At 51.0% G+C, this 461,373-nt stretch carries 379 protein-coding genes, 14 tRNA genes, 3 rRNA genes, 2 other RNA genes, 39 pseudogenes and 45 other annotated features (1 of these 482 only partly in view); of the genes and pseudogenes, 189 read left to right on the plus strand and 248 right to left on the minus strand.

Features of this window, described 5'->3' with window-relative positions; all coding sequences use genetic code 11:
* The 3 genes from ada to ompC all read right to left on the minus strand — a co-directional run.
* Nucleotides 1–298 carry the beginning of a bifunctional DNA-binding transcriptional dual regulator/O6-methylguanine-DNA methyltransferase gene (gene ada / locus SF2297; protein ID NP_708108.1) on the minus strand. 767 nt of this gene lie to the left of the window's left edge, so the window shows 298 of its 1,065 coding nt (coding positions 1–298); the start codon lies at nucleotides 296–298; its stop codon lies beyond the left edge, outside the window.
* A gap of 73 nt (nucleotides 299–371) precedes the next feature.
* On the minus strand, nucleotides 372–1,427 hold the full coding sequence (gene yojL, locus SF2298) for a thiamine biosynthesis lipoprotein ApbE (RefSeq protein ID NP_708109.1): 1,056 nt from the start codon (nucleotides 1,425–1,427) through the stop codon (nucleotides 372–374).
* Nucleotides 1,428–1,538: 111 nt separating this feature from the next.
* Nucleotides 1,539–2,660 (minus strand): porin, encoded by a 1,122-nt coding sequence (gene ompC, locus SF2299; RefSeq protein ID NP_708110.1) that lies wholly within the window; start codon nucleotides 2,658–2,660, stop codon nucleotides 1,539–1,541.
* A gap of 334 nt (nucleotides 2,661–2,994) precedes the next feature.
* Here ompC and micF point away from each other — a divergent pair.
* The 3 genes from micF (at nucleotide 2,995) to rcsB (ending at nucleotide 6,737) form a co-directional block, all read left to right on the plus strand.
* Nucleotides 2,995–3,086: non-coding RNA, MicF RNA; inhibitor of OpmF (micF, locus tag SF4556), on the plus strand.
* A gap of 311 nt (nucleotides 3,087–3,397) precedes the next feature.
* Nucleotides 3,398–6,070: a phosphotransfer intermediate protein in two-component regulatory system with RcsBC gene (gene yojN, locus SF2300; protein NP_708111.1), complete on the plus strand. Its 2,673-nt coding sequence runs from the start codon at nucleotides 3,398–3,400 to the stop codon at nucleotides 6,068–6,070.
* A 16-nt stretch (nucleotides 6,071–6,086) separates the two neighbouring features.
* Nucleotides 6,087–6,737 carry a transcriptional regulator RcsB gene (gene rcsB, locus SF2301; RefSeq protein NP_708112.2) on the plus strand — a complete coding sequence of 217 codons (651 nt, stop codon included), beginning with the start codon at nucleotides 6,087–6,089 and terminating at the stop codon, nucleotides 6,735–6,737.
* A 199-nt stretch (nucleotides 6,738–6,936) separates the two neighbouring features.
* Here the strand turns inward: rcsB and rcsC are convergent, their stop codons facing one another.
* The 9 genes and pseudogenes from rcsC to gyrA form a co-directional block, all read right to left on the minus strand.
* The gene (rcsC, locus tag SF2302) at nucleotides 6,937–9,786 is read right to left on the minus strand and encodes a hybrid sensory kinase in two-component regulatory system with RcsB and YojN (protein ID NP_708113.2); all 2,850 of its coding nucleotides are present in this window, start codon (nucleotides 9,784–9,786) and stop codon (nucleotides 6,937–6,939) included.
* Nucleotides 9,787–10,060: 274 nt separating this feature from the next.
* Nucleotides 10,061–10,837 carry a hypothetical protein gene (locus SF2303; protein ID NP_708114.1) on the minus strand — a complete coding sequence of 259 codons (777 nt, stop codon included), beginning with the start codon at nucleotides 10,835–10,837 and terminating at the stop codon, nucleotides 10,061–10,063.
* A 4-nt stretch (nucleotides 10,838–10,841) separates the two neighbouring features.
* Nucleotides 10,842–12,491 (minus strand): hypothetical protein, encoded by a 1,650-nt coding sequence (locus SF2304; RefSeq protein ID NP_708115.1) that lies wholly within the window; start codon nucleotides 12,489–12,491, stop codon nucleotides 10,842–10,844.
* Nucleotides 12,492–14,769: pseudogene (locus SF2305) on the minus strand.
* Nucleotides 12,994–18,259: a sequence feature (Similar to Escherichia coli K12 membrane protein gi: 1788559 (1338 aa). BLAST with identity of 98% in 1755 aa. This CDS has been disrupted by insertion. The sequence has been checked and is believed to be correct.), on the minus strand. It overlaps the preceding pseudogene by 1,776 nt.
* Nucleotides 14,758–16,006 (minus strand) — a mobile genetic element. It overlaps the preceding feature by 1,249 nt.
* Nucleotides 14,766–15,605: an insertion sequence element IS911 integrase core domain-containing protein gene (locus tag SF2306; RefSeq protein ID NP_708117.1), complete on the minus strand. Its 840-nt coding sequence runs from the start codon at nucleotides 15,603–15,605 to the stop codon at nucleotides 14,766–14,768. (Overlaps the previous feature by 840 nt.) Before SF2306 ends, SF2305 begins: the two are co-directional and overlap by 4 nt.
* On the minus strand, nucleotides 15,632–15,970 hold the full coding sequence (locus tag SF2307) for an insertion sequence element IS911 transposase InsN (RefSeq protein NP_708118.1): 339 nt from the start codon (nucleotides 15,968–15,970) through the stop codon (nucleotides 15,632–15,634).
* A 23-nt stretch (nucleotides 18,260–18,282) precedes the next feature.
* On the minus strand, nucleotides 18,283–18,906 hold the full coding sequence (locus SF2309) for a hypothetical protein (protein ID NP_708119.2): 624 nt from the start codon (nucleotides 18,904–18,906) through the stop codon (nucleotides 18,283–18,285).
* Nucleotides 18,903–20,639: a sequence feature (Similar to Escherichia coli K12 conserved hypothetical protein gi: 1788561 (579 aa). BLAST with identity of 98% in 578 aa. This CDS contains an in-frame stop codon. The sequence has been checked and is believed to be correct.), on the minus strand. Its footprint overlaps the gene before it by 4 nt.
* A pseudogene (yfaA, locus tag SF2310) lies at nucleotides 18,903–20,639 on the minus strand. Its footprint overlaps the feature before it by 1,737 nt. The gene SF2309 and the pseudogene yfaA overlap by 4 nt, the downstream one beginning before the upstream one ends.
* 100 nt (nucleotides 20,640–20,739) lie before the next feature.
* Nucleotides 20,740–23,367, minus strand: a complete 2,628-nt coding sequence (gene gyrA / locus SF2311; RefSeq protein NP_708120.1) for a DNA gyrase subunit A — start codon at nucleotides 23,365–23,367, stop codon at nucleotides 20,740–20,742.
* A gap of 146 nt (nucleotides 23,368–23,513) precedes the next feature.
* On the opposite strand from gyrA, the gene ubiG reads away from it, so the two are divergent.
* Entirely contained in the window at nucleotides 23,514–24,236 is a 723-nt protein-coding gene (gene ubiG / locus SF2312) for a bifunctional 3-demethylubiquinone-9 3-methyltransferase/ 2-octaprenyl-6-hydroxy phenol methylase (RefSeq protein NP_708121.1), read from the plus strand.
* A 127-nt stretch (nucleotides 24,237–24,363) separates the two neighbouring features.
* Here ubiG and SF2312a read toward each other — a convergent pair.
* A pseudogene (locus tag SF2312a) lies at nucleotides 24,364–27,963 on the minus strand.
* Nucleotides 24,364–29,430 (minus strand) — a sequence feature (Similar to Escherichia coli K12 ATP-binding component of a transport system gi: 1788565 (1251 aa). BLAST with identity of 96% in 1688 aa. This CDS has been disrupted by insertion. The sequence has been checked and is believed to be correct.). It overlaps the preceding pseudogene by 3,600 nt.
* Nucleotides 27,936–29,266, plus strand: a mobile genetic element. It overlaps the preceding feature by 1,331 nt.
* Here SF2312a and SF2314 point away from each other — a divergent pair.
* The 4 genes from SF2314 (at nucleotide 28,416) to yfaE (ending at nucleotide 34,029) form a co-directional block, all read left to right on the plus strand.
* Nucleotides 28,416–29,255, plus strand: a complete 840-nt coding sequence (locus SF2314; RefSeq protein NP_708123.3) for an IS2 ORF2 — start codon at nucleotides 28,416–28,418, stop codon at nucleotides 29,253–29,255. It overlaps the preceding feature by 840 nt.
* A gap of 695 nt (nucleotides 29,431–30,125) precedes the next feature.
* Nucleotides 30,126–32,411 carry a ribonucleotide-diphosphate reductase subunit alpha gene (gene nrdA / locus SF2316; protein NP_708124.1) on the plus strand — a complete coding sequence of 762 codons (2,286 nt, stop codon included), beginning with the start codon at nucleotides 30,126–30,128 and terminating at the stop codon, nucleotides 32,409–32,411.
* Between the two features lie 194 nt (nucleotides 32,412–32,605).
* A complete protein-coding gene (gene nrdB / locus SF2317; protein ID NP_708125.4) occupies nucleotides 32,606–33,775 on the plus strand; it encodes a ribonucleoside-diphosphate reductase 1 subunit beta in 1,170 nt (389 codons plus the stop codon).
* Nucleotides 33,775–34,029, plus strand: a complete 255-nt coding sequence (yfaE, locus tag SF2318; protein ID NP_708126.1) for a 2Fe-2S ferredoxin — start codon at nucleotides 33,775–33,777, stop codon at nucleotides 34,027–34,029. Before nrdB ends, yfaE begins: the two co-directional genes overlap by 1 nt.
* A gap of 53 nt (nucleotides 34,030–34,082) precedes the next feature.
* Here yfaE and inaA read toward each other — a convergent pair whose 3' ends face one another.
* A complete protein-coding gene (gene inaA / locus SF2319; RefSeq protein NP_708127.1) occupies nucleotides 34,083–34,733 on the minus strand; it encodes a hypothetical protein in 651 nt (216 codons plus the stop codon).
* A 214-nt stretch (nucleotides 34,734–34,947) separates the two neighbouring features.
* Here inaA and yfaH point away from each other — a divergent pair, with 214 nt between their 5' ends.
* On the plus strand, nucleotides 34,948–35,154 hold the full coding sequence (yfaH, locus tag SF2320; RefSeq protein NP_708128.1) for a hypothetical protein: 207 nt from the start codon (nucleotides 34,948–34,950) through the stop codon (nucleotides 35,152–35,154).
* Nucleotides 35,155–35,195: 41 nt separating this feature from the next.
* Here the strand turns inward: yfaH and glpQ are convergent, their stop codons facing one another.
* Both glpQ and glpT read right to left on the minus strand, forming a co-directional pair.
* The gene (gene glpQ / locus SF2321; RefSeq protein NP_708129.2) at nucleotides 35,196–36,272 is read right to left on the minus strand and encodes a glycerophosphodiester phosphodiesterase; all 1,077 of its coding nucleotides are present in this window, start codon (nucleotides 36,270–36,272) and stop codon (nucleotides 35,196–35,198) included.
* A gap of 4 nt (nucleotides 36,273–36,276) precedes the next feature.
* Nucleotides 36,277–37,635 (minus strand): sn-glycerol-3-phosphate transporter, encoded by a 1,359-nt coding sequence (gene glpT / locus SF2322; protein ID NP_708130.1) that lies wholly within the window; start codon nucleotides 37,633–37,635, stop codon nucleotides 36,277–36,279.
* Nucleotides 37,636–37,907: 272 nt separating this feature from the next.
* On the opposite strand from glpT, the gene glpA reads away from it, so the two are divergent.
* The 4 genes from glpA (at nucleotide 37,908) to yfaD (ending at nucleotide 43,115) form a co-directional block, all read left to right on the plus strand.
* Nucleotides 37,908–39,536 (plus strand): sn-glycerol-3-phosphate dehydrogenase subunit A, encoded by a 1,629-nt coding sequence (glpA, locus tag SF2323; RefSeq protein ID NP_708131.2) that lies wholly within the window; start codon nucleotides 37,908–37,910, stop codon nucleotides 39,534–39,536.
* Nucleotides 39,526–40,785 carry an anaerobic glycerol-3-phosphate dehydrogenase subunit B gene (glpB, locus tag SF2324; protein NP_708132.2) on the plus strand — a complete coding sequence of 420 codons (1,260 nt, stop codon included), beginning with the start codon at nucleotides 39,526–39,528 and terminating at the stop codon, nucleotides 40,783–40,785. The genes glpA and glpB overlap by 11 nt, the downstream gene beginning before the upstream one ends.
* Nucleotides 40,782–41,972, plus strand: coding sequence for a sn-glycerol-3-phosphate dehydrogenase subunit C (gene glpC / locus SF2325; RefSeq protein NP_708133.2), 1,191 nt, complete (start codon nucleotides 40,782–40,784; stop codon nucleotides 41,970–41,972). Before glpB ends, glpC begins: the two co-directional genes overlap by 4 nt.
* Before the next feature lie 192 nt (nucleotides 41,973–42,164).
* The gene (gene yfaD, locus SF2326; protein ID NP_708134.1) at nucleotides 42,165–43,115 is read left to right on the plus strand and encodes a hypothetical protein; all 951 of its coding nucleotides are present in this window, start codon (nucleotides 42,165–42,167) and stop codon (nucleotides 43,113–43,115) included.
* 40 nt (nucleotides 43,116–43,155) lie between these two features.
* Nucleotides 43,156–43,626: a sequence feature (Similar to Escherichia coli K12 conserved hypothetical protein gi: 1788578 (268 aa). BLAST with identity of 98% in 153 aa. This CDS has been truncated. The sequence has been checked and is believed to be correct.), on the minus strand.
* Here yfaD and SF2327 read toward each other — a convergent pair.
* From SF2327 to SF2329, 3 genes and pseudogenes are all read right to left on the minus strand, one after another.
* Nucleotides 43,156–43,626, minus strand: a pseudogene (locus tag SF2327). Its footprint overlaps the feature before it by 471 nt.
* Nucleotides 43,627–43,680: 54 nt before the next feature.
* Entirely contained in the window at nucleotides 43,681–44,883 is a 1,203-nt protein-coding gene (locus tag SF2328) for a hypothetical protein (protein NP_708135.1), read from the minus strand.
* An 86-nt stretch (nucleotides 44,884–44,969) separates the two neighbouring features.
* The gene (locus SF2329; protein ID NP_708136.2) at nucleotides 44,970–45,512 is read right to left on the minus strand and encodes a hypothetical protein; all 543 of its coding nucleotides are present in this window, start codon (nucleotides 45,510–45,512) and stop codon (nucleotides 44,970–44,972) included.
* A gap of 194 nt (nucleotides 45,513–45,706) precedes the next feature.
* On the opposite strand from SF2329, the gene yfaO reads away from it, so the two are divergent.
* Nucleotides 45,707–46,216 (plus strand): nucleoside triphosphatase NudI, encoded by a 510-nt coding sequence (gene yfaO, locus SF2330; protein ID NP_708137.3) that lies wholly within the window; start codon nucleotides 45,707–45,709, stop codon nucleotides 46,214–46,216.
* Between the two features lie 38 nt (nucleotides 46,217–46,254).
* On the opposite strand, the gene ais is transcribed toward yfaO, so the two are convergent.
* Nucleotides 46,255–46,833, minus strand: coding sequence for a lipopolysaccharide core heptose(II)-phosphate phosphatase (ais, locus tag SF2331; RefSeq protein NP_708138.2), 579 nt, complete (start codon nucleotides 46,831–46,833; stop codon nucleotides 46,255–46,257).
* Nucleotides 46,834–47,197: 364 nt separating this feature from the next.
* Between ais and SF2332 the strand changes: the two genes are divergently transcribed.
* The 6 genes and pseudogenes from SF2332 (at nucleotide 47,198) to SF2337 (ending at nucleotide 54,514) form a co-directional block, all read left to right on the plus strand.
* A complete protein-coding gene (locus tag SF2332; RefSeq protein ID NP_708139.4) occupies nucleotides 47,198–48,304 on the plus strand; it encodes a hypothetical protein in 1,107 nt (368 codons plus the stop codon).
* Between the two features lie 3 nt (nucleotides 48,305–48,307).
* Complete coding sequence (locus SF2333; RefSeq protein NP_708140.1) at nucleotides 48,308–49,276, plus strand: undecaprenyl phosphate 4-deoxy-4-formamido-L-arabinose transferase; 969 nt, start codon at nucleotides 48,308–48,310, stop codon at nucleotides 49,274–49,276.
* A pseudogene (locus SF2334) lies at nucleotides 49,276–51,257 on the plus strand. The gene SF2333 and the pseudogene SF2334 overlap by 1 nt, the downstream one beginning before the upstream one ends.
* On the plus strand, nucleotides 51,254–52,144 hold the full coding sequence (locus tag SF2335; RefSeq protein ID NP_708142.1) for a 4-deoxy-4-formamido-L-arabinose-phosphoundecaprenol deformylase ArnD: 891 nt from the start codon (nucleotides 51,254–51,256) through the stop codon (nucleotides 52,142–52,144). The pseudogene SF2334 and the gene SF2335 overlap by 4 nt, the downstream one beginning before the upstream one ends.
* Nucleotides 52,144–53,796 carry a 4-amino-4-deoxy-L-arabinose lipid A transferase gene (gene arnT / locus SF2336; protein ID NP_708143.2) on the plus strand — a complete coding sequence of 551 codons (1,653 nt, stop codon included), beginning with the start codon at nucleotides 52,144–52,146 and terminating at the stop codon, nucleotides 53,794–53,796. The genes SF2335 and arnT overlap by 1 nt, the downstream gene beginning before the upstream one ends.
* 331 nt (nucleotides 53,797–54,127) lie before the next feature.
* Nucleotides 54,128–54,514 (plus strand): 4-amino-4-deoxy-L-arabinose-phospho-UDP flippase, encoded by a 387-nt coding sequence (locus tag SF2337; RefSeq protein ID NP_708144.4) that lies wholly within the window; start codon nucleotides 54,128–54,130, stop codon nucleotides 54,512–54,514.
* Here SF2337 and pmrD read toward each other — a convergent pair.
* The 9 genes from pmrD to elaA all read right to left on the minus strand — a co-directional run bounded on the left by pmrD (nucleotide 54,508) and on the right by elaA (nucleotide 62,780).
* A complete protein-coding gene (gene pmrD, locus SF2338; protein ID NP_708145.1) occupies nucleotides 54,508–54,780 on the minus strand; it encodes a signal transduction protein PmrD in 273 nt (90 codons plus the stop codon). The genes SF2337 and pmrD overlap by 7 nt on opposite strands.
* A 104-nt stretch (nucleotides 54,781–54,884) precedes the next feature.
* A complete protein-coding gene (menE, locus tag SF2339; RefSeq protein ID NP_708146.1) occupies nucleotides 54,885–56,240 on the minus strand; it encodes a 2-succinylbenzoate-CoA ligase in 1,356 nt (451 codons plus the stop codon).
* Nucleotides 56,237–57,199 carry an O-succinylbenzoate synthase gene (gene menC / locus SF2340; protein NP_708147.1) on the minus strand — a complete coding sequence of 321 codons (963 nt, stop codon included), beginning with the start codon at nucleotides 57,197–57,199 and terminating at the stop codon, nucleotides 56,237–56,239. The genes menE and menC overlap by 4 nt, the downstream gene beginning before the upstream one ends.
* Nucleotides 57,199–58,056, minus strand: coding sequence for a 1,4-dihydroxy-2-naphthoyl-CoA synthase (menB, locus tag SF2341; RefSeq protein NP_708148.1), 858 nt, complete (start codon nucleotides 58,054–58,056; stop codon nucleotides 57,199–57,201). The genes menC and menB overlap by 1 nt, the downstream gene beginning before the upstream one ends.
* 14 nt (nucleotides 58,057–58,070) lie before the next feature.
* The gene (yfbB, locus tag SF2342; protein ID NP_708149.1) at nucleotides 58,071–58,829 is read right to left on the minus strand and encodes a 2-succinyl-6-hydroxy-2,4-cyclohexadiene-1-carboxylate synthase; all 759 of its coding nucleotides are present in this window, start codon (nucleotides 58,827–58,829) and stop codon (nucleotides 58,071–58,073) included.
* Nucleotides 58,826–60,496 carry a 2-succinyl-5-enolpyruvyl-6-hydroxy-3-cyclohexene-1-carboxylate synthase gene (gene menD / locus SF2343; RefSeq protein ID NP_708150.2) on the minus strand — a complete coding sequence of 557 codons (1,671 nt, stop codon included), beginning with the start codon at nucleotides 60,494–60,496 and terminating at the stop codon, nucleotides 58,826–58,828. The genes yfbB and menD overlap by 4 nt, the downstream gene beginning before the upstream one ends.
* Before the next feature lie 88 nt (nucleotides 60,497–60,584).
* Nucleotides 60,585–61,655, minus strand: coding sequence for an isochorismate hydroxymutase 2 (menF, locus tag SF2344; RefSeq protein ID NP_708151.4), 1,071 nt, complete (start codon nucleotides 61,653–61,655; stop codon nucleotides 60,585–60,587).
* Between the two features lie 303 nt (nucleotides 61,656–61,958).
* Nucleotides 61,959–62,264, minus strand: coding sequence for a hypothetical protein (gene elaB / locus SF2345; RefSeq protein ID NP_708152.1), 306 nt, complete (start codon nucleotides 62,262–62,264; stop codon nucleotides 61,959–61,961).
* 54 nt (nucleotides 62,265–62,318) lie between these two features.
* Nucleotides 62,319–62,780 carry an acyltransferase gene (gene elaA, locus SF2346; RefSeq protein NP_708153.1) on the minus strand — a complete coding sequence of 154 codons (462 nt, stop codon included), beginning with the start codon at nucleotides 62,778–62,780 and terminating at the stop codon, nucleotides 62,319–62,321.
* Between the two features lie 46 nt (nucleotides 62,781–62,826).
* Between elaA and elaC the strand changes: the two genes are divergently transcribed.
* The 5 genes and pseudogenes from elaC to yfbM all read left to right on the plus strand — a co-directional run bounded on the left by elaC (nucleotide 62,827) and on the right by yfbM (nucleotide 66,601).
* The gene (elaC, locus tag SF2347; RefSeq protein NP_708154.3) at nucleotides 62,827–63,762 is read left to right on the plus strand and encodes a hypothetical protein; all 936 of its coding nucleotides are present in this window, start codon (nucleotides 62,827–62,829) and stop codon (nucleotides 63,760–63,762) included.
* A gap of 380 nt (nucleotides 63,763–64,142) precedes the next feature.
* Nucleotides 64,143–64,910 (plus strand) — a mobile genetic element.
* Nucleotides 64,198–64,473, plus strand: coding sequence for an insertion element IS1 protein InsA (gene insA, locus SF2348; RefSeq protein ID NP_708155.1), 276 nt, complete (start codon nucleotides 64,198–64,200; stop codon nucleotides 64,471–64,473). (Overlaps the previous feature by 276 nt.)
* The gene (gene insB, locus SF2349; protein ID NP_708156.1) at nucleotides 64,500–64,895 is read left to right on the plus strand and encodes an insertion element IS1 protein InsB; all 396 of its coding nucleotides are present in this window, start codon (nucleotides 64,500–64,502) and stop codon (nucleotides 64,893–64,895) included. Its footprint lies within the feature at nucleotides 64,143–64,910.
* Before the next feature lie 625 nt (nucleotides 64,911–65,535).
* Nucleotides 65,536–66,175, plus strand: a sequence feature (Similar to Escherichia coli K12 aminopeptidase gi: 1788607 (326 aa). BLAST with identity of 96% in 213 aa. This CDS contains deletion. The sequence has been checked and is believed to be correct.).
* A pseudogene (gene yfbL / locus SF2350) lies at nucleotides 65,536–66,175 on the plus strand. Its footprint overlaps the feature before it by 640 nt.
* A gap of 102 nt (nucleotides 66,176–66,277) precedes the next feature.
* A complete protein-coding gene (gene yfbM / locus SF2351) occupies nucleotides 66,278–66,601 on the plus strand; it encodes a hypothetical protein (RefSeq protein ID NP_708157.1) in 324 nt (107 codons plus the stop codon).
* 66 nt (nucleotides 66,602–66,667) lie between these two features.
* On the opposite strand, the gene nuoN is transcribed toward yfbM, so the two are convergent.
* The 14 genes from nuoN to lrhA form a co-directional block, all read right to left on the minus strand.
* On the minus strand, nucleotides 66,668–67,945 hold the full coding sequence (nuoN, locus tag SF2352; RefSeq protein NP_708158.4) for an NADH dehydrogenase I subunit N: 1,278 nt from the start codon (nucleotides 67,943–67,945) through the stop codon (nucleotides 66,668–66,670).
* A 186-nt stretch (nucleotides 67,946–68,131) separates the two neighbouring features.
* Nucleotides 68,132–69,661, minus strand: a complete 1,530-nt coding sequence (gene nuoM / locus SF2353; protein ID NP_708159.1) for an NADH:ubiquinone oxidoreductase subunit M — start codon at nucleotides 69,659–69,661, stop codon at nucleotides 68,132–68,134.
* A gap of 163 nt (nucleotides 69,662–69,824) precedes the next feature.
* Nucleotides 69,825–71,666 carry an NADH:ubiquinone oxidoreductase subunit L gene (gene nuoL, locus SF2354; RefSeq protein ID NP_708160.1) on the minus strand — a complete coding sequence of 614 codons (1,842 nt, stop codon included), beginning with the start codon at nucleotides 71,664–71,666 and terminating at the stop codon, nucleotides 69,825–69,827.
* Nucleotides 71,663–71,965 (minus strand): NADH:ubiquinone oxidoreductase subunit K, encoded by a 303-nt coding sequence (gene nuoK, locus SF2355; RefSeq protein NP_708161.1) that lies wholly within the window; start codon nucleotides 71,963–71,965, stop codon nucleotides 71,663–71,665. Before nuoK ends, nuoL begins: the two co-directional genes overlap by 4 nt.
* Nucleotides 71,962–72,516 (minus strand): NADH:ubiquinone oxidoreductase subunit J, encoded by a 555-nt coding sequence (gene nuoJ / locus SF2356; protein ID NP_708162.1) that lies wholly within the window; start codon nucleotides 72,514–72,516, stop codon nucleotides 71,962–71,964. The genes nuoK and nuoJ overlap by 4 nt, the downstream gene beginning before the upstream one ends.
* An 11-nt stretch (nucleotides 72,517–72,527) precedes the next feature.
* The gene (nuoI, locus tag SF2357; RefSeq protein ID NP_708163.1) at nucleotides 72,528–73,070 is read right to left on the minus strand and encodes an NADH dehydrogenase subunit I; all 543 of its coding nucleotides are present in this window, start codon (nucleotides 73,068–73,070) and stop codon (nucleotides 72,528–72,530) included.
* Nucleotides 73,071–73,084: 14 nt separating this feature from the next.
* The gene (gene nuoH, locus SF2358; protein NP_708164.1) at nucleotides 73,085–74,062 is read right to left on the minus strand and encodes an NADH:ubiquinone oxidoreductase subunit H; all 978 of its coding nucleotides are present in this window, start codon (nucleotides 74,060–74,062) and stop codon (nucleotides 73,085–73,087) included.
* Nucleotides 74,059–76,785, minus strand: coding sequence for an NADH dehydrogenase subunit G (nuoG, locus tag SF2359; RefSeq protein ID NP_708165.2), 2,727 nt, complete (start codon nucleotides 76,783–76,785; stop codon nucleotides 74,059–74,061). The genes nuoH and nuoG overlap by 4 nt, the downstream gene beginning before the upstream one ends.
* A 52-nt stretch (nucleotides 76,786–76,837) precedes the next feature.
* The gene (gene nuoF, locus SF2360) at nucleotides 76,838–78,175 is read right to left on the minus strand and encodes an NADH dehydrogenase I subunit F (protein NP_708166.1); all 1,338 of its coding nucleotides are present in this window, start codon (nucleotides 78,173–78,175) and stop codon (nucleotides 76,838–76,840) included.
* Nucleotides 78,172–78,672 carry an NADH dehydrogenase subunit E gene (gene nuoE / locus SF2361; RefSeq protein NP_708167.1) on the minus strand — a complete coding sequence of 167 codons (501 nt, stop codon included), beginning with the start codon at nucleotides 78,670–78,672 and terminating at the stop codon, nucleotides 78,172–78,174. The genes nuoF and nuoE overlap by 4 nt, the downstream gene beginning before the upstream one ends.
* A 2-nt stretch (nucleotides 78,673–78,674) precedes the next feature.
* On the minus strand, nucleotides 78,675–80,477 hold the full coding sequence (nuoC, locus tag SF2362; protein ID NP_708168.1) for a bifunctional NADH:ubiquinone oxidoreductase subunit C/D: 1,803 nt from the start codon (nucleotides 80,475–80,477) through the stop codon (nucleotides 78,675–78,677).
* A 93-nt stretch (nucleotides 80,478–80,570) separates the two neighbouring features.
* Nucleotides 80,571–81,233, minus strand: coding sequence for an NADH dehydrogenase subunit B (gene nuoB, locus SF2363; protein ID NP_708169.1), 663 nt, complete (start codon nucleotides 81,231–81,233; stop codon nucleotides 80,571–80,573).
* 15 nt (nucleotides 81,234–81,248) lie between these two features.
* The gene (gene nuoA, locus SF2364; RefSeq protein ID NP_708170.1) at nucleotides 81,249–81,692 is read right to left on the minus strand and encodes an NADH:ubiquinone oxidoreductase subunit A; all 444 of its coding nucleotides are present in this window, start codon (nucleotides 81,690–81,692) and stop codon (nucleotides 81,249–81,251) included.
* A gap of 631 nt (nucleotides 81,693–82,323) precedes the next feature.
* Nucleotides 82,324–83,262 carry a DNA-binding transcriptional repressor LrhA gene (gene lrhA / locus SF2365; protein NP_708171.1) on the minus strand — a complete coding sequence of 313 codons (939 nt, stop codon included), beginning with the start codon at nucleotides 83,260–83,262 and terminating at the stop codon, nucleotides 82,324–82,326.
* 918 nt (nucleotides 83,263–84,180) lie between these two features.
* On the opposite strand from lrhA, the gene SF2366 reads away from it, so the two are divergent.
* Together SF2366 and SF2367 are read left to right on the plus strand one after the other, a co-directional pair.
* Nucleotides 84,181–85,398, plus strand: coding sequence for an aminotransferase (locus SF2366; RefSeq protein ID NP_708172.1), 1,218 nt, complete (start codon nucleotides 84,181–84,183; stop codon nucleotides 85,396–85,398).
* Nucleotides 85,399–85,481: 83 nt separating this feature from the next.
* Nucleotides 85,482–86,081 (plus strand): 5'-deoxynucleotidase, encoded by a 600-nt coding sequence (locus tag SF2367; protein ID NP_708173.1) that lies wholly within the window; start codon nucleotides 85,482–85,484, stop codon nucleotides 86,079–86,081.
* 58 nt (nucleotides 86,082–86,139) lie between these two features.
* Here SF2367 and yfbS read toward each other — a convergent pair whose 3' ends face one another.
* The 4 genes from yfbS to SF2371 form a co-directional block, all read right to left on the minus strand.
* Nucleotides 86,140–87,972, minus strand: a complete 1,833-nt coding sequence (yfbS, locus tag SF2368) for a transporter (protein NP_708174.1) — start codon at nucleotides 87,970–87,972, stop codon at nucleotides 86,140–86,142.
* Nucleotides 87,973–88,058: 86 nt separating this feature from the next.
* Nucleotides 88,059–88,709: a phosphatase gene (gene yfbT, locus SF2369; protein ID NP_708175.1), complete on the minus strand. Its 651-nt coding sequence runs from the start codon at nucleotides 88,707–88,709 to the stop codon at nucleotides 88,059–88,061.
* A gap of 10 nt (nucleotides 88,710–88,719) precedes the next feature.
* A complete protein-coding gene (locus SF2370) occupies nucleotides 88,720–89,214 on the minus strand; it encodes a hypothetical protein (protein NP_708176.1) in 495 nt (164 codons plus the stop codon).
* Nucleotides 89,215–89,296: 82 nt separating this feature from the next.
* Complete coding sequence (locus SF2371) at nucleotides 89,297–89,752, minus strand: hypothetical protein (RefSeq protein NP_708177.1); 456 nt, start codon at nucleotides 89,750–89,752, stop codon at nucleotides 89,297–89,299.
* A gap of 337 nt (nucleotides 89,753–90,089) precedes the next feature.
* Here SF2371 and ackA point away from each other — a divergent pair, with 337 nt between their 5' ends.
* The 3 genes from ackA (at nucleotide 90,090) to yfcC (ending at nucleotide 95,221) form a co-directional block, all read left to right on the plus strand.
* A complete protein-coding gene (ackA, locus tag SF2372; RefSeq protein NP_708178.2) occupies nucleotides 90,090–91,292 on the plus strand; it encodes an acetate kinase A/propionate kinase 2 in 1,203 nt (400 codons plus the stop codon).
* 74 nt (nucleotides 91,293–91,366) lie between these two features.
* Entirely contained in the window at nucleotides 91,367–93,511 is a 2,145-nt protein-coding gene (gene pta, locus SF2373; RefSeq protein NP_708179.1) for a phosphate acetyltransferase, read from the plus strand.
* Between the two features lie 168 nt (nucleotides 93,512–93,679).
* Nucleotides 93,680–95,221: an S-transferase gene (gene yfcC, locus SF2374; RefSeq protein NP_708180.4), complete on the plus strand. Its 1,542-nt coding sequence runs from the start codon at nucleotides 93,680–93,682 to the stop codon at nucleotides 95,219–95,221.
* A gap of 32 nt (nucleotides 95,222–95,253) precedes the next feature.
* Here yfcC and SF2375 read toward each other — a convergent pair whose 3' ends face one another.
* From SF2375 to yfcF, 3 genes are read right to left on the minus strand one after another with little or no spacing between them, the layout of a single operon-like run.
* Nucleotides 95,254–95,796: an NUDIX hydrolase YfcD gene (locus SF2375; protein NP_708181.1), complete on the minus strand. Its 543-nt coding sequence runs from the start codon at nucleotides 95,794–95,796 to the stop codon at nucleotides 95,254–95,256.
* A 57-nt stretch (nucleotides 95,797–95,853) separates the two neighbouring features.
* Complete coding sequence (gene yfcE, locus SF2376) at nucleotides 95,854–96,405, minus strand: phosphodiesterase (RefSeq protein NP_708182.2); 552 nt, start codon at nucleotides 96,403–96,405, stop codon at nucleotides 95,854–95,856.
* A gap of 55 nt (nucleotides 96,406–96,460) precedes the next feature.
* Nucleotides 96,461–97,105, minus strand: a complete 645-nt coding sequence (gene yfcF, locus SF2377; RefSeq protein NP_708183.1) for a glutathione S-transferase — start codon at nucleotides 97,103–97,105, stop codon at nucleotides 96,461–96,463.
* A 135-nt stretch (nucleotides 97,106–97,240) separates the two neighbouring features.
* On the opposite strand from yfcF, the gene yfcG reads away from it, so the two are divergent.
* The 3 genes from yfcG to SF2380 are packed head-to-tail and all read left to right on the plus strand — an operon-like array spanning nucleotide 97,241 to nucleotide 99,221.
* The gene (gene yfcG / locus SF2378) at nucleotides 97,241–97,888 is read left to right on the plus strand and encodes a GSH-dependent disulfide bond oxidoreductase (protein ID NP_708184.1); all 648 of its coding nucleotides are present in this window, start codon (nucleotides 97,241–97,243) and stop codon (nucleotides 97,886–97,888) included.
* A gap of 56 nt (nucleotides 97,889–97,944) precedes the next feature.
* Entirely contained in the window at nucleotides 97,945–98,307 is a 363-nt protein-coding gene (gene folX / locus SF2379; RefSeq protein NP_708185.1) for a D-erythro-7,8-dihydroneopterin triphosphate 2'-epimerase, read from the plus strand.
* A gap of 20 nt (nucleotides 98,308–98,327) precedes the next feature.
* Nucleotides 98,328–99,221: a sugar nucleotide epimerase gene (locus SF2380; RefSeq protein NP_708186.1), complete on the plus strand. Its 894-nt coding sequence runs from the start codon at nucleotides 98,328–98,330 to the stop codon at nucleotides 99,219–99,221.
* Between the two features lie 47 nt (nucleotides 99,222–99,268).
* Here SF2380 and yfcI read toward each other — a convergent pair whose 3' ends face one another.
* The 16 genes from yfcI to pdxB form a co-directional block, all read right to left on the minus strand.
* Nucleotides 99,269–100,159 (minus strand): hypothetical protein, encoded by an 891-nt coding sequence (gene yfcI / locus SF2381; protein NP_708187.1) that lies wholly within the window; start codon nucleotides 100,157–100,159, stop codon nucleotides 99,269–99,271.
* 196 nt (nucleotides 100,160–100,355) lie between these two features.
* Nucleotides 100,356–101,129, minus strand: a complete 774-nt coding sequence (gene hisP, locus SF2382) for a histidine/lysine/arginine/ornithine ABC transporter ATP-binding protein (RefSeq protein ID NP_708188.1) — start codon at nucleotides 101,127–101,129, stop codon at nucleotides 100,356–100,358.
* A 7-nt stretch (nucleotides 101,130–101,136) separates the two neighbouring features.
* On the minus strand, nucleotides 101,137–101,853 hold the full coding sequence (gene hisM, locus SF2383) for a histidine/lysine/arginine/ornithine ABC transporter permease HisM (RefSeq protein ID NP_708189.1): 717 nt from the start codon (nucleotides 101,851–101,853) through the stop codon (nucleotides 101,137–101,139).
* A complete protein-coding gene (hisQ, locus tag SF2384; RefSeq protein NP_708190.1) occupies nucleotides 101,850–102,536 on the minus strand; it encodes a histidine/lysine/arginine/ornithine ABC transporter permease HisQ in 687 nt (228 codons plus the stop codon). Before hisQ ends, hisM begins: the two co-directional genes overlap by 4 nt.
* Before the next feature lie 76 nt (nucleotides 102,537–102,612).
* On the minus strand, nucleotides 102,613–103,407 hold the full coding sequence (hisJ, locus tag SF2385) for a histidine ABC transporter substrate-binding protein HisJ (protein ID NP_708191.1): 795 nt from the start codon (nucleotides 103,405–103,407) through the stop codon (nucleotides 102,613–102,615).
* A gap of 220 nt (nucleotides 103,408–103,627) precedes the next feature.
* Nucleotides 103,628–104,410: a lysine/arginine/ornithine ABC transporter substrate-binding protein gene (gene argT, locus SF2386; RefSeq protein ID NP_708192.1), complete on the minus strand. Its 783-nt coding sequence runs from the start codon at nucleotides 104,408–104,410 to the stop codon at nucleotides 103,628–103,630.
* 265 nt (nucleotides 104,411–104,675) lie between these two features.
* The gene (ubiX, locus tag SF2387; RefSeq protein ID NP_708193.1) at nucleotides 104,676–105,245 is read right to left on the minus strand and encodes a 3-octaprenyl-4-hydroxybenzoate carboxy-lyase; all 570 of its coding nucleotides are present in this window, start codon (nucleotides 105,243–105,245) and stop codon (nucleotides 104,676–104,678) included.
* A gap of 94 nt (nucleotides 105,246–105,339) precedes the next feature.
* The gene (gene purF / locus SF2388; RefSeq protein NP_708194.1) at nucleotides 105,340–106,857 is read right to left on the minus strand and encodes an amidophosphoribosyltransferase; all 1,518 of its coding nucleotides are present in this window, start codon (nucleotides 106,855–106,857) and stop codon (nucleotides 105,340–105,342) included.
* Nucleotides 106,858–106,893: 36 nt separating this feature from the next.
* Nucleotides 106,894–107,382: a colicin V production protein gene (cvpA, locus tag SF2389; RefSeq protein NP_708195.1), complete on the minus strand. Its 489-nt coding sequence runs from the start codon at nucleotides 107,380–107,382 to the stop codon at nucleotides 106,894–106,896.
* Nucleotides 107,383–107,640: 258 nt separating this feature from the next.
* Nucleotides 107,641–108,276 carry a lipoprotein gene (gene dedD, locus SF2390; protein NP_708196.4) on the minus strand — a complete coding sequence of 212 codons (636 nt, stop codon included), beginning with the start codon at nucleotides 108,274–108,276 and terminating at the stop codon, nucleotides 107,641–107,643.
* 16 nt (nucleotides 108,277–108,292) lie between these two features.
* Nucleotides 108,293–109,561, minus strand: a complete 1,269-nt coding sequence (folC, locus tag SF2391) for a bifunctional folylpolyglutamate synthase/ dihydrofolate synthase (RefSeq protein NP_708197.1) — start codon at nucleotides 109,559–109,561, stop codon at nucleotides 108,293–108,295.
* A gap of 69 nt (nucleotides 109,562–109,630) precedes the next feature.
* Nucleotides 109,631–110,545 carry an acetyl-CoA carboxylase carboxyltransferase subunit beta gene (gene accD, locus SF2392; RefSeq protein NP_708198.2) on the minus strand — a complete coding sequence of 305 codons (915 nt, stop codon included), beginning with the start codon at nucleotides 110,543–110,545 and terminating at the stop codon, nucleotides 109,631–109,633.
* Between the two features lie 155 nt (nucleotides 110,546–110,700).
* Nucleotides 110,701–111,360, minus strand: coding sequence for a hypothetical protein (gene dedA, locus SF2393; RefSeq protein NP_708199.1), 660 nt, complete (start codon nucleotides 111,358–111,360; stop codon nucleotides 110,701–110,703).
* Between the two features lie 82 nt (nucleotides 111,361–111,442).
* Nucleotides 111,443–112,255, minus strand: a complete 813-nt coding sequence (truA, locus tag SF2394; protein ID NP_708200.1) for a tRNA pseudouridine synthase A — start codon at nucleotides 112,253–112,255, stop codon at nucleotides 111,443–111,445.
* Nucleotides 112,255–113,268: a semialdehyde dehydrogenase gene (gene usg / locus SF2395; protein ID NP_708201.1), complete on the minus strand. Its 1,014-nt coding sequence runs from the start codon at nucleotides 113,266–113,268 to the stop codon at nucleotides 112,255–112,257. The genes truA and usg overlap by 1 nt, the downstream gene beginning before the upstream one ends.
* Before the next feature lie 65 nt (nucleotides 113,269–113,333).
* Nucleotides 113,334–114,470 carry an erythronate-4-phosphate dehydrogenase gene (gene pdxB / locus SF2396; RefSeq protein NP_708202.1) on the minus strand — a complete coding sequence of 379 codons (1,137 nt, stop codon included), beginning with the start codon at nucleotides 114,468–114,470 and terminating at the stop codon, nucleotides 113,334–113,336.
* A 98-nt stretch (nucleotides 114,471–114,568) separates the two neighbouring features.
* On the opposite strand from pdxB, the gene flk reads away from it, so the two are divergent.
* Nucleotides 114,569–115,564 carry a flagella biosynthesis regulator gene (gene flk, locus SF2397; protein ID NP_708203.1) on the plus strand — a complete coding sequence of 332 codons (996 nt, stop codon included), beginning with the start codon at nucleotides 114,569–114,571 and terminating at the stop codon, nucleotides 115,562–115,564.
* Here the strand turns inward: flk and SF2398 are convergent.
* Together SF2398 and fabB are read right to left on the minus strand one after the other, a co-directional pair.
* Nucleotides 115,561–116,739 carry a transporter gene (locus tag SF2398; RefSeq protein ID NP_708204.2) on the minus strand — a complete coding sequence of 393 codons (1,179 nt, stop codon included), beginning with the start codon at nucleotides 116,737–116,739 and terminating at the stop codon, nucleotides 115,561–115,563. The genes flk and SF2398 overlap by 4 nt on opposite strands.
* Nucleotides 116,740–116,993: 254 nt before the next feature.
* On the minus strand, nucleotides 116,994–118,235 hold the full coding sequence (gene fabB, locus SF2399) for a 3-oxoacyl-ACP synthase (RefSeq protein ID NP_708205.1): 1,242 nt from the start codon (nucleotides 118,233–118,235) through the stop codon (nucleotides 116,994–116,996).
* 98 nt (nucleotides 118,236–118,333) lie between these two features.
* Between fabB and SF2400 the strand changes: the two genes are divergently transcribed.
* Complete coding sequence (locus SF2400; RefSeq protein ID NP_708206.3) at nucleotides 118,334–120,400, plus strand: peptidase; 2,067 nt, start codon at nucleotides 118,334–118,336, stop codon at nucleotides 120,398–120,400.
* A 120-nt stretch (nucleotides 120,401–120,520) separates the two neighbouring features.
* Here SF2400 and SF2401 read toward each other — a convergent pair whose 3' ends face one another.
* Genes SF2401 through yfcB form a run of 6 tightly spaced genes read right to left on the minus strand, consistent with a single transcriptional unit; the run spans nucleotide 120,521 to nucleotide 125,070 of the window.
* The gene (locus tag SF2401; RefSeq protein NP_708207.1) at nucleotides 120,521–120,799 is read right to left on the minus strand and encodes a hypothetical protein; all 279 of its coding nucleotides are present in this window, start codon (nucleotides 120,797–120,799) and stop codon (nucleotides 120,521–120,523) included.
* A gap of 33 nt (nucleotides 120,800–120,832) precedes the next feature.
* The gene (locus tag SF2402; protein ID NP_708208.1) at nucleotides 120,833–121,381 is read right to left on the minus strand and encodes a transporting ATPase; all 549 of its coding nucleotides are present in this window, start codon (nucleotides 121,379–121,381) and stop codon (nucleotides 120,833–120,835) included.
* Nucleotides 121,381–122,190: a hypothetical protein gene (gene yfcA / locus SF2403; protein ID NP_708209.1), complete on the minus strand. Its 810-nt coding sequence runs from the start codon at nucleotides 122,188–122,190 to the stop codon at nucleotides 121,381–121,383. The genes SF2402 and yfcA overlap by 1 nt, the downstream gene beginning before the upstream one ends.
* The gene (gene mepA / locus SF2404) at nucleotides 122,190–123,014 is read right to left on the minus strand and encodes a penicillin-insensitive murein endopeptidase (RefSeq protein ID NP_708210.1); all 825 of its coding nucleotides are present in this window, start codon (nucleotides 123,012–123,014) and stop codon (nucleotides 122,190–122,192) included. The genes yfcA and mepA overlap by 1 nt, the downstream gene beginning before the upstream one ends.
* 3 nt (nucleotides 123,015–123,017) lie before the next feature.
* Nucleotides 123,018–124,103 (minus strand): chorismate synthase, encoded by a 1,086-nt coding sequence (gene aroC / locus SF2405; RefSeq protein ID NP_708211.2) that lies wholly within the window; start codon nucleotides 124,101–124,103, stop codon nucleotides 123,018–123,020.
* Nucleotides 124,104–124,137: 34 nt separating this feature from the next.
* Nucleotides 124,138–125,070, minus strand: a complete 933-nt coding sequence (yfcB, locus tag SF2407) for a N5-glutamine S-adenosyl-L-methionine-dependent methyltransferase (RefSeq protein ID NP_708212.2) — start codon at nucleotides 125,068–125,070, stop codon at nucleotides 124,138–124,140.
* Nucleotides 125,071–125,235: 165 nt separating this feature from the next.
* Here yfcB and SF2406 point away from each other — a divergent pair, with 165 nt between their 5' ends.
* On the plus strand, nucleotides 125,236–125,787 hold the full coding sequence (locus SF2406; RefSeq protein ID NP_708213.1) for a hypothetical protein: 552 nt from the start codon (nucleotides 125,236–125,238) through the stop codon (nucleotides 125,785–125,787).
* A gap of 103 nt (nucleotides 125,788–125,890) precedes the next feature.
* On the opposite strand, the gene SF2408 is transcribed toward SF2406, so the two are convergent.
* From SF2408 to SF2420a, 13 genes and pseudogenes are all read right to left on the minus strand, one after another.
* Nucleotides 125,891–126,781, minus strand: coding sequence for a hypothetical protein (locus tag SF2408; protein ID NP_708214.1), 891 nt, complete (start codon nucleotides 126,779–126,781; stop codon nucleotides 125,891–125,893).
* Nucleotides 126,768–127,292, minus strand: coding sequence for a fimbrial-like protein (locus tag SF2409; protein NP_708215.1), 525 nt, complete (start codon nucleotides 127,290–127,292; stop codon nucleotides 126,768–126,770). The genes SF2408 and SF2409 overlap by 14 nt, the downstream gene beginning before the upstream one ends.
* On the minus strand, nucleotides 127,289–127,759 hold the full coding sequence (locus tag SF2410) for a minor fimbrial subunit (RefSeq protein ID NP_708216.1): 471 nt from the start codon (nucleotides 127,757–127,759) through the stop codon (nucleotides 127,289–127,291). Before SF2410 ends, SF2409 begins: the two co-directional genes overlap by 4 nt.
* Nucleotides 127,756–128,304, minus strand: coding sequence for a minor fimbrial subunit (locus tag SF2411; RefSeq protein ID NP_708217.1), 549 nt, complete (start codon nucleotides 128,302–128,304; stop codon nucleotides 127,756–127,758). Before SF2411 ends, SF2410 begins: the two co-directional genes overlap by 4 nt.
* Nucleotides 128,279–129,031, minus strand: a sequence feature (Similar to Escherichia coli K12 chaperone gi: 1788677 (251 aa). BLAST with identity of 88% in 250 aa. This CDS ontains frameshift. The sequence has been checked and is believed to be correct.). Its footprint overlaps the gene before it by 26 nt.
* Nucleotides 128,279–129,031 (minus strand): annotated as a pseudogene (yfcS, locus tag SF2412). It overlaps the preceding feature by 753 nt. Before yfcS ends, SF2411 begins: the two are co-directional and overlap by 26 nt.
* Before the next feature lie 19 nt (nucleotides 129,032–129,050).
* Nucleotides 129,051–131,691: pseudogene (gene yfcU / locus SF2414) on the minus strand.
* Nucleotides 129,960–131,691: a sequence feature (Similar to Escherichia coli K12 outer membrane protein gi: 1788679 (579 aa). BLAST with identity of 97% in 577 aa. This CDS contains an in-frame stop codon. The sequence has been checked and is believed to be correct.), on the minus strand. Its footprint overlaps the pseudogene before it by 1,732 nt.
* 81 nt (nucleotides 131,692–131,772) lie before the next feature.
* Complete coding sequence (locus tag SF2415; protein NP_708219.1) at nucleotides 131,773–132,336, minus strand: fimbrial-like protein; 564 nt, start codon at nucleotides 132,334–132,336, stop codon at nucleotides 131,773–131,775.
* A gap of 253 nt (nucleotides 132,337–132,589) precedes the next feature.
* Nucleotides 132,590–133,357, minus strand: a mobile genetic element.
* A complete protein-coding gene (gene insB, locus SF2416) occupies nucleotides 132,605–133,000 on the minus strand; it encodes an insertion element IS1 protein InsB (RefSeq protein NP_708220.1) in 396 nt (131 codons plus the stop codon). It overlaps the preceding feature by 396 nt.
* Nucleotides 133,027–133,302, minus strand: a complete 276-nt coding sequence (insA, locus tag SF2417; RefSeq protein NP_708221.1) for an insertion element IS1 protein InsA — start codon at nucleotides 133,300–133,302, stop codon at nucleotides 133,027–133,029. Its footprint lies within the feature at nucleotides 132,590–133,357.
* A gap of 439 nt (nucleotides 133,358–133,796) precedes the next feature.
* Entirely contained in the window at nucleotides 133,797–134,282 is a 486-nt protein-coding gene (locus SF2418) for a phosphohistidine phosphatase (protein ID NP_708222.1), read from the minus strand.
* Between the two features lie 202 nt (nucleotides 134,283–134,484).
* Nucleotides 134,485–136,629: a multifunctional fatty acid oxidation complex subunit alpha gene (fadJ, locus tag SF2419; protein ID NP_708223.1), complete on the minus strand. Its 2,145-nt coding sequence runs from the start codon at nucleotides 136,627–136,629 to the stop codon at nucleotides 134,485–134,487.
* Complete coding sequence (gene fadI, locus SF2420) at nucleotides 136,629–137,939, minus strand: 3-ketoacyl-CoA thiolase (RefSeq protein NP_708224.1); 1,311 nt, start codon at nucleotides 137,937–137,939, stop codon at nucleotides 136,629–136,631. Before fadI ends, fadJ begins: the two co-directional genes overlap by 1 nt.
* A gap of 179 nt (nucleotides 137,940–138,118) precedes the next feature.
* Complete coding sequence (locus tag SF2420a) at nucleotides 138,119–138,427, minus strand: hypothetical protein (RefSeq protein YP_008439266.1); 309 nt, start codon at nucleotides 138,425–138,427, stop codon at nucleotides 138,119–138,121.
* A 347-nt stretch (nucleotides 138,428–138,774) separates the two neighbouring features.
* Between SF2420a and fadL the strand changes: the two genes are divergently transcribed.
* From fadL to SF2423, 3 genes are all read left to right on the plus strand, one after another.
* The gene (fadL, locus tag SF2421) at nucleotides 138,775–140,115 is read left to right on the plus strand and encodes a long-chain fatty acid outer membrane transporter (protein NP_708225.2); all 1,341 of its coding nucleotides are present in this window, start codon (nucleotides 138,775–138,777) and stop codon (nucleotides 140,113–140,115) included.
* A gap of 404 nt (nucleotides 140,116–140,519) precedes the next feature.
* Nucleotides 140,520–141,848 (plus strand) — a mobile genetic element.
* Complete coding sequence (locus tag SF2422) at nucleotides 140,627–141,835, plus strand: insertion element iso-IS10R transposase (protein ID NP_708226.1); 1,209 nt, start codon at nucleotides 140,627–140,629, stop codon at nucleotides 141,833–141,835. Its footprint overlaps the feature before it by 1,209 nt.
* Nucleotides 141,810–142,877: a hypothetical protein gene (locus SF2423; RefSeq protein ID NP_708227.1), complete on the plus strand. Its 1,068-nt coding sequence runs from the start codon at nucleotides 141,810–141,812 to the stop codon at nucleotides 142,875–142,877. The genes SF2422 and SF2423 overlap by 26 nt, the downstream gene beginning before the upstream one ends.
* A 181-nt stretch (nucleotides 142,878–143,058) precedes the next feature.
* On the opposite strand, the gene vacJ is transcribed toward SF2423, so the two are convergent.
* Nucleotides 143,059–143,814, minus strand: a complete 756-nt coding sequence (vacJ, locus tag SF2424) for an ABC transporter outer membrane lipoprotein (protein NP_708228.1) — start codon at nucleotides 143,812–143,814, stop codon at nucleotides 143,059–143,061.
* 293 nt (nucleotides 143,815–144,107) lie between these two features.
* On the opposite strand from vacJ, the pseudogene SF2425 reads away from it, so the two are divergent.
* From SF2425 to SF2426, 3 genes and pseudogenes are all read left to right on the plus strand, one after another.
* Nucleotides 144,108–145,040: pseudogene (locus SF2425) on the plus strand.
* A gap of 73 nt (nucleotides 145,041–145,113) precedes the next feature.
* A tRNA-Arg gene (locus SF4487) sits at nucleotides 145,114–145,188 on the plus strand.
* Nucleotides 145,189–145,349: 161 nt separating this feature from the next.
* On the plus strand, nucleotides 145,350–145,844 hold the full coding sequence (locus tag SF2426) for an integrase (protein NP_708230.1): 495 nt from the start codon (nucleotides 145,350–145,352) through the stop codon (nucleotides 145,842–145,844).
* Nucleotides 145,811–147,059 (minus strand) — a mobile genetic element. Its footprint overlaps the gene before it by 34 nt.
* On the opposite strand, the gene SF2427 is transcribed toward SF2426, so the two are convergent.
* Together SF2427 and SF2428 are read right to left on the minus strand one after the other, a co-directional pair.
* On the minus strand, nucleotides 145,819–146,658 hold the full coding sequence (locus SF2427) for an insertion sequence element IS911 integrase core domain-containing protein (protein ID NP_708231.1): 840 nt from the start codon (nucleotides 146,656–146,658) through the stop codon (nucleotides 145,819–145,821). It overlaps the preceding feature by 840 nt. The two genes, SF2426 and SF2427, sit on opposite strands and share 26 nt — an antisense overlap.
* A pseudogene (locus tag SF2428) lies at nucleotides 146,685–147,573 on the minus strand.
* Nucleotides 147,057–147,657, minus strand: a mobile genetic element (partial). Its footprint overlaps the pseudogene before it by 517 nt.
* A gap of 231 nt (nucleotides 147,658–147,888) precedes the next feature.
* Here SF2428 and SF2430 point away from each other — a divergent pair.
* A complete protein-coding gene (locus SF2430) occupies nucleotides 147,889–149,322 on the plus strand; it encodes a hypothetical protein (RefSeq protein ID NP_708234.2) in 1,434 nt (477 codons plus the stop codon).
* Between the two features lie 7 nt (nucleotides 149,323–149,329).
* Here the strand turns inward: SF2430 and SF2431 are convergent, their stop codons facing one another.
* Nucleotides 149,330–150,388: a sucrose specific repressor gene (locus SF2431; protein NP_708235.2), complete on the minus strand. Its 1,059-nt coding sequence runs from the start codon at nucleotides 150,386–150,388 to the stop codon at nucleotides 149,330–149,332.
* 147 nt (nucleotides 150,389–150,535) lie between these two features.
* Here SF2431 and SF2432 point away from each other — a divergent pair, with 147 nt between their 5' ends.
* Together SF2432 and dsdA are read left to right on the plus strand one after the other, a co-directional pair.
* Entirely contained in the window at nucleotides 150,536–150,754 is a 219-nt protein-coding gene (locus SF2432) for a gluconate-like high-affinity transporter permease (protein ID NP_708236.1), read from the plus strand.
* Nucleotides 150,755–150,771: 17 nt separating this feature from the next.
* Nucleotides 150,772–152,100, plus strand: coding sequence for a D-serine dehydratase (gene dsdA / locus SF2433; RefSeq protein ID NP_708237.1), 1,329 nt, complete (start codon nucleotides 150,772–150,774; stop codon nucleotides 152,098–152,100).
* A 107-nt stretch (nucleotides 152,101–152,207) separates the two neighbouring features.
* Here the strand turns inward: dsdA and emrY are convergent, their stop codons facing one another.
* Both emrY and emrK read right to left on the minus strand, forming a co-directional pair.
* Nucleotides 152,208–153,746: a multidrug resistance protein Y gene (gene emrY, locus SF2434; RefSeq protein NP_708238.1), complete on the minus strand. Its 1,539-nt coding sequence runs from the start codon at nucleotides 153,744–153,746 to the stop codon at nucleotides 152,208–152,210.
* Nucleotides 153,746–154,909, minus strand: coding sequence for a multidrug resistance protein K (gene emrK / locus SF2435; RefSeq protein ID NP_708239.1), 1,164 nt, complete (start codon nucleotides 154,907–154,909; stop codon nucleotides 153,746–153,748). The genes emrY and emrK overlap by 1 nt, the downstream gene beginning before the upstream one ends.
* 415 nt (nucleotides 154,910–155,324) lie before the next feature.
* On the opposite strand from emrK, the gene evgA reads away from it, so the two are divergent.
* Complete coding sequence (evgA, locus tag SF2436) at nucleotides 155,325–155,939, plus strand: DNA-binding transcriptional activator EvgA (RefSeq protein ID NP_708240.1); 615 nt, start codon at nucleotides 155,325–155,327, stop codon at nucleotides 155,937–155,939.
* Nucleotides 155,940–155,943: 4 nt separating this feature from the next.
* Nucleotides 155,944–159,537, plus strand: a complete 3,594-nt coding sequence (gene evgS / locus SF2437) for a hybrid sensory histidine kinase in two-component regulatory system with EvgA (RefSeq protein ID NP_708241.1) — start codon at nucleotides 155,944–155,946, stop codon at nucleotides 159,535–159,537.
* Nucleotides 159,538–159,592: 55 nt separating this feature from the next.
* On the opposite strand, the gene yfdE is transcribed toward evgS, so the two are convergent.
* The 5 genes from yfdE to SF2442 form a co-directional block, all read right to left on the minus strand.
* Nucleotides 159,593–160,738: a hypothetical protein gene (gene yfdE, locus SF2438; RefSeq protein ID NP_708242.4), complete on the minus strand. Its 1,146-nt coding sequence runs from the start codon at nucleotides 160,736–160,738 to the stop codon at nucleotides 159,593–159,595.
* A gap of 73 nt (nucleotides 160,739–160,811) precedes the next feature.
* The gene (gene yfdV, locus SF2439; RefSeq protein NP_708243.1) at nucleotides 160,812–161,756 is read right to left on the minus strand and encodes a transporter YfdV; all 945 of its coding nucleotides are present in this window, start codon (nucleotides 161,754–161,756) and stop codon (nucleotides 160,812–160,814) included.
* Nucleotides 161,757–161,825: 69 nt separating this feature from the next.
* Nucleotides 161,826–163,520 (minus strand): oxalyl-CoA decarboxylase, encoded by a 1,695-nt coding sequence (locus tag SF2440; RefSeq protein ID NP_708244.1) that lies wholly within the window; start codon nucleotides 163,518–163,520, stop codon nucleotides 161,826–161,828.
* A 53-nt stretch (nucleotides 163,521–163,573) separates the two neighbouring features.
* A complete protein-coding gene (locus SF2441; protein ID NP_708245.1) occupies nucleotides 163,574–164,824 on the minus strand; it encodes a formyl-coenzyme A transferase in 1,251 nt (416 codons plus the stop codon).
* Between the two features lie 512 nt (nucleotides 164,825–165,336).
* Nucleotides 165,337–165,960, minus strand: a complete 624-nt coding sequence (locus SF2442; RefSeq protein ID NP_708246.1) for a hypothetical protein — start codon at nucleotides 165,958–165,960, stop codon at nucleotides 165,337–165,339.
* A gap of 296 nt (nucleotides 165,961–166,256) precedes the next feature.
* Between SF2442 and SF2442a the strand changes: the two genes are divergently transcribed.
* Nucleotides 166,257–166,532, plus strand: coding sequence for a hypothetical protein (locus tag SF2442a; RefSeq protein YP_008439267.1), 276 nt, complete (start codon nucleotides 166,257–166,259; stop codon nucleotides 166,530–166,532).
* A gap of 76 nt (nucleotides 166,533–166,608) precedes the next feature.
* Here SF2442a and SF2443 read toward each other — a convergent pair whose 3' ends face one another.
* Nucleotides 166,609–166,851, minus strand: coding sequence for a hypothetical protein (locus SF2443; protein NP_708247.1), 243 nt, complete (start codon nucleotides 166,849–166,851; stop codon nucleotides 166,609–166,611).
* 286 nt (nucleotides 166,852–167,137) lie between these two features.
* Here SF2443 and ddg point away from each other — a divergent pair, with 286 nt between their 5' ends.
* Nucleotides 167,138–168,124 carry a heat shock protein gene (ddg, locus tag SF2444; RefSeq protein NP_708248.3) on the plus strand — a complete coding sequence of 329 codons (987 nt, stop codon included), beginning with the start codon at nucleotides 167,138–167,140 and terminating at the stop codon, nucleotides 168,122–168,124.
* Nucleotides 168,125–168,614: 490 nt separating this feature from the next.
* Here the strand turns inward: ddg and SF2445 are convergent, their stop codons facing one another.
* Entirely contained in the window at nucleotides 168,615–169,853 is a 1,239-nt protein-coding gene (locus SF2445; protein ID NP_708249.2) for an aminotransferase, read from the minus strand.
* A gap of 376 nt (nucleotides 169,854–170,229) precedes the next feature.
* Nucleotides 170,230–171,716: a sequence feature (Similar to Escherichia coli K12 sensor protein gi: 1788723 (566 aa). BLAST with identity of 99% in 496 aa. This CDS contains deletion. The sequence has been checked and is believed to be correct.), on the plus strand.
* On the opposite strand from SF2445, the pseudogene SF2446 reads away from it, so the two are divergent.
* The 3 genes and pseudogenes from SF2446 to SF2448 all read left to right on the plus strand — a co-directional run bounded on the left by SF2446 (nucleotide 170,230) and on the right by SF2448 (nucleotide 173,335).
* Nucleotides 170,230–171,716, plus strand: a pseudogene (locus SF2446). Its footprint overlaps the feature before it by 1,487 nt.
* 14 nt (nucleotides 171,717–171,730) lie before the next feature.
* Nucleotides 171,731–172,465, plus strand: a complete 735-nt coding sequence (locus SF2447) for a 2-component transcriptional regulator (protein ID NP_708250.2) — start codon at nucleotides 171,731–171,733, stop codon at nucleotides 172,463–172,465.
* 12 nt (nucleotides 172,466–172,477) lie between these two features.
* Nucleotides 172,478–173,335 (plus strand) — a sequence feature (Similar to Escherichia coli K12 ARAC-type regulatory protein gi: 1788725 (286 aa). BLAST with identity of 97% in 286 aa. This CDS ontains frameshift. The sequence has been checked and is believed to be correct.).
* Nucleotides 172,478–173,335, plus strand: a pseudogene (locus SF2448). It overlaps the preceding feature by 858 nt.
* Nucleotides 173,336–173,337: 2 nt before the next feature.
* Here SF2448 and SF2449 read toward each other — a convergent pair.
* The 6 genes and pseudogenes from SF2449 to glk form a co-directional block, all read right to left on the minus strand.
* A complete protein-coding gene (locus SF2449; RefSeq protein ID NP_708251.1) occupies nucleotides 173,338–175,833 on the minus strand; it encodes a PTS system transporter subunit IIA in 2,496 nt (831 codons plus the stop codon).
* Between the two features lie 24 nt (nucleotides 175,834–175,857).
* The gene (locus SF2450; RefSeq protein NP_708252.1) at nucleotides 175,858–176,895 is read right to left on the minus strand and encodes an exoaminopeptidase; all 1,038 of its coding nucleotides are present in this window, start codon (nucleotides 176,893–176,895) and stop codon (nucleotides 175,858–175,860) included.
* Nucleotides 176,895–177,978: a sequence feature (Similar to Escherichia coli K12 peptidase gi: 1788728 (362 aa). BLAST with identity of 96% in 361 aa. This CDS ontains frameshift. The sequence has been checked and is believed to be correct.), on the minus strand. It overlaps the preceding gene by 1 nt.
* Nucleotides 176,895–177,978, minus strand: a pseudogene (locus tag SF2451). (Overlaps the previous feature by 1,084 nt.) Before SF2451 ends, SF2450 begins: the two are co-directional and overlap by 1 nt.
* A 14-nt stretch (nucleotides 177,979–177,992) precedes the next feature.
* On the minus strand, nucleotides 177,993–179,240 hold the full coding sequence (locus SF2452) for a transporter (RefSeq protein ID NP_708253.1): 1,248 nt from the start codon (nucleotides 179,238–179,240) through the stop codon (nucleotides 177,993–177,995).
* 21 nt (nucleotides 179,241–179,261) lie between these two features.
* Entirely contained in the window at nucleotides 179,262–179,588 is a 327-nt protein-coding gene (locus SF2453) for a PTS system transporter subunit IIB (RefSeq protein NP_708254.2), read from the minus strand.
* A gap of 218 nt (nucleotides 179,589–179,806) precedes the next feature.
* A complete protein-coding gene (gene glk, locus SF2454) occupies nucleotides 179,807–180,772 on the minus strand; it encodes a glucokinase (RefSeq protein NP_708255.1) in 966 nt (321 codons plus the stop codon).
* A 203-nt stretch (nucleotides 180,773–180,975) separates the two neighbouring features.
* Here glk and SF2455 point away from each other — a divergent pair, with 203 nt between their 5' ends.
* Both SF2455 and SF2456 read left to right on the plus strand, forming a co-directional pair.
* A complete protein-coding gene (locus SF2455) occupies nucleotides 180,976–182,232 on the plus strand; it encodes an ion channel protein (RefSeq protein ID NP_708256.1) in 1,257 nt (418 codons plus the stop codon).
* A 114-nt stretch (nucleotides 182,233–182,346) separates the two neighbouring features.
* Entirely contained in the window at nucleotides 182,347–182,673 is a 327-nt protein-coding gene (locus SF2456) for a hypothetical protein (protein NP_708257.1), read from the plus strand.
* Nucleotides 182,674–182,813: 140 nt separating this feature from the next.
* On the opposite strand, the gene mntH is transcribed toward SF2456, so the two are convergent.
* Nucleotides 182,814–184,052, minus strand: a complete 1,239-nt coding sequence (gene mntH, locus SF2457) for a manganese transport protein MntH (RefSeq protein ID NP_708258.1) — start codon at nucleotides 184,050–184,052, stop codon at nucleotides 182,814–182,816.
* 335 nt (nucleotides 184,053–184,387) lie between these two features.
* On the opposite strand from mntH, the gene nupC reads away from it, so the two are divergent.
* Nucleotides 184,388–185,590: a nucleosides permease gene (nupC, locus tag SF2458; protein ID NP_708259.2), complete on the plus strand. Its 1,203-nt coding sequence runs from the start codon at nucleotides 184,388–184,390 to the stop codon at nucleotides 185,588–185,590.
* Between the two features lie 359 nt (nucleotides 185,591–185,949).
* Nucleotides 185,950–187,868: a sequence feature (Similar to Escherichia coli K12 conserved hypothetical protein gi: 1788739 (769 aa). BLAST with identity of 99% in 639 aa. This CDS has been truncated. The sequence has been checked and is believed to be correct.), on the minus strand.
* Here nupC and yfeA read toward each other — a convergent pair.
* The 3 genes and pseudogenes from yfeA to SF4489 form a co-directional block, all read right to left on the minus strand.
* Nucleotides 185,950–187,868 (minus strand): annotated as a pseudogene (gene yfeA / locus SF2459). (Overlaps the previous feature by 1,919 nt.)
* Nucleotides 187,869–187,959: 91 nt before the next feature.
* Nucleotides 187,960–188,035, minus strand: a tRNA-Ala gene (locus SF4488).
* A 39-nt stretch (nucleotides 188,036–188,074) separates the two neighbouring features.
* Nucleotides 188,075–188,150 (minus strand) — tRNA-Ala (locus tag SF4489).
* Between the two features lie 235 nt (nucleotides 188,151–188,385).
* On the opposite strand from SF4489, the gene yfeC reads away from it, so the two are divergent.
* Both yfeC and yfeD read left to right on the plus strand, forming a co-directional pair.
* Nucleotides 188,386–188,730, plus strand: coding sequence for a hypothetical protein (yfeC, locus tag SF2460; protein NP_708260.2), 345 nt, complete (start codon nucleotides 188,386–188,388; stop codon nucleotides 188,728–188,730).
* Nucleotides 188,731–188,752: 22 nt separating this feature from the next.
* Entirely contained in the window at nucleotides 188,753–189,130 is a 378-nt protein-coding gene (gene yfeD, locus SF2461; RefSeq protein ID NP_708261.1) for a hypothetical protein, read from the plus strand.
* A 51-nt stretch (nucleotides 189,131–189,181) separates the two neighbouring features.
* On the opposite strand, the gene gltX is transcribed toward yfeD, so the two are convergent.
* Nucleotides 189,182–190,597, minus strand: coding sequence for a glutamyl-tRNA synthetase (gene gltX, locus SF2462; RefSeq protein ID NP_708262.1), 1,416 nt, complete (start codon nucleotides 190,595–190,597; stop codon nucleotides 189,182–189,184).
* A gap of 258 nt (nucleotides 190,598–190,855) precedes the next feature.
* Between gltX and SF4490 the strand changes: the two genes are divergently transcribed.
* The 4 genes from SF4490 to flxA all read left to right on the plus strand — a co-directional run bounded on the left by SF4490 (nucleotide 190,856) and on the right by flxA (nucleotide 191,747).
* A tRNA-Val gene (locus SF4490) sits at nucleotides 190,856–190,931 on the plus strand.
* A 43-nt stretch (nucleotides 190,932–190,974) separates the two neighbouring features.
* A tRNA-Val gene (locus tag SF4491) sits at nucleotides 190,975–191,050 on the plus strand.
* Between the two features lie 4 nt (nucleotides 191,051–191,054).
* A tRNA-Lys gene (locus tag SF4492) sits at nucleotides 191,055–191,130 on the plus strand.
* A gap of 275 nt (nucleotides 191,131–191,405) precedes the next feature.
* A complete protein-coding gene (gene flxA, locus SF2463; protein NP_708263.1) occupies nucleotides 191,406–191,747 on the plus strand; it encodes a hypothetical protein in 342 nt (113 codons plus the stop codon).
* On the opposite strand, the gene yfeR is transcribed toward flxA, so the two are convergent.
* The gene (gene yfeR, locus SF2464) at nucleotides 191,738–192,664 is read right to left on the minus strand and encodes a LysR family transcriptional regulator (RefSeq protein NP_708264.1); all 927 of its coding nucleotides are present in this window, start codon (nucleotides 192,662–192,664) and stop codon (nucleotides 191,738–191,740) included. The genes flxA and yfeR overlap by 10 nt on opposite strands.
* Nucleotides 192,665–192,753: 89 nt before the next feature.
* Here yfeR and yfeH point away from each other — a divergent pair, with 89 nt between their 5' ends.
* Nucleotides 192,754–193,752 (plus strand): cytochrome oxidase, encoded by a 999-nt coding sequence (gene yfeH, locus SF2465; protein NP_708265.1) that lies wholly within the window; start codon nucleotides 192,754–192,756, stop codon nucleotides 193,750–193,752.
* Nucleotides 193,753–193,968: 216 nt separating this feature from the next.
* On the opposite strand, the gene ligA is transcribed toward yfeH, so the two are convergent.
* Entirely contained in the window at nucleotides 193,969–195,984 is a 2,016-nt protein-coding gene (gene ligA, locus SF2466; RefSeq protein NP_708266.1) for an NAD-dependent DNA ligase LigA, read from the minus strand.
* 70 nt (nucleotides 195,985–196,054) lie between these two features.
* A complete protein-coding gene (zipA, locus tag SF2467) occupies nucleotides 196,055–197,038 on the minus strand; it encodes a cell division protein ZipA (RefSeq protein NP_708267.2) in 984 nt (327 codons plus the stop codon).
* Nucleotides 197,039–197,270: 232 nt separating this feature from the next.
* Here zipA and cysZ point away from each other — a divergent pair, with 232 nt between their 5' ends.
* From cysZ to crr, 5 genes are all read left to right on the plus strand, one after another.
* Nucleotides 197,271–198,032 (plus strand): sulfate transport protein CysZ, encoded by a 762-nt coding sequence (cysZ, locus tag SF2468; protein NP_708268.1) that lies wholly within the window; start codon nucleotides 197,271–197,273, stop codon nucleotides 198,030–198,032.
* Between the two features lie 184 nt (nucleotides 198,033–198,216).
* Nucleotides 198,217–199,188 carry a cysteine synthase A gene (cysK, locus tag SF2469; RefSeq protein NP_708269.1) on the plus strand — a complete coding sequence of 324 codons (972 nt, stop codon included), beginning with the start codon at nucleotides 198,217–198,219 and terminating at the stop codon, nucleotides 199,186–199,188.
* A 383-nt stretch (nucleotides 199,189–199,571) separates the two neighbouring features.
* The gene (ptsH, locus tag SF2470; RefSeq protein ID NP_708270.1) at nucleotides 199,572–199,829 is read left to right on the plus strand and encodes a PTS system phosphohistidinoprotein-hexose phosphotransferase subunit Hpr; all 258 of its coding nucleotides are present in this window, start codon (nucleotides 199,572–199,574) and stop codon (nucleotides 199,827–199,829) included.
* A 44-nt stretch (nucleotides 199,830–199,873) separates the two neighbouring features.
* Nucleotides 199,874–201,601, plus strand: coding sequence for a phosphoenolpyruvate-protein phosphotransferase (gene ptsI / locus SF2471; RefSeq protein NP_708271.1), 1,728 nt, complete (start codon nucleotides 199,874–199,876; stop codon nucleotides 201,599–201,601).
* A 40-nt stretch (nucleotides 201,602–201,641) separates the two neighbouring features.
* On the plus strand, nucleotides 201,642–202,151 hold the full coding sequence (crr, locus tag SF2472) for a PTS system glucose-specific transporter subunit IIA (protein ID NP_708272.1): 510 nt from the start codon (nucleotides 201,642–201,644) through the stop codon (nucleotides 202,149–202,151).
* A gap of 41 nt (nucleotides 202,152–202,192) precedes the next feature.
* Here crr and pdxK read toward each other — a convergent pair whose 3' ends face one another.
* The gene (gene pdxK, locus SF2473; RefSeq protein NP_708273.1) at nucleotides 202,193–203,044 is read right to left on the minus strand and encodes a pyridoxal-pyridoxamine kinase/hydroxymethylpyrimidine kinase; all 852 of its coding nucleotides are present in this window, start codon (nucleotides 203,042–203,044) and stop codon (nucleotides 202,193–202,195) included.
* A 104-nt stretch (nucleotides 203,045–203,148) separates the two neighbouring features.
* On the opposite strand from pdxK, the gene yfeK reads away from it, so the two are divergent.
* A complete protein-coding gene (gene yfeK, locus SF2474; RefSeq protein ID NP_708274.1) occupies nucleotides 203,149–203,523 on the plus strand; it encodes a hypothetical protein in 375 nt (124 codons plus the stop codon).
* Nucleotides 203,524–203,555: 32 nt separating this feature from the next.
* Nucleotides 203,556–204,279 (plus strand) — a sequence feature (Similar to Escherichia coli K12 conserved hypothetical protein gi: 1788760 (245 aa). BLAST with identity of 96% in 241 aa. This CDS contains an in-frame stop codon. The sequence has been checked and is believed to be correct.).
* A pseudogene (locus tag SF2475) lies at nucleotides 203,556–204,279 on the plus strand. It overlaps the preceding feature by 724 nt.
* Nucleotides 204,280–204,482: 203 nt before the next feature.
* Here SF2475 and cysM read toward each other — a convergent pair.
* The 7 genes and pseudogenes from cysM to yfeT form a co-directional block, all read right to left on the minus strand.
* Nucleotides 204,483–205,394: a cysteine synthase B gene (gene cysM, locus SF2476; protein NP_708275.2), complete on the minus strand. Its 912-nt coding sequence runs from the start codon at nucleotides 205,392–205,394 to the stop codon at nucleotides 204,483–204,485.
* A 133-nt stretch (nucleotides 205,395–205,527) separates the two neighbouring features.
* The gene (locus SF2476a; RefSeq protein ID YP_008439268.1) at nucleotides 205,528–206,625 is read right to left on the minus strand and encodes a sulfate ABC transporter ATP-binding protein; all 1,098 of its coding nucleotides are present in this window, start codon (nucleotides 206,623–206,625) and stop codon (nucleotides 205,528–205,530) included.
* Nucleotides 206,615–207,064, minus strand: a sequence feature (Similar to Escherichia coli K12 sulfate transport system permease W protein gi: 1788762 (150 aa). BLAST with identity of 95% in 149 aa. This CDS contains an in-frame stop codon. The sequence has been checked and is believed to be correct.). (Overlaps the previous gene by 11 nt.)
* A pseudogene (cysW, locus tag SF2477) lies at nucleotides 206,615–207,064 on the minus strand. Its footprint overlaps the feature before it by 450 nt. Before cysW ends, SF2476a begins: the two are co-directional and overlap by 11 nt.
* Before the next feature lie 425 nt (nucleotides 207,065–207,489).
* On the minus strand, nucleotides 207,490–208,323 hold the full coding sequence (gene cysU / locus SF2478) for a sulfate/thiosulfate transporter subunit (RefSeq protein NP_708276.1): 834 nt from the start codon (nucleotides 208,321–208,323) through the stop codon (nucleotides 207,490–207,492).
* Complete coding sequence (cysP, locus tag SF2479; RefSeq protein ID NP_708277.1) at nucleotides 208,323–209,339, minus strand: thiosulfate transporter subunit; 1,017 nt, start codon at nucleotides 209,337–209,339, stop codon at nucleotides 208,323–208,325. The genes cysU and cysP overlap by 1 nt, the downstream gene beginning before the upstream one ends.
* 303 nt (nucleotides 209,340–209,642) lie before the next feature.
* The gene (ucpA, locus tag SF2480; RefSeq protein ID NP_708278.2) at nucleotides 209,643–210,434 is read right to left on the minus strand and encodes a short chain dehydrogenase; all 792 of its coding nucleotides are present in this window, start codon (nucleotides 210,432–210,434) and stop codon (nucleotides 209,643–209,645) included.
* A 186-nt stretch (nucleotides 210,435–210,620) separates the two neighbouring features.
* Complete coding sequence (yfeT, locus tag SF2482; RefSeq protein NP_708279.1) at nucleotides 210,621–211,622, minus strand: transcriptional regulator MurR; 1,002 nt, start codon at nucleotides 211,620–211,622, stop codon at nucleotides 210,621–210,623.
* Here yfeT and murQ point away from each other — a divergent pair.
* Together murQ and murP are read left to right on the plus strand one after the other, a co-directional pair.
* Nucleotides 211,585–212,481, plus strand: a complete 897-nt coding sequence (murQ, locus tag SF2481; protein NP_708280.1) for an N-acetylmuramic acid-6-phosphate etherase — start codon at nucleotides 211,585–211,587, stop codon at nucleotides 212,479–212,481. The genes yfeT and murQ overlap by 38 nt on opposite strands.
* A 3-nt stretch (nucleotides 212,482–212,484) precedes the next feature.
* Nucleotides 212,485–213,909, plus strand: coding sequence for a PTS system N-acetylmuramic acid transporter subunits IIBC (gene murP / locus SF2483; protein ID NP_708281.1), 1,425 nt, complete (start codon nucleotides 212,485–212,487; stop codon nucleotides 213,907–213,909).
* Between the two features lie 179 nt (nucleotides 213,910–214,088).
* Here murP and SF2484 read toward each other — a convergent pair whose 3' ends face one another.
* The 4 genes from SF2484 to SF2487 form a co-directional block, all read right to left on the minus strand.
* Entirely contained in the window at nucleotides 214,089–214,988 is a 900-nt protein-coding gene (locus SF2484; protein NP_708282.2) for a hypothetical protein, read from the minus strand.
* Nucleotides 214,989–215,083: 95 nt separating this feature from the next.
* A complete protein-coding gene (locus SF2485; RefSeq protein ID NP_708283.1) occupies nucleotides 215,084–215,659 on the minus strand; it encodes an RpoE-regulated lipoprotein in 576 nt (191 codons plus the stop codon).
* A 60-nt stretch (nucleotides 215,660–215,719) separates the two neighbouring features.
* Entirely contained in the window at nucleotides 215,720–216,169 is a 450-nt protein-coding gene (locus tag SF2486) for a hypothetical protein (protein NP_708284.2), read from the minus strand.
* Nucleotides 216,156–216,581, minus strand: a complete 426-nt coding sequence (locus SF2487; RefSeq protein ID NP_708285.2) for an acetyltransferase YpeA — start codon at nucleotides 216,579–216,581, stop codon at nucleotides 216,156–216,158. The genes SF2486 and SF2487 overlap by 14 nt, the downstream gene beginning before the upstream one ends.
* 213 nt (nucleotides 216,582–216,794) lie before the next feature.
* On the opposite strand from SF2487, the gene amiA reads away from it, so the two are divergent.
* Nucleotides 216,795–217,664: an N-acetylmuramoyl-L-alanine amidase gene (amiA, locus tag SF2488; protein ID NP_708286.1), complete on the plus strand. Its 870-nt coding sequence runs from the start codon at nucleotides 216,795–216,797 to the stop codon at nucleotides 217,662–217,664.
* Between the two features lie 3 nt (nucleotides 217,665–217,667).
* A complete protein-coding gene (gene hemF / locus SF2489) occupies nucleotides 217,668–218,567 on the plus strand; it encodes a coproporphyrinogen III oxidase (RefSeq protein ID NP_708287.1) in 900 nt (299 codons plus the stop codon).
* Between the two features lie 5 nt (nucleotides 218,568–218,572).
* Nucleotides 218,573–219,625, minus strand: a sequence feature (Similar to Escherichia coli K12 ARAC-type regulatory protein gi: 1788778 (351 aa). BLAST with identity of 96% in 350 aa. This CDS ontains frameshift. The sequence has been checked and is believed to be correct.).
* On the opposite strand, the pseudogene yfeG reads toward hemF, so the two are convergent.
* The 3 genes and pseudogenes from yfeG to SF2492 all read right to left on the minus strand — a co-directional run bounded on the left by yfeG (nucleotide 218,573) and on the right by SF2492 (nucleotide 220,843).
* Nucleotides 218,573–219,625: pseudogene (yfeG, locus tag SF2490) on the minus strand. Its footprint overlaps the feature before it by 1,053 nt.
* Nucleotides 219,626–219,670: 45 nt before the next feature.
* Nucleotides 219,671–220,171, minus strand: a complete 501-nt coding sequence (locus tag SF2491) for a carboxysome structural protein EutK (protein NP_708288.2) — start codon at nucleotides 220,169–220,171, stop codon at nucleotides 219,671–219,673.
* A 12-nt stretch (nucleotides 220,172–220,183) separates the two neighbouring features.
* A complete protein-coding gene (locus tag SF2492; RefSeq protein NP_708289.1) occupies nucleotides 220,184–220,843 on the minus strand; it encodes an ethanolamine utilization protein EutL in 660 nt (219 codons plus the stop codon).
* A 1,181-nt stretch (nucleotides 220,844–222,024) separates the two neighbouring features.
* Between SF2492 and SF2493 the strand changes: the two genes are divergently transcribed.
* The 9 genes from SF2493 (at nucleotide 222,025) to SF2500 (ending at nucleotide 228,800) form a co-directional block, all read left to right on the plus strand.
* Entirely contained in the window at nucleotides 222,025–222,816 is a 792-nt protein-coding gene (locus SF2493) for a hypothetical protein (protein ID NP_708290.1), read from the plus strand.
* Nucleotides 222,817–223,535: 719 nt separating this feature from the next.
* Nucleotides 223,536–223,931 carry a hypothetical protein gene (locus SF2494; protein NP_708291.1) on the plus strand — a complete coding sequence of 132 codons (396 nt, stop codon included), beginning with the start codon at nucleotides 223,536–223,538 and terminating at the stop codon, nucleotides 223,929–223,931.
* 17 nt (nucleotides 223,932–223,948) lie between these two features.
* Nucleotides 223,949–224,212 (plus strand): hypothetical protein, encoded by a 264-nt coding sequence (locus SF2495; protein NP_708292.1) that lies wholly within the window; start codon nucleotides 223,949–223,951, stop codon nucleotides 224,210–224,212.
* Nucleotides 224,213–224,234: 22 nt separating this feature from the next.
* The gene (locus SF2496; RefSeq protein NP_708293.1) at nucleotides 224,235–224,777 is read left to right on the plus strand and encodes a hypothetical protein; all 543 of its coding nucleotides are present in this window, start codon (nucleotides 224,235–224,237) and stop codon (nucleotides 224,775–224,777) included.
* A gap of 96 nt (nucleotides 224,778–224,873) precedes the next feature.
* A complete protein-coding gene (locus SF2497) occupies nucleotides 224,874–225,203 on the plus strand; it encodes a hypothetical protein (protein NP_708294.2) in 330 nt (109 codons plus the stop codon).
* 38 nt (nucleotides 225,204–225,241) lie between these two features.
* Complete coding sequence (locus tag SF2497a; protein ID YP_008439269.1) at nucleotides 225,242–225,448, plus strand: hypothetical protein; 207 nt, start codon at nucleotides 225,242–225,244, stop codon at nucleotides 225,446–225,448.
* 584 nt (nucleotides 225,449–226,032) lie between these two features.
* A complete protein-coding gene (locus tag SF2498) occupies nucleotides 226,033–226,245 on the plus strand; it encodes a hypothetical protein (protein NP_708295.2) in 213 nt (70 codons plus the stop codon).
* 251 nt (nucleotides 226,246–226,496) lie between these two features.
* On the plus strand, nucleotides 226,497–227,957 hold the full coding sequence (locus SF2499; protein NP_708296.2) for an amino acid antiporter: 1,461 nt from the start codon (nucleotides 226,497–226,499) through the stop codon (nucleotides 227,955–227,957).
* A gap of 21 nt (nucleotides 227,958–227,978) precedes the next feature.
* Nucleotides 227,979–228,800 carry a glutamate racemase gene (locus SF2500; RefSeq protein NP_708297.1) on the plus strand — a complete coding sequence of 274 codons (822 nt, stop codon included), beginning with the start codon at nucleotides 227,979–227,981 and terminating at the stop codon, nucleotides 228,798–228,800.
* A gap of 113 nt (nucleotides 228,801–228,913) precedes the next feature.
* Nucleotides 228,914–229,670 (minus strand) — a mobile genetic element (partial).
* Here SF2500 and SF2501 read toward each other — a convergent pair.
* The 6 genes from SF2501 to SF2505 all read right to left on the minus strand — a co-directional run bounded on the left by SF2501 (nucleotide 228,919) and on the right by SF2505 (nucleotide 234,879).
* Nucleotides 228,919–229,314 (minus strand): insertion element IS1 protein InsB, encoded by a 396-nt coding sequence (locus tag SF2501; protein ID NP_708298.1) that lies wholly within the window; start codon nucleotides 229,312–229,314, stop codon nucleotides 228,919–228,921. It overlaps the preceding feature by 396 nt.
* Nucleotides 229,341–229,613 carry an Insertion element iso-IS1N protein insA gene (locus SF2501a; protein ID YP_008439270.1) on the minus strand — a complete coding sequence of 91 codons (273 nt, stop codon included), beginning with the start codon at nucleotides 229,611–229,613 and terminating at the stop codon, nucleotides 229,341–229,343. It lies within the feature at nucleotides 228,914–229,670.
* Nucleotides 229,671–230,131: 461 nt before the next feature.
* Complete coding sequence (gene eutA / locus SF2502; RefSeq protein NP_708299.1) at nucleotides 230,132–231,505, minus strand: reactivating factor for ethanolamine ammonia lyase; 1,374 nt, start codon at nucleotides 231,503–231,505, stop codon at nucleotides 230,132–230,134.
* A complete protein-coding gene (locus tag SF2503) occupies nucleotides 231,480–231,959 on the minus strand; it encodes an ethanolamine utilization protein EutP (protein NP_708300.1) in 480 nt (159 codons plus the stop codon). Before SF2503 ends, eutA begins: the two co-directional genes overlap by 26 nt.
* Before the next feature lie 12 nt (nucleotides 231,960–231,971).
* On the minus strand, nucleotides 231,972–232,379 hold the full coding sequence (locus SF2504) for a carboxysome structural protein EutS (RefSeq protein NP_708301.1): 408 nt from the start codon (nucleotides 232,377–232,379) through the stop codon (nucleotides 231,972–231,974).
* A 220-nt stretch (nucleotides 232,380–232,599) separates the two neighbouring features.
* Complete coding sequence (locus SF2505; RefSeq protein ID NP_708302.1) at nucleotides 232,600–234,879, minus strand: bifunctional malic enzyme oxidoreductase/phosphotransacetylase; 2,280 nt, start codon at nucleotides 234,877–234,879, stop codon at nucleotides 232,600–232,602.
* A gap of 288 nt (nucleotides 234,880–235,167) precedes the next feature.
* On the opposite strand from SF2505, the gene talA reads away from it, so the two are divergent.
* Together talA and tktB are read left to right on the plus strand one after the other, a co-directional pair.
* On the plus strand, nucleotides 235,168–236,118 hold the full coding sequence (gene talA, locus SF2506; RefSeq protein NP_708303.1) for a transaldolase A: 951 nt from the start codon (nucleotides 235,168–235,170) through the stop codon (nucleotides 236,116–236,118).
* A gap of 19 nt (nucleotides 236,119–236,137) precedes the next feature.
* Complete coding sequence (gene tktB, locus SF2507) at nucleotides 236,138–238,141, plus strand: transketolase (RefSeq protein NP_708304.2); 2,004 nt, start codon at nucleotides 236,138–236,140, stop codon at nucleotides 238,139–238,141.
* Nucleotides 238,142–238,243: 102 nt separating this feature from the next.
* Here tktB and SF2508 read toward each other — a convergent pair whose 3' ends face one another.
* The 3 genes from SF2508 to yffG form a co-directional block, all read right to left on the minus strand.
* Entirely contained in the window at nucleotides 238,244–239,287 is a 1,044-nt protein-coding gene (locus tag SF2508) for a hypothetical protein (RefSeq protein ID NP_708305.2), read from the minus strand.
* 125 nt (nucleotides 239,288–239,412) lie between these two features.
* Nucleotides 239,413–239,988, minus strand: coding sequence for a GDP-mannose pyrophosphatase NudK (yffH, locus tag SF2509; protein ID NP_708306.1), 576 nt, complete (start codon nucleotides 239,986–239,988; stop codon nucleotides 239,413–239,415).
* A 67-nt stretch (nucleotides 239,989–240,055) separates the two neighbouring features.
* Nucleotides 240,056–242,035, minus strand: a complete 1,980-nt coding sequence (gene yffG, locus SF2510; protein NP_708307.1) for an oxidoreductase Fe-S binding subunit — start codon at nucleotides 242,033–242,035, stop codon at nucleotides 240,056–240,058.
* A gap of 205 nt (nucleotides 242,036–242,240) precedes the next feature.
* Nucleotides 242,241–243,929 (plus strand) — a sequence feature ('Similar to Escherichia coli K12 sensor for nitrate reductase system, protein histidine kinase (acts on NarP and narL) gi: 1788812 (567 aa). BLAST with identity of 97% in 563 aa. This CDS contains an in-frame stop codon. The sequence has been checked and is believed to be correct.').
* On the opposite strand from yffG, the pseudogene narQ reads away from it, so the two are divergent.
* The 5 genes and pseudogenes from narQ to SF2515 all read left to right on the plus strand — a co-directional run bounded on the left by narQ (nucleotide 242,241) and on the right by SF2515 (nucleotide 249,527).
* Nucleotides 242,241–243,929: pseudogene (gene narQ, locus SF2511) on the plus strand. Its footprint overlaps the feature before it by 1,689 nt.
* A gap of 230 nt (nucleotides 243,930–244,159) precedes the next feature.
* Complete coding sequence (gene acrD / locus SF2512; RefSeq protein NP_708308.1) at nucleotides 244,160–247,273, plus strand: aminoglycoside/multidrug efflux system; 3,114 nt, start codon at nucleotides 244,160–244,162, stop codon at nucleotides 247,271–247,273.
* 538 nt (nucleotides 247,274–247,811) lie between these two features.
* Nucleotides 247,812–248,168: a reductase gene (gene yffB / locus SF2513; RefSeq protein ID NP_708309.1), complete on the plus strand. Its 357-nt coding sequence runs from the start codon at nucleotides 247,812–247,814 to the stop codon at nucleotides 248,166–248,168.
* Nucleotides 248,169–248,171: 3 nt separating this feature from the next.
* On the plus strand, nucleotides 248,172–249,299 hold the full coding sequence (gene dapE, locus SF2514) for a succinyl-diaminopimelate desuccinylase (protein ID NP_708310.1): 1,128 nt from the start codon (nucleotides 248,172–248,174) through the stop codon (nucleotides 249,297–249,299).
* 3 nt (nucleotides 249,300–249,302) lie between these two features.
* On the plus strand, nucleotides 249,303–249,527 hold the full coding sequence (locus SF2515) for a hypothetical protein (protein ID NP_708311.3): 225 nt from the start codon (nucleotides 249,303–249,305) through the stop codon (nucleotides 249,525–249,527).
* A gap of 109 nt (nucleotides 249,528–249,636) precedes the next feature.
* Here SF2515 and ypfH read toward each other — a convergent pair whose 3' ends face one another.
* From ypfH to dapA, 6 genes are all read right to left on the minus strand, one after another.
* Nucleotides 249,637–250,335, minus strand: a complete 699-nt coding sequence (gene ypfH / locus SF2516; protein ID NP_708312.2) for a hydrolase — start codon at nucleotides 250,333–250,335, stop codon at nucleotides 249,637–249,639.
* A gap of 73 nt (nucleotides 250,336–250,408) precedes the next feature.
* Nucleotides 250,409–252,424: a hypothetical protein gene (gene ypfI / locus SF2517; RefSeq protein NP_708313.1), complete on the minus strand. Its 2,016-nt coding sequence runs from the start codon at nucleotides 252,422–252,424 to the stop codon at nucleotides 250,409–250,411.
* Nucleotides 252,425–252,438: 14 nt separating this feature from the next.
* Complete coding sequence (locus tag SF2518; RefSeq protein ID NP_708314.1) at nucleotides 252,439–253,302, minus strand: hypothetical protein; 864 nt, start codon at nucleotides 253,300–253,302, stop codon at nucleotides 252,439–252,441.
* Nucleotides 253,303–253,469: 167 nt separating this feature from the next.
* Entirely contained in the window at nucleotides 253,470–254,183 is a 714-nt protein-coding gene (purC, locus tag SF2519) for a phosphoribosylaminoimidazole-succinocarboxamide synthase (RefSeq protein NP_708315.2), read from the minus strand.
* Between the two features lie 212 nt (nucleotides 254,184–254,395).
* A complete protein-coding gene (gene nlpB / locus SF2520; protein NP_708316.2) occupies nucleotides 254,396–255,430 on the minus strand; it encodes a lipoprotein in 1,035 nt (344 codons plus the stop codon).
* Nucleotides 255,431–255,446: 16 nt separating this feature from the next.
* Nucleotides 255,447–256,325, minus strand: coding sequence for a 4-hydroxy-tetrahydrodipicolinate synthase (dapA, locus tag SF2521; protein ID NP_708317.2), 879 nt, complete (start codon nucleotides 256,323–256,325; stop codon nucleotides 255,447–255,449).
* Nucleotides 256,326–256,470: 145 nt separating this feature from the next.
* Here dapA and gcvR point away from each other — a divergent pair, with 145 nt between their 5' ends.
* The 14 genes and pseudogenes from gcvR (at nucleotide 256,471) to focB (ending at nucleotide 271,423) form a co-directional block, all read left to right on the plus strand.
* On the plus strand, nucleotides 256,471–257,043 hold the full coding sequence (gene gcvR / locus SF2522) for a glycine cleavage system transcriptional repressor (RefSeq protein ID NP_708318.1): 573 nt from the start codon (nucleotides 256,471–256,473) through the stop codon (nucleotides 257,041–257,043).
* Nucleotides 257,043–257,513: a thioredoxin-dependent thiol peroxidase gene (bcp, locus tag SF2523; RefSeq protein ID NP_708319.1), complete on the plus strand. Its 471-nt coding sequence runs from the start codon at nucleotides 257,043–257,045 to the stop codon at nucleotides 257,511–257,513. Before gcvR ends, bcp begins: the two co-directional genes overlap by 1 nt.
* A 252-nt stretch (nucleotides 257,514–257,765) precedes the next feature.
* On the plus strand, nucleotides 257,766–258,383 hold the full coding sequence (gene hyfA / locus SF2524; protein ID NP_708320.1) for a hydrogenase 4 Fe-S subunit: 618 nt from the start codon (nucleotides 257,766–257,768) through the stop codon (nucleotides 258,381–258,383).
* Nucleotides 258,383–260,400 (plus strand) — a sequence feature (Similar to Escherichia coli K12 hydrogenase 4 membrane subunit gi: 1788827 (673 aa). BLAST with identity of 98% in 673 aa. This CDS contains an in-frame stop codon. The sequence has been checked and is believed to be correct.). (Overlaps the previous gene by 1 nt.)
* Nucleotides 258,383–260,400: pseudogene (gene hyfB / locus SF2525) on the plus strand. It overlaps the preceding feature by 2,018 nt. Before hyfA ends, hyfB begins: the two are co-directional and overlap by 1 nt.
* 10 nt (nucleotides 260,401–260,410) lie before the next feature.
* Complete coding sequence (gene hyfC / locus SF2526) at nucleotides 260,411–261,358, plus strand: hydrogenase 4 membrane subunit (protein NP_708321.1); 948 nt, start codon at nucleotides 260,411–260,413, stop codon at nucleotides 261,356–261,358.
* Between the two features lie 16 nt (nucleotides 261,359–261,374).
* Nucleotides 261,375–262,814, plus strand: a complete 1,440-nt coding sequence (gene hyfD, locus SF2527) for a hydrogenase 4 subunit D (protein ID NP_708322.1) — start codon at nucleotides 261,375–261,377, stop codon at nucleotides 262,812–262,814.
* A gap of 11 nt (nucleotides 262,815–262,825) precedes the next feature.
* Nucleotides 262,826–263,476: a hydrogenase 4 membrane subunit gene (hyfE, locus tag SF2528; RefSeq protein ID NP_708323.1), complete on the plus strand. Its 651-nt coding sequence runs from the start codon at nucleotides 262,826–262,828 to the stop codon at nucleotides 263,474–263,476.
* A gap of 4 nt (nucleotides 263,477–263,480) precedes the next feature.
* A complete protein-coding gene (gene hyfF / locus SF2529; protein ID NP_708324.1) occupies nucleotides 263,481–265,067 on the plus strand; it encodes a hydrogenase 4 subunit F in 1,587 nt (528 codons plus the stop codon).
* A pseudogene (locus SF2530) lies at nucleotides 265,057–266,771 on the plus strand. The gene hyfF and the pseudogene SF2530 overlap by 11 nt, the downstream one beginning before the upstream one ends.
* A gap of 9 nt (nucleotides 266,772–266,780) precedes the next feature.
* Nucleotides 266,781–267,326: a hydrogenase 4 subunit H gene (gene hyfH / locus SF2532; RefSeq protein ID NP_708327.1), complete on the plus strand. Its 546-nt coding sequence runs from the start codon at nucleotides 266,781–266,783 to the stop codon at nucleotides 267,324–267,326.
* The gene (gene hyfI / locus SF2533) at nucleotides 267,323–268,081 is read left to right on the plus strand and encodes a hydrogenase 4 Fe-S subunit (protein ID NP_708328.1); all 759 of its coding nucleotides are present in this window, start codon (nucleotides 267,323–267,325) and stop codon (nucleotides 268,079–268,081) included. The genes hyfH and hyfI overlap by 4 nt, the downstream gene beginning before the upstream one ends.
* On the plus strand, nucleotides 268,011–268,487 hold the full coding sequence (locus SF2534) for a formate hydrogenlyase maturation protein HycH (RefSeq protein NP_708329.2): 477 nt from the start codon (nucleotides 268,011–268,013) through the stop codon (nucleotides 268,485–268,487). Before hyfI ends, SF2534 begins: the two co-directional genes overlap by 71 nt.
* 29 nt (nucleotides 268,488–268,516) lie before the next feature.
* Nucleotides 268,517–270,529, plus strand: a pseudogene (locus SF2535).
* A 21-nt stretch (nucleotides 270,530–270,550) separates the two neighbouring features.
* Nucleotides 270,551–271,423: a sequence feature (Similar to Escherichia coli K12 probable formate transporter (formate channel 2) gi: 1788837 (283 aa). BLAST with identity of 98% in 291 aa. This CDS ontains frameshift. The sequence has been checked and is believed to be correct.), on the plus strand.
* A pseudogene (gene focB, locus SF2536) lies at nucleotides 270,551–271,423 on the plus strand. It overlaps the preceding feature by 873 nt.
* Before the next feature lie 93 nt (nucleotides 271,424–271,516).
* Here the strand turns inward: focB and perM are convergent.
* The gene (perM, locus tag SF2537; protein NP_708331.1) at nucleotides 271,517–272,578 is read right to left on the minus strand and encodes a permease; all 1,062 of its coding nucleotides are present in this window, start codon (nucleotides 272,576–272,578) and stop codon (nucleotides 271,517–271,519) included.
* A gap of 212 nt (nucleotides 272,579–272,790) precedes the next feature.
* Between perM and SF2538 the strand changes: the two genes are divergently transcribed.
* Entirely contained in the window at nucleotides 272,791–274,254 is a 1,464-nt protein-coding gene (locus SF2538) for a hypothetical protein (RefSeq protein ID NP_708332.1), read from the plus strand.
* 20 nt (nucleotides 274,255–274,274) lie between these two features.
* Entirely contained in the window at nucleotides 274,275–274,634 is a 360-nt protein-coding gene (locus SF2539) for an oxidoreductase (RefSeq protein ID NP_708333.1), read from the plus strand.
* Between the two features lie 132 nt (nucleotides 274,635–274,766).
* Here SF2539 and SF2540 read toward each other — a convergent pair whose 3' ends face one another.
* The 3 genes from SF2540 to upp all read right to left on the minus strand — a co-directional run bounded on the left by SF2540 (nucleotide 274,767) and on the right by upp (nucleotide 277,564).
* The gene (locus tag SF2540; protein NP_708334.1) at nucleotides 274,767–275,513 is read right to left on the minus strand and encodes a DNA replication initiation factor; all 747 of its coding nucleotides are present in this window, start codon (nucleotides 275,511–275,513) and stop codon (nucleotides 274,767–274,769) included.
* 49 nt (nucleotides 275,514–275,562) lie between these two features.
* Nucleotides 275,563–276,852: a uracil transporter gene (gene uraA, locus SF2541; RefSeq protein NP_708335.2), complete on the minus strand. Its 1,290-nt coding sequence runs from the start codon at nucleotides 276,850–276,852 to the stop codon at nucleotides 275,563–275,565.
* An 85-nt stretch (nucleotides 276,853–276,937) separates the two neighbouring features.
* Nucleotides 276,938–277,564 (minus strand): uracil phosphoribosyltransferase, encoded by a 627-nt coding sequence (gene upp / locus SF2542; RefSeq protein ID NP_708336.2) that lies wholly within the window; start codon nucleotides 277,562–277,564, stop codon nucleotides 276,938–276,940.
* 308 nt (nucleotides 277,565–277,872) lie between these two features.
* Between upp and purM the strand changes: the two genes are divergently transcribed.
* The 6 genes from purM to SF2548 all read left to right on the plus strand — a co-directional run bounded on the left by purM (nucleotide 277,873) and on the right by SF2548 (nucleotide 285,717).
* Nucleotides 277,873–278,925 carry a phosphoribosylaminoimidazole synthetase gene (purM, locus tag SF2543; RefSeq protein NP_708337.1) on the plus strand — a complete coding sequence of 351 codons (1,053 nt, stop codon included), beginning with the start codon at nucleotides 277,873–277,875 and terminating at the stop codon, nucleotides 278,923–278,925.
* Complete coding sequence (purN, locus tag SF2544) at nucleotides 278,925–279,563, plus strand: phosphoribosylglycinamide formyltransferase (RefSeq protein ID NP_708338.1); 639 nt, start codon at nucleotides 278,925–278,927, stop codon at nucleotides 279,561–279,563. The genes purM and purN overlap by 1 nt, the downstream gene beginning before the upstream one ends.
* A 171-nt stretch (nucleotides 279,564–279,734) precedes the next feature.
* Nucleotides 279,735–281,801, plus strand: a complete 2,067-nt coding sequence (gene ppk / locus SF2545) for a polyphosphate kinase (protein NP_708339.2) — start codon at nucleotides 279,735–279,737, stop codon at nucleotides 281,799–281,801.
* A gap of 4 nt (nucleotides 281,802–281,805) precedes the next feature.
* Nucleotides 281,806–283,347: an exopolyphosphatase gene (gene ppx / locus SF2546; protein ID NP_708340.1), complete on the plus strand. Its 1,542-nt coding sequence runs from the start codon at nucleotides 281,806–281,808 to the stop codon at nucleotides 283,345–283,347.
* A gap of 38 nt (nucleotides 283,348–283,385) precedes the next feature.
* Nucleotides 283,386–286,896, minus strand: a sequence feature (Similar to Escherichia coli K12 cytochrome C-type biogenesis protein gi: 1788849 (748 aa). BLAST with identity of 99% in 1170 aa. This CDS has been disrupted by insertion. The sequence has been checked and is believed to be correct.).
* Nucleotides 284,497–285,760: a mobile genetic element, on the plus strand. (Overlaps the previous feature by 1,264 nt.)
* Nucleotides 284,561–284,863 carry an insertion sequence element IS600 transposase gene (locus SF2547; protein ID NP_708341.1) on the plus strand — a complete coding sequence of 101 codons (303 nt, stop codon included), beginning with the start codon at nucleotides 284,561–284,563 and terminating at the stop codon, nucleotides 284,861–284,863. Its footprint overlaps the feature before it by 303 nt.
* Entirely contained in the window at nucleotides 284,899–285,717 is an 819-nt protein-coding gene (locus SF2548; protein NP_708342.1) for an insertion sequence element IS600 protein, read from the plus strand.
* A 181-nt stretch (nucleotides 286,897–287,077) precedes the next feature.
* On the opposite strand, the gene SF2548a is transcribed toward SF2548, so the two are convergent.
* Nucleotides 287,078–287,230, minus strand: coding sequence for a hypothetical protein (locus SF2548a; RefSeq protein ID YP_008439271.1), 153 nt, complete (start codon nucleotides 287,228–287,230; stop codon nucleotides 287,078–287,080).
* A gap of 17 nt (nucleotides 287,231–287,247) precedes the next feature.
* Here SF2548a and SF2550 point away from each other — a divergent pair, with 17 nt between their 5' ends.
* The 3 genes from SF2550 to SF2552 all read left to right on the plus strand — a co-directional run bounded on the left by SF2550 (nucleotide 287,248) and on the right by SF2552 (nucleotide 288,823).
* On the plus strand, nucleotides 287,248–287,439 hold the full coding sequence (locus SF2550) for a hypothetical protein (RefSeq protein ID NP_708343.1): 192 nt from the start codon (nucleotides 287,248–287,250) through the stop codon (nucleotides 287,437–287,439).
* 310 nt (nucleotides 287,440–287,749) lie between these two features.
* Nucleotides 287,750–288,268, plus strand: coding sequence for an outer membrane lipoprotein (locus SF2551; protein NP_708344.1), 519 nt, complete (start codon nucleotides 287,750–287,752; stop codon nucleotides 288,266–288,268).
* A 15-nt stretch (nucleotides 288,269–288,283) separates the two neighbouring features.
* On the plus strand, nucleotides 288,284–288,823 hold the full coding sequence (locus SF2552; protein NP_708345.1) for a hypothetical protein: 540 nt from the start codon (nucleotides 288,284–288,286) through the stop codon (nucleotides 288,821–288,823).
* Between the two features lie 94 nt (nucleotides 288,824–288,917).
* Here SF2552 and guaA read toward each other — a convergent pair whose 3' ends face one another.
* Nucleotides 288,918–290,495 carry a GMP synthase gene (gene guaA, locus SF2553; protein NP_708346.1) on the minus strand — a complete coding sequence of 526 codons (1,578 nt, stop codon included), beginning with the start codon at nucleotides 290,493–290,495 and terminating at the stop codon, nucleotides 288,918–288,920.
* Nucleotides 290,496–290,563: 68 nt separating this feature from the next.
* The gene (gene guaB / locus SF2554; RefSeq protein ID NP_708347.2) at nucleotides 290,564–292,030 is read right to left on the minus strand and encodes an inosine 5'-monophosphate dehydrogenase; all 1,467 of its coding nucleotides are present in this window, start codon (nucleotides 292,028–292,030) and stop codon (nucleotides 290,564–290,566) included.
* 161 nt (nucleotides 292,031–292,191) lie between these two features.
* On the opposite strand from guaB, the gene xseA reads away from it, so the two are divergent.
* A complete protein-coding gene (gene xseA, locus SF2555; RefSeq protein NP_708348.2) occupies nucleotides 292,192–293,562 on the plus strand; it encodes an exodeoxyribonuclease VII large subunit in 1,371 nt (456 codons plus the stop codon).
* On the opposite strand, the gene SF2556 is transcribed toward xseA, so the two are convergent.
* From SF2556 to SF2566, 11 genes and pseudogenes are all read right to left on the minus strand, one after another.
* Nucleotides 293,559–293,810 (minus strand): hypothetical protein, encoded by a 252-nt coding sequence (locus SF2556; RefSeq protein NP_708349.1) that lies wholly within the window; start codon nucleotides 293,808–293,810, stop codon nucleotides 293,559–293,561. The two genes, xseA and SF2556, sit on opposite strands and share 4 nt — an antisense overlap.
* Before the next feature lie 32 nt (nucleotides 293,811–293,842).
* Nucleotides 293,843–295,315 (minus strand): GTP-binding protein Der, encoded by a 1,473-nt coding sequence (engA, locus tag SF2557; RefSeq protein NP_708350.2) that lies wholly within the window; start codon nucleotides 295,313–295,315, stop codon nucleotides 293,843–293,845.
* Between the two features lie 117 nt (nucleotides 295,316–295,432).
* Nucleotides 295,433–296,611, minus strand: a complete 1,179-nt coding sequence (locus tag SF2558) for an outer membrane biogenesis protein BamB (protein NP_708351.1) — start codon at nucleotides 296,609–296,611, stop codon at nucleotides 295,433–295,435.
* A 10-nt stretch (nucleotides 296,612–296,621) separates the two neighbouring features.
* Nucleotides 296,622–297,242: a hypothetical protein gene (locus SF2559; RefSeq protein ID NP_708352.1), complete on the minus strand. Its 621-nt coding sequence runs from the start codon at nucleotides 297,240–297,242 to the stop codon at nucleotides 296,622–296,624.
* 17 nt (nucleotides 297,243–297,259) lie between these two features.
* On the minus strand, nucleotides 297,260–298,534 hold the full coding sequence (gene hisS / locus SF2560; RefSeq protein ID NP_708353.1) for a histidyl-tRNA synthetase: 1,275 nt from the start codon (nucleotides 298,532–298,534) through the stop codon (nucleotides 297,260–297,262).
* Between the two features lie 102 nt (nucleotides 298,535–298,636).
* Nucleotides 298,637–299,764 (minus strand): 4-hydroxy-3-methylbut-2-en-1-yl diphosphate synthase (flavodoxin), encoded by a 1,128-nt coding sequence (ispG, locus tag SF2561; RefSeq protein NP_708354.1) that lies wholly within the window; start codon nucleotides 299,762–299,764, stop codon nucleotides 298,637–298,639.
* A gap of 26 nt (nucleotides 299,765–299,790) precedes the next feature.
* Entirely contained in the window at nucleotides 299,791–300,804 is a 1,014-nt protein-coding gene (yfgA, locus tag SF2562) for a cytoskeletal protein RodZ (RefSeq protein ID NP_708355.1), read from the minus strand.
* A 284-nt stretch (nucleotides 300,805–301,088) separates the two neighbouring features.
* Nucleotides 301,089–302,243, minus strand: coding sequence for a ribosomal RNA large subunit methyltransferase N (gene yfgB / locus SF2563; protein NP_708356.1), 1,155 nt, complete (start codon nucleotides 302,241–302,243; stop codon nucleotides 301,089–301,091).
* A 149-nt stretch (nucleotides 302,244–302,392) separates the two neighbouring features.
* A complete protein-coding gene (gene ndk, locus SF2564) occupies nucleotides 302,393–302,824 on the minus strand; it encodes a mulitfunctional nucleoside diphosphate kinase/apyrimidinic endonuclease/3'-phosphodiesterase (protein NP_708357.1) in 432 nt (143 codons plus the stop codon).
* 149 nt (nucleotides 302,825–302,973) lie between these two features.
* Nucleotides 302,974–305,088: a penicillin-binding protein 1B-like protein gene (locus SF2565; protein ID NP_708358.1), complete on the minus strand. Its 2,115-nt coding sequence runs from the start codon at nucleotides 305,086–305,088 to the stop codon at nucleotides 302,974–302,976.
* Nucleotides 305,064–306,433 (plus strand) — a mobile genetic element. (Overlaps the previous gene by 25 nt.)
* Nucleotides 305,073–306,287, minus strand: a pseudogene (locus SF2566). Its footprint overlaps the feature before it by 1,215 nt. Before SF2566 ends, SF2565 begins: the two are co-directional and overlap by 16 nt.
* A gap of 83 nt (nucleotides 306,434–306,516) precedes the next feature.
* Nucleotides 306,517–306,999: a sequence feature (Similar to Escherichia coli K12 thiosulfate sulfurtransferase gi: 1788869 (335 aa). BLAST with identity of 98% in 161 aa. This CDS has been truncated. The sequence has been checked and is believed to be correct.), on the plus strand.
* On the opposite strand from SF2566, the pseudogene sseA reads away from it, so the two are divergent.
* A pseudogene (sseA, locus tag SF2568) lies at nucleotides 306,517–306,999 on the plus strand. It overlaps the preceding feature by 483 nt.
* A gap of 818 nt (nucleotides 307,000–307,817) precedes the next feature.
* On the opposite strand, the gene sseB reads toward sseA, so the two are convergent.
* The 11 genes from sseB to SF2579 form a co-directional block, all read right to left on the minus strand.
* On the minus strand, nucleotides 307,818–308,594 hold the full coding sequence (gene sseB / locus SF2569; protein NP_708361.2) for an enhanced serine sensitivity protein SseB: 777 nt from the start codon (nucleotides 308,592–308,594) through the stop codon (nucleotides 307,818–307,820).
* A gap of 141 nt (nucleotides 308,595–308,735) precedes the next feature.
* Nucleotides 308,736–310,019: an aminopeptidase gene (gene pepB, locus SF2570; RefSeq protein ID NP_708362.1), complete on the minus strand. Its 1,284-nt coding sequence runs from the start codon at nucleotides 310,017–310,019 to the stop codon at nucleotides 308,736–308,738.
* 58 nt (nucleotides 310,020–310,077) lie between these two features.
* On the minus strand, nucleotides 310,078–310,278 hold the full coding sequence (gene yfhJ, locus SF2571; protein ID NP_708363.1) for a hypothetical protein: 201 nt from the start codon (nucleotides 310,276–310,278) through the stop codon (nucleotides 310,078–310,080).
* Nucleotides 310,279–310,289: 11 nt separating this feature from the next.
* Nucleotides 310,290–310,625: a [2FE-2S] ferredoxin electron carrer protein gene (fdx, locus tag SF2572; protein NP_708364.1), complete on the minus strand. Its 336-nt coding sequence runs from the start codon at nucleotides 310,623–310,625 to the stop codon at nucleotides 310,290–310,292.
* A gap of 1 nt (nucleotide 310,626) precedes the next feature.
* Nucleotides 310,627–312,477 (minus strand): chaperone protein HscA, encoded by a 1,851-nt coding sequence (hscA, locus tag SF2573; RefSeq protein ID NP_708365.2) that lies wholly within the window; start codon nucleotides 312,475–312,477, stop codon nucleotides 310,627–310,629.
* Between the two features lie 16 nt (nucleotides 312,478–312,493).
* Complete coding sequence (gene hscB, locus SF2574) at nucleotides 312,494–313,009, minus strand: co-chaperone HscB (RefSeq protein ID NP_708366.1); 516 nt, start codon at nucleotides 313,007–313,009, stop codon at nucleotides 312,494–312,496.
* A 95-nt stretch (nucleotides 313,010–313,104) separates the two neighbouring features.
* Entirely contained in the window at nucleotides 313,105–313,428 is a 324-nt protein-coding gene (iscA, locus tag SF2575) for an iron-sulfur cluster assembly protein (protein ID NP_708367.2), read from the minus strand.
* Nucleotides 313,429–313,444: 16 nt separating this feature from the next.
* The gene (locus SF2576) at nucleotides 313,445–313,831 is read right to left on the minus strand and encodes a scaffold protein (protein ID NP_708368.1); all 387 of its coding nucleotides are present in this window, start codon (nucleotides 313,829–313,831) and stop codon (nucleotides 313,445–313,447) included.
* Between the two features lie 27 nt (nucleotides 313,832–313,858).
* A complete protein-coding gene (gene yfhO, locus SF2577; protein NP_708369.2) occupies nucleotides 313,859–315,073 on the minus strand; it encodes a cysteine desulfurase in 1,215 nt (404 codons plus the stop codon).
* A gap of 111 nt (nucleotides 315,074–315,184) precedes the next feature.
* Nucleotides 315,185–315,673: a DNA-binding transcriptional regulator IscR gene (locus tag SF2578; protein ID NP_708370.1), complete on the minus strand. Its 489-nt coding sequence runs from the start codon at nucleotides 315,671–315,673 to the stop codon at nucleotides 315,185–315,187.
* Between the two features lie 269 nt (nucleotides 315,674–315,942).
* On the minus strand, nucleotides 315,943–316,683 hold the full coding sequence (locus SF2579; protein ID NP_708371.1) for a tRNA (cytidine/uridine-2'-O-)-methyltransferase TrmJ: 741 nt from the start codon (nucleotides 316,681–316,683) through the stop codon (nucleotides 315,943–315,945).
* 118 nt (nucleotides 316,684–316,801) lie between these two features.
* Between SF2579 and suhB the strand changes: the two genes are divergently transcribed.
* The 3 genes from suhB to csiE all read left to right on the plus strand — a co-directional run bounded on the left by suhB (nucleotide 316,802) and on the right by csiE (nucleotide 320,075).
* Nucleotides 316,802–317,605 (plus strand): inositol monophosphatase, encoded by an 804-nt coding sequence (suhB, locus tag SF2580; protein NP_708372.1) that lies wholly within the window; start codon nucleotides 316,802–316,804, stop codon nucleotides 317,603–317,605.
* Between the two features lie 144 nt (nucleotides 317,606–317,749).
* Nucleotides 317,750–318,604 (plus strand): hypothetical protein, encoded by an 855-nt coding sequence (locus tag SF2581; RefSeq protein ID NP_708373.2) that lies wholly within the window; start codon nucleotides 317,750–317,752, stop codon nucleotides 318,602–318,604.
* A gap of 190 nt (nucleotides 318,605–318,794) precedes the next feature.
* Nucleotides 318,795–320,075 carry a stationary phase inducible protein CsiE gene (gene csiE, locus SF2582; protein NP_708374.2) on the plus strand — a complete coding sequence of 427 codons (1,281 nt, stop codon included), beginning with the start codon at nucleotides 318,795–318,797 and terminating at the stop codon, nucleotides 320,073–320,075.
* On the opposite strand, the gene hcaT is transcribed toward csiE, so the two are convergent.
* Nucleotides 320,067–321,206: a 3-phenylpropionic acid transporter gene (gene hcaT / locus SF2583; protein ID NP_708375.1), complete on the minus strand. Its 1,140-nt coding sequence runs from the start codon at nucleotides 321,204–321,206 to the stop codon at nucleotides 320,067–320,069. The two genes, csiE and hcaT, sit on opposite strands and share 9 nt — an antisense overlap.
* A 159-nt stretch (nucleotides 321,207–321,365) precedes the next feature.
* Nucleotides 321,366–322,256 (minus strand): DNA-binding transcriptional regulator HcaR, encoded by an 891-nt coding sequence (gene hcaR / locus SF2584; protein NP_708376.2) that lies wholly within the window; start codon nucleotides 322,254–322,256, stop codon nucleotides 321,366–321,368.
* Nucleotides 322,257–322,391: 135 nt separating this feature from the next.
* Here hcaR and hcaA1 point away from each other — a divergent pair, with 135 nt between their 5' ends.
* From hcaA1 to yphA, 6 genes and pseudogenes are all read left to right on the plus strand, one after another.
* Nucleotides 322,392–323,753 carry a 3-phenylpropionate/cinnamic acid dioxygenase subunit alpha gene (hcaA1, locus tag SF2585; RefSeq protein ID NP_708377.1) on the plus strand — a complete coding sequence of 454 codons (1,362 nt, stop codon included), beginning with the start codon at nucleotides 322,392–322,394 and terminating at the stop codon, nucleotides 323,751–323,753.
* Nucleotides 323,750–324,268 (plus strand): 3-phenylpropionate/cinnamic acid dioxygenase subunit beta, encoded by a 519-nt coding sequence (gene hcaA2 / locus SF2586; protein NP_708378.1) that lies wholly within the window; start codon nucleotides 323,750–323,752, stop codon nucleotides 324,266–324,268. The genes hcaA1 and hcaA2 overlap by 4 nt, the downstream gene beginning before the upstream one ends.
* Nucleotides 324,268–324,588, plus strand: a complete 321-nt coding sequence (gene hcaC / locus SF2587; RefSeq protein ID NP_708379.1) for a 3-phenylpropionate/cinnamic acid dioxygenase ferredoxin subunit — start codon at nucleotides 324,268–324,270, stop codon at nucleotides 324,586–324,588. The genes hcaA2 and hcaC overlap by 1 nt, the downstream gene beginning before the upstream one ends.
* The gene (gene hcaB, locus SF2588; RefSeq protein NP_708380.1) at nucleotides 324,585–325,397 is read left to right on the plus strand and encodes a 3-phenylpropionate-dihydrodiol/cinnamic acid-dihydrodiol dehydrogenase; all 813 of its coding nucleotides are present in this window, start codon (nucleotides 324,585–324,587) and stop codon (nucleotides 325,395–325,397) included. The genes hcaC and hcaB overlap by 4 nt, the downstream gene beginning before the upstream one ends.
* A gap of 9 nt (nucleotides 325,398–325,406) precedes the next feature.
* Nucleotides 325,407–326,629 (plus strand) — a sequence feature (Similar to Escherichia coli K12 ferredoxin reductase subunit of phenylpropionate dioxygenase gi: 1788892 (401 aa). BLAST with identity of 99% in 408 aa. This CDS contains an in-frame stop codon. The sequence has been checked and is believed to be correct.).
* Nucleotides 325,407–326,629: pseudogene (gene hcaD, locus SF2589) on the plus strand. It overlaps the preceding feature by 1,223 nt.
* Nucleotides 326,630–326,653: 24 nt before the next feature.
* On the plus strand, nucleotides 326,654–327,148 hold the full coding sequence (gene yphA, locus SF2590) for a hypothetical protein (RefSeq protein ID NP_708381.1): 495 nt from the start codon (nucleotides 326,654–326,656) through the stop codon (nucleotides 327,146–327,148).
* Nucleotides 327,149–327,195: 47 nt separating this feature from the next.
* Here yphA and yphB read toward each other — a convergent pair whose 3' ends face one another.
* From yphB to SF2596, 6 genes and pseudogenes are all read right to left on the minus strand, one after another.
* A complete protein-coding gene (gene yphB, locus SF2591; RefSeq protein ID NP_708382.1) occupies nucleotides 327,196–328,068 on the minus strand; it encodes a hypothetical protein in 873 nt (290 codons plus the stop codon).
* 11 nt (nucleotides 328,069–328,079) lie between these two features.
* Entirely contained in the window at nucleotides 328,080–329,174 is a 1,095-nt protein-coding gene (yphC, locus tag SF2592; protein NP_708383.1) for an oxidoreductase, read from the minus strand.
* Nucleotides 329,175–329,206: 32 nt separating this feature from the next.
* Entirely contained in the window at nucleotides 329,207–330,205 is a 999-nt protein-coding gene (gene yphD / locus SF2593) for a transport system permease (RefSeq protein NP_708384.1), read from the minus strand.
* A 24-nt stretch (nucleotides 330,206–330,229) separates the two neighbouring features.
* Nucleotides 330,230–331,741, minus strand: a complete 1,512-nt coding sequence (gene yphE / locus SF2594; protein NP_708385.1) for an ABC transporter ATP-binding protein — start codon at nucleotides 331,739–331,741, stop codon at nucleotides 330,230–330,232.
* Between the two features lie 22 nt (nucleotides 331,742–331,763).
* Nucleotides 331,764–332,746 (minus strand) — a sequence feature (Similar to Escherichia coli K12 LACI-type transcriptional regulator gi: 1788898 (328 aa). BLAST with identity of 97% in 327 aa. This CDS contains an in-frame stop codon. The sequence has been checked and is believed to be correct.).
* Nucleotides 331,764–332,746 (minus strand): annotated as a pseudogene (gene yphF, locus SF2595). It overlaps the preceding feature by 983 nt.
* 96 nt (nucleotides 332,747–332,842) lie before the next feature.
* Nucleotides 332,843–336,124 (minus strand): annotated as a pseudogene (locus SF2596).
* Nucleotides 336,125–336,241: 117 nt separating this feature from the next.
* Here SF2596 and yphH point away from each other — a divergent pair.
* Nucleotides 336,242–337,435 (plus strand): NagC-like transcriptional regulator, encoded by a 1,194-nt coding sequence (gene yphH, locus SF2597; RefSeq protein NP_708387.2) that lies wholly within the window; start codon nucleotides 336,242–336,244, stop codon nucleotides 337,433–337,435.
* 197 nt (nucleotides 337,436–337,632) lie between these two features.
* Here the strand turns inward: yphH and glyA are convergent, their stop codons facing one another.
* A complete protein-coding gene (gene glyA / locus SF2598) occupies nucleotides 337,633–338,886 on the minus strand; it encodes a serine hydroxymethyltransferase (RefSeq protein ID NP_708388.2) in 1,254 nt (417 codons plus the stop codon).
* A 326-nt stretch (nucleotides 338,887–339,212) separates the two neighbouring features.
* Here glyA and hmpA point away from each other — a divergent pair, with 326 nt between their 5' ends.
* Nucleotides 339,213–340,403, plus strand: a complete 1,191-nt coding sequence (hmpA, locus tag SF2599; protein ID NP_708389.1) for a bifunctional nitric oxide dioxygenase/dihydropteridine reductase 2 — start codon at nucleotides 339,213–339,215, stop codon at nucleotides 340,401–340,403.
* Between the two features lie 44 nt (nucleotides 340,404–340,447).
* Here the strand turns inward: hmpA and glnB are convergent, their stop codons facing one another.
* From glnB to purL, 5 genes are all read right to left on the minus strand, one after another.
* A complete protein-coding gene (gene glnB, locus SF2600; RefSeq protein ID NP_708390.1) occupies nucleotides 340,448–340,786 on the minus strand; it encodes a nitrogen regulatory protein P-II 1 in 339 nt (112 codons plus the stop codon).
* 60 nt (nucleotides 340,787–340,846) lie between these two features.
* A complete protein-coding gene (gene yfhA, locus SF2601; protein NP_708391.2) occupies nucleotides 340,847–342,181 on the minus strand; it encodes a response regulator GlrR in 1,335 nt (444 codons plus the stop codon).
* Nucleotides 342,171–342,884, minus strand: coding sequence for a hypothetical protein (gene yfhG, locus SF2602; RefSeq protein NP_708392.2), 714 nt, complete (start codon nucleotides 342,882–342,884; stop codon nucleotides 342,171–342,173). The genes yfhA and yfhG overlap by 11 nt, the downstream gene beginning before the upstream one ends.
* 164 nt (nucleotides 342,885–343,048) lie before the next feature.
* Nucleotides 343,049–344,539 (minus strand): 2-component sensor protein, encoded by a 1,491-nt coding sequence (gene yfhK / locus SF2603; RefSeq protein NP_708393.1) that lies wholly within the window; start codon nucleotides 344,537–344,539, stop codon nucleotides 343,049–343,051.
* Nucleotides 344,540–345,033: 494 nt separating this feature from the next.
* A complete protein-coding gene (purL, locus tag SF2604) occupies nucleotides 345,034–348,921 on the minus strand; it encodes a phosphoribosylformylglycinamidine synthase (RefSeq protein ID NP_708394.2) in 3,888 nt (1,295 codons plus the stop codon).
* 396 nt (nucleotides 348,922–349,317) lie between these two features.
* Between purL and yfhD the strand changes: the two genes are divergently transcribed.
* Complete coding sequence (gene yfhD, locus SF2605) at nucleotides 349,318–350,736, plus strand: membrane-bound lytic transglycosylase F (protein NP_708395.2); 1,419 nt, start codon at nucleotides 349,318–349,320, stop codon at nucleotides 350,734–350,736.
* On the opposite strand, the gene yfhC is transcribed toward yfhD, so the two are convergent.
* Together yfhC and yfhB are read right to left on the minus strand one after the other, a co-directional pair.
* The gene (yfhC, locus tag SF2606) at nucleotides 350,733–351,269 is read right to left on the minus strand and encodes a tRNA-specific adenosine deaminase (RefSeq protein ID NP_708396.1); all 537 of its coding nucleotides are present in this window, start codon (nucleotides 351,267–351,269) and stop codon (nucleotides 350,733–350,735) included. The two genes, yfhD and yfhC, sit on opposite strands and share 4 nt — an antisense overlap.
* Nucleotides 351,270–351,293: 24 nt before the next feature.
* Entirely contained in the window at nucleotides 351,294–351,866 is a 573-nt protein-coding gene (yfhB, locus tag SF2607; RefSeq protein ID NP_708397.4) for a hypothetical protein, read from the minus strand.
* 199 nt (nucleotides 351,867–352,065) lie between these two features.
* Here yfhB and yfhH point away from each other — a divergent pair, with 199 nt between their 5' ends.
* Nucleotides 352,066–352,986: a hypothetical protein gene (yfhH, locus tag SF2608; RefSeq protein ID NP_708398.3), complete on the plus strand. Its 921-nt coding sequence runs from the start codon at nucleotides 352,066–352,068 to the stop codon at nucleotides 352,984–352,986.
* A gap of 452 nt (nucleotides 352,987–353,438) precedes the next feature.
* Here the strand turns inward: yfhH and SF2609 are convergent, their stop codons facing one another.
* Nucleotides 353,439–353,879, minus strand: coding sequence for a DNA-invertase (locus SF2609; RefSeq protein NP_708399.2), 441 nt, complete (start codon nucleotides 353,877–353,879; stop codon nucleotides 353,439–353,441).
* A 14-nt stretch (nucleotides 353,880–353,893) separates the two neighbouring features.
* Nucleotides 353,894–365,415: a sequence feature (ipaH island V), on the plus strand.
* Between SF2609 and ipaH_7 the strand changes: the two genes are divergently transcribed.
* Nucleotides 354,380–356,206, plus strand: a complete 1,827-nt coding sequence (ipaH_7, locus tag SF2610) for an invasion plasmid antigen (protein NP_708400.2) — start codon at nucleotides 354,380–354,382, stop codon at nucleotides 356,204–356,206. (Overlaps the previous feature by 1,827 nt.)
* Here the strand turns inward: ipaH_7 and SF2611 are convergent.
* The 4 genes and pseudogenes from SF2611 to SF2614 form a co-directional block, all read right to left on the minus strand.
* The gene (locus SF2611) at nucleotides 356,386–357,009 is read right to left on the minus strand and encodes a prophage CP-933K tail protein (RefSeq protein NP_708401.1); all 624 of its coding nucleotides are present in this window, start codon (nucleotides 357,007–357,009) and stop codon (nucleotides 356,386–356,388) included.
* A pseudogene (locus tag SF2612) lies at nucleotides 357,088–358,224 on the minus strand.
* A complete protein-coding gene (locus tag SF2613) occupies nucleotides 358,248–358,736 on the minus strand; it encodes a tail fiber assembly protein (protein ID NP_708403.1) in 489 nt (162 codons plus the stop codon).
* Nucleotides 358,796–359,314, minus strand: a complete 519-nt coding sequence (locus SF2614) for a bacteriophage protein (protein ID NP_708404.1) — start codon at nucleotides 359,312–359,314, stop codon at nucleotides 358,796–358,798.
* Nucleotides 359,287–360,617 (plus strand) — a mobile genetic element. Its footprint overlaps the gene before it by 28 nt.
* Here SF2614 and SF2615 point away from each other — a divergent pair.
* Nucleotides 359,333–359,743: an IS2 repressor TnpA gene (locus tag SF2615; RefSeq protein NP_708405.3), complete on the plus strand. Its 411-nt coding sequence runs from the start codon at nucleotides 359,333–359,335 to the stop codon at nucleotides 359,741–359,743. (Overlaps the previous feature by 411 nt.)
* Nucleotides 359,701–360,606: an IS2 transposase TnpB gene (locus SF2616; protein NP_708406.1), complete on the plus strand. Its 906-nt coding sequence runs from the start codon at nucleotides 359,701–359,703 to the stop codon at nucleotides 360,604–360,606. Before SF2615 ends, SF2616 begins: the two co-directional genes overlap by 43 nt.
* Here SF2616 and SF2617 read toward each other — a convergent pair.
* The 3 genes from SF2617 to SF2619 all read right to left on the minus strand — a co-directional run bounded on the left by SF2617 (nucleotide 360,440) and on the right by SF2619 (nucleotide 362,580).
* The gene (locus SF2617) at nucleotides 360,440–361,519 is read right to left on the minus strand and encodes a tail fiber protein (RefSeq protein ID NP_708407.1); all 1,080 of its coding nucleotides are present in this window, start codon (nucleotides 361,517–361,519) and stop codon (nucleotides 360,440–360,442) included. The genes SF2616 and SF2617 overlap by 167 nt on opposite strands.
* On the minus strand, nucleotides 361,506–362,111 hold the full coding sequence (locus SF2618; protein ID NP_708408.1) for a bacteriophage protein: 606 nt from the start codon (nucleotides 362,109–362,111) through the stop codon (nucleotides 361,506–361,508). The genes SF2617 and SF2618 overlap by 14 nt, the downstream gene beginning before the upstream one ends.
* Complete coding sequence (locus SF2619; protein NP_708409.1) at nucleotides 362,113–362,580, minus strand: bacteriophage protein; 468 nt, start codon at nucleotides 362,578–362,580, stop codon at nucleotides 362,113–362,115.
* Nucleotides 362,811–364,074 (plus strand) — a mobile genetic element.
* Here SF2619 and SF2620 point away from each other — a divergent pair.
* Nucleotides 362,875–363,177 carry an insertion sequence element IS600 transposase gene (locus tag SF2620; RefSeq protein NP_708410.1) on the plus strand — a complete coding sequence of 101 codons (303 nt, stop codon included), beginning with the start codon at nucleotides 362,875–362,877 and terminating at the stop codon, nucleotides 363,175–363,177. It overlaps the preceding feature by 303 nt.
* Nucleotides 363,318–364,031, plus strand: coding sequence for an insertion sequence element IS600 integrase core domain-containing protein (locus SF2621; RefSeq protein ID NP_708411.1), 714 nt, complete (start codon nucleotides 363,318–363,320; stop codon nucleotides 364,029–364,031).
* On the opposite strand, the pseudogene SF2622 reads toward SF2621, so the two are convergent.
* Nucleotides 364,072–365,171: pseudogene (locus SF2622) on the minus strand.
* Between SF2622 and yfhL the strand changes: the two are divergent.
* On the plus strand, nucleotides 365,386–365,646 hold the full coding sequence (yfhL, locus tag SF2624) for a hypothetical protein (protein NP_708414.1): 261 nt from the start codon (nucleotides 365,386–365,388) through the stop codon (nucleotides 365,644–365,646).
* A 693-nt stretch (nucleotides 365,647–366,339) precedes the next feature.
* Here yfhL and acpS read toward each other — a convergent pair.
* The 11 genes from acpS to rpoE form a co-directional block, all read right to left on the minus strand.
* Nucleotides 366,340–366,720, minus strand: coding sequence for a 4'-phosphopantetheinyl transferase (gene acpS, locus SF2625; protein ID NP_708415.1), 381 nt, complete (start codon nucleotides 366,718–366,720; stop codon nucleotides 366,340–366,342).
* On the minus strand, nucleotides 366,720–367,451 hold the full coding sequence (gene pdxJ, locus SF2626; protein NP_708416.2) for a pyridoxine 5'-phosphate synthase: 732 nt from the start codon (nucleotides 367,449–367,451) through the stop codon (nucleotides 366,720–366,722). Before pdxJ ends, acpS begins: the two co-directional genes overlap by 1 nt.
* Before the next feature lie 11 nt (nucleotides 367,452–367,462).
* A complete protein-coding gene (recO, locus tag SF2627; protein ID NP_708417.1) occupies nucleotides 367,463–368,191 on the minus strand; it encodes a DNA repair protein RecO in 729 nt (242 codons plus the stop codon).
* Between the two features lie 11 nt (nucleotides 368,192–368,202).
* Entirely contained in the window at nucleotides 368,203–369,108 is a 906-nt protein-coding gene (era, locus tag SF2628) for a GTPase Era (protein NP_708418.1), read from the minus strand.
* Nucleotides 369,105–369,785 (minus strand): ribonuclease III, encoded by a 681-nt coding sequence (gene rnc / locus SF2629; RefSeq protein ID NP_708419.1) that lies wholly within the window; start codon nucleotides 369,783–369,785, stop codon nucleotides 369,105–369,107. The genes era and rnc overlap by 4 nt, the downstream gene beginning before the upstream one ends.
* Nucleotides 369,786–370,056: 271 nt before the next feature.
* Nucleotides 370,057–371,031 (minus strand): signal peptidase I, encoded by a 975-nt coding sequence (gene lepB / locus SF2630; RefSeq protein NP_708420.1) that lies wholly within the window; start codon nucleotides 371,029–371,031, stop codon nucleotides 370,057–370,059.
* 15 nt (nucleotides 371,032–371,046) lie between these two features.
* The gene (lepA, locus tag SF2631; RefSeq protein ID NP_708421.1) at nucleotides 371,047–372,846 is read right to left on the minus strand and encodes a GTP-binding protein LepA; all 1,800 of its coding nucleotides are present in this window, start codon (nucleotides 372,844–372,846) and stop codon (nucleotides 371,047–371,049) included.
* Nucleotides 372,847–373,043: 197 nt separating this feature from the next.
* Nucleotides 373,044–373,523 carry a SoxR reducing system protein RseC gene (gene rseC, locus SF2632; protein ID NP_708422.1) on the minus strand — a complete coding sequence of 160 codons (480 nt, stop codon included), beginning with the start codon at nucleotides 373,521–373,523 and terminating at the stop codon, nucleotides 373,044–373,046.
* Nucleotides 373,520–374,476, minus strand: a complete 957-nt coding sequence (gene rseB, locus SF2633; protein NP_708423.1) for an anti-sigma E factor — start codon at nucleotides 374,474–374,476, stop codon at nucleotides 373,520–373,522. Before rseB ends, rseC begins: the two co-directional genes overlap by 4 nt.
* Nucleotides 374,476–375,126 (minus strand): anti-RNA polymerase sigma factor SigE, encoded by a 651-nt coding sequence (rseA, locus tag SF2634; protein ID NP_708424.2) that lies wholly within the window; start codon nucleotides 375,124–375,126, stop codon nucleotides 374,476–374,478. The genes rseB and rseA overlap by 1 nt, the downstream gene beginning before the upstream one ends.
* A gap of 32 nt (nucleotides 375,127–375,158) precedes the next feature.
* On the minus strand, nucleotides 375,159–375,734 hold the full coding sequence (gene rpoE, locus SF2635) for an RNA polymerase sigma factor RpoE (protein ID NP_708425.2): 576 nt from the start codon (nucleotides 375,732–375,734) through the stop codon (nucleotides 375,159–375,161).
* A 407-nt stretch (nucleotides 375,735–376,141) separates the two neighbouring features.
* Nucleotides 376,142–377,764: a sequence feature ('Similar to Escherichia coli K12 quinolinate synthetase, B protein gi: 1788928 (541 aa). BLAST with identity of 97% in 541 aa. This CDS contains an in-frame stop codon. The sequence has been checked and is believed to be correct.'), on the plus strand.
* On the opposite strand from rpoE, the pseudogene nadB reads away from it, so the two are divergent.
* Nucleotides 376,142–377,764, plus strand: a pseudogene (gene nadB, locus SF2636). Its footprint overlaps the feature before it by 1,623 nt.
* Here nadB and yfiC read toward each other — a convergent pair.
* Nucleotides 377,749–378,606, minus strand: a complete 858-nt coding sequence (gene yfiC, locus SF2637) for a hypothetical protein (protein ID NP_708426.1) — start codon at nucleotides 378,604–378,606, stop codon at nucleotides 377,749–377,751. The pseudogene nadB and the gene yfiC overlap by 16 nt on opposite strands.
* 11 nt (nucleotides 378,607–378,617) lie before the next feature.
* Here yfiC and srmB point away from each other — a divergent pair, with 11 nt between their 5' ends.
* Entirely contained in the window at nucleotides 378,618–379,952 is a 1,335-nt protein-coding gene (gene srmB, locus SF2638) for an ATP-dependent RNA helicase SrmB (protein ID NP_708427.1), read from the plus strand.
* Between the two features lie 34 nt (nucleotides 379,953–379,986).
* Here srmB and yfiE read toward each other — a convergent pair whose 3' ends face one another.
* Nucleotides 379,987–380,913 carry a LysR family transcriptional regulator gene (yfiE, locus tag SF2639; RefSeq protein ID NP_708428.1) on the minus strand — a complete coding sequence of 309 codons (927 nt, stop codon included), beginning with the start codon at nucleotides 380,911–380,913 and terminating at the stop codon, nucleotides 379,987–379,989.
* A gap of 57 nt (nucleotides 380,914–380,970) precedes the next feature.
* Here yfiE and yfiK point away from each other — a divergent pair, with 57 nt between their 5' ends.
* Nucleotides 380,971–381,558, plus strand: a complete 588-nt coding sequence (yfiK, locus tag SF2640) for a cysteine/O-acetylserine exporter (RefSeq protein ID NP_708429.1) — start codon at nucleotides 380,971–380,973, stop codon at nucleotides 381,556–381,558.
* A gap of 55 nt (nucleotides 381,559–381,613) precedes the next feature.
* On the opposite strand, the gene yfiD is transcribed toward yfiK, so the two are convergent.
* Nucleotides 381,614–381,997: an autonomous glycyl radical cofactor GrcA gene (gene yfiD / locus SF2641; RefSeq protein ID NP_708430.2), complete on the minus strand. Its 384-nt coding sequence runs from the start codon at nucleotides 381,995–381,997 to the stop codon at nucleotides 381,614–381,616.
* A gap of 304 nt (nucleotides 381,998–382,301) precedes the next feature.
* Between yfiD and SF2642 the strand changes: the two are divergent.
* Nucleotides 382,302–382,991 (plus strand): annotated as a pseudogene (locus SF2642).
* Nucleotides 382,992–383,038: 47 nt separating this feature from the next.
* Here the strand turns inward: SF2642 and yfiF are convergent.
* A complete protein-coding gene (gene yfiF / locus SF2643) occupies nucleotides 383,039–384,076 on the minus strand; it encodes a methyltransferase (protein NP_708432.2) in 1,038 nt (345 codons plus the stop codon).
* 206 nt (nucleotides 384,077–384,282) lie between these two features.
* On the opposite strand from yfiF, the gene trxC reads away from it, so the two are divergent.
* From trxC to yfiM, 5 genes are all read left to right on the plus strand, one after another.
* Nucleotides 384,283–384,702 (plus strand): thioredoxin, encoded by a 420-nt coding sequence (gene trxC / locus SF2644; RefSeq protein ID NP_708433.1) that lies wholly within the window; start codon nucleotides 384,283–384,285, stop codon nucleotides 384,700–384,702.
* 44 nt (nucleotides 384,703–384,746) lie between these two features.
* Nucleotides 384,747–385,469, plus strand: a complete 723-nt coding sequence (yfiP, locus tag SF2645; protein ID NP_708434.2) for a hypothetical protein — start codon at nucleotides 384,747–384,749, stop codon at nucleotides 385,467–385,469.
* A 31-nt stretch (nucleotides 385,470–385,500) separates the two neighbouring features.
* Nucleotides 385,501–388,161, plus strand: coding sequence for a hypothetical protein (gene yfiQ, locus SF2646; protein NP_708435.1), 2,661 nt, complete (start codon nucleotides 385,501–385,503; stop codon nucleotides 388,159–388,161).
* Between the two features lie 113 nt (nucleotides 388,162–388,274).
* The gene (gene pssA, locus SF2647; RefSeq protein ID NP_708436.2) at nucleotides 388,275–389,630 is read left to right on the plus strand and encodes a phosphatidylserine synthase; all 1,356 of its coding nucleotides are present in this window, start codon (nucleotides 388,275–388,277) and stop codon (nucleotides 389,628–389,630) included.
* Between the two features lie 24 nt (nucleotides 389,631–389,654).
* Nucleotides 389,655–389,999 (plus strand): lipoprotein, encoded by a 345-nt coding sequence (gene yfiM, locus SF2648; protein ID NP_708437.3) that lies wholly within the window; start codon nucleotides 389,655–389,657, stop codon nucleotides 389,997–389,999.
* Here yfiM and kgtP read toward each other — a convergent pair.
* The 7 genes from kgtP to SF2652 all read right to left on the minus strand — a co-directional run bounded on the left by kgtP (nucleotide 389,996) and on the right by SF2652 (nucleotide 398,070).
* Entirely contained in the window at nucleotides 389,996–391,294 is a 1,299-nt protein-coding gene (kgtP, locus tag SF2649) for an alpha-ketoglutarate transporter (protein NP_708438.2), read from the minus strand. The two genes, yfiM and kgtP, sit on opposite strands and share 4 nt — an antisense overlap.
* Nucleotides 391,295–391,617: 323 nt before the next feature.
* Nucleotides 391,618–391,736, minus strand: a 5S ribosomal RNA gene (rrfG, locus tag SF4493).
* 94 nt (nucleotides 391,737–391,830) lie between these two features.
* A 23S ribosomal RNA gene (gene rrlG, locus SF4494) occupies nucleotides 391,831–394,734 on the minus strand.
* A 183-nt stretch (nucleotides 394,735–394,917) separates the two neighbouring features.
* Nucleotides 394,918–394,993 (minus strand) — tRNA-Ala (locus SF4495).
* Nucleotides 394,994–395,035: 42 nt separating this feature from the next.
* A tRNA-Ile gene (locus SF4496) sits at nucleotides 395,036–395,112 on the minus strand.
* A 68-nt stretch (nucleotides 395,113–395,180) separates the two neighbouring features.
* Nucleotides 395,181–396,721 (minus strand): 16S ribosomal RNA (rrsG, locus tag SF4497).
* The 16S, 23S and 5S rRNA genes sit together here with 2 tRNA genes alongside, the layout of an rRNA operon.
* Nucleotides 396,407–396,811, plus strand: a sequence feature (potential protein location (hypothetical protein SF2650 [Shigella flexneri 2a str. 301]) that overlaps RNA (16S ribosomal RNA)). It overlaps the preceding rRNA gene by 315 nt.
* A 46-nt stretch (nucleotides 396,812–396,857) precedes the next feature.
* Nucleotides 396,858–397,296, plus strand: a mobile genetic element (partial).
* Nucleotides 397,297–397,332: 36 nt separating this feature from the next.
* On the minus strand, nucleotides 397,333–398,070 hold the full coding sequence (locus tag SF2652) for an outer membrane biogenesis protein BamD (RefSeq protein NP_708441.1): 738 nt from the start codon (nucleotides 398,068–398,070) through the stop codon (nucleotides 397,333–397,335).
* A gap of 134 nt (nucleotides 398,071–398,204) precedes the next feature.
* Here SF2652 and rluD point away from each other — a divergent pair, with 134 nt between their 5' ends.
* From rluD to clpB, 3 genes are all read left to right on the plus strand, one after another.
* Nucleotides 398,205–399,185 (plus strand): 23S rRNA pseudouridine synthase D, encoded by a 981-nt coding sequence (rluD, locus tag SF2653; RefSeq protein NP_708442.1) that lies wholly within the window; start codon nucleotides 398,205–398,207, stop codon nucleotides 399,183–399,185.
* Nucleotides 399,182–399,913 (plus strand): hypothetical protein, encoded by a 732-nt coding sequence (yfiH, locus tag SF2654; protein NP_708443.1) that lies wholly within the window; start codon nucleotides 399,182–399,184, stop codon nucleotides 399,911–399,913. Before rluD ends, yfiH begins: the two co-directional genes overlap by 4 nt.
* A gap of 129 nt (nucleotides 399,914–400,042) precedes the next feature.
* Nucleotides 400,043–402,616: a protein disaggregation chaperone gene (gene clpB / locus SF2655; RefSeq protein ID NP_708444.2), complete on the plus strand. Its 2,574-nt coding sequence runs from the start codon at nucleotides 400,043–400,045 to the stop codon at nucleotides 402,614–402,616.
* Between the two features lie 23 nt (nucleotides 402,617–402,639).
* Nucleotides 402,640–404,066 (minus strand) — a mobile genetic element.
* Here clpB and SF2656 read toward each other — a convergent pair.
* A complete protein-coding gene (locus SF2656; RefSeq protein NP_708445.1) occupies nucleotides 402,653–403,999 on the minus strand; it encodes an insertion sequence IS4 transposase InsG in 1,347 nt (448 codons plus the stop codon). It overlaps the preceding feature by 1,347 nt.
* A gap of 246 nt (nucleotides 404,067–404,312) precedes the next feature.
* On the opposite strand from SF2656, the gene yfiA reads away from it, so the two are divergent.
* Together yfiA and pheA are read left to right on the plus strand one after the other, a co-directional pair.
* Nucleotides 404,313–404,654, plus strand: a complete 342-nt coding sequence (gene yfiA / locus SF2657; RefSeq protein NP_708446.1) for a translation inhibitor protein RaiA — start codon at nucleotides 404,313–404,315, stop codon at nucleotides 404,652–404,654.
* Nucleotides 404,655–404,903: 249 nt separating this feature from the next.
* Nucleotides 404,904–406,064, plus strand: a complete 1,161-nt coding sequence (gene pheA, locus SF2659; protein ID NP_708448.1) for a bifunctional chorismate mutase/prephenate dehydratase — start codon at nucleotides 404,904–404,906, stop codon at nucleotides 406,062–406,064.
* Between the two features lie 42 nt (nucleotides 406,065–406,106).
* On the opposite strand, the gene tyrA is transcribed toward pheA, so the two are convergent.
* On the minus strand, nucleotides 406,107–407,228 hold the full coding sequence (gene tyrA, locus SF2660; protein ID NP_708449.1) for a bifunctional chorismate mutase/prephenate dehydrogenase: 1,122 nt from the start codon (nucleotides 407,226–407,228) through the stop codon (nucleotides 406,107–406,109).
* 10 nt (nucleotides 407,229–407,238) lie between these two features.
* Nucleotides 407,239–408,309, minus strand: a complete 1,071-nt coding sequence (gene aroF, locus SF2661) for a phospho-2-dehydro-3-deoxyheptonate aldolase (RefSeq protein ID NP_708450.1) — start codon at nucleotides 408,307–408,309, stop codon at nucleotides 407,239–407,241.
* A 209-nt stretch (nucleotides 408,310–408,518) separates the two neighbouring features.
* On the opposite strand from aroF, the gene yfiL reads away from it, so the two are divergent.
* The 4 genes and pseudogenes from yfiL to yfiB all read left to right on the plus strand — a co-directional run bounded on the left by yfiL (nucleotide 408,519) and on the right by yfiB (nucleotide 411,265).
* Nucleotides 408,519–408,884 (plus strand): lipoprotein, encoded by a 366-nt coding sequence (gene yfiL, locus SF2662; RefSeq protein NP_708451.2) that lies wholly within the window; start codon nucleotides 408,519–408,521, stop codon nucleotides 408,882–408,884.
* Nucleotides 408,885–409,033: 149 nt separating this feature from the next.
* Nucleotides 409,034–409,552: a hypothetical protein gene (locus tag SF2663; protein NP_708452.1), complete on the plus strand. Its 519-nt coding sequence runs from the start codon at nucleotides 409,034–409,036 to the stop codon at nucleotides 409,550–409,552.
* Nucleotides 409,542–410,767: a sequence feature (Similar to Escherichia coli K12 conserved hypothetical protein gi: 1788956 (409 aa). BLAST with identity of 99% in 409 aa. This CDS contains an in-frame stop codon. The sequence has been checked and is believed to be correct.), on the plus strand. (Overlaps the previous gene by 11 nt.)
* A pseudogene (gene yfiN, locus SF2664) lies at nucleotides 409,542–410,767 on the plus strand. (Overlaps the previous feature by 1,226 nt.) The gene SF2663 and the pseudogene yfiN overlap by 11 nt, the downstream one beginning before the upstream one ends.
* Nucleotides 410,768–410,782: 15 nt before the next feature.
* Nucleotides 410,783–411,265 carry an outer membrane lipoprotein gene (yfiB, locus tag SF2665; protein ID NP_708453.1) on the plus strand — a complete coding sequence of 161 codons (483 nt, stop codon included), beginning with the start codon at nucleotides 410,783–410,785 and terminating at the stop codon, nucleotides 411,263–411,265.
* 76 nt (nucleotides 411,266–411,341) lie between these two features.
* Here the strand turns inward: yfiB and rplS are convergent, their stop codons facing one another.
* From rplS to ffh, 5 genes are all read right to left on the minus strand, one after another.
* Nucleotides 411,342–411,689, minus strand: a complete 348-nt coding sequence (gene rplS / locus SF2666) for a 50S ribosomal protein L19 (protein NP_708454.1) — start codon at nucleotides 411,687–411,689, stop codon at nucleotides 411,342–411,344.
* Nucleotides 411,690–411,730: 41 nt separating this feature from the next.
* Nucleotides 411,731–412,498: a tRNA (guanine-N(1)-)-methyltransferase gene (gene trmD / locus SF2667; RefSeq protein NP_708455.1), complete on the minus strand. Its 768-nt coding sequence runs from the start codon at nucleotides 412,496–412,498 to the stop codon at nucleotides 411,731–411,733.
* A gap of 30 nt (nucleotides 412,499–412,528) precedes the next feature.
* On the minus strand, nucleotides 412,529–413,077 hold the full coding sequence (gene rimM, locus SF2668) for a 16S rRNA-processing protein RimM (protein ID NP_708456.2): 549 nt from the start codon (nucleotides 413,075–413,077) through the stop codon (nucleotides 412,529–412,531).
* Nucleotides 413,078–413,095: 18 nt separating this feature from the next.
* Nucleotides 413,096–413,344 (minus strand): 30S ribosomal protein S16, encoded by a 249-nt coding sequence (rpsP, locus tag SF2669; RefSeq protein NP_708457.1) that lies wholly within the window; start codon nucleotides 413,342–413,344, stop codon nucleotides 413,096–413,098.
* Between the two features lie 136 nt (nucleotides 413,345–413,480).
* The gene (ffh, locus tag SF2670; protein NP_708458.1) at nucleotides 413,481–414,842 is read right to left on the minus strand and encodes a signal recognition particle protein; all 1,362 of its coding nucleotides are present in this window, start codon (nucleotides 414,840–414,842) and stop codon (nucleotides 413,481–413,483) included.
* 91 nt (nucleotides 414,843–414,933) lie between these two features.
* Between ffh and SF2671 the strand changes: the two genes are divergently transcribed.
* Both SF2671 and yfjD read left to right on the plus strand, forming a co-directional pair.
* Nucleotides 414,934–415,800, plus strand: coding sequence for a hypothetical protein (locus SF2671; protein ID NP_708459.1), 867 nt, complete (start codon nucleotides 414,934–414,936; stop codon nucleotides 415,798–415,800).
* A gap of 44 nt (nucleotides 415,801–415,844) precedes the next feature.
* Entirely contained in the window at nucleotides 415,845–417,107 is a 1,263-nt protein-coding gene (gene yfjD / locus SF2672; RefSeq protein NP_708460.3) for a transporter, read from the plus strand.
* Between the two features lie 54 nt (nucleotides 417,108–417,161).
* Here the strand turns inward: yfjD and grpE are convergent, their stop codons facing one another.
* Nucleotides 417,162–417,755, minus strand: coding sequence for a heat shock protein GrpE (gene grpE, locus SF2673; RefSeq protein NP_708461.1), 594 nt, complete (start codon nucleotides 417,753–417,755; stop codon nucleotides 417,162–417,164).
* 122 nt (nucleotides 417,756–417,877) lie between these two features.
* Between grpE and ppnK the strand changes: the two genes are divergently transcribed.
* The 3 genes from ppnK (at nucleotide 417,878) to smpA (ending at nucleotide 420,993) form a co-directional block, all read left to right on the plus strand.
* Nucleotides 417,878–418,756, plus strand: coding sequence for an inorganic polyphosphate/ATP-NAD kinase (gene ppnK / locus SF2674; RefSeq protein NP_708462.1), 879 nt, complete (start codon nucleotides 417,878–417,880; stop codon nucleotides 418,754–418,756).
* Between the two features lie 85 nt (nucleotides 418,757–418,841).
* Nucleotides 418,842–420,503: a recombination and repair protein gene (gene recN, locus SF2675; RefSeq protein NP_708463.1), complete on the plus strand. Its 1,662-nt coding sequence runs from the start codon at nucleotides 418,842–418,844 to the stop codon at nucleotides 420,501–420,503.
* Between the two features lie 148 nt (nucleotides 420,504–420,651).
* Nucleotides 420,652–420,993 carry a small membrane protein A gene (gene smpA, locus SF2676; protein ID NP_708464.3) on the plus strand — a complete coding sequence of 114 codons (342 nt, stop codon included), beginning with the start codon at nucleotides 420,652–420,654 and terminating at the stop codon, nucleotides 420,991–420,993.
* Nucleotides 420,994–421,054: 61 nt separating this feature from the next.
* Here smpA and SF2677 read toward each other — a convergent pair whose 3' ends face one another.
* The gene (locus SF2677; protein NP_708465.2) at nucleotides 421,055–421,345 is read right to left on the minus strand and encodes a hypothetical protein; all 291 of its coding nucleotides are present in this window, start codon (nucleotides 421,343–421,345) and stop codon (nucleotides 421,055–421,057) included.
* Nucleotides 421,335–421,772 carry a hypothetical protein gene (locus tag SF2678; protein ID NP_708466.2) on the minus strand — a complete coding sequence of 146 codons (438 nt, stop codon included), beginning with the start codon at nucleotides 421,770–421,772 and terminating at the stop codon, nucleotides 421,335–421,337. Before SF2678 ends, SF2677 begins: the two co-directional genes overlap by 11 nt.
* A 170-nt stretch (nucleotides 421,773–421,942) precedes the next feature.
* Here SF2678 and smpB point away from each other — a divergent pair, with 170 nt between their 5' ends.
* From smpB to SF2684, 7 genes are all read left to right on the plus strand, one after another.
* The gene (gene smpB / locus SF2679; protein ID NP_708467.1) at nucleotides 421,943–422,425 is read left to right on the plus strand and encodes an SsrA-binding protein; all 483 of its coding nucleotides are present in this window, start codon (nucleotides 421,943–421,945) and stop codon (nucleotides 422,423–422,425) included.
* A 119-nt stretch (nucleotides 422,426–422,544) separates the two neighbouring features.
* Nucleotides 422,545–423,000: a 10Sa RNA (tmRNA); tags incomplete translation products for degradation gene (ssrA, locus tag SF4557) on the plus strand.
* Between the two features lie 206 nt (nucleotides 423,001–423,206).
* Complete coding sequence (locus SF2680) at nucleotides 423,207–424,448, plus strand: integrase (protein ID NP_708468.1); 1,242 nt, start codon at nucleotides 423,207–423,209, stop codon at nucleotides 424,446–424,448.
* A gap of 144 nt (nucleotides 424,449–424,592) precedes the next feature.
* Nucleotides 424,593–425,360: a mobile genetic element, on the plus strand.
* Nucleotides 424,648–424,923 carry an insertion element IS1 protein InsA gene (gene insA / locus SF2681; RefSeq protein NP_708469.1) on the plus strand — a complete coding sequence of 92 codons (276 nt, stop codon included), beginning with the start codon at nucleotides 424,648–424,650 and terminating at the stop codon, nucleotides 424,921–424,923. (Overlaps the previous feature by 276 nt.)
* Entirely contained in the window at nucleotides 424,950–425,345 is a 396-nt protein-coding gene (gene insB / locus SF2682; RefSeq protein ID NP_708470.1) for an insertion element IS1 protein InsB, read from the plus strand. (Lies within the feature at nucleotides 424,593–425,360.)
* Before the next feature lie 38 nt (nucleotides 425,361–425,398).
* Nucleotides 425,399–426,656 (plus strand) — a mobile genetic element.
* On the plus strand, nucleotides 425,455–425,763 hold the full coding sequence (locus SF2683; protein ID NP_708471.1) for an insertion sequence IS3 transposase InsE: 309 nt from the start codon (nucleotides 425,455–425,457) through the stop codon (nucleotides 425,761–425,763). Its footprint overlaps the feature before it by 309 nt.
* Nucleotides 425,760–426,626, plus strand: a complete 867-nt coding sequence (locus tag SF2684; protein ID NP_708472.1) for an insertion sequence IS3A transposase InsF — start codon at nucleotides 425,760–425,762, stop codon at nucleotides 426,624–426,626. (Lies within the feature at nucleotides 425,399–426,656.) Before SF2683 ends, SF2684 begins: the two co-directional genes overlap by 4 nt.
* A gap of 217 nt (nucleotides 426,657–426,873) precedes the next feature.
* On the opposite strand, the gene SF4498 is transcribed toward SF2684, so the two are convergent.
* Nucleotides 426,874–426,949, minus strand: a tRNA-Met gene (locus SF4498).
* Nucleotides 426,950–427,507: 558 nt separating this feature from the next.
* Here SF4498 and SF2685 point away from each other — a divergent pair.
* The 7 genes and pseudogenes from SF2685 (at nucleotide 427,508) to ygaE (ending at nucleotide 437,402) form a co-directional block, all read left to right on the plus strand.
* On the plus strand, nucleotides 427,508–429,760 hold the full coding sequence (locus tag SF2685) for a hypothetical protein (RefSeq protein YP_008439272.1): 2,253 nt from the start codon (nucleotides 427,508–427,510) through the stop codon (nucleotides 429,758–429,760).
* Nucleotides 429,761–429,990: 230 nt separating this feature from the next.
* Nucleotides 429,991–431,028, plus strand: a complete 1,038-nt coding sequence (locus SF2686) for a hypothetical protein (protein ID NP_708473.3) — start codon at nucleotides 429,991–429,993, stop codon at nucleotides 431,026–431,028.
* Entirely contained in the window at nucleotides 430,982–432,316 is a 1,335-nt protein-coding gene (gene ygaF, locus SF2687) for a hydroxyglutarate oxidase (protein ID NP_708474.1), read from the plus strand. The genes SF2686 and ygaF overlap by 47 nt, the downstream gene beginning before the upstream one ends.
* A gap of 22 nt (nucleotides 432,317–432,338) precedes the next feature.
* Nucleotides 432,339–433,787, plus strand: a sequence feature ('Similar to Escherichia coli K12 succinate-semialdehyde dehydrogenase, NADP-dependent activity gi: 1789015 (483 aa). BLAST with identity of 96% in 483 aa. This CDS contains an in-frame stop codon. The sequence has been checked and is believed to be correct.').
* Nucleotides 432,339–433,787, plus strand: a pseudogene (gene gabD / locus SF2688). It overlaps the preceding feature by 1,449 nt.
* A gap of 166 nt (nucleotides 433,788–433,953) precedes the next feature.
* A complete protein-coding gene (gene gabT, locus SF2689; protein ID NP_708475.1) occupies nucleotides 433,954–435,081 on the plus strand; it encodes a GABA transaminase in 1,128 nt (375 codons plus the stop codon).
* A gap of 237 nt (nucleotides 435,082–435,318) precedes the next feature.
* Nucleotides 435,319–436,719 (plus strand): annotated as a pseudogene (locus SF2690).
* Between the two features lie 20 nt (nucleotides 436,720–436,739).
* On the plus strand, nucleotides 436,740–437,402 hold the full coding sequence (ygaE, locus tag SF2691) for a DNA-binding transcriptional regulator CsiR (protein NP_708477.2): 663 nt from the start codon (nucleotides 436,740–436,742) through the stop codon (nucleotides 437,400–437,402).
* On the opposite strand, the gene ygaU is transcribed toward ygaE, so the two are convergent.
* The 4 genes from ygaU to SF2694 form a co-directional block, all read right to left on the minus strand.
* The gene (gene ygaU, locus SF2692) at nucleotides 437,403–437,852 is read right to left on the minus strand and encodes a LysM domain/BON superfamily protein (RefSeq protein ID NP_708478.2); all 450 of its coding nucleotides are present in this window, start codon (nucleotides 437,850–437,852) and stop codon (nucleotides 437,403–437,405) included.
* A gap of 83 nt (nucleotides 437,853–437,935) precedes the next feature.
* Nucleotides 437,936–438,094: a hypothetical protein gene (locus tag SF2693a; RefSeq protein YP_008439273.1), complete on the minus strand. Its 159-nt coding sequence runs from the start codon at nucleotides 438,092–438,094 to the stop codon at nucleotides 437,936–437,938.
* Between the two features lie 89 nt (nucleotides 438,095–438,183).
* Nucleotides 438,184–439,514, minus strand: a mobile genetic element.
* A complete protein-coding gene (locus SF2693) occupies nucleotides 438,195–439,100 on the minus strand; it encodes an IS2 transposase TnpB (protein NP_708479.1) in 906 nt (301 codons plus the stop codon). It overlaps the preceding feature by 906 nt.
* The gene (locus SF2694; RefSeq protein NP_708480.3) at nucleotides 439,058–439,468 is read right to left on the minus strand and encodes an IS2 repressor TnpA; all 411 of its coding nucleotides are present in this window, start codon (nucleotides 439,466–439,468) and stop codon (nucleotides 439,058–439,060) included. (Lies within the feature at nucleotides 438,184–439,514.) The genes SF2693 and SF2694 overlap by 43 nt, the downstream gene beginning before the upstream one ends.
* 98 nt (nucleotides 439,515–439,612) lie before the next feature.
* On the opposite strand from SF2694, the gene SF2695 reads away from it, so the two are divergent.
* Both SF2695 and ygaP read left to right on the plus strand, forming a co-directional pair.
* The gene (locus SF2695; protein NP_708481.1) at nucleotides 439,613–439,912 is read left to right on the plus strand and encodes a hypothetical protein; all 300 of its coding nucleotides are present in this window, start codon (nucleotides 439,613–439,615) and stop codon (nucleotides 439,910–439,912) included.
* 9 nt (nucleotides 439,913–439,921) lie between these two features.
* Nucleotides 439,922–440,446, plus strand: coding sequence for a hypothetical protein (gene ygaP, locus SF2696; RefSeq protein NP_708482.1), 525 nt, complete (start codon nucleotides 439,922–439,924; stop codon nucleotides 440,444–440,446).
* Nucleotides 440,447–440,492: 46 nt separating this feature from the next.
* Here the strand turns inward: ygaP and stpA are convergent, their stop codons facing one another.
* Entirely contained in the window at nucleotides 440,493–440,897 is a 405-nt protein-coding gene (gene stpA / locus SF2697) for a DNA binding protein, nucleoid-associated (RefSeq protein ID NP_708483.1), read from the minus strand.
* A gap of 667 nt (nucleotides 440,898–441,564) precedes the next feature.
* On the opposite strand from stpA, the gene SF2698 reads away from it, so the two are divergent.
* Complete coding sequence (locus SF2698) at nucleotides 441,565–442,014, plus strand: hypothetical protein (protein NP_708484.1); 450 nt, start codon at nucleotides 441,565–441,567, stop codon at nucleotides 442,012–442,014.
* Between the two features lie 36 nt (nucleotides 442,015–442,050).
* Here the strand turns inward: SF2698 and ygaC are convergent, their stop codons facing one another.
* The gene (gene ygaC / locus SF2699; RefSeq protein NP_708485.1) at nucleotides 442,051–442,395 is read right to left on the minus strand and encodes a hypothetical protein; all 345 of its coding nucleotides are present in this window, start codon (nucleotides 442,393–442,395) and stop codon (nucleotides 442,051–442,053) included.
* Nucleotides 442,396–442,546: 151 nt separating this feature from the next.
* Here ygaC and SF2700 point away from each other — a divergent pair.
* The 14 genes and pseudogenes from SF2700 (at nucleotide 442,547) to emrB (ending at nucleotide 456,559) form a co-directional block, all read left to right on the plus strand.
* Nucleotides 442,547–442,876, plus strand: a pseudogene (locus tag SF2700).
* 247 nt (nucleotides 442,877–443,123) lie between these two features.
* Nucleotides 443,124–443,369: a glutaredoxin-like protein gene (gene nrdH, locus SF2701; RefSeq protein NP_708487.1), complete on the plus strand. Its 246-nt coding sequence runs from the start codon at nucleotides 443,124–443,126 to the stop codon at nucleotides 443,367–443,369.
* Nucleotides 443,366–443,776, plus strand: coding sequence for a ribonucleotide reductase stimulatory protein (gene nrdI / locus SF2702; RefSeq protein NP_708488.1), 411 nt, complete (start codon nucleotides 443,366–443,368; stop codon nucleotides 443,774–443,776). The genes nrdH and nrdI overlap by 4 nt, the downstream gene beginning before the upstream one ends.
* Before the next feature lie 11 nt (nucleotides 443,777–443,787).
* Complete coding sequence (nrdE, locus tag SF2703) at nucleotides 443,788–445,893, plus strand: ribonucleotide-diphosphate reductase subunit alpha (protein ID NP_708489.2); 2,106 nt, start codon at nucleotides 443,788–443,790, stop codon at nucleotides 445,891–445,893.
* A 9-nt stretch (nucleotides 445,894–445,902) separates the two neighbouring features.
* Nucleotides 445,903–446,862: a ribonucleotide-diphosphate reductase subunit beta gene (nrdF, locus tag SF2704; protein ID NP_708490.1), complete on the plus strand. Its 960-nt coding sequence runs from the start codon at nucleotides 445,903–445,905 to the stop codon at nucleotides 446,860–446,862.
* A 354-nt stretch (nucleotides 446,863–447,216) separates the two neighbouring features.
* A complete protein-coding gene (gene proV, locus SF2705) occupies nucleotides 447,217–448,419 on the plus strand; it encodes a glycine betaine transporter ATP-binding subunit (RefSeq protein NP_708491.2) in 1,203 nt (400 codons plus the stop codon).
* The gene (gene proW / locus SF2706) at nucleotides 448,412–449,476 is read left to right on the plus strand and encodes a glycine betaine transporter membrane protein (protein ID NP_708492.1); all 1,065 of its coding nucleotides are present in this window, start codon (nucleotides 448,412–448,414) and stop codon (nucleotides 449,474–449,476) included. The genes proV and proW overlap by 8 nt, the downstream gene beginning before the upstream one ends.
* A 57-nt stretch (nucleotides 449,477–449,533) precedes the next feature.
* Complete coding sequence (proX, locus tag SF2707; RefSeq protein NP_708493.2) at nucleotides 449,534–450,526, plus strand: glycine betaine transporter periplasmic subunit; 993 nt, start codon at nucleotides 449,534–449,536, stop codon at nucleotides 450,524–450,526.
* A 191-nt stretch (nucleotides 450,527–450,717) separates the two neighbouring features.
* A pseudogene (locus tag SF2708) lies at nucleotides 450,718–451,897 on the plus strand.
* A 123-nt stretch (nucleotides 451,898–452,020) separates the two neighbouring features.
* Complete coding sequence (locus SF2709; protein NP_708495.1) at nucleotides 452,021–452,758, plus strand: hypothetical protein; 738 nt, start codon at nucleotides 452,021–452,023, stop codon at nucleotides 452,756–452,758.
* Complete coding sequence (gene ygaH / locus SF2710) at nucleotides 452,748–453,083, plus strand: L-valine exporter (RefSeq protein ID NP_708496.1); 336 nt, start codon at nucleotides 452,748–452,750, stop codon at nucleotides 453,081–453,083. The genes SF2709 and ygaH overlap by 11 nt, the downstream gene beginning before the upstream one ends.
* A 90-nt stretch (nucleotides 453,084–453,173) precedes the next feature.
* A pseudogene (locus tag SF2711) lies at nucleotides 453,174–453,705 on the plus strand.
* 126 nt (nucleotides 453,706–453,831) lie between these two features.
* Nucleotides 453,832–455,004, plus strand: a sequence feature (Similar to Escherichia coli K12 multidrug resistance secretion protein gi: 1789041 (391 aa). BLAST with identity of 97% in 391 aa. This CDS contains an in-frame stop codon. The sequence has been checked and is believed to be correct.).
* A pseudogene (gene emrA, locus SF2712) lies at nucleotides 453,832–455,004 on the plus strand. (Overlaps the previous feature by 1,173 nt.)
* 16 nt (nucleotides 455,005–455,020) lie before the next feature.
* A complete protein-coding gene (gene emrB, locus SF2713) occupies nucleotides 455,021–456,559 on the plus strand; it encodes a multidrug resistant protein emrB (RefSeq protein ID NP_708498.2) in 1,539 nt (512 codons plus the stop codon).
* 63 nt (nucleotides 456,560–456,622) lie between these two features.
* Here emrB and ygaG read toward each other — a convergent pair whose 3' ends face one another.
* The 10 genes and pseudogenes from ygaG to csrA all read right to left on the minus strand — a co-directional run bounded on the left by ygaG (nucleotide 456,623) and on the right by csrA (nucleotide 461,153).
* The gene (gene ygaG, locus SF2714; RefSeq protein ID NP_708499.1) at nucleotides 456,623–457,138 is read right to left on the minus strand and encodes an S-ribosylhomocysteinase; all 516 of its coding nucleotides are present in this window, start codon (nucleotides 457,136–457,138) and stop codon (nucleotides 456,623–456,625) included.
* A 149-nt stretch (nucleotides 457,139–457,287) separates the two neighbouring features.
* Nucleotides 457,288–458,845 (minus strand): annotated as a pseudogene (gene gshA, locus SF2715).
* A 72-nt stretch (nucleotides 458,846–458,917) separates the two neighbouring features.
* The gene (locus tag SF2716) at nucleotides 458,918–459,346 is read right to left on the minus strand and encodes a hypothetical protein (protein NP_708501.1); all 429 of its coding nucleotides are present in this window, start codon (nucleotides 459,344–459,346) and stop codon (nucleotides 458,918–458,920) included.
* Entirely contained in the window at nucleotides 459,343–459,909 is a 567-nt protein-coding gene (yqaB, locus tag SF2717; protein ID NP_708502.1) for a fructose-1-P/6-phosphogluconate phosphatase, read from the minus strand. The genes SF2716 and yqaB overlap by 4 nt, the downstream gene beginning before the upstream one ends.
* A gap of 147 nt (nucleotides 459,910–460,056) precedes the next feature.
* A tRNA-Arg gene (locus SF4499) sits at nucleotides 460,057–460,133 on the minus strand.
* A gap of 29 nt (nucleotides 460,134–460,162) precedes the next feature.
* Nucleotides 460,163–460,849, plus strand: a sequence feature (potential protein location (hypothetical protein SF2718 [Shigella flexneri 2a str. 301]) that overlaps RNA (tRNA-R)).
* A tRNA-Arg gene (locus SF4500) sits at nucleotides 460,198–460,274 on the minus strand. (Overlaps the previous feature by 77 nt.)
* Nucleotides 460,339–460,415 (minus strand) — tRNA-Arg (locus tag SF4501).
* Nucleotides 460,480–460,556 (minus strand) — tRNA-Arg (locus SF4502).
* Nucleotides 460,560–460,652 (minus strand) — tRNA-Ser (locus SF4503).
* A 118-nt stretch (nucleotides 460,850–460,967) precedes the next feature.
* Nucleotides 460,968–461,153, minus strand: a complete 186-nt coding sequence (csrA, locus tag SF2719; protein NP_708504.1) for a carbon storage regulator — start codon at nucleotides 461,151–461,153, stop codon at nucleotides 460,968–460,970.
* Between the last annotated feature and the right edge of the window lie 220 nt (nucleotides 461,154–461,373).

A 461,373-nucleotide genomic window follows, 5' to 3' on the forward strand; every position in this document is an offset into this window, starting at 1 on the left:
CAGGCGTTTCCTGTTCCAGCAGTCGACACGCGTGGGTGATTTTATCCAACCGATGTTGCCGGGGATTGGCTTTGTCTGGCTGACAACGTTTGCAGGGGCGAAATCCGGCGGCGAGTGCCTCGCTGGCATTTGCGTAGAAGGAGACATTTTCCCGCAAGGCATGTCTGGCGCGGCAAGAAGGACGGCAAAAGATACCCGTGGTGCGCACGGCGAAAACGAATTCGCCGTCGGCATTCGGGTCGCGGGCTAAGACAGATTGCCAGCGTTGATCGTCAGTTAAGCATGTGGCGTTTTTCATAATCAGCTCCCTGGTTAAGGATAGCCTTTAGTCTGCCCGGTCACCATCACGCAAAAACCAACAATCTTGCGCTTTAATTTTTTTCGCTGACAAGGAAGCTTTTAAACTGTGGTGACATCCAGGTTTTAAAGCTATCGCCTTCTTTGGTGATCATATAAACCGCCAGCCCTTCCCGGCGAACAACCTCTTTGGCTTTCTCCGGCCCGAGTACCATCAAGCCAGTATCCCAGGCATCGGCTTCCAGCGCCGTCGGAGCAATCACCGTCACGGATACCAGATTGTGTTCGATGGGACGCCCGGTTTGCGGATCGATAACATGGGAAAGACGTTTGCCGTCCAGTTCGTAATAGTTACGGTAGCTGCCAGAGGTGCTAATCCCATGACCGTTGATATCCACCACAGCCTGAACCGCGTTTTCTTTATCGGTTGGTTTTTGAATCGCTACCCGCCACGGCTGGCCTTCACCGTTCATACCACGGCTGTTCAGCGCGCCGCCCACCGACACCAGATAGCGGGAAATCCCTTCCTGCTCCATCAAGCGTGCCAGGTGATCCGCCGCATAACCTTCACCGACGGTGGAGAGATCGACATATAAATCCGGCAGGTCTTTTTGCAGATATTGCTGATGCGACTGATTGATGACCGTCAGGTGCTGTAAGCCGGTTTTGGCTTTCATCGCATCGATCTGTTCCTGGCTCGGAATTTGAACCGGCTGTTGTTCCGGGCCAAAGCCCCACAGATTCACCAGCGGCCCGACGGTAATATCCATCGCACCATCGGTCCTTGCCCCAATGCGCAGCGAGGTGGTGACGATATCGGCCATCGCTTCACTTACCGGCCACGGCGACAAACTTTGCGAGTCGTTAAAGCGCATCAGCGCGGAATCTTTTTTATAGGTCGAAAGCAGCTGATCGTCGGCGTCCAGCTGGGTCTGAATCTTTTCTTTAAGTTCGGCACTGCGTTTGGCATCAATGCCCGGGATGCTGGCACGCCAGAAGGTACCCATGGTTTTGCCTTCAAGAACGGTAACTTCAGTAGCGTGGGTTTTGGCGGGTTGTGGTTTTTGATCGCAACCAACAAAGAAGAGCGCGGCAACCAGCAGTGCCACGCGGGTAAAGCTTATTTCCATACGTGATTATCCTCATGCGAACGGTCGCAAGAGTACACCAAAAAACTGTGTTTGTACGCTGAAAACAATGAAAAAAGGGCCCGCAGGCCCTTTGTTCGATATCCATCGAGATTAGAACTGGTAAACCAGACCCAGAGCTACGATGTTATCAGTGTTGATGCCAGCGTCACGAGTGAACTGGTTGTCGTCCAGCAGGTTGATTTTGTAGTCAACGTAGGTGGACATGTTTTTGTTGAAGTAGTAGGTCGCACCAACATCAACATATTTCAGGATATCTTCGTCGTCGTAGTTACGACCATTGATGACACCCAGGTTTTTACCTTTAGACTGCAGGTAAGCCAGGGACGGACGCAGACCGAAGTCGAACTGGTACTGAGCAACAGCTTCGAAGTTCTGTGCTTTGTTCGCCCAACCCAAGTTGCCTACGCGAGTTGCGTTGTAGGTCTGGGTGTACTGAGCAGCTAGGTAGATGTTGTTCGCGTCGTATTTCAGACCACCGGTGTAGGTTTCAGCGCGGTCGCCATTACCGATGTAACGCTCATCATAACGGTTCAGACCGAAGTTCTGGTCATCAGTACGTTTGGAGCTGGAAACTGCAGCACCGATACCGAAGCCTTCGTAATCATAAGTAATAGAACCGCCAACGCCGTCACCGTTCTGACGCAGAGCTTCACGACCGTTGTTGGTCATGCCTTCACCTTCCGGGCTACCGTTTTTGCCCTGATACTGAACAGCGAAGTTCAGACCGTCAACCAGACCAAAGAAGTCGGTGCTACGGTAGGTTGCGAAGCCGTTACCACGCTGCTGCATGAAGTTGTCAGAACCGTAAGTGTCACCACCGAATTCTGGCAGTACGTCGGTCCAGGAAGTTACGTCGTAAACTACGCCGTAGTTACGACCGTAGTCGAAAGAACCTACATCCTGGAATTTCAGACCTGCGAATGCCACACGGGTCCAGGAGTTGTTTTCGTTTTCAGCGCTGTTGCCCTGGATCTGATATTCCCACTGGCCGTAACCGGTCAGCTGGTCAGTAACCTGAGTTTCACCTTTGAAGCCAAGACGCATGTAGGTCTGGTCGCCATCTACAGACTTGTCGTCAGAGAAATAGTGCAGGCCGTCTACTTTACCGTACAGATCTAATTTGTTGCCGTCTTTGTTGTAAACTTCAGCAGCGTTTGCTGCGCCTGCTACCAGCAGAGCTGGGACCAGGAGGGACAGTACTTTAACTTTCATGTTATTAACCCTCTGTTATATGCCTTTATTTGCTTTTTTATGCCACTGCATACTGATTAACCCTCATTAATCAGTCGGCAAGTCCATTCTCCCCAAAAATGCAGAATAATCCAACACGAATATGATACTAAAACTTTTAAGATGTTTCATTTATCGCCATAGATGTTTCAAAATGTAAATACAAGGGAACTTTTTAAGATTATTGCGGAATGGCGAAATAAGCACCTAACATCAAGCAATAATAATTCAAGGTTAAAATCAATAACTTATTCTTAAGTATTTGACAGCACTGAATGTCAAAACAAAACCTTCACTCGCAACTAGAATAACTCCCGCTATCATCATTAACTTTATTTATTACCGTCATTCATTTCTGAATGTCTGTTTACCCCTATTTCAACCGGATGCCTCGCATTCGGTTTTTTTACCCTTCTTTACACACTTTTCATTATTCTGTGCTACCACAGAAAAACTATAACGCTTGTTAACTATTTCACAAATAATTAACATCAGCATAATTTCCAGCAATCTTTGTTTATTTGCAATTAATTTCGTTGGGCTTTTTGTAGGTTATTTGTACAGCAAAATGGCGCTTGTACATCTATTTCCCCCCATACAGGATGATAAATATCACGGGAGAATAGAGAATCATCAATCAGGTAAGAGTCTGGAATTTCACACTGTACCCTTTATACTGCCCTATCACTTCGCGAAGTTTTAACAGGTCATAAACACGAATGCGTCAGAAAGAGACAACGGCCACGACCCGCTTTTCACTCCTACCGGGGAGCATTACCCGCTTCTTTTTACTGTTGATCATTGTGTTACTGGTGACGATGGGGGTAATGGTACAAAGTGCCGTTAACGCTTGGCTGAAAGATAAAAGTTACCAGATTGTCGACATTACCCACGCAATCCAAAAGCGCGTCGATACCTGGCGTTACGTGACCAGGCAGATCTACGACAACATTGCCGCGACGACCTCCCCCTCCTCCGGCGAAGGTTTACAAGAGACGCGCCTGAAACAGGATGTCTACTATCTGGAGAAACCACGCCGCAAAACGGAAGCGTTAATCTTTGGCTCTCACGACAACTCAACGCTTGAGATGACTCAGCGGATGTCCACTTATCTGGATACATTGTGGGGTGCAGAAAATGTACCGTGGTCGATGTATTACCTGAATGGTCAGGATAACAGTCTGGTGCTGATCTCAACCCTACCCCTTAAAGATCTCACCTCCGGATTTAAAGAATCGACCGTCAGTGACATTGTTGATTCACGTCGTGCAGAAATGTTACAACAGGCCAACGCCCTCGATGAACGCGAAAGTTTTTCTAACATGCGCCGCCTAGCCTGGCAGAACGGTCATTACTTTACCTTGCGTACCACGTTCAACCAGCCGGGACATCTGGCAACGGTCGTGGCTTTTGATCTGCCGATTAATGATTTGATCCCACCGGGTATGCCGCTGGACAGTTTCCGCCTTGAGCCAGACGCGACGGCAACGGGAAACAATGATAATGAGAAAGAAGGGACGGATAGCGTCAGTATCCACTTTAACAGTACGAAGATTGAAATCTCCTCGGCACTCAACTCTACCGATATGCGCCTGGTCTGGCAGGTTCCTTATGGCACCTTATTGCTGGATACGTTGCAAAACATTCTGCTGCCACTGCTGCTGAACATCGGTTTGCTGGCGCTGGCGTTATTTGGCTATACCACATTCCGCCATTTCTCCAGCCGCAGTACAGAAAGCGTCCCCAGCACGGCGGTCAATAACGAATTGCGCATTTTACGGGCAATCAATGAAGAGATAGTCTCACTGTTGCCGCTCGGCCTGCTGGTTCACGATCAGGAATCGAACCGCACTGTCATAAGTAACAAAATTGCCGATCATTTGCTGCCGCATCTGAATCTGCAAAACATCACCACCATGGCGGAACAGCATCAGGGGATTATTCAGGCGACGATCAATAACGAGCTGTATGAGATCCGCATGTTCCGCAGCCAGGTCGCGCCGCGCACACAAATTTTCATTATTCGCGATCAGGATCGCGAAGTGCTGGTAAACAAGAAACTCAAGCAGGCGCAGCGTCTGTATGAGAAAAACCAGCAGGGGCGGATGACCTTTATGAAAAACATTGGCGATGCGCTGAAAGAACCCGCACAGTCCCTGGCGGAGAGTGCGGCTAAACTCAACGCCCCGGAAAGCAAACAACTGGCGAATCAGGCAGATGTGCTGGTGCGGCTGGTCGAAGAAATACAGTTAGCGAACATGCTTGCGGATGATAGCTGGAAAAGTGAGACGGTGCTGTTCTCCGTGCAGGATTTAATTGATGAAGTTGTGCCTTCAGTGTTGCCTGCCATCAAGCGTAAAGGTCTGCAACTGCTGATTAACAATCATCTGAAAGCACACGATATGCGCCGCGGCGATCGCGATGCCTTACGACGTATTTTGCTGCTACTGATGCAATATGCCGTGACCTCAACGCAATTGGGAAAAATCACCCTTGAGGTTGATCAGGATGAGTCCTCTGAAGACCGCCTGACATTCCGCATTCTGGACACGGGAGAAGGCGTAAGTATTCATGAAATGGATAATTTGCACTTCCCGTTTATCAACCAGACCCAAAACGATCGTTATGGAAAGGCGGACCCGCTGGCATTCTGGCTGAGCGATCAACTGGCACGTAAACTGGGCGGTCATTTAAACATCAAAACGCGGGATGGGCTTGGTACACGCTACTCTGTGCATATCAAAATGCTCGCCGCTGACCCGGAAGTTGAAGAGGAAGAAGAGCGTTTACTGGATGATGTCTGCGTAATGGTGGATGTTACTTCGGCAGAAATTCGGAATATTGTCACTCGCCTGTTAGAAAATTGGGGTGCAACCTGTATCACACCCGATGAAAGATTAATTAGTCAAGATTATGATATCTTTTTAACGGATAACCCGTCTAATCTTACTGCCTCTGGCTTGCTTTTAAGCGATGATGAGTCTGGCGTACGAGAAATTGGGCCTGGTCAATTGTGCGTCAACTTCAATATGAGCAACGCTATGCAGGAAGCGGTCTTACAATTAATTGAAGTGCAACTGGCACAGGAAGAGGTGACAGAATCGCCTCTGGGCGGAGATGAAAATGCGCAACTCCATGCCAGCGGCTATTATGCGCTCTTTGTAGACACAGTACCGGATGATGTTAAGAGGCTGTATACTGAAGCAGCAACCAGTGACTTTGCTGCGTTAGCCCAAACGGCTCATCGTCTTAAAGGCGTATTTGCCATGCTAAATCTGGTACCCGGCAAGCAGTTATGTGAAACGCTGGAACATCTGATTCGTGAGAAGGATGTTCCAGGAATAGAAAAATACATCAGCGACATTGACAGTTATGTCAAGAGCTTGCTGTAGCAAGGTAGCCTATTACATGAACAATATGAACGTAATTATTGCCGATGACCATCCGATAGTCTTGTTCGGTATTCGCAAATCACTTGAGCAAATTGAGTGGGTGAATGTTGTCGGCGAATTTGAAGACTCTACAGCACTGATCAACAACCTGCCGAAACTGGATGCGCATGTGTTGATTACCGATCTCTCCATGCCTGGCGATAAGTACGGCGATGGCATTACCTTAATCAAGTACATCAAGCGCCATTTCCCAAGCCTGTCGATCATTGTTCTGACTATGAACAACAACCCGGCGATTCTTAGTGCGGTATTGGATCTGGATATCGAAGGGATCGTGCTGAAACAAGGTGCACCGACCGATCTGCCGAAAGCTCTCGCCGCGCTGCAGAAAGGGAAGAAATTTACCCCGGAAAGCGTTTCTCGCCTGTTGGAAAAAATCAGTGCTGGTGGTTACGGTGACAAGCGTCTCTCGCCAAAAGAGAGTGAAGTTCTGCGCCTGTTTGCGGAAGGCTTCCTAGTGACCGAGATCGCTAAAAAGCTGAACCGCAGTATTAAAACCATCAGTAGCCAGAAGAAATCTGCGATGATGAAGCTGGGCGTCGAGAACGATATCGCCCTGCTGAATTATCTCTCTTCTGTGACCTTAAGTCCGGCAGATAAAGACTAATCATCTGTAGGCCAGATAAGACGCGTTAGTGTCTTATCTGGCATTTGCACCGATTGCCGGATGCGGCGTAAACGCCTTATCCGGCCTACGATTCCCATTATTTCAACAGATTACATTAAAGTAGGCCAGATAAGACGCGTCAGTGTCTTATCTGGCATTTGCACTGAATGCCGGATGCGGCGTAAACGCCTTATCCGTCCTACGAATCCCGCGATTTCCTGACCCTCTCGGCATATACCGTCAGCGTCTGTTTTATCACATCCAGCGTTACCGGCTTCGAGAGGCAGCTGTCCATACCGGACTCCAGACACCGCTGCTTCTCTTCAGCCAACGCATTAGCAGTTACTCCGATTACCGGCAACGTCAGTCCCAACTGACGAATGCGTTGCGTCAAGCGGTAACCATCCATATTTGGCATGTTGACGTCGCTAAGCACGATATCAATATGATTCTTACTAAGTACATTAAGCGCATCGACGCCATCATTCGCGGTTTTACATTGATAGCCCAACGATCCCAACTGATCTGCCAGCAGACGTCGGTTAATCGGATGATCATCCACGACCAGAATCATCATATCGTCGTTATCGCTGACCGCTTTGTCCGTCGACGGCAGAGCGTTAGCAGGATCGTCGCTCTCCATCTCGATCAAATAAATACGCGCCAACAATGCCGGTAGCTCATGCGGAGCAGCCACACTGTGTACCCACTCCCCTGGCGCTTTCTCCAGCGGAATACCAATATGGCGACGACAGAAGGTCACTACCGCTCTGCCCTGCCATTTTTTACTCACTACCTCGTCAGTGATTAACACATCTTCGGGAGTCGGTTCCTGCCCTTCGTATGTTGTAACGACGATGCCGCTGCGCTGCAAACTGGTTTCCAGGAACTGACAGAGCGACGCATTGGGGACCGTCAGACAGCAGCGTTTACCACTCAACCCTTTCACGCCTTTATTGTGCGGGTACTGAGCGCCGTACAACGGAATACGCACGGTAAACTGGCTGCCCATTCCCGGTTCTGAATCTACCGAGATATCGCCGTCCATCATGCTGATCAGTTTTTCACAAATCGCCAGACCCAGACCGGTCCCCTGGAAGTTTCGCTGTACGCCCGTTCCAACCTGGAAGAAGGGATCAAACAAGCGCACCACTTCTTTCGCCGGAATCCCCACGCCGGTATCGCGAACACGGATAGAGAGATAATCGCCATCAGCGCGAACATGCAAAACTATACAGCCGGTATCGGTGAATTTTATGGCGTTACTCAACAGGTTGGAGATGACCTGCTGTAAACGCATCGGGTCGCCATTTAAGGCCACTGGCACATCCGGTTCAATAAAGCAGTACAAGCCTAACTGCTTGCGTACCACCAGCGGTAAATAGTTGGCGGTGATGTGGTTCATCACTTCACGCGGTGAAAACTCACGCGGTTCGATCTTCAACTGTTCCGATTCAATCTTCGAGAAATCGAGAATATCGCTGATAATTTTCAACAACAGGCTGGAAGAGTTGTTCATTGCCGTCACCAGACGATCGACGCCTTTCGGTAACTCTTTGGTTTGCAACAGATCCAGGTTACCGATAATGCCATACAGCGGCGTTCGCAGCTCATGACTGACGGTGGCAAGGAACATCGATTTTGACTGGCTCGCCTGTTCCGCTGCTTGTGCCATCTCCTGCAACGACTCTTCCATCTTCACGCGCGAAGAAACATCCACCAGCACACAAATGGCCACGTTTTCATTACGATAGCGCGAATGGACGAAGCTGATTTGCAGATTGGTATTGTTGCTGGTCAGGACATCAACAAAATTGACCTGCTGCCCACAGATAATTTGCGTCAGTCGTTGGCGGTCCTCATGCGTAAGCATATTGAGATAGGTATGCGCCAGTTCGTTACTTAAAATATTGACGCCATCAGCGGTACGCAAAATGCAGATACCCACTGGCGCGGAGGCGACAATCTTGCGATTGAACTGCTCATGTTCTTCCAGTCGCAGGGCGTCGCTTTCCGCCGGAATGAAAATACGTCGCTCGTACATCCGCGCGAGAGTAAACAATGCAGCTCCGGCAAGCACATTCAGCAAAATTGCGTTAAGGATCAACATGCGAATGCGTTCCAGCACCTTATCAACCGGCACCGAATACACGATGCTTAGCGATGAGGGTGGCAGATTTTTCTTCAGCACCAGCTCCCGGAACCCTTCCGTATAGCCAAACCAGGAGCGTTCCTGCATCCAGCGAGGATCGCCCTTAATTTTACTTTCTGGTCCGGTAAGCGAAATCAGGGTATGACCATTTTCATCAAGAATGGTAACCCCCATCGGCAACGTACCCGGTAAGAAAAAGTTCTCCATCCGGATGGTCTGCTCGACACCCAAAAGCGCCTGCAACCGGTTCGCCAGATAAACTGGCGTCAACGCGTAAAAATACCCGACGCAAGGGCGCGGACCTTCGCTGATCCAGTAGAGGTTACTGCCGCTATCATCTTGTGGTGCATTTCGATATTTATTGATGCGTTCATGCAACGCTTTCAACGCGGTATCGCGTTCCACTGGCATATCACGCAGACCGAAATTGGCCATGCAGAGGTTATCACTGCCGATTAAAAATACCCGGTTGAGATCGTAAGCCGCAGAAAAATTATCGCGCCAGTAGCGCATAAACCACGCCAATGACTCCAGAGAACCTCGCCAGGTGTTACTCATTGCGGAACAATCGGAGTCGGCAAACAGCGGTTCAAACGCAGGCACATCCGCCTGCGTTTCTCGTCCACGCGGGGAAAGCACACCGTTTTCTGCCGATAAGCGATTTTCGGCGATGTACTTAAGCTCTTTCATCACATCAGAGGTGCGTTGAATAAAGCGCTGAGCCTGATCGGAACTCAGATTAAATTCCTGACGAATTTCCGATTCTCGCTGATGTAACGCATTAACGATGTAAAAAACGGATGAAAAAGCAATCAACAGCCAGAGCACTAACGCCAATGCTCTGAACATGTAGCGCGAGGCTTTCAGGGTTGTACGAAAAGAAGCAAGGTATTTCAAAGGGGAGAAGCTCCGCCTCAGGTGACCGATGGAGTGTGGTTAAGGTAGCGGTAAAAGCGTGTTACCGCAATGTTCTGTCACCATTGCAATAATGCGTATCGCTTAGAAACCATTGCCTTAACCAGGAAAGCCGGAGTAGATGGACAGTTCTCAGTACGAAAAATAAGAAATGACCAATCTGCCGACGCTTGTTAATGGTTATATCCTGGCGTCGGCAGATCGCCCAGCAGTCTTATCTGAAAAAAGAGAGAGCCAGGTTGTGTGAAGGGATGGATCACCAGTCAAAACTTTTCACCAGCGTCAGCTCGCCAGCATTACGCATCGGTACAATAAATGTTTCCTGTTTCTCATTGACCGATCCTTCATCGGTGATCAGCGTCAGTTGGGCGGTCGTCAATTCCGTTTCGCTGCGCCCACCATAGTAGTTGATATACACCTGATAGCGCCCGTGAACTGGTGCTGGCATGGCGAAAATCTCGGGTCCGTACCCCGTCGTGACATCCATATCCAGTGCACCACTGTTTTTCAGCACGGTGTTACCGTACCAGGCGTGTTCGCCATCGGGCGTGACAACATGGAGATCGAGATCGGTATTGTCCGTATCCCACGAGAGAACCAGCCGTAAACGTGCACGAATAGTTCCTGTACCCGGCGTTGAGTAAAACTGCATTTTTTGCCGGCTTTGCCCATCCGGGCTGATGACCTGCACGCTGTTGCTGCCTTCAGTGAAAATATAAGGGCGTGCAAATGAACCATCGGATTCAATTCTCTGCGGCATACTGGCACCGTTGACCACCAGCCGGCCCTGCTGAACTTTACCCGCCGCAGCATAATTCTTTATTTTGCCGCGGATCTGCGCTGAGATATTTTGATCATCTGCCATGTTGACGGACGACGCCGGGTAATTGATCGATTGTGAAAAACTGGCATCTTCGCCCTCTGCCGGATGCCAGCCAGAGAGCGGTGCGTCAATCTCGACTTCCTGCACACCTTCACTGTGAGCGACAGGCGAAAGTGCCACCAGTAACAACGGAAGAAAAATCTTTCGCATAGCATTAGTCCATTAATAATTGTCGGGTCAGCGTTTCGATATAGTTCTCATCAAGCCCGGTGGGATAACCATCAAAGGCCAAGTGCAGATACTCATGGGTTAAATCCAGCCGATCCTGAAGCGTAAAGAAGTTACGAATAAACAGCCGTTTCTGCTGCCGATCGGTATAGGGGAAACCTGAGACTAAACGACAGACCGCAAACACGTCTGGTTCGTTGTACCCCGTCTCGCCTTGTAATATACGCCGCCACTGCGGCATTTTTTTCGCCAGCCAGGCTTTCGCTTTGGGTAATAACTGGCAGGTTGAGCGTGGAGCTCCCCAGCGGCTAAGGCTGTTGTCGGGATAAGCAAACGCGAGTATCTGGTCGTAACGCTCCCCCTGCCCCGCCTGGGCCGTGGCTTGCCGCCAGGAAAGTGTCCCTTCGGTAGCGCGACTGCCATGATAATGAACCGGATCGCCTGCATAGATGAGCTCCTGCGTCCAGGCGGTCATCGTTCGCGCCCCCGTGGTCGCTGGCGAAGCAGAAACACGCTGCGTGGCGCTGCTGTCGGGGATGGTCAGGCAATCACCTTCCCGATTGGCGTTTTGCTGTAAAAAAGTACGTATCGCCACAGTCATGGCTTTCGCTGCCTCAGGTGGCGTACTTTTCGCCTCGCGATCCAGAACTCTGGCAACGTACTCTTCACGATCGAGATGCGACTGCAATTTCAGTTTGCCCTTTTCGCTCAGTAAGGTCGTCTCACCGTGGCTGACAAACGTAATGTGGTTACCATTAGTAAACGTCACACGATAGCGCCCATTAAGTACGCTGGGTTTTACTGCCGTCGTACTCTTTTCCGCTGTGATTTTCTTCAGCGGATAGCGGGCAAACAGCTCCACCTCTACACATTGCCCACTGGCAACCTGCGTCGGCACTGGCAAAACCCGATTAAGCACCGTCGCATAACGGGTTAGTACCGTTTTGCTGGTGCCACTGCCAGTAACCCACAGCGGTGTACCATCGGTTAACCAGCCAGCAAAACCACCCTGACGGATTTCCTGTTTATCATCGGCAAACCAGCTCCAGGTTTTCACCCGTACCCGACTACCGAGCATGGATGCGACACCGATTTTCGCCTCGTCCAGCACCACATCCAGTAAGACTTCCTGAGCTTTGTTTTGCGCAGGTAACGTCGCTAATGAATCAAGCAGCGATTTAACCGTTACCGAGGTTTCTGGCTTCAGCGTTGTAAGAGACGCTAACCACGCAGGTGCCTGACGCTGTTGCCAGTATTGCCCCCACACATCTGCGCCAATATGCAACCGCTGCGGCGCAAAATAGAGCCCACAGGAACGTACCAGCGCGGTATCGCGCGTTATGCTCTCCCCAGCCTGACAACAATAAACCTCTTCCGGGGAGTTTCCGCGACACTGGTAGGGCTGCTCCGGTTGATGGGTATCCTCCAGCCAGGCGTAAACATACAGTTTCCACAAACTCCCTAACGGCGTGGTGAGCGAGTCAGGTAATGCTGAGACTTTGGTCACGCCTGATGACGACAGCTGATACAGTTGATCGTGCTGCGCACCGCGCAGCACCAGTTGTAACGGCGTCTCCTCCGCAAGCGTTGGCAGAGTAACCAACGCCAATAGCCAGACGATTCTGCGCCAGTTCACTTATTTCACCTGCATCCCGGTCCATTCACTCCCTGCCGCGACACTTTGCTGCGCAGGTGCATAGGAACGCACATAACGAGCAGGAGGCAGAACGAATTGCCCTTTTTGCGAGAAGCGCAGCAAATGGCGGAAAGTGACCGTTCCCGTCAGTTCTTTCACCGGCACCATATAGGCCAGTTCGCCCATTTCATTACGCGCTTTTTCCAGCAATTGCCCCTGCTGTTTCGCGGCGTTGGGTTTATTGACTGAAATGCCCCATGTTGTGCGCTCAACGTCGGCTCCCGGCGGGAGCGGTACTTCCACCTGACCATAGCGCAGAACTGCATCCTGCTCGCTGGTAAGCGTAATTTCATCGAGATACAGCGCATCGCTGTCAATCTCATTGCTGGTCACCGGCTGCAGAGTAAAGCTCATCTCTTCTTCACCGGGGATAAGCCGATACAACTGGCGTTCAACGGTCACCGGAATGTTACTTTGTTGAGCCGTTTTTGCCGGTTCACGCCAGCGGACCTGCACATTTGCGGCGATAATTCGTCACCAAAAGAGAGAATGTCCGGCACACCCTAACCAACCCAACGCCAGTCTTCGCCCCCTCCAGTTAACTTATGTTTAGCCCATGCGCCCGCAGGCGCAGGCAAAACAACTGGAGGCATTGTCGCCATATATTTCGCCAGCCAGTTCATGGCCAGCGCGCGCTCAATAGTGGATTGCTCAGCGGTCAAACCATTAAAATAGCGGCCGTCTGGGTAGCGTCACCACCGCTATTGAGCAGCACAACCGTGTGCGCCAGCGGCTGATTGCTGTTTGCCGCTTTATCCCACGCATATTGCTGAACCTGTGGCATCACCGTGGACTTCAACTGCGCTTTTTTCAGCAACGTCATGGTTAAGACGTTTGCCACCGCATCTGCCAGTGGAGATTCCGGTGTATCGAGGATCAGGCTGTCATTGATATCGCGGATGTCTTCCTCAGAGAAATCTTCATCTTTAGTTCCGCGCCGGGCGATAGCTTCATCCCCCCCTTTCAACAACGTTTTGCACGGCAGATTCATCTCCTGTGCCCACGCCAGCACCAGCGCCCGATGCAATAACGGCATATTATCCGCCTGCTCGGCATAACTGTCGAGCATATGCTGCCAGTATTCCGGTTGTTGCGTTACGCCGAGCGCCTGGCTGGCCTGCCAGTCGGCGTACCATGCCCATGCCGTAAGGAAGGCGTCACCATTGCCATCTTCACCCCACCAGGTAAAGCGCGCTCCGGGCCCCGCCAGTTGCATCAGCCGCAGACGGTTATCCTGAATCATCTGACGAATGTCGTTAGCGGCGGCACTTTGATGATCGGCAAGCGAACGCCAGGCGAGACTGAGCGGGATCAGACGGCTACCGGTGTTGATCACCCCACCCCACGGTTCATCGACTAACGCATCAAGATTGTTGCGGAAAATCTCCTGCGGCGTTTCACTACTTTGTAGCCGGATATTACTCGCCTGCTCGGGCAACATCAGCGCGTTCTCGCCACCGCCGAGCATGACATTTTTCTGCTGTTCAACGGGCCAGCTGTTGTCCACAAAAGACAGTTTTGTGCTAATGCTGTCCTGCACTTGCCCATTTTGTTGCAGTTCTGCACTTAACAAGCCAGATTGCTGAATATTCTGCGTCAGCGAAATATAATTCGCCCCTTTGTGCAGCGTCAGCGTCTGGCGCATCTCAGCGCCTGCAAATTTAGTCACCAGCGCCACCGGTTCGTTATCCTGCTGACTGAAGATAAACAGTCCTGCCGCCGGTTTGTCGCCCACGCGATACACCGTTGGCATACTCCACTTCATGTAGAGATTTTTTTCCGAACGCAGATAAGCACGCCCCTGCCCGACCAGCCCGTCGCCGTTCATCCCACGCGCGGTGATACGCCAGCGGGTTAACGAATCAGGCATCAGGAACGTGAAATACGCTTTGCCTTGTTTATCGGTTGTGAGTGACGGCATCCATGCCGCGGTATCCACCTCTTCACGCCGTGGACGTTCAAGCATTTTTACTCGCCGCTCGCTGCGGTTAGTCGCGCCAGGCGCAACCGGCTCGCTGGAGAGCGCCTGGTCATAGCTGATAAACGACAGACTGGAGCTGGTACGCACATTGTTACGCCCCAGCGGATAGAAAAATTTGCCGATATTCGGCGCGATTTCTGGTTGCAGCGCGTAGATCATTTCATCGACCACGCCTACCGTTAGCTGCGCAGAAACAGGTTTACCTTTCAGCGACGAGGTTAATTCTGAAGTGGTCAACAAAAACTGGCCACCGAGTTAGAGTTTTTCCAGTATCGATTTTCCGATTCGTTTGGGGGTAACCCACCGTTATATTCGTGCGGTCTTAGTGCACTGTAATATCCAACGATATAGTCCGTTATGGCGTGAGCTGCCTCGCTGAAGCTTACGTAACCCACCACCGGCATCCATTCGTTCTTCAGACTCCTGAAGAAGCGTTCCATTGGGCTGTTATCCCAGCAGTTTCCGCGCCGGCTCATACTCTGTCTGATCTGGTATCGCCACAATAACTGCCGGAACTGCCTGCTCGTATAATGACTGCCCTGATCGCTGTGGAACATCACCCCGCCGGGCTTACCACGGGTTTCCCATGCCATTTCCAGCGCTTTCATGGTGAGCCTGCTGTCCGGCGAGAACGACATGGCCCAGCCCACTGGTTTTCTTGCGAACAGGTCGAGAACAACGGCGAGGTACGCCCAGCGCTTACCCGTCCAGATATAGGTCACATCACCGCACCACACCTGATTTGGCTCGGTCACGGCGAACTGCCTTTCAAGGTAGTTAGGGATAGCAACATGTTCATGACCACCACGTTTATACCGGTGAGTCGGCTGCTGACAGCTGACCAGCCCCAGCTCTTTCATGAGCCTGCCAGCAAGCCAGCGTCCCATCTGGTAGCCTCTCCGGGTTGCCATTGTGGCGATGCTTCTTGCTCCGGCCGAACCGTGGCTGATGCCATGTAGCTCAAGTACCTGACTGCGTAATACAGCCCGTCTGCCGTCTGGTTTTTCAGGACGATTTTTCCAGTATCTGTAGCTGCTGCGATGAACCCCGAACACATGGCAGAGTGTGACCACAGGATAATGCGCTCTGAGTTTCCCGATTATCGAGAACTGTTCAGGGAGTCTGACATCAAGAGCGCGGTAGCCTTTTTTAATATTTCATTCTCCATTTCAATGCGTTGTAGCTTTTTCCTGAGCTCACGGATTTCAATTTGTTCCGGGGTAATGGGGGAGGCTTTTGGTGTTTTGCCCTGACGCTCATCACGCAGTTGTTTGACCCATCTTGTCATTGTGGAAAGGCCAACATCCATAGCTTTGGCGGCATCTGCCACCGTGTATTTCTGGTCAACAACCAGTTGAGCGGATTCGCGTTTAAACTCTGCGCTAAAATTTCTTTTTTTCATTGGAGCACCTGTGTTGTTCTGAGGTGAGCATATCACCTCTGTTCAGGTGGCCAAATTCAGTGTGCCACTTCATCATTCGACATTGACCAGTTCACCAGGCTGGTAATGGGTTTTGTCCGTTTTCACCCGGATATCAAGCTGAGGAACGGCAACTTTGATCCCGGCGTTCTGAAAACTGTACTGACCATTACGGGTATACAGCACCGAAAAAGTGATGTTAGGCGCAAAGGAATTGCTCACTGGTACCCGGGCTTCATACAGGGTATCGTTTAAACGTTGTAGCGTTAGCCAGTTTGCCGGATGCGAAAGCAGCGACTGCTGTTCCACGCGATCGCGTTCCAGCGTCAATAACGCTTCATCAATTGGCTCCGGGAAAGTAATCAGCATCTTCGCGGTTTCGCCTGGCTGGTACAGCGTTTTATCCGCCACGATATCTACCGTACCAGTATGCGCCGTGCTGCCCTTACCGCTGACGGCATGACTTAACCCAGCGAGAATTAAGCCGTCTTTATCGCGTAATGTCAGATTGTAGTTGCCAGGTTTAGCGAAATTGACGGTAAAGGATTTGCCGCCTGACGGTAGCTCTCCGCTATGGCTCGTGCGGTCTTCGAGACGCAACCATTCATACGTAACAGGAACCTGTTTTGAAGATTCCAGCGCGGCATAACGGAACACAACCGACTCGCCGCTATTACTGTATTGTGCGGCGGTACTTAAAGAGTAATGCGCCAGGCCGCGTTCAATGAGGATCTCTTTGGTGGTGGTGACGCGATACGCCGCGCCGTCACTGGCGGAGACGGTTAACAAATAGCGGCTCGGTTTATCGGCGGCGGGGAGATTTAACGCCACATGACCGCTGGCGTCGGACACCGTTTCGCTGCCTTCCAGCGACACGGGGAAACGTCCGGCATAACGCAAATCGTTACCGACCATTGATAATTGCTGAGCGCGCAAACTTAACTGCACGCGGGCATTTTTTACCGGCTCGCCATCCGGGTAGAGCAGTTGCAGTTTGCCGCTGACCGCTTCGCCAGTTTTGAACTCTTTTTTGTCGAGAGCTAAACCAATCTCGAAATGTGGCTTGATGTAGTTTGCCACGCGAAAACTGCTGCTATAGACCTGATTGCGGTAAGCAAGACGTAACTCATAACCTCCGGCAACGGCATTTTCTGGCAGGCGGAAACTTCCCTGCCCGCCATTGCGCGCATCCAGCGTGACATCGACGGTTTGCAACAGACTGCCGTTAGCGTCCAGCACCGAAAGCTTCGCCGGGGCGCTGACGATGGGGGATGAATGCAACGGATCGCGGAACTCGCGGCCCATCACTTTAACATCGACACGATCGCCTGCGCGATATAGCGGGCGATCGGTAAAAATATACAAGCGGGTGTTGTAGATTTCGCTTTCGTAGAAGAAGTTCTCGGAGACAAAAACGCCGCCTTCAGCATCCTTACCCAGAATGTATGAACGTTCTGGCGATATATGTTGTAACTGCAAAGTACCGCTGTCATCGGTCACCCCGCGGGTCATCACGCCAAGACCTTCAGTCCACAAGATCTCTGAGCCGGGCTTCGCTTCACCCTGTTTTTTACCCGCGGTCCATACCAGAAGCTCGTTACCTGACACTTTGCTAAGCGCCACGGTATCGGAAACAAACACCACCGTCGTCGCCCGATACCCACCTACCATCGCCTCGACGAGGTACAGCCCCGGCTCTTGTTGGCCGAGAGGAATATAAATATTACCCGGCTGCGGCGAGATGAAATTGCTGGATGCGCCTTCCAGTTTTACCCCTTGCTGCGGCTCGACCGGTTTAGCCTGCCATAGTGGATAACGGAACTGTTCCACCAAGGGATATTTTTTCAGCGGGGAAAACTGGTTGTTCTGTACATAACGGGAAGGTTTAATAATGGCATTGCCGAGATGTAATTCGGGTAATGCCTGAGTCACATTCTGCCGTGACTGAGAAGAGAATGTACGCTGCATCACGCGGCGAGATTTGCCGTACCAGTTATCCCACAGCCAGGTCAGCGTATTGTTCAGCCCGTCGCCCAGATATTGCGGTTGCACCACAATGCGATGCAGGTTTTTCTGCTGGCGCAAAAATGCCATCGGGTCAGGAATACGATATAGGCGAACGTCCACGCCGCCGTACTCTTCCATCTGATAGCGCCGATAATCACGCCCCGGCGCTTCCAGTCGCACTTTCGCCTCTTCACTGCTGCTAAAACTGCTGTCAGCAAGCAAAAAGAATGTTCCCCCGGCGGGCGGCGCATAGTTACTGGAAGGAAGCGAATCATCAGCTTTAGCAAGCCCTGTTCCCACAAGAGACAGGGACAAGCACGCTGCTATCGCGCCAGAAAATTTAAACGATAAATGCCAATGAAATTGGGATTGGAATCGTTGGGTATCCATCGGGTGTCCTTCCATGTCATAAGTTGTTGCAGACTGACTGCGCGCATTCCGTTGTCAGTTTTCGTGGCGCTTCCGGTGTGGTAGATGACGTAACGCCCCATCCAGACCATTAAGTGCTGGGCATCGCCCTGATCGAAAAAAATCATATCGCCAGGCAGCGCCTGGTTTATGTCTTGGCCAATAAACTGGCTGTTGTACTGAATCAAATTAATCGCGGTCACGTAGGGGCCGTTTTTCCCGCTCCCCTGATTCCAGTTTTGCGCCAGTTGACGCTGTTCAGGTGTTAGCGTCATCTCTGGCGGCAAATACTGGCTAGATAAACCGTTACTTTTTAGCCATTTACTGTCGTGAACTTTCAGCGTCTCGTTCGCCGCAAATCGCACCAGGCCCGCACAATCCTGCTGATACCAGCGTGGACTTGGCCCCTGGCGGAGCTGTTCTTGTGCAATGCGTACAAACCAGGCGCGAAACAGCCTGGATTGTTCGACATTCAGCATTTCGCTATGGGCAACAACACAACACAGCCAGCAAATCAGCGCCAGCAGCCCGTGTCTCATAGCGGCTGCCAGGTTATGGGTAGCCACTGCCAGGCGACACCGGGTTCCATCTGGGCCAGCTTCATGACATAACGCGGTTGTTGAGATAAAGCGTCCAGCTTCGGCATTAATAAAGTTTGTGCGGCGTTATAAAAAACCGGTTCGAGATTCTTCGGCAGACTGGTCAACGTTTCGTTACGCAGCAGTTTCGCCACGCCTTGTGGATTGATATAGAGCGGAACGATGCCATCAGTGGGTATTACATCCACCATTGCCGGGCGGGTTTTATTCAGTGTTTGCAGGGCGTTATTAACCAGCGTGTCATCGAGGGAGAAAAGCAGCGTTTTGTTTTGCATCGCCAGCGACACACGGAAAAAATAATCCGACATTAATTGATCGGGTTGCGCCGCCTGCGCTTTCGGATACTGACCGTATCGGGAACTCACTTCGCGACACCAGATTTGCGCTTCGCCCTGCTGAGTCTGGCTTACCGGCAAAACACCTTCTGGCGCTTTGCTTTCGTGCGCACCAATATTTTGCGTAAACAGTTTCCCTGGCAATTGCGCCTGTTCGGCAGTGCCATCAAACTGACCGACAAACAGCGGGGTTTGCAATTTTGAGTCTTCATACCAGCACAGCCCCGCGGCACCGTCTAACGCCCCATTCAGCTTGTCGTTTTCCTGGCTGATGTGCGAAAGCATCTCTTCGGCAATACCGTGTGAATACGGCACCGCCACACAGAAGCTGGCTCCGGCAGGCATACTGTTCCAGACCGGCGTAAAATCGAAACTGGCATCTACGCTGGCGGATTCATCATTTAACGCCACAAAACTGTGCCAGCCGTCGTTACCCATTTCGAAGCGTACGCCAGCAAAAGAAGGCATTAACCGCTGGTAGCCAAAACCCAGCAACCTGGCGCTGACCACGATGCGCAGGCGTACTGGCGTTTTTTCGGCTGTACGCTCTTCCAGGCCAAAGCTGGCTTGCCAGCGTTTTTTACCGCTCAACAAATCACTTGCGATCGCCGTGGCTTCGGTATCCTGCTGATCATCTTTAAACAACATATCCGTACTGGAAAACACCAGCATCTTGTCCTGATATGTCGCGAACATCAGGGCGTTATTGCCGTTATAGCGCAACTGATAAACAGGAATAGTTTCACTATTTATCTTGATGCTACTGATTTCCGTTTTGCTTAACTAGCTGTCGCTGGTAGCGGCAAACAACAATGGCTCCAGCAGTTTGCTTAAACCACTGCGCTGGATCAGCACCATGTAATGTGAAAGATGGCCTTGTTTATCGTGCCATAGCGCCGCCTGCGCGGGCTGATCTAAGAGTGACGAAAAGAGCTTATCTTTCAGCGTGAGATCGTGTTCATAGACAATGCGGCGAATGCTGCCTTCAATGCCCAGACGATCGGCATGATTCTGATAATAGAAAACGAAATCTTCGCTCAGAACATCGTGGAGAAACGGAATGGTGAGGAGATCTTTGGGAAGCTGGCTCAGAGAGTCGCTGTCTAGAAAGAGGTCCGGCTCATTGAGATCGATTTGCAGATTGTTGTGCACCACCAGCGGCGACAACGTTTTTTCTGGCCCACTGCCAGCATATTGCAACGCCCAGACGCCAGCGGAAAGCAGTGCTATTGCGCCAAAACCTACAAGACCATAGAACCGCCAGCCTTTCGCCTTTTTTTCACCACTCATTGCCACATTCCTTGTGTATAGCCAGCCATTTTTTACGGGCACAGCCAAACTTTACCGCGCCCTAATACGACAAAAGCCCAGACTTTGCAGCCTGGACTTTTCAATTCAAACAAGGGAGATAGCTCCCTTTTGGCATGAAGAAGTAAAATTATTCTTCTTCTGGCTCGTCGTCAACGTCCACTTCCGGAGCAATTTCATCATCCCCTTCCGCGGCACTGCCGTCGATGGTATCCAGATCTTCCTCGTCAACCGGTTCAGCAACACGCTGCAGACCCACTACGTTTTCATCTTCCGCAGTACGGATGAGGATCACGCCCTGGGTGTTACGGCCCACGATGCTGATTTCTGAAACGCGAGTACGTACCAGCGTACCGGCATCGGTGATCATCATGATCTGGTCGCAGTCATCTACCTGCACCGCGCCAACCACTAAACCGTTACGTTCGGTAACCTTGATGGAGATAACCCCTTTCGTCGCACGCGACTTGGTTGGGTATTCCGCCACTGCAGTACGTTTACCGTAACCGTTTTGCGTTGCGGTGAGGATTGCGCCATCGCCACGAGGCACGATCAGAGAGACGACTTTATCGCCTTCACCTAAGCGAATACCGCGCACACCAGTGGTATTGCAGCCCATCGCACGGACAGAAGACTCTTTAAAGCGCACCACTTTACCTTCGGCGGAGAACAGCATTACTTCATCTTCGCCACTGGTCAGATCAACGCCGATCAGCTCATCGCCGTCAACCAGTTTGATCGCCACTTTACCGGCGGTACGCAGACGGTTGAATTCGGTGAGGACGGTTTTCTTCACAGTACCGTTAGCGGTCGCCATGAAGACTTTCACGCCTTCTTCAAACTCGGTCACCGGCAGGATCGCGGTGATACGTTCGTCCTGTTCCAGCGGTAGCAGGTTGACGATCGGACGACCGCGCGCGCCACGAGTGGCTTCCGGCAACTGGTAAACTTTCATCGAATAGACGCGACCACGGCTGGAGAAGCACAGAATATGGTCGTGCGTGTTCGCCACCAGCAGTCGGTCGATAAAGTCTTCTTCTTTAATACGTGCGGCAGATTTACCTTTCCCGCCACGACGCTGCGCTTCGTATTCAGAAAGCGGCTGATATTTAACGTAGCCCTGGTGAGAGAGCGTCACGACCACATCTTCCTGGGTGATCAGATCTTCCAGGTTGATGTCTGCGCTGTTGGCGGTGATTTCAGTACGACGTTTGTCACCGAACTGTTCACGAACCAGCTCCAGCTCTTCGCGGATCACTTCCATCAGACGATCGGCGCTACCAAGAATACGCAACAGTTCCGCGATCTGATCCAGCAGCTCTTTGTATTCGTCGAGCAGTTTTTCGTGCTCAAGGCCGGTCAGTTTCTGCAAACGCAGATCCAGAATCGCCTGAGCTTGCTGTTCGGTCAGGTAGTACAGACCATCACGCACGCCGAACTCTGGCTCCAGCCATTCCGGACGCGCAGCATCGTCGCCAGCACGTTCCAACATGGCGGCAACGTTGCCCAGCTGCCACGGATTAGCAACCAGCGCAGTTTTCGCTTCTGCAGGCGTCGGCGCATGACGGATCAGTTCGATGATCGGGTCAATGTTCGCCAGCGCCACGGCTAATGCTTCAAGGATATGAGCACGATCGCGAGCTTTACGCAGTTCGAAAATAGTACGACGGGTCACCACTTCACGGCGGTGACGAACAAACGCCGCGATGATGTCTTTCAGGTTCATGATCTTCGGCTGACCATGGTGCAATGCCACCATGTTGATACCGAAAGAAACCTGCAACTGGGTCTGGGAGTAGAGGTTGTTGAGCACAACTTCACCGACCGCATCGCGTTTCACTTCAATCACGATGCGCATACCGTCTTTGTCAGACTCGTCACGCAGCGCGCTGATGCCTTCCACGCGTTTTTCTTTTACCAGTTCCGCAATCTTCTCGATCAGGCGCGCTTTGTTTACCTGATACGGAATTTCGTGGACGATAATGGTTTCACGTCCGGTTTTGGCGTCAACTTCCACTTCAGCACGGGCGCGGATATATACCTTGCCGCGACCGGTACGGTAAGCTTCTTCAATACCGCGACGACCGTTAATGATTGCCGCCGTCGGGAAGTCCGGCCCCGGGATGTGTTCCATCAGCCCTTCAATGCTGATGTCTTCATCATCGATATACGCCAGACAACCGTTGATGACTTCCGTCAGGTTGTGCGGCGGGATGTTGGTTGCCATACCTACGGCGATACCGGAAGAACCGTTCACCAGCAGGTTAGGAATTTTGGTTGGCATGACGTCGGGAATTTTTTCCGTGCCGTCATAGTTATCAACGAAATCGACCGTCTCTTTTTCGAGATCGGCCATCAGTTCATGGGCAATTTTCGCCAGACGGATTTCCGTATAACGCATTGCCGCCGCAGAGTCGCCGTCGATGGAACCGAAGTTACCCTGACCGTCTACCAGCATGTAACGCAGCGAGAATGGCTGCGCCATACGGACGATCGTGTCATAAACCGCCGAGTCACCATGGGGATGGTATTTACCGATTACGTCACCAACGACACGGGCAGATTTTTTATAGGCTTTGTTCCAGTCATTGCCTAGTACGTTCATGGCGTAAAGTACGCGACGGTGTACCGGCTTCAGGCCATCTCGGACATCTGGCAGCGCACGGCCAACAATGACCGACATCGCATAATCCAGATAGGAGCTCTTTAGCTCTTCCTCAATGTTGACCGGTGTAATTTCTCTCGCAAGGTCGCTCATCTAACCGCTATCCCTCTACTGTATCCCGGATTCAAAGGTCGCAAATTATAACACAGCCGCGCAGTTTGAGGTAAACCTATACGCTTTATTCACATCCAATGCCTGATATACTCGTTTGTCTTGCCAATTACGGAGTAGAAGTGCCAATGAATGCCGAAAAATCGCCGGAAAACCATAACGTAGACCACGAAGAGATCGCTAAATTTGAAGCCGTCGCCTCCCGCTGGTGGGATCTTGAAGGTGAGTTCAAACCGTTGCACCGCATTAACCCGCTGCGTCTGGGCTATATTGCCGAGCGTGCTGGCGGTTTATTTGGCAAAAAGGTGCTCGATGTCGGTTGTGGCGGCGGCATTCTGGCCGAGAGTATGGCGCGCGAAGGCGCGACGGTGACCGGTCTGGATATGGGCTTTGAGCCATTGCAGGTGGCAAAGCTGCACGCGCTGGAAAGCGGCATTCAGGTGGATTACGTGCAGGAAACCGTGGAAGAGCACGCGGCAAAACATGCCGGGCAGTATGATGTGGTGACCTGCATGGAGATGCTGGAGCACGTACCCGATCCGCAGTCAGTGGTCAGAGCCTGTGCGCAACTGGTGAAACCAGGCGGCGATGTCTTTTTCTCGACGCTTAACCGCAACGGCAAGTCATGGCTGATGGCGGTGGTTGGCGCGGAATATATTTTGCGCATGGTGCCCAAAGGTACGCATGATGTGAAGAAGTTTATTAAACCGGCAGAGCTGCTTGGCTGGGTGGATCAGACCAGTTTAAAAGAGCGACATATAACCGGGCTACATTACAACCCGATCACTAATTCCTTTAAGCTCGGCCCCGGCGTGGATGTGAACTATATGCTGCACACGCAGAATAAGTGAGGTTGATGTTTGGCCGCGCCAATGCCTGATGCGACGCTTGCAGCGTCTTATCAGGCCTACAAATGCTCTCCGTAGGCCAGATAAGGCGTTTACGCCGCATCCGGCAATTGTGATGGTCAGACAGCGATTACCATTTCACCGTCATCGACAAAAACCCTGCCGTCTGGGCAAAATCATCACTCCCTTTCTGCCACGCCACGCTGCCGCGCAGGGACACTCGCTGACTGATATTGCCCGTGACTCCCACTTTTATTTCACCCCGTAGCTTCACCGCATCGTCACTGATAGTGCTGCCATCTTCTTCAATTTCCGTCGCATGGGGATCGTGATAGTAATTCAGATCTAATGTTGGTGTGACACCAACCGCGGTACGCCATTCGCTGTGTAAACCCAGCCGCGTCTGAATATCATCCCCCTGCGATTGTGACACGCGCGCATGGTTAGCGGCGGTAAAATCATCCTGCTGCACGCCCTGATAAATCACCTGCGCCTGCGGTTCAATCACCACACCACGCCCCGGTAACCACTGATACCCAGCTTCCAGCGAGGCGATAATCCCCGACGAATGGTAACGATCCACGCCATCTTCATGTTCGGAAACATCATTGTTAAACCACGCGTATTGCAGCCAGCTATCCAGCCAGGCCCCCTGCTTCTGATTACCGTGCTGATACCAGCTTGAGGTCAGCCCAACGGCATAACCGTGGTTCTGGTTATCGGCGCGAGTTCCGGTCATATTCGAGCGGCTGTCGCCCTGATTATCACTGTAGCCACCAACCGCCCCAAGCATCCACTCGCCATCCGTGCCCCAGCGCCCGCTAAACAAGCCGCCGCTAAGCTGCACCGTAGAAGTGTCTTCCTGCTGAGCCAGTTGCCCTGCCGCCGTGTAATGATAACGTCCGCCGATAACACGTAAATTCAGCGTCTGACCATCGCCACCAGCGTGATCGCGTCGCTCCATCATAAACGCCTGATTTGCCGCCCGCAGGTTATTGAGATAACCGCCAACTTTGGCATTCAGCACCGGCTGGTAAGCAGGCGTAGGGGCCGGGTCGGGGGTTGGGTCAGGATCCGGCGTGGGATCAGGATCGGGAGTCGGGTCTGGCTCAGGTGGCGATGGCGGCGTTACTTCTTGCGATCGCAGATACCAGTCGTTGTTATCTTCCACTAGCGTGTAGTCATACGCTCCCATGTTGACGTAGCCACTGCCAGCCAGACTGAACTGTGCATTGTTTTGAAACTGCGTGGGATCAGCTGCGAAATCAACCACTTTAATGCCTGTCGATGTCGGCTCACCAATCCCTGTAATGGAGTTAACCACCACAGTTGTGTTGCCAGCAGTATTACCGTTCATCACCAATTGATCGCTTACCGAGTCATCGCCGTTTAATTCGCTGTCGAATAGTAGCGTACCGCCGCCGGTATAATCACCGTTTACCGTCAGCGTATCGCCAGCGACGCCATTTTGCAGGCTAACCGCACCGGACGTATTGGTCAGATCACCATTAACCGTCACGTCAGCAAGATAGGTCAGGCTGTCAGTTTCAAGGTTGGTATTAAGCTCGCCTGTCAACGTCACGCCATCGGTAGCATTTACCAGCGTCCCATCGCCGTTAAATAGTGAGGCATTAAGGGCGACGGAAGTATCCTGCCCGGTCAGACGCAAAACCGTACCATCGCTGATGTCGATAGTGCCGCTGGAAGTAGCATCAATTGACTGAATATCCTGATCCGCGCCAGTAACGAACGTTGCCCCATCACCAACCCACAGTGACGAAGCATAAGGAAAGATATCCGCAACATCGCCTTTCAGGGTGCCTTCTTCGACACGTACCGCCGACTGCGTTGTACCGCTGGCGGTCAGCTCCAGCGTACCCGCCCCCGTTTTAGTAAATGTGCTACCCTCATCCTGATGCTGCCCGCTGCTGTCAGCCATCAGTGCGCCCCACTGCGTGTCTACCCCCGCATCAACTGCCACTTCACCGTCGGCGCGCATTTCAATATCACGCCCATGCTCAGTCGTCGTAGAGCGAGTATCGACATTGGCAGTAATCTCCATCACGCTTTCTTGTTACTTATCGGTAAAGATAACCTGGCGGTTATAGTGGGTATCTCCAAGCTGCGAGTTGTCGCTCACCATCAGCGTACCGGAGGCGATTTGTGTTGTGCCCAAATAACTATTATTGTTTGCCAGACTTACCTGCCCGTCGCTCGCATCGACCACCACGTAGACGCCATCTTTCCCGTCGCCGCCGATATGCAAATTGTCGCCACCTGCAAGATCTACCACATCCTGACTGCCGATAACCGTTCCGCTGCTGCCACTGACTTCAAGGCCATCATTGTATGATGTGCCGCTCTGCCAAGTGGAGAAATCAGAGAGATCGAGCACACCGCCGTTTAACACGATCGACTGCGGATCGTCCTGGAGAGCGGTAAGATCTGCCGCGTCGCCTTCCAGCGAAAGCACCGCACCATCATCAACGACTATATCGCCGGTTAGCGCCATCGACTGCGCCCCTGCCAGCACGTAGCTGCCGTTTTGCGCAATGGTGAGCTGACCAGCACCTTCGATGATGCCAGCAAAACTGCCCTGATTAACAGTAACGTTGCCACCAGCATCGATATTTAAAGTGCCATTCTGAAAGCCCGTCAATGCGTGCACAAAAGTTTGTTGGGTCGAGCCAACGTTTAGCTCAGCCTGATTCTGATACTGATCAATACTCCCTATCGTCAGACCGTAGCAGTCTTGCGGATCGTCCTGGCAATGCGTATCGCCGACATTCATCAGGGAGTTGCTGCGACCCAGGGTAACTTCACCGTTTTCAATCTGCATCTCACCAGTAAAGTCATTGTTATCTGCATTAAGTACCAGATCGCCGGAACCTGTTTTGGTGATTAACCCGGTACCAGCAATAGAGTCAACAGCTCCGTCATTCTCTGTATTGCCGATAACCAGCGTTTTTCCGTCGGCAATATCAAAGGTAACTTCACTTAAGCCGAGATACATAAAGCCACCCGCCGCAGTGGAGGGACCATCTCCATAGCCTGCTGCGCTATTGTTCTCATCGACTAACACGCCGCCGTTCTGGCTGTAGCTGTCATCAACAGAAATATCAATAAGATAGGGAGCCGTCGCGCTATTGGTATATATCGCCCCGCCATAACCTTCGGCTGTGTTATTTGTAAAGGCGGTGTTATTTATTATCGTATAACCTGAAGGATGCTTGCTGTCGCTATTATTATCGGTAACATCGATTGCCCCGCCATCGCCATCACTGTAACTTGTTGATGTATATGCCTGGTTATTGTTAAAAACATCATCACTTAAATAGACGTCATTATTAATGGTATAAATTGCGCCACCTTTGCCATCATTAGCGATATTATTGATGGCGTTAGTGACACGTAAATCGACGGCACCAGTATCATTAGTACCAGAAGAATAGATTGCGCCACCATAGCCGCCTGCGACGTTACCGGAAAAAATAACATCAGTAAGATTCAGCGTTGAGTTTTCTTTAGCAAATATGGCCCCGCCGTTATTATATTCTCCTGTAACGGTGTTATTGGCAAACAGAGTCATTCCAGTTTCATTTTCTGGTAATAGTGAAAATTCCGCTCCTTGTTGCAAAAATACGGCCCCACCGCTGGCATTATTGGTCATATCCGAAAAAACCAGCCATTGCCCATCGGCGATAGACTGGCCCCCTGAATCTCCAGACAACCAATATCACTTATTTAAGTGATAGTCTTAATACTAGTTTTTAGACTAGTCATTGGAGAGCAGATGATTGATGTCTTAGGACCGGAGAAACGCAGACGGCGTACTACACAGGAAAAGATCGCTATTGTTCAGCAGAGTTTTGAACCGGGAATGACGGTCTCCCTTGTTGCCCGGCAACACGGTGTGGCAGCCAGCCAGTTATTTCTCTGGCGCAAGCAATACCAGGAGGGAAGTCTTACTGCTGTGGCCGCAGGAGAACAGGTCGTTCCTGCCTCTGAACTTGCTGCTGCCATGAAGCAGATTAAAGAACTCCAGCGCCTGCTCGGCAAGAAAACGATGGAAAATGAACTCCTCAAAGAAGCCGTTGAATATGGACGGGCAAAAAAGTGGATAGCGCACGCGCCCTTATTGCCCGGGGATGGGGAGTAAGCTTAGTCAGCCGTTGTCTCCGGGTGTCGCGTGCGCAGTTGCACGTCATTCTCAGACGAACCGATGACTGGAAAGATGGTCGCCGCAGCCGTCACTCAGATGATACGGATGTGCTTCTCCGTATACACCATGTTATCGGAGAGCTGCCCACATATGGTTATCGTCGGGTATGGGCGCTGCTTCGCAGACAGGCCGAACTTGATGGTATGCCTGCGATCAATGCCAAACGTATTTACCGGCTCATGCGCCAGAATGCGCTGTTGCTTGAGCGAAAACTCGCTGTACCGCCATCGAAACGGGCACATACCGGCAGAGTGGCTGTGAAAGAAAGTAATCAGCGATGGTGCTCTGACGGGTTCGAGTTCCGCTGTGATAACGGAGAAAAACTGCGAGTCACGTTCGCGCTGGACTGCTGTGACCGTAAGGCACTGCACTGGGCGGTCACTACGGGCGGCTTCAACAGTGAAACAGTACAGGACGTCATGCTGGGAGCGGTGGAACGCCGCTTCGGCAACGATCTTCCGTCGTCTCCAGTGGAGTGGCTGACGGATAATGGTTCATGCTACCGGGCTAATGAAACACGCCAGTTCGCCCGGATGTTGGGACTTGAACCGAAGAACACGGCGGTGCGGAGTCCGGAGAGTAACGGAATAGCAGAGAGCTTCGTGAAAACGATAAAGCGTGACTACATCAGTATCATGCCCAAACCAGACGGGTTAACGGCAGCAAAGAACCTTGCAGAGGCGTTCGAGCATTATAACGAATGGCATCCGCATAGTGCGCTGGGTTATCGCTCGCCACGGGAATATCTGCGGCAGCGGGCTTGTAATGGGTTAAGTGATAACAGATGTCTGGAAATATAGGGGCAAATCCATGCGTAATGCCTGAAAGGCTTTGCCTGCTGGCGTGACAACTCGCTTTGATATCATATCCCTGGCATAAATCAATGGCCGCCGCGACACCGTTAGCAGAGAAAAGAGATGCAATCATTGACGGGAGTAGAGATAAATACTCCTTGCGTAGAAAGATAATCCGCATATTAATCTGACCATCATTTTATATAAGACGGCATATTTAAACGCATTATACAATATGGGTTATCTTTCTTTTGTAAATTGTCCAACCCGATGCAATGGCTATTTTGTTATTATTTGATGAATAATATCAGTGCGTCATAATTCAAGTTAATAACCTTAAGGGATACCAGTTATATTTAAACTAAATTAAAGTAATGAATAATTTTCTTATAATATAAGGTAAATTAACAAAATGGCTTCGCATTTAACAATAACCGAATAGAAAACAACCATTTCGACATCAACAATCGCTTACATTCGCTTATATATTGACCACAACTGATACATCAGATTATGTGATGACTCGTGCTTAGATCAATTTTTGCAATCATTAGCAAAAAGATTAATAAACCATCTATATCAATTTATCCAACCTATTCTGCCGTTCAAGAAATCGCCGAACAGTTATTTTTAACAAATTTTTCTCTTCCCATTGACTTTCCCGGACACCTTGTCTGACCTAAGGTGCGCGAAAGCCACTTTTTCCTTCCTGAGTTATCCACAAAGTTATGCACTTGCAAGAGGGTCATTTTCACACTATCTTGCAGTGAATCCCAAACATACCCCCTATATATAGTGTTCTAAGCAGCTTCCCTTACTACAGGTAGTCTGCATGAAACTATTGCGGAAAGAATTCCAAAAACAGGTACGACATACATGAATCAGAATCTGCTGGTGACAAAGCGCGACGGTAGCACAGAGCGCATCAATCTCGACAAAATCCATCGCGTTCTGGATTGGGCGGCAGAAGGACTGCATAACGTTTCGATTTCCCAGGTCGAGCTGCGCTCCCACATTCAGTTTTATGACGGTATCAAGACCTCTGACATCCACGAAACTATTATCAAGGCTGCCGCAGACCTGATCTCCCGTGATGCGCCGGATTATCAGTATCTCGCCGCGCGCCTGGCGATCTTCCACCTGCGTAAAAAAGCCTACGGCCAGTTTGAGCCGCCTGCGCTGTACGACCACGTGGTGAAAATGGTCGAGATGGGCAAATACGATAATCATCTGCTGGAAGACTACACGGAAGAAGAGTTCAAGCAGATGGACACGTTTATCGATCACGACCGTGATATGACCTTCTCTTATGCTGCCGTTAAGCAGCTGGAAGGCAAATATCTAGTACAGAACCGCGTGACCGGCGAAATCTACGAAAGCGCCCAGTTCCTTTATATTCTTGTTGCCGCGTGCCTGTTCTCGAACTACCCGCGTGAAACGCGCCTGCAATACGTGAAGCGTTTTTATGACGCGGTTTCCACATTTAAAATTTCGCTGCCGACGCCAATCATGTCCGGCGTGCGTACCCCGACTCGTCAGTTCAGCTCCTGCGTACTGATCGAGTGCGGTGACAGCCTGGATTCCATCAACGCCACCTCCAGCGCGATTGTGAAATATGTTTCCCAGCGTGCCGGGATCGGCATCAACGCCGGACGTATTCGTGCGCTGGGCAGCCCGATTCGCGGTGGCGAAGCGTTCCATACCGGCTGTATCCCGTTCTACAAACATTTCCAGACAGCGGTGAAATCCTGCTCTCAGGGCGGTGTGCGCGGCGGTGCGGCAACGCTGTTCTACCCGATGTGGCATCTGGAAGTGGAAAGCCTGCTGGTGTTGAAAAACAACCGTGGGGTTGAAGGCAACCGCGTGCGTCATATGGACTACGGGGTACAAATCAACAAACTGATGTATACCCGCCTGCTGAAAGGTGAAGATATCACCCTGTTCAGCCCGTCCGACGTACCGGGGCTGTACGACGCGTTCTTCGCCGATCAGGAAGAGTTTGAACGCCTGTATACCAAATATGAGAAAGACGACAGCATCCGCAAGCAGCGTGTGAAAGCCGTTGAGCTGTTCTCGCTGATGATGCAGGAACGTGCGTCTACCGGTCGTATCTATATTCAGAACGTTGACCACTGTAATACCCATAGTCCGTTTGATCCGACCATCGCGCCAGTTCGCCAGTCTAACCTGTGCCTAGAAATTGCCCTGCCGACCAAACCGCTGAACGACGTCAACGACGAGAACGGTGAAATCGCGCTGTGTACGCTGTCTGCTTTCAACCTGGGCGCAATTAATAGCCTGGATGAACTGGAAGAGCTGGCGATTCTGGCGGTTCGTGCACTTGACGCGCTACTGGATTATCAGGATTACCCGATCCCGGCCGCCAAACGTGGAGCGATGGGGCGTCGTACGCTGGGTATTGGTGTGATTAACTTCGCTTACTATCTGGCGAAGCACGGTAAACGCTACTCCGACGGCAGCGCCAACAACCTGACGCATAAAACCTTCGAAGCGATTCAGTATTACCTGCTGAAAGCGTCTAATGAGCTGGCTAAAGAGCAAGGCGCGTGCCCGTGGTTTAACGAAACCACTTACGCGAAAGGGATCCTGCCGATCGATACCTATAAGAAAGATCTGGATGCCATCGCTAATGAGCCGCTGCATTACGACTGGGAAGCATTGCGTGAATCAATCAAAACGCACGGCCTGCGTAACTCCACGCTTTCTGCCCTGATGCCGTCCGAGACCTCTTCGCAGATCTCTAACGCCACTAACGGTATTGAACCGCCGCGCGGTTACGTCAGCATCAAAGCGTCGAAAGACGGTATTTTGCGCCAGGTGGTGCCGGACTACGAGCACCTGCACGACGCCTATGAGCTGCTGTGGGAAATGCCGGGTAACGATGGCTACCTGCAACTGGTAGGTATCATGCAGAAATTTATCGATCAGTCGATCTCTGCTAACACCAACTACGATCCGTCACGTTTCCCGTCAGGAAAAGTGCCGATGCAGCAGTTGCTGAAAGACCTGCTCACCGCCTACAAATTCGGGGTCAAAACGCTGTATTATCAGAACACCCGTGACGGCGCTGAAGACGCGCAGGACGATCTGGTACCGTCAATCCAGGACGATGGCTGCGAAAGCGGCGCATGTAAGATCTGATATTGAGATGCCGGATGCGGCGTAAACGCCTTATCCGGCCTACGGCTCGGTTTGTAGGCCTGATAAGACGCGCCAGCGTCGCATCAGGCTCCGGGTGCCGGATGCAGCGTGAACGCCTTATCCGGCCTACGGCTCGGATTTGTAGGCCTGATAAGACGCGCCAGCGTCGCATCAGGCACAGGATGCGGCGTAAAATGCCTTATCCGGCATTAAACTCCCAACAGGACACACTCATGGCATATACCACCTTTTCACAGACGAAAAATGATCAGCTCAAAGAACCGATGTTCTTTGGTCAGCCGGTCAACGTGGCTCGCTACGATCAGCAAAAATATGACATCTTCGAAAAGCTGATCGAAAAGCAGCTCTCTTTCTTCTGGCGTCCGGAAGAAGTTGACGTCTCCCGCGACCGTATAGATTACCAGGCGCTGCCGGAGCACGAAAAACACATCTTTATCAGCAACCTGAAATATCAGACGCTGCTGGATTCCATTCAGGGTCGTAGCCCGAACGTGGCGCTATTGCCGCTTATTTCTATTCCGGAACTGGAAACCTGGGTCGAAACCTGGGCGTTCTCAGAAACGATTCATTCCCGTTCCTATACTCATATCATTCGTAATATCGTTAACGATCCGTCTGTTGTGTTTGACGATATCGTCACCAACGAGCAGATCCAGAAACGTGCGGAAGGGATCTCCAGCTATTACGATGAACTGATCGAAATGACCAGCTACTGGCACCTTCTGGGCGAAGGCACCCACACCGTTAACGGTAAAACCGTAACCGTTAGCCTGCGCGAGCTGAAGAAAAAACTGTATCTCTGCCTGATGAGCGTTAACGCGCTGGAAGCGATCCGCTTCTACGTCAGCTTTGCTTGTTCCTTTGCCTTTGCAGAACGCGAACTGATGGAAGGTAACGCCAAGATTATTCGCCTGATTGCCCGCGATGAAGCCCTGCACCTGACCGGTACTCAGCATATGCTGAATCTGCTGCGCAGCGGCGCGGATGATCCGGAGATGGCGGAAATTGCCGAAGAATGTAAGCAGGAGTGCTATGACCTGTTTGTCCAGGCGGCACAGCAAGAGAAAGACTGGGCGGATTATCTGTTCCGTGACGGTTCGATGATTGGTCTGAATAAAGATATTCTCTGCCAGTACGTTGAATACATCACCAATATCCGCATGCAGGCAGTCGGTTTGGATCTGCCGTTCCAGACGCGCTCCAACCCGATCCCGTGGATCAACACCTGGCTGGTGTCTGATAACGTGCAGGTTGCTCCGCAGGAAGTGGAAGTCAGTTCTTATCTGGTCGGGCAGATTGACGCGGAAGTGGACACCGACGATTTGAGTAACTTCCAGCTCTGATGGCCCGCGTTACCCTGCGCATCACTGGCACACAACTGCTGTGCCAGGATGAACACCCTTCCCTTCTGGCGGCGCTGGAATCCCACAATGTGGCGGTTGAGTACCAGTGCCGCGAAGGTTACTGCGGCTCCTGTCGCACCCGACTGGTCGCAGGTCAGGTGGACTGGATTGCCGAACCGTTAGCCTTTATTCAGCCGGGGGAAATTTTGCCCTGTTGTTGCCGGGCAAAAGGCGATATTGAAATCGAGTTGTGATCGGGTACTAGCGCCAGATACGACGCTTACGCGTATTATCTGGCCTACAACGATTACATGGCGTAGTAATACGCTTTCACCTGCTCCCAGTCCGCTTTAGGGATCGGCTCCAGATATTTTTCCAGCTGGCGGAAGTCATGATTAATCGCTTTATCGCGACGCAAGCGGCGACGACTTTTCTCCAGATCAAGAAAACCAGCTTCTGCCTTACCTTCTGTTTTCACATAGATATGGCGAACATAGCAACAGCCATGCTGACGATTAACGCTATGCATTTTCTTAAACGCCAGTGCCACTGCTTTCAACATGGCTTGCCGTACTTCGTCAGAATAAGGCGATACTGCATGCCGGGCATACCAGTCAGCAATGCTGATGAACCCCGCCATATCTTCAGTCACCAGCAACGCGCGCCATTCACCCTCAATTTTCACCGCTTCACCAAAAACGATCTTCGGCACGATGACACCGGCCCGTTCCAGTTCTTTAATTACCGCAACCTCACGGACAATCGTTGGTCGGCCGAACGGATAACGTACTGAATGAAACAGATGATGCGTCATGCGCTTTACATACAGCTTTTTGCCGTTGCGCTCGACGCATTGCACCCCGCTCATACCATTACGGCGATAGTTAGGCTCTTCAACCCAGTCGCCCTCTGTTGCCCACCAGTGATTAAATTCGTCGTACTTTGCTGAAACTGCCATACCCTATCGCCTGTCATTTTTATTAACGACAATGACTATAGGTGGTTACCTGAGGAAAATCTTAATGAAACGTGTCGTATTAATGAATTTCTTTTGCCGCTACAGGTGTGACACCGCTTTTGCCCTTCATTTGCAGCGCATAGATTCCACCAGCCACTACCACTAATAGTGCGCCCAGCAGATAAAATGTGAATTTAATCAGTCGGATACAGCGATGAATTTTATTCGACAGGGATTAGGCATCGCCTTACAACCAGAGTTAACGCTGAAAAGCATTGCAGGTGAATTGTGTTCCGTTCCTCACGAACCAACCTTCTATCGACAGATTTCGTTGCTGACTAAAGAAAAGCCGGTAGAAGGCAGTCCACTGTTTTTACTACAAATGTGCATGGAACAATTAGTGGCGATTGGAAAAATTTGATATGAGACAGGATGGCGCATGAACGCCATCCTGCAGTAACATTACTCTTTATTAAGAAATTTTACTGCCTTATCAGGGAAATCAGTAAACAGCCCATTTACACCCGCTTTGTTATACAGAGCATCATATAACTGATTCACATCAGGAGTGTATTCAGGCAGTTTATCTGACCGCACGGTATAAGGATGCACTACCAGTTTATTCTGCTGGGCATCTTGCACCATGCCAGTGAGTTTGATATTACCCGGCTGCGATGTCTCCTCAATCAACATATGGTAATCCGGACCAATACCATCTGCATATTCCGCCACCTGTTTCATGGCTCCCGGCTTAAACATCCAGTCGTAGTTGTAATTAACCCAGCTTCCATCCGGCTGTTTCTGCTGCGTTTCATTCCAGTCGGTATAGGCAATCAGCTGTACCAGATTGAGCTCCATGCCCATTTTGGGTTCCAGCTCATTCTTAATACGCTTCAGCTCATCAGCATCAAAACATTGCAAATAAACTTTATCGTCTTTACCGGTGTAACCATATTTCTTCAGCACTTCCAGCGTTTTTGCCGCAATATCCTTCCCTTCCTGATGATGGAACCACGGCGCTTTGATTTCTGGATAGATACCGATATTTTTCCCGGTAGAGTGATTTAACCCCTGAACAAATTCAATCTCTTCTTCAAAGGTGTGCACCCGGAAGTCGGACTTACCCATTGGGAAACGCCCCGGATAAGTCTGTACTTTTTTACCGTTTTCAATATCGAAACCTTCGGTAAATTTCAGCGACTTAATTTCATCCAGCGTGAAATCTATCGCGTAGTAACGACCGTCTTTGCGCGCCCGATCCGGGAAACGATCGGCAACATCAGTAACACGATCGAGATAATGGTCATGCAGAACAACCAGATGGTCGTCTTTGGTCATCACCAAATCCTGTTCCAGATAATCCGCTCCCTGCGCATACGCCATCGCTTTTGCTGGCAGCGTATGCTCCGGCAAATATCCACTGGCACCGCGATGGGCGATGACTATTTTTTCGTTGCTGTCCGCCGCCATTGCACTGCTTCCCATGACTATAGTGCTCATCATGATCGCCATGCTAAGGTTTTTCAGCTTCAATTTCATGCCATTAGCCTCCGTTGCGTTTTTGCAGTAATTGTTCATGGCGACGTTTTTCGCCAATCATCACAACAATCAACAAGATAACCGCCAGAATGCTGCCGCCAATCATTACCATAAAGCCGCCATCCCAGCCGAAGAAGTCCACGGTGTAGCCAACAATCGCGCTCGCCGCCACCGAACCGCCCAGGTAACCAAACAGCCCGGTAAAGCCCGCTGCCGTACCTGCCGCTTTTTTCGGTGCCAGTTCCAGCGCATGCAGACCGATCAGCATCACAGGACCGTAGATCAGGAAGCCGATAACAATCATACAAATCATATCGACGGTTGGGTTACCTGCCGGGTTCATCCAGTAAACGATAGTCGCGATGGTCACCAGTGTCATAAAGAAGACGCCGGTTGCCCCACGGTTACCACGGAAGACTTTGTCCGACATCCAGCCGCACAGCAGGGTGCCCGGAATACCCGCATACTCATAGAAGAAGTAGGCCCAGGAGGATTTATCCAGCGCGAAATGCTTAACCTCTTTCAGATAAGTCGGTGACCAGTCGAGGATGCCGTAACGCAGCAGATAAACGAACACGTTGGCGATGGCGATGTACCACAGCAGTTTGTTCGGCAGCACGTACTGCATGAAGATTTGCTTCGCGGTCAGCTCCTGTTCCGCTTTTTCGTTATAGTCGTCCGGATAATCATTTTTGTACTCTTCGATCGGCGGCAAGCCACAGGATTGCGGGGTATCGCGCATCATCGCAAAGGCGAATAATGCCACCAGAATGGCGCAGAAAGCAGGCATATAGAGCGCCGCATGCCAGTCATTGAACCAGGCCATCCCCAGCAGGAACAGCAGCGGCGGAATACCACCACCGACGTTGTGCGCACAGTTCCACACTGACACAATGCCGCCACGTTCTTTCTGCGACCACCAGTGCACCATAGTACGACCACACGGCGGCCACCCCATCCCCTGGAACCAACCGCAGAGGAACAACAGTACAAACATCACCGCAATGCTCGACGTCGCCCATGGCACAAAGCCCATAAACAACATCACTGCCGCCGCCAGAATCAAACCTGCGGGCAGGAAAACGCGCGGATTCGAGCGATCCGATACCGAACCCATGATGAATTTCGAAAATCCATAAGCAATCGAGATCCCCGAAAGGGCAAAACGTAAATCACCGCGTGAGAATCCCTGCTCAACCAGATAAGGCATAGCAAGCGCAAAGTTCTTACGAACCAAATAGTAAGCCGCATAGCCAAAGAATATCCCCAGGAAAATTTGCCAGCGCAATCGACGATAAGTCGGATCGATCTCCGCGGCAGGTAAGCGCGCTTTGTGTGGCGCTGGTTTAAAAATACTCAACATTGATAGCCTCCGTGGCCCGTGGTCTTATTTATGATTAACAGCCTGATTCAGTGAGAGAACCTGCCGTTTCTTGAGTTGCCGCGATGTTAAGAAAACATTCATAAATTAAATGTGAATTGCCGCACACATTATTAAATAAGATTTACAAAATGTTCAAAATGACGCATGAAATCACGTTTTACTTTCGAATCATGAGCGAATATGCGCGAAATCAAACAATTCATGTTTTTACTATGGCTAAATGGTAAAAAACGAACTTCAGAGGGATGACAATGAAAACTCGCGACTCGCAATCAAGTGACGTGATTATCATTGGCGGCGGCGCAACGGGAGCCGGGATTGCCCGCGACTGTGCCCTGCGCGGGCTGCGCGTGATTTTGGTTGAGCGCCACGACATCGCAACCGGTGCCACCGGGCGTAACCACGGCCTGCTGCACAGCGGTGCGCGCTATGCAGTAACCGATGCGGAATCGGCCCGCGAATGCATTAGTGAAAACCAGATCCTGAAACGCATTGCACGTCACTGCGTTGAACCAACCAACGGCCTGTTTATCACCCTGCCGGAAGATGACCTCTCATTCCAGGCCACTTTTATTCGCGCCTGCGAAGAAGCAGGGATCAGCGCAGAAGCTATAGACCCGCAGCAAGCGCGCATTATCGAACCTGCCGTTAACCCGGCACTGATTGGCGCGGTGAAAGTTCCGGATGGCACCGTTGATCCATTTCGTCTGACCGCAGCAAACATGCTGGATGCCAAAGAACACGGTGCCGTTATCCTTACCGCTCATGAAGTCACGGGGCTGATTCGTGAAGGCGCGACGGTGTGCGGTGTTCGTGTACGTAACCATCTCACCGGCGAAACTCAGGCCCTTCATGCACCTGTCGTGGTTAATGCCGCTGGGATCTGGGGGCAACACATTGCCGAATATGCCGATCTGCGCATTCGCATGTTCCCGGCGAAAGGATCGCTGCTGATCATGGATCACCGCATTAACCAGCATGTGATCAACCGCTGCCGTAAACCTTCCGACGCCGATATTCTGGTGCCTGGCGATACCATTTCGCTGATTGGTACCACCTCTTTACGTATTGATTACAACGAGATTGACGATAATCGAGTGACGGCAGAAGAGGTTGATATTCTGCTGCGTGAAGGGGAAAAACTGGCCCCCGTGATGGCGAAAACGCGCATTTTGCGGGCCTATTCTGGCGTGCGCCCGCTGGTTGCCAGCGATGACGACCCGAGCGGACGTAACGTCAGCCGTGGCATCGTGCTGCTCGACCATGCTGAACGCGATGGTCTGGACGGATTTATCACCATCACCGGTGGCAAACTGATGACCTATCGGCTGATGGCTGAATGGGCTACCGACGCGGTATGCCGCAAACTGGGCAACACGCGCCCCTGTACGACTGCCGATCTGGCACTGCCTGGTTCACAAGAACCCGCTGAAGTTACCTTGCGTAAAGTCATCTCCCTGCCTGCCCCGCTGCGCGGTTCTGCGGTTTATCGTCATGGCGATCGCACGCCTGCCTGGCTGAGCGAAGGCCGTCTACACCGTAGCCTGGTATGTGAGTGCGAAGCGGTAACTGCGGGTGAAGTGCAGTACGCGGTAGAAAATTTAAACGTTAATAGCCTGCTGGATTTACGCCGTCGTACCCGTGTGGGGATGGGCACCTGCCAGGGCGAACTCTGCGCCTGCCGCGCTGCCGGACTGCTGCAACGGTTTAACGTCACGACGTCCGCGCAATCTATCGAGCAACTTTCCACCTTCCTTAACGAACGCTGGAAAGGCGTGCAACCCATCGCCTGGGGAGACGCACTGCGCGAAAGCGAATTTACCCGCTGGGTTTATCAGGGACTGTGTGGTCTGGAGAAGGAGCAGAAAGATGCGCTTTGATACTGTCATTATGGGCGGCGGCCTCGCCGGATTACTCTGTGGCCTGCAACTGCAAAAACACGGCCTGCGCTGTGCCATTGTCACGCGTGGTCAAAGCGCGTTGCATTTCTCATCCGGTTCGCTGGATTTGCTGAGCCATCTGCCAGATGGTCAACCCGTGGCAGACATTCACAGTGGACTGGAATCTTTGCGTCAGCAGGCACCTGCACATCCTTACTCTCTTCTCGGGCCACAACGCGTGCTCGATCTCGCTTGCCAGGCGCAGGCATTAATCGCTGAAAGCGGTGCGCAATTGCAGGGCAGCGTAGAACTGGCTCACCAGCGGATTACGCCGCTCGGCACTTTGCGTGCAACCTGGTTAAGTTCGCCAGAAGTTCCCGTCTGGCCGCTACCCGCGAAGAAGATATGTGTAGTGGGGATAAGCGGGCTGATGGATTTCCAGGCGCATCTTGCGGCGGCTTCGTTGCGCGAACTGGATCTTTCGGTTGAAACCGCAGAAATAGAGCTGCCGGAACTGGATGTCCTGCGCAATAACGCCACCGAATTTCGCGCGGTGAATATCGCCCGTTTCCTTGATAATGAAGAAAACTGGCCGCTGTTACTTGATGCGCTTATTCCTGTCGCCAATACCTGCGAAATGATCCTGATGCCCGCCTGCTTCGGCCTGGCCGATGACAAACTGTGGCGTTGGTTGAATGAAAAACTACCTTGTTCACTGATGCTTTTGCCAACGCTGCCGCCTTCCGTGCTGGGCATTCGTCTGCAAAACCAGTTACAGCGCCAGTTTGTGCGCCAAGGTGGAGTGTGGATGCCGGGCGATGAAGTGAAAAAAGTGACCTGTAAAAATGGCGTAGTGAATGAAATCTGGACCCGCAATCACGCCGATATTCCGCTACGTCCACGTTTCGCGGTTCTCGCCAGCGGCAGTTTCTTTAGTGGCGGACTAGTAGCGGAACGTAACGGCATTCGCGAGACGATTCTCGGCCTTGATGTGCTACAAACCGCCACGCGGGGTGAATGGTATAAGGGCGATTTTTTTGCGCCGCAACCGTGGCAGCAGTTCGGTGTAACCACTGATGAGACGCTACGCCCGTCGCAGGCAGGGCAAACCATTGAGAACCTGTTTGCCATCGGTTCGGTGCTGGGCGGATTTGATCCCATCGCCCAGGGATGCGGCGGCGGTGTTTGTGCCGTCAGTGCTTTACATGCCGCTCAACAGATTGCCCAACGCGCAGGAGGCCAACAATGAACGACACCAGCTTCGAAAACTGCATTAAGTGCACCGTCTGCACCACCGCCTGCCCGGTGAGCCGGGTGAATCCCGGTTATCCAGGGCCAAAACAAGCCGGGCCGGATGGCGAGCGTCTGCGTTTGAAAGATGGCGCACTGTATGACGAGGCGCTGAAATATTGCATCAACTGCAAACGTTGTGAAGTCGCCTGCCCGTCCGATGTGAAGATTGGCGATATTATCCAGCGCGCGCGGGCGAAATATGACACCACGCGCCCGTCGCTGCGTAATTTTGTGTTGAGTCATACCGACCTGATGGGTAGCGTTTCCACGCCGTTCGCACCAATCGTCAACACCGCTACCTCGCTGAAACCGGTGCGGCAGCTGCTTGATGCGGCGTTAAAAATCGATCATCGTCGCACGCTACCGAAATACTCCTTCGGCACGTTCCGTCGCTGGTATCGCAGCATAGCGGCTCAGCAAGCACAATATAAAGACCAGGTCGCTTTCTTTCACGGCTGCTTCGTTAACTACAACCATCCGCAGTTAGGTAAAGATTTAATTAAAGTGCTCAACGCAATGGGTACCGGTGTACAACTGCTCAGCAAAGAAAAATGCTGCGGCGTACCGCTAATCGCCAACGGCTTTACCGATAAAGCACGCAAACAGGCAATTACGAATGTAGAGTCGATCCGCGAAGCTGTGGGAGTAAAAGGCATTCCGGTGATTGCCACCTCCTCAACCTGTACATTTGCCCTGCGCGACGAATACCCGGAAGTGCTGAATGTCGACAACAAAGGCTTGCGCGATCATATCGAACTGGCAACCCGCTGGCTGTGGTGCAAGCTGGACGAAGGCAAAACGTTACCGCTGAAACCGCTGCCGCTGAAAGTGGTTTATCACACTCCGTGCCATATGGAAAAAATGGGCTGGACGCTCTACACCCTGGAGCTGTTGCGTAACATCCCGGGGCTTGAGTTAACGGTGCTGGATTCCCAGTGCTGCGGTATTGCGGGTACTTACGGTTTCAAAAAAGAGAACTACCCCACCTCACAAGCCATCGGCGCACCACTGTTCCGCCAGATAGAAGAAAGCGGCGCAGATCTGGTGGTCACCGACTGCGAAACCTGTAAATGGCAGATTGAGATGTCCACAAGTCTTCGCTGCGAACATCCGATTACGCTACTGGCCCAGGCGCTGGCTTAAACTCCCTTCTGATGCCCGGTAAGCATGTGGTTACCGGGCATTTTTGCGTACACGATTCCGTGCCCAATGTATGCGTTGCAACGCAGTGAAAATTCCTCTGAAAACGTCTCGCAAAGGCTGAAACTGGCAGATGTCAAAGGCCTGGGATAACCGTAATGTCGCGTCATCATAAATATCAGGTGACGGACAACCATGACCGAATCAACAACCTCCTCCCCGCATGATGCGGTATTTAAAACCTTTATATTCACACCCGAAACCGCACGGGATTTTCTCGAAATACATTTACCAGAACCACTGCGCAAGCTTTGCAACCTGCAAACCTTACGCCTGGAACCCACTAGTTTTATTGAAAAAAGTTTACGCGCTTACTACTCGGATGTTTTGTGGTCCGTGGAAACCAGCGACGGTGACGGCTATATCTACTGCGTGATTGAACATCAAAGCTCTGCAGAAAAGAATATGGCTTTTCGGCCAATGCGCTATGCCACTGCCGCCATGCAGAGTCACCTAGATAAAGGCTATGACAGAGTTCCGCTGGTGGTGCCATTGCTGTTTTATCATGGCGAAACATCGCCCTACCCGTACTCACTTAACTGGCTGGATGAGTTTGACGATCCGCAACTTGCCCGGCAGTTGTACACCGAAGCTTTTCCGTTGGTGGATATCACCATCGTACCTGACGATGAGATCATGCAACATCGGCGTATAGCTCTGCTGGAACTGATTCAAAAGCATATTCGCGACCACGATTTAATCGGCATGGTCGACAGGATCACCACGCTTTTGGTTAGAGGCTTCACTAATGACAGCCAGCTACAAACACTGTTTAATTATCTGCTGCAATGCGGCGATACCTCCCGTTTCACCCGTTTTATTCAGGAGATTGCCGAACGTTCACCACTACAAAAGGAGAGATTAATGACTATTGCTGAACGGCTACGGCAGGAAGGACATCAAATTGGCTGGCAAGAAGGTAAATTAGTAGGTTTGCAGCAAGGTAAATTAGAAGGTTTGCAGGAAGGTATGCATGAACAAGCCATTAAAATTGCTTTGCGCATGCTGGAACAGGGCATTGATCGTGACCAAGTGCTCGCGGCCACCCAGCTAAGCGAAGCCGATCTGGCAGCGAATAACCACTAATTAACACAGGCCCACAGCCGATCCCCATGGGCCTTTGATATCAATAACTACCTTTTATGCGTGGCCCATTTTTGCCTGATTTAAACATCGCCAGTCGTTGATCCAGGGCATCGCTGTAGAGCATCGTGTCAACGCCAACAGCGACAAAGTTCGCTCCCCACGCCAGGCATTGCTGCGCCATATCAGGAGCCACAGCCAGAAAACCAGCCGCTTTACCCGCAGCACGGATCCGCCGAATGCTGGTTTCAATAATTCGCTGCACTTCCGGGTGCCCGGCGTTATCCGGGTAGCCCAACGACGCAGAAAGATCCGCTGGTCCAATAAACACGCCATCAATCCCTTCGACGTCGAGGATCTCGTCCAGGTTATCCAGTGCCGTTTTACTTTCCACCTGCACTAACAGACAAAGCGAATCGTTGACTTGCGCCATGTAATTCTCAATGCGTCCCCAGCGCGCAGCCCGTGCCACACTGGCCCCAACACCACGCTCACCGTAGGGAGGGTTGGACAAATTTTGCCGGAGGGGGAATGTGCCGGTGCAGTAAACCGGCACAGAGTGGCGAAATCAGACGGATAAAGTCATGGACTCAACAACCTCAATCCAGCCATGCTCACTAGCGATGTCCTGGCCGTTTAACCAACGGCGTAGCATATTCAGTGCCATCATTGCGCACACTTCCTGACGGATAGCCAGGCTGTAGCGTGTAGTGCTGAAACGCACACGCAGAGCGAAAGTGCCGTCTGGCGTGGCTAGCGCAAAGTTGAGATGCTCGTTCTCGAAACCCGAAACAGCCAGTGCCAGCCCGGCAAAATGGTTGGCCCGCCGTTCTGTAATCCAGTGCGCAGTTTGCGCCAGGGTTTCTTCCTGTGAAGGAATCACTTCACACGCCAGCAATGGAGCACCTGCGCGAGAAAGTTGCAAAGCCAATAAACCACCGGTGAATTGCTCGCTCAACGTCAGGCTGAACTGGCGGTTTTGCAATTCGCGACTGATCTGCGCGGGCAGTCCTTCGGTGCCTTCGAAAATCACGCTCTGTCCGGCAACACGTTTAACGTCCAGCCACAGTTTTTCCATCGCCTGTTGCTCGCTTGCCGGTCCGGTGAGTTTCAGTTCGATGATCGGCATTGAGGAGCGATAGCCCATTGTTACGCCCGGCGGCAGTTGTAGAGTGTCCAGGCTTTGTGCCAGATCGCTTTCCGAACGACCAAAGGTAGTTAAACGCAGACAAACCGGCGGCTGTGGTAAAGAAAAACGCTCGCGCAGGCGCGGCAGGATTTCGTGCTCGACCATCACCTTAAATTCTGACGGTACGCCGGGAGTAAAGAACATCAGGCAACGATTAAGCTGCACGGCAAAACCACAGGCGGTGCCTACCGGGTTATTGATAAATTCAGCACTGGCAGGCAGCTCCGCTTGTTTACGGTTGCTCGGTGCCATTACTCGTCCACGTTCGTGGAAATAGCGTTCCATCTCTTTGAGCCAGGCTTCATGCAGCACCAGGCCTTCACCTTTTGCTGTCGCAGCGGCGAGTGCGCTTAAATCATCGCTGGTCGGTCCCAGCCCGCCGTTAACGATCAGCACATCGGCGTGCTGACTACGTTCGCGAAGAATGGTGACTAAGTCATCAAGGTTATCCCCCACCGTATTGCGGCGAGATAATGGCAGCCCCTGATGAAAGAAAAAATCGGCCAGCCAGGCAGCGTTAGTGTCAACGATTTGCCCGTATAACACTTCATCCCCGGTGGATAGCATTTCCACTTTTAACATGGTTATCTCCTGCTTTTGTTATCGAATCACTATAACGCAAAGGGAGATAAGGCGTAGTAAGAAACTGAATGCCGCGCCGGAAGGGATCAGAAACTGGCGTTAACCCCAACATACAGGCCGTCAGCCACAGCGTTGTCGCGGTTACCGTCTTTACCCGACAGATTCAGGTAGCGATAACCCGCCTCAATACTGACTGGACGCATAATGGTGTAACGCGCGCCAGCATTCGCTTCCTCATAACTTTGAATACCGCTGGAGAGCGAATCCGGAGAGTAGTAATACTCGCCAAACAAACGGAAGCTGTTGCCAATTTTCCACTGCAAACCACCTCCTACCGCTGCGGCATAACCTTCATCGCCGTAATTCGGGTTGGTGTACACGCCTTTTCCGCCAACGGTCGCCATTAACGGCCCGAGAGGCAGATTCAACCCCAGCCCCACGCCCGCGACGTCACCGTCGTCGTCGTTATGTGTCCAGTTACCGCTTAAAGCCAGGCCCGTCGATTCAGTCCCAAAACCGACACCAATATTGGTGTATTCTTTACCCGCCTGGCCGCTGATGCTCATTGCATTGACCGATGCAGAAACCAACAGCATTCCGGCCAGACCTGCTAGCGCAATTTTTTTCATTATCCCCTTTCCCACAAGCAATTAATCAAAATTCCCAAAGCTGCGGGATTGTACTGCCTGGCACAGAGGATTCAATGAGCGAAAAAAGGGATCTAGTCACTTATTGTAACTAAATACTTCTTAAATAATTAAACGCCGAAAAAATAAACACACTTTACCGATACACACAAAAATAATAATAAGTGCAGTTATCATTGCAAAAGAGATTACTGTCACTTTCACATATTTCTGAGTTACCGTATTCTCATGGTTTCTTTTTATTTATAAGGAATACCCCTGTGCGACAACGGACTATTGTATGCCCTTTGATTCAAAATGATGGTGCTTATTTGCTGTGCAAAATGGCCGACGATCGCGGCGTTTTCCCCGGTCAATGGGCGCTTTCGGGTGGCGGCGTGGAGTCTGGCGAACGAATTGAAGAGGCACTACGCCGCGAAATTCGCGAAGAACTGGGAGAACAGCTGCTTTTGACAGAAATCACGCCGTGGACCTTCAGCGATGATATTCGCACCAAGACATATGCAGATGGTCGCAAGGAAGAGATTTATATGATTTACCTGATTTTTGACTGCGTTTCTGCCAACCGAGAAGTGAAAATAAACGAAGAGTTTCAGGACTACGCGTGGGTAAAACCTGAAGATCTGGTGCATTATGATTTAAATGTTGCCACCCGAAAAACGTTACGTTTGAAAGGTCTTCTTTAACAATGATGACAGCCATCACTGGCTGTCAGATTGAAAATTTAGTGGTTAACGAATTCCCCATCCAGATAAACTTTGCCTTTTTCCACATGCATGACTAAACCATCCAGATAATCAGGTTTAAATATCGCATCACGCTTATTTTTAGCAATATATGTCAGGCAATGATTATGGGTGAAAATAACGATATTTTTATCAGGCGCTTTGCTTTGTAAGTCCTTAATTGCACTATAAATCTCATTACCGCACTGAAGAAGTCGTTTATCTACCGTCAGCTTTTTACCCGCGGAAAACCAGGTCGCCGACTGAATGGTCCGGACGGTATTACTGGAATAAAGATCGAAATCAGAGATGTCAGCGCTAAAAGCGTTGCCCAGTTCACGGGCATCCTGGGTACCTTTAACCGTAATACCTGTTTTATCTGACAAGCATTGATTGGTTGAACGATCGCAACGTTCAGCATGGCGAAACAAAACGACAACCGGGTGCTGCTGTGCCAGTCTGGCCAATGTTTTATTGTCGATACGTGGCAAACCATTGCTACTCCAGGCGGCATGAGTACCCAGTCCGGCAATTGCAGCGAGCGCCAGTAAAATGATGAAATATTTTTTTGACTTCAATGATGAGCGGCAAAAAGCTAACACGTAAACTCCACCTATAGACAAGCGCAACCAGACAATTACCGTGAAATTGAGCGACATTTCTGGCGATAATTAGCAGTTGGTGTAATATTAAAAATCCTACGATGTCGGCAAAATGCCTCAAATTTTTGCCAAATGCAAAGCCTAAATAAGAAAAAATATAAAAATTTCAATATTTACGTCTAATATTAGTTTCTTAAGGTTAAGTTAATATTCTATCCTTAAAATTTCGCTCCAAATGGCAAAATATACACAACACTCTTTATAGCAAATATAAGTGGACAGGTATTCAATGGCGGAAGGAAAAGCAATGTCAGAATTTTTGCCTTTTTCGCGACCAGCAATGGGCGTGGAGGAACTCGCTGCAGTTAAAGAGGTTCTCGAATCCGGTTGGATCACAACCGGTCCGAAGAATCAGGCGCTTGAGCAAGCCTTTTGCCAGTTGACGGGAAATCAGCATGCCATCGCGGTCAGTTCAGCCACCGCCGGAATGCATATCACGCTAATGGCGTTGGAAATTGGCAAGGGCGATGAAGTGATTACGCCTTCCCTGACCTGGGTTTCAACCCTCAATATGATTTCCTTGCTGGGTGCAACGCCGGTAATGGTGGATGTCGACCGCGATACGCTGATGGTCACGCCTGAAGCGATCGAATCAGCCATTACGCCACGCACTAAAGCCATCATTCCGGTGCATTATGCCGGTGCGCCAGCAGATATTGACGCCATTCGCGCCATTGGCGAACGTTACGGCATCGCAGTTATCGAAGATGCTGCCCATGCCGTCGGTACGTATTACAAAGGGCGACATATTGGCGCAAAAGGTACCGCTATTTTTTCATTTCATGCCATTAAAAATATTACCTGTGCTGAAGGTGGCCTGATTGTAACTGATAATGAAAACCTTGCCCGCCAGCTACGGATGCTGAAATTTCACGGTCTGGGTGTCGATGCCTATGACAGACAAACCTGGGGCCGTGCACCGCAGGCTGAAGTCTTAACACCGGGCTATAAGTACAATCTGACCGATATTAACGCCGCGATTGCCCTGACACAGTTAGTCAAATTAGAGCACCTCAACACCCGTCGGCGCGAAATTGCCCAGCAATATCAGCAAGCACTGGCAGCTCTCCCCTTTCAGCCATTAAGCCTTCCCGCCTGGCCGCACGTTCACGCCTGGCATCTGTTTATTATTCGTGTCGATGAACAACGTTGTGGTATCAGTCGCGATGCGTTGATGGAAGCGTTAAAAGAAAGAGGCATTGGTACCGGGTTACATTTCCGCGCCGCTCACACACAAAAATATTATCGCGAGCGTTTTCCCACGCTGTCGTTACCGAATACCGAATGGAATAGCGAACGCATCTGTTCGTTGCCGCTGTTCCCGGATATGACTACCGCCGATGCCGACCGCGTCATCACAGCCCTTCAGCAACTCGCAGGACAATAAGCCATGTTTGAAATCCACCCTGTTAAGAAAGTCTCGGTGGTTATTCCCGTTTATAACGAGCAGGAAAGCTTACCGGAATTAATCAGGCGCACCACCACAGCCTGTGAATCGTTGGGGAAAGAGTATGAGATCCTGCTGATTGATGACGGCAGTAGCGATAATTCCGCGCATATGCTGGTCGAAGCCTCACAAGCGGAGAACAGCCATATTGTGTCTATTTTGATTAACCGCAATTACGGGCAACATTCAGCGATTATGGCGGGATTCAGTCACGTTACTGGCGACTTAATTATTACCCTTGATGCCGATCTCCAGAATCCGCCAGAAGAAATCCCCCGCCTGGTGGCAAAAGCCGATGAAGGTTACGACGTGGTAGGGACTGTACGCCAGAACCGCCAGGACAGCTGGTTTCGTAAAACAGCTTCGAAGATGATTAACCGGCTTATTCAGCGCACCACTGGCAAAGCGATGGGTGACTACGGTTGTATGCTGCGCGCCTATCGCCGTCATATTGTCGATGCGATGTTGCACTGCCATGAACGCAGCACCTTTATCCCGATTCTGGCGAATATCTTCGCCCGCCGTGCAATTGAAATTCCAGTACATCATGCCGAGCGTGAGTTTGGTGAATCCAAATACAGTTTTATGCGCCTGATTAATTTGATGTACGACCTGGTGACCTGCCTTACCACAACGCCGCTACGTATGCTGAGTCTGCTCGGCAGCATTATTGCGATTGGAGGTTTTAGCATTGCGGTGCTGCTGGTGATTTTACGCCTGACCTTCGGACCACAATGGGCGGCAGAAGGCGTCTTTATGCTATTTGCCGTGCTGTTTACTTTTATTGGCGCTCAGTTTATCGGCATGGGATTACTCGGTGAATATATCGGCAGGATCTACACCGATGTCCGCGCCCGCCCCCGCTATTTTGTTCAGCAAGTTATCCGTCCATCCAGCAAGGAAAATGAATAATGAAAACCGTCGTTTTTGCCTACCACGATATGGGATGCCTCGGTATTGAAGCTCTGCTGGCTGCCGGTTACGAAATTAGCGCCATTTTTACCCATACCGATAATCCCGGTGAAAAAGCCTTTTATGGTTCGGTGGCTCATCTGGCGGCGGAAAGAGACATTCCGGTTTATGCGCCGGATAACGTTAATCATCCGCTGTGGGTGGAACGCATTGCCCAACTGTCACCAGAGGTGATTTTCTCTTTTTATTATCGCCATCTTATTTGCGACGAGATTTTTCAGCTCGCTCCCGCAGGTGCATTTAATCTGCACGGTTCGCTGTTACCAAAATATCGTGGTCGCGCGCCGCTGAACTGGGTGCTGGTGAACGGTGAAACGGAAACGGGCGTTACATTGCACCGAATGGTAAACGTGCCGATGCTGGGGCCATTGTGGCGCAACTGCGCGTTGCCATTGCGCCAGACGATATCGCTATTACGCTGCATCATAAATTGTGCCATGCCGCGCGCCAGCTACTGGAACAGACATTACCCGCCATTAAACACGGTAATATTCTGGAAATCGCCCAGCGCGAAAACGAAGCCACCTGTTTTGGTCGCAGAACGCCGGATGACAGTTTCCTTGAATGGCATAAACCGGCATCCGTACTGCACAACATGGTACGTGCCGTTGCCGATCCGTGGCCGGGTGCCTTCAGCTATGTTGGCAATCAGAAATTCACCGTCTGGTCGTCGCGTGTTCATCCTCATGCCAGCAAAGCACAGCCGGGGAGCGTGATTTCTGTTGCGCCACTGCTGATTGCCTGTGGCGATGGCGCGCTGGAAATCGTCACCGGACAGGCGGGCGACGGCATTACTATGCAGGGCTCGCAATTAGCGCAGATGCTGGGCCTGGTGCAAGGTTCACGCTTGAATAGCCAGCCTGCCTGCACCGCCCGACGCCGTACCCGGGTACTCATCCTCGGGGTGAATGGCTTTATTGGCAACCATCTGACAGAACGCCTGCTGCGCGAAGATCATTATGAAGTTTACGGTCTGGATATTGGCAGCGATGCGATAAGCCGTTTTCTGAATCATCCACATTTTCACTTTGTCGAAGGCGATATCAGTATTCATTCCGAATGGATTGAGTATCACGTCAAAAAATGTGATGTCGTCTTGCCGCTGGTGGCGATAGCCACGCCGATTGAATATACCCGCAACCCGCTGCGCGTATTTGAACTCGATTTTGAAGAGAATCTGCGCATTATCCGCTACTGCGTTAAGTACCGTAAGCGAATCATCTTCCCGTCAACTTCAGAAGTTTATGGGATGTGTAGCGATAAATACTTCGATGAGGACCATTCTAATTTAATCGTCGGCCCGGTGAATAAACCACGCTGGATTTATTCGGTGTCAAAACAATTACTTGATCGGGTGATCTGGGCCTATGGCGAAAAAGAGGGTTTACAGTTCACCCTCTTCCTCCCGTTTAACTGGATGGGACCACGACTGGATAACCTTAATGCAGCGCGAATTGGCAGCTCCCGCGCTATTACGCAACTCATTCTCAATCTGGTAGAAGGTTCACCAATTAAGCTAATTGATGGCGGAAAACAAAAACGCTGCTTTACTGATATCCGGGACGGTATCGAGGCGTTGTACCACATTATCGAAAATGCGGGAAATCGCTGCGACGGCGAAATTATCAACATTGGCAATCCTGAGAACGAAGCGAGCATTGAGGAACTGGGCGAGATGCTGCTGGCGAGCTTCGAAAAACATCCGCTGCGCCATCATTTCCCACCGTTTGCGGGCTTTCGCGTTGTCGAAAGTAGCTGCTACTACGGCAAAGGATATCAGGACGTAGAGCATCGTAAACCGAGCATCCGCAATGCCCACCGCTGCCTGGACTGGGAGCCGAAAATTGATATGCAGGAAACCATCGACGAAACGCTGGATTTCTTCCTGCGCACCGTTGATCTTACGGATAAACCATCATGACCAAAGTAGGCTTACGCATTGATGTCGATGCCTTTCGTGGCACCCGTGAAGGCGTGCCGCGTCTGCTGGAAATCTTGAGTAAGCATAATATTCAGGCCAGCATTTTTTTCAGCGTCGGCCCGGACAATATGGGCCGCCATCTCTGGCGACTGGTGAAGCCACAGTTTTTGTGGAAGATGCTGCGCTCAAACGCGGCATCGCTTTATGGCTGGGATATTTTACTGGCAGGTACGGCCTGGCCAGGTAAAGAGATTGGTCATGCCAATGCCGATATCATTCGTGAAGCGGCTAAACATCACGAAGTCGGTCTGCACGCCTGGGATCACCATGCCTGGCAAGCCCGTAGCGGTAACTGGGATCGGCAAACAATGATCGACGATATTGCACGCGGTCTTCGCACTCTGGAAGAGATTATCGGTCAACCGGTAACCTGTTCTGCCGCTGCGGGCTGGCGTGCCGACCAGAAGGTGATCGAAGCAAAAGAAGCGTTCCATTTGCGCTACAACAGCGATTGTCGTGGGGCCATACCGTTCCGTCCACTGCTTGAATCAGGAAACCCTGGCACTGCGCAAATTCCGGTGACCTTACCCACCTGGGATGAAGTGATTGGTCGGGATGTGAAAGCAGAAGATTTTAACGGTTGGTTACTCAACCGCATCCTGCGAGATAAAGGCACGCCGGTTTATACCATTCATGCAGAAGTTGAAGGCTGCGCTTATCAGCATAATTTTGTGGATCTCCTCAAACGCGCAGCTCAGGAAGGCGTGACATTTTGCCCTTTAAGCGAACTGTTATCAGAGACGTTGCCGCTCGGACAAGTTGTTCGCGGAAATATTGCCGGACGTGAAGGCTGGCTGGGTTGCCAACAAATTGCGGGTAGTCGCTGATGAAATCGGTACGTTACCTTATCGGCATCTTCGCGTTTATTGCCTGCTATTACCTGTTACCGATCAGCACGCGTCTGCTCTGGCAACCCGATGAAACGCGTTATGCGGAAATCAGTCGAGAAATGCTGGCATCCGGCGACTGGATTGTGCCCCATCTGTTAGGGCTACGTTATTTCGAAAAACCCATTGCCGGATACTGGATTAACAGCATTGGGCAATGGCTATTTGGCGCGAATAACTTTGGTGTGCGGGCAGGCGTTATCTTTGCGACCCTGTTAACTGCCGCGCTGGTGACCTGGTTTACTCTGCGCTTATGGCGCGATAAACGTCTGGCTCTACTCGCCACAGTAATTTATCTCTCATTGTTTATTGTCTATGCCATCGGCACTTATGCCGTGCTCGATCCGTTTATTGCATTCTGGCTGGTGGCGGGAATGTGCAGCTTCTGGCTGGCAATGCAGGCACAGACGTGGAAAGGCAAAAGCGCAGGATTTTTACTGCTGGGAATCACCTGCGGCATGGGGGTGATGACCAAAGGTTTTCTCGCCCTTGCCGTGCCGGTATTAAGCGTGCTGCCATGGGTAGCGACGCAAAAACGCTGGAAAGATCTCTTTATTTACGGCTGGCTGGCGGTTATCAGTTGCGTACTGACGGTTCTCCCCTGGGGACTGGCGATAGCGCAGCGGGAGCCTGACTTCTGGCACTATTTTTTCTGGGTTGAGCATATTCAACGCTTTGCACTAGATGATGCCCAACATAGAGCTCCGTTCTGGTACTACGTGCCGGTCATCATTGCCGGTAGCCTGCCGTGGCTGGGATTACTCCCCGGTGCACTGTACACAGGCTGGAAAAACCGCAAGCATTCCGCAACCGTCTATTTGTTGAGCTGGACGATAATGCCGCTGCTGTTTTTCTCCGTCGCTAAAGGCAAATTGCCCACCTATATTCTTTCTTGCTTTGCACCTCTGGCAATGCTGTTGGCGCATTACGCGTTGCTGGCAGCAAAAAATAATCCTCTGGCGCTGCGGATTAATGGCTGGATTAACATCGCTTTTGGCGTCACTGGCATTATTGCCACATTTGTGATCTCCCCCTGGGGACCAATGAACACGCCGGTGTGGCAAACCTTCGAGAGCTATAAAGTCTTTTGTGCCTGGTCGATTTTTTCGCTATGGGCATTTTTCGGCTGGTACACCTTAACAAACGTCGAAAAGACCTGGTCTTTCGCCGCGCTTTGCCCGCTGGGGCTGGCGTTGCTGGTAGGATTTTCAATTCCTGACAGAGTCATGGAAGGAAAACATCCGCAATTTTTTGTCGAGATGACACAAGAATCACTTCAGCCAAGCCGCTATATTCTTACTGATAGCGTCGGTGTTGCCGCAGGTCTGGCATGGAGCCTGCAACGCGATGACATCATCATGTATCGCCAGACAGGTGAGTTGAAATACGGCCTTAATTATCCGGATGCGAAAGGGAGATTTGTCAGCGGTGATGAGTTCGCAAACTGGCTTAATCAACATCGTCAGGAGGGGATTATTACACTCGTGCTTTCGGTTGACCGCGATGAAGATATCAACAGTCTCGCCATTCCGCCCGCAGATGCCATCGTTCGTCAGGAGCGTCTGGTGCTGATTCAGTATCGTCCCAAATGATCTGGCTAACATTAGTCTTTGCCAGCTTGCTTAGCGTTGCCGGGCAGTTGTGTCAGAAACAGGCAACCTGCTTTGTGGCGATAAACAAACGGCGCAAACATATCGTGCTGTGGCTGGGACTGGCGCTGGCTTGTCTTGGTCTTGCCATGATGCTCTGGCTGCTGGTCTTGCAGAACGTACCGGTAGGCATTGCCTACCCGATGTTAAGTCTGAATTTTGTCTGGGTGACGCTGGCTGCAGTAAAACTGTGGCACGAACCGGTATCGCCGCGTCACTGGTGTGGGGTGGCGTTCATTATTGGTGGCATTGTGATCCTCGGGAGTACGGTGTAATGTGCCTGATATGGGGATTATTCAGCGTCATTATTGCCTCAGTTGCGCAATTAAGCCTGGGTTTTGCGGCAAGTCATCTGCCGCCGATGACGCACTTATGGGATTTTATCGCGGCTCTGTTAGCTTTTGGCCTGGATGCCCGGATACTGTTACTCGGGCTGCTGGGTTATCTGCTTTCCGTTTTTTGTTGGTATAAAACGCTACATAAACTTGCGCTAAGCAAAGCCTATGCCTTGCTCAGTATGAGTTATGTGCTGGTATGGATTGCTTCAATGGTACTTCCCGGCTGGGAAGGGACTTTTTCGCTGAAAGCACTACTGGGAGTAGCCTGTATTATGAGCGGGTTGATGCTGATTTTCCTGCCCACGACAAAACAACGTTACTGAGTTTTCCCTGCCGCTGTACACTGCCGTTCCCACTCATCGGGGCTATAACTGCTTGCCGAGAGGACTTTCACCGTATGCAGCTTTTCACGATTAATACAATAAAGCGCATTCTGCAAAGGCGAGAGTAAATCCCCCACTTTCACGGCGAAGTCACTCTTCACTTCGGCGATCATTTTTATCGCGCCGCCAGCATCGCAGAGCATAAGTACATGTCTGTTATCTTGTTTATTGCAGCACGATTTTTTGTGCCAGCCATTCCATTGCATTATCCTGTTTGCTAAGAGTTTTCACATCAATTTACAGATTAACAGATAAACTCTTTATCAACGGCAATGGAATGGCAGAAATGAGAAGTGAAACGGAGGGTTAATTATTGCTGACGTTGCACCCACTCTTTTAGCGCCTGACGTGAAATTTTAATACCGCCGTTTTTCAGCTCCGGCGGTAAAGTCAGCCAGCGCACCGGTTGTTGAAAACGAGCCAGCTTATCTTTCACCCATTCGCCAAGATCAACGGTTTGCTGGTCATACTCCACCACCGCTACCGGCCGATGACCAAACTCCTTGTCGGCAACGGAAACGATAAACACCTGCAAAACCGCAGGATGTGCAGCAATAACACGCTCGACTTCTTCCGGCTGAATACCCTCACCGCCACTGAAGAACAGATTGTCTAAACGTCCGACAATGGTCAGCTTGCCATTATGCATCTCACCGCGATCGCGCGTAGCGTACCAGCCTTCGTCATTAACCAGTGAAACCAGTTGCCCGTTACGCCAGTAACCTTCTGCCATACTGGCAGCCCGCAGCCACACTTCATTATTAACGATTTTCACTTCCCGACCCGGCAGCGGCAAACCAACGTCTGCCAGGCCGTCGGCTTCTTTCGCACATACCGTGGAGGCAAACTCGGTCAGACCATAGCCGCAAAAGCAACGAATCCCCTGCTCGCGCGCCTGTTCCGTCAACTCGACCGGGATAGCCGCGCCGCCAAGTAACACCGCTTTCAGGGAAACGGAACTGCGGTTAACCAGCAAACGCCAGAGTTGTGTTGGCACCAGTGAAGCGTGAGTACAGCCTGCCAGCATTTGCTCCAATGGCTGTTTATCACGCACCGTCATCCGCGCACCAGCGTATAACCAGCGCCACATAATTCCCTGACCGGAGACGTGAAACAGCGGTAAAGAGAGCAACCAGTCATCGTGATCGCCAAACGGAATCAGCGATAACACACCTTGCGCACTGGCAAGATGGGCCTGATAAGTATGGACAGCGGCTTTCGGCAAACCGGTAGAACCCGAGGTCAACGTCATTGAGCACAGACGCGTCGGCTGCCACGCAGCGGCATGTACGCCTTCAACCAGCTGAATGTGCAGCGACGTTAATGCCGGAAACGTGTTTTCCCCATCCGGCACCAGCGCAAATTGCAGCGTCAGATTGGGCAGCAATTCTTCAAGCAACGGTTGCGGCAGCTGAGGGTTCACGGGCAACACCCGCGCCCCGCATTGCAGTAACGCCAGCCAGGCGAGCAGCGTTTGCGGCGTATTCCACGCCCGCAACATCACGCCGCTGCCCTCAACCACCCCCTGCGCCGCAAAGCCCGTAGCTAACTCATCGACGCGAGCACAAAGCTCGCGCCAGTTGAGTTGCTCGTCATTAAGACGTAAGGCGATGGCTTCTCCCCGCACTTGCCGCCAGTGACGCCACGGCCAGTCAGAGAAGATCATAACAACTGCTCCTGTACATCAGCGTCCACTAACGGCAGTGGGCTCCCCGGCCAGCGACGAACCTGCTGCGCCTGCATCAGATCCAGCGTGTCCAGTCCCGGAATGGTGTCTGGCGTTAACCAGGCAGCAATCCGCGCCAGTTGCGTTAGACCTAAGCTCGACTCAATGGAAGAACTGATCACCGCCGTCAGCCCCAGCGCATGCGCCGCCTGTACCTGCTCGCGTACTTTTTCCAGACTGCCCGTGAGCGTGGGTTTGATAACTACCGCGCGCACGCCCTCTTCAGCCACAAAGGCAAAATCCGGCTCGCGCAGGCTTTCATCCCAGGCAATGGCAATGCCGGTTTCACGGGCAAACGCTCGCGAATCATCGCGGGTTTTGCACGGCTCTTCGAGAAACGCGATGCGGTGGCGATAATCCGGGTTAACATATTTGGCAAACTGCTGACCTTTCAGCGGTGTCCAGGCGCGATTTGCGTCAAGACGCAAATGCAGATCCGGAATTGCCTCCAGCAACAGATTCACCACCATGCCGTCGCGCACCGCTTCGTACAATCCCACTTTGACCTTCGCCACTTTCTCGCCCGGCATATCGGCAAGTTTGAGGATCAGATCGTCCGGATCGCCATTACACAGCGGTGCCGCACGGTAGTTGGCTGCTTGCGGCAACGTATCTGTCAGTTCTGCCAATGCACAGCTTACGCCAAAGGCCACGGAAGGCATCTGCGGTAGCTCGCAATCGCCTGCCAGCCAGTTATTTACCCAGGCAAGCAGCACGCTTTGCGCCTCTTCCCAGTTTTCCTGGCTGAAGCCCGGCAGTGGGGAGATCTCCCCCCACCCTTCGCGCTCGCCCTCACGCAGGCAAACGTACAGCCCGTCGCGGGTTTTTAACCGCCTGTCGCGCAGAACCACCCCCGCGTCCATGGGGATCTGCCAGCGGTATACCTGCGCGCTACGCATTACGGATTCCGTTTAAATTTGCTGAAATCAGGCTGACGTTTCTGGTTGAAAGCGTTGCGACCTTCCTGACCTTCTTCCGTCATGTAGAACAGCATGGTGGCGTTGCCCGCCAGCTCCTGCAGCCCCGCCTGCCCGTCACAGTCGGCGTTCAGCGCAGCTTTCAGGCAGCGCAGCGCCATCGGGCTGTTTTGCAGCATTTCGCGGCACCAACGGACGGTTTCTTTTTCCAGATCCGCCAGCGGTACCACGGTGTTGACAAGGCCCATATCCAGCGCCTGTTTTGCGTCGTACTGACGGCACAGGAACCAGATTTCTCGCGCTTTTTTCTGCCCGACGATACGAGCCATGTAGGAAGCGCCCCAGCCGCCGTCGAAGGAACCGACTTTCGGGCCAGTCTGACCGAAGATGGCATTATCTGCTGCGATAGTCAGGTCGCACATCATGTGCAGAACGTGACCACCGCCGATGGAGTAGCCAGCCACCATCGCGACAACCGGTTTCGGACAGGTACGGATCTGACGCTGGAAGTCCAGCACGTTCAGGTGATGTACGCCGGAATCATCTTTATAGCCGCCGTAATCACCACGCACTTTCTGGTCACCACCGGAGCAGAACGCTTTATCGCCTGCGCCAGTCAGAATGATCACGCCGATATTGTCGTCATAACGCGCATCTGCCAGTGCCTGGATCATCTCTTTTACCGTCAGAGGACGGAAGGCATTGCGCACCTGCGGACGATTAATGGTGATTTTTGCGATACCGTCGGTGGATTTTTCATAACGAATGTCCTCGAAACCTTCGGAGCAGTCGTGCCATTCAACCGGTGCGTAAGGCATTGCTTCATCAGGATAAATCATATTGTGTCCTTTAGTCAGAAACGCAAGATCTGCGCCAGACTTGCGATTACGCCAGCGGGATTTTCCCGATGCGCGTTATGTCCGGCGCGAGGAATGACATGGCAGTCGGCAGCCAGTTCCGCCGCCAGGGCGCGGAATTTGCTGTCACGTTCACCACATAAATAATAAAACGCAAATGTGCGGGCGCTAAGGTTAGCACGTAAATCAGGCTGGACGGCGAGAGAAGTCGCCTCCAGCATGGCGGCAAGGGTTGCGCCATTATTGTTGCTGCGCAGCGCCACCAGCTCCCGGCGTTGATCGTCATTGAGCGAGGCAAAAACAGGCTGTTGATACCAGTCGGCAAATACCGCCGTTAACGGTTCTGTGCGAAAACGCTGCGCCCATTGGCGATCGGAACGCTGACGTTCCGCACGTTGTTCAGCATTTTGCAGCCCCGGATGCCCGCCTTCGACAATAACCCCACAAAGCCCCGCCAGCCCCTGGCAAGCCGCCATCATCGCCACCCGTCCGCCAAGCGAGTACCCCACCAGCCAGAAGTCAAGGATGTTGTAACTAACCAAGGTTTTACGCAGTAAGTCGGTGACATCATCAAATCCATCGACGCTAATCGCCGCCGAACCACCATGACCTAGGAGATCAACATACAACCGTGAGTAGTCGGCAAACGCCTCGCCCACTTCTTGCCATTCGTGGCAATCGCCGGAAAAACCGTGCAAAAACACCAGCCAGGGTAAACCTAGTTTTCCGTGTTTTGCCTGCGCGTGCAGGATCATAAATGGCTTACCTGCGCCAGAAGTTGCTGGAGCGTTTGCGCACCATCGGTGTCGTTAACCACCATTTCAATCACCGTGGTGGTTGGCGTGCGCCAGGCGTCGGCAAATGCCGTTTCAAGTTCCTGCCAGTTTTGCGGATGATGATATTTCAGCTCGAACATCGCGGCGGCGTGCTCAAAATGGACGTTTTGCGGCATCAGATAGAAACGCTCACGCTCGCTTTGCGGCGTTGGCAACAGCGAGAAAATTTGCCCGCCGTTGTTGTTCACCACAATTAATACCAGCGGCGCAGAAACCTGACGCAATAACGCCAGCGCGTTGAGATCGTAAAGCGCGGAGAGATCGCCCACAATCGCCAGCGTCGGTTTGCCGCTTGCCCGCTGAACGCCTGCGGCGGTCGAAAGCAGTCCGTCGATACCGCTGGCCCCTCGGTTGCTGTACACCGGGTAACCTGCCGGAAGTTGCGAAAGCGCATCAATCAGACGTACCACCAGGCTGTTACCAACAAACAATTGCCCCTGTTCAGGCAGATAGTCGCTGATGCGATGCGCCAGTTGCGCTTCGCCAAACGCATCACGGCGGGCAATAACCGCCTGCATTGCCTGTTCCGCCAGGCGCGGGATTTCAACGCACCAGGGCTGGCGTTTTTCTGCCGGATGCAGCTCCAGCCAGTCGGCAATATTGGCAATTAAGCGACGTCCGCGATGGTGTGCCGGATCAAGTCGCCCTTCAATGTCATCAACAATCCAGTACTCTTCTGGTTCACAGCTTGCCTGCCATTGCAGGAGCCGTTTCCCCGTCAGGCTACTTCCCAGTTGCACCACAATTTGCGCCTGCTGCAGCTCGCTGGTCGCTTTGGCATTGCCTAACCAAAGATCGGCACACGGCAGCGGCTGCCCGGTTTGTGACAGCACATCGCCAATCAGCGGCCAGCCAAGAGTTTGCGCCCACAGGGCAACTTTTTTGCCCTCTTCCGCACTCATGCGCCCGGCAACCACCACGCCGCGCTTTTGTCGCCAGAAGAACCAGTCGCGCTGTTTTTCACTTTCCAGACGAGGCGCTTCACGCAGCCACGGTTTGTCGTCCTGCCACCAGTCACCCAGACGCTGTTGCCAGCTAAGCCCGGTATCGTCCATTTCGCCATACAGCGGTTCAGCAAACGGGCAGTTGATATGGACTCCCCCCGCATGAAGCGTACCGAGAGCGTGGTCGATGGTAGAAACCAGCCAACGTGCGGGGATATCCTGGGTCGGGCGCGGCAATGAAATACTGTGCGTGGGGTGAGAGGCGAACATTCCCGGCTGGCGAATTGCCTGATTCGCGCCGCAGTCAATTAGCTCCGGCGGGCGATCGGCGGTTAAGAGAATCAGTTTTTCTCCGGTTAACCCGGCTTCAATCAGTGCCGGATAGAGATTTGCCACCGCCGTGCCGGAGGTCACAATCACCGCCACCGGCTGCTTGCTGACTTTCGCCAGCCCCAGCGCCAGATGCCCCAACCCACGCTCATCGAAATGGGTGTGGTGAATGAATGCGGAATTCTCCGCCGCCGCTAACGTTAACGGTGTAGAACGCGAGCCTGGGGCGATACAGATGTGTCTGACGCCGTGACGCGTTAATGCTTCCAGAATGACCGCCGCCCAGCGTCGGTTAAATGCGCTTACTGACATGAGTTTGTCCGGTATCAATATTGCGGCTAAGTATAAGGAGCTACAAAAATAGATTATTGATATGAATCGGTAATGATGCGACTCATTACTATTCCATTTGTAATAAAGTACGCAGCCCTGCCGCTTTGTTGTCGATTTCCTGCCACTCTTGCTCGGGGTCGGAACCACGGACAATGCCCGCGCCAGCATATAATCGCACGACATTGCCGCTAATTTTTGCTGAGCGCAGGGAAACGCAGAATTCGCTTTGTTGTAATGAGAGATAGCCCGCAGAACCGGCGTACCATTCTCGGGTGAACGGTTCGTGACGGGCGATAAACTGTCGCGCCAGATCGCGCGGTAAGCCAGCAACTGCTGCCGTTGGCTGCAACTGATGTAAACAGATCACATCATCCGCTTTGTTGAGTGAAGTCCAGATACAGCGGCGAAGATGCTGCACTTTACGCAGACGCAGTACCTGCGGCGGTAAAACATCCAGCGTCTGGGTATCGGCCTGTAATCGTTGGCAGATATCTTCCACCACCAGCATGTTCTCGCGCTGGTTTTTATCATCCGCCATCAGCCACTCTCCTAACTGCTGCGCCTGCTTATCATCAGGATGATTTGCTACTGTTCCCGCCAGCGCTTCAGTACGCAGCGCTTTGTCACGCCGCCGCCATAACCGTTCCGGTGAAGAGCCAAGAAAAGCATTTTCGCCATCAAAGGCCATGTAAAAATGGTAGCAATTCAGATTCAGTCGACGACTGGCAGCCATCATCGCCGCCGCGTTGACCGGACTTGCGAAATGCAGGTCAGTTGCCCGAGCGAGCACCACTTTGTCGAGCTCACCTTCGGCGATGGTTTTCGTTGCCAGTTCGATTAATTGCGTCCAGCCCGTTTTGTCCGGCCAGTGTTGTTCTCGCGTGGTGGTTAAATGTAACCCAGGCAAGGGCTTGATACTCACCAGTGTGGCGATAAATTCTTTTGCCTGAATCGCATCGTGCTGAAGGGAGCTTTCGCTGAATAGCGTCAGCCGCAGCGTGGCTTTACCGCCACAGCGTCGCCATTCCAGGCGGGGTAAAAGTAAATTGCCCTGCGACGGGTCAAAAGCATTCAGCCCCCAAATGCGTAAGTCAGCGTGTTCCGGGTGCTGGCGAAGAAAACGTTGTGCCTGGTCCAACGACGTAAAACGGGTAATCGCGCCCAGGACGGCAGCTTCTTCATCACCATTACGTTGTTGCCAGTAGAATTGCGGGTACGTTTGCTGACTGGCCAGCCAGCTCAAGGCATCAAAAGCGTCTTTGAGAGGGAAAGGAATATCGATAACCCGAATGCCGGGTGTCGCCGGAATCTCTTGCGACAAATGGCGCAGTAGATTTTCCAGCGCCGTAGTAAGTGATTGCACGCGGACCTCTCCCTGTTAAAAGCCTCACATTATACGGGGTACTACAAAAAAAATGCAGTACCCCGGTGTAGGGAGGTTTTAACGGCGTGCCAGCAACAGTCCTAGTACCAGCCCGACGGCCGCGCCCACACCAATTCCTTGCCAGGGTTTTTCGTGGACGTAGTCATCAGCACGATAAACAGCCTGCTTCGCCCGATAGTAATAACTGTCTGAAGCCTGGCTAACCCGTTTTTTCACATCATCCAGCGCTTTTTCTGCATGCGCTTTCAGCTCAACATATTTCTGATCGGCGGGATCGCCAGAGGAGCGGAGCACCTCTTCCAGTGTTTCACTAAGCAGCGTCAGGTCGTCATCGATACGTGTATCACCAAACTGATTAGACATTCTCGTTCTCCATTTGCGTAAAACCTGTCACTAACTATAGACAAGAGTTGTTGATTACGCCTGAATTACCTCGCGTGCCATCCCAATGTGTGGGATACCATCTTCTTCATAGACCTCCGTCACAGGGATAAAACCGAAACTCTGGTAGAAGTTTTGCAGATGCGCCTGCGCCCCGAGGTAAACAGGCTTATCAGGCCAGTGATGCGTACATGTTTCGAGTGTTTTACTCATCAGCTGCTGCCCCACTTTTTCACCACGCAACGCTTCACTGACAATCACCCGACCTATAACGACCGGCTCAAGATCATCATCACTTTTCAGAATCCTCGCATACGCCACCAGTTCATCATTTTTCCAACCGAGAATATGGCGATTATCCCCCGTCAAATCATCACCATCGATATCCTGATAAGGGCAATTCTGCTCGACAACAAACACCGCGCAACGCAGTTGTAATAAGGCATAAAGCTGGGAAACCGATAATTCAGAGTGATGCAGATCTTGCCATTCAATCATAATGCTCTCCTTTTAGATGTATGCCTTATACTAGCCGGAATATTTTTTGAAACGTGATGAACTCATGGAATTAATTTTTTTAGGTACTTCAGCCGGTGTGCCAACCCGCACGCGCAATGTCACGGCAATATTGCTTAACCTGCAACATCCGACCCAGAGCGGACTTTGGTTGTTTGACTGCGGTGAAGGCACCCAGCATCAGCTACTGCATACCGCCTTTAACCCTGGAAAACTGGACAAGATTTTTATCAGTCACCTTCATGGCGATCATCTTTTTGGTTTACCCGGCTTGCTGTGCAGTCGTTCTATGTCAGGCATTATCCAACCCTTAACGATTTATGGTCCGCAAGGTATCCGTGAATTTGTGGAAACCGCGCTGCGGATTAGCGGCTCATGGACCGATTATCCGCTGGAAATTGTCGAAATTGGCGCTGGCGAAATTCTCGATGATGGCCTGCGCAAAGTAACCGCTTATCCGCTGGAACACCCACTGGAATGTTATGGCTATCGTATTGAAGAACATGATAAACCGGGTGCATTAAATGCCCAGGCATTAAAAGCTGCTGGCGTGCCGCCTGGCCCACTGTTTCAGGAATTAAAAGCGGGCAAAACAATCACGCTGGAAGATGGAAGGCAGATTAACGGCGCAGATTACTTAGCTGCTCCAGTGCCAGGTAAAGCGCTCGCTATTTTCGGCGATACCGGCCCCTGCGATGCCGCACTTGACCTGGCTAAAGGTGTCGATGTCATGGTGCACGAAGCGACGCTGGATATAACCATGGAAGCCAAAGCCAATAGTCGCGGCCATAGCTCTACACGCCAGGCTGCGACACTAGCCCGTGAGGCTGGAGTCGGCAAGCTAATCATTACCCACGTCAGCTCGCGCTATGATGACAAAGGTTGTCAACACCTGTTACGTGAATGCAGGTCAATTTTCCCGGCGACTGAACTGGCGAATGATTTCACCGTGTTTAACGTTTAACTCTGCTTATTATTAAAAACAGGGTGAAACTTGCCCTGTTATAGCAACCCGCGCTACATATATCCACCCACACAGGCATATTGAGCGATTTTTGATATTTATTCATCTCCTTACGCACTATATTCAGAGCAATAAGTTGCCTCTTTTCATCTTGATTCAGCACAACCTTTGCAACTAAAAGGAGCCCATGATGGTTACAGTTGTCAGCAATTATTGTCAATTATCTCAAACCCAACTCAGTCAGACATTTGCAGAAAAATTTACTGTGACCGAGGAATTACTGCAGTCTTTAAAAAAAACAGCGTTATCCGGAGATGAAGAAAGTATTGAGTTACTGCATAATATTGCGTTAGGTTATGATGAATTTGGAAAAAAAGCTGGGTAATGCTGCCAACTTACTGATTTAGTGCATGATGGTGATTTTAAGGTGCTTGCGTGGCTTCCATTTCCATCAGATGTCCTTCCTGCTCCGCTACTGAAGGCGTGGTGCGTAACGGCAAAAGCACTGCCGGACATCAGCGCTATCTCTGCTCTCATTGCCGTAAAACATGGCAACTACAGTTCACTTACACCGCCTCTCAGCCCGGTACGCACCAGAAAATCATTGATATGGCCATGAATGGCGTCGGATGTCGCGCCAGTGCACGCATTATGGGCGTTGGCCTCAACACGGTTTTACGTCACTTAAAAAACTCAGGCCGCAGTCGGTAACCTCGCGCATACAACCGGGCAGTGATGTGATTGTCTGCGCTGAAATGGACGAACATTGGGGCTACGTCGGTGCTAAATCACGTCAGCGCTGGCTGTTTTACGCGTATGACAGGATACGGAGGACGGTTGTGGCGCACGTCTTCGGGGAACGCACTCTGGCCACACTGGAGCGTCTTCTGAGCCTGCTGTCGGCCTTTGAGGTCGTGGTATGGATGACGGATGGCTGGCCGCTGTATGAATCACGCCTGAAGGGAAAGCTGCACGTTATCAGCAAGCGTTACACTCAGCGCATTGAGCGACATAATCTGAAGCTGAGACAACATCTGGCAAGGCTGGGACGGAAGTCACTGTCGTTCTCAAAATCGGTGGAGCTGCATGACAAGGTCATCGGGCATTATCTGAACATAAAACACTATCAGTAAGTTGGAGTCATTACCAGGGAAAGCAATTCTGACAGCGCCCCCTATACGTTATTAAAAAACTATGCTGACAGATTTAAAAAATATTCAGCAGAAGAGCAGTACGAAATTGATTTTCAACATCGACTGGTAAACAGAAATTGTTATTTAGATAAATATGGCGATGCACGAATCAATGCTTCTTATACACAATTAGAAATAAAACACTCACAACCCAAAAATAGAGCATCCGGCAAAAGAGTGAGTTAACATCATTGTTAATCAATTCGACCAGTCAGTAAATATGCTGACTGGTCGAACATAATTTGCTAAAAAGTCATCACTGACTGATGTCAGTCCCACCATCTGCCAGTTCAATCTACGGGTATTTCCAGCATATCGCGGCACGCGATTGCTGGTCTGTTGATGTAGTGGATTGTAGTTGCTGACTTTTCTTACCCTCAGATTTCTGCCCCACTTGTCAATTCAATCTGCCAATAAATAACATAATTATATTTTTATTCCTCACAGAAATTCCTTTTTAAAAATAGCGAACCCACTGTAAAAAACACTTTTTGTATACCTCTACCAAGCGTAATAAAATAAACGCTCATAATTCATTATAAATAATAATGAAATAACGCCTTTTATTGATAATTTACATATGAAAAAATTTTCCTTTTGTTATATTATTTCTGTTTTCACTCCCTCTGATTATTTTTACCAACCCTGGGTCACTGCATTATCGCCAACGCCCCGACACGTAAGTCCTGAGCAATTAGAAAAAACAGTTCGTTATCTTACACAAACTGTGCATCCACGTAATGCCGGCAATATTGATAATCTGAATAGGTCCGCAGAGTATATAAAAGAGTTCTTTGTCAGTAGCGGTGCCAGAGTTACCGCGCAGGGCGTCCCCGATTGGCTATTACGACTCTGCGCCTGGAAGCCAGAATTACCCTTACCCGGCAATGTCCTGGCTTTATCCCGATCGGGGAGACTTTATTGCTGTGGTCGGCAGAATGCAGGATATCAACGCCGTTCGTCAGGTAAAAGCGGCATTGTTGTCATCCCGGGATTTATCTGTTTATTCTATGAATGCCCCAGGGTTTATTCCCGGTATTGATTTTTCTGATCACCTCAATTATTGGCAACACGATATTCCCGCCGTAATGATTACTGACACCGCTTTTTATCGTAATAAACAATACCACTTGCCCGGTGATACCGCAGACAGATTGAATTATCAGAAAATGGCTCAGGTGGTAGATGGTGTTATAACCTTGTTATACAACAGTAAATAATAAAAATTTCTCGAGGCGGGTCCAGAAACAGCGACATGTACATTTTATTTTCCCTCGTCTGTTTTAAGATGCGAAACATAAAATTCAATGGAGGAAAAATAAATGGGAATGATTGGCTATTTTGCAGAAATTGACTCAGAAAAGATTAACCAACTGCTTGAGTCTACTGAAAAACCTTTGATGGATAATATACATGACACGCTTTCAGGATTACGCCGACTGGAATCACTGGATCGAAGTGAGCTGCGTAAACAGTTTTCCATTAAGCGACTCAATGAAATGGAGATTTATCCGGGAGTGACCTTTTCAGAAGAGTTAGAGGGGCAACTCTTTGCCTCGATCATGCTTGATATGGAAAAGCTGATTAGCGCGTATCGACGTATGCTGCGACAAGGGAATCATGCGCTGACGGTTATTGTTGGGTGATGGTGTCAGAGCGCCAAAAAAAACCGCCGAACATGTCGGCGGCTTTCTGACTTACAAACTAACAGTTTACATCAGCGGCATTGCTAACCGCACAATACTAATCAGCGGTTGTGGCCATACACCCAGCACCAGTACCAACAGTGCAGAAATCAGCACCACGATACCGCCCGCGCTGTACTGCCAGTTTGACGGTGCATCGCGACCCGGTTGTTCCGGTGCGTGCAGGTACAGGCTCACCGCCACGCGCAGGTAGTAGTAGAGGCCGATTGCCGAACCGACAACCACGGCACCCACCAGCCACCACAAGTGTGCCTGGACACCGACCGCCAGCACGTAGAACTTACCGATAAAGCCCAGCGTCATCGGGATACCGGCCAGAGACAGCATCATCACCGTCATCACTGCCGCGAGGATCGGACGATGCCAGAACAGACCGCGGTAAGAGAACAGGGAATCAGCATCCGGGCCACGATACGGGCTGGACATCAGGCTGACCACGCCGAACGCGCCGAGGCTGCTGAACAGATAACCGGCCAGGTAAACCCCTACCGCTTCCATCGACATCTCGCCGGTTTGCAGCGCAATCAGCGCCACCAGCAGATAGCCGAGGTGAGAGATAGATGAGTAACCGAGCAGACGTTTGATGTTGGTCTGGCTCAACGCCATCAGGTTACCGAAGATGATGGAGGCAAAGGCGATAATCGCCAGTACTACGCGAATCGCTTCGCTGTCACCCACCGGTGCGTAGAGGAACAGACGCATCACCACACCGAAGATAGCGATTTTGCTCGCCGTCGCCAGGAAAGTGGAAACCGGCGCAGGCGCGCCCTGGTATACGTCTGGCGTCCACAGGTGGAACGGCACCAGAGAGAGTTTGAAGCCGAGGCCAACAATCATCATGCCGAAACCTGCCAGCAACAGCGGCTCGTTGAGCATACCGTCGCCGAGGTTTTTACCCAGCGCGACAAACGACAGGTCGCCAGACTGCGCATACACCAGCGCCATACCGAACAGCAGGAAAGAAGACGCTGCGGCAGAAAGGATGGTGTATTTGATACTGGCTTCCAGCGAACGTTTCTGGCGGAAAGCGTAACCGACCAGGCCAAACAGCGGCAAAGAGATCAGTTCAATACCGAGGAACAGAGACGCCAGATGGTTTGCATTCGCCAGCAGGATCCCGCCCAGCGCGGCAATTAACACCAACAGGTAGAACTCATCCTTGTTGTCGTTATAGCCTTCAAGCCACGGGTAGGCGAAAGTACAGGTGGCGAGGCTCGCCAACAATACCAGCCCGGTGTAAAGCATGGCGAAACCATCAACGCGCATCAGCGGCGTAACGTCCATAGCGCCCGCCTGGCCAACAAACCAGAGCGAAACCAGCGCCGCGTTAAGCCCAATAACCGAGAGCGTAGCGTTGAGGAAATGATTGCGTCGCCACGCAATGGAGAGCATCACAACCACCACCGTCAAGCCGACGATCAGCAACGGTAGCAGTGCGATCAGGTTTTGTGGAGTTATTGTCATGGCGATTTACGGCCTTGTAGTAGTAACGGAATTAACAAACCACTGCTGGATATTGCCAATCGCGGAGTGCGAGGTATCCAGAATCGGCTGCGGATAGAAGCCCAGCAGTACCAGCAGCACCACCAGCAACAGGATCATAAACAGCTCACGCAGCGACATCCCTGGCAGTTCCTGGCTGGCAATCTGGCTTTTCGCTTTACCGAAGTAAGCGCGATGCAACATCGCCAGCGAATAAACAGATGCAAAGACCAGCCCAAAGGTAGAGATAACGGTAATCACCGGGACAACCTGGAAGCTGCCGAACAGAATCATAAATTCGCCGACGAAGTTACCGGTGCCAGGCATCCCAAGCGTTGCCACCGCAAAGAACAGCGACAGTGCTGGCAGCCATTTCATCTTGCTCCACAGACCGCCCATCATGCGCATGTCGCGGGTATGGATACGTTCATAAAGCTGACCGCAGAGAATAAACAGACCCGCCGCCGACAAGCCGTGCGCAATCATCTGGATTACCGCGCCCTGGTAGGCCAACTGGCTGCCGGTGTAGATTGCAATCAGCACGAAGCCCATGTGGGAAACCGAGGTGTAGGCGATCAGACGTTTGATATCGGTCTGAGCGAAGGTCATCCACGCACCGTAGAAGATGCCGATAACACCCAGCCACATAGCGATTGGCGCGAACTCTGCCGACGCGTTCGGGAACAGCGGCAGGGAGAAACGCAACAAACCGTAAGCGGCGGTTTTCAGCAAGATCCCCGCGAGGTCCACGGAACCGGCGGTCGGAGCCTGGGAGTGCGCATCCGGCAGCCAGCCATGCAGCGGAACCACCGGCATTTTGACTGCGAAGGCGATGAAGAAGCCCAGCATCAACAGATATTCCACACCACTGGACATTGGCGTATTCAGCAGCTCTTCATAGTTGAAGGTCCAGACGCCGGTCGCATTGTAGTGAACAAAAACCAGCGCCAGGATGGCGATCAACATCACCAGACCACTCGCCTGGGTGTAAATGAAGAACTTGGTTGCCGCCGTGATACGCGTTTTACCGTCAGAGGCTTTATGCCCCCACAGTGCGATCAGGAAGTACATCGGCACCAGCATCATTTCCCAGAAGAAGAAGAACAGGAACATGTCGATGGCAAGGAACACGCCGATAACGCCGCCCAGGATCCACATCAGGTTGAGGTGGAAGAAGCCCTGATATTTTTCGATCTCTTTCCACGAACATAGTACCGCCAGCACACCGAGCAGACCGGTCAGCACGACCATCAGCAGCGACAGACCGTCAATGGCGAGATGAATAGAGATACCAAAACGCGGGATCCACGGCATGTCGAATTCAGACTGCCACTGCGGAATTCCGGCGGATTGCGTCAGTGAATAACCGCCCTGCAACCACAGTTGCAGCGACAGCGCCAGCGTCAATCCCATGGTGATCAGCGCGATCCAGCGTGGCACCTTGACGCCAAAGCGTTCGGTCTGCCAGCACAGGAAGCCGCCAATAAAGGGAATTAATATTAGCCAGGGTAGTAACATGGCGATCTTTATTCCTTGTAAAAGTCCCGTCAGGACCGGATTTTCAACGAATTCTCACGACAGAAAATTCTCTTCGGACTGGGGGTAGTGTCGGATGCGCCGCGAAGGCAGCTTATCCGACCTACGTTCTTATATGCCCAGGGGCAATCCCACAATCCTTAACTCAACGCAGTACCATCAACAGTGCCAGCACCACGACCGCACCGATGCTCATGGATGCCACATACCAGCGCAGATAACCGTTCTCGCTTAACAGCAGACCTTTACCTGCAAAGCGGGAAAGAACCGCCGGGATGTTCATCATTGAGTTCAGCGGATCGCGTTTCAGCAACCAGGCAATACCCAGGAACGGCTTGACGAACACTTTGTCGTACAGCCAGTCAAAGCCCCAAGCGTTGTACCACCAGGTACTCAGCAGGCGGCCCGGCGCACTGTTGGCGATGGAGGTCACCAGAGAACGTTTACCCAGCCACAGCCAGGCTGCCAGCAGAATGCCGACCACCGCGACCACGCCAGAGGTAATTTCCAGGGTCAACATGCTGCCGTGCGCCAGTTCCGTCGTTTGCGGAAGCACGCCCTGCAGCGGCGGTACAATCAGTGCGCCAACGAAGGTGGAAAGGATCAGCAGCACAATCAGCGGCAGGCTGTGAGTTACCCCTTTCACGGCGTGAGCGTGAATTTGTTCTTTTCCGTGGAAGACGATGAAAATCATACGGAAGGTGTAGAGCGAGGTCATAAACGCACCGACCAGACCTGCCACCATCAGATTGATATGACCATTCGCCATCGCACCCGCGAGGATCTCATCCTTACTGAAGAAGCCCGCAGTGACCAGCGGCAGTGCCGACAGTGCTGCGCCGCCCACCAGGAAGCAGAGATAAACCAGCGGAATAGATTTACGCAGACCGCCCATCTTGAAGATGTTCTGTTCGTGATGGCAGGCCAGAATGACGGAACCGGATGCCAGGAACAGCAGCGCTTTAAAGAACGCGTGAGTCATCAAGTGGAAAATCGCCGCATCCCATGCCTGCACGCCAAGCGCGAGGAACATGTAGCCAATCTGGCTCATGGTAGAGTAAGCGAGAACACGTTTGATGTCGGTCTGTACCAGCGCGGCAAAACCGGCCAGCAGCAGCGTAACCGCCCCGACAATACCCACCAGATGCAGAACTTCCGGCGTCATCAGGAACAGGCCGTGGGTACGGGCGATCAGGTAGACACCCGCGGTTACCATCGTTGCGGCGTGGATCAGCGCGGAGACAGGCGTCGGGCCCGCCATCGCGTCAGCAAGCCATGTCTGCAACGGCAACTGCGCAGATTTACCGACCGCACCGCCCAGCAGCATCAGCGTCGCCCACATCAGCATGTTATTGCCGTCAGCAAAGTGCGCTGGTGCCAGTTCCACCATATCGCGGAAGTTCAGGGTGCCCAGTTCGTTGTAAAGAATGAACAGTGCGAAAGCGAGGAAAACGTCACCCACACGGGTCACGACGAACGCTTTCATTGCTGCTGCGCCATTCTTCGGATCGGTGTAATAGAAACCGATCAGCAGATAGGAGCACAGGCCCACGCCTTCCCAGCCGAGGTACATCAGCAGCAGGTTATCGGCGAGAACCAGAACTACCATGCTGGCGATGAACAGGTTGGTGTAGGCGAAGAAGCGAGAGTAGCCCTCTTCACCGCGCATGTACCAGGAGGCGTACATGTGAATAAGGAAACCCACACCAGTGACCACCGAGAGCATGGTCAGCGACAGGCCGTCCAGCACCAGGTTAAAACCGATGTTAAAGTCGCCTACCGACATCCACGTCCACAGCGGCTGGCTGTATGCCTGCTCGCCGTTAGCGAAGAAATCAACGCCGATAAAGGCGGTTACCAGCGCCGCCAGGCCCACAGAGCCAACGCCGACGATCGCCGAAACGTTTTCAGACCAGCGCCCACGGGAGAACGCCAGCAGGACGAAGCCAATCAATGGCAAAATAATGGTTAAGGCAAGCATGTTCATCCGCGCATCTCACTTACTGAATCGATGTTCAGGTTCTGGCGACGACGGTGAAGTTGCAGCAGCAGCGCAAGGCCGATACTCGCTTCTGCCGCCGCGAGGCTGATGGCGAGAATGTACATCACCTGACCGTCGGTCTGACCCCAGTAGCTTCCGGCGACCACAAAGGCCAGCGCGGAGGCGTTAATCATGATTTCCAGACCAATCAGCATAAACAGCAGATTGCGACGGATAACCAGACCGGTTAAGCCAAGAACGAATAAGATTGCCGCGAGGATCAGTCCATGTTGTAAGGGGATCATGCGTGCTCCTCCGTTTTTCTTTTCGCGCTGTCGTCTTTACGATTGCTCAGCACTTCACCCGCACGCTCTTCACGACCGACGTGGAAGGCCACAACCAGACCCGCGAGCAGCAGCATAGAAGCCAGTTCCACCGCCAGTACGTAAGGCCCGAACAGCGTAATACCCACTGCTTTAGCACTGATTGGCGTACCGTCGATACCCTGATCGTTAACACCGAGGATGGCGTAAACAATCACCACCAGCATGATGGCCGACAAAATTGCCGGGCCAATCCACACCTGCGGTTTCAGCCACTGGCGTTCCTGTTCGATTTCTGAACCGCCCAGGTTGAGCATCATCACCACGAACACGAACAGCACCATAATGGCACCCGCGTAGACGATAATTTCCAGCGCACCGGCGAAGTAAGCGCCTAGTGAGAAGAACACCCCGGAAATCGCCAGCAGCGAAATAATCAGGTACAGCAGTGCGTGTACCGGATTGGTATGGGTGATCACTCGCAAGGTCGCAAGTATGGCTATCAGGCCACAGATATAAAAAGCGAACTCCATTGCCCCTCTCCTTACGGTAACAGGCTCTTGACGTCGATAGGCTTGGCTTCGTTCTCTGCTTCGCCCTTATCTTTGCCGTCGATTGCCATACCTGCCATCCGGTAGAAGTTATATTCCGGGTATTTGCCCGGACCGGAGATCAGCAGATCCTCTTTCTCGTAAACCAGATCCTGGCGCTTGTATTCCCCCATTTCGAAATCCGGGGTTAACTGAATCGCCGTGGTCGGACAGGCTTCTTCGCACAGACCACAGAAAATGCAGCGTGAGAAGTTAATGCGGAAAAATTCCGGATACCAGCGACCGTCTTTGGTTTCTGCTTTTTGCAGCGAGATACAGCCGACCGGGCAGGCTACCGCACAGAGGTTACAGGCTACGCAACGCTCTTCGCCGTCCGGGTCGCGGGTCAGAACGATACGACCACGATAACGGGGCGGCAGATAGACCGGCTCTTCCGGGTACATTCGCGTTTCGCGTTTGGCGAACGCGTGCAGGCCGATCATCCAGATACTACGAACCTGGGTGCCGAAACCTACTAACAATTCTTTTAAGGTCATGGTCTTATTGCCCCTTATTGCGCCTGCCAGAGAATGACAGCCGCCGTTACCAGCAAGTTGATCAGCGTCAGCGGCAGGCAGATTTTCCAGCCGAAGGACATTACCCGGTCATAACGCGGACGCGGTAACGACGCACGAATCAAAATGAACATCATCATAAAGAACGCGGTTTTCAGCGCGAACCAGATGAATGGCGGTAACAACGGGCCTTGCCAGCCACCGAAGAACAGCGTCACCATCAATGCAGAGATGGTCACAATCCCGATGTACTCACCCACGAAGAACAGACCGAACTTCATACCGGAATATTCAATGTGGTAACCATCCGCCAGTTCCTGCTCGGCTTCCGGCTGGTCAAACGGGTGACGGTGACACACCGCCACGCCCGCGATGGCAAAGGTAATAAAACCAAAGAATTGCGGGATGACGTTCCACACATGCGCCTGGCTGTTGACGATGTCGGTCATGTTGAATGAACCGGCCTGCGCCACCACGCCCATCAGGGAAAGCCCGAGGAACACTTCGTAGCTCAGGGTCTGCGCAGAAGCACGCATCGCACCCAGCAGCGAGTATTTGTTGTTACTTGACCAGCCCGCAAACAGCACCGCGTAAACCGCCAGACCTGCCATCATCAGGAAGAACAAAATCCCGATGTTCAGGTCGGCAACCACCCAACCCGGACTGACTGGCACAATTGCAAAGGCCAGCAGCAGCGAGGTAAAGGCAATCATCGGTGCCAGGGTAAAGATGACGCGATCCGAGAATTTCGGGATCCAGTCTTCTTTAAAGAACATTTTGATCATGTCCGCAACCAGCTGGAGCGAACCGCCCCAGCCAACACGGTTAGGTCCATAACGGTTCTGGAACAGACCCAGCAGGCGACGTTCGCCAAAGCTCATGAATGCCCCACAGGTGACAACCACCAGCAGGATCACCACCGCTTTGAGGATGGTCAGCAGGATCTCAATCAGTTCCGGTGATATCCAACTCATTGTTGTGCCTCCTTGAGATCCTCAAGATGCGCGCCAGCCAGCACCGGAGCAATGCCGGACATACCCATCGGCAAGCCCACCTGCCCTGCCGTCAGTCCTTCGGCGATTTCAACCGGCAGCGTGACCGTGTTGCCATCGTAACTAAAGGAGACGCGTGTACCTGCGTTCACACCCAACTTCGCGGCATCCGCTGGGTTGAGTTTGATGTACGGCTGCGGCATACGGCTCTGGAAGACCGGAGCACGCTGTGACAATTCATCGCTGCCAAACAGGTGGTAGTACGGCGCGATACGCCATTTCCCGTCCTGCGGCTGGAAGCGTGCCGGTACGCTGGTGAAGTAATCCAGACCGTTTTCGCTGGTTTCAAACAGACGCACGCCCGGATCGCCAAAGCGCAGTTTGCCGCCCACTTCGTCCTGGAATTTGTTCCACGCCTGCGGGGAGTTCCAGCCCGGCGCCCAGGCAAACGGCACTTGCGAACGGTGCGCGGTCGGCTGGTTGTTACCTTCCATCGAGAAGGTGAACATGGTGTCAATATCCTGCGGCTGACGCGGCTCATGAACGCTGATATTGGCGCGCATGGCGGTACGACCGCTGTAACGGTGCGGTTCACGGGCCAGTTTCTGCCCACGAATACGGAATGTCGCATCCGGCGCAGCATCTTTGATACCCGCCAGTTCTGGGATTTTCGCCACAACAGCGTCAATTACATGGTCGAGCTGCGTCCAGTCCACTTCACGGCTCAGCAAGGTGCTGTGCAGCGAGTGCAGCCAGCGCCAGCTTTCCAGCATGACAGTTTTGCTGTCGTAATAAGCCGGATCGTAAACCTGGAAGAAACGTTGGGCGCGACCTTCATTATTAATTACCGTACCGTCGCTTTCAGCAAAGCTGGCAGAGGAAAGCACCAGATGGGCGTTTTCCATGATCGCTGTGCGTTGATGATCAACCACCATCACCAGCGGCGCTTTAGCCAGCGCAGCATTCACGCGGGTAGCAGAAGCGTAACGATGCAGATCGTTTTCCAACACCACCACCGCGTCGGCGCGTCCGGTTTCCAGTTCGGTTAACGCTTCTTCAAGCGAACCGCCACCCATAATGCCCAGCCCCATGCTGTTGACGGAACGGGCAATCATGGTGATACCAACGTCAGCGCCGCGACCTTTCAGGGCTTTCGCGACGTTAGCCGCAGCCTGAATCACCTCTATGCTACCGGCGTTCGTCCCGGAGATAATCAACGGTTTCTTCGCACCTGCCAGTGCCTGCACGATGACGTCGATTTTGTTTTGCAGCTCAGGTTCGATACCGTCAACCGCTGGTGCGGAGTTATCCAGCGCATGGGCGATGGCAAAACCTAAACGCGCCTGATCTTCAACCGGTGCGCGGTAAGTCCACGCCGCGATATCATCCAGACGAGTGTCATCAACGTTGGTAACAAACAGCGGATGCTTCGCACGTTGACCGATGTTGAGGATTGCCGCAATCTGCCAGTCAGCCACTTTCTGTGCTGCAGCCATTTCGCGCGCTTTACCTTTCACCGCCTGACGCACTGCCAGTGCGACGCGCGCGCCGGTCTGGGTAACGTCTTCGCCCAGCACCAGTACCGCATCGTAAGATTCGATTTCGCGCAGAGCCGGAGTATAAATGCCGCCTTCACGCAGCACTTTCAGCGCCAGTTGCAGACGTTCCTGCTCACCGTGAGCGATACCGGTGTAGAAGTTTTCTTCGCCCACCAGTTCACGCAGCGCAAAGTTGCTTTCCACGCTGGCACGCGGAGAACCAATACCGATCACTTTCTTCGACTGACGCAGAATATCTGCCGCGCCCTGCATTGCCTGTTCGGCGTTGAGGGTAATGAAATCATCGCCACGACGCTGTACTGGCTGACGCGGACGATCCTTCAGGTTGACGTAACCGTAACCGAAACGACCACGGTCGCAGAGGAAGTAGTGGTTTACCGTACCGTTGTAACGGTTTTCGATACGACGCAGTTCGCCGTAACGTTCACCGGGGCTGATGTTACAGCCGATGGAACATTGCTGGCAGATGCTCGGCGCAAACTGCATATCCCATTTACGGTTGTAACGCTCGGAGTGCGTTTTGTCGGTAAATACGCCGGTCGGGCAAATTTCGACCAGGTTACCGGAAAATTCGCTTTCCAGCGTGCCGTCTTCCGGGCGACCGAAGTAGACGTTGTCGTGCGCGCCATAAACGCCCAGATCTGTACCGTCAGCGTAATCTTTGTAGTAACGCACACAGCGGTAGCAGGCGATGCAGCGGTTCATTTCGTGAGAGATGAATGGCCCCAAATCCTGATTACGGTGGGTACGTTTGGTGAAACGGTAGCGACGGAAGCTGTGTCCGGTCATCACGGTCATATCCTGAAGATGGCAGTTACCGCCTTCTTCACATACCGGACAGTCGTGCGGGTGGTTGGTCATTAACCACTCGACCACACTTTCACGGAACTGTTTCGCTTCTTCGTCGTCAATGGAAATAAAGGTGCCATCGGAAGCCGGTGTCATACAGGACATCACCAGGCGACCACGCGTGTCTTCCGCGTTTTGGTATTGCTTCACCGCACACTGGCGGCAAGCACCGACGCTTCCCAGCGCCGGATGCCAGCAAAAGTAAGGAATATCAAGGCCCAGAGACAGACAAGCTTCCAGCAGGTTGTCCGCTCCGTTGACCTCGTATTCTTTGCCGTCTACATGAATTGTAGCCATTAGCATGCTTCCAGTTTTCTCGGTCAGGGACCGAGCGTTAATCGAAATTCGGTTACCAGCGCTCTTTCAGCAGGTTCGGCTGAATCCCATTAATCAAATGGGTATTGCTGAACGGCTGTTTGATTCCCGCCTCAAATTCTTCGCGGAAATATTTGATGGCGCTCTGTAACGGCTCCACTGCACCAGGTGCGTGGGCACAGAAAGTTTTACCCGGGCCTAAGAATCGACACAGTTGCTCAAGTGTTTCGATATCGCCCGGCTGGCCTTCGCCACGCTCCAGCGCACGCAGAATTTTCACGCTCCACGGCAGACCGTCGCGGCACGGCGTACACCAGCCGCAGGACTCACGGGCGAAAAACTCTTCCAGGTTACGCACCAGCGACACCATGTTGATCTCATGGTCAACCGCCATCGCCAGCGCCGTACCCAGACGGCTGCCCGCTTTACCGATACTTTCGAATTCCATCGGCAGATCAAGGTGCGCTTCGGTCAGGAAGTCAGTCCCCGCGCCGCCTGGCTGCCAGGCTTTAAATTTCAGACCATCACGCATACCACCGGCGTAATCTTCGAGGATCTCGCGTGCGGTGGTGCCGAACGGCAGTTCCCACAGTCCCGGATTTTTCACCCGACCGGAGAAGCCCATCAGCTTGGTGCCAGCATCTTTACTTTTCGAGATGTTCTGATACCACTCCACGCCGTTAGCGAGGATCGCCGGAACGTTACACAGGGTTTCGACGTTGTTGACACAGGTCGGTTTGCCCCATACGCCGGAGGTTGCCGGGAAGGGGGGTTTCGAGCGTGGGTTAGCACGACGCCCTTCCAGGGAGTTGATTAACGCTGTTTCTTCCCCGCAGATGTAGCGCCCTGCCCCGGTATGGACGAACAGTTCGAAGTCGAAACCTGTTCCCATAATGTTTTTGCCAAGCAAGCCCGCTTCAGTGGCTTCGGCAATGGCGCGGCGCAGATTTACTGCCGCTTCGATATATTCGCCACGCAGGAAGATGTAGCCACGGTAAGCTTTCAGCGCAAACGCGGAGATGAGCATACCTTCCACCAGCAGGTGCGGCAGTTGCTCCATCAACAGGCGGTCTTTATAGGTGCCCGGCTCCATTTCATCGGCGTTACACAGCAGGTAACGGATGTTCATGGATTCGTCTTTCGGCATCAGGCTCCACTTCAGGCCAGTCGAAAAGCCCGCGCCGCCGCGCCCTTTCAGACCAGCGTCTTTTACCTGATTAACGATTTCGTCCGGAGACAGCCCGGTCAGCGCCTTACGCGCCCCTTCGTAACCGTTTTTGCTGCGGTATTCGTCCAGCCACACTGGCTGTTTGTCATCGCGCAGACGCCAGGTCAGCGGATGCGTTTCGGGAGTACGGATAATGTTTTTCATTTATACCGCTCCAGCAGTTCAGGGATCGCTTCCGGGGTCAGATGCGCGTGAGTGTCCTCATCGATCATCATGTTTGGCCCTTTATCACAGTTCCCCAGGCAGCAAGTTGGCAGCAGCGTAAAGCGGCCATCAAATGTCGTTTGCCCTGGTTTGATGTTCAGCTTTTTCTCGAGCGCCGCCTGAATACCCTGATACCCGTTGATATGACAGACCACGCTGTCGCAATAACGGATCACATGGCGACCAACCGGCTGGCGGAAGATCTGACTGTAGAACGTTGCCACACCTTCGACGTCGCTTGCCGGAATACCCAGCACATCGGCGATCGCGTGGATCGCACCATCCGGCACCCAGCCACGCTGCTTCTGAACGATTTTCAGCGCTTCAATGGACGCCGCACGCGGGTCTTCGTAGTGGTGCATCTCGTGCTCAATCGCTTCACGCTCTGCCGCACTCAGCTCAAAAGCCTCGGTTTGTGGTTGTTGATTCTCGTGCATAATTAGCGGTCCACATCTGACATAACAAAATCGATACTGCCCAGATAAACAATCAGGTCAGACACCAGGCTGCCGCGGATCGCCGCCGGAATTTGCTGCAAATGCGCATAACTCGGCGTGCGGATACGAGTGCGATAACTCATGGTGCTACCGTCGCTGGTCAGGTAGTAACTGTTGATCCCCTTGGTCGCCTCAATCATCTGGAAAGATTCATTGGCAGGCATCACCGGCCCCCACGACACTTGCAGGAAGTGGGTGATCAGGGTTTCGATATGTTGCAGCGTGCGCTCTTTCGGCGGCGGCGTGGTCAGCGGGTGATCCGCTTTGAACGGGCCTTCCGGCATGTTGTTGAGGCACTGCTCAAGAATGCGCAGACTCTGGCGCAGCTCTTCCACTTTCAGCATTACGCGGGTGTAGCAGTCAGAAACACCACCACCAACCGGGATTTCAAAGTCGAAGTTTTCATAGCCAGAATAAGGACGCGCCTTACGCACGTCGAAGTCGATCCCGGTAGCACGCAGGCCCGCGCCAGTGGTGCCCCACTCCAGCGCCTCTTTCGCGCCATAGGCGGCAACGCCCTGGGAACGACCTTTCAGAATGGTATTTTGCAGCGCCGCTTTCTCGTAAGACGCCAGACGTTTCGGCATCCAGTCGAGGAACTCACGCAGCAGACGATCCCAGCCGCGCGGCAGGTCGTGCGCTACGCCGCCAATACGGAACCACGCCGGGTGCATACGGAAACCCGTGATCGCTTCCACCAGATCGTAAATTTTCTGACGATCGGTAAAGGCGAAGAACACGGGCGTCATTGCGCCGACGTCCTGAATAAAGGTCGAGATGTACAGCAGGTGGCTGTTGATACGGAACAGTTCGGAGAGCATAACGCGAATGACGTTAACGCGATCCGGCACGGTGATCCCGGCCAGTTTCTCTACCGCCAGCACGTAAGGCATTTCGTTAACGCAGCCGCCGAGGTATTCAATACGGTCGGTATACGGAATGTAGCTGTGCCAGGACTGGCGCTCGCCCATTTTCTCCGCACCACGGTGGTGGTAGCCGATGTCTGGTACGCAGTCGACAATCTCTTCGCCGTCGAGTTGTAAAACGATACGGAAAGCCCCGTGCGCCGACGGGTGGTTCGGACCGAGGTTGAGGAACATGAAGTCCTCATTTTCGGTGCCGCGCTTCATCCCCCACTCTTCCGGTTTGAAGGTCAGGGCTTCCATCTCCAGATCCTGTTTGGCTTTGGTCAGCTCAAACGGCGAGAATTCGGTAGCGCGTGCCGGGTAATCTTTACGCAGCGGGTGACCTTTCCAGGTTTGCGGCATCATGATGCGGCGCAGGTTCGGGTGACCGTCGAAAGTAATGCCAAACAGATCCCAGGTTTCACGCTCATACCAGTTAGCGTTCGGGAACAGTTTGGTGAAGGTCGGTACGTGCAGGTCGTTTTCTGCCAGCGCCACCTTCAGCATGATGTCGCGGTTACGATCGATAGAAATCAGATGGTAGAAAACGGAAAAATCCGCGGCAGGTAACCCTTCGCGGTGTGTGCGCAGACGTTCGTCCATGCCGTGTAAGTCAAACAGCATGACGTAAGGTTTCGGCAGTTTCTTTAAGAAATCGCCAACTTCCAGTAATTGTTCACGCTTGATCCACACAACGGGAACCCCGGTGCGAGTCGCCTGAACAGTAAAGGCATCCGGCCCAAAACGGTTGCGCAGTTCGCCAATTACCGGATCATCAAGATGATCGCGGGTCTGCCAGGCGGGTTCTTGCGCGGTTAAGTCGGTCATATTGTTCACCATTGCAAATGGTCCGTGGTGACTGTCGGCGCAGTAAGCTTCGCGAAATAGATTTAGGAATAAGCGAAGAAAAATCCCTTTGCCGACAGGCGCAAATTAAATCTCGTCAGGTGTACGCAGGTTGGTTACGGCAATGCGTTCACCGCGCTTGCGTTCGCGCTCTGATTGCATATTGGCGCGATAAACGCCCTGATCGCCAACCACCCAGGAGAGCGGACGACGTTCTTTGCCGATAGATTCCTGCAACAGCATCAGTGCCTGCATGTACGCTTCAGGACGCGGCGGGCAGCCCGGGATATACACATCAACCGGGATGAATTTATCGACGCCCTGCACAACGGAATAAATATCGTACATACCACCAGAGTTGGCACAGGCACCCATTGAGATAACCCATTTTGGTTCCAGCATCTGGTCATACAGACGCTGAATAACCGGTGCCATTTTGGTAAAGCAGGTTCCTGCAACCACCATCAGGTCAGCCTGACGCGGCGAAGCACGCAATACTTCTGCGCCAAAACGCGCCACGTCATGCACCGCGGTAAACGAAGTCACCATCTCAACGTAACAGCAGGAAAGACCGAAGTTATACGGCCAAATTGAGTTTTTACGACCCCAGTTAACCATGTCATTGAGCTTGCCCATAAACACGTTTTTGTTAACTTCTTGCTCCAGAGGGTCGGTTACGATCTCCTGCTTTTGCAGGGGGTAACGGTCGTTCTCACCGTTGGGATCTATGCGGGTGAGCGTATAATCCATCTTAATGCCTCGCGGTTAGCGTTGACGATTAGCGATACTGTTCGTTTCCGGGTTCATACGCTCGCGGCGTGAACGCGCGGGCGTCCAGTCCAGCGCGCCAATACGCACCAGATAAACCAGACCTGCCAGTAACACAAAAATAAAAATTGCAGCTTCCACAAAGCCTACCCAGCCGCTTTCGCGGATAGAGGTTGACCATGCGAACAGATACAGCGCTTCAACGTCGAAGATAACGAAGAACATGGCCACCAGATAAAACTTGGCGGACAGGCGTAAGCGGGCGGAGCCGACCGAGTCGATACCGGATTCAAACGGCACGTTTTTCGACCTCGCGCGTGCGCGACCGCCTAAAAACCAACCGCCTACCAGCATCAGGCAACACAGGCCAATGGCAACGATAAGAAAGATAGCGAATGCCCAGTGATGAGCGATGACTTCAGTGGATGTTGACATACTCATTGCTTACTCATCAAAAGTAGCGCCAGATTCACTGCTCTTCACGGCAGATGGACGCCACATCGATTCATGGGGAGGAATAAAAAAAACCTTACAATAACTGTAGAAATTCTTTTATACAGCTAATTGATGTGGTCTTTTACTCCTTTCTATAACCTTTTGTCAACTTTAACAAAAGCTTCTTCACATTAGTTTACATAATATCAACACCATTAGCATTTAATGCCCTTTCAGGCGGAGATCCTTGACGACTCCAGGATAATTAGATGTTGTTGAATCGTGTCCGTTGTGAAGCAATGGAAAAAATACGGGTCTATTTTGACAGGAATTTGTGTCGATTCCTCCCCCCAAAAGAGAGTATTTTCTTGATCTGTGACACGCTTTTGTTATTCCATAACAAAAACGCAGCAACAGATTTACGTATTTTTTAACATCATTGTAGCAGGTGATTTTTTTCAGGCGATTATTTGTGCATTCGGGACGTGAATCTCTGGTGATTGAAAAATAAACAGTTTTGTACGTTCTGCACTATGCGAGGAAGGATTTTTACTAAAAAAAAGCCGCTGGGGTTTAAAACACCCCCAGCGGCTCGTTTTTTACACTATTGTCTCAGGAATTATCTATCGTCCGTCGATTACTCGATATCCCTTTCAATCAACAATGAATCATCCCCTTCCGGAGCAGACATTGGGCTGTATTGCCACGGATTATGGTAGCTCTCCATCGCCTGATAGATCACCTGGGCCAGCTCATTATTACTGGACGGGTCATAGCACAGCAAATATTCGGTATCAGGTAGCGGCGGTAAGCCATCTACTCCACTCAGCACACGCAGGTCCGGGCTCATCATCTCAACCGGCCTTGCCGTCACGCCAAGACCGGCTTTCACTGCCGCACGAACGGCCGGAAGCGTCGAGGCGACATAAGCCAGTCGCCATGGAATATCTACTTTATTAAGCGTCGCCAGCACCATATCGCGAAACGGACTTGGATCATCCAGCAATACAAGAGGGATCGGCTCGCCTTTTTGCAATACGTATTCCGCTGCGCAGTACCAGTGTGTTGGCGAGGTACGCAGGTTCAATGCCTTAAACGCTGAAGGACGATGGGTGGTTACCATCAAATCCACTTCCTGGGATTCCAGCATTTCTGCCATATAGGCATTACGTTTAACGCGGACATCCAGCGCTAATTTCGGATAAACCGAACTCACGCGATTTAACAGGAAAGGTAAGATCGTATCGGCAGATTCATCTGAAGCACCGATAGTTAACACGCCCTGAAGATTACTGAACATTAATGATGAGCAGGCCTCATCATTAAAACGCAGGATTTTCCTGGCGTAACCAAGAAGTTGAATGCCATGTTCAGTTAACAGTTTGTTGCGACCGTGACGAGCGAACAGTTCTTTCCCAACGAGTTGTTCCAGACGCTGCATTTGCTGACTTACGGCGGACTGAGTACGACACACAGCGGCAGCTGCGGCAGCAAAAGTGTTCAGATCGGCAACAGCAACAAATGTTCTCAGCAGATCGAGGTCGAGGTTAATTATCGGACGATTTGCACTTATCATATATTATCACTTACTGGCGGCTCATACTGAGCTGGTTAATGCTGTGCACACACAAACAAGCAATTCCATTTGTAATGTGCCTCCCTGGCAGTTTCATCCGGAACCCGGACGAAAGTAAAAATGCATATGAGTTGCACTAAAAAAGCGACTCACATTGTTCCGTTATAATGCCTGAAGTAGATCACAGAATATATCTTCAGGGATCGCATATCTATTAAGTTACTCACTCTTTTCTATTTATGACATGCGCGTGTTTGTATAAATGTAAATGTGAGTCCTTGTTCCACTCTCGTGCAGCATCGCTGGTCATACGCGAACACGTACAAACAGCAATGGTGAAGCGGCATCAAGAGCAGGGATCCGTCATTTATGCGAGCATTTTACCCCAAAAACCTTTTATTTATAAGGGTCATTGCGAATTATCTGATGCAAAGTTATGTTATGTTAGGCAAAGTAATCTTCTATTATTAATAAGCACATCAAAACCTTTTTGAATATTAAATAATAATTAATTAGCATCATCCTCATTCATTAATTCCGCTTAACAATAGTTTCACACCTTACCCCCATTGCGACACCTCGGAAATCATCACGCTGTTAAACTCTCCGTAATGCGGAAATATCATCATCGCGTTTCATTAGTGAATTCTTAAATGAGGCATTTTCACACAATTATCTTACAGATAAAAAAACCAGACTTGCAATTAAGAATTAGAACAATTCACTATATAACATTGCATGTAAAGCATATAAGCCTCATTATTTGTCATTATTAAGTTATTAACAGCACAATCGAGCCTTCCCCTCTGGCAAAATCTTATTCTGCAGACCTTCAAAACACCGTCCTGGGGGAGTACATTGTTCTAAGCTGACTTCCACGGCAGGGAGTGGCGATAACAGCAAAAAAGGTCAAGATTCATGTCCCCCATTGAAAAATCCAGCAAATTAGAGAATGTCTGTTATGACATCCGTGGTCCGGTGCTGAAAGAAGCAAAACGCCTGGAAGAAGAAGGTAACAAGGTACTGAAACTGAACATCGGCAACCCAGCCCCATTCGGTTTTGACGCGCCAGATGAAATCCTCGTTGACGTGATACGCAACCTGCCTACCGCTCAAGGGTATTGCGATTCCAAAGGGCTTTACTCCGCGCGTAAAGCCATCATGCAGCACTACCAGGCTCGTGGCATGCGTGATGTTACCGTGGAAGATATTTACATCGGCAATGGTGTATCGGAGCTTATCGTTCAGGCAATGCAGGCATTGCTGAACAGCGGGGACGAAATGTTGGTTCCTGCACCAGATTACCCACTCTGGACCGCGGCGGTTTCGCTTTCCAGCGGTAAAGCGGTGCATTATCTTTGCGATGAATCCTCTGACTGGTTCCCGGACCTCGATGATATTCGCGCTAAAATTACGCCTCGTACGCGTGGGATTGTTATTATCAACCCAAATAACCCAACCGGCGCGGTATATTCCAAAGAGCTTTTAATGGAGATTGTGGAGATTGCACGTCAGCATAATCTCATTATCTTCGCCGATGAAATTTATGACAAAATTCTCTACGACGATGCTGAGCATCACTCAATTGCGCCGCTGGCACCTGACCTGCTGACCATTACCTTTAACGGACTGTCGAAAACGTACCGCGTTGCAGGCTTCCGTCAGGGGTGGATGGTGTTGAACGGGCCGAAAAAACACGCCAAAGGCTACATCGAAGGTCTGGAAATGCTGGCTTCAATGCGCCTGTGTGCTAACGTTCCTGCGCAACACGCCATTCAGACCGCGCTGGGTGGTTATCAGAGCATCAGTGAATTTATTACCCCTGGCGGTCGTCTTTATGAGCAGCGTAACCGCGCGTGGGAACTGATCAACGATATTCCGGGCGTTTCCTGCGTGAAACCTCGTGGTGCGCTGTATATGTTCCCGAAAATCGACGCCAAACGCTTTAACATTCATGACGATCAGAAAATGGTGCTGGATTTCCTGTTGCAGGAAAAAGTTCTGTTGGTGCAAGGGACGGCATTCAACTGGCCGTGGCCGGATCACTTCCGCATTGTCACGCTACCGCGTGTCGATGATATCGAGCTGTCTTTGAGCAAGTTCGCGCGTTTCCTTTCTGGTTATCATCAGCTGTAATCTTAATTTCACTGCCGGAGATTGCATCCGGCAGTGTTATCCCGCCACAATGACCTGATGATGTCATCATACGTAAGGTCACTATGAAACAGAGCCATTTTTTTGCCCATCTCTCCCGCCTGAAACTCATTAACCGCTGGCCGCTAATGCGCAACGTGCGGACGGAAAATGTGTCCGAACACAGTTTGCAGGTAGCGATGGTCGCCCATGCGCTGGCAGCTATCAAAAATCGGAAATTTGGCGGTAATGTCAACGCCGAACGTATCGCTTTACTGGCGATGTACCACGATGCCTCAGAAGTGCTCACCGGCGATCTCCCTACTCCGGTGAAATACTTCAATGCGCAAATCGCTCAGGAGTACAAGGCTATTGAAAAAATCGCTCAGCAGAAACTGGTCGATATGGTTCCGGAAGAACTGCGGGATATCTTTGCGCCGTTAATTGACGAGCATGCATATAGCGATGAAGAAAAATCGCTGGTGAAACAGGCAGATGCACTGTGTGCATATCTGAAATGTCTGGAAGAACTCGCGGCCGGAAATAATGAATTCTTGCTGGCAAAAACGCGACTGGAAGCGACGCTTGAAGCGCGTCGCAGCCAGGAGATGGACTACTTCATGGAAGTATTTGTTCCCAGCTTCCATCTTTCGCTCGATGAGATTAGCCAGGATTCACCGCTGTAAGCAGCCGGAGTCTGCGTCGCATCAGTCAATAAGCGCCGGATGCGACATCAGGCTCTTGTCAAAACGGAAACAGCATCGGGATCATCACCACACAAACCGCCATCACGATAATGGTGAACGGTACCCCCAACTTCACAAAGTCACTGAAGCTGTAATTTCCCGGACCTAAAACCAGGGTGTTAACAGGTGAAGACACCGGTGTCATAAAGGCGGCGGATGCTGCCATCGCCACGACCATCGCAAATGGATAAGGCGACACTCCCATCGTTTTGGCAGCAGCCAGCGCAATCGGAGCCATCAACACCGCCGTCGCGGTATTAGAGATAAACAGCCCAATAACCGCCGACAAGACAAACAAACACCCCAGCATCATATGTGGCCCATAACCGCCGCCAATATCCATCAGCCCTTTCACCGCCAGCGCGACACCTCCCGTTTTCTGTAATGCCACAGCAAACGGCATCATCCCAACGATCAAAATAATGCTCGGCCAGTGAATGGATTTATAGGCGCTTTCAGCATCTATACAGCGGAATTTCCCCATCAGCAGGCAGGCGATGATAGCGGCAACAGGATTAGGAATTTCATTTGTCAGCATTAACGCCACCATTAGCACCAGACAGAAAATGGCATGGGGTGCCTGGCTGTGCGCGGGCGATGCTTCACTCACCTCTTCCGGTAAGTTCAGCGCTACGAAGTCGCGGCCCTGTTTGGCCAGCATACCGATCAGTTTCCAGTTACCCACAACCAGGATGATATCGCCCAGCAGCAGAGGCTCATCCGCCAGCGAACCTTCCAGCGCCACGCCATTGCGCTTGAGCCCCACCACATTCAGTCCGTAGCGGGTACGAAAACCAATTTCGCGCACCGATTTACCAATCAGTTCTGACTCAGGAATTAATGAAATCTCTGCCATGCCCACATCAAGGGCCTGGTCAGAAAAATACTCGCCGCGCAGTACCATCGGCTCCAGCAATTGCTCACTACAAAATTGCCGGAGATCGACATCAGCCGCAGACATATCAATAAGCAAAACGTCACGCGCGCGAAATTCAGAAACCCCATTAACGTTCACGATAACGCGACGAAAACGCCGCCAGCGTTCAACACCGATGACGTTAGCGCCATAACGCTCACGTAATTTGAGATCATCCAGCCGTTGACCTATCATTGGCGATCCGGGGCGAATAGCCAGACGTCGCGCACGCCCGGTCAGTCGATATTCACGGATAAGATCGCGAAAGGTTCGACGCGTCCAGCCTTCGCGCTGCGGGGTCTGGGTATCCCCTTTCAGCATGAAACGCATCACTAACATATACAAAATACCCAGCACCAGCACGACCAGGCCAATAGGTGTTACGCTAAAGAAACTGAAGCCGTGATAGCCTTCACGCAGCAATTCACTGTTGACTACCAGGTTCGGCGGCGTCGCCACCAGCGTCATCATGCCGCTAATCAGCCCGGCAAAACTTAACGGCATCATCAGACGTGACGGCGAAGTTTGCATACGCATGGCAACGCTTAACACCACGGGAATAAAGATAGCGACAACGCTGGTTGAACTCATAAACGCGCCAAGCCCCGCGACGGTCAGCATCAACAAAACCAACATTTTGATTTCACTGTTGCCCGCCACTTTGACCAGCCATGTTCCCATTACGGTGGCAACACCGGTACGGACCAAACCATCGCCAATAATAAACAAGGCGGCAATCAGGACAACGTTAGGATCAGAAAAGCCGGAAAATACTTCGGGGACCGTCAGCGTTCCGCTTAATGCAAACGCGACAATAACAAACAAAGCGACCGCATCCATACGCACTCTGCCCGTCGCAAACAAGACGATGGCAACGGCCAGTAATGAAAGAACCCAAATCAATTCACCGTTCACAACTTATCCTTGTTAATTGAGGGGGATGACTTGATTCTGCCATAAAAAAGCCCCGACGAGACGGGGCTAAATCATGATCAGGTGTTTCACTGAATAATAACATCGCCATTTGGCTGTTTGGTCACAGTAATTTGCTCCAGACTGTGGAGGACCAAATCGACCTCATTCAGGCGCGGGGTATCTGCCGGAGCGTTAACCGCAATGACATGGCAACCCGCCGCCAGGCCAGAAAGCACGCCAGCGGGAGCATCTTCCACCACCACACACTCCTGCGGCGCAAGCCCCAGCAGCTGCGCACCTAACAGATACGCATCAGGTTCTGGTTTTCCGCGCTTCACTCGCTCAGCGGTTACAAACACCTCTGGTGCGGGAAGCCCCGCTATTTTATGGCGCGCTCGCGCTACCGGCATGGAGCCAGAAGTCACAATGGCCCACGGAATACCTGCTTTATTCAAATGATTGAGTAAGGCGATTGCCCCAGGAAGCGCGGTAATACCTTCGGTTTCCGTGGCCTCGATTTGCTCCAGACGCGTAAACTCGGCGGCAATATCAGCCTCGGATTTGCCCGCCATAAAATGGCGCAAAGAGGTGATCGCCTGTTTACCGTGAATGAAAGCCAGCACCTCTTCCGGCGCTAACCCATGACGTCTGGCCCAGTTGCTCCACGCCCGTTCTACCGCAGGCAGGGAATCCACCAGCGTTCCATCAAGATCAAACAGAAAACCTTTGCACCGCACGCGGGCCTCCTCAGGCGTTGATAATTTGATTAATTTCGTTGGCGCTCAAATGGTACTGACGCGGGCAGGCATGCCACACATTAAGCATGCGCTGATATTTTTCCCACATTGGCGTCTGGGCGTTAAAACCATGAGTCCCAGCGTCAAAATGGGTATAGCGCCCTTCCACATTAACCATAAAGCGGACATAACCGAGGTAACGTGCTTCAGTGGCGGCGTCAAAGCCGAGGAAGGTGACACGACGTTCATCGATGGATTGCTGGTCCTGCAAATTAGACCAGGAAACATACAACGCATGATACATATCCATAATGTCGATGATAGTGCGGCAGGTTTCTTCTTTCAGCTCGCCAAACTCGCGATCCAATTCACGCATCTGTAATCCGTAACCACGCTCAATAATTGTTTGCAGGCGACGGTAACGTTCAGCATTTGCCGGATCGAGCATAGTCATCATCTTGTACTGATTAGACAAAATAAGACGTTGCGCGTTGGTCATTTCCATTGTTGACTCCTGTATCACTCTACTACGGTGAAAAAAAAGAAGGCTGAGTATGCCTTCTTTTATATGCGTAATCAGGGGTCAATTACAAATCATCAAGGAAAGTTTTATCCAGTTGTTTGAAGGCGCGCTTAAGCGTGTCAGCTAATGCCTGGTAATCAGGCTTGCCTTCAACGGGTGCCAACACCTGTCCAGACTCCTGCAATTTACCGCGAACTTCATAAAACCAGTTAAGGATTGCAGGGGGTAATGGCGTTACAGAACGCTTGCCCAGCCACCACAATCCCTGCATGGGTAAACTTAAGGCGAACAGTGCAGTGGCAACTGCCGGCCCAAGCAGACCGCCCAGGGCAATCTGCCAGCAGAGAGTAAATACGGCGATCGGCGGCATAAAACGGATCGCATAACGCGTCATCTTGATAACGCGATTTTCGACAAAGACCGGAGCAAGGCGTTTTTCCAGTGGCCACGTCTTTGAGTAATGCTGTCCGCGGCGAAACAAGCTAAAAAAATTAACAGAACGATTATCCGGCGTTGACATGCTTCACCTCAACTTCACATATAAAGATTCAAAAATTTGTGCAAATTCACAACTCAGCGGGACAACGTTCAAAACATTTTGTCTTCCATACCCACTATCAGGTATCCTTTAGCAGCCTGAAGGCCTAAGTAGTACATATTCATTGAGTCGTCAAATTCATATACATTATGCCATTGGCTGAAAATTACGCAAAATGGCATAGACTCAAGATATTTCTTCCATCATGCAAAAAAAATTTGCAGTGCATGATGTTAATCATAAATGTCGGTGTCATCATGCGCTACGCTCTATGGCTCCCTGACGTTTTTTTAGCCACGTATCAATTATAGGTACTTCCATGTCGAGTAAGTTAGTACTGGTTCTGAACTGCGGTAGTTCTTCACTGAAATTTGCCATCATCGATGCAGTAAATGGTGAAGAGTACCTTTCTGGTTTAGCCGAATGTTTCCACCTGCCCGAAGCACGTATCAAATGGAAAATGGACGGCAATAAACAGGAAGCGGCTTTAGGTGCAGGCGCCGCTCACAGCGAAGCGCTCAACTTTATCGTTAATACTATTCTGGCACAAAAACCAGAACTGTCTGCGCAGCTGACTGCTATCGGTCACCGTATCGTACACGGCGGCGAAAAGTATACCAGCTCCGTAGTGATCGATGAGTCTGTTATTCAGGGTATCAAAGATGCAGCTTCTTTTGCACCGCTGCACAACCCGGCTCACCTGATCGGTATCGAAGAAGCTCTGAAATCTTTCCCACAGCTGAAAGACAAAAACGTTGCTGTATTTGACACCGCGTTCCACCAGACTATGCCGGAAGAGTCTTACCTCTACGCCCTGCCGTACAACCTGTACAAAGAGCACGGCATCCGTCGTTACGGCGCGCACGGCACCAGCCACTTCTATGTAACCCAGGAAGCGGCAAAAATGCTGAACAAACCGGTAGAAGAACTGAACATCATCACCTGCCACCTGGGCAACGGTGGTTCCGTTTCTGCTATCCGCAACGGTAAATGCGTTGACACCTCTATGGGTCTGACCCCGCTGGAAGGTCTGGTCATGGGTACCCGTTCTGGTGATATCGATCCGGCGATCATCTTCCACCTGCACGACACCCTGGGCATGAGCGTTGACGCAATCAACAAACTGCTGACCAAAGAGTCTGGCCTGCTGGGTCTGACCGAAGTGACCAGCGACTGCCGCTATGTTGAAGACAACTACGCGACGAAAGAAGACGCGAAGCGCGCAATGGACGTTTACTGCCACCGCCTGGCGAAATACATCGGTGCCTACACTGCGCTGATGGATGGTCGTCTGGACGCTGTTGCATTCACTGGTGGTATCGGTGAAAATGCCGCGATGGTTCGTGAACTGTCTCTGGGCAAACTGGGCGTGCTGGGCTTTGAAGTTGATCATGAACGCAACCTGGCTGCACGTTTCGGCAAATCTGGTTTCATCAACAAAGAAGGTACCCGTCCTGCGGTGGTTATCCCAACCAACGAAGAACTGGTTATCGCGCAAGACGCGAGCCGCCTGACTGCCTGATTTCACACCGCCAGCTCAGCTGGCGGTGCTGTTTTGTAACCCGCCAAATCGGCGGTAACGAAAGAGGATAAACCGTGTCCCGTATTATTATGCTGATCCCTACCGGAACCAGCGTCGGTCTGACCAGCGTCAGCCTTGGCGTGATCCGTGCAATGGAACGCAAAGGCGTTCGTCTGAGCGTTTTCAAACCTATCGCTCAGCCGCGTACCGGTGGCGATGCGCCCGATCAGACTACGACTATCGTGCGTGCGAACTCTTCCACCACGACGGCCGCTGAACCGCTGAAAATGAGCTACGTTGAAGGTCTGCTTTCCAGCAATCAGAAAGATGTGCTGATGGAAGAGATCGTCGCAAACTACCACGCTAACACCAAAGACGCTGAAGTCGTTCTGGTTGAAGGTCTGGTCCCGACACGTAAGCACCAGTTTGCCCAGTCTCTGAACTACGAAATCGCTAAAACGCTGAATGCGGAAATCGTCTTCGTTATGTCTCAGGGCACTGACACCCCGGAACAGCTGAAAGAGCGTATCGAACTGACCCGCAACAGCTTCGGTGGTGCCAAAAACACCAACATCACCGGCGTTATCGTTAACAAACTGAACGCACCGGTTGATGAACAGGGTCGTACTCGCCCGGATCTGTCCGAGATTTTCGACGACTCTTCCAAAGCTAAAGTAAACAATGTTGATCCGGCGAAGCTGCAAGAATCTAGCCCGCTGCCGGTTCTCGGCGCTGTGCCGTGGAGCTTTGACCTGATCGCGACTCGTGCGATCGATATGGCTCGCCACCTGAATGCGACCATCATCAACGAAGGCGACATCAATACTCGCCGCGTTAAATCCGTCACTTTCTGCGCACGCAGCATTCCGCACATGCTGGAGCACTTCCGTGCCGGTTCTCTGCTGGTGACTTCCGCAGACCGTCCTGACGTGCTGGTGGCCGCTTGCCTGGCAGCCATGAACGGCGTAGAAATCGGTGCCCTGCTGCTGACTGGCGGCTACGAAATGGACGCGCGCATTTCTAAACTGTGCGAACGTGCTTTCGCTACCGGCCTGCCGGTATTTATGGTGAACACCAACACCTGGCAGACCTCTCTGAGCCTGCAGAGCTTCAACCTGGAAGTTCCGGTTGACGATCACGAACGTATCGAGAAAGTTCAGGAATACGTTGCTAACTACATCAACGCTGACTGGATCGAATCTCTGACTGCCACTTCTGAGCGCAGCCGTCGTCTGTCTCCGCCAGCGTTCCGTTATCAGCTGACTGAACTGGCGCGCAAAGCGGGCAAACGTATCGTTCTGCCGGAAGGTGACGAACCGCGTACCGTTAAAGCAGCCGCTATCTGTGCTGAACGTGGTATCGCAACTTGCGTACTGCTGGGTAATCCGGCAGAGATCAACCGTGTTGCAGCGTCTCAGGGTGTAGAACTAGGTGCAGGCATTGAAATCGTTGATCCAGAAGTGGTTCGCGAAAGCTATGTTGGTCGTCTGGTCGAGCTGCGTAAGAACAAAGGCATGACCGAAACCGTTGCCCGCGAACAGCTGGAAGACAACGTGGTGCTCGGTACGCTGATGCTGGAACAGGATGAAGTTGATGGTCTGGTTTCCGGTGCTGTTCACACTACCGCAAACACCATCCGTCCGCCGCTGCAGCTGATCAAAACTGCACCGGGCAGCTCCCTGGTATCTTCCGTGTTCTTCATGCTGCTGCCGGAACAGGTTTACGTTTACGGTGACTGTGCGATCAACCCGGATCCGACCGCTGAACAGCTGGCAGAAATCGCGATTCAGTCCGCTGATTCCGCTGCGGCCTTCGGTATCGAACCGCGCGTTGCTATGCTCTCCTACTCCACCGGTACTTCTGGTGCAGGTAGCGACGTAGAAAAAGTTCGCGAAGCAACTCGTCTGGCGCAGGAAAAACGTCCTGACCTGATGATCGACGGTCCGCTGCAGTACGACGCTGCGGTAATGGCTGACGTTGCGAAATCCAAAGCGCCGAACTCTCCGGTTGCAGGTCGCGCTACCGTGTTCATCTTCCCGGATCTGAACACCGGTAACACCACCTACAAAGCGGTACAGCGTTCTGCCGACCTGATCTCCATCGGGCCGATGCTGCAGGGTATGCGCAAACCGGTTAACGACCTGTCCCGTGGCGCACTGGTTGACGATATCGTCTACACCATCGCGCTGACTGCGATTCAGTCTGCACAGCAGCAGTAATCTCGTCATCATCCACAGCTTTGCGCTGCGGATATCTGAACCGGAAATAATCACTATTTCCGGTTTTTTATTCTCTTAATTTGCATTAATCCTTTCTGATTATCTTGCTTAACTGCGCTGCATCAATGAATTGCGCCATCTCACTTTGCATACTTACCACTTTGTTTTGTGCAAGGGAATATTTGCGCTATGTCCGCAATCATTGAATCCAAACCAACAAGAAGATGGGCAATGCCCGATACGTTGGTGATTATCTTTTTTGTTGCTATTTTAACCAGTCTTGCCACCTGGGTAGTTCCGGTGGGGATGTTTGACAGTCAGGAAGTGCAGTATCAGGTTGATGGTCAAACAAAAACACGCAAAGTCGTAGATCCACACTCATTTCGCATTCTGACTAACGAAGCAGGCGAACCTGAGTATCACCGCGTACAGCTGTTCACGACGGGCGATGAACGCCCGGGCCTGATGAACTTCCCGTTTGAAGGGTTAACCTCAGGATCGAAATACGGGACAGCCGTTGGCATCATCATGTTTATGCTGGTGATTGGCGGCGCGTTTGGCATTGTGATGCGTACAGGAACCATTGATAACGGTATCCTGGCGCTTATTCGCCATACCCGCGGGAATGAAATTCTCTTTATTCCTGCGCTGTTTATTCTGTTTTCACTTGGCGGCGCGGTATTTGGTATGGGAGAAGAGGCCGTCGCCTTTGCCATTATCATCGCACCGCTAATGGTCCGGCTGGGCTATGACAGTATTACCACCGTCCTGGTGACTTATATTGCCACGCAAATCGGTTTTGCCAGTTCGTGGATGAACCCGTTTTGTGTGGTTGTTGCTCAGGGGATTGCCGGCGTTCCGGTGCTTTCTGGCTCCGGGTTGCGCATCGTGGTGTGGGTTATCGCCACTCTGATTGGCCTGATCTTTACCATGGTGTACGCCTCACGAGTGAAAAAGAATCCTCTTCTGTCACGCGTGCATGAGTCCGACCGCTTCTTTCGTGAAAAGCAGGCGGATGTTGAACAACGTCCGTTTACCTTTGGTGACTGGCTGGTATTGATTGTCCTGACAGCCGTAATGGTCTGGGTGATTTGGGGCGTGATCGTTAATGCCTGGTTTATTCCAGAAATTGCCAGCCAGTTCTTCACCATGGGTCTGGTGATTGGCATCATCGGCGTTGTTTTCCGCCTTAACGGCATGACGGTTAATACCATGGCTTCATCCTTTACCGAAGGGGCGCGAATGATGATCGCCCCTGCCCTGCTGGTGGGTTTCGCCAAAGGGATTTTGCTGCTGGTTGGTAATGGTGAAGCAGGTAATGCCAGCGTGTTAAATACTATCCTCAACAGCATTGCCAATGCCATTAGCGGTCTGGACAACGCGGTCGCGGCCTGGTTTATGTTGCTCTTCCAGGCTGTATTTAATTTCTTCGTGACGTCCGGTTCTGGTCAGGCGGCATTAACTATGCCGTTACTGGCACCGCTTGGCGATCTGGTCGGTGTTAACCGTCAGGTTACCGTGCTGGCGTTCCAGTTTGGTGATGGCTTCAGCCACATCATTTACCCAACCTCAGCTTCGTTAATGGCAACGCTCGGTGTGTGCCGGGTGGACTTCCGTAACTGGCTGAAGGTGGGCGCGACCCTGCTTGGACTGCTGTTTATTATGTCCAGCGTCGTAGTGATCGGCGCTCAGTTGATGGGCTACCACTAAAAATGTTAAGAGCCGCAATTGCGGCTCTTTTTTCATTCTGCCGTTTCAGTCTCTACGGCTTCATTTTTGGCATTGCGCTTCATCCACAACGCCAGCGCTTTCAGCGAGTCTGGAGTGAACTCATCGCAGCGTGCGGTGATTTCTTCCGGCGTCAGCCAGCAAACTCCACTGACTTCATCTTCCTGTAGGGCGAAGGGACCGTGAGAGACGCAACTGAACAACGCGCCCCAGACACGGCAATTTTTATCTTCGAAATAGAACTGCCCGTGCTCGGCAAAGGGGACACCGGCAATGCCCAACTCTTCTTCCGCTTCGCGACGCGCGGATTCCAGCAGTTGCTCATCGGCCTGAACTACACCGCCTGCGGTCGCATCTAACATGCCGGGTAAAAAGTCTTTTGTCTCGGTACGACGCTGGACCAGAATTTTGCCCATGCCATCATGCACGACGATGTAAGTTGCACGATGACGCAGACACTGTGCCCGCATTTGTTCCCGGCTGGCTTGTGCAATGACTTCGTTCTCTTCATTGACAATATCCACCCATTCAGTACTTGCCAAACGACGCTGTTCCATTATCAGGAAACCTTCTTTTTCTGGCGCTCTTACGGCGCATTTTGAGTTGTGGGTAAATTACGGATTAATCGCGACCTGCGCAATGATACTTTGATCATTGAGTGCGATTACACTAAGTACGTCATTATCCAGCATGCCATAACCCGCCGGATTACCGCCTTTCGGAATACTCACCGAGCCGGGGTTGAAGTGGAAAATCTCCCCCCGCTGTTCTGCCACTGGCAGATGGGTATGACCGTACACCAGCACATCGTTCTGGTTTAAAGCAGGTAGATTTTCCGGGCCAAAAAGATGACCATGCGTCAAAAACAGACGTTGTTTTTCCAGTAATACCTGTTGCCACGGCGCGGTTATCGGGAAATGCAGCATCATTTGATCCACTTCGCTGTCGCAGTTGCCACGCACAGCGATAACCTTATGTGCCACTTCATTAAGCCGTTCAGCGACTTTGGCTGGCGCGTAACCCTCCGGTAAAGCATTACGCGGGCCGTGATTCAACACGTCGCCAAGGATCACCAGCCACTGGGCACCGCTTTGGACAAACAACTCCACAACACGTTCCGTCGCCGGTAACGACCCATGAATGTCCGATGCAAACATCAGTTTCATCACTCACTCCTCGTCGAAAAAACGTAAGCTATGATACTGGATTCTGTCGTTGCTATCAGCCAGATTGCTTCGCCGAAAGTGCAATAAAACGCTGGACAGACGCTCGCTGCCACTGGAATGTCGCATAATCCACCAGGCGTTCTGGCACCTCATCGCCATGTAGTACCAGGCGGTTAATCATTAGCGCCAGATCAGTATCAGCAATGCACCATTCACCAAATAAATTCGGCTGACCCAGTGCTAACAAATGTTCTGCCATCGCGAACAGTTTCTCTGCACTGGCTTTTCCCTCGGCCGTTAGTGGCGCTTTTTTCGCCCCCGCAAAGACAACATCCGTCGGACGCTCTTCGCGGATGGGCATCAGATCGCTGCGCAGCCAGGCCTGAATCTGTCGTGCACGCGCACGATTTTCTAAATCAAGCGGATAAATACGTTCCCAGGTCGGTGGCGCAAATCGATCTTCCAGATACTCCGCAATGGCAGAAGATTCACTCAACTCAAAATCATCGATTTGTAATAACGGCACACGGCGTGTCTGACCGTAACCTTGCCACGTCGGCTGCAAATGTTCACCGCTGTCGAGGTCGATGGTCTTGATATGAAACGACAGGCCTTTTTCCTGCAACGCCACCCAGGCGGATAACACATAAGGGGAGAAAAAGTGGGCATCTGACCAAAGCGTGATAGCGGGTTTACTCATTATGTCCTCGGCAATAAAGGGGGCTGGCTATCAAACTATAGAGCCTTTTTGTCACTGTCACGTGACGAATACTCACGTAAGTCGCCGCGCTTTCTATACTTGTGGTGTTCAGATGATTAAACAACCGGAGCTGCAATGATCGATCTCTATTTCGCCCCGACACCCAATGGTCACAAAATTACGCTGTTTCTCGAAGAAGCAGAGCTTGATTATCGCTTGATTAAGGTAGACTTGGGGAAAGGCGGTCAGTTTCGTCCGGAATTTTTGCGCATTTCGCCCAACAACAAAATTCCGGCAATTGTTGATCATTCTCCTGCCGATGGCGGCGAACCGTTAAGCCTCTTTGAGTCTGCTGCCATTTTGTTGTATCTGGCTGAGAAAACAGGACTCTTTTTGAGTCATGAAACGCGTGAGCGCGCCGCCACATTACAGTGGTTATTCTGGCAGGTAGGCGGACTGGGGCCGATGCTTGGGCAAAATCATCATTTTAATCACGCAGCCCCCCAAACCATTCCTTACGCTATTGAACGTTATCAGGTTGAAACTCAGCGTCTTTACCATGTACTAAACAAGCGGCTGGAAAACTCGCCCTGGCTGGGAGGCGAGAACTACAGCATTGCGGATATTGCCTGCTGGCCGTGGGTTAATGCCTGGACTCGCCTGCGAATTGACCTCGCAATGTATCCGGCAGTCAAGAACTGGCATGAGCGGATCCGTTCGCGCCCTGCCACCGGGCAGGCACTGCTAAAAGCACAACTCGGTGATGAGCGTTCGGATAGTTAACAGAAACAGGTTCTCGTGTATTATTTCATCCTAAGTAAAACAACGGAGAACCTGCAATGGCACAACCTGCCGCTATTATTCGTATAAAGAACCTTCGTTTGCGTACGTTTATCGGAATTAAGGAAGAAGAAATTAACAACCGTCAGGATATTGTTATCAATGTGACGATCCACTACCCCGCCGATAAAGCGCGCACTAGCGAAGATATCAACGATGCGCTGAATTATCGCACCGTAACGAAAAACATTATTCAGCATGTAGAGAATAACCGTTTCTCTTTGCTGGAAAAATTAACTCAGGATGTGCTCGATATCGCACGTGAACATCACTGGGTGACGTATGCTGAAGTGGAGATCGATAAACTGCACGCGCTGCGCTACGCCGATTCGGTATCCATGACCTTAAGCTGGCAGCGTTAATCGCCATATCGGGAGGCTGCATGAACATAGTGATCACCGGAGGGACGGGATTAATTGGTCGCCATTTGATTCCGCGTTTGCTGGAGCTGGGCCATCAAATTACGGTAGTGACGCGTAACCCGCAGAAAGCCAGTTCCGTTCTCGGCCCTCGGGTGACACTATGGCAAGGGCTTGCCGATCAAAGCAACCTCAACGGCGTTGATGCGGTAATCAACCTGGCCGGAGAACCGATTGCTGATAAACGCTGGACTCACAAGCAAAAAGAGCGTCTCTGCCAAAGCCGCTGGAATATCACGCAAAAACTGGTCGATTTGATTAATGCTAGCGACACGCCGCCGTCGGTACTCATTTCCGGCTCGGCAACGGGCTATTATGGCGACTTAGGTGAAGTGGTGGTTACCGAAGAGGAACCGCCGCATAACGAATTTACTCATAAACTCTGCGCCCGCTGGGAAGAGATTGCCTGCCGGGCGCAAAGTGACAAAACGCGAGTGTGCCTGCTGCGAACCGGCGTGGTACTGGCACCGGACGGCGGTATTCTCGGTAAAATGCTGCCACCGTTTCGTCTTGGCCTGGGCGGGCCGATTGGTTCCGGTCGGCAGTATCTGGCCTGGATTCATATTGATGATATGGTCAACGGCATTCTCTGGCTGCTGGATAACGAGCTGCGCGGGCCATTTAATATGGTTTCGCCCTACCCGGTACGCAATGAACAATTTGCCCATGCGCTCGGTCATGCGCTGCATCGCCCGGCTATTTTGCGCGTCCCCACAACCGCCATTCGGCTGTTAATGGGCGAATCTTCAGTACTGGTATTAGGTGGACAACGCGCGCTGCCTAAACGGCTGGAAGAAGCGGGTTTTGCGTTTCGCTGGTACGATTTAGAAGAGGCGCTGGCGGATGTCGTTCGCTGATGTGGTTTACAGCAAACATCCGCCAGTTAACTCCCTGTGTTACAGGATTAGTGGCTTTGCGCGATAAGATCGTCTGGTGAAAGTCGGGTCACCATCATAACTAACTCTCTGTCTAAACCTCTATCCAGCATCTCCTGAGCAATACGCAGGGCTTCTTCGTGTTTGCCCTGCATTGCGCCTTCTTCACGTAATCTGTCAGCAATGGTCATCAGTTTCTCCTTTTCTTGTGGTGCGCGTTCTGTTATCTCACCAATAAATGCACGGAAACGCTGGGCATCCCCTGTTTGTAATACGTAATTAAACAGGGCTTTTAGCTGTCTGTCATTAGTGTTCCCTGTAACTAGCAGCGAAACAATTTGGTCGACTAATCCCAACAGATCGCGCTGACGAATATGTTTCTGAATTAACTCCAACAGCGCCATTTTGCGGTGTTGCATAATCTCGTCATCCGGCACCACGGTAATATCCACCAACGGAAACGCTGATGAATATATTTTGCGGGCTATAGCAGGCTCGGCAAATTCATCAAGCCAGCAGAGTGAATAAGGATAAGGACTTCTGCAACCATGATAAAACAGCATCGGGATCACCAATGGAAGCTCTTTATAGCCCGCATCAAGATGGTTTTGCATTGCCGCAATGGAATAACGCATCATGCGAAAAGCCATTAATTCTTCCGGCTTACTTTGGTGCTCTATCACTACATAAATATAACCCACTCCCTCCTGCGTTTTCACAGACCACAAGAGGTCGGAATAATATTGCCGCAGGTCTTCATCAATAAAACTGTTTGGTTCTAGTTTAAGCGTCGTTAAATCACACAGTTTGCGCAGCGGCGCGGGAAGATGAATATTAATAAAATTCCGCGCGGTGTCTGGATGGCGTAAAAAAGATTTAAATACCGCATCATGCGGCGTGGAAGTTGTCGATATTGTCATGGCGTTCCGTCACCCCTCAAATTTAAGATGACGCGACAATAACCACGATTAACACCCAATGCAGCAGGCAGTTTTTATCTTTGGACAGCGAATTCAGAAGTATTTTTAGCGGACTGCAACTTTTACATTTCAGCGGAAGCTGACTCGCAAATTCCCCTTGAAAATACTCCGGCAGCGTTAGCCACCGGAGAGGAAATTATTTCAGCGATCCCTTAAGGAACTGTTGCAGACGAGGGCTTTGCGGGTTGCCAAATAACTGCTCCGGCGCGCCCTCTTCTTCTATTTTCCCCTGATGGAGGAAAATGACGTGAGTAGAAACATGGCGAGCAAAGCCCATTTCGTGAGTCACTACCACCATGGTTTTCCCCTCTTCTGCCAGTTGCTGCATAATACGTAACACTTCGCCTACCAGTTCAGGATCGAGCGCCGAGGTAGGTTCATCAAACAGTAAAACTTCTGGTTCCATCGCCAGCGCCCGCGCGATAGAAACACGCTGTTGCTGACCGCCGGAAAGATGCACCGGATATTTCCCCTGCGCACGTTCGTCTATCCCGACTTTCGCCAGATACTTCACCGCCCGCTCGCGCGCTTCCTGCTTGCTCAGGCCCAACACCTGAATCGGCGCTTCCATGACGTTTTCCAACACCGTCATATGGCTCCAGAGATTGAAGTGCTGGAATACCATCGTCAGGCGTGTGCGCAGTAAGCGCAGTTGATTTTTATCGGCGACTTTGAGTTGACCGTCTTTGTCGCGCACCAGATTGATCGTCTGGCCATTGACCACGATCGATCCTTCACTCGGTTTTTCGAGGAAGTTAATGCAGCGCAGAAAGGTACTTTTCCCCGATCCCGACGATCCGATGATGCTTATTACATCTCCGGCATTCGCTTGCAGTGAGACCCCTTTCAGCACTTCGTGTTCGCCATAGCGTTTGTGCAAATCGATAACGTTTAATTTATTCTCGGACATCGTATTCTCAGTGCGTTGAAGAAGGTTTCACATGCTGCAACCAGCGTTTTTCCGCTCTGCGAAAGAGGCTGATCAGGACATAAGAGATGATTAAATAGAGCACCGCGGCAATGCCGAAGGCGGTAAAAGGTTGATACGTGGCGGCGTTAATATCGCGGGCTATTTTCAGCAGATCCGGCACAGTGGCCGTAAACGCCAGCGCAGTAGAGTGCAGCATCAGGATCACTTCGTTGCTGTATGCCGGTAACGCAATACGCAGCGCAGAAGGCAAAATAATGCAGCGATACATTTTAAAGGTCGAGAAGCCATAGGCTCTGGCGGCTTCAATTTCCCCATGCGGAACCGAACGGATTGCCCCAGCAAAAATCTCGGTAGTGTAAGCGCAGGTGTTAAGCGTCAGCGCCAGCACGGTACAGTTCAGGCCACTGCGGAAGAAAGCGTTAAGGAATTCGGTTCCCTTAACAATCTCAAGCGTGTACATGCCGGAATAGAACACCAGCAACTGAACATACAGCGGCGTACCGCGAAAAATATAGGTAAATAACCAGATTGGAAACTGGATGTATTTATTACTGGAGACACGACCAATCGCCAGAAACAGCGCCAGGACTCCGCCTATCACTACCGACAAAATAAGCAGCCACAGAGTGATCGCCACACCAGTAAAGCGATAACCGTCGGTCCACAGCAGCGGTTTCCAGTATTCATGTAAGATTTCGATCACAGGTCAGCCCTCTTCACACCCACGGAGTAGCGGCGCTCAAGGAACAGCAGCACACCATTGGAAACGGTGGTGAAAACCAGGTAAATCACGCCACAGACGATGGCGAAATAGAACGGTTCCCAGGTACTTTTGCCTGCCAGCTGCGTGGCTTTGACCACATCTTCCAGGCCGAGTAACGAAACCAGTGCGGTAGATTTGAGGATCACCTGCCAGTTGTTGCCAATGCCTGGCAGGGCGTAACGCATCATCGCCGGAAACATGATCCGCCGAAACACTTGCCCGCGAGTAAAACCGAACGCCGTCGCCGCCTCTATATGCCCTTTCGGCACTGCCATAAACGCGCCACGGAACGTTTCGGTAAAATAAGCACCGTAGATAAAACCGAGAGTGATAATACCAGCGACCATCGGATCGATATCAATCTGCCCGACGCCCATCGCCTCCGTCACCATGTTTAGCGCAATCTGCAAACCATAGAAAATCAGCAGCATCAACACCAAGTCCGGCACGCCTCGAATCAGCGTGGTGTACCCTTCGAAAATCAGCCCCGAAAGCCGATTTTGCGAGAGCTTACCGCCAGCGCCAATTAAACCGATGATTACAGCGAGCACTACAGAGCTGATAGCCAGCTCCAGCGTGACGAGCGCACCCTGTAAAATAACACCTGAAAACCCATACAACATGCTGCCTGTCCTGTCGTGTGTGGTGAATTACCGCCTCTTGTCTCCCTCCGGTTACCCGAAGGGAGCGGGCTTTCTTTCACCGATGGCGATTAACCACCATAAACATCAAAATCGAAGTATTTTTCGCTAATTTCTCGTAAGTACCGTCAGCGCGCATTTCGGCAAAGGCTTTGTTCAGTGCCTCGCGCAGTTCGTTATCTTCTTTACGCAGGCCCATGCCGGTCCCTACGCCAAACAGTTTTTCATCTTTAACAGACGGACCACCGAATTTGTAATCTTTACCGACGGGTTGTTTGAGGAAACCTTCGCTGGCAGCGACCTCATCCTGGAACGCGGCATCAATACGTCCGGCAGTCAGGTCAGAATAAATGTTGTCCTGCCCCTGATACGAGACGATTTCAATGCCTTTTGGTGCCCAGTGTTCATTACCGAACGTCTCCTGGGTGGTGCCCTGCAATACGCCTACCCGTTTGCCTTTCAGCGACTCGACTGTCGGCTGAATGTCAGAATTTTTCGCCACCACCAGACGAGAATCGGCAGCGTACAGTTTGTCGGTGAAGGCAATTTCTTGCTGACGTTTTTCCGTAATGGAAAGCGATGACATGATGGCGTCAATCTTCTTCGCTTTTAAGGACGGGATTAACGCATCCAGCGGGTTTTCGACAAACGTACATTGCGTATTGATGCGCTTGCACAACTCCTTCGCCAGCTCGATATCGAAACCAACCAGTTCGCCTTGTGAATTTTTTGATTCAAATGGCGCATAGGTCGGGTCGGTACCGATGCGGATGTTTTGCGGAATTGCAGCAAGTGCCGCAGTTGCGCTGGAGAAGGCCAGAACCAGAGAGAGCGATAGCACCAGTTTTTTCATAATGTCCTCAACTGACAGTCTTTTTATAGGGAATATTTACAGGTTTGTTACACTTATCGTGCCATAAAATTGACCATCAAGGCAAAATATCCCGCCCCGTTAGACGTATTATTTTTCATTAAAAATGCTTAAGTATGCATTTCAATGCACCACGATAGTGCAACAAACCTGGCGTGCACCATGATGATCATTCCATCAGGTACAGCTTCCCAGCGACGTATCAGTCACCGTAGACATTAAAGTCGAAATACTTTTTCGCCATCTTGTCGTAGGTGCCGTCCTGACGCAGCTCGCCAAGCGCCTTATTGAAGGCAGCCGTCAGTTCAGCATAATCTTTACGTAGCCCTACACCGGTGCCATCACCGAAGTATTTTTTGTCTTTTACTGATGAGCCAGCAAAAGCGAAATCTTTACCAGCAGGTTGCTTGAGGAATCCTTCGCTGGCAGCAACTTCATCTTGTAACGCAGCATCCAGACGTCCTGCAGCCAGATCGGAATAGACCAAATCCTGGTTGGCATAGGCCACCACATCCACGCCTTTACTACGCCAGGTCTCGTTAGCGTAAGCTTCCTGGGTTGATCCCTGCAGCACACCAACATGTTTACCTTTCAGTGAATCCAGCGTTGGCTGAATCGGTGAACCTTTGGCAGCAATCAAACGAGAATCTGCGGCGTACAGCTTGTCGGAGAAGGCAATCTCCTGCTGACGTTTATCGGTAATGGAAAGCGACGAAATAATAGCGTCGATTTTTTTCGCTTTCAGTGAGGGGATCAGCGCGTCAAAGTCACTGGCAACCCAGGTACATTTCACCTGCATCCGTTTGCACATCTCGTTACCGAGATCGATATCAAAGCCAACAAAATCACCTTTAGCATCTTTCGACGAGAACAGCGCATAGGTGGTATCGGTTCCGATACGTACCGTCTCCGGTAGCGCCGCATAGCTGGAAGCCGCTGCGGAGAGACCGACTAATAAAGACAGAGCGAGAATCGACTTCTTCATACATAACCCTCAAGTGAAAATGGCTTTTTTATGTTGTGTATTGTGTTGTGTGTTTGCAGGCTCTTTCATGCAGGTCTTATGCCATCTTGACGACAACAGTAACATTCAACGTTAAATATGTTAATAAGACATTGCATTATTGTCCTGAAGTTGAAGATAGCAGGTATAGCGGTTGAATCGCAGCGTTTCGATTGAATGGCAGAAACAAAATGTCGAGGATTTGATCGCGGTTGCAAAATTGCCCTGAAACAGGGCAACAGCGGAGTTATGCGCCCTGCCAGCGGGCAAAGAGATCTTCAGGAAGGGTTATTGCAAACTGGTCAAGAACACGATTAACCGTCTGATTTATCACATCATCAAGGGATTGCGGGCGATGATAAAACGCCGGAACGGGAGGCATAATCACCGCACCGATTTCTGCCGCCTGAGTCATTAAACGCAGATGGCCTAAGTGCAATGGTGTTTCACGCACGCAGAGCACCAACGGGCGACGCTCTTTCAGCACCACATCTGCCGCACGGGTCAGTAAGCCATCAGTATAGCTATGGACAATGCCGGACAGGGTTTTGATTGAACAGGGTAAAATCACCATCCCCAGCGTCTGGAAAGAACCGGAAGAGATGCTGGCGGAAATATCGCGCGCATCGAGCGTGACATCAGCTAATGCCTGCACTTCGCGCAGGGAAAAATCCGTTTCGAGGGATAAGGTCTGGCGCGCCGCCTGGCTCATCACCAGATGCGTTTCGATATCTGTGACATCGCGCAGAACCTGTAATAAGCGCACGCCATAAATCGCGCCGCTGGCACCGCTGATGCCTACAATGAGTCGTTTCATAAATAGTTGCCCTGTCAGACTTGCAGGCAGACTTTGCAGTATTTCGGCGGGAGTTGCAAGTCAGGGTGCCAGACCGGCACCCTCAGCGAAGGCATCATCCTTCGTTATGCATTTCGAGATTTTCCACTTCGTTCTGACGTTGCACTGCTTTGGCGTCATCATTACGTAACGTATCGAGGAAATCGAGGTAGCCCTGATCAACATCTTTGGTGACGTAGACGCCGTTGAACACCGAGCATTCAAACTGCTGGATATCCGGATTTTCAGCGCGAACGGCGTCGATCAGATCGTTCAGATCCTGGAAAATCAACCCGTCAGCACCGATGATCTGGCGAATTTCATCAACTTCGCGACCGTGAGCGATCAGTTCCGTGGCGCTCGGCATATCAATACCATAAACGTTCGGGAAGCGAATTTCCGGTGCCGCAGAAGCGAGGTACACTTTCTTCGCTCCGGCTTCGCGTGCCATCTCGATAATCTGCTCAGAAGTGGTGCCACGGACGATGGAGTCGTCGACCAGCAGGACGTTTTTATCGCGGAACTCGGCGCGGTTGGCATTCAGTTTACGGCGCACGGACTTACGACGCAGCTGCTGGCCCGGCATGATAAAGGTGCGGCCAACATAGCGGTTTTTAACGAAGCCCTGGCGGTACGGTTTGCCCAGAATACGAGCAATTTCCAGCGCGATATCACACGAGGTTTCTGGGATCGGGATCACCACGTCGATATCCAGATCTTCCCATTCGCGGGCAATTTTCTCGCCCAGTTTCGTGCCCATATTCACACGCGCGCTGTAAACGGAAATTTTGTCGATAAACGAGTCCGGGCGGGCAAAGTATACATACTCAAACAGGCACGGATTGCTGACCGGATTGTCAGCACATTGACGGGTAAACAACTGCCCTTCTTCAGTGATGTAAATCGCTTCGCCCGGCGCGACGTCACGCAGGAAATCAAAGCCCAGCGTATCGAGCGCTACGCTTTCGGAAGCGACCATATATTCTGTACGGTTCTCGTCAATATCACGTTTTCCCAGTACCAGCGGACGAATCCCGTTTGGATCGCGGAAAGCAACCATACCGTGGCCGATAATCATCGCCACACAGGCATACGCGCCGCGGATTAAGCGGTTTGTGGCAGCAATGGCAGCGAAAATATTGTCGGCTTCCAGCGGGTAGTGGCGGAAGTTGTCCAGCTCGCTGGCGAAGATATTAAGCAGAATTTCCGAGTCGGAAGTGGTGTTGATGTGGCGGCGTTTTTCTTCAAACAGTTTTTTACGCAACTCGTGAGCGTTGGTCAGATTGCCGTTGTGGGCAAGCGTAATGCCATACGGGGAGTTAACGTAAAACGGCTGCGCTTCAGAGGCGCTGGAGCTGCCAGCCGTAGGGTAACGCACATGACCAATGCCCATATTGCCCTGCAAACGCTGCATATGGCGAGCTTCAAATACATCGCTCACCAGCCCGTTCGCTTTACGCAAACGGAAGCAGTTATTGGCATCTATGGTGATGATGCCGGCGGCATCCTGACCGCGATGCTGAAGCACCGTTAAGGCATCATAAATCGACTGGTTAACCGGCATAACACCGGCGATACCGACAATACCGCACATACGTCTTTTTCCTCGTTAAGCCACATCTCAGAGCACTTACGCTCTGGGCAAGAAACTTGACGAGCTTTGCAGATAATCAAAAAACCATCTGATGATAAAACTGAATTGCGGGATCAGCTGTGATTTGCTCCAGTCTTCACTTTTCGACACCCCGGTAAAGGAGTCGAGAAAGAAGAGAATGGCGGCAACAATCAACACACCGCGCAACGCACCGAAACAGACGCCCAGCACCCGATCGGTGCCTGACAACCCCGTTTTCTCCACCAACTGGCCTATCACGAAGTTCACGATAGCACCAACGATCAGGGTAGCGATAAACAGTACCGCGATGGCAATCCCATTTCGAACCAGTTCGTCTTCAAAGCCCGTAAACCAGACTGACAGGTAAGTGTAGTAATGACTGGCAACAAAGAAAGCACAACCCCATGTCACCAGCGATAACGCTTCACGAACAAAGCCGTGGATCAGGCTAACCAGAGAGGAAAAAGCAATCACCGCGATTATGGCGTAATCAATCCAGACCATATGTGTCCCACGATTTTACGCCCTGTCATCCTGTTCGGGGCGCATTCTAACAGAAAAAGAAAACGTTTGCGTAGGGATTTCCTTCCCGCGCATCAATAAAAATGGCGCTGAAAAAATATTCAACGCCATCGACTTTTTATGCCTTTGCGGCATCGTGCAATGCGTGTCGGATGCGGCGTAAACGCCTTATCCGACCTACGGTTCTAACACTGCCCAAGCCTGATAAGACGCGCCAGCGTCGCATCAGGCAAGACTGTATTAATTCGGCGTATAGCCCATTACCACGCCACTTAAGCCAGAAAGTTGCTTCAACTCACCCAGCGAACCTTTCAGCTTATCTTTCGAGGCATCCGGCCCAACCAGAATACGGGTAATTTTACCCTGCACTGGCGTGGATGGCGACGTATAAACCCGATAACCGGCACCGCGCAGCTTACCGACAATCTCATTCACTTTATCGGCATTTTTCAGCGCACCCAGATGCACAACATAAGCTTTACCCGTTGGCGCTGCTTTTTCTTCCACGACCGGCTTCTGTTGTGGCTTCCGCGCACGTGGTACTTCAACCTTTGGTTTAAGCGGCTCCACCGGTTTCCGCTTCGGTGGGGCGACCGGTGCATGTTCCGGTTGAAACTCCGAGTTATTGGCTGCAGATAGGGACGGATCGAGCGACGGTGCTGCGGCATCACCTGCCCGCACCTCTTCCGCTGCGCCTTCCGGCGGCTGCGTCGGCAACGCCTGGGTGGCGGCTGGCATCATATCAGGCTCATCACGATCGCCCGCTTTCGGCACCAGCGGGATAGCCGCGAACTCATCCTGATAATGTTTTTTCTGCCCGTCCAGCAGCCCTGGAAGTACAATCACCCCCAGCGCCACCAGCACGATCGTGCCCACTAACCGATTCTGAAACTTACTTGCCACCGCTTCTCCTCGCGTCAATCACTTCCATGACATGTGCGACCGTGTGGAAAGAACCACACACCAGCACGGTGTCTTCCGCTTTAGCGTCCGCCATTGCGGCATCCCATGCCTGCGCAACGCTATCAAATGATTTGCCGTTACCCAAATGCTCAAGCAGTTGTTCTGCCGTGGCACCGCGCGGCCCTTCCAGTGGCGCACAATACCAGTCATCAACCACGCTTTTCAACCAGGCCAGAGTTCCGGCAATATCTTTATCATGTAGCATACCGATAACCGCCAGCACGCGCCCGTTTTTCGGTAGCGCTTTCATACGCCCGGTGAGATATTCCGCCGCATGTGGATTATGCGCGACATCAAAAATAACGCGTGGCGACTCGCTCACAATCTGGAAACGTCCCGGCAAAATTGCGCTGGCAATCCCGTCGCGAATGGCATTTTCACTGACTTCCAGCCCGCTGGCACGCAGTGCCGCCAGCGCCGTTGCGGCATTCGGTTGCGGGACAAGCGGCAACGGCAGATTTTCCAGCGTGCCGTGAGCATCGCTAAACGCCCAGTCATGATCGGTGACGGAATAGTTCCACTCAACGCCCCGACGTTGTAACAGTGCACCTTTTTCCTGCGCCACATCAGCAATGGTAGAAGGCATTTCCGGCTCACCGACAATTGCCGGTTTTTCGCTGCGGAAGATGCCTGCTTTCTCGAGACCAATACTTTCGCGATCTGGACCCAGCCAGTCGGTATGATCCAGCGCAATACTGGTTACTACCGCGACATCGGCATCGACAATATTGGTTGCGTCCAGACGACCGCCCAGCCCTACTTCCAGAATCACCACGTCAAGTTGTGCCTGCTTGAACAGCCACAACGCCGACAGCGTACCGTACTCGAAATAGGTCAGGGAAATATCACCGCGTGCCGATTCAATCTCCGCAAAAGAGGCGGTGTGGGCCGATTCCGGCAATTCCTGGCCCTGCACACGTACGCGCTCGGTATAACGCACCAGATGAGGCGAACTGTAGACGCCCACTTTGTACCCTGCCGCCATCAGAATCGACTCCAGCGTACGGCAGGTGGTGCCTTTGCCATTCGTACCCGCAACGGTAAACACAAATGGCGCTGGTTTCAGGACGCCAAGACGCGCCGCGACCTGGCTCACGCGCTCAAGGCCGAGATCGATAGTTTTACTGTGCAGGTTTTCCAGATAAGAAAGCCACGAAGCCAGAGGCGACGCGGCTTGAGGAGTGCGTTTGATAATCATGGTATCCGCTGATTCGTTACGGTGAGAATAGCAAAAGGGCAGAGCCAGTGGCCCTGCCCTTATCAGTTATCAGGCCTCAGGTTCCTGATCCGGTACCGGGGGTACCACTACGCCTTCACGCGGCGCTTCAGGATTCGGCGCTGGCAGATTCATCAACTTCGCCAGAATGCTCGCCAGTTTCAGGCGCATTTCCGGACGACGGACGATCATGTCGATCGCGCCTTTCTCGATCAGGAATTCACTGCGCTGGAATCTAGGCGGCAGTTTTTCGCGAACGGTCTGTTCGATAACACGCGGACCGGCAAAGCCGATTAACGCTTTAGGTTCAGCGATGTTGAGATCGCCCAGCATGGCGAAACTTGCAGAAACACCGCCCATCGTCGGGTCGGTCAGCACGGAGATGTACGGCAAGCCGCGCTCCTGCATTTTTGCCAGTGCCGCAGAGGTTTTCGCCATCTGCATCAGCGACATCAGTGCTTCCTGCATACGTGCGCCACCAGAGGCGGAGAAGCAGATCAGCGGGCAGTTATCTTCCTGCGCCTGCTCAACGGCACGCACGAAACGTGCACCCACAACAGACCCCATTGAACCGCCCATAAAGGCGAACTCGAATGCCGCAGCGACAACCGGCATTCCATACAGAGTGCCTTTCATCACCACCAGCGCATCTTTTTCGCCGGTTTCTTTCTGCGCAGATGCCAGACGGTCTTTATACTTCTTGGAGTCACGAAACTTCAGCTCATCTTTCGGCTCAAGCTCGCTACCCAGCTCCACAAGGCTTCCTTCATCTAACAGGCTATGCAGGCGATTACGCGCTGTCATACGCATGTGATGGTCACACTTCGGACAGACCTCAAGATTACGTTCCAGCTCAGCGCGGTATAAAACCTGACCGCAGCTATCACACTTAGTCCACACCCCTTCAGGAATGCTCGCCTTGCGGGTGGGAGTAATGTTGCTTTTAATTCGTTCAATCCAGCTCATTAGGGACCTTTCTGTCTGAACCTGGTTCGATGCCAGTTTTATCTTTGGGGACGCATAATGCCATTTTTGCCCCCAACAGACCATGAATGTTGCACATTAAAACATAACAGCCCGAAACTTTGGATAAAAAAGTGGTCGAACCGCGGAGTTACTTTTTATTTTGCGGCGCGTGCCGCAGCGCGTTTGTGACGGATTATTTCGATGACGCCCGGCAAAATAGAAACCACAATAATCCCGACGATCAGCAGCTTAAGGTTATCCTGAACCATCGGGATTGTACCGAAGAAATAGCCTGCGTAGGTAAAAAGCAGTACCCACAACAGTGCGCCGATCACGTTATAAGCAGCGAAATGACGGTACGACATGTGGCCCATTCCCGCAACAAACGGGGCGAACGTTCTGACGATCGGCACAAAACGGGCGAGAATAATCGTTTTGCCGCCATGTTTCTCATAAAACTGATGGGTTTTGTCGAGATAACTGCGACGGAAAATTTTCGAATTGGGATTACTGAATAACTTTTCACCGAACAACCGCCCGATAGTGTAATTGACCGCGTCACCCACAATCGCGGCGATCAGCATCAGCACTACCATCATATGGACGTTGAGATCGTTGGTTTCCAGTGATGCCAACGCTCCGGCAACAAACAGCAATGAATCACCCGGTAAAAACGGCATTACCACCAGACCGGTTTCACAGAACAAAATTAAGAACAAAATGGCATAAACCCAGACGCCGTACTCCGCGACTAGCTCTGCCAGATGCACGTCAATGTGCAGGATAAAATCGATGAGGAAATAAATCAGGTCCATATTTGCCTATGCCTTGTACTCGTCATCTTTCAGGCTGTAACTACGTTGGCTACAGCCTGAAATGTTCCGAGCATTATTCTCGTTAGTCCGCCAGAAATAGCGGGCCCATTGGCGGTTTTGGAAGATCATACCGGTCAGGGTAATCCACCGCGACCAGATACAGCCCTTCCGCTTTTGCCGTTGCTGCCGCCAGCGTTCTGTCCTTTGCCGCCAGCAACTCTGCTATCCAGCTCTCCGGCTGGTTGTGGGCACCGACTTCCATCAGGCTGCCGACAATATTCCTGACCATATGATGTACAAAGGCATTCGCTTTGATATCAACCACCACATAAGGACCGTGACGCGTGACATTAATATGCATAACGTTGCGCCACGGGGTTCGGGACTGGCACTGCACCGCACGGAACGAGGTGAAATCATTCTCGCCCAGCAAGCATTGCGCAGCCCGATGCATCCGTTCAGCGTCCAGCGGTTCGTAAAAATGGGTTACCCCTTTACTCAGTACCGCCGGGCGCAGCCGATGATTGTAGATGATGTAGCGATAACGGCGAGCCGTGGCGCTAAATCGGGCATGAAAATCATCAGGTACAGCTTTAACCCAACGCACGGCGATGTCACCAGGTAAATTCGCATTTACGCCCAAGGTCCACGCCGCGTCTTTGCGCTGCGCGGTTGTTTCGAAATGCACCACTTGCCCGGTACCGTGTACCCCTGCGTCAGTACGCCCGGCGCAGAAGACGGTGATGGGTTCGTTCGCCACCTGGGAGAGCGCCTTTTCCAGCTTCTCCTGCACACTGCGGACTTCATTCTGCCGTTGCCAGCCGTAATACTTACTGCCGTCGTACTCAATGCCCAGCGCAATTTTATAAACTGGCAGTTGTTGCTGGTCGGACATTAGTACAGATACTCCTGCACCAGTTTCTCGGCGATTTTTACTGCCATCAGCGCGCCGCCAAAGCGAACGTTATCGGCCACCGACCAGAACTGGACTTGCTCCGGCATACCGTAGTCATTACGCACGCAGCCAACAGAAAGATGCGGCGTACCCGAAGCATCCCCTACCTGAGTCGGGAATTCGTTCTCTTCAGAGAGCACAATATCTTCGCCCTGAGCAAACGCATCACGCGCTTCTTCTGCCGCCAGCGGACGCAGTGCTTCAAAGTTGACCATCTGGGCATGACCGTAGAATACCGGTGCCTGGACGACGCTTGCCGAAATCATCAGCCCTTCGTCCTGCAGGATTTTGCGTACTTCGTCAACGATACGACGTTCTTCACGCACGCTACCTTCGCTATCCGGCAACAACGGCAGCATATTGAACGCCAGTTGACGACCGAAGAAATCTTCTTCGTCAATCGGAATGCCGTTGAGCAATTTCGCACTCTGCCCCGCTAACGCATCGACCGCTTTTTTGCCCTGGGCGGAGGCTGAAATCAGGCTGGTAACACTGATACGCGACAAACCGCCCTGATCGATTAACGGTTTCAGTGCCGCCAGCAGCTGGCTGGTCAGACTGTCTGGTACGGCGATGACATTCCGGTTGCGGTAATCGGTCAGTACAAACGGGTTTACTTCCGGCACCACCAGCGGTACGTCGGGTTCGAGAGCAAACAGTCCGCTGCTGTCGATCACCAGGCAACCTGAGTTGGTCGCTTCTTCAACCCAGGCAGCGGTAGCTTCTTTGCCTGCGACAAAAAATGCCAGCTGCGCCTGCGTCCAGTCGAATTCAGCGGCATCCTGCACGGTGATTGTTTTACCACCAAAGCGCAGTTGTTCGCCTGCGCTTTCGTTACGTGCCAGTGCATAAATTTCCCCAACCGGGAACTGACGTTCAGCCAGCGTTTCAAGCAGGGCTTCGCCCATAGCGCCAGTTGCGCCCAGGACGGCAATGTTCCAGCCTTCAGACATGGTGGTTTACTCCAGAAATAGCAAAGCTCCCTGCCAATGTTACAGCAGAGAGCATGAAGAAGAGATTAACGTGCCGGATGATGAACGGCGTTAAAACCCAGTTTACACAGCAATGATGCCGCACTGGCGTCATCACAAATTACATACAGAGATGACCATTCACGGCGCTCAAGATAGTTTTTGCGTAGTTTATCGAACTCACCCGGTATCCCGGCGACTTTACGCAGCGGTGCGTCATCGCGGCGCACATCATACACCAAATGCACCAGCCTTTTCAGCGTCGGTTGATCGAGCGGACCATGCAGCGTAATGCGGCCAAACTCAGGCGCGGGCAGCAACGTATCCAGCGCAACGTGTTGTTCATGCCCAATAAACTTGCTATAGGCTTCAAACACTTGCGTCGTGCCACGCGCTTTACCCTCCAGGGTATAGCCTGCGATATGCGGCGTGCCGATATCCACTTTTGTCAGCAATTCCACATTAAGTTCCGGCTCGCCTTCCCAGACATCCAGCACCACGCTTAACTTCTGGCCTTCATTCAGGCAGGTCAGCAGCGCGGTATTATCGACGACTGCGCCACGGCAGGCGTTAATCAGAATCGCTCCGGGCTTCAGGCTACGGATCAGTTTTTCATCCGCCAGATGTAGCGTTTTGTACGGACCATCTTTAAAGAGTGGCGTATGGAAAGTCAGAATATCCGCGCGCTGGACTAACTCATCCAGCGAGCGGAAATCACCCTCATCCCCACGGTCGGCGCGAGGCGGATCGCAAAGTAAGGTTTTAATCCCTAACGCTTCCAGTCGCGCCTGCAATCGACGTCCAACGTTACCAACGCCCACGATCCCCACCGTACGGTCGTGCAGTGAAAATCCATCGCGTTCGGCAAGCATCAGCAGGGAGGAGAAAACATATTCCACCACCGCAATCGCATTACAGCCAGGTGCAGCGGAAAAACCAATTCCCGCCTGCTTCAACCATGCTTCATCGACATGGTCGGTCCCCGCAGTGGCAGTTCCAACAAATTTAATGGGTTTTCCTGCCAGCAAAGATTCATTCACTTTCGTGACCGAACGCACCATCAGCGCATCCGCGTCTGCCAGTTGAGCGACGGGGATTGGACGCCCGGGAACCGCGATCACCTCACCCAAACGGCTAAATAAGTCGCGGGCATAAGGCATATTTTCATCAACAAGGATTTTCACGTTTGTGTTACCTGTATGAGACGAGAGTTAACCGGACAAGTATGCCATAATCTCGCGGCCAGGCATACTTGCGAAGATTTCAGGTATAAGGATACGTAATGATACAACCTATTTCCGGCCCTCCTCCTGGGCAGCCACCAGGTCAGGGAGATAACCTGCCGTCTGGCGCGGGCAATCAGCCTTTATCCAGTCAGCAACGTACTTCGCTGGAAAGCTTAATGACGAAAGTGACCTCACTGACGCAACAACAAAGAGCAGAACTGTGGGCGGGTATCAGGCACGATATTGGTCTGTCGGGAGATTCACCGCTGCTTTCGCGTCACTTCCCTGCCGCTGAGCATAATCTGGCGCAACGTCTGCTGGCCGCGCAAAAAAGCCATTCTGCCCGCCAGCTTTTAGCGCAATTAGGGGAGTATTTACGTCTGGGGAATCATCGTCAGGCGGTCACGGATTATATCCGTCATAACTTTGGTCAGACGCCGCTGAATCAGCTCTCACCGGAGCAATTAAAAACCATTCTCACCCTGTTGCAGGAAGGGAAGATGGTTATTCCGCAACCACAGCAGCGCGAGGCGACCGACCGTCCTTTATTACCGGCGGAGCACAATGCGCTAAAACAGCTGGTGACCAAACTTGCGGCGGCAACGGGGGAACCCAGCAAACAGATCTGGCAATCGATGCTGGAACTTTCCGGGGTGAAAGATGGCGAGTTAATTCCAGCGAAACTGTTTAACCATCTGGTGACCTGGCTACAGGCGCGTCAGACGCTAAGCCAGCAAAATACGCCGACGCTGGAATCACTACAGATGGCGCTAAAACAACCTTTAGATGCCAGTGAACTGGCGGCGTTATCGGCATATATCCAGCAAAAATATGGCCTTTCTGCGCAATCATCGCTTTCTTCTGCCCAGGCCGAGGATATTCTTAATCAGCTTTATCAACGGCGGGTTAAAGGGATTGATCCGCGTGATATGCAACCGCTGCTTAATCCTTTTCCACCGATGATGGACACGTTGCAAAATATGGCAACGCGTCCCGCGCTGTGGATACTGTTAGTCGCGATTATCCTGATGCTGGTCTGGCTGGTTCGTTAACCCCGACGAAATGACAGTATCGTGACAATAATACCCAGCACCGCAGAGATCGCCCCGGCAAGAAATACCGAAGAGTAACCAAACGTGGTCGCCAGCATTCCCGCCAGCGGCCCGGAGACGCCGAGGGCGATATCCTGAAACGCGGCGTAACCGCCCAGTGCGGTGCCGCGAACTTGTGAGGGGACGCGTTTAACCACCTCCACGCCCAGCGCAGGAAAGATAAGCGAACATCCGGCTCCGGTTAACGCCGCGCCCGCTAATGCGACCCATGCACCTGGGGCTTGCCAGAGCAGCAACAAGCCCACCGTTTCTACAAGCAGAGAGACAATCGCCACTTTCACGCCGCCAAAACGGTCCGGCATCCAGCCAAACATGACGCGCATCACGACAAATGCGCCGCCAAACGCGGTAAGAGTAAAGCCCGCCATCGCCCATCCTTTGCTGGCAAAGTAGAGCGAAACGAAAGTCCCGATAACCGCAAAACCAACGCCTTGTAGTGCCAGCCCTAACCCTGGTTTCCAGATAAGCCCGACAACGCTCCACAGCGATGGACGTTCTCCCGCCAGGGCCGGTACTTTGCGCACTGTGCCGTTACAGGCCCACGCCAGTAAGGGTAATACCATTGTGGTGATCGCCAGTGCGGCAAAACCGTAATGGCTATGAATCAACAGGCCAAGCGGCGCACCAACAGCGAGGGCACCGTAAATCGCCATTCCGTTCCATGACATCACTTTGCCAGAGTGTTTTGGCCCTACGATGCCTAACCCCCAGGTCAGAGCGCCTGTCAGTAACTGGCTTTCACCAAACCCAAGAATCAAACGCCCGATGACCAACAGGGCAAATTTGAACGGTGCGGAGACAGGCAAAATCGCCGCCAGCAGCAACGCGCCGCCAGCCAGACCACAAGCTAACATCCCCTGAAGCGCCGAACGTTTTGCGCCATATTGATCGGCCAGTCGCCCGGCGTAACCACGCGTCAGCACCGTAGCCAGAAACTGAATCCCGACGGCAATGCCGACCATGGTATTGCCATAGCCCAGATCATGATGAACAAACAGCGGGATAACCGGCAACGGCAACCCTACGGTCATGTAGGTGAGAAAAACCGCAAAAGAGATGCGGAAGAGCGAAAAACTGGCAGAAGATCGTGTTTCGGTTTGGCTTACAGCAGTCATGCATTACTCCAGAATGCAGCGCAAGGCGAGGAGTATCCCCGTCTCATCTCTCTGGTTTCAGGGTTACGGTGCGTTGGCAGGATTTAACGCGTACGTCTTTTCAGAAGGAAATCGACAAAGCGGGAAGTTTGCCTAGAACTGGTGGCGATTGTCAATGATGTGAAAAAGGGAACCATCAGGTTCCCTTTTGCGTTAGTGCCGGAGGCCGCATTGGCGCGTAACGTCGGATGCGACGCTGGCGCGTCTTATCCGACCTACTCCGGCCTACTGCGAATTAATCTTTTCAGCTTGCGCATTACCAGCGTGGCGTTGGTGCCGCCGAAGCCGAAGCTGTTAGACATAACAGTGGTCAGTTCGCGATCGGTCGTTTCGGTCACGATGTTCAGACCCGCAGCCTGCTCGTCCAGCTCTTCAATGTTGATGCTCGGGGCGATAAAGCCGTGTTCCAGCATCAGCAGAGAGTAGATAGCTTCCTGCACACCCGCAGCGCCCAGTGAGTGACCGGTCATGGCTTTGGTTGCAGAAATCGCCGGGCTCTTATCGCCGAACACTTCACGGATAGCTGCCAGCTCTTTCACGTCGCCAACCGGAGTCGAAGTACCGTGAGAGTTCAGGTAATCGATTGGGGTATCAACGCCATGCATCGCCATCTGCATACAACGTACTGCGCCTTCGCCAGACGGAGCAACCATGTCTGCACCATCAGAGGTTGCGCCGTAGCCAACGATTTCAGCATAGATGTAAGCACCACGCGCCAGCGCGTGTTCCAGCTCTTCAACCACTACCATACCGCCGCCGCCAGCGATAACGAAACCGTCACGGTGAGCGTCGTAAGTACGGGAGGCTTTTTCCGGGGTGTCGTTGTATTTAGTAGATAGCGCACCCATCGCGTCGAATTCGCAGGCCATTTCCCAGCACAGCTCTTCGCCGCCGCCAGCAAACACGATGTCCTGTTTGCCCAGTTGGATCTGCTCTACTGCGTTACCGATACAGTGTGCGGAAGTCGCACACGCGGAGCTGATGGAGTAGTTAACGCCATGAATTTTAAACGGCGTGGCGAGACAGGCAGAAACGCCGGATGCCATCGCTTTAGTGACCACATACGGGCCAACCGCTTTCAGGCCGCGCGGGCCGCGCATTGCGTCAGCGCCGAACACCTGGAAACGCGGGGAACCGCCGCCGGAACCTGCAATCAGGCCAACGCGCGGGTTATTCTGGTAAGCTTCCGGAGAGAGGCCCGCATCAGCGATTGCCTGCTCCATAGAAAGGAATGCATAAATGGATGCGTCGCTCATAAAGCGCACAACTTTGCGGTCAATGAGGCCAGTGGTATCCAGTTTTATGTTGCCCCAGACGTGGCTACGCATGCCGGAATCCTTCAGCTCCTGAGAGAAAGTGATCCCTGAACGTCCTTCACGCAGAGATGCCAGGACTTCCTGCTGGTTATTACCGATGCTGGAAACAATGCCCAGGCCAGTAATCACTGCACGTTTCATTCAATACCTCTGTAAGTCGCACATAGAGTAAGTTTCGAATGCACAATAGCGTACACTTGTACGCCGAACAAGTCCGATCAGCCATTTAATAGAGATATTTGCGCAGCCTTACACACATCGCTAAGATCGAGCCACCGCCTGTAAGACGAGTAACTTACGTGAAACACTACTCCATACAACCTGCCAACCTCGAATTTAATGCTGAGGGTACACCTGTTTCCCGAGATTTTGACGATGTCTATTTTTCCAACGATAACGGGCTGGAAGAGACGCGTTATGTTTTTCTGGGAGGTAACCAATTAGAGGTACGCTTTCCTGAGCATCCACATCCTCTGTTTGTGATAGCAGAGAGCGGCTTCGGCACCGGATTAAACTTCCTGACGCTATGGAAGGCATTTGATCAGTTTCGCGAAGCGCATCCGCAAGCGCAATTACAACGCTTACATTTCATTAGTTTTGAGAAATTTCCCCTCACCCGTGCGGATTTAGCCTTAGCGCATCAACACTGGCCGGAACTGGCTCCGTGGGCAGAACAACTTCAGGCGCAGTGGCCAATGCCCTTGCCCGGTTGCCATCGTTTATTGCTCGATGAAAGCCGCGTGACGCTGGATTTATGGTTTGGCGATATTAACGAACTGACCAGCCAACTGGACGATTCGCTAAATCAAAAAGTAGATGCCTGGTTTCTGGACGGCTTTGCGCCAGCTAAAAACCCGGATATGTGGACGCAAAATCTGTTTAACGCCATGGCAAGGTTGGCGCGTCCAGGCGGCACGCTGGCGACATTTACGTCTGCCGGTTTTGTCCGCCGCGGTTTGCAGGAAGCCGGATTCACGATGCAAAAACGTAAGGGCTTTGGGCGCAAACGGGAAATGCTTTGTGGGGTGATGGAACAGACATTACCACTCCCCTGCTCCACGCCGTGGTTTAATCGTACGGGCAGCAGCAAACGGGAAGTAGCGATTATCGGCGGTGGTATTGCCAGCGCGTTGTTGTCGCTGGCGTTATTACGGCGCGGCTGGCAGGTAGCGCTTTATTGCGCGGATGAAGCCCCCGCACTGGGTGCTTCCGGCAATCGCCAGGGGGCGCTGTATCCGTTATTAAGCAAACACGATGAGGCGCTAAACCGCTTTTTCTCTAATGCGTTTACTTTTGCTCGTCGGTTTTACGACCAATTACCCGTTAAATTTGATCATGACTGGTGCGGCGTCACGCAGTTAGGCTGGGATGAGAAAAGCCAGCATAAAATCGCACAGATGTTGTCAATGGATTTACCCGCAGAACTGGCTGTAGCCGTTGAGGCAAATGCGGTTGAACAAATTACGGGCGTTGCGACAAATTGCAGCGGCATTACTTATCCGCAAGGTGGTTGGCTGTGCCCAGCAGAACTGACCCGTAATGTGCTGGAACTGGCGCAACAGCAGGGTTTGCAGATTTATTATCAATATCAGTTACAGAATTTATCCCGTAAGGATGACTGTTGGTTGTTGAATTTTGCAGGAGATCAGCAAGCAACACACAGCGTAGTGGTACTGGCGAACGGGCATCAAATCAGCCGTTTCAGCCAAACGTCGACTCTCCCGGTGTATTCGGTTGCCGGGCAGGTCAGCCATATTCCGACAACGCCGGAACTGGCAGAGCTGAAGCAGGTGCTGTGCTATGACGGTTATCTCACGCCACAAAATCCGGCGAATCAACATCATTGTATTGGTGCCAGTTATCATCGCGGCAGCGAAGATACGGCGTACAGTGAGGACGATCAGCAGCAGAATCGCCAGCGGTTGATTGATTGTTTCCCGCAGGCACAGTGGGCAAAAGAGGTTGATGTCAGTGATAAAGAGGCGCGCTGCGGTGTGCGTTGTGCCACCCGCGATCATCTGCCAATGGTAGGCAATGTTCCCGATTATGAGGCAACACTCGTGGAATATGCGTCGTTGGCGGAGCAAAAAGATGAGGCGGTAAGCGCGCCGGTTTTTGACGATCTCTTTATGTTTGCGGCTTTAGGTTCTCGCGGTTTGTGTTCTGCCCCGCTGTGTGCCGAGATTCTGGCGGCGCAGATGAGCGACGAACCGATTCCGATGGATGCCAGTACGCTGGCGGCGTTAAACCCGAATCGGTTATGGGTGCGGAAATTGTTGAAGGGTAAAGCGGTTAAGGCGGGGTAATCTGCTCTCGCAGTGTTTGCCGGATGCGGCGTGAACGCCTTATCCAACCTACGTGTGACGTGTAGGCCTGATAAGACGCGATAAGCGTCGCATCAGGCATGGTGCTCCAGACGCCGCAACTTACAGCTGTGACGCCTGCTGAAACAGGTTTTCCCACATATCGGTCACCAGCGCCTGGTCACGCGGCGACAATTCACCGGCACCAATGGCTTTTTCCAGACTCTGGCTAACGGTCGTATGCACCGCCTGAGCGGAGTGGTCATCACCACTTTCCAGTTCTGCGATGGCTAATGTCAGGTGGCCACGCAAATACCCACTGGCAAACAACTCATCATCACTGGCATGGTCAACCATGCCGTCGATTAATGCCAGAATGCGTGATTCAAACTCCGCGATCATCTTCTTTCCTCATTGTAAAACGTGGCGCTGGCTTCAGTTGAGCGCTTCCGGCCACGGGAACTGTTCCGCCGTAAGTTCCGGCGTGTGATAATAATTTTGTAGTGCTTTAATGAAGCGTGCCGGGCGTTCCGGAATGCCATTTGTCAGATAATCCATCACCTGCGCATGTACCCGCCGTTGAAACACCACACGATCCGGTTCGAAATCCCCTTCCAGATTGTCGCAACTGACGTTAAACGGATATCCAGCCGCCACGCAGAATAACCAGTCGAACGCCTGCGGCTTCACTTCAACATCTTCAAACTGGCTTTGCGTCTGGGCATCGCGTCCGTCCGGGCAATACCAGTAGCCGAAATCAACCAGCTCACGGCGCGCTTTTCCGGCAATACACCAGTGCGAAATCTCATGAATTGCGCTGGCATAAAAGCCATGAGCAAAGACGATTCGGTTATACGGTACTTCCGCATCAGCAGGAAGATAGATCGGTTCGTCGTCGCCTTTAATCAGACGGGTATTAAATTCATCGGCAAAGCAGCTATTAAAAATTTCAATCAACTGCTCGTAGTGGTGTGTACTGTTCATTAGTTCATCCCCAACCAGTGGAGGATCTCCTGTCCGTGGCTATCGTAAAGTAATTTGGCACTCATCACCGCCGAGACGATAACAATCATCGGGCGGATCAGCTTTTGTCCTTTGCTCAACACCAACCGTGAACCCATGCGCGCGCCGAGGAACTGCCCCACCAGCATGACAAAGCCCGTCGCCCAAATCACTTTGCCGCCGAGAATAAACAGCAGCAGACCGCCAATGTTTGACGTTGCGTTGAGTAATTTGGCGTGAGCCGTGGCTTTGGCGAGGTTGAATCCGCACAGCATAACGAAGGCCAGCGCGTAAAACGATCCGGCAGCCGGGCCAAAGAATCCGTCATAAAAACCGACGCAGCCACCGGCAATTAACGCGAAGGGTAAACCGTACATCCGGCGCTGGCGATCTTCTTCACCCAGCTTTGGCATCAGCAAGAAATAGAGGCCGATACAAATCACCAGAATGGGCAAAATCTGCCGTAAGACATCAGCCTGAACGTACTGTACCAACAGTGCGCCGCTCATTGAGCCGACAAAGGTCATGGCAATATTGAGTTTCTGATCGCTTAAACTAACCACTTTGCGGCGAATAAAGTAGATAGTGGCGGAAATAGAGCCGCCGCAGGCTTGCAGTTTATTGGTTGCCAGCGCGTTAGCGGGAGACATTCCCGCAGCCATCAATGCCGGAATGGTGAGTAACCCACCGCCACCGGCAATCGAGTCGATAAATCCCGCCAGCATGGCGACAAAAAAGAGAACTCCCAGCAACAGCGGAGAAACCATAAACAGGCTATTAAACGTTTCCATTAGATCACGTGCTCATCCAGTAGCGCCTGGCAGGAAGGCGGCAACGGAGGCGGTGTCTTCTTCTCAGGCTTTGTTGTTCCCGGTTTTGGAGGTTCAAACCAGCTTTGCAGTTCTGCCCCGCAACCATCGCCTGATGGCGGTAAAGGTTGATCTTCACACTCCAGACTATCGGCAGGGCAACGTAATCGTACATGCATATGCGCGCGATGCTGGAACCAGGGTCGCACTTTGCGCAACCAGTCGCGATCGGTGCCCGCATCAAGGCAAAGTTGTTGTTTAATCGCCGGATTAACAAAAATGCGCGTGACGTCTTTGTCCTGGGCGGCGAGTTTGATCAAGCTGAAAATTTCTGGCTTCCACAGCGTGGAGACAACGTGTTTACCGTCGCGGGAAACTAAGTCCAGTGCTTGCGGGCGCAAGAGCTGCGCGGAGGTCCAGCGAGTTTTCGGCAGTTGCAGAAAGATATCGACATCCAGTCCGGTCTGGTGGCTGGCATGACCGCCGTTGAAACGCCCACCAGCGGGCATCCCCATATCGCCAATCAGCACCGTACCCATGCCCAGATTGCTCACCTGGCTACTCAGACGCTGGATAAACATCACCAGATCCGGGTGACCGAAATAGCGACGCTGATCGGTACGCATGACCTGATAATGTTCGGACTGTATCGGCAACGTGTCAGCGCCGACAATACAGCCATTAGAAAAACTGCCTATCGATTGTGCGCTACCCGGCACAGGTTGGGTTATTTTTTGCCACGGCGTCGCTGCCAGGCTAGCACTACTGGCAAGCAGAGCCAGCAGCGCAATCGCGGTTTTGTTCATTTTTTACCAGCGTGGAATATCAGTCTTCACATCGGCATTTTGCGCCCGCTGCCGTAACAGGTGATCCATTAAAACGATCGCCAGCATCGCTTCAGCGATCGGCACTGCACGGATCCCGACACAGGGATCGTGACGGCCTTTGGTGATCATCTCAACTTCTTCGCCAAAGCGGTTAATAGTGCGCCCCGGCACGGTAATGCTGGAGGTCGGTTTCAGCGCCATATGAGCAATGATTTGCTGCCCGCTGCTGATACCGCCGAAAATGCCGCCCGCATGGTTGCTCTGGAAACCGTCTTTGGTGATTTCGTCGCGGTTCTGGCTGCCGCGCAGCGCCACTACGTCAAAACCGTCGCCAATTTCCACGCCTTTCACCGCGTTGATGCTCATCAGCGCATGGGCGATGTCGGCATCCAGGCGGTCAAAGACCGGCTCGCCAAGTCCGGCGGGGACACCACTGGCAACAACGGTGACTTTCGCGCCGATGGAGTCGCCCTCTTTTTTCAGCGCGCGCATCAGTTCATCTAACGCGTCGATTTTGTCGGGGTCCGGGCAGAAGAACGGATTTTGTTCAACCAGCGACCAGTCTTTGATTTCCAGCGGAATGTCGCCCATCTGGGTCAGGCAGCCGCGGATTTCAATACCAAATTTCTCGGCGAGATATTTTTTGGCAATCGCCCCTGCCGCCACGCGCATGGCGGTTTCGCGGGCGGAAGAACGTCCACCGCCGCGATAATCGCGCAGACCGTATTTTTGTTCGTAGGTGTAATCAGCATGGCCTGGACGGAAGACGTCTTTAATTGCGCTGTAATCCTGAGAACGCTGGTCGGTATTTTCGATCAACAAGCCAATGCTGGTGCCAGTAGTAACGCCTTCAAAAACACCGGAGAGTATTTTGACCTGATCCGGCTCGCGGCGCTGGGTGGTATAGCGCGATGTCCCAGGGCGACGACGATCAAGGTCATGTTGCAGGTCCGCTTCCGTCAGCGGAATGCCTGGCGGAACACCATCGACGATGCAGCCGAGCGCCAGCCCGTGCGATTCGCCGAAGGTGGTTACGCGAAAGAGTTGTCCAATTGTGTTTCCAGCCATCACGGCTCCGTTATTGTTGTGTTTGCGTGTTTACTTAATCTTTATAAATCGCGAAATGTTCTCGTGCGGCAATAAGCTGCTCTTTAGTGAGCATAAACACACCATCGCCGCCGTTATCAAACTCCAGCCAGGTGAACGGAACATCGGGATATTGTTCCATAAGATGTACCATGCTGTTGCCCACTTCACAAATCAACACGCCATCATCAGCAAGGTAATCTGCCGCGTTACCGAGAATGCGACGCGTCAGTTTCAGGCCGTCGGTGCCAGATGCCAGGCCCAGTTCCGGCTCGTGACGGTATTCGTTTGGCAGGTCGGACATATCTTCCGCGTCGACATACGGCGGGTTAGTGACAATCAGATCGTATTGCACTTTCGGCAAATCACGGAACAGATCGGAACGAATCGGAATGACGTTGTGGATCAGACCGTGTTCTTCGATGTTCTGTTCGGCAACCGCCAGCGCGTCGGGAGAGATATCTACCGCGTCGACTTCCGCTTCCGGGAAGGCATAAGCACAGGCAATGGCGATGCAGCCGCTACCGGTACACATATCTAAAATATGCTGCGGTTGCTTGCTGATGAGTCCGGCAAATTTATTGTTGATCAGTTCACCAATCGGCGAGCGCGGCACCAGCACGCGTTCATCGACGTAAAATTCATGACCGCAGAACCAGGCTTTGTTGGTCAGGTAAGCCACCGGAATGCGCTCGTTGACGCGGCGGATCACGCGTTCAACAATACGGTGTTTTTCGCTGGAGGTCAGACGCGCGGTGCGCATATCTTCCGGGATATCCAGCGGCAGGTAGAGCGATGGTAACACCAGCTGTACGGCTTCATCCCACGGGTTATCGGTGCCGTGACCGTACCAGATATTTGCCGCGCTGAAGCGGCTTACCGACCAGCGCAATATGTCCTGAATGGTTTGCAGCTCATTTACTGCTTCATCAACGAAAATTTTATCCACGTATTCCTCCAGGGCATGATCGCAATAATTTCGGCGGCTAGTTTGCCATGAAGATGACGATAAATCAGCATTCACGCGCGGTGAGTGAGGAAAAATACGTTTAAAACGATCGATTGTGCTACGAGTCGGGTAAACTGTAGGAAAATTAGAAATAGAGACAGATAAATGAAAAAGAAAACAACACTTAGCGAGGAGGACCAGGCTCTGTTTCGCCAGTTGATGGCGGGGACTCGCAAGATTAAGCAGGACACGATTGTCCACCGACCGCAGCGTAAAAAAATCAGCGAAGTGCCGGTGAAACGCTTGATCCAGGAGCAGGCTGATGCCAGCCATTATTTCTCCGATGAGTTTCAGCCGTTATTAAATACCGAAGGTCCGGTGAAATATGTTCGCCCGGATGTCAGCCATTTTGAGGCGAAGAAACTGCGCCGCGGCGATTATTCACCGGAATTGTTTTTGGATTTACACGGTCTGACGCAGCTGCAGGCCAAGCAGGAACTGGGCGCGTTGATTGCCGCCTGTCGCCGCGAACATGTGTTTTGTGCCTGCGTGATGCATGGGCACGGGAAGCATATTTTGAAGCAACAAACACCGCTGTGGCTGGCACAACATCCGCATGTGATGGCATTTCACCAGGCACCGAAAGAGTACGGCGGTGATGCGGCTTTGTTGGTGTTGATTGAAGTGGAAGAGTGGTTGCCGCCGGAGTTGCCCTGAATGCTGGCAGCAAATGCCGGAGCAGCGTAAACGCCTTATCCGGCCTACAAATATGTGATAATTCAATAAATTGCAATTCACTTCGTAGGCCTGATAAGACGCATCAGAGCAATACTACGAACTTCAGTTCATTCAATACATACTGAAAACGACACGTCGAATCAATCGGTTGCCCACTACTGGTATTCACATTCACCACAATATCGTGTAGTACTTTATCCGTTACCGGATGACGAGTTGGCGTAACCGTTACCGTTGATTTATCACAACCGTAAGAGGTAAAGGTTAACAATTCTGATACCGCGCGGCAGTATGCTCCTCTGCCATCATTATCAGAAAAATTACTGCCATCACAGAGTCTGCCGCCTTCCATCAGGTAGGTCGAAAGCGTGGTGGTCACTGTTGACCCCGTGGACTGAATTCGTAACGCCTTATTATGGCTGACATAATTTTCACTCCAGGAGATATCGTATGAAGCGACCGGTATCGTTGGGCATATTGTGTTATGCACTGTAGGGGCCGTATAGCTTCCAAATCCGGGTAAATCTGTATAGGAATAAAAGGATGCGATCCAAGGGCAACCATAATCATCAGATGCAACGGTAATTTTAAACGTCATATATGCACAACGAAAAATTTTCGTATCTATGCCAGGGCAATTTGAGTTATTAATTGTATCAAAGTCAGTCAGTACCAAAGTTGGAGCTGAACCCGACCCAGACCAGGAAATAACCCGCAACGTATCGCCTTTATACGCAAAAGAATCATATTTCCCATATGCAACCTCCTTTGGCGTTATCACCGTAACATTGAAAACACTGCTCGCTACAGCACCGGTTACCTTGTCCATGGCATAATAAACTCTCACACTGTCAAAACTCGCACTCATAAGTTTATCTCCAGCATAACTCTTAGATGCGCCGACAACACTCAGAACGAGCAGCATTAGGCTCGCGAAAATTATGGTCCATTTTTTCATTTCAGAAATACTCAAAGGTTGCCGTCACTGTGGCACTAAAGTCTCCGGACGTTACATCTCGCCCGCTCTTTGCCTGTAACCAGGTATTAAAATTTAGGCTGTTATTTCCCTGATTCAGCGGGAGCGTGACGCCTGTTGTATTGTTGATTGGCACCGATGTGCCTGCCGCAGTTTCAATACCAATCCCAGCGCCGGATGCTGATGACGAGGAGTCAAAGGCCAGAAAGCCGGGTAGAGCACTATCTTCTGTTCCTGTCAACGTTACTTTGACATTAAACAATGTAGAACTATGACAATCTTTCAATTGAAACACCAATGGCACTCGCTCTGACTGCCCAAGGTTCATTAAATCACTGGCGGCAATGGCAGGAAAATGTACTTCTGCCAACTGGCTACCATTAATCACTGGCGTACACGATTTACTGATTAAATTGCCGGTAAAGTGCAAATTATCTCCTGCTATTGTGGTTCCACTGCCCAGCAACATCAGGCTACTAATAAAAAACAACGTACGCTTTTTCTTCATTGGTAATCTACCTGTAACGTGGCCCAGGCCTCAAAGTCCGCCTCTGGCAGAATGACACCACTCTTTTTTACTGGCACAGCCGTTAACACCGGTAAATCGGTTTCATTCACCACAAGTGGCGTATTGATCGTAAAACTCTGCCCTGCCTGTTTGAGCTGAATGCCTAAACCAGTGATATTGCTGCTTACTGCAGCATTATCAAAATCGCTTGGTGTGCCACTCCAGCTCAAGGTCATTTCCATTAATGGGTCGCGAACCGCCGTATCGCAGGTAATGGAATACGGCACGGTTTGCTCATAATTGCTGCCATTAATGTCATCAATAAGCACATCCTGAAAAGTTATTTCAATGGTTTGAGCGTTGCTAATCGTGCAGTTAGGCGGCTGCACTAAATAACCGTGAAAAGAGACGTTTGAGAGTGCCATCGAGCAAAAGCCCCACAGCAAAATAAGCGAGATCCGTTTCATTGGTAATCCACCACAATTGTGGCACTGGCGTTAAATTCAGCTGCCGCTAACGTTGTACCACTCTGTTTCACCGGCACAGCTTCCAGAACGGGAACTCCCGAGGAAAAATTAAATGGCAACCATGAGCCAGAGGTTAAGTCGAGTATTGTGTGATCACTACTTTTCTGAACCCGAATACCAAACCCAGGAATACCCGTGCTGATAACTGTTTCACCGTTAATCACGACCGTTGTCGCCTGCATCTGTAGACGCAGGTCATCCATTGCCAGATTGTTACAAACAAGCGAGTAGTCAATGGGACGTTTATAATCAACCCTATTGATCTTATTAATGAATACATTACCAAACTCAACTGCCGCACCATTTACCGTACAAGGAGGAGGGGCATCGACAAGCACCCGTAAATTCATACTTACTGACTTACTCGCTGCAACTGCAAAGCCGCTACCAACACAACATATCAGTAACCCAGTTACCGCCCAGACAGAACAAGATCCTTTCATACTGGCTCTCCCGGCCTCAGCCTTTGCGGCTCTGCTCTTCATCGACCTAGCAACTGTTACCGTTGCAAGTGAAAAAGAGCGGCATCCGAGCGCCATAGTCGTTGACATAGGTCAGTACCGGCACGCTACCCATCTTCACATTCAGCGGTGCAGAGGTTTTCGGCGACATCACTATTGGCGAGAAACCGGCTGCCGGATTGCCATTTTTCTGTGTGCTGGCATTACTGAAAATGACGTAATACGACGTCGGGTTATTGACGGTAAATTCCTGACCGTTGCGGGTTAAAGTAATCTTATATTGCTAGGGGTTTTTCATGCTGACGTTCTCCAGCGCCTTCGGTCGCCAGAACAACTTAATACGCGTTTGTAGTGCTATTTGCAGCGTGTTGGCTTTGTTTGATTTTGGCGGGATCTCACGCACGTTGAAGTAGAACAGGCTTTCACGATCGGCAGGCAATTTGTTGATATCCGGCATTCCCTGCACTTTTACCTGCCCGTTCATCATTGAATCGATGCGTTGCACCGGTGGCAGAACAGTTAACGGTGAACTGATCTTGTTACCCTTTTCATCTTCGATCCAGCTTTGGGCCAGATAAGGCAGTTTCGGATCGTTATTGCGCAACGTCACGCTGATTGATTTGTCGCTTTCATTAAATATCAAACGGGTACGATCTGGCGTTACAGAAGCCTGGGCAGACAAACTGGCAGCGCTAAGCAGTAACGCTAGCGTCGTAGCACCCAATTTGGCAGAGCAAAGTAAATCAGACATGGATCATTCCTTAATCACGTTATTGGTTAGCTGAAACAGAAACAGGGGGATTGGTGGGTGTCACCTGTTGCGTCTGCTCCTGAATGACAGGCTTTATGTCATCAGGAACAACCGGCGCGACGTTGCCTTTATGCTGGCATGGCAGTAACAAGCCGTTAAACAGATCGGCAGGCAGCGGGTCCGGCAGGTTGATATCGCAATGCGCAACACCACTCCAGAACACACTCATGTGTTCGCCAGGTTTCACTCCAGCCAGATAAACATTGCCGTCATCATCGACAAGGCCCACTGTCTGCTCGTTATCATTTTTTACTTCTGCGCCAAACGGAGGATGGCTGCCGTCTTGTAAACGCAGCACCGCCATCGCTTTTTGACCACTGATGACGGCAAATTTGCGGTAGCCAATCGCCCCTTCAGTTAGCGTGGCTTGTACCACCGACTGGGTTGCTTCGGCGTTTTCCGGCAGTTTGTTGAGGTCGATATACGCCTGATTGCGGTAATAGTTATTGACGTCAGAAACGACGGCTTTACCAAACATATTGGTATAAACAGCAGCACCGTTACCTTCTACCGGAACATCGGCAACGCCATCGGCATCAATCAACAAGCGTGTCCCGCCCATATTCTGGGTACGGTGAAGTGCGCCACCGTGGGCAGTAAGCGTTGCGCCGCCCTGTAACGACAAGCCCGCAGAGGTGTATTGCCCTTCATGGTAGTTCGCACTGAGGTCAACCTGCGCCAGCGAACCATCATGGCTGTAATAGCCGTCAACGCTGGTGTGTTTGTCACTGGTGCCGACGTTCAACTGATAGTGAGTCGCGTCATCGACACGGCTGAAATAACCGACCTGACTGCTGTCCGTCCCACTGCCATAGTACCGTTATAGCTAACGGTACTGTTGTCGCCCCACGGCATACTGAGCGAAATGTACATGCCTTTGTCGGCCTGGTTGTCATACTCGTAACGGTAGCCAGTCATCGAGATGCTGACATTACGAATACTGCCCATATTGAAATAGTGCGAGAGCATGATGTTGTAGTTTGTCTGCTCCTCGCGATCCCAGTAGGTATGGCGGGTATAGTTGAGATAAACCGAAACACCCGCATCGCGGAAGTTCTGGTTATAAGTGGCGGTGTACATCTCTTTGTCGTTGCCCGTGCGTACCATTCCGCTGTCACTGGCATCCAGATACTCGCTCATGGTCATAAAGTTCTCTTCCGAGAAGCGATATCCAGCAAAAGTAACGCGGCTGTTGAGCTGGTCAAAGTCTTTGGAATAACTCACACGGAAGGAGTTACCGTCCAGCGAACCTTTGCCATAAGCGGTGTCTTTATCCAGTTTGGTGTGCGAGTGAGTAACATCAAACGCGACCGCGCCGAATGTAGACAAATCGCGACCGACACCAAGCGCCGCAGACTGATAGTTTTCATCTCCCAGTGCGCCGCCATATAACGACCAGCCGTTAGCGATCCCCCAGGAAGCTTCAGCACCAGAAAAAAATTCACCCTCGACATGGTGTCCCCACTCTTGCGGACGGCCCATCATGATCTTATAGCGAACCTGACCTGGACGAGTGAGGTATGGCATCGAGGCGGTGCTGATGTCATATTCCTGCACCTGGCCGTTCTGTTCTTCAATGCGAATATGCAACGTACCGGAGACAGAATCACCAAGATCCTGAATACGAAACGGTCCAGCCGGAACCTGCGTTTCGTAAATCACACGCCCCATCTGGCTGACGGTCACTTTTGCTGTGGTGTGTGCCACGCCGGAAATGTCTGGCGCGTAGCCGCGCAGATTGGGAGGCAACATTTGATCGTCAGTACTGACACTGCCACCAACATAGTTAAAACCATCAAAAATATCGGATCTGAGGTAATCCTCGCCCAGCGCCAGTTTGGCTTTTAATGATGGTAACGCCCGCCTGGCATAGTAGCGACTCCACTCCCATTTTTTTGAGTTTCATCGCCGCTGAATTCATCGTCATCATTACTGCGAGTATGTTGATAGTTAGTCTGCCAGTCAGCACGCATACGCCACGGCCCTAGGTTAACCCCAACCGTCCCGTTGCCGCTGATCTCGTTACTATCATCACCGCCATTTTCTTCGTGCCGGGTTTGTGCGTTGATGCTGTAGTCCGCGACGATCCCGGAGATGCCGTCATCCCAACGTGAAGGCGGATCCCTGTCGGGATAAGTATATTCGAGGTAAGCCTGTGGCAGTGAAATGACTAATGCGGACTGGCTTAAATCAGCCTTAATTTCCATGCCTTCCAGTTGACCGGATTTCAGGCATTTAGCATCGTGGCTCCATTGCAGATTTTTCGCCACGTCTTCTTTTAAACCAAACTGCGCTACCAGTTCCGGTGTCAGACAAGCATAGCTTTTGCTCGCGTCATCTTCACCAGCATACCAGTAAATATCGTACTCTTCCGCCAATGGCTGTTTATTTAGTTGAACCTGTAAATTGTATTTTCCGGGCTCAACATATCCCTGGCTGGAAAAACGCTTCATATCAATTTTTGTGTCGCCTTTTAATTCCAGAAAACGGGAATCAAACTGAATGTCGTCTTCAGCCCAGACACTGCTATAACTCCCTGACATTGCCAGCGCAATGCACCACGGAAGAATCCGTAATCGAAAAAGAGAATGGTCAGGCATACACGTTTCTATCCGTTTTTATTCTTGTTCGGTCAAAATACATTTAAATCCCCCATAGCAGTGTCGCTATGGGGGTATGCCTTACAGGTAAGTAATCTGGAAGGTGGTATTTGCTTCAAAATTACCCAGATCTGGCGCATCAGCTGCGCCGACCAGCCAGGCGTTAAAGTTCAGTGTCTGCTTCGCTTTGCCTTTGTTGGTAGAAGTGTCTTTCACTATTTTCTGGTCAATACCCATGCCGCTTTTGTAAGAGGTACCCAGAGAGTCACCGATCGCCAGGCTAACATTGTTAAATGCCGCACCGGTATCGGTATTGAAAATGGTGTAATAATTGCCGCTATTTGCAGAAGAAACGGTACCAGTAAAGGTAGTGGTCATTGTTTCCTGAGTATCAAATACGCAATCTTGCAGACGAATCTGGAAACTTTTCGGCGTGGTGGTGCCGTTATTTTTCAGTTTTTCGGCACCGATATCACCCATATCAACTTCCAGTTTGTGATCGTCCGGAACGATAGAACACACTGAGTCTTCAATGGTGCCGTAAAAACGTGCAGTACCGTTGTTACCCGCAGCGATTGTTGCCGTAGAGGTGAACACGCCCATCACCATTGCCGCAGCAATAGCTGTTTTAACAAACTTACTCATTATTTGTCCTTAAACTATAAATAATTAAAAATATAAACATTGCAATACATTGATTCAGTCAATAGCCAATGTTTATACCCAGCCATTGAATACGGCATGCGACCCAAAAAGAACAGGTCGTAGAAAATTGTATTCATTGGTGTGGGGCCGCATAGTGATGTTTCCACACCCCTGATCCAATTTAATTTTACTAAAGAGTAAATGTAGATTTAATTAATATATTGACAGAAGAAAGGTTATCTTAAGGACATCCGGTAATGACTCCAACTTACTGATAGTGTTTTATGTTCAGATAATGCCCGATGACCTTGTCATGCAGCTCCACCGATTTTGAGAACGACAGTGACTTCCGTACCAGCCTTGCCAGATGTTGTCTCAGATTCAGATTATGTCGCTCAATGCGCTGAGTGTAACGCTTGCTGATAACGTGCAGCTTTCCCTTCAGGCGTGATTCATACAGCGGCCAGCCATCCGTCATCCATACCACGACCTCAAAGGCCGACAGCAGGCTCAGAAGACGCTCCAGTGTGGCCAGAGTGCGTTCACCGAAGACGTGCGCCACAACCGTCCTCCGTATCCTGTCATACGCGTAAAACAGCCAGCGCTGACGTGATTTAGCACCGACGTAGCCCCAATGTTCGTCCATTTCAGCGCAGACAATCACATCACTGCCCGGTTGTATGCGCGAGGTTACCGACTGCGGCCTGAGTTTTTTAAGTGACGTAAAACCGTGTTGAGGCCAACGCCCATAATGCGTGCACTGGCGCGACATCCGACGCCATTCATGGCCATATCAATGATTTTCTGGTGCGTACCGGGCTGAGAGGCGGTGTAAGTGAACTGTAGTTGCCATGTTTTACGGCAATGAGAGCAGAGATAGCGCTGATGTCCGGCAGTGCTTTTGCCGTTACGCACCACGCCTTCAGTAGCGGAGCAGGAAGGACATCTGATGGAAATGGAAGCCACGCAAGCACCTTAAAATCACCATCATACACTAAATCAGTAAGTTGGCAGCATTACCAGGACATCCTTAAAAAATACGGAATAAGTATTTAGAAAAAATAGAAAGTATATCAATAATGAATATCAACAGCTTAAAAAACAAACAATGAACATATAATGCGATTGGCATTTATCCACTTTTGACAATATAATATATAAACACTATAGCCAGAATTTAATCAAGTTTCAATTACATCCTGCCTGATTATTCAACTCTATTTTCTCTATTATCTGTATTAATAAATGACAATGAGTGTCAAACAGATATTATTCATTTCAACATGTAACTTTGGGCAAAATCAAGATACGCGTAGAAGAATAATTTCCGAATGAATGTAGAAAGTGTTTTATTTATAGATAAGGAGAGTCTTCGATAGTAGTGAGGTTGACAGATATCCGCTGCCTAATGAGCAATTATGCCCAATGAATCTACCTCATTGGGCATAATTTGGAACACATCAGATAGCTTTTGCCATCTTCAGATTACACGGGCTCATCTGCCAGTTGAATGTACCGTTTCCGCTTTCATCAAGCGTTACGCTGGCAATGGCCGAGGTGGTAAACATAGGCGGCGTTTCGCCCGGACATAACTCGGCAACCAGATACCCGACTAACGGTAAGTGAGAGATCACCAGTACCGAAGCAACACCTTCATTGGTCAACGCCTGCAAATAGGCACTGACCAGACCAACATCGCCGCAGGGCGTTAACTCCGGCAGAACTTCTGCACTGGAAGGCAGGTTCAGACAATCCCCTACTTCTTCCAGTGTTTGCTCGGCTCGCAGGAACGGGCTCACCAGAACGCGTTCGATTTCCACTTTTTGACCTTTCAGCCAGTTCGCCATCAGGCGAGATTCGTCACAACCATTAGTGGTCAGAGGACGAACCGAATCACTGGCGGAATCGAGGGCTGCGTCGCCGTGACGCATGATAAAAACTTGCATATTGCACCGCTTTTGTTAACCAGATTCGCCCGTTTTCTTTCATCTGAAACCAGAGAAAGAAAACGGTGGCCGGCATTGTGCCTTATCCATTCACCGAATGAAACGCTGTTTTTTACCTCAATGGCGTAAGTATAGTCAATATGCGTTTACATTTTGACCAACACTCCGCCATTCAGCGCGGATTCATATAGCTTTGACCTTCTTATTGCAGGTCAGTTGCAGTTGTTTTCCAAAAACTTTCCCCACGCGCGCCCATCTCGACCAAACGCTCGCAAGGGGTAAAACGGGAACCATACTGCGTGGCCAGTCGTTGCATTATTGCAACCACTTCGCCCGCGCCGAGAGAATCGATATAGCGGAACGGTCCACCGAGAAATGGCGGAAAACCAATGCCAAATACCGCACCAATATCCCCGTCACGCACGCTACGGATAACCTGCTCATCAACACAACGTACTGCTTCATTCAGCATCAACATCACACACCGTTCAGCAACCTGCGGTGCGGAGAGTCGCCCCTGCCCTTGTGCGCCAATGAGCGGGTAAATGGCAGGATCGACCTGTTTTTTGCTTTTACGCCCTTTCTGACCATAAAGATAGAAACCCCGACCATTTTTTCTGCCTTTGCGATCGTCGTTCAAAATTGAAGAAACAACATTTGCAGGCGCGCTAAAACGTTCTCCATAAGCGGCTTCCAGTACAGGAATAATTTTAGTCCCGGTGTCGATTCCTACCTCATCCAAAAGTTGGATTGGGCCTACCGGAAAACCAAATTTCACTAGCGCGGCATCAATGTGCTCTACCCGTTCACCTTCGGTCAGCATGCGGATAGCTTCATTAATGTAAGGCGCTAAGATGCGATTGACGTAAAACCCGGCTTTGTCACGCACGACAATGGGCGTTTTGCCCTGTTTTTTCGCCAGTTTTACCGTAGTGGCGATGGTTTGCGCCGATGTACCCGCATGAGGAATAATCTCTACCAGCGGCATTTTTTCCACCGGACTGAAGAAATGCAGGCCAATAACTTGCTCAGGTCGCGCGGCGTGAGCGGCGATATCACCAATCGGTAAAGATGACGTGTTCGAAGCAAAAATGGTATGAGCGGCGCAATTTTGCTCCACTTCCGCCACCATCTGTTGTTTTAATTCGAGATTTTCAAACACCGCTTCAATAATCAGATCGCGATGGGCAAAGCCGCGATAGTCCGTCGTTCCGGAGATTAATGCCAGCTGTTTGTCACGTTCGCTGGCTTTGAGATGACGACGGCGAACTTTGCCCTCCAGCTGATCCCAACTGTACTTCAGCGCATGATTTATGCCCTGCGGGTTGATATCTTTAATTCTGACCGGAAGCCCCGCTTTACAAGCAGTGACATAAGCAATACCGCCGCCCATCAAGCCACCACCTAAAATTCCCACGCTGTTTAATGGCGCAGGCGGTGCATCACTACCGGGATCTTTCTTCACGTCCGTACTGGCAAAAAAGATACTACGCAAAGCTTGCGATTGCGGCGTCATCGCCAGTTCGCCAAAGGCGCGAGCTTCAGCGTCATAGCCGCTGCTGGTGCCCTGCGCTAATCCCGTTTCAACAACCTCCAGGATGCGTTCTGTCGCCGGATAATTGCCTTGAGTTTTGTGTTCTGTTTTCTTGCCGACCATTTTGAACAGCAGCGCACGACCTAACGGCCCCGCCAGAATACGCTCGCGTACAGGTAGAGGGCGGGAAGATGGGCGATCCTTCTTCGCCAGCTCAACAGCGGCTTCCAGCAAAATGGAGTGCGGAACAACGTCATCCACCAGCCCCAGCTTTAATGCCTGTTTCGCCCGAAGTTGTTTTCCGGTGAGAATCATCTCTAATGCTGTACTGACGCCTATCAGACGCGGTAAACGCTGGGTGCCGCCTGAACCGGGTAACAATCCAAGTTGTACTTCAGGCAAACCGAGCACCGTTTTAGGATCGTCAGTACAAACGCGACCGTGGCACGCCAGCGCCAGCTCCAGCCCACCGCCCAGGCAAGCGCCATGAATAGCCGCGATAACCGGAATGGGCAAAGCATGAATCTCCGCCATCAACTGTTGGCCCTGCCGCGCCAGTGCTTCCGCTTCTTGCGCCGTTTTGCAGTTGCCAATCATGTTGATGTCTGCTCCGGCGATAAAATTGTCCGGTTTCGCGGAGATAAACACCACGCCGCGCAACTCTTTGTTTTCACGGAGTTGCTTAATAATGGCGCGCACCTGCGAGGCAAATTCCGCCTTCAGGGTATTCATTTTCTCATCCGGTACGTCGATGGTGATGATAGCAATGTTGTCCAGACGAACATTAAGAGTAAACGCTGATGCCATTTCCATTATTCCGCCTCCAGAACCATTGCCGCGCCAAGCCCACCGGCAGCACAGGCGGTAACTAAACCAAATCCACCGCCGCGACGGCGAAGTTCATGCAATGTCTGGGTAATCATCCGCGCGCCGGTCGCCGCGAAGGGATGTCCGTAAGCAATCGAACCGCCAAGCACGTTAAATTTGCTATCGTCCACTTCGCCAGTGGCATGTGCACGCCCCAGTACTTCACGAGCAAAACGTTCACTACCCAGCAACTGAATATTCGCCAGTGTCTGAGCTGCAAAGGCTTCGTGCATATCGATCAATGTCAGTTCGCTCATCGTCAAACCGGCACGTTCCAGCGCCAGCGGTGTTGACCAGGCTGGACCGAGCAACATGTCCTGCCAGACATCAATCGCAGTAAATGCGTAGCTGCGCAGATACCCCAGCGGCACCAGCCCTAATTCTTTCGCCCGGGATTCAGTCATCAGGATCACCGCTGTCGCGCCATCGGTCAGCGGCGTACTGTTTGCCGCCGTTACCGTTCCGTGTTTGCGATCAAACGCCGGGCGCAGCTTTGCGTAATCGGCAAGCGAGGAATTACCGCGAATATTGTTGTCTTCGACAAGCGGTTGTTTATAAGGAGGGATAAAGGCAGTCATCACCTCTTCTTTGAGTTTTCCGTCTGACCATGCCTGAGCGGCACGCTGATGCGAACGGTGCGCTAATGCATCTTGCTGTTCTCGGGTGATGCCGTAGGTTTTCGCCATTTGTTCGGCGGTGTCGCCCATCCGCAAGCCAGTAGAATATTCTGCTACCGCAGGCGGTACGGGCATTAAGTCGCGCAAACGCAGGCGAGAGAAGAGTTTCAGGCGCTGGCTCATGGTTCGAGCTTTGTTGACATCAACCAGCACGTACGCCAGTTTTTTACTGACGCCAATTGGCAATACGGAAGAGGAATCTGCCCCACCGGCAATCCCCGCTCGGATAGTTCCCGCCATCAGGCTTTCTGCGACGTTTGCAACCGCTTGGAAACTGGTAGCGCAAGCGCGGCTGACGCTGTAAGCATCGGTATGCACATTCATTCCGGTACCGAGAACAATTTCACGCGCAATGTTGGGGGCTTCAGGCATTTGTACGACCTGACCAAAGACCAGCTGTTCAATCACTTCAGCGGGGATCTCGCTGCGTGCCAGCAGTTCGCCTACCACCATCTTCCCTAAATCAACCGTGGGAATGCCATGAAAAGCCGTCGCCTGGCGGGCAAAAGGCGTACGTAAACCGCTAACAATGGCGATACGATCGCCCTGGCGGGTAACCAGTGGTAAAACCTGACCCATAACACTCCCCTGTAAAAAAATAAATAAAGTGGTCTGACCTGATCATAGTCTTAACCATTTTTTTACATTTAGCCAAGCGGAGAAAAAGGAAAGTGGGAGCTATGACACAGTGAAGACAGAAGAAAGAAAAGAAAACGCCCCTGCCAGCAACTGACAGGGGCGTACGTACCCGAGAGGAATTAACGCAGACCCAGCTGGAAGATCAGCATTTCAGCTTCGCAGGCAAAAGTGAAATCGATATCCAGGCGCACACCGTCAGACTCTTCAGTGAAAGTCGGGGAGATTTTGCACGGTTCGGATTCCACGCTACGGGATTTTTCAGTCAGCGCCGCCAGCGTTTGTTCTGCTTCTGCGCGGTTTGCAAACACGCGGCTGTAAGACGCGGTGCAGTCGGAGTTGTCCATAATGGTGCCAACATCCATACAGCAGCAAACCGGGGTTTCATCAGCACTACATTTACTCATCGTTGATTTCCTCTGTATGTGCACCCAAGGTGCCAGATAAACGTTGTGGATATTTTACGCTTCCGGAAAGTGCTGCTCCAGTTGTTAATTCTGCAAAATCGGATAAGTGACCGAAATCACACTTAAAAATGATCTAAAACAAAATTCACCCGAATCCGCGAGTGCGCAACCTCCAAATTTTGCCAGCTGGATCGCGTTTCTTAGATCATATTTGAAAAAAGATGGAAACATACTTGCAACATTCTAGCTGGTCCGACCTATACTCTCGCCACTGGTCTGATTTCTAAGATGTACCTCAGACCCTACACTTCGCGCTCCTGTTACAGCACGTAACATAGTTTGTATAAAAATAAATCATTGAGGTTATGGTCATGAGCCAGAAAACCCTGTTTACAAAGTCTGCTCTCGCAGTCGCAGTGGCACTTATCTCCACCCAGGCCTGGTCGGCAGGCTTTCAGTTAAACGAATTTTCTTCCTCTGGCCTGGGCCGGGCTTATTCAGGGGAAGGCGCAATTGCCGATGATGCAGGTAACGTTAGCCGTAACCCCGCATTGATTACCATGTTTGACCGCCCGACATTTTCTGCGGGTGCGGTTTATATTGACCCGGATGTGAATATCAGCGGAACGTCTCCGTCTGGTCGTAGCCTGAAAGCCGATAACATCGCGCCTACGGCATGGGTTCCGAACATGCACTTTGTTGCACCGATTAACGACCAATTTGGTTGGGGCGCTTCTATTACCTCTAACTATGGTCTGGCAACAGAGTTTAATGATACTTATGCAGGCGGCTCTGTCGGGGGTACAACTGACCTTGAAACCATGAACCTGAACTTAAGCGGTGCGTATCGCTTAAATAATGCATGGAGCTTTGGTCTTGGTTTCAACGCCATCTACGCTCGCGCGAAAATTGAACGTTTCGCAGGCGATCTGGGGCAGTTGGTTGCTGGTCAGATTATGCAATCTCCTGCCGGGCAAACTCCTCAAGGGCAAGCATTGGCAGCTACCGCCAACGGTATCGACAGTAATACCAAAATCGCTCATCTGAACGGTAACCAGTGGGGCTTTGGCTGGAACGCCGGAATCCTGTATGAACTGGATAAAAATAACCGCTATGCACTGACCTACCGTTCTGAAGTGAAAATTGACTTCAAAGGTAACTACAGCAGCGATCTTAATCGTGCGTTTAATAACTACGGTTTGCCAATTCCTACCGCGACAGGTGGCGCAACGCAATCGGGTTATCTGACGCTGAACCTGCCTGAAATGTGGGAAGTGTCAGGTTATAACCGTGTTGATCCACAGTGGGCGATTCACTATAGCCTGGCTTACACCAGCTGGAGTCAGTTCCAGCAGCTGAAAGCGACCTCAACCAGTGGCGACACGCTGTTCCAGAAACATGAAGGCTTTAAAGATGCTTACCGCATCGCGTTGGGTACCACTTATTACTACGATGATAACTGGACCTTCCGTACCGGTATCGCCTTTGATGACAGCCCAGTTCCGGCTCAGAATCGTTCTATCTCCATTCCGGACCAGGACCGTTTCTGGCTGAGTGCAGGTACGACTTACGCATTTAATAAAGATGCTTCAGTCGACGTTGGTGTTTCTTATATGCACGGTCAGAGCGTGAAAATTAACGAAGGCCCATACCAGTTCGAGTCTGAAGGTAAAGCCTGGCTGTTCGGTACTAACTTTAACTACGCGTTCTGATAACGCGTTCGCCTGGATAAAGTCACCTGCTATGCAGGTGACTTTAACTCCCCCACTTCACCGAAAGTAGTTTCCTCATTGCTTGCCTCCTGAGTTTTGCAAACAGCCTGATGGCAGCTTGCCCTTTCAAATCAGTAAGTGGTATCCACAGACAAACCTGAAGGGAAATGCATATTTTCAAGCGTTCTGCTCGTCCTTCTCAAAGAGTTTACTTTTCTGCATTTCCAGGATACTCAACCCCCCTGGCTATTGTGCGCTTATACACTCAAATTAAAGATAGGTTCTAAATAAATGAGCGTTTTTTGATAGTCTATTTCATTAGGTAATATATATTTGTAACAAATCAATCAACATGGAATAAAATCATGCTACCATCTATTTCAATCAACAATACCAGCGCAGCTCTGATGAATCCCCTAATGATTTTTATCAAAATCATTAAGTTAAGGTAGATACACATCTTGTCATATGATCAAATGGTTTCGCCAAAAATCAATAATCAGACAACAAAATGTGCGAACTCGATATTTTACACGACTCTCTTTACCAATTCTGCCCCGAATTACACTTAAAACGACTCAACAGCTTAACGTTGGCTTGCCACGCCTTACTTGACTGTAAAACTCTCACTCTTACCGAACTTGGCCGTAACCTGCCAACCAAAGCGAGAACAAAACATAACATCAAACGAATCGACCGATTGTTAGGTAATCGTCACCTCCACAAAGAGCGACTCGCTGTATACCGTTGGCATGCTAGCTTTATCTGTTCGGGCAATACGATGCCCATTGTACTTGTTGACTGGTCTGATATCCGTGAGCAAAAACGGCTTATGGTATTGCGAGCTTCAGTCGCACTACACGGTCGTTCTGTTACTCTTTATGAGAAAGCGTTCCCGCTTTCAGAGCAATGTTCAAAGAAAGCTCATGACCAATTTCTAGCCGACCTTGCGAGCATTCTACCGAGTAACACCACACCGCTCATTGTCAGTGATGCTGGCTTTAAAGTGCCATGGTATAAATCCGTTGAGAAGCTGGGTTGGTACTGGTTAAGTCGAGTAAGAGGAAAAGTACAATATGCAGACCTAGGAGCGGAAAACTGGAAACCTATCAGCAACTTACATGATATGTCATCTAGTCACTCAAAGACTTTAGGCTATAAGAGGCTGACTAAAAGCAATCCAATCTCATGCCAAATTCTATTGTATAAATCTCGCTCTAAAGGCCGAAAAAATCAGCGCTCGACACGGACTCATTGTCACCACCCGTCACCTAAAATCTACTCAGCGTCGGCAAAGGAGCCATGGATTCTAGCAACTAACTTACCTGTTGAAATTCGAACACCCAAACAACTTGTTAATATCTATTCGAAGCGAATGCAGATTGAAGAAACCTTCCGAGACTTGAAAAGTCCTGCCTACGGACTAGGCCTACGCCATAGCCGAACGAGCAGCTCAGAGCGTTTTGATATCATGCTGCTAATCGCCCTGATGCTTCAACTAACATGTTGGCTTGCGGGCGTTCATGCTCAGAAACAAGGTTGGGACAAGCACTTCCAGGCTAACACAGTCAGAAATCGAAACGTACTCTCAACAGTTCGCTTAGGCATGGAAGTTTTGCGGCATTCTGGCTACACAATAACAAGGGAAGACTCACTCGTGGCTGCAACCCTGCTTACTCAAAATCTATTCACACATGGTTACGTTTTGGGGAAATTATGAGGGGATCTCTCAGAGCGCAGCTTACCCAGAATCCATCAATGAAAATAACAATGATGAAATTAATGGATTAGTACAAGAGTTCAAAAACCTTTTTAATGGTAAGGAAGGAATAAGCACCTGTATTAAACATCTACTTGAGCTTATAAAAAACGCCATACGAGTAAACGACGATCCTTATAGATCTAATATTAATAATTCCTCAGTTACTTATATTGATATTGGCTCCAATGATACAGACCATATTACTATTGGTATCGACAACCAAGAACCAATAGAATTACCTGCGAACTATAAAGACAAAGAACTCGTCCGTACTATCATTAATGACAACATAGTTGAGAAGACTCATGATATCAATAACAAGGAAATGATCTTCAGCGCATTAAAAGAAATATATGATGGAGATCCTGGTTTTATCTTCGATAAGATATCACACAAACTCAGACATACGGTAACGGAATTTGATGAGAGCGGGAAAAGCGAACCAACGGACTTATTTACCTGGTACGGTAAAGATAAAAAAGGCGACTCTCTCGCTATTGTAATTAAAAATAAAAACGGAAATGATTACTTATCTCTCGGTTACTACGATCAGGACGACTACCACATTCAAAGAGGAATTCGTATTAATGGTGATAGTCTCACCCAATATTGTAGTGAAAACGCCAGGAGTGCTTCAGCGTGGTTTGAAAGCAGTAAAGCTATCATGGCAGAATCATTTGCAACTGGTTCCGATCATCAGGTTGTAAACGAGCTCAACGGGGAAAGACTGAGAGAACCTAACGAAGTTTTTAAACGTTTAGGTCGAGCAATAAGATATAATTTTCAAGTGGACGATGCAAAATTTAGACGCGATAATGTAAAAGAAATAATTTCTACTTTATTCGCTAACAAAGTTGACGTTGACCATCCTGAAAATAAATACAAAGACTTTAAGAATCTCGAAGATAAAGTTGAAAAAAGACTTCAAAATCGCCAGACGAAATATCAAAATGAAATTAATCAACTATCTGCACTAGGTGTTAATTTTGATGATATTTAAAATTATTTTTCCAGTTTTTTGATTTTTCAACGCCTGAATATCGGAAATAGTCAGTGACAAACATCAGTATTTTTACATCATTACGTCCGGGTCATTGTCGGTTTATCTCCTTTTACTTGTGGTAATTGAGGGATAACAACAAAAAAGGTGAGTTTTGCGACTCACCTTTTTTATTTGTTTCTTATTCAGAATCGATATCTTTTAAATCATCCTGAATCGCTTGCGCGTTCGGATTTTCCTGCGGTTTGAGTTCGCCGCCATTAGCGATGAAATCATGACGCTGGAAGTACGCTTCGCGCACCATAATATAAGGATCGGACGACTGACGCAGCAGACCATCGGAATCCAGCAGCTGAGCGCGGGTTTCGATCCCTTCAAGCGTCCATTTACCCACAGACATCGGCCAGGTCAGCCAGGAAAGAACCGGGTAAAGAGCATCCGCCATATCACCACCGTCATCACGCAGCGTGAAGCTACCGTAGAACGGTAACTGAACGTAAGGCCCATAACCCACGCCATAATGACCAAGCGTACTACCGAAGCGGTGAGGTTCAGTCCGTTGCAGTTTCGGGTTCGCCATCCCTGCAACATCAATAAAGCCGCCCATCCCCAAAATGGTGTTCAGGAAAAAGCGGGTAAAGTGGACCATCCCCTGATAAGGGTCGCCCTGCAAGAAGTAGTTAACCATCACCGCAGGTTCTTCAAGGTTGCCAGTAAAGTTGCTCAAACCATTACGCGCCGGTTGCGGAACATAATCACGCCAGGCGACAGCGACCGGTCGAACAATATACGGGTCTAATACGTTGAAGTTGAAGTTGTACATGGTGCGGTTGAACCCTTCTAACGGGTCAGAACGCCCTTGCTGATCTGTACCGGAACTCGCACACCCCACCAGAAGCGTAGTTCCCAGAGCAAGCGCCGACAGGCGAAGCTTCATAAATGTCTCCCTGTTTTTTTATGGCTTATGCAGTTTGCCATCCATGACGGAACGATACCGTATCCGCCTGTTTAGGTGTGGGCGATTGTAACAGCACGTCAACTGATGTCCAGACGCCCTGATTTGCTGATTTGATCATAGCCTGGTAATCGCCGCCCTGTAGGCTACTTGATTCTATAGAAACAGAAAAAGGCAAACGCAGCCTTTTCTACATTTTCAGAGTAACTCCCGCCAGTTGCGAGCAAAAAAGCCGCTACGCTTTAGCTATACGTGCTAATTCAAGAGAAGAGACCATGGACAACGACAAAATTGATCAACACAGCGACGAAATTGAAGTTTAGAGCGAAGAAAAAGAGCGCGGCAAAAAAATAGAAATAGATGAAGACCGACTCCCCTCCCGAGCGATGGCAATTCATGAGCATATCCGCCAGGATGGTGAAAAAGAGCTAGAACGCGACGCAATGGCGCTACTGTGGTCAGCCATTGCGGCGGGTCTGTCGATGGGCGCTTCGTTACTGGCAAAAGGGATATTTCATGCCGAACTGGAAGGTGTGCCGGGCAGCTTCTTGCTGGAGAATCTCGGTTATACCTTTGGTTTTATTATCGTCATAATGGCCCGCCAGCAATTATTTACCGAAAACACCGTGACTGCGGTACTACCCGTCATGCAAAAACCGACAATGAGCAACGTTGGCTTACTTATGCGGTTATGGGGAGTCGTGCTGCTGGGTAATATTCTCGGGACTGGTATTGCTGCGTGGGCATTTGAATATATGCCTATCTTCAATGAAGAAACTCGCGATGCATTTGTCAAAATCGGCATGGATGTGATGAAGAACACCCCCAGCGAGATGTTTGCCAACGCGATCATTTCCGGCTGGCTGATCGCCACTATGGTATGGATGTTTCCTGCAGCAGGTGCGGCAAAGATTGTGGTGATTATATTGATGACCTGGCTTATTGCCCTGGGTGACACCACCCATATCGTGGTCGGTTCTGTTGAAATCCTCTATCTGGTGTTTAACGGTACGCTGCACTGGAGCGATTTCATCTGGCCCTTCGCACTACCTACTTTAGCGGGGAACATCTGCGGCGGCACCTTTATCTTCGCGTTAATGAGTCATGCACAGATTCGTAACGACATGAGCAACAAGCGTAAAGCAGAAGCACGCCAAAAAGCAGAACGTGCGGAAAACATTAAGAAAAATGATAAAAACCCAGCATAAATGGCGAGGGTTTAAGCAATCGAGCGGCAGCGTACTTACCCCGCAGTCCATTAGCGGGTATACTCGCCGCATTGTCCTCTTAGTTAAATGGATATAACGAGCCCCTCCTAAGGGCTAATTGCAGGTTCGATTCCTGCAGGGGACACCATTTATCAGTTCGCTCCCATCCGTACCAGTCCGCAAAATCCCCTGAATATCAAGCCTTCCGTATATTCACAGTTCGTCATGGTTCGCGTCAGATCGTTGACAGCCGCACTCCATGACGGGTAAAAAGTGGATAAAATAATTTTACCCACCGGATTTTTACCCATGCTCACCGTTAAGCAGATTGAAGCAGCAAAGCCGAAAGAAAAACCATACCGCCTTCTCGATGGTAATGGCCTGTACCTTTATGTCCCTGTATCCGGGAAAAAGGTATGGCAGCTTCGCTACAAGATTGACGGTAAGGAGAAAATCCTGACCGTCGGAAAATATCCGCTTATGACTTTGCAGGAGGCAAGGGATAAAGCATGGACTGCGAGGAAAGACATCTCGGCTGGCATCGATCCGGTAAAGGCGAAAAAGGCTTCGTCTAACAACAATTCATTTAGTGCGATTTACAAGGAATGGTACGAACACAAGAAGCAAGTCTGGTCAGTAGGGTATGCGACTGAACTTGCAAAAATGTTTGATGACGACATTTTACCCATCATCGGCGGCCTTGAGATTCAGGATATTGAGCCGATGCAACTGCTGGAAGTAATCCGCAGATTTGAAGATCGCGGTGCAATTGAAGTGGTCAACAAAAACTGGCCACCGAGTTAGAGTTTTTCCAGTATCGATTTTCCGATTCGTTTGGGGGTAACCCACCGTTATATTCGTGCGGTCTTAGTGCGCTGTAATATCCAACGATATAGTCCGTTATGGCGTGAGCTGCCTCGCTGAAGCTTACGTAACCCACCACCGGCATCCATTCGTTCTTCAGACTCCTGAAGAAGCGTTCCATTGGGCTGTTATCCCAGCAGTTTCCGCGCCGGCTCATACTCTGTCTGATCTGGTATCGCCACAATAACTGCCGGAACTGCCTGCTCGTATAATGACTGCCCTGATCGCTGTGGAACATCACCCCGCCGGGCTTACCACGGGTTTCCCATGCCATTTCCAGCGCTTTCATGGTGAGCCTGCTGTCCGGCGAGAACGACATGGCCCAGCCCACTGGTTTTCTTGCGAACAGGTCGAGAACAACGGCGAGGTACGCCCAGCGCTTACCCGTCCAGATATAGGTCACATCACCGCACCACACCTGATTTGGCTCGGTCACGGCGAACTGCCTTTCAAGGTAGTTAGGGATAGCAACATGTTCATGACCACCACGTTTATACCGGTGAGTCGGCTGCTGACAGCTGACCAGCCCCAGCTCTTTCATGAGCCTGCCAGCAAGCCAGCGTCCCATCTGGTAGCCTCTCCGGGTTGCCATTGTGGCGATGCTTCTTGCTCCGGCCGAACCGTGGCTGATGCCATGTAGCTCAAGTACCTGACTGCGTAATACAGCCCGTCTGCCGTCTGGTTTTTCAGGACGGTTTTTCCAGTATCTGTAGCTGCTGCGATGAACCCCGAACACATGGCAGAGTGTGACCACAGGATAATGCGCTCTGAGTTTCCCGATTATCGAGAACTGTTCAGGGAGTCTGACATCAAGAGCGCGGTAGCCTTTTTTAATATTTCATTCTCCATTTCAATGCGTTGTAGCTTTTTCCTGAGCTCACGGATTTCAATTTGTTCCGGGGTAATGGGGGAGGCTTTTGGTGTTTTGCCCTGACGCTCATCACGCAGTTGTTTGACCCATCTTGTCATTGTGGAAAGGCCAACATCCATAGCTTTGGCGGCATCTGCCACCGTGTATTTCTGGTCAACAACCAGTTGAGCGGATTCGCGTTTAAACTCTGCGCTAAAATTTCTTTTTTTCATTGGAGCACCTGTGTTGTTCTGAGGTGAGCATATCACCTCTGTTCAGGTGGCCAAATTCAGTGTGCCACTTCAGTTCCATCTGGCAGACCATTTTGACCTGCGGGTAGAGCGCCGGGTTCCCGGCATGTGTCTGGCGGGGGAAGGCTGCATCGTTCTCTGGTGTATCCGGTGTGCGCCAGAACACACCATCGATGGCCAGCAGGGTCAGGCCGCACCAGTGCGGATGCGGCGTGGCGTTATGCCAGAGCTGCGCTGTTTTCGTGAACACGCGGCGGACAGCCTCACTTCCCAGGCGCTGGCGGGCCTGAATAACGGCACTGGGGGCAACGAAGGGGCGATTGCCCGGCAGCATGATGTCCAGGCGATTCACAATCTGGTGAAGAGGTTCTTTACGCTCAAGCGCCATGCCAACAATACACCAGACCATCATTTCGAGGGGAAGACGGCGCTTGCGTAGCGTTACAGTACCTGATTCGGCAAGGCAACGAGAGATGAGTTCGGGGTCGAGGTAATCCCCCAGAGAAGTCAGTGGGTTACGCAGAGAATCGTAACGGGATACCAGATCAAGAGCCTGTCCAATGTGCATAAAAGAATCCGGAAACAAGTGAGCGTTTCCGGATTCTTACACAGCCACTGGATCGGTCAACTGATCCTTAACTGATCGGCATTAATACTTTGGCTGACATTTTTTTCCCTTAAATTCATCTGAGTTACGCATAGTGATAAACCTCTTTCTCGCAAAATCGTCATGGATTTACTAAAACATGCATATTCGATCACAAAACGCCATAGTTAACGTTAACATTTGCGATATTCATCGCATTTATGAAAGTAAGGGACTATATTTTTATAAAAGTTAACGTTAATAATTCACCAAATTTGCTTAACCAGGATGATTAAAATGACGCAATCTCGATTGCATGCGGCGCAAAACGCACTAGCAAAACTTCATGAGCACCGGGGTAACACTTTCTATCCCCATTTTCACCTCGCGCCTCCTGCCGGATGGATGAACGATCCAAACGGCCTGATCTGGTTTAACGATCGTTATCACGCGTTTTATCAACATCACCCGATGAGCGAACACTGGGGACCAATGCACTGGGGACATGCCACCAGTGACGATATGATCCACTGGCAGCATGAGCCTATTGCGCTAGCGCTAGGAGACGATAATGACAAAGACGGGTGTTTTTCAGGTAGTGCTGTCGATGACAATGGTGTCCTCTCACTTATCTACACCGGACACGTCTGGCTCGATGGTGCAGGTAATGACGATGCAATTCGCGAAGTACAATGTCTGGCTACCAGTCGGGATGGTATTCATTTCGAGAAACAGGGTGTGATCCTCACTCCACCAGAAGGAATCATGCACTTCCGCGATCCTAAAGTGTGGCGTGAAGCCGACACATGGTGGATGGTAGTCGGGGCGAAAGATCCAGGCAACACGGGGCAGATCCTGCTTTATCGCGGCAGTTCATTGCGTGAATGGGCCTTCGATCGCGTACTGGCCCACGCTGATGCGGGTGAAAGCTATATGTGGGAATGTCCGGACTTTTTCAGCCTTGGCGATCAGCATTATCTGATGTTTTCCCCGCAGGGAATGAATGCCGAGGGATACAGTTACCGAAATCGCTTTCAAAGTGGCGTAATACCCGGAATGTGGTCGCCAGGACGACTTTTTGCACAATCCGGGCATTTTACTGAACTTGATAACGGGCATGACTTTTATGCACCACAAAGCTTTTTAGCGAAGGATGGTCGGCGTATTGTTATCGGCTGGATGGATATGTGGGAATCGCCAATGCCCTCAAAACGTGAAGGATGGGCAGGCTGCATGACGCTGGCGCGCGAGCTATCAGAGAGCAATGGCAAACTTCTACAACGCCCGGTTCACGAAGCTGAGTCGTTACGCCAGCAGCATCAATCTGTCTCTCCCCGCAGAATCAGCAATAAATATGTTTTGCAGGAAAACGCGCAAGCAGTTGAGATTCAGTTGCAGTGGGCGCTGAAGAACAGTGATGCCGAACATTACGGATTACAGCTCGGCACTGGAATGCGGCTGTATATTGATAACCAATCTGAGCGACTTATTTTGTGGCGGTATTACCCACACGAGAATTTAGACGGCTACCGTAGTATTCCCCTCCCGCAGCGTGACACGCTCGCCCTAAGGATATTTATCGATACATCATCCGTGGAAGTATTTATTAACGACGGGGAAGCGGTGATGAGTAGTCGAATCTATCCGCAGCCAGAAGAACGGGAACTGTCGCTTTATGCCTCCCACGGAGTGGCTGTGCTGCAACATGGAGCACTCTGGCTACTGGGTTAACATAATATCAGGTGGAACAACGGATCAACAGCGGGCAAGGGATCCGCGTCACTCTTCCCCCTTCACGACCTTCAATAATATGCAATGCAGCTTCCCGCCCGATAATGTCATGTGGAAGCTGAATTGTGGTCAGCGGCGGTAAAAACAGATGCCCGACGCCAACCAGATTATCAAAGCCCATTACAGCGACATCCTGCGGGATACGTACCCCCTTCGCCAAAAGAACCTGATAAGCCACAAAGGCTGCGCGATCGTTACCACATATCAGAACATCAAAATCTGGTTTGCCCGATTTGAAGTGAGCATTGAGTAAACTTGCGAGATCGGTGTAGTGATCATCACCTGTTGCCATGTGAAATTGTTTCACCTCAGCCAGATCTCGTCCAGCATCACGCCAAGCCTGCTCAAATCCCTGCCGACGATACCCTGTTGCCAACGCACTTTCCGGTAGCCAGAAGCATAATGGTTGACGATAGCCCGCCGCGAGCAAATGCTGTGTTGATTCATATTGTGCAGTGTAATCATCAGGGATATAACTGGGTAACGCTGGGTCATCCGCCACACAGTTCGCCAATACAATATTTTCACCATACAGAGACTCAGGCAGCGTGATATGTCGCAGCCCCATTGTAGTATAGATAATGCCATCCGGACGGTGGGCAAGCAGCTGACGTGCCGCGCGGGCAGCGTCATCTTCAGAAAAAATATTGATTAAAAAACTATTCCAGCCGAACTCGCTGGCGGTTTGCTCAATGGCAAGCAGAATATCAACAGAGAAAGGAGTGGTAGCCGTGTCCTGCGCCAGCACGGCGAGAGTCGACGGCTTACGTCCTTGAGCGCGCATCTTACGGGCGGAAAGATCAGGAACATAATTCAGGGTCTGGATTGCCTGCAATACGCGGTCACGCGTTGCAGGACGCACAGATTCTGCATTATGCATCACCCGGGAGACTGTCATCATCGACACTCCCGCCAGGCGTGCGACATCCTTTAATGAAGCCATACCCAAGCCGTTTGCCGTAAAACGGGCACTGTAGCAGAAACAGACGTCACTGGCGAGATCCAACGCCCTATCACCTGACACAGCAATACAATAAAAAATAACAATAATTCCCGGACAATTGTCCCCAATTCCGCCTCTGTTCTCGCCAACGAGTAACCATATAGGCAAGTAAGTAAAACATGCCAACTGGCATCGCCAACCTGGAGAAGAATGCTGCCACTGTATCCCGACATCAGCCCGGAAATTATTGCGATTGCTATCGGTTCAGGTGCAATTGGCTGCACGATCGTTACGGACTCGCTTTTCTGGCTGGTGAAGCAATATTGCGGCGCTACGCTCAATGAAACATTTAAATACTATACGACAGCGACATTTATCGCTTCAGTCGTCGCTCTGGCGGGCACATTCCTGCTGTCATTTATCATCTAAGCGCAAAGAGACGTACTATGGAAAACGCTAAAATGAACTCGCTCATCGCCCAGTATCCGTTGGTAAAGGATCTGGTTGCTCTTAAAGAAACCACCTGGTTTAATCCTAGCACGACCTCATTGGCTGAAGGTTTACCTTATGTTGGCCTGACCGAACAGGATGTTCAGGACGCCCATGCGCGCTTATCCCGTTTTGCACCCTATCTGGCAAAAGCATTTGCTGAAACAGCTGCCACTGGGGGGATTATTGAATCAGAACTGGTTGCCATTCCGGCTATGCAAAAACGGCTGGAAAAGGAATATCAACAACCGATCAGCGGGCAACTCCTACTGAAAAAAGATAGCCATTTGCCCATTTCCGGCTCTATAAAAGCACGCGGCGGGATTTATGAAGTCCTGGCACATGCAGAAAAACTGGCTCTGGAAGCGGGGTTGCTGACGCTTGATGATGACTACAGCAAACTGCTTTCTCCGGAGTTTAAACAGTTCTTTAGCCAATACAGCATTGCTGTGGGCTCAACCGGAAATCTGGGGTTATCAATCGGCATTATGAGCGCCCGCATTGGCTTTAAGGTGACAGTTCATATGTCTGCTGATGCCCGGGCATGGAAAAAAGCGAAACTGCGCAGCCATGGCGTTACGGTCGTGGAATATGAGCAAGATTATGGTGTTGCCGTCGAGGAAGGACGTAAAGCAGCGCAGTCTGACCCGAACTGTTTCTTTATTGATGACGAAAATTCCCGCACGTTGTTCCTTGGGTATTCCGTTGCTGGCCAGCGTCTTAAAGCGCAATTTGCCCAGCAAGGCCGTATCGTCGATGCTGATAACCCTCTGTTTGTCTATCTGCCGTGTGGTGTTGGCGGTGGTCCTGGTGGCGTCGCATTCGGGCTTAAACTGGCGTTTGGCGATCATGTTCACTGCTTTTTTGCCGAACCAACGCACTCCCCTTGTATGTTGTTAGGCGTCCATACAGGATTACACGATCAGATTTCTGTTCAGGATATTGGTATCGACAACCTTACCGCAGCGGATGGCCTTGCAGTTGGTCGCGCATCATGCTTTGTCGGGCGGGCAATGGAGCGTCTGCTGGATGGCTTCTATACCCTTAGCGATCAAACCATGTATGACATGCTTGGCTGGCTGGCGCAGGAAGAAGGTATTCGTCTTGAACCTTCAGCACTGGCGGGTATGGCCGGACCTCAGCGCGTGTGTGCATCAGTAAGTTACCAACAGATGCACGGTTTCAGCGCAGAACAATTGCGTAATGCCACTCATCTGGTGTGGGCGACGGGAGGTGGAATGGTGCCGGAAGAAGAGATGAATCAATATCTGGCAAAAGGCCGTTAATAACGTTTCAACGCAACATCGCAATCCTTTCCCTGGGTGAGCGATGCTGCCGATGGCGCAAACTTAAGATCCCCGGTCTTACCCGCTATAACCCCCTCCTTTTATCATCACCCAACGCCTTTCGCTGTAAACGGCGGTTTCGCAAACCAAACCAAAACCGTAAGTAAGATAAAAGCAATAGCCGCCATACGGAAAATCTCATTTGCAGAAATAGAAAGTGACTGCTGGGTTATTTCATTATTAATTTCATTAAGAACTCCTGAAAGCGAACCATAGTATTTATCCATAATTTGTGACGATGAATTAAACACGGGGTTAAATTGATCGATGGTTGCTGTCAACTGACTATGGTGTAACGATTCGCGTCGTCCCCACAGCGTCATTGTCAACGACGTACCAACTGATCCTGACAAGGTACGAAAAAAATTACTCATACTCGAGGCATTGGCAAATTTATTATCTGGCAAGCCTGAAAACGAAATCGTTGTTAAGGGTAAAAAGAAACAGGCAACGGCGAATCCCTGGAAAAACTGTGGCAAAATGATGCCTGTAAAATCAATCGTTGGCATAAATGTCACAGAACGCCAGTAATAGCAAACCGCATACATCAAAAAACTGAATGTCACTAACACCCGCATGTCTATTTTATTGCCATAACGTCCTATCAAAGGTGAAATCAATAGTGGCATGATGCCGATGGGCGCATAAGCAAGCCCGGCCCATATCGCATTATACCCCATCGTTTTCTGGAGTAACTGCGGCATAAGGACGATCGCTCCAGAGTAAAATAAATACGCGCAGGTGATGCTCACAATACCAATGGTGAAATTACGGGACTTAAACAAACTGAGATCAAGAATCGGGTTCTCTGAGGTCGATTCCCAAATGACTAAAGAGATCAGAGAAATAACTGATACTACTGTTAATATTATTATTGTACTCGAGTTGAACCAATCCAGATCGCGCCCTTTATCAAGCATAATTTGCAAGCCACCAACACCGAGCACTAACAGGGTCAGTCTTGGTAGATTCATTTTTACCGGTGAAGTTTCAGTTTCTCTTCCTTTAAGTAAGGTTAAGCATAATGTCAGGACGATAATCCCCATAGGGACATTGATTAAAAATATCCAACCCCAGCTAAAGTTATCGCAAATATAGCCGCCCAATATCGGCCCACATATCGGAGCGATAATCACGGTCATTGACCATAATGCCAGAGCAAATGTTCTTTTTTCTGGTGGATAATTCCTTAATAATAAACTCTGTGACAGTGGAATTAACGGCCCCGCCATTAATCCCTGAACGACTCTAAAAAATATCAGCACATCAAGATTGGTCGATAAACTACACATTAAGGAAGACAGCGAAAAAAAAGTGACTGAAAGTAAAAATAACCTTAATTCGCCTATTCTTTGTGCCAGCCTGCCGGTAACAGGGATCGCAATGGCATTTGCTACGCCAAACGAGGTGATAACCCAGGTGCCTTCGTCTGTTGATGCTCCCAGAAAGCCAGATATTGTCGGTATTGCGACGTTAGAAATAGTGGAATCCAACATTTGCATAAACGTCGCTAATGACAATGCAATAGTAACGCACCATAACGTCCCACCGGTTAATGGTGCCGGAGTTGATTTAGTGATTGCCATTAAAGTTGTCCATTATGCGAAATAATGTTGCTAATTTCTTTTTCTATCGGACTGGTATCGATAACTAAAGCCTTACTGGTATAAGCAGGCATGGAGGTCACGGTTGAAGCCAGATCAGGCATCTCAGCAATGTCTTCGTCCTTCGTATCAATAGTTGCAGTCATCGATAAACCAATGCGCAAGGGGTGTTCCATGAGTTCTTTTGGATCAAGAGAAACTTCAACCGGTACACGCTGAACGATTTTGATCCAGTTCCCTGTCGCATTTTGTGCAGGTAATAAGGAGAACGCATTGCCGGTTCCCATATTGATCCCTGTCACCCGACCATGAAACACAACATTTTCACCATAAAGATCGCTGATAATATTGACTGATTGACCAATCCGTACATCCGTGAGTTGTGTTTCTTTAAAGTTGGCATTAACCCACATTTGACGTGCCGGTACGACAGCCATTAACGATTGTCCGGAACTCACTGTTTCGCCGACCTGAACACTTCGCTGGGCAATATAGCCAGTAACCGGACTCCTTATATCCGTACGTTTAAGCACCAACCAGGCTTCTTTGGTTGCATCCGCCGCTTCAACTACTTGTGGCTGACGGTTTAATGGTGTGTTCATTACTAAAGCTTTATTCGCTTTATAAGCCTGGATAGCGGCATTCAGTGCCGCTTTGCTACTTATTAACGTATCTTTGGTATGCTCCAGCGTTTCTTTTGAAATAACCCCCTGCTTCGCTAAAGGCACACGACGGTTATAATCTTCTAAAGATTGTTGATACTGAATACGTGCTGAAGCGACTTCGGCACTGTATTGTTTATCCTGTAAGTACAGTTTATTCGTTTGCCGAACAATATTTGCCAGATTATTTTTAGCTTTATTGAGTGCGATAGTGGCATCAGTTTTATCCAGTGAAACTAAAATGTCACCCTGTCGAACGTAGTTCGTATCTTTATGATTAACTACAGTGACACTACCTGAGACTTGTGCAGAAATTGGATCTGCATTCCCCGTGACATAGGCGTCATCTGTACTAATCATGTCTTCTAATTCCATTGACCAATAGGCATAGGCACCTGAAAACGCAATAAATAAAACTATCACCAATAAAGAAAAGTATTTTTTTCTGTTAGACTGTTTTTTATTTGAATTAATCTGTTCCACTATTATCTCTCATTTCGCATAGATGAAATTTATGAATTGAATGAAAAGAGTATTCATTCTTCATATCAAACACAGTGCATGTGTTGCACATTATCCCAGGAACGTTGGAGGCCTAATTTAAATGAGGTGCAAAAAAAACAACAGAGGACTAAACCGTGGCTTTTGCAATACAATTCTTACGCCTGTAGGATTAGTGAGAAGACTTATAGTGCTAACTTGAAACTATAAATCATCGGTATAATCCCTGATTTTATTGTTGACATTTCATTTATGCCGACTATTTATATGGTATACTTGTCGAATTATCTTAAAGGAAACTCAGATTTTCTTATTTTTATTGAGAAAATGAGATGACGCCTTATGTCTGTATTACTACAGGGAGAAGGGAGATGCTTCATTGCAAAGGGAATAATCTATGAACGCAATAATTATTGATGACCATCCTCTTGCTATCGCAGCAATTCGTAATTTATTGATCAAAAACGATATTGAAATCTTAGCGGAGTTAACTGAAGGCGGAAGCGCCGTTCAGCGGGTGGAAACACTTAAGCCTGATATCGTCATCATTGATGTCGATATCCCCGGAGTTAACGGTATCCAGGTGTTAGAAACGCTGAGGAAGCGCCAATATAGCGGAATTATTATTATCGTCTCCGCTAAAAATGACCATTTTTACGGGAAACATTGTGCTGATGCTGGCGCTAATGGTTTCGTGAGTAAAAAAGAAGGCATGAACAATATCATTGCGGCTATTGAAGCTGCAAAAAATGGCTACTGCTATTTCCCCTTCTCTCTCAACCGGTTTGTTGGAAGTTTAACGTCCGACCAGCAAAAACTCGACTCCTTATCGAAACAAGAAATTAGTGTCATGCGGTATATTCTTGATGGCAAGGATAATAATGACATTGCGGAAAAAATGTTCATCAGCAACAAAACTGTCAGCACGTATAAAAGTCGCCTGATGGAAAAATTAGAATGTAAATCACTGATGGATCTTTACACATTCGCGCAACGTAACAAAATCGGCTAATCACATGAAGTTTTTACCCTATTTTTTTCTTCTCTGTTGTGGTCTTTGGTCGACCATAAGTTTCGCAGACGAAGATTACATCGAATATCGTGGCATCAGTAGTAACAACCGTGTCACACTTGATCCAGTACGTCTGAGCAACAAGGAATTACGTTGGTTAGCGAGCAAAAAAAATCTTGTGATTGCAGTACACAAGTCCCAAACGGCTACCTTGTTGCATACCGATTCGCAGCAACAGGTTCGTGGTATTAATGCTGATTATTTAAATCTTTTAAAAAGAGCGTTAAATATCAAATTAACACTCCGGGAATACGCAGATCATCAAAAAGCAATGGACGCGCTTGCAGAAGGTGAAGTCGATATAGTGTTATCACATTTAGTTACTTCGCCGCCTCTTAATAATGACATTGCTGCAACCAAACCATTGATAATTACCTTTCCGGCGCTGGTAACCACCCTTCACGACTCAATGCGACCGCTTACCTCACCAAAACCAGTAAATATTGCTCGGGTAGCAAATTACCCCCCAGACGAGGTAATTCATCAATCATTTCCAAAAGCAACAATTATCTCTTTTACAAATTTATATCAGGCATTAGCATCCGTCTCAGCTGGGCACAATGATTACTTTATTGGTAGTAACATCATTACCAGCAGTATGATTTCCCGCTATTTCACTCACTCCTTAAATGTAGTGAAATATTATAACTCGCCGCGTCAATATAATTTTTTCTTGACCAGAAAAGAATCTGTCATTCTTAATGAAGTACTCAATAGATTTGTTGATGCTTTAACAAATGAAGTTCGCTATGAAGTATCACAAAATTGGCTTGATACAGGAAACCTGGCCTTTCTGAACAAACCATTAGAACTCACTGAACATGAAAAACAGTGGATTAAGCAGCATCCCAATTTAAAGGTGCTGGAAAATCCTTACTCGCCCCCCTATTCTATGACGGATGAAAATGGCTCGGTTCGGGGCGTTATGGGGGACATTCTTAATATTATTACCTTGCAAACAGGTTTAAATTTTTCTCCGATCACCGTTTCACACAATATCCATGCTGGAACACAACTTAGCCCCGGAGGATGGGATATAATACCTGGCGCTATTTATAGTGAAGATCGAGAAAATAATGTTTTATTTGCTGAAGCCTTCATAACAACGCCTTACGTTTTTGTCATGCAAAAAGCGCCTGACAGTGAACAAACATTAAAAAAAGGAATGAAAGTTGCCATTCCATATTATTATGAGCTGCATTCGCAATTAAAAGAGATGTATCCGGAGGTTGAATGGATACAGGTCGATAATGCCAGCGCTGCATTTCACAAGATTAAGGAAGGTGAACTTGATGCTCTGGTCGCGACACAGCTAAATTCGCGTTACATGATCGATCATTACTATCCTAATGAACTTTATCATTTTCTTATTCCTGGCGTTCCGAATGCATCGCTTTCGTTCGCTTTTCCTCGCGGAGAACCGGAACTTAAGGATATTATTAATAAAGCACTGAATGCAATTCCCCCAAGCGAAGTTCTGCGCCTGACGGAAAAATGGATTAAAATGCCCAATGTGACCATTGACACATGGGACCTATATAGCGAGCAATTTTATATTGTTACGACATTATCCGTTTTATTAGTTGGCAGTAGCCTTTTATGGGGATTCTACCTGTTACGCTCAGTTCGTCGTCGTAAAGTCATTCAGGGTGATTTAGAAAACCAAATATCATTCCGAAAAGCACTCTCGGATTCCTTACCGAATCCAACTTATGTTGTAAACTGGCAAGGTAATGTCATTAGTCATAATAGTGCTTTTGAACATTATTTCACTGCGGATTACTACAAAAATGCAATGTTACCATTAGAAAACAGTGATTCACCCTTTAAAGATGTTTTTTCTAATGCGCATGAAGTCACAGCAGAAACGAAAGAAAATCGAACAATATACACACAGGTATTTGAAATTGATAATGGCATCGAGAAAAGATGCATTAATCACTGGCATACATTATGCAATCTTCCTGCAAGTGACAATGCAGTATATATTTGTGGTTGGCAAGATATTACTGAAACGCGTGATCTAATTAATGCACTCGAGGTAGAAAAAAATAAAGCGATAAAGGCTACCGTAGCAAAAAGTCAGTTTCTGGCAACGATGAGTCACGAAATAAGAACACCAATAAGCTCTATTATGGGCTTCCTGGAACTTCTGTCGGGTTCTGGTCTTAGCAAGGAGCAACGGGTGGAGGCGATTTCACTTGCCTACGCCACCGGACAATCACTCCTCGGCTTAATTGGTGAAATCCTTGATGTCGACAAAATTGAATCGGGTAACTATCAACTTCAACCACAATGGGTCGATATCCCTACTTTAGTCCAGAACACTTGTCACTCTTTCGGTGCGATTGCTGCAAGCAAATCGATCGCATTAAGTTGCAGCAGTACATTTCCTGATCATTACCTGGTTAAGATCGACCCTCAGGCGTTTAAGCAGGTCTTATCAAATTTACTGAGTAATGCTCTCAAATTTACCACCGAGGGGGCAGTAAAAATTACGACCTCCCTGGGTCACATTGATGACAACCACGCTGTTATCAAAATGACGATTATGGATTCTGGAAGTGGATTATCGCAGGAAGAACAACAACAACTGTTTAAGCGCTACAGCCAAACAAGTGCAGGTCGTCAGCAAACAGGTTCTGGTTTAGGCTTAATGATCTGCAAAGAATTAATTAAAAATATGCAGGGCGATTTATCATTAGAAAGTCATCCAGGCATAGGAACAACATTTACGATCACAATCCCGGTAGAAATTAGCCAGCAAGTGGCGACTGTCGAGGCAAAAGCAGAACAACCCATCACACTACCTGAAAAGTTGAGCATATTAATCGCGGATGATCATCCGACCAACAGGCTATTACTCAAACGCCAGCTAAATCTATTAGGATATGATGTTGATGAAGCCACTGATGGTGTGCAAGCGCTACACAAAGTCAGTATGCAACATTATGATCTGCTTATTACTGACGTTAATATGCCGAATATGGATGGTTTTGAGTTGACTCGCAAACTCCGTGAGCAAAATTCTTCCTTACCCATCTGGGGGCTTACAGCCAACGCACAGGCTAACGAACGTGAAAAAGGGTTAAGTTGCGGCATGAACTTATGTTTGTTCAAACCGTTGACCCTGGATGTACTGAAAACACATTTAAGTCAGTTACACCAGGTTGCGCATATTGCACCTCAGTATCGCCACCTTGATATCGAAGCCCTGAAAAATAATACGGCGAATGATCTACAACTGATGCAGGAGATTCTCATGACTTTCCAGCATGAAACGCATAAAGATCTACCCGCTGCGTTTCATGCACTAGAAGCTGGCGATAACAGAACTTTCCATCAGTGTATTCATCGCATCCACGGTGCGGCTAACATCCTGAATTTGCAAAAGTTGATTAATATTAGCCATCAGTTAGAAATAACACCTGCTTCAGATGACAGTAAGCCTGAAATTCTTCAGCTGCTGAACTCTGTTAAAGAACACATTGCAGAGCTGGACCAGGAGATTGCTGTTTTCTGTCAGAAAAATGACTAAATTGCGGCTCCCACAATGTTCTAATGTGGGAGCTATTTACCAGCACATCTTACATTTATGATGAGAACTCCTGGCGAATTTGTTCCCCATGCTGGTCGAGCGTTGCCGCTCCCGGCATAACATGCGGGTCCGCGCAGCCGCTGATTTTTATCGGATTACCCGGCATCATTATTCCTCCGGCTTCAATCAACATATTTCTCGCCTGAGTTTGTGGCAAATTAATGGCCTCAGCCACACTTAATAACGGCGCGACGGGCACACCAACTTCATGTATTTTGGCTAACCAAACTTCAGCTGCCTGCGTTTTTAACGTTCGCTCAATATATTGTTTAAGAATAGCCTGGTTTTGTACGCGTAAAATATTGCTGCTAAATCGGGGATCATTAACCAGTTCCGTAAGCTCCAGTGCCTGGCATAACGCAGAAAAAAGCTTGTCATTACCACAACAAATCGTAATCGGCTTATCCTGAGTATCGAAAACATCAAAAGGTGCCATGTAGGGATGGCGATTTCCCAGGCGTTGTGGTGACTTCCCTGTCGCAATATATGCCATCAGACCATGCTCCAGAAAACTCAGCGTGGCATCAAACATCGCTATATCGACATGCGCCCCTCTCTGGCTCTTTTCGCGGCCATAAAGTGCACTCACTATTCCGCTGAATAAATAGACACCGCCGCATAGATCCGCAAGAGAGGTACCAACACGCACTGGCGGAGCATCAGGGTACCCTGTTTCCATCATTATCCCACTCATTGCCTGAATGATGGTATCGTAGGCAGGAGCATCTTTTAGCGGACCGGTATGTCCGAAACCTGACGATGAAGCATATATGAGGCGCGGGTTGATTTCTTGTAACCTTTCCCATGAAAACCCCAGTTTTTCCATTGTACCTAGGCGAAAATTCTCAGCTAATACATCAGCTTGTTTGAGCATATTTATAAATATACTTTTATCGTGATCATTCTTTAAATCAAGAACCACACTCTCTTTGCCATGATTAATAAAACTGTAATAGAGTGACTGTCCATCCACATAGGGACCAAATGTGCGGGTATCATCACCATGACCTGGTGGCTCAACTTTAATTACCCTTGCGCCCATATTATAAAGAAGTTGAGTTCCGAAAGGTCCATTAAGGACATGTGTCATATCGATAACTAATAAGCCTTCAAACGGCCCTTTGCTTTCATTATTTGTCATTTGCTTATGCCTTGAAAAAAGCCGAAGGTGAAAAGACACTTCGGCATTTATGTAAAATCAATAACATGATTAATTATGAAACCAGTCGACTGACATAAATCCACAAGGGAGCCGTGACGACAAAGCCCAGTACGCTCACAGCCAATGACGCTGTACCAGTACGGGTGTAGACATTAAACCGGCTGGCAATAATGATTCCGGAGAACGCCGGCGGTAATGCGCCTGCCAGTACCATCATCTGCAAATGTTCGCTGTTCAAATGACATGCCATACCAACGAGAAGCAGCGCCAGTGGCATCAGAATCAACTTCAGGAAGGTGTTATAAGCAATTTCGGCACTGAACTCGAATTTATGTGCAGCCAGAGTCAACCCCGCAGCGAATACCGCTACCCCTGAGTTAGCCTTCGCAATCAGATTAAAGGTTGGGTCCCATGCTGCCGGAATTTTTACCCCAACCAGCACCAGGATCGTTGCCAGAACAGGTGCCCATACTACTGGCTCCTTTGCCGCAGAAATTAATGCGCTCAGATTACTATTCTTCTTACCATCCGCTCCTGAGGAAGGATTCAGCAAATACAGACCAATAGGAATAGTAATTGCGTTAACAATAATAGAAATAATTGCTACCACTAAACCTGTTGATACGGAATCACCATAAATAGGATCGAGAACTGCAAACCCCAGGAATCCAATGGTAGGTGAACCCGCAATTAATGCACATACAGCTGCTTCTGCATGGGTACGTTTAAAAAATTTGTAGCAACCAAACCAGGAGAAAAAGAAACATCCGACAATAACCACAAGTGATACAAGGGTCAGACGAGTGTCCGCAAAAATCATTTCCCTGTTTGCCCGGGTAATAGAAACAAATAGAGCCGCAGGAAGAGCGTAGTTTAATACCAGTTTATTAAATGCGCGGGCTTGATCTTCTGAAAAAGTTTCTCGTCTGCCGCTAAAATAACCCAACAGCATGATTACGATAATAGGCAATAAATCGCCAATAAAAAATGTTAGCATAATAGTATTTCCGATAAGGGTCCCCTCACCATCGCATAATGAGTTGGCAAGAGGAGACGATGTCAGTATTTAATTACCAGCGACTTGTTTTGGGTTAAGTTTGGTAATATGGCCACTTTCAGTTCCTGCTGCAGGGTCGATAACCACATTAATAATGGTCGGTTTGCGCGACTGAATACCGGTGGTTAAAGCATGACGAAGTTCATCTGTCGTGGTGACGTTATAGCCAACGCCACGAAACGCATCCATTAATTTGTCATACCTTGCATGGTGCAACAGATCCGTTGGTGATGGTGCACCAGCGCCACTGAGATCAACACCGTCTCCTCTGTAGATGCCGCCATTATTAAAAATAACGATCGTCACCGGCAGGTTATATCGACAAATCGTTTCAATTTCCATCCCACTGAAACCAAAAGCACTATCACCTTCAATGGCGACAACCGGAGAACCAGAAGTCACGCTAGCACCGATGGCATAGCCCATACCGATGCCCATGACACCCCAGGTACCACAATCCAGACGACGACGTGGTTTATACATATCAATAATATTTCGTGCATTATCCAGGGTATTTGCACCTTCATTAACTAAATAAATATCCTGGTTCTCGCGCAATACGTCGCGCACAGCACTTAATGCATTAAAGTAATTTAATGGTTGAGTATCTGTACTTAATTTTTCATGCATTTTTTGTGCATTTTGCTGCTTGTGGATATTTAAAATATCGCGCCATACCAGTGGAGTCGTAAATGTGTTTTGTTTCAGTTCTGCCAGCATACCTTGCATACTGGATGCAATATCACCAACGACTGGCACAGCAATGGGGCGGTTGCTGTCAATTTCCTGCGGTTCAATATCCAGTTGAATAAACTGTGTATCTGCCGCCCATCCTTTTTTACCGTGTGCCAATAACCAATTCAGTCGTGCACCAACAAGCATGACAACGTCAGCATTTGCCAGGGCAAACGAACGCGCAGCTGCCGCAGAAAGTGGATGCGTATCTTCAAGGATCCCTTTCGCCATAGACATTGGCAGGAATGGAATCTGAGCACTTTCAATAAATTCACGAAGCTGTTCATCAGCTTGTGAATACGCCGCGCCTTTGCCAAGGATAATTAATGGCCGTTCAGCTTTTGCTAAAAGCGAAATTGCGCTAGTGACTGACTTCGGGCATGGCAATAATGCTGGCGACGGATTTTCAACTTTAACAATCGTGGTTAACGCTTCGTCTTTTTCCATCGTCGCGGCCAGGACATTTGCTGGCAAATCAAGATAAACTCCGCCAGGGCGACCCGATACAGAGACCCGGATAGCGCGTGCCAATGCAATGCCAAGATCCTGCGGCTGATTAACGCGAAATGCTGCTTTGGCATACGGTTTTGCCGCATTCATTTGGTCCAGCTCTTCATAATCACCTTGCTGTAGGTCGACGATCGCGCGGTCGCTGGAGCCGCTAATCATGATAATCGGAAAACCATTTACCGTTGCGTTGGCCAATGCGGTCAAACCATTGAGGAATCCTGGCGCAGAAACTGTCAGGCAGATCCCCGGTTTTTGGGTAAGAAAACCGCTTGCCGCAGCGGCATAGCCTGCCGACTGCTCATGACGAAAACCAATATAACGAATGCCTTCCGCCTGGGCATGGCGTGCCATATCCGTCACAGGAATACCTACAACACCATAAATAGTGTCAATATTATTCTGTTTTAATGCTTCAACGATGATATGCATACCATCTGTCATTTGAAGTTGATCTGACATGATTAATAACCTCGAAATTTTTATAAATTGGGAGCCAGAAGCCCCCGTTAATATCAGATGGCGTGGTTTTGCTTCATTGCAGCAATTTCATCGTCGCTATAACCCAGCTCCTGCAATACAGCAGCGGTATGTTCACCTAATAGCGGCGCAGCTTTAATATCCGGCGTAAAGGCAGAGAATTTCATTGGACAACCAACGGTCAGATATTTTCCACGCAACGGTTGTTCCACTTCAACAACACTGCCACTTTGGCGCAAAGAGGGATCAAGTGAAATTTCTTTCATACTTAAAACCGGTGCACAAGGAATATCAAACTGAGTCAAATAGGCCACCGCTTCATGTTTATCAATAGTGACAGTGTATTTTTCGATTTCAGCAAAAATATCGAAAATATGTGGCTGTCGGGCATGGGCTGTACTGTATGCCGGATCGGTAATCCATTCTGGTTTGCCGATGGCTTTACAGGTGTTTTCCCAGTTTTGCTCCTGAATAGTGAAATAAATATAGGCGTTAGGATCGGTTTCCCAGCCTTTACATTTCAGGATCCAGCCAGGCTGACCGCCACCACCTGCATTACCACCGCGGGGAACTGCATCACCAAATGTACCATTCGGATACTGCGGGTATTCTTCCAGATAACCCAATTTATCGAGACGCTGCTGGTCACGTAATTTCACGCGGCAAAGGTTCAATACGGCATCCTGCATTGACATGGTGACTCGTTGCCCACGCCCCGTTTTTTCGCGATGCAGCAAAGCAGCAAGTAAACCGATCAGCAAATGCATTCCGGTGTTGCTGTCACCCAACGCTGCAGCGCTTACCAGCGGCGGACCATCCCAAAAACCCGTAGTGGATGCCGCGCCACCCGCTGCCTGAGCAACGTTTTCATAGGCTTTTACATTCACATAAGGCGAACACTCATCAAACCCTTTGATCGAACCAAAAATCAGACGTGGATTGATTTCTTGAATATGCTCCCAGGTGAAGCCCATGTGATCAATGGCCCCTGGATGAAAGTTCTCGACTAAGATATCAGCTTCGCGGATCAGCTTTTCCATTACCTCTTTGCCTTCCGCTGTTTTGGTATTTAACTCAATAGAACGTTTGTTACTGTTAAGCATGGTGAAGTAAAGCGCATCGATATCAGGAATATCTCGCAGTTGGTGACGCGTTACGTCACCAACGCCGGGACGTTCAATTTTAATAACGTCAGCGCCAAACCAGGCCAGCATTTGAGTACAAGATGGGCCAGATTGCACACCGGTGAAATCGAGAACTTTAATTCCTTGAAGTGGAGTTGACATAGCAATACCTATTAGTTAATTAAATATGTGTTAATTTAGCGTTTATTTAAGGCATAACGCCCTCTATAAATAATCTGCAAAATATCTTCGTAGCGGCACTCGATATTTTTAAATTCCTGTATCAAGTACTGAAAATTATTTTATCGCCACTTCCAATTCCTTTCTGCATGGTAAGTAGTGAGGACGAAAAGAAGAATATGATAAATATTAATTCGTGGTAATCAGAGAGAGTCGCGACATTTGTGATGTTATTCTTACAACTGTAAGAAGCGCCGGTGATTTACAAGTAAGAGTATGATTACGCTTTTTAAAGCGTACCATAAAGCATAACATAATAAATGATTTGTGATGACACGGGATTATTGCGGTTTACTTTGAGGAAAATAAAATGCGTGTTTATAGAACCGCGAGCGCCAAATAATTTTATGACCACAACCTGTCGTATTGTGGTCATAAAAAATTGTCGGCTGGAGGGAGTTAAATCCTTTACCTCAATATACTGCCTGTCAGCATTAGTTCACAAACAGTGCTTCGCTATCGACGATGATTCCATCTTCCGCACCTTTAAGCGCCAGGTTTGCCTCGTAGTATTGCTTTTTATCAAGCAGTTTCTGCGCATCAGCAAGTGCATTACGAGTCTGTTTAAGCGGCATCAGATATTGGTTTTCCATTACGCCAACACCGGCCAGGCGAAGCTCTTCCATTGCGCCCTTTTTATCCCCTTTCGCCATTTTTTCATTGGCAATTTTTATCGCGGCTTCTTTTTCGGGTGTTGCTACATAACTCTCAGAAATTCCGACAGATGCATTAATGACAATATATTGGTCATCATTGAGATTGGTCTTTTTACCTGGCTTAGCGAACTTTGCCCATTCGGTACTGTCATCTGACAGCAAAGCGGAAGCTTCATTGGTCAGTTCTTTTGCCTTTTCCGGATCGCCATGAAACAGAGCCAGGCGCGCTACCTGCACGTCACGCATCGCATATAAACCTTGTTCAGAGATACGCTCTGCTGCTGCCGTTTTCTGGGTTTGCTGAGTTTGCTGTTGTGCCGCTACCGGTGCATTATCAGCAGCCCATACAGTTGAAGATGCCAGAATTGCTGTGACCATCGTAGCCATAATTAAACGTTTCATACTTACCTCATTCTTTAACAGTTTTAGAAAACGCCGCCATCATATTGGGTGAGCATGAAATGAGAAATCAGAGAGCAACGGTCATTTTGAAAGGGTTATCTTACAATTGTAGTTATTATCGCAAAGCGGCATTTAGTCTTACAGTTGTAGGAATATGCCTCCTGTCGCAGAGAACTATTCTTATATACCACAAAGAGATGTCATTTATTATATTGATGTAAATATTGATTAATTATATGTAAATACAGCCATAACATCGTATGGTTCTCAGTGAACCATTTTCAGGATAACTTTCTATGAAAGTAAACTTAATACTTTTCAGCTTATTTTTATTGGTCTCTATTATGGCATGCAATGTTTTTGCATTTTCCATTTCTGGTGGTGTAAGTGAGAGGAGCTATAAAGAGACTGAAAAAACATCAGCGATGACGACCACACACTCTACAAAACTTCAGCCATCACAGGCGATTTTGTTTAAGATGAGAGAAGATGTGCCACCATTAAACCTCACAGAAGAAATCACGCCTACTTATCCGACAAAGGCGAATTATCTTATTCATCCTGTGCGATAGCGTCTGTCACATGGCAGGTGAACAATCATGTCTGATGCTGATGTGAACACCTGCCCAAATGAGCCATCCTGACCCACTATCGCCTGCCATACCCCACCATAAAGCGAATCATCAAGCCACAAGCCGGGGCAAGAAACATAAATATCCCCGTCACCAGTTCATTACCGCCAGTTAACCACATGGTGAAGTAATAAATGAGTGCAGCGAGGATCACCATGCCGAAGAAAGAAGAGACCGCCGATACCACGTTCAGTACCTGACCGATGTAGCCGCTTACGCAGACAATACACAGGGCGAGAAACATCCATAAATAAATCATAGCTCAACCTCCTGCCGCGCTAAAAAACCTGTAACTTCAGTCACTTTAATAGTAAGACAATCCTTAACCTCTGGCAATTTTTGCTAAGCATCAATGAAAACAGCACGTTAAATGCAACGCTATTGCGTGCGGAAAATTTTTTACTTTGCACGATTAATAATCAGTAGCTGAAAGCAGTCAGCCAGTGATAAAGTAGAGCCACCGCATTCATGCTCCTCGTGGTTATGTCCTGACTAGTCTTTACACTCTTTACAGGAACCATTGTCGTACATGATGGCCCAACCAATTGAGTGTACCGCTGTCGACATGGAATCTTCTGCGATACAACAATTCGTATCTACAGAAGGTAACTATGTTTCCACAATGCAAATTTTCCCGCGAGTTTCTACATCCTCGCTACTGGCTCACATGGTTTGGGCTTGGTGTACTCTGGCTTTGGGTACAGCTTCCTTATCCTGTTCTCTGCTTTCTCGGCACGCGTATTGGCGCAATGGCGCGACCATTCCTGAAACGTCGTGAATCTATCGCCCGTAAAAACCTGGAACTTTGTTTCCCGCAGCATTCTGCGGAAGAACGCGAGAAGATGATTGCCGAAAACTTTCGTTCACTCGGCATGGCGCTGGTAGAAACCGGCATGGCATGGTTCTGGCCCGACAGTCGCGTACGTAAATGGTTTGATGTTGAAGGGTTGGATAACCTTAAACGCGCACAAATGCAAAATCGCGGCGTAATGGTTGTCGGCGTCCATTTTATGTCGCTGGAACTGGGCGGCCGCGTGATGGGACTGTGCCAACCAATGATGGCTACCTATCGTCCACATAATAATCAGCTGATGGAATGGGTGCAGACCCGTGGGCGCATGCGCTCTAACAAAGCGATGATCGGCAGAAATAATCTGCGCGGCATTGTCGGTGCACTGAAGAAAGGTGAAGCGGTATGGTTTGCTCCCGATCAGGATTATGGTCGTAAAGGCAGCTCCTTCGCGCCGTTCTTTGCGGTGGAAAATGTCGCCACAACCAATGGCACCTATGTTCTCTCCCGTCTCTCTGGCGCAGCCATGTTGACCGTAACGATGGTAAGAAAAGCGGATTACAGCGGATATCGTTTGTTCATCACCCCAGAGATGGAAGGCTACCCGACAGATGAAAATCAAGCCGCTGCTTATATGAACAAGATTATCGAGAAAGAGATCATGCGCGCACCGGAGCAGTACCTCTGGATCCACCGTCGCTTTAAAACGCGCCCGGTGGGAGAATCGTCGTTGTACATTTAACAAACTGCTCTTACTCTTTCCCTCCTCAAATCGGCCATAATAACCTCATGATTTTTATAGCTTTTTTCTTAAGTTTTTTCCTTCGCTGAATATCTAATTATTACCGTCAGAAATTAAACTGTCGCCGATATGAGACACTTGTAAGTTACTAAAAGTAAATAAGAAAATGCCTCTTGTCTCGTTTCAGTTTTAGGCGTACATTAGCGCCGTCTCGAGCAGTTTAGCTCAGAATTCTGGGGTGATGCCCACGGTAAAATACAGGGCTTTTAAGGTCGCTTTGCCCGGTGTCAACTCACTGTATCAGGTGTAATGAAGTCATTCAGGCGTAACAGTAATTACGCGGAGAGATGTAAAGTGAAATATTTCTTTATGGGCATTTCTTTTATGGTCATCGTTTGGGCCGGTACTTTTGCCCTGATGATCTAAAAGCAAACTGTGCAATGAAAAACAGGAGCCATCAGGCTCCTGTTTGCATTTCTGACGACGGTGTTTATTCCGCGTTTTCGTGAATATGTTTGCTGCTGACGGGTAGTAAACCGTCGGCACGGAACATCGCTTTAATCCCTCTGATGGCCTGACGAATACGGTCGTGGTTTTCAATCAGTGCAAAGCGAACATGCGTATCACCATAGTCGCCAAAGCCAATCCCCGGCGAGACACAAACCTTCGCTTCGTTAAGGAGCTTCTTGGCAAATTCCAGCGATCCCATGGCCGCATATGGTTCCGGGATTTTCGCCCAGACATACATCGAAGCCTTCGGCATTTCGACCATCCAGCCCGCTTCATGCAGCCCTTTAACCAATACATCACGACGGCGTTTGTACTGTTCGGCAATGTCGCGCACGCACTGTTGATCGCCCTCGAGTGCCGCAATCGCCGCCACCTGCAACGGCGTAAAAGTGCCGTAATCGTGATAGCTTTTGATTCGCGCCAGGGCACTGACCAGCGTTTTGTTGCCGACCATAAAGCCGATACGCCAGCCCGCCATGTTGTAGCTTTTCGACAGCGTAAAGAACTCGACCGCCACATCGCGTGCACCCGGCACCTGCATAATTGACGGCGCTTTCCAGCCATCGTAGACGATATCGGCATAGGCCAGGTCATGGACCACCAGCACATCGTAGCATTTCGCCAGCGCCACAACCTTTTCGAAGAACTCCAGTTCCACGCATTGCGCGGTTGGGTTCGACGGGAAGCCGAGGATCATCATCTTCGGTTTCGGATAACTTTCACGAATGGCGCGCTCCAGTTCGTTGAAGAAATCGACACCTTCCACCAGCGGCACTGAGCGTACCTGCGCCCCGGCAATCACCGCGCCATAAATATGGATCGGGTAACTTGGATTCGGCACCAGCACCGTGTCACCATGATCCAGCGTCGCCAGCATCAGATGCGCCAGGCCCTCTTTCGAACCAATAGTGACGATGGCTTCTGATTCCGGGTCGATTTCAACGTCGTAGCGATCCTGATACCAGCGGGAAATGGCGCGACGTAACCGCGGAATGCCGCGTGAAGTGGAGTAACCATGCGTGTCCGGGCGCTGGGCCACAGTACATAATTTTTCGACGATATGCGGCGGAGTCGCACCGTCCGGGTTACCCATGCTGAAATCGATAATATCTTCGCCGCGCCGACGCGCAGCCATTTTCAGTTCAGCGGTGATGTTAAAAACGTAGGGCGGGAGACGATCAATGCGCGTAAAGCGACGTTCAGGGCGAGTGTCAGCCATAATTTCCTCAGATTAACGTTAGCGCCCGGACCGTCCGAGCGACGCTGCCACAATGGTGGCTGTTTTGAAAATAGCCTGATTAATTTCTGTCTGTCCAGCGTTTTAGAACATTTTTATCAATGGATTTAAATGAGGAACTCCACTTCAAAAACAGGAAATTTTTCTACGCTAACAAGAAAATCACCACCAATTTTATTAACATTATAATTTCAATAAATTTACCAGCCAGAAGTGCATTATCAAGAGATACATTGCTAATACACCATTTATCTTTTAATCCCCTTTTAAATTTATGGTTTTTCCTCAAAAACGGCCTGCTGGTCATCAGCCTTCAGGTTACCTATCATAGAGGTTTAATCCTTATTCAGAGTCACCCGTGCACGAAATATTCAACATGCTGCTGGCGGTCTTCGATCGGGCAGCGTTAATGCTTATCTGCCTGTTCTTTCTCATCCGTATCCGCCTGTTTCGCGAACTGTTGCACAAGTCGGCGCACTCCCCAAAAGAATTGCTCGCCGTTACCGCCATTTTCTCGCTGTTCGCCCTGTTCAGCACCTGGTCCGGCGTTCCCGTAGAAGGCTCGCTGGTGAACGTACGTATTATCGCGGTGATGTCCGGCGGGATTCTGTTTGGCCCGTGGGTAGGCATCATTACCGGCGTGATTGCGGGTATTCACCGGTATTTAATTGATATCGGCGGCGTGACGGCGATCCCCTGCTTTATCACCAGCATTCTGGCGGGTTGTATATCAGGCTGGATAAACCTGAAAATCCCCAAAGCACAGCGCTGGCGCTGGATATCGCCAACAAAACGCTACCGCTGTTTCGCCATGTCAATAGCGAGTCATTACGCAAGGTCTGCGAAATTATCCGCGATGACATTCACGCCGATGCGGTGGCGATTACTAATACCGATCATGTGCTGGCCTATGTTGGCGTGGGTGAACATAACTATCAGAATGGCGATGACTTCATTAGCCCGACTACCCGTCAGGCGATGAATTACGGAAAAATCATCATTAAAAACAATGATGAAGCCCACCGCACACCAGAGATTCATTCCATGCTGGTGATCCCATTGTGGGAGAAAGGGGTCGTGACCGGAACGCTGAAAATTTACTACTGCCACGCGCATCAGATCACCTCGTCATTACAGGAAATGGCGGTCGGTCTGTCGCAAATCATCTCCACGCAACTGGAGGTTTCACGCGCCGAGCAGCTACGTGAAATGGCAAATAAGGCAGAGATTCGCGCCCTGCAAAGCAAAATTAATCCCCATTTTCTGTTTAACGCTCTGAACGCTATTTCATCGTCAATCCGTCTGAATCCGGATACCGCTCGCCAGTTGATCTTTAATCTGTCGCGTTATCTGCGCTATAACATTGAATTAAAAGACGATGAGCAAATCGATATCAAAAAAGAGCTGTATCAAATTAAAGACTATATTGCCATTGAGCAGGCCCGCTTTGGCGACAAGCTGACGGTTATCTATGATATTGATGAAGAGGTGAATTGCTGCATTCCCAGCCTGCTGATCCAGCCGTTGGTGGAGAACGCCATTGTCCACGGTATTCAGCCTTGCAAAGGTAAAGGCGTTGTCACCATCAGCGTTGCAGAGTGCGGAAATCGGGTACGCATTGCGGTGCGAGATACCGGGCACGGCATCGTTCCAAAGGTGATTGAGCGGGTCGAAGCGAATGAAATGCCGGGCAATAAAATTGGCCTGCTGAATGTCCATCATCGCGTGAAGTTATTGTATGGCGAGGGGCTGCATATCCGCCGCCTGGAGCCGGGGACGGAAATTGCGTTTTACATTCCTAACCAACGCACCCCAGTCGCCTCACAGGCTACGTTATTGCTTTGAGCCGGAGTGATATTGTGAAAGTCATCATTGTTGAAGACGAATTCCTGGCACAACAGGAACTGAGCTGGCTAATTAAAGAGCACAGCCAGATGGAGATTGTCGGCACCTTTGACGACGGTCTGGACGTGTTGAAGTTTTTGCAGCATAACCGCGTCGACGCCATTTTTCTGGATATCAATATTCCGTCGCTGGATGGCGTGTTGCTGGCGCAAAACATCAGCCAGTTCGCCCATAAACCGTTTATTGTGTTCATCACCGCGTGGAAAGAACATGCGGTAGAAGCGTTTGAACTGGAGGCGTTTGACTACATTCTCAAACCGTATCAGGAGTCACGTATTACCGGGATGCTGCAAAAACTGGAAGCGGCCTGGCAACAACAGCAGACCAGCAGTACGCCTGCCGCGACGGTAACGCGTGAGAATGACACCATTAATCTGGTGAAAGATGAGCGAATAATCGTCACGCCAATTAACGATATCTATTACGCCGAAGCGCACGAGAAAATGACCTTTGTCTATACGCGGCGTGAATCCTACGTAATGCCGATGAACATTACCGAATTTTGCAGCAAACTGCCGCCGTCGCATTTTTTCCGCTGCCATCGCTCATTTTGTGTCAATCTGAACAAAATACGCGAAATCGAACCGTGGTTTAATAACACCTACATTCTGCGACTGAAAGATCTGGATTTTGAAGTGCCGGTCAGCCGCAGCAAAGTGAAAGAATTTCGCCAGTTAATGCATCTTTAATCGGGAACTTTCATGAAAGCACCAGGCTTGCCCGCCGATCAACAATTTTTCGCCGATCTGTTCAGCGGCCTAGTGCTTAACCCGCAACTACTGGGGCGCGTCTGGTTTGCCAGCCAGCCTGCCTCGTTACCGGTGGGCAGTTTATGTATTGATTTTCCCCGTCTGGATATCGTGCTGCGCGGCGAATACGGCAACCTGCTGGAAGCAAAGCAGCAGCGAATGGTGGAAGGAGAAATGCTGTTTATTCCGGCACGCGCGGCTAATTTACCGATCAACAACAAACCGGTGATGCTGTTAAGCCTGGTGTTCGCACCGACCTGGCTTGGGTTATCGTTTTACGATAGCCGCACCACGTCGTTGTTGCATCCTGCTCGCCAGACCCAGCTTCCCAGCCTGCAACGCGGTGAAGGTGAAGCGATGCTTACCGCCCTCACCCATCTTAGCCGTTCGCCGCTGGAGCAGAATATCATTCAGCCACTGGTGTTAAGTTTGCTGCATCTTTGCCGCAACGTGGTGAATATGCCGCCGGGTAATTCACAACCGCGCGGCGATTTTCTCTATCACAGCATTTGTAACTGGGTTTAGGATAATTATGCCCAGCCGCTCACCCGCGAGAGCGTGGCGCAGTTTTTTAATATCACGCCCAATCATCTGTCAAAACTGTTTGCTCAGCATGGAACGATGCGTTTTATCGAGTATGTGCGTTGGGTGCGAATGGCGAAGGCGAGGATGATTTTGCAGAAATATCATCTGTCAATTCATGAAGTGGCACAGCGTTGCGGTTTTCCGGATAGCGACTATTTTTGTCGCGTTTTCCGGCGTCAGTTTAGTCTGACGCCGGGAGAGTACAGCGCCCGTTTTCAGGGCTAACGTCAGAAGGTTAATTCTGTTTCCAGCAGCGTCAGGATACTTTGTGCATCTTGCGCGGCAAACAACGACTGGCGGAAGTTTTTATTCACCAGTTTACGCGCCAGCTGCGAGAAGACTTTCACATGATTCATCCCTTCGTTAGCACCCAGCGTCAGCATGATCACCAGTTCGACTTCGCCCATTTCTGACTGCCAGTCAACCGGTTTCGCCAGCCGGGCAATGCTGATACTGGAATGACGGATCCACTGAGATTTGGTGTGCGGGATCGCTACGCCAAAACCAACGCCGGTGGTAACAATCTCTTCCCGCTGCCAGACATCTTCTTCCAGCTCAAACGGATGTTCAGTGCGCCCGTTAACGCCGAGGTTGCCGCACAGGAACTGGATCGCCTGCTCTTTATTGCTAAAATCCTGATCAACAAAGATATTCTCCAGCGCCAGCAGTGGGCGAACGTCTTCTTCCGGCGTAAAGGCGGTGAGTAACGCTTCAATTTCCTGCGCACTGCGGCATTCACATGCCTGACGCGCCAGTTCCCGACACGCCTCGCTATCCAGTTGACGAAGCTGGCTTTTCACCGCCGGAATACGCGGGCTACTCATACTCAGCTCATCCAGGCCCAGCCCAAGCAGTAGCGGCAGATAACGGCTTTCACCGCCCAGTTCACCGCAAATGCCTACCCATTTGCCCCGCTGATGCGCAGTGGTAACTATTTGCTGCAACATGCGCAGGAACGATGGCGTAATCGGGTTATATAGCGGCGATACGCGCGGGTTATTACGATCGACCGCATACAGATACTGGGTCATATCGTTGGAGCCGATACTGAAGAAATCGACCTCATCGCAGAAGTGGTCGATGATGTAGCACACCGACGGCACTTCCACCATGATCCCAAGCGTAATCGTCTCTGCATGACGCAGGCCATCGCGCTTAAGCTCAACGATCGCTTTTTGGATCTCGCCTTTCACCCATAAGATCTGATCGAGGCTGTGAACCATCGGGATCATCAACTGGGCGTTGCCGAAACTGGCGGCGCGCAAAATGGCCCGCAGTTGAGTGCGGAACAGGCCAGCAAATTCCGGGTAAATACGTACCGCGCGATAGCCGAGGAACGGGTTCTCTTCCTGGGGAATATTCAGATAAGGAATGCTTTTATCGCCGCCGATGTCCATCGTGCGGAAGATAATCGGCTTGTCGCCCGCCGCCAGTAGCACCTGCTGGTAGGCTTCAAATTGCTCCTGCTCGTCCGGCGCGCTGTCGCGATCCATATAGAGCATTTCGGTACGGAACAGCCCGACACCTTCCGCGCCGTTGGCAAACGCGCCTGGCGCTTCCAGAGCGGTGCCGATATTCGCCACAATATCAATACGCTTGTTATCACGGGAATAGGCCAGCTGCGCGGCAGCCTGCGCCTGTTGTTTTTGGCGTTTATCCGCCAGCGTCTGCGCGACCTGATAATAACCGCTCACCGCGTCATTCGGGTTAATCGCCAGCACGCCGCACTGGGCGTCAAGCACTGCAGGTTGCCCGGCATAACGGGCAATCGCATCCAGCGGCAAGCCACTCAGTACCGGGATCGCCGAGGCACGGGCCAGAATCAGTGTATGCGAGGTGCGCCCGGTTTTCTCCAGAATCATACCCGCAAGATTTTTCAAATCAAGGCTCAAAAACTGGCTTGGGGTTAAATCTTCAGCCACCAGAATGGTCGGTTTTTCCAGCACCAGATTGTTGCGCGGCTTCAGTTCCGGCCAGGTGATATGCAGCAACTGTTCGCTGATATCGCGAATGTCGCTGACCCGCTCGCGCAGATAATCGCTGGCAGAAGCAGATAGTTTGGCGCAAACCTGCTCCATATTGCTGATGATCGCCGCCCCCAGTCCCTGATGCTGTTCTGTCATCAGGCGACGGATATTGCCTGCAAATTCATCATCCTGAATCAGCGACAAATGAGCGCTGAGGATAGTTTTGCTTTCGCCGTCACGCTCACGCAATTGCTGATTCAGTTGCTCGGCAAGCGTTGCCAGGCTGTGCTCCAGCCGGGTGGAATCTTGCGCACTGGCGGGGATTGCCCGATAACTGTCGAGGCTGTCGCTTTGTAACAGGGTCAGCGTACCCACGCCGACGCCGCTTGCCAGCACATTGCCGTACAGTAAATCCGGGTTAAGGCGGCTTAATGAACGCGGCAGCGGATGCGCCGTCAGTTCTGCCTGCGTCGGCTGAACGCTGTCGCTGTCGATAAAGCGCACCAGGATGTACTCTTCCAGCACGCGCCGCGCCTGCTCTTCATCGCTGCCGCTAATGTTCAGGCTGCAACTGTCATTAAATAAGGTGCCAGTTCCAATCAACGCCAGCGAGCTTTTAGCATCAGCCTTTGCGTTCTGGCGATGGTTGATAAAGGTGATTTCGCTTTGCCACTGGCTGCACTGTTCTTTAAGTTCCCACGCCGGACGAGCATGTAGACCGTTAGGCAAAGGACAGAGAAATTGAATCGTTAACATAACCGCTCCGGGTTAATCAGGAGATCATCTGAAATCCGTCAGTTGAACAACCGTCTCACGCGTAAGACGTTGAATAAGGGCAGATAAAAGTTGCTCCATCTGCAAAATGTCGCGGCAATCGGCAATCGATGCCGCGCAATGTCCGTGGCGGGTGGCAGGCCCCATTACCAATGTGGGTACGCCAGTACCGGTTAAGTGCACCGCTCCACCGTCCGTGCCGCCGTTACTGAACATATCCGCCTGCAACGGAACGCCAATTTCTGCCGCCACGGTTTCAATCCACGCGGTAAGTTTTGGCGGCGCAATCAGCGATTTATCGCTTAACACCAGCATCGGCCCGTTACCAATCTGACGATGGTTAGCCGCGCCATAATCAAAGTTTTTCGCCCAGCAGGCGGTATCAAGCACAATGGCGACGTCCGGCGACACCGCGCGGGTAGCAGTTTGCCCGCCGCGTAATCCCACCTCTTCGCTGGAACTTGCCACCAGCCACACTTCCGCAGGCAGTTCGGCGTCGTGCAGCTCACGTAGTAACGTCACCAGCAGATAGCAACTGAGGCGATCATCAAAGGCTTTGCCCATCACCCGCTGGTGAGGGAGGACCTGAAAAGTGGTATCGAAGGTGACGCGATCGCCTGGACGAATTCCCGCCTGCATCACTTCGTCATAGGTGCGCGCGCCAATGTCCACGCGCATGGCGCTAACGTCATTCCCCTGCCGGTCGCCGTCAAGCAGGCCTGGAATTTTGCACTCTTCACGGGTGGTGATGCGCACCGGCTGCAGCTGGCGGGCAGCCATGCGCACGTTGCCAACCGGCAGCACGTCAATAGCGCCTTCGCGGGAGATGCTGCGCACCATAAATCCCACTTCGTCCATATGGGCGCAGATCATCACCTTCGGACCTGTCGATTCATTGAGGCGGATCAGCACCGATCCCAGACCATCAAATCGCACTTCTTTTTGCAGGCGAGCCGCTTCTTCCAGCAGGATCTGCCGCACTTCCTGTTCCGAGGAGGCGATCGCATCTGCCTCGCTCAACGCTTTTAATAGCGATAAATCCATTATGCCTCTCCCGTGAGCAACACTGTTTTCGGCATGGCGTAGAGCACTTCTGCGCCTTGCGGGGTAACCAGCACAACATCTTCGATGCGCACGCCCCCTTGCCCTAGCAAATAAATCCCCGGCTCCACGGTCAGCAACATGCCTGGCTGTAGCGTCGTGGTGTCCCGCGGTGAAAAACGCGGATCTTCATGGACTTCAATGCCGATAGCGTGACCAGTGTTATGACCGAAATAGTCGCCAAATCCAGCCTCGGTAATGACCCGGCGCGCGGCGTCGTCAATCTGCTGGCAGCGCACGCCGGGGCGAATTGCAGAGATTGCCGCGAGCTGTGCCTGCAGGACAATCTGATAGACGTCAAACAGCGGGTGAGATTCGGCGCTCACCCCTTCGCCATTCACCAGCAAGGTGCGCGTCATATCAGCAGTAGCCCTGATACAGCGCACCAAAATCGAGAGTGACAAACTCGCCCGCTGCAACAATCTTGTCGCTGGCTTTGCCGTGCGGCAGCGCCCCGCGCCAGCCGCTGGCGACAATGGTGTCAAAAGAGGCTTTTTCTGCGCCCTGCTGGCGCATAAACCACTCCAGTTCAGCGGCTATCTCGCGCTCGCTCATCCCCGCCTGAATAAAGCGGCGAATATGCTCCGCTCCGCGATCGGCAATCCCACAGGCGAGGCGGATTATCTCCACCTCCTCTGGCGTTTTGATTTGCCGCAGCACATCCGGCGTGGCGCTAACCAGTTTCGCATTGAGTTCAGACTTCCAGCGGTGCGCGGTTTCCCAACTCACCTGCTGGCCTTCAAAACCGAGCGTTTGCAACTGCTCATCGGCAATGATTTGATTGACGATAGTGGTAAGCGTGTTCGTTGCGTCAAGCAAATGCAGCTGGTAGCCTTGCGCACGGGCTTCCACCTCAACGAAATAGCGCGAATCTACCAGAATGTGCGCACTTTCACGGCTAATAACCACATAGCCTGATCCGGTGGAGATCCCCAGATGCGGCTGTTTGTTCTGCCGTGAGGAGAGAAGCACCGCATCCAGTTGTTGCACCTTAAGCCAGTTGCGCAGCGAAGCGAGTAATGTCATCTGGATTTTCCTTCTTACAGGCTATCGATTAACAATTTGCCTTTGCGGAACATCATCAGACGCAGGAACACCACCATCAGCGCAGTAATGATTGCCCCCAGCGCGATCCCCGCCATATAAACGCCCAAGTTAGTGACCAGCGGCCATGCCCAGATAGCGGATTCCGGGAACCATTGCACTGCGCCCAGCCAGACAGCTGCGGTTGAGCCGACAATCGCGCCGACCATATATGACGGAATAGCGGTGATGGGGCTTTCCAGCGCAAACGGAATCGCACCCTCACTAATCCCCATAAAGGCCAGGAACATCGCGGTCTTACCCTGCGGATAAAGTTGAGCGTTGAACAGGCGTTTGCCGGTTAAACGACGGTCAATAATGGTCGCCAGACCCAGACCAATCGGCGGAATAACGATAGCGATAGAACGAGCGGTGACCGGTAATACGTGGTCAGTGGTAAAGCTGAAGGCAACGAAACCTGCGGCTTTGTTGATCGGGCCACCAAGGTCGATTGCTGTCGCCGCGGCGATCCCCATTGCGTACATCAGCGCGCCCTTCTCACCTGCGGCAGTCAGCACAGTACGGATACCGCCGTTGATCCAGCCACCAAAGGGAGTGATGACGTAGTACATCGCCAGCATGACAAAAATGGCGGAAAGAATCGGTAGCAAAAATGTGGTTTTGAACGCTAACAGGAAATCCGGTAACTGGATTTTCTGGTTCATCCATTTCACAAGGTAACCGGCAACGATAGAAATAATCAGCGCACCAATGAAGGTGGACGGCACCGGCGAAGAGGTCGCCCATTGCATAGTGCTGGGATCGAAGTTCAGCAGTTGCGTCGGCTGGGTAGACATCAACCCGCCGATAAAACCAGCCGGGAACGCCAGTTTGCCACCGATAGAGTTCGCCACAAATGCAGCAAACATCGGAATGGCAAAACCAAACAACACGCCGCCGAAGGACTGCGACAGCCAGGCAAATTTAAGTAAGGAGAGGTCGAAACCGGAGAATTTCCCGCTATTAAGAGCATCCATGATGCCGATCTCAGCAGGAATTTTAAGCCAGCTATAAGCAATCAGCTGGCTGAAAGCGAGGATCACACCGCCCATAATTAAGGTCGGCACCATGCGTGAAATCCCTGACATCACATGCTGCGGGAGTTCACCCCAGAAGCTGCTTTTAGAGGCCTGCAGATTCTTAACTGCCGCTGCCGCACCGGATGCGCCAGGCACAACGGTTGCACTGCGTTTTTTAATGGCCATAACAATTATCCCTGTCGAATATTACTGTTGTTCAGAGGCAATCATCTCTTCGATTTCTTTGATGATGCCCGCAGCGTTTTTAATTGCGTCCTGCAAAGTGATTTCATAAACGTCGCGTGATTCGAAACGTTCGTTATCTTCCGGGGTAACTGCCACGGAATGGATGATGATGGTCGCTTCGGCGATATCCTGCGCCGTCAGGCGATTCTGGATGCCGTCCGCGCCCTGGGTTTCAATTTTCACTTCATAACCGGCTTCTACCGCCGCTTCTTCCAGCACCTGAGCGGCCATAAAAGTGTGAGCCAGGCCCATTGGGCAGGCACATAAGGCAATCAGTTTCTTACTCATCGTTAATTCCTCGTTCAGTGATAGTTGACTAGTGAAATTATGAACGTGCAAAACAAATCGCCGTTACCAGACAAATAATGCATTTACTGGAGAATTAATCCCGCTGTACGGAAGTGTGACGCAGGTCGGCCTTGTGAGGGGACACAAAGAAAAATTGAATTAACTGTATGATTTAAAAGATTATCGGGAGAGTTACCTCCCGATATAACAGGAAGGATTTACAGAATGTGACCTAAGGTCTGGCGTAAATGTGCACCGGAACCGAGAAGACCCGGATAGTCATGGACGATGAGATACACCGGAATATCATGGACATATTCTTTAAAGCGCCCTTTATCTTCAAATGCGGCACGGAAACCGGAGGCTTTGAAGAACTCAAGGAAGCGCGGCACGATACCGCCCGCAATAAACACGCCGCCAAATGTCCCGAGATTGAGCGCCAGATTGCCGCCAAAACGGCCCATAATGACGCAAAACAGCGACAATGCGCGGCGGCAATCGGTGCAGCTGTCAGCCAGCGCGCGTTCGGTAATATCTTTTGGCTTGAGATTTTCTGGCAGGCGGTTGTCAGCTTTCACAATTGCGCGATACAAATTCACCAGCCCAGGGCCAGAAAGCACGCGCTCCGCCGAAACATGACCAATTTCCGCACGCAATATTTCGAGGATAATGGCCTCTTCTTCACTATTCGGCGCAAAATCAACGTGACCGCCTTCGCCCGGCAAGCTTACCCAACGCTTATCGACATGGACCAGATGCGCAACCCCAAGCCCCGTTCCGGCACCGTAAACCGCAATAGGCTTACCTTCGACCGGTTCTGCGCCACCAAACTGAATCAAATGCTCTTTTTTCAGCATCGGGATCGCCATCGATACAGCGGTAAAATCGTTAATAATTTCCAGATGGCTAAAACCGAGATTCTTTTTCATTTCGGCAATTGAGAACGCCCAGGTATGGTTGGTCATTGCCACCCAGTCACCGGTAATTGGGCAAGCGATGGCAATACAGCCGTCTTTCACCTCGACCTTATGTTCTTCAAGATAAACGCGAATGACCGCTTCGAGGCTGGGGTAATCAAGCCCTGAATAGGTCTTAGCCTGCGAGATTTCACCACTGGCAATATCACACAGAGCAAGACGTGCGTTGGTGCCGCCCACATCACCGACTAATGCATACTTTGTCATTCTTCAACTGCTCCGCTAAAGTCAAAATAATTCTTTCTCACACTGTAAATACCTGGGGGCATAACAACAACGCCGGAAAGGCAGGCTCCCTGTAAATATCGATCTGGGTCACACAATTACTTTATCGTTTCAGCACCAATTGCAGCGATGCCTTTTTGCAAGCTGGGCAAACTAAGTATCTGACCCCGCATAAGGAATAGAACATGCTCCATCCGCGAGCCAGAACCATGTTGTTATTATCGCTCCCCGCCGTGGCAATTGGGATTGCGTCCAGTCTTATTCTGATTGTGGTGATGAAAATCGCCTCGGTATTACAGAATTTGCTCTGGCAACGACTGCCGGGAACTCTGGGGATAGCCCAGGATTCACCCCTCTGGATCATCGGTGTATTAACGCTAACGGGTATTGCGGTGGGGTTGGTTATCCGTTTCAGCCAGGGTCATGCCGGACCAGACCCCGCCTGTGAACCGCTGATCGGCGCACCGGTTCCGCCCTCTGCGCTACCTAGACTTATCGTAGCATTAATTCTCGGTCTTGCTGGCGGCGTCAGCCTGGGGCCGGAACATCCGATCATGACCGTCAATATCGCCCTTGCCGTCGCCATTGGCGCTCGTCTGTTACCGCGCGTCAACCGAATGGAGTGGACTATTTTAGCCTCTGCCGGAACCATCGGCGCGCTGTTTGGTACACCTGTTGCGGCGGCGTTGATATTTTCGCAAACCTTAAATGGCAGTAGTGAAGTTCCGCTATGGGATCGTCTTTTTGCGCCGTTAATGGCGGCAGCAGCTGGTGCACTTACTACCGGATTATTTTTCCATCCCCATTTTTCACTGCCCATTGCGCATTACGGACAGATGGAAATGACCGATATTCTCAGCGGTGCAATTGTCGCGGCGATTGCCATCGCAGCAGGGATGGTCGCCGTATGGTGCTTACCACGGTTGCACGCGATGATGAATCAAATGAAAAATCCGGTGCTCGTGCTGGGTATTGGCGGATTTATTCTCGGAATTCTGGGGGTTATTGGTGGACCAGTTTCGCTGTTTAAAGGGCTGGATGAGATGCAGCAGATGGTGGCAAATCAGGCTTTCAGCACCAGCGATTACTTTTTGCTGGCGGTAATTAAACTTGCCGCCCTGGTCGTTGCTGCCGCCAGTGGCTTTCGCGGTGGGCGAATCTTCCCGGCAGTGTTTGTCGGCGTGGCATTAGGGTTGATGCTGCATGAGCACGTTCCCGCCGTTCCAGCGGCAATAACCGTTTCCTGCGCTATTCTCGGCATCGTGCTGGTGGTAACACGCGATGGCTGGTTAAGTCTTTTTATGGCGGCAGTCGTTGTACCCAATACCACATTGCTACCGCTGCTCTGTATCGTCATGCTTCCGGCATGGCTGTTATTAGCAGGTAAGCCGATGATGATGGTCAATCGTCCGAAGCAACAGCCACCCCACGATAATGTTTAGCAAAAAATGCTCTCCTTTATGATTTAAGAGTTATGGCGATGATACGGGGCTTTACCTCCCCGTAATATTGCGTTAACAGGCCGCTGACGGCTTCGATCGTGAAGGAGAATAACAATGTTCAGGTCACTGTTTCTGGCGGCCGCCCTGATGGCATTTACCCCGCTTGCAGCAAATGCAGGTGAAATCACCCTACTGCCATCGATCAAATTACAAATTGGCGATCGCGATCATTACGGTAATTACTGGGACGGTGGTCACTGGCGAGATCGTGATTACTGGCATCGCAATTATGAATGGCGCAAAAACCGCTGGTGGCGTCATGATAATGGCTATCATCGTGGCTGGGATAAGCGTAAAGCATATGAGCGTGGCTATCGTGAAGGCTGGCGCGATCGTGACGATCATCGCGGAAAAGGCCGCGGACATGGGCACCGCCATTAAACGCGTCCTCCAATGGAGCACAATGCCTGATGCGACGCTAGCGCGTCTTATCAGGCCTACAAACCGGCTCTTTAACGCGTAGGGCGGATAAGGCGTTTACGCCGCATCCGCCAATAGTGCCAGATGCGACGCTCATTCAACTACAATCCCAGCGCCGTCCCCACCAACAACCAGATATTCAGCGCCACGACCAGCACTACAATCACCCAGCCTGTCTGTTTTACGCGTTTGCTGTTCACCAGATCGCCCATCAACTTGCTGTCACTGGTGAAAATCAGCAGTGGAACCAGCGCCAGGGCGATACCAAAACTTAACAGCACCTGACTCATAACCAGAATCCGTGTCGGATCTAATCCCATCAGAATGACAATAAATGACGGCAACATGGTGACTGTACGACGCACCCACAGCGGGATATGGAAGCGAATGAATCCCTGCATCACCACCTGCCCCGCCAGTGTCCCCACCACCGTTGAGGACAGTCCGGCAGCAACCAGACTTAACCCAAAGACCGTTGCCGCAGCATGGCTTAACAGCGGTTGCAGCGTCAGATAAGCCTCATCAAGATCGGCAACACCAGTATGACCAGAAAAGTGGAACGCCGCCGCAGCTGTAGCCATCATCACCAGATTGACAAAACCGGCAATCGTCATGGCGATAGCCACATCCCATTTGGTGGCGGAATAACGTTGTTGACGCGAACCGCCATGTAAATGCTGAGTGAGCGAAGAGTGCAAATAAATCACATGCGGCATAATCGTCGCCCCTAACACGCCTGCTGCCAGGAAGACCGCCTCCGAAGTAGGTAAACTCGGGATCACCATTCCTTTACCCAGCTGCGCCAGGTTAGGCTGGGAGAAAATCAACTCGACAATGTAAGCCGCGGCAACAAACAACAGTAACCCGCCAATCACTTTCTCCAGCGGTTTTTGCCCGCGACGTTGCAGCATTAAAATCAGGAAAGTCGCGATCCCCGTCAGCACCGCGCCCTGCAACAACGAAACACCAAGAATGAGTTTAAAACCGATCGCCGCACCAATAAATTCCGCCAGGTCGGTTGCCATCGCAATAATTTCTGCCTGAACCCAATAGAACCACACTACGGGACGCGGATAGTGATCACGAATCTGCTCCGCCAGATTTTTACCGGTGGCAATCCCTAGTTTGGCAGAGAGGATCTGAATCAGCATCGCCATCAGGTTGGCCCAAACGACAACCCACAGTAGCTGATAGCCGAAGCTAGCACCCGCCTGAATATTGGTCGCATAGTTACCGGGATCGATATAACCAATCGCCGCAATGAACGCAGGTCCCATTAATGCGAGCCTCATCTTACGCGCCGCCCGTCCGCTGCTACTCTCAACGCGATAGTTCGTCATCTTGTGCCTCTAAAACATAGCCTTTGCTATGTTTCATGCTATGCTAAACGAGAATGATTATCAAATTCATTTAAATGGATTGTGGTGATTTCTCTGATAGACCAAGATTATGATTACGAAAAGATTGATGACTTGAATGTTATGGTTATGTTTAATGTTAGCACATTTACATAACTTTCAGCTTCCATACACAACATAGCAGAAATGTATGACAGATCACTATTTTTGAAGCCTGTCACAGGACGTCATTATAGTGTGTGTCAGATCTCGTTTTCCTTAACCATGTTACATAGAATGTGCACGGAAATTTAACCTGCCTCATATTTGGAGCAAATATGGACCGCGTCCTTCATTTTGTACTGGCACTTGCCGTTGTTGTGATTCTCGCACTGCTGGTAAGCAGCGACCGCAAAAAAATTCGTATCCGTTATGTTATTCAACTGCTTGTTATCGAAGTGTTACTGGCGTGGTTCTTCCTGAACTCCGACGTTGGTTTAGGCTTCGTGAAAGGCTTCTCCGAAATGTTCGAAAAACTGCTCGGATTTGCCAACGAAGGGACTAACTTCGTCTTTGGTAGCATGAATGATCAAGGCCTGGCATTCTTCTTCCTGAAAGTGCTGTGCCCAATCGTCTTTATCTCTGCACTGATCGGTATTCTCCAGCACATTCGCGTGTTGCCGGTGATTATCCGCGCAATTGGTTTCCTGCTCTCCAAAGTCAACGGTATGGGCAAACTGGAATCCTTTAACGCCGTCAGCTCCCTGATTCTGGGTCAGTCAGAAAACTTTATTGCCTATAAAGATATCCTCGGCAAAATCTCCCGTAATCGTATGTACACCATGGCTGCCACGGCAATGTCCACCGTGTCGATGTCCATCGTTGGTGCATACATGACCATGCTGGAACCGAAATACGTCGTTGCTGCGCTGGTACTGAACATGTTCAGCACCTTTATCGTGCTGTCGCTGATCAATCCTTACCGTGTTGATGCCAGTGAAGAAAACATCCAGATGTCCAACCTGCACGAAGGTCAGAGCTTCTTCGAAATGCTGGGTGAATACATTCTGGCAGGTTTCAAAGTTGCCATTATCGTTGCCGCGATGCTGATCGGCTTTATCGCCCTGATCGCCGCGCTGAACGCACTGTTTGCCACCGTTACTGGCTGGTTTGGCTACAGCATCTCCTTCCAGGGCATCCTGGGCTACATCTTCTATCCGATTGCATGGGTGATGGGTGTTCCTTCCAGTGAAGCACTGCAAGTGGGCAGTATCATGGCGACCAAACTGGTTTCCAACGAGTTCGTTGCGATGATGGATCTGCAGAAAATTGCTTCCACGCTCTCTCCGCGTGCTGAAGGCATCATCTCTGTGTTCCTAGTTTCCTTCGCTAACTTCTCTTCAATCGGGATTATCGCAGGTGCAGTTAAAGGCCTGAATGAAGAGCAAGGTAACGTGGTTTCTCGCTTCGGTCTGAAACTGGTTTACGGCTCTACCCTGGTGAGTGTGCTGTCTGCGTCAATCGCAGCACTGGTGCTGTAAAACCATACATAAAAAAGCCGGGGATCATTCCCCGGCTTTTTTACGCCTGTTAATCAGCTAATGGCTGCGGGCGACCAATCAAATACCCTTGCAGATATTGCACCCCGAGCTTATGCAATAGCGCCTGCTGCTGTTGCGTCTCGACAAACTCCGCGTGGTGAGTGTGCTGTCTGCGTCAATCGCAGCACTGGTGCTGTAAAACCATACATAAAAAAGCCGGGGATCATTCCCCGGCTTTTTTACGCCTGTTAATCAGCTAATGGCTGCGGGCGACCAATCAAATACCCTTGCAGATATTGCACCCCGAGCTTATGCAATAGCGCCTGCTGCTGTTGCGTCTCGACAAACTCCGCGACCACATGTTGTACATGCTGCTTTCTGCGTTAGAAAACGCCTGCTCCTCGGTGATCTCAAGAATGACCGCCTGCGGGGAGATGTGATAACGCTTAAACAGACGAATAATCCGCCCGGCAATATTCTTTTGCAGCAGCGTGAGCGGCATTAAATTGACTGAAAAGCGCGGTCCTTTTTTGTCGCAAGGGTGTGTTGCCAGCCACTTCAACAAGGATTCCAGCACTTGCAAATCAAAACGCGCGCTAAGGTTAAACTGAGCAATAAGGGGCAGAAACTTATCCGGGGTCATAATGCCGCCGTCATATTTCAGTCGCGCGAGGATCTCATCATAACCTTCACCCTCTTTGTTGCGAATTGGCTGGGCGTAGAGCAGCAAATCACCCTGATCTAACGCCGTGCGAATGGTATTCAGCAATAGCACCTGTTTAGTGGTCTGCCCGGAAACCATCTCCTCTCTGCTATCCAGCGCCAGCACATGATGATGTGCGCAGGATTGCTCCGCCAGCCAGCTTAACTGCCCCAACAAGGGTTGCAGGGTTTCCTGATTTCCATCAAAACGCCCCCAGGCAGCACCATAGCCCATATCCAGCCCGGTATTGTTCCAGTGAATTTGCCGACTATTCAGGATGTTAACCATATGCTGGAGTCGCCCTTCCGTTTCCGGCCCGCTCAGCACTAACAGCAGTTCACTACCCGGCAATTGATACAACTTTTCGTTTTCCTGCATCAACGGCAGCAGCGTACGGCAAATTGAGCGGATACAGTGAACGCGCATCATTAAGCCGTAATGACGACTCATAAACTCAAGATTATCAATGCGCAGGCAGCAAAAACTCTTGCCCGCCTCTTGCTCCGGCGCTTGTTCCAACGCACGAAAGTTGGGTAGGAGCGTTAACGGATCTGTTAGCGCCTGCAAATGCCAGCGGCGATTAAGCCATTCACTGCGATGATAAATGCGCACCATATAGAGCAGGCAAACGCTAAAGGAAATCAGCACCGCGAGAATAAATGCCAGCGAATATTCGGTTTCCACCCCTTGCAAAAAGTTCTGATTGTAATTCAGAAGGCAAAGCGTTGAAACAGCCCAGGTGAGATTTAAAAACGGATAGCGAAGATTACCGACCCCGAGGGTAAAGATGATGAAGAAAACGGGTACCAGGTAACCGGCAATAAAGTCGTTTTCATAAGGTGTGCACAACAGAAGTAGCAGCACGCTTAACGCTGCCAGCCAGCTTAAGGTAAATGCGAGTGAGATAGTAGAAAAGCATGTTGTAAATCAGCACTGCGGTGAAAAGGCTTAGTAAATCAACGACCGTGAAAATGGCATCCGCATCGCCGAAAAAGGTGGATATCTTTAGCGGGAAATCAAAGAAGCTCCCCACAAGATACATGCTGCATTTGATGCCGATCGGCGTCACCAAACCAAGCCAGAACAGACGTTGCCAGACATATCGGCTGGTCAATCCATAACGCCAACGCGTCCCCAGCTGCCAGCGTAATATTGCGCAGGCACACAACACGACAAACGTCTGGCTGCCGAGCATGACCGCAGTCTGTAAAAAAGAGAGATGAAAGTTCCACAGATTGGTGCAAAACATCCCGCATAAAACGGGAACGACACCGCGCCAGCCAAAGATAAACAAGATTGACAGCATTACGCACAGTGGCATCCACGCCAGAAAGATATAACTGGAATGGATAATGGCAAGTGGCGAAATAAAACGGGATAGCTGAATAAGTACCACGGTGAGCGTAAACGCTAGTGTGAATATCTTGATATTTTTTATCAGGTTATGCTCCACAAACATGAGTACACTACTCTCACTGATCGGGGTTTTCAGGCACACAAATAATAAGTTTATTCGCATCGCGAAGCAAACAGGGGCCAGCCTGTTGCCGATTTTTCATCCAATGATGCTTTCACCAGGCGGCGCTAACCCGGACGTAGACTGTATTACAAAAGCGGCAAAAAGCAGAGACAAAAAACCCCCGCTTTGCAGCGAGGGTTGGAAATTTGGTGGAGCTAAGCGGGATCGAACCGCTGACCTCTTGCATGCCATGCAAGCGCTCTCCCAGCTGAGCTATAGCCCCACGATGCGTTTACGTACCAAATTTGCTGGGTGCAAAATTTGGTGGAGCTAAGCGGGATCGAACCGCTGACCTCTTGCATGCCATGCAAGCGCTCTCCCAGCTGAGCTATAGCCCCGTCACGTAAAGCTTGTCGAGTTGACGGGCGGCATCATATGAATTCCGCCCGAATGTGTCAACGGCAAATTGCAACGTGTAGTTTCAATCGCTGAAAAATCAGGCAAATGAACAATTTTGGAAAACCGCTCGCATTCAGTAGTTATTCATGTCACGGTTTCCTGTAAAGTGGTGTTATAAAATGAACTACTAATAGACCCACATACATTCAGGGAATTGTTATGTTCAAGGAGAGGATGACACCAGATGAACTTGCCAGACTGACCGGCTATAGCCGCCAGACCATTAATAAATGGGTACGCAAGGAAGGCTGGACAACGTCACCAAAACCTGGCGTCCAGGGTGGCAAAGCCCGACTGGTTCACGTCAATGAACAGGTTCGTGAATATATTCGCAATGCTGAACGTCCAGAAGGTCAGGGAGAAGCGCCTGCCCTTTCTGGTGATGCGCCGCTTGAAGTATTGCTGGTGACACTGGCGAAAGAGATGACGCCAGTTGAACAAAAACAGTTTACATCCTTGCTTCTGCGGGAAGGGATTATCGGATTGTTACAACGCTTAGGGATTCGCGATAGCAAATAATATGAAAAGATTACGCAATAAAATGACCACCGAAGAACTGGCTGAATGCCTCGGTGTGGCTAAACAAACTGTTAACCGTTGGACCAGAGAAAAAGGCTGGAAAACGGAAAAATTTCCCGGCGTGAAAGGCGGTCGTGCCAGACTTATTCTGGTCGATACGCAAGTTTGCGAGTTTATTCAGAACACGCCAGCCTTCCATAACACACCAATGTTGATGGAAGCTGAAGAGAGAATTGCTGAATACGCTCCTGGAGCACGCGCCCCGGCGTATCGACAAATCATCAACGCGATAGATAATATGACAGACATTGAGCAGGAAAAAGTCGCGCAATTTTTGTCACGTGAAGGAATTATAATTCGCAATTTCCTCGCCCGTCTCGATATTGACGAATCAGCATAAATAAAAAACGGCAGGATATTATCTCCTGCCGTTTATCTTTTTACACGCTAATTACTGCTGATTTTCGCGTTCAGCAATAAAATCCAGCGCTTTGTTGATACGCTCGATACTGCGGGTCTTACCAATTGCGTGAACGGTAACATCCAGTGCTGGAGACTGCCCCGCACCGGTTACGGCGACACGCAGCGGCATACCAACTTTACCCATACCCACTTCCAGCTCATCCGCCGTCGCCTGAATAGCGTGATGAACGTTTTCAGCGGGCCAGTCAGTAATCGCGGCCAGTTTGTCACGAACCACTTCCAGCGGCTGACGCGCTACCGGACGCAGATGTTTTTTTCGCGCATCGGCATCGAACTCAGCAAAATCTTCGTAGAAATAACGGCAGCTCTGTGCCATCTCTTTCAGCGTCTTGCAGCGTTCGCCCAGCAGTTTCACCAGATCAGCCAGCTGCGGGCCGTTACGGGTATCGATATTTTCCTGCTCAATGTGCCACTGTAAGTGAGTAGCAACATACTCCGGCGGCAGCGCGTTAATGTAGTGATGGTTCAGCCACAGCAGCTTGTCGGTGTTGAACGCACTGGCAGATTTGCTGACGGCATTCAAAGTGAAGTATTTGATCATCTCTTCACGAGTGAAGATTTCCTGATCGCCGTGGGACCAGCCCAGACGCACCAGATAGTTCAGCAGTGCTTCTGGCAAATAACCGTCATCACGATACTGCATTACGCTGACTGCCCCGTGACGTTTGGACAGTTTTTTACCGTCATCGCCATTGATCATAGAAACGTGCGCGTAAACCGGCACCGGCGCTTTCAGGGCCTTAAGAATGTTGATCTGGCGCGGCGTGTTGTTGATATGGTCTTCGCCACGGATAACGTGGGTGATTTCCATATCCCAGTCATCGACAACCACACAGAAGTTATAGGTTGGGGAACCATCGGTACGGCGGATAATAAGATCGTCCAGTTCCTGGTTGCTGAACTCGATCGGACCACGGATCTGATCGTCAAAAACAACAGAACCTTCCTGCGGGTTAGCAAAACGTACAACACACGGTTCATCATCAGCATGATGCTCATGGCTGTGGCGGCAGCGACCGTCATAACGCGGCTTCTCACCTTTCGCCATTTGCTCTTCGCGCAGCGCTTCCAGGCGCTCTTTAGAGCAATAGCATTTATAAGCAGTGCCCTCTTCCAGCATCTGATCGATCACCGCGTTGTAGCGATCAAAACGTTTGGTCTGGTAGTACGGACCTTCATCCCACTCCAGGCTCAGCCAGTTCATGCCATCCATAATGGCTTCGATAGCTTCCGGCGTGGAACGCTCAAGATCGGTGTCTTCAATACGCAGCACGAACTCACCGCCGTGGTTACGTGCAAAAAGCCAGGAGTAAAGAGCAGTACGCGCGCCGCCAACGTGCAGATAGCCTGTTGGGCTTGGCGCGAAGCGAGTTTTGATTTTCATGAAATGGCCTTACGTTTAGAAAGATGCCGACAACCGGCAAATCCTGGAAAAATTGAGTGGGCGATATTCTATCACTCCCGCCTGATTCCTCAATGTAGTTCGGGTTTCTACCTTACGCATTATTGTTTTCGTTGACAAATTGCGCAACACGGTCTGTTTTGCGATCATCTTGCTTAAATTTACGACGAACGAACAATTTCTTTAGAAAATGCGTTGACTCATTTTGAACTCTCCCTATAATGCGACTCCACACAGCGGGGGTGATTAGCTCAGCTGGGAGAGCACCTCCCTTACAAGGAGGGGGTCGGCGGTTCGATCCCGTCATCACCCACCAACTACTTTATGTAGTCTCCGCCGTGTAGCAAGAAATTGGAAGTGGGTGATTAGCTCAGCTGGGAGAGCACCTCCCTTACAAGGAGGGGGTCGGCGGTTCGATCCCGTCATCACCCACCACTTCGGGTCGTTAGCTCAGTTGGTAGAGCAGTTGACTTTTAATCAATTGGTCGCAGGTTCGAATCCTGCACGACCCACCAATGTAAAAAAGCGCCCTAAAGGCGCTTTTTTGCTATCTGCGATACTCAAAGATTCGAACCTGCAGCAGGTTTGAGTTGAGCGCAGCGAAACAACGGAGCCGCTCGCGGCGACGGCCCGAAGGGCGAGCGAAGCGAGTCATCCTGCACGACCCACCAATGCAAAAAAGCGCCCTAAAGGCGCTTTTTTGCTATCTGCGATTTGTAAGATTGATTTTTCTTCTCAAGTTCCTTGTTCTTCTACCGATATTACCTCGTACAGTGACGAGGACTGAACAATGGCCACTATCTCTTCAACTTCAATTCCTTCCATACAAACACAGAGTAGTAACAGGGCATCACAAGGTAGCGATGTTGCTTCACAAATCGCGCGGATAAGTCAGCAAATCATCAAACTCACTCAACAAATTAAAGAGATTGTAGACACTAGCGGCAGTGCTGAAGACAAGCAAAAACAGGCCGAATTGATTCAACAGCAAATCACCCTACTGGAAACACAACTGGCGCAGTTGCAGAAACAGCAGGCAGAAAAGGCGCAGGAGAAAGAGCAGCGTTTGTCTCTGAATGTATCCCTTCTAAATCCTGTTGAAAAAACGACTCATATCGATATCTATATCTGATACAACGGATCCCCTTCCCGACCAGCCATTAGCGCATTGCCCTGGTCTCGTACCACGTCCCATAACGCTTCAGCGGCGGTGGAAAGTGAACGGTTCTTCCTGCGCACCAGCATCAACTGGCGTTCAACCACCGGCGTAATGCGCTTAACCACCAGTGGGCTACCTTCAGGCAATGGTAGCGCCAGTGCAGGAAGAATACTGATGCCGATGCCTGCGGCTACCATCGGGAACAGCGTCGCCGGATGTCCAATCTCCTGCACAATATTCGCCTGAATACCATTGCGCGCCAGCGCTGCGTCAATCAGCGGTCGGCTGCCTGACGCGTAATCCTGCAACACCAATTTCGCTCCCTGTAATGCCTGCCAGGGTACATAATCTTCCACGGCCAAAGCGCTATCGCGATGGCAAAGCAGAAAGAAAGGCTCGGAAAGAATCGCTTCACATTGCAGATCGCCCACTGGGCCTGGATCGATGACGATGCCAAAGTCGACATCTCCCTGGCGAATACTTTCCATCACCCACTGCTGCGGACGATCATGCAGGACAAACTGAATATCTGGATAGCGGCGATGGCTTTCAGCAATGCATTGCGGAATAAGATGCGCGGAAATGGTCTGGCTGGCAGCGACCCGAACTTTTCCGCTCAGTTGTTGCCCCATACGCCCGGTATCGCGCAACGTGCTGTTAAGTTCATCCAGCAGTCGCTCAAGACGCAAAGCCAACTGCTGCCCTGCATCTGTAAGCACCACTTCACGCGTGGTTCTGTCCAGCAGGCGAACACCAGTATGATTTTCCAGCTCCTTCACACTGTGACTTACTGCCGACTGGCTCAAGCCGATACGCTCTCCTGCACGACTAAAACTTTTCTCCTGCGCTACTGTGACGAAAACCTTTAATTGTTTTAAAGAATAATTCATCTGTTTTCTTCATGAATGGATGCAATAAATCAATTTTATTTCTCAAACTGGAAGAAGCACAATAGAACCATCGATCATCTGGAGTCTTTATGAAACTTTTTCGTATCCTCGATCCTTTCACCTTAACCCTGATCACGGTGGTGTTGCTGGCCTCTTTCTTTCCGGCCAGAGGCGATTTCGTCCCCTTCTTTGAAAATCTGACCACCGCAGCTATTGCCCTGCTGTTCTTTATGCACGGCGCGAAGTTGTCGCGTGAGGCGATTATTGCTGGCGGTGGTCACTGGCGACTGCATTTGTGGGTAATGTGCAGCACCTTCGTGCTGTTTCCGATTCTGGGTGTACTGTTTGCCTGGTGGAAACCGGTAAATGTCGACCCGATGCTCTACTCCGGTTTTCTCTACTTGTGCATTCTCCCGGCTACCGTGCAGTCTGCAATCGCCTTCACGTCAATGGCGGGCGGTAACGTCGCGGCGGCGGTTTGTTCTGCGTCAGCATCCAGCCTGCTGGGGATTTTCCTTTCACCATTGCTGGTTGGTCTGGTGATGAATGTTCACGGTGCAAGGGGCAGCCTTGAGCAGGTCGGTAAAATTATGCTGCAACTGCTGCTGCCGTTTGTGTTGGGGCATCTTTCCCGGCCGTGGATTGGTGACTGGGTGTCGCGCAATAAAAAATGGATTGCGAAAACTGACCAGACGTCCATTCTGTTGGTGGTTTATACAGCGTTCAGCGAAGCCGTCGTTAATGGTATCTGGCATAAAGTTGGCTGGGGATCATTGCTGTTTATCGTGGTGGTCAGCTGCGTTCTTCTGGCTATCGTGATTGTAGTTAACGTCTTTATGGCACGCCGACTGAGCTTCAATAAGGCAGATGAAATTACTATCGTCTTTTGTGGTTCGAAAAAGAGTCTGGCAAATGGCATCCCGATGGCAAACATTCTGTTCCCCACATCGGTGATCGGTATGATGGTGCTGCCCCTGATGATTTTCCATCAGATCCAATTGATGGTCTGTGCGGTGCTGGCGCGTCGATACAAACGCCAGACCGAACAGTTACAGGCGCAGCAGGAAAGCAGCGCCGATAAAGCTTAAAGCGGACGCTTCAGGGGCTGGACCAGTTGCGTCAGCCCCTCGGTTTTAATCAGCAGCGTGATTTGCATTAGCTCACCGAGCTTCCCTGCCGGGAACTCATCTTTGCGGGCAAACCACAGCAGATACTCCTCCGGCAGGTCAATTAAGCGACGCCCTTTGTATTTGCCAAACGGCATTATCGTATTGGCTATTTCAATCAGCTGCTCTTTTTCCATCTCAGCTACCCAGCAAACGCAGCATTTCCGCTTCGTCGATGACTTCAATGCCCAGTTCCTGCGCCTTCGCCAGTTTAGATCCTGCAGCTTCACCCGCTATCACCAGATCGGTTTTCTTCGACACGCTGCCCGCGACTTTCGCGCCCAGTTCGACCAGTCGAGCTTTAGCGTCATCACGCGACATCTGGCTTAAGCTGCCCGTAAGCACCACGGTTTTACCAGCAAACGGGCTGTCAATCTCTTCCGCGTTGATAACGATCGGCGCAGGCCAGTGAACACCTTCCGCCAACAGCTCGCTGATGACATTGCGGTTGCTTTCTTCGGCAAAGAAGTTGTGAACGTGGGATGCAACGACAATGCCAACATCAGGCACCTTTTGCAGCTCTTCAATCGAAGCGGCTTCCAGCGCTTCCAGCGTGCCGAAATATGCCGCCAGACCTGCTGCGGTGGCCTCGCCGACTTCACGGATGCCAAGTGCATAGAGGAAGCGAGCAAAGGTGGTTTCTTTCGCTTTTTCCAGCGCGTTAACCACGTTTTGTGCCAATTTTGGCCCCATACGCTCCAGTCCGGTCAGTTTGCCTGCGGTGAGTTTGAACAGATCTGCCGGAGTATGGACATATTCTTTTTCAACCAGCTGATCGATGATTTTGTCGCCCATTCCGTCAACATCCATCGCACGGCGGGAAACAAAGTGTTTCAGCGACTCTTTACGCTGCGCACCGCAAATCAGGCCACCGGTACAGCGGGCAACCGCTTCACCTTCCACACGCTCAACGTCAGAACCACATACCGGACAATGCGTCGGGAATACAACCTCACGGGTATCTTCCGGGCGTTCAGAAAGCACGACGTTAACCACCTGCGGGATCACGTCGCCAGCGCGGCGAATCACCACTTTATCGCCAATGCGTAAACCAAGACGTTCGATTTCATCCGCATTGTGTAAGGTTGCGTTACTCACCAGCACGCCAGCAACATGGACAGGTTCCAGACGCGCAACAGGCGTAATCGCGCCAGTACGCCCAACCTGAAACTCGACGTCACGCACAAAGGTCATCTGCTCCTGCGCCGGGAATTTAAACGCAACCGCCCAGCGCGGGGCACGCGCGACAAAGCCAAGCTGCTCCTGCTGTTCCAGTGAGTTGACCTTAATCACCACGCCGTCGATATCAAAGCCCAGCGTCGGGCGGTCTTCTTCCACTTTGTGATAGAACGCCAGCACTTCTTCCGCCGATTCACAAAGCGTTACCCGATCGCTGACCGGCACCCCCCACTTTTTAAATTGCAGTAAACGGCCAAGATGAGTATCCGGCAGCTCGCCACCTTCCAGAACACCAACGCCATAGCAGAAAAAAGTGAGCGGTCGCTTCGCTGTAATACGCGGATCAAGCTGACGCAGTGAACCAGCTGCCGCATTACGTGGGTTAGCAAAAACTTTCCCGCCCGTGCGTCGCGCATCTTCGTTAATCTTTTCGAACCCCGCCTGCGGCAGGAACACTTCACCACGCACTTCCAGACGCGCCGGGATATTCTCTCCGTGCAGCTTCAGCGGAATGGCGCGAATAGTACGCACATTAGACGTGATATCTTCCCCGGTGGTGCCATCGCCACGGGTCGCGGCACTGACTAAAACGCCATTTTCATACAGAATACTGACGGCAAGGCCATCCAGCTTCAGCTCACAGCACCAGGTGACTTTCTCGTTGTTTTTCAGACGGTCCTGCACACGTTTGTTGAAAGCAAGAAAGCTTTCTTCATCAAAAACGTTATCCAGTGACAGCATTGGTACTTCATGGCGTATCTGGCTGAAAGCTGCCAGCGGCGCAGCACCTACACGTTGGGTAGGCGAATCAGGCGTAATCAGTTCTGGATGTTTGGTTTCCAGCTCGCGCAGTTCGCGCATCAGCCTGTCGTATTCAGCGTCGGGAATTTCCGGCGCATCCATCACATGATAAAGATATTCATGATGGCAAAGCGTCGTTCGCAGTTCTGTCAGTTGTTGTTCGATTGATTCCATATCGCACCATCAATGCTAAAAACCCCCGACAAGCGGGGGTTCGAAGAGGAGTTAATTTGCCTTAAGTGTATCAGGCGTTGGCGTCTTTGACTTCGCGGATGATGTCCTGGTACTCGCGCAATTTCTGCGGAGTCATCATACGGCGCTGATCGTCAAGCACGACACCGCCCACTTCATCGGCAATATGCTGCGCAGATTGCAGCATCAGCTTGAAGTTCTGCAGCTCGTCACCGTAAGACGGTACCTGCATAAAGATAGTGACACCCGGAGTAGTGAAATCCTTCATTTCAGGATCAAAGGTTCCCGGTTTCACCATATTCGCCAGGCTGAATAACGCCGGGCCGCTGCCATCCGGGCTAAGATGACGATGGTAAATATTCATATCGCCAAAAATGAAGCCCGCTTGTTGAATGCTGTTAAGAAGCAGTTCACCGTTTAGCTCGCTACCGTGATGCGCCGCGACGTTCATGATAATCACCGCTTCTTTGCGCTTCGGTTTATCCATAACTGGAGCCGGTTCCGCTACAGGCTCAGGCTGTGGTGCCGCTACGGGTTCTGCAGGCTGGAAAGCCTGTTGTGCCGGTTGCGGTGCTGAATGCACAGGCTGCGGCGCTGGCGCGACCTGTGGCGAAACTGGCTGCTGCAACGGCTGTTCAGGCTGCGGCTGATAGGCAGGCTGCTGCACCGGCTGCGCTGGACGCGGAGCATGTTGCGGCGGTACCTGCGCTTCAGGCGGCTGCTGGACCGGTTGACGCGGCTGCGCAGACGCATAAGGCGGTAGGTACTGGTGTTGCGGCGACGGACGAGCAGCCTCATGCTCCTGAGCGTTAGCCGGGGCATGATTCACGCGGTGAACACGAACCTCACCAACGCCCTCATCATCTTCGACATCCTCGTCATAAGAATCGTCGTCACGTTTTGACTTCATTCGTTTTAATGGCCGATCGCGGAACATAGAAGATCGTTCTTTACGGCTGGTCCAGAAACCATGTACCAGTAAAGCGATTATGGCGATCGCGCCAACAATGATTAATATCAGACGCAAATCCTGCATCATTATATTCTCTGTTGTTCTAACACCTTGCCACCACGGCAAACATTTACTCACTAAGAGTATTTGCCGATTACCTCAAGTGCAAGTGCACTATTAACTTTCACAGCACAAAGATAGATGAAATCGTGCTTTTTGCTGTTTTTTCGAACATATCCTAACTGTCCATTGCGCAATTACCCGGTAAAATACGCAGAATTTTCCTGGGATTGGTCAAAAGGAGCTCATCCTGATTATGGTTTCATCATTCACATCTGCCCCACGCAGCGGTTTTTACTATTTTGCGCAAGGCTGGAAGCTCGTCTCGCAACCTGGGATTCGGCGTTTCGTTATTTTACCGCTGCTGGTCAATATTTTGTTGATGGGGGGCGCATTCTGGTGGCTCTTTACACAGCTCGATGTCTGGATCCCGACTTTCATGAGTTACGTTCCGGACTGGCTACAATGGCTGAGTTATCTGTTGTGGCCTCTGGCTGTCATCTCTGTGCTGTTAGTGTTTGGCTATTTCTTCTCCACGATTGCTAACTGGATTGCCGCTCCGTTTAACGGTTTATTGGCTGAACAACTGGAAGCACGATTGACTGGCGCTACACCGCCAGATACCGGGATTTTCGGTATCATGAAAGATGTGCCGCGAATCATGAAACGCGAATGGCAAAAATTTGTCTGGTATCTGCCGCGCGCAATTGTATTACTAATTCTTTACTTCATCCCTGGTATTGGGCAAACCGTCGCGCCGGTACTGTGGTTCCTGTTTAGCGCCTGGATGTTAGCCATCCAGTATTGCGATTACCCCTTCGATACCCACAAAGTGCCGTTTAAAGAGATGCGCACCGCCCTGCGCACACGCAAAATCACCAATATGCAGTTTGGTGCTTTAACCAGCCTGTTTACGATGATCCCGCTGCTTAATCTGTTCATCATGCCCGTTGCCGTTTGTGGCGCGACGGCGATGTGGGTCGATTGCTATCGCGATAAACACGCGATGTGGCGGTAACAATCTACCGGTTATTTTGTAAACCGTTTGTGTGAAACAGGGGTGGCTTATGCCGCCCCTTATTCCATCTTGCATGTCATTATTTCCCTTCTGTATATAGATATGCTAAATCCTTACTTCCGCATATTCTCTGAGCGGGTATGCTACCTGTTGTATCCCAATTTCATACAGTTAAGGACAGGCCATGAGTAAGATTTTTGAAGATAACTCGCTGACTATCGGTCACACGCCGCTGGTTCGCCTGAATCGCATCGGTAACGGACGCATTCTGGCGAAGGTGGAATCTCGTAACCCCAGCTTCAGCGTTAAGTGCCGTATCGGTGCCAACATGATTTGGGATGCCGAAAAGCGCGGCGTGCTGAAACCAGGCGTTGAACTGGTTGAACCGACCAGCGGTAATACCGGGATTGCACTGGCCTATGTAGCTGCCGCTCGCGGTTACAAACTCACCCTGACCATGCCAGAAACCATGAGTATTGAACGCCGCAAGCTGCTGAAAGCGTTAGGTGCAAACCTGGTGCTGACGGAAGGTGCTAAAGGCATGAAAGGCGCAATCCAAAAAGCAGAAGAAATTGTCGCCAGCAATCCAGAGAAATACCTGCTGCTGCAACAATTCAGCAATCCGGCAAACCCTGAAATTCACGAAAAAACCACCGGTCCGGAGATCTGGGAAGATACCGACGGTCAGGTTGATGTATTTATTGCTGGCGTTGGGACTGGCGGTACGCTGACTGGCGTCAGCCGCTACATTAAAGGCACCAAAGGCAAGACCGATCTTATCTCTGTCGCCGTTGAGCCAACCGATTCTCCAGTTATCGCCCAGGTGCTGGCAGGTGAAGAGATTAAACCTGGCCCGCATAAAATTCAGGGTATTGGCGCTGGTTTTATCCCGGCTAACCTCGATCTCAAGCTGGTCGATAAAGTCATTGGCATCACCAATGAAGAAGCCATTTCTACCGCCCGTCGTCTAATGGAAGAAGAAGGTATTCTTGCAGGTATCTCTTCTGGAGCAGCTGTTGCCGCAGCGTTGAAACTACAAGAAGATGAAAGCTTTACCAACAAGAATATTGTGGTTATTCTACCATCATCGGGTGAGCGTTATTTAAGCACCGCATTGTTTGCCGATCTCTTCACTGAGAAAGAATTGCAACAGTAATGCCAGCTTGTTAAAAATGCGTAAAAAAGCACCTTTTTAGGTGCTTTTTTGTGGCCTGCTTCAAACTTTCGCCCCTCCTGGCATTGATTCAGCCTGTCGGAACTGGTATTTAACCAGACTAATTATTTTGATGCGCGAAATTAATCGTTACAGGAAAAGCCAAAGCTGAATCGATTTTATGATTTGGTTCAATTCTTCCTTTAGCGGCATAATGTTTAATGACGTACGAAACGTCAGCGGTCAACACCCGCCAGCAATGGACTGTATTGCGCTCTTCGTGCGTCGCGTCTGTTAAAAACTGGCGCTAACAATACAGGCTAAAGTCGAACCGCCAGGCTAGACTTTAGTTCCACAACACTAAACCTATAAGTTGGGGAAATACAATGTTCCAGCAAGAAGTTACCATTACCGCTCCGAACGGTCTGCACACCCGCCCTGCTGCCCAGTTTGTAAAAGAAGCTAAGGGCTTCACTTCTGAAATTACTGTGACTTCCAACGGCAAAAGCGCCAGCGCGAAAAGCCTGTTTAAACTGCAGACTCTGGGCCTGACTCAAGGTACCGTTGTGACTATCTCCGCAGAAGGCGAAGACGAGCAGAAAGCGGTTGAACATCTGGTTAAACTGATGGCGGAACTCGAGTAATTTCCCGGGTTCTTTTAAAAATCAGTCACAAGTAAGGTAGGGTTATGATTTCAGGCATTTTAGCATCCCCGGGTATCGCTTTCGGTAAAGCTCTGCTTCTGAAAGAAGACGAAATTGTCATTGACCGGAAAAAAATTTCTGCCGACCAGGTTGATCAGGAAGTTGAACGTTTTCTGAGCGGTCGTGCCAAGGCATCAGCCCAGCTGGAAACGATCAAAACGAAAGCTGGTGAAACGTTCGGTGAAGAAAAAGAAGCCATCTTTGAAGGGCATATTATGCTGCTCGAAGATGAGGAGCTGGAGCAGGAAATCATAGCCCTGATTAAAGATAAACACATGACAGCTGACGCAGCTGCTCATGAAGTTATCGAAGGTCAGGCTTCTGCCCTGGAAGAGCTGGATGATGAATACCTGAAAGAACGTGCGGCTGACGTACGTGATATCGGTAAGCGCCTGCTGCGCAACATCCTGGGCCTGAAGATTATCGACCTGAGCGCCATTCAGGATGAAGTCATTCTGGTTGCCGCTGACCTGACGCCGTCCGAAACCGCACAGCTGAACCTGAAGAAGGTGCTGGGTTTCATCACCGACGCGGGTGGCCGTACTTCCCACACCTCTATCATGGCGCGTTCTCTGGAACTGCCTGCTATCGTGGGTACCGGTAGCGTCACCTCTCAGGTGAAAAATGACGACTATCTGATTCTGGATGCCGTAAATAATCAGGTTTACGTCAATCCAACCAACGAAGTTATTGATAAAATGCGCGCTGTTCAGGAGCAAGTGGCTTCTGAAAAAGCAGAGCTTGCTAAACTGAAAGATCTGCCAGCTATTACGCTGGACGGTCACCAGGTAGAAGTATGCGCTAACATTGGTACGGTTCGTGACGTTGAAGGTGCAGAGCGTAACGGCGCTGAAGGCGTTGGTCTGTATCGTACTGAGTTCCTGTTCATGGACCGCGACGCGCTGCCCACTGAAGAAGAACAGTTTGCTGCTTACAAAGCAGTGGCTGAAGCGTGTGGCTCGCAGGCGGTTATCGTTCGTACCATGGACATCGGCGGCGACAAAGAGCTGCCATACATGAACTTCCCGAAAGAAGAGAACCCGTTCCTCGGCTGGCGCGCTATCCGTATCGCGATGGATCGTAAAGAGATCCTGCGCGATCAGCTCCGCGCTATCCTGCGTGCCTCGGCTTTCGGTAAATTGCGCATTATGTTCCCGATGATCATCTCTGTTGAAGAAGTGCGTGCACTGCGCAAAGAGATCGAAATCTACAAACAGGAACTGCGCGACGAAGGTAAAGCGTTTGACGAGTCAATTGAAATCGGCGTAATGGTGGAAACACCGGCTGCCGCAACAATTGCACGTCATTTAGCCAAAGAAGTTGATTTCTTTAGTATCGGCACCAATGATTTAACGCAGTACACTCTGGCAGTTGACCGTGGTAATGATATGATTTCACACCTTTACCAGCCAATGTCACCGTCCGTGCTGAACTTGATCAAGCAAGTTATTGATGCTTCTCATGCTGAAGGCAAATGGACTGGCATGTGTGGTGAGCTTGCTGGCGATGAACGTGCTACACTTCTGTTGCTGGGGATGGGTCTGGACGAATTCTCTATGAGCGCCATTTCTATCCCGCGCATTAAGAAGATTATCCGTAACACGAACTTCGAAGATGCGAAGGTGTTAGCAGAGCAGGCTCTTGCTCAACCGACAACGGACGAGTTAATGACGCTGGTTAACAAGTTCATTGAAGAAAAAACAATCTGCTAATCCACGAGATGCGGCCCAATTTACTGCTTAGGAGAAGATCATGGGTTTGTTCGATAAACTGAAATCTCTGGTTTCCGACGACAAAAAGGATACCGGAACTATTGAGATCATTGCTCCGCTCTCTGGCGAGATCGTCAATATCGAAGACGTGCCGGATGTCGTTTTTGCGGAAAAAATCGTTGGTGATGGTATTGCTATCAAACCAACGGGTAACAAAATGGTCGCGCCTGTAGACGGTACCATTGGTAAAATCTTTGAAACCAATCACGCGTTCTCTATCGAATCTGATAGCGGCGTTGAACTGTTCGTCCACTTCGGTATCGACACCGTTGAACTGAAAGGCGAAGGCTTCAAGCGTATTGCTGAAGAAGGTCAGCGCGTGAAAGTTGGCGATACTGTCATTGAATTTGATCTGCCGCTGCTGGAAGAGAAAGCCAAGTCTACCCTGACTCCGGTTGTTATCTCCAACATGGACGAAATCAAAGAACTGATCAAACTGTCCGGTAGCGTAACCGTGGGTGAAACCCCGGTTATCCGCATCAAGAAGTAATTCTTGCCGCAGTGAAAAATGGCGCCCATCGGCGCCATTTTTTATGCTTCCGCCAGCGGCGGCAAAATCAATTCATCGCTCTCATGCTGCTGGGTGTAGCGCATCACTTCCAGTACGCGCAACCCCGCACGGTGCACCGCATCGTTTAACGCCTTCCCTTTCAGCAAACCACTGATAAGCTGAGCACAAAACAGGTCGCCAGTCCCTTTCAGGTCGGTTTTTACCCGTGAATGGGAAATGACATTCACGCTGTCGGCACTGACCACCACCACCTGCATCTCCTGATTTTCTTCATTACCGGAGGCGCTGGTAATCACCACCCATTTTAATGTGTCTGAAAGCAGACTTTTTGCGGCAGCAATGGCACTGTCGAGATCGCGGCAATTTTTACCGGTCAGGATTTCCAGCTCAAAGATATTGGGGGTAATTCCCTGCGCCAGCGGCAGTAAATATTGTCTATACGCCTCGGGAAGGTCAGGTTTGACATAAATTCCGCTATCAATATCGCCAATCACCGGATCGACCATGATCAATAGGTCAGGATGGTCTTTGCGTAGCGCAGTCAGCCACTCGGCAAGGATTTTGATTTGCGATGCCGTTCCCATATAGCCCGTGGTTACAGCACGAAGTTGGCGCAGCGCATCACGCTCCTGAAACGCACGCAAATAGCCGCTAAACCATTCGTCCGGAATCGCACCACCGTAGAAAGTGTCATAATGCGGCGTATTGCTCAGCAATACCGTCGGCACGGCAAAGACATTCAAGCCGTTCTGTTTTATAGCAGGCACCGCAATGCTGTTGCCTACGCTTCCGTACACTACCTGCGACTGCACGGCGACGATATCCGCCTGCAGCGCCCTACTCTTATCGTTAAACAACAACAAACTACTCATTTAATTTTTTCTCCTTGCCGATGATCCTCATCGTATTCCAACCGAAACTTTACCTGATTCTGGCAGTCAAATCGGCTATTACAAAACAAAGATAAGGTAATTCAGTGAAGAAAATCATTTGTCTGGCCATTACGCTGCTAATGACACTCCCCGCTTACGCGAAGTTAACTGTTCATGAAGAAGCCCGCATCAACGCCATGCTGGAGGGATTAGCACAGAAAAAGGATTTGATATTTGTGCGCAACGGTGATGAACATACCTGCGATGAAGCGGTTTCCCACCTGCGTCTGAAGCTCGGCAATACCCGTAACCGCATTGACACTGCCGAGCAGTTTATTGATAAGGTAGCTTCGTCGTCATCGATTACCGGGAAGCCGTATATCGTGAAGATCCCCGGTAAGAGCGATGAGAACGCACAGCCTTTTTTACATGCGTTAATTGCGCAGACGGATAAAACGGTGCCTGCGGAAGGAAATTAATCCGCTTTGGTAAGGCATTTACAGGAGGTAACATGAAAAAATGCTTTATTTATCACGATGAAAAATCGAATAAATTTTGGTGGATAGATTACGAAGGGGATAGTTTAGCTGTCAACTATGGCAAGGTAGGTAGTATTGGTAAATTCCATACAAAAGAATTCGATAATGAAGAACAGTGTCTGAAAGAAGCCAGTAAATTGATTGCCGCAAAAATGAAAAAAGGATATCAAGAAACTCCAGACTTTAACTTCATGGATCTCTACTATTTTGATGATGAAGAGATTGGGTTACATCTTAAAACGTCACACCCAAACTTCCAGTGCCATTTTACTGATCCACTTTATATGTGTTGCTGGGATGAAGAATCTCCTTTTGGTAGCGATGAAGGTGCTGATGCTCTAAACGAACTTGAAAATAGCCTCCGTTCTGGACTGTGCTGATTTCCCTCAAATGTTAATTGAAACTATGTGGGGTATGAAATACATCGCTATGGACAGTATTCTTGAAGAGGATGTGCGTGCGCAATTACTAGCCGATGAAATGAGCTCTATCCAGAGCAATATGATTACCTACGCGACTGCATTCGGTCAGATCAAAGTCATGGGTAAAATCTCCCATAAACTTAAAAAGATGGGACTCAATGCACTAGCGCGTCATCAGCTTACCGCAAAAATTCTTCAATGGGGTGACGGTCAGGACTCACCAATACTTCAAAAAATGATTGATGACCTTACTGCTTTTCCACACGAAAATTAAAAACTGCATTTGTCGGCAGCAACAACTGCCGACAAATCAGATTATTGACAAAGTGCACTTTGTTTATGCCGGATGCGGCGTAAACGCCTGATCCGGCATAAAAATATTGCTAATTCAATATATTGCAGAAACATTGTAGGCCTGATAAGCGGAGCGCATCAGGCAGTTTTGCGTTTGTCATCAGTCTCCAATGCTATTAATCCTTAAATCCCTGCCCCCTGACTAAAATGCTCTTCCCCAAACACTCCGGTGGAGAGGTAGCGATCGCCACGATCGCAGATGATCGCTACCACCACCGCACCAGGGTTAGCTTTTGCCACCCGCAGTGCTCCAGCAACCGCGCCGCCTGAGCTGACGCCACAGAATATTCCTTCCCGCACCGCCAGTTCGCGCATGGTGTTTTCCGCATCGCGCTGATGAATATCCAGCACCTCATCCACCAGCGCAGCGTTGAAAATCCCCGGCAGATATTCCGCAGGCCAGCGGCGAATGCCCGGAATACTGCTGCCTTCTTCCGGTTGCAGGCCAACAATGGTCACCGGTTTGGATTGTTCGCGCATAAAGCATGAAACGCCGGTGATAGTGCCGGTCGTCCCCATGCTGGAGACAAAATGAGTGATGCGCCCGCCGGTTTGCTGCCAGATTTCCGGCCCGGTGGTGGTGTAATGCGCATAAGGGTTATCGGGATTATTGAACTGATCGAGCAGCTTTCCTTCGCCACGATTCGCCATCTCCAGCGCCAGATCGCGCGCACCTTCCATGCCCTGCTCTTTGGTGACAAGAATCAGTTCCGCACCATAAGCACGCATCGCCGCACGGCGTTCCTGGCTCATGTTGTCGGGCATCAGCAATTTCATGCGATAGCCTTTCAGCGCGGCAATCATTGCCAGCGCAATGCCGGTGTTACCACTGGTGGCTTCGATTAAGACATCACCCGGTTTAATTTCCCCGCGCTTTTCCGCCTCGACGATCATCGAAAGTGCCGCACGATCTTTCACCGAACCTGCCGGGTTATTGCCTTCCAGTTTTAACCACACTTCACTGCCGTTATCCGGCCCCATTCGCTGCAACTTCACCAGAGGCGTATTGCCTATTGTTTGTTCTAATGTACTCACAATCTCTATCCATACGTGGTGTTGCCTGATGCGACGCTTGCGCGTCTTATCAGGCCTACAGGTTACAAACCTTGCCATTAAAAAGCCCGGATCGCGGGAAGCGCCTCCGGGCGTTTAACATTCACTCAACCTATCAGGCGCTTTGTGCGAGAGCAAGTTCCTCATCGCGGGTTTCAATACGCTCGTCGCCGTTATACAGCCGCGCATGTTGCAGACCAACGAATAAACGCTCGCCATGCTGCGGGGCATCGTCGCCATGCATCACGACCGTCAGCGGTTCGTTGTACCACCCCAGCGGCTGCACCACTAATTGGGTGTAGTGACCTTTCGGGCTGGCTTCCAGTACCTGTACCGGCAGCGGCGAATCGAGACTGGTACGGCGGCTGATATCCACTTCCCACGGGCGCAGGAAGAGATCCACCGGCCCCTGATACGCAGGTGTGTAGCCCAGCGGCCAGCGATGCGCGCCAACATGGAACTGCCCGCCGCGAATGGTTCCCTGCAGGCGGTTCACTTCGCCCATAAATTCGAGTACAAAACGGGTCGCTGGTTCGCGCCATACCTGATTCGGCGCATCAGCCTGTTCAATATTCCCCTGACTCATCACCACTACACGATCGGCTACTTCGGTCGCCTCTTCCTGGTCGTGGGTCACAAACACGCTGGTGAATTTCAGCTCTTCATGCAGTTGACGCAGCCAGCGACGCAGCTCTTTACGCACCTGCGCATCCAGCGCGCCGAACGGTTCATCAAGCAGCAGAATTTGCGGTTCTACAGCCAGCGCGCGCGCCAGCGCCACACGCTGTTTCTGGCCGCCGGAAAGCTGCGCCGGATAACGATCCGCCAGATGCGCAAGCTGGACCATTTCCAGCAATTTTGTCACTTTCGCTTTGATGGCTGCGGCATTCGGGCGCTCGCGACGCGGCAGCACCGTCAGGCCAAAAGTGATATTGTCGAATACCGTCATATGGCGGAACAGCGCGTAATGCTGGAACACGAAACCGACTTTACGATCGCGCGCGTGCAGGCGACTCACGTCGGTGCCGTGGAAGCGAATATGCCCGCTGGTTTGATGCTCCAGCCCGGCGATAATCCGCAGCAGCGTGGTTTTCCCGGAACCGGACGGCCCCAGCAACGCGACCATCTGACCAGAAGGAATATCCAGTGAGATATCGTTCAGCACCTGGGTGCGACCAAAAGACTTCTTGATATTGGCAATCTCAATGCTCATGATGCTCCTCCTGCTGCGCGCGTTTTTCCTGATTCTCCAGGCGCCACTGCAACATACTCTTTAAAAACAGGGTGATAATCGCCATCAACGTCAACAGCGCGGCGGCGGTAAAGGAGCCGACGGTGTTGTAGTCCTGCTCCAACAATTCAATCTGTAACGGCAGCGAAAGTGTTTCGCCGCGAATCGAGCCGGAAACCACCGACACTGCACCAAACTCGCCAATCGCGCGGGCGTTGGTCAGCACCACGCCGTAAAGCAGCGCCCAGCGAATATTCGGCAATGTGACGCGACGGAACATCTGCCAGCCGGACGCGCCAAGCAAAATCGCCGCTTCGTCTTCCTGGCTGCCCTGGCTTAACATCACCGGCACCAGCTCGCGCACCACAAACGGACACGTCACAAAGATGGTGACCAGCACCATTCCGGGCCAGGAGAACATAATTTGCAGATTATGTTCATCCAGCCAGCCGCCGAGCGGGCCGTTGGAGCCGTAGAACAGCAGATACACCAGACCGGCAACCACCGGCGATACAGCAAACGGAATGTCCAGTAGCGTCAGCAGTAACTGGCGTCCCGGGAAGTTAAAGCGCGTCACCAGCCAGGCCAGCAGAATGCCGAACACCAGGTTTACCGGTACGGCAATCAGCGCGATCATCACCGTCAGCCAGATGGCGTGCAGCATGTCCGGATCGGCCAGATTCTGTAAAACCGGCATCAGCCCCTTGCTGAATGCCTGCACGAAGATGTAAATCATCGGCACCAGCAGGATGAACGCCGAAACCAGCATCCCGATGCCAATCAGAAACCATTTGCCCCAGTTAATCGGGCGCGCGTCATAACGCTTCAATTGGGTAACTTCCGCCATTAATGACCTACCACACGCCGACCAAAGCGACTTTGCAGAGTGTTAATTGAGAACAGCAGCAGCAGAGATGCCGCGAGGATCACCGAAGCAATCGCGCTCGCTGCCGGGTAATCAAACTCCTGTAAGCGCACAAAAATCATCAGCGACGTCACTTCCGTCTTCCACGCGATATTTCCGGCGATAAAAATCACCGCGCCAAATTCACCAAGACTACGGGTAAACGACAGCGCCACGCCCGCCACCAGCGCCGGAGAAAGCTCCGGCAGCACCACTTTGCAGAAACTCTGCCAGCGCGTTGCACCAAGCGTTTCCGCCGCTTCTTCATATTCCGGGCCTAACTCTTCCAGCACCGGCTGCACGGTACGCACCACAAACGGAATGCTGGTAAAGGCCATCGCCACCGCAATACCAAGCCAGGTATAGGTGACTTTGATATCAAACTTCGCCAGCCATTCACCGTAAAAACCGTTTACGGAAAAGAGCGAGGCCAGCGTTAAACCGGCGACTGCCGTTGGCAGCGCAAAGGGTAAATCCATCAGCGCATCAAGCAGCGTGCGGCCCGGAAAGCGATAACGTGTTAAAATCCACGCCATCAGCAGACCGAAAACGCCGTTAAAAATCGATGCCACAAACGCCGACAGCAGCGTCACTTTGTAGGCCGCGACCACCTGCGGGTTGGTGATCACCTCCCAGTACTGCGCCCAGCTCATCTCAGAAAGCTGCATCACCAGCGCAGAGAGCGGCAGCAGCAATATCAGGCACACAAACAGCAGACTGGTGCCAAGGCTTAAAGTAAAGCCCGGCAGCACGCGTCTTGAAGAAACTGCAAACATTACTTACGCCCCGCCGCTAACAGCTTGTCTAACTCGCCGCCGCTGGTGAAGTGGGTTTTCATCACTTCCGGCCATGAGCCAAATTTGTCTTCCACGCGGAACAGTTCGGTCTGCGGGAATTTATCTTTCAGTTTGTCCATGACTTCCGGGTTATTCACACGGTAGTAATAGTCGGTGATGATGGTCTGCGCCTGTGGGCTGTAGAGCCAGTTCAGGTAGGCTTTTGCGGCTTTTTCCGTACCGTTGGCCTGCACATTTTTATCGACCCACGCCACCGGGAATTCCGCCAGAATATTGGTTTTCGGGATCACCACTTCAAAGCCCTGTGCTTCATACTGTTTACGGATGTTGTTCACTTCCGATTCAAAGCTAATCAGCACATCGCCCAAGCCACGCTCGGCAAAAGTGGTGGTTGCGCCACGACCGCCGGTATCGAACACTTCAACGTTTTTCAGGAACTGGGTCATAAACTGTTCGGTTTTGGCTTTATCGCCACCGTCAGCTTTATCCGCTGCGCCCCATGCCGCCAGATAGGTATAACGCGCGTTACCCGACGTTTTCGGGTTCGGGAAAATCAGCTTCACGTCGGAGCGCACCAGGTCGTTCCAGTCGTGGATATTCTTCGGGTTGCCCTTACGCACCAGGAAGCCCATGGTGGAGTAGAACGGCGAGCTATTATTCGGCAGGCGCGACTGCCAGTCAGCCGGGATCAGCTTGCCTTTGTCGTGCAGGATTTGTACGTCGGTCACCTGGTTATAAGTGACAACGTCTGCTTTTAAGCCCTGCAAAATCGCCAGCGCCTGTTTTGATGACCCGGCATGAGATTGTTTTATCGTCAGTTTGTCGCCGCCGTTATCTTTTGCCCATTGCTGTTCAAACGGCGGATTCAGGGCGGCAAACAGCTCGCGGGAGACGTCATAAGAACTGTTCAGCAGTTCCGTTGCCTGTACATGGCCCGCCAGCAGCAGAGAAGCGACCAGCGCGAGTGAGTTCTTTTTCAGTAAGTTAACGGCCATTGCGCACCCTTATAAATTTAATGACTTTCTAATAGCCATCATATTTATAACGGACGTGAAAGGAGTAACGGTTTTATATACCGTTTGGTGATTTGGAAGTTAAAAAGGGAATAAGAACTTGGTTCAACAGGCGTAATTGTTGCAGGCAGTTTGGACACGGACAGCGCGGAGAAACCGGAGCGTACACATAGTACGTGAGGATTTCGAGCACTGCCCGGGGCCAAAATGACAAATGAAATAGCCTGGTGAACTTAGTTCAAGACGAAATCCTCCCCACACATGCAGGGAGGAAACAGAGGTGAATCAGATACCGACGCTAACCGTCTCCGGCAGTGTGCTGCCGCCATCAATCACATTCTGTGTACCGGTTAAATAGCTGGATTCATCCGATGCGAGGAAGGCCGCCAGTTCGCCGACTTCCAGCGGATCGGCGAGGCGACACAGCGGGATTGCTTTTGCCATTTCAGTCAGCACCGATTCTGGATCTTCCGGGTTCGACTGGCGGGCAATGCTTTCCGCCATTGGCGTGCGGACGTATCCCGGGCAGATGGCGTTAACGCGAATACCGGATTGCGCGTACTCCACCGCCAGCGATTTAGTCAGGCCAACAATCGCCGCTTTCGTTAAGGCATACGCCGTTTCGCCAGGATCGGCCACCATATCACCAGTGACTGAAGACATCATCACAATGCGACCATCTTTGCGCGCAATCATCTCCGGCAGCACCGCCTTCGTGACGTTCCATACGCCTTTAATATTGATATCAATATGGAAATCGCGATCTTCATCGCTCATATCGAGGAAACTGCCCAGACGACAAACGCCTGCGTTATTCACCAGGATATCAATGCGCCCTTCTTTTTCCTTCGCGCGTTTGATAGCTGCGGCTACCGACGCCGGGTCACGCACATCGGCGACAACCGCCGTACAGCGATGACCACGACCACACAGTTCGTCCGCTAGCTTTTCGATCTCAGGGGAGATATCCAGCAAGATTAGGTTCGCGCCATGACGTGCAAAAGTTCTGGCAATTCCTTCGCCAATTCCCTGCAATGCGCCCGTAATCAGTGCTGTCTTGCCCGTGAGTTTACCCATTTTAATGCTCTCCTTGTTAATACAGAGCGTTACACTCCATTCCCTCTGAAAATACAGGATAAACAAAATATTGCTGCGGATCAGCTCACTAATTCAGGAAAATCTCAATCCAGTCGCTGCTTTATGCATCATTTCAGGCGTTGTGTTAGCTCACTGCTGCGCTGAATCATTTTCAATGACGCCACATCATTGATGTTGCACAAGACCAACAAACAGTAAATCGGTAACAGAATTTTGCGCCGTGCGGGTAGACATCGACGAGCTACGCCATTCGGTTTCACCGGAAACGGTATCGAGCGTGAAATGCGCCAGCCGCCGCAGCGGAGAGTCAGCCAGAGAAGTAATGGCAATCACCGTTGCCCCCTGCTTTCGTGCCGCTTCTGCGCACAAGACAATCTCTTTTTTACTGCCGCTGTAAGAGATAGCGATTTGTACATCGCCTTTTTTCAACGCCTGGGAAACGGTGGCTTGTACGTGCGTGTCGGCTTCGCAGGCCACGCGATAGCCAATTTTCATCAGTTTGAACGACAGATCGCGCCCCACCAGCGCCGATCCGCCCAGGCCCGTTATCTGGATAAACGGTGCTTTACTGATGACCTCAATGATTTTTTGCAGCCGCGCGTAGTCGAACAACGCACAGGTTTGCTCCAGCGCCATCTCTTTTTCGCGATTCAGTTTGCGGGCAATCACTTCCAGCGAATCATCACTGGTAATCGAACTGTGCACGTGCAGCGCCGTGGCATTCGTTTTCTCCCGGCTGGCACTGTATTCGCCAATTAACGCCATACGCAGTTCAGTAAATCCTTGCGCGCCGAGCTTCTGGGCAAATTTCACAATGCTCGACTGGCTGATACCGAGCTGTTTCGCCATCTGCCGTGAAGAGACGGATTTCAGCTCGCTCACTCTGGCCCGCAGAAAGTCAGCAATTTTTTGCTCGTTCCCGGTAAATTCACTTTCCGCATTGCGTATTTTCGTCAGGTACAACATCTTCCACTCTCCTGGGCTGGCAGCAAAAATTCCGCTTAAGTTCTTATGACGCTCTTCACACTCTGCGAGTGTAGACTCAATGATTCCTTTAAGTCTGTCAATTCGGGATATATGATTCCATACATCTGCAATTATTTGATCGTAAATAGTAAGGTCACCACCGATGCAACTAGAAAAGATGATTACTGAAGGCTCGAACACCGCCTCGGCTGAAATTGACCGCGTATCGACGCTGGAAATGTGCCGGATTATCAACGATGAAGATAAAACCGTACCGCCTGCCGTTGATCGCGTCCTGCCGGATATCGCCGCGGCGATCGATGTTATCCACGCCCAGGTCAGCGGCGGCGGTCGTCTGATTTATCTCGGTGCGGGAACATCCGGTCGTCTGGGGATTCTGGATGCCAGCGAATGTCCGCCCACCTACGGCGTGAAACCGGGTCTGGTGGTTGGTTTGATTGCTGGAGGCGAATATGCCATTCAGCACGCGGTGGAAGGAGCTGAAGATAGCCGGGAAGGTGGTGTTAACGATCTGAAAAATATTAATTTAACGGCACAGGATGTGGTGGTTGGCATTGCTGCCAGCGGTCGCACGCCGTATGTGATTGCCGGACTGGAATACGCACGCCAGCTCGGCTGCCGCACAGTGGGAATTTCCTGTAATCCGGGGAGCGCCGTTTCAACCACCGCTGAGTTTGCCATTACACCGATTGTAGGTGCCGAAGTTGTTACCGGTTCTTCGCGGATGAAAGCAGGTACAGCGCAGAAACTGGTGCTCAATATGCTTTCCACCGGGCTGATGATTAAATCCGGCAAAGTGTTCGGCAACCTGATGGTCGATGTGGTCGCCACCAACGAAAAACTGCATGTGCGCCAGGTCAATATCGTTAAAAACGCCACCGGATGTAATGCCGAACAAGCGGAAGCGGCGTTAATTGCCTGCGAGCGCAACTGTAAAACGGCCATTGTGATGGTGCTGAAAAATCTCGATGCCGCAGAAGCTAAAAAACGCCTGGATCAACACGGCGGCTTTATTCGTCAGGTTTTAGACAAGGAATAACCCATGGCCAAAGAGATCAGCAGTGAACTTCTGAACACCATTCTTACCCGTGTCGGCGGACCGGGAAATATCGCCAGTTGTGGTAACTGTATGACGCGCCTGCGTCTGGGTGTACATGACAGTTCACTGGTTGATCCCAATATCAAAACGCTGGAAGGCGTGAAGGGCGTCATTTTGACCAGCGACCAGGTGCAGGTCGTTTTTGGGCCTGGTAAAGCGCATCGTGCCGCAAAAGCGATGAGCGAGCTGCTGGGCGATGCACCGGTACAGGATGCCGCAGAAATCGCCGCCCAGAACAAACGTCAGTTAAAAGCCAAACAAACCTCCGGCGTGCAACAATTTCTCGCCAAATTCGCCACCATCTTCACGCCGCTGATCCCCGGTTTTATTGCCGCCGGTCTGCTGCTGGGGATAGCGACGTTAATTGCCACGGTGATGCACGTTCCGGCAGATGCTCAGGGCACGCTACCCGACGCGCTGAATTTTATGAAGGTGTTCAGCAAAGGTTTGTTCACCTTCCTAGTGATTCTGGTGGGCTATAACGCCGCCCAGGCATTTGGCGGCACGGGCGTCAATGGCGCAATTATTGCCGCACTCTTTTTGCTCGGTTATAACCCCGCTGCAACCACCGGTTACTACGCCGGTTTTCACGATTTCTTTGGTCTGCCCATCGATCCGCGCGGCAATATTATCGGCGTGCTGATTGCCGCGTGGGCCTGCGCCCGCATTGAAGGCATGGTGCGCCGCTTTATGCCGGACGATCTCGACATGCTGCTGACCTCGTTAATCACCCTGCTGATCACCGCTACGCTTGCGTACCTGATCATTATGCCGCTGGGTGGCTGGTTATTCGAAGGTATGTCATGGCTGTTTATGCACCTGAACAGTAATCCGTTCGGTTGTGCGGTTTTAGCCGGGCTGTTCCTGATCGCCGTGGTATTTGGCGTGCATCAGGGCTTTATTCCTGTTTACCTCGCGTTAATGGACAGCCAGGGATTCAACAGCTTATTTCCCATCCTTTCAATGGCAGGCGCGGGCCAGGTGGGCGCGGCGCTGGCACTCTACTGGCGGGCGCAACCGCACAGTGCGCTACGCAGTCAGGTACGCGGGGCGATTATTCCCGGCCTGCTGGGCGTTGGTGAACCGCTGATTTACGGTGTCACCCTGCCCCGCATGAAGCCGTTTGTTACCGCCTGTTTAGGCGGCGCGGCGGGCGGTTTGTTTATCGGATTGATAGCCTGGTGGGGTCTGCCGATGGGCTTAAACAGCGCCTTTGGGCCGTCTGGTCTGGTGGCGCTGCCGCTGATGACTTCCGCACAAGGCATCCTTCCGGCAATGGCGGTTTATGCTGGCGGGATTCTGGTGGCATGGGTTTGCGGGTTTATTTTCACCACGCTCTTTGGCTGCCGTAACGTCAATCTGGACTGATATTATGAAACGGACAATGCTCTATCTTTCTCTGCTGGCTGTTAGTTGTAGCGTCAGCGCCGCAAAATACCCTGTTCTGACAGAAGGTAGTTGATCAAGTATATGCGGCGTTAAAGCAGTAATAAAAAGGCCAGTCAGTAATGTTACTGCCTGGCCTTTAATCAATGAATCAGAAACGCTTACAGCGCCATCAACTTGTCCAGCGACGGTGCGAAATAATAGCCGCCGGTTACCGGTTTGGTGAAACGCAACATCGCATCACGTTTGCCATCGGTATCGCCAAACATGCTCAGCAGTTGCTGCTCAATGTTATGCAGACGCGCGCAGTAGGCGCAGAAGTACAGACCGTGAGTGCCACTGGCGGTGCCGTACGGCAGGCTCTGGCGAACAATCTTCAGCCCTTTGCCATCTTCTTTCAGATCAACGCGGGTGAGGTGAGAGGTTTCCGGACGTTCGTCGCCGTCAATCTCTTCGTTGGCCTCTTTGGTGCGCCCGATCATCATCTCCTGATCGTGAACGCTCATCCGGTTGAGCTGCTTCAGGTTGTGCTCCCAACGCTGCACAAACACATAGCTGCCGCCGGAATCCACGCCGTCTTTGATAACCGCCACTTCGCGGCGCGTCTCTTCACCCGCCGGGTTTTCTGTACCGTCAACAAAGCCGCTCAGGTCACGCTCTTCCACCCAACGGAAGCCGTGGATCTCTTCTTTCACTTCAATGCAGTCACCAAAGGCTTCCATCGCCGCCTGAGCGACAGAGAAGTTTACGTCGTGACGCAGAGAAAGAATGTGGATCAACACATCGAACTGGGTCGTCGGCGCAAGGCCTTTACCGTAGCCCGGAAAATCTTTCAGCTCTTCTGCCCCAACGCCGCCGCTCAGAGCGCGCCAGGTGTTGTTACCAAAGGCAACCACCGCACCAAGATGCGCGTCCGGGAATTTCGCTTCAAAAGTTGCCAGTTTGTCGGCAAATGTTTTACTGGCCGCACGCAGGGCGTCAACTTCCCCTTTCACGTTGGCTTCGATCCAAATCGCCGCGCGGCAATGTTCTGGCAAAATGCCACTCTGAACCTGAGACATTGTTCCTCCTGAAAATAAGAATGCCACGCAATCCGTGGCATTGTTGAGCGCTATTTTACGTGTTTTTTCGCGACGGCGGTTTGTTCAGACGCAAATTAACGCCGCCAGATAATTTTACTGACTTTCCAGTTTTTCAGGGTATCGTCCGAAGGCATTAACCCTTCAGGACCACGCCATTCCCCGCTGAACTGGTAGCTAATATGTTGACTGCCTTCGGCTTTACATTCGACGGCACGATTATCATCACCATCAGCTTTTTGGCAATTGCCAAATGCTTTGCTGTAAAGGTCGCTAAACGGTGTACCGATTTTAACACCGGTGTCAGCAGGAATATCGCTATCCAGCACGTCAATGCGACTGATCGTGCCTTGATCGCCGTTAATCACCATCGCCACGTTGTCGCCTTTCATCACTTCAAAAAAGCGCACCACGTTGCCGTTCGTGGTTTTCATTCCGCTGCGCAGGCGATAATCGCCATCAAGCGCATCAGCAATGGCTTGTTCTTGCAGTGGTGTGGACGCCGTTAATTCACCCACGCCCTGCTCGCTCACTTTGGTGGACGATCCAAACCAGTTCCACGGGTTAGCGGCAGACCAGTTAACTGACGACATCGTGGAACAGCCGGTCAGCATCAACGGCATAGCGCATAACATTAAACGCAGCGATTTCATGTCACTTCCTTTGGTTATTCAATAACGTTGCTTGGAGTGCAAATTCACCAAAAAGTGCCGTTATTCTTTTTCTTCATTAAAACAAGCGCGTAAACGTCGATTGGTCAGCAGCCAGATTAACGCCACAATATCCGCCACTACCAGCGCCAGACCGATACCGCTAACGGATTCACCGTTCAGCCACAGCCACGGTTGCCAGCAAAGTAAAACCACCTGCGCCAACAGCAACAGAAAATAGAGCACATGCCAGGTGCGAGGAAACGAAGCCCGCCGACCGCTCAACAAAAACGCCAGCACCGCCGGAATACCGGGAATCAGCCCCAGCCAGAAATTATCGTGATCGGGATAAAACAGATTTAGCAGCGCAGTACCCTGCTCACGCGACGCACCGGCAATGACAAACAGCACCCAGGTTCGCGCCTGAAGCAATAGCACAAGCCAGAAGAGCAAGGGTAAACGCAGGCGTCCGTGCGCATCATAATGGACAGGATGGAACTCAGTACTCTTCATCTTCAATCAAACGCTTACCCAGACTCAGCACGTCGGCGTGTTCATATCCCAGGCGTTCATACATTCCGAGCACCATGTCGTTATCTTCCGGCACGTTGATCTGAATTTTCGGGCAGCCGCGAGCAATCAGCTTTTTCTCCAGCCGGTTAAGCAACGCATTGGCAATTCCACGCCCACGAAACTCTGGATGCACGCCAAGATAATAAGCAGACCCGCGATGCCCGTCATAACCGCCCATCACCGTTCCGACCACTTCACCGTTTACCTCAGCGACCAAAAACAAACTGACGTCATGGTTCATCTTACGCTCGATGTCCATTTCCGGATCGTTCCACGGACGCAGCAAGTCGCAACGCTCCCAAAGGGTGATGACCTCTTCGAAATCTTCCTGGCGAAATACGCGTATCTCCATGGTATTCGTTACCTTTTTGCGGGTTAAAAGGCTGATTATGGCGTGAACGGTCGAATTAGCCAATATCTGACGAAAATCGGTTGAAAAAGTGGCATAATGGGGAGTTGTCAACTATTGAAATGAAAAGTAAAACAATTCTCAACAGCAAACCGTCGTAACGGATTACGCGATACGATATAACATCTGGAACTTTATTATTACAACTCAGGCCGTATGAGCACTTTTAAACCACTAAAAACACTCACTTCGCGCCGCCAGGTGCTGAAAGCCGGTTTAGCTGCCCTGACGTTGTCAGGAATGTCGCAAGCCATTGCCAAAGACGAACCTTTAAAAACCAGCAACGGACACAGCAAGCCGAAAGCCAAAAAATCTGGCGGCAAACGTGTCGTTGTTCTCGATCCAGGCCACGGCGGAATTGATACCGGAGCGATCGGACGCAACGGTTCGAAAGAAAAACATGTGGTGCTGGCGATTGCTAAAAACGTCCGTTCCATTTTGCGTAATCATGGGATTGATGCGCGTTTAACGCGTTCTGGCGATACGTTTATCCCACTTTACGATCGCGTTGAAATCGCCCATAAACATGGCGCAGATCTGTTTATGTCAATTCATGCCGATGGCTTTACCAACCCGAAAGCTGCCGGTGCTTCGGTATTTGCCCTCTCTAACCGTGGGGCAAGTAGCGCAATGGCGAAATACCTGTCTGAACGCGAAAACCGCGCCGATGAAGTTGCCGGTAAAAAGGCGACTGACAAGGATCACCTATTGCAGCAAGTACTGTTTGATCTGGTGCAAACCGATACTATTAAAAACAGCCTGACGCTTGGCTCGCATATTCTGAAAAAGATTAAGCCGGTGCATAAACTGCACAGCCGCAACACCGAACAAGCCGCGTTTGTGGTGTTGAAATCGCCGTCGGTTCCTTCGGTGCTGGTGGAAACCTCGTTTATCACCAACCCGGAAGAAGAGCGGCTGTTAGGCACGGCGGCGTTTCGTCAGAAAATCGCCACAGCGATTGCTGAAGGCGTGATCAGTTATTTCCACTGGTTCGACAACCAGAAAGCACATTCGAAAAAGCGATAAGTTATGAAACCCGACGCACACCAGGTTAAACAGTTTCTGCTCAACCTTCAGGATACGATTTGTCAGCAGCTGACCGCCGTCGATGGCGCAGAATTTGTCGAAGATAGTTGGCAGCGCGAAGCTGGCGGCGGCGGGCGCAGTCGGGTGTTGCGTAATGGTGGTGTTTTCGAACAGGCGGGCGTCAACTTTTCTCACGTCCACGGTGAGGCGATGCCTGCTTCCGCCACCGCTCATCGCCCGGAACTTGCCGGGCGCAGTTTCGAGGCGATGGGCGTTTCACTGGTAGTGCATCCGCATAACCCGTATGTTCCCACCAGCCACGCGAATGTGCGTTTTTTTATTGCCGAAAAACCGGGTGCAGAGCCCGTTTGGTGGTTTGGCGGCGGCTTCGATTTAACCCCTTTCTATGGTTTTGAAGAAGACGCCATTCACTGGCACCGCACCGCCCGTGACCTGTGCCAGCCATTTGGTGAAGACGTTTATCCCCGTTACAAAAAGTGGTGCGACGATTACTTCTACCTCAAACATCGCAACGAACAGCGCGGCATTGGCGGGCTGTTCTTTGATGATCTGAACACGCCAGATTTCGACCACTGTTTTGCCTTTATGCAGGCGGTAGGCAAAGGCTACACCGACGCTTATTTACCAATTGTAGAGCGACGTAAAGCGATGGCCTACGGCGAGCGCGAGCGCAATTTTCAGCTCTACCGTCGCGGTCGTTATGTCGAGTTCAATCTGGTCTGGGATCGCGGCACGCTGTTTGGCCTGCAAACTGGCGGGCGCACCGAGTCGATCCTGATGTCAATGCCGCCACTGGTACGCTGGGAGTATGATTATCAGCCAAAAGATGGCAGCCCAGAAGCGGCGTTAAGTGAGTTTATTAAGGTCAGGGATTGGGGGTAACTCCCTCACCCCCATTCCCGCATCCGCTGATGCAACGTCAACGACGGCTTCTCGGCAAACAGCTGCTGGTAATCCGTGGCAAATTGCCCCAGATGCCAGAATCCCCACTGCATGGCGGCGTCTTTTACCGTTGTGCTTTGCGACCACGGGCTTATCAGTTCGCGGCGTACGACGTTCAGGCGAATGCGTTTCAGCCACGCGTTTGGGCCAATGCCTAAAATAGCGTGAAACGCGTTTTGTAGCGTGCGGCGACTGACATGCAGTTGATTACACAAATCCAGCACCGTCACCGGTTCGGACATGTTTTCCAGCACATATTCACGGGCGCGGGAAAGCAACCGACGGTAACTCTGATGACTGATGCTTTCCGCCGTCACCATTGGTTGCGCTTCTTCCAGCATCGCCCCCATCGCCATTAGCAAATTATCCCCCAGCACTTTTCGCACTGCAGGCTGATGGAGATTTTCCGGGTTCTCGCAAAACGTCGCCAGCGCCTGTTGGACAAAGCCCCACAGCGCGGCTTTATGCTGCTCTTTCACTTCCAGCGCCGACTGGCTACGCAGCATATGTAATACCCGATCCGGATTGTGCAAAAAGTTAGCCTGACAGGTGATGACATCTTCAGACAGCACTACGCCCAGGATCGTATAATCGTCCGGCGTACTTAATTCAAACTCGGTTCCACCGGGGCGCGTCGCTATTTCTGCGCTTCCCAGACATTGCGAACCGATAAATCCCTGCTCACCGCGCGTCGCCGGAATGCCAAACCAGAACGAGTTCGGCCAGACCAGGCACGACTGACGCAGCGCCAGACCGGTGTATTCACGAAAAACCTGAATATCATCGAGTAGAATTTCCGTAAATTCACCATGAAACTTGCCCGGATGCAGCTGATCGTAAATCTGCTGCTAGGCGGTAATCGTCAAAGCATGTTCATAGACATCCGTTGTCTGTCGTTGATGAACATTATCCACTTCGACCTTCGGCGTGAGCTTCAGGTTTTCGGGTAAGGGTTCATGATAAAGATGGTGCAAATTGGCTGTACGGGTCTTTTTCATGATGTTAATGCCGGGTGTTGTAGGACACCCGGCACCTCCGACAGGTTAATGGGGCTTGAGACGATAACGACTACTGCGTTTACGTAACGTCCCGGCAGAAAAGAGCTGTTCGAGCGCATTTCTGGCTTTTTCCAGCGGCCAGCCAAAGTGGGCGGCCACTTCTCCTGCCGTCATTCCCTGACATACTGATGTTAACAGCGCCAACAACTCGTCAGCAGATTCCGCGACGATAACTGGCGCGTCGGGTTCCTTTACGGGTTGCTTCGGCTGGCGGTTAAAGCCAGTAACCAGCCACTGGGTGTCATCGTCTGGCCGACCGATCTCCTTACGGCTGATGACACGCCCGGTACGCATCGCGGCAGCACAACCTGCGTCCAGCGCCGCACGACACGCCGCCAGATCGCCTTCCACCACCAGCGTTAAGCGACCAGGGTCAAGCACTTCGTGACTGAGCAGACGAACGTTAGCTGCTTTGAGCATGGCATCCGCTGCATCTATCGCGGCGACCATGCCGTCCACTTCCAGCAATCCCAGTGCATTGATCATCGGCAACCTCCGTTACGCACGCTGGATTGGATTACGCGCGATTTCCAGCACTGCATCGGTAAAGGCGTTACAGGCTGCTTTACACGCGGCCTGGCTACCGGTTAAAAATGCTGCCGAGTAGTTGGTTTCAGACGGTGGCGGGACGTAGGTCACCAGCTGTACGTCGGCAGATTTCAACGCGGCATCAATGCCGTAGGTCGCTTCCAGCGGCGGTGCCACCAGATACGCCATCGGATCGCCAAGCGTGATCCCGGCGGTTGATGAAAGATAAGAACCGGTACGCGAAACCACATGCGCCAGGAAGGCGGTGTTTTCTGCGTCATTGGCCCACTGGAAAGCTGCGCCATTTTCAATATGTGCAACCATCGCATCCAGACCGGCACGCACTTCCGCCGGGTTTGGCCCACCAAGCATAATCAGCACTTCACCGGCAGTCGGTGACGGGCCGTGTGCCGCTCCCGCATACAGCGAGCGACCATATACCACTTCGACCATCGCTTGTTTGGTCGCTTCGTCAGCCGCAATGTAGGTTACGTCGTCAGAATCGGCAGAAATCAGCCCGAGGCTACGAATATGCGGCGGCAATTTTAGTTCACGCGCAAATTCAGCGTTAACGGAGGCAATCACCCGCATGGCGGTTACCGACGGTCGAATCAAATCTAAAGCTGGCATGATGCCTCCTTATCGGGTCATGTTGATGCCGGATGCTTTCTGCTCCAGCATACGTTTCGCCAAATCCACAATGACGGCACAGCAGCACGAAAGAGAAGCAAAAGTCAGCTACCTGGTACACTAGGCAGCGGGTCAGCAAAGGGGGACAAATGCCCCTTTTTTCATGTCAGATAATCAGATCATTACCTCAATAAACTAATAATCACATCGCGGTTACAACCAGTTTGATAGTGATAGCTCAAACCCAGACGTGGCGCTGGCTGCAAGCAAAATAAGCCGCAAAAATGCGACCCCATGTTTACTAGCCGCAAAAATGCGGTCCTATTTGCCAGAACCTTTTATTATTCAATTGGTTAGTGCAAGAAAAAGCGTGATTACTGTTCAAGAAGTATCCAGAAAGGTCATGATTTTGACGCTGAAAAAAAATAGGTGGGCATTTTTGCCCACTCACTAGCCGCAAATTTGCCCACTCACTAGCCGCATTTTTGCGGCCCAAAGTAATAAATACAGAGAAATAATAAATACAGATCAGCGCCAAGATTTTTCGTCTTTTCGGCGGAATCATGAGACTAGTGCTTACGTCCTGATAACCTCCAGAGCAGACCTTAACTTCTGTGCAGCAGGACTACGCTCATTGCCGCTCGGCTAGGTCAAATCCTCACGATAAAGCTGTTCGGATTGTGACCATAATGTTAAAGGACTCTTTAAATCATTCCTTGACGAATTAACTAGCTGGCTTAAGCGGAATAGCATGCAGGATAAAAACAAAACCAGCTTAGCAGTGGGGAGAGCTTCGCTTCGCTCGTCTCCTGGGGCCAATGCTCAATGAAACGACGTAAGGCACGGAGCGCTCACCATAGGTAGACACATAAACATCTGAGAGCGCACCTTCTATCGCGCTACGCGCTCAATAAAAACCAACGACACCGCCACACTGCAAGACCAATGGTTTTTATCGCGTATACAGACCAGACAGGAAACAGCAGCAAAGCAGCGTATAGCCAGGTGCAGACAGCACACTCACACGACGCACAGCAGGCTTAAGTGATCACTCAGGAAACTTTATCCCCGCCGCCGATCACCGCGAACTATCATGACCGCGCCAAATTCGAAAGGAATGGCCCATAGAACGCGATGAACACACATAAGCGCTACACTTACTTAACGTCGCCACAGAGCGATTGAGAGCGCTTAAAATCGATGCGATTTCATTAAATTTTTCTCACTCGCCTGAATGGTGGCGATCAGGACTGATCGCAACATTGCCCCGCCTCGATATTGAGCGCATAATAGATACATACATTAAGCGGAAAAGAGATAAGTTTATTGTGAAAATCAGGGGGTTACATATCATGCGCATATCAGAACAACAACGGCAGATCCTCGACTATCTGGCAAAAAACGAATCAATCACCGCACGACAAGCCGCAGATCTCGTTTATGGTGGCAATGTTACCCGCGTCCAGGTTGACGCCGCCCGCCGCTCACTCATGACGATGGTTAGTAATGGGCTAATCAGGAAACAAGGCCGCGCTTTCGTAGCTGAAAGACATATCAATCACGCTTATAGCCAGGACGTTGAAGAATTGCGCCGCCAGATCCTTTGGGTATTCAGCAAACAGGGTCAGGAGTATTTCCTTTCTGAACACCCAAATTTCGCCGCCAAAGAGTTAACAGTAAGCGGATTGTCGTGCGCACTGGATTATCTTGTCGGTGAAGGTTGCGTTACTTACAAGCAGCTATGGCACGCCCTGAATACGCTTGTAGAAGATGGTTTACTCATTGCCACGCGTGAGAACATCGAATACTGGATAATGCCGCGTTCAGGTCGCCGCAATCATGCACGGTATATTTCAGGCAACAGATACAGAACGCCGGACTTTAATCCGACACAGGAAGATCGGGACCGTGCCGAAATGATGTGCAGGGAACAGGAGAAAAGAATTATGGATAAGTTATTTTCGATGCAGTGAACACAAGCGGGCGCAATGCCCGTTTTTATTGCCTTATTCCACGCCTGACGAATCAATTTGATCACACCTGAGAAAATGCATAGCCAGAAGTTAAGGCCGTTATATTGCGATTGGGAGCGTTTTAAACGGTATCAATTTAATTAATTCTGATGTGGTGATTTGCACGCAAAAAAAACCCGCCGGAGAAGCGGGAAATAGAGACATATCGTTGTAGTTATTAACAGATCACTTTGAGGTCGAGGGCGGCTAACCCTCGCTAATATTATCCCGCTATTACCTTGCGGGTGCAAATAATCTTTTATTGCTTTGATGATTTAATAAATAGCACTTTTTGCTAACAAAAACCGCTGTCAATATATGGCCAAAAATGTCAACAGAAAAAATAAGGTTTATAATATTAAGTATCACATGGGTAATGGGTTCAGGGAATCGGAATCCACCGCCTCACGGAAATTCAAAATTTGCTTCTTCTTTCCTCCGTGGGCGGCTTCTTTTTCGTATCGAGGTATTTATGAAAGCAATAACATTAGAACAGTTCGCAGCAATGGCGAATGTATCGACCAGAACGCTGAGGCGCTGGCTAAAAAAACCATCAACCGGAGTCCCTTTGCCATTTACCCCACGCGGTACTCGCCAATTATTCTGGGAGCACGAATGCAAAGAATGGTTGTACAGAACAGAACGATAATAATCACGCATCACATTTTGAGGTAAACATCATGACCAATATCGAAAGATTAGAACGCTGTGCCGATATTATGCGACGCAGATGGATTTATGACCCTGAAGCGGGTTTATTGTTTAGCCGTGAAACAAAAGACGTTATCAAAGGCAGCATGACCAATAAAGGGCATTTGGTTGTAACGGTACATGAAGGTAAATTCAAAGTGACACTCACCTATCAGAAAGCCTGCTATGTATACACATACGGCGCTTATGACGAGACATTATATGAAGTGCACCACGTTAATTTGAACAAACAGGATAACCGCATCAAGAATATTCGCCTGATGCCGAAAGAAAAGCACCGCCGGATACATAAAAACGTCCGCAAACTTATTCGGCTGGGCCACACACAATGGCTTCAACCGCAATTAATTGAACAATCACTATAAACACAGGAGTAAATACCATGCATTCATTAGACAGTTATTTTCAGCGCACGACAGCCCCTAAATCAGCCGCCCAGGAACGCCGTGAGGAATTCCATGAGAAAGTGATGCGTTCTGCTGATTATATTGCGGACAAGTTCGTGGAAACGGTTCGTCCACTTGTTGATGAAGTAGCTGATAAACTTCAGTCTGAAATGCCGGAAGATATGGAAGGCACTGCAAAGCGGCGACTCATTTGCGAATTAAGTCGTCGTTTTGGCGTGTCAATAAGCGCTTTTAAATAATCGAAAAAAGGGGGGAAAGATAATGGACGCATTTGAGGTACTGGCAAATAAAGGCGCTGAACTGGTAGCACAGCGTGATAAAACCGCCAACGAAGGGGAACGCGCACTGCTAAATAAACAGATTAAAGCGATCCGTATGGCCCAGTTTAAATTAATCAGTAATGAAGTTATCGAAACAATTAAACCGCAGATCCCACAAATCGTTGCTGACGCTATTAAAGCCGCCGGACTGGAGAAACGCATTGCCGGGCTAAAAACGAACGCAGAGAAAATGGAGATGTACAAACAGAGCGGTGCTCCGAATCCCGATGAGTACTTCTCACCGGATGTTGAGTTTATGGCGCAGGTTGAGGAACGTCTGGGTAGCTGTCTCACCGAGGAACAGCGTCGCTATTTTGATGGAGTGGATAGTTCGGCAGGTATTGACCTGAACTCGTATTTCGGTCGTGAAATTGAGCATTTTGATGCCGCCCCGTCTATGCCGGAGCCAGAACCAGAAATGGCCACCGATCCTGAAGCTGAGCAACGGAAACGCGTATTCAATGCGATAGGGATTCGGTACTGATCGGATAAAAGAAAGCCGGGAATTACCCCGGCTGACTTAACAATGTGACCAATGAACAAATCGGACAAGACAAACAGGATAAGCAGTCTCGAAACAATGTTCGGGAACTATATTAGCACAAGTCCGGAGAAAATCATCATGTTGGCACTACGCATCATGCAGGGCATCGCTAAGACCCTCGCAGAACATGTCTTAGACCTGAAACATTCGCCACTGAGCAAACAGGCCATGAAGCGCCAAACGCTTCGTCTGTGGGCTGAATATTCGCTTGGAACTATCAATAAAATCATCGACATGAAATCGGGGCCGAGCAACCAGAGCGCGGAGGAAATGGAGTTCATCAGGCGTTTAATTCTCATTCGCAGAGACATTCATAGCCAGTTACACAGCGTGGGAATCGATATTAATGATGGGACGGGCGATTAATTTTCGGACAAGTACTATGCGCGCGCGAGGAGCTGAACATGAAGCAAGATATTGCAGACAGGCTGGAGATACTCGAAGGCCAGCGGGCAGAAGCGAAACAACTACGTAAGCAGGCCAGAAGAGCGCACAGGAACAACGAAGCAGAGTTACTAACCAAATACATCAGTTTCACCAATTACTGCATCTACGAGTGTTACAAGGAAGATGCAGAGGACTGGCTGGATTCATTGCCAGAACAGTACTGAGCAGAATAACACCACGTCATGTTGTTCTGAGGTGAGCATATCACCTCTGTTCAGGTGGCCAAATTTAGTGTGCCACTTCAGCATCACCGTTGAAATCACAATAACGATTTTTTTGTAAATATGCTCTCACATATGTAGGAATAGACCAGGTTGGCATTGAAACACATCTACCATGACCATAATAAAGTAATTTTTTGATATGTTTATGGTTTTATATTAATTAAAATATATCTAAATTTGATAGTTTTAAAATTGCAAAATCCAGATTGTGTTTGTAATGTTTAATCTGATTGTATTGAGTGGCGTTTATTATGAAAAATAAATCAGGTAATTCTTGTTATAGAGAAGCAGTCGATATTCATAGCTCACTTGAGCTTTCATTTATATTGCATAAATATCATTTGCGTGTAGATGAGAAGAAATCTCGAAATGTATTCAGCGCCATACGTGATGAGCTCATCCTTGATGGGGATTCACGACAAAACTTAGCTACTTTCTGTCAAACATGGCTTGATGATGAAATCCGTGAGTTGCTTAATTTAGCTATTGATAAAAACATGATTTATAAAGATGAATATCCACAAATGGCGGAACCTGAAGGTCGCTGTGTGCGTATGCTTTCCGATTCGTGGAGTTTCCCCGATTCGCGACACACCTTAGGTTGCTCAACCATTGGTTCATCTGAAGCTGCTATGCTCGGCCGCTTGGCGTTAAAATGGCAGTGGTGTAAAAAACGCGAAGTACAAGGTAAATCAACCGAACCTGATTTGCGATCCTGTGCAAATATGCTGGCATAAATTCTGCCGTTACTGTGATGTGAAATTGTGTGAAATTCCACTTGATGATCATCACCTGATAATGAATGCTAAAGAGGTTTTGAAGCATGTCGATGAAAACACTATTGGTGTCGTTACGACTTTAGGTATTACTTATTTTTGTAAAGCAGATTGCGTTAGTGTTTTTAAGATAAGTGTTAAAGTTAATATTAGTTTTTATATTTACATCGTAATTATATGTTTCTATTTTAAAAATGTTCGAGAGTATAAAAATGTCTAATGCTAATATCGCACCCAAAAGTAAGAAAATGACAGTGGGGACACTCGCTATCATGAATATAACTGCTGTAGTAAGTCTACGATTTATACCTTCTGAAGCAGAATACGGCTTAGGTGCCATTTTTTACTATACCTTTGCTGCAATTATGTTTTTAGTACCTGTTGCCTTTGTTGCGGCTGAGCTAGCTACAACATATCCACAAAAAGGGGGGGCATTTCGATGGATAGGAGAAGCATTTGGGGCTCGCTGGGGTTTTGTAGGAATGCTTATGACCTGGCTACAAGTCATCCCCTACTTTCCAACAGTACTGACATTTGGTGCAGTCTCGGTTGCATTTATTGATGTTGATATGGGGGTGGCAGAATCAATTGCCAGTAATAAATGGTATATTTTATTTTTCGTACTATTTGTTTACTGGGGAGCTATTTGTGTTGCATTACGTGGCGTTGGTATTTTCTCGCAGGTATCTAAGTGGTGCGGTATTATAGGGACAATTATTCCAGCTATTATCCTTGTTATTCTTGGTTTCTCCTATCTGTGGTTCAGCGGTAAACCAGCGGTGATCCCATTAGGTTGGGGTGATCTTTTCCCTAATATAGCTAACTTCCAGAATATTGTTCTTGCCGCCAGCATATTTCTTGCTTATGCAGGGATGGAAATGAATGCGGTCCATGTTAACGATTTAGATAATCCAACTAAAAAATACCCAATTGCAATTACCATCGCTTCTATAGGTACTATTGCAATATTCCTGCTCAGTACTTTAGGGGTCGCCTTTATTATTCCTACAGATAAAATTAGTCTAACTCAAAGTTTGTTGGTTGCCTACGATATGCTGTTCGAATGGGCTGGAGTGCCATGGCTTGGCTCTGTGATGGCATTTATGCTAGCAATTGGCGTACTGGGTGGGGTGGTTACTTGGATTGCAGGGCCTAATACAGGTGTATTAGCGATCGCGAAAGCTGGTTATTTACCTAAGTTTTTCCAAAAAACCAATCGTCATGGAATGGGGCACCATCTAATGTTTGTACAAGGTATAATTGTCTCAGTTCTTTCTGTTACTTTTGTGATAATGCCTTCAGTTCAAGCAGCTTTTCAGATTTTATCACAGTTAACAGTTATGCTCTATTTAGTTATGTATATGCTCATGTTCGCTAGTGCTATCTATCTACGACATTCTCAACCTGATACAAAACGCCCATATCGAGCCCCTGCTTTATTTTTCTGGGCAACACTTGGATTCTTAGGGTCTTTTCTGGCTTTTGTATTAAGTTTTATTCCGCCCGAGCAAATCCCAACTGGTAGTCCAACCAGCTATGTTCTTTATTTGTTAGTATTAGTTGCCCTATTTTTATTAATTCCAATATTAATTTACGCCTTCCGAAAATCTGACTGGAAAGATCCAAACTCTGATTTCGAACCATTTTCTTGGGAAAAAAGAACTAGTAATTAAATTTTCCATAAGCTACAAAAGATGAGGTTAAATATGTTTAGTGCTGAATCTCCAATTGGTGTAATAGACTCAGGTGTCGGTGGATTGACATCGGTAAAGGAAATAATTAATTTGCTTCCTGGTGAAGATATTATCTATTGTGGAGATAATATGAATGCACCTTATGGCAACCGTTCTGCCGATGATATCATCAGTTTGACTAAAAAAATGCTGACTTTTTTACAGTCAAGGAATGTCAAACTAGTTGCTGTCGCATGTAATACTATATCCTCAACTTTGGAATCCGAAGAATACAGCGGATATGCTAAGAGCTTTCCGTTTCCTATCTTATCCATCATTGAACCTGCAGTAGAAGATGTGATTCGCCAGCAATATAAAAATGTTGGTATTATCGCTACCGAGTTTACTATTAAAACGGGGTGTCACAAAGAGCTAATAAAAAAATTGAATTCAACAATAAATGTATTTGGAGAACCAAGCAAAAATCTTGCAATGTTAATTGAGGAAGGTAATCTTAATGCTCCTGCAATCTTGAATGACATCAAAAAACATGTTAACCATTTAATTTCCCTCCATCCAGTAAATGAAATTATTCTCGGCTGTACTCACTATCCAATTGTTCAGAATTTTTTTGAAGCAGTTGCACCGGATATAAAATTTATTAATCCTGCACATGATCAGGCTATCTCTATTAAAAATCACTTGGGACAGCTAAATTTATTAAACTCCTCAAATATAGGAACTTTGCAAATAAATACTAGTGGAAGTATGGAGATCTACAAAACGGTACTAGGGGAATTGAGCATTACGAAACCTCATACATTCAGTATCAGGCAGTTTTAAATTTATCCGGTACACCGTAAAATCCCGTCCTTCTGAACTGCACCCCAAAAGTTGGACACCAACTGAGTAAGGTGCATTTTATGGACAAACCCAGTTACATACTGGGTAGTGCATCCAATTAGTAGAACATGTGTTTTTCGATAAACGCTCCGATCACTTTTTCGTGGATCTCAACTGAGCGTGAGAAGCAGATTGTTTTACGACCCAACCGCTTAATGCGGGTGCGTAGCGTCAGATTATTACGCTCAATGCGTTGGGTGAATATTTTGCCGGTCAGATGCTTATTCTTCGGCACCTCCCGGCCATAGCTGCCCCAGTCATCGCTGGTCAGCATGCCGATGTTGAAGGGTGTAAGCAGTGCCAGTAGCTCCCGGCACGTTTGATCGGTTCGGGGACCAAAAGTGTAGGCCAGTACACCGCCTGTTTTGGTGTTGTACGCGTACCCGAGCCAATGTTGCCGGGCTTTACTGCCAACGTAGCTCCATTGCTCATCAAGCTCGCAGATAAACGCCACATCAGCATGGGCAACAGGCGAAGAAGTTATTCGCTTTGGCGCGAGTTTTTTAAAGTCCGGATGACGGTGTTACTACCAATTTTCAGTGTCCTGGCGGTATCGCGAACCCCGGCACCATTAAAGGCCATTTCAGTTATCAGCTCTTTCATACCCGGCTTACGTGCTTGATAAGTATAAGTGAACTGAAACACACGGTGGCAGTCACGGCAGCGAAGTCTGTCACGGCCTTTAGGGTTCTGACCATGGCGGTAAACCTGAGCTGACTGACAACGGGGACAATGAATATTAACGCTGGTCATGAGATAACCTCAAAAGCCCGTATTATACATCAGATTCAACTAATTAGAGGCATCACCCATCCAGCATTATAAAACATACTAACAATAACTAAATTATAATAATCACAACTTACAATCAAATAATAAATGCATAAGATTAACAATGATTTTTTCGGGTTATATTTATCTAAAAAAGCAGAATATTATGTAACTTATTATTTTCTAAGCGAAAATTTATTGTGCGGTCAGACTAACAAACTTGCGTACCACCCGAAGAACATGCGAAGATTTAAGTATTCTTTCTTTTTTGGTTTTTATTTTTCATTTTCTCTTTTCTTCTCTTTCCGGTTCTGTTCTGGTTTTGGTTTTTTCCTTTTTATTTTTATTCTTTCTTCAGGGTTATGCTAAAACACCAAAACATTTTTCACCACAAAAGCATCCAATCATCTTGCCAGACCAATCACCTTAACCGGATACACTGCCGGATATAATCCCACTAACACCCAGACACCAAGCACCATACCTGATAACTACCGTATTCAGGAAGGAAATGCGAGTGATTTCACCGTCACCGGCACAACCGATCCGCCAAAAAGAGGCGTACCAATGTCGATATAGTCCCCCGCGCGGACAATCACTTCGTCAATGACTGCCAACGGGAGTTGTTGTAGCTGTGGGCGCAACAACATGCCCAGAGCTTTACCAAAGTCCTGCCCGGCCACCACCAGCAGGGGATGCGGATTCGGAAAACGCGCGACGAAATCGACCAGCGCGTTGATGACCGTCAGAACCGCGGCGTAACGCACAGGCAGCGAGGCGGGAAGCGCCAGCACGTACACGTCAGTTTTGGGATCAAGATCCAGCTGAAGCAGCGCCTGTTGCCAGGCACTCACCAGATCCGTTTCATCAATCGGGATCGCCACCGGCAAATTGCGCAGCGGCAGTTGTACGCCCTCCAGCCAGATTGTGCTGCCAGAGAGCGAAAGGGTATGTGCACCCGCGCCAATCACCGTGGAGCGTACGGTTTGCGCCGGAAACTGCACATTCATCTCACGCAGGCGCGGATGGTCATGCAGCGCCGTTGCCAGAAGTGGGCCAATATCGGCAAAACAGAACGGGTTGGCGGGCTGGTGGCGATAACATTCGCCCACGCCTCCAGAAAGCGTAATGATTTCGGGCGTAACACCTGCGGGCAGCAAACCGGTTTGCATCAATGCCTGCGCGAGCGGCGAAAGCGTTCCGTCAATCACTTCGACAATCAGCGCCGCCATCCGCCGGGTAACCTGCACCAGCTGCGCGCCGGTCAGCGAACGGGCGTCAGTGCCTGCACCGAAGCACTCATCCACAATCATCTGCCCCGGTTTATGAGCGTAAACCACGCGCCCCTGGCTGTCGGTTTCCAGCAGGCGACCACCGACGTTGAGACAGGCAGTGCCGCTGATTTTTCCGGCATCGAACAGGGCGTAGTTCGCGGTGCCACCGCCGATATCGATATTCAGTACCCGACACAGCCGTTGTTCAGAAAGGGTTTGCGCCCCGGCTCCGTGACCGGCGATCACGGATTCGAGGTGCGGCCCGGCGCTGGCGACGACAAAATCGCCCAGCGACTGTTTTTCCTTCATCACTTTTTCCATCAGCTGTGCGACCAGGCTTTCGGTAAACTGGCCTTCCGGCAGCTGGGCAATGATGGTTTCGCGGATGCGCTGGCTTTCGGTTTTGTCGGCTGGCACGCTGGCGGGCACGGACGCCGTTACCGGGATCGATTCATCACATTCGGTGATGGTAAAACCCAGTAGATCCGCCACTTCACGGGCTTCCGGGGTAATAATGCTGGCGCGCAGAACCACGGACATTGCCTGTTCGCCGCGCGCGTGTGCTTCACGAATATCATTCGCTGTGATGAGTTTTTTCACCTGCTTCCTCCTGTTTGGTGAGAGATGCCAGATAATCCACCAGTTGCTGCACGCTTTGCGGGTCGTGGCTGTTTAGCTCGAAAATCGGCTCTTCGAAACCCGTCTCAAGCAATAACTTTCGCGTTGCGGCGACGTCAGCATCTGGCATGTCCGTTTTACTGATGACGGCGATTTGCCGTTTGCTGACGCCAATATCCAGCAACCCGGCAGGCAACCGACTTTCCGGGTCATTTGCGCCATGGACATAGATCAGCATGTCTACATCCTGTAGCGTGGTAATTAAGGCGTGATACCAGCGGGGATGGCTAAAATATTCACCCGGCGTATCAATATCGCCCTTATCATTAAATTCCACGGCCAGTGTTTTTCTGGCGAGGGTATAATTCCCCTGCAACGCATTAAATAACGTTGTTTTTCCTGCCCCGACGCTACCCACAAACGCAATTCGTTTCATGAATGCCTCGTATTAACTTTTGGTCATTTCACAAAGCGTATAATTTAATAAGCGACCTAAACCGCTGACGGTTTGTGATAACGCTTCTTCTACTGCGCCCACCGAGCCATAAATCACCAATGCACCGCTGAAGCGGTCGAGAAAACCGATATGCACATCAGCGGCTTTCAGCGCTAAATCACCGGCGATCATCGCCGTTTCGCCGGGAGTTAGCGTCATAATGCCAATTGCGCCCGCATCCGGAACGCCGATTTTCTTCGCCAGTTCCTCACCGGGATGCGCGATGAGATGCGCCAGTGTGACCTGTTTGCCGGGCACAAATTCCTGAATGATGCGTTCTTTATCCATGAGTCGCCGCCTGTGAAAAACTTTCGTGTATCGTGACAATTTTTCGTCAGAGTAAATAACAAAATTCGGCAAGCGCGTTTAAAAGGTGAGGTAGATCAATAAGAATGGAGAGATATTTACTGTTATGAATAAACTTTCATATGCGACGCATGAATATAAATAAAATAATATCGAGATATTTTATATACTGATTTTTTTATTATTCGCAAACTCAGTAATAAGCTTTGCTAATATATTTCAGGAAAACCGCTTACCCTGAATATTCAGGGTAAGCGTGAGAGTTAAGAATGAATTACAGCGGTTGGGTTTGCGCTTCAACCACGGCCAGCGCCACCATATTGACGATACGACGCACCGATGCGATCGGCGTTAACACGTGAACCGGTTTCGCCACGCCCATCAGCACCGGACCGACAGTCACACCTTCCGAGCTGGAAACGCGCAGTAAGTTGTAACTAATGCGGGCAGCTTCCATGTTCGGCATCACCAGAATATTGGCAGAACCTTTCAAAGGGCTGTCCGGCATACGGTCGTTGCGAATCGCTTCCACCAGCGCTGCATCGCCGTGCATTTCACCATCAATCATCAGATCTGGCGCACGATCCCTGACCAGTTCCAGCGCCTGACGCATTTTGCTCGACGACGGGCAGTCAGAAGAACCAAAGTTGGAGTGCGACAACAGAGCAACGCGCGGCTCAATACCAAAACGACGGACAGTTTCTGCCGCCATCAAGGTGATCTCCGCCAGCTCTTCTGCGTCTGGTTCGTCATTGACGTAGGTATCGGCAATAAAGGTGTTACCACTCGGCAGCAGCAGCGCATTCATTGCACCTGCGGTGTGAACGCCATCGCGATAACCAAAGACATTTTTCACCACACTAAAATGTTCATGATAATCGCCCACCGTACCGCAGATCATTGCATCGGCTTCCCCACGCTGAACCATGATCGCGCCGATCACTGTCGGGTTACTGATCAGCGCACGCTGCGCCTGTTCCTGAGTGACACCGCGACGCTTCATGATCTGGAAGTATTCGGTCCAGTACTCTTTAAAGCGCGGATCGGATTCGTTATTGACGATTTCAAAATCAACGCCCGCTTTGATCTGCAAGCCCAGTTTCTGAATGCGCATTTCGATCACGTTCGGACGACCGATAAGGATCGGTTTCGCCAGTCCCAGCGTTACCAGTTCCTGAGTCGCATGCAGAACGCGCGCCTCTTCCCCTTCCGGCAGAACTACGCGCTTCGGCGCTTTGCGAGCCTGGGAGAAAATCGGCTTCATAAACAGGTTGGTTTTGTAAACGAACTCAGTCAGCTTGTCGATGTAGACGTCGAAATCAGCAATCGGACGCGTCGCCACGCCCGACTCCATCGCCGCTTTTGCGACCGCAGGAGCGATCTTAACGATCAAGCGCGGATCAAACGGTTTTGGAATGATGTATTCCGGACCAAAGCTCAGATCCTGAACGCCATACGCTGAAGCCACCACTTCACTCTGTTCTGCATGGGCCAGTTCTGCAATCGCGCGTACCGCCGCCAGTTTCATCTCTTCGTTGATGGCGGTTGCGCCAACGTCCAGCGCGCCACGGAAGATGAACGGGAAGCAAAGAACGTTGTTCACCTGGTTCGGGTAGTCGGAACGGCCGGTACAGATGATGGCATCCGGACGCACTTCTTTCGCCAGCGGCGGCAGAATTTCCGGTTCCGGGTTCGCCAGCGCCAGGATCATTGGTGCCCGAGCCATTTTCTTCACCATTTCCTGGGTCAGCACTTTCGGGCCGGAACAGCCCAGGAAAATATCCGCACCTTCAATCACATCATCGAGGGTACGTTTGCCGTCATCCACCACCGCATATGCGGCTTTGGTTTCCGCCATATTTGGCTCACGGCCCTGATAGATAACGCCTTTTGAATCGCAAACCACGATGTTATGTTTTTGCAGCCCCAGCGCTACCAGCAGGTTCATACAGGCGATTGCTGCGGCACCCGCGCCGGAAACCACCATCCGCACGTCGGAGATGTTTTTCTCCACCACGCGCAAGCCGTTGAGGATGGCGGCAGTGCTGATGATTGCCGTGCCGTGCTGATCGTCGTGGAATACCGGAATATTCATCCGCTCGCGCAGTTTCTGTTCAATATAGAAACATTCTGGCGCTTTAATGTCTTCGAGGTTGATGCCGCCGAAGGTCGGTTCGAGCGCGGCGACGACTTCAATAAATTTGTCCGGGTCGAGTTCATCAACTTCAATGTCAAATACATCAATCCCAGCGAATTTCTTAAATAGAACGCCCTTGCCTTCCATCACCGGTTTGCCTGCCAGCGCGCCAATGTTGCCTAACCCCAGCACCGCCGTACCGTTAGAGATCACCGCAACCAGGTTACCGCGCGCGGTATATTTGTAGGCTTTTAGCGGGTCTTTTTCGATTTCAAGACAAGGTGCGGCAACGCCTGGTGAGTAGGCCAGCGCCAGATCGCGCTGCGTTGCCAGAGGCTTGGTTGGAGAAACCTGGATTTTCCCTGGAACTGGAAATTCATGGAAATCAAGTGCACTTTGTTTTAACTGGTCATCCATTTGGTTGTTCCTTTCACGTAACGTTCACAAATAAAGTGTGTGGGCAACAGCCCCTGCCCACAACGTGGCGCACATTATTACCCTGCCGGAGTCTACAGACTTTGAGCAAGTCCAAACTCTCACCATTAATATAATGTTTTGGTAATAATCCTATAACACTGATGTTACCTGCTTAATCCAGCAATACCATGCCTGTCTGCTATGCTTTTTTGATGCGTTTAGCGAAATTTCTCAGAAGTGTGAATTAACGCACTCATCTAACACTTTACTTTTCAAGGAGTATTTCCTATGAACGAGTTAGACGGCATCAAACAGTTCACCACTGTCGTGGCAGACAGCTGCGATATTGAGTCCATTCGCCATTATCATCCCCAGGATGCCACCGCTAATCCTTCGCTGTTACTCAAGGCTGCCGGATTATCACAATATGAGCATTTAATAGACGATGCTATCGCCTGGGGTAAAAAAAATGGCAAGACCCAGGAACAACAGGTGGTCGCAGCGTGTGACAAACTGGCGGTCAATTTCGGTGCTGAAATTCTCAAAATCGTACCCGGTTGCGTGTCAACAGAAGTTGATGCACGCCTCTCTTTTGATAAAGAAAAGAGTATTGAGAAGGCGCGCCATCTGGTGGACTTGTATCAGCAACAAGGCGTTGAGAAATCACGCATTTTGATCAAACTGGCTTCGACCTGGGAAGGAATTCGCGCGGCCGAAGAGCTGGAAAAAGAAGGTATTAACTGCAACCTGACGCTGCTGTTTTCTTTTACCCAGGCGCGGGCCTGTGCGGAAGCAGGCGTTTTTCTGATTTCGCCGTTTGTAGGGCGTATTTATGACTGGTATCAGGCACGCAAGCCGATGGACCCGTATGTGGTGGAAGAAGATCCGGGCGTTAAATCGGTGCGCAATATCTACGACTACTATAAGCAACACCACTATGAAACCATTGTGATGGGCGCGAGCTTCCGTCGCACCGAACAAATCCTCGCCTTAACCGGCTGCGATCGACTGACTATCGCACCGAATTTGCTGAAGGAGCTGCAGGAAAAAGTTTCTCCAGTGGTACGTAAATTAATCCCGCCTTCTCAGACGTTCCCACGCCCAGCACCCATGAGCGAAGCGGAGTTCCGTTGGGAGCACAATCAGGATGCGATGGCGGTAGAAAAACTGTCTGAAGGCATTCGTCTGTTCGCTGTTGATCAACGCAAACTGGAAGATCTTCTTGCCGCCAAACTATAAACCAGCCACGGAGTGTTATATGTCCCGAAAAGACCTTGCCAATGCGATTCGCGCACTCAGTATGGATGCTGTACAAAAAGCCAATTCTGGTCATCCCGGCGCGCCGATGGGCATGGCTGATATTGCCGAAGTGCTGTGGAACGATTTTCTTAAACATAATCCTACCGACCCAACCTGGTATGATCGCGACCGCTTTATTCTTTCCAACGGTCACGCGTCGATGCTGCTCTACAGTTTGCTACATCTGACCGGTTACGACCTGCCGCTGGAAGAACTGAAGAACTTCCGTCAGTTGCATTCGAAAACCCCAGGCCACCCGGAGATTGGCTATACGCCAGGCGTTGAAACCACCACCGGCCCGCTTGGACAAGGTTTGGCGAACGCCGTCGGGCTGGCGATAGCAGAGCGTACACTGGCGGCGCAGTTTAACCAGCCAGACCATGAGATCGTCGATCACTTCACCTATGTGTTTATGGGCGACGGCTGCCTGATGGAAGGTATTTCCCACGAAGTCTGTTCGCTGGCAGGCACGCTGGGACTAGGCAAGCTGATTGGTTTTTACGATCACAACGGTATTTCCATCGACGGTGAAACAGAAGGCTGGTTTACCGACGATACGGCAAAACGTTTTGAAGCCTATCACTGGCATGTGATCCATGAAATCGACGGTCACGATCCGCAGGCGGTGAAGGAAGCGATCCTTGAAGCGCAAAGCGTGAAAGATAAGCCGTCGCTGATTATCTGCCGTACGGTGATTGGCTTTGGTTCGCCGAATAAAGCAGGTAAGGAAGAGGCGCACGGCGCACCACTGGGGGAAGAAGAAGTGGCGCTGGCACGGCAAAAACTGGGCTGGCACCATCCGCCATTTGAGATCCCTAAAGAGATTTATCACGCCTGGGATGCCCGTGAAAAAGGCGAAAAAGCGCAGCAGAGCTGGAATGAGAAGTTTGCCGCCTATAAAAAGGCTCATCCGCAACTGGCAGAAGAGTTTCCCCGACGGATGAGCGGTGGTTTACCGAAGGACTGGGAGAAAACGACTCAGAAATATATCAATGAGTTACAGGCAAATCCGGCGAAAATCGCTACCCGTAAGGCTTCGCAAAATACGCTTAACGCTTACGGGCCGATGCTGCCTGAGTTGCTCGGCGGTTCGGCGGATCTGGCTCCCAGCAACCTGACCATCTGGAAAGGTTCTGTTTCGCTGAAGGAAGATCCGGCGGGCAACTACATTCACTACGGGGTGCGTGAATTTGGCATGACCGCTATCGCCAACGGCATCGCGCACCACGGCGGCTTTGTGCCGTATACCGCGACGTTCCTGATGTTTGTTGAATACGCCCGTAACGCCGCGCGGATGGCGGCACTGATGAAAGCGCGGCAGATTATGGTTTATACCCACGACTCAATTGGCCTGGGCGAAGATGGTCCGACGCACCAGGCTGTTGAGCAACTGGCCAGCCTGCGCTTAACGCCAAATTTCAGCACCTGGCGACCGTGCGATCAGATGGAAGCGGCGGTGGGCTGGAAGCTGGCGGTTGAGCGCCACAACGGACCGACGGCACTGATCCTCTCAAGGCAGAATCTGGCCCAGGTGGAACGTACGCCGGATCAGGTTAAAGAGATTGCTCGTGGCGGTTATGTGCTGAAAGACAGCGGCGGTAAGCCAGATATTATTCTGATTGCCACCGGTTCAGAGATGGAAATTACCCTGCAAGCGGCAGAGAAATTAGCAGGAGAAGGTCGCAATGTACGCGTAGTTTCCCTGCCCTCGACCGATATTTTCGACGCCCAGGATGAGGAATATCGGGAGTCGGTGTTGCCTTCTAACGTTGCGGCTCGCGTGGCGGTGGAAGCAGGTATTGCCGATTACTGGTACAAGTATGTTGGTCTGAAAGGGGCAATTGTCGGGATGACGGGTTACGGGGAATCTGCTCCGGCGGATAAGCTGTTCCCGTTCTTTGGCTTTACCGCCGAGAATATTGTGGCAAAAGCGCATAAGGTGCTGGGAGTGAAAGGTGCCTGATGGTGATCGCCGGATGCTGTATGTTCCCCTCACCCTAACCCTCTCCCCAGAAGGGCGAGGGGACGGTCCGTGCGCTTTTTAGGGCCGCATCTGCGATTTTGTTTAACGGGTGATCCACAACGTGGGCCTGGCGTCTGGCCCATGCCAGTTATCGCAGGTAGGTTCTGCGGCGTAACGCACCAGGCGAAAACGCTGACCGTCAAAGCGCCAGCGCGCCTGAATGCCACAATCGCTTAATCCGCGCCCTTTCGCTAAGGTCACCAGTTCACGCGATTTCTCATCAAATGTTGCGTTCATCAGTTCCAGTTCATTCGTCTCCTGGCCGTTGTTGAACGGCAAACGCAACCGAACCGGGCGCGAGGCTAGCGGCTTTTTACGCGACACAATCCATGCCAAATCAATGGTGTTATAGGCCCCTGCCTCACAGCTAATCATCATCAGTGCTTTATCATCGGTCAGCGCAGTGACATTCACCTCACGACGTAACGGATCAAGCGAGCAGCGCAGACCATTCATCCGCCAGTTTCCATAATCCAGCAAATCGTTACGTTCTTCGAGTGAGAGTGGCGTCGGCGTTGGGTTAACCACCGCGACCTCTTTCAGCGCAGGCGCGGGCGGTACGCTGAGAGGCGGTTCGTCCCCTTTCTTGATCCACGCGGTTTCACTGCCAACGCGCTTTTGCTGAGCATCAATAAACAACAACGCCGCTTTTAAGCCGCTCAGAGAAATGGTCTGATTGCCGTCGCGTAAGGTGATCGCCTTCCCTTCCTGAATTATCTGCAAAAACGCGGTGATGGTTGCCGTATCATCGGTTACTAATAACCATGGTGAAATCCGCCACTTGTCACCACTTAATGCCAACGGCTCACCATCTAATAGCAGCCGTGGCGCTATCTCCCCTTCAGACGCATCCGGCGACTTCAACCCACCGCGCTCAATACGTAAAACGGCATCGGTATGCGCCCCAGCGCTGCGGCTCAGGGTCATCACCAGTCCATTATGATCGCCCGTATTGCGCGCCACACAAAAATTTTGATTATTACAGGTGACCTGCCAGTCGGAAAACGCCCGTTGCGCTGGTGCCGCCCACACCAAAGACGTCGGCAACAAAGCGAAAAAAAAGAGAAGGAAAATGCGATAGCGCATGGACGGTACGACCCCAGAAGTTCAAACAAACAGCACAAGTCGTATCTTCGTTGCGCAGGTAGCGCGGCTCAATCGGATTTGTCGGATTGAGCCAATAATAAACAACGAAATATTATTGCTATTTTTCAGTCCATTAAATGTGACATTTGCAAATAGTTAAGCAATAACACCGTCTTACCGTCACGTATCTCGCCGGTTTTGATCATCTCCAGCGCCTGGCTGAACGGCAGCTCGAGCACTTCAATATCTTCATCTTCAACACCGCCACCGGCGTTAGCGCGCTGATTGTCACTGTATTCGGCGATAAAAAAGTGGATTAGCTCAGTCACACCGCCAGGCGACATATACAGTTCAAATAATTTGCGCACTTCGCCCACTTCATAGCCCGTCTCTTCAATCGCTTCTTTACGAATGCACACTTCCGGTTCGTCGTTATCCAGCAGCCCGGCGCAGGTTTCAATCAGCTGCCCGCTTTCATTGCCATTAACCCAGGTAGCGACACGGAACTGACGAATCAGAACCACGCTCTTTTTCTTCGCGTTGTACAGGAGGATCGTCGCACCATTACCGCGATCGTAAACTTCACGTTTATGGCGGATAACTTCGCCATCTTTGCGCGTGAGATCGTAAGTAATGTTGTGCAGGGTGAAATAGTTATCGGAGAGAATTTTGTCTTTAATGAGGGTGATTTGTTGCGTCATACCGACTCCACAGCGCGAAATGAACAATTATATTACGCTGTGAAGTCGGGTTTGTCTGCGCAGGCTATCAGTGAGATTTGACTGATTTTACCCCCAGCCAGTCAATAATCCCCTGTGCCGCATGACGTCCTTCTGCCATTGCGGTAACCACCAGATCCGCACCACGCACGGCGTCGCCACCGGCGAAGATTTTCGGATTGGTGGTCTGGTAACGGTACTGGCTTTCCACATCCGCGATGATGCGGCCCCATTTGTCTACCGTTACACCGTGCGACTCCAGCCACGGCATCCCGTGTGGATTGAAGCCAAACGCCATAATCACCGCATCGGCTGGCATGACAAATTCACTGCCCTCAATCGGTACAGGTCGCCGACGCCCCTGGGCATCCGGCTCGCCAAGACGCGTGCGCAGGAAACGAATTCCGCAAACGTGACCTTGCTCATTCAGCTCAAGCGCCACCGGCTGGACGTTAAATTCGAAGTTGGCCCCCTCTTCGCGGGCGTTCTTCACCTCTTTCTTCGAGCCTGGCATGTTAGCTTCATCACGACGATAAGCGCAGGTGACGTTACTCGCGCCGTGGCGCAGCGCAGTACGCACACAGTCCATCGCGGTGTCGCCGCCGCCCAGTACCACGACGTTAAGTCCGGCGGTATTGATAAACGGCTCTTCCGGTAGCTCTTCGAGCCCCATCACCTGTTTAGTGTTGGCAATGAGGAACGGCAGCGCGTCATAAACGCCCGGCGCATCTTCATTGGGTAAACCCGCTTTCATGGAACGGTAAGTGCCTACGCCAACGAAGACCGCGTCGTATTGTTCCAAAAGCAAATCCAAAGAGACATCTTTACCCACTTCACAATTGAGTTCGAAGTGAATCCCCATCGCGCTGAAGATTTCCCGACGGCGTGCCAGCAGGGATTTATCCAGTTTGAAAGAAGGAATGCCGAAAGTGAGCAAGCCACCGATTTCTGGATGGCGATCGTACACCGTCACCGCCACGCCATTGCGGGTCAGAACATCCGCACAGGCCAGCCCTGCCGGACCTGCCCCGATAATCGCCACCCGCTTGTCCACTTTGGTGACATGACTTAAGTCAGGACGCCAACCTTTCGCCAACGCCTGATCTGAAATATAGCGTTCAATGTTGCCGATAGTTACCGCGCCGTGCTCATCGCGAATAGTACAGGCACCTTCACACAAACGGTCTTGCGGACAAACGCGTCCGGTAATTTCCGGCAGGGTGTTGGTCTGGTGAGAAAGCTCGACGGCGGCGTCGATGTTTCCGGCTTTCACCAGTTCAATCCACTGCGGAATATGGTTATGCAGCGGGCAGGTCCATTCACAAACGCTGTGCTCGCCGAACTTAAGGCAGCGCGAGGCTTCCCGTTGTGCCTGGTCGGCGCGAAATGGCAGATAAATTTCATCAAAACCGGTTTTGCGCGCTTCAATCGCCAGTTTATCCGGCTCGCCACGCGCGGGCGTTGCCTGCATTTGTTCGACTTTACTCATTACCGGCATTTCTTGTGCAGCGGTACTGGCATGCCACGGTTGATGCTCCTGACGTGCGGTGCGCAAGCGGCGGGATTTCGCCATGCCGGAGAGTGCGACGTCAGTGACCAGTTGCAGCGCGTCCGCCGGGCAATTCTCGACACAGGCAGGACCGTTTTCGCGCCCTGCACAAAGGTCGCATTTATGCGCCGTGGCTTTTACTTTTCCTGCCGCGACGGGTGTCAGGACGATTTGCATCGTACCAAACGGACAGGCCACCACGCAGGATTTACAGCCAATACACTTTTGCTGATTGACCTGAATGCTGTCATCAACGTGGCTGATTGCGCCATTAGGGCAGCTACGGGCGCAGGGCGCATCTTCACAATGGTGACAGGTCACTGCACTACGTTGCTGCTGATGTTTGATAACCGTAATTCGGGGATGAAAATGGTGTTGGCTCAGGACATGTTGCTCATCATTGTGAGCCATGACACAGGCGATTTCACAAGCATGACAACCCAGACATTGCTGACTGTTGGCCATAATAAAACGATTCATAACGACCTTCTTTTTTGGTTGTAAAAACCTTATTCTTTATATGAGTGTTGTTATTACCCGACTTACAGGGGAACCGGCAATGTTCATGTGCCCAGAATAAGTAACTATTTCGCTATAAACTGTGGCAGATCAAATAATCCCATCACTGACTAAATTGCGTTTCAGCGAACTGGAACATTAATGATTTTTTGTGGAGAAGACGCGTGTGATTGTTAAACGACCCGTCTCGGCCAGTCTGGCCCGGGCCTTTTTTTACATTGTGCTGCTGTCGATTCTTTCCACGGGTATCGCTCTGCTAACTCTGGCGAGCAGTTTGCGCGACGCTGAGGCTATCAATATTGCCGGATCGCTGCGTATGCAGAGTTACCGCCTGGGCTACGACTTGCAAAGTGGCAGTCCACAACTCAATGCACATCGCCAGTTGTTTCAGCAGGCACTGCATTCACCGGTATTAACCAACCTCAACGTCTGGTATGTGCCAGAAGCAGTAAAAACTCGCTATGCGCATCTGAATGCCAACTGGCTGGAGATGAATAATCGGCTCAGCAAGGGCGATTTGCCGTGGTATCAGGCCAATATTAATAATTATGTTAATCAGATAGACCTGTTCGTGCTGGCTTTACAGCACTACGCTGAACGCAAAATGCTGCTGGTGGTGGCGATTTCCCTGGCTGGCGGTATCGGTATTTTCACGCTGGTCTTTTTTACTTTGCGCCGCATACGCCATCAGGTGGTTGCCCCGCTGAATCAGCTGGTTACCGCCAGTCAGCGTATTGAACACGGGCAGTTCGACTCGCCGCCGCTGGATACCAGTCTGCCGAATGAGCTTGGTCTGCTTGCAAAAACCTTTAACCAAATGTCGAGCGAGCTGCATAAATTGTACCTTTCGCTGGAGGCGTCAGTAGAAGAAAAGACCCGCGATCTCCACGAGACCAAGCGTCGTCTGGAGGTGTTGTATCAGTGCAGTGTTCCCAGGCGCTGAACACCAGCCAGATTGATGTGCATTGTTTCCGCCATATTTTGCAGATTGTTCGCGACAATGAAGCAGCTGAATATCTGGAGCTGAACGTTGGGGATAACTGGCGGATTAGCGAAGGGAAGCCAAACCCTGAGCTGCCAATGCAGATTTTACCGGTGACAATGCAAGAGACGGTTTACGGCGAACTGCACTGGCAAAATAGTCACGTTTCATCATCAGAACCGCTGCTTAACAGTGTTTCATCGATGCTGGGACGCGGTTTGTACTTTAATCAGGCGCAGAAGCATTTTCAGCAGTTATTGTTGATGGAAGAACGTGCGACCATCGCCCGCGAATTGCACGACTCGCTGGCTCAGGTGCTTTCTTACTTACGTATCCAGTTGACGTTACTGAAGCGTTCGATACCGGAAGATAACGCCACCGCACAAAGTATCATGGCCGATTTTTCCCAGGCGTTGAATGATGCTTATCGGCAGTTACGCGAGCTGTTGACTACTTTCCGCCTGACGCTGCAGCAGGCGGATCTCCCCTCCGCGTTGAGGGAAATGCTGGATACGTTACAAAATCAAACCAGCGCTAAACTGACCCTCGACTGCCGTCTGCCAACCCTGGCACTGGATGCGCAAATGCAGGTGCATTTGTTGCAAATTATTCGCGAAGCGGTGCTGAATGCGATGAAGCACGCCAACGCCAGCGAAATCGCCGTCAGTTGCGTCACCGCGCCGGACGGCAATCACACGGTTTATATCCGTGATAACGGGATTGGTATCGGTGAACCGAAAGAACCCGAAGGTCATTATGGACTGAATATCATGCGCGAACGCGCGGAACGGCTGGGCGGGACGCTGACTTTTTCACAACCTTCCGGCGGCGGCACGTTAGTGAGTATTAGCTTTCGCTCCGCAGAGGGTGAGGGGAAGGGGAACACGCCGGCTGAGGTGTAAATAATTACCCTCACACCGGCCCTCTCCCTTTAAAGGCGAGAGGGAAAAACGTGCCCATATTGACCTGTAAGCGAGTGTGTCAGCAATCTCATGATAATTTACATTAACTCCTTTTTTTCTCCACGATTGGCTCGTACCTTGCCGCTACAGTGAAGCAAGTCAAGCCTACAACAATACGCAGAAACACGAGGTCCTCTTTTAATGGCGAATTTCTTTATTGATCGCCCCATTTTTGCCTGGGTGCTGACAATCCTGTTGTGTCTGACAGGTACCCTGGCGATTTTTTCATTGCCCGTTGAACAATACCCCGATCTCGCGCCACCGAATGTGCGAGTGACCGCTAACTATCCCGGCGCATCGGCCCAGACGCTGGAAAACACCGTGACCCAGGTTATCGAGCAAAATATGACCGGCCTCGATAATCTGATGTATATGTCATCTCAGAGCAGTGGCACCGGTCAGGCATCTGTCACTTTAAGTTTTAAAGCAGGCACCGATCCGGACGAAGCCGTGCAGCAAGTACAAAACCAGCTGCAATCAGCCATGCGAAAGTTACCGCAGGCGGTGCAAAATCAGGGCGTGACGGTGCGTAAAACCGGCGATACCAACATTCTGACCATTGCCTTCGTCTCTACCGATGGCTCGATGGATAAACAGGATATTGCTGATTATGTTGCCAGTAATATTCAGGACCCGTTAAGCCGCGTGAATGGCGTCGGGGATATCGATGCCTATGGTTCGCAATATTCCATGCGTATCTGGCTGGACCCGGCGAAACTCAACAGTTTCCAGATGACGGCTAAAGATGTCACTGATGCCATTGAGTCACAGAACGCGCAGATTGCGGTTGGGCAACTTGGTGGTACACCTTCCGTCGATAAGCAGGCGCTCAACGCCACCATTAACGCCCAGTCACTGCTGCAAACACCAGAACAGTTCCGCGATATCACCTTGCGGGTGAATCAGGACGGCTCAGAGGTAAGGCTGGGCGATGTCGCCACCGTCGAAATGGGGGCGGAGAAATACGATTATCTTAGCCGCTTCAATGGTAAGCCAGCCTCCGGGTTGGGGGTAAAACTGGCCTCCAGCGCAAACGAAATGGCGACAGCGGAGCTGGTGCTCAATCGTCTCGACGAGCTGGCGCAGTATTTCCCGCACGGACTGGAATACAAGGTGGCGTATGAAACCACCTCGTTTGTTAAAGCCTCCATTGAAGACGTGGTGAAAACGCTGCTGGAAGCTATCGCTCTGGTTTTCCTCGTTATGTATCTGTTCCTGCAAAACTTCCGCGCCACGCTGATACCCACTATCGCCGTGCCGGTGGTGTTGATGGGAACCTTCTCCGTACTTTACGCCTTCGGTTACAGCGTCAACACCTTAACCATGTTCGCGATGGTGCTGGCGATCGGTCTGCTGGTGGATGACGCCATCGTGGTGGTGGAAAACGTCGAACGTATTATGAGTGAGGAAGGACTCACTCCTCGCGAAGCCACACGTAAATCGATGGGGCAGATCCAGGGGGCACTGGTCGGGATTGCGATGGTGCTTTCGGCGGTATTTGTACCAATGGCCTTCTTCGGCGGCACCACCGGTGCCATCTATCGCCAGTTCTCTATTACCATTGTTGCGGCGATGGTGCTGTCAGTACTGGTAGCGATGCTCCTCACTCCGGCTCTGTGTGCCACGCTACTTAAGCCACTGAAAAAAGGTGAGCATCACGGGCAAAAAGGTTTTTTTGCCTGGTTTAACCAGATGTTTAACCGCAACGCCGAACGCTACGAAAAAGGGGTGGCGAAAATTCTCCACCGTAGCCTGCGCTGGATTGTGATTTATGTCCTGCTGCTTGGCGGCATGGTGTTCCTGTTCCTGCGTTTGCCGACGTCGTTCTTACCGCTGGAAGACCGGGGCATGTTTACTACCTCGGTACAATTGCCCAGCGGTTCAACCCAACAACAGACCCTGAAAGTCGTTGAGCAAATCGAGAAATATTACTTCACCCATGAAAAAGACAACATCATGTCGGTGTTTGCCACCGTTGGTTCTGGCCCTGGGGGTAACGGGCAAAACGTGGCGAGAATGTTTATCCGCCTGAAAGACTGGAGCGAACGCGACAGTAAGACCGGCACCTCGTTTGCCATTATCGAGCGTGCAACGAAGGCGTTTAACCAAATTAAAGAAGCTCGCGTTATCGCCAGCAGCCCACCAGCAATTAGCGGTCTTGGTAGTTCTGCAGGTTTTGATATGGAGTTGCAGGACCACGCTGGAGCGGGTCACGATGCGCTGATGGCAGCACGTAATCAGTTGCTGGCGCTGGCGGCGGAAAACCCGGAGCTAACCCGTGTGCGCCATAACGGCCTCGATGACAGTCCGCAGTTGCAGATTGATATCGACCAGCGTAAAGCTCAGGCGCTGGGCGTTGATATCGACGATATTAACGACACACTGCAAACCGCCTGGGGTTCGAGCTATGTGAATGACTTTATGGATCGCGGTCGCGTGAAGAAAGTCTATGTGCAGGCAGCTGCGCCGTATCGCATGCTGCCAGATGACATCAATCTCTGGTATGTCCGAAATAAAGATGGCGGCATGGTGCCCTTCTCTGCTTTCGCGACCTCACGCTGGGAAACAGGCTCGCCGCGTCTGGAACGCTATAACGGTTATTCTGCGGTTGAGATTGTTGGGGAAGCCGCACCGGGGGTCAGTACCGGTACGGCGATGGATATTATGGAATCGTTAGTGAAGCAGCTGCCAAACGGCTTTGGTCTGGAGTGGACGGCGATGTCGTATCAGGAGCGGCTTTCCGGCGCGCAGGCTCCGGCGCTGTACGCCATTTCCTTGCTGGTGGTATTCCTGTGTCTGGCGGCATTGTATGAAAGCTGGTCGGTACCGTTCTCGGTAATGCTGGTCGTGCCGCTGGGGGTAATCGGCGCGCTGCTGGCAACCTGGATGCGCGGGCTGGAAAACGACGTTTACTTCCAGGTGGGCCTGTTAACGGTCATTGGTTTATCGGCGAAAAACGCCATCCTGATCGTCGAGTTTGCTAACGAGATGAACCAAAAAGGCCATGACCTGTTTGAAGCGACGCTCCACGCCTGCCGTCAGCGTTTACGCCCGATTCTGATGACCTCGCTGGCATTTATCTTCGGCGTATTGCCAATGGCAACCAGCACGGGTGCCGGTTCCGGTGGTCAGCATGCGGTGGGTACTGGCGTAATGGGCGGGATGATTTCAGCTACTATTCTGGCTATTTACTTCGTGCCGCTGTTCTTTGTGCTGGTGCGCCGCCGCTTCCCGCTGAAGCCGCGCCCGGAATAAGCAATAAAAAAGGCGACATGCCAATGTGTCGCCTTTTTCAACTTTCCGATTAAGAACCTGCTCAGCGGGTTCTTGCTGTTTATACTTTGTCTCAGGAATTACTTACGAAGCATAACTTCGATAAAGTCTTTCCAGTTCCCCAGTTCACGTTCAATCATAACAACCTCTCTTATAATTATGGGTATTCTACGGAAACAATATACCGTGGTGAAGCTAATTTACTCGATTGCTGCGATGACTACCTCCGGGGGACAAACCTTATGTAAATACTATGGTCCTGCGGTGATAATTTGTATGTGATACACAGCAACATTTCGAGATATTCATACGGCATCTAATACTGATTTAATTCTGGTTAAAATACAGACAGATAACAAGATGAATATTCTTAATGTTTACGTTAAAAATGTTTAATATTATTTAATAGTTGTTAATTTGAATACTTCGATAATGTTATATTTTCTGATAATCATTTGCAGGCAAAATGTTTTCACCCTTAAATGAGTATTTATTCTCATAAATCGAAAAAGGATTCATTATGGTTACACTTTACGGCATCAAAAATTGTGACACCATTAAAAAGGCTCGCCGTTGGCTGGAAGCCAATAACATCGACTATCGTTTTCATGATTACCGCGTCGATGGGCTGGACAGCGAATTATTGAACGGTTTTATCAACGAATTAGGCTGGGAAGCGTTACTCAACACCCGTGGTACAACCTGGCGTAAACTGGACGAAACTACCCGCAATAAAATCACCGATGCGGCCTCTGCGGCGGCATTAATGACTGAAATGCCTGCAATTATCAAACGTCCATTGCTCTGCGCGCCTGGTAAGCCTATGCTGCTGGGTTTCAGTGATTCCAGTTATCAGCAATTTTTCCATGAGGTGTAGTCTATGTCGTGCCCGGTTATTGAGCTGACACAACAGCTTATTCGCCGCCCTTCCCTGAGTCCTGATGACGCAGGATGTCAGGCTTTGTTGATTGAACGTTTGCAGGCGATCGGTTTTACCGTTGAACGCATGGATTTTGCCGATACGCAGAATTTTTGGGCATGGCGTGGGCAAGGTGAAACGTTAGCCTTTGCCGGGCATACCGACGTGGTGCCGCCTGGCGACGCCGATCGTTGGATCAATCCGCCGTTTGAACCCACCATTCGTGACGGCATGTTATTCGGGCGCGGTGCGGCAGATATGAAAGGCTCGCTGGCGGCGATGGTGGTAGCAGCAGAACGTTTTGTCGCACAACATCCCAACCATACGGGGCGACTGGCATTTCTGATCACTTCTGATGAAGAAGCCAGTGCCCACAACGGTACGGTAAAAGTCGTCGAGGCGTTAATGGCACGTAATGAGCGTCTCGATTACTGCCTGGTCGGCGAACCGTCGAGTATCGAAGTGGTAGGTGATGTGGTGAAAAATGGTCGTCGCGGATCGTTAACCTGCAACCTCACCATTCATGGCGTTCAGGGGCATGTTGCCTACCCACATCTGGCTGACAATCCGGTACATCGCGCAGCACCTTTCCTTAATGAATTAGTGGCTATTGAGTGGGATCAGGGCAATGAATTCTTCCCGGCGACCAGTATGCAGATTGCCAATATTCAGGCGGGAACGGGCAGTAACAATGTTATTCCGGGTGAACTGTTTGTGCAGTTTAACTTCCGCTTCAGCACCGAACTGACTGATGAGATGATCAAAGCGCAGGTACTTGCCCTGCTTGAAAAACATCAACTGCGCTATACGGTGGATTGGTGGCTTTCCGGGCAGCCATTTTTGACCGCGCGCGGTAAACTGGTGGATGCGGTCGTTAACGCGGTTGAGCACTATAATGAAATTAAACCGCAGCTACTGACCACAGGCGGAACGTCCGACGGGCGCTTTATTGCTCGCATGGGGGCGCAGGTGGTGGAACTCGGGCCGGTCAATGCCACTATTCATAAAATTAATGAATGTGTGAACGCTGCCGACCTGCAGCTACTTGCCCGTATGTATCAACGTATCATGGAACAGCTCGTCGCGTGATGAGTGGTTCTGCAAGAGGAAATAAGCATGGACTGGCTGGCTAAATATTGGTGGATTCTGGTGATTGTCTTTTTGGTAGGCGTCCTGCTGAACGTGATTAAAGATCTCAAGCGCGTCGACCATAAGAAATTTCTCGCCAACAAGCCGGAGCTTCCCCCGCATCGTGATTTCAACGATAAGTGGGACGATGACGACGACTGGCCGAAAAAGGATCAACCGAAGAAGTAAGCTGAGTGCTCAACCGTAGGCCGGATAAGGCGTTAACGCCGCATCCGGCAATGGTGAACGATCCCTGATGCGACGCTCACGCGTCTTATCAGGCCAGGTAATCTGTCTTTTACATCATTTCAATCACATCATCATCGCCAGGCTTACCGCCACTTAGCGCTTGGTCGAAATAATGTTTCGGAATGGTATAACGCAAGTGATCCAGGGCAAATTGCATACTGCGATTGTCGATCGCATGGCCTAAATCCTCCACGATATCCAGCGTCACGTCACCACCGGCACTGATTAACGCTTCCTGCGCCGCAACTGCATGCGCCAGATCGATAACCGGATCTTCACCACCATGAATCAAGTGAATTGTCGTGGCTGTAGACGCGGTCTCCGGCAGGCTCGCATAGCGTCCGTTAAAGGCAATGACGCGCGAAGCAAGGCCCGGTTCGGCTTTAATGCTCTCCAGCGCCATAATCGCGCCTTGTGAGAAACCAATTAGCGCCGTGGCGTTAGCCCCTACTCCGCTCTGTTTCTGCCAGTAGCGTACCGTTTCAATAAACGTCGGCATGATGGCATCCACACGCGCCTGGCGATTATCTTCCGTAATACCCTGCACTGAAAACCACTGACGCCCCGCCGGATTACCGCTCGGCTCCGCGCCACCGACACTCACCACCAGCGCATCAGGAAACAGCGGTGCAAACCAGCTGCCTATTTCCCCCATTGCCACCGGGTTATCCCCGACACCGTGGAAAAGCAGTAACAACTGTTGTGCAGGTTTATCCGGGCTTTGAACAACAAAATGGTCATGTTTCATGGCGAACTCCTTAACTGATGTCATTAATTTTACGCCGCTGACTCACAATGACCATGGGAGAAAATTGAAGGAGTCAGTGAAAAAATTGCCATTGCGTTATGCGATCGCGCAGACGCTCAGTGCGAACCTCATTTAGTGCGAACAGCGCCTGCGCGGCCTCTTCCCGCTGGCGAACCAGTAACATCTTGCGGCCTGAAAGTTTAAGTGTGGTACATAACTGCGCGTCACTGGCGTTTTTCTGTAAACGCCCACGCAGCGCCGGTAATGCCAGTTCACTGGTTTGTAGCAGACGCAATAAGCAACCTAACGATGTTAATAGCGGACGATGAGCGAAAGCAAAACCGGCCAGTTCAAGCCAGTCGTCGTCAGAAAGGATGGCATCGTTTAGTGGATCAACAGGAAGCATTTCGCCATTCCACTGCGCGAGAGCTTGCGCATCGCGACGTAAACGGTAATGCTCACGTTCAGCCAGCTGTTTACCCGCATCACTCATCGGTAACAGCGCCATCGCCGTATAGCAACCGCTGCTGGCTTCCCGATGATTACCCATCCGCACCAGCACAAAACCGCAGCGTTGCCAGAAACGCCATAACTCCCCAGTGTAACCAAAACTCACCGAAAGATAGTCGAGGTCATGCGTATATTGCAAAGCTCCAGCAATAAGTTGTCGCCCTGTGCCTTCCCGCTGACGAGCCGGATGAACTGCTATCCGGCTAACCCGCCTTCCGCGCAATGTCGCCGCCAGTGGATTGCTGCCGTGCGCCGCCAGCGACTGGGCCACCAGATTACCCCGCGGGCGACGAAAACCTGCCCATACCGCCTGACTGAGTTCTTGAGATAATCCGCCCTCATCCACCAGCCACAACGCCCCGGCAATCTCGTTTTCGCCAGCCGCCTGTAAAAAATGTTGCCCTGGTGCATCCATCATCCGGCGTAAATCCAGCGGCGAGGTCCGGTAGTGCGCACCAGACAATAACTGATAAACCTTTAACGGCGTTTCTGGCTCGCTTCGCCATAACGTTTGTTCAAATGCGGAAATGACGATATTGCCTTGTGGTGTATGGGTGAAGTTTTCATCGTTAAAAACCAGTGCCTCACTAACCATTTTTTCCAGCGGGCATCCCTGTGCCCAGCGGATCGGCTGTTGCAGTTCAAAACGGTGTAAATGCGGAAAGCGAGCGCAAAATTTCAGCAAAAAACCACGTCCGGTACCTTCGTAGCCCTGCACCGTAGTGGTTAACAACGTTCGAGGAAAACGCGATACCAGTTGATGCAACAACGGCGCAGGTATGGCTGCGGCTTCGTCGACCACCAGCCAGTCGGCTTGCTCATCGCTGGCTAACAAGGCATCCGGTGCAATAAAGCGAAACTTCTCGCCCGCAAATTGTGCCAGTACATCCGTTGCCGCTTTTGCGGGCGCGGTGACAATCGCACTGCCCGCAATACGAGAAATGAGTTGCCCTGCCAACGCCGACTTACCGCGCCCACGCGCAGCCGTTACCGCTGCCACGCCCGGCGGCATGGTCAGTAGCTGCTGTAAGAGTTGCTGTTGTTCTGGTTGTGGTGCGCCGGTCGCGGGGTGCCAGTCAGTACGGGGAGTAAAATGCGCCAACGAGAACGGCTGGTTTTGCCGCCAGAGGATAGCGTCGTTATCCGCCGTAAGTACGCGTTTGAGATGCTGGACAAAATGCGGCGTCGCAATAGGGTCAGGGCAATCACTCCAGCGCAGCGAGTCGGCATCAGGTTGGTTTTCCCACTCTTCCCATACAGGGAGTAACAAAACCAGCCAGCTTCCCGCTTTCAACGTTCCGCTAAGTGCTGCAAAGGCAGCGGCATCAAAGCCGTGGCGGGCGTCGAATACCGCATGCCGGAACTCGCGCCCAAGTAAAGTTTGTAGCGCCGAGGGTGAACAGTGGTTTTCAGCATCTAGCTGCGGCGAAATCCACAGCCAGTCGCCAGGTAAGGCATCACGCAACTTAAGAGCATGATCAAAACACCAACCCTCTTCCCCGCTCAACACCAGCAAGCGGCAGATCCCTTCACGTTTCATTTGCGCTGTTAATGTGTAAAGCGCAGTCAGTTCAGCCATCCCTGCCCCGGAAATTAAATGCTTTTACCAAAAGTATTGCATTGTGCCGGATCGCCGCTGTCGAAACCACGTTTAAACCAGCTGTAGCGTTGCTGAGAAGTGCCATGTGTGAAACTGTCTGGTACTACTCGCCCCTGACTTTGCTGTTGTAAACGGTCATCGCCGATGGCCTGCGCCGCATTCAGCGCCTCTTCCAGATCGCCAGTTTCCAGAACGCCTTGCTGCTGCATACTATGCCCCCAGACACCGGCAAAACAGTCGGCCTGGAGTTCCATACGCACAGATAAGCGGTTTACTTCCGCCTGCGTCGCGTTTTGTTGCAGTTGACGAACTTTCGGCTCGATGCCTAACAGTTTCTGCACATGATGACCGACTTCATGGGCGATAACGTACCCCTGGGCAAAATCGCCATCCGCGCCAAGTTTGTCTTTCATGTCATCATAGAAGGAGAGATCGATATAAACTGTGCCATCCGCCGGGCAATAGAACGGCCCCATAATGGACTGGCCCGCCCCGCAGCCGGTGCGCGTCATTCCACGGTACATGACCAGCTTCGGTTGCTGATAGGTCTTACCCATCTTTTCGAACTGTTGTCCCCAGGTGTCTTCCGTGGTTGCCTGAATCACCGAGGTGAATTTTGCGGCTTCGTCTTCATTAGGGCTAATTGACCGCGTTGATTGTTGTTGAGAAACCGGCTGCCCGGTCATCAACCCGGTTAAATCAACGCCATAGTAGCCTGCAACCAGCACGACTATCAGTAAAATCAGCCCGCCTTTACCGCTCGGCAGACGGAAACCGGGACCGCCCATTGACGGACCGCCAGAGCTGTTGCGCCTGTCTTCAACATTGTCACTTTCACGTCGCCCTTGCCAACGCATAGATACCTCAACAATATATTCATTATAGAAATGATCGTAGGTGGTTCAGAGGAAGATTACCACAGGAAAGCGGGATGAAATGGCGGAGGAATGAGCGTTCAATGCATATATTCCGAGAGCGGTTGTCTTGCCGTGCCAGCTGCACGGCAAGATGATGAACAGAAAAATCAGTCCAGCTGTACACCCAGGCGGCGGGCGACGGCTTCATAGGCTTCGATCAGGCCACCGAGGCTCTGGCGGAAACGGTCTTTGTCCATTTTCTCCAGTGTTTCTTTGTCCCACAGGCGGCTGCCGTCCGGGGAGAACTCATCGCCCAGTACCACTTCACCTTTGTACAGACCAAACTCCAGCTTGAAGTCGACCAGAATCAGACCAGCATCATCGAACAGTTTTTTCAGCACGTCGTTCGCTTTGTAGGTCAGCTCTTTCATACGCGCCAGGTTCTCTTTGCTCACCCAGCCAAAGGTTTCGCAGTAAGATTCGTTGACCATCGGATCGTGCATGGCATCGTTTTTCAGGAACAGATCGAACAGCGGCGGGTTCAGCTCAATACCTTCTTCGATTCCAAGACGTTTCACTAGAGAGCCAGCAGCACGGTTACGCACGACACACTCAACCGGCACCATATCCAGCTTTTTCACCAGACATTCGGTATCGGAGAGCAGACGCTCCATTTGAGTCGGGATACCCGCTTCAGCCAGTTTGCTCATAATGAAGTAGTTGAACTTGTTGTTCACCATACCTTTGCGATCAAACTGCTCAATGCGCGCGCCATCCCCTGCTGACGTATCATTGCGGAATTCGAGCACCAACAGGTCCGGGTTTTCCGTGCTGTATACGGTTTTCGCTTTACCACGATACAACTCAGCTTGCTTTTGCATCTTTATCACTCCTGGGTGTGAATTAACGTTTTAAAATCTTTTGCTGTCTGGTGTGCCGGATGTTTTGTCGGATGCGGCGTGAACGCCTTATCCGAACTACGTCCGACAAACAAATTTCGTGCGAATTACCGCTAAAATCGCGTTTTCCTGCCGACGCACACGTTTGCGTATCATATCAGAAAAAAGGGCCGGATGATTCCAGCCCTGTATTTTTACTTGCTAAACGCAGCCTGGAAGACAGCTACCAGCGCGTCGTTCTGACTCTGAGTCAGAGTATGACCTTTCGGATCGATGAACTGTAGGCTGCTGCGGTTATCTAAATCGCCAACCTGCAGTTTATAGTCACCGGATGCCAGGCCTGGATCGCTCGCGCCCAGTTCCTGCCAGTCGCTGTCAGACAGCGGCTTATAAGTTACGGCCATGTTGCCCTGCGAACGGGTGCTGTCGGTCACTTTCATGCCCACTTTTTCCAGCGCCGCTGGCAGACGTTGCCAAACCACATTGAACGGCCCGCGTACGACCAGCATTGGTAAACCGGTGTCATCAGCTGCACTTTGTACGTCCATAGTGGTGGAGGCACGATTTTGCGCAGCGTTCGCGGCGTCAGTGGCAGATTTATCCAGACCGGCGGAAATAACGTTCATCATCTCCGTGCTGTAACGCTGCATGGAAGCCGCGTCTGCAACCGGTTTGCCCGCCTGTTCCAGGTTCAGCAGTTTAACCGTAACCGCCTGCTGATAACCCTGCGGCTTAACAGAGATTTGATAACGACCACGATACTGCTCGTCTTCGTCCAGACGGTTCCATTGTACCCAATCGGTGGTCAGTGTCTGACCAGCATCATCACGTTGGGTGATGGTGTAGTTTTTCGCCTGCAGCACGCTAACCACCTGCGGCCACAGAGTATTGCCACGACCATTTTCCACCAGCAATGAAGCGGTATCGCCCGTGAACTGGGTACGCGCGCCAGAAACCAGTGCCAACGGCTGGGCTGGTGGACGAATGTCCAGCGCCTTACCGACAGCACCACTACCGTTGGTCACCGGGATTGCATAATCACCGGAGGTCACCGGCAAAATCATTCCAGCCGGGGCATGAAGCTCCGCAAGCGGTGCCGCTTCCAGGTAGGCTTCATCACCACTGACCTGACGCTTATAGCGTGAGTCAGAACTACAGGCAGCGAGTAATAAAACAAGCGAAACACCCGCAACCTTTGCCAGGCGCGACTTTTGAACAGAGTAAGCCATCAAATCTCCCTAAACTTTACAGCAAACCGGCATGCTTAAGCGCCGCTCTGACCGTCTCACGACCACTGTCGGTGATTGGTGTCATTGGCAGGCGCAGCGTATCGGTCGCCACAAGACCCAGTTCCTTACATGCCCATTTCACCGGGATTGGATTGGGTTCGACAAATAGTTTGTTGTGTAATGGCATCAGACGCTGATTAATAACGCGTGCCTCGGCAAAATGCCCTTCTGCTGCCAGTTTGCACATCTGGGCCATATCACGCGCTGCGACGTTAGCCGTAACGGAAATAACTCCATGACCGCCCAATTGCATGAAGTCCAGCGCGCTCGCATCATCGCCGCTCAGCAGAACAAAATCATCTGAAACCAGCTCTTTGATCTGGTTTACACGCGTTAAGTTCCCTGTTGCCTCTTTGATTCCGATAATATTTTTTACTTTCGCCAGACGGCCCACCGTTTCCGGGAGCAGATCGCAGCCAGTACGGGACGGCACATTATACAGAATTTGCGGCAGGTCAGTATGCTCAGCGATGGCTTTGAAATGCTGATACAAACCTTCTTGCGACGGACGATTGTAGTAAGGGGTTACCGTCAGGCAGCCGACGATACCACTGTCATTGAAGCGCTGCGTCAGGCTAATGGCTTCCGCAGTAGCGTTAGCGCCGGTCCCGGCAATTACCGGAATGCGCCCATCAGCCAGATCCAGCGTCATCATCACCACATCAGCATGTTCGTCATGATTTAAGGTAGCGGACTCGCCAGTGGTGCCAACAGAAACGATCGCCGAAGTACCGCTGGCGACATGATAATCAATCAGTTTTTTCAAGCTAGCCCGACAGACATTACCTTTTTCATCCATCGGAGTAACAATCGCGACAATACTTCCCGTGAACATGGGCCATCCTCTGTGCAAACAAGTGTCTCAATGGTACGTTTGGTATGGCATTAAAAGCAAGCAGACAGAACCGTTCTGATTGTTGTATGCATGATTTTTTTATGCTTTCCTTAAGAACAACTCACCCCTTAAAGGAATAACCAGTTTGACACTGTCATCGCAACATTATCTGGTGATCACTGCGTTGGGTGCCGATCGCCCTGGAATTGTGAACACCATCACCCGTCATGTCAGTAGTTGCGGCTGTAATATTGAAGACAGTCGCCTGGCGATGCTGGGAGAAGAGTTCACGTTTATCATGCTGCTTTCCGGTTCATGGAATGCCATCACTCTGATTGAATCAACGTTACCGTTGAAAGGTGCCGAACTGGATCTTTTAATCGTGATGAAGCGCACGACGGCGCGTCCGCGTCCGCCAATGCCAGCATCTGTCTGGGTTCAGGTCGATGTTGCAGACTCCCCGCATTTAATTGAACGCTTCACAGCACTTTTCGACGCGCATCATATGAACATTGCGGAGCTGGTGTCGCGCACACAACCTGCTGAAAATGAACGGGCTGCGCAGTTGCATATTCAGATAACCGCCCACAGCCCCGCATCTGCGGACGCAGCAAATATTGAGCAAGCGTTCAAAGCCCTATGTACAGAACTCAATGCACAAGGCAGTATTAACGTCGTCAATTATTCCCAACATGATGAACAGGATGGAGTTAAGTAATGAATCCACTGAAAGCCGGTGATATCGCACCGAAATTTAGCTTGCCGGATCAAGACGGAGAACAAGTTAATTTGACCGACTTCCAGGGACAGCGTGTTCTGGTTTATTTCTACCCGAAAGCCATGACCCCCGGCTGTACCGTACAGGCCTGCGGCTTACGCGATAACATGGATGAGTTGAAAAAAGCGGGCGTTGATGTGCTGGGTATCAGCACCGATAAACCCGAAAAACTCTCCCGTTTTGCGGAAAAAGAGCTGCTTAACTTTACGCTCCTGTCTGATGAGGACCACCAGGTGTGCGAACAATTCGGCGTCTGGGGTGAAAAGTCCTTCATGGGCAAAACCTACGATGGTATTCATCGCATCAGCTTCCTGATTGACGCTGATGGCAAAATCGAACATGTCTTTGACGATTTCAAAACCAGCAATCACCACGACGTTGTGCTGAACTGGCTGAAAGAACACGCCTGATTACTTTGCTCCATTCCGTGCTGGCTGCGCTTGCGGCCAGCATACCTCACTTCTCGTGATCAAGATCACATTCTCGCTTTCCCCTGCGACACGGGTGTCGAATCCATTTTTTGCTGAACGTTAATGACCATCATTTTTGTACCGTTCAGAATCCAGTTAATACATAACTTATTGAATAGATTGAGTTAATCAGAATGGCATCCTTTATACAATATGAAATGCAATGTTTCATATCATTTTCAAGGAGCCGACATGAACCGCTTTGTGGTGGCCGAACCACTGTGGTGTACAGGATGTAATACCTGTCTCGCTGCCTGTTCGGACGTGCATAAAACGCAAGGTTTACAGCAACACCCGCGCCTGGCCCTGGCGAAGACGTCAACAATCACTGCCCCTGTCGTGTGTCATCACTGTGAGGAAGCCCCTTGCCTGCAGGTCTGCCCGGTCAATGCCATCTCTCAGAGGGATGATGCGATCCAACTCAACGAAAGCCTCTGTATTGGCTGCAAGCTTTGCGCCGTGGTCTGCCCATTTGGCGCAATCAGCGCTTCAGGAAGCCGTCCGGTGAATGCCCATGCGCAATATGTTTTTCAGGCTGAAGGCTCACTCAAAGACGGCGAAGAAAACGTGCCGCCCCAACATGCGTTGCTGCGCTGGGAACCGGGTGTCCAGACCGTCGCGGTGAAATGCGACCTGTGTGATTTCTTGCCAGAAGGTCCGGCCTGCGTTCGCGCTTGCCCGAATCAGGCGTTACGGCTGATCACCGACGATAGCCTGCAACGTCAGATGAAAGAAAAACAGCGCCTTGCCGCAAGCTGGTTTGCCAATGGCGGGGAGTCTCCCCTTTCCCTCACTCAGGAGCAACACTAATGGATGCCCTGCAATTATTAACCTGGTCGCTGATCCTCTATCTGTTTGCCAGTCTGGCTTCGCTGTTTTTACTCGGTCTGGACAGACTGGCTATTAAGCTTTCCGGCATCACATCGCTGGTGGGCGGCGTGATTGGCATCATCAGCGGAATTACGCAATTACATGCTGGTGTAACTTTAGTCGCCCATTTTGCCACCCCTTTTGACTTTGCCGATTTAACCCTGCGAATGGATAGCCTCTCGGCATTTATGGTGCTAGTTATCTCCTTGCTGGTGGTGGTTTGTTCGCTCTATTCATTGACTTATATGCGCGAATACGAGGGCAAAGGCGCGGCGGCGATGGGCTTCTTTATGAATCTTTTCATCGCATCGATGGTTGCCCTGCTGGTGATGGACAACGCTTTTTGGTTCATCGTGCTGTTTGAAATGATGTCGCTGTCTTCCTGGTTTCTGGTCATTGCCAGGCAGGATAAAACGTCGATCAACGCTGGCATGCTCTACTTTTTTATCGCCCACGCCGGATCGGTGCTGATTATGATCGCCTTCTTGCTGATGGGGCGCGAAAGCGGCAGCCTCGATTTTGCCAGTTTCGCACGCTTTCACTTTCTCCGGGGCTGGCGTCGGCGGTGTTTCTGCTGGCCTTTTTCGGTTTTGGCGCGAAAGCCGGGATGATGCCGTTGCACAGCTGGTTGCCGCGCGCTCACCCTGCCGCACCATCGCACGCTTCGGCGTTGATGTCTGGCGTAATGGTCAAAATCGGTATTTTCGGCATCCTGAAAGTAGCGATGGATCTGCTGGCGCAAACGGGTTTGCCTCTGTGGTGGGGCATTCTGGTGATGGCGATCGGCGCAATCTCCGCGCTCCTGGGCGTGCTATATGCGCTGGCGGAACAGGATATCAAACGGCTGCTGGCCTGGAGTACCGTCGAAAACGTCGGCATTATTTTGCTGGCAGTCGGTGTGGCGATGGACGGTCTGTCACTGCACGACCCGCTGCTCACCGTGGTTGGACTGCTCGGCGCACTGTTTCATCTGCTCAACCATGCGCTGTTCAAAGGGCTGCTATTTCTCGGCGCGGACGCGATTATTTCGCGTTTGCATACCCACGACATGGAAAAAATGGGGGCACTGGCGAAACGGATGCCGTGGACAGCCGCAGCATGCCTGATTGGTTGCCTCGCGATATCAGCCATTCCTCCGCTGAATGGTTTTATCAGCGAATGGTACACCTGGCAGTCGCTGTTCTCACTAAGTCGTGTGGAAGCCGTAGCGCTACAACTTGCGGGTCCTATTGCTATGGTAATGCTGGCAGTCACTGGTGGGCTGGCAGTAATGTGCTTCGTCAAAATGTACGGTATTACTTTCTGTGGTGCGCCGCGCAGTACACACGCTGAAGAGGCACAGGAAGTGCCAAATACGATGATCGTCGCCATGCTACTGCTCGCGGCACTCTGCGTATTAATTGCGCTTAGTGCCAGTTGGCTGGCACCGAAGATAATGCATATTGCCCATGCGTTTACCAATACCCCTCCCGTCACTGTCGCCAGCGGAATAGCACTTGTACCCGGCACGTTTCATACACGGGTCACTCCTTCATTACTGTTGCTGTTACTACTGGCGATGCCTTTGCTGCCAGGCCTTTACTGGCTGTGGTGTCGTTCGCGCCGCGCAGCGTTTCGTCGCACAGGAGATGCCTGGGCATGCGGCTACGGCTGGGAAAACGCGATGGCTCCGTCAGGCAATGGCGTGATGCAGCCGCTGCGTGTGGTCTTCTCTGCGTTATTTCGTCTACGACAACAGCTCGACCCTACGCTGAGGCTAAATAAAGGTCTTGCGCACGTCACCGCCAGGGCTCAGAGCACAGAACCCTTCTGGGATGAGCGGGTGATCCGCCCCATCGTGAGCGCCACCCAACGGCTGGTCAAAGAAATACAGCATCTGCAAAGCGGCGACTTTCGTCTCTATTGCCTGTATGTGGTCGCCGCACTGGTTGTGCTGCTAATCGCTATTGCCGTCTAAGGAAATCACCATGAGACAAACTCTTTGCGACGGATATCTGGTCATTTTTGCGTTAGCACAGGCCGTGATTCTGCTGATGCTAACCCCACTTTTTACGGGTATTTCCCGGCAGATACGCGCGCGTATGCACTCCCGCCGCGGGCCGGGGATCTGGCAGGATTATCGCGATATCCACAAACTGTTTAAACGCCAGGAAGTTGCGCCGACATCTTCAGGTCTGATGTTCCGCCTGATGCCGTGGGTATTAATCAGCAGCATGCTGGTGCTGGCGATGGCCTTACCACTATTTATTACCGTTTCCCCTTTTGCGGGCGGCGGCGATCTGATCACCCTTATCTATCTTCTTGCCCTGTTTCGTTTTTTCTTTGCTCTTTCCGGGCTGGATACCGGAAGTCCGTTTGCGGGAGTCGGTGCCAGTCGCGAGTTGACGCTCGGCATTCTGGTCGAACCAATGCTTATTCTCTCACTGCTGGTATTGGCGCTGATAGCAGGTTCCACGCATATCGAGATGATCAGCAATACGCTGGCTATGGGCTGGAACTCGCCGCTAACCACCGTACTGGCGTTACTGGCCTGTGGTTTTGCCTGCTTCATTGAGATGGGAAAAATTCCCTTTGATGTTGCTGAAGCAGAACAGGAATTACAGGAAGGCCCGCTGACCGAATATTCCGGTGCCGGGCTGGCGCTAGCGAAATGGGGGCTGGGGCTGAAACAGGTCGTGATGGCAGCACTGTTTGTGGCCCTGTTTCTGCCCTTTGGGCGCGCGCAAGAACTTTCTCTCGCCTGCCTGCTGACTTCACTTGTCGTTACGCTGCTCAAGGTTTTGCTGATTTTTGTACTGGCCTCAATCGCAGAAAACACGCTGGCACGCGGGCGTTTTTTACTCATTCACCATGTGACCTGGCTTGGCTTCAGCCTTGCTGCGCTTGCATGGGTCTTTTGGTTAACCGGTCTGTAAGGAGCACTGACGGAATATGGAAAATCTTGCTCTGACGACGTTAATGCTGCCTTTTATCGGCGCACTGGTCGTTTCGTTTTCGCCACAACGTCGGGCCGCCGAATGGGGGGTTTTGTTCGCCGCGCTGACCACGCTGTGCATGTTGTCGCTGATCTCCGCGTTTTATCAGGCCGATAAAGTTGCCGTCACGTTGACGTTGGTCAACGTGGGGGATGTGGCATTATTTGGCCTGGTCATTGATCGCGTGAGTACGCTGATTCTGTTTGTGGTGGTGTTTCTCGGTTTGCTGGTCACGATCTACTCCACGGGTTATCTGACGGATAAAAATCGCGAACACCCGCATAACGGCACGAATCGTTATTACGCATTTTTGCTGGTGTTTATCGGCGCGATGGCGGGACTGGTACTCTCCTCGACGCTGCTCGGTCAGTTGTTGTTTTTTGAAATTACGGGCGGCTGCTCCTGGGCGTTGATCAGTTATTACCAGAGCGATAAAGCGCAGCGTTCAGCACTAAAAGCGTTGCTTATCACCCATATCGGTTCGTTGGGGTTGTATCTTGCCGCCGCCACGCTGTTTTTGCAGACCGGAACGTTTGTGCTTAGCGCGATGAGCGAGTTACATGGCGACGCACGTTATCTGGTTTATGGCGGCATCCTGTTTGCCGCGTGGGGGAAATCGGCCCAGCTACCGATGCAAGCGTGGCTACCGGACGCAATGGAAGCGCCAACACCGATCAGCGCCTATCTCCACGCCGCATCGATGGTGAAAGTGGGCGTTTACATTTTTGCCCGCGCCATTATCGACGGCGGCAATATCCCGCATGTGATTGGCGGCGTTGGCATGGTCATGACACTGGTCACCATTCTTTATGGCTTTCTGATGTATTTGCCACAGCAGGATATGAAGCGGTTGCTGGCCTGGTCGACCATCACTCAACTTGGCTGGATGTTCTTCGGCTTGTCGCTCTCCATCTTCGGCTCGCGGCTGGCGCTGGAGGGTAGCATCGCCTACATCGTCAACCACGCGTTCGCTAAAAGCCTGTTTTTCCTTGTAGCAGGTGCGCTGAGTTACAGCTGCGGCACGCGCTTGTTGCCGCGTCTGCGTGGCGTATTGCACACCCTGCCGTTGCCAGGCGTGGGTTTCTGCGTGGCAGCGCTGGCAATTACCGGTGTGCCGCCGTTCAACGGCTTCTTCAGTAAATTCCCGCTGTTTGCCGCCGGTTTTGCGTTGTCAGTGGAGTACTGGATCCTGCTGCCCGCCATGATTCTGCTGATGATTGAATCGGTCGCCAGTTTCGCCTGGTTTATTCGCTGGTTTGGTCGCGTCGTGCCGGGCAAACCGAGCGAGGCCGTCGCCGATGCCGCACCGCTGCCAGGGTCAATGCGCCTGGTGTTGATTGTACTGATTGTGATGTCGCTGATTTCCAGCGTAATCGCCGCGACCTGGTTGCAGTAAGGAGATGATGAATGACCGGTTCTATGATCGTAAATAATCTGGCGGGACTGATGATGCTGACATCGCTGTTTGTGATTAGCGTCAAAAGCTATCGCCTGTCATGCGGATTTTACGCCTGCCAGTCGCTGGTGCTGGTGTCTATTTTCGCCACTCTCTCGTGCCTGTTCGCCGCAGAGCAACTGCTGATCTGGTCCGCCAGCGCCTTTATCACCAAAGTGCTGCTGGTACCGTTAATCATGACTTACGCTGCACGAAATATTCCCCAGAACATCCCGGAAAAAGCGTTATTCGGTCCGGCAATGATGGCACTGCTCGCGGCGTTAATTGTCCTGCTTTGCGCATTTGTCGTTCAGCCCGTGAAGCTACCGATGGCTACCGGGCTGAAACCGGCGCTGGCGGTAGCGTTAGGTCATTTTCTGCTTGGCCTGCTGTGCATTGTCAGCCAACGCAATATCCTGCGGCAAATTTTTGGTTACTGCCTGATGGAAAACGGCTCCCATCTGGTGCTGGCGCTTCTTGCCTGGCGAGCACCGGAACTGGTGGAAATAGGTATCGCTACCGACGCCATCTTCGCCGTCATTGTGATGGTGTTACTGGCAAGAAAAATATGGCGTACCCACGGCACGCTGGACGTGAACAACTTGACCGCGCTGAAGGGATAATGAGATGAGTTATTCTGTGATGTTCGCTTTACTCCTGCTCACGCCGCTGCTTTTTTCGCTGCTCTGTTTTGCCTGCCGGAAACGGGGGCTCTCTGCGACTTGTACGGTGACTGTATTACATAGCTTAGGGATCACACTGCTGCTGATTCTAGCACTCTGGGTGGTCCAAACTGCCGCTGATGCAGGAGAAATATTCGCTGCGGGACTGTGGCTTCATATTGATGGTCTGGGCGGTTTGTTCCTCGCCATTCTTGGTGTGATTGGCTTTCTCACCGGTGTTTACTCGATTGGCTACATGCGTCATGAAGTGGCACACGGCGAGCTTTCACCCGTTACACTGTGCGATTACTACGGTTTCTTCCATCTGTTTTTGTTCACCATGCTGCTGGTTGTTACCAGCAATAACCTGATTGTGATGTGGGCGGCGATCGAAGCCACCACCTTAAGCTCGGCGTTTCTGGTAGGCATTTACGGTCAGCGTTCATCGCTGGAATCAGCATGGAAGTACATCATTATTTGTACTGTTGGTGTCGCTTTTGGTCTGTTCGGTACCGTGCTGGTATACGCCAACGCCGCCAGCGTTATGCCGCAGGCAGAAATGGCGATATTCTGGAGCGAGGTTCTTAAGCAATCGTCCTTGCTTGACCCAACATTAATGCTGTTGGCCTTTGTGTTTGTGCTAATTGGCTTTGGTACCAAAACCGGGCTATTTCCCATGCACGCCTGGCTGCCGGATGCTCACAGTGAAGCGCCGAGTCCGGTCAGCGCCCTGCTCTCCGCCGTATTGCTGAACTGCGCGCTGTTGGTGCTGATTCGCTATTACATCATTATTTGCCAGGCCATCGGCAGCGATTTCCCCAACCGGTTGTTGCTCATCTTCGGCATGTTGTCGGTTGCCGTGGCGGCATTTTTCATTCTGGTACAGCGGGACATTAAGCGTCTGCTGGCGTACTCCAGCGTGGAGAACATGGGGCTGGTCGCGGTGGCGCTAGGCATTGGCGGGCCGCTGGGAATTTTTGCCGCGCTGCTGCACACCTTAAACCACAGTCTGGCAAAAACGCTGCTGTTCTGCGGTTCCGGCAATGTACTGCTCAAGTACGGCACGCGCGATCTCAACGTCGTCTGTGGGATGCTCAAAATCATGCCATTTACCGCCGTGCTGTTTGGCGGCGGTGCGCTGGCGCTGGCGCTGGCAGGGATGCCGCCCTTCAACATTTTTCTTAGCGAATTTATGACCGTTACCGCAGGACTGGCACGTAATCACCTGCTGATTATCGTCCTGCTGTTATTGCTGTTAACGCTGGTGCTGGCGGGCCTGGTACGGATGGCTGCGCGGGTGTTAATGGCGAAACCGCCGCAGGCCGTTAACCGGGGTGATCTCGGCTGGTTGACCACCTCGCCAATGGTGATTCTGCTGGTCATGATGCTGGCGATGGGAACGCATATTCCACAACCTGTCATCAGGATCCTGGCGGGCGCTTCCACTATAGTCCTCTCAGGGACGCACGACCTGCCTGCACAACGTAGCACCTGGCATGATTTTTTGCCTTCAGGCACCGCATCTGTTTCGGAGAAACACAGTGAACGTTAATTCATCGTCAAATCGTGGCGAAGCGATTCTCGCCGCCCTGAAAACGCAGTTCCCCGGCGCGGTGCTGGATGAAGAGCGACAAACGCCTGAACAGGTCACCATTACGGTGAAAATCAATCTGCTGCCTGACGTTGTACATTATCTTTATTATCAACATGATGGCTGGCTTCCAGTCCTGTTTGGCAACGACGAGCGGACACTTAACGGTCATTACGCGGTTTATTATGCCCTTTCAATGGAAGGGGCCGAAAAATGCTGGATCGTGGTGAAGGCACTGGTCGATGCCGACAGTCGGGAGTTTCCGTCAGTCACACCGCGCGTCCCTGCCGCGGTCTGGGGCGAGCGAGAAATTCGCGATATGTACGGGCTGATTCCGGTTGGCCTGCCGGATCAGCGTCGCCTGGTGTTGCCCGATGACTGGCCGGAAGATATGCATCCGCTGCGCAAAGATGCGATGGATTATCGACTGCGCCCTGAACCGACGACAGATTCCGAAACGTATGCGTTTATCAATGAGGGCAACAGCGATGCGCGGGTGATCCCTGTCGGCCCGCTGCATATCACCTCCTATGAACCGGGTCACTTCCGCTTGTTTGTGGATGGCGAGCAAATTGTCGATGCTGATTACCGCCTGTTTTATGTCCATCGCGGCATGGAGAAACTGGCAGAAACGCGGATGGGCTACAACGAAGTGACCTTCTTATCGGACCGCGTGTGTGGGATTTGCGGTTTTGCCCACAGTGTGGCCTATACCAACTCGGTTGAAAATGCACTGGGGATTGAGGTGCCGCAACGAGCACATACTATTCGCTCGATTCTGCTGGAAGTCGAGCGGCTACACAGTCATTTGCTCAACCTTGGCCTCTCCTGCCATTTTGTTGGTTTTGATACCGGCTTTATGCAATTTTTCCGCGTGCGGGAAAAGTCGATGACGATGGCGGAATTGCTGACCGGGTCGCGTAAAACCTACGGTCTGAATCTGATTGGTGGTGTTCGCCGCGATATTCTCAAAGAGCAACGTCTGCAAACGCTGAAACTGGTGCGCGAGATGCGCGCCGACGTGTCGGAGCTGGTAGAGATGCTGCTTGCTACGCCGAATATGGAACAACGCACTCAGGGCATTGGCATTCTCGACCGACAAATCGCCCGTGATTATAGCCCTGTAGGGCCGCTGATCCGCGCAGTGGTTTTGCCCGTGATTTGCGCTTTGATCACCCCTACGCCGACTACGGCAATATTCCAAAAACACTGTTTACCTTTACCGGCGGCGATGTTTTCTCCCGCGTGATGGTCCGTGTCAAAGAGACGTTTGATTCGCTGGCAATGCTGGAATTTGCCCTCGACAACATGCCGGATACCCCACTGCTGACCGAAGGCTTTAGCTATAAACCTCACGCATTCGCGCTGGGCTTTGCTGAAGCGCCACGCGGTGAAGACGTGCACTGGAGCATGCTCGGTGATAACCAAAAATTGTTCCGCTGGCGCTGTCGTGCCGCCACCTACGCCAACTGGCCGGTGTTGCGTTACATGCTGCGCGGCAATACCGTTTCTGACGCACCGCTGATTATCGGTAGCCTTGATCCCTGCTACTCCTGTACCGACCGTGTGACGCTGGTAGATGTGCGCAAGCGCCAGTCAAAAACCGTGCTGTATAAAGAGATCGAACGCTACGGCATTGATCGTAACCGTTCGCCGCTGAAGTAAGGACAGAAGATGCTGAAGTTACTGAAAACTATTATGCGCGCCGGAACCGCGACGGTGAAATATCCCTTCGCGCCACTGGAGGTCAGCCCAGGCTTTCGCGGGAAACCGGACCTGATGCCCAGCCAATGTATTGCCTGCGGTGCCTGCGCCTGTGCTTGTCCGGCAAATGCGCTGACTATCCAGACCGACGACCAGCAAAATTCGCGCACCTGGCAGCTCTATCTGGGGCGTTGTATTTACTGCGGACGTTGTGAAGAAGTGTGCCCGACCAGAGCCATCCAGCTTACCAATAACTTTGAACTGACCGTCACCCATAAAGCCGATCTCTATACCCACGCGACGTTCCATCTACAACGTTGCAGCCGTTGCGAACGCCCGTTTGCCCCGCAAAAAACCGTCGCACTGGCTGCTGAATTGTTGGCACAGCAACAAAATGCTCCACAAAACCGCGAAATGTTATGGGCGCAAGCGAGCGTCTGCCCGGAGTGCAAACAACGCGCAACGCTGATCAACGACGATACAGATGTACCGCTGGTGGCTAAGGAGCAGCTATGAGTCCAGTGCTTACGCAATATGTCAGCCAGCCCATCACGCTGGACGAGCAAACGCAAAAGATGAAGCGGCATTTGCTACAGGATATCCGTCGCTCGGCTTACGTTTATCGCATCGATTGCGGCGGCTGCAACGCCTGTGAAATCGAAATTTTTGCTGCCATCACCCCCGTATTCGACGCAGAACGTTTTGGCATTAAGGTTGTTTCATCACCGCGTCACGCCGATATTTTGTTATTTACTGGCGCAGTCACCCGGGCGATGCGTATGCCTGCACTTCGGGCGTATGAGTCTGCCCCCGATCATAAAATCTGTGTTTCCTACGGCGCGTGCGGTGTCGGCGGCGGTATTTTCCACGATCTCTACAGCGTCTGGGGCGGCAGCGACACCATTGTCCCCATTGATGTTTGGATCCCCGGCTGCCCGCCAACACCGGCCGCCACCATTCACGGTTTCGCCGTGGCGCTCGGTTTGCTGCAACAGAAGATTCACGCGGTGGATTATCGCGATCCCACCGGGGTGACTATGCAACCGTTGTGGCCGCAGATCCCGCCATCACAGCGTATCGCCATTGAGCGAGAAGCGCGGCGGCTGGCGGGCTATCGTCAGGGGCGAGAAATTTGCGATCGGCTCCTGCGCCATTTAAGCGACGATCCTACAGGAAATCGGGTTAACACCTGGTTGCGCGATGCCGACGATCCACGTCTCAATAGTATCGTTCAGCAACTCTTTCGCGTACTCCGGGGGTTACATGACTGAAGAGTGCGGGGAAATTGTTTTCTGGACGCTGCGAAAAAAGTTTGTCGCCAGTAGCGACGAGATGCCGGAACACAGCTCTCAGGTAATGTATTACTCGCTGGCTATCGGTCATCACGTTGGCGTGATTGATTGTCTGAATGTCGCCTTCCGCTGCCCACTGACGGAATACGAAGATTGGCTTGCACTGGTCGAAGAGGAGCAAGCCCGACGTAAGATGCTGGGGGTGATGACTTTTGGTGAGATTGTTATTGACGCCAGCCACACCGCCCTGTTGACCCGGGCATTCGCGCCACTGGCAGATGACGCGACGTCTGTGTGGCAAGCGCGTAGCATTCAATTCATTCATCTGTTGGATGAAATTGTGCTGGAACCGGCTATCTATCTGATGGCCAGAAAAATTGCGTGAGAAGGATTTCTCATTAATAAGGACTGTTGATGGCTATGTCAGACGAAGCGATGTTTGCCCCGCCGCAAGGAATAACAATTGAAGCGGTAAACGGAATGCTCGCGGAGCGGTTAGCGCAGAAACACGGCAAGGCGTCTTTATTACGCGCCTTCATCCCGCTGCCGCCGCCGTTCAGCCCGGTACAACTTATTGAACTGCATGTTCTCAAAAGCAACTTCTATTACCGCTACCATGATGATGGCAGCGATGTGACGGCAACAACAGAGTATCAGGGCGAGATGGTCGATTATTCGCGTTACGCCGTCCTTCTCGGCAGTAGTGGAATGGCGGAGCTACGCTTTATTCGTACCCACGGCAGCCGTTTTACTCCCCAGGATTGCACACTGTTTAACTGGCTGGCACGCATTATCACCCCGGTTCTGCAATCATGGCTCAATGATGAAGCACAGCAGGTGGCGCTGCGTTTGCTGGAGAAAGATCGCGATCATCATCGGGTACTGGTGGATATCACTAATGCAGTGCTGTCACATCTTGATCTCGACGATCTGATCGCTGACGTCGCTCGTGAGATCCATCATTTTTTCGGTCTGGCTTCAGTCAGTATGGTACTGGGCGATCATCGAAAGAACGAGAAGTTCAGCCTGTGGTGCAGCGATCTTTCTGCCTCACATTGTGCGTGTCTGCCACACAATATGCCTGGCGACAGTGTATTGCTGACACAAACGCTACAAACCCGACAACCGACCTTGACGCACCGTGCAGATGATCTGTTTCTCTGGCAACGCGACCCGTTATTACTCTTACTTGCATCTAACGGCTGCGAATCTGCGCTCCTTATACCGCTTACCTTTGGCAACCATACACCGGGTGCATTGTTGCTGGCGCATACCTCTTCCACTCTCTTTAGTGAGGAAAACTGCCAGCTACTACAACACATAGCCGATCGCATCGCTATTGCCGTTGGCAATGCCGATGCCTGCCGTAGAATGACCGATTTGCAGGAAAGTTTGCAGCAAGAAAACCACCAGCTTAGCGAGCAGCTCCTTTCGAATCTGGGCGTCGGTGACATTATCTATCAAAGCCAGGCAATGGAAGACCTGCTCCAGCAGGTAGATATTGTGGCGAAGAGCGACAGTACGGTGTTGATTTGCGGTGAAACCGGAACCGGCAAAGAGGTGATCGCCAGAGCGATCCATCAACTTAGCCCGCGACACGACAAGCCGCTGGTCAAAATCAACTGCGCTGCCATCCCCGCCAGTCTTCTGGAAAGTGAGTTATTCGGTCATGACAAAGGGGCGTTTACTGGTGCGATTAATACCCATCGTGGTCGTTTTGAAATTGCCGATGGCGGCACGTTGTTTCTCGATGAAATTGGCGATCTGCCGTTAGAACTTCAGCCTAAACTGCTGCGCGTATTGCAGGAACGGGAGATTGAGCGTCTCGGCGGGAGTAGAACGATCCCGGTAAATGTCAGAGTCATTGCCGCCACCAACCGTGATTTGTGGCAAATGGTTGAAGATCGCCAGTTTCGCAGCGATCTCTTTTATCGCCTGAATGTCTTCCCACTGGAATTGCCTCCGCTGCGCGACCGTCCGGAAGATATCCCTCTTTTAGCAAAGCATTTCACGCAAAAAATGGCGCGCCATATGAATCGTTCAATTGACGCCATCCCGACCGAGGCGCTACGCCAGTTGATGTCGTGGGACTGGCCGGGCAACGTGCGCGAGCTGGAAAACGTGATTGAGCGAGCGGTACTGCTGACTCGCGGTAACAGTCTGAATTTACATCTTAATGTCCGACAAAGCCGTTTACTGCCGACGCTAAATGAAGATTCAGCGCTTCGCAGTTCAATGGCGTAGTTGCTGCACCCGACGACGCCAGAGAATGACGAAGAAGAACGTCAGCGCATTGTTCAGGTATTGCGAGAAACCAATGGCATTGTTGCCGGGCCCCGTGGCGCGGCGACACGATTAGGGATGAAGCGCACCACGCTGCTGTCACGAATGCAGCGTCTGGGAATCTCGGTTCGCGAGGTGTTGTAATCTGCTTTTGCAGGAGTATGCATGAGAAACAAACTCTCTTTCGACTTGCAGTTGAGCGCCAGAAAAGCGGCAATCGCTGAACGGATTGCCGCCCATAAAATTGCCCGCAGTAAAGTGTCGGTCTTTTTAATGGCGATGTCCGCTGGCGTGTTTATGGCGATGTCCGCTGGCGTGTTTATGGCGATCGGATTTACTTTTTACCTTTCCGTTATCGCCGATGCCCCGTCTTCATAGGCATTAACCCATCTGGTGGGCGGCCTTTGCTTTACACTTGGCTTTATTTTGCTGGCGGTTTGCGGCACCAGCCTGTTCACCTCGTCGGTAATGACGGTAATGGCAAAAAGTCGGGGCGTTATTAGTTGGCGAACTTGGCTGATTAACGCACTTCTGGTGGCCTGCGGTAATCTGGCAGGTATTGCCTGTTTCAGTTTGTTAATCTGGTTTTCCGGGCTGGTGATGAGTGAAAACGCGATGTGGGGAGTCGCGATTTTACACTGCGCCGAGGGCAAAATGCATCATACATTTACTGAATCTGTCAGCCTCGGCATTATGTGCAATCTGATGGTTTGCCTGGCGCTGTGGATGAGTTATTGCGGACGTTCGTTATGCGACAAAATCGTCGCCATGATTTTGTCCATCACCCTGTTTGTCGCCAGTGGCTTTGAGCACTGTATCGCCAATTTGTTTGTGATTCCGTTCGCCATTGCCATTCGCCATTTCGCCCCTACCTCCTTCTGGCAACTGGCGCACAGTAGCGCAGACAATTTTCCGGCACTGACGGTCAGCCATTTTATTACCGCCAATCTGCTCCCGGTGATGCTGGGTAATATTATCGGCGGTGCAGTGCTGGTGAGTATTTGTTATCGGGCTATTTATTTACGTCAGGAATCCTGAAAAATCAGCCCGGCGAAACAGTTCGTCGGGCTATTTATTTACGTCAGGAATCCTGAAAAATCAGCCCGGCGAAACAGTTCGTCGGGCTGAAGATTATTCTTGCGCGATTTGCCCATCGGGCCAGGCGTGGATCACGGCTTTGATCAGCGTCGCCAATGGAATGGCGAAGAATACGCCCCAGAATCCCCACAAACCACCGAAGATCACCACCGATAAAATAATCACCAGCGGATGCAGGTTAACCGCTTCGGAGAACAACACCGGTACTAGCAGGTTGCCGTCCAGCGCCTGAATAATCAGATACACCGCGAAGCAGCTCCAGAATTCAGTACCTGCGCCAAACTGGAATAGCGCCACGCCAACCACCGGAATGGTCACCACAAATGCGCCAATGTACGGAATAAGAACCGAGAAGCCGACCAGCACTGCCAGCAGCAGCGAATAGTTCAGCCCGAAGAGCAAGAACCCCAGCCAGGTGGCGATCCCCACCACGATCATCTCCAGCACTTTGCCGCGGATATAGTTGGTGATTTGTTGATTCATCTCCTTCCACACCTGTCCTGCCAGCCCACGGTTACGCGGCAGCACCCGGCGAACGGCGTTCAGCATCTGCTCTTTGTCTTTCAGCAGGAAGAAGACCATCAATGGCACCAGCACCAGATAGACGGCTATGGTCAGCAAACCGACCAGCGAGGCGAGGGAAATTTTCACCACCGAATCGCCCATGGTCAGCATCCGACTGCGCATATTTTCGGCCATTGCATCAATAATGCCCGCGTCCATTAACACCGGATAGCGGCGCGGCAACGTGGCGGCAAAGTCAGAAAGCTTATTGAGCATCCCCGGCATATCGCGGATTAAGTAGATGCCCTGTTGCCAGGCGATAGGCAGTACCACGAACGCCATCAGTAGCAATATACCGACAAAAACCACCAATACAATCGACGTCGCCCAGCGGCGGGAGCAGCCAATAGATTGCAGGCGCACGGTTGGCCATTCCAGCAAATAAGCCAGCACAATAGCCACCAGCAACGGAGCAAGCAGGCCACTAAAGAAAAAGATAATGCCAAATCCGGCAACTAAAATAACCAGCAAGGCAATCGCTTCCGGGTCGCTAAAACGGCGGCGATACCATTGCATCAACATTTCGAGCATAAAGACCTTCCCTGAACCTCAAGAGCGGGATTGCGATCCGCAATTGTATCGAAATGTCACAAAAAAGACTTCGCTTTTTATGACGGATTCAGGAAACTGAAAAGTCATTTGAGTGGGCTAATCTTCGCCGTTACACTCAAAGGCGGCGAGGTGGGAACGATATTTCACAGTATCGGTCAAATGACTATCTTCAGAAATACAGGATAGAGGTTATGTTCAGGCAGTTGAAAAAAAACCTGGTTGCAACCCTCATTGCTGCTATGACCATTGGTCAGGTAGCCCCGGCGTTTGCCGACAGCGCAGACACCTTGCCGGATATGGGAACCTCCGCAGGAAGCACGCTTTCCATTGGTCAGGAAATGCAGATGGGCGACTATTATGTCCGCCAGCTACGCGGCAGCGCGCCGTTAATTAATGACCCGCTGTTAACGCAATATATTAATTCGCTGGGGATGCGTCTGGTTTCGCATGCCAATTCGGTTAAGACACCGTTTCATTTTTTTCTGATCAACAACGACGAAATTAACGCCTTTGCTTTCTTTGGCGGCAACGTGGTGCTGCACTCTGCCCTGTTCCGTTATTCCGATAACGAAAGTCAACTGGCTTCAGTTATGGCGCACGAAATCTCCCACGTCACCCAACGTCACCTGGCGCGAGCGATGGAAGATCAACAACGCAGCGCGCCGCTGACCTGGGTCGGCGCGTTAGGTTCTATTTTACTGGCGATGGCCAGTCCGCAGGCGGGGATGGCGGCGCTGACCGGTACACTGGCGGGAACGCGCCAGGGGATGATCAGTTTCACCCAGCAAAATGAACAGGAAGCGGACCGCATTGGTATTCAGGTGCTGCAACGCTCGGGATTCGATCCACAGGCGATGCCGACCTTCCTGGAAAAATTGCTCGATCAGGCGCGTTACTCCTCGCGCCCGCCGGAAATTTTATTGACTCACCCGTTGCCGGAAAGTCGTCTGGCAGATGCCCGCAACCGTGCTAATCAGATGCGCCCGATGGTGGTGCAGTCGTCGGAAGATTTCTATCTGGCGAAAGCGCGCACACTGGGGATGTATAATTCCGGACGTAACCAGCTCACCAGTGATTTGCTGGATGAATGGGCGAAAGGAAACGTTCGTCAGCAACGAGCGGCGCAATATGGTCGTGCTTTACAGGCGATGGAAGCCAATAAATACGACGAGGCGCGTAAAACGCTGCAACCGTTACTGGCGGCAGAACCTGGCAACGCATGGTATCTCGATCTGGCTACCGATATCGATCTTGGGCAAAACAAAGCCAATGAGGCAATCAATCGCCTGAAAAATGCCCGCGATTTACGCACCAATCCGGTGTTGCAGCTCAACCTGGCGAACGCTTATCTGCAAGGCGGTCAACCACAAGAAGCGGCCAATATTCTGAATCGCTACACCTTTAATAATAAAGATGACAGCAACGGCTGGGATTTGCTGGCACAGGCGGAAGCCGCGCTAAATAACCGCGATCAGGAGCTGGCTGCGCGAGCAGAAGGTTATGCGCTCGCCGGACGACTCGATCAGGCCATTTCGCTGTTGAGTAGCGCCAGTTCGCAGGTGAAATTAGGCAGCCTGCAACAAGCGCGTTACGATGCGCGCATCGACCAGTTGCGCCAGCTGCAGGAACGCTTTAAGCCTTATACCAAGATGTAATTCGCATTAAAGGAAGAACAATGACCAAACAGGTAAAAATCTACCATAACCCACGCTGTTCAAAGAGCCGGGAAACGCTGAACCTGCTGAAAGAAAACGGCGTGGAGCCAGAAGTGGTGCTCTACCTTGAGACACCCGCCGATGCGGCAACGCTGCGCGATTTGCTGAAAATGCTGGGGATGAATAGCGCCCGTGAATTGATGCGCCAGAAAGAGGATCTTTATAAAGAACTAAACCTGGCTGACAGTTCGCTTAGCGAAGAGGCGCTGATTCAGGCAATGGTGGATAATCCGAAGCTGATGGAGCGCCCGATTATGGTCGCGAATGGCAAAGCGCGGATTGGTCGTCCACCGGAGCAGGTACTGGAAATCGTGGGTTAAGATGTGCTCCATCGCTAGTTGAAGCACATTGCCGGATGCGACGCTTGCCACGTCTTATCCGGCCTACGAATACTATGGATTAACTTCGCGTAGGTCAGGCGTTCGCGCCGCATCCGACAATAAACACCTTATCTACAACTTCAGAATTTCTTTCACAAACGGAATGGTCAGCTTACGTTGCGCGGTAATCGACGCACGATCCAACTGATCCAACGTCATAAATAGCGTGCGCATTTCTCTGTCGAGCCGCTTCAGCAAGAAACGCCCCACATCTTCCGGCAGTTCAAAACCACGCAAACGCGCGCGTAACTGTAGCGCCTGCAACTTATCTTCATCAGAAAGTGGCTGCAATTTGTAGATCTGCCCCCAGTCGAGACGCGACGCGAGATCCGGTAATCCCAGATTCAACTGCCGCGGTGGACGATCGCCGGTGATCAACAACCGTGTTTTGCCCGATTCCAGAATTCGATTGTAGAGATCGAAAATCGCCATCTCCCACAACTCATCGCCTGCAATACACTCAATGTTGTCGATACAGACCAGCGACAAATGCTCCATACCGTCGAGCACTTCCGGAACAAACCAGGTGCGTTTATCCAGCGGGACATAGCCCACCGCATCGCCACGCTGCGACAATTCCGCGCAAGCCGCGTGCAGCAGATGGCTGCGCCCCGCGCCTTCGCGTGCCCAGAGATAGATGTAACCGCTATGTTCCTGACGCAGCACGTTTTGCAGCGCGGCCAGTAAAGAGGAGTTATCCCCCGGCCAGAAACTTGCAAAGGTTTCGTCGTCAGGAAGATAAAGTGGCAAAGAGAGCTGTGCCGGTGTGTTCAGAGATACCTCAACCAGGATTTCACAAAATCGCGAGAAGTTTACCACAGAATCCCATGATGTTTGAACCGGGCAGCAACACTGCCCGGTCGGTACATTATTTGTCTGTTATATCCGCGTCTTCTGCGTCCAGCACCACTTTTTCAGGGCGCAGCACACTGATCAGTTTGAAAATCAAACTTAAGCCGATACCGACGATGGTCGCCAGCGCCATACCTTTTAACTCCGCCGCGCCGATGTTTACCTTCGCGCCACTGACGCCGATGATCAAAATCACGGAAGTCAGGATCAGGTTCTGTGCTTTGTTGTAATCCACTTTCGATTCGATCAAAACACGAATACCGGAAGCACCAATGACACCATAAAGCAGCAGCGAAACGCCGCCCATCACCGGCAATGGGATCATCTGGATAGCGGCAGCCAGTTTACCGACGCAGGAAAGCAGGATAGCGAAAATCGCCGCCCCGCCGATAACCCAGGTACTGTAAACACGGGTGATCGCCATCACGCCAATGTTTTCTCCGTAAGTGGTATTTGGCGTAGAGCCAAAGAAGCCGGAGATCACGGTCGACAGGCCGTTAGCAAACATCGAACGGTGCAGACCTGGATCGCGCAGCAGATCTTTTTTGACGATATTAGCCGTTACTACCAGGTGCCCTACGTGTTCGGCAATAACCACTAACGCCGCTGGCAGAATAGTCAGAATGGCAAACCACTCGAAGCGCGGCGTATAGAGGGTTGGCAGTGCAAACCAGTGAGCATTAATAATCGGCGTGGTATCGACAATTCCCATTGCGAAAGAGAGCGCGTACCCCACCAGCACGCCAATTAAAATCGGGATAATTGCCAGGAAACCACGAAACAGCACGGAACCTAAAACCGTGACCGCCAGGGTGGTAATAGAGATGATGATGGTTTTGGAGTTTGGCGTTTGCCCTTCAGCCGGGAGTAAACCCGCCATACCGGCAGCTACGCCCGCCAGCTCCAGACCGATGACGGCAACGATTGCGCCCATTGCCGCAGGTGGAAACAGCACGTCCAACCAGCCGGTCCCCGCTTTCTTCACGATAAAAGAAACCAGGCAGAACAGCACGCCGCACATAATAAAGCCGCCCAGCGCGACTTCATACCCTAACGGCAACAGTAACAATACCGGTGAAATAAAGGCAAAGCTGGAACCAAGATAAGCCGGAATTTTCCCTTTACAGATGAAGAGATACAGCAGCGTTCCAATACCGTTAAATAACAGTACAGTCGCCGGGTTAATATGAAATAAGACGGGCACCAGGACGGTTGCACCAAACATGGCGAACAAATGTTGCAAACTAAGCGGGATTGTCTGTAAAAGTGGCGGTCTTTCACTCACCCCGATAGCACGGCGCGTCATAGTATTATCCTCTGTATTATGTGTTATAGGCGCTTTACTCAAAAAAAAGCCGACTCTTAAAGTCGGCTTTAATTATTTTTATTCTTTATTTCGTACCAAAGATTTTGTCACCGGCATCGCCGAGGCCCGGAATAATGTATCCGTGCTCGTTCAGTCCCTGGTCAATCGATGCAGTATACAGTTCGACGTCCGGGTGCGCTTTTTCCAGCGCAGCGATACCTTCTGGCGCAGCGACCAGCACCAGAACTTTGATGCTGCTGCAGCCCGCTTTTTTCAGCAGGTCGATGGTCGCGATAACGGAACCACCGGTTGCCAGCATTGGGTCAACGATCAGCGCCATACGCTCATCGATGTTAGAAACCAGTTTCTGGAAGTACGGTACCGGCTCCAGCGTTTCTTCATTACGGTACATACCGACAACGCTGATGCGCGCGCTCGGAACGTTTTCCAGCACACCGTCCATCATACCAAGACCCGCACGCAGAATTGGCACAACGGTAATTTTCTTACCTTTGATCTGGTCGATTTCTACCGGGCCGTTCCAGCCTTCGATAGTTACTTTTTCCGTTTCGAGGTCGGCGGTCGCTTCGTAAGTCAGCAGGCTACCCACTTCGGAAGCGAGTTCGCGAAAGCGCTTGGTGCTGATATCTTGCTCACGCATCAGTCCCAGCTTGTGTTTGACGAGTGGGTGTTTGACTTCCACGATCTTCATACTCTTTCTCCTTTGAGGGGCAGCCACAAAAAAATCGACGGATTATACCTCCTTTCTTCAGGGCGGCAATATTATTTTCGTTGACTTTAGTCAAAATGATAACAGTTTGAGATAAAGTTATTTTATATTCAAATGGTTATGAAAGAAGATTATTCCATCCGAAAACTAACCTTTGCCCTGGCACAAGTCTTCTTTCGCCGCGCGCCCGGGGAAAAGACGTGCAAAAAGGTTGTGTAAAACAGTCTCGCAAACGTTTGCTTTCCCTGTTAGAATTGCGCCGAATTTTATTTTTCTACCGCAAGTAACGCGTGGGGACCCAAGCAGTGACCGATAAAACCTCTCTTAGCTACAAAGATGCCGGTGTTGATATTGACGCGGGTAATGCTCTGGTTGGAAGAATCAAAGGCGTAGTGAAGAAAACGCGTCGTCCGGAAGTGATGGGCGGTCTGGGCGGCTTCGGTGCGCTGTGTGCATTGCCGCAAAAATATCGTGAACCCGTGCTGGTTTCCGGCACTGACGGCGTAGGTACCAAGCTGCGTCTGGCAATGGACTTAAAACGTCACGACACCATTGGTATTGATCTGGTCGCCATGTGCGTTAATGACCTGGTGGTGCAAGGTGCGGAACCGCTGTTTTTCCTCGACTATTACGCAACCGGAAAACTGGATGTTGATACCGCTTCAGCGGTGATCAGCGGCATCGCGGAAGGTTGTCTGCAATCGGGCTGTTCTCTGGTGGGTGGCGAAACGGCAGAAATGCCGGGGATGTATCACGGTGAAGATTACGATGTCGCGGGTTTCTGCGTGGGCGTGGTAGAAAAATCAGAAATCATCGACGGCTCTAAAGTCAGCGACGGCGATGTGCTGATTGCACTCGGTTCCAGCGGTCCGCACTCGAACGGCTATTCGCTGGTGCGCAAAATTCTTGAAGTCAGCGGTTGTGATCCGCAAACCACCGAACTTGATGGTAAGCCATTAGCCGATCATCTGCTGGCACCGACCCGCATTTACGTGAAGTCAGTGCTGGAGTTGATTGAAAAGGTCGATGTGCATGCCATTGCGCACCTGACCGGCGGCGGCTTCTGGGAAAACATTCCGCGCGTATTGCCAGATAATACCCAGGCAGTGATTGATGAATCTTCCTGGCAGTGGCCGGAAGTGTTCAACTGGCTGCAAACGGCAGGTAACGTTGAGCGCCATGAAATGTATCGCACCTTCAACTGCGGCGTCGGGATGATTATCGCCCTGCCTGCTCCGGAAGTGGACAAAGCCCTCGCCCTGCTAAATGCCAACGGTGAAAACGCGTGGAAAATCGGTATCATCAAAGCCTCTGATTCCGAACAACGCGTGGTTATCGAATAATGAATATTGTGGTGCTTATTTCCGGCAACGGAAGTAATTTACAGGCAATTATTGACGCCTGTAAAACCAACAAAATTAAAGGCACCGTACGGGCAGTTTTCAGCAATAAGGCCGACGCGTTCGGCCTTGAACGCGCCCGCCAGGCGGGTATTGCAACGCATACGCTCATCGCCAGCGCGTTTGACAGTCGTGAAGCCTATGACCGGGAGTTGATTCATGAAATCGACATGTACGCACCCGATGTGGTCGTGCTGGCTGGTTTTATGCGCATTCTCAGCCCGGCGTTTGTCTCCCACTATGCCGGGCGTTTGCTGAACATTCACCCTTCTCTGCTGCCGAAATATCCCGGATTACACACCCATCGTCAGGCGCTGGAAAATGGCGATGAAGAGCACGGTACATCGGTGCATTTCGTCACCGATGAACTGGACGGTGGCCCGGTTATTTTACAGGCGAAAGTCCCGGTATTTGCTGGTGATACGGAAGATGACATCACCGCCCGCGTGCAAACCCAGGAACACGCTATTTATCCACTGGTGATTAGCTGGTTTGCCGATGGTCGTCTGAAAATGCACGAAAACGCCGCGTGGCTGGATGGTCAACGTCTGCCGCCGCAGGGCTACGCTGCCGACGAGTAATGCCCCCGTAGTTAAAGCGCCAGCTCTGCCGCTGGCGTTTTTCAATTCACCTGTAAATCGCAAGCTCCAGCAGTTTTTTTCCCCCTTTTCTGGCATAGTTGGACATCTGCCAATATTGCTCGCCATAATATCCAGGCAGTGTCCCGTGAATAAAACGGAGTAAAAGTGGTAATGGGTCAGGAAAAGCTATACATCGAAAAAGAGCTCAGTTGGTTATCGTTCAATGAACGCGTGCTTCAGGAAGCGGCGGACAAATCTAACCCGCTGATTGAAAGGATGCGTTTCCTGGGGATCTATTCCAATAACCTTGATGAGTTCTATAAAGTCCGCTTCGCTGAACTGAAGCGACGCATCATTATTAGCGAAGAACAAGGCTCCAACGCTCATTCCCGCCATTTACTGGGCAAAATTCAGTCCCGGGTGCTGAAAGCCGATCAGGAATTCGACGGCCTCTACAACGAGCTATTGCTGGAGATGGCGCGCAACCAGATCTTCCTGATTAATGAACGCCAGCTCTCCGTCAATCAACAAAACTGGCTGCGTCATTATTTTAAGCAGTATCTGCGTCAGCACATTACGCCGATTTTAATCAATCCTGACACTGACTTAGTGCAGTTCCTGAAAGATGATTACACCTATCTGGCGGTGGAAATTATCCGTAGCGATAGCATCCGTTACGCGCTGCTGGAGATCCCATCAGATAAAGTGCCGCGCTTTGTGAATTTACCGCCAGAAGCGCCGCGTCGACGCAAGCCGATGATTCTTCTGGATAACATTCTGCGTTACTGCCTTGATGATATTTTCAAAGGCTTCTTTGATTATGACGCGCTGAATGCCTATTCAATGAAGATGACCCGCGATGCCGAATACGATTTAGTGCATGAGATGGAAGCCAGCCTGATGGAGTTGATGTCTTCCAGTCTCAAGCAGCGTTTAACTGCTGAGCCGGTGCGTTTTGTTTATCAGCGCGATATGCCCAATGCGCTGGTTGAAGTGTTACGCGAAAAACTGACTATTTCCCGCTACGACTCCATCGTCCCCGGCGGTCGTTATCATAATTTTAAAGACTTTATTAATTTCCCCAATGTCGGCAAAGCCAATCTGGTGAACAAACCACTGCCGCGTTTACGCCATATTTGGTTTGATAAAGCCCAGTTCCGCAATGGTTTTGATGCCATTCGCGAACGCGATGTGTTGCTCTATTATCCTTATCACACCTTTGAGCATGTGCTGGAACTGCTGCGTCAGGCTTCGTTCGACCCGAGCGTACTGGCGATTAAAATTAACATTTACCGCGTGGCGAAAGATTCACGCATCATCGACTCGATGATCCACGCCGCACATAACGGTAAGAAAGTCACTGTGGTGGTTGAGTTACAGGCGCGTTTCGACGAAGAAGCCAACATTCACTGGGCGAAGCGCCTGACCGAAGCAGGCGTGCACGTTATCTTCTCTGCGCCGGGGCTGAAAATTCACGCCAAACTGTTCCTGATTTCACGTAAAGAAAACGGTGAAGTGGTCCGTTACGCACACATCGGGACCGGGAACTTTAACGAAAAAACCGCGCGTCTTTATACTGACTATTCGTTGCTGACCGCAGATGCGCGTATCACCAACGAAGTACGGCGGGTATTTAACTTTATTGAAAACCCATACCGCCCGGTGACATTTGATTATTTAATGGTGTCACCGCAAAACTCTCGCCGTCTGTTATATGAAATGGTAGACCGCGAAATCGCCAACGCGCAGCAAGGGCTGCCCAGTGGTATCACCCTGAAGCTAAATAACCTTGTCGATAAAGGCCTGGTTGATCGTCTGTATGCGGCCTCCAGCTCCGGCGTACCGGTTAATCTGCTGGTTCGCGGAATGTGTTCGCTGATCCCCAATCTGGAAGGCATTAGCGACAACATTCGTGCCATCAGTATTGTTGACCGTTACCTTGAACATGACCGGGTTTATATTTTTGAAAATGGCGGCGATAAAAAGGTCTACCTTTCTTCCGCCGACTGGATGACGCGCAATATTGATTATCGTATTGAAGTGGCGACACCGCTGCTCGATCCGCGCCTGAAGCAGCGGGTGCTGGACATCATCGACATATTGTTCAGCGATACGGTCAAAGCACGTTATATCGATAAAGAACTCAGTAATCGCTACGTTCCCCGCGGCAATCGCCGCAAAGTACGGGCGCAGTTGGCGATTTACGACTACATCAAATCACTCGAACAACCTGAATAACCCTATGCCAATACACGATAAATCCCCTCGTCCGCAGGAGTTTGCTGCGGTCGATCTTGGTTCAAACAGTTTTCACATGGTCATAGCCCGTGTGGTAGATGGTGCCATGCAGATTATTGGCCGCCTGAAACAGCGGGTGCATCTGGCGGACGGCCTGGGGCCAGATAATATGTTGAGTGAAGAGGCAATGACGCGCGGTTTGAACTGTCTGTCGCTGTTTGCCGAACGGCTACAAGGGTTTTCTCCTGCCAGCGTCTGTATAGTCGGCACCCATACGCTGCGTCAGGCGCTGAACGCCACTGACTTTCTGAAACGCGCGGAAAAGGTCATTCCCTACCCGATTGAAATTATTTCCGGTAATGAAGAAGCCCGTCTGATTTTTATGGGCGTGGAACATACCCAACCGGAAAAAGGTCGCAAACTGGTTATTGATATTGGCGGCGGATCTACGGAACTGGTGATTGGTGAAAATTTCGAACCTATTCTCGTTGAAAGCCGCCGGATGGGTTGTGTCAGCTTTGCCCAGCTTTATTTTCCTGGCGGGGTCATCAATAAAGAGAATTTTCAGCGCGCTCGCATGGCGGCAGCACAAAAACTGGAAACTTTAACCTGGCAATTCCGTATTCAGGGCTGGAACGTTGCAATGGGCGCTTCCGGTACCATAAAAGCCGCCCATGAAGTGTTAATGGAAATGGGCGAGAAAGACGGGATAATTACCCCGGAACGTCTGGAAAAACTGGTAAAAGAAATTTTACGTCACCGTAATTTCGCATCGCTGAGTTTACCGGGTCTTTCCGAAGAGCGGAAAACAGTCTTCGTTCCTGGACTGGCGATTTTATGTGGTGTGTTTGATGCTTTAGCCATCCGTGAACTGCGCCTTTCTGACGGGGCGTTACGCGAAGGCGTACTGTATGAAATGGAAGGACGTTTCCGTCATCAGGATGTGCGTAGTCGCACCGCCAGCAGCCTCGCCAACCAGTATCACATAGACAGCGAACAGGCCCGACGAGTGCTGGATACCACTATGCAAATGTACGAACAGTGGCGGGAACAGCAACCGAAGCTGGCGCATCCGCAACTGGAGGCGCTACTGCGATGGGCCGCCATGCTGCATGAGGTCGGGTTGAATATCAACCACAGCGGTTTGCATCGCCACTCCGCTTATATTCTGCAAAACAGTGACTTGCCGGGTTTTAATCAGGAACAGCAGCTGATGATGGCGACACTGGTGCGCTATCACCGTAAAGCGATTAAGCTCGACGATCTGCCGCGCTTTACCTTGTTTAAGAAGAAACAGTTCCTGCCACTGATACAGCTATTGCGCCTTGGCGTATTACTAAACAATCAACGTCAGGCAACCACCACACCGCCAACATTGACACTGATTACTGATGACAGTCACTGGACACTGCGTTTCCCGCATGACTGGTTTAGTCAGAATGCGCTGGTACTGCTTGATCTGGAAAAGGAGCAAGAATACTGGGAAGGCGTGGCTGGCTGGCGGTTGAAAATTGAAGAAGAAAGTACCCCAGAAATCGCCGCTTAATGCTTTGCGGGCCGACGAGAAATGTCGGCCCGCATTATTCAGGCACTTTCGCGAATGGGTTCGATTTCATTCAGCGTATCAATTAACGGTTGCGGCTTACCAATAAGATAACCCTGCATATAATCGATCCCCAAAGAGAGCACCGCCTCGCGGATCTCTTCGTTTTCAACGTACTCTGCCACTACCCGCATTTTCTTCATTCGCGCCAGATGGCAAATCGACGCCACAATCTGATAATCCAGACTATTTGACACAATATTGCGGATAAAGCTGCCGTCAATTTTAAGCAGATCGGCATTCACATTTTTAAGCCGTGCATAGCTGGCGTAGCCGGTGCCGAAATCATCAATCGCAATCTGGCAGCCTAATTCCTGAAGATGCTGCAAGGTGATTTGCGCCTGCTTAACATTGGTCAGAGCATTACTTTCGGTGACTTCAAAAATAAGTTGCCACGCTTCAATCTGATATTTAGCCAGCAACTGACTGACTTCAACAGGAAAACGAGCCTGACATACCGAGGTTGGAGACAGATTAATAGCAAAACGGTGAGCGGGCATCTTCGCTCTGTTTTCAGCCATAAATTGCAGCGTATGCTCAATGACCCACATGTCGATACTCGACGATAAACCAAATTCGTGCGCGACCGGCAAGAAGCTACCGGGGCCGATCAGTTCATCATTCTCACCTTTCATGCGCAGAAGAATTTCATGGTAAACATCACCACGCATACCGGTAATCGGCTGGGCCATCAGGAAAAAATGGTTGTGTTCCAGCGCCTGCTGTAGTCGATTCATCATCGCGACTTTATCTTTCAATTCGCGTTGCAAATACATTGCCCCGCAACGCTGCATATTTTCCGGGGCGTTGGTCACGATGGAAAGTTCGGCGACCGTATTTAGCTCTCCCAGCAGCAGGTAGATATGATTCACTGGCGAGCGCACATAGCAGTAACTGACGCCAATCTGCGGTTGCATCGGCATCCCATCCCAAAAGAAACGAAATTGCTTGAGATGACTATCCAGTGCGGTAATGCGCTCCTGGTGCGATTCTGTATTCAGTCGCAGCGCGAGATCGTTACCCGAAAGCTGATAAACATCTTCACCCGGTTCCAGCAAGGGTGACAGCCAGTGAGAAAGTTTTTGCTTGTATTGAGGTAGCCTGAGTTTAACGGACACTCCTTCCTGAAATAGAATGGCATCAGAAGGAGCTAATAATGAGCAGAAAAACCCAACGTTACTCTAAAGAGTTCAAAGCCGAAGCTGTCAGAACGGTTCTTGAAAATCAACTTTCGATCAGTGAAGGCGCTTCCCGATTATCTCTTCCTGAAGGCACTTTAGGACAATGGGTTACCGCCGCCAGAAAAGGGCTCGGTACTCCTGGTTCCCGCACGCTGGCTGAACTGGAATCTGAAATTCTGCAACTGCGTAAGGCGTTAAATGAAGCTCGCCTTGAGCGAGATATATTAAAAAAAGCAACAGCGTATTTTGCACAGGAGTCGCTGAAAAATACGCGTTAATCGAACAATGGCGACAACAATTTCCCATTGAAGCGATGTGTCAGGTATTTGGTGTATCCAGGAGCGGTTATTACAACTGGGTACAGCATGAACCCTCAGACAGAAAACAAAGTGATGAGCGGCTAAAACCGGAGATTAAGGTGGCACATATCCGCACTCGCGAAACATATGGAACCCGGCGGCTCCAGACGGAGCTGGCAGAGAATGGCATCATCGTTGGTCGTGACCGACTGGCACGTCTTCGTAAGGAGCTGAGGCTACGCTGTAAGCAGAAACGCAAGTTCAGAGCGACTACGAACCCGAACCACAATCTGCCAGTTGCGCCAAATCTGCTGAACCAGACGTTCGCTCCTACAGCACCAAATCAGGTCTGGGTGGCGGACCTGACGTATGTTGCCACACAGGAGGGATGGTTGTACCTCGCTGGCATCAAAGATGTTTATACGTGCGAAATTGTCGGCTACGCCATGGGAGAGCGCATGACAAAAGAGCTGACAGGTAAAGCCCTGTTTATGGCGCTCAGGAGCCAGCGCCCACCTGCCGGGCTAATCCACCACTCTGATCGAGGTTCACAGTACTGCGCATACGATTACCGGGTCATACAGGAGCAGTCTGGTCTGAAAACATCAATGTCGCGTAAAGGTAACTGTTACGACAACGCTCCGATGGAAAGCTTCTGGGGAACGCTGAAAAATGAGAGCCTGAGCCACTATCGTTTTAATAACCGGGATGAAGCCATCTCAGTAATACGGGAATACATTGAGATTTTCTACAATCGTCAGCGTCGTCACTCTCGTCTGGGGAATATCTCCCCGGCAGCCTTCAGGGAAAAATATCATCAGATGACTGCTTAAAAAAAGAACAAATGGTAGTGTCCGCTATTGCCAGTACACCTCATATTGAATCCGCAGCATGATGCCATAGTTCTTAACCAGCATTTCCATGCCAGGGATGCGTAAATAACAAAGCGCAGACCAGGGGGCATCACGCAACGCGCGATTCAGGGCGCGAACATTTGGCAGATGAACCACCGGGTCCACATACGCAAGCCGCTGAATGCGTCTGACTACCGCTCGCTGACGAGTTGCCAGTACAGCCATATAATTGACAATAAAAGAGAATACCAGATAACTGGAGGAGGTTATGGTCAGCTGCGTGGTATAGCCAGGATAAATGGGAATGTAATTTTGATAGCTGTGGATGCTGATCATCAACACGACCGCCCAGAGCAGCGAAATCAGCTTATAACCATAGCGCATTGCTCCCCACATCATCAGGGGCAGCAATAATGACAAGGTATAATTGGTGCTAAAAATTGTGCTTTTTTCATTTAACGGCATGCATAACAGCAACAATAAAGCACCTAATGCCAGTAGCCAGAGCGCGAACTCTTTTTTGGTGACTTTGGCATCAACCTGCTGTTTTAATTGCGAATAATAGCTACGTAAATAAAATGGATTTCGCACTACCCGAATGATGAAGTAGCACAGCGGGACACCGATCAGATTACCCACCAGTAAGGCCTGATAATTGATTAAAGTCCCGAGGTTAAAAGGCATGACACCGACCAGATTTTCTCTGCTCGCCAGTAATCCTACAAATGCAGCAAACTGGAAAAGTATCAGAAACAGCGTTGCAGGAAACACTATCTGCCAGAATATACGCTGGGAAATTAAACGGGTATCACCATGTGAAACGTTGTTACGCCGGGGAGTAAAGACCCTGTAACCGCCCCAACAGAGAATGATAATGATAATAAAATTAGCCGTTAATGAGAGCGTTTCGTAAAAACCCAGCTCTGCATATTTGCGGACAAAAATCCCTAAGGTGATCCCTGGCAATGCCGCCCAGCTGAAAAACATCATCATGCTGATCATCAGTGCCAAAGGCAGATAAAAGAGAAAAACCTCACCGGAAGAAATATGCGCGAAAGTATTAATGTGGGCGAAAATGGGCAAGATTAAAGAAGGCAGGAACAGCGGAAGCCCCCACCATTTATCACGTATTTTTATATAAGTTGCATTCAGTTTCATAGATGCTCAGCAGAATCCCCCACATCCTGAAGGAGGTGTATTCAGACAGGCATCCCACCTGACTTCGAATGATGATTATTCATCACTATAGAGAGCATTGATTCTAAGTGTCATATGAAAGTTCCAATTGATATATATCAAACAAAATAACCCTGATTAATGAATTATTACGTTTATCATGTTAATTCATCATTATTACATCATCATTGTAAATAATTAAATTAACTTCCATAACATTAAAATATGTATCCACTGACGCTTTTTTACATAACGAAGAATTGACCATTTTGTCCTGTTGTGCCTTAATGTAAGTACCGTCCACAGCGTGGGACATACTTCAAGGAACCTTTTGTGAGTCAGGCAACTAGTATGCGAAAACGACACCGATTTAACAGTCGCATGACCCGTATCGTACTGCTCATCAGCTTTATCTTCTTCTTTGGCCGTTTTATCTACTCGTCCGTCGGTGCCTGGCAGCACCATCAGAGCAAAAAAGAAGCTCAGCAATCCACACTCTCCGTCGAATCACCGGTACAACGTTAGCGGTTACCTTCTCCACTTTCACAGAACATAACGGCACTTCGCTGTCGGATGCTTTTGCTCTTTGGGATTATCAAAGCGGCAGATATTCTTTCATCTTAAATTTTACGTCTTTGTCCTGACTGATGTTTATCCTGTTTGGCTGCGAAATAAATATAAAATTAATATATATGTTGTAATGATATATTTTTATAAATTATTCCCTGCGTGAATTTTAATAAATTTAATCTATCCCTTTATACGCAATACATTTACTTTCCTCTTTTGATGATCTTAAATGTCTTATTTTTCGTAATGTGTATAACAAGGAATAGTGATGAAATTTAAAAAATGTCTTCTGCCTGTGGCAATGTTAGCGTCATTCACTCTGGCAGGATGCCAGTCAAATGCTGACGATCATGCCGCCGATGTTTATCAAACCGATCAACTGAATACCAAACAAGAAACTAAAACCGTTAATATTATTTCCATTCTTCCCGCAAAAGTTGCCGTAGACAACTCCCAAAATAAACGGAACGCACAAGCCTTCGGCGCGCTTATTGGCGCAGTCGCTGGCGGTGTTATCGGCCACAACGTCGGTTCTGGCAGCAATTCCGGAACGACGGCAGGGGCAGTTGGCGGCGGAGCTGTAGGCGCGGCAGCGGGTTCTATGGTGAATGATAAAACCTTAGTGGAAGGTGTTTCTTTAACATATAAGGAAGGCACCAAAGTGTATACCTCCACCCAGGAGGGTAAAGAGTGCCAGTTTACGACAGGTTTAGCCGTTGTTATTACCACAACGTATAACGAAACGCGTATTCAGCCAAATACCAAATGTCCTGAAAAGAGCTAATAATCAGGAGGAGTCATGAAGAAAGTTTTTCTTTGCGCCATCTTAGCCTCCTTAAGCTATCCGGCTATAGCCTCATCATTGCAGGATCAACTCTCTGCTGTCGCAGAAGCGGAACAGCAAGGTAAAAATGAAGAGCAAAGGCAGCATGACGAATGGGTCGCGGAGCGCAACAGGGAAATCCAGCAAGAGAAGCAACGTCGCGCAAATGCCCAGGCCGCCGCGAACAAAAGAGCGGCAACGGCAGCGGCAAATAAGAAAGCTCGTCAGGATAAACTGGACGCCGAAGCCACTGCGGACAAAAAACGCGATCAAAGTTATGAAGATGAGCTACGCAGCTTAGAGATTCAGAAACAAAAACTGGCGCTGGCGAAAGAAGAAGCCCGCGTTAAGCGCGAAAACGAATTTATCGATCAGGAACTGAAGCACAAAGCTGCGCAAACCGATGTGGTGCAATCTGAAGCTGACGCAAACAGAAATATGACTGAAGGCGGTCGCGATCTGATGAAAAGCGTGGGCAAAGCAGAAGAGAACAAATCGGACAGCTGGTTTAATTAATCGATGTTAGTAACTTCAAGCCTATGATTCTTGAAGATAAAAAACCCTCTGTAGTAACGGAGGGTTTTGTTCATTCATAGTGCAGGGATCAAAATCATTCCCACTCAATGGTAGCTGGCGGCTTGCCGCTGATGTCATACACCACGCGGGAAATACCGTTCACTTCATTGATAATGCGGTTGGAAACGCGACCGAGGAAATCGTACGGCAGATGCGCCCAGTGTGCGGTCATAAAGTCGATGGTTTCGACAGCACGCAGAGAGACAACCCAGTCATACTTACGACCATCGCCCATTACGCCAACGGAACGTACTGGCAGGAAGACGGTGAACGCCTGGCTGACTTTGTCGTACAGGTCCGCTTTACGCAGTTCTTCAATGAAGATGGCGTCAGCACGGCGCAGCAGGTCACAGTACTCTTTCTTCACTTCACCCAGAACACGAACGCCAAGGCCTGGTCCCGGGAACGGATGACGGTACAGCATGTCGTACGGCAGGCCCAGCTCCAGACCAATCTTACGCACTTCGTCTTTGAACAGCTCTTTCAGCGGTTCAACCAGGCCCATCTTCATCTCTTTCGGCAGGCCGCCCACGTTGTGGTGAGATTTGATGACGTGTGCTTTACCGGTTGCAGAAGCCGCAGATTCGATAACGTCAGGGTAGATGGTGCCCTGCGCCAGCCACTTCACGTCTTCCAGTTTCAGCGCTTCTTCATCGAATACTTCAACGAAAACGCGCCCGATGATTTTACGTTTTGCTTCCGGATCGTTTTCGCCAGCCAGCGCTGACAGGAAGCGATCTTCTGCCGGTACGTGAACAATGTTAAGACCAAAGTGATCGCCAAACATATCCAGAACCTGCTCTGCTTCGTTGAGACGCAGCAGGCCGTTGTCGACGAATACGCAAGTCAGGTTTTTACCGATAGCACGGTGCAGCAGCATTGCGGTTACGGAGGAATCCACACCACCAGAGAGGCCGAGGATGACTTTATCGTCGCCTACCTGCTCGCGGATGCGAGCTACAGCATCGTCGATAATTTTCGCTGGCGTCCACAGGGCTTCACACTGGCAGATATCACGCACAAAACGCTCCAGCATGCGCATACCCTGGCGGGTGTGAGTCACTTCCGGGTGGAACTGTACGCCATAGAAGCGTTTTTCTTCGTTAGCCATAATGGCAAACGGGCAGCTTTCGGTGCTGGCTACGGTGACGAAGTCGGACGGGATAGCGGTAACTTTATCGCCGTGGCTCATCCAGACATCGAGCAGCGGTTTACCGTCTGCGGTCAGCGCATCTTCGATACCGCGAACCAGTGCGCTGTCGTTTACGACTTCTACCTGCGCGTAGCCAAATTCACGTTCGTTAGAGGCTTCAACGTGACCGCCCAACTGCATTGCCATGGTCTGCATGCCATAGCAAACGCCGAATATCGGTACGCCTGCTTCAAAGACATACTGCGGCGCACGCGGACTGTTTTCTTCAGTAGTACTTTCCGGGCCGCCGGAAAGAATAATTCCGCTTGGATTGAAGTCACGAATTTGTGCTTCTGTCACATCCCACGCCCACAGTTCGCAGTAAACACCCAGCTCACGCACGCGGCGCGCAACCAGTTGAGTGTACTGAGAACCGAAGTCCAGAATGAGGATGCGATGCTTATGAATGTTTTCCGTCATTGACGCTTATTCCGAGGCAAGTGAAACAGATAATATAAATCGCCCGACATGAAATCGGGCGAAGAGAATCAGGAGCCCAGACGGTAGTTCGGGGACTCTTTAGTAATGGTCACGTCGTGAACGTGGCTTTCCTGAATGCCCGCACCGCTGATACGTACAAACTCCGCTTTAGTACGCAGTTCGTCGATAGTACCACAGCCGGTCAGACCCATACAGGAGCGCAGGCCGCCCATCTGCTGGTGAATGATCTCTTTCAGGCGACCTTTATAAGCTACGCGACCTTCGATACCTTCCGGCACCAGTTTGTCGGCAGCGTTATCGCTCTGGAAATAACGGTCAGAGGAACCTTTGGACATCGCGCCCAGGGAACCCATACCACGGTAAGATTTATAAGAACGGCCCTGGTAGAGTTCGATTTCACCCGGAGATTCTTCAGTACCCGCCAGCATGGAACCTACCATCACCGCGCTTGCGCCAGCGGCGATAGCTTTGGCGATGTCGCCGGAGAAGCGAATACCACCATCTGCGATAACCGGAATACCGGTGCCTTCCAGGGCTTCAACTGCGTCAGCAACGGCAGTGATCTGCGGAACACCTACGCCAGTAACGATACGAGTCGTACAGATAGAACCAGGGCCGATACCGACTTTAACCGCGCTGCAACCAGCTTCTGCCAAAGCGCGTGCACCTGCAGCTGTTGCCACGTTGCCGCCGATGATTTGCAGATCCGGATATTTAGCACGGGTTTCACGGATACGCTGCAAAACGCCTTCTGAGTGACCGTGGGAGGAGTCGATCAGCAGAACGTCAACGCCAGCGGCAACCAGCGCGTCAACACGCTCTTCGTTACCCGCACCTGCGCCAACTGCAGCACCAACACGCAGACGGCCTTGCTCGTCTTTACAAGCGTTCGGTTTACGTTCCGCTTTCTGGAAGTCTTTCACGGTGATCATGCCGATCAGGTGGAATTCGTCATCAACCACCAGCGCTTTTTCAACGCGTTTTTCGTGCATTTTTGCCAGCACCACTTCACGGGCTTCACCTTCACGCACGGTGACCAGACGCTCTTTCGGCGTCATGTAAACGCTAACCGGCTGGTTCAGGTCGGTAACAAAACGCACGTCACGACCGGTGATAATACCCACCAGTTCGTTTTCTTCGGTAACGACCGGATAGCCCGCAAAACCGTTACGCTCGGTCAGTTCTTTCACTTCGCGCAGCGTCGTGGTTGGCAGAACAGTCTGCGGATCAGTCACCACACCAGATTCGTGTTTTTTCACACGGCGAACTTCTTCTGCCTGGCGTTCAATGGACATGTTTTTGTGGATAAAGCCGATACCGCCTTCCTGAGCCAGAGCAATAGCCAGGCGCGCTTCCGTTACGGTATCCATTGCTGCGGAAAGCATAGGGATATTCAGACGAATAGTTTTCGTCAGCTGGGTGCTGAGGTCAGCAGTATTCGGCAGAACGGTAGAATGAGCAGGAACGAGGAGAACGTCGTCAAACGTCAGAGCTTCTTTAGCGATACGTAGCATGGGCAATATCTCGACCAGAGTGGTTAATAAATATTGCCGCGGCATTATACAGAGCGTAACCGATTGCATCTACCCCTTTTTGCAAAAAATGCTTGCTATCCCCGAAGGGCGGGTTACTATAGACTGAATAACCTGCTGATTTAGAATTTGATCTCGCTCACATGTTACCTTCTCAATCCCCTGCAATTTTTACCGTTAGTCGCCTGAATCAAACGGTTCGTCTGCTGCTTGAGCATGAGATGGGACAGGTTTGGATCAGCGGCGAAATCTCTAATTTCACACAACCGGCTTCCGGTCACTGGTACTTTACACTCAAAGACGACACCGCCCAGGTACGCTGCGCGATGTTCCGCAACAGCAACCGCCGGGTCACCTTCCGTCCGCAGCATGGGCAACAAGTTTTAGTTCGCGCCAATATTACGCTCTACGAGCCGCGCGGCGACTACCAGATAATCGTTGAGAGTATGCAGCCGGCCGGTGAAGGGCTGCTGCAACAGAAGTACGAACAGCTCAAAGCGAAGTTGCAGGCTGAATGTTTGTTCGATCAGCAATACAAAAAACCACTTCCCTCCCCTGCGCATTGCGTTGGTGTGATCACCTCAAAAACCGGTGCTGCGCTACATGATATTTTGCATGTGTTAAAACGTCGCGATCCTTCTCTACCGGTGATCATCTACCCCACCTCCGTTCAGGGCGATGACGCGCCGGGGCAAATTGTTCGCGCCATTGAACTGGCGAATCAGCGCAATGAGTGCGACGTGTTGATCGTTGGGCGCGGCGGCGGTTCGCTGGAAGATTTATGGAGTTTTAACGACGAACGCGTAGCGCGGGCGATTTTTGCCAGCCGCATTCCGGTCGTCAGCGCCGTCGGGCATGAGACGGATGTGACCATTGCCGATTTTGTTGCCGATCTGCGTGCGCCAACGCCGTCTGCCGCCGCTGAAGTAGTGAGCCGTAATCAGCAAGAGTTACTGCGCCAGGTGCAATCGGCCCGTCAACGGCTGGAGATGGCGATGGATTATTATCTCGCCAACCGTACACGTCGCTTTACGCAGATTCATCATCGCTTGCAGCAGCAGCATCCGCAGCTCCGGCTGGCACGCCAGCAAACCATGCTTGAACGCCTGCAAAAACGGATGAGCTTTGCGCTGGAAAATCAGCTTAAGCGTGCCGGGCAACAGCAGCAGCGATTAACACAGCGGCTGAATCAGCAAAATCCACAGCCGAAGATTCATCGCACGCAAACGCGCATTCAGCAACTGGAATATCGTTTAGCAGAAATCCTGCGCGCACAGCTTAGCGCCACGCGTGAACGTTTCGGTAATGCAGTAACGCACCTCGAAGCCGTAAGCCCACTGTCAACGCTGGCGCGTGGATACAGCGTTACTACTGCTACTGACGGCAATGTACTGAAAAAAGTGAAGCAAGTTAAAACGGGTGAAATGCTAACCACACGTCTGGAAGACGGCTGGATAGAAAGTGAAGTAAAAAACATCCAGCCGGTAAAAAAATCGCGTAAAAAGGTTCATTAAGCCAGCACGAATTCAACGCGTTTTTTCGATATCAAGCCATGCCCGTGCTGACAGAAGTAATCTACTGCACCGCAGGCTTTTAACACCTGCAACGGTTGATGGCAGTCTGGACAAAGAGCTTTCATTTCAATAAATTCCCCGCAGGATGGGCAACGCGCATGGCCGTTATCCTGATCAAGCACATGCTGACATTTTGGACAATGCAGTTCCATATGAATTCCTCCGGTAGCCATTCCCTCTACATTCATAGAGGAATGGCAGATAAAATACTTACGGATAATTATTTATTTTTCATGATGTGCTTCATCAGACGCTTACGTTTACGCATCTGGGTTGGCGTCAGGGTGTTACGCTTGTTCGCATACGGGTTTTCCCCTTCTTTGAACTGAATACGAATCGGCGATCCCATTACGTCCAGCGATTTGCGGAAGTAGTTCATCAAGTAGCGCTTGTAGGAATCAGGCAGGTCTTTCACCTGATTACCGTGAATCACCACAATCGGCGGGTTATAACCACCAGCGTGGGCATATTTCAGCTTCACACGACGACCGCGTACCAGCGGCGGTTGGTGATCTTCAACAGCCATCGTCATGATGCGCGTCAGCATAGAGGTCCCCACACGACGGGTGGAGCTGTCATACGCTTCACGTACTGATTCAAACAAGTTACCAACACCACTGCCGTGCAAGGCAGAGATAAAGTGCACACGAGCAAAATCGATAAAGCCCAGACGGAAGTCCAGCGTTTCTTTCACCTGCTCTTTCACTTCCTGGCTCAGGCCATCCCACTTATTCACCACAATGACAAGTGAGCGCCCACTATTGAGAATAAAGCCCAGCAGCGAGAGATCCTGATCGGAAATACCTTCGCGCGCATCAATCACTAACATCACCACGTTGGCGTCTTCAATGGCCTGCAACGTTTTGATTACGGAGAATTTCTCTACAGCATCGGTGATTTTGCCGCGTTTACGTACGCCAGCGGTGTCAATGAGCACATACTCACGTCCATCGCGTTCCATTGGGATGTAGATGCTGTCACGCGTCGTGCCAGGCATGTCGTAAACAACAACGCGCTCTTCTCCAAGAATACGGTTAGTGAGTGTAGACTTACCTACGTTCGGACGACCCACAATCGCCAGTTTGATCGGCAGACTTTGCGGGTCGAAGTCGTCTTCCTCTTCTTCTTCGCCGTTCTCTTCCGCTTCAAATTGCGCCCAGTATTCAGCGTCTTCGTCGACTTCCTCTTGCGGTGCGAGATCTTCCATCCACGGCAGCAGCACATGCTCCAGCAGACTTAATACGCCACGACCGTGAGACGCGGCGATCGGGTAGATTTCACCTAAACCAAGCGAGTAGAAATCAACCACTGCCTGATCGGGATCCAGACCGTCAGTTTTGTTTACCACCAGGAAGGTCGGTTTTTCACGGGAGCGCAGATGTTTGGCAATCGCTTCATCTGCCGGCATCAGGCCCGCGCGCGCATCCACCATAAACAGTACGACGTCCGCTTCTTCAATCGCCAGCAGCGACTGTTCCGCCATGCGGGTTTCTACACCGTCTTCTGTGCCATCAATCCCGCCGGTATCAATACAGATAAACTCACGGCCTTCAATTTCCGCACGACCGTACTTACGGTCACGAGTCAGACCCGGGAAATCCGCAACCAGCGCATCTCGGGTGCGAGTTAGACGGTTAAATAACGTGGATTTTCCTACGTTAGGGCGCCCGACAAGCGCGACCACAGGTACCATGTTTAAAGCCTCATTTTTATAAATCATCAGACAACGCACGCTATATTCGCGTCGTTGTTAAAAACAGGAAAACGGCCCCTGTCCAGGAGCCGTTTTCAAAGTGAACGACAGAGACGATTAACGTGTAATAGAGTACACGGTTCCGTCTTTTGCCTGGATCAGCAGTTTGCCGTCAGCGGCAACCGGTTCAGTCTGGAAACCGGAACTATCAACTTTTTGCTGGGCAACGAAACGACCATCTTCGACGTTAATCCAGTGCAGATAACCTTCACTGTCACCGACCACCAGGTTGCCATTATACAGCACCGGAGAAGTCAGCAGGCGATGCAGCAGATCGCTTTGTGCCCACAGCGTAACGCCGCCATCAATGGTCAACGCCATCACCCGGTCATTTTGATCGACCAGATAGATGCGATTGCCATCGACGATGAAATCATTCACCGAACCCAGTTCGCGTTTCCACATAATCTGACCACTGCGCAGATCAAGCGCCGTCAGGTTACCATTATAGGCCAGCGCGAAAACAACGCCGTTAACAACGACGGGAGTCGTGTCAACATCGCTCAGACGGTCAATTTCGGTAGAACCGGTCGCCTGGGAAATACGCTGCTGCCAAATCATCTGGCCCTGTTCCATCAGCACTGCGCTGACGCGACCATTATCGCCACCCACGACGGCCGCACCAAAAGCCGTTGCCGGCGCAGACTCGCCACGCAAAGAGAGCGAAGGCATATCGAGGTTAACTGTCCATTTGACAGCGCCGTCAGCTTCGTTCAGCGCTTGTAACTGACCGTTACTGGTGTGGATTAACACCAGACCGTCGCTGACCACCGGGCGCGAAAGTGCTTCACCCGCGACTTTAGTTTGCCATGCCACAGTACCATCGCTGGTATTCAGCGCGTAAACCTGCGCCTTTTCGCTGCCAATGTAGACATGCCCACCAGACACGGTCACACCGCCAGAAAGTAATGCAGGCTCTTTAGAGAACCAGCCATCTTTCTCGGCCAGGCTGACAGACCAGATTTCTTTGCCATCATCCGCATTCAGCGCTTTTACCAAACCAGCGCGGTCCGCTGCATAGACAACGTTGTCCGCCAGTGCCGGATGAAGATTGGAATAGAAGTTGCCAATGCCGCTACCAACGGAAGTGCTCCACGCCGTGGTCGGCGTAAACTGGTTTTCAACGGTTGGCAATGGGGACATCTTTACCACATCTTCTTCGCTGTTAAACAGCGAACAGCCGCTTAAAAGGGTAACGGAAAGCAGTCCTGGCAGCAGTAATTTACGCAATTGCATCGGGTCCCTCTCAGATGGACAAATTATTAATTTTCATCTGCATCATTTCGCTCAGTGCCGGAGTAACATCGCTTTTCACGCCTGCTTCCCATGCACTACGCGCACCTTGCTTATCACCTTTGCTCAGCAATGCTTCACCACGCAAGTCGGCAACAATGGCAGCCCACCCTTCACCTTTGATGGTATCAAGGGTTTTCAGCGCGGCATCAGCCTGCTTGAGCTGTACCTGAACGCGAGCAAGACGCAGATTTATCACGGCTTTGAGATTTTCATCGCTCGTGTCTGCCAGCCCCTGTTGTAACTGGGCGGCAGCTTTCTCTAGTTCATTTTTGTCAACAAATTGCTGCGCAAGTTCCAAAGAAGCCAGCGCACCATAAGTATTTTTATTTTCAGCAGCAAATTTTTCCGCCGCCGGGATGCTATCCGGTTTGCCTTCGCTCACTGCGGTAACCGCATTTTGATAGGCAAGAGAAGCGGAGCGTGCAGAATCAACCTGATGGCTGTTCCAGTAGCGCCAGCCAGTCAGTGCGCCAACGCCCAAAATCCCCCCAACAGCCAGTGCTTTGCCATTTTCAGCAAAAAAGCGTTTAACCGCTTCTACCTGGTCGTTTTCGTTCTCGTAAATTTCCACGCTGTCCTTCTCCTTCCTTAACCCAGTAACGTGCGCAAATGCGCGGCTACGCTATCCTGCGCAACTGCCGTTTGCTCACCAGAGCGCAAATCCTTCACTACTGCTGTGCCGTTAGCCACTTCAGACTCACCCAGCACCACAGCAACGCGGGCACCCCATTTATCAGCACGGGCAAACTGTTTCTTAAAGTTGCCGCCGCCGTGGTTGGTCATCAATTTCACGCCCAGTAATTCATCACGCAGACGCTCAGCTAATGCCATAGCCGCAGATTGTGTATCAGCACCTGAAGCCACCAGGTATATATCGACAACAGGATCGGCTTTAAATTCCGGATTAACGGCCTGTACTAACAATACAAGACGTTCGAGGCCCATCGCAAAACCGACAGCCGGTGTTGCACGACCGCCCAGTTGTTCCACAAGACCGTCATAACGACCGCCTGCACACACGGTGCCCTGGGAGCCGAGACTGTTAGTCACCCACTCGAAAACGGTACGGTTATAGTAATCCAGACCACGCACCAGACGCTGGTTTACGGTGTAAGCGATCCCCGCGCTCTCCAGCAGTTTGCACAGACCGGCAAAATGCTCACGAGATTCCTCGTCCAGATAATCACCTAATGCCGGAGCGTCGTTGAGAAGCGCCTGCACTTCCGGATTTTTTGAATCCAGCACGCGCAGCGGGTTAGTGTACATGCGGCGTTTGCAGTCTTCGTCCAGCTTTTCTTTATGCTGCTCAAGGAATGCCACCAGCGCATCGCGGTAATTGGCGCGTGCTTCCAGCGAACCGATAGAATTCAGCTCAAGAGTTACGTGTTCGAAGATACCCAGCGCACGCCACCAGCGGGCAGTGAGCATAATCAGTTCAGCGTCGATATCCGGACCTTGCAGACCGAAAACTTCGCAGCCCAACTGATGGAACTGACGATAACGCCCTTTCTGCGGACGCTCGTGACGGAACATCGGCCCGATATACCACAGACGCTGTTCCTGATTGTACAGAAGACCATGCTCGATGCCGGCGCGTACACAGCCCGCCGTCCCTTCAGGGCGCAGAGTCAGGCTGTCGCCATTGCGATCCTCAAAGGTGTACATCTCTTTTTCAACCACGTCGGTGACTTCACCAATCGCACGTTTGAATAGCGGGGTCTGCTCTACAATCGGCAAGCGGATTTCACTGTAACCGTAGCTGCCGAGCACGTTTTTCAGTGTGCCTTCAATGCGCTGCCAGATGGCCGTTTCGCCAGGCAGGTAATCGTTCATGCCGCGAATGGCTTGAATGTTTTTTGCCACGTTTATTCTCTTTCTGAATATAAAAATGAACCCTCAACGCTTCCCTCAATGTTTCGGGAGCCATGCGGGTTCAATCATACACGGGAAGCGAGGCGCTTCCCATCACGTTATTATTTTTCCAACCTGCTGAACGTCAATTCGACGCGCTTCGTCCAGCTGACTGGCTTTCGCACGAATGCGTGCTTCCAGCTGGTCGATCATATCGTTGTTGTCCAGACGGTCTTTGCGCACGCCATCTTCATAGAGGCCGCTTTTCTTGTTGCCGCCGGTGACGCCGAGTGTAGAAACCAGCGCCTCACCTGGGCCATTCACCACGCAGCCGATAATCGAAACGTCCATCGGAGTGATGATATCTTCCAGGCGTTGCTCCAGCGCGTTAACCGTACCGATAACATCAAATTCCTGACGCGAACAGGTCGGGCAGGCGATGAAGTTAATCCCTCGCGAACGGATACGCAGCGATTTCAAAATATCGAAACCGACTTTGATCTCTTCGACCGGATCGGCCGCCAGCGATACACGCAGCGTGTCGCCGATGCCTTCCGACAGCAGCAGACCTAAACCAATGGCGGATTTTACTGCCCCGCTGCGTGCACCACCGGCTTCGGTGATCCCCAGATGCAGCGGCTGATCGATCTGTTTTGCCAGCAAACGATAAGACTCAACAGCGAGGAAGACGTCAGACGCTTTCACGCTGACTTTGAACTGATCGAAGTTCAGGCGATCGAGATGATCAACATGACGCATGGCGGATTCCAGCAACGCCTGCGGCGTCGGTTCGCCATACTTTTCTTGCAGATCTTTTTCCAGCGATCCGGCGTTAACGCCAATACGGATCGGAATGTTTTTATCGCGCGCACAGTCAACCACCATGCGAATACGCTCTTCATTACCGATATTACCAGGGTTAATACGCAGACAATCGACGCCGTATTCCGCTACTTTCAGCGCAATGCGATAGTCGAAGTGGATGTCAGCCACCAGCGGCACGTTAACCCGCTGTTTGATGAGTTTGAACGCTTCTGCCGCGTCCATCGTCGGTACGGAGACACGGACGATATCAGCGCCAACGCGTTCCAGCGCCTTGATTTGATTGACCGTTGCTTCGACATCTGTCGTACGCGTATTGGTCATGGACTGTACGGCGATGGGAGCACCATCGCCAATCGGCACATTCCCAACGTAAATACGTGTTGATTTTCTACGTTGAATTGGAGCCTGGTTATGCATGAAAAATCTCCCGCGTTACCCGTCTGTTACTGCGCCGGTGATTGTTCGGCATTGAGGGTCAGACGCGCAACCTGGTTAGTTCTGATAAAACGACTCAGATCGACAGGTTTCCCTTGATACTGGATCTGTACTGCGGCTGGCGCACCAATTTTCAGTTTATACGGTGCCTGGCCGGTTAAATTCAAATTACCGTCTTTACGCTGCATCCCGCTAAACAATTTTTTACCGGTAGCATCAGTGACCTCCAGCCAGCAATCGGCAGTAAAGTTCATCACCAGCGCATTCGGATCAGCCGCCGGCGTGGTCACGCCAGCCTGATCGGTTGGCAACGGCGCAGCACCATCTGGCGTTGTTGCTGCCGTTGGTACCGGGGTCGCGGCGGTATCAACATTTGCCTGCGAAGGCGAAACAACCGCATTCTGTTGCGGATCAACAGCTGGTGCTGGCGCAGTTACGGCAGGTGTTTGCGTGTTGGTTGCGGTAGTATCCACAGACGCTGGCGGCGTGGACGTTGTAGCCGGGTCTGTAGTTGTCGACGTATTTAACGGAACACTCTGCCCCTGCTCGCTATTACTGCTCAGTTCCGCCGAAGATTGATCGGCCATAGTGGTGATCTCTTCCTGCTGAGCTTTGTGGTCTTGCCACCACCAGGCACCGCTCAGGCCGATAACCACAAACAACACCAGCCAGGTGAAGGTCATTAGCCAGCCGTCGCGTTTTTTGCGGCGTTTACCGAGGGAAAAACTCTGCATTGGCGCAACTTTTGCAGCCCGAAGTGGAGCCTGCTTTTCCAGCCCTGGCAGCAGTTCTTCTTCTGGAATATGTACCAGACGCGCATAAGAGCGGATATATCCGCGCAGGAATGTTGAAGCAAGATCGGCGGGTGCCTTATCTTCTTCAATGTCGCGTACCGTGGAAACCTTCAGGCAAAGTCGCTCGGCAACGGCCTGCTGACTAAGTCCTAGTTGTTCGCGAGCATTACGCAGGCGAGCGCCGGTAGTAAGTGCTTCATTTTGGTCGTGCGTGGCTTCAGTATTCATTCGCTGCAGGTACGTTTAAATGAGAATTGAGATGCCGGTGAACCATCATGCTCACCCACACCGCGAAACATCCGTTAAGTTAACCGTTATCATACAGTATAAGACCGTCTGTGTGCTCGTGACAAAGCCCACATTCACTGAGGCTAACTTACTGTTGCATCGTTACATACTGCCTTAAAGTCAGCAAAAACGCACCGTTAATATTGACCAGACAATTGCAACTTAATACTTCATTCATAAAAGATTACGCCACGGTACATAAAGTAACCGTGGCGTAATGGCTATCAGACCGCTTTAATATCGATGGCTTCACCCTGCATCCGTTTACGCAGAGTACGTTTCGTACGGTCGATAACATCGCCCGCCAACTGACCACAGGCAGCATCGATATCATCACCACGCGTTTTACGCACAATAGTGGTGAAACCGTAGCTCATCAGCACTTTTGAGAAACGGTCGATACGGCTGTTCGAACTGCGTCCATACGGCGCGTCCGGGAACGGGTTCCACGGGATCAGGTTGATCTTACACGGCGTATCTTTCAGCAGTTCCGCCAGTTGGTGCGCGTGTTCAGTGCCGTCGTTAACGTGGTCAAGCATCACGTATTCAATAGTGACTCGGCCCTGATTGGCGTTGGATTTCTCCAGATAACGGCGCACCGCAGCAAGGAACGTTTCGATATTGTACTTTTTGTTGATCGGCACAATTTCGTCACGAATTTCGTCGTTCGGCGCGTGCAGGGAAATTGCCAGTGCAACGTCGATCATATCGCCCAGTTTATCCAGCGCCGGAACTACACCGGAAGTGGAAAGCGTCACGCGACGTTTAGACAGGCCAAAACCGAAATCATCAAGCATGATTTCCATCGCCGGAACGACGTTGTTCAGGTTGAGCAGCGGCTCGCCCATGCCCATCATCACGACGTTAGTGATTGGGCGCTGACCGGTGACTTTTGCTGCGCCGACGATTTTCGCCGCACGCCACACCTGGCCAATAATTTCCGATACCCGCAGGTTGCGGTTAAAGCCCTGCTGGGCGGTGGAACAGAATTTACACTCCAGCGCACACCCCACCTGCGAAGAGACGCAGAGCGTGGCACGGTCGTCTTCCGGGATATACACCGTTTCGACGCGCTGATCGCCAACGGCGATCGCCCATTTAATGGTGCCGTCGGATGAACGCTGTTCTTCAACCACTTCCGGTGCGCGGATTTCCGCCACCTCTTTCAGTTTGCCGCGCAACACTTTGTTGATGTCGGTCATCTCATCAAAGTTGTCGCAGCAATAGTGATACATCCACTTCATCACCTGATCGGCGCGGAAGGTTTTTTCACCTAAATCTTTAAAAAACTCCCGCATCTGCTGACGGTTGAGATCCAGCAGGTTGATTTTTCCATCTTTCGTGGTGACGTTTTCAGGTGTGACTAATTGTTCAGACATATGCTATTCCGGCCTCGTTATTACACGTTATGGCCCCTGGAGGGTTGAAAAAAGAAACGCCCCGGTGAGCGGCTGCTCGTCCGGGGGCGCTGCATTGTACAAATTCTGGCGCACGGATGCCACGTTTGCACGCGGCATTTACGAAATTATTAACGGGTGCGCGGGCACACTTCGCCTTCGCCGAAGAAATAAGCGATTTCGCGAGCGGCAGATTCGACGGAATCAGAACCGTGGGTACCGTTTTCGGTCAGGCTGTCAGCGTAATCAGCGCGCAGAGTACCAGCCAGTGCGTTTGCCGGATTGGTCGCGCCCAGCAGATCGCGGTGACGCTGAACGGCGTTTTCACCTTCCAGCACGGAAACCACGATCGGGCCAGAGGTCATGAATTCAACCAGACCATCAAAGAACGGTTTTCCATCGTGTTCAGCATAAAAGCCACGTGCCTGTTCAACGGTCAGATGCAGCATTTTGGTGCCGACAATTTTGAACCCTGCAGCTTCAAAGCGCGCAAAGATATTACCAATGACGTTTTTTGCTACCGCGTTCGGTTTGATGATGGAAAAAGTACGTTCAATAGCCATTTTTACCTCTGTAAATTGTTCTGTTGTTGTCTGTACCAGCGTACGAGATGGCGCGGATTATAATGAGCAACAGGGCCGTTGACTATTGATGAAGGTAACATTTTTTTTAAAATAAAATGAGTTTTAGCAACAATCAGGGACAAAACAGACTATTGCATGACAAATTTCACTGTCGCGATTTGCCCCACATCATCCATCACCAGCAATTGATAATCACCTTTATCCGTCAAATGCAGGGTCACGTTGCGCCCGCGTTCAGTTAACGGTTCGCCATTCAGAAACCACCAGCGTTCACCTGCCCCTCCACTTGATTGCAACGGCAAAGTCGCTTCCGCTGCGCCCGGTAAACGTTTAATAATCGCGCCATCGCGAACGCCTGTCAGCTGCAGAGGGAGCTGGGCATCGTGACCGTATGGCGGGCAAATTGTCGAGGCCGGTGGTAAGCGCACAGCGCGACGTTCTGATGCGGGCAGCCAGGGTTCCAGCGGTAGCGGCCAGACATTTACCATTTCTTGCTTCGCCTGCGGGCAGTCAGCGGCGACGCGCTGCCCTTTGTCATCCAGCCAGATGGGGAAGCGAATGCCATTAATCCCTTCCTGCTCTGACAGTAACAGCGTTGGCGGCTGGCTGCCATCCAGCAGCCAGGTTGCCAGGCGGCGGCGACAGTTACCGTCACCTTCCGGCAAAGACTGTCCGCCCGGCCAGCAGATAACGCCACGAGTGACTGAGTTCGGGCGCGGGTCTTCCGGCAGATTCGCACTGCGCGACAGTAAGATATTATTGACCTGATTCAACAATGGTACGGCACTGGCAAAGCCAAACTGACCAACAACGGGCGTGCCGTCAGGTCTGCCAGTCCAGATCCCAATGACATAGCGAGCGTTAACCCCAATCGCCCAGGCGTCACGATAGCCATAGCTGGTGCCCGTTTTCCATGCCAGTGGGGCGACGCGCGGCAAGGCACTATCCGGCAAGGGTTGCGCTTCATCAGCCATAATCCGGCGAATGATCCACGCCGCCCCCGACGACATTAAAGGCCGTTCAAGCAGCGGATCGTCAGGCTGTAAGCGCAATTTGCCTGCCTTGCCGTGGCGAGCAAACGCGGTATACGCTGCCGCCATATCTTCCAGTTTTGCACCAGCGCCGCCGAGAATGAGTGAAAGATTCGGCGCAGCGCCGTTGGGCAAATATAACGGCAATCCAACATTGCGTAACTTTGCCGCAAACCGTTTCGGTCCATAGGCTTCCAGCACCTGCACAGCAGGTAAGTTCAGCGAGCGCACCAGCGCCTCGCTCATGTTGATCGGGCCATGAAAACCGCTATCAAAGTTACCTGGTCGATAATCACCGGTGCGCCGGGGGACGTCTTGCAGCAGTGATGCCGGGTGGATCAAGCCTTCATCCAGCGCCAGACCATAAACAAACGGTTTGAGCACCGATCCTGGCGATCGGATCGCATTGACCATATCAACATGACCAAAGCGTGAATCATCGTTGAGATCAACCGATCCCACCCAGCCGCGAACACGCATATCGGTATGATTAACCACGATCATCGCCAGTGAGCTGCGCGGTGGCAACCGCCCTTTCCAGTTTTGCGCCAGTTCTTCCAGACGTCGTTGAAGACCGGCATCCAGCGTAGTAACGATTTTGTCGCTTTTGCTTTTACCGAGCATCATGCGCGAAAACAGCGGTGCCAGTTGCGGCATTTGTCGGGGTGCCAGCCAGATGGGTTCTTCCCTTGACTCTTTTACCTGCTCACGGGACCACACACCTTGCGCAGCCATCCGTTCGAGCACTTTATTACGCGCGGCTTCGGCACGCTCCGGCCAACGATCCGGGCGCAGTCGGCTGGGCACTTGCGGTAACACCGCCAGCATTGCCGCCTCGGAATAGCTTAAATTCGCAGGCGATTTTCCGAGATAAGCCCAACTTGCCGCACCGATCCCCTGCAACGTACCGCCAAACGGAGCGCGGTTAAGATACAAGATCAGAATTTCACGCTTAGACAAATGCCACTCCAGTTGCAACGCGCGCCAGAGCTGGAGAATTTTGCCACCAAATGTTTTGGGGTGAGGATCAAGCAGACGAGCAACCTGCATAGTGAGCGTGCTGCCACCGGAAATAACCCGTCCCGAAGTGAGATCTTGCCATGCTGCGCGCGCCACCGAGAATGGATTAACCCCCGGATGCTTCCAGAACCAGCGATCTTCATAATTGATCAGCGCTTCAAGGTAACGTGCCCCTATTAAGTTGTCAAGCATGTTATGACCCCTGCGGGGTATAAAAAGTCCCGTCGCGCATCATGGCGAACAGAACGTCGCAGCGTCGTCTCGCCAGGGCGATAAGCGCCTGATTGTGTCGTTTTCCCTGACTCATTTTGCGGGTGTAGTAAGCCCTGGAGAGCGGATCCCTGAGCGCGGTGAAGGCCGACAGGAACAACGCCCGTTTGAGAGCTTTATTACCCCGTCGCGAGGGATGCTCACCGCGTATTGACGAGCCGGATCGCCGAGTTACCGGCGCAAGGCCAGCATAAGCAGCGAGATGTGCGGCAGAGGCGAAGGCGCGGCAGGCGACCTCGGTGAGGAGTCTGGCTGCGGTCCTGACACCGACTCCGGGCATACTGGTCAGGACCGGGTAAAGAGGGTGAGCAAGAACTCGCTGTTCTACCTCAAGCGCCACCTCGTCTCTTTGCTTACGCAGCGTGATGAGCTGGAGTGCCAGACGTGGCAGTACTACGGCAGCGGCATTCGTGCCGGGAACGACGACGGTTTGTTCGGCCAGTGCCTGAGCTATGTCTGCTGCAAGGCGTTTACCCAGACGAGGCGCAAGTTTGCAGAGCTGGGCTGCCAGCTTCTTCTCACCCAGCGAAGCGAGTTTTTCTGGTGAGGGATATCGCTGGAGAAGATCGATGTACCGCCGGGTGCTCAAGTCTCGGACCGAGAACGCGCTCCGGTGCCGGATGTATCTGGGTCAAGAGCACTCGGATACGGTTGCTGGCCTGCGTTGTCTGTCCTGCAAGATCATCATCGAAGCCGCAGAGCATGTAGAGTTCGGCGATTTGCTCGTCAGCCAGTTCCAGCGTGGGTAGCGCGTTAGGCAGGGTACGGGCAGCTTCGGCAATGATGGCAGCGTCACGAGCATCAGTTTTAGCTTCACCGGCGTGTAAGTCGGCTATGCGGCGCATGGCCAGTCCAGGGAGGTATCCGACAAGGACTCCTTCTGAGCGGGCAACGGCGACAGGTAACGCACCGATGGTAGCTGGCTGATCAACAACCAGCAGTATCTGACCATGTTGTTTCAGGTCAGATATTAGCGACCTGAGTTTGTTTTCGTCGTTGGGTAATGCTTTATCGAACAGGCGTTTACCTGAACGATTAATGGCAACAGCGTGATGCGTATCTTTACCGACATCAACGCCGATAAAGACCTGGACGGATTCGTAATCGCTGGATTCGGTCATTCTGTCTCCCTTGTATATGGGTTAACCAGATAACCACGGGGAGCAGGTACCGGCATCCACGTTACAGACGGTCCCGGCAAAAGTGCCTGACCTGACCCCTATTAGCGGTTACCAGCGCCCCACCAGACCCGGTGACATCCCCCCCCGGATCATGGACGACTGGGGGCAGTAATCATGCCGGGTCTGGCTGGCTAACACCCCATTATAAGGGGTACGAATAAAGTAACGGGGACTTGCAGGCTGGCAGCGCGATGACCTGCTATTAGAAGAAGGTGCAGTAGAGCTGCCGGAAGGAGAGTTTAACGCCGCGTTTAATCCTGAAGCAGTGGTGAAAGTAACCGATGTGTTATTGGCAAGCCATGAAAATACGGCGCAAATTATTGATGCCCGCCCGGCTGCACGTTTTAACGCAGAAGTTGATGAACCTCGCCCAGGTTTACGTCGCGGACATATTCCCGGTGCATTGAACGTTCCGTGGACGGAACTGGTGCGCGAAGGCGAACTAAAAACGACCGATGAACTGGATGCGATATTTTTTGGTCGCGGCGTCAGCTATGACAAACCGATTATCGTCAGCTGCGGCTCTGGTGTAACGGCAGCCGTGGTTTTGTTAGCACTCGCGACGCTGGATGTGCCAAACGTGAAACTGTACGACGGCGCATGGAGTGAATGGGGCGCGCGGGCAGATTTACCGGTTGAGCCAGTGAAATAAGTATATTACAGGCAATAAAAAACCGCCGAATTTGGCGTTTTTTTATTGCTGGTCTGGTTCGCGGCCTTTCCAGCAGGTTGACTTGTGTTACATGAGCAACGCAGGTGCTTCACAGCAAAACAATACTCACCAGTAACTCTCTTTTTGTCAAGCAAAAGAGAGTAATTATTGTTTATTTAGCGTATTATCGACACCGGCCCTTTCCGCCGTGTTCGGTAATAAAATAACCTGGCTTATTAGTCCGAATTCAGACAAATATAAACAAATCCTGCTCAAAATTAAAAATTCTAACCGGTAAAAGATATTACTTAAACATGTAAATTTACTTTCCTTTAAAAAACAAAAAACCGCCAAAATCAGGCGGTTATTTGTTGCTGGTCCGGTTCGCGGCCTTTCCAGCAGGTTGTATTACCGTAGTAATGCAAGCGCGTCTCAGCGGAGACAATACTCGCCAGTAACTCTCTTTTTGTCAAGCAAAAGAGAGTTATTATTGTTCTGTTAGTGTATTATCCACTGCGGCCCTTTCCGCCGTCTCGCAAGCGGGCGCTGGCTTAAGGAAAGGATGTTCCGCGACCGTTAGAGCAAGCGCGTCTCAGCGCTTGCTATCGCGGCAATATCGCCAGTGGTGCTGTCGTGATGCGGTCTTCGCATGGACCGCACAATGAAGATACGGTGCTTCTGTATCGTACTTATTGTTTCTGGTGCGCTGTTTTCCCAAGTAAATAATAACCGGAGTCTCTCCGGCGACAATTTACTGGTGGTTAACAACCTTCAGAGCAGCAAGTAAGCCCGAATGCCGCCCTTTAGGGCGGCATATTTTAGATTATCCGGTTTTGTTTAAAGTCACGCAAAAAACCACCCCAGCGACGTTCATAGAATGGCGCAATATGTTCGGTAATAAAGTGGCTAATTCCTTTTTCCCCTTTTTTCACCTGACAAATATCGATTGGTTCATCGCCAGGTAATGTATCGGTCGCTACACTTCCCGTCGCCTGAATAATTTCTTCGATATCACCATCGGCTTCAATGCCAATAAGTAAATTAGGCTGTGCCTCTTCGTTCTCTTTAATTGAACAAATAAAAGCACGCTTCACCGGCTTAATGGTTTTAAATAAGGTGGTGAGTGAATCAATCATTTGTGCTGGCGGCTCTGCGACTTCCGATAATATCAGCGATTCACCGCCTTCCAGGATTTCCTGGCTGCTCAGCGGATTTCCCTCTTCACCAATCAACAAACTGATTTCACGCGGCATAAATTCTTTACCGGTCGGCAGTTTGGCATTAAGGAAGAGCGTTTCGCCAAGGGTCATCTCAAACAATGTGCGAACGGGCATTACGACAAATGCCTGTTCGTCTTCAACCGCCTGTTGAAGCGCTTCTAACGAGGTGAAAAAAGGAATGACGCTGGTGCCGTCTTCTTTTTCCCAGTGCTGTAAATCAAGCGCACTATCTTCAACCACAGCCTCGCCCTGCGCCGCCGTACCAGGCACCCAGACGGTGGATTCCAGTAGAGTACGGAAAAAGGCCGGGCGGTGCGCCGGTTCGGTTGCTGCTTTTTCCAGCAGGTCTTCAAGTTCGTTTTTTGTTTCGGACATAAGAACCACAATTCATTCAACGTTCGGGGCGCAAATGCCTGATGCGCTACGCTTATCAGGCCTACAAGGGATTCGCAATTTGTTGAATTTGCAGAATTTGTAGGCCGGATAAGGCGTTTACGCCGCATCCGGCATATTAGTTTACGCCGTTAACAGATTAGCTATCGTGCGCACACCAAGTCCCGTAGCGCCCGCAGACCACTGTTCAACCGGCGCTTTACGGTAAGTCGCCGAGCAGTCGATATGCAGCCAGCCTTGCTGATAGTTCTCAACAAAGTGCGACAGGAAGCCCGCCGCCGTGCTCGCGCCTGCCGGATACGCCGCGCTTCCGGTATTGTTCAGTTCGGCAAAGTTAGACGGCAGCTGGCTGCGGTGGAATTCCGCCAGCGGCAGACGCCAGAATGGTTCGTTCTCTTGTGAGGCACTCGCCAGTAAACGACCGGCAAGCGCATCGTCAAAACTGAACAGCGCGTGATAATCATTACCCAGCGCAGTTTTCGCCGCCCCGGTGAGGGTCGCCGCATCAATGATCATTTCCGGTTTCTGCGCACTGGCATCAATCAGACCATCGGCAAGCACCAGACGCCCTTCGGCATCAGTGTTCATCACTTCAACTTTTTTACCGTTGCGATAGGTGATGATATCGCCCAGCTTGAACGCATTGCCGCTAATCAGGTTATCCGCACAGCAGAGGAACAGCTTCACGCGCTTGTTCAGTCCGCGCATAATGGCAAATGCCAGCGCCCCGGTAACCGTTGCCGCGCCGCCCATGTCCGACTTCATCGAGTCCATAAACGCAGTCTGTTTGATGCTGTAGCCGCCGGAGTCAAAAGTGATACCTTTACCTACCAGGCACGCGTACACCGGTGCTTCTTTATCGCCAGTTGGGTTGTAATCCAGCGCCAGCAATACCGGAGAACGTTCTGAACCGCGCCCGACAGTGTGCAGCCCCATATAACCTTGCTCACGCAGATCTTCGCCTTTGGTGATCCGATAAGTCACACGATCGCCCGCGACGTTGCTGATCAGATCAACAGCACGCTGTGCCAGTTGCGATGGTCCCAATTCTTCTGCCGGTGCGTTGATGGTGTCACGCACCCAGTCGATGATCATCAGGCGGTTATCCAGTTCCTGGCGCTGGGCATCGTCCAGATCCGGCCACTCCACTTTACGCGTGCCTTTCGGGCCTTTATAACCTTGCCAGAATGCCCAGCAGCGATCCGCATCCCAGCCTTCACCGCTTAACTGAACATGCTTGATGCCCAGACCGTCAATCTTGCGGGCCGCACGCTGGATCAGCCCCAGATCGTCTGCCCCGTTCAAATGCAGGGTAATGCCGTCATTATTAATGCTGTAAGTTGCTTTTTCTCCCCAGCGCGCGTCGGCAGGTTGGGTAGAGAGGGTAATCTTCATCGCTTCTGTCATTTTAGTTATCCTTATTCGTTTAACAGCAAAACGGGCTACCCCCAGGCAGCCCGTTCATTCACTCGGCTTCGTCCAGCCAGACTAACAAAATCGCTTCGAGGATTTTCTCGTTGGATGCCTGCGGGTCGTCGTCGAAATCTTCCAGATCGCAAATCCACTGATGCATATCGGTGAATCGAACCGTTTTCGGATCAAGATCGGGATACGCATCGTACAGTGCTTCGCCAATTTCGCGGCTATCGGTCCACTTAAGTCCCATACTAACCTCTGTTAATGCTCACGCGCATGGTTGATAGTGTAACGCGGGATTTCGACCACTAAATCTTCGTCGGTGACGCGCGCCTGGCAGCTTAAACGGCTTTCCGGCTCCAGTCCCCAGGCTTTGTCCAGCATGTCGTCTTCCTGCTCTGAGCTTTCCGGCAGTGAGTCAAAACCTTCACGAACGATGCAGTGGCAGGTGGTGCAAGCACAGGATTTTTCACAGGCGTGTTCAATCTCAATACCGTTACGCAGCGCTGCGTCGAGAATGGTTTCACCGCTATTAGCTTCCAGAACAGCGCCATCAGGGCAGAGGTCCTGATGAGGCAAAATAACAATCTTTGGCATATTAAACCTCGTCCACGGAATGGCCTTTCAGCGCACGACGAACCGACTGGTCCATGCGGCGAGCGGCGAAATCCTGGGTTTGTTTGTCTACGTTTTTAATCGCTTGTTCGATGGCGTCAACATCATCGCCCTGCGCCACTTCACTCAGGTGAGCGGCAGCATTGTCAATGACCTGACGCTCTGCGGCGCTTAACAGCGCGGCATCAGCAGCCAGCGCGCCGTGCAGACTTTCCAGCACACGCGCCGCTTCTACTTTTTGTTCTGCCAGCATACGGGCTTTTACGTCCTGCTCGGCATAGCTCATTGAGTCTTTGATCATCGAAGCGATTTCGCTATCGGTCAGACCGTAAGACGGTTTGACCTGAATAGACGCCTCAACGCCGGTGGATTTCTCCATCGCCGTCACGCTCAAAAGACCGTCGGCATCGACCTGGAACGTCACGCGAATATGCGCACCGCCAGCCGGTAGCGCCGGAATACCACGCAGCGCAAAACGCGCCAGTGAGCGGCAGTCCTGCACCAGTTCGCGCTCACCCTGCATTACATGGATAGACATCGCCGTCTGACCATCTTTAAAGGTGGTGAAATCCTGAGCGCGGGCCACCGGAATAGTGGTATTACGCGGAATCACTTTCTCCACCAGGCCGCCCATCGTTTCGAGGCCCAGCGACAGTGGGATCACATCAAGCAGCAGCATTTCGCTGTCTGGCTTGTTACCCACCAGAATATCCGCCTGAATCGCCGCGCCAATAGCGACGACTTTATCCGGGTCGATGGAAGTCAGCGGTGGACGACCGAAAAATTCGCCTACCCGTTCACGCACCAGCGGCACGCGAGTAGAACCGCCCACCATCACCACTTCCAGCACTTCGTCAGCTTCTACACCCGCGTCTTTCAGCGCGCGACGACAAGCCAGTAAGGTTCGTTTTACCAGTGGCGCGATCAGTTCATTGAATTGTTCACGGCTGATTTCGCCCTGCCAGCCCGCAACGTTAACGGTCACGGAGTCCGCATCGCTCAGCGCGATTTTGGCTGCAATGGTGGCATCCAGCAGTTCACGCTGAACGCGGTTATCGCTACGATCAGGAATGTCCGCCTGCTCGCGAATGTAATCCGCCAGCAGATGGTCGAAATCATCGCCGCCGAGCGCGGAATCACCGCCGGTTGCCAGCACTTCAAACACGCCGCGACTTAAGCGCAGAATGGAAATATCAAACGTCCCGCCACCGAGGTCATAAACAGCGATCACGCCTTCCTGACCGGAATCCAGCCCGTAGGCGATAGCCGCAGCAGTCGGTTCGTTAAGTAAGCGCAGAACATGCAACCCCGCCAGACGCGCCGCGTCTTTGGTGCCCTGACGCTGGGCATCGTCAAAGTACGCCGGAACGGTGATAACTACACCATCCAGCTCGCCTGCCAGGGCTTCAGTTGCCCGCGCCGCCAGTGCTTTGAGGATGTCCGCAGAAACGCGCACCGGGTTCAGTAGCCCCGCCGCCGTTTCAATCATCGGCAGGCCGTTTTCGCTGGCCTGGAATTGATAAGGCAGATGCGGATAGCGTTGCTGGATATCAGCCAGCGAGCGCCCCATCAGGCGTTTAACAGAACTAATGGTGTTGGCGGTGTCAAGCGCTGCGTTAGTACGCGCGTCATAACCCACCGAATGCCCTTGCTGTTGATAGTGAACAACAGATGGCAGCAGGTGACGGCCTTCATGGTCGGCTAACGTTTCGGCCTGACCGCTGCGCACTGTCGCCACCAGCGAGTTGGTTGTGCCCAGGTCAATACCAGCCGCCAGACGACGCTGATGCGGCGCAGCACTCAAACCAGGTTCACTAATTTGTAATAAGGCCATGTTTAGCTTCCAGAAATTAAAAATCGAGCAGTTTTTCTTCGAGTTGTTCGGCACTGCTCCGCAGTTTATCGAGAAAACGCAGCTTACGCACCGTATCCGCCGCCGCGTCCCACGCCTCGTTGTCTAACTGTTCAACCATCAACTGATGGCGGGTATCAAACATCTTTTTCACACGTTTGATAAAGCTTTCCAGCCGCGCTTCATCTTTCGCCTGTTCGATCTCGTCCAGCTCTTCGCGCAGCTCCAACTGTTCCATCAGGAACGCGGTGTCGCGCACAGTATGCTGCTCGCTGGCGAGATCAAAACCGTGTAAAGAAAGCAAATATTCCGCGCGCATTAACGGATGACGCAGCGTTTGCCAGGCCTGGTTAATGGTTGCAGATTGCTGTACGGCGGCGAGTTGTTCCGCCAGGCTTCCGCTGGCGAATTTATCAGGATGATACTGACGTTGTAGATCCTGAAAACGCAGGCTCAGTGCCTGGGTATCGAGTTGATAACGGGCAGGCAAGCCAAAGAGGGTGAAGTAATCCATAACATTCTCAGGGCTGCGATCCGCCGCGATAACGGCGAATCAGGTAAAACAAACCCCACGCGCAGGCGACCACGGTGGGGTTATCGGTATGCGCATCAAACGTGGAAGCTTTCGCCGCAACCACACTCATCTTTAACGTTCGGGTTGGTGAATTTAAACCCTTCATTCAGGCCTTCTTTTACGAAGTCCAGCTGCGTACCGTCCAGAAATTGCAGGCTTTTGCCATCGACCACGACTTTCACGCCTTTGTCTTCAAACACGATGTCTTCCGGCGTCGGTTCGTCAACAAATTCCAGTACATAAGCCATACCTGAACATCCGGAGGTTCTCACGCCCAGACGCAGGCCAAACCCTTTGCCGCGGTTAGCCAGAAAGGTATTTACTCGCGCTGCTGCACTGTCGCTCAGTGTAATCGACATAACCAAACCTCAACTCTTATTTTGCTTCACGTTTGCTTTTATAGTCCGCAATGGCGGCTTTGATCGCGTCTTCTGCCAGAATAGAACAGTGAATTTTCACCGGCGGCAGTTCAAGTTCTTCAGCAATATCGGTGTTTTTGATCGCCTGCGCTTCGTCGAGAGACTTCCCTTTCACCCATTCGGTGACCAGGGAGCTGGAAGCGATAGCGGAACCGCAGCCGTAAGTTTTAAAACGCGCGTCTTCAATGATACCTTCATCGTTGACTTTAATCTGCAACTTCATTACGTCGCCACAGGCCGGTGCACCCACCATGCCGCTGCCGACGTTCTCGTCGTTGTTATCAAAGGAACCCACGTTACGCGGATTCTCGTAATGGTCGATAACTTTTTCGCTGTAAGCCATTATAAATTCTCCTGATTCCGATACCGATTAATGATGAGCCCATTCGATGCTGTTCAGATCCACGCCCTGCTTGTACATTTCCCACAGCGGAGAAAGGTCACGCAGACGACCGATGGATTTACGAACTAACTCGATGGTGTAGTCGATCTCTTCTTCAGTAGTAAAACGACCTAAAGAGAAACGGATAGAGCTATGTGCCAGCTCGTCGTTCAGCCCCAGCGCGCGCAGCACGTAGGACGGTTCGAGGCTTGCTGACGTACAGGCGGAACCTGAAGAAACTGCGAGGTCTTTCAGCGCCATAATCAGCGACTCACCTTCAACGTAGTTGAAGCTGACGTTGAGAATGTTCGGCGCACCGTGTTCCAGGTCACCGTTCAGGTAAACTTCTTCGATATCTTTGATGCCGTTCCACAGACGGTTACGCAGGCCGCGCAGACGTTCCATCTCGGTCGCCATCTCTTCTTTTGCGATGCGATAGGCTTCGCCCATTCCGACGATCTGGTGAACAGGCAGAGTGCCGGAACGCATACCGCGCTCGTGACCGCCGCCGTGCATTTGCGCTTCGATGCGTACACGCGGTTTACGACGCACATACAGCGCACCGATACCTTTCGGGCCATAGATTTTGTGACCGGAGAAAGACATCAGGTCAACTTTCAACTGGCTCAGGTCGATTGGCAGTTTGCCCACGCTCTGGGTTGCATCAACGTGATAGATAATGCCACGAGCACGGCACATTTCGCCGATAGCCGCGATATCCTGCACCACGCCGATTTCGTTATTTACGTGCATGATGGAAACAAGGATGGTGTCGTCACGCATCGCCGCTTCGAGTTCTTTCAGGTCGATAATACCGTTACGCTGCGGTGCCAGGTAGGTGACTTCGAAACCTTCGCGCTCCAGCTGACGGCAAGTATCCAGTACCGCTTTGTGTTCGGTTTTGCTGGTGATGATGTGCTTGCCTTTTTTCTGATAAAAGTTGGCTGCACCTTTGATCGCCAGGTTGTCAGATTCGGTTGCACCAGAGGTAAAGACGATTTCACGCGGATCAGCGCCGACCAGATCGGCAATCTGATTACGGGCGATATCTACCGCTTCTTCAGCCTGCCAGCCGAAACGGTGAGAACGAGAGGCCGGGTTACCAAAGGTTCCGTCCATCGTCATGAACTGCATCATTTTCTCGGCAACACGCGGGTCCACCGGCGTGGTTGCGGAGTAGTCGAGATAAATCGGTAATTTCATTGCTCTATAAACTCCGTACATCACTCAATGCAAGGAATCAGGCTACCGGCTGGATGTACGACCGTGTTTACGGAGTATTTAGCACTCCGGCCTGATTCTGAATTCTTTTTATTAAGCGCGTAACTTAACGTCGATCGCGTCTTGTGTGCGGGTGCGTGGCGCGTCGTGAGTATGCTGACGACCAGACACATCCAGCACTTCCTGGTTATTAACCAGTTCGCCTAAAGTAATGTTGTTGAGAAAACCGGTGAGACGGTCGCTCAAATCACGCCACAGCGCGTGGGTCAGGCATTTATCGCCGCCCTGGCAGCCGCCTTTACCCTGACAACGGGTGGCATCTACAGATTCGTCAACGGCGCTAATCACTTCGCCAACGGCGATGCTGCTGGCATCTTTGCCTAACAGATAACCACCGCCTGGTCCACGTACGCTGGAAACCAGACCATTTTTACGCAGACGGGAAAACAGTTGTTCCAGATAAGAAAGGGAAATTCCCTGACGTTCGGAAATATCAGCCAACGGTACCGGGCCCGCTTCAGAGTTGAGCGCAACGTCAAGCATTGCGGTCACGGCATAGCGCCCTTTAGATGTCAGTCTCATGTCTTACTTCACCTCAAACTCGCCCCTGCCCGGGGTTTTTTATTGTAAAAGTGGGGGTATTGCATAGCAGGGTCAAGTCTGACATTCCCGAGTAAATTGGTCAACTATTTACTTGACTGATTTAGTCGGGTATTTAACCTTCAGTGCCATTTTTTTATCGTGGCGTTTGTACCTGTTGTCGGATGCGGTGTGAACACCTTATCCGACCTACGATTCTGTACATTGTAGGCCTGATAAGACGCGTTAAGCGTCGCATCAGGCAACCACTGTTATTCGGCCTTGTTACCTTTATTCTGCTGCTCAATAGAAGCCAGAATCCCGCGCAGGATATTCAATTCCTGGCTTTCCGGGCGCGCACGGGTAAACAGACGGCGCAATTTATTCATCACCTGCCCCGGATGGTTTTCACGGATAAAACCGGTTGCCAGCAGCGTTTGTTCCAGATGACCATAAAAACGCTCCAGATCATCGACCAGCGGATACGGCGTCTCTTCATGCTCGACCTGCTCGCCATTTTCCTGAGTTGCCAGCCAGGCCATACGCACTTCATAGGCAATAACCTGAACCGCCATTGCCAGGTTCAGCGAACTGTATTCCGGGTTTGCCGCAATCGCGACATGATAATGGCATTTCTGCAACTCTTCATTGGTCAAGCCGACGCGCTCACGACCAAACACCAGCGCCACCGGGGTATTTGCCGCTTCAGCGACGCTTTTCAGACCGCATTCGCGCGGGTCGAGCATCGGCCACGGCAGCGTGCGGGAGCGTGCGCTGGTGCCCACCACCAGGCTACAACCGGCTAACGCTTCGTCGAGCGTATCGACGATGTGAGCATTACCAATCACATCGCTGGCCCCTGCAGCCAGGGCAATCGCCTGGGAGTCGGGTTTCACCAGTGGATTAACCAGCCACAGATTGGTTAATCCCATTGTTTTCATGGCACGGGCAACAGAACCCATATTGCCGGTGTGTGACGTCTCCACCAGCACAATTCGAATATTTTGCAGCATTGTCTTTCTTCATCTAAAGATTATTCACGCATCTTATCATAAAACGAAGACAGATGCCGATCTCGCTGCTATACTCTGCGCCGTTTTCCCGTTCTTTAACATCCAGTGAGAGAGACCGATGCATCCGATGCTGAACATCGCCGTGCGCGCAGCGCGCAAGGCGGGTAATTTAATTGCCAAAAACTATGAAACCCCGGACGCTGTAGAAGCGAGCCAGAAAGGCAGTAACGATTTCGTGACCAACGTAGATAAAGCTGCCGAAGCGGTGATTATCGACACGATTCGTAAATCTTACCCACAGCACACCATCATCACCGAAGAAAGCGGTGAACTTGAAGGTACTGATCAGGATGTTCAATGGGTTATCGATCCACTGGATGGTACTACCAACTTTATCAAACGTCTACCGCACTTCGCGGTATCTATCGCCGTTCGTATCAAAGGCCGCACCGAAGTTGCTGTGGTATACGATCCTATGCGTAACGAACTGTTCACCGCCACTCGCGGTCAAGGCGCACAGCTGAACGGCTACCGTCTGCGCGGTAGCACCGCTCGCGATCTCGACGGTACCATTCTGGCGACCGGCTTCCCGTTCAAAGCAAAACAGTACGCCACTACCTACATCAACATCGTCGGCAAGCTGTTCAACGAATGTGCAGACTTCCGTCGTACCGGTTCTGCGGCGCTGGATCTGGCTTACGTCGCTGCGGGTCGTGTTGACGGTTTCTTTGAAATCGGTCTGCGTCCGTGGGATTTCGCGGCAGGCGAGCTGCTGGTTCGTGAAGCGGGCGGCATCGTCAGCGACTTCACCGGTGGTCATAACTATATGCTGACCGGTAACATCGTTGCTGGTAACCCGCGTGTTGTGAAAGCCATACTGGCGAACATGCGTGACGAGTTAAGCGACGCTCTGAAGCATTAATGACTCAGGCGGGTGATATCACTCACCCGCCCTCGCCTTTCAGGCGCTATTCCGAAATACTTCCTCACCGCTTTACTTTCTTTCGTCACTCTCCCACCATCTTTCCCCGATTAATGGATGATAAAGAAGTCGCAAGGAAAGGTTATGGCACTGCCAGTGAACAAACGCGTTCCCAAAATTCTGTTTATTCTCTTTGTTGTTGCCTTCTGCGTTTATTTAGTGCCGCGCGTTGCCATCAACTTCTTCTATTATCCTGACGATAAAATTTACGGTCCCGACCCCTGGTCGGCGGAATCCGTCGAATTTACGGCTAAGGACGGTACTCGTCTGCAAGGCTGGTTTATTCCTTCTTCGACGGGCCCTGCTGACAACGCCATCGCAACCATCATTCATGCTCACGGCAATGCCGGAAATATGTCCGCCCACTGGCCGCTGGTCAGTTGGTTACCTGAGCGTAATTTCAACGTTTTTATGTTTGATTATCGCGGGTTTGGTAAATCAAAAGGCACTCCGTCCCAGGCCGGATTGCTGGACGATACGCAAAGCGCCATCAATGTGGTGCGCCATCGCAGTGATGTAAACCCACAACAGCTGGTGCTGTTCGGGCAGAGTATTGGCGGGGCGAATATTCTTGCTGTTATTGGTCAGGGTGATCGTGAAGGCATACGTGCGGTGATCCTCGACTCCACATTTGCCTCTTATGCAACCATCGCCAACCAGATGATCCCCGGCAGTGGCTACTTACTTGATGAGAGTTACAGCGGCGAAAATTACATCGCCAGCGTCAGCCCGATCCCGCTTTTACTCATTCACGGTAAAGCCGATCACGTTATCCCATGGCAGCACAGCGAAAAGTTGTATAGCCTGGCAAAAGAGCCAAAACGGTTGATCCTAATCCCGGATGGCGAACACATTGATGCTTTTTCCGATCGTCACGGCAATGTTTATCGCGAACAGATGGTGGACTTTATCCTTAGCGCGTTGAATCCGCAGAACTAACCCATGATCGCTAGCACGATAATCATTCACAAAACCACCTTAAGACATGCTAATCCACTGGTCAGAACAGTTTAAAATGAGAAAAATTCTGTGACGCTTGCCAACATTTCTGATGATTAGCATTCCCTTCGCCATTTCCCTGAGCAAACTTTAGCTATTCTTATCAATTATGCTTATGGGAGATCTACAGATGATGCCTACGCTTGCTCCACCATCTGTCCTTTCGGCTCCCCAGCGCCGCTGCCAGATCTTGCTGACGCTCTTTCAGCCGGGGTTGACCGCCACCATGGCAACCTTCAGCGAGCTTAATGGTGTGGATGATGATATTGCCAGTCTTGATATCAGCGAAACAGGACGGGAGATCCTGCGCTATCATCAACTCACACTGACGACTGGTTATGACGGTAGCTACCGGGTTGAAGGTACAGTGCTTAACCAACGTTTGTGTTTATTTCACTGGCTACGACGTGGTTTCCGTCTGTGTCCGTCATTTATTACCAGCCAATTCACCCCCGCCCTGAAGAGTGAACTGAAGCGGCGCGGAATTGCGCGTAACTTTTACGACGATACCAATCTACAAGCGTTAGTGAATCTCTGCTCCCGACGGCTGCAAAAACGCTTTGAATCGCGCGATATTCATTTCCTGTGTCTGTATCTGCAATATTGTTTGCTGCAGCACCACGCTGGAATTACGCCTCAGTTTAATCCGCTCCAACGTCGCTGGGCGGAATCCTGCCTTGAATTTCAGGTAGCGCAGGAAATTGGACGCCACTGGCAGCGTCGGGCGCTCCAGCATGTACCGCCTGATGAGCCACTGTTTATGGCATTACTTTTTTCCATGTTGCGGGTTCCCGATCCACTGCGGGATGCGCATCAGCGGGACAGACAATTGCGTCAGTCTATCAAACGTCTGGTAAACCATTTTCGTGAGCTGGGAAATGTTCGTTTTTATGATGAACAGGGGTTATGTGATCAGCTTTATATCCACCTCGCCCAGGCGTTAAATCGCAGTTTGTTTGCCATCGGTATTGATAATACCCTGCCGGAAGAGTTCGCCAGACTGTATCCACGCCTGGTACGCACCACCCGCGCGGCGCTGGCCGGATTTGAAAGTGAATACGGCGTCCATCTTTCTGATGAGGAAAGTGGTCTGGTCGCGGTGATTTTCGGTGCCTGGCTAATGCAGGAAAACGATCTGCATGAAAAACAGATTATTCTACTGACCGGGAATGATAGCGAGCGAGAAGCGCAGATTGAGCAGCAGTTACGCGAACTAACGTTACTGCCGCTCAACATTAAGCATATGTCGGTAAAGGCATTTTTGCAGACAGGCGCTCCGCGTGGCGCGGCACTGATTATTGCGCCTTATACCATGCCGTTACCGCTCTTTTCACCACCGCTGATCTATACGGACCTGACGCTGACAACACATCAACAGGAGCAGATCCGCAAAATGCTCGAATCAGCATGAGGGAACAACTTTCGGGCGCAAAAACATTGCCGGAAGCGCCACCAGCGCCATTACCCAGAACACGCCGTGGCCCAGATATTGATACAGGAAACCGGCGAAAACGGTCATGATAGCGATACTGCCGCCCATCGCGACGGCAGAGTAAACCGCCTGTAAACGGATGACTTCGCTAACCTGGCGAGCAGCAATATAACGCATGGCGGCCAGGTGGCAGACCGTGAAGGTGCCGCAATGCAGAATTTGCACCACTATCAACCACGGCAACGCCGTAGTTGCTCCCATAATGCCCCAGCGCACTACGCCGCAAATCGCCGAGATCAACAGCATATCGCGAGCACTACAACGGCGGAAAAGTTTATTACTCAGCGCAAAGATAATGACTTCCGCCACCACGCCCAGCGACCACAAATACCCCACCGCCGAGGCCGAGTAGCCAGCTGCCTGCCAGTAAATGGCGCTAAAACCGTAATAGGCCGCATGTGCCCCCTGCAATAAACAAACGCAGGCCAGAAAGCGCCAGTTCTGGCGAACCAGCGCCAACCACGCAGACCAACCGGTGCTCTCCTGCTGGCGGCTTGCCCCTTGTGGCTGAATCGTCGGACGGATGAGAAAGCCGAGCAGCATGGATGCCACGCCCAACGTCAACAGCACGAGGATCACCCGATAATCAAACATAGTGACCAGTTTGCCCGTCAGCGCCGAGCCAATGACAAACGCCACCGAGCCCCACAGTCGCACTTTGCCGTAATCAAGCGGGAACTGCTTTTGCCACGTATTCGCCAGTGCATCGGTCAACGGTACCAGCGGTGAGAAAAAGAGGTTAAAGCCAATCATCACCAGCATCAGCCACGCTACGTGCGCCCCCGCCCAGAAGGCGACAGCAAAGAGAAGTGGCAGCAGTGCCAGCACGCGCAAGGCGGAAATCAGGCGGGAAGGATCGCTGACGCGGGGCGCGATGAGCAAACTCCCGAGAAAACGGGCAACCAGACCTGCCCCCAATAACAGGCCGATGGTTTCTGGCGTTAAACCAATCCCTTTAAGCCAGACGCTCCAGAAAGGTAAAAAAATGCCGTAACTAAAAAAGTATGTGAAATAGCCGAGCGCCAACCAGCGCGTGGATTGCAAAACCATGAGTCCCTCCCGTCAGGAGGCGTTAGTCTGGGGTTAATCGAATGTTGGTGCAAGTTGAAAAATAAGAATATTCGAGCCTGCTTCCCGATGTCTGTAACGCCAGTTCACAAGCACTAAAAAACTGCGATCCGCGACGCATGTTGCAAAAATAATGCGTAATTATGCCGTTACGCTTGCCAAACGTTCCTGCACAATGGCGATGAAATCGCGTAATGCCAGCTTCATCTCCCCTTTCTTCCACGCCATCAGTAAAGCAATGGAAGGCACATTTCCGGCAATGGGACGAAAAACAACCTGCCCGGTATTAAAATTATTCATATAACCGGGTATCAAAGTGACGCCCAGCCCCATGCCCACCAGATTCATGGTCACCAGAATATTCGTTGCCACCTGGACGATATTTGGCTGGCTGTTTTCTTGCGCAAACCACGCTTTAACGATCGGCGCAAGCGAACCGGAATACGCCGGATCGGTACTGACGAAATTCACGCCATCCAGTTGCGCGGCGGTGATCTCTTTTTCATGTGCTAAAGGGTGATCAACCGGTAACACCACCACTAATGGTTCGTCAAAAAGCTCCAGATAATCAATCTCCGGGCTATAAACAGGATGGCGCATTAAGCCGACGTCGAGTTCACCACGGCGAATTTTTTCCTCCTGTTGCGTGGTGATTAAACTCACCAGCTCAATCAAGGTGTCTGGCTGTCTGAGACGAAACATCGGTAATACTTTTGGCAATAAATTCACTTCCGCCGATGGCACAAAGCCAATGGTTAATTGTCTGTCTTCCTGAACAATTTTCCGCGCCCGTAATTTGGCATTTTCCGCTTGTTCGAGGATTGCCAGCGCGTCCTGGAGAAAACATTCTCCCGCCGCCGTCAACGCGACTTTGCGCTTATCCCTCACCAGTAACGGAACACCGACACAGTTTTCAAGATCGCGGATCTGGCTGCTTAACGAAGGCTGTGAGGTATGCAGTTTTTCCGCCGCACGGGTAAAGTTCAGTGCCTGCGCCACTGCGACGAAATAGCGTAAATGCCGTAGTTCCATCACCTTCCCCTTGTTATCGAAAAAACGTCTCAGCTGGTAGAAATTAACTATTTCACATATTAGCAACCAACCAGCAACATCCTTATGGCACAAAAATAGAAGGTCAATACATCTTATCTTTCAGGATTAAAAAATATGACCACACCCTCAGATTTGAACATTTACCAACTGATTGACACCCAAAACGGTCGGGTCACTCCGCGTATTTATACCGACCCGGACATTTACCAACTGGAGCTTGAGCGTATTTTCGGTCGTTGCTGGCTATTTCTCGCCCACGAAAGCCAGATCCCAAAACCCGGTGATTTCTTTAACACCTACATGGGAGAAGATGCAGTTGTCGTGGTGCGCCAGAAAGACGGCAGCATCAAGGCGTTTCTCAACCAATGCCGCCACCGGGCCATGCGTGTGAGTTATGCAGATTGTGGCAACAGTCGCGCCTTTACCTGCCCGTATCACGGCTGGTCTTATGGCATTAACGGCGAGTTGATCGATGTACCGCTGGAACCTCGCGCCTACCCACAAGGGTTGTGTAAATCCCACTGGGGGCTAAACGAAGTTCCTTGTGTGGAGAGTTATAAAGGACTGATTTTTGGCAACTGGGATACCAGCGCACCGGGCCTGCATGATTACCTGGGTGACATTGCCTGGTATCTGGATGGCATGCTGGATCGTCGCGAAGGCGGCACCGAAATTGTCGGCGGCGTACAAAAGTGGGTGATCAACTGTAACTGGAAATTCCCGGCAGAGCAGTTCGCCAGTGACCAGTATCATGCTCTGTTCAGCCATGCTTCTGCCGTTCAGGTATTAGGGGCGAAAGATGATGGCAGCGATAAGCGCCTCGGTGATGGACAAACCGCCCGCCCGGTGTGGGAAACCGCCAAAGATGCGCTGCAATTTGGTCAGGACGGTCACGGTAGCGGTTTCTTCTTTACTGAAAAACCGGATGCTAATGTCTGGGTCGATGGCGCAGTTTCAAGCTATTACCGCGAAACCTATGCCGAAGCAGAACAACGTTTAGGTGAAGTTCGCGCCCTGCGCCTGGCGGGTCATAACAATATATTCCCCACGCTTTCATGGCTAAACGGCACTGCCACACTCCGCGTCTGGCATCCGCGCGGCCCTGATCAAGTTGAAGTGTGGGCGTTCTGTATTACTGACAAAGCCGCCTCCGATGAAGTTAAAGCCGCTTTTGAAAACAGCGCCACTCGTGCTTTTGGTCCTGCTGGTTTTCTCGAGCAGGATGACTCGGAGAACTGGTGTGAAATCCAGAAATTGCTTAAAGGCCACCGCGCCCGCAACAGCAAACTGTGTCTGGAAATGGGGCTTGGTCAGGAAAAGCGCCGCGACGACGGCATTCCTGGCATTACTAACTATATCTTTTCAGAAACTGCCGCTCGTGGAATGTACCAACGCTGGGCCGATCTTCTGAGTAGCGAAAGCTGGCAGGAAGTGCTCGATAAAACCGCCGCTTACCAGCAGGAGGTGATGAAATGAGTGCGCAAGTTTCACTGGAGTTACATCACCGCATTAGCCAGTTTCTCTTTCACGAAGCCAGTCTGCTGGATGACTGGAAATTTCGTGACTGGTTGGCACAGCTCGACGAAGAGATTCGTTACACCATGCGCACCACGGTTAACGCGCAAACACGCGACCGTCGCAAAGGCGTCCAGCCGCCGACGACCTGGATTTTCAATGACACCAAAGACCAGCTGGAGCGGCGAATCGCCCGTCTGGAAACGGGCATGGCCTGGGCAGAAGAGCCGCCGTCACGCACTCGTCACTTAATCAGCAACTGCCAGGTAAGCGAAACCGACATCCCAAACGTATTTGCCGTGAGGGTGAATTATCTACTTTATCGGGCACAAAAAGAGCGCGATGAAACATTCTATGTTGGAACGCGTTTCGACAAAGTTCGCCGTCTGGAAGATGACAACTGGCGCTTGCTGGAACGGGATATCGTCCTGGATCAAGCGGTGATCACTTCCCATAACCTGAGTGTACTGTTCTGATGAATCGAATTTATGCGTGTCCCGTTGCGGATGTGCCGGAGGGTGAGGCTCTCCGGATAGATACCTCGCCCGTCATCGCCTTGTTCAACGTGGGCGGCGAGTTTTATGCCATTAACGATCGTTGCAGCCATGGTAATGCGTCGATGTCAGAAGGGTATCTGGAAGATGACGCCACGGTGGAGTGCCCGCTACACGCCGCCAGTTTTTGCCTGAAAACGGGGAAAGCGTTATGCCTGCCCGCCACCGATCCGCTCACCACTTATCCAGTACACGTTGAAGGTGGTGACATTTTCATCGACTTACCGGAGGCGCAGCCATGAGCGATCTGCATAACGAGTCCATTTTTATTACCGGCGGCGGATCGGGATTAGGGCTGGCGCTGGTCGAGCGATTTATCGAAGAAGGCGCGCAAGTTGCCACGCTGGAACTGTCGGCGGCAAAAGTCGCCAGTCTGCGTCAGCGATTTGGCGAACATATTCTGGCGGTGGAAGGTAACGTGACCTGTTATGCCGATTATCAACGCGCGGTCGATCAGATCCTGACTCGTTCCGGCAAGCTGGATTGTTTTATCGGCAATGCAGGCATCTGGGATCACAATGCCTCACTGGTTAATACTCCCGCAGAGACGCTCGAAACCGGCTTCCACGAGCTGTTTAACGTCAACGTACTCGGTTACCTGCTGGGCGCAAAAGCCTGCGCTCCGGCGTTAATCGCCAGTGAAGGCAGCATGATTTTCACACTGTCAAATGCCGCCTGGTATCCTGGCGGCGGTGGCCCGCTGTACACCACCAGTAAACATGCCGCAACCGGACTTATTCGCCAACTGGCTTATGAACTGGCACCGAAAGTGCGGGTGAATGGCGTCGGCCCGTGTGGTATGGCCAGCGACCTGCGCGGCCCACAGGCGCTCGGGCAAAGTGAAACCTCGATAATGCAGTCTCTGACGCCGGAGAAAATTGCCGCCATTTTACCGCTGCAATTTTTCCCGCAACCGGCGGATTTTACGGGGCCGTATGTGATGTTGGCATCGCGGCGCAATAATCGCGCATTAAGCGGTGTGATGATCAACGCTGATGCGGGTTTAGCGATTCGCGGCATTCGCCACGTAGCGGCTGGGCTGGATCTTTAAGGAAGCACGATGAAAGAAAAAACGATCATTATTGTCGGTGGCGGGCAAGCGGCGGCAATGGCTGCGGCCTCGCTACGCCAGCAAGGGTTCACCGGTGAGCTGCATCTGTTTTCCGATGAGCGACATCTTCCTTATGAACGACCTCCACTCTCGAAATCCATGTTGCTGGAAGATTCCCCGCAGTTACAGCAGGTGTTACCCGCTAACTGGTGGCAGGAAAACAATGTTCATCTGCATTCCGGTGTAACCATCAAAACGCTGGGTCGCGACACACGAGAGTTAGTGTTAACCAACGGCGAAAGCTGGCACTGGGATCAGCTTTTTATAGCAACCGGCGCGGCAGCTCGACCGCTGCCGTTGCTTGATGCACTGGGAGAACGCTGCTTTACCCTACACCATGCCGGTGATGCCGCCAGACTGCGAGAAGTTCTGCAGCCCGAACGGTCAGTCGTGATTGTCGGTGCCGGAACTATTGGTCTGGAACTGGCTGCCAGCGCCACGCAGCGCAGCGCAGCGCAGCGCAGCGCAGATGTAAGGTGACAGTGATTGAACTGGCGGCAACCGTCATGGGCCGTAATGCACCACCGCCCGTGCAACGCTATCTTTTACAGCGCCATCAGCAGGCTGGTGTGCGCATTCTGCTCAATAATGCCATTGAACATGTGGTCGATGGTGAAAAAGTAGAACTGACGCTGCAAAGTGGGGAAACGCTTCAGGCTGATGTGGTGATTTACGGTATTGGTATCAGCGCCAACGAGCAACTGGCTCGCGAGGCCAACCTTGATACTGCCAATGGCATTGTCATTGATGAGGCTTGCCGCACCTGCGATCCCGCGATCTTTGCCGGTGGCGATGTGGCAATCACTCGTCTTGATAATGGTGCACTACACCGCTGCGAAAGCTGGGAAAACGCCAATAACCAGGCGCAAATTGCCGCTGCCGCAATGTTAGGGCTACCGCTACCGCTACTGCCGCCGCCGTGGTTCTGGAGCGATCAGTACAGTGATAACTTACAGTTTATTGGCGATATGCGTGGCGATGACTGGCTTTGTCGTGGCAACCCGGAAACTCAGAAGGCGATTTGGTTTAATCTGCAAAACGGCGTGCTTATCGGTGCGGTCACGCTGAATCAGGGCCGTGAGATTCGCCCAATTCGCAAATGGATCCAGAGCGGCAAAACGTTTGATGCGAAACTGCTGATAGATGAGAACATCGCGCTTAAATCACTGTAATCAGGATAATTAGCGAATATCTCAATGCCTGGGGCGTGGCGAGGTGCAAGAGTGTGTATTACGTTTAAATCACATTATCTTGCAAAGGGATTGGTTATGAACACACTACGTTATTTTGATTTTGGAGCTGCCCGCCCCGTTTTGTTATTAATTGCCCGTATCGCCGTGGTCTTAATTTTCATTATTTTTGGTTTTCCCAAAATGATGGGCTTTGACGGTACGGTCCAATATATGGCCTCGTTGGGCGCGCCAATGCCGATGCTGGCAGCGATTATTGCGGTAGTTATGGAAGTGCCCGCCGCGATATTAATCGTGCTTGGCTTTTTCACCCGTCCGCTGGCGGTGCTGTTTATTTTCTACACGCTGGGTACGGCGGTGATTGGTCACCATTACTGGGATATGACCGGCGATGCGGTTGGGCCAAATATGATTAATTTCTGGAAGAATGTCAGTATCGCTGGCGCGTTCTTGCTATTGGCAATTACCGGACCGGGGGCAATTTCTCTCGATCGGCGTTAGGAAAGATGCCGGATGCGGCGTGAACGCCTTATCCGGCATTTTATAAATTACAGCCACTCTACCCGCAACGACATCTCTGAGGTTGTTGATTCCCCTGGTGCTAGCGCAATGAGATCACACCCTTCCGGGCGATGATGCTCATCCGGCGCATGGCTCATCGGTTCCAGACAGAAGAAATCAAACGCATATCCTTTATCAAACGCAGGGTCGGAAACAAAGATGAAATAACACGGTGCAGGTGGCGTCGTTTCCATGATGATGGCATAACCTTCCTGCGGCTGCTCGATGCGGGCCTGACCATTCCATCCGGCAAAACCATTGTTCACCCACTGACGCGGCAACGGCGCGAGCTGGTTAAAATCCAGTTCCTGCGGTAGCTGCTCGCAAAACTCACCCGCCAGCCACTGCTCCCGTTCCAGCCAGTAACCGCTCGCCTGCGCCTGAATCCGCGTTTGTGGTGACAACGGAAAATAAGGATGCCAGCCGGTACCAAATGGCAGCGTCTCTGCCCCTTGATTGGTGACAGAGAGCGTCACCGTCAGCGTATCCGCCGTTAAATGAAACGCCTGACTTACCCGATAGTGATAGACACCGCTGCGATGTTCATACACCAGACACAAACTATCATCGCTGTGCGAGACACATTGCCACTCGCCCAGCCAGCCATCGCCGTGTAGATAGTGCGCATCCCACTCAACATTCGGTTGCAGTTGATACTCACGCCCCTGCCAGACAAAACGGTTGCCGCTCACCCGGTTTGCAAATGGCACCAGCGGAAAACATGAGGCATCGGTTGCCACACCGCTTTTTTTACCAGGACGTAAGAGCGGCGTCGTATCGCGCCAGAAGCCTTCGATTACGCCGCCCTGGTCAGAAACGTCCAGCTTTAGCGACCCGTGGGATAAGGTATAGATGGTCATCCGCTAACTCCTTAATCCGGGAAGTTAATCACAACTTTCCCGCATTTGCCGCTCGCCATCAGCACATAGGCATCACCTGCCTGTTCTAGCGAGAAGCGATGGGTAATGGCGTTACGCGGCCACAGCTTCCAGTCAGTCAAATCGTGGGCGCATTTTTCCATATGGAACAGACTGGTCACCCAGGAGCCGATAATCCGCCGTTGATGGTGCATCAGATCAGCGCTGACCTCGAATTCCACTTTTCCGGTTTCACCAATGTAAACCACCCGCCCCCAGTCAGCAGTGGATTGCAGTGCCAGCAAGCGACCTGCGGCATTACCGGAACAATCGAGCGCAACATCCGCGCCACCGTGGGTAAGTTCAGCAATTATCTGCGGCAGACCTTCGGTGGTTGCTAAATAGCCGTGATCCATCCCCCCTAACTGTTTTGCCATCGCCAGACGTTCCGGCAGCATATCAACGCCGATGATCCGTTTTGCACCGCGACCTTTCGCCAGCATCATCGCCATCATGCCGACCGGCCCCAGACCGACCACCAGCACGTTATCGCTGCCGGAAACTTCGCCGCGCAAAATCCCTTCATAGGCCGTGCCAACGCCGCAACTGATAAACGCACCATCTTCGTAGCTCAGCGCATCCGGCAGGAGGATCAGATCTTTTTCTTCCGCCAGCAGATATTCGGCATGACCGCCGTCACGCTGCCAGCCGTAAGCCGCTTTTCCTTTGCCAGTACAAGAGATAGGAAAGCCGCGGCGGCAGTTCGGGCAAAAACCACAGCCAGAAATGTGATACACCAGCACGCGGTCGCCCTCTTTAAAATGGCGGCAGCCTTGCCCCATCGCCACAATCTGCCCGCACGGTTCATGACCGTTGATAAATCCCTGGTATAACGGTTTATCGGGTGCCGCCGCCGTGGCACAGTGTTGATGATAGATATAGTGGACATCGCTTCCGCAAATCCCGGAGGATTTCATTTTGATCAGTACCTGGTTAATCCCCGGCGTCGGCACCGCAACTTCCCGCAGATCGACGGTTGAATTTCCTAGTAAATAAGCAGCCAGCATCGTTTTCATAAATCCCTCATTAACAATACGATTAATTTTCATCCCTGCAGCACCCGCGCCAGGGGCGTTAAGGTTTAGCGTTTCGCTTTACTGCTTCGCTGGGTCAGCAAGATATTCGCCAGCACCGCCACCACGATGATGACGCCGCGTACCACCTGCTGGAAAAAGGAGTTAATACCGAGCAGCACCAGACCGTTACCGATTAGCGTAATCACCAGCACACCAAGCAATGTACCGAACAGGGAACCGCGACCGCCGGAAAGTGCCGTACCGCCGACCACGACCGCGGCGATGACGTCAAACTCCAGACCGTTTGCGGCACCTGCGTTACCGGAACCGAGGCGTGCCGCCAACAAAATGCCGGTCACCGCCGCTAATAATCCCGAAAGGGTAAAGATAAGAATGCGCACTCGACGAACGTTAATACCGCACAACTGCGCCGCCGTGGCATTACCGCCAACGGCAAAAACCGAGCGCCCGAAGGCGGTTTTTCGGCTAATGAACACAAACAGCGCAAACAACACCATCATGATCAGCGCGGATACTGGCACACCGAGAAATTGTCCGCCCAGCCAGTCCAGCACCTCGTTTTCGTCAATCGGCACTGGCAGTGCGTTGGTCATAAACAGCCCCATTCCGCGCAGAGCGCTCCACAGCCCCAGTGTGGCAACGAAACTTGGTACGTTAAACACGCCGCGCAGCACCCCGGCGAGCGTTCCCATCAGCGCGCCTAACAGCAACACCAGCAGACAAGCAATCGCCAACGGAACTTCAAATTGCAGCAAAAATGCCAGGCACACCGAGACAAAAGCCACCATCGGCCCAACGCTGACATCAATTTCACCGGAGATAATAATCAGCGTCATCGCCCAGGCGGCAATCCCAATGGTGGCGGCATCGCGCAGCACGTTCATCTGGTTATTCAATGAGATAAAGCCAGGCGCGTTCAGGGAGAAGACCAGATAAAGAATGGCAATCACCACCAGCAAACCGATCTCATTAATATGGCGACTGACAAATTGTTTGAGCGAGACGCTCTTGCCCTGCGGCAATGGTAATGACGAAGCATACATCTTCAGGTTCCTCGGTAAAATTCATCAGTGCACAGACAGAATGGCGGACATCAGCTCATCCACATTGACCGGCGAGTGAAACTCCTGCGAGAACGTGCCGTGCTGTAATAACAGGATGCGGTCACACACCAGCGGCAATTCCTCCACTTCACTGGAGATAAACACCACGCTTTTTCCTTCGGCAGCCAGCTCACGGACAATACGGTAAATCTGCTGTTTGGCTTCGATATCGACGCCGCGCGTTGGCTCGTCGAGCAACAAAATCTGGCTGGCGGCATAGACCCAACGACCGATCACCACTTTTTGCTGATTGCCACCAGAAAGCGTGCCGATGGGTGTTTCGCTACTGGCAGCCTTGACCGTCATCCGCTGCATCACCTCTTCGGTCAGGCGGCGGATGGTGGACCATTGCAGCACACCGTTGGTGCTGATTTTTTGCCGATTGGTCAGCACTGTATTTTCGTCAACGCCTAGCCAGGGAATGATCCCCGCTTCTTTGCGGTTTTCTGGCGTATAGCCAATGCCGCGTTTCAGCATGTCGCCGTAATCGGGGCGCATGATTTTCTCGCCGTTGATAACAATTTCGCCCTGTTCATACGTCTCCAGCCCAACAATCGCCTTCAGCAATTCACTGCGCCCTGCCCCCAGCAGGCCAGCAATGCCAAGCACTTCGCCACGACGTAGCGTAAAGCTGATATCCTCCAGCTTGGGCTTATGGCGTAACGCACGGACTTCCAGTACGGCCTGATCCACAATTTCCTGAGGGGCAACCGGCGCAATATCAACGTGATCACGCCCTAGCATTAGCGACACAATATGATGCGTGGAGGTGTTTTCGAGCATCACATCGCCCGCCACCTGACCATCGCGCATAACGGTGGCATAGGAGGCAATGCGGCGGATTTCTTCCATCCGGTGGCTGACATAAATCACCGCCACGCCCAGTGCCGACATCTTTTTCACCGCACTGATCACCAGTTCAACTTCTGCACTGGCAAGCGAGCTGGTGGGTTCATCAAGAATGACCACGCGCGGCTCGCCCTTCATCACCCGTGCAATTTCCACCAGTTGCTTTTGCGCCGGGCTTAGCGTTGAAACAAGTTGTTCAGGACTAACGTCAACGCCCAGCGCCTGTAAGCAACGTTGGGCATCCTGCGCCATTTGCAGGTAATCAATCATGCCGTTGCGGCGAGGCCATTGACCAAGGCAGAGGTTTTCTGCCACCGTCAGCCCTTCCACCAGACTTAATTCCTGATAAACCGCACGAACCCCCAGTTCAGCGGCACGGCGAGTCAACGTAGCTTCGTCACCTTCCAGTCGCGTCTCGCCAATCCAGATATCACCGCTATCCGGGCGTTCGCTGCCGGTAAGCATTCGAATGAGAGTCGATTTGCCCGCGCCGTTTTTACCTAACAGCGCACGAACTTCGCCTTTATTGAGCGTGAAGTTAACGTTATCCAGCGCAACGACGCCGGGGTAACGCTTATTTCCTGCCACCACTTTTGCTACCGGGACTGCCTCTGTTGCCGTGAACATAGGGACCTCTGCGAATCAGCGATTAGGGCAGACCATCAACGTGCGTTGCCAGCCACTGTTTACCATCTTCCGTTTTGGTATAGAGATCGATTGGCACCTGAATCACTTTTTCACCGTCGGCTTGTTTATTGATAACCTTCAATGTTTGCGCGAAAACAGCATTGCCCATTTTCTTACCGGAAATATCCACTACCGCTTTCAGCACCTGATTGTTTTCCAGCTCCTGAGCAATTTCGGTTGTCATATCCGAACCGAAAACAGCAATTTTTCCGGCCTGATTTTGATTACGTACCGCTTTTACCGCGCCGAGTGTCGCACCGCCCGACTCCCCCATAATGGCGTTGAGATCCGGCGTGGAGATAATCAGTTTTTCACCAACGGAAATCGCTTTATCTAAAACAGTCCCTTCCTGGTTAGCGACAATTTGCGCGCCGGGAACGCGGGATTTTAATACTTCTTCAAATCCTTTACGTCGCTGCACACAAACTTCAAAGGCTTCGCAATTGATGACGGCAATTTTCGGCTGGTCAATTTTATTGGCAATAAAATAATCGGCGGCAGCGTTACCCAGTTTTTACCAAATTCCAGTGGATCGCCGACCAGATACGCCGAGACATATTTATCGACACCCTTTTGATTAATACAGGTGTTGTAGCAAATCACCGGAATACCCGCTTCACTGGCGCGACGAACGGTACGGCTACTGCCATTTTCAGACACTGCCGATAAAATAATGGCATCGACATTACGCGCCACGAGGGTATCAACAAAGGTACTTTCTTTCGAAATATCCCCCTGGGCGTTAGTTTCAATTAACTGTACCTGTACTGAAGAATCTTTTGCCGCATCCTGAACGCCCTGACGCACTCCAGCGTAATATCCCTGGGTATCAAGGTATATTGCACCAATGGTCATTTCTTTATCCGCAGCCCTGGCAAATAGTGCGCTACCTAATAGCGTAGCCATTAATAATAGATTACGGGTTGTTCTCATTTTTTTAGGCATAGTGCCTCCTGTAGGGTTTTTATTAACAACGGCTTATTCTAATTATTTTGTGATGAGCGGCAGCGCGTGCCGCTCAAATATTACAGTTAATAGGGTTTAGTGAACGTAGTTAAAAATAAAAGGCATCACAGTGGTGAATAATGCCGCTTTCGGCCAGGCCGGATTAATCGCCGTCAATTCAGCGCGAGCAGACTCATATTGCGCAACCTCCCCGAGTCCCGCGGACGCCAGCATCGCCACCATCAGGCATTTTTCTTTATGCTGCTGTTGTAAATCGCCATACAGCGATAACAGGTCAGGTTGTGAAACAGCAAAGAAATCCGCCTCAATACTGGTTTTCGCCATCTCTTGCGCCCACTGTTTCATTTCACTAAACAGTTGCTGTGCGGTTTGCTGTTCACCCAGCAGTCGCAGCGCCATTCCTTGCCAGAAGAGATAATCAACCGGCTGATCGTTGTAATAACTGTGGATGTTAATGGTGCGATCGCCGGTCGCCGCCAGACGTAAACAACGCATCGCTTCAGTTTCATCGCCCTGCGCGTTGGCGCATATCGCCTGCCAGAACCAGATGTCGTTATCAGTTTGCCCCGGTAAACGGCCTTCGCTTAAATTCTCCGGATAATACAGCGCGGCATGAAGCAGTTCGCTGGCCTGCTGCGGCTCTCTGGCATCAAGATGCTGCCAGGCGCGTAATAACTGGTTGAGGATAAACTGACTGGTGACCTTCCCTTCCCCGCCTTCCCACGGGTGGAATTTACGCGTGGCGAGAATGTCCGCCGCTTTGTCTGCCTGACCCGTGAGATGCCACAAATTGAGCAGTTCTGCGGTCATGTCGTCGCGTTTCAGCGCAATTTCCAGATTATTTTCCAGACGCGCCAGTCGTTTCTCCGGTGTGGCTCCACTTAACTTATCCAGCAAATCCCGTTCGAAAAGCAGACGTGCATCCTGCGGCGCAAGCTGATAAGCATTATCAAGATAACGCGCGGCCAGCTCATAATCGTGTTTCTTATTCCACGCATGGATCGCTAACCCGCGCCAGCCGTCGGCAAACTCCGGCGACATCTCTACGCAACGTTGCCATAAGGCAATGGCTTTGTTGTAGCTACGTTTGTTGTAGTAGAAGCAGGCCAGTAAATGGCGAGCAAACCAACACTCTTCAATACTCTCCAGCGCCGCCACTTCTTCCAGCGTATTCGGGAAACGGACAAACTGCGGGAAGACATCAATGGCTTTTGCGACCAGTTCGCCACGTTCGGCTTTCGGCAGCAAGCTGGCTTGCAGGTAAAGCGGCAGCGTGCGCTGGCAGTCCAGTGCGTTCAGCATCTCTGCCGCCAGGGTGGGCATTCCCCAGTTAATCAGTTGCCCGGCGGTCATCAGAGCGTTAACGTCGCGTCCCTGACACAGACCGCGCCACTGCGCGAGGGCTGATTCGCTACGACCATCGAACCAGTTCAGCCACCACAGAGTGGCGTTCAGCGGATAATCACGCAGCAGTTTCTCGCGCTGCAAACGCGCGTTGTCCTGACGACCACTTAACACCAGCAGCAGATTATGCAAGCAAAGCACTTCCTGATTGGTTGGGCAGGCACGAAGACTTTGTTGGCAAAAATCCAGACCCGCGTCGAAGTTATCATTACGCGCCGCCAGTCGTGCCAGACCATAATAGCCGCCTGCTTTACTATTGCCGCTCCAGACCGCACGCCAGAAATCCTCTTCGGCTTGTTGATATTGTCCCTGACGTTCGTAAGCACTGGCGCGAATCAAACTTGCTTGTCCACACTGCGGGTTTTTGTTCAGCGCATGTGCACGTTTCAGCGCCTGACTGGCATACGCCACCGCTTGCGGGAAATCTGCGCGGTTATATTCCAGCATCGCCAGCGCCAGGTTACAGCGATAATCCAGCGGGTCCAGCGCCACGCCGCGCAGGTAGTAATCGAACGGTGAACGGCTGGCGTGATGATATTGCTCCAGATGCTGACCGATAAACCAGGCTTCATCTGTACTGGTAATGTCTTGTGCTGCCAGTGGCGCTTTGGCGACGTCCGGCAACGGCAACTCCTGCGGCTGATGTTCCTGATAACTCAGTACAATATTGCCGTCGGCATCGGAGAGTTCAATGGTCAGTCTGTCAGGATTGATACCGTGCAACACGCCCTGGATGGCGGTCGCTGGTGTCAGGGCCACGGCATCATCGAGCAACGCGTTGCATTTGCCGATTTCGCGGATCGCCAGACGGTATCCGTTCAACGGAGAGATGGCATACAGCCCCCACTCAATCCCCCGCTCACTACGCTGGAGTTTTATCACCGCATCGCGGGAGGCATTTTGCACCATGCCCAGAGAATGATAAGGCAGGAAATACTGCTCGAAACGCTTCTCTTCGTAAGCATCAAGCCAGGTAAAATCAGGCTGGTTATCGGCAAAAATACCGGTCATCAGTTCGATATACGGGCCGTTATTGTCGGTCAGACTCTTATCCCACGCCTGGCCAAATTCACTGTGTCCCCAACTCCACTGTTTTTTACCTGGCGCAATATGGTGGTTGGCAACGTGCAGCAAACCGCCATCTTCATCGTGACACCACGCGCCGACAAAATCGTACTGCGATTTTTCGGCCATATATGAGGTTGGAACAGGCACATTTTTATAGCGAGAAATGTCCACTCCGGCGGAGTAGTCCACTTTGTAGTAAGTGCCGGTGGCGATGGGGAAAGCGGAGACGGCCCGTTTGCCGTGATCAAACACCGCAGTCACATCCGGTGGGAAAACGCTCTGATGCCCTTCACCCCCTTTCACTGCCGGGTTGACCCACCACAAGAAATGACGCGGCGTGGCGTTGCCGTTATAGACGCGGCTGGCGATTTCCAGTGCCGCCCGGTCAGGGCGCAGGGTGAAACCTGTCATCACCTGTAAACCATGCATCGGCTCCGTTTCGCCGACCCACACCGTCTGTGCACCGTCTTCATGGGCTTCGAGGGTGAAATCAACGGGCATAAAGGTGGTCGGGCGATGGTGTTGCGGCCAGTTAAACTCAATCCCGCCGGAGATCCACGGTCCCAGCATCCCCACCAGCGCAGGTTTAATGACTTCATTGTGATAGACAAAATCGCGCTGTTTCACTTTATCCCATGCGCGATGCACCCGACCGCCCAGTTCCGGCAGGATCATCACTTTGATGTAGTCGTTTTCCAGCCACACCGCCTGCTAGGATTTCAGGGTTTTCTGCTCGCTCAGCGTATCGGTCACGCCGTAGGGATAAACCGCGCCGGACGATCCCTGATAAACGCGATTTTCCAGGAACATGGGATGTATATCCTGCGGCCCGGTTTCATAGGTCGGGATCTCAACGCGCTCTTGCCACACTTTTACTGGAGTCATGGTGCCCTCAATATTAACAAGACATACTGAATTAAAAGATTTGTGGCAGTGTATTGAACAATCTGGCAATGTTTTCGCGGAATAATCACGCAATTAACTAAACAAGGTTTAGTGAAGATGAGAGCCTGCATTAACAATCAACAGATTCGCCACCATAACAAATGCGTGATTCTGGAACTGCTGTACCGGCAAAAGCGCGCCAATAAATCAACGCTGGCCCGGCTGGCGCAAATTTCGATTCCGGCAGTCAGTAATATTTTGCAGGAACTGGAAAGCGAAAAACGGGTGGTGAATATTGACGATGAAAGCCAGACGCGCGGGCATAGTAGCGGTACATGGCTGATTGCGCCGGAAGGTGACTGGACGCTGTGCCTGAACGTGACGCCCACCAGTATTGAGTGTCAGGTTGCTAATGCTTGTTTAAGTCCGAAAGGCGAATTTGAGTATTTACAGATTGATGTACCGACGCCGCAGGCGCTGCTGTCCGAAATCGAAAAATGCTGGCATCGCCACCGTAAATTGTGGCCGGACCGCACCATCAATCTGGCGCTGGCAATCCACGGGCAGGTTGATCCGGTGACCGGCGTATCGCAAACCATGCCGCAAGCGCCGTGGACAACGCCAGTTGAGGTGAAGTATCTGCTGGAAGAGAAGCTGGGCATTCGGGTGCTGGTCGATAATGACTGCGTGATGCTGGCGCTGGCGGAGAAATGGCAAAATAATTCGCAGGAACGGGATTTCTGCGTGATCAACGTTGATTACGGCATTGGCTCGTCGTTCGTGATTAACGAGCAAATTTATCGCGGCAGTTTGTATGGTAGCGGACAGATTGGTCACACCATCGTTAATCCGGATGGAGTCGTCTGCGACTGTGGACGTTACGGCAGCCTGGAAACCGTCGCCTCGTTAAGTGCATTAAAAAAACAGGCGCGGGTATGGCTAAAATCACAACCGGTTAATACTCAGCTTGAGCCTGAAAAACTGACAACCGCGCAGTTAATCGCTGCCTGGCAGAGTGGAGAACCGTGGATCACCAGCTGGGTTGATCGCTCTGCCAATGCCATTGGTTTGAGTCTGTATAACTTCCTCAACATCCTCAATATTAATCAGATTTGGTTGTACGGTCGCAGTTGTGCCTTTGGTGAGAACTGGCTTAATACTATTATTCGCCAGACAGGATTTAACCCGTTCGACCGCGACGAAGGACCGAGCGTGAAAGCGACGCAAATTGGCTTCGGGCAATTAAGCCGCGCACAACAGGTGCTGGGAATTGGCTATTTGTATGTTGAGGCGCAGTTACGACAGATTTGATGGCGCGATAACGTAGAAAGGCTTCCCGAAGGAAGCCTTGATGATCATAAACGAAAAATTGCCTGATGCGCTACGCTTATCAGGCCTACACGGAGATTGCAATATATTGAATTTGCAAGATTTTGTAGGCCTGAGAAGGTGTTCATGCCGCATCCAACATGAACAACGAGCACATTGTCAGCAAATCACCGTTTCGCTTATGCGTAAACCGGGTAACGTGCGCAGATGTCGAGAACTTTACCTTTGATGCGCTCGATAACGGCTTCATCATTGATGCTGTCCAGCACGTCACACATCCAGCCAGCCAGTTCTTTCGCTTCGGCTTCTTTAAAGCCGCGACGGGTAATCGCCGGAGTACCTACACGAATACCGGAGGTCACAAACGGGCTCTTCGGATCGTTCGGTACGCTGTTTTTGTTGACGGTGATGTTAGCACGGCCCAGAGCGGCGTCTGCTTCTTTACCGGTCAGGTTTTTATCAACCAGATCAACCAGGAACAGGTGGTTATCAGTGCCGCCGGAAACCACTTTGTAGCCGCGCTCGAGGAACACTTCTACCATCGCTTTAGCGTTTTTCGCGACCTGCTGCTGGTAAGTTTTGAACTCAGGCTCCATCGCTTCTTTCAGAGCAACCGCTTTACCGGCGATTACGTGCATCAACGGACCGCCCTGACCACCAGGGAAAACGGCAGAGTTCAGTTTTTTGTACAGCTCTTCGCTACCACCTTTCGCCAAGATCAGGCCGCCGCGCGGACCCGCCAGGGTTTTGTGAGTGGTGGTAGTAACAACGTGAGCATGAGGAACCGGGTTCGGGTAGACGCCAGCAGCAACCAGGCCCGCAACGTGCGCCATATCAACGAACAGATAAGCACCGATGCTGTCAGCGATTTCACGCATTTTCGCCCAGTCAACCACGCCGGAATATGCAGAGAAACCACCGATAATCATTTTCGGCTTGTGTTCTTTGGCTTGTTTTTCCAGATCGGCGTAATCGATATGACCGGTAGCATCGATACCGTAAGGAACGATGTTGTACAGTTTACCGGAGAAGTTAACCGGAGAACCGTGAGTCAGGTGACCGCCATGCGCCAGGTTCATACCCAGAACGGTATCACCTGGTTCCAGCAGCGCGGTGTAGACCGCAAAGTTAGCCTGGGAGCCGGAGTGCGGCTGGACGTTAGCGTAGTCAGCGCCGAACAGTTCTTTCGCACGATCGATCGCCAGTTGTTCAACGATATCAACATACTCGCAACCGCCGTAGTAGCGTTTGCCCGGATAACCTTCAGCATATTTGTTGGTCAGCTGAGAACCCTGCGCCTGCATTACGCGCGGGCTGGTGTAGTTTTCGGAGGCGATCAGTTCGATGTGCTCTTCCTGACGTACTTTTTCCTGCTCCATAGCCTGCCACAGTTCGGCATCATAATCGGCAATGTTCATTTCACGCTTTAACATCCGCATCTCCTGACTCAGCTAACAATAAAATTTTTGGCCTTTATAGGCGGTCCTGTTGGACAACGGCGAACAGTATAACCGAATCATTGTGCGATAACAGGTCTTGACAAAGGAATTTACGCAAACGATTACCTTCAGGCTACGCAAGGCTTTGGAGAATAAAGAGCTTGCAACCGGAAACGGATTTCTTTTCAGGTTTGTGATGCAAATTTTTCACTTCATCACATTCTTTCTGAAAAACACCAAAGAACCATTTACATTGCAGGGCTATTTTTTATAAGATGCATTTGAGATACATCAATTAAGATGCAAAAAAGGAAGACCATATGCTTGACGCTCAAACCATCGCTACAGTAAAAGCCACCATCCCTTTACTGGTGGAAACGGGGCCAAAGTTAACCGCCCATTTCTACGACCGTATGTTTACTCATAACCCAGAACTCAAAGAAATTTTTAACATGAGTAACCAGCGTAATGGCGATCAACGTGAAGCCCTGTTTAACGCTATTGCCGCCTACGCCAGTAATATTGAAAACCTGCCTGCGCTGCTGCCAGCGGTAGAAAAAATCGCGCAGAAGCACACCAGCTTCCAGATCAAACCGGAACAGTACAACATCGTCGGTGAACACCTGTTGGCAACGCTGGACGAAATGTTCAGCCCGGGGCAGGAAGTGCTGGACGCGTGGGGTAAAGCCTATGGTGTACTGGCTAATGTATTTATCAATCGCGAGGCGGAAATCTATAACGAAAACGCCAGCAAAGCCGGTGGTTGGGAAGGTACTCGCGATTTCCGCATTGTGGCTAAAACACCGCGCAGCGCGCTTATCACCAGCTTCGAACTGGAGCCGGTCGACGGTGGCGCAGTGGCAGAATACCGTCCGGGGCAATATCTCGGCGTCTGGCTGAAGCCGGAAGGTTTCCCGCATCAGGAAATTCGTCAGTACTCTTTGACTCGCAAACCGGATGGCAAAGGCTATCGTATCGCGGTGAAACGCGAAGAGGGTGGGCAGGTATCCAACTGGTTGCACAATCACGCCAATGTTGGCGATGTCGTGAAACTGGTCGCTCCGGCAGGTGATTTCTTTATGGCTGTCGCAGATGACACACCAGTGACGTTAATCTCTACCGGTGTTGGTCAAACGCCAATGCTGGCAATGCTCGACACGCTGGCAAAAGCAGGCCACACAGCACAAGTGAACTGGTTCCATGCGGCAGAAAATGGCGAAGTTCACGCCTTTGCTGATGAAGTTAAGGAACTGGGGCAGTCACTGCCGCGCTTTACCGCGCACACCTGGTATCGTCAGCCGAGCGAAGCCGATCGCGCTAAAGGTCAGTTTGATAGCGAAGGTCTGATGGATTTGAGCAAACTGGAAGGTGCGTTCAGCGATCCGACAATGCAGTTCTATCTCTGCGGCCCGGTTGGCTTCATGCAGTTTACCGCGAAACAGTTAGTGGATCTGGGCGTGAAGCAGGAAAACATTCATTACGAATGCTTTGGCCCGCATAAGGTGCTGTAATTTGATGTTGCCGGATGGAAACATCCGGCAACCCTTGACGCGGTTTAAATTGCCGCGTCGTCCTCTTCACCGGTACGGATGCGAATGACCCGAGCCACGTCAAAGACGAAGATTTTACCGTCACCGATTTTGCCGGTTTGCGCCGTGCGAATAATGGTATCGACACAGGTATCGACAATGTCGTCCGGTACGACAATCTCAATTTTCACTTTCGGCAGAAAATCCACCATATACTCCGCGCCGCGGTACAGCTCGGTATGGCCTTTCTGGCGACCAAAGCCTTTCACTTCGGTCACCGTCATGCCGGTAATACCGACTTCGGCCAGTGCTTCGCGGACATCGTCCAGCTTGAAGGGTTTTATAATCGCATCAATCTTTTTCATGCTATTCCTTGAAAAGGTTGCCTGTCTTTTGATCTGCTAAACGTAACACATAACGCCAATTCATTCCTTGAAATCGTTTGCATCCAGCTCGTGTCGGGAAAGCAGTTTATAAAATTCTGTCCGGTTGCGCCCCGCCATTCTCGCCGCGTGGGTGACGTTGCCTTTGGTGATTTGCAGCAGCTTACGCAAGTAGTTGAGTTCAAAATGATTACGTGCCTCAACAAAGGTTGGCAGCGCCGTATTTTCACCCTCCAGCGCCTGCTCCACCAGCGCATCACTAATCACCGGAGATGAGGTCAGCGCCACGCACTGTTCAATCACGTTGACCAACTGGCGCACATTACCCGGCCAGCTCGCGGTCATCAGGCGTTTCATCGCATCGGTAGAGAACGCGCGGACAAACGGTTTATGTCGCTCTGCCGCCTGGCGCAACAGGTGATTTGCCAGTAGCGGAATGTCTTCTGTGCGCTCCGCCAGTGCCGGAATTTTCAGGCTGACAACGTTGAGGCGGTAATAGAGATCTTCGCGGAATTCCCCGCGCGCCATCGCTTTTGACAGATCACGGTGAGTGGCAGAAATAATCCGCACATTGATATCAATATCGCGGTTACTGCCCAGCGGGCGCACTTTACGCTCCTGCAACACGCGCAGCAGTTTGACCTGTAACGGCGCAGGCATATCGCCAATTTCATCGAGAAATAGCGTTCCGCCTTCCGCCGCCTGGAATAAACCTTCGCGATTGCTGACAGCGCCAGTAAACGCGCCACGCGCATGACCAAACAGCTCCGACTCCAGCAATTGCTCGGGCAATGCGCCACAGTTAATAGCAATAAATGGTTTGCTGTTGCGCGGGCTGGCGTTGTGGATAGCCTGGGCGAAAATCTCTTTCCCGGTGCCGCTCTGACCGTTAATCAAAACGCTGACGTCTGATTGCGCCACCAGCCGCGCCTGTTCCAGCAAACGCAGCATCAGCGGGCTGCGGGTGACAATTGCCTCGCGCCAGCGTTCATCGGTGGCTGGCGCGGATTGCTCCAGCGCATCGTCAATTGCCTGATATAGCGCATCTTTATCGACAGGCTTGGTGAGGAAACTAAAAACGCCCTGCTGTGTTGCAGCAACGGCATCGGGGATAGAACCATGCGCAGTAAGAATAATTACTGGCATTCCCGGCTGCACTTTCTGGATTTCAGCAAATAGCTGCATACCGTCCATTTCATCCATCCGCAGGTCGCTGATAACTAAATCTACTTTTTCGCGATTCAGTACCCGTAATCCTTCAGCGCCACTTTCCGCCGTGACCACACTGTAGCCTTCGCTGGTCAGGCGCAGGCCAAGCAGTTTCAGCAATCCCGGATCGTCATCGACCAATAATAAATGCGCAGGTTTATGGCTCATCAGGAGTGACCTCATGGGTGGATGGCGCGGGCTTTTCACTCTCGTGCGGCGTATCCGGCGAGAAATTTCCAGCCGGTTTGCGGGTCGAGAGCTGGCGTTCAATATCGGTCAGGTTTTCCAGCTTGCGGGTGGTGAGTTCCAGTTGCTGCTGTAGAACGTGATGTTGCTGGCGCAATGTATCCAGCTCGCTGTCGCTGGACTGCTGGAGTTTACTGTAACGTTGGCGCTCTTCCGCCAGTTGCAGTTGCAGCGCCTGACCGTCGCGCCAGAGTTGATACAGTGGGCGAACCTGTGCCGGGATCTCGGTACTTAACGCTTCAATACGCGCGACCAGCTGGCGGCGCTCATACGGCGTAATTTTGGCGTCGGCGAGCAAAATCCCTTGTTTAAAGGTATTTTGCCAGCTGCCGTCGTCATATTGGCGAGCTTGCTGACGCGACTGCGCAGGCATTAAACGATCAGCACAATCCATCGCCCGCAGCCAGTAAAGCGGATTGGTTTCGGTTGATTTACCTTGCAGCGCCCAGATGTCGCTACATTCAGTAGAAAGATAGTCAGCCAGTTGATAAACCGGAATTTTTTCTTCTGCTGGCGTATCAATGGCTGGCTTATTGTGATTCTGCACGCAACCCAGCAATGCCAGACATGGCAGCCCTGCCAGCCACAGCCGTCGGGGCAATAATCGTTGAAAAATGTGTCGCATATTCACCAGACTTAAAGCCTATCCCAGTGGGCGTAATTGTTGCAGACAGTCTGGACATGGACAGCGCGGAGAAACCGGGGCGTACATATCGTACGTGAAGATTTCGAGCACTACCCGGGGCCGAACTGACAAATAAAATAGCCTGATAGGATAGGCTGTTAGCATTATTTCGTGTTTTTCGACGACGGTAATTCAATGCGGAAACAAACGTCTTGCCCGCTCTCGTCGACCAGATACAGTTCCCCTTGCATACGGCGAATACAATCCCTGGCAATGCTTAATCCCAGACCGCTGCCCTTCACCGCCCCTTTTCGCTGGTGGCTTCCCTGAAAAAAGGGTTCGAAGATCATGGCGCGTTCCTCTTGCGGAATGGGCGTGCCTGTATTGATGACATCAATATAAACCCGCGCACCATGTAAACTGCTGCGAAGGCAAATGTTACCGGATTCAGCCCCGTAGTGCACCGCATTGGAGTAAAGATTATCCAGTACGCTCATCAGCAGCATTGGCTCCGCCAGGCAAGCTGTTGCTTTGAGATCGACGTCGGTATGCATCATTTTAGCCCGTGCGGGCAGGCTATGAGCAGAAACCACTGTCTCCACCAGCGGTGCTAATTCAACATTCTCCAGTTCCACCGCACTGTCCGCCTGTTTACGGTTGTAATCAAGCAGTTGTTCGATCAGTTTTTGCAAATTGCAGCTGCTGCTATCAAGAATGCTCACCACCTCTTTTTGCTCTGGCGTAAGCGGCCCGACAACCTGATCAGCCAGTAATTCAGTGCCCTCGCGCATACTCGCCAGTGGCGTTTTTAATTCATGAGATAAATGTCTTAAAAATTGATGGCGTTGGGATTCCAGCCATGACAGGCGCTCACTTAACCAAAGAATACGTTGCCCAACCGAGCGTAACTCGCTCGGTCCACAGAACGAAACGCTATTGCCCAGAGAACGCCCTTCCCCCAGACGGTTGATCATGCGCTCGATATTTTTCACCGGCCCGATAATCATCCGCGTGAAAAGTAGCACCATCACCAGACTCACCAGAAATAGCACCAGCGATTGCCAACCAAAATATTGCCCACGTTCGGCGATTTCACGCTGAAGTTGCTGCCCACGAGAGAACACCACTGTGCGCGTGGCCTGCACCATTTCGGTATTGGCACTGGCAAAGGCTTCAAGACGCGCGGCGGCGGCAGCATCGGGACCACTGTTGTTACACTGAAGTTGGGCCAGATTGTTCAAATCCTGACGCAATGCCTGGTAAAGTTTATCGTCTGGCAGTACGCCTGCGTGGGCATCGAGCATTTCGCTGTAACGCTTGCGCTGGCTTTGATAAACCTTCGCAAGCGTAGGGTCGTCCAGCACGCAATACTGACGGTAGCTACGCTCCATCTCCAGCGCCGCGTTGGTCATCGCTTCACTACGCCGGGCATCAATAAGCGTAGTGCGGTTAACCAGCGCCGCCTGATCGCTAAGCGCATTCAGGCTTTGCCAGGCTTGCCATGCCAGCACCAACAGGGGTAGTAGAATTAGCAAAAATGCCAGCATTACCAGTTGTCGTAATGAGCGGGGAAAAACGGGCCAGCGTTTCAAGGTGTTACTCTCGTCAGACGCGAATAGCCTGATGCTAACCGAGGGGAAGTTCAGATACAACAAAGCCGGGAATTACCCGGCTTTGTTATGGAATAAGGCGGTGCCTAACTCGACGTTTCGCCCGATGGTTGATATAGCTACGCTGATATCAGAAGTTGGACGGCAGGCACCTTGTTGTGCGTCATTCGAATTTTATGTAGCACGTCCCGAAGGGGCTGACATAAGTCGGTGAATGAGCCACTGCTTACTATTATGCAGTAACTGTGCCAATAAAGAAAATAGTTTGGTAACGTACTGATTATACGTTGCTTTGAGGGATTTATGGCTTCTTCGCTATTTGAATGTAAATCAGCCACTGTGTCGCTAAAAAGAGACAACTTAAGATAAACTTATTAGATTACAATAAAATCAATCATTTAAGTGTCGCCAGAAAGCGACACGGTAAACCACCCATTGTCGTGATTTACAGACACAAAAAAGCTCCCGGAGTTGGGAGCTTATGATAGTGGTTGGTGCTTAATGCCGCATCCGGGCTGCAAAACCAATGAACTGATGACTTACCCCAACTGCTTACGCGCATTGCGGAAAATGCGCATCCATGGGCCATCCTCGCCCCAGTTTTCCGGATGCCAGGAGTTGCTGACAGTACGGAAAACACGTTCCGGGTGCGGCATCATAATGGTGACTCGACCACTTTCAGTCGTAACCGCCGTAATACCGTTCGGTGAACCGTTCGGGTTAGCCGGGTAGGTTTCAGTGACTTTGCCGAAGTTATCGACATAGCGCAGTGCCACCAGCCCTTTGCTTTCCAGTGCCGCCAGATGCGCCGCATCACGCACTTCCACGCGCCCTTCACCATGAGAGACAGCAATCGGCATTTGCGAGCCCACCATCCCCTGCAACAGCAGAGACGGGCTTTGGGTTACTTCAACCAGGCTGAAACGCGCTTCAAAGCGATCGGAGGTGTTACGCACAAAACGTGGCCACAACTCACTCCCCGGGATCAGTTCACGCAGGTTAGACATCATCTGGCAACCGTTACATACCCCCAGGGCCAGCGTTTGCGGACGATGGAAGAAGGTTGCAAACTCATCGCGTACACGGTCATTGAACAGGATAGACTTCGCCCAACCTTCACCGGCACCCAGCACATCACCGTAGGAGAAACCTCCGCACGCGACCAGGGCGTGAAAATCCTCCAGTCCCGTACGTCCAGTCAGCAGGTCGCTCATATGCACGTCGATAGCATCAAAGCCCCCACGTTGGAAAGCTGCCGCCATTTCAACATGCGAGTTCACGCCCTGCTCACGCAGTACGGCAACTTTCGGACGTGCGCCAGTGGCAATATACGGTGCTGCCACATCTTCGTTGATATCGAACGACAGTTTTACATTCAGGCCCGGATCGGCGTCGTTAGATTTCGCCTGATGCTCCTGATCGGCACACTCCGGGTTGTCACGCAGGCGCTGCATCTGCCAGGTAGTTTCTGCCCACCAGACACGCAACGTAGTGCGGCTTTCGCTGAATACAGTCTGCCCGTTGGCGGTAATCACAAAACGGTCACCGGAAACCGCCTGCCCAACATAATGGACGCAATCCGCAAGCCCATGCTGTGCCAGTACGGACTCGACCGCTTCACGGTCAGCGGCACGAACCTGAATCACCGCACCCAGTTCTTCGTTAAACAACGCCGCCAGGCGATCGTCACCCAGAGAGGCGATATCCGCGTCAATGCCACAATGACCTGCAAAGGCCATTTCCGCCAGCGTTACCAGCAGGCCTCCATCAGAGCGGTCGTGATACGCCAGCAGCTTACGCTGTGCAACCAGCGCCTGAATCGCGTCATAGAAGCCTTTCAGTTGGACAACATCGCGTACATCTGCCGGTTTGTCGCCAAGCTGACGATAAACCTGCGCCAGCGCCGTTGCGCCCAGCGCGTTATTGCCTTTGCCCAAATCAATCAGCAGCAGTGCGTTATCTTCGGTACAAAGCTGCGGCGTGATGGTGTGACGTACATCTTCCACGCGGGCAAATGCAGAAATCACCAGCGACAGCGGCGACGTCATTTCGCGCTCTTCGTTACCTTCCTGCCAGCGGGTTTTCATCGACATAGAGTCTTTACCCACCGGGATCGTCAGGCCAAGCGCCGGACAAAGTTCTTCACCCACGGCTTTAACGGCTTCATACAGGCCCGCATCTTCACCAGGGTGGCCTGCCGCCGCCATCCAGTTGGCGGAAAGTTTAATGCGTTTGATATCGCCAATCTGTGTTGCGGCAATATTGGTTAACGCTTCACCGACCGCCAGACGGGCAGAGGCGGCGAAATCCAGCAGCGCAACCGGCGCACGCTCGCCAATCGCCATCGCTTCACCGTAGTAGCTGTCGAGGCTGGCGGTAGTGACCGCGCAGTTAGCGACCGGCACCTGCCACGGCCCCACCATCTGATCGCGCGCCACCATGCCGGTTACGCTGCGGTCACCGATGGTCACCAGGAAAGTTTTCTCCGCCACGGTCGGCAGATGCAGTACGCGTTTCACCGCGTCTGCAATGGTGATCCCTTCACGGACCAGCGCATCGCCCTTCGCTTTCAGCGTTTGTACATCGCGGGTCATCTTCGGCGTTTTACCAAGCAGGACGTCCAGCGGCAGATCGATCGGCTGATTATCAAAATGACGATCGTGCAGAGAAAGATGCAGTTCTTCGGTCGCTTCACCAATCACCGCGTAGGGTGCGCGCTCACGCTTACACAGTTCGTCAAACAGCGGTAATTGATCGGCAGCAACCGCCAGCACGTAGCGTTCCTGGGATTCGTTACACCAGATTTCCAGCGGGCTCATGCCCGGTTCGTCGCTTAGAATATCGCGCAGTTCAAATTTACCGCCGCGTCCGCCGTCGCTCACCAGCTCCGGCATCGCGTTAGAAAGACCGCCCGCACCGACGTCGTGGATAAACAGAATTGGGTTAGCATCACCAAGCTGCCAGCAACGGTCGATCACTTCCTGGCAACGACGCTCCATCTCCGGGTTGTCGCGCTGTACGGAAGCAAAGTCGAGGTCGGCATCAGACTGACCAGACGCCATGGAAGACGCCGCGCCGCCGCCAAGACCGATGTTCATTGCCGGGCCGCCGAGAACGACCAGCTTCGCACCGACGTTGATCTCGCCTTTTTGTACGTGATCGGCGCGAATGTTGCCGATCCCGCCCGCCAGCATGATCGGTTTGTGATAACCGCGCAGCTCTTCGCCATTGTGGCTGTTCACTTTTTCTTCATAAGTACGGAAGTAGCCGTTCAGTGCCGGACGACCAAATTCGTTGTTAAACGCCGCACCGCCCAGCGGGCCTTCGGTCATGATGTCCAGCGCGGTAACAATGCGCTCAGGCTTACCGAAATCTTCTTCCCACGGCTGTTCGAAGCCAGGAATTCGCAGGTTGGATACGGAGAAACCAACCAAACCAGCTTTCGGCTTCGCGCCGCGCCCGGTGGCACCTTCATCGCGGATTTCACCGCCGGAACCGGTCGCCGCGCCCGGCCACGGAGAAATCGCCGTCGGGTGGTTGTGAGTTTCGACTTTCATCAGGATGTGCGCCGGTTCCTGATGGAAATTGTAGCGGCCCGTTTCGTGGTCAGCAAAGTAGCGGCCCACTTCAGAACCTTCCATTACGGCGGCGTTATCTTTATAAGCAGAGAGAACGTGATCTGGCGTGGTTTCGAAAGTATTTTTGATCATCCTGAACAGCGATTTCGGCTGTTGTTCACCGTCGATAATCCAGTCGGCGTTAAAAATTTTGTGGCGGCAGTGCTCAGAGTTCGCCTGAGCGAACATATACAGCTCGATGTCGTTCGGGTTACGACCAAGCTTTGTGAAAGCATCCTGCAGATAGTCAATTTCATCTTCCGCCAGAGCCAAGCCAAGACGCAGGTTAGCGTCGATCAGCGCCTGACGGCCCTGCCCCAGCAAATCAACGCTTGTGACCGGAGTCGGTTGATGGTGGGCAAACAACTGCTCTGCATCATCTAAATCAAAAAAGACCGTTTCCATCATGCGGTCGTGCAGTTCAGCGGTAACCTGCTGCCATTGTTCATTGGTCAGCGTACCGGCTTCTATATAGTAAGCAACGCCGCGCTCAAGGCGGTTTACCTGTTGTAGCCCGCAGTTATGGGCAATATCGGTCGCTTTCGAAGACCAGGGAGAGATGGTGCCAGGACGCGGGGTCACCAGCAGGAGTTTGCCTTGCGGGGCGTGGCTGGCGAGTGCCGGACCATATTTCAGCAGGCGTTCAAGTTGTGCGTGCTCATCATCGTTTAACGGCGCATTGAGGTCAGCAAAATGGACATACTCGGCGTAAATATTGTGAACCGGGAGCCTGGCAGCCTGAAAACGTGCCAGCAGTTTGTTGATTCGGAATGCCGACAGTGCAGGCGAACCACGCAGAATTTCCATCATAAGTCTCTCGTCTTCTAAGCTTTCGGTGTACCCAAGGGGGGGGAAACGGGCGTCATTATAAAGAATCTGATGCGCTGACGAAACCGTTTGCGTGGAAATAAAATCACCATCGTGAATTAGCAACGCGTGCCGCCAATGGCTGTAATAAGTTGCCATCTGGCGCAGGTTTACGCAAAATGCCGCTCATTTATGAGTAAACCTTTCACTATTATTACGTTTTTTCAAGCTGGGACGCGCACGACACAGAGAATTAACTAATTGAAAAAATTAAAGATTAATTATCTGTTCATCGGCATTCTGGCACTGCTGCTCGCGGTCGCTCTCTGGCCATCCATTCCCTGGTTTGGTAAAGCCGACAACCGTATCGCCGCCATTCAAGCGCGGGGAGAGTTGCGTGTGAGCACCATTCATACTCCCCTGACTTATAACGAAATCAACGGGAAACCTTTTGGCCTGGATTACGAACTGGCGAAACAGTTTGCCGATTACCTCGGCGTAAAACTGAAAGTGACCGTGCGGCAGAATATCAGCCAGCTGTTTGACGACCTTGATAATGGTAACGCCGACCTGCTGGCGGCAGGACTGGTCTATAACAGTGAGCGGGTAAAAAATTATCAGCCTGGCCCTACCTATTATTCCGTGTCACAACAACTGGTTTATAAAGTGGGTCAGTATCGCCCACGTACGCTGGGCAACCTGACGGCGGAGCAACTCACCGTTGCACCGGGTCATGTGGTAGTTAACGATCTCCAGACCCTGAAAGAAACAAAATTCCCGGAATTAAGCTGGAAGGTAGACGACAAAAAAGGCTCTGCGGAATTAATGGAAGATGTCATCGAAGGAAAACTCGATTACACCATTGCTGATTCTGTCGCCATCAGCCTGTTTCAGCGCGTTCACCCGGAGCTCGCCGTAGCGCTCGATATCACCGATGAACAACCGGTGACTTGGTTTAGCCCGTTAGATGGCGATAATACCCTTTCCGCCGCCCTGCTCGACTTCTTCAACGAAATGAATGAAGACGGTACGCTGGCACGCATTGAAGAGAAATACCTGGGGCATGGCGATGATTTTGATTACGTCGATACGCGCACATTTTTACGCGCCGTCGATGCGGTACTGCCGCAGTTAAAGCCCCTGTTTGAGAAATACGCCGAAGAAATTGACTGGCGTTTGCTGGCCGCTATTGCTTATCAGGAATCGCACTGGGATGCACAGGCCACTTCACCGACGGGTGTGCGCGGCATGATGATGTTAACCAAAAATACCGCGCAAAGCCTCGGCATTACGGATCGTACCGATGCCGAACAGAGCATCAGCGGTGGCGTGCGTTATTTGCAGGATATGATGAGTAAAGTGCCGGAAAGTGTGCCGGAGAACGAACGGATCTGGTTTGCCCTCGCTGCGTACAATATGGGCTATGCGCATATGCTGGATGCCCGCGCCCTGACGGCAAAAACCAAAGGGAATCCTGACAGTTGGGCTGACGTAAAACAGCGTCTGCCTTTACTTAGCCAGAAACCCTATTACAGCAAGCTGACTTACGGCTACGCTCGTGGGCATGAAGCCTACGCTTATGTCGAAAATATTCGTAAGTATCAGATTAGCCTGGTGGGTTATCTGCAAGAGAAAGAGAAGCAGGCTACAGAAGCGGCGATGCAACTGGCGCAGGATTATCCGGCGGTATCGCCTACGGAGTTGGGCAAAGAGAAATTTCCTTTTCTCTCGTTTCTTTCCCAGTCGTCATCAAACTATTTGACCCATTCTCCCTCTCTGCTGTTTTCCAGGAAAGGGAGTGAAGAGAAACAAAATTAATCCGTCGAGGATTGCGCTTTTTTCTGCGCTTTAATTTCCTGGCGGCGCATGCGAAAGAAGTCACTGAGCAACGCCGCGCACTCATCCGCCAGTATTCCTTCCGTAATTTCCACTCGGTGATTCATACCCGGATGATGCAGCACATCCATTAAAGATCCCGCAGCGCCAGTTTTCGCGTCACGCGCACCAAAGACCACGCGACCAATGCGACTGTGGATCATCGCTCCGGCACACATTACACATGGTTCAAGCGTGACATACAACGTGGCGTCGATCAGACGATAATTTTGCATCACCAGACCACCCTGCCGCAGGGCCATGATTTCTGCATGTGCGGTGGGATCATGGCGACCAATCGGGCGGTTCCAGCCTTCGCCGATTACCCGATTGTTATGCACTAATACCGCGCCGACCGGCACTTCCCGCTCATCCCAGGCACGTTTCGCCAGCGTCAGCGCGTGACGCATCCAATATTCGTGGCTAAATTCGACTTCAGACAAAAAGAAAACTCCGGTTATAAAAGCGCGGCGCATTATACACGGACGCTATGCTTTACTCTATTCCAGTTGCTGGAGTTCACCGCGCGGGGTTACTCGCCAACGATGCTGACAGAAATAAAGCAGCGGATTGTCCTGATTACTGTCGCTATAGCCACTGTACAGCCGCAGCGGCGTGCCGATTTTGCGCTCCAGTTGTGCGACCTTTTCATGTCCCAGACAACGCATCGTCAATACCCAACCACCATAGCCACGCTGAATTTGGCTGGCGATAAGATTAACCCGCGGCAGCCAGGGCGTATCGAAATAAACCGCTTCAACCAGCGGCTGCGGAGAGCCGGTAATCAACCAGATATCAGCATCGGAACTTAACAGGTAGGTGGTTAATCGCTCCTGAACCAGCGGAAAGGCGGTAACATTGTCGCGAAACCAGCGCACGAAATCGGCCTGCAACGTCTGTAAACGTGCTTCGCTGTGACCAAAAGTGCACCCCCACAGAAGCAGACTCATCGGCCAGCGTGCCGCACGACCTTTTATCAATAACGCAATGGCTATAATCGGTAACAACGGCAGGACAAGTAACGCATTCAGCGGTTGGCGACGCAGTAAATAGCGCAGAAAACTGCCGAACATATCCTGCTGATGCAATGTTCCATCTAAGTCAAAAAACACCACACGACGCTCGTGAGTTGCCAAACCATACTCCTCTGGACTGAAACATCCTGATTAATTTTCGCTACTACATAGCCTAACAGATAGATCATCACTTTTCCGGCAACAATCGACCGCATCATGGCTAACTGGAATTTTTAATTCATGGCAATTAGCGGCAATGGAATATAAAATTCACTCGCGTGTGTCTCATATTGCCTGTTGTCGCCACTATTTCATCGCGAGGAAAGATATGAACGGCTTACTTCGTATCCGTCAGCGTTACCAAGGGCTTGCCCAGAGTGATAAAAAACTGGCGGATTATCTGCTGCTACAACCTGATACGGCGCGCCATTTAAGCTCTCAGCAACTGGCCAACGAAGCCGGAGTCAGTCAGTCCAGCGTCGTGAAGTTCGCGCAAAAACTCGGCTATAAAGGTTTTCCGGCGCTTAAGTTGGCGTTGAGTGAAGCGCTGGCAAGCCAGCCGGAATCGCCCTCCGTGCCCATTCATAACCAAATCCGCGGTGATGATCCGTTACGGCTGGTCGGCGAAAAACTGATTAAAGAAAATACCGCCGCTATGTACGCAACGCTAAACGTTAATAGTGAAGAGAAACTGCATGAATGCGTAACAATGTTGCGCTCTGCGCGGCGGATAATTCTGACCGGTATTGGCGCTTCGGGTCTGGTGGCGCAAAACTTTGCCTGGAAGCTGATGAAGATTGGCTTCAATGCTGCCGCACTGCGCGATATGCATGCGCTACTCGCAACAGTACAGGCGTCGTCCCCTGACGATCTGTTATTAGCCATTTCCTACACCGGTGTACGACGCGAGTTAAACCTGGCGGCAGATGAGATGCTGCGAGTGGGCGGAAAAGTGCTGGCGATTACCGGCTTTACTCCGAATGCCCTGCAACAGCGTGCTTCTCATTGCCTGTATACCATTGCCGAAGAACAAGCGACAAACAGTGCTTCAATCTCTGCTTGTCACGCTCAGGGAATGTTAACGGATTTGCTGTTCATTGCGCTGATTCAGCAGGATCTGGAACTGGCACCAGAACGTATTCGTCATAGTGAAGCGCTGGTGAAAAAACTGGTCTGAGTAAAGAATGCGCGTATAATGCCCGCCCGGTTTGTGTTGTTTTGAGAGTTTCCTTATGGCGCTGTTAATCACTAAAAAATGCATCAATTGTGATATGTGTGAAATCAAATAAAAACACATTTATTTTCATAGTGATACAGCAATGTGTTATTGAATGTGTTGTTGGATTTATGGTGCAAAAAAATTTTGCATAAGTTCAGCAACACAAAGAACACCACTTTCTTTAACGTCCTCCGCGCCCTAAAGGACGGGGCTTTACGGCGCAAAAGGCCTGTGACATACAACATTAACTTTTCAGTCAACCGTAGCACGTTCTTGTATACGCCGTGTCTGCGGTTTTATATAACCCTGGCTGGAAACCTCTTATACAAAGTCGATTCGCCAACATCATAGATGATCGCCACCTTCTGGCGAGAAACTCCTGATGCAATTAGTCGCCCGGCCTGCGCCCATTATTCTGGTGAAAGTTTGGGACGGCGACCGCCAATTCGTCCCTGTGCGCGAGCAGCTTCCAGTCCTGCTTTTGTTCGTTCAACAATCAGTTCACGTTCCATTTCAGCCAGGGCACCCATCACATGGAAGAAAAAGCGTCCCATTGGTGTGCTGGTATCAATTGAATCAGTCAGACTACGAAAGTTGATGCCTCGTTCGCGCAACGCCTCCACCAGCACGACAAGATGCCGCATACTGCGCCCCAGCCGATCCAGCTTCCAGACAACCAGTGTGTCGCCTGCCGATAATGTCTTGAGCAGTTTTTTCAGCCCCGGTCTTTCGGACTTTGTACCACTTATCTTGTCTTCAAAAATCAGCTCGCATCCTGCACAGTTCAACGCATTACGTTGTAGATCGGTATTCTGGTCATTTGTTGATACGCGTACATAGCCAATAAGCATGGTAAATCCCCCTGTTAACAAGACACTGCGTCAAAAGTCGGGGGGGGGGGGGGGGGAGAATTGGGTGATCTCCTTCCATGGGAATACACAGTCATTATAAAATAGAATGTACTGTTTTTTTAAAGAAAAAAACAGTACATTGAGATATGATTTGGATCATTACTAAATCCTTTGCTGAAGTTACTATGTATATAAGCTTATTTTATACATGATTATTAGCAACAAATATTACCAAGTCAAGTAGTCAGGCTGGCTAAAATAGTTGGAGATGTTGTAGTATCTTACTCAAGACTAATGTCTTCTGGTATAAATCCTCTGCATTGTGAATATGTAAAACATCAAAAAAAGATGAACCAAATATACGAAAAAAGCAAATATACTTACCAGGGTAGAAAGCATGATATAACACTCATTCCCTTATGGCAAATATTCTGAAACACCCTCCTCATTAGGAGAGATACATTAAATACAATTTATTCACAATCTAATTCCATATCCATATGCGAGAAATTAATATGCTCAGAAACATTTCATCCTGTTTATTTCCACATATCAGCACAATTACATCCCCCAACCATTATTTGTCCGAATGGGATGATTGGGAGAAACAGGGGTTACCGGAAGAACAGCGTACTGAGGCGGTAAGAAGACTTCGTGCATGTCTTACCTCTAAGGGGCATAAACTGGACCTGCGAGCCTTGGCGCTTTCCTCGCTACCTGTACTCCCTGCTTGCATTAAAAAGCTTGATGTGAGCTGTAATAAATTAACCATCCTTACTGATTTACCTGAAAATATTAAAGAACTTATTGCAAGAGATAATTTCTTAACACATATATCTGCATTACCACATTATCTAATAACTTTGGATGTGTCCGAAAATCAATTAGAGAATCTGCCGTTATTACCAGACACCATCAAATCACTAAGCGCAGAGTATAATAGGTTATCCACACTGCCTTCATTACCCTTGAATTTAAAAAAACTTGAGGTTAGGAACAACGAACTGCAAACTCTTCCATCTCTGCCTTCTAATCTTAAGATACTTAAGGTTGCGCACAACCATCTTACTGAACTGCCCCCTTTACCTAGGAGACTGCAACTTCTTTTTGCATATAGCAATAGATTAAGCAACTTACCAAACATCCAAGAAAATATTATCATGAGAAGATTTTTTTATTTTGAAAACAACCAAATAACTACAATCCCGACAAATCTTTTTCGTTTAGATCCTCATATAACTATTGAGATTGCAAATAACCCCTTATCAGATCAAACTCTGCTATTCTTAATACAGCAAACTTCGGTTCCAAATTTTAACGGGCCTCAGTTTCGTATTTCCCTGTCAGACCAAAACAGACTGTTTTTACGCCAGATGTTGCCGCAAAATTTACATTCGCGCCATATCAGAGTCATCACTGAAGGGGGGCAGAACTTTCAGATCCCCCCTCTTCCCGAAACTGTGGCAGCCTGGTTTCCTGAAGCAGATCGTCGGGAGGTTTCTACACAATGGACTTCTTTTTCCACCGAGGAGAATTCCCGGGCATTCTCCGCGTTCCTTGACCGCCTTTCCGATACCGTCTCTGCACGCAATACCTCCGGATTCCGTGAACAGGTCGCTGCATGGCTGGAAAAACTCAGTGCCTCTGCGGAGCTTCGACAGCAGTCTTTCGCTGTTGCTGCTGATGCCACTGAGAGCTGTGAGGACCGTGTCGCGCTCACATGGAACAATCTCCGGAAAACCCTCCTGGTCCATCAGGCATCAGAAGGCCTTTTCGATAATGATACCGGCGCTCTGCTCTCCCTGGGCAGGGAAATGTTCCGCCTCGAAATTCTGGAGGACATTGCCCGGGATAAAGTCAGAACTCTCCATTTTGTGGATGAGATAGAAGTCTACCTGGCCTTCCAGACCATGCTCGCAGAGAAACTTCAGCTCTCCACTGCCGTGAAGGAAATGCGTTTCTATGGCGTGTCGGGAGTGACAGCAAATGACCTCCGCACTGCCGAAGCCATGGTCAGAAGCCGTGAAGAGAATGAATTTACGGACTGGTTCTCCCTCTGGGGACCATGGCATGCTGTACTGAAGCGTACGGAAGCTGACCGCTGGGCGCTGGCAGAAGAGCAGAAATATGAGATGCTGGAGAATGAGTACCCTCAGAGGGTGGCTGACCGGCTGAAAGCATCAGGTCTGAGCGGTGATGCGGATGCGGAGAGGGAAGCCGGTGCACAGGTGATGCGTGAGACTGAACAGCAGATTTACCGTCAGCTGACTGACGAGGTACTGGCCCTGCGATTGCCTGAAAACGGCTCACAACTGCACCATTCATAATCACATCGCATAAACCACAGACCGGACTGACTCCGGAAAAACAGAGGCCCGCCCCCGGGCCTCCCCGGATTCATCCGTTTCTCTGTTCAGCCTGACCGCACACCCCGGCGGCCGGATGACAGACTCCGCCTCGGTAAGCAAAGCGGTCTTCTGTGATTCCGCCAGTTGCGGCTTATTCATTACTTAACGTCAAACGCCCGAATTGAAGCCAAATCATCCAGACTGCTCAGCTCCTCTTTCATCTCCCGCTGACGGCGATAAATCTCATCGTTGCGATCGACCTGCGCCTGCACCATTGCTGCCGCCAGTTCTTCCAGTTCCGGCATCGACAGTTTCACCTGCTGATTATCCGCATCACTCCACACCATATGTGTTTGTGCCGCGACAGATTTTGCCAGCATGACCACCGGGGACAGGCGGGCCACTGACGAGGCGTCAGCGTTCCACGTGCGGCCGTTCCATTCAAACGTGAACGGCTTCGCCTCCTGTTCTGTGCGCCATGCTTCAATTTCCTGACGTCTGGCCTCTCTGGCCGCTTCCAGCATTTCTGGTGTCACAGTGAATGGGGCTATCTCACCCCATTTGCCACTTTGCAGTTCCTGCCAGATTTGCTGACCCGTCGGTGCAACATCATCAGCGGTGGCTGTGTAGGGAACTGCCTGGTCCCTGTCGTCAAAAAAAACGTCACAGTCTACTGCGCCACTTTCGGTATAACGGGGATTAATGATTTTTTTAATTTCCACGGTGCATTCCTCACGATGTGCGAATAAAAAGCCCGGGCATTGCGCCAGAGACATGTGCATCCGGCACCCCGGACAGGGCGCAATATGACCCCGGTAATGAATGCTCTGAACATCCCGTAATGAAAAATTGTGGGGATGCTATATACGTTCCGGTGGGAGTACCGGGCACTGAAATCCCCACCGGTCCCAGTCGTGAGCCTCTGTATGACTGCCCCCTGACAAGTCTGATGACTTTATCACCGTCAGCTTCTCCCTGGTACGCAGCAATAATCAGCCCGCCAATGTCAGGGTCTCCCCATCTGTTGCGGACAGAGCTCGCCACGATTCTGTAAATAATATCTTCTGTGGTTATATTTATTTTCACCCAGTCAGTCTGGATATGGGCCAGTAGCGGTAGCGGGTGTGATAAATGGGGCCGTTAATGCCGTAAAAAGTAAGGGATTTGGCTCTGTACCGCGGTTCTGTTGTCTCAGGGCGTGCATCAGTCCACCGGATGCTGAGCACCCCTTCAAACCGTGTGTCGGGTATGATGATGCCGTAGGGGCCAGCAACGGAATATTCACCTGGCAGCGCATTCCTTACCCAGGCCAGGAAATCACTCTTAGTGTCAAAACGGATAACATCTTCAGGCAGAAAAGCACACCCAAAGCCGAATGCGCCGGGTATCGCCAGACGGCCTTTTGTCCGGTCGTAAATGTCGCTCTGTGCTTCCATCGTGGCCGCACTTTTCAGCCCCAGATTATCCCGGGACTTCTGTTGTGCCTTTTCGCCTGCTGCTGCGATTTCTGACAGATGGTTAGCCATTTTCAGAGTGCCGGTCAGCGCAGCATCAATGTCATTTTTGGCCTGTTCTGCTGCGCGGGCATAACCTGCGGCTGCCGCCACATCCTGCGCCGTCTGCTGTGCGTTTCCGGCTGCGGCCCCGGCGCTCTGCTGCGCCTGCGCCACCATTTCCTCAAAGCGTTTGACGACATCCGGTTTCAGGTCGCCCTCATCAGGAGCAATCAGAAAGTCATTCAGCGTGCCGGGCTTTGAGTCCTCATATACAGCAATGTCGCCAACGTTGTACTCGTTGCGCCAGTCCTGTTTCAGATACACACCATATTTTCCAGTCCGCGCATGGAAACAGTATTCACCATCGTTTCCTGCCATCACATCAGCAACAGTGTTCATCACCACTTCCGGGGTGTTTACCCGGGATTTCAGAATAATATGGTATCCGGACATGGGGATACCTGCGCCATCAGTCAGCGCACCTGATATCACTACAGACATTGTTTTTCTCGCGATAAATTAAATCAGGAAGAACCTTCCGGAGAGGCGGGCCATTCAATGGCGTTGTATGAGGATTTATCAGTGATGGTGCTGAAATCCATCGCCTGCAGCGATTTCGCGTAAATACGACAGGCTTTCAGCTTTTCTTTATCTTCGTCGCTGATTAACCCCAGCAGCAGGTCTTCTTCCCATTCCCCTGTCCGGGCACTGACCTGAGCCAGAAGGGCATCACGCTCATCTTCCGCTTTGAGTCTGTAGTCAAAGACAAATTCATCATTGCGGTAAAACCAGTAACCCGGCGCGGTAATCCGTCGGTTAGCGGTAATATCCGGAACTTCGATAACGCTGGCATTGCGTGGCTCGATGCCTGTCACATCCTTACCGACCCACACCACGCGACCATCTCCGGTGTAAGCTATTTTTATTGTGTCGCTGGCGAAATTCTTCAGCTCTTCATACCAGTTTTTTCCGTCTTCTGAAAAAAGCCAGGTGACCGAATATCGTTTTGTCATCTGATATTGTTCTGCTGTTTTCGGATTACCCGCAGTAATATTTTTTAAATGCAACATTGTTAAATACTCGCTACGTTATACCAGGTGCCATTAATCAGTTTTTGCAGTGGTCGGTAATACACACCGTCAACGTTATCCGCTGAGTTACGGCCGGTATCCGATATCGCCATCCCTGACAGCCCGTGTCCCGAAGGTGCGCAAAATCTCCACGAAACGGTGTTACTGCCGGGGCTGTAATACATTTCATGGCCATACCGTACATCCTGTACCCCCTCTGTTCGATATTTATAGCGGGCATCGAAGTTTCCGTAATTTAACGGAATTACCTGTCCGTTAACAGTGAACACTATGCTGTTATCCGGGTTTCTCTGGCTGAAAAAATGCCAGCCTGAATCATCACCAAGCTCTGCAACAACAGGCCTGGATGGATTACCCCACAAATAAAACGCTGCATTTTTCGTGGAGTTGTTGGCGCTGGATAACGTGAATTTTCTGGCAGTTCCGGCCTGAATATTCTTAAAAGCAATAGCCACTCCATTCTGAAAGCGGATAGACTGGCCCCCTGAATCTCCAGACAACCAGTATCACTTATTTAAGTGATAGTCTTAATACTAGTTTTTAGACTAGTCATTGGAGAACAGATGATTGATGTCTTAGGGCCGGAGAAACGCAGACGGCGTACCACACAGGAAAAGATCGCAATTGTTCAGCAGAGCTTTGAACCGGGGATGACGGTCTCCCTCGTTGCCCGGCAACACGGTGTGGCAGCCAGCCAGCTATTTCTCTGGCGTAAGCAATACCAGGAAGGAAGTCTTACTGCTGTGGCCGCCGGAGAACAGGTTGTTCCTGCCTCTGAACTTGCTGCCGCCATGAAGCAGATTAAAGAACTCCAGCGCCTGCTCGGCAAGAAAACGATGGAAAATGAACTCCTCAAAGAAGCCGTTGAATATGGACGGGCAAAAAAGTGGATAGCGCACGCGCCCTTATTGCCCGGGGATGGGGAGTAAGCTTAGTCAGCCGTTGTCTCCGGGTGTCGCGTGCGCAGTTGCACGTCATTCTCAGACGAACCGATGACTGGATGGATGGCCGCCGCAGTCGTCACACTGATGATACGGATGTGCTTCTCCGTATACACCATGTTATCGGAGAGCTGCCCACGTATGGTTATCGTCGGGTATGGGCGCTGCTTCGCAGACAGGCAGAACTTGATGGTATGCCTGCGATCAATGCCAAACGTGTTTACCGGCTCATGCGCCAGAATGCGCTGTTGCTTGAGCGAAAACCTGCTGTACCGCCATCGAAACGGGCACATACAGGCAGAGTGGCCGTGAAAGAAAGCAATCAGCGATGGTGCTCTGACGGGTTCGAGTTCTGCTGTGATAACGGAGAGAGACTGCGTGTCACGTTCGCGCTGGACTGCTGTGATCGTGAGGCACTGCACTGGGCGGTGACTACCGGCGGCTTCAACAGTGAAACAGTACAGGATGTCATGCTGGGAGCGGTGGAACGCCGCTTCGGCAACGATCTTCCGTCGTCTCCAGTGGAGTGGCTGACGGATAATGGTTCATGCTACCGGGCTAATGAAACACGCCAGTTCGCCCGGATGTTGGGACTTGAACCGAAGAACACGGCGGTGCGGAGTCCGGAGAGTAACGGAATAGCAGAGAGCTTCGTGAAAACGATAAAGCGTGACTACATCAGTATCATGCCCAAACCAGACGGGTTAACGGCAGCAAAGAACCTTGCAGAGGCGTTCGAGCATTATAACGAATGGCATCCGCATAGTGCGCTGGGTTATCGCTCGCCACGGGAATATCTGCGGCAGCGGGCTTGTAATGGGTTAAGTGATAACAGATGTCTGGAAATATAGGGGCAAATCCACAGCGGAATACACGCTGACTATTAGCATAAACATCCAGAATACCGTCTCCATTCTGTTTAAATCCGGTGTCATTATCACCAAGAACAATTGAATTCCCCCCCAGGGCGTTCTGAACGCCGATACCCAGCGCACCATTGACCTGCGAACCACCGCCAACAGACACTTTATGCGACATGGATATTTCACCCGTCCGCAAATTAATGGTGAACGGGCGCAGGGGACCAATATCGCCATTTTCCCCCTGACCTTCACTGGTGGGAATAAGGTGCAGGCACTCTTCCGAACGACGAAAAATCAGGCCAAAAGCTTCGTTGAAAATCCTCAGCGCATTAACACCACGGATTTTCAGCTCTCCGGTTATTTTATCGCCTTCCCGATGAACATAGCGTTGATCTGACTGCTCTTTACTGTAAACCTGAAGATTATCCCGTGCCGTCCCTTTATTCTGAAGGTCTGACAGATTGTTCTTCTGCCGCAGGAATATCCTTTTCGGATCCTCAAGAAGATTTACCCAGCCCGCACTGTCGGAGCCTTCAGGATCGGTCAGGTTATCGTCCGTGGTATTCAGCCAGACCGCTGTTGTTGCGACTCCGGCGAGAATGGCTCCTTTTGCATATCCACCAATGGCCCCCGCAAAACCGGCATTATACGTGTACAAACCGCCAGCCTGGGCGAACCGTATTGCTGCGGTAATATCGTACATCAGACCGTTAAAATCCTTGCCGTGTGGCGGTATACCTCCCGCTGAGACCGCTGTCATGGTCACCGGAGGAAAACCTGAATCATACGCAGCATTACCGCTCTCTCTGGTCTGCTGTGTCGCCTTGTCCGGGATACGGTTTTTATCTCCGGTACTCGCAAAGGGGACCGCCAGCTGGCGGGGTTTATCACTGGCCTTCATTACGGGACTCCTTTAAAACTACTGAAACATAAACACCCGGCGGGGATGGCAGTGCACCCGACGACTGGATAATCGCCAGTTCTGCCAACGAGAGCGCGGACTCAAAGACGTAACTCATCCTCAGCCCGCCATTATTCAGAACATAAGCCCGGCGTTTTTTTCCGAACATAAATCTCAGCATCAGGTTAATATCCGGAACGGAACAGTCAGTAATGTTCGACATGGCTTTCATCAGTATCAGCCGCCGGTATACAGCATCAGACAGGTCAACAGTCCGGGTATCCGATTTTCCGTTGTAAAACGGTGCCTGATTAAACGGACAGGGATCATCCATTACCGGGGTGTCCATCCTGGACTCGCTGAAGCCCAGGTAATTAAAATCGTCCTTTACCGTCAGCCAGCGACTGACACCCACAATCTTTCCCCAGACATCAAGACCATACTTTTCTGCGGTATCGATGTTCCAGATAAGACCATAAAAATCACTGATAAAACTGTCGGGGGAAAGCGCTGCGTTAAAGCTGTTAATGAGGGCATTGAGTCGGGGGCTGGCAGCATACTGCGCAAGCACAGTGGCAGCCACATTCTGCACGTTATGCCTCCTGGAGTTTCACACTGATATCCGACACATCCAGAACCGGAATCTCATCTATCCCGAAAGTGACAGCCGTTGTCCATGACGAACCATCACGGCTCACAGTAAGGCCCAGAATATCAATATGTTCCGGATCGGTTTTGTAAATGCCGGCATAGTAGCGCCCGGCAGAGACAACAGAGGCAACTCTTGCCCGCAGACCACCATCTGTACCATTAAATGCGTCCAGCACGGATTGCTGTACCTGTCGGGTAATATCTGAAGGCAGGTAGTCACTTTTTTTCAGCGTCACACTGACATGCAGACTGACGGGTTTGAGTGTCTGCCAGCTGATCACGTATTCAGGATACGGCGGATCGTACTCCTTATCTGCAACAGTGAACGTTGTGTTGCCATTCATATCAATACCCGGCGGAGCCTTACGCCAGATGGCCGCCGCGATATCTGCCGGGCTGCCGCCGTACACGCCAACATAAAGCGAACCGGGTGTTAATGGATACTGACTCCGGCTTTTTGTTCTGTTTTTTTCGGATTATGGGTGACGTAAACATCCACCACGTTTTCTACCGTGGAGAGTATTTCACCCCGGATGGCTTCCAGAATATTCCGGGCATTACGGGCAACTGAATTACGTCGGCGGTTTTCAAAGTCCGCACGGGTTTCCTCATCGCTGCCCGGCACACCGGCACGGGCGTTTGAGGTAGCCTGAGTTTAACGGACACTCCTTCCTGAAATAGAATGGCATCAGAAGGAGCTAATAATGAGCAGAAAAACCCAACGTTACTCTAAAGAGTTCAAAGCCGAAGCTGTCAGAACGGTTCTTGAAAATCAACTTTCGATCAGTGAAGGCGCTTCCCGATTATCTCTTCCTGAAGGCACTTTAGGACAATGGGTTACCGCCGCCAGAAAAGGGCTCGGTACTCCTGGTTCCCGCACGCTGGCTGAACTGGAATCTGAAATTCTGCAACTGCGTAAGGCGTTAAATGAAGCTCGCCTTGAGCGAGATATATTAAAAAAAGCAACAGCGTATTTTGCACAGGAGTCACTGAAAAATACGCGTTAATCGAACAATGGCGACAACAATTTCCCATTGAAGTGATGTGTCAGGTATTTGGTGTATCCAGGAGCGGTTATTACAACTGGGTACAGCATGAACCCTCAGACAGAAAACAAAGTGATGAGCGGCTAAAACTGGAGATTAAGGTGGCACATATCCGCACTCGCGAAACATATGGAACCCGGCGGCTCCAGACGGAGCTGGCAGAGAATGGCATCATCGTTGGTCGTGACCGACTGGCACGTCTTCGTAAGGAGCTGAGGCTACGCTGTAAGCAGAAACGCAAGTTCAGAGCGACTACGAACCCGAACCACAATCTGCCAGTTGCGCCAAATCTGCTGAACCACACGTTCGCTCCTACAGCACCAAATCAGGTCTGGGTGGCGGACCTGACGTATGTTGCCACACAGGAGGGATGGTTGTACCTCGCTGGCATCAAAGATGTTTATACGTGCGAAATTGTCGGCTACGCCATGGGAGAGCGCATGACAAAAGAGCTGACAGGTAAAGCCCTGTTTATGGCGCTCAGGAGCCAGCGCCCACCTGCCGGGCTAATCCACCACTCTGATCGAGGTTCACAGTACTGCGCATACGATTACCGGGTCATACAGGAGCAGTCTGGTCTGAAAACATCAATGTCGCGTAAAGGTAACTGTTACGACAACGCTCCGATGGAAAGCTTCTGGGGAACGCTGAAAAATGAGAGCCTGAGCCACTATCGTTTTAATAACCGGGATGAAGCCATCTCAGTAATACGGGAATACATTGAGATTTTCTACAATCGTCAGCGTCGTCACTCTCGTCTGGGGAATATCTCCCCGGCAGCCTTCAGGGAAAAACATCATCAGATGGCTGCTTAAAAAAAGAACAAATGGTAGTGTCCGCTATTGCCAGTACACCTCATTTTACAGCCCCGTCCGGGCTGTATGTTTTCACCAGCTTATCCAGTGATCGTTTTGAAAATGGCTGCATTGGATCACGTGGCTGCAAAAATACATAATCCCTGTTGCACTCAGGAACTGAATCACGCCAGGCTTTCTGCTCGTCGATAATCCGCCGGATCTCAGGCGTTATCGGCAGGCGGAAAGCCTTTTGTGTTTTCATAGCCCCTCGCATGCCGATAACCCCTTCCGGATAAACAATTTCACCAGCCTCCTCGTAAACGTAGTCCCAGCGCAGGTTATGGACATTAATCGGACGAACACCAGTGATGATCATGAAGCGAACAGCATTCTTCTGGTGTACAGAGGTGCAGGCAGCAACATTGAGCCAGAGTCGGGCGATTGATTCAATATCGGTAAAAAGCCGTGTGGGGGTAGGTTTCTGTACGCGGGAGGAAACATAATCATCTGGCAGACTGGCGGCAACATTGCGGCCGTTGCAAAGAGTAGGTGCGCAGAACTTCCAGAACCGACGGAGCTCGGCAAACAACTCCAGGGCGTTATTGTTCGAGCGAGTGGCGATCCACTCGTCCAGCACTTCCACCAGCCGATTGTATGTTACGTCGCTGAACACCTCACGCTCGCCGAACGTTACTTTAATCCGGTCGATACGCACCCCGTAGGTTGTGAAACTGTCCGGGCTCAGCTTCTGCCGGGCTACTTTGGCTTTGGGTCATCCCGGTACATTTCCAGCGCTGCATGTACGGACTCTGCCCGCAGTCCACCGTCAGCCATACCTAGTGCTTTTTCGCGCGCCAGCTGGATAACGAGCTCCGGCCACTCGCCGAGCTTTTTACCTTTGAGGCCCATCTTTTTTGGAAACTCGGCGTAAAATGTAACCTTACCGGCTTTGCTGAAATCGATACGGAGATAGTTCTCTTTTTCGTATTTGGAACAGCGAGCCACGCCGGAAGCAGCGAGGATGATTTTGGCGGCAGCAACACAGATTTTCATGTGTGCGCTGGTATAGGGGGGTTTACAGGCGTCCCATTTTTCAGATGCGGCTAAAACATCGTCATTATTGGGGCTATCCGGATTATGTGTTACAGTGCGCGGCATTCTCAATCCTTATCTGCGTAGGCGCAGAAAACAAGCTCACACATACAAGTCTTTTCTACGGGACAAAATGCAATGTGTTGCGGTTTTGTGTTGCTGGACTGAGTTTATCAAGGTTAAATACACTGGATCAACATACAGTAAGTTAATGACAGTAAAGCATACAAACTCGATACAACTTACTGATTTTAAAATGATTTAACGGTAATCCATTGAAATGTCTTTACTAATTACTAAACGCTGTATTAATTGTGATATGTGTGAACCCGAATGCCCGAATGAGGCGATTTCAATGGGAGATCATATCTACGAAATTAACAGCGATAAGTGTACCGAATGCGTAGGGCACTACGAGACACCAACCTGCCAGAAGGTGTGCCCGATCCCCAATACTATTGTGAAAGATCCGGCGCATGTCGAGACAGAAGAACAGTTGTGGGATAAATTTGTGCTGATGCACCACGCGGATAAAATTTAATATTCTACTCTGGAAGTAGAGTATTAATTATATTACTGGGAAGCCTTAACGCCATTATATTTATTTAATTGATGACATTAGCATAATCATTCACTAAGTTAATTTATATAGTATCTGCCAAGACACTTATTTATAGTTATTAAAGGCGCGTCCGATTGGTTCACCGGACGCACCTTAAGTACGTTTCCTTGTGTTATAAGAACAGAAGGATCAGCTGTAAAACAGCAATGATGATTTTGATGACCCGTTTAATCAGGTATCGGCAATCAGTCATTCGTTTTTCCTTAAACAAGGAATGCAGCCATTCAGATTAGCCCTTACATCTCCCCAAAACTGAACGTGCGAGTTATTGAGGGTGCATGCTGCACTCCACACCAGAGCTTTGACGACACCACTCGTTTCAATGGGGGAATTCTGTGGCATGGTGTAAAGCACAGCAAAATCTTCAATAACGAAGCCAATTTTAATGTACTTACGAATTGGCGGTCACGTTAATCTTTCCATCAATATTGCTTTCTTCGTAAAGGCTCGAGTTTTTATGCTAAAGATTGCAAGTTGCTTGTAAAAGATAAGTACACTGATCCATAATCGCTGTTGTTGAGGGTGCATGCTGCACAAAATTAAAGTTAAAAAGTAAAACCCCCGTTCCTTACCCGTTCGGGGGTTTTACTTTTTAAAGAGAACGGTATTATTTTAACTTTCAATAATTACCGTGGCACAAGCATAGTGGCGTTCATCTGCCAGCGTTACATGCATATTTACAACGCCGAGCTTTTCCGCCAGTTTTAATGCCTCACCCCATAGCCGTAGCCGTGGTTTGCCGAGCTCATCATTGAATACTTCAAATTGATTAAACGCCAGACCATTGCGGATCCCGGTGCCAAACGCTTTTGCTGCGGCTTCTTTCACAGCAAAACGCTTCGCCAGAAAACGCACCGGCTGGTGGTGCGTTTTCCAGATTGCCCATTCGTTATCGCTTAATACGCGGCGTGCCAGGCGCTCACCGGATCGGGCGATCACTGCTTCTATGCGAGCGATCTCTACGATATCCGTGCCTAAACCTAATATTGCCATTAGCCACGCGCTTCCAGCATCAGACGCTTCATTTCTGCCACCGCATCTTTCAGTCCGGTCATCACTGCACGGCCAATAATGGCATGACCGATATTCAGTTCATGCATCTCAGGGATGGCGGCAATGGCTTTCACGTTGTGATAGGTCAGACCGTGTCCGGCGTTAACTTTCAGACCGAGACTAGCGGCAAAGGTCGCGGCTTTGGCGATACGCACCAGCTCTTGCGCCTGTTCGGCGTCAGTTTTGGCATCAGCATAGCAACCGGTGTGGATCTCGATAAACGGTGCGCCAACCTCTGCCGCAGCTTTGATCTGCTCTTCATCGGCGTCGATAAACAGAGAAACCTGAATCCCGGCATCTGCCAGACGTTTGCAGGCATCGCGTATTTTTTCACGCTGCCCTGCAACGTCCAGGCCGCCTTCGGTTGTTACTTCCTGACGCTTTTCCGGTACCAAGCAGCAAAAATGTGGCTTCGTCTCAACGGCGATCGCCAGCATCTCTTCGGTCACTGCCATCTCCAGATTCATTCGGGTATCCAGCGTCTGCCGCAGGATGCGCACATCGCGGTCAGTAATGTGGCGGCGATCTTCACGTAAATGCACGGTAATGCCGTCCGCTCCCGCCTGCTCGGCAATAAACGCCGCCTGCACCGGATCCGGGTAAGCAGTACCGCGTGCGTTACGCAGCGTTGCAATATGGTCAATGTTGACGCCTAACAGTAATTCAGCCATGACAATCCTCATCATTCATAATGTGTTTTCACCGTTCGCTTAGGCATAAACTGCCGGAACAGTTCCCTGCTCTTTAATGGTTTACCGCCAAGATACGGCTTAAGCGCCATTCGGGTAAAGCGTTTCGCGGCGCGTAGTGTGTCTGCGTCAGGAAATTCCCGCGCGTTTAACGCTTTTAACTGCCTTCCGGTGAACGTTTTATTGTCGATAACGACGCTTGCGATAAACCCTTTTTCTTCGCGATAACGATACGTCATGGTGCCATCTACCGGCTCGCCGCTACCCGCGCAATGGGTAAAATTGACGCCATAGCCCAGATGCCCGAGTAGTGCCAGTTCAAAGCGACGCAGCGCGGGTTCTGGCGTACCAGTGTCACCTGCAAGAGACTGAATGCAGTGCAAGTAATCGAAAAAGAGTTCAGAGAAGCGCGTCTCGTATTCCAGTACGCGGGAGAGAAGTTCGTTGATGTACAGACCGCTGTAAAGCGTGATACCGCTTAATGGCAGCGCCAGTGAGACAGCTTCAGCACTGCGCAGCGTTTTGACTTCGCCACGCCCGCCAAAACGTAGCAAGAGAGGGGTGAAAGGCTGTAATGCACCTTTCAGAGTAGAGCGTTTAGAGCGTGCGCCTTTGGCAACCAGACGCACGCGACCCGATTCCTCTGTGAAGACGTCCAGCATCAGGCTGGTTTCGCTCCACGGGCGACTATGCAGGACAAATGCGCGCTGCCAGCCTTCCATCGGAGTGACTCTTAAAGATCGTCAACATAACCGAGACTGCGCAGTGCGCGTTCGTCGTCGGCCCAACCCGATTTCACTTTTACCCACAGTTCAAGGTGGACAGGCGCTTCGAACATTTCCTGCATGTCTTTACGCGCTTCAATCCCGATGGTTTTGATCTTGGCCCCTTTGTTGCCAATAACCATCTTCTTCTGCCCTTCACGCTCAACGAGAATCAAACCGTTGATGTCACAACCGCCGCGTTCGTTAGAGACGAAACGTTCGATCTCCACGGTCACGGAGTACGGCAGTTCAGCGCCAAGGAAACGCATCAGTTTTTCGCGGATGATTTCAGACGCCATAAAACGCTGTGAGCGATCGGTGATGTAATCTTCCGGGAAGTGATGAGTCGCTTCAGGCAGATGCTTACGCACGATTGCCGCAATAGTGTCAACATTCAGCCCGGTTTCGGCAGAGATTGGCACGATATCGAGGAAGTTCATCTGGCTTGCCAGGAACTGCAGGTGCGGCAGCAGATCGGCTTTCTCCTGCACGTTGTCCACTTTGTTCACCGCGAGGATTACCGGCGCTTTGCCTTCGCGCAGTTTGTTGAGCACCATTTCGTCGTCCGGCGTCCAGCGGGTGCCTTCAACGACAAAAATCACCAGCTCAACATCGCCAATAGAGCTGCTCGCCGCTTTGTTCATCAGGCGGTTAATGGCGCGTTTTTCTTCCATATGCAGGCCCGGTGTATCGACGTAGATCGCCTGATACGCGCCTTCAGTATGGATCCCCACAATGCGGTGACGAGTTGTCTGCGCCTTGCGGGAGGTGATGGAGATTTTCTGCCCCAGCAGTTTGTTCAACAATGTGGATTTGCCAACGTTCGGACGTCCGACGATGGCAATAAATCCGCAGTAACTTTTATCGATGCTCATTCCAGCTCCAGTTTTTTCAACGCCTGTTCGGCGGCAGCCTGCTCAGCCTTACGACGGCTTGAACCTGTGCCAACCACCGGTTCACTCAGGCCGCTGACCTGGCAGTGGATAGTAAATTCCTGATCGTGCGCTTCGCCACGTACCTGGACTACCAGATAAGTCGGCAGCGGCAGATGGCGACCCTGCAAATATTCTTGCAAGCGCGTTTTCGGATCTTTTTGTTTATCGCCTGGGCTAATTTCGTCCAGACGAGTTTGATACCAGTTAAGGATTAATTTCTCGACGGTTTGAATATCACTGTCGAGGAATACGCCACCAATTAATGCTTCGACGGTGTCGGCGAGAATTGACTCACGACGAAATCCACCGCTTTTAAGTTCACCTGGCCCTAAACGTAAGCACTCGCCTAACTCAAATTCGCGCGCCAGTTCCGCCAGCGTATTGCCACGGACCAGCGTGGCGCGCATCCGGCTCATATCGCCTTCATCCACACGAGGGAAACGGTGATAAAGCGCATTGGCGATAACGTAGCTCAGAATAGAGTCGCCTAAAAATTCTAAACGCTCGTTATGTTTGCTGCTGGCACTACGATGAGTTAATGCCTGCTGCAACAGTTCCTGATGATTAAAAGTGTAGCCCAGCTTCCGTTGAAGCCGATTAATTACGATGGGGTTCATGCGATACCAATAAATAAATGCGTCAACAATTCAGCACACGAAACAGACCTGATATACATGGCTCTGCTAACTGCTTCGCTGCAGTTTCAGTTTAGCGGTATATGGGGACCAACGCTGTTTCGTGTGCCGTGGCAACCTGAAGGTGCCAACCTTAAACTTCGGGGGAATATTCTATACACAACGACGGGGGATGTCGTTAGCCACGGGAGATTTATCTCATAAATAATTCACGTTGTCGCCATAACGGCGACAACGTGAACGAAGATGGCTATTAATGGATGCCGCCAATGCGACTTAAGCGCACACCAGTCGGCCATTCGCCTTCTTGCTTATCGAAGCTCATCCAGATAGCCGTGGCCCGACCGACCAGATTCGCTTCAGGCACAAAGCCCCAGTAACGGCTGTCCGCGCTGTTGTCGCGGTTGTCGCCCATCATGAAGTATTGTCCCGGCGGAACAATCCAGGTTGCCAGTTGTTGCCCTGGCTGCTGGTAATACATCCCCACCTGGTCCTGCGCAATCGGCACTGTCAGAATTCGGTGCGTCACATCACCCAGTGTCTCTTTACGCTCGGAAAGACGAATTCCATTTTCTTTGGTTTCGTTTTTCGGCACTTCAAAGAATCCGCTGGTCGCTTCCCCACCATTACGGCGTGAGAAGGTCTGAACGAAATCGCTCGGTTCCACGTTTGAGTAGGTGACCGGCAGCGCGTTTTCACACGCCTGGCCGGAACTGCATCCCGGTTGAATCGTCAGCTCTTTTGAGACCGGATCGTAAGTGACTTTATCGCCCGGTAAACCCACCGCGCGCTTGATGTAATCAAGCTTTGGATCTTCCGGATATTTAAAGACCACGATATCGCCGCGTTTCGGATGACCGGTTTCGATCAGCGTTTTCTGGTAGATAGGATCTTTAATGCCATAAGCAAACTTCTCTACCAGAATAAAATCACCGATTAACAGAGTCGGCATCATCGAACCTGACGGGATCTGGAACGGTTCATAAATAAACGAACGTACAATCAATACGATAGCCAGCACCGGAAAAACAGAAGCTCCGGTTTCCAGCCAGCCAGGCTTCGGTGCAACCTTTTTCAACGTTGCTTTATCCAGTGAGTCACCGGCAGCCGCCTGCGCCGCTGCCTGACGTTCCCGCCGTTTAGGTGCGAAAAAGAATTTATCCACGCACCATAAAATGCCCGTCACCAGTGTGGCAATCACCAGAATCAGGGCAAACATATTCGCCATGCCAACTCCTAAGGGTTATTTGTTGTCTTTGCCGACGTGCAGAATGGCGAGGAACGCTTCCTGCGGCAGCTCAACGTTACCGATCTGCTTCATGCGTTTCTTACCTTCTTTCTGCTTCTGCAGCAGCTTTTTCTTACGGCTGATATCGCCGCCATAACATTTAGCCAGTACGTTTTTACGCAGCTGTTTCACGGTGGATCGCGCAATAATGTGCGTACCAATCGCTGCCTGAATGGCGATATCAAACTGCTGGCGTGGGATCAGATCTTTCATCTTCTCCACCAACTCGCGACCGCGGTTTTGCGAATTATCACGGTGGGTGATCAACGCCAGCGCATCAACACGTTCACCGTTGATTAATACGTCTACACGTACCATGTCGGACGCCTGGAAGCGTTTGAAGTTGTAATCCAGAGACGCATAACCACGCGAGGTAGATTTCAGGCGATCGAAGAAGTCGAGCACCACTTCCGCCATCGGGATCTCGTACGTCAGCGCCACCTGATTACCGTGGTAAACCATATTGGTCTGCACGCCGCGTTTTTCTACGCACAGCGTAATAACGTTGCCGAGATATGCCTGCGGCAGCAGCATGTGACACTCTGCAATCGGCTCGCGCAGTTCGTAAATGTTATTTACCGCAGGCAGCTTGGATGGGCTGTCGACGTAGATAACTTCCCTTGACGTGGTTTCAACTTCATACACTACGGTCGGCGCAGTGGTGATCAGATCCAGATCGTATTCACGTTCCAGACGCTCCTGGATGATCTCCATGTGCAGCAGGCCAAGGAAGCCGCAGCGGAAACCAAAGCCCAGCGCGCTGGAGCTTTCCGGCTCATAGAACAGTGAGGCATCGTTCAGGCTGAGTTTACCCAGCGCGTCACGGAAGGCTTCATAGTCGTCGGAACTTACCGGGAACAGACCGGCGTATACCTGCGGTTTGACTTTCTTAAAGCCAGGCAGCGCCTTTTCTGCCGGATTACGCGCCAGCGTTAAGGTATCGCCGACTGGAGCGCCGTGGATATCTTTAATCGCACATACGAGCCAGCCTACTTCGCCACATTTCAGTTCAGTGCGGTCAACCTGTTTCGGCGTGAAGATGCCCAGACGGTCGGCGTTATAGGTCTGCCCGGTACTCATGACTTTCACTTTGTCGCCCTTACGCAGGGTGCCGTTTTTAATACGGATAAGTGAAACAACGCCCAGGTAGTTGTCGAACCAGGAGTCGATAATTAGTGCCTGCAACGGGCCTTCCGGATCGCCTTCCGGCGGCGGAATGTCGCGCACCAGACGTTCGAGAACGTCCTGCACGCCAACGCCGGTTTTCGCTGAACAGCGCACTGCATCGGTGGCGTCGATGCCGACGATATCTTCAATTTCTTCCGCCACGCGTTCAGGATCGGCTGCCGGCAGGTCAATCTTGTTCAGTACCGGCACCACTTCGAGATCCATTTCCATGGCGGTGTAGCAGTTTGCCAGGGTTTGCGCTTCTACGCCCTGCCCGGCGTCGACCACCAGCAATGCACCTTCACAGGCAGCCAGCGAACGGGAAACTTCATAGGAGAAGTCTACGTGGCCCGGGGTGTCGATAAAGTTAAGCTGATAGGTTTCGCCGTCAGACGCTTTGTAGTCCAGCGTCACGCTTTGCGCTTTGATGGTAATGCCACGCTCACGCTCAAGATCCATGGAATCGAGAACCTGCGCCTCCATTTCACGGTCAGACAGGCCACCGCAGATCTGGATAATACGGTCAGACAGCGTCGATTTACCGTGGTCAATGTGAGCTATGATCGAAAAGTTACGTATATTCTTCATAAAGTATGATTATTGTGCCTTAATGCCCGGTTAACCAGGCTTTTAGAAGTCGCTGTTCTGAGCTTAACGTCTGTATTAATAGAAACGCCGCATTCTACACTACAACATTGAGGCGAGGAAATGTTCATACCGTATGGATTGTGGTATCTGGAAACGTCCTCGCATTTGTTATGCAAAATGCAACAAAGCCAGTGAAATCACTGGCTCGCGTCTTCCGAAGATGTTTCAAATCGCACAAGGCCAGGCGGCAATGCCACGCTTAAGATGATCGGTTGCCATTCTGCCCGGGCAGCAAACTTACGCGAGTAGCCGCGCGCAATCAGGAACCCGCCAATACCGCCGAGGACCGCACCACATAATGCTGCGACGTCAGAAGCAAAGAGTAGCTGAAATAGCGAAGCGATGAGGAATAATCCCACCAGCGGCGACATATAAACCAGTAATGCGGAGCTAAGCAGGCTGCCTTCGGCGATCCCCAACTCCACTTTTTGCCCCGGCACTAACGGCTCATCACAGGGTACGACAATGGTATGCGTGGTTTGCGGGCCAAGTTTATTCAACACGCGGCTACCGCAACCGGCGCGTGAAGCGCAGCTGCTGCATGAAGCTTTAACATCACAACTGACCAGCGCCTGCCCGTTTTGCCAGGAGACGACGGTAGCCCACTCTTTGATCATTGCGCTGCCCCGAACTTAATATTCTCGGCAATGCGTTTCGCCGTTTGCGGCGGCAGTTCACCGACAATGGTGATTTCGGCGTTATCACGTACGCTTGTACTGACGGTTCTGCGTCCGGTGCGCAACATCTGATCGGTGCTCGATGGCGTAGCGCGGTTAACGTTTACCGAGAAGCTGAATAATCCGTCGGAATAGAGACGTGATTCGATAGGCATGTTGTCCATCGTCGGTAGCGGACGTCGACTACTGGAAACTTCGCTAAAACCCTGTGGCAACCAGGTTGGCGTCCAGCTGAATTTAGCTTTTTCACCTACAGGAACAGAAAGCAACGGCGGCAAATTTGCCTTCGCCAGCGTCTGCATACTGCTGCTGATATCCTGATTGACGTTAAAAGCAATCACGCGAAATTGTTCCAGCGTTTCACCATCGCGATCAAGGAGATCAACCCGCATCGGTAATTTCGATTCGGTGTCCATCCACACGATGTAGCTGTAGCGTGTACCATCTCGGGCAACCACGCGAATGACTTCGCAAAGACGATCAGCAATACGCGTGCGCCCGACGGAGATAAAGTCGTAGTAAGGAGAAAGGCGTTTGAAATCGGTATAGATAAGCGATGGCAGAGAATCAACAATGTAATCGCCATTAAGCGTGAACGGTTCAAGTCCCGGTTCAAAATAGCTGATTTCATTGCCGCGCTGTACCACTTCCCGGCGCGGGCCATCCATTTGCAACAATTGTGCAAGAGGACGGTTATCGAGGCGTGCATGTCGATAACGCAGAGACTCAACACCCTGTTTATTGATGCTGATGAATGACAGCTCGTAATTCAGTGACTGACTGGCCAGGTTCATCTGCTGTAATAACGCCCCGGACGCGGGAGTGGCCGAGGCGTTAGCAGAGAATAACAGGCTACCTGTCACTAATGACATGGCAAACCAAAGTTGCTTCATTACTGCGATTGCGTTCCTAAAGTTTGAATTCCTGGCACCTGTACAGCGGCTTGCTGGGTTTGCGCCTGCTCAAACTGAAGCTGTTCAGAGTGGAGTCGGCGTTGCAGTTCGTAATCCTGCAACATTGCATTAATGCGACGACGCTGCTCCTGTACCTGCTGCTGTTGACCATTGTTTGCGGTCGCTTCAGAAGGTACTCCCAGGCTTACCGGGCTGGCTTTACCCATCATCGGCAGTGTATTAAATACCGGCGTTTCGGGCTGCTGGGACGTTTCAGATTGTCCATTATAGTGCTGGACGCCAACGATAACTGCAAGCGATACGCATGCGGCTACGCCCATTTGGGTAAGCTGTGCCGCCCACGGACGTACTTTCTGCCAGAATGGCATTTTCTGCCATTGATGCGGCGCAGGCTGGGCTTCCGGGATCAATGTCGCCGATTGACGTACTGGCTCTTCTTCAATGGCGGCCATCACGCGTGAAGAGATATCGAAATGGAGCACCTCGGGAGTATCACCCCGCATTGAATCACGGATTAAGTGATAGCTTTCCCAGGTTTTCTGCATTTCTGGGTTATGAGCCAGTTCGTTAAGCAGCTCACTATCCAGCGTTTCGCCATCCATTAAAGCGGAAAGTTGTTCTTTCTGCATGCCTAATACCCTTATCCAGTATCCCGCTATCGTCAACGCCTGATAAGCGGTTGAACTTTGTTATCAATAGCTTCCCTCGCTCGGAAGATACGTGAACGCACCGTACCTACCGGACAATCCATGATAGCGGCTATCTCTTCATAGCTCAGGCCATCCAGCTCCCGCAAGGTTATTGCCATGCGCAAATCTTCCGGGAGGGACTCAATAGTTCGGAAAACTATCTGTCTCAGTTCTTCTGACAACATTAAGTTCTCAGGGTTCGAAATTTCTTTCAACGCGCCGCCACTTTCGAAGTTTTCAGCTTCAATGGCATCCACATCACTGGAAGGTGGACGACGCCCCTGAGCAACCAGGTAATTTTTCGCTGTATTTACAGCAATCCGATACAGCCATGTATAAAAAGCGCTATCTCCCCGGAACGAATCCAGCGCACGATAGGCTTTAATAAAAGCTTCTTGTACCACATCGGGAACATCACCCGACGGCACATAGCGGGAAACCAGACTCGCCACTTTATGCTGATAGCGCACTACCAGTAAGTTAAAGGCTTTCTGATCTCCCTTCTGGACCCGTTCAACCAGGACCTGGTCCGTTAACTGCTCGCTCATCCGAGGTAAAGTCTCCCCAAACCAAATTTCCACGCGCTATCGAAACGCCACTCCATTAGCTGCAATTTGAGCAAGCAAAGGGTTAGAGTGTCTCGTTTTTGTAAAGTTCCGTAACGCATCTGTTTTTGTTTGTCATGCTGTAGACGGATCATTATCTATCATTATAAGTCTACAGAATCTGAACATCGCATTATCTGTGTAGAAATGCCCATTTAACTGCCTGAAGAGTAACCCAACGGCCTTTTTATTTCACCACCTAATCCTCCACCAGCCAGTAACTTCTCTTTTTCTCGCCGCCCTGCGTCAACGTGTTTAGCCACTGTAACAAATATTAAAATAGCAGGTGTTTATTCGCACAACATGATGCTATGCTGACCAAACAATGTTTAGTAAATTAAACAAAGAAAATGAATACTCTCCCTGAACATTCATGTGACGTGTTGATTATTGGTAGCGGCGCAGCCGGACTTTCACTGGCGCTACGCCTGGCTGACCAGCATCAGGTCATCGTTCTAAGTAAAGGCCCGGTAACGGAAGGTTCAACATTTTATGCCCAGGGCGGTATTGCCGCCGTGTTTGATGAAACTGACAGCATTGACTCGCATGTGGAAGACACATTGATTGCCGGGGCTGGTATTTGCGATCACCATGCAGTTGAATTTGTCGCCAGCAATGCTCGTTCCTGTGTGCCATGGTTAATTGACCAGGGGGTTTTGTTTGATACCCACGTTCAACCGAATGGCGAAGAAAGCTACCATCTGACCCGTGAAGGTGGACATAGTCACCGTCGTATTCTTCATGCCGCCGACGCCACCGGTAGAGAAGTACAATCCACGCTGGTGAGCAAGGCGCAGAACCATCCGAATATTCGTGTGCTGGAGCGCAGCAACGCAGTTGATCTGATTGTCTCTGACAAAATTGGCCTGCCGGGCACGCGACGGGTTGTAGGCGCGTGGGTATGGAACCGAAATAAAGAAACGGTGGAAACCTGCCACGCAAAAGCAGTGGTACTGGCAACCGGCGGTGCGTCGAAGGTGTATCAGTACACCACCAATCCGGATATTTCTTCTGGCGATGGCATTGCTATGGCGTGGCGCGCGGGCTGTCGGGTTGCCAATCTCGAATTTAATCAGTTCCACCCTACCGCACTGTATCACCCACAGGCACGCAATTTCCTGTTAACGGAAGCACTGCGCGGCGAAGGCGCTTATCTCAAGCGCCCGGATGGCACGCGTTTTATGCCCGATTTTGATGAGCGCGGCGAACTGGCCCCGCGCGATATTGTCGCCCGCGCCATTGACCATGAAATGAAACGCCTCGGCGCAGATTGTATGTTCCTCGACATCAGCCATAAGCCCGCCGATTTTATTCGCCAGCATTTCCCGATGATTTATGAAAAATTGCTCGGGCTGGGGATTGATCTCACACAAGAACCGGTACCGATTGTGCCTGCTGCACACTATACCTGAGGTGGTGTAATGGTTGATGATCATGGGCGTACGGACGTCGAGGGCTTGTATGCCATTGGCGAGGTGAGTTATACCGGCTTACACGGCGCTAACCGCATGGCCTCGAATTCATTGCTGGAGTGTCTGGTCTATGGCTGGTCGGCGGCAGAAGATATCACCAGACGTATGCCTTATGCCCACGGCGTCAGTACGTTACCGCCGTGGGATGAAAGCCGCGTTGAGAACCCTGACGAACGGGTAGTAATTCAGCATAACTGGCACGAGCTACGGCTGTTTATGTGGGATTACGTTGGCATTGTGCGCACAACGAAGCGCCTGGAACGCGCCCTGCGGCGGATAACCATGCTCCAACAAGAAATAGACGAATATTACGCCCATTTCCGCGTCTCAAATAATTTGCTGGAGCTGCGTAATCTGGTACAGGTTGCCGAGTTGATTGTTCGCTGCGCGATGATGCGCAAAGAAAGCCGGGGGCTGCATTTTACGCTGGATTACCCGGAACTGCTCACGCATTCCGGTCCATCGATCCTTTCCCCCGGCAATCATTACATAAACAGATAAAAAGCCTGGGTCAGCGCCGTATACGCTTCGGAATAGTTCTGGTCTGGCCCACGAATGACTAAGCGATCGCTAAAGCATTCTCCCGCCTGCGGGGAGAATGCCAGCAGCACCCGATGCGGCAGTCGCGCTTCGTTTTCCGCCACATCCGTCCGCAAACGTAAATGCCAGCCCATGCTTAATGCCAGTTCAGTAAAACCATTACCAATCTGCTCTGGCAGCACCACGCAGAAAAATCCCTCTTCGGTAATGCACTCCGCCGCACAGGTCAGCAGCGATGGGTGATCAAGCGTAGTGGTATAGCGAGCCTGTTCCCGTTGAGGTGTCGCGCACTCTACTCCCTGCTGATAGTAAGGTGGGTTACTGATGATTAAATCGAAGCGTACTGTCTGCTGTGTGATCCACTGCTGAATATCCGCCGTATGGACGTTAATCCGCTCTGCCCACGGGGACTGGTTGATATTTTCCTGCGCCTGCGCGGCAGCTTCACTTTCCAGCTCAACGGCATCAATTATCACGCTGTCACTGGTTCGCTGCGCCAGCATCAGTGCCAGCAACCCGCTACCCGCGCCGATATCAAGGCAACGTTTCACCCCAGCCACCGGTGCCCATGCGCCCAGCAAAATGCCATCCGTTCCCACTTTCATCGCACAGCGATCGTGAGCAACAAAAAACTGTTTAAAAGTAAATCCATTACGACGAAGCACGGATGTAGACTGTGACATGAAAATAAAACCTTGCAGGAAAAACGGCGATAGCACCGGGTGAGAACAATACCCGAGAAGCGATATCCATACAAACAGATGAAGATTGCAGCCGTAACGTCTATAATCAGCGCCCCACACAGAGGTAGAACATGACTGTAACGACTTTTTCCGAACTTGAACTCGACGAAAGCCTGCTGGAAGCCCTCCAGGATAAAGGTTTCACTCGCCCGACCGCCATTCAGGCTGCCGCCATTCCGCCTGCGCTCGATGGCCGTGATGTACTCGGTTCTGCGCCGACAGGCACCGGTAAAACGGCGGCGTATCTGCTGCCAGCGTTGCAGCACCTGCTCGATTTCCCACGTAAGAAATCCGGTCCGCCGCGTATTTTGATCCTCACCCCAACTCGCGAGCTGGCGATGCAGGTGGCCGATCATGCCCGCGAACTGGCGAAACATACGCATCTGGATATCGCCACCATCACCGGCGGCGTAGCCTATATGAACCACGCGGAAGTGTTCAGCGAAAATCAGGACATCGTGGTCGCCACGACCGGACGTCTGCTGCAATACATAAAAGAAGAGAACTTCGATTGCCGCGCGGTTGAAACGCTGATCCTCGACGAAGCAGACCGTATGCTGGATATGGGCTTCGCTCAGGATATCGAACATATTGCTGGCGAAACTCGCTGGCGTAAACAGACCCTGCTCTTTTCGGCAACGCTGGAAGGCGATGCGATTCAGGACTTTGCCGAGCGTCTGCTGGAAGATCCGGTGGAAGTTTCTGCCAATCCGTCCACCCGTGAGCGCAAAAAAATTCATCAGTGGTATTACCGCGCCGATGACCTGGAACATAAAACCGCATTGCTGGTGCACCTGTTAAAACAGCCTGAAGCGACTCGCTCAATCGTGTTTGTGCGTAAGCGTGAACGTGTGCATGAGCTGGCAAACTGGCTGCGCGAAGCGGGCATCAACAACTGCTATCTCGAAGGTGAGATGGTACAAGGCAAGCGTAACGAAGCAATTAAACGCCTGACCGAAGGCCGCGTAAACGTACTGGTTGCCACCGATGTTGCCGCGCGCGGTATCGACATTCCTGACGTCAGCCACGTCTTTAACTTCGATATGCCGCGCAGTGGCGATACTTATTTGCATCGTATCGGACGTACCGCGCGCGCCGGTCGTAAAGGCACCGCAATTTCGCTGGTGGAAGCCCATGACCATTTGCTGCTGGGCAAGGTTGGCCGTTACATTGAAGAGCCGATTAAAGCTCGCGTTATTGATGAGTTACGCCCGAAAACGCGTGCGCCAAGCGAGAAGCAGACCGGCAAGCCATCGAAGAAAGTACTGGCAAAACGCGCCGAGAAGAAAAAAGCTAAAGAGAAAGAGAAGCCGCGGGTGAAAAAACGCCATCGCGACACCAAAAATATTGGTAAGCGCCGTAAACCGAGCGGAACGGGCGTGCCACCGCAAACGACAGAAGAGTAATCTCAATGCCGGGTTTAAGCCCGGCATTGTTTTTTTACGCAACCACAAAACACTCTTCAACACACTGAATAAAAATGTGCATCGCCGGGCTAACCGCTTTTCCAGCATAATGTGCGCACATTGCCGTAATGGTCTGCGACTGTTCGCCAAAAGGCAATTCAATTAATTCTCCGCTCTCAATCTCTTTTTCCACCGCAAAGTGGGGCAAGTAACTGACACCGATATTCGCCGCGACACAACGCTTGATGCTTTCGATACTTATAAGCTCAATGGTGTTTTCCACCGTGATCCGCCGCTGTCGCAGCGTGCTCTCAAATATCTGCCGGAAGACACATTGCGGTTCGTTGATAATAAAGCTACAGGCGTTATGTCTTCCCGGCTCAGTAAAATCGACATCTGCAATTTGTGGTGAAGCCACCAGCACCAGCGATTGTTCACCCAACTCTCGTCGGTTCAGGGCATCATCATTCCCTACGCGATAAAAGACGCCGACATCGGCCTCATCATTCAGTAGCGCATCACGGATCACGTAACAGTTCAGCGCCTGCAACGATAAACGCACTTTTGGTGCGCGTTGCCGAAAACGCTGCAACACCTGCGGCATTCGGTAAGAGAGCAACGTTTCGCCCGAAACAACGCGTAGTTCCCCGTCCGGATCTGACTCCTTTTTGGCAGCCTCACGAAGCGTATCCATCACTCGGGTAAGTTCATAAATGTGCGGCAGCAACTTTTTTCCTTCGCGGGTAAGGCACATCCGTCGGCCAATTTTCTCAAATAACTGGACTGAAAACTCCTGCTCAAGCTGCTGAATATGAAAAGTCACCGTCGATTGTGTACAGCACAATTTTTGCGAAGCTCGCAAAAAGGAACCCTCTTCCACCACGGTTTTAAGCGTAATAAAACGGCGCAGATCCATAACCCCAAACCTATCGAAAATATCGAATTTAGAATATAAAAACATTCATTTTTTTAAATGTTCCGTGTCGGGTACTGTCTACCAAAACAGAGGAGATAACAAGTGACACCGATCCTTTTAAGTGCTTTTTGGACTTACACCCTGATTACCGCTATGACGCCAGGACCGAACAATATTCTCGCCCTTAGCTCTGCTACGTCGCATGGATTTCGTCAAAGTACCCGCGTGCTGGCAGGGATGAGTCTGGGATTTTTGATTGTGATGTTACTGTGTGCGGGCATTTCATTTTCACTGGCAGTGATTGACCCGGCAGCGGTACACCTTTTGAGTTGGGCGGGGGCGGCATATATTGTCTGGCTGGCGTGGAAAATCGCCACCAGCCCAACAAAGGAAGACGGACTTCAGGCAAAACCAATCAGCTTTTGGGCCAGCTTTGCTTTGCAGTTTGTGAACGTCAAAATCATTTTGTACGGTGTTACGGCACTGTCGACGTTTGTTCTGCCGCAAACACAGGCGCTAAGCTGGGTAGTTGGCGTCAGCGTTTTGCTGGCGATGATTGGGACGTTTGGCAATGTGTGCTGGGCGCTGGCGGGGCATCTGTTTCAGCGATTGTTTCGCCAGTATGGTCGCCAGTTAAATATCGTGCTTGCCCTGTTGCTGGTCTATTGCGCGGTACGCATTTTCTATTAACGAAAAAAAGCGGAAGAGGTCGCCCTCTTCCGCTTAGTAACTTGCTACTTAAGCCTTACAGGCTTTCAGTAAAGGTACGAGCGATAACGTCGCGCTGCTGTTCCGGAGTCAGAGAGTTAAAGCGAACTGCATAACCGGATACACGGATGGTCAGCTGCGGATATTTTTCCGGATGCTTAACTGCATCTTCCAGAGTTTCACGACGCAGAACGTTAACGTTCAGGTGTTGACCACCTTCAACGCGAACTTCTGGTTTCACTTCTACTGGAACTTCACGGTATTCAATGTCACCCAGTTTGCTTACTGCAACCACTTCATCTTCTGCATAACCTGCTTTTGCAACGATGCAACGTGCTTCGCCTTTTTCGCTGTCCAGCAGCCAGAAAGAGTTCAGCAGATCGGCGTTAGCGGCTTTAGTAATCTGGATACCTGTAATCATGTGATGCCTCCCCGGCAAAATTATTTGATTTGTTCAGCCTGTCGCGGCCAATTGGTAAAACCATTGTTGCTTGAGTGTATATATACTCCTCAACCACCCTTGATTCTTTGATTTAAATCAACAAAAACCACACATCGATTGTGGTCGTAAATGGATTTTATTGTTTTACATCAACTTATGCGGGTGTGAAATTTTACCAATTTACATTTTTTTGCACTCGTTTAAGTCTAAAAAATGAGCATGATTTTGTTCTGTAGAAAGAAGCAGTTAAGCTAGGCGGATTGAAGATTCGCAGGAGAGCAAGATGGCTAACGAATTAACCTGGCATGACGTGCTGGCTGAAGAGAAGCAACAACCTTATTTTCTTAATACCCTTCAGACCGTCGCCAGCGAGCGGCAGTCCGGCGTCACTATCTATCCACCACAAAAAGATGTCTTTAACGCGTTCCGCTTTACCGAGTTGGGTGACGTTAAAGTGGTGATTCTCGGCCAGGATCCTTATCACGGACCGGGACAGGCGCATGGTCTGGCATTTTCCGTTCGTCCCGGCATTGCCATTCCTCCGTCATTATTGAATATGTATAAAGAGCTGGAAAATACTATTCCGGGCTTCACCCGCCCTAATCATGGCTATCTCGAAAGCTGGGCGCGTCAGGGCGTTCTGCTGCTCAATACTGTGTTGACGGTTCGCGCAGGTCAGGCGCATTCCCACGCCAGCCTCGGTTGGGAGACGTTTACTGATAAAGTCATCAGCCTGATTAACCAGCACCGCGAAGGCGTGGTGTTTTTGTTGTGGGGATCACATGCGCAAAAGAAAGGGGCGATTATAGATAAGCAACGCCATCATGTACTGTAAGCACCGCATCCGTCGCCGCTTTCGGCGCATAGTGGATTCATTGAGCTGCAACCATTTGTGCTGGCAAATCAGTGGCTGGAACAACGTGGCGAGACGCCGATTGACTGGATGCCAGTATTACCGGCAGAGTGTGAGTAAATTTGCGGGGAAATGCCGGATGGCAGAGTTGCCACCCGGCTGATTTATCAGGCTTTATTCTGACGCCACCATTCACCAAGCAAAACGCCGGTTGCGACAGAGATATTCAGCCCGGCAACGTTGCCCGTACCGTCAATCTTCACGCGCAGATCGTTCGGATCGCGTGCGGCATCCGGTAACCCTTCATATTCCTGACCCAGCACCAGTACCATTTTCGCTGGCAGACTGGTTTTGAACAGCGGTGTACCCTGCTCGCTGGAAGTGTTTACTACGGAGTAACCTGCCTGACGGAAATCATGCAACACGTTAACAATGTTGTGGCCAGTAATCGGCTGAACGTGCTCTGCGCCGCCTTCTGCGGTACGGATAGCCGCCCCCGACTCCAGCAGTGCCGCATCCTGCACCACGACACCTTTCACGCCGAAGTGCGCGCAGCTGCGCATCATGCCACCCAGGTTATGCGGGTTAGATTCGTTTTCCAGTGCCAGAACGCAATCCTGCGCGCCTGCCTGGATTACCCACTGCTGCACGGTTGTACCGTTACGCTTTTTGATCAGGAAGCAAACGCCGCCGTGATGTTCCGTACCTGACGCTTTTGTCAATTCCGCTTCATCCACCACATGGTACGCTTTGCGGTTTGCTGCCATCCAGCGCAAGGCTTCTTTAAAACGCGGCGTTACACTCTGGATAAACCAGGCGCGAACAATCGCTTCCGGACGGCTCTGGAACAGTGCCTGACAGGCGTTTTCGCCGTAGACGCGGGTTTCTTCCGCACGCTGACGACGCAACACTTCCGGATCAATAAAACTTTTACCACTGATGCCACCGTGATCGGCCTTTTCCGGCGTCTCATCACCCGGCGCGCGGGAAACCGTGCGCCACGGCGAATCTTCCCACTTGCGGTCACGGGGCTGACTCTGTTTGTCATCGCGGGCGGGGCGACGGCCACCATCAGCACGAGATTTTGCTGGACGCCCGCCCCCTTTCCCGGTACGCGGGTTGTGGGTACGTTTATCAGAATCATCATCACTGCGGACATACATCACTTTGACCTTGCCGCTTTTACCTTTCATTTCATCGTTCATGCTTTTCTCCACCAGCGCTGCGCGAAGCGCGCAGATTACCCGAAGTCCGCGCGGTTCGCCATGATTTCGTAGCAAAGCCTGCGACTATCATACCTATTGAATAAAACAGATTGTTGTCTGGAACAATGTCCCCGATAATATGTAACATATTAGAAACATACCGGCGTCGTTGCCGATAAGTCTCCTTACTCATCCCGAGGTTAGTTATGAATACCGTTTGTACCCATTGTCAGGCCATCAATCGCATTCCCGACGATCGGATCGAAGATGCGGCAAAATGCGGACGCTGCGGTCACGACTTGTTTGACGGAGAGGTGATTAATGCGACCGGTGAAACACTCGACAAATTGCTGAAGGATGATCTACCTGTGGTGATCGACTTCTGGGCACCGTGGTGCGGCCCCTGCCGTAATTTCGCACCAATTTTTGAAGATGTCGCGCAAGAGCGTAGCGGTAAAGTGCGCTTTGTGAAAGTGAATACCGAAGCTGAACGTGAATTGAGCAGTCGCTTTGGAATTCGTAGTATACCGACGATCATGATTTTCAAAAACGGTCAGGTTGTCGACATGCTTAATGGCGCAGTACCGAAAGCGCCGTTCGATAGCTGGCTGAACGAATCTCTTTAATCTTACCGGGGCGCATCTTGTGCCCCGTTTTCTCCTCTGCGACAATGGCGTTTTTTCGACGCTCTCTTATGACCGAAAACGCTGTTCTCCAGTTACGCGCCGAGCGTATTGCGCGCGCAACACGTCCTTTTCTTGCCCGCGGTAATCGCGTTCGTCGCTGCCAACGCTGTCTTTTGCCAGAGAAATTATGTCTCTGTTCGACAATTACCCCAGCACAAGCAAAAAGTCGCTTCTGTTTGCTGATGTTCGACACCGAGCCAATGAAGCCCAGTAATACCGGGCGTCTGATTGCTGATATTTTGCCTGATACCGTTGCGTTTCAATGGTCGCGTACCGAACCCTCGCAGGATTTGCTGGATCTGGTACAAAACCCGGATTATCAGCCAATGGTGGTCTTTCCCGCCTCGTATGCTGATGAGCAACGGGAAGTGATCTTCACACCACCTGCCGGTAAGCCACCGCTGTTTATCATGCTCGATGGTACCTGGCCGGAAGCTCGCAAGATGTTTCGTAAAAGTCCGTATCTGGATAATCTTCCCGTCATTTCCGTCGATCTTTCCCGGCTTTCTGCCTATCGCCTGCGTGAAGCCCAGGCTGCAGGCCAATATTGTACTGCCGAGGTAGCCATCGCACTGTTAGATATGGCCGGCGATACCGGGGCGGCAGCAGGGTTAGGCGAGCATTTTACCCGCTTTAAAACACGCTATCTGGCAGGAAAAACGCAACATCTGGGTAGCATCACAGCAGAACAGTTAGAAAGCGTTTAAAATCATTCGGTCACTTCTGCGGGAGACCGGTATGAGTCAGCGAGGACTGGAAGCACTACTGCGACCAAAATCGATAGCGGTAATTGGCGCGTCGATGAAACCCAATCGCGCAGGTTACCTGATGATGCGTAACCTGCTGGCGGGAGGCTTTAACGGACCGGTACTCCCGGTGACGCCAGCCTGGAAAGCGGTGTTGGGTGTGTTGGCCTGGCCGGATATTGCCAGCTTGCCCTTTACACCCGACCTTGCGGTTTTATGTACCAATGCCAGCCGTAATCTTGCTCTTCTGGAAGAGCTCGGCGAGAAAGGCTGTAAAACCTGCATTATTCTTTCCGCCCCGGCATCGCAACACGAAGATCTCCGCGCCTGCGCCCTGCGCCATAACATGCGCCTGCTTGGACCAAACAGTCTGGGTTTACTGGCTCCCTGGCAAGGTCTGAATGCCAGCTTTTCGCCTGTGCCGATTAAACGCGGCAAGCTGGCGTTTATTTCGCAATCGGCTGCCGTCTCCAACACCATCCTCGACTGGGCGCAACAGCGTGAGATGGGCTTTTCCTACTTTATTGCGCTCGGCGACAGCCTAGATATCGACGTTGATGAATTGCTCGACTATCTGGCGCGCGACAGTAAAACCAGCGCCATCCTGCTCTATCTCGAACAGTTAAGCGACGCGCGACGCTTTGTTTCGGCGGCCCGTAGTGCCTCGCGTAATAAACCGATTCTGGTGATTAAAAGCGGACGTAGCCCGGCGGCACAGCGACTGCTCAACACCACGGCAGGAATGGACCCGGCATGGGATGCGGCTATTCAGCGTGCCGGTTTGTTGCGGGTACAGGATACCCACGAACTGTTTTCGGCGGTGGAAACCCTTAGCCATATGCGCCCGCTGCGTGGCGACCGGTTGATGATTATCAGCAACGGTGCTGCGCCTGCCGCGCTGGCGCTGGATGCCTTATGGTCACGCAATGGCAAGCTGGCAACGCTAAGCGAAGAAACCTGCCAGAAATTGCGCGATGCATTGCCAGAACATGTGGCAGTCTCTAACCCGCTCGATCTGCGCGATGACGCCAGCAGCGAGCATTATGTCAAAACGCTGGACATTCTGCTCCACAGCCAGGATTTTGATGCACTGATGGTTATTCATTCGCCCAGCGCCGCTGCTCCCGCAACAGAAAGCGCGCAAGTATTAATTGAAGCGGTAAAGCATCATCCCCGCAGCAAATATGTCTCTTTGCTGACGAACTGGTGCGGCGAGCACTCCTCGCAAGAGGCACGACGTTTATTCAGCGAAGCCGGGCTGCCGACCTACCGTACCCCGGAAGGAACCATCACTGCTTTTATGCATATGGTGGAGTACCGGCGTAATCAGAAGCAACTACGCGAAACGCCGGCGTTGCCCAGCAATCTGACTTCCAATACCGCAGAAGCGCATCTTCTGTTGCAACAGGCGATTGCCGAAGGGGCTACGTCGCTCGATACCCATGAAGTTCAGCCCATCCTGCAAGCGTATGGCATGAACACGCTCCCAACCTGGATTGCCAGCGATAGCACCGAAGCGGTGCATATTGCCGAACAGATTGGTTATCCGGTGGCGCTGAAATTGCGTTCGCCGGATATTCCACATAAATCGGAAGTTCAGGGCGTCATGCTTTACCTGCGTACAGCCAATGAAGTCCAGCAAGCGGCGAACGCTATTTTCGATCGCGTAAAAATGGCCTGGCCACAGGCGCGGGTCCACGGCCTGTTGGTGCAAAGTATGGCTAACCGTGCTGGCGCTCAGGAGTTGCGGGTTGTGGTTGAGCACGATCCGGTTTTCGGGCCGTTGATCATGCTGGGTGAAGGCGGTGTGGAGTGGCGTCCTGAAGATCAAGCCGTCGTCGCACTGCCGCCGCTGAACATGAACCTGGCCCGCTATCTGGTTATTCAGGGGATCAAAAGTAAAAAGATTCGTGCGCGCAGTGCGCTACGCCCATTGGATGTTGCAGGCTTGAGCCAGCTTCTGGTGCAGGTTTCCAACTTGATTGTCGATTGCCCGGAAATTCAGCGTCTGGATATTCATCCTTTGCTGGCTTCTGGCAGTGAATTTACCGCGCTGGATGTCACGCTGGATATCTCGCCGTTTGAAGGCGATAACGAGAGTCGGCTGGCAGTGCGCCCTTATCCGCATCAGCTGGAAGAATGGGTAGAATTGAAAAACGGTGAACGCTGCTTGTTCCGCCCGATTTTGCCAGAAGATGAGCCACAACTTCAGCAATTCATTTCGCGAGTCACCAAAGAAGATCTTTATTACCGCTACTTTAGCGAGATCAACGAATTTACCCATGAAGATTTAGCCAACATGACACAGATCGACTACGATCGGGAAATGGCGTTTGTAGCGGTACGACGTATTGATCAAACGGAAGAGATCCTCGGCGTCACGCGTGCGATTTCCGATCCTGATAACATCGATGCCGAATTTGCTGTACTGGTTCGCTCGGATCTCAAAGGGTTAGGCTTAGGTCGACGCTTAATGGAAAAGTTGATTACCTATACGCGAAATCACGGACTACAACGTCTGAATGGTATTACGATGCCAAACAATCGTGGCATGGTGGCGCTAGCCCGCAAGCTCGGGTTTAACGTTGATATCCAGCTCGAAGAGGGGATCGTTGGGCTTACGCTAAATCTTGCCCGGCGCGAGGAATCATGAGTAAGGTACTGGAAATGTTGACCACTTAATCGGGACTGGTGTTATTATTGCCCGCTTATGTCGTCTGCATTGCACAGAGGACCCTTCAATGAACAGAGAAGAAATGCACTGTGATGTTGTCAAAATTTAAGCGTAATAAACATCAACAACACCTTGCCCAACTACCCAAGATTTCTCAATCAGTTGATGATGTCGATTTCTTTTACGCTCCCGCCGACTTCCGGGAGACGCTGCTGGAAAAAATAGCCAGCGCGAAGCAGCGCATTTGCATTGTCGCCCTGTATCTCGAACAGGATGACGGTGGCAAAGGCATTCTGAACGCGTTGTATGAGGCTAAAAGGCAGCGTCCGGAACTGGATGTGCGGGTGCTGGTCGACTGGCATCGTGCACAACGTGGACGCATTGGCGCTGCGGCATCTAACACTAACGCTGACTGGTACTGCCGCATGGCGCAGGAAAATCCGGGCGTAGATGTTCCGGTTTATGGCGTTCCAATCAATACCCGTGAAGCTCTTGGTGTTCTGCACTTTAAAGGCTTTATCATCGACGATAGCGTACTTTATAGCGGTGCCAGCCTGAACGATGTTTACCTGCATCAACACGATAAATATCGCTACGACCGTTATCATCTGATCCGTAACCGTAAGATGTCAGACATTATGTTTGAATGGGTTACACAGAATATTATGAATGGCCGCGGCGTTAATCGTCTGGATGATGTTAATCGGCCAAAAAGCCCGGAAATCAAGAACGATATTCGTCTGTTCCGCCAGGAGCTGCGTGATGCCGCTTATCATTTCCAGGGCGATGCCGACAACGATCAGCTTTCCGTAACGCCGCTAGTGGGGCTGGGGAAATCGAGTCTGTTGAACAAGACCATTTTCCATCTTATGCCTTGTGCCGAGCAGAAACTAACCATCTGTACGCCATACTTCAACCTGCCAGCAATCCTTGTGCGCAATATTATCCAGTTGCTGCGCGAAGGGAAAAAGGTCGAAATTATTGTTGGTGATAAAACCGCGAACGACTTCTACATTCCGGAAGATGAACCTTTCAAGATAATTGGCGCATTGCCTTATCTCTATGAGATCAATCTGCGTCGTTTCCTGAGCCGTTTGCAGTATTACGTCAATACTGACCAGCTAGTGGTTCGGTTATGGAAAGATGACGACAACACCTATCACCTGAAAGGAATGTGGGTTGATGATAAGTGGATGTTGATCACCGGTAATAACCTGAACCCGCGCGCCTGGCGTCTGGATCTGGAAAACGCCATTTTGATCCACGATCCACAACTGGAGCTTGCGCCGCAGCGAGAGAAAGAACTGGAGCTGATCCGCGAGCGTACCACCATCGTTAAGCACTATCGCGATCTGCAAAGTATTGCCGATTATCCGGTGAAGGTTCGTAAACTCATCCGCCGTTTGCGCCGTATCCGCATCGACCGATTAATTAGCCGCATCCTGTAATCACAACCCCGTCCTGTACGGGGTTTGTTTTTTGGAGGCCACGTTTTGCGTATTCTTTTTGTCTGTTCGCTATTGTTACTTTCTGAATGCAGCCATATGGATAACGATAGCTGGAGTGGGCAGGATAAAGCTCAACACTTTATCGCCTCGGCGATACTTTCCGCCGCCGGAAATGAATATTCACAGCATCAGGGGATGAGCCGGGATCGCAGTGCCATGTTTGGATTGATGTTCTCTGTCAGTTTGGGGGCGTCAAAAGAGCTTTGGGATAGCCGCCCCGAAGGGAGCGGCTGGAGCTGGAAGGATTTGGCCTGGGATGTCGCCGGTGCAAGCACCGGCTATACCGTCTGGCAACTGACCCGTCACTAAAGACGCATCCCCTTCCCTTTGCGATGTAGCATCAAAGAAACCAGAAACGCCACCACGGCCATCAAGGTCACATACCAGAAGAAGGCTGTTTCCATTCCTATTGATTTCAGCGACAACGCTACGTACTCCGCCGAACCACCAAATATAGCATTAGCGACCGCATATGACAGACCAACGCCTAATGCGCGAACCTGTGCTGGGAACATCTCAGCCTTCAGTATTCCACTGATTGATGTATAAAAACTCACTATCAGCAGGGCACACATCACCAGACCAAAAGCGGCATAAGGCGAGGAAACGTTTTGCAATGCTGAGAGAATAGGAACGGTAAAAATGGCTGCCAGCGAACCGAAACATAACATTGAGGTACGGCGACCAATCTTATCCGACAGCGCGCCAATGAGTGGTTGAATAAGCATGAATACAAACAATGCGGCAGTCATAATGCCACTCGCCACGTTGGCATGCATTCCCGCAGTATTTACCAGATACTTCTGCATATAAGTGGTGAAGGTATAGAAACAAAGGGAGCCCGCAGCGGTAAAACCGAGAACCATGATGAATGCACGGCGATTGCGCCATAATCCTTTCAGAGATCCAGCTTCTTTTAAAGCGCGCGTTTCTTGTTGCGAAGTTTCATCTAATTGACGACGTAACCACAACGCCACAACAGCTAACACAGCTCCTAACGCGAAAGGAATACGCCATCCCCACTCTCTGAGTGCAGCGTCTTCCATGGTGTGTTGTAAAACCACGACAACCAGTAGGGCTAGCAGTTGTCCGCCGATCAACGTCACATACTGAAATGATGCGTAAAAACCTTTGCGCCCTTCAACGGCAACTTCACTCATATAGGTGGCGCTGGTGCCATATTCTCCGCCAACGGATAATCCCTGAAATAAACGAGCGAGAAGCAATAATGCCGGAGCCCACGTACCTATAGTTTCATAACCTGGGAGGCAGGCGATAACCAGCGATCCGAAACACATCATACACACCGATAACAGCATCGATTTTTTGCGACCATGTTTATCGGCTATGCGGCCAAATAGCCAACCGCCTATTGGGCGCATCAGGAATCCCGCAGCAAAAACACCTGCTGTTTGTAGTAGTTGAGTCGTCGTGTTCCCGGAAGGGAAGAAAATGTGGGCGAAGTAGAGTGAACAGAACGAGTAGACATAGAAATCGAACCACTCGACCAGATTACCTGAAGAGGCCCCCACAATCGCCCAAATGCGGCGACGAGTATCACTACTTGTCAGTTTGCTGTCTGCCGTTACAGTACTTTCAGCCATGCCATTATGTCTCCTGCCGTAATCCGATGCTTTTGTTGGTCGCTTTTGTTTATTTCTTTTGGTAAAGAAAATGTTATACATTTGTTGCGTATCATTATGCAACCTAAACCATGAATTTAGTTAGCAGGAAAATGGTTATTGAGGAGCTTAAGGATAAATTTCTGGTAAGGAGGACACGTATGGAAGTAGGCAAGTTGGGGAAACCGCATCCGTTGCTGAATCTGTCATATGTGGGAGTATAAGACGCGCAGCGTCGCATCAGGCATTTTTTTCTGCGCCAATGCAAAAAGGCCATCCTGACGGATGGCCTTTCGCTTAGTTTGATGCCTGGCAGTTCCCTACTCTCGCATGGGGAGACCCCACACTACCATCGGCGCTACGGCGTTTCACTTCTGAGTTCGGCATGGGGTCAGGTGGGACCACCGCGCTACGGCCGCCAGGCTAATTCTGTTTTATCAGACCGCTTCTGCGTTCTGATTTAATCTGTATCAGGCTGAAAATCTTCTCTCAATCCGCCAAAACATCTTCGGCGTTGTAAGGTTAAGCCTCACGGTTCATTAGTACCGGTTAGCTCAACGCATCGCTGCGCTTACACACCCGGCCTATCAACGTCGTCGTCTTCAACGTTCCTTCAGGACCCTTAAAGGGTCAGGGAGAACTCATCTCGGGGCAAGTTTCGTGCTTAGATGCTTTCAGCACTTATCTCTTCCGCATTTAGCTACCGGGCAGTGCCATTGGCATGACAACCCGAACACCAGTGATGCGTCCACTCCGGTCCTCTCGTACTAGGAGCAGCCCCCCTCAGTTCTCCAGCGCCCACGGCAGATAGGGACCGAACTGTCTCACGACGTTCTAAACCCAGCTCGCGTACCACTTTAAATGGCGAACAGCCATACCCTTGGGACCTACTTCAGCCCCAGGATGTGATGAGCCGACATCGAGGTGCCAAACACCGCCGTCGATATGAACTCTTGGGCGGTATCAGCCTGTTATCCCCGGAGTACCTTTTATCCGTTGAGCGATGGCCCTTCCATTCAGAACCACCGGATCACTATGACCTGCTTTCGCACCTGCTCGCGCCGTCACGCTCGCAGTCAAGCTGGCTTATGCCATTGCACTAACCTCCTGATGTCCGACCAGGATTAGCCAACCTTCGTGCTCCTCCGTTACTCTTTAGGAGGAGACCGCCCCAGTCAAACTACCCACCAGACACTGTCCGCAACCCGGATCACGGGTCCACGTTAGAACATCAAACATTAAAGGGTGGTATTTCAAGGTCGGCTCCATGCAGACTGGCGTCCACACTTCAAAGCCTCCCACCTATCCTACACATCAAGGCTCAATGTTCAGTGTCAAGCTATAGTAAAGGTTCACGGGGTCTTTCCGTCTTGCCGCGGGTACACTGCATCTTCACAGCGAGTTCAATTTCACTGAGTCTCGGGTGGAGACAGCCTGGCCATCATTACGCCATTCGTGCAGGTCGGAACTTACCCGACAAGGAATTTCGCTACCTTAGGACCGTTATAGTTACGGCCGCCGTTTACCGGGGCTTCGATCAAGAGCTTCGCTTGCGCTAACCCCATCAATTAACCTTCCGGCACCGGGCAGGCGTCACACCGTATACGTCCACTTTCGTGTTTGCACAGTGCTGTGTTTTTAATAAACAGTTGCAGCCAGCTGGTATCTTCGACTGATTTCAGCTCCACGAGCAAGTCGCTTCACCTACGTATCAGCGTGCCTTCTCCCGAAGTTACGGCACCATTTTGCCTAGTTCCTTCACCCGAGTTCTCTCAAGCGCCTTGGTATTCTCTACCTGACCACCTGTGTCGGTTTGGGGTACGATTTGATGTTACCTGATGCTTAGAGGCTTTTCCTGGAAGCAGGGCATTTGTTGCTTCAGCACCGTAGTGCCTCGTCATCACGCCTCGGCCTTGATTTTCCGGATTTGCCTGGAAAACCAGCCTACACGCTTAAACCGGGACAACCGTCGCCCGGCCAACATAGCCTTCTCCGTCCCCCCTTCGCAGTAACACCAAGTACAGGAATATTAACCTGTTTCCCATCGACTACGCCTTTCGGCCTCGCCTTAGGGGTCGACTCACCCTGCCCCGATTAACGTTGGACAGGAACCCTTGGTCTTCCGGCGAGCGGGCTTTTCACCCGCTTTATCGTTACTTATGTCAGCATTCGCACTTCTGATACCTCCAGCATACCTCACAGCACACCTTCACAGGCTTACAGAACGCTCCCCTACCCAACAACGCATAAGCGTCGCTGCCGCAGCTTCGGTGCATGGTTTAGCCCCGTTACATCTTCCGCGCAGGCCGACTCGACCAGTGAGCTATTACGCTTTCTTTAAATGATGGCTGCTTCTAAGCCAACATCCTGGCTGTCTGGGCCTTCCCACATCGTTTCCCACTTAACCATGACTTTGGGACCTTAGCTGGCGGTCTGGGTTGTTTCCCTCTTCACGACGGACGTTAGCACCCGCCGTGTGTCTCCCGTGATAACATTCTCCGGTATTCGCAGTTTGCATCGGGTTGGTAAGTCGGGATGACCCCCTTGCCGAAACAGTGCTCTACCCCCGGAGATGAATTCACGAGGCGCTACCTAAATAGCTTTCGGGGAGAACCAGCTATCTCCCGGTTTGATTGGCCTTTCACCCCCAGCCACAAGTCATCCGCTAATTTTTCAACATTAGTCGGTTCGGTCCTCCAGTTAGTGTTACCCAACCTTCAACCTGCCCATGGCTAGATCACCGGGTTTCGGGTCTATACCCTGCAACTTAACGCCCAGTTAAGACTCGGTTTCCCTTCGGCTCCCCTATTCGGTTAACCTTGCTACAGAATATAAGTCGCTGACCCATTATACAAAAGGTACGCAGTCACACGCCTAAGCGTGCTCCCACTGCTTGTACGTACACGGTTTCAGGTTCTTTTTCACTCCCCTCGCCGGGGTTCTTTTCGCCTTTCCCTCACGGTACTGGTTCACTATCGGTCAGTCAGGAGTATTTAGCCTTGGAGGATGGTCCCCCCATATTCAGACAGGATACCACGTGTCCCGCCCTACTCATCGAGCTCACAGTATGTGCATTTTTGTGTACGGGGCTGTCACCCTGTATCGCACGCCTTTCCAGACGCTTCCACTAACACACACACTGATTCAGGCTCTGGGCTGCTCCCCGTTCGCTCGCCGCTACTGGGGGAATCTCGGTTGATTTCTTTTCCTCGGGGTACTTAGATGTTTCAGTTCCCCCGGTTCGCCTCATTAACCTATGGATTCAGTTAATGATAGTGTGACGAATCACACTGGGTTTCCCCATTCGGAAATCGCCGGTTATAACGGTTCATATCACCTTACCGACGCTTATCGCAGATTAGCACGTCCTTCATCGCCTCTGACTGCCAGGGCATCCACCGTGTACGCTTAGTCGCTTAACCTCACAACCCGAAGATGTTTCTTTCGACTCATCATCGTGTTGCGAAAATTTGAGAGACTCACGAACAACTTTCGTTGTTCAGTGTTTCAATTTTCAGCTTGATCCAGATTTTTAAAGAGCAAAACTTCGCAGTGAACCTTTGCAGGTACACTCTGAAGTATTTTTTATTTAATCACTACAGAGATGGTGGAGCTATGCGGGATCGAACCGCAGACCTCCTGCGTGCAAAGCAGGCGCTCTCCCAGCTGAGCTATAGCCCCATAACATGTAGTTAAAACCTCTTCAAATTTGCCGTGCAAATTTGGTAGGCCTGAGTGGACTTGAACCACCGACCTCACCCTTATCAGGGGTGCGCTCTAACCACCTGAGCTACAAGCCTGTAGAGGTTTTACTGCTCATTTTCATCAGACAATCTGTGTGAGCACTACAAAGAACGCTTCTTTAAGGTAAGGAGGTGATCCAACCGCAGGTTCCCCTACGGTTACCTTGTTACGACTTCACCCCAGTCATGAATCACAAAGTGGTAAGCGCCCTCCCGAAGGTTAAGCTACCTACTTCTTTTGCAACCCACTCCCATGGTGTGACGGGCGGTGTGTACAAGGCCCGGGAACGTATTCACCGTGGCATTCTGATCCACGATTACTAGCGATTCCGACTTCATGGAGTCGAGTTGCAGACTCCAATCCGGACTACGACGCACTTTATGAGGTCCGCTTGCTCTCGCGAGGTCGCTTCTCTTTGTATGCGCCATTGTAGCACGTGTGTAGCCCTGGTCGTAAGGGCCATGATGACTTGACGTCATCCCCACCTTCCTCCAGTTTATCACTGGCAGTCTCCTTTGAGTTCCCGGCCGGACCGCTGGCAACAAAGGATAAGGGTTGCGCTCGTTGCGGGACTTAACCCAACATTTCACAACACGAGCTGACGACAGCCATGCAGCACCTGTCTCACGGTTCCCGAAGGCACATTCTCATCTCTGAAAACTTCCGTGGATGTCAAGACCAGGTAAGGTTCTTCGCGTTGCATCGAATTAAACCACATGCTCCACCGCTTGTGCGGGCCCCCGTCAATTCATTTGAGTTTTAACCTTGCGGCCGTACTCCCCAGGCGGTCGACTTAACGCGTTAGCTCCGGAAGCCACGCCTCAAGGGCACAACCTCCAAGTCGACATCGTTTACGGCGTGGACTACCAGGGTATCTAATCCTGTTTGCTCCCCACGCTTTCGCACCTGAGCGTCAGTCTTCGTCCAGGGGGACGCCTTCGCCACCGGTATTCCTCCAGATCTCTACGCATTTCACCGCTACACCTGGAATTCTACCCCCCTCTACGAGACTCAAGCTTGCCAGTATCAGATGCAGTTCCCAGGTTGAGCCCGGGGATTTCACATCTGACTTAACAAACCGCCTGCGTGCGCTTTACGCCCAGTAATTCCGATTAACGCTTGCACCCTCCGTATTACCGCGGCTGCTGGCACGGAGTTAGCCGGTGCTTCTTCTGCGGGTAACGTCAATGAGCAAAGGTATTAACTTTACTCCCTTCCTCCCCGCTGAAAGTACTTTACAACCCGAAGGCCTTCTTCATACACGCGGCATGGCTGCATCAGGCTTGCGCCCATTGTGCAATATTCCCCACTGCTGCCTCCCGTAGGAGTCTGGACCGTGTCTCAGTTCCAGTGTGGCTGGTCATCCTCTCAGACCAGCTAGGGATCGTCGCCTTGGTGAGCCGTTACCCCACCAACAAGCTAATCCCATCTGGGCACATCCGATGGCAAGAGGCCCGAAGGTCCCCCTCTTTGGTCTTGCGACGTTATGCGGTATTAGCTACCGTTTCCAGTAGTTATCCCCCTCCATCAGGCAGTTTCCCAGACATTACTCACCCGTCCGCCACTCGTCAGCGAAGCAGCAAGCGCTTCCTGTTACCGTTCGACTTGCATGTGTTAGGCCTGCCGCCAGCGTTCAATCTGAGCCATGATCAAACTCTTCAATTTAAAAGTTTGATGCTCAAAGAATTAAACTTCGTAATGAATTACGTGTTCACTCTTGAGACTTGGTATTCATTTATCGTCTTGCGACGTTAAGAATCCGTATCTTCGAGTGCCCACACAGATTGTCTGATAAATTGTTAAATGGCTGATCTGTACAGTCATCGCTGGGAAATCGAACTGGGATACAGGGAGATAAAACAGACGATGCAACTGAGCAGGCTGACGCTGAGAAGTAAAAAGCCGGAGCTTGTGGAGCAAGAGCTGTGGGGTGTCTTACTGGCTTATAATCTGGTGAGATATCAGATGATTAAAATGGCGGAACATCTGAAAGGTTACTGGCCGAATCAACTGAGTTTCTCAGAATCATGCGGAATGGTGATGAGAATGCTGATGACATTGCAGGGCGCTTCACCGGGACGTATACCGGAGCTGATGCGCGATCTTGCAAGTATGGGACAACTTGTGAAATTACCGACGAGAAGGGGAAGGGCCTTCCCGAGAGTGGTAAAGGAGAGGCCCTGGAAATACCCCACAGCCCCGAAAAAGAGCCAGTCAGTTGCTTAACTGACTGGCATTACAGCTCAAGGGCTGCCGTTTTGTGTTTCAGGTTTCTGTTATGTATTGCTGCTGTTTGCGGCGATGATTTTCGCTACTTTTTCAGCTTGCGCATTCATCTGCATCTGACGGTATGCATTTTCCATCAGCGGCAGCGCATCACGCGTAGCCTGGGTATCCGGGTAGTCGCGCAACATGCCTTCTATGCGGTTAACGACGGCAACCCATGCGCCACGTTCTGTATAGTACTCGGCCACGGAGTATTCATATTTCGCCAGACGATCTTTCAGGAATACCAGACGTTTGGTGGCATCGGTAGTGTACTGACTGTTCGGATAGCCGCGCACCAGTTTGGAAAAGTCACTAAACGCAGCTCGTGCATGTTGAGGATCGCGATCGCTACGGTCAACGCCAAAGAACCCTTGCAGCGCACTGTCATCCAGCGCCATATTGGTCAGGCCACGCATGTACATGACATAATCGATATTCGGATGGGTCGGGTTAAGGCGAATAAAACGATCGATGGCAGCCTGCGCTAACGGCAAATCGGCGTTTTTATAGTAGGCGTAGATGAGATCCAGCTGCACCTGCTGCGAATACGGACCAAACGGATAGCGATTATCTAACGCTTCCAGTTGCGTTATTGCCTGTCTCCAGTTACCGTCCTGCAGCTTTTGTTGTGCAGTCGCGTAAATTTCATTTGGCGGATTATCAGGTACTTCTTCCTTTGACCCCGAGCAACCCGCCAAAAACAGGCTTAGTGTGGCGGCTGCCACCAGATATTTCATGCGCGTCATGACGTTTTGACTTTCCTCAAAATGTAATACGGGAGATTCTCTGTTCCTGCACCCGGTTAAGACCAGCTACAATAGCACACTATATTAAACGGCAAAGCCGTAAAACCCCAACGATAAACGAAGAAGCAGTATATATGGCACAACGAGTACAGCTCACTGCAACGGTGTCCGAAAACCAACTCGGTCAACGCTTAGATCAGGCTTTGGCCGAAATGTTCCCGGATTATTCACGTTCGCGAATAAAAGAATGGATCCTCGACCAGCGCGTGCTGGTAAACGGCAAAGTTTGTGATAAGCCGAAAGAAAAAGTATTGGGTGGCGAGCAGGTTGCCATCAACGCTGAGATTGAAGAAGAAGCGCGTTTTGAACCGCAGGATATCCCTCTGGATATCGTCTATGAAGATGAAGATATCATCGTCATTAATAAACCGCGCGACCTAGTGGTACATCCTGGCGCGGGTAACCCGGATGGCACGGTACTGAATGCGTTGCTTCATTACTATCCGCCCATTGCCGATGTACCACGTGCGGGCATCGTCCATCGTCTGGATAAAGACACCACTGGCCTGATGGTTGTGGCAAAAACCGTTCCGGCTCAGACGCGTTTAGTCGAATCTTTGCAACGGCGTGAAATTACTCGTGAGTATGAAGCGGTGGCGATTGGTCATATGACCGCTGGCGGTACAGTAGATGAACCCATCAGCCGCCACCCGACCAAACGTACTCACATGGCGGTGCATCCGATGGGCAAACCGGCGGTGACTCACTATCGCATCATGGAACACTTCCGTGTGCACACGCGTCTGCGGTTGCGTCTGGAAACTGGACGTACGCACCAGATCCGCGTGCATATGGCCCATATCACTCATCCGCTGGTGGGCGATCCGGTTTATGGTGGCCGTCCGCGTCCGCCAAAAGGTGCTTCGGAAGCATTTATCTCCACGCTGCGTAAGTTTGACCGCCAGGCGCTTCATGCAACCATGCTGCGTCTTTATCACCCGATCTCCGGCATCGAAATGGAATGGCATGCGCCTATTCCACAAGATATGGTGGAGCTGATTGAGGTGATGCGCGCCGATTTCGAAGAGCATAAGGATGAAGTGGACTGGTTATGAGTAAGCTGATTGTCCCGCAGTGGCCGCTGCCAAAAGGTGTTGCGGCCTGTAGCTCCACTCGTATCGGCGGCGTGAGCTTGCCCCCGTATGACTCACTCAACCTCGGTGCCCATTGTGGCGATAACCCGGATCACGTTGAGGAGAATCGCAAGCGACTTTTTGCTGCGGGCAATTTGCCTTCTAAACCGGTCTGGCTTGAGCAGGTACACGGCAAAGATGTGCTTAAGCTTACTGGCGAACCTTATGCCTCAAAACGAGCAGATGCCTCTTATAGCAATACGCCTGGCACGGTTTGCGCAGTGATGACTGCCGACTGCCTCCCTGTGCTGTTTTGCAATCGAGCGGGAACGGAAGTCGCCGCCGTTCATGCTGGCTGGCGTGGACTGTGCGCAGGCGTGCTGGAAGAGACGGTTTCCTGTTTTGCTGATAAACCTGAAAACATTCTCGCCTGGTTAGGGCCGGCAATTGGTCCACGCGCGTTCGAAGTGGGGGCGGAGGTTCGCGAGGCGTTTATGGCAGTAGACGCTAAAGCAAGTGCAGCTTTCATTCAGCATGGTGATAAGTATCTGGCGGATATTTATCAGCTTGCCCGGCAGCGTCTGGCGAACGTGGGTGTTGAGCAAATTTTCGGCGGCGACCGTTGTACATATACGGAAAATGAGACTTTCTTCTCTTATCGTCGCGACAAGACCACCGGTCGTATGGCAAGTTTCATTTGGCTGATATAACCTAAAGAATCAAGACGATCCGGTACGCGTGATTTTCTTTTCACATTAATCTGGTCAATAACCTTGAATAATTGAGGGATGACCTCATTTAATCTCCAGTAGCAACTTTGATCCGTTATGGGAGGAGTTATGCGTCTGGATCGTCTTACTAATAAATTCCAGCTTGCTCTTGCCGATGCCCAATCACTTGCACTCGGGCACGACAACCAATTCATCGAACCACTTCATTTAATGAGCGCCCTGCTGAATCAGGAAGGGGGTTCGGTTAGTCCTTTATTAACATCCGCTGGCATAAATGCTGGCCAGTTGCGCACAGATATCAATCAGGCATTAAATCGTTTACCGCAGGTTGAAGGTACTGGTGGTGATGTCCAGCCATCACAGGATCTGGTGCGCGTTCTTAATCTTTGCGACAAGCTGGCGCAAAAACGTGGTGATAACTTTATCTCGTCAGAACTGTTCGTTCTGGCGGCACTTGAGTCTCGCGGCACGCTGGCCGACATCCTGAAAGCAACAGGGGCGACCACCGCCAACATTACTCAAGCGATTGAACAAATGCGTGGAGGTGAAAGCGTGAACGATCAAGGTGCTGAAGACCAACGTCAGGCTTTGAAAAAATATACCATCGACCTTACCGAACGAGCCGAACAGGGCAAACTCGATCCGGTGATTGGTCGTGATGAAGAAATTCGCCGTACCATTCAGGTGCTGCAACGTCGTACTAAAAATAACCCGGTACTGATTGGTGAACCCGGCGTCGGTAAAACTGCCATCGTTGAAGGTCTGGCGCAGCGTATTATCAACGGCGAAGTGCCGGAAGGATTGAAAGGCCGCCGCGTACTGGCGCTGGATATGGGCGCGCTGGTGGCTGGGGCGAAATATCGCGGTGAGTTTGAAGAACGTTTAAAAGGCGTGCTTAACGATCTTGCCAAACAGGAAGGCAACGTCATCCTGTTTATCGACGAATTACATACCATGGTCGGCGCGGGTAAAGCCGATGGCGCAATGGACGCCGGAAACATGCTGAAACCGGCGCTGGCGCGTGGTGAATTGCACTGCGTAGGTGCCACGACGCTTGACGAATATCGCCAGTACATCGAAAAAGATGCTGCGCTGGAACGTCGTTTCCAGAAAGTGTTTGTTGCCGAGCCTTCTGTTCAAGACACCATTGCGATTCTGCGTGGCGTGAAAGAACGTTTCGAATTGCTCCACCATGTGCAAATTACTGACCCGGCAATTGTTGCAGCAGCGACGTTGTCTCATCGCTACATTGCTGACCGTCAGCTGCCGGATAAAGCCATCGACCTGATCGATGAAGCAGCATCCAGCATTCGTATGCAGATTGACTCAAAACCAGAAGAACTCGACCGACTCGATCGTCGTATCATCCAGCTCAAACTGGAACAACAGGCGTTAATGAAAGAGTCTGATGAAGCCAGTAAAAAACGCCTGGATATGCTCAACGAAGAACTGAGCGACAAAGAACGTCAGTACTCCGAGTTAGAAGAAGAGTGGAAAGCAGAGAAGGCATCGCTTTCTGGTACGCAGACCATTAAAGCGGAACTGGAACAGGCGAAAATCGCTATTGAACAGGCTCGCCGTGTGGGGGACCTGGCGCGGATGTCTGAACTGCAATACGGCAAAATCCCGGAACTGGAAAAGCAACTGGAAGCCGCAACGCAGCTCGAAGGCAAAACTATGCGTCTGTTGCGTAATAAAGTGACCGATGCCGAAATTGCTGAAGTGCTGGCGCGTTGGACGGGGATTCCGGTTTCTCGCATGATGGAAAGCGAGCGCGAAAAACTGCTGCGTATGGAGCAAGAACTGCACCATCGCGTCATTGGTCAGAACGAAGCGGTTGATGCGGTATCTAACGCTATTCGCCGTAGCCGTGCGGGGTTGGCGGATCCAAATCGCCCGATTGGTTCATTCCTGTTCCTCGGCCCAACGGGTGTGGGGAAAACTGAGCTTTGTAAGGCGCTGGCGAACTTTATGTTTGATAGCGACGAGGCGATGGTCCGTATCGATATGTCCGAATTTATGGAGAAACACTCGGTGTCTCGTCTGGTTGGTGCGCCTCCGGGATATGTCGGTTATGAAGAAGGTGGCTACCTGACCGAAGCTGTGCGTCGTCGTCCGTATTCCGTCATCCTGCTGGATGAAGTGGAAAAAGCGCATCCGGATGTCTTCAATATTCTGTTGCAGGTACTGGATGATGGGCGTCTGACTGACGGGCAGGGGAGAACGGTCGACTTCCGTAATACGGTTGTCATTATGACCTCTAACCTCGGTTCCGATCTGATTCAGGAACGCTTCGGTGAACTGGATTATGCGCACATGAAAGAGCTGGTGCTCGGTGTGGTTAGCCATAACTTCCGTCCGGAATTCATTAACCGTATTGATGAAGTGGTGGTCTTCCATCCGCTGGGTGAACAGCACATTGCCTCGATTGCGCAGATTCAGTTGAAACGTCTGTACAAACGTCTGGAAGAACGTGGTTATGAAATCCACATTTCTGACGAGGCGCTGAAACTGCTGAGCGAGAACGGTTACGATCCAGTCTATGGTGCACGTCCTTTGAAACGTGCTATCCAGCAGCAGATCGAAAACCCGCTGGCACAGCAAATACTGTCTGGTGAATTGGTTCCGGGTAAAGTGATTCGCCTGGAAGTTAATGAAGACCGGATTGTCGCTGTCCAGTAATGATAAAACGAGCCCTTCGGGGCTAATGCCAGTCAGTTAAGCAACTGACTGGCTCTTTTTCGGGGCTGTGGGGTATTTCCAGGGCCTCTCCTTTACCACTCTCGGGAAGGCCCTTCCCCTTCTCGTCGGTAATTTCACAAGTTGTCCCATACTTGCAAGATCGCGCATCAGCTCCGGTATACGTCCCGGTGAAGCGCCCTGCAATGTCATCAGCATTCTCATCACCATTCCGCATGATTCTGAGAAACTCATTTGATTCGGCCAGTAACCTTTCAGATGTTCCGCCATTTTAATCATCTGATATCTCACCAGATTATAAGCCAGTAAGACACCCCACAGCTCTTGCTCCACAAGCTCCGGCTTTTTACTTCTCAGCGTCAGCCTGCTCAGTTGCATCGTCTGTTTTATCTCCCTGTATCCCAGATCGCTTTCCCAGCGATGACTGTACAGATCCGCCATTTCTCCTCCGGGGAAGCGCATGGCGTCCGTCATCGACGTCAGCAGATGGCAGACTTTTCCTTTGCGCGTCACGGTCAGCAGGCGGGCTGTCACTTCATTTCCCAGTCCCGGCCACTTTTTTCGTGCCTGCGGGCTGGTTTTCAGCTTCACCAGATGATCGCCTTTACCCAGTTTTCTGAGCTCTTCATATTGCGCTCCCTTTCTGAGAGGTATCATCCAGTGGCGGTGTTCTCCCGCCAGGCTCCAGCCATTTAACAGTCCCAGTGAGTAATAACCTTTATCCATTAACGTCAGAGTGTTATCGCCGGTTTGTTCTATAAGTTGCTCAGCAAGCTCATTTTCGCTGTTCTTCATCGTGCCGAAGGCTGCAGCCGTCAGCAGATGGCTGGTCAGTTCCATCTGGCAGACCATTTTGACCTGCGGGTAGAGCGCCGGGTTCCCGGCATGTGTCTGGCGGGGGAAGGCTGCATCGTTCTCTGGTGTATCCGGTGTGCGCCAGAACACACCATCGATGGCCAGCAGGGTCAGGCCGCACCAGTGCGGATGCGGCGTGGCGTTATGCCAGAGCTGCGCTGTTTTCGTGAACACGCGGCGGACAGCCTCACTTCCCAGGCGCTGGCGGGCCTGAATAACGGCACTGGGGGCACCGAAGGGGCGATTGCCCGGCAGCATGATGTCCAGGCGATTCACAATCTGGTGAAGAGGTTCTTTACGCTCAAGCGCCATGCCAACAATACACCAGACCATCATTTCGAGGGGAAGACGGCGCTTGCGTAGCGTTACAGTACCTGATTCGGCAAGGCAACGAGAGATGAGTTCGGGGTCGAGGTAATCCCCCAGAGAAGTCAGTGGGTTACGCAGAGAATCGTAACGGGATACCAGATCAAGAGCCTGTCCAATGTGCATAAAAAAATCCGGAAACAAGTGAGCGTTTCCGGATTCTTACACAGCCACTGGATCGGTCAACTGATCCTTAACTGATCGGCATTACAGCCCTTGAGCTGCCGTTTTTTTATTCTGTTAGTTGTGAAACTGAAGCGATTTAGTCACTATCGATCTCATCAAATATGGCTCGCTTTGAGATATTCCTCAAGTAAAAAAACACCTCTTCCTGCGATTTCTCACAAAAAAGATTCGTTGACAAAAAGTGACAAAATTATGAGATTTCCATCACACATTTTGACATCAGGAACGGTATGCTGAATTCACCAAGACGGGAAGACAAGAGGTAAAATTTATGACAATGAACATTACCAGCAAACAAATGGAAATTACTCCGGCCATCCGCCAACATGTCGCAGACCGTCTCGCCAAACTGGAAAAATGGCAAACACATCTGATTAATCCACATATCATTCTGTCCAAAGAGCCACAAGGGTTTGTTGCTGACGCCACAATCAATACACCTAACGGCGTTCTGGTTGCCAGTGGTAAACATGAAGATATGTACACCGCAATTAACGAATTGATCAACAAGCTGGAACGGCAGCTCAATAAACTGCAGCACAAAGGCGAAGCACGTCGTGCCGCAACATCGGTGAAAGACGCCAACTTCGTCGAAGAAGTTGAAGAAGAGTAGTCCTTTATATTGAGTGTATCGCCAACGCGCCTTCGGGCGCGTTTTTTGTTGACAGCGTGAAAACAGTACGGGTACTGTACTAAAGTCACTTAAGGAAACAAACATGAAACACATACCGTTTTTCTTCGCATTCTTTTTTACCTTCCCCTGAATGGGAGGCGTTTCGTCGTGTGAAACAGAATGCGAAGACGAACAATAAGGCCTCCCAAATCGGGGGGCCTTTTTTATTGATAACAAAAAGGCAACACTATGACATCGGAAAACCCGTTACTGGCGCTGCGAGAGAAAATCAGCGCGCTGGATGAAAAATTATTAGCGTTACTGGCAGAACGGCGCGAACTGGCCGTCGAGGTGGGAAAAGCCAAACTGCTCTCGCATCGCCCGGTACGTGATATTGATCGTGAACGCGATTTGCTGGAAAGATTAATTACGCTCGGTAAAGCGCACCATCTGGACGCCCATTACATTACTCGCCTGTTCCAGCTCATCATTGAAGATTCCGTATTAACTCAGCAGGCTTTGCTCCAACAACATCTCAATAAAATTAATCCGCACTCAGCACGCATCGCTTTTCTCGGCCCCAAAGGTTCTTATTCCCATCTTGCGGCGCGCCAGTATGCTGCCCGTCACTTTGAGCAATTCATTGAAAGTGGCTGCGCCAAATTTGCCGATATTTTTAATCAGGTGGAAACCGGCCAGGCCGACTATGCCGTCGTACCGATTGAAAATACCAGCTCCGGTGCCATAAACGACGTTTACGATCTGCTGCAACATACCAGCTTGTCGATTGTTGGCGAGATGACGTTAACTATCGACCATTGTTTGTTGGTCTCCGGCACTACTGATTTATCCACCATCAATACGGTCTACAGCCATCCGCAGCCATTCCAGCAATGCAGCAAATTCCTTAATCGTTATCCGCACTGGAAGATTGAATATACCGAAAGTACGTCTGCGGCAATGGAAAAGGTTGCACAGGCAAAATCACCGCATGTTGCTGCGTTGGGAAGCGAAGCTGGCGGCACTTTGTACGGTTTGCAGGTACTGGAGCGTATTGAAGCAAATCAGCGACAAAACTTCACCCGATTTGTGGTGTTGGCGCGTAAAGCCATTAACGTGTCTGATCAGGTTCCGGCGAAAACCACGTTGTTAATGGCGACCGGGCAACAAGCCGGTGCGTTGGTTGAAGCGTTGCTGGTACTGCGCAACCACAATCTGATTATGACCCGTCTGGAATCACGCCCGATTCACGGTAATCCATGGGAAGAGATGTTCTATCTGGATATTCAGGCTAATCTTGAATCAGCGGAAATGCAAAAAGCATTGAAAGAGTTAGGGGAAATCACCCGTTCAATGAAGGTATTGGGCTGTTACCCAAGTGAGAACGTAGTGCCTGTTGATCCAACCTGATGAAAAGGTGCCGGATGATGTGAATCATCCGGCACTGGATTATTACTGGCGATTGTCATTCGCCTGACGCAATAACACGCGGCTTTCACTCTGAAAACGCTGTGCGTAATCGCCGAACCAGTGCTCCACCTTGCGGAAACTGTCAATAAACGCCTGCTTATCGCCCTGCTCCAGCAACTCAATCGCCTCGCCGAAACGCTTATAGTAACGTTTGATTAACGCCAGATTACGCTCTGACGACATAATGATGTCGGCATAAAGCTGCGGATCCTGAGCAAACAGTCGCCCGACCATCGCCAGCTCAAGGCGGTAAATCGGCGAAGAGAGCGCCAGAAGTTGCTCAAGCTGAACATTTTCTTCTGCCAGGTGCAGCCCGTAAGCAAAAGTAGCAAAGTGGCGCAGAGCCTGAATAAACGCCATATTCTGATCGTGCTCGACAGCGCTAATACGATGCAACCGAGCGCCCCAGACCTGAATTTGCTCCAGAAACCATTGGTATGCTTCCGGCTTACGTCCATCACACCAGACCACAACTTGCTTTGCCAGGCTACCGCTGTCCGGGCCGAACATCGGGTGTAACCCCAGTACCGGGCCATCGTGCGCCGCCAGCATGGCCTGTAATGGTCCATTTTTCACTGATGCCAGATCAACCAGAATACAATCTTTCGGTAAAGGCGGTAATTTGCCGATAACTTGCTCAGTAACGTGGATTGGCACACTAACAATCACCATTCCGGCATCGGCAACAATATCAGCCGCTCGATCCCAGTCATGTTGCTCCAGAATCCGCACCTGATAACCCGATAGTGTCAGCATCTTCTCGAACAGGCGTCCCATCTGACCGCCACCGCCGACGATAACCACCGGACGCAGTGACGGACAAAGTGTTTTAAATCCTTTGTCGTTTTCACTGGAGTAAGATTCACGCATCACCCGACGCAAAACATCCTCAATCAGATCTGGCGGTACACCCAGAGCTTCCGCCTCTGCACGACGCGAGGCCAACATAGATGCCTCGCGCTCCGGAACATAAATAGGCAGTCCAAAGCGGCTTTTCACCTTGCCCACTTCAGCAACCAGTTCCAGACGCTTCGCTAATAAATTCAGCAGCGCTTTATCGACTTCATCAATTTGATCGCGTAATGCGGTCAATTCAGCAACCATAATAAACCTCTTAAGCCACGCGAGCCGTCAGCTGCCCGTTCAGATCCTGATGAATTTCACGCAGCAAGGCATCAGTCATTTCCCAGCTAATGCAGGCATCGGTTACGGATACACCGTATTTCATTTCACTGCGCGGTTGCTCAGAAGACTGATTGCCCTCGTGGATATTACTTTCGATCATCAGACCAATAATTGAGCGATTACCATCTTTGATTTGAGCAACCACGGATTCTGCCACCGCAGGCTGACGGCGATAATCTTTATTGGAATTACCGTGGCTGCAATCTACCATCAGAGACGGGCGCAGTCCCGCCTGTTCCATCTCTTTTTCACATTGCGCAACATCCGCAGGGCTATAGTTCGGCGCTTTACCACCGCGCAGGATCACATGCCCGTCCGGATTCCCCTGAGTTTGTAGCAACGCAACCTGCCCTGCCTGGTTAATGCCAACAAAACAGTGCGGCTGGGCGGCGGCGCGCATAGCGTTAATTGCTGTTGCCAGACTGCCGTCGGTGCCGTTTTTAAAACCAACCGGCATGGAAAGCCCGGAGGCCATTTCACGGTGAGTTTGCGATTCCGTTGTACGAGCACCAATTGCTGACCAGCTAAACAGATCGCCCAGGTATTGCGGGCTATTCGGATCTAACGCTTCCGTCGCCAGTGGCAGTCCCATATTCACCAGCTCAAGCAACAATTTACGCGCGATTTGCAGCCCGGCTTCTACATCAAAAGAGCCATCCATATGGGGATCGTTAATTAACCCTTTCCAGCCGACAGTGGTACGGGGTTTTTCAAAATAGACGCGCATTACCAGATAGAGGCTATCGCTGACCTCTGCGGCAAGAGCTTTAAATCGACGAGCATATTCCAGAGCAGTTTCCGGATCATGAATGGAACAAGGACCACATACTACCAGCAGACGAGGATCGCGCCCGGCGATAATATCTGAAATGGTTTTACGCGAGTCAGCAATCTGGGCTTCTTGTTGCAGGCTCAATGGAAAAGCGGCCTTCAGTTGTTCCGGAGTCATTAAAACCTGTTCGTCGGTAATATGTACGTTATTCAGCGCGTCTTTATGCATGATGGCGATCCTGTTTATGCTCGTTTGCGATAGTTGCTCCTCAGCGAGGATGACGTAACGATAACACATAAAGTAAAGTTTTCAATCCATATTTCGTACATTTTTATTTACACAGGCAATTTAGTCGCGCTTTCAACCCTTGCTTCTGTATAGATAAATTTACATCCCCTTTAAAAACAATCCGCTATGCTTTGAAAAAGGAGAAAGAAATGATGAAAAAGTTTATCGCCCCCTTGTTGGCTTTACTGGTTAGCGGATGTCAGATTGATCCTTATACTCACGCGCCAACCTTGACCAGCACCGACTGGTATGATGTCGGTATGGAAGATGCGATATCGGGCAGCGCCATAAAAGATGACGATGCATTTAGCGATTCACAGGCGGATCGCGGTCTATACCTTAAAGGATATGCCGAAGGGCAAAAGAAAACTTGCCAGACCGATTTTACTTATGCCCGGGGACTTTCCGGTAAAAGCTTTCCTGCCAGCTGCAACAATGTTGAAAATGCCAGCCAACTGCATGAAGTATGGCAAAAAAGGGCTGATGAAAATGCCAGCACAATACGATTAAATTAATTAAAACCCCACAAATAAATTAAACATAAGATTTTACTCATTGTGTTTTATTTCTCACATTGATGACGGTCGCATGAAAAAATGATATTTTAATGAGCATCCTGAAAAAATATCGATGCATTTCGAGCGAAGATGGTGGGGATCCCTGAATGCGTTTTTCTCACCGACTGTTCTTACTTCTGATTCTCCTGCTGACGGGAGCACCAATACTCGCTCAAGAGCCTTCTGACGTTGCGAAAAACGTGCGTATGATGGTTTCCGGTATTGTCAGTTACACCCGCTGGCCTGCGCTATCAGGGCCACCAAAGTTATGTATCTTTTCATCTTCACGTTTTAGTACCGCCCTACAAGAGAATGCCGCGACATCTTTGCCTTATCTGCCTGTCATCATTCACACTCAACAAGAGGCGATGATTTCAGGCTGCAATGGTTTTTATTTTGGCAACGAGTCACCGACATTCCAGATGGAATTAACCGAACAATATCCGTCAAAGGCGTTATTATTAATTGCCGAACAAAATACCGAGTGCATTATTGGTAGCGCCTTTTGTCTGATCATCCACAATAATGACGTCAGATTTGCCGTAAACCTGGATGCCTCATCGCGTAGCGGTGTAAAGGTCAACCCGGATGTCTTAATGCTCGCACGGAAGAAAAATGATGGATAACGATAATTCTCTTAATAAGCGCCCCACGTTTAAAAGAGCATTACGCAACATCAGTATGACCAGCATATTTATCACTATGATGCTGATCTGGTTGCTGCTTTCCGTGACCTCGGTGCTGACCCTGAAACAGTACGCGCAAAAAAACCTGGCACTGACAGCAGCAACAATGACTTACAGTCTGGAAGCAGCTGTCGTTTTTGCCGATGGCCCTGCAGCAACTGAAACACTGGCAGCGCTGGGCCAGCAAGGGCATTTTCAACTGCAGAAGTACGTGATAAGCAGCAAAATATTCTGGCATCCTGGCATTACCCCCGTAAGGATCCAGGCGATACTTTCAGCAATTTCATAAGCCACTGGCTCTTCCCTGCCCCCATCATTCAGCCGATTCGTCACAATGGTGAAACCATTGGCGAAGTACGCTTAACCGCTCGCGACAGTTCAATCAGCCATTTTATCTGGTTTTCGCTCGCCGTACTGACCGGTTGTATTCTGCTGGCATCAGGCATCGCAATTACCCTCACCCGCCATTTGCACAATGGCCTGGTGGAAGCACTGAAAAATATCACCGATGTCGTACATGATGTGCGTTCCAACCGCAATTTTTCCCGACGAGTTTCGGAAGAACGTATCGCTGAGTTTCACCGCTTCGCTCTCGACTTCAACAGTCTGCTGGATGAAATGGAAGAGTGGCAGCTTCGTTTACAGGCCAAAAATGCGCAGCTTCTGCGTACCGCGCTACATGACCCATTAACCGGGCTGGCTAACCGCGCAGCGTTTCGTAGCGGCATCAATACGTTGATGAACAATTCCGATGCCCGAAAAACGTCGGCGTTACTATTTCTTGATGGCGATAATTTCAAATATATCAATGATACCTGGGGTCATGCGACGGGCGATAGGGTCTTGATTGAAATCGCAAAACGGTTAGCTGAATTTGGCGGGCTGCGACATAAAGCATACCGCCTGGGCGGCGATGAATTCGCTATGGTGCTCTATGATGTACAGTCGGAATCTGAAGTGCAGCAGATATGCTCAGCACTGACACAAATCTTTAATCTCCCGTTTGATCTTCATAATGGCCATCAGACCACCATGACATTAAGCATTGGTTACGCGATGACCATTGAGCACGCCTCTGCGGAAAAATTACAAGAGCTTGCCGATCACAATATGTATCAGGCCAAACACCAGCGTGCCGAAAAGCTGGTGAGATAACAAGGATATATCGATATGATAAAGCACCTGGTAGCACCCCTGATTTTCACCTCACTAATACTGACTGGCTGCCAGTCCCCTCAGGGAAAGTTTACTCCTGAGCAAGTCGCCGCTATGCAATCTTATGGATTTACTGAATCCGCCGGCGACTGGTCGCTGGGCTTATCAGATGCCATTCTGTTCGCAAAAAATGACTACAAATTGCTCCCGGAAAGCCAGCAACAGATCCAAACCATGGCAGCCAAATTGGCCTCGACAGGGCTAACACATGCCCGTATGGATGGACACACCGATAACTATGGTGAAGACAGTTACAACGAAGGCTTATCATTGAAACGGGCGAATGTCGTGGCCGATGCATGGGCTATTGGTGGACAAATTCCACGCAGCAATCTCACCACACAGGGTTTAGGAAAAAAATATCCCATAGCCAGTAACAAGACCGCCCAGGGCCGCGCCGAGAACCGCCGCGTCGCAGTGGTGATTACAACCCCTTAAAACACGAGCAAACAGACAAAAAAAGGGCCAGCCAATTGGCCAGCCCTTCTTAACAGGATGTCGCTTAAGCGAAATCTTAGTTAAGACGCTCTTTGATACGAGCAGCCTTACCAGTACGCTCACGCAGGTAGTACAGTTTAGCTTTACGAACAGCACCACGACGTTTGACAGAAATGCTGTCAACTACCGGAGAGTGAGTCTGGAAGACACGCTCAACGCCTTCGCCGTTGGAAATTTTACGAACAGTGAATGCAGAGTGCAGACCGCGGTTACGAATAGCGATAACCACGCCCTCGAATGCCTGCAGACGTTTTTTGGAACCTTCAACAACCCATACTTTCACTTCCACGGTATCACCCGGACGGAAGGAAGGTACGTCCTGCTTCATCTGCTCTTGTTCAAGTTGCTTAATAATGTTGCTCATAATTTAATCTCTTATCCTGGGTAAACTGATCTCTCGGGGGCTTACGCCATCCCATCATGTTTATGTTGCTGTTGTGCGTGTTCCGTTTTGAACTCCGCCAGCAACCTTGCTTGCTCTTCAGTCAGAGCCAGGTTTTCCAGAAGTTCAGGTCTTCTAAGCCAGGTACGGCCCAGCGACTGTTTCAAACGCCAGCGACGTATCTCGGCATGGTTGCCCGACAGTAACACTGGCGGAACTTCCATCCCTTCTAACACCTCAGGCCGCGTATAGTGCGGGCAATCCAGCAATCCTTCAGCAAAGGAATCTTCCGTTGCCGAGGCTTCATGTCCCAGTACTCCCGGAATAAACCGGGAAACGGAGTCAATCAGCGTCATTGCTGGTAACTCACCACCACTGAGAACGTAATCGCCGATTGACCATTCTTCGTCAATTTCGGTTTGGATCACGCGCTCATCTATACCTTCGTAGCGACCGCACACCAGAATCAATTTTTGATTCGTTGCCAGTTCGCTGACGCCCGCTTGATCAAGCTTGCGTCCCTGTGGTGACAGATAAATCACCTTTGCGCCTTCACCCGCCGCGGCTTTTGCTGCATGAATGGCGTCCCGCAAGGGTTGCACCATCATTAACATCCCCGGTCCGCCGCCGTAAGGACGATCGTCCACGGTACGGTGCCGGTCATGCGTGAAGTCGCGAGGACTCCAACTCTGGATGCTCAGCAGGCCATTTTTAACTGCCCGGCCAGTTACCCCGTAATCGGTAATTGCGCGGAACATTTCAGGAAACAGGCTAATTATGCCAATCCACATAGCGCCGCCTTTTACCGTTTATCCGGTGGTTTAAAAACCAGGATCCCAATCTACTTCGATTGAACGAGTAGTGAGATCGACTTTCTTGATAACCTGCCCATCGAGGAACGGTACGAGACGTTCCTTGATACCAAACGCATCTTTCAGGTTTGCCTTAATGACGAGAACGTCATTAGATCCGGTTTCCATCATATCAACGACTTTACCGAGATCGTAGCCTTCAGTGGTTACTACCTGGCAGCCCATCAGGTCTTTCCAGTAGTAGTCCCCCTCTTCAAGCTGAGGCAGCTGCGATGAATCCACGACAATTTCACAATTCGTCAGCAGGTTCGCCGCATCACGATCGTCAACGCCTTTCAGCTTGATGATCATGTCCTGATTGTGGTGCTTCCAGCTTTCCAGCTGGACTTGCTGCCACTGACCCGCCTTCTGGATAAACCAGGGCTGATAGTCAAAAATGCTTTCGGCGTCTTCGGTGGAAGAAAACACTCTGAGCCACCCACGAATACCGTAAGACGAACCCATTTTTCCCAAAACGATGGGATCAACAGGTGCTTGCGCGGTGAGTTGTTTGCTCATCATGACCACCGTGACAGATTAAGCTGCTTTGTTTACTTCTTTGATCAGCGCAGCAACGCGATCAGAAATAGTTGCGCCCTGGCCAACCCAGTGAGCGATGCGATCCAGATCCAGGCGAGTGCCTTCTTCTTTTTCGCTAGCGATTGGGTTGAAGAAACCAACGCGCTCGATGAAGCGACCGTTGCGTGCATTACGGCTGTCAGCGACAACAACCTGGTAGAACGGACGCTTTTTAGCGCCGTGACGTGCTAAACGAATAGTTACCATAACATCCTCTTGTGTGAATAAAACAACCGGACCCCATCGAGGAACGGAGTCCGGTGTCATATTAAAAGCCCGAAAATTTTACTGATTTCTGGAGAAAATGCAATCAGCAGTTAATAACTCTGTCGCATAAGGTCATTTAGCGACCAGGAAATCCCGGCGGCATCATTCCCTTCATGCTTCTCATCATCTTCGCCATTCCGCCTTTCTTCATTTTCTTCATCATGCGCTGCATGTCGTCGAACTGCTTCAGAAGGCGGTTAACGTCCTGTACCTGCATCCCGCAACCGGCGGCGATACGACGCTTACGCGAACCTTTGATGATTTCTGGCTTAGCGCGCTCTTTCATCGTCATTGAGTTGATGATGGCTTCCATACGCACCAGCACTTTATCGTCCATCTGCGACTTGACGTTATCCGGGATCTGCCCCATGCCCGGCAGTTTGCCCATCAAGCTGGCCATGCCGCCCATATTTTTCATCTGGCGCAGTTGCTCAAGAAAGTCGTTGAGATCGAAGCCGTCGCCTTTTTTTAGCTTGCTGGCTAATTTCTCTGCCTGCGCGCGGTCAACTTTGCTTTCGATATCTTCGATCAGCGACAGTACGTCGCCCATGCCGAGAATACGCGACGCGATGCGGTCCGGATGGAACGGCTCCAGCGCCTCAGTTTTCTCGCCAACACCGAGGAACTTGATCGGTTTGCCAGTGATGTGACGAATAGAGAGCGCCGCACCGCCGCGGGCATCGCCGTCCACTTTGGTCAACACTACGCCGGTAAGCGGTAACGCTTCATTGAATGCTTTTGCCGTATTGGCCGCATCCTGACCGGTCATGGCGTCAACCACAAACAGGGTTTCAACCGGGTTAATCGACGCATGGACTTGTTTGATCTCGTCCATCATCGCTTCGTCAACGTGCAGACGACCAGCGGTATCCACCAGCAGCACGTCGTAGAATTTCAGTTTGGCTTCTTTCAGCGCCGCGTTAACAATATCAACCGGCTTCTGACCAACATCAGAAGGGAAGAAATCAACGCCCACCTGCTCTGCCAGCGTCTCAAGCTGTTTGATTGCCGCCGGGCGATAGACGTCAGCAGAAACCACCAGCACTTTCTTCTTGTGCTTCTCGCGCAGGAAATTACCGAGTTTACCAACGCTGGTTGTTTTACCGGCACCTTGCAGGCCTGCCATCAGCACGACCGCAGGCGGTTGCGCAGCCAGATTCAGGGTCTGGTTCTCTTCGCCCATCGCCGCAACCAGTTCGTTACGGACGATTTTGACGAACTCCTGCCCCGGCGTCAGGCTCTTATTAACTTCATGACCAACCGCTTTCTCTTTTACGCGATTGATAAACTCACGCACTACCGGCAGAGCGACGTCCGCCTCCAGCAGCGCCATGCGCACTTCGCGCAGCGTATCTTTTACGTTGTCTTCAGTGAGGCGTCCACGGCCACTGATATTGCGCAGCGTGCGCGACAAACGATCGGTTAAATTATCAAACATTGTCTCTCGCCTGGGGTGGAAACGGTTGGCCGCAATCGCGACACATCATCAGTATTTTGCCGCAGTATAACATGAAGGCGTCTTTGTTGTTATGCAACGGTTGGAGCAGCGTTCACCTGACGCTATACTGCTTCTCTTTCTTATTGCTCAAACTGTCGACATTACTATGCCCGTTTTTGCTCTGCTCGCGCTTGTCGCCTACTCCGTCAGTCTTGCGCTGATTGTTCCCGGTCTGCTGCAAAAAAACGGCGGCTGGCGGCGCATGGCTATTATTTCTGCGGTCATTGCGCTGGTCTGCCACGCAATCGCTCTGGAAGCCCGCATCCTGCCCGACGGTGATAGCGGACAAAACCTCAGCCTGCTGAACGTTGGTTCATTGGTCAGTTTGGTGATCTGTACGGTAATGACCATTGTGGCTTCTCGCAATCGTGGCTGGTTGCTGCTACCCATTGTCTATGCCTTTGCGCTTATCAACCTGGCGCTGGCGACCTTCATGCCCAATGAATACATCACCCATCTGGAAGCAACGCCTGGGATGCTGATGCACATTGGCTTATCGCTCTTTTCCTATGCCACGCTAATTATCGCCGCCCTGTACGCGCTGCAACTGGCGTGGATTGATTACCAACTGAAGAACAAGAAGCTGGCATTTAACCAAGAAATGCCGCCATTGATGAGTATCGAGCGTAAAATGTTCCACATCACGCAGATTGGCGTGGTGCTGCTAACGCTCACGCTTTGCACTGGCCTGTTCTACATGCACAACCTATTTAGCATGGAAAATATCGACAAGGCTGTGCTCTCTATCGTGGCGTGGTTTGTCTATATTGTGCTGCTGTGGGGACATTACCATGAAGGATGGCGTGGACGCCGCGTCGTCTGGTTTAACGTTGCGGGCGCGGTAATTCTGACACTGGCCTACTTCGGCAGCCGAATTGTCCAGCAGTTAATCAGCTAAACCCAGAAAAGGAGTTTCCCCTGGAACACATTTCTACTACTACGTTGATCATTATTCTGATCATCATGGTGGTCATTTCAGCCTATTTTTCCGGGTCCGAAACCGGAATGATGACCCTCAACCGCTATCGTCTTCGACATATGGCGAAACAGGGTAATCGCTCGGCCAAACGCGTCGAAAAATTGCTGCGTAAGCCAGACCGCCTGATAAGCCTGGTGTTAATCGGCAATAACCTGGTCAATATTCTTGCCTCCGCGCTCGGCACTATTGTCGGGATGCGTTTGTACGGCGATGCGGGCGTGGCAATTGCGACTGGTGTGCTGACTTTTGTCGTACTGGTTTTTGCTGAGGTATTGCCGAAAACCATTGCCGCGCTGTACCCGGAAAAAGTCGCTTATCCGAGTAGTTTTCTGCTGGCTCCGCTGCAAATTTTGATGATGCCGCTGGTCTGGTTGCTGAATGCTATCACCCGTATGCTGATGCGCATGATGGGTATCAAAACCGATATCGTGGTTAGCGGCTCTTTGAGCAAAGAAGAGTTGCGCACTATCGTGCATGAATCGCGCTCACAAATTTCCCGTCGCAATCAGGATATGCTGCTGTCGGTGCTCGATCTGGAAAAAATGACCGTTGATGACATCATGGTACCGCGCAGTGAAATTATCGGTATTGATATCAACGATGACTGGAAATCTATTCTGCGCCAACTCTCCCACTCACCTCACGGGCGCATCGTGCTTTACCGTGATTCGCTGGACGACGCCATCAGTATGCTGCGAGTACGTGAAGCCTGGCGGTTGATGTCGGAGAAAAAAGAGTTCACCAAAGAAACCATGCTGCGCGCCGCGGACGAGATCTATTTTGTGCCTGAAGGTACGCCGCTCAGCACGCAGTTGGTAAAGTTTCAGCGCAACAAAAAGAAAGTCGGCCTGGTCGTCAACGAGTATGGAGACATTCAGGGGCTGGTGACGGTTGAAGATATTCTGGAAGAGATTGTTGGCGATTTCACTACGTCGATGTCGCCAACACTTGCCGAAGAGGTCACGCCGCAAAACGACGGTTCGGTGATTATCGATGGCACCGCCAACGTGCGGGAAATCAACAAAGCCTTTAACTGGCATCTACCGGAAGATGATGCCCGCACGGTTAATGGCGTCATTCTTGAGGCACTGGAAGAGATCCCTGTCGCAGGCACCCGCGTGCGTATTGGCAAGTACGATATCGATATTCTCGACGTACAGGACAATATGATTAAGCAGGTAAAAGTTTTTCCTGTGAAACCGCTGCGCGAGAGTGTGGCGGAGTAACGAAAACGGCCCTGCATTCGCATGCAGGGCCGTGAATTATTACGAAAACAGAAATTACGCTTTTGCTTTCGCTACAGTTACCATCGCCGCACGAATCGTACGACCATTCAGCGTATAACCCTTCTGCATAATGCCCAGTACGTTACCTGGCGCAACGTCATCAGATTCCACCATTGCGATAGCCTGATGCACATTCGGGTCCAGCGGCACGTTAGTTTCGGCGATCACTTCAACACCAAACTTACGCACAACATCCAGCATCGACTTCAGCGTCAGCTCAATGCCTTCAACCATCGCAGACATATCCGGGTTAGCTTTATCAGCCACTTCCAGCGCACGATCCAGGCTATCAATCACCGGCAGCAATTCGTTGATGAATTTCTCCAGCGCGAATTTGTGGGCTTTTTCAATATCCAGTTCAGTACGACGACGCAGGTTTTCCATTTCGGCTTTTACGCGCAAAATACCGTCACGTTCACGGGTCTGGGCTTCAGCCAGCTGAGCTTCGAGATTCGCAATTTTTTCATCGCGCGGATCCACCTGCTCAGCAGAAGCTTCTGGCTCAACTGCCTCAATCTCTTCGTGCTGATCCATGATAATTTCTTCCGGGGCTTGCCCCTCAGGCGTTTTCTGTTCTTTACTACTCATGAATTTCTCCGCGTTTTTTTCGCATTCATCTCGCTAACTTCGCTTATTATGGGGATCAGTTTCAGGGTTTCAAGGGAAGCACTCACATTGTCATCAATCTTCGCAACAAGGACCTCGGAAAAATGAATAATCATTTCAAGTGTATTGGCATTGTGGGACACCCACGGCACCCTACTGCACTGACAACACATGAAATGCTCTACCGCTGGCTGTGCACAAAAGGTTACGAGGTCATCGTTGAGCAACAAATCGCTCACGAACTGCAACTGAAGAATGTGAAAACTGGCACGCTCGCGGAGATTGGGCAACTGGCTGATCTCGCGGTAGTCGTTGGTGGCGACGGTAATATGCTGGGCGCGGCGCGCACGCTCGCCCGTTACGATATTAAAGTTATTGGAATCAACCGTGGCAACCTGGGTTTCCTGACTGACCTTGACCCCGATAACGCCCAGCAACAATTAGCCGATGTGCTGGAAGGTCACTACATCAGCGAGAAACGTTTTTTGCTGGAAGCGCAAGTCTGTCAGCAAGATTGCCAAAAACGCATCAGCACCGCGATTAACGAAGTGGTACTTCATCCTGGCAAAGTGGCGCATATGATAGAGTTCGAAGTGTATATCGACGAGATCTTTGCGTTTTCTCAGCGATCTGATGGGCTAATTATTTCGACGCCAACAGGCTCCACCGCCTATTCCCTCTCTGCGGGCGGTCCTATTCTGACCCCCTCTCTGGATGCGATTACCCTGGTGCCCATGTTCCCGCATACGTTGTCAGCACGACCACTGGTCATAAACAGCAGCAGCACGATCCGTCTGCGTTTTTCGCATCGCCGTAACGACCTGGAAATCAGTTGCGACAGCCAGATAGCACTGCCGATTCAGGAAGGTGAAGATGTCCTGATTCGTCGCTGTGATTACCATCTGAATCTGATTCATCCGAAAGATTACAGTTATTTCAATACATTAAGCACCAAGCTCGGCTGGTCAAAAAAATTATTCTAATTTTACGCCAGCCTCTTTACTGTATATAAAACCAGTTTATACTGTACACAATAACAGTAATGGTTTTTCATACAGGAAAACGACTATGTTGGCACAACTGACCATCAGCAACTTTGCTATCGTTCGTGAGCTTGAGATTGATTTTCATAGCGGCATGACCGTAATAACTGGCGAGACCGGTGCGGGTAAATCTATTGCAATAGATGCCCTCGGTCTTTGTCTCGGTGGTCGCGCTGAAGCCGACATGGTGCGTACCGGCGCTGCTCGCGCTGACCTGTGCGCCCGTTTTTCTCTGAAAGATACGCCAGCGGCCCTGCGCTGGCTGGAAGAAAACCAGCTTGAAGACGGGCATGAATGTTTGCTTCGTCGCGTGATCAGCAGTGATGGTCGCTCCCGTGGTTTCATCAACGGTACAGCTGTTCCTCTGTCACAACTGCGCGAACTGGGTCAGTTGCTGATTCAGATCCATGGTCAGCACGCTCATCAATTACTCACCAAACCTGAGCACCAAAAATTCCTGCTTGATGGCTATGCCAATGAAACCTCTCTACTTCAGGAAATGACCGCACGTTATCAGTTGTGGCATCAAAGCTGCCGTGACCTCGCGCATCATCAACAGTTAAGTCAGGAACGCGCCGCCCGTGCGGAACTGCTGCAATACCAATTAAAAGAACTTAACGAATTTAATCCGCAGCCCGGAGAGTTTGAGCAAATCGACGAAGAGTACAAACGTCTGGCGAACAGCGGTCAATTGCTGACCACCAGCCAGAATGCATTGGCATTAATGGCCGACGGTGAAGACGCAAACCTGCAAAGTCAGCTTTACACGGCTAAACAACTGGTGAGCGAATTGATTGGCATGGACAGCAAACTGTCCGGCGTACTTGATATGCTGGAAGAAGCTACCATCCAGATTGCTGAAGCCAGCGACGAACTGCGCCACTACTGCGATCGTCTGGATCTCGATCCCAACCGACTGTTTGAACTTGAACAGCGCATCTCAAAACAGATTTCGCTGGCACGTAAACATCACGTCAGCCCTGAGGCATTACCACAGTATTACCAGTCGCTACTGGAAGAACAGCAGCAACTGGACGATCAGGCCGACTCACAAGAAACGCTCGCGCTGGCGGTAACGAAACATCATCAGCAGGCACTGGAAACCGCGCGCGCATTACACCAACAACGCCAGCAATATGCAGAAGAACTTGCACAGCTGATCACCGACAGTATGCATGCGCTCTCAATGCCGCATGGGCAGTTTACGATTGATGTCAAATATGACGAGCATCACCTGGGCGCTGACGGTGCCGATCGTATTGAGTTTCGGGTAACCACCAACCCAGGTCAGCCAATGCAGCCTATTGCCAAAGTCGCATCCGGTGGTGAATTGTCCCGCATCGCACTGGCAATCCAGGTCATCACGGCGCGTAAAATGGAAACCCCGGCACTGATTTTTGATGAAGTGGATGTAGGGATTAGCGGTCCAACAGCGGCAGTTGTCGGCAAACTGCTGCGTCAACTCGGCGAATCAACTCAGGTGATGTGTGTTACCCACCTGCCACAAGTCGCGGGATGTGGTCATCAACACTATTTTGTCAGCAAAGAAACCGATGGTGCGATGACAGAAACACATATGCAATCTCTGGATAAAAAAGCGCGGTTACAAGAGCTGGCGCGCCTGCTTGGTGGCAGTGAAGTCACACGTAACACACTGGCGAATGCGAAAGAACTGCTTGCAGCGTAAACTTTTTTCCTGCTTCACGGTCAGAGTAAACAGCAAAACGCCGTAAGACCGGAAAGCAAAAGGTTTTAAAGTGATGAAAGGTCTATTATCATCGGCATATTACAGATGAGCCACGTACTGCTCGGGCCCGAAAAGGAATCAAATCACTATGCGCTGTAAAACGCTGACTGCTGCAGCAGCAGTACTATTGATGTTAACCGCAGGCTGTTCCACTCTGGAGCGAGTGGTTTACCGTCCTGACATCAACCAGGGGAACTATCTGACCGCTAACGACGTATCCAAAATACGTGTTGGCATGACGCAACAACAAGTTGCGTACGCATTGGGTACACCGCTGATGTCCGATCCATTTGGTACGAATACCTGGTTCTATGTCTTCCGCCAGCAACCAGGTCATGAAGGTGTAACGCAGCAAACGCTGACGCTGACCTTTAACAGTAGCGGTGTGTTGACCAATATTGATAACAAACCTGCGCTGAGTGGTAACTAATAATAAAGTTGCTCTCAAAGACGTTAAAAAAGGTGCTCAATGAGCACCTTTTTTCTGTCTGTTATTTATTCGCTGATTTTTCTGCTCGTTGCCTGCGAAGCTCTTTCGGATCGGCAATGAGAGGGCGATAAATCTCCACCCGATCGCCATCATGCACACTATCGCTTAGTTTTGCCGGACGGCTGTAAATGCCGACTTTGTTTTTAGTTAAATCGATATCGGTACGCAATTCCAGCAAGCCACTGGCGCGAATAGCTTCTTCAACCGTCGCGCCCTCCTGCAGCGTCACTCGCTGCAGGTATTGCTTCTCAGGTAGCGCATAAGCCACCTCAACGGCAATTTTACCTAGCACTGTAAACCTCTTTCGCACGAACCGTAAAAGCCTGGACCATATTAGCCGCCAGCTCTTTAAACACGCGACCAAAGGCGAGTTCAATCAACTTATTGGTAAACTCAAAGTCGAGATGAAACTCGATACGACACGCCTCCTGGCTCAGCGGCGTAAACTTCCATCCACCAATCAATTTCTTGAACGGCCCATCCACCAGATTCATAAGAATACTTTGGTTACTGGTCAACTGGTTGCGGGTAGTAAACGTTTTGCTGATCCCAGCCTTAGAGACATCTACCGCCGCAGTCATCTGCCCAGGAGTGGACTCCAGAATCCGACTTCCGGTACAACCTGGCAAAAACTGAGGATAAGACTGAACGTCATTCACTAACTGATACATTTGCTCCGCGCTGTAGGGTACCAGTGCGGTCCGGCTAATCTGAGGCATAACAATTTCCATCAACAAAAATCCAACAAATAATATCATTTATCCTGCTGTAAAAAAAACGCTATCCCGGCGCTGGGTAACATCGGGTTCATGCTAAGATAGAGCCTTGTCCCCCGCAGGATTGATATGGGGTATTTTCGATTTCAGATTACCGATGATTCACGACGCTTATGACGAAGAAAAAAGCACATAAACCTGGTTCAGCGACCATCGCGCTTAACAAGCGCGCCCGTCACGAATACTTTATCGAAGAAGAGTTCGAAGCGGGACTTGCCCTGCAAGGCTGGGAAGTTAAATCCCTGCGCGCAGGAAAAGCCAATATCAGCGACAGCTACGTCCTTCTGCGTGACGGAGAGGCATTTCTGTTTGGCGCTAACATCACGCCAATGGCCGTGGCCTCCACGCATGTGGTGTGCGATCCTACCCGTACCCGCAAGTTACTTCTCAACCAGCGCGAACTGGACTCATTGTACGGTCGCGTCAATCGAGAAGGCTATACCGTAGTGGCGCTCTCCCTGTACTGGAAAAATGCCTGGTGCAAAGTGAAAATCGGCGTCGCCAAAGGTAAAAAACAGCACGATAAACGTTCAGATATCAAAGAACGCGAATGGCAGGTGGATAAAGCACGCATCATGAAAAACGCCCACCGTTAAACCTGCACTCCAATTATTGACCAGTTCCTCACCGCGCCTCCCTCTCCGGCGGCGCGAATGAACATCTTATTGGCTATCACATCCGACACAAATGTTGCCATCCCATTGCTTAATCGAATAAAAATCAGGCTACATGGGTGCTAAATCTTTAACGATAACGCCATTGAGGCTGGTCATGGCGCTCATAAATCTGGTATACTTACCTTTACACATTGGGGCTGATTCTGGATTCGACGGGATTTGCGAAACCCAAGGTGCATGCCGAGGGGCGGTTGGCCTCGTAAAAAGCCGCAAAAAATAGTCGCAAACGACGAAAACTACGCTTTAGCAGCTTAATAACCTGCTTAGAGCCCTCTCTCCCTAGCCTCCGCTCTTAGGACGGGGATCAAGAGAGGTCAAACCCAAAAGAGATCGCGTGGAAGCCCTGCCTGGGGTTGAAGCGTTAAAACTTAATCAGGCTAGTTTGTTAGTGGCGTGTCCGTCCGCAGCTGGCAAGCGAATGTAAAGACTGACTAAGCATGTAGTACCGAGGATGTAGGAATTTCGGACGCGGGTTCAACTCCCGCCAGCTCCACCAAAATTCTCCATCGGTGATTACCAGAGTCATCCGATGAAGTCCTAAGAGCCCGCACGGCGCAAGCCCTGCGGGCTTTTTTGTGCTCCGAATTTGTCCCGCGAAGTCTGATGCCAACTAATTAAATCCGATCCTTTTAGGCACCTTGTTAGGCACTTCATAAAGCTATATTGTCTTTGAGGTGCCTAAAACTATGGAAACCCGGCAATGGCAAGACAAACCAAACCTCTATCCGTTAAGGAAATCGAATCTGCTAAACCCAAGGAAGCGGACTACGTTCTCTATGATGGCGATGGCCTTGAGCTACTCATTAAATCCAGCGGGAGTAAAATCTGGCAGTTTCGCTACATTCGCCCTGTCACCAAGACACGAGCAAAGAAAAGCATAGGCCCTTACCCGTCAGTTACCCTTGCCGATGCCAGAAACTACCGTGCAGAGTCCCGCTCACTCCTAGCTAAACAGATTGATCCGCAGGAACATCAGCAAGAACAATTGCGTAGTTCGCTGGAAGCCAAAACCAATACTTTCCAGCTCGTAGCTGAACGTTGGTGGAATGTGAAGAAAGCCAGTGTGACAGAGGACTATGCGGAAGATATCTGGCGCTCTCTTGAAAGAGATGTCTTTCCTGCGATTGGCGACGTTAGCGTTACAGATATTAAAGCTCATACACTGGTTCAGGCCGTACAACCGGTTCAGGCCAGAGGAGCACTGGAAACGGTTCGTCGCCTGTGTCAACGTATTAATGAGGTCATGATCTATGCCCAGAACACAGGGCTGATTGATGCTGTTCCCAGCGTTAATATCGGTAAAGCCTTCGAAAAGCCTCAGAAAAAGAACATGCCCAGCATTCGACCGGATCAGCTATCTCAACTGATGCAGACAATGCGAACAGCCAGCATTAGCCTTTCCACACGCTGCCTGTTCATGTGGCAACTTCTTACTATTACCCGCCCTGCCGAAGCGGCTGAAGCTCGCTGGGAAGAAGTAGACATAGAAGCGCAAGAGTGGAAGATTCCCGCAGCACGCATGAAAATGAACCGCGACCATACTGTTCCATTGTCAGATGAAGCAATAGCTGTGCTGGAGATGATGAAACCGCTAAGCGGCAACCGAGAATTTATCTTTCCTAGCCGTATCAAGCCCAACCAGCCTATGAACAGTCAGACTGTTAACGCCTCACTAAAACGCGCAGGTTTTGGTGGTGTGCTTGTTTCGCATGGTCTGAGATCAATTGCCAGTACGGCTCTTAATGAACAAGGCTTTCCGCCTGATGCCATTGAGGCAGCATTGGCCCATGTGGATAAGAATGAGGTTCGTCGTGCTTATAACCGCAGCGATTACCTGGAACAGCGTCGCCCGATGATGCAATGGTGGGCAAATTTTGTGATGGCAGCGGATCGTGGAAGCATGATTGAAGGTGGGATAAAAGGAATGAAGCTAGTTGGGTGACTAAATAGCTGCGCGGCATAGTGTCCCACTTTCAGCCAGCCCTTGCAGGTTAAGCCACCAGACAGTAAACGGCGGGTGTCGCGTTATTAGGCGCAGCTATTTAGTAGTAATATTAGGATTGGTGATTCTGCACTCCAGAAGTTCGGTAATGCTGCCAACTTACTGATTTAGTGTATGATGGTGATTTTAAGGTGCTTGCGTGGCTTCCATTTCCATCAGATGTCCTTCCTGCTCCGCTACTGAAGGCGTGGTGCGTAACGGCAAAAGCACTGCCGGACATCAGCGCTATCTCTGCTCTCATTGCCGTAAAACATGGCAACTACAGTTCACTTACACCGCCTCTCAGCCCGGTAAGCACCAGAAAATCATTGATATGGCCATGAATGGCGTCGGATGTCGCGCCAGTGCACGCATTATGGGCGTTGGCCTCAACACGGTTTTACGTCACTTAAAAAACTCAGGCCGCAGTCGGTAACCTCGCGCATACAACCGGGCAGTGATGTGATTGTCTGCGCTGAAATGGACGAACATTGGGGCTACGTCGGTGCTAAATCACGTCAGCGCTGGCTGTTTTACGCGTATGACAGGATACGGGGGACGGTTGTGGCGCACGTCTTCGGTGAACGCACTCTGGCCACACTGGAGCGTCTTCTGAGCCTGCTGTCGGCCTTTGAGGTCGTGGTATGGATGACGGATGGCTGGCCGCTGTATGAATCACGCCTGAAGGGAAAGCTGCACGTTATCAGCAAGCGTTACACTCAGCGCATTGAGCGACATAATCTGAATCTGAGACAACATCTGGCAAGGCTGGGACGGAAGTCACTGTCGTTCTCAAAATCGGTGGAGCTGCATGACAAGGTCATCGGGCATTATCTGAACATAAAACACTATCAGTAAGTTGGAGTCATTACCCAAATTCAGCGGCTTCATTGAGATCATCCAACGAATTTTGATCTTACCCAGCAATAGTGGACACGCGGCTAAGTGAGTAAACTCTCAGTCAGAGGTGACTCACATGACAAAAACAGTATCAACCAGTAAAAAACCCCGTAAACAGCATTCGCCTGAATTTCGCAGTGAAGCCCTGAAGCTTGCTGAACGCATCGGTGTTACTGCCGCAGCCCGTGAACTCAGCCTGTATGAATCACAGCTCTACAACTGGCGCAGTAAACAACAAAATCAGCAGACGTCTTCTGAACGTGAACTGGAGATGTCTACCGAGATTGCACGTCTCAAACGCCAGCTGGCAGAACGGGATGAAGAGCTGGCTATCCTCCAAAAGGCCGCGACATACTTCGCGAAGCGCCTGAAATGAAGTATGTCTTTATTGAAAAACATCAGGCTGAGTTCAGCATCAAAGCAATGTGCCGCGTGCTCCGGGTGGCCCGCAGCGGCTGGTATACGTGGTGTCAGCGGCGGACAAGGATAAGCACGCGTCAGCAGTTCCGCCAACACTGCGACAGCGTTGTCCTCGCGGCTTTTACCCGGTCAAAACAGCGTTACGGTGCCCCACGCCTGACGGATGAACTGCGTGCTCAGGGTTACCCCTTTAACGTAAAAACCGTGGCGGCAAGCCTGCGCCGTCAGGGACTGAGGGCAAAGGCCTCCCGGAAGTTCAGCCCGGTCAGCTACCGCGCACACGGCCTGCCTGTGTCAGAAAATCTGTTGGAGCAGGATTTTTACGCCAGTGGCCCGAACCAGAAGTGGCCAGGAGACATCACGTACTTACGTACAGATGAAGGCTGGCTGTATCTGGCAGTGGTCATTGACCTGTGGTCACGTGCCGTTATTGGCTGGTCAATGTCGCCACGCATGACGGCGCAACTGCCCTGCGATGCCCTGCAGATGGCGCTGTGGCGGCGTAAGAGGCCCCGGAACGTTATCGTTCACACGGACCGTGGAGGCCAGTACTGTTCAGCAGATTATCAGGCGCAACTGAAACGGCATAATCTGCGTGGAAGTATGAGCGCAAAAGGTTGCTGCTACGATAATGCCTGCGTGGAAAGCTTCTTTCATTCGCTGAAAGTGGAATGTATCCATGGAGAACACTTTATCAGCCGGGAAATAATGCGGGCAACGGTGTTTAATTATATCGAATGTGATTACAATCGGTGGCGGCGGCACAGTTGGTGTGGCGGCCTCAATCCGGAACAATTTGAAAACCAGAACCTCGCTTAGGCCTGTGTCCATATTACGTGGGTAGGATCAATTTGCCCGCTTGGCATAGCGGGCATTTTTTCCAGGTACTTTTGAATGAGTACTGATGAATAAATACATTGCAGTGGCGTGCCACGTACCAAAACACCAGCCCTCATTCGAAACCACCCACCGCACTTCTTCCTTGAAATGGCGTTAGTCATGAAATATAGACCGCCATCGAGTACCCCTTGTACCCTTAACTCTTCCTGATACATGAATGATGATTTGGTGGCCCTTGCTGGACTTGAACCAGCGACCAAGCGATTATGAGTCGCCTGCTCTAACCACTGAGCTAAAGGGCCTTAAGTATGCAATAACAATACTTATAAACCACGCAATAAACATGATGATCTTATGATGTAAATAACAGATTTTTATGCGTTCCCATTCACCTTGGGTCGTGATTACACGCGACATAAAACCCGACACCGCCTCCATTCGCAAAGTCGATACTCGCAGTCAACAAGCAAATGTTAATAATTAGCACTATCTATAGTTATCATCGATTCAATGATACTTTGTAATGATTTTGTATCTAATAATATAACTTTATTACATTAGCTGAAGAGTTTTCGCATCATTATGATATCTGTTACTTTTCACTCCATAAAAATAAACTTCATATAGCAATATATTCTTTCATAGATCTTATTCTGCTAATCATTAGTTTCGTATGCGCGATTTTTGACAGTTGCCTCTCCAGACCACATCGATAATTAAAAAACAGATTTAAACATTATCCTTTTCCATATAGATATTGGATAAAAATAGGACATCTGTTTGCAATTACTTTCACAACAATTAAACATTTTTATGTTTTCGTATACATCATATTACTCTACCATTAGAGGAACGTTATTATGTTTTCTATAAAACCAGGACCTGGAAATTTACCTATCGACAACCCCACATTGTTATCATGGAACATTACTGATGGGGATCTAAATTCCAAATTTAATACATTAGAATATCTAAACTGTATAACAAATATTATTAATGCTTGTGGAGTTTATCCTCAGGATTTAAAAGACAGAGAAATTATATCAACTTTTCACGCAGAAAAAGTCATTAATGATCTGTTAAAAAACGATTATAAAATTTCCCTTTCTCCAGATACAACTTACCGAGAGCTGAATAAAGCTGCACAGAGTAGCATTACAGCGCCAGACAGGATAGGAGAAGGGAAAACATGGGTTTATCAACGAGATACAATGGTTGAAAGAGGTGATAACAGTGGTGTTCATCAGTATGGTCCAGCTGAACATTTCACTCACATTATATCTGACAAACCGTCCCCAAAAGATAAGTATGTTGCATATGCTATTAACATTCCTGACTATGAGCTAGCAGCCGATGTATATAATATTAACGTGACGTCACCTTCCGGACAGCAAGAAACATTTAAAATACTAATCAATCCAGAACATCTACGGCAAACACTTGAGCGTAAATCTCTTACTGCTGTTCAGAAATCACAATGTGAAATCATCACCCCCAAAAAACCTGGCGAAGCGATTCTTCATGCTTTTAATGCCACCTACCAGCAAATCAGGGAAAATATGTCTGAGTTTGCACGTTCCCATTATGGGTATATACAAATCCCTCCAGTGACAACTTTCCGCGCCGACGGACCAGAAACTCCCGAAGAAGAAAAAGGTTACTGGTTTCACGCTTATCAACCCGAAGATCTTTGTACCATCCATAATCCAATGGGGGATTTGCAGGATTTTATCGCATTGGTTAAAGATGCTAAAAAATTTGGTATCGATATCATTCCTGATTATACCTTTAACTTTATGGGAATCGGGGGAAGTGGTAAAAATGACCTGGATTATCCCTCTGCTGATATACGAGCGAAGATCAGTAAAGATATAGAAAGTGGTATCCCTGGCTATTGGCAAGGTCAGGTTTTGATTCCATTCATTAAAGATCCAGTAACAAAAGAACGTAAACAAATCCATCCAGAAGATATACATCTCACTGCAAAAGACTTCGAAGCAAGTAAAGATAACATCTCTAAGGATGAATGGAAAAACCTCCATGCATTAAAAGAAAAGAGTTTAAATGGAATGCCTAAAACAACCCCCAAAAGTGACCAGGTTATTATGTTGCAAAATCAATACGTTCGTGAAATGCGAAAATATGGCGTACGAGGTTTACGTTATGATGCAGCAAAACACTCAAAACATGAACAAATAGAAAGATCAATAACCCCACCGCTTAAAAATTATAATGAGCGATTACACAATACTAACTTATTTAACCCAAAATATCATGAAAAAACCGTTATGAATTACATGGAATATCTGGTAACTTGTCAGTTGAATGAAGAACAAATGTCATCGCTGCTTTATGAAAGAGATGATTTAAGCGCCATTGATTTTTCATTGCTCATGAAGACGATAAAAGCCTTTTCATTCGGGGGAGATCTCCTAACCCTTGCATCAAAACCGGGTTCCACAATCTCAAGCATCCCATCAGAAAGACGGATATTGATTAACATTAACCACGATTTTCCTAACAATGGCAATCTTTTCAATGACTTTCTATTTAACCATCAACAAGATGAACAATTAGCAATGGCATATATGGCCGCTCTCCCGTTCAGCAGGCCTTTAGTTTACTGGGATGGCCAGGTATTAAAATCAACGACTGAAATTAAAAATTATGATGGGTCCACGCGTGTCGGTGGTGAGGCGTGGCTTAATAAAGGTTGCTCTACCTATCAGCAGCTCTACAATGAATTCCACGCATTATATATAGATAAAGCAGGAATATGGAGCGCATTTGAGGGTGTATTTGCAACTAAAAACGTTCTGGCCTTTAGTCGTGGGGATTCTGTGAACATTAATCACTCTCCTCATGATGGACTAGTTATAATAAATAAAGGAAACGAAGAAGTTGAAGGTACCTGGCCTAACAAATTGCAACCTAGAATATATAAAAACATGGGGAGTAATAGCGTTAACATTATTATTAATAATACCCGAAAAATTATCCCCCCTTGTAAAGTATTTACGCTTAGAGGCGGATCTCTAAATATCAATATTCCTAGGCGTAGCGCTCTTCTTTTAGGGAAAACAGGAGAACCGCCGAACTATCTCTATTTATAATTTAATGTTATATCTGCCCCGATAAAACGGGGCAGATAATATGTTTAGTTTACTAACGGTCATTTTGTAGTGAAGCCATTTACTGTTTTTTATCGACCAGATAATCTGTTCTCTAATGTTAACTCCCCCTAACCTGTTGCTTTAGTTATTCATTTCCTGTCTCACTTTGCCTTAATACCCTACGTTAAATGTTACTAATTTGTTGCTTTTGATCACAATAAGAAAGCAATATGTCGCTTTTGTGCGCATTTTTCAGAAATGTAGATATTTTTAGATTATGGCTACGAAATGAGCATCGCCATGTCACCCTACATCTCATAAGAGGATCGCTTCTGATGAATGCACTGACCGCCGTACAAAATAACGCTGTCGATTCAGGCCAGGACTATAGCGGATTCACTCTCATCCCGTCGGCGCAATCCCCGCGTCTGCTGGAACTCACCTTCACCGAACAGACGACCAAACAGTTTCTCGAACAGGTTGCCGAATGGCCCGTGCAGGCGCTGGAGTACAAATCGTTTCTGCGTTTTCGGGTAGGCAAAATTCTTGACGATCTGTGTGCGAATCAGCTGCAACCATTGCTGTTGAAGACCCTGCTAAACCGTGCTGAAGGTGCGCTGTTGATCAATGCGGTAGGTATCGATGATGTGGCGCAGGCAGATGAGATGGTGAAGCTGGCAACGGCGGTAGCGCATCTGATTGGTCGCTCAAATTTCGATGCGATGAGCGGTCAGTATTACGCGCGTTTCGTGGTGAAAAATGTCGATAACTCAGACAGCTATCTGCGTCAGCCGCACCGCGTGATGGAACTGCACAACGACGGCACGTATGTCGAAGAGATCACCGATTACGTGCTGATGATGAAAATCGATGACTGGGAACATCTGGACCACTATTTCCGCCATCCACTGGCGCGTCGCCCGATGCGCTTTGCCGCGCCGCCGAGCAAAAACGTCAGCAAAGATGTTTTCCATCCAGTGTTCGACGTTGATCAACAGGGTCGCCCGGTGATGCGCTATATCGACCAGTTCGTCCAGCCAAAAGATTTTGAAGAAGGCGTGTGGTTGAGCGAGCTTTCCGATGCCATTGAAACCAGCAAAGGCATTCTTTCTGTACCCGTTCCCGTTGGCAAATTCCTGTTGATAAACAACCTGTTCTGGCTGCACGGTCGCGACCGCTTTACTCCGCACCCGGATCTGCGCCGTGAACTGATGCGTCAGCGTGGCTATTTCGCTTACGCCACTCACCACTACCAGACGCATCAGTAAGCGCAAAGGAATTGAGCGGATGTATGATTTTGTGATTATTGGCGGCGGCATCATCGGCATGTCGACCGCCATGCAACTGATTGATGTTTATCCGGATGCCCGCATTGCGTTGCTGGAAAAAGAGTCCGGCCCGGCCTGTCACCAGACGGGCCACAACAGCGGCGTGATCCATGCCGGGGTCTATTACACGCCCGGCAGCCTGAAGGCGCAGTTTTGCCTGGCGGGGAACCGTGCCACCAAAGCCTTTTGCGATCAAAACGGCATTCGCTATGACAACTGCGGCAAGATGCTGGTCGCCACGTCTCAGCTCGAAATGGAACGGATGCGCGCCTTATGGGAACGCACAGCGGCGAACGGTATCGAGCGCGAGTGGATAAACGCCGTGGAACTGCGCGAGCGCGAACCGAATATCACCGGGCTTGGTGGCATTTTTGTGCCGTCCAGCGGCATTGTCAGCTACCGCGAAGTGACGGCGGCAATGGCAAAAATCTTCCAGGCCAGAGGCGGCGAGATTATTTATAACGCCGAAGTCAGCGCCCTCAGTGAGCATAAAAACGGCGTGGTGATACGCACCCGTCAGGGCGGTGAATATGAAGCATCGACGCTGATTAGCTGTTCCGGGCTGATGGCTGACCGGCTGGTGAAAATGCTCGGCCTCGAACCGGGCTTTATTATCTGCCCGTTCCGTGGCGAGTATTTCCGCCTTGCGCCGGAGCATAACCAGATTGTTAACCACCTGATTTACCCCATTCCCGACCCCGCGATGCCATTTTTGGGCGTGCATCTCACCCGCATGATCGACGGCAGCGTGACCGTCGGGCCAAACGCGGTGCTGGCTTTCAAACGCGAAGGCTATCGCAAGCGCGACTTCTCATTTAGTGACACGCTGGAGATTTTGAGCTCGTCGGGGATTCGCCGGGTGCTGCAAAACCATCTACGCTCAGGACTGGGCGAGATGAAAAACTCGCTGTGCAAAAGCGGCTATCTGCGGCTGGTGCAAAAGTATTGTCCCCGGCTTTCGTTAAGCGATCTCCAGCCCTGGCCCGCCGGTGTGCGGGCGCAGGCAGTATCGCCGGACGGCAAGCTGATTGACGATTTTCTGTTTGTCACCACCCCACGCACGATCCACACCTGCAATGCGCCCTCCCCGGCAGCGACATCAGCAATTCCTATTGGTGCGCATATTGTCAGCAAGGTACAAACGCTGTTGGCAAGCCAGAGTAACCCCGGACGCACGCTGCGAGCGGCACGTAGTGTGGATGCCTTACACGCCGCATTTAATCAATAACCTTTGAAAACAGGACGTAACAATGAAACTTAACGACAGTAACTTATTCCGCCAGCAGGCGTTGATTAACGGGGAATGGCTGGACGCCAACAATGGTGAAGTCATCGACGTCACCAATCCGGCGAACGGCGACAAGCTGGGTAGCGTGCCGAAAATGGGCGCAGATGAAACCCGCGCCGCTATCGACGCCGCCAACCGCGCCCTGCCCGCCTGGCGTGCGCTCACCGCCAAAGAACGCGCCACCATTCTGCGCAACTGGTTCAATTTGATGATGCAGCATCAGGACGATTTAGCGCGCCTGATGACCCTCGAACAGGGTAAACCGCTGGCTGAAGCGAAAGGCGAAATCAGCTACGCCGCCTCCTTCATTGAGTGGTTTGCTGAAGAAGGCAAACGTATTTATGGCGACACCATTCCTGGTCATCAGGCCGATAAGCGCCTGATTGTTATCAAGCAGCCGATTGGCGTCACCGCCGCCATCACGCCGTGGAACTTTCCGGCGGCGATGATTACCCGTAAAGCCGGTCCGGCGCTGGCGGCAGGCTGCACCATGGTGCTGAAGCCCGCCAGTCAGACGCCGTTCTCTGCGCTGGCGCTGGCGGAACTGGCGATTCGCGCGGGCATTCCGGCTGGCGTGTTTAACGTGGTCACCGGTTCGGCAGGCGCGGTCGGTAATGAACTGACCAGCAACCCGCTGGTACGCAAACTGTCGTTTACCGGTTAGACCGAGATTGGCCGCCAGTTAATGGAACAGTGCGCGAAAGACATCAAAAAAGTGTCGCTGGAGCTGGGCGGCAACGCGCCGTTTATCGTCTTTGACGATGCCGATCTCGATAAAGCCGTGGAAGGCGCGCTGGCCTCGAAATTCCGCAACGCCGGGCAAACCTGCGTCTGCGCCAACCGTTTATACGTGCAGGACGGCGTGTATGACCGCTTTGCCGAAAAATTACAGCAGGCGGGGAGCAAACTGCACATCGGCGACGGGCTGGAGAAAGGCGTCACCATCGGGCCGCTGATCGATGAAAAAGCGGTAGCAAAAGTGGAAGAGCATATTGCCGATGCGCTGGAGAAAGGTGCGCGTGTGGTTTGCGGCGGTAAAGCGCACGAACGCGGCGGCAACTTCTTCCAGCCAACCATTCTGGTGGACGTTCCGGCCAACGCCAAAGTGTCGAAAGAAGAGACGTTCGGCCCCCTCGCCCCACTGTTCCGTTTTAAAGATGAAGCCGATGTGATTGCACAAGCCAATGACACCGAGTTTGGTCTTGCCGCCTATTTCTACGCCCGTGATTTAAGCCGCGTCTTCCGCGTCGGCGAGGCGCTGGAGTACGGCATCGTCGGCATCAATACCGGCATTATTTCCAATGAAGTGGCCCCATTCGGCGGCATCAAAGCCTCGGGTCTGGGTCGTGAAGGTTCGAAGTATGGCATCGAAGATTACTTAGAAATCAAATATATGTGCATCGGTCTTTAACTGGAGAATGCGAAGGAACAGCAATAAAGAGTTAATGCAGCGCCGCAGTCAGGCGATTCCCCGTGGCGTTGGGCAAATTCACCCGATTTTCGCTGACCGCGCGGAAAACTGCCGGGTGTGGGACGTTTAAGGCCGTGAGTATCTTGATTTCGCGGGCGGGATTGCGGTGCTCAATACCGGGCACCTGCATCCGAAGGTGGTGGCCGCGGTGGAAGCGCAGTTGAAAAAACTGTCGCACACCTGCTTCCAGGTGCTGGCTTACGAGCCGTATCTGGAGCTGTGCGAGATTATGAATCAGAAGGTGCCGGGCGATTTCGCCAAGAAAACGCTGCTGGTTACGACCGGTTCCGAAGCGGTGGAAAACGCGGTAAAAATCGCCCGCGCCGCCACCAAACGTAGCGGCACCATCGCTTTTAGCGGCGAGTATCACGGGCGCACGCATTACACGCTGGCGCTGACCGGCAAGGTGAATCCGTACTCTGCGGGCATGGGGCTGATGCCGGGTCATGTTTATCGCGCGCTTTATCCTTGCCCGCTGCACGGCATAAGCGAGGATGACGCTATCGCCAGCATCCACCGGATCTTCAAAAATGATGCCGCGCCGGAAGATATCGCCGCCATCATGATTGAGCCGGTTCAGGGCGAAGGCGGTTTCTACGCCGCGTCGCCAGCCTTTATGCAGCGTTTACGCGCTCTGTGTGACGAGCACGGGATCATGCTGATTGCCGATGAAGTGCAGAGCGGCGCGGGGCGTACCGGCACGCTGTTTGCGATGGAGCAGATGGGCGTGGCGCCGGATCTTACCACCTTTGCGAAATCGATCGCAGGCGGTTTCCCGCTGGCGGGCGTCACCGGGCGCGCGGAAGTGATGGACGCTGTTGCACCGGGCGGTCTGGGCGGCACCTATGCCGGTAACCCGATTGCCTGCGTGGCTGCGCTGGAAGTGTTGAAGGTGTTCGAGCAGGAAAATCTGCTGCAAAAAGCCAACGATCTGGGGCAGAAGCTAAAAGACGGATTGTTGGCGATAGCCGAAAAACACCCGGAGATCGGCGACGTACGCGGGCTGGGATCGATGATTGCCATCGAGCTGTTTGAAGATGGCGATCACAGCAAACCGGACGCAAAACTCACCGCCGAGATCGTGGCACGCGCCCGCGATAAGGGCCTGATTCTTCTCTCCTGCGGCCCGTATTACAACGTGCTGCGCATCCTTGTACCACTCACCATTGAAGACGCTCAGATCCGTCAGGGTCTGGAGATTATCGGTCAGTGTTTTGATGAGGCGAAGCAGTAGCACCGTCCCCATGCAGGAGGCGACGCTGCGCGTCTTGTCCGGCCTACGAGAATCCAAGTCGGATAAGGCGTTTACGCCGCATCCGACAATCTGTACGTGAACAGGAATAAATCTATGTCGGCCGGATAAGGCGGAGCCGCTCTCCGGCAAAAAGAATCAATAACAATTAAACGCGTGACCCGACGCGGGAAATGTCGGGGCGCTCTCCCAAGTGACACACTTTCGAGAGGATTCAGGATGGGGCAATCATCGCAACCACACGAGTTAGGCGGCGGGCTGAAATCACGCCACGTCACCATGTTGTCTATTGCCGGTGTTATCGGCGCAAGTCTGTTTGTCGGTTCCAGCGTCGCCATCGCCGAAGCGGACCCGGCGGTATTACTGGCCTATCTGTTCGCCGGATTACTGGTGGTTATGATTATGCGGATGCTGGCGGAAATGGCAGTTGCCACGCCCGATACCGGTTCGTTTTCCACCTATGCCGATAAAGCCATTGGCCGCTGGGCGGGCTATACCATCGGCTGGTTGTACTGGTGGTTTTGGGTACTGGTTATCCCACTGGAAGCCAACATCGCCGCCATGATCCTGCACTCGTGGGTTCCAGGCATTCCCATCTGGTTATTTTCCCTCGTCATTACCCTCGCCTTAACTGGCAGTAATTTATTAAGCGTTAAAAACTACGGCGAATTTGAGTTCTGGCTGGCGCTGTGCAAAGTCATCGCTATCCTGGCCTTTATTTTCCTTGGTGCAGTCGCAATTAGCGGTTTTTACCCTTATGCCGAAGTGAGCGGGATCTCAAGATTGTGGGATAGCGGCGGCTTTATGCCCAACGGTTTCGGTGCGGTATTAAGCGCGATGCTGATCACCATGTTCTCGTTTATGGGCGCAGAAATTGTCACCATTGCCGCCGCGGAATCCGACATGCCGGAAAAACATATTGTCCGCGCCACCAACTCGGTTATCTGGCGTATTTCTATCTTCTATTTGTGCTCTATTTTTGTCGTCGTGGCATTAATACCGTGGAATATGCCGGGGCTGAAAGCCGTTGGATCTTATCGCTCGGTTCTGGAATTGCTCAATATTCCCCATGCGAAATTAATCATGGACTGTGTGATATTACTTTCCGTAACCAGTTGCCTGAACTCGGCCCTGTATACCGCCTCAAGGATGCTCTACTCCTTAAGCCGTCGCGGTGATGCTCCCGCGGTAATGGGTAAAATCAACCGCAGTAAAACCCCGTACGTGGCGGTGTTACTCTCCACCGGCGCAGCATTCTTAACGGTGGTGGTGAACTATTACGCGCCTGCGAAGGTATTTAAATTTCTGATCGACAGCTCCGGCGCTATCGCCCTGCTGGTTTATTTAGTCATCGCCGTTTCACAGTTGCGGATGCGCAAAATTCTGCGAGCAGAAGGAAGCGAAATTCGCTTGCGAATGTGGCTTGATCCCTAGCTCACCTGGCTGGTCATCGGCTTTATTACCTTTGTGTTGGTAGTGATGCTATTCCGTCCGGCGCAACAGTTAGAAGTGATCTCCACCGGCTTATTAGCGATAGGGATTATCTGTACCGTGCCAATTATGGCTCGCTGGAAAAAGCTGGTATTGTGGCAAAAAACACCCGTTCATAATACGCGCTGATAATGATCAGGAGTCACACCATGACCATTACGTCTCTGGATGGCTATCGCTGGCTGAAGAACGATATTATTCGCGGTAATTTTCAACCGGATGAAAAATTACGGATGAGTTTACTGACATCGCGTTATGCACTTGGCGTTGGGCCGTTGCAGGAAGCACTTTCTCAACTGGTGGCGGAACGGCTGGTCACGGTGGTGAATCAAAAAGGGTATCGGGTGGCGTCTATGTCAGAGCAGGAGCTGCTCGATATTTTCGACGCCCGCGCCAATATGGAAGCGATGCTGGTCAGTCTGGCGATTGCCCGCGGTGGCGATGAATGGGAGGCAGACGTTCTCGCAAAAGCGCATCTGCTCAGTAAGCTGGAAGCCTGTGACGCCAGCGAGAAAATGCTTGATGAGTGGGATCTGCGTCATCAGGCGTTTCATACAGCAATTGTGGCGGGCTGTGGTTCTCACTATTTGCTGCAAATGCGTGAACGGTTGTTTGATCTGGCGGCGCGTTATCGATTTATCTGGCTGCGGCGAACGGTGCTTTCGGTGGAAATGCTGGAGGATAAACACGATCAGCACCAGACCCTGACTGCGGCGGTACTGCCGCGAGATACAGCGCGCGCCAGTGAGTTAATGCGCCAGCATTTACTGACGCCAATTCCCATTATCCAGCAGGCGATGGCTGGCAATTAACTACTCTTCCGGAATACGCAACACTTGCCCCGGATAAATTTTATCCGGGCTTTTTAGCATCGGTTTATTCGCTTCGAAGATTTTATTGTACAGATTAGCGTTACCGTAGACCTGTTTGGAAATGGCACTCAGAGTGTCGCCAGACTTAACGGTATAAAACTGGCTGGCAGTGGCTGGTGTCGCCGTTTTCACCTGATCATCAACACTGGCAATACCGGAAATATTCCCCACCGCAACAAGGATTTTCTCCTTCGCCTCCTGACTCAGGCCGTCACCAGTGACCGTCGCTTTGCCGTCGGCAATTTGAATGTTCACTTTATCGGCATCAGGTATACCGGTTTTGCTCAGATGCTCCTGCACCTTCTTCGCCTGATCGTCTTTATCGTGCTGACCTGTAACCGCATCCCAGAGTTTTTCTCCGGCATCTTTAACAAAATTGAACAGACCCATAGCTACCTCATTCGTTAACGGAAACACTCAGAAAGTGTAGCAGAGGAACGCGGCGCGTTAACGCCGCGGGGGTGAGCACAGGTTTAATCGCGGGTTTGCACCCAGAACGCGTGAATCAAACCGGGGATATACCCAAGCAGTGTCAGCAGAATATTAATAATGAACGCCCAACCGAACCCTTTACCGAGCAGCACGCCGATCGGCGGCAGAATGATGGTGATGACGATTCTCCAGAAACCCATATGTACTCCCTATAAGAAAATTACTCATTGTTTAAAAAGAGATTTTATCTCTTAAGCGTAGTAATTTTAGCGGAGCCTACCAGTTTCAGTGGATTTGCCCCTATATTTCCAGACATCTGTTATCACTTAACCCATTACAAGCCCGCTGCCGCAGATATTCCCGTGGCGAGCGATAACCCAGCGCACTATGCGGATGCCATTCGTTATAATGCTCGAACGCCTCTGCAAGGTTCTTTGCTGCCGTTAACCCGTCTGGTTTGGGCATGATACTGATGTAGTCACGCTTTATCGTTTTCACGAAGCTCTCTGCTATTCCGTTACTCTCCGGACTCCGCACCGCCGTGTTCTTCGGTTCAAGTCCCAACATCCGGGCGAACTGGCGTGTTTCATTAGCCCGGTAGCATGAACCATTATCCGTCAGCCACTCCACTGGAGACGACGGAAGATCGTTGCCGAAGCGGCGTTCCACCGCTCCCAGCATGACATCCTGTACTGTTTCACTGTTGAAGCCGCCGGTAGTCACCGCCCAGTGCAGTGCCTCACGATCACAGCAGTCCAGCGCGAACGTGACACGCAGTCTCTCTCCGTTATCACAGCAGAACTCGAACCCGTCAGAGCACCATCGCTGATTGCTTTCTTTCACGGCCACTCTGCCTGTATGTGCCCGTTTCGATGGCGGTACAGCAGGTTTTCGCTCAAGCAACAGCGCATTCTGGCGCATGAGCCGGTAAACACGTTTGGCATTGATCGCAGGCATACCATCAAGTTCTGCCTGTCTGCGAAGCAGCGCCCATACCCGACGATAACCATACGTGGGCAGCTCTCCGATAACATGGTGTATACGGAGAAGCACATCCGTATCATCAGTGTGACGACTGCGGCGGCCATCCATCCAGTCATCGGTTCGTCTGAGAATGACGTGCAACTGCGCACGCGACACCCGGAGACAACGGCTGACTAAGCTTACTCCCCATCCCCGGGCAATAAGGGCGCGTGCGCTATCCACTTTTTTGCCCGTCCATATTCAACGGCTTCTTTGAGGAGTTCATTTTCCATCGTTTTCTTGCCGAGCAGGCGCTGGAGTTCTTTAATCTGCTTCATGGCGGCAGCAAGTTCAGAGGCAGGAACAACCTGTTCTCCGGCGGCCACAGCAGTAAGACTTCCTTCCTGGTATTGCTTACGCCAGAGAAATAGCTGGCTGGCTGCCACACCGTGTTGCCGGGCAACGAGGGAGACCGTCATCCCCGGTTCAAAGCTCTGCTGAACAATTGCGATCTTTTCCTGTGTGGTACGCCGTCTGCGTTTCTCCGGCCCTAAGACATCAATCATCTGTTCTCCAATGACTAGTCTAAAAACTAGTATTAAGACTATCACTTAAATAAGTGATACTGGTTGTCTGGAGATTCAGGGGGCCAGTCTATTCAGCTTACGCTTTTACTCTCATTTACGCTGCTGAGGCTGGTATATGTTGCATTTTTAGTTTAGAGTTTACTTAATTTAGAAAATACTTAAATAAATATGACTGAACTCGCGCAATTACAGGCCAGTACCGAACAGGCAGCGGCCTTATTGAAAGCAATGAGCCACCCTAAACGGTTGCTGATTCTGTGCATGCTTAGCGGTTCCCCCGGCACCAGCGCGGGAGAGCTGACGCGCATTACCGGACTGAGCGCCTCTGCGACATCACAGCATCTCGCTCGTATGCGGGACGAAGGGCTTATCAACAGCCAACGGGATGCCCAACGCATTCTATATTCCATTAAAAATGAGGCGGTAAATGCCATTATCGCCACCCTGAAAAATGTCTATTGTCCGTAAGGAGTCACTATGGCTTTGACAACCATTTCGCCGCATGATGCACAAGAATTAATCGCACGCGGCGCAAAGTTAATCGATATTCGTGACGCTGATGAATATCTTCGTGAACATATTCCTGAAGCAGATCTGGCTCCATTATCCGTGCTGGAACAGTCAGGTCTTCCACCTAAATTACGTCGCGAGCAAATTATATTCCACTGCCAGGCAGGTAAACGCACCAGTAATAACGCCGATAAATTAGCAGCGATTGCCGCCCCCGCAGAAATATTTTTACTCGAAGATGGGATTGATGGCTGGAAAAGAGCTGGATTGCCAGTAGCGGTAAATAAATCTCAACCCTTGCCGTTAATGCGCCAGGTGCAGATCGCTGCGGGTGGTTTAATATTAAACGGCGTTGTACTGGGTTATACCGTAAATAGCGGTTTCTTCTTATTAAGTGGCTTTGTTGGTGCCGGGTTACTGTTTGCAGGAATCAGCGGTTTTTGTGGAATGGCAAGGTTGTTAGATAAGATGCCGTGGAACCAACGAGCTTGAGAAGCGACGCCGGACGCGCCCTAGCAGCGACATCCGGCCTCAGTAATTAGATCAGGAAATCGTCGAGAGATTTACCTTCTGCCAGCGCCTGAGCAATTGGCTTCGGTGTACGGCCCTGACCGGTCCAGGTTTTAGTTTCACCGTTAACATCAGTGAATTTATATTTCGCCGGACGCGGCTGGCGTTTTTTACCAGCACGTGGTGCAGCAGCAGAGCTATTACCCAATAACTCTTCCGGGTTAATTCCGTCAGCTTTCATCAGCTCCAGCCAGGTGCTAATTTTTTCCTGACGCTCAGCCAGTTCACGCTGCTGCTGTTCTTCTTCTTCACGTCTTTCTTTAGTGACAACCCTGAATTTTTCGAGCATTTCTTCAAGAACGTCAATGGAGAATTCGCGAGCCATCGCACGGAGGGTGCGAATGTTATTTAAACTTTGTAACATTACGGACATAATAAAGAAAACCTTTTAACGCCAAAACAAAAAAGTATTTCGTCGCGTAGTGTAAGCGATCACTTATTATATTTCCACAAAATTTAATCTATTTACAGTCCTGCGCGAGATTATTTCAGCTGTTATTTTCTGAAACTCTCAGAATAATTTCAAGATTATATATTAGCCATTTTGATGAGTAATTTAGGTTATTGGTGAACAGAGTGGCGCTCTCTGCTCGCTAACTCCGCAAGCCTGACAAAACCGAAGTGAATAAAAATGCAATATAACAGAATAAAAGAAAACACCCCTCACTGGTGCTTTCTGCTGTTAATGTACATTTTCTGGCATCAAAAATGCTGTAAATGACCCGGTCATGACAAACACCGAATTCTCTACGCTTATAGCGTTACCTCCCCCCCAAACTTTCATTAGTGAAATTAAAGGCAAGATCATATCTAATTGATTTAATTGAAAATAAATCATATTGGCATGTAAAAATCCACAATGTACAAAAAACGAGCCGTTACGGAATATTTTATCTACAAAAACTAACTAAATAAAAATTTTTCACTAATTGATTAGTCATAGACAGCGATATACGCTATGCAAAAATGCAGATGGCAATGAGATCCACTGCTTTCATCTCCATTAACATCCCATTACGCTTTTATTAAGGAGCATTAGCATGTTCTCACCGCAGTCACGCTTGCGTCATGCAGTTGCAGATACGTTCGCGATGGTTGTTTACTGTTCTGTCGTGAACATGTGTATTGAAGTTTTCCTCTCCGGAATGAGCTTCGAACAGTCTTTTTATTCCAGATTGGTAGCGATTCCGGTGAACATCTTAATTGCATGGCCATACGGTATGTACCGCGATCTGTTTATGCGCGCGGCACGCAAAGTTAGCCCGTCGGGCTGGATAAAAAATCTGGCTGATATCCTGGCTTATGTGACGTTCCAGTCACCGGTGTATGTGGCGATCTTGTTAGTGGTGGGCGCAGACTGGCATCAGATTATGGCGGCGGTCAGTTCAAACATCGTTGTTTCGATGTTGATGGGGGCGGTTTATGGCTACTTCCTCGATTATTGCCGCCGACTGTTTAAAGTCAGCCGTTACCAGCAGGTAAAAGCCTGACTCTTCTTTTCGCGACTGGCATCGCCAGTCGCGTCTTTAACTGGCTTCGCCAAATAAACCATTCAAATAACGTTCAAGCGCAACACGCGAACTAAAGCCATGCGGGATACCGTAATGCTCGTGTCGCTCGCCTGCTAAATAGAGCGGAAATTGCTGGTAATGATCGCAAGTTTTAATATCGGAAGCGGGTTCAGCCAGTGTTGAACTGCGTTCTTTTAATGTTGGATGAATTACCAGAGCGGTACGTCCCATTCGCGCTTCGCGATTAACATAGACATAATTTTCCCCACGGCGGTAACCATACGCTTTCTGGGTTACCACATCGACAGTAAAACCGACTTTTTCAAGTACGCGCGCCACCTCGTCTGGTCGTAAATACATATTTGATCCTCGTTATTTTCAACCGCGGGCCTACCTTACCTGATTGCGCATTCACAACGCTTTCAGAAAAGTCCATAAAGCCGCGATGAACCTCAGTTAAGAAAATTATGGTCTACACTGAAAATTACATCGAATTCTAATGGGGGATCATATGTTTAACCGACCGAACCGCAACGACGTTGATGATGGCGTGCAGGATATCCAGAATGATGTCAATCAATTAGCTGACAGCCTCGAATCTGTATTGAAGTCCTGGGGCAGCGACGCCAAAGGGGAAGCTGAAGCCGCACGCAGTAAAGCTCAGGCGTTGCTGAAAGAAACCAGGGCGCGAATGCATGGTCGTACTCGCGTCCAGCAAGCCGCGCGCGATGCCGTTGGCTGAGCGGATTCTTTTTTTCGTGAAAGACCCTGGTGTAGCGTGGGTACAGCAGCTGCGGTAGGTATTTTTATCGGCGCACTGTTAAGCATGCGCAAATCGTAGTGCAAAAATGATAATAAATACGCGTCTTTGACCCCGAAGCCTGTCTTCGGGGTTTCTTTTTGCCTGGTGAATCACAAAAATCCCCCTCCCCCGTCACGCTCATATCCAGGGTAATTTCGATCACTATTTGCTATATATTGTGTGGTTGAATCTTTTTTCAACTACATCTAGTATCTCTGTATCAACAGAGAGACAACCCGACGCGTATCATCGCGCCGTATCTTCATTTTAAACGGAAATACGAATCATGCGCATAACTATTTATACTCGTAACGATTGCGTTCAGTGCCACGCCACCAAACGGGCGATGGAAAACCGGGGCTTTGATTTTGAAATGATTAATGTCGATCGCGTTCCTGAAGCAGCGGAAGCGTTGCGTGCTCAGGGCTTTCGTCAGTTGCCGGTAGTGATTGCTGGCGATCTTAGCTGGTCTGGTTTCCGTCCGGACATGATTAACCGTCTGCATCCAGCGCCACACGCGGCCAGTGCATGAGCCAGCTCGTCTACTTCTCCAGCAGCTCCGAAAACACGCAGCGTTTTATCGAACGTTTAGGTCTGCCCGCGGTGCGCATCCCGCTCAATGAGCGGGAACGGATTCAGGTAGACGAGCCTTACATCCTGATCGTGCCCTCTTACGGCGGCGGCGGTACGGCTGGCGCGGTGCCACGACAGGTAATTCGCTTTTTAAACGACGAGCACAACCGGGCGTTGCTTCGCGGCGTTATTGCTTCTGGTAATCGCAACTTTGGTGAGGCGTATGGCCGCGCCGGAGATGTGATTGCCCGGAAATGCGGCGTGCCGTGGCTGTACCGTTTTGAACTCATGGGTACGCAAAGCGATATCGAAAACGTTCGTAAAGGAGTAACCGAATTTTGGCAACGACAACCGCAGAATGCCTGACGCAGGAAACGATGGATTACCACGCGCTGAATGCGATGCTTAATCTTTACGATAGCGCAGGTCGCATTCAGTTCGATAAAGACCGCCAGGCCGTTGACGCCTTTATTGCGACGCATGTGCGTCCGAACAGTGTGACCTTCAGTAGCCAGCAGCAGCGCCTGAACTGGCTGGTCAACGAAGGTTACTATGATGAAAGCGTTCTTAATCGCTACTCTCGCGACTTTGTCATTACGCTGTTTGCCCACGCACACACCAGCGGTTTTCGTTTCCAGACATTCCTCGGGGCATGGAAGTTTTACACCAGCTATACGTTGAAGACATTCGACGGTAAACGTTATCTGGAAGATTTTGCCGATCGAGTCACGATGGTGGCGCTGACGCTGGCACAAGGCGATGAGACGCTGGCGTTGCAACTGACCGATGAAATGCTGTCAGGACGCTTTCAGCCAGCCACGCCAACATTCCTCAACTGCGGTAAGCAGCAGCGCGGCGAACTGGTTTCCTGTTTTTTGCTGCGTATTGAAGACAATATGGAGTCGATTGGTCGGGCGGTAAATTCCGCACTGCAGCTGTCGAAACGCGGCGGCGGCGTAGCATTTTTGCTGTCGAATCTGCGGGAAGCGGGCGCGCCAATTAAACGTATTGAAAATCAATCTTCTGGCGTAATTCCGGTGATGAAAATGTTGGAAGACGCATTTTCCTATGCCAACCAACTCGGCGCGCGTCAGGGGGCAGGTGCAGTCTATTTACATGCTCATCATCCCGATATTCTGCGTTTTCTCGACACGAAACGGGAAAATGCCGACGAAAAAATCCGCATTAAAACACTGTCGCTGGGCGTGGTGATCCCGGATATCACTTTCCATCTGGCAAAAGAGAATGCGCAGATGGCGCTGTTTTCGCCCTATGACGTTGAGCGAGTTTATGGCAAGCCGTTTGCCGATATCGCCATTAGCGAACACTATGACGAACTGGTTGCCGATGAACGCATCCGCAAAAAATACCTCAACGCCCGTGATTTCTTCCAGCGACTGGCAGAAATCCAGTTTGAGTCCGGCTATCCCTACATCATGTATGAAGACACAGTAAACCGTGCTAACCCTATCGCCGGGCGCATAAATATGAGTAATCTCTGCTCAGAAATTTTGCAGGTTAACAGCGCCTCAGAGTATGACGAGAATCTCGACTATGCCCGCACAGGCCATGATATTTCCTGCAATTTAGGTTCGTTGAATATTGCGCACACCATGGATTCCCCCGATTTTTCCCGCACGGTAGAGACTGCCGTGCGCGGTTTAACGGCGGTGTCAGATATGAGTCATATCCGCAGCGTGCCGTCCATCGAAGCCGGAAATGCCGCCTCGCACGCCATCGGACTGGGGCAGATGAATTTACATGGTTATCTGGCGAGGGAAGGCATCGCTTATGGTTCGCCGGAAGCCCTGGATTTCACCAATCTCTATTTCTATACCATCACCTGGCACGCACTGCGTACCTCGATGTTGCTGGCGCGCGAACGCGGTGAAACCTTCGCCGGGTTCAAACAGTCACGCTATGCCAGTGGTGAATATTTCAGCCAATATCTGCAAGGTAACTGGCAGCCGAAAACGGCGAAAGTTGGCGAACTGTTTGCCCGCAGCTGTATTACGTTACCTACCCGTGAGATGTGGGCGCAACTGCGCGACGACGTGATGCGCTACGGCATATACAACCAGAATCTCCAGGCGGTGCCGCCAACCGGGTCTATCTCTTATATCAACCATGCTACGTCGAGTATTCATCCGATTGTGGCGAAAGTAGAGATACGCAAAGAGGGCAAAACAGGACGCGTTTACTACCCTGCCCCGTTTATGACTAACGAAAATCTGGCGCTGTATCAGGACGCTTACGAAATTGGCGCAGAAAAGATCATCGACACCTACGCGGAAGCGACTCGCCATGTCGATCAGGGGCTGTCGCTGACGCTGTTTTTCCCCGATACCGCCACCACTCGCGATATCAACAAAGCGCAGATTTACGCCTGGCGCAAAGGTATCAAAACGCTCTATTACATCCGCCTGCGTCAGATGGCGCTGGAAGGCACTGAAATTGAAGGCTGCGTCTCCTGTGCACTTTAAGGAATATCTATGAAACTCTCACGTATCAGCGCCATCAACTGGAACAAGATATCTGACGATAAAGATCTGGAGGTGTGGAATCGCCTGACCAGCAATTTCTGGCTACCAGAAAAGGTGCCGCTGTCGAACGATATTCCCGCCTGGCAGACATTAACTGTCGTAGAACAACAACTGACGATGCGCGTTTTTACTGGCCTGACGCTGCTCGACACGCTGCAAAATGTTATCGGCGCGCCTTCGCTGATGCCCGATGCGCTCACGCCTCATGAAGAGGCGGTATTATCGAATATCAGCTTTATGGAAGCGGTTCATGCCCGCTCTTACAGTTCGATTTTCTCGACGCTGTGCCAGACCAAAGATGTCGATGCCGCCTACGCCTGGAGTGAAGAAAACGCACCGTTGCAGCGAAAAGCTCAGATTATTCAGCAACATTATCGCGGTGATGATCCGCTGAAAAAGAAAATCGCCAGTGTGTTTCTTGAATCTTTTTTGTTCTATTCCGGTTTCTGGCTGCCGATGTATTTTTCCAGCCGCGGAAAGCTGACCAATACCGCGGACCTGATCCGTCTGATTATCCGCGATGAAGCAGTCCACGGTTACTACATAGGCTATAAATATCAGAAAAACATGGAAAAGATATCTCTGGGACAACGTGAAGAGTTGAAGAGTTTCGCCTTCGATTTGTTGCTGGAACTCTACGACAACGAGTTGCAATACACCGATGAGCTGTACGCCGAAACCCCGTGGGCTGACGATGTGAAAGCGTTTCTCTGTTACAACACCAATAAGGCTTTGATGAATCTGGGCTACGAACCGTTATTTCCCGCAGAAATGGCGGAAGTGAATCCGGCAATCCTCGCCGCGCTTTCGCCGAATGCCGATGAAAATCACGATTTCTTTTCCGGTTCAGGCTCCTCTTATGTGATGGGGAAAGCGGTTGAAACAGAAGATGAAGACTGGAATTTCTGAGGGTGTTATTTTCAAAAATATCACTACCCGCAGCAGGGAAATAATTCCCGCCAAATAGCTTTTTATCACGCAAATATTCTGTAGTGATCTACACTGATACTCTGTTGCATTATTCGCCTGAAACTACAATATTCAGGCGTTTTTTCGCTATCTATGACAAAAAATATCAACTTTTCTCGATTTGCTCTCAGCCCTTATATCACGGAAAATTCCGGCGATTTGCTCGCATCAATATTCATGCCACATTTGCCCTCAGGGGTTGCCTCAGATTCTCAGTATGTTAGGGTAGAAAAAAGTGACTATTCCCATTGGGTAATATATCGACATAAACAAATAAAGAAATCATTCTATTGCATGGCCATTAAATTAAAAATTAAAAATCTTTATAAAATATTTGGTGAGCATCCACAGCGAGCGTTCAAATATATCGAACAAGGACTTTCAAAAGAACAAATTCTGGAAAAAACTGGGCTATCGCTTGGCGTAAAAGACGCCAGTCTGGCCATTGAAGAAGGCGAGATATTTGTCATCATGGGATTATCCGGCTCGGGTAAATCCACAATGGTACGCCTTCTCAATCGCCTGATTGAACCCACCCGCGGGCAAGTGCTGATTGATGGTGTGGATATTGCCAAAATATCCGACGCCGAACTCCGTGAGGTGCGCAGAAAAAAGATTGCGATGGTCTTCCAGTCCTTTGCCTTAATGCCGCATATGACCGTGCTGGACAATACTGCGTTCGGTATGGAATTGGCCGGAATTAATGCCGAAGAACGCCGGGAAAAAGCCCTTGATGCACTGCGTCAGGTCGGGCTGGAAAATTATGCCCACAGCTACCCGGATGAACTCTCTGGCGGGATGCGTCAACGTGTGGGATTAGCCCGCGCGTTAGCGATTAATCCGGATATATTATTAATGGACGAAGCCTTCTCGGCGCTCGATCCATTAATTCGCACCGAGATGCAGGATGAGCTGGTAAAATTACAGGCGAAACATCAGCGCACCATTGTCTTTATTTCCCACGATCTTGATGAAGCCATGCGTATTGGCGACCGAATTGCCATTATGCAAAATGGTGAAGTGGTACAGGTCGGCACACCGGATGAAATTCTCAATAATCCGGCGAATGATTATGTCCGTACCTTCTTCCGTGGCGTTGATATTAGTCAGGTGTTCAGTGCGAAAGATATTGCCCGCCGGACACCGAATGGCTTAATTCGTAAAACTCCTGGCTTCGGCCCACGTTCGGCACTGAAATTATTGCAGGATGAAGATCGCGAATATGGCTACGTTATCGAACGCGGTAATAAGTTTGTCGGCGCAGTCTCCATCGATTCGCTTAAAACCGCGTTAACGCAGCAGCAAGGTCTTGATGCGGCGCTGATTGATGCGCCGTTAGCAGTCGATGCACAAACGCCTCTTAGCGAGTTGCTCTCTCATGTCGGACAGGCACCCTGTGCGGTGCCCGTGGTCGACGAGGACCAACAGTATGTCGGCATCATTTCGAAAGGAATGCTGCTGCGCGCTTTAGATCGTGAGGGGGTAAATAATGGCTGATCAAAATAATCCGTGGGATACCACGCCAGCGGCGGACAGTGCCGCGCAATCCGCAGACGCCTGGGGTACACCGACGACTGCACCGGCTGACGGCGGTGGTGCTGACTGGCTGACCAGTACGCCTGCGCCAAACGTCGAGCATTTTAATATTCTCGATCCGTTCCATAAAACGCTGATCCCGCTCGACAGTTGGGTCACTGAAGGGATCGACTGGGTTGTTACCCATTTCCGTCCCGTCTTCCAGGGCGTGCGCGTTCCGGTTGATTATATCCTCAACGGTTTCCAGCAATTGCTGCTGGGTATGCCAGCGCCAGTGGCGATTATCGTTTTCGCTCTCATCACCTGGCAGATTTCCGGGGTCGGAATGGGCGTGGCGACGCTGGTCTCGCTGATTGCCATCGGCGCAATCGGTGCCTGGTCGCAGGCAATGGTGACTCTGGCGCTGGTGTTAACTGCCCTGCTGTTCTGTATCGTCATCGGTTTGCCGTTGGGGATATGGCTGGCGAGAAGTCCGCGAGCGGCGAAAATTATTCGTCCACTGCTTGATGCCATGCAGACCACGCCAGCGTTTGTTTATCTGGTGCCAATCGTCATGCTATTTGGTATCGGTAACGTGCCGGGCGTGGTGGTGACGATCATCTTTGCGCTGCCGCCGATTATCCGTCTGACCATTCTGGGGATTAACCAGGTTCCGGCGGATCTGATTGAAGCCTCGCGCTCATTCGGTGCCAGCCCGCGCCAGATGCTGTTCAAAGTTCAGTTACCGCTGGCGATGCCGACCATTATGGCGGGCGTTAACCAGACGCTGATGCTGGCCCTTTCTATGGTGGTCATTGCCTCGATGATTGCCGTCGGCGGGCTGGGTCAGATGGTACTTCGCGGTATCGGTCGTCTGGATATGGGGCTTGCCACCGTTGGCGGCGTCGGGATTGTGATCCTCGCCATTATCCTCGATCGCCTGACGCAGGCCGTTGGGCGCGACTCACGCAGTCGCGGCAACCGTCGCTGGTACACCACTGGCCCTGTTGGTCTGCTGACCCGCCCATTCATTAAGTAACTCTGCACTTGCCCGGTGACGCCGGGCATTATCACCCTGCCAAAAAAAGGAATAACAATGCGACATAGCGTACTTTTTGCGACAGCGTTTGCCACGCTTATCTCTACACAAACTTTTGCTGCCGATCTGCCGGGCAAAGGCATTACTGTTAATCCAGTTCAGAGCACCATCACTGAAGAAACCTTCCAGACGCTGCTGGTCAGTCGTGCGCTGGAGAAATTAGGTTATACCGTCAACAAACCCAGCGAAGTGGATTACAACGTTGGCTACACCTCGCTTGCTTCCGGCGATGCAACCTTCACCGCCGTGAACTGGACGCCACTCCATGACAACATGTACGAAGCTGCCGGTGGCGATAAGAAATTTTATCGTGAAGGGGTATTTGTTAACGGCGCAGCACAGGGTTACCTGATCGATAAGAAAACCGCCGACCAATACAAAATCACCAACATCGCACAACTGAAAGATCCGAAGATCGCCAAACTGTTCGATACCAACGGCGACGGTAAAGCGGATTTAACCGGTTGTAACCCTGGCTGGGGCTGCGAAGGTGCGATCAACCACCAGCTTGCCGCGTATGAACTGACCAACACCGTGACGCATAATCAGGGGAACTACGCAGCGATGATGGCCGACACCATCAGTCGCTACAAAGAGGGCAAACCGGTGTTTTATTACACCTGGACGCCGTACTGGGTGAGTAATGAGCTGAAGCCAGGGAAAGATGTGGTCTGGTTGCAGGTGCCGTTCTCCGCACTGCCGGGCGATAAAAATGCCGATACCAAACTGCCGAATGGCGCGAATTACGGCTTCCCGGTCAGCACCATGCATATCGTTGCCAACAAAGCCTGGACCGAGAAAAATCCGGCGGCAGCCAAACTGTTTGCCATTATGCAGTTGCCAGTGGCCGATATTAACGCCCAGAACGCCATTATGCATGACGGCAAAGCCTCAGAAGGCGATATTCAGGGCCACGTTGATGGCTGGATCAAAGCCCACCAGCAGCAGTTCGATGGCTGGGTGAATGAGGCGCTGGCAGCGCAGAAGTAATTTTTATTCGGGCGGATAAGGCGTTTTCGCCTCATCCGCCGCTCTGTACACAATGCCTGATGCGACGCTGACGCGTCCTATCATGCCTACAAACCACATCGCACATTTCAACAAGCTATCTTTCATCCCATATTCATCAACATCCGCTATTATTGATTTCCAGCTTAATCATCACCTGATGAACAAAAATAATGACTAAACCTAATCATGAGCTTAGCCCGGCGCTGATCGTGCTGATGTCTATCGCCACCGGTCTGGCGGTAGCCAGTAACTATTACGCCCAGCCATTGCTCGACACCATCGCGCGTAACTTTTCCCTTTCCGCCAGTTCGGCAGGCTTTATTGTTACCGCCGCGCAGTTGGGCTATGCCGCAGGTCTACTGTTTCTTGTTCCCCTCGGTGATATGTTTGAACGCCGCCGCCTGATTGTCTCGATGACCTTACTGGCAGCGGGCGGTATGTTAATCACTGCCAGCAGTCAGTCACTGGCGATGATGATCCTCGGTACGGCATTAACCGGTTTATTCTCAGTCGTGGCACAAATTCTGGTTCCGCTGGCAGCGACGCTGGCTTCACCGGATAAACGCGGCAAAGTGGTTGGCACCATTATGAGCGGTCTGCTGTTGGGGATATTGCTGGCACGAACCGTTGCCGGGTTACTGGCAAACCTCGGCGGCTGGCGCACCGTCTTTTGGGTTGCTTCGGTGTTAATGGCACTGATGGCGCTGGCATTATGGCGTGGTCTGCCACAAATGAAATCAGAAACCCACCTCAACTACCCACAGTTGTTGGGTTCCGTTTTCAGCATGTTCATCAGCGATAAGATCCTGCGCACCCGCGCGTTGCTGGGCTGCATGACCTTTGCCAACTTCAGCATTCTCTGGACCTCAATGGCCTTTTTGCTTGCCGCTCCACCTTTTAACTACAGCGATGGTGACATTGGTCTGTTTGGGCTTGCGGGAGCTGCCGGAGCGTTGGGCGCTCGTCCGGCGGGCGGTTTTGCCGACAAGGGCAAATCGCACCACAACTTTCGGTCTGCTTCTGCTGTTACTTTCATGGCTGGCAATCTGGTTTGGTCACACTTCCGTACTGGCGTTGATTATCGGCATTCTGGTGCTGGACCTCACCGTACAGGGCGTGCATATCACTAACCAGACGGTAATTTATCGAATACATCCTGATGCGCGTAATCGCCTGACCGCAGGTTACATGACCAGCTACTTTATTGGCGGTGCCGCCGGTTCGCTAATTTCAGCCTCAGCCTGGCAACATGGCGGTTGGGCTGGCGTTTGTCTGGCTGGCGCGACGATTGCCCTGGTTAACTTACTGGTCTGGTGGCGAGGTTTTCATCGTCAGGAAGCCGCAAATTAAGCAATCAGCAACCGTTTTCGTGGCTTTACACTTATAAGGGTGTTAAGAAGCCCATCAGTCTGATAAGGTTAAGATATTCATTCAGTCTATTTATAATATTAACAATCGTTAAGCGTACACTCTATGGAAAGCCCTACTCCACAGCCTGCTCCTGGTTCGGCGACCTTCATGGAAGGATGCAAAGACAGTTTACCGATTGTTATTAGTTATATTCCGGTGGCCTTTGCGTTCGGTCTGAATGCGACCCGTCTGGGATTCTCTCCTCTCGAAAGCGTTTTTTTCTCCTGCATCATTTATGCAGGCGCGAGCCAGTTCGTCATTACCGCGATGCTGGCAGCCGGGAGTAGTTTGTGGGTTGCTGCACTGAGCGTCATGGCAATGGATGTTCGCCATGTTTTGTATGGCCCGTCACTGCGTAGCCGTATTATTCAGCGTCTGCAAAAATCGAAAACCGCCCTATGGGCGTTTGGCCTGACGGATGAGGTTTTTGCCGCCGCCACCGCAAAACTGGTACGCAATAATCGCCGCTGGAGCGAGAACTGGATGATCGGCATTGCCTTCAGTTCATGGTCATCGTGGGTATTTGGTACGGTAATAGGGGCATTCTCCGGCAGCGGCTTGCTGCAAGGTTATCCCGCCGTTGAAGCTGCATTAGGTTTTATGCTTCCGGCACTCTTTATGAGTTTCCTGCTCGCCTCTTTCCAGCGCAAACAATCTCTTTGCGTTACCGCAGCTTTAGTTGGTGCCCTTGCAGGCGTAACGCTATTTTCTATTCCCGTCGCCATTCTGGCAGGCATTGTCTGTGGCTGCCTCACTGCGTTAATCCAGGCATTCTGGCAAGGAGCGCCCGATGAGCTATGAGGTTCTGCTGCTTGGGTTACTGGTTGGCGCGGCGAATTATTGCTTCCGCTATTTGCCGCTGCGCCTGCGTGTGGGTAATGCCCGCCCAACCAAACGTGGCGCGGTAGGTATTTTGCTCGACACCATTGGCATCGCCTCGATATGCGCTCTGCTGGTTGTCTCTACCGCACCAGAAGTGATGCACGATACACGCCGTTTCGTGCCCACGCTGGTCGGCTTCGCGGTACTGGGTGCCAGTTTCTATAAAACACGCAGCATTATCATCCCAACACTGCTTAGTGCGCTGGCCTATGGGCTCGCCTGGAAAGTGATGGCGATTATATAACCCACAAGAATCATTTTTCTAAAACAATACATTTACTTTATTTGTCACTGTCGTTACTATATCGGCTGAAATTAATGAGGTCATACCCAAATGGATAGTTCGTTTACGCCCATTGAACAAATGCTAAAATTTCGCGCCAGCCGCCCACGAAGATTTTCCTTATCAGGAGATCCTTCTGACTCGTCTTTGCATGCACATGCAAAGCAAGCTGCTGGAGAAACCGCATAAAATGCTGAAGGCTCAGGGGATTAACGAGACGTTGTTTATGGCGTTGATTACGCTGGAGTCTCAGGAAAACCACAGTATTCAGCCTTCTGAATTAAGTTGTGCTCTTGGATCATCCCGTACCAACGCGACGCGTATTGCCGATGAACTGGAAAAACGCGGTTGGATCGAACGTCGTAAAAGCGATAACGATCGCCGCTGCCTGCATCTGCAATTAACGGAAAAAGGTCACGAGTTTTTGCGCGAGGTTTTACCACCGCAGCATAACTGCCTGCATCAACTCTGGTCCGCGCTCAGCACAACAGAAAAAGATCAGCTCGAGCAAATCACCCGCAAATTGCTCTCCCGTCTCGACCAGATGGAACAAGACGGTGTGGTTCTCGAAGCGATGAGCTAACGCGTCATCTCGCTCAAAAATCCAGATTTATAAAAGAAAAAATGACCGGCCAGCATCGCAACATGCTGGCCTTTTTGGCAAGCAGGTCGGCTCAGCCGATGAGTTAAGAAGATCGTGGAGAACAATATGAGCGCAAATGCGGAGACTCAAACCCCGCAGCAACCGGTAAAGAAGAGCGGCAAACGTAAGCGTCTGCTCCTCCTTCTCACCTTGCTCTTTATAATTATTGCCGTAGCGATAGGGATTTATTGGTTTTTGGTACTGCGTCATTTCGAAGAAACCGATGACGCATACGTGGCAGGGAATCAGATTCAAATTATGTCTCAGGTGTCTGGCAGCGTGACGAAAGTCTGGGCCGATAACACCGATTTTGTAAAAGAAGGCGATGTTCTGGTCACTCTCGACCCGACAGATGCTCGCCAGGCGTTTGAAAAAGCCAAAACTGCACTGGCTTCCAGCGTTCGCCAAACCCACCAGCTGATGATTAACAGCAAACAGTTGCAGGCGAATATTGAGGTGCAAAAAATCGCCCTCGCGAAAGCACAAAGCGACTACAACCGCCGTGTGCCGCTGGGCAATGCCAACCTGATTGGTCGCGAAGAGCTGCAACACGCCCGCGACGCCGTCACCAGTGCCCAGGCGCAACTGGACGTCGCTATTCAACAATACAATGCCAATCAGGCGATGATTCTGGGGACTAAACTGGAAGATCAGCCTGCCGTGCAACAGGCTGCCACCGAAGTACGTAACGCCTAGCTGGCGCTGGAGCGTACCCGTATTGTCAGTCCGATGACCGGTTATGTTTCCCGTCGTGCCGTGCAACCGGGTGCGCAAATTAGCCCAACGACGCCGCTGATGGCGGTCGTTCCAGCCACCAATATGTGGGTGGATGCCAACTTTAAAGAGACGCAGATTGCCAATATGCGCATCGGTCAGCCGGTCACCATCACCACCGATATTTACGGCGATGATGTGAAATACACCGGTAAAGTGGTTGGTCTGGATATGGGCACAGGTAGCGCGTTCTCACTGCTTCCGGCGCAAAATGCGACCGGTAACTGGATCAAAGTCGTTCAGCGTCTACCTGTGCGTATCGAACTGGACCAGAAACAGCTGGAGCAATACCCGCTGCGCATTGGTTTGTCCACGCTGGTGAGCGTCAATACCACTAACCGTGACGGTCAGGTACTGGCAAATAAAGTACGTTCAACACCGGTCGCGGTAAGTACCGCGCGTGAAATCAGCCTGGCACCTGTCAATAAACTGATCGACGATATCGTAAAAGCTAACGCTGGCTAATCCAGAGGTGCGTGTGATGCAACAGCAAAAACCGCTGGAAGGCGCGCAACTGGTCATTATGACGATTGCGCTGTCACTGGCGACATTCATGCAGGTGCTGAACTCCACCATTGCTAACGTGGCGATCCCCACTATCGCCGGGAATCTGGGCTCATCGCTCAGCCAAGGAACGTGGGTAATCACTTCTTTCGGGGTGGCGAATGCCATCTCGATCCCGCTTACCGGCTGGCTGGCAAAGCGCGTCGGGGAAGTGAAACTGTTCCTTTGGTCCACCATCGCCTTTGCTATTGCGTCTTGGGCGTGTGGTGTCTCCAGCAGCCTGAATATGCTGATCTTCTTCCGCGTGATTCAGGGGATTGTCGCCGGGCCGTTGATCCCGCTTTCGCAAAGTCTATTGCTGAATAACTACCCGCCAGCCAAACGCTCGATCGCGCTGGCGTTGTGGTCGATGACGGTGATTGTCGCGCCAATTTGCGGCCCGATCCTCGGCGGTTATATCAGCGATAATTACCACTGGGGCTGGATATTCTTCATCAACGTGCCGATTGGCGTGGCGGTGGTGTTGATGACACTGCAAACCCTGCGCGGACGTGAAACCCGCACCGAACGGCGGCGGATTGATGCCGTGGGGCTGGCACTGCTGGTTATTGGTATCGGCAGCCTGCAGATTATGCTCGACCGCGGTAAAGAGCTGGACTGTTTTTCATCACAGGAAATTATCATTCTTACCGTGGTGGCGGTGGTGGCTATCTGCTTCCTGATTGTCTGGGAGCTGACCGACGATAACCCGATAGTCGATCTGTCGTTGTTTAAGTCGCGCAACTTCACCATCGGCTGCTTGTGTATCAGCCTCGCGTATATGCTCTACTTCGGCGCTATTGTTCTGCTGCCGCAGTTGTTGCAGGAGGTCTACGGTTACACGGCGACCTGGGCAGGTTTGGCCTCTGCGCCGGTAGGGATTATTCCGGTGATTCTGTCGCCGATTATCGGCCGCTTCGCGCATAAACTGGATATGCGGCGGCTGGTAACCTTCAGCTTTATTATGTATGCCGTCTGCTTCTACTGGCGTGCCTATACCTTTGAACCAGGTATGGATTTTTGCGCGTCGGCCTGGCCGCAGTTTATCCAGGGGTTTGCGGTGGTCTGCTTCTTTATGCCGCTGACCACCATTACGCTGTCTGGTTTGCCACCGGAACGACTGGCGGCGGCATCGAGCCTCTCTAACTTTACGCGAACGCTGGCGGGGTCTATCGGCACGTCGATAACCACGACCATGTGGACCAACCGCGAGTCGATGCACCATGCGCAGTTGACTGAGTCGGTAAACCCGTTCAACCCGAATGCCCAGGCGATGTACAGTCAACTGGAAGGGCTTGGGATGACGCAACAGCAGGCATCAGGCTGGATTGCCCAGCAGATCACCAATCAGGGGCTGATTATTTCCGCCAATGAGATCTTCTGGATGTCAGCCGGGATATTCCTCGTACTGCTGGGGCTGGTGTGGTTTGCTAAACCGCCATTTGGCGCAGGTGGCGGCGGAGGCGGTGCGCACTAAGTACAACTAAGCCAGTTCATTTGAACTGGCTTTTTTCAATTAATTGTGAAGATAGTTTACTGACTAGATGTGCAGTTCCTGCAACTTCTCTTTCGGCAGTGCCAGTTCTTCGTTGCTGTTGATGCGTACCTCACGTTCCAGAATGCTACGCGCAATATCCTGCGCTTCCTGCAACGAGTGCATCTGGTAAGTGCCACACTGGTAGACGTTCAGTTCCGGGATCTGATTCTGATCCTGCACTTTCAGCACGTCTTCCATTGCCGCTTTCCAGGCATCAGCAACACGCTGCTCATCTGGCGTACCAATCAGACTCATATAAAAACCGGTGCGGCAGCCCATTGGCGAGATATCGATAATCTCTACACCATTACCGTTAAGATGGTTACGCATAAAACCAGCAAACAGGTGCTCCAGGGTATGGATCCCTCTTTCTGGCATCACTTCTTTGTTCGGCACGCAGAAGCGCAGATCGAACACGGTGATTGCGTCGCCATGCGGGGTGTTCATTGTTTTCGCCACCCGAACTGCAGGCGCTTCCATCCGGGTATGATCGACTGTGAAGCTATCTAACAACGGCATTTAGCCACCTCCGGTAATTTTTTTAAAAATTTTCTGAACTCTTTCTTCCCAGGCGAGTCTGAGTATATGAAAGACGCGCATTTGTTATCATCATCCCTGAATTCAGAGATGAAATTTTGGCCACTCCCGAGTGGCCTTTTTCTTTTCTGTCAGGCGTGTTTTTCCAGCCACACCGCAAACGGTTCGGTATCAGCGGTTTCCATTTCCTGCTGACGGCGTTCAGATGCCTCGCGCTCGGCTACAAAATCCTCTTCGCGCAGAATTTCCAGCGGCTCTTCACGCAGCAGATTACGGTAGGCTTCTGCAAACGCTTTGCCTGTTCCGCCAATACCAGTATCAATCATAGACCTTAAGATACGGGCAGAGAAAGTCAGATCGGGATTATCGAAGCAGGCAACCAGTTCATCACACACTTTCTGATACGCTTCGCCGCCGTTAATGCTATCCAGCGTTTGCGCGACGCGTTTCAGATCGCGGAACAGATCTTTACCCACCTGCAGTAACGGGAACTGCGCGGTTTCGCAGCCGATACCCAGCGTCAGGCCCGGTTTGCGACCTTCAAGGATCACCCGGTTCCAGTTAACGCGCGTACAGGCAAGTTCGCTACTGCTCATTTCCGGTGCATCAGCCAGCGCACACCAGACCATAAACAGGTCGAGGAATCGCACCTGCTGTTCATCTACACCAATCGGCGAGAACGGGTTGATGTCCAGCGAACGCACTTCAATATATTCAATGCCGCCACGTAACAGCGCATCAGAAGGTGACTCGCCGCTGCGGGTAACGCGTTTTGGACGAATCGGCGCATACAGTTCGTTTTCAATCTGCAGCACGTTGCTATTGATTTGCAGCCTCTTACCGTCTTTCTCAATACCAATCTTCGCGTACTCTTCCGATGGCGTTTTGATTGCCTGTTTAAGGCCCGCTACGTACTCGTAAAGATCGTTGAAGGTAATACCAAGATTGCTTTGCGATTTATTGGTATAGCCGAGATCGCTCAAACGAAGAGAGGTCGCATACGGCAGGTAATACATACCGCACTCGGTTTTCTCAAACGGCAGCGACGTTGGTTTTCCTTGCAGGAAAGAAGAACAAATCGCCGGAGATGCACCAAACAGATAAGGAATAACCCAACCGAAACGATAGTAATTGCGGATAACGCGGAAATAGCCCGCAGAAATTTTCTCTTTGGCATCAGCGCCCGAGATATCACCGCACTTCGCTTGCCAGAATGCCATTGGCAAAGAGAAATTGTAGTGCACGCCGGAAATGGTTTGCATCAGCGCGCCGTAGCGATTTTTCAGCCCTTCACGATACAGCGTTTTAAAGCGTCCGGTGTTAGAAGTGCCGTACTGTGCCAGTTCGATGTCCTGACCTTCTGCGATGTAGCATGGCATACTTAACGGCCACATCCGCTCATCGCCCATATTGCGCGCCGTATATCGATGCAGATCGCGCATAAAGGTCAGCATATGTTCAATCCCCACCATCCACTGGTGTAATGAATTCCAGCGATGATTCCGCAAAATCGGTAGTAATCCATTTGTGCGTCAGTGCGGAACCTAATGCTTCAGGATGACCTGTTGTTGCCAGTGTGCCATCAGCATTAACACGCAAAGTTTCGCGCTCCAGCCCACGCTGTATCCCCTTTAACGCCTGAGGATGTTTTTCCAGCCAGGCCAGCGCCTGTGATACGTCCGGGATCAAATTGACCTCCCGCCTGTCAAAATCGTTTTAATTAGCATAACTGTAATGGTGACCATATGTGCAGGCCTACAATTAGTGCCACCACATCATGCCCTGAACGGTCGCTGCTGCAACTGCAACATAGCGTAACGCTTTACCAAGGCACAAAAAAAAGATTACTGGCCCCCAGGAGATGCGCATCCATCCCGCTAACAGACACAGTAAATCGCCAACCACGGGCATCCAGCTTAATAATAGCGTGACTGCACCATAGCGTTTCAGCCAGCCGGTAGCTTTCTCTTGCCAGCGCGATGTTTTACGCAATGGAAAGAAACGCCCAAGGATAACGTTAGTTAACCCTCCAAGGCTATTACCCATTGTTGCTGTTAAAACTAAAACCCAGGGATGACTGATCCCGGAAAGCAACATTGCCACCAGCACGACTTCGGAGTTGCCGGGTAATAGTGTAGCGCTGAGAAAACTACTGGCAAACAACGAGAAAAGCGATAACGCTTCACTCACAGCAAGCGAACATCCACAGCGTCCATGCCTGCTGCACGGGCCGCCTGAATACCGAAATCGGCATCTTCAAAGACCACACACTGCGTCGGTTGCACGCCCATACGCTGCGCGCACAACAAAAATGTGTCTGGCGCGGGTTTATGGTGTTTGACGTGATCAGCAGCGACGACGGCGTCAAAATAACGGCGTAATCCCAGGTGCGCCAGCAATGCCTCAGCGATGGCGCTTTCACTCCCCGTTCCTACAGCCATTGGGCGACGACCATGCCAACTTTTCACCACTTCAACAAGAGGAAGCGGCTCGACACTATCCAGCAGCATACTTCTTACTGCTTCTGTTTTTTCACGCGCTAACGCATGCGGGTCGAGATCGGCCTGATTCAGCTCAATAATTGCCTGAGCAATACGCCAGGTGGGCGATCCATTAAGCGCAATCATCGCCTGAATATCGTACTGAAGACCGTAGTGCCCTAATACTTCGCGCCACGCTTTACGGTGCGTAGGCGCCGTATCCAGGATTGTGCCATCCATATCAAAAATTAAACCTGCATAACGCTCGTACATGGTCTTCTCGCAAGTCGAAAAATATGACGCTACTTTAGCGTAATTGCTTGATTTTGTCGCTGATGGCGAAGGAGAAGAAAATTCAGGAAATGGATAAAGTAGTTATTTAGAAATGAGATATTTTTGAAGGAAATTTTTTGGAGAATATGGTGCATCCGGGAGGATTCGAACCTCCGACCGCTCGGTTCGTAGCCGAGTACTCTATCCAGCTGAGCTACGGATACATCGGGAAACTTACTTTACTGCAGATTTTTTGATACCGCTACTAAAGCCGTATCAAGTAAGAGATGGTGCATCCGGGAGGATTCGAACCTCCGACCGCTCGGTTCGTAGCCGAGTACTCTATCCAGCTGAGCTACGGATGCATCGGGAAACTTACTTTACTGCAGATTTTTTGATACCGCTACTAAAGCCATATCAAGTAAGAGATGGTGCATCCGGGAGGATTCGAACCTCCGACCGCTCGGTTCGTAGCCGAGTACTCTATCCAGCTGAGCTACGGATGCATCGGGAAACTTACTTTACTGCAGATTTTTTGATACCGCTACTAAAGCCGTATCAAGTAAGAGATGGTGCATCCGGGAGGATTCGAACCTCCGACCGCTCGGTTCGTAGCCGAGTACTCTATCCAGCTGAGCTACGGATGCAAATGGCGGTGAGGCGGGGATTCGAACCCCGGATGCAGCTTTTGACCGCATACTCCCTTAGCAGGGGAGCGCCTTCAGCCTCTCGGCCACCTCACCACACGCCTCTTACGAGTGCTTCGAAGAACTTGTTTATCGCTCATCATCGCTGCGTGGCGCACATATTACTTTCTGAGACTTATAAGTCAAACAATTTTTCCCACACTTTTATCGTTTGCACACTTCACGCTCAATTAGTCTGTAAAAGCGTCAAAAAGAGTGTTTTATCTACAGAAAAACGGAGGTCTGGCAGATAGCAGTAATGCAAAAAAATGGAGACTTAAGTTGAATGAACGGGAGTAAAGCGAAAAGACTATAGAGTGAAGGAGAAATTTTGAGGGTGCGTCTCACCGATAAAGATGAGACGCGGAAAGATTAGTAACTGGACTGCTGGGATTTTTCAGCCTGGATACGCTGGTAGATCTCTTCACGGTGAACAGAAACTTCCTTCGGGGCATTTACGCCAATACGTACCTGGTTGCCCTTTACCCCTAAAACTGTCACGGTGACCTCATCCCCAATCATGAGGGTCTCACCAACTCGACGAGTCAGAATCAGCATTCTTTGCTCCTTGAAAGATTAAAAGAGTCGGGTCTCTCTGTATCCCGGCATTATCCATCATATAACGCCAAAAAGTAAGCAATGACAAACACATTACATGTAAGCAGTCATGGCATTACATTCTGTTAAACCTAAGTTTAGCCGATATACACAACTTCAACCTGACTTTATCGTTGTCGATAGCGTTAATGCGAATGCCGTGAAGCGAGTCCACGGCATT

The organism is Shigella flexneri 2a str. 301, assembly GCF_000006925.2.
GTDB lineage: Bacteria > Pseudomonadota > Gammaproteobacteria > Enterobacterales > Enterobacteriaceae > ECMA0423.

Coding starts and splice junctions, on each gene's coding strand:
- yojL (NP_708109.1), bottom strand. CDS start 1,427: ATGGAAATAAGCTTTACCCGCGTGGCACTGCTGGTTGCCGCGCTCTTC.
- ompC (NP_708110.1), bottom strand. CDS start 2,660: ATGAAAGTTAAAGTACTGTCCCTCCTGGTCCCAGCTCTGCTGGTAGCA.
- yojN (NP_708111.1), top strand. CDS start 3,398: ATGCGTCAGAAAGAGACAACGGCCACGACCCGCTTTTCACTCCTACCG.
- rcsB (NP_708112.2), top strand. CDS start 6,087: ATGAACAATATGAACGTAATTATTGCCGATGACCATCCGATAGTCTTG.
- SF2303 (NP_708114.1), bottom strand. CDS start 10,837: ATGCGAAAGATTTTTCTTCCGTTGTTACTGGTGGCACTTTCGCCTGTC.
- SF2309 (NP_708119.2), bottom strand. CDS start 18,906: ATGAGACACGGGCTGCTGGCGCTGATTTGCTGGCTGTGTTGTGTTGTT.
- gyrA (NP_708120.1), bottom strand. CDS start 23,367: ATGAGCGACCTTGCGAGAGAAATTACACCGGTCAACATTGAGGAAGAG.
- ubiG (NP_708121.1), top strand. CDS start 23,514: ATGAATGCCGAAAAATCGCCGGAAAACCATAACGTAGACCACGAAGAG.
- nrdA (NP_708124.1), top strand. CDS start 30,126: ATGAATCAGAATCTGCTGGTGACAAAGCGCGACGGTAGCACAGAGCGC.
- nrdB (NP_708125.4), top strand. CDS start 32,606: ATGCCTTATCCGGCATTAAACTCCCAACAGGACACACTCATGGCATAT.
- yfaE (NP_708126.1), top strand. CDS start 33,775: ATGGCCCGCGTTACCCTGCGCATCACTGGCACACAACTGCTGTGCCAG.
- inaA (NP_708127.1), bottom strand. CDS start 34,733: ATGGCAGTTTCAGCAAAGTACGACGAATTTAATCACTGGTGGGCAACA.
- yfaH (NP_708128.1), top strand. CDS start 34,948: ATGAATTTTATTCGACAGGGATTAGGCATCGCCTTACAACCAGAGTTA.
- glpQ (NP_708129.2), bottom strand. CDS start 36,272: ATGAAATTGAAGCTGAAAAACCTTAGCATGGCGATCATGATGAGCACT.
- glpT (NP_708130.1), bottom strand. CDS start 37,635: ATGTTGAGTATTTTTAAACCAGCGCCACACAAAGCGCGCTTACCTGCC.
- glpA (NP_708131.2), top strand. CDS start 37,908: ATGAAAACTCGCGACTCGCAATCAAGTGACGTGATTATCATTGGCGGC.
- glpB (NP_708132.2), top strand. CDS start 39,526: ATGCGCTTTGATACTGTCATTATGGGCGGCGGCCTCGCCGGATTACTC.
- glpC (NP_708133.2), top strand. CDS start 40,782: ATGAACGACACCAGCTTCGAAAACTGCATTAAGTGCACCGTCTGCACC.
- yfaD (NP_708134.1), top strand. CDS start 42,165: ATGACCGAATCAACAACCTCCTCCCCGCATGATGCGGTATTTAAAACC.
- SF2328 (NP_708135.1), bottom strand. CDS start 44,883: ATGTTAAAAGTGGAAATGCTATCCACCGGGGATGAAGTGTTATACGGG.
- SF2329 (NP_708136.2), bottom strand. CDS start 45,512: ATGAAAAAAATTGCGCTAGCAGGTCTGGCCGGAATGCTGTTGGTTTCT.
- SF2332 (NP_708139.4), top strand. CDS start 47,198: ATGGGCGTGGAGGAACTCGCTGCAGTTAAAGAGGTTCTCGAATCCGGT.
- SF2333 (NP_708140.1), top strand. CDS start 48,308: ATGTTTGAAATCCACCCTGTTAAGAAAGTCTCGGTGGTTATTCCCGTT.
- SF2335 (NP_708142.1), top strand. CDS start 51,254: ATGACCAAAGTAGGCTTACGCATTGATGTCGATGCCTTTCGTGGCACC.
- arnT (NP_708143.2), top strand. CDS start 52,144: ATGAAATCGGTACGTTACCTTATCGGCATCTTCGCGTTTATTGCCTGC.
- SF2337 (NP_708144.4), top strand. CDS start 54,128: ATGTGCCTGATATGGGGATTATTCAGCGTCATTATTGCCTCAGTTGCG.
- pmrD (NP_708145.1), bottom strand. CDS start 54,780: ATGCAATGGAATGGCTGGCACAAAAAATCGTGCTGCAATAAACAAGAT.
- menE (NP_708146.1), bottom strand. CDS start 56,240: ATGATCTTCTCTGACTGGCCGTGGCGTCACTGGCGGCAAGTGCGGGGA.
- menC (NP_708147.1), bottom strand. CDS start 57,199: ATGCGTAGCGCGCAGGTATACCGCTGGCAGATCCCCATGGACGCGGGG.
- menB (NP_708148.1), bottom strand. CDS start 58,056: ATGATTTATCCTGATGAAGCAATGCCTTACGCACCGGTTGAATGGCAC.
- yfbB (NP_708149.1), bottom strand. CDS start 58,829: ATGATCCTGCACGCGCAGGCAAAACACGGAAAACTAGGTTTACCCTGG.
- menD (NP_708150.2), bottom strand. CDS start 60,496: ATGTCAGTAAGCGCATTTAACCGACGCTGGGCGGCGGTCATTCTGGAA.
- elaB (NP_708152.1), bottom strand. CDS start 62,264: ATGTCTAATCAGTTTGGTGATACACGTATCGATGACGACCTGACGCTG.
- elaA (NP_708153.1), bottom strand. CDS start 62,780: ATGATTGAATGGCAAGATCTGCATCACTCTGAATTATCGGTTTCCCAG.
- yfbM (NP_708157.1), top strand. CDS start 66,278: ATGGGAATGATTGGCTATTTTGCAGAAATTGACTCAGAAAAGATTAAC.
- nuoN (NP_708158.4), bottom strand. CDS start 67,945: ATGGACGTTACGCCGCTGATGCGCGTTGATGGTTTCGCCATGCTTTAC.
- nuoM (NP_708159.1), bottom strand. CDS start 69,661: ATGTTACTACCCTGGCTAATATTAATTCCCTTTATTGGCGGCTTCCTG.
- nuoL (NP_708160.1), bottom strand. CDS start 71,666: ATGAACATGCTTGCCTTAACCATTATTTTGCCATTGATTGGCTTCGTC.
- nuoK (NP_708161.1), bottom strand. CDS start 71,965: ATGATCCCCTTACAACATGGACTGATCCTCGCGGCAATCTTATTCGTT.
- nuoJ (NP_708162.1), bottom strand. CDS start 72,516: ATGGAGTTCGCTTTTTATATCTGTGGCCTGATAGCCATACTTGCGACC.
- nuoI (NP_708163.1), bottom strand. CDS start 73,070: ATGACCTTAAAAGAATTGTTAGTAGGTTTCGGCACCCAGGTTCGTAGT.
- nuoH (NP_708164.1), bottom strand. CDS start 74,062: ATGAGTTGGATATCACCGGAACTGATTGAGATCCTGCTGACCATCCTC.
- nuoG (NP_708165.2), bottom strand. CDS start 76,785: ATGGCTACAATTCATGTAGACGGCAAAGAATACGAGGTCAACGGAGCG.
- nuoF (NP_708166.1), bottom strand. CDS start 78,175: ATGAAAAACATTATCCGTACTCCCGAAACGCATCCGCTGACCTGGCGT.
- nuoE (NP_708167.1), bottom strand. CDS start 78,672: ATGCACGAGAATCAACAACCACAAACCGAGGCTTTTGAGCTGAGTGCG.
- nuoC (NP_708168.1), bottom strand. CDS start 80,477: ATGGTGAACAATATGACCGACTTAACCGCGCAAGAACCCGCCTGGCAG.
- nuoB (NP_708169.1), bottom strand. CDS start 81,233: ATGGATTATACGCTCACCCGCATAGATCCCAACGGTGAGAACGACCGT.
- nuoA (NP_708170.1), bottom strand. CDS start 81,692: ATGAGTATGTCAACATCCACTGAAGTCATCGCTCATCACTGGGCATTC.
- lrhA (NP_708171.1), bottom strand. CDS start 83,262: ATGATAAGTGCAAATCGTCCGATAATTAACCTCGACCTCGATCTGCTG.
- SF2366 (NP_708172.1), top strand. CDS start 84,181: ATGTCCCCCATTGAAAAATCCAGCAAATTAGAGAATGTCTGTTATGAC.
- SF2367 (NP_708173.1), top strand. CDS start 85,482: ATGAAACAGAGCCATTTTTTTGCCCATCTCTCCCGCCTGAAACTCATT.
- SF2370 (NP_708176.1), bottom strand. CDS start 89,214: ATGGAAATGACCAACGCGCAACGTCTTATTTTGTCTAATCAGTACAAG.
- SF2371 (NP_708177.1), bottom strand. CDS start 89,752: ATGTCAACGCCGGATAATCGTTCTGTTAATTTTTTTAGCTTGTTTCGC.
- ackA (NP_708178.2), top strand. CDS start 90,090: ATGTCGAGTAAGTTAGTACTGGTTCTGAACTGCGGTAGTTCTTCACTG.
- SF2375 (NP_708181.1), bottom strand. CDS start 95,796: ATGGAACAGCGTCGTTTGGCAAGTACTGAATGGGTGGATATTGTCAAT.
- yfcE (NP_708182.2), bottom strand. CDS start 96,405: ATGAAACTGATGTTTGCATCGGACATTCATGGGTCGTTACCGGCGACG.
- yfcF (NP_708183.1), bottom strand. CDS start 97,105: ATGAGTAAACCCGCTATCACGCTTTGGTCAGATGCCCACTTTTTCTCC.
- yfcG (NP_708184.1), top strand. CDS start 97,241: ATGATCGATCTCTATTTCGCCCCGACACCCAATGGTCACAAAATTACG.
- folX (NP_708185.1), top strand. CDS start 97,945: ATGGCACAACCTGCCGCTATTATTCGTATAAAGAACCTTCGTTTGCGT.
- SF2380 (NP_708186.1), top strand. CDS start 98,328: ATGAACATAGTGATCACCGGAGGGACGGGATTAATTGGTCGCCATTTG.
- yfcI (NP_708187.1), bottom strand. CDS start 100,159: ATGACAATATCGACAACTTCCACGCCGCATGATGCGGTATTTAAATCT.
- hisP (NP_708188.1), bottom strand. CDS start 101,129: ATGTCCGAGAATAAATTAAACGTTATCGATTTGCACAAACGCTATGGC.
- hisQ (NP_708190.1), bottom strand. CDS start 102,536: ATGTTGTATGGGTTTTCAGGTGTTATTTTACAGGGTGCGCTCGTCACG.
- hisJ (NP_708191.1), bottom strand. CDS start 103,407: ATGAAAAAACTGGTGCTATCGCTCTCTCTGGTTCTGGCCTTCTCCAGC.
- argT (NP_708192.1), bottom strand. CDS start 104,410: ATGAAGAAGTCGATTCTCGCTCTGTCTTTATTAGTCGGTCTCTCCGCA.
- ubiX (NP_708193.1), bottom strand. CDS start 105,245: ATGAAACGACTCATTGTAGGCATCAGCGGTGCCAGCGGCGCGATTTAT.
- purF (NP_708194.1), bottom strand. CDS start 106,857: ATGTGCGGTATTGTCGGTATCGCCGGTGTTATGCCGGTTAACCAGTCG.
- cvpA (NP_708195.1), bottom strand. CDS start 107,382: ATGGTCTGGATTGATTACGCCATAATCGCGGTGATTGCTTTTTCCTCT.
- folC (NP_708197.1), bottom strand. CDS start 109,561: ATGATTATCAAACGCACTCCTCAAGCCGCGTCGCCTCTGGCTTCGTGG.
- accD (NP_708198.2), bottom strand. CDS start 110,545: ATGAGCTGGATTGAACGAATTAAAAGCAACATTACTCCCACCCGCAAG.
- dedA (NP_708199.1), bottom strand. CDS start 111,360: ATGGACCTGATTTATTTCCTCATCGATTTTATCCTGCACATTGACGTG.
- truA (NP_708200.1), bottom strand. CDS start 112,255: ATGTCCGACCAGCAACAACTGCCAGTTTATAAAATTGCGCTGGGCATT.
- usg (NP_708201.1), bottom strand. CDS start 113,268: ATGTCTGAAGGCTGGAACATTGCCGTCCTGGGCGCAACTGGCGCTATG.
- flk (NP_708203.1), top strand. CDS start 114,569: ATGATACAACCTATTTCCGGCCCTCCTCCTGGGCAGCCACCAGGTCAG.
- SF2398 (NP_708204.2), bottom strand. CDS start 116,739: ATGACTGCTGTAAGCCAAACCGAAACACGATCTTCTGCCAGTTTTTCG.
- fabB (NP_708205.1), bottom strand. CDS start 118,235: ATGAAACGTGCAGTGATTACTGGCCTGGGCATTGTTTCCAGCATCGGT.
- SF2401 (NP_708207.1), bottom strand. CDS start 120,799: ATGATCGCGGAGTTTGAATCACGCATTCTGGCATTAATCGACGGCATG.
- SF2402 (NP_708208.1), bottom strand. CDS start 121,381: ATGAACAGTACACACCACTACGAGCAGTTGATTGAAATTTTTAATAGC.
- yfcA (NP_708209.1), bottom strand. CDS start 122,190: ATGGAAACGTTTAATAGCCTGTTTATGGTTTCTCCGCTGTTGCTGGGA.
- mepA (NP_708210.1), bottom strand. CDS start 123,014: ATGAACAAAACCGCGATTGCGCTGCTGGCTCTGCTTGCCAGTAGTGCT.
- aroC (NP_708211.2), bottom strand. CDS start 124,103: ATGGCTGGAAACACAATTGGACAACTCTTTCGCGTAACCACCTTCGGC.
- SF2406 (NP_708213.1), top strand. CDS start 125,236: ATGAAAAAGAAAACAACACTTAGCGAGGAGGACCAGGCTCTGTTTCGC.
- SF2409 (NP_708215.1), bottom strand. CDS start 127,292: ATGAAGAAAAAGCGTACGTTGTTTTTTATTAGTAGCCTGATGTTGCTG.
- SF2410 (NP_708216.1), bottom strand. CDS start 127,759: ATGAAACGGATCTCGCTTATTTTGCTGTGGGGCTTTTGCTCGATGGCA.
- SF2411 (NP_708217.1), bottom strand. CDS start 128,304: ATGAAGAGCAGAGCCGCAAAGGCTGAGGCCGGGAGAGCCAGTATGAAA.
- SF2415 (NP_708219.1), bottom strand. CDS start 132,336: ATGAGTAAGTTTGTTAAAACAGCTATTGCTGCGGCAATGGTGATGGGC.
- SF2418 (NP_708222.1), bottom strand. CDS start 134,282: ATGCAAGTTTTTATCATGCGTCACGGCGACGCAGCCCTCGATTCCGCC.
- fadJ (NP_708223.1), bottom strand. CDS start 136,629: ATGGAAATGGCATCAGCGTTTACTCTTAATGTTCGTCTGGACAACATT.
- fadI (NP_708224.1), bottom strand. CDS start 137,939: ATGGGTCAGGTTTTACCACTGGTTACCCGCCAGGGCGATCGTATCGCC.
- fadL (NP_708225.2), top strand. CDS start 138,775: ATGAGCCAGAAAACCCTGTTTACAAAGTCTGCTCTCGCAGTCGCAGTG.
- SF2422 (NP_708226.1), top strand. CDS start 140,627: ATGTGCGAACTCGATATTTTACACGACTCTCTTTACCAATTCTGCCCC.
- SF2423 (NP_708227.1), top strand. CDS start 141,810: ATGGTTACGTTTTGGGGAAATTATGAGGGGATCTCTCAGAGCGCAGCT.
- vacJ (NP_708228.1), bottom strand. CDS start 143,814: ATGAAGCTTCGCCTGTCGGCGCTTGCTCTGGGAACTACGCTTCTGGTG.
- SF2426 (NP_708230.1), top strand. CDS start 145,350: ATGCTCACCGTTAAGCAGATTGAAGCAGCAAAGCCGAAAGAAAAACCA.
- SF2430 (NP_708234.2), top strand. CDS start 147,889: ATGACGCAATCTCGATTGCATGCGGCGCAAAACGCACTAGCAAAACTT.
- SF2432 (NP_708236.1), top strand. CDS start 150,536: ATGCTGCCACTGTATCCCGACATCAGCCCGGAAATTATTGCGATTGCT.
- dsdA (NP_708237.1), top strand. CDS start 150,772: ATGGAAAACGCTAAAATGAACTCGCTCATCGCCCAGTATCCGTTGGTA.
- emrY (NP_708238.1), bottom strand. CDS start 153,746: ATGGCAATCACTAAATCAACTCCGGCACCATTAACCGGTGGGACGTTA.
- evgA (NP_708240.1), top strand. CDS start 155,325: ATGAACGCAATAATTATTGATGACCATCCTCTTGCTATCGCAGCAATT.
- evgS (NP_708241.1), top strand. CDS start 155,944: ATGAAGTTTTTACCCTATTTTTTTCTTCTCTGTTGTGGTCTTTGGTCG.
- yfdE (NP_708242.4), bottom strand. CDS start 160,738: ATGACAAATAATGAAAGCAAAGGGCCGTTTGAAGGCTTATTAGTTATC.
- yfdV (NP_708243.1), bottom strand. CDS start 161,756: ATGCTAACATTTTTTATTGGCGATTTATTGCCTATTATCGTAATCATG.
- SF2440 (NP_708244.1), bottom strand. CDS start 163,520: ATGTCAGATCAACTTCAAATGACAGATGGTATGCATATCATCGTTGAA.
- SF2441 (NP_708245.1), bottom strand. CDS start 164,824: ATGTCAACTCCACTTCAAGGAATTAAAGTTCTCGATTTCACCGGTGTG.
- SF2442 (NP_708246.1), bottom strand. CDS start 165,960: ATGAAACGTTTAATTATGGCTACGATGGTCACAGCAATTCTGGCATCT.
- SF2442a (YP_008439267.1), top strand. CDS start 166,257: ATGAAAGTAAACTTAATACTTTTCAGCTTATTTTTATTGGTCTCTATT.
- SF2443 (NP_708247.1), bottom strand. CDS start 166,851: ATGATTTATTTATGGATGTTTCTCGCCCTGTGTATTGTCTGCGTAAGC.
- SF2445 (NP_708249.2), bottom strand. CDS start 169,853: ATGGCTGACACTCGCCCTGAACGTCGCTTTACGCGCATTGATCGTCTC.
- SF2449 (NP_708251.1), bottom strand. CDS start 175,833: ATGTTAACGATTCAATTTCTCTGTCCTTTGCCTAACGGTCTACATGCT.
- SF2450 (NP_708252.1), bottom strand. CDS start 176,895: ATGGATTTATCGCTATTAAAAGCGTTGAGCGAGGCAGATGCGATCGCC.
- SF2452 (NP_708253.1), bottom strand. CDS start 179,240: ATGGCCATTAAAAAACGCAGTGCAACCGTTGTGCCTGGCGCATCCGGT.
- SF2453 (NP_708254.2), bottom strand. CDS start 179,588: ATGAGTAAGAAACTGATTGCCTTATGTGCCTGCCCAATGGGCCTGGCT.
- glk (NP_708255.1), bottom strand. CDS start 180,772: ATGACAAAGTATGCATTAGTCGGTGATGTGGGCGGCACCAACGCACGT.
- SF2455 (NP_708256.1), top strand. CDS start 180,976: ATGCTCCATCCGCGAGCCAGAACCATGTTGTTATTATCGCTCCCCGCC.
- SF2456 (NP_708257.1), top strand. CDS start 182,347: ATGTTCAGGTCACTGTTTCTGGCGGCCGCCCTGATGGCATTTACCCCG.
- mntH (NP_708258.1), bottom strand. CDS start 184,052: ATGACGAACTATCGCGTTGAGAGTAGCAGCGGACGGGCGGCGCGTAAG.
- nupC (NP_708259.2), top strand. CDS start 184,388: ATGGACCGCGTCCTTCATTTTGTACTGGCACTTGCCGTTGTTGTGATT.
- yfeC (NP_708260.2), top strand. CDS start 188,386: ATGACACCAGATGAACTTGCCAGACTGACCGGCTATAGCCGCCAGACC.
- yfeD (NP_708261.1), top strand. CDS start 188,753: ATGACCACCGAAGAACTGGCTGAATGCCTCGGTGTGGCTAAACAAACT.
- gltX (NP_708262.1), bottom strand. CDS start 190,597: ATGAAAATCAAAACTCGCTTCGCGCCAAGCCCAACAGGCTATCTGCAC.
- flxA (NP_708263.1), top strand. CDS start 191,406: ATGGCCACTATCTCTTCAACTTCAATTCCTTCCATACAAACACAGAGT.
- yfeR (NP_708264.1), bottom strand. CDS start 192,664: ATGAATTATTCTTTAAAACAATTAAAGGTTTTCGTCACAGTAGCGCAG.
- yfeH (NP_708265.1), top strand. CDS start 192,754: ATGAAACTTTTTCGTATCCTCGATCCTTTCACCTTAACCCTGATCACG.
- ligA (NP_708266.1), bottom strand. CDS start 195,984: ATGGAATCAATCGAACAACAACTGACAGAACTGCGAACGACGCTTTGC.
- zipA (NP_708267.2), bottom strand. CDS start 197,038: ATGCAGGATTTGCGTCTGATATTAATCATTGTTGGCGCGATCGCCATA.
- cysZ (NP_708268.1), top strand. CDS start 197,271: ATGGTTTCATCATTCACATCTGCCCCACGCAGCGGTTTTTACTATTTT.
- cysK (NP_708269.1), top strand. CDS start 198,217: ATGAGTAAGATTTTTGAAGATAACTCGCTGACTATCGGTCACACGCCG.
- ptsH (NP_708270.1), top strand. CDS start 199,572: ATGTTCCAGCAAGAAGTTACCATTACCGCTCCGAACGGTCTGCACACC.
- ptsI (NP_708271.1), top strand. CDS start 199,874: ATGATTTCAGGCATTTTAGCATCCCCGGGTATCGCTTTCGGTAAAGCT.
- crr (NP_708272.1), top strand. CDS start 201,642: ATGGGTTTGTTCGATAAACTGAAATCTCTGGTTTCCGACGACAAAAAG.
- pdxK (NP_708273.1), bottom strand. CDS start 203,044: ATGAGTAGTTTGTTGTTGTTTAACGATAAGAGTAGGGCGCTGCAGGCG.
- SF2476a (YP_008439268.1), bottom strand. CDS start 206,625: ATGAGCATTGAGATTGCCAATATCAAGAAGTCTTTTGGTCGCACCCAG.
- cysU (NP_708276.1), bottom strand. CDS start 208,323: ATGTTTGCAGTTTCTTCAAGACGCGTGCTGCCGGGCTTTACTTTAAGC.
- cysP (NP_708277.1), bottom strand. CDS start 209,339: ATGGCCGTTAACTTACTGAAAAAGAACTCACTCGCGCTGGTCGCTTCT.
- ucpA (NP_708278.2), bottom strand. CDS start 210,434: ATGGGTAAACTCACGGGCAAGACAGCACTGATTACGGGCGCATTGCAG.
- murQ (NP_708280.1), top strand. CDS start 211,585: ATGCAACTAGAAAAGATGATTACTGAAGGCTCGAACACCGCCTCGGCT.
- murP (NP_708281.1), top strand. CDS start 212,485: ATGGCCAAAGAGATCAGCAGTGAACTTCTGAACACCATTCTTACCCGT.
- SF2484 (NP_708282.2), bottom strand. CDS start 214,988: ATGTCTCAGGTTCAGAGTGGCATTTTGCCAGAACATTGCCGCGCGGCG.
- SF2485 (NP_708283.1), bottom strand. CDS start 215,659: ATGAAATCGCTGCGTTTAATGTTATGCGCTATGCCGTTGATGCTGACC.
- SF2486 (NP_708284.2), bottom strand. CDS start 216,169: ATGAAGAGTACTGAGTTCCATCCTGTCCATTATGATGCGCACGGACGC.
- SF2487 (NP_708285.2), bottom strand. CDS start 216,581: ATGGAGATACGCGTATTTCGCCAGGAAGATTTCGAAGAGGTCATCACC.
- amiA (NP_708286.1), top strand. CDS start 216,795: ATGAGCACTTTTAAACCACTAAAAACACTCACTTCGCGCCGCCAGGTG.
- hemF (NP_708287.1), top strand. CDS start 217,668: ATGAAACCCGACGCACACCAGGTTAAACAGTTTCTGCTCAACCTTCAG.
- SF2491 (NP_708288.2), bottom strand. CDS start 220,171: ATGATCAATGCACTGGGATTGCTGGAAGTGGACGGCATGGTCGCCGCG.
- SF2492 (NP_708289.1), bottom strand. CDS start 220,843: ATGCCAGCTTTAGATTTGATTCGACCGTCGGTAACCGCCATGCGGGTG.
- SF2494 (NP_708291.1), top strand. CDS start 223,536: ATGACCAATATCGAAAGATTAGAACGCTGTGCCGATATTATGCGACGC.
- SF2495 (NP_708292.1), top strand. CDS start 223,949: ATGCATTCATTAGACAGTTATTTTCAGCGCACGACAGCCCCTAAATCA.
- SF2496 (NP_708293.1), top strand. CDS start 224,235: ATGGACGCATTTGAGGTACTGGCAAATAAAGGCGCTGAACTGGTAGCA.
- SF2497 (NP_708294.2), top strand. CDS start 224,874: ATGTTCGGGAACTATATTAGCACAAGTCCGGAGAAAATCATCATGTTG.
- SF2497a (YP_008439269.1), top strand. CDS start 225,242: ATGAAGCAAGATATTGCAGACAGGCTGGAGATACTCGAAGGCCAGCGG.
- SF2498 (NP_708295.2), top strand. CDS start 226,033: ATGGCGGAACCTGAAGGTCGCTGTGTGCGTATGCTTTCCGATTCGTGG.
- SF2499 (NP_708296.2), top strand. CDS start 226,497: ATGTCTAATGCTAATATCGCACCCAAAAGTAAGAAAATGACAGTGGGG.
- SF2500 (NP_708297.1), top strand. CDS start 227,979: ATGAGGTTAAATATGTTTAGTGCTGAATCTCCAATTGGTGTAATAGAC.
- SF2501a (YP_008439270.1), bottom strand. CDS start 229,613: ATGACCAGCGTTAATATTCATTGTCCCCGTTGTCAGTCAGCTCAGGTT.
- SF2503 (NP_708300.1), bottom strand. CDS start 231,959: ATGAAACGAATTGCGTTTGTGGGTAGCGTCGGGGCAGGAAAAACAACG.
- SF2505 (NP_708302.1), bottom strand. CDS start 234,879: ATGGATGACCAGTTAAAACAAAGTGCACTTGATTTCCATGAATTTCCA.
- talA (NP_708303.1), top strand. CDS start 235,168: ATGAACGAGTTAGACGGCATCAAACAGTTCACCACTGTCGTGGCAGAC.
- tktB (NP_708304.2), top strand. CDS start 236,138: ATGTCCCGAAAAGACCTTGCCAATGCGATTCGCGCACTCAGTATGGAT.
- SF2508 (NP_708305.2), bottom strand. CDS start 239,287: ATGCGCTATCGCATTTTCCTTCTCTTTTTTTTCGCTTTGTTGCCGACG.
- yffH (NP_708306.1), bottom strand. CDS start 239,988: ATGACGCAACAAATCACCCTCATTAAAGACAAAATTCTCTCCGATAAC.
- yffG (NP_708307.1), bottom strand. CDS start 242,035: ATGAATCGTTTTATTATGGCCAACAGTCAGCAATGTCTGGGTTGTCAT.
- acrD (NP_708308.1), top strand. CDS start 244,160: ATGGCGAATTTCTTTATTGATCGCCCCATTTTTGCCTGGGTGCTGACA.
- yffB (NP_708309.1), top strand. CDS start 247,812: ATGGTTACACTTTACGGCATCAAAAATTGTGACACCATTAAAAAGGCT.
- dapE (NP_708310.1), top strand. CDS start 248,172: ATGTCGTGCCCGGTTATTGAGCTGACACAACAGCTTATTCGCCGCCCT.
- ypfH (NP_708312.2), bottom strand. CDS start 250,335: ATGAAACATGACCATTTTGTTGTTCAAAGCCCGGATAAACCTGCACAA.
- ypfI (NP_708313.1), bottom strand. CDS start 252,424: ATGGCTGAACTGACTGCGCTTTACACATTAACAGCGCAAATGAAACGT.
- SF2518 (NP_708314.1), bottom strand. CDS start 253,302: ATGCGTTGGCAAGGGCGACGTGAAAGTGACAATGTTGAAGACAGGCGC.
- purC (NP_708315.2), bottom strand. CDS start 254,183: ATGCAAAAGCAAGCTGAGTTGTATCGTGGTAAAGCGAAAACCGTATAC.
- nlpB (NP_708316.2), bottom strand. CDS start 255,430: ATGGCTTACTCTGTTCAAAAGTCGCGCCTGGCAAAGGTTGCGGGTGTT.
- dapA (NP_708317.2), bottom strand. CDS start 256,325: ATGTTCACGGGAAGTATTGTCGCGATTGTTACTCCGATGGATGAAAAA.
- bcp (NP_708319.1), top strand. CDS start 257,043: ATGAATCCACTGAAAGCCGGTGATATCGCACCGAAATTTAGCTTGCCG.
- hyfA (NP_708320.1), top strand. CDS start 257,766: ATGAACCGCTTTGTGGTGGCCGAACCACTGTGGTGTACAGGATGTAAT.
- hyfC (NP_708321.1), top strand. CDS start 260,411: ATGAGACAAACTCTTTGCGACGGATATCTGGTCATTTTTGCGTTAGCA.
- hyfD (NP_708322.1), top strand. CDS start 261,375: ATGGAAAATCTTGCTCTGACGACGTTAATGCTGCCTTTTATCGGCGCA.
- hyfE (NP_708323.1), top strand. CDS start 262,826: ATGACCGGTTCTATGATCGTAAATAATCTGGCGGGACTGATGATGCTG.
- hyfF (NP_708324.1), top strand. CDS start 263,481: ATGAGTTATTCTGTGATGTTCGCTTTACTCCTGCTCACGCCGCTGCTT.
- hyfH (NP_708327.1), top strand. CDS start 266,781: ATGCTGAAGTTACTGAAAACTATTATGCGCGCCGGAACCGCGACGGTG.
- hyfI (NP_708328.1), top strand. CDS start 267,323: ATGAGTCCAGTGCTTACGCAATATGTCAGCCAGCCCATCACGCTGGAC.
- SF2534 (NP_708329.2), top strand. CDS start 268,011: ATGCCGACGATCCACGTCTCAATAGTATCGTTCAGCAACTCTTTCGCG.
- perM (NP_708331.1), bottom strand. CDS start 272,578: ATGCTCGAAATGTTGATGCAATGGTATCGCCGCCGTTTTAGCGACCCG.
- SF2538 (NP_708332.1), top strand. CDS start 272,791: ATGTTCAGGCAGTTGAAAAAAAACCTGGTTGCAACCCTCATTGCTGCT.
- SF2539 (NP_708333.1), top strand. CDS start 274,275: ATGACCAAACAGGTAAAAATCTACCATAACCCACGCTGTTCAAAGAGC.
- uraA (NP_708335.2), bottom strand. CDS start 276,852: ATGACGCGCCGTGCTATCGGGGTGAGTGAAAGACCGCCACTTTTACAG.
- upp (NP_708336.2), bottom strand. CDS start 277,564: ATGAAGATCGTGGAAGTCAAACACCCACTCGTCAAACACAAGCTGGGA.
- purN (NP_708338.1), top strand. CDS start 278,925: ATGAATATTGTGGTGCTTATTTCCGGCAACGGAAGTAATTTACAGGCA.
- ppk (NP_708339.2), top strand. CDS start 279,735: ATGGGTCAGGAAAAGCTATACATCGAAAAAGAGCTCAGTTGGTTATCG.
- ppx (NP_708340.1), top strand. CDS start 281,806: ATGCCAATACACGATAAATCCCCTCGTCCGCAGGAGTTTGCTGCGGTC.
- SF2547 (NP_708341.1), top strand. CDS start 284,561: ATGAGCAGAAAAACCCAACGTTACTCTAAAGAGTTCAAAGCCGAAGCT.
- SF2548 (NP_708342.1), top strand. CDS start 284,899: ATGTGTCAGGTATTTGGTGTATCCAGGAGCGGTTATTACAACTGGGTA.
- SF2548a (YP_008439271.1), bottom strand. CDS start 287,230: ATGTCCCACGCTGTGGACGGTACTTACATTAAGGCACAACAGGACAAA.
- SF2552 (NP_708345.1), top strand. CDS start 288,284: ATGAAGAAAGTTTTTCTTTGCGCCATCTTAGCCTCCTTAAGCTATCCG.
- guaA (NP_708346.1), bottom strand. CDS start 290,495: ATGACGGAAAACATTCATAAGCATCGCATCCTCATTCTGGACTTCGGT.
- guaB (NP_708347.2), bottom strand. CDS start 292,030: ATGCTACGTATCGCTAAAGAAGCTCTGACGTTTGACGACGTTCTCCTC.
- xseA (NP_708348.2), top strand. CDS start 292,192: ATGTTACCTTCTCAATCCCCTGCAATTTTTACCGTTAGTCGCCTGAAT.
- SF2556 (NP_708349.1), bottom strand. CDS start 293,810: ATGAATGTAGAGGGAATGGCTACCGGAGGAATTCATATGGAACTGCAT.
- engA (NP_708350.2), bottom strand. CDS start 295,315: ATGGTACCTGTGGTCGCGCTTGTCGGGCGCCCTAACGTAGGAAAATCC.
- SF2558 (NP_708351.1), bottom strand. CDS start 296,611: ATGCAATTGCGTAAATTACTGCTGCCAGGACTGCTTTCCGTTACCCTT.
- ispG (NP_708354.1), bottom strand. CDS start 299,764: ATGCATAACCAGGCTCCAATTCAACGTAGAAAATCAACACGTATTTAC.
- yfgA (NP_708355.1), bottom strand. CDS start 300,804: ATGAATACTGAAGCCACGCACGACCAAAATGAAGCACTTACTACCGGC.
- yfgB (NP_708356.1), bottom strand. CDS start 302,243: ATGTCTGAACAATTAGTCACACCTGAAAACGTCACCACGAAAGATGGA.
- ndk (NP_708357.1), bottom strand. CDS start 302,824: ATGGCTATTGAACGTACTTTTTCCATCATCAAACCGAACGCGGTAGCA.
- SF2565 (NP_708358.1), bottom strand. CDS start 305,088: ATGCTTGACAACTTAATAGGGGCACGTTACCTTGAAGCGCTGATCAAT.
- sseB (NP_708361.2), bottom strand. CDS start 308,594: ATGTCCGAAACAAAAAACGAACTTGAAGACCTGCTGGAAAAAGCAGCA.
- pepB (NP_708362.1), bottom strand. CDS start 310,019: ATGACAGAAGCGATGAAGATTACCCTCTCTACCCAACCTGCCGACGCG.
- yfhJ (NP_708363.1), bottom strand. CDS start 310,278: ATGGGACTTAAGTGGACCGATAGCCGCGAAATTGGCGAAGCACTGTAC.
- fdx (NP_708364.1), bottom strand. CDS start 310,625: ATGCCAAAGATTGTTATTTTGCCTCATCAGGACCTCTGCCCTGATGGC.
- hscA (NP_708365.2), bottom strand. CDS start 312,477: ATGGCCTTATTACAAATTAGTGAACCTGGTTTGAGTGCTGCGCCGCAT.
- hscB (NP_708366.1), bottom strand. CDS start 313,009: ATGGATTACTTCACCCTCTTTGGCTTGCCTGCCCGTTATCAACTCGAT.
- iscA (NP_708367.2), bottom strand. CDS start 313,428: ATGTCGATTACACTGAGCGACAGTGCAGCAGCGCGAGTAAATACCTTT.
- SF2576 (NP_708368.1), bottom strand. CDS start 313,831: ATGGCTTACAGCGAAAAAGTTATCGACCATTACGAGAATCCGCGTAAC.
- yfhO (NP_708369.2), bottom strand. CDS start 315,073: ATGAAATTACCGATTTATCTCGACTACTCCGCAACCACGCCGGTGGAC.
- SF2578 (NP_708370.1), bottom strand. CDS start 315,673: ATGAGACTGACATCTAAAGGGCGCTATGCCGTGACCGCAATGCTTGAC.
- SF2579 (NP_708371.1), bottom strand. CDS start 316,683: ATGCTGCAAAATATTCGAATTGTGCTGGTGGAGACGTCACACACCGGC.
- suhB (NP_708372.1), top strand. CDS start 316,802: ATGCATCCGATGCTGAACATCGCCGTGCGCGCAGCGCGCAAGGCGGGT.
- SF2581 (NP_708373.2), top strand. CDS start 317,750: ATGGCACTGCCAGTGAACAAACGCGTTCCCAAAATTCTGTTTATTCTC.
- csiE (NP_708374.2), top strand. CDS start 318,795: ATGATGCCTACGCTTGCTCCACCATCTGTCCTTTCGGCTCCCCAGCGC.
- hcaT (NP_708375.1), bottom strand. CDS start 321,206: ATGGTTTTGCAATCCACGCGCTGGTTGGCGCTCGGCTATTTCACATAC.
- hcaR (NP_708376.2), bottom strand. CDS start 322,256: ATGGAACTACGGCATTTACGCTATTTCGTCGCAGTGGCGCAGGCACTG.
- hcaA1 (NP_708377.1), top strand. CDS start 322,392: ATGACCACACCCTCAGATTTGAACATTTACCAACTGATTGACACCCAA.
- hcaA2 (NP_708378.1), top strand. CDS start 323,750: ATGAGTGCGCAAGTTTCACTGGAGTTACATCACCGCATTAGCCAGTTT.
- hcaC (NP_708379.1), top strand. CDS start 324,268: ATGAATCGAATTTATGCGTGTCCCGTTGCGGATGTGCCGGAGGGTGAG.
- hcaB (NP_708380.1), top strand. CDS start 324,585: ATGAGCGATCTGCATAACGAGTCCATTTTTATTACCGGCGGCGGATCG.
- yphA (NP_708381.1), top strand. CDS start 326,654: ATGCCTGGGGCGTGGCGAGGTGCAAGAGTGTGTATTACGTTTAAATCA.
- yphB (NP_708382.1), bottom strand. CDS start 328,068: ATGACCATCTATACCTTATCCCACGGGTCGCTAAAGCTGGACGTTTCT.
- yphC (NP_708383.1), bottom strand. CDS start 329,174: ATGAAAATTAATCGTATTGTTAATGAGGGATTTATGAAAACGATGCTG.
- yphD (NP_708384.1), bottom strand. CDS start 330,205: ATGTATGCTTCGTCATTACCATTGCCGCAGGGCAAGAGCGTCTCGCTC.
- yphE (NP_708385.1), bottom strand. CDS start 331,741: ATGTTCACGGCAACAGAGGCAGTCCCGGTAGCAAAAGTGGTGGCAGGA.
- yphH (NP_708387.2), top strand. CDS start 336,242: ATGAGAGCCTGCATTAACAATCAACAGATTCGCCACCATAACAAATGC.
- glyA (NP_708388.2), bottom strand. CDS start 338,886: ATGTTAAAGCGTGAAATGAACATTGCCGATTATGATGCCGAACTGTGG.
- hmpA (NP_708389.1), top strand. CDS start 339,213: ATGCTTGACGCTCAAACCATCGCTACAGTAAAAGCCACCATCCCTTTA.
- glnB (NP_708390.1), bottom strand. CDS start 340,786: ATGAAAAAGATTGATGCGATTATAAAACCCTTCAAGCTGGACGATGTC.
- yfhA (NP_708391.2), bottom strand. CDS start 342,181: ATGAGCCATAAACCTGCGCATTTATTATTGGTCGATGACGATCCGGGA.
- yfhG (NP_708392.2), bottom strand. CDS start 342,884: ATGCGACACATTTTTCAACGATTATTGCCCCGACGGCTGTGGCTGGCA.
- purL (NP_708394.2), bottom strand. CDS start 348,921: ATGATGGAAATTCTGCGTGGTTCGCCTGCACTGTCGGCATTCCGAATC.
- yfhC (NP_708396.1), bottom strand. CDS start 351,269: ATGCGCCGCGCTTTTATAACCGGAGTTTTCTTTTTGTCTGAAGTCGAA.
- yfhB (NP_708397.4), bottom strand. CDS start 351,866: ATGTTCGGCAGTTTTCTGCGCTATTTACTGCGTCGCCAACCGCTGAAT.
- yfhH (NP_708398.3), top strand. CDS start 352,066: ATGGAATATAAAATTCACTCGCGTGTGTCTCATATTGCCTGTTGTCGC.
- SF2609 (NP_708399.2), bottom strand. CDS start 353,879: ATGCTTATTGGCTATGTACGCGTATCAACAAATGACCAGAATACCGAT.
- ipaH_7 (NP_708400.2), top strand. CDS start 354,380: ATGCGAGAAATTAATATGCTCAGAAACATTTCATCCTGTTTATTTCCA.
- SF2611 (NP_708401.1), bottom strand. CDS start 357,009: ATGCACATGTCTCTGGCGCAATGCCCGGGCTTTTTATTCGCACATCGT.
- SF2613 (NP_708403.1), bottom strand. CDS start 358,736: ATGACAAAACGATATTCGGTCACCTGGCTTTTTTCAGAAGACGGAAAA.
- SF2617 (NP_708407.1), bottom strand. CDS start 361,519: ATGAAGGCCAGTGATAAACCCCGCCAGCTGGCGGTCCCCTTTGCGAGT.
- SF2620 (NP_708410.1), top strand. CDS start 362,875: ATGAGCAGAAAAACCCAACGTTACTCTAAAGAGTTCAAAGCCGAAGCT.
- yfhL (NP_708414.1), top strand. CDS start 365,386: ATGTCTTTACTAATTACTAAACGCTGTATTAATTGTGATATGTGTGAA.
- acpS (NP_708415.1), bottom strand. CDS start 366,720: ATGGCAATATTAGGTTTAGGCACGGATATCGTAGAGATCGCTCGCATA.
- pdxJ (NP_708416.2), bottom strand. CDS start 367,451: ATGGCTGAATTACTGTTAGGCGTCAACATTGACCATATTGCAACGCTG.
- recO (NP_708417.1), bottom strand. CDS start 368,191: ATGGAAGGCTGGCAGCGCGCATTTGTCCTGCATAGTCGCCCGTGGAGC.
- era (NP_708418.1), bottom strand. CDS start 369,108: ATGAGCATCGATAAAAGTTACTGCGGATTTATTGCCATCGTCGGACGT.
- rnc (NP_708419.1), bottom strand. CDS start 369,785: ATGAACCCCATCGTAATTAATCGGCTTCAACGGAAGCTGGGCTACACT.
- lepB (NP_708420.1), bottom strand. CDS start 371,031: ATGGCGAATATGTTTGCCCTGATTCTGGTGATTGCCACACTGGTGACG.
- lepA (NP_708421.1), bottom strand. CDS start 372,846: ATGAAGAATATACGTAACTTTTCGATCATAGCTCACATTGACCACGGT.
- rseC (NP_708422.1), bottom strand. CDS start 373,523: ATGATCAAAGAGTGGGCTACCGTCGTCTCCTGGCAAAACGGGCAGGCG.
- rseB (NP_708423.1), bottom strand. CDS start 374,476: ATGAAGCAACTTTGGTTTGCCATGTCATTAGTGACAGGTAGCCTGTTA.
- rseA (NP_708424.2), bottom strand. CDS start 375,126: ATGCAGAAAGAACAACTTTCCGCTTTAATGGATGGCGAAACGCTGGAT.
- rpoE (NP_708425.2), bottom strand. CDS start 375,734: ATGAGCGAGCAGTTAACGGACCAGGTCCTGGTTGAACGGGTCCAGAAG.
- srmB (NP_708427.1), top strand. CDS start 378,618: ATGACTGTAACGACTTTTTCCGAACTTGAACTCGACGAAAGCCTGCTG.
- yfiE (NP_708428.1), bottom strand. CDS start 380,913: ATGTTTTTATATTCTAAATTCGATATTTTCGATAGGTTTGGGGTTATG.
- yfiD (NP_708430.2), bottom strand. CDS start 381,997: ATGATTACAGGTATCCAGATTACTAAAGCCGCTAACGCCGATCTGCTG.
- yfiF (NP_708432.2), bottom strand. CDS start 384,076: ATGAACGATGAAATGAAAGGTAAAAGCGGCAAGGTCAAAGTGATGTAT.
- trxC (NP_708433.1), top strand. CDS start 384,283: ATGAATACCGTTTGTACCCATTGTCAGGCCATCAATCGCATTCCCGAC.
- yfiP (NP_708434.2), top strand. CDS start 384,747: ATGGCGTTTTTTCGACGCTCTCTTATGACCGAAAACGCTGTTCTCCAG.
- yfiQ (NP_708435.1), top strand. CDS start 385,501: ATGAGTCAGCGAGGACTGGAAGCACTACTGCGACCAAAATCGATAGCG.
- pssA (NP_708436.2), top strand. CDS start 388,275: ATGTTGTCAAAATTTAAGCGTAATAAACATCAACAACACCTTGCCCAA.
- kgtP (NP_708438.2), bottom strand. CDS start 391,294: ATGGCTGAAAGTACTGTAACGGCAGACAGCAAACTGACAAGTAGTGAT.
- SF2652 (NP_708441.1), bottom strand. CDS start 398,070: ATGACGCGCATGAAATATCTGGTGGCAGCCGCCACACTAAGCCTGTTT.
- rluD (NP_708442.1), top strand. CDS start 398,205: ATGGCACAACGAGTACAGCTCACTGCAACGGTGTCCGAAAACCAACTC.
- yfiH (NP_708443.1), top strand. CDS start 399,182: ATGAGTAAGCTGATTGTCCCGCAGTGGCCGCTGCCAAAAGGTGTTGCG.
- clpB (NP_708444.2), top strand. CDS start 400,043: ATGCGTCTGGATCGTCTTACTAATAAATTCCAGCTTGCTCTTGCCGAT.
- yfiA (NP_708446.1), top strand. CDS start 404,313: ATGACAATGAACATTACCAGCAAACAAATGGAAATTACTCCGGCCATC.
- pheA (NP_708448.1), top strand. CDS start 404,904: ATGACATCGGAAAACCCGTTACTGGCGCTGCGAGAGAAAATCAGCGCG.
- tyrA (NP_708449.1), bottom strand. CDS start 407,228: ATGGTTGCTGAATTGACCGCATTACGCGATCAAATTGATGAAGTCGAT.
- aroF (NP_708450.1), bottom strand. CDS start 408,309: ATGCATAAAGACGCGCTGAATAACGTACATATTACCGACGAACAGGTT.
- yfiL (NP_708451.2), top strand. CDS start 408,519: ATGATGAAAAAGTTTATCGCCCCCTTGTTGGCTTTACTGGTTAGCGGA.
- SF2663 (NP_708452.1), top strand. CDS start 409,034: ATGCGTTTTTCTCACCGACTGTTCTTACTTCTGATTCTCCTGCTGACG.
- yfiB (NP_708453.1), top strand. CDS start 410,783: ATGATAAAGCACCTGGTAGCACCCCTGATTTTCACCTCACTAATACTG.
- rplS (NP_708454.1), bottom strand. CDS start 411,689: ATGAGCAACATTATTAAGCAACTTGAACAAGAGCAGATGAAGCAGGAC.
- trmD (NP_708455.1), bottom strand. CDS start 412,498: ATGTGGATTGGCATAATTAGCCTGTTTCCTGAAATGTTCCGCGCAATT.
- rimM (NP_708456.2), bottom strand. CDS start 413,077: ATGAGCAAACAACTCACCGCGCAAGCACCTGTTGATCCCATCGTTTTG.
- rpsP (NP_708457.1), bottom strand. CDS start 413,344: ATGGTAACTATTCGTTTAGCACGTCACGGCGCTAAAAAGCGTCCGTTC.
- ffh (NP_708458.1), bottom strand. CDS start 414,842: ATGTTTGATAATTTAACCGATCGTTTGTCGCGCACGCTGCGCAATATC.
- SF2671 (NP_708459.1), top strand. CDS start 414,934: ATGCAACGGTTGGAGCAGCGTTCACCTGACGCTATACTGCTTCTCTTT.
- grpE (NP_708461.1), bottom strand. CDS start 417,755: ATGAGTAGTAAAGAACAGAAAACGCCTGAGGGGCAAGCCCCGGAAGAA.
- ppnK (NP_708462.1), top strand. CDS start 417,878: ATGAATAATCATTTCAAGTGTATTGGCATTGTGGGACACCCACGGCAC.
- recN (NP_708463.1), top strand. CDS start 418,842: ATGTTGGCACAACTGACCATCAGCAACTTTGCTATCGTTCGTGAGCTT.
- smpA (NP_708464.3), top strand. CDS start 420,652: ATGCGCTGTAAAACGCTGACTGCTGCAGCAGCAGTACTATTGATGTTA.
- SF2678 (NP_708466.2), bottom strand. CDS start 421,772: ATGCCTCAGATTAGCCGGACCGCACTGGTACCCTACAGCGCGGAGCAA.
- smpB (NP_708467.1), top strand. CDS start 421,943: ATGACGAAGAAAAAAGCACATAAACCTGGTTCAGCGACCATCGCGCTT.
- SF2680 (NP_708468.1), top strand. CDS start 423,207: ATGGCAAGACAAACCAAACCTCTATCCGTTAAGGAAATCGAATCTGCT.
- SF2684 (NP_708472.1), top strand. CDS start 425,760: ATGAAGTATGTCTTTATTGAAAAACATCAGGCTGAGTTCAGCATCAAA.
- SF2685 (YP_008439272.1), top strand. CDS start 427,508: ATGTTTTCTATAAAACCAGGACCTGGAAATTTACCTATCGACAACCCC.
- SF2686 (NP_708473.3), top strand. CDS start 429,991: ATGTCGCTTTTGTGCGCATTTTTCAGAAATGTAGATATTTTTAGATTA.
- ygaE (NP_708477.2), top strand. CDS start 436,740: ATGACCATTACGTCTCTGGATGGCTATCGCTGGCTGAAGAACGATATT.
- ygaU (NP_708478.2), bottom strand. CDS start 437,852: ATGGGTCTGTTCAATTTTGTTAAAGATGCCGGAGAAAAACTCTGGGAT.
- SF2693a (YP_008439273.1), bottom strand. CDS start 438,094: ATGGGTTTCTGGAGAATCGTCATCACCATCATTCTGCCGCCGATCGGC.
- SF2695 (NP_708481.1), top strand. CDS start 439,613: ATGACTGAACTCGCGCAATTACAGGCCAGTACCGAACAGGCAGCGGCC.
- ygaP (NP_708482.1), top strand. CDS start 439,922: ATGGCTTTGACAACCATTTCGCCGCATGATGCACAAGAATTAATCGCA.
- stpA (NP_708483.1), bottom strand. CDS start 440,897: ATGTCCGTAATGTTACAAAGTTTAAATAACATTCGCACCCTCCGTGCG.
- SF2698 (NP_708484.1), top strand. CDS start 441,565: ATGTTCTCACCGCAGTCACGCTTGCGTCATGCAGTTGCAGATACGTTC.
- ygaC (NP_708485.1), bottom strand. CDS start 442,395: ATGTATTTACGACCAGACGAGGTGGCGCGCGTACTTGAAAAAGTCGGT.
- nrdH (NP_708487.1), top strand. CDS start 443,124: ATGCGCATAACTATTTATACTCGTAACGATTGCGTTCAGTGCCACGCC.
- nrdI (NP_708488.1), top strand. CDS start 443,366: ATGAGCCAGCTCGTCTACTTCTCCAGCAGCTCCGAAAACACGCAGCGT.
- nrdE (NP_708489.2), top strand. CDS start 443,788: ATGGATTACCACGCGCTGAATGCGATGCTTAATCTTTACGATAGCGCA.
- nrdF (NP_708490.1), top strand. CDS start 445,903: ATGAAACTCTCACGTATCAGCGCCATCAACTGGAACAAGATATCTGAC.
- proV (NP_708491.2), top strand. CDS start 447,217: ATGGCCATTAAATTAAAAATTAAAAATCTTTATAAAATATTTGGTGAG.
- proW (NP_708492.1), top strand. CDS start 448,412: ATGGCTGATCAAAATAATCCGTGGGATACCACGCCAGCGGCGGACAGT.
- proX (NP_708493.2), top strand. CDS start 449,534: ATGCGACATAGCGTACTTTTTGCGACAGCGTTTGCCACGCTTATCTCT.
- SF2709 (NP_708495.1), top strand. CDS start 452,021: ATGGAAAGCCCTACTCCACAGCCTGCTCCTGGTTCGGCGACCTTCATG.
- ygaH (NP_708496.1), top strand. CDS start 452,748: ATGAGCTATGAGGTTCTGCTGCTTGGGTTACTGGTTGGCGCGGCGAAT.
- emrB (NP_708498.2), top strand. CDS start 455,021: ATGCAACAGCAAAAACCGCTGGAAGGCGCGCAACTGGTCATTATGACG.
- ygaG (NP_708499.1), bottom strand. CDS start 457,138: ATGCCGTTGTTAGATAGCTTCACAGTCGATCATACCCGGATGGAAGCG.
- yqaB (NP_708502.1), bottom strand. CDS start 459,909: ATGTACGAGCGTTATGCAGGTTTAATTTTTGATATGGATGGCACAATC.
- csrA (NP_708504.1), bottom strand. CDS start 461,153: ATGCTGATTCTGACTCGTCGAGTTGGTGAGACCCTCATGATTGGGGAT.